The sequence below is a fragment of the Streptomyces sp. NPDC048254 genome (assembly GCF_043201895.1).
Lineage (GTDB): Bacteria > Actinomycetota > Actinomycetes > Streptomycetales > Streptomycetaceae > Streptomyces.
Genome location: NZ_JBICZJ010000005.1, coordinates 280,977 through 606,103 on the forward strand (window position 1 = coordinate 280,977; position 325,127 = coordinate 606,103).

Here is a 325,127-nt window from a genome sequence, read left to right on the forward strand (position 1 = left end):
GACGGCTATCTCGCCCGGCTGCACGAGGCGACCGGCGGGCGCTGGACGGTCGTGGAGAAGATCCTGGCCGACGGCGAGCGGCTGCCGGCCGGCTGGCCGGTCGCGGGGACCACCGGGTACGACGCGCTGCGGCAGGTGGACGGCCTGTTCACGGATCCAGTCGGCGCCGGTGAACTGCTGGACGGCTACCGGCGGTTCGCGGCCCCGCAGACGGACCGCGGCGGCGACTGGGCGGCGACCGTGCGGCGGGCGGCGTACAAGGTGCTCACGCACGAGCTGGCGACCGAGACGGACCGGCTGACCCGGGCGGCCACGCGCGCGTGCGCGACCTCGCCGGACCCCGCGCTGCGCGACCGGGCGCCCTGGGCGTTGCGCATCGCCCTGGAGGAGCTGCTGGTGCGGATGCGGGTGTACCGGCCCTACACCTCAGGTGACGCGGCCGCCGTGGTCACCGAGCGGGCGGCCGAGGAGGCGAGGTCGGCCTTCGTGGTGCCCGAGGAGGGCGGGGCGGTGGACGTGGTGCGCGGGCTGCTGCTGGCGGGTGGCGACGGTGCCGGGCCCGCGGAGTTCCGGACGCGGTTCGCGCAGACCTCCTCGGCGCTGCGGGCCAAGTCCGTGGAGGACACGGCGTTCTACCGCTATGTGCCGCTGCTGTCCGCGACCGAGGTGGGCGGTGCTCCGGGCAGCCCGGGCGTCTCCCCCGACGGTTTCCACGCGTACTGCGCGCGCGTGCAGCGCGACTGGCCGCTCACCGGGACGGTGGTGACGACGCACGACACCAAGCGCAGCGCCGACGTGCGGGCGGCGCTGGCCGTGCTGACGGAGTGCTCGGAGCGCTGGGCGGACGTGCTGACCGAGGTGACCCGGGACGGGGCGGGCGTACCGGACGCGCAGCTGGCGTGGGCGGCCTGGCAGACGGTGTTCGGGCTCGGCCCGGCGGCCCCGGAGCGGGTGCAGGGGGCGCTGCTGAAGCATGTGCGGGAGGCGGGCCTGTACACGAGCTGGACGGAGCAGGAGCCGCCGTACGAGGAGGCGGTGGCCTCGTTCGTCGCGGCGGGTCCGTGCGGGGCGCCAGGAGAGCGGGTGGCGGCCTTCCGGGCCTCGCTGGCGGCGCACGTCCGGGCGAACGTCCTCGGCACGGCTCTGGTCCATCTGACGATGCCGGGTGTGCCGGACGTCTACCAGGGCACGGAGGGGGAGTTCCGGGCGCTGGTGGACCCGGACAACCGGCGGCCGGTCTCCTTCCCGCCCGAGCACCCGGGCGAGAAGGACGCGGTGACGGCGGCGGCGCTGCGGCTGCGGGCGCGCCGCCCGGGCGTCTTCGGCGCTACGGCGACGTACGCGCCGCTGACGGCCGAGGGCCCGGCCGCGGCGCACTGCCTGGCGTTCGCGCGCTCCGGCGATGTGGTCACGGCGGTGACCCGGCTGTCGCTGCGGCTGGCCGCGGCGGGCGGCTGGCGGGACACGGTGCTGCCGCTGCCGCCGGGGCGGTGGGCGGACGTGCTGGCGCCGGAGCGCGAGTTCACGGGGCACGCGCGCGTGGCCGAGCTTTTCGAGGGGCTGCCGGTGGCGCTGCTGGAGCGCGTGGTCGGCGGGGGCGACGAAAACGACGGGCACTGAGGGCACTGAGGGCACTGAGGGCACTGAGGGTCATATTCACTCGTACGGGTGAAGATGGGGGCGGGTCGGGGGGTTGCCGAAACTCGCCGGGCGCCTGCCGCGTCCGTTAAAGGCGCGCGGAGCCGTTCCGCGCCCCGAAATGGCTTCGCACCCCCGTCGGCGTCAATCGCCTTGCCGGCCGACGACTCATGCACCTGGGCGCCCCCTGGAGCCTCCCCCGGGAGGTTCTTGACAGTTCACCTATGCCGTGCGGGACTGGGGAATGCGAAGCCGGGCGGACAAGTCGGGGGTGAGTCTCCTGCCGGAGCTGCGTTACCCCAGTGTTCCCGAACTGGTCGCGACCGCCCGGGCGTTGGCCGCTCACCGGCCCGGCCTGTGCACGTTGCGGCAGATCGGCGTCTCCCGCGCGGGCAGACCCCTGCACCTGCTGTCCGTCGGTCACGCCCGCCGGGCGGTGCTGGTGGTCGCGGGTGCCCACGCCAACGAGCCGACCGGGGGCGGCACCCTTCAGGTGCTCGCCGAACGGGTGCTGAAACAGCGGGACCTACGGGCGGAGACCTCCTGGCACTTCCTGCTGTGCGCGGACCCGGACGGGGCGAGCCTGCACGTCACCCCGGCACCGCGCAGCCTGCTCGACTACCACCACGGCTTCTACCGCCCGGCGGGCCCCGAGCAGCCGGAGTGGTCGCCGTCGGTGCTGCCCCCGGACCGGCTGCCGCCCGAGACCGTGGCCCTGCTCGGGGTGATCGACGAGCTGCGCCCCTACCTCCAGGTGACCCTGCACGGCACCGATCTGGGCGGCAGCTGGGTGCAGTTGACGAAGGACGTGCCCGGGCTCGCCGAACCGTTCGCCAAGTCGGCGGCGGAGCTGCACATCCCGGTGGAGACGGGTGCCTCGGACGCCGCGGGCTGGCCGGCGTCCGGTCCCGGGGTCCGGGTGATGCCGGGTCCGGGGTCGGGGGTGGCGTACCCGAGCATGCCGGACGACGCACGGCACAGCACCTGGTACCACGCGCACCGCTACGGCGGTCTGACGGCGGTGGTCGAGGTGCCGATGTGGGCGAGCGACCTGGTCGACGACCCGGCGCCGCATCCGGCGCCGGCCGCGGCTATGCGGCGGCTGGCGAGCCGGCTGCTGCGGGACTCGCGGGAGGTGGAGCGGGTGCTGACCGAGGCGCTGCCCCGGCTGGACGGCCTCCTGGACGGGCCGCTGCTGCGGGCGGCCCGCTGGGCGCTGGGGCTGATTCCCGGGCTGGCCGAGGACTGGATCCGACGGCCGCCGATCGACAGCACGATGGCGTACGTCGGCAGCGTGGACGCCTTCGGGCGGCGGCTGCCGTTGCGGGCGGCGTCGATGCTGCTGCGGGTGCTGCGGGAGGCGGACGACCGTGCGGTGCCGCGGCTGGAAGAGCTGGTGGCCTCCTGGTGCGACGCCTACGGGGAGCGCTTCCAAGCCCGCTGGGTGCCGTTGGAGCGCCAGGTGGAGCATCAGTCCCGGACGGTGCTGGCGGCCGCGCGGCACGCCCGTGAGCGGGCGGCGTGAGGAGCTGGGAGCGGTCCGGTGGGAGCACACCCCGGGGGCCGCACGCCGCCCTCGGGGTCAGCTGTCGAGGGCGAAGACCGGTCCGGTACGGGCCGCCATCTGGCAGGAGTTCGAGAAGGTCTCGTGGTACTCGATCGGCCGGCCGTTCCACTGCCCGTGGGCCTGCGCGGTCACGGGGGCGTAGACCATCGGGCACATGGCGTCCTTGATCGGGGCGATGCGCGCGATGTCACCGCCCACCGTGTCGAGTTCGGCGCAGGCCTCGGCCGCGCGGGAGTGCCCCTGGGGCGGGTCGCACAGCAGCAGCGTGCCGGGCGTGTCGCCGGACCGGCTGTCGCCCTTGGCGACGGTCAGGTACAGGTAGTCGCCACCGTCGGTGGTGCCGGGCGCGGCCTGGGCCGGGCCGGCGGCGAGGAGGACGGCGGCCGCCAGCAGGGCACCGCGGACCGCTGTCGCTCTGATCAGAGAGGTCATTCCCGGTGCATCGGCACGGCGGCCCCGGCACCCCAGTCCGACTCACCCGAACGAGCACGCACGCGCGCGTGGCGGAGTGCGAGTTCGAAAGCGCTCAGGACCACACGTGTCTGGTACTCGGCCTGGCGTGCGACCGGGATCCAGCGCGCGCCGAACGCCTCGTGGAAGTCCGCGCACCAGGTGTCGATCAGGCGGTCCAGGTCGGGCAGGGCCCCGGCCGGGTCGTGGCCGGTGCCCCGCAGCAGCCGGTGCAGCAGCCCGGCGGTGCGCAGGACCAGCCGGCGCCCGGCGATCCCCAGCGCGGCCAGATGGGCGGTGCTGAGCGGGGGCAACGGGCGGACGCTGCCGGCGTCGGTACCGGGGTCCCAGGCGTCGGCGAGGCCCGGGCAGACCAGCAGGTAGTCGTCGACCGGCGCGAGCAGCCGGGCCGCGTCCGGCGCGCCGGACAACTGGGGCCGGATCCGGGCCAGGACGCCCTCCAGGAGGCCGGTGTCGTGCCGCAGGGTGTGGCTGACGGCTCGCAGCGCGGCGTCCCGGTCGGCGGGCGGTGCGCTGTCCTGGACGGCGGCCACGCCCCACATGGGCGCCTCGACGATGGCGGTGACGGTGCCGTGCCGGTGCGGATGGAACCAGGTGGACTCGACGGCCGCCTCGGTGATGGCGGCGGCCAGGTCGCCCCGGCGGGGCGGCGGCACCCGGTAGACGGCCGGGCCCAGGGTGGGCCAGTACAGGGTGTCGTAGGCGCCGAGTTCGCGGGGGATGCCGAGCCGGTTCGCGGTGTGCGCGAGGCGTTGGGCGAGGCCCGGCAGGTCATCGGTGAGCTCGACGAAGCCGCCGCCGACGTCCACGCCGTGCAGCGAGCACTGGAGGAAGGGCCGCAGCTCGTCCTGGAGGTCCAGCAGTGCCCGGGTCTCGGGCAGCGCGGCGGCGTCGGCCCCGTCGGGCAGCCATTCGGGCTGCTCCAAAAAGCCGGGCCGGAAGAAGTTCCGGAAGTAGTGGCCCAGCGTGTACGGCCCGGCCAGCCAGCCCTCGTTGCGGCGCGAGCCGTCCGGGTCCAGGCACAGCAGCAGGTTCCAGGTGACGTCGGCGTCCTCGGTCAGCCGGGGGTCGGCCAGGACCCGTTCGGCGAGGCGGAGCACGGTGGCGCCGCCGACGGGTTCGTTGGCGTGCGGGCCGGCCACGACGAGGGCGTGCCGGCTGCCGTGACCGATCGAAAGCAGCCACAGCGGAGTGCCCGCGCGGGAGGTGCCGATCCGGTGCAGCCGGGCGTCCCGGGGGTGGTTGGCGACCAGTGCGGCCGCGCGCGAGGACAGCTCGTCCACGGACGGAAAGCGGTGGAGGGGCGGCAGGGCACACCTCCACGATGCTGTGCCGTCGGTTCACATGATGTGCATGGAGTACGCACAGTCAGTCACGACTTGGGGGGTACGTCAACACCGTGGTGGACAAACGTTTTTCAGCCACCTGGGAGAAGGTGCGAAGTCAGTGGGCCGAGAGCCGGAAGCACACCCGGCCGAAGCCGATCTGGTCGCCCTCACTGACGACGGCGGCGCCGATCACCCGGCGTCCGTTCACGGTCGTGCCGTTGGTGGAGCCGAGGTCCCTGAGCACCCACAGGCCGCCCTGCCGGCGGAGTTCGGCGTGCACCCGGGAGACCGTCTCGTGGTTGAGCCGCAGCCCGTTGGCGGGGTCGCGGCCGATGCGCAGCGGGTGACCGGTGCCGGGGTGCGGGAGCAGCAACTTGGGCAGCCGCTCGGCCTGCCAGGCCCGGCGCAGCCGCACCGTGAACCCGGAGACGGCCTCGACGGTGCCGAGGAGCACGCGCGCGAAACGGCTCTCCTGGGGCAGGTCGGCGGTGAGTACGGCGAGTTCGTCCATGCGGCGGGCGGCGAGCGCCAGCTCCATACGGCGCACGAACGTGTCGTGCGACAGCCGTCCCATGGCGACGCCGTCACGCAGCACACTCAGCGCCTTCTCGCGCTCCGCGTCGGACAGCCGCGCGGGATAGGTGTTGAACTCGAAGGACGACGTCACGCTGCCGATTCTGGGTCAGTGAACCCCGGGTGTCCAGAAAACGGGGAAACGGCCGTCACGCGCGCGTACGTACGGCGACACCCGTCGGCAAAGCCGGGATTCAAAGCGGATTGATCTCTTTTCACGGCACGATGGACGGACTACCTCACGATGAGCCAGACGAAGGGGAACCGTCCGTGCAGTTCGAGGTGTGGGCACCGCAGGCAGACCGTGTGACGCTTCATTGCGACGGCGCCGCACGCGCGTTGGAGCGTGATCCGCGGCGGCCGGGCTGGTGGGCCGGGGAGGCGGACGCCGAGGACGGCACGCGGTACGGGTTCGCGCTGGACGACGGCCCCGTGCTGCCCGACCCGCGCTCGCGCCGCCAGCCGGACGGACCGGACGGGCTCAGCGCGGTCGTCGACCACGGGCGGTACGAGTGGCAGGCCGCGTGGCAGGGACGCGCGCTGCCGGGCGCGGTGCTCTACGAGCTGCACGTGGGCACGTACACCCCCGAGGGCACCCTGGACGCCGCCGCCGGACGCCTGGACCATCTGAAGGAACTGGGCGTCACCCACGTGGAGTTGATGCCGCTCTGCCCGTTCCCGGGCCGGCACGGCTGGGGGTACGAGGGGGTCTCCCTGTGGGCGGTGCACGAGCCGTACGGCGGACCCGAGGCGCTGAAGCGCTTTGTCGACCGGGCGCACGGACTCGGGCTCGGTGTCGTCCTGGACGTCGTCCACAACCACCTCGGCCCGTCGGGCAATTACCTGCCCGCGTTCGGGCCGTACTTCACGGAGACGCACCACACGCCCTGGGGCGCGGCGGTCAACCTGGACGCGCCCGGTTCCGACGAGGTGCGCGCCTACCTGGTGGGCAGTGCGCTGGCCTGGCTGGGCGACTACCGGATCGACGGGCTGCGCCTGGACGCGGTGCACGCGCTGTGCGACACCCGCGCGTGCCACTTCCTGGAGGAGCTGTCGTCGGCCGTGGCCGGCCTGGCGGCCGAGTCGGCCCGGCCGCTGTTCCTCGTCGGCGAGTCCGACCTGAACGACCCACGGCTCATCACCGCACGCGCGGAGCACGGGCTCGGCCTGGACGCGCAGTGGAACGACGACTTCCACCACGCCCTGCACACCGCGCTGACCGGGGAGTCCCAGGGCTACTACGCCGACTTCGCGCGCGCCCCCCTCGCCGCCGTCGCCAGGACCCTCACCAACGGCTACTTCCACGACGGCACCTACTCCAGCTTCCGGGGCCGCCACCACGGCCGGCCGCTGGACCGCGCGCGGGTGGCCGGGCACCGGCTGCTCGGCTACGCCCAGACCCACGACCAGATCGGCAACCGCGCCCAGGGCGACCGGCTTTCGGCCACCCTCTCCCCCGGCCTGCTGGCCTGCGCGGCCGCACTGACGCTCACGGCGCCCTTCACGCCGATGCTGTTCATGGGCGAGGAGTGGGCGGCGGGCACCCCCTGGCAGTTCTTCACCGACCACACGGACCCGGATCTGGCGGAGGCCGTACGGCGCGGCAGGCGACGGGAGTTCGCGGCGCACGGATGGGCCGAGGAGGACGTACCCGATCCGCAGGACCCGGCGACCCGGGAGCGGTCCTGCCTGGACTGGTCGGAGCCGGAACGCGAGCCGCACGCGCGCGTGCTGGCCTGGTACCGCCGGCTGCTCGCCCTGCGCCGCGAGCAGCCGGACCTCACCGACCCCGACCTCGCCGACACCAAGGTGGCGTACGACGAGGAGGCCCGCTGGCTGGCGTTCCGGCGCGGTGACCTGCGGGTCGCCGTGAACCTGGGCAAGGAGCCGGCCGCGATCCCGCTGGGCACCGCCCGGGCGGAGGTCCTGGCCGCGTGGGACACCGTGACGGCACCGGACGCGAACGGGCTGCTGCGGGTGCCGGGCGAGTCCTGCGTGGTACTGACCCAGGCCTGAGCACGCGCGTATCGCCGTACGGGGTGCGCGCGCGTGGCTGGGACACGCCTACGGCCGCACGCGCGCGTGCCCTACGTCTCCTCGTCCGTGTCGTCCTCCCGGAGGTCCGACACGCGCTCCAGCAGGATCGCCTCCCAGGCGCGCCGGAGTTGGGTGCGCAGCAGGGGCAGCGGGCTGTCGTCGCGGCCTTCGAGGCGGTCGGTGAGGCGGATGACGGTGTCGCAGCGGGCGAGCCACAGGCCGCGCAGGCAGGGGCGGGCGCCGTAGCCGGCGAGGGTGGCCGCGCGGACGGCCGCGCCGGAGCCGACCGCGAGGGCGAGCCCGGCGATGTCCTCGGCGGGGTCGCCCACCGCCGCCTCGGTCCAGTCGAGGACCCCGCGCACCCTGCCGTCGGCGCTGACCACCAGGTGCTCGCCCTTGAGGTCGTGGTGGACCAGCACGGCCGTACCGGCCTGGGCGGCGAGCTGGGCGGCGCCCGGTGAGGTGAAGTGCAGCAGGGGTGCGGGGTCGAACTCGTCGGCGACTGCCAGGCGTTCGGCGGCGGGCACGGCCATCCGGCGCAGCGCCTCCAGGGAGCGCGGCGGGGTGCGCGGCACGCCGAGCGTCTCGGCCTGCCGTACCGGCACCTCGCGCAGCCCGGTGAGCAGCCCGGCCAGATCGGCCTCGCCGACCGCGGAGACGTCGTGCTCCTCGGCCGTACCCCCGGGAATCGCGGTGTCCAGCGTGTAGGTCAGTCCCGGCGCCCACTCCCCGTGCGTGACGCCGGCCGGGACGGCGACGGGCAGGTGCGGGCGCACCAGGTCGCGCAGGCGCAGTTCGCGGCGCTGGCGCGCGGCGGCCTCGCGGTCGGGAGCGAGGCGCAGCACATAACGCGTGCCGACCCACCAGGTGGAGTGCTCACCGCCCGCCGCGACGGGCCGGATGTCGGGGCCCGGGGTTCCGGTCGCGCTCTCTTTGAGCAGCGAACGGACCAGTCGGCGGACGGTGTCCGCGGTGGGTGTCGGTGCCTGGGTCATGGATCGCGCCGTCGCCGTTCGGGGTGGGGTAGGGCGAGAGGATACGCCCGGGGCCGGGTCGGTCAGCCCACTATGACCATCTCGCGGGTGGTGTTGTTGAAACGAAGCCCGCCCTCCTCGGTCACCGTGACGATGTCCTCGATCCGCACTCCGAAGCGGCCGGGCAGATAGATGCCGGGCTCCACGGAGAAGCACATCCCGGGCACCAGCGGCTGCTCCTCGCCCTCGATCATGTACGGCGGCTCGTGCGTGGTGACGCCGATGCCGTGGCCGGTGCGGTGGATGAAGTACTCGCCGTACCCGGCGTCGGTGATGACGGCGCGGGCGGCCCGGTCGACCTCCTGGCAGGCTGCACCGGGGCGTACGGCCCAAAAGCCGGCCTCCTGGGCGGCGCGCACGATGTCGTGCACCTCGCGTTCCTCGGCGGTCGGCGGGCCCACGTGCACCGTTCGGGTGGTGTCGGAGCCGTAGCCGTCCTTGAGGCCGCCGAAGTCGAGGACGACCATGTCGCCGTCCTGGATGACGCGGTCGCCGACCTCGTGGTGCGGGTTGGCGCCGTTGGGTCCTGAGCCGACGATGGTGAAGTCGACCTGGTCGTGGCCGAAGCGGCGCAGCAGGTCGGCGAGGTCGTGGCCGACGTCGGACTCGCGGCGGCCGGCGAAGGGAACCTTCCGGATCTCCTCGAACGTGGCGTCGGCAGCCGCCCCGGCGGCGGCGAGGAGTTCGAGCTCGGCCGCGTCCTTCACGGCGCGGAGCATGGGCAGCGCGTCGGTGAGGGAGGCGTAGGAGGTGTCGGGGAGGGTCTTCTGCAGGCCCAGCAGGTGCATGGCCCAGGCGTTGTCGCTGATCCCGAACCGGCCGTCCTTGGCGAGCAGGCCGGCGGTGACGGCGTAGGGGTCGATGCCGTCGGTCCAGTCCCGCAGGGTCAGGGCGGCCGAGCCGTCGGCCTTCTCGGCGTCTGGGGCCTCCAGGGTGGGGACGACCAGCACGGGGTCCTTGCCGGGGGTCAGGACGAGGAGGGTGAGCCGTTCGGTGACCGCGGTGGGGGTGTAGCCGGTGAGCCACACCATGTCGGGGCCCGGGGCGATCAGGAGGCCGGCGAGTCCGGCGTCGGCCGCGGTGTGCGCCGCGCGCGTCATGCGGAACCTGTAGTCGTCGGCGGTGAAGGGCGCGCCGGGTGCGGTGCCGGTCATCCAGGGCCTCCTTGCGCGGGTGAGGGGGCAGTAGTGGCCTCGGCATGCATCCTGCCGGGTGCGGCGTGGCCGCGCGAGCCGGTTTGGGCAGAGCCGCCGTCGTGGGTCGCGGTGGTGCCGCCGGTGCGGGTGTTCTCAGGTGACGACGCCCGGCACCACCGTCAGCTGCTGGTAGCCCCCGCTCTCGTGGCGCACCGTGAGCCTGGCCTCCTTGCCCGGGCTGGCCTCGGTCACCGCTCGGACCAGGTCGGCGGCGCTGTCGATGCGCCGGTCGCCGAGCTGGAGCAGTACGTCGCCCCGGACCAGCCCCGCGGTATAGCCCGGCCCCGGCACATGGACGCCCACCACCACCGCGCCCACCTTCTCGGCGTCCACGGCCTCCACACCCAGGGTCGCGACGGCCGTCCGCGAGGGGCCGGCGGTGGCGGACGGAGTGGGCCGGGTCGGCGTCGGTGGGGTGTGGCGCTGCAGTTCGGCCAGTCTGCTCATGCCGATCACCGTGGCGCCGACGGTGCCGATGCCGACCCCGCACAGCACCAGGACCGTGCCGACGATCAGGCCGAAGAGCAGGGACCTGATCCGCCGGCCGCGCCGGCGCGCGGCGTGCGGGTGCCGGGCCGGGCCGGGTTCGGGGTCGTCCCGGCGTTCCTGACCCGGGTTCGGCTTGGGACGCAAAGCGGTCTGTTCCATGGTTCGCCTCCAGCCGCAGCTCTACCCGGCGCACGCGGGCGCGACGAGACACGAACGAGTGAGACTGCTCCTGGGTCAGGGGCGGGAAGTCTCAGCTCCCACCTGCACCTTGGGCCGCGCCGGGAAGGCTTGCCGCCAGGTCCGCCGCCGCCCCTGCGGGTGTCCCGCCGTACACCAGTTCCACCCGGTGGACGAGCCGGAGCGCGGTGACCGGGATGTCGTCACGGGTACGGCCGGGCGCGCCGGGGTCCTGTTCGAGGGCGGCGATCTGCTGGGATACGTGGCGTCAGCCCACGGGGAGCGCCGGGGCGAACGGTGGGCGGTCCGGCAGGAAGCCGTGGGCCCGGCGGGCCAGGTGGTCCGCCTTGTAGCGGTCGACCCGTTGGTGCCAGTTCAGGATTCCGGCCATCCAGTTCTGCAGATCGCGGACATAGCCGTCCATGGCCGCACGGGCCTCGGCCGACAGCGCGAAGTCGTCGTACACGACCGGGAGTTCATTGCCGACGACATGCTCGAACTGCTGCATCCGCTGGGTCATCAGGTCGTGCACGACCCGGAGCGCGGTCGGGTAGTCGACGCCGAAGAAGTTCTGGACGACGAGGATCGCGTTGTGGAACTCGCCCTCGTACTGGATCTCCTTCTGGTAGGAGAAGACGTCGTTGACGAGCATGCCGTAGTCGATGGCGGCGTTCTCCAGGGAGCGGACCGGGCCGCTGCGGTAGACCTCCGCGGGGATCGCGGGGCCCTGGCCGCGGCGGGCCAGGCTCAGGGTGAGGTCGGAGCCGAAGGTGGCCCGGCGCATCTCCAGGAAGTCGACGGGGTCGGGGATGCGGTGCTGGAGCTGGTTGGACATCTCCCAGAGCCAGCTCTCGGTCATGCTGTCGACGGACTGCCGGAGAGCGAGCCGGTCTTCGGGGTTCATCCCGGCGGTCGTGCGGGCCCACAGGTCGATCAGGCCGCGCTCCATGCCGGTGGCCGGCACGGGGACGGGCTCGTCGGCGAGGGGCATGCAGGCGGAGAGCCGGGCCGTCGCGAGCCGGGCGCCGGCCAGGTCCCGCCGGGTGCCGAAGACCAGGGGGTAGTAGTCGTCCGCGTAGGTGCCCCAGGCCAGCCAGTGGGCGCTGAGGTCGAGTTCCTCGGGGGTGGCGTCCGGGTCGAGGCCGGCGGCGCAGAGCACCAGGTCGGAGGCGGCGAGTTTGTCCTCGTCCCAGACGCCCTCGGCGAGCATGCCGGTGCCGTGCATCCAGGCGGTCAGCCGGGGGCGGGCGGCGTCGAGGTGCGGGCAGAGCTCGACCTCGTAGGGCATGTGGAAGTCGGGCAGGAGGGAGGGCCCGACCTGCTGGAAGGGCACATGGGAGTAGGCCCGCAAGCGCTCCGCGGCGGCCGCGGCGAGCAGCGCCCCGACGTCGGCGGCGGAGGTGCCGGGCCCGGTGAGGTGCTGCCAGGGGGAGGACCGGGTGGTGCCCTGGTTCATGTAGCGGCTGGACCGCAGGTGCCATTCGTGGCCGCCGGACTGCCAGTCCTGCAGCCCCTTGGTGTAGGCGGCGATCGCGGCTCCCTGGTCGGGGGTGAGGCCCTTCTCGGCGGCCAGGGCGGGCACCTCGGTGAGGGCGGTGTGCTCGAACTGGTGCAGGCGGGAGGTGAGGATGTCGTTGACCGTGTCGGCGGCCTCCTGGGTGGTGCAGTCGAAGAAGGTCTCCAGGACCAGCACGCCGTTGCTGTTCTCGCCCTCGTCCTCCACCTCGCGCTGGTAGGAGAACAGGTCGTTGCGCAGGTGGACGGCGTCGGCGAAGGTCTCCATCAGCACCCGCAGCGGCCGCGTCCCGGCGGCGGCCGCGGGCACCTCGGCCGTCGCGTACTCGACGAGCCCGGCCGACCAGGGGGCGCCGCCGACCTTGCGGCGCATCTCGATGTACTCGACGGGGTTGGCGATCCGCCCCTCGTTGATGTTGGCCAGCTCCCACATCGACTCGTTCAGCAGATGCTCGGTGGCGACCGAGAAGCGGCGGCGCCAGTCGACCGACATCGACGGCACCGTGCGCGCCCACAGGTCGGCGAGGCCCGCCTCGACCGGGTTCTGCGGCTCCGGCACGGGCGTCGCGGGGTCGAGCGGCATGAACAGCGGGAGCCGGTCGAGATGGGCCTTGCCGGCGGCGCGGTCCTGGGTGCGCTTGTACATGTCGAGGAAGTGGTCGTCGAAGAAGAACACCCACACGTACCAGTCGGTGATCAGCGACAGGGCGGGGCCGTCACAGTCCGGGTGGGTGTAGCTGCACAGCAGGCCGTAGTCGTGCGCCTCCAGGTCGGCCTGCGTCCAGATCCCGGAACCCTCCAGCATGCCCATCCCACGGGCCCACTCGGTGGAATGGGCCCGGGCCTCCTCCAGGTGCGGGTTGAGCCGCGCGGGATACGGCATGTAGAAGTGCGGGAGTTCGAACGGCTGCGTCATGGCCGGGGCCCTACCCGTGGGCTCCAACGCCCATCCACCGCAGGGCACATGATCACACCATCGCGTGAACCGGTGCGGAATCCGGGAACTTCGACAGACCCGTGTGGCGTCCGCCGGTCACTCCTCGCGCCCCGGCCCGGCCGGCGGGCTCAACCGGCGGCCGCGCCGAACCACTTGGGCAGCACACCGGACAACTCCCGCTGGTCCTCGCCGGCCCACACCACATGGCCGTCCGGCCGCAGCAGCACGGCGGGCACGTCCAGTTCCTCGCCGACGTCGACGACGTGGTCGACCCGGTCGGCCCAGCCCACCGCCGAGAGCCGGCCGGTCTGGTCGAGCAGCAGTCCCCGGCCGCCGTGCATCAGCGAGTAGAGACGCCCCCGCTTCAGCTGGATGTCCCGGAGCCGCCGGCCGAGGAGCTCGTGCCCCTCGCCGAAGTCGTAGCGGACGGAGACCGCGGAGATCTTCTCGATGAGATACCGGTTCACCTCTTCGAAGCCCATCAGTTCCGTCACCAGCCGGCGCACCGCCCGCGCACCCGGTTCGGCGGACAGCAGTTCGGTCTGCGCACGGGTGTTGTCGAGCACGGCGGCGGCCACCGGGCGCCGTTCGCCGTGGTAGCTGTCCAGCAGCCCCTCCGGCGCCCAGCCACGCACCTCGGCGGCCAGTTTCCAGCCGAGGTTGAACGCGTCCTGGACACCGAGGTTGAGCCCCTGACCGCCGGTCGGCGGGTGGATGTGCGCCGCGTCACCGGCCAGCAGCACCCGGCCGTCCCGGTAGCGCTCGGCCAGCCGGGTGGCGTCGCCGAAGCGGGAGATCCAGCGCGGGGAGTGCACCCCGAGGTCGGTACCGGCGAACTCCCGCAGCCGCTGCCTGAACTCCTCAAGGGTCGGCGGGACCCTGCGCCGCTCGGACACCTCCGCCGCGGGCACGATGACGCGGTACACGCCGTTCTCGCGGGGCATGACACCGAACCGCACAGTGGTCCGGCGGACTTCGGCCACCACGGCGGCCAGTTCCGCCGGCGGCAGGCCCACCTCCAGCTCGGCCAGCCAGGTCTCGCTCCGGGCCGGTTCGCCGGGGAAGCCGACGCCGAGCAGCCCGCGCACCGTGCTGCGGCCGCCGTCGCAGCCGACGAGGTACCGCGCGCGCAGCCGCCCTCCCGCGTCTGTGGGGGTGCCCGCATCGGCGAGTTCGACGGTCACCCCGTCCTCGTCCTGGCTCAGTCCGGCCAGTTCACAGCCGCGCCGGATCTCGGCGCCGAGTTGCCCGGCGTGTTCGGCCAGCAGACGCTCGGTGGTGGTCTGCGGAATGCCGAGGACATAGGAGTGCGCGGTGTCCAGCCGGTCGGGCCACGGCGCGGGAATGCCGGCGAAGAAACCGGGGGCCGCGAACTTCTGGCCGAGCGCGAGAAAACGCTCCAGCAATCCGCGCTGGTCCAATACCTCGACGCTGCGCGCATGCAGGCCGAGCGCGCGGGACTGGCCGGTCGGCACCGCCTCCTTCTCCAGCACGAGCACCCGCACACCGTGCAGCCGCAGTTCGCTCGCCAGCATCAGTCCCGTGGGCCCGCCGCCGGCAATGATCACATCGAGCATCAAAATCCCCCATAGAAAAAGAAAGGCACGCACACGTCACGGATCACTGATTTCCGCAGGTACGGGCTTCGGCCCGAGATTCTGCAACACCGACCGGGCCTTGCCGCAAGGCCCCCCGTGCGCTATACGTTGAGAGTGGCAAGGAGCGGAAGAACTCCTTGTCTCTGCTTTTCTGCCGGTGCTTTCCGCCGGTCGCTTCCGCGGCCCGCTCCGGACGGGCGTCCTCCCCCGAAGGTTTCACAGGGCATCCTTTAGGCTGCCGCTGTTGGTCCATTCGCCGGATCAACGGATCAGGGGGCGGGGGCCGATGAACAACGCGACCGGGGTGTTCCAACCACTGCAGGCGGACGATCCGCCGATGGTGGCCGGTTACCGTCTCGCCGCGCGGCTCGGCGCGGGCGGCATGGGCCGGGTCTATCTGTCGCACACACGAGGCGGCCGGCCGGTGGCGATCAAGGTGGTGCGGCCGGAGCTGGCCGACGATCCGGACTTCCGGCGCCGGTTCCGCAGGGAGATCACCGCGGCCCGCCGGGTCCGGGGCGCGTACACCGCCGAACTCATCGACGCCGACGCGGACGGCGTACCGCCCTGGCTGGCCACGCTGTACGTGCCCGGGCCCGCCCTCTCCGACGTCGTCGCGCGGCGCGGACCGCTGCCGCAGCCGGCAGTGCTGTGGCTGATGGCGGGGGTGGCCGAGGCGCTCCAGGCCATCCATGGCGCGGGCATCGTGCACCGGGATCTGAAGCCGTCGAACGTGCTGCTGGCCTCGGACGGCCCGCGCGTGATCGACTTCGGTATCTCGCTGGCCGCCGACGCCACCTTCCACACCGCGACGGGCACCGCCATCGGCACGCCCTCGTTCATGGCACCCGAACAGGCGTCCGGGGGCGAGGTCACCCCGGCGACCGATGTCTTCGCACTCGGCCAGACGGCGGCGTTCGCAGCGCTCGGCGAGCCGCTGTACGGAGACGGCCCGGCGGTCAACGTGCTGTACCGGATCGTGCACGCGAAGCCCGATCTCAGCCTGCTGCCCGAGGAGCTGCGTCCGCTGATCGCCCGCTGTCTGGACGCCGATCCGGAGCGGCGGGCCACCCTGGCGGAGATCGTCGAGTGGTGCCGGGTGCGGCTGGGACCGGACGCCGACGCGGGCGCGGGGCCGGCCGTGTGGCAGGAGCTGACCGGCCCGGAGGTGACGGTTCCGGCGCCGGTCGCCGACCCCACCTGGGCCTACCCGGTCCCGCCGGGCACGAGGCCGCTGCCGACGCCGCCGGCGGGGCAGCCGATGAGCCGCCGCCGTAAGGCGCTGATAGCGGCCGCCGCCGTGACGTCGGTCGTGCTGATGATGACGGCCGTGGTGCTGATCGTCAGGGACACGGACAGGTGGGTCCGCCAGCGGGTCGAGGCGGAGTCCTCGTCCAGCACATCGGGTTCGACGGTGTCCGGCAAGGGCGGCGCCGTCTCCTCGGGCGGTACGGCCCGGGCGTCGTCGTCCCCGAGCGCGTCACCGTCGCCGCACACGGTGACCTACCCCTTCCCCGGCGAGTTTCTCGACGAGAAGAACTCCCTCGACATCGATGCGCAGGCCGAGCGCAAGGACCGCAAGGGCGACGTCCGCTTCGGGTGCGCCAAGGACGGCTGCTCGCTGGAGAGCCGGACCAGCGTGCTCGTCGACGTGCTGGGAGACCCGCGCGGCTCCCTGGAGGTGTGCCGTCAACTGCTCGGCGACGCCACCAGCCACAGCATCCCGCTGGCCGCGGTGGCGGCCGGAAGCGAGATCTGCGCCAAGGACCGCGACGGCGACATCGCCCTGTTCGTGGTCCAGGTGAAGTCGGACGCGCTGCCGGACAGCGGGGGCAGCTTCCTGATGGCGGACCTGACGGTCTGGCAGACGGGCTAGGCCCGGTCCCCCTGCCGGCTGGTCCCCCACTTCGTCAACGGCATCAAGTCGCCGCCGATGTCCCCGCGTTGACCTGGATCAGGGCGTGGGTGCCGGCCGTGCGCCAGCGCTGCCCCTCGGCCGCGTCCAGGGCCGCCTCGGTGTCCGCCGCCAGGCCGGTGATCACGTCGGACTTGAGGGTGCGCAACGCGGCCACCGGACCCGGGAACCAGGCGGTGACCTCGGCGAAGGGGGTGGTCGGCGGCCAGAGCCGATCGCCCACGAGGCGGCGGTAGTTGAGGTCGCCCTTGAAGATCGTGAGGGCGGCGGAGGCGAACTCGGCGCGCAGGTCCCCGGGCATCTCGGTGTACGGCAGCGGGGCGCAGGAGAAGGGGTGGGCGCGCACGGTGAGCCGGCCGTCCGACAGCGCCGACCAGAGGATGCGGCCGTACCCGGCGGCCGCACCGGGCGCGGCGGTGAGCCTGCGCAGGGCGTCGAGCACGTCGGCGGTCGTGGCGTCGGAGACGTAGTAGGGGTACGGCTTGATGTGCAGGACCGCGTCCGCGATGCGCCCGGTGTCCAGGAGGTGGGCGATCAGCAGCAGGTCGGGGACGAGTTCACGGCCCGCGTTGTCGGCGACGAGGCACAGGGTGCCGCCCCGGAGCAGCCGCCACAGGTCGGCGCTGTCGTCGGCGACCAGGGCGGAGACGGCCTCGCCGGACTCGGCGGAGAGGCGGAATCCCAGGTCGGCGCGGTTGCCCCAGAGGGAGCCGTGCAGCAGGGCCTGGTCCGGGTCGCCGCCGAGGTCGTCCAGCGCGGCCAGTTCCTCGTCGGTCTCCTTGGCGTCCAGCTCGGCGAGCTTGAACGGGCGGAACGGGTCGATGCCCTGCCAGGGGCCGGGGCCGAAGTAGCCGACGGCGTCCAGGAGCCGGCGGTAGAAGTAGCTCTCGGACCACAGCCACGGCACGTCGAACCAGGACCGGCCGGCGTAGGTGTCCAGGCCCCAGTCGCGCCAGCCGCTCGCGTCGCCGGGCAGGGGTTCGATGACGCCTTCGGTGCAGTTGTGCAGCAGCGCGTCGAGGGCACGGTGCTGTTCGGGGCCGTACGGGAAGGCGTCGCGCACCTGGCGGATGATCGCGGGGTGCCGTTCGGCCAGCACGCTGTGCGGGAACGGGCCGGTGGAGCCGAGGATCACGGGTGCGGCGGCGGAGTCGGGCATGGGCGTCACGCTATCGCGCGGGATGCCCGGCTCCGCCGAACCGGCGGTGCCGGTCACGCCGTTCTGATCTCGCGCTCCAGCTGGGTGGCGAGGGTCATGTAACGGGCGCGACGGTGCACCGGGACCAGGCCACGGATCATCAGGTACCACATCTCCGCGACCCTGCGCGGCAGTCGTCCCACCGGCTCCAGGTTGCGGCCGGCCACCCGGGTGCCGACGAAGAAGCAGACCAGTGAGTGGGCGACCGCGCCGATGTCGATGTCCGGGTGGACGTCGGACTCCTTGACCGCGCCCTGGAGTTTGCGCGTGGCGAACTCCAGGCCCTCCGTGAACGGATGCCGCAGCGGCGGCCGTACGGTGACGTCCGCGGTGGCGAGGCGCAGTCCGGCGCGCGGGATCGGGCCGTCGACGGAGAGCCGGGCGATCGCGAACGTGGTGCGCATCAGGGCCTCCAGCGAGGAGTACCCCCGGCTGTCCAACTCCTTCACCAACTGGCTGGAGGTGCGGGACTGGAGCTCCATGATGGCGTGCGCCAGGTCCTCCTTGGCGGCGAAGTGGAAGTAGAGCGCCCCCTTGGTGACCTTCGCGTGTTCGACGATCTCACTCAGACTGGTGGATTCATAGCCACGCCGGTCGAAGAGGTCGGCGGCGGCCGTGATGATCGTGGCACGGGTCTGCTCCGCGCGTAACTGCCTCGCCATCGACTCAACACTCCTCACGGCTCCAAACCGACGGGGCATGCGGTTTGTTTTTTACCCCGTGCACACGATAGCTCACCGTGCGGGAACAGGAGGCAACCTGTGCGGACCTGGTGACGGACACGTGCAAGTCGTGGGCGCGGCCTCGCGATCGGCGGCCACACTGCACAAACGCACGAGACCAGAACGCGCCACTCCCTCGTGTCGGTGCCGGTTTCCGAAGGCGATGCGGGCGGCCGGGCGCACATCGCGATCACCACGATACGAGCCGGACGGTTGGTTCTCAATGACGCCCGCGCAGTCCGCAAATGGGACGACCCGGTCGGCGCCCCACACACCGCCCTGCCCTGTGATCAACCGCAGTGAACAGTACGCGCCCGCATCCCGTACTCACCTCAGCAGACCCCGTACCCGCGCCTGCCTAGGAGACGTCCCGATGACCCGGACGACCGCCCGTCTGACGGGAGCCGCCGTCGCGGCTCCGCTGCTGCTCCTGTCGTGGGCGGCGGGCTCCGCCCAGGCGCACGGCGCACCCACCGACCCGGTCAGCCGGGTCTACGCCTGCTCCCCCAGCGGCGGCAGCGCGGCCACGGGGGCCTGCAAGGCGGCGATCGCGGCGAGCGGGCAGAACTTCGTGGCGTGGGACAACCTGCGGGTGGCGGGGGTCAACGGCCGTGACCGGCAGGTGATTCCGGACGGCAGGTTGTGCAGCGGCAACCTCCCGGCGTACAAGGGGCTCGACCTGGCGCGCGCGGACTGGCCCGCGACCCGGCTGACCCCGGGCGCCCGGATGACGATGACGTACGCCTCGACGATCGCGCACGCCGGCACGTTCAAGCTGTACCTGACGCGGCAGGGGTACGACCCGACGAAGCCGCTGACGTGGTCCGAGCTGCCCGCGCAGCCGTTCGCCGAGTTCAAGGACCCGGCGCTGACGAACGGGGCGTACCACTTCACAGCGAAGCTGCCGGCCGACCGGACGGGCCGTCAGATGCTGTACACGATCTGGCAGAACAGCAGCACGACGGACACCTACTACTCGTGTTCCGACGTGGTGTTCACGGCGAAGAAGGGCAGTGGGACGACGGCGAGCGCGCGGCCGCGGGCGAGTGCCACGCCGACTCCGAGCGCCTCCCAGAGCCCGACTCCCACCGCTTCGAAGAGTGTTGCCGTCCCGACTCGGCAGACGGCGGCGGCCCCGGTCTCCCCAAAGACCGGAACCACCGCCGCCGACAGCACTCCGGTGGCCTCCGACACGAGCTCGGGTTCGGGCCCGTCGGCGCCACTGCTGGCGGGCGGCGCCGCCGCGGTGCTGGTGCTCACCGGGGGCGCCGCCCTTGCGTTGCGTCTGCGTCGACGCTAACAGCCTGTGTAAAACGGTCAGTTGACGAAGACGGCGGCGCCGTTGTCGCTGACCGGGGCGTACTTGGCGGTGAAGTAGCCGGCGGAGGGGCAGAGGATGGAGCCGGAGGACTTCGTGAACGCCTGGCTGCTGAAGGCGAGGCTGTTGTCGCTGTTGGAGCTCGTACCGGACAGGCTCGGGGCCTGGTAGACGCAGGTGATGCTGCCCAGCAGGGTGGTCAGCTTCACCGTGGTCTGGATGGTCGAGCCGCTCGGCGGGGTGACCGCGACCGTGCCGTCCGAGGAGACCGCGGTGGTGTACGGCAGGTTGTCGACCGTGATGCTGGTGACGCCGGTCACGCCGGTCACGTTGCTGGTGCAGCTGCTGAAGGTCTGCGCCGTGGCCGACTCGGTGGCGGTGCCGGAGGCGGCCGGGTTGTCGGTGACCGTCGCGGTGAAGGTCGAGGCCGCACAGGTGATGCCGCTGGTGCTGGTGGCGCTGGAGTAGAGGGTGGCGGTGGTGCCGCTGGCCAGCGACGCGCTGAGGGTGTCGCCGACCGCGACGGCGGTGCCGCCGGCGCTGCCGGTGGTGAGCACGGCGCCGTCGGCGGAGGCGGGCACGGTGGCCGCGACCGAGAGGGCGACGACGGTACCGGCGAGGGCGAGGAGGGATCGCGTACGCATGCGGGTTGCCTCTTTCCTTGGGGGACTTGCGTGAGGTGGGGAGAGGTGGGGTTCAGGGCGGGCGCGTATGCGCCGCCAGCCGTTGCCGGCCCGTGACGCCTTCTCCGTACGTGACGGACCGACAACGGCAGCCGTGCCGGACACCGGCCGAAAGCCTGGGGGGGTTAGGCCTCCGGCCGGGCCGGTTGTGGGCGTTCGGGCACGGCCCCTGGGGGGAAGCGACCGTGCCGACGCCATGAGCGGAGCGGTGATCGAAGAGGCCGGGAAGCGGCCGATGCCGCTCGGCGGATCCGGCGCCACGGATCCGAAAGAGACCAGGGAGAGTTGTAGACCTGATCAACCGTCAACGTCAAGGCCGATCAAGGGAGTTGGCAAACCGATCAAGGGAATACGAGGTCGGAACACAATTGACGCATATTCAACACCCTTTTTTCACAACTGCCTTGACCCCTTAAAGTAACCGCCGGTAACTTGCGGCATGGCTACTGCTGCGTAACGAGAAAGCCCTTGCGTCCGCCGGGAGTTGTGAGGAGGCGTGCGCGGCAGCCGCTGTCCGCGCCAGGACAACGTGCCACTGAAGCCCAACCCGCGTGACTTGATGCATGGGAGCAGACATGGCCTCGTCCCCGGACGTTCCGTCCGCCGACAACACGCCTGAGAACCCGGGAAGCGGTTCTCTTTCCGACACACCAGACACCGCCGGGGACACCGGAGGGGGACAGAGACGGGGACGGGTCCGCGGGCGCCGTGCCGCCATGATGGCCATCCCGGCCACCCTGGCCGTCGCCGGCCTCGCGGTCCTGACCGCCCAGGGGGCGCTGGGGGTGACGCTCTACATCTCCGGCATGCCCTTCACGGTCACCGCCAAGTCGCTGGACGGTACCGGCTTCGAGCAGTTCGGCGGGCTCGACACCATGGCCGACGGCAGCCCGAACGCCGGTGACACCGGCGGCCAGGTACTGGTCGTCACCTCCGCGATCAAGAAGGCGACTCTGGACAGCCTGTGCCAGAGCGTCGACCTGGGCGGCACCAACCTGCTCATCAAGGCGGGCAGCGGCTCGTCGAAGGTGCAGGCGACCGATCTGACCACCGACTCGACCCTGCTGACGGGCGACGCGTCCTTCAACAACATCGAGATCGGCAACGACGCGAGCACCCTCACCAAGGCCGGAGTCAAGGGACCTCTGGGCGTCTTCAGCCAGCAGGCCGACACCGTGCACATCGACAACCTGCGGCAGACGAACTACAAGACCACCGCTGGGACGTTCACGCTTCCCGGCCTGAAGCTCAGCTTCAGCGACACGGGTTGCTGATGTCCGGCACAGACACTCCACATGAGGGGTGGCGGCCCGCCTTCCGCGGTTGGCGGGCCCGTCGGCCGTTCTGGGGCGCGCTGCTGCTGACCCTGGGGGGCGGGTGGATCCTGCTCACCGAGAAGGCCTCGCTGAAGGTCGTCATACATGTCGGCATGCAGGGCGTGGCGGGCTATCTGCTGCCGGTGGTGATGGTGGTGTGCGGCCTGCTGGCCCTCTTCAGCCCCTCGCAGCGACTCTTCTACTCCGTCGTCGGGATCCTGTGCTCCCTGGGCAGCTGGGTCACCTCCAACCTGGGCGGTTTCTTCGTCGGCCTCGCCCTCGGGGCCGTCGGCAGCTGCATGATCTTCGGCTGGCTGCCGGACCAGGAGCCGCGCGTGAGCCGACGGCAGCGGAAGAAAAAGGCGCGGGCGACGGACGCCGTGCAGGCGCAGTGAACGTGTGAAAGGCAGCCTCCGCACCCTCTCCGCCGACCGGCGGCGGGGGTACGGAGGCTGCCTTTTGTGCGCAGCGACCTACCTGGACTCGACACCGGTCGAGGATGGGATGGGCATCATCCAGCTGCACAGGTGATGCCCGAGCCCACTCGCCTCGATCACTGCTGTGCCGGCACGAGGGTGTGACGCTCCGGCCAGGCCGGCAGCCAGTCCACGGCAATCCGTCCGGTGAGTGCCTGGCGCAGCCATTCCAGCAGCGTCAGATCCGACTCGTACCAATCCGCCCAGTTGCGCCGGAAGGCCGCGACGGTCCACCGGCCGTCACCCCGGTCGACCAGGAACAGCTGGTCGCCCTCGACCGTGTTCCCCCACAGCAGCATGCCGCCTTTTGTGGGGAGCACCTCCCCCGGCACGAAGGGGCTGCGCTCCATTCTCGGCCCCATCCTCGCGGCGTACGACTGAAGCGTCCGTGGGCCGCAGACAAAGAGGAAGTCCGAGATCGTTGCGTCCCCGTAGGTACGACCGAAGTCCACGTACTCCTCGGGAAGCGCCACCCCCCATTCCCGCTGCAGGGCGTCGAAGGTACCGGCAGCCCGTTGCGGAGGCAGGCCGAGAACGGGGGTGAGGACATCTACGGCTGACACGGCAATGGCCTTTCTCTGTGCGTCTCTCTGTGCGTCTCTCTGTACATCTACGTGCAACGGGCACCGCCCGTGGGCGTGTTCTCGATGACACACTCCAGGTCGGTGGTGCCGAAGGCGACGAAGTGCACCTCGGTCGGAATCGGCGAGGACGGATTTCCGTACACCGGTGTCACTTCCACGAACTCGTGCCCGCCTCCCCGGATGGCTTTCAGCACAGGAGCCTCCGCATAGTCGAACATGTCCTGGTTGGCGGTCTGGTACATGGGGACGAAGTTCCGGGTGTCCTTGTTGGACCCGCCGAACGCGTACCCGATGAGATGTCCTCTGGCGCGGTTGTCGCTCGGCAGGGTCGTCAGTCCCGGCAGCCCGAACCTGAGGTTCGGTCTCGGTGGTGGTGTGTAGTCGGACTTGTCGAGGTTGGCGAACGCTCCGGTGGCCACGCACTCACCCGCCTGCAGATGGCGTGGCAGGTAGACGATGTTGCCCTTGCTGTTGAATCCCGCCCCTGTGTCACAGCGGTCGTCGCGCCTGGTGCCGGTGCCGTCGCCCAGTCCGCCGCTGTCGGCCGTGGCGGTGCCGGTGTCCTCCGCCGCGGACGAGCTGGTCGCGTCGTGCGCCGCCGCGGCGGCCGGGTCCTCGTCCGGGGTGGTGCCGATGACCGGGGTGGTGTTGATGCCGCCGAGGTTCTGGTTCTTGGGGCGGGTGGGGACGCCGTGGGCGCCGCAGTCGTCGGCCGCCGAGGCGGCCAGGACGAGACCGAAGAGGAGTTCCTCCGCACTGGCGGAAGCGAGTTCCTCCCAGATGACGTCGCCGACCGCTTCCAGTCCCCCGGCGGCGGCACCCCCGCTCGCGGAGCTCGCGGCGCCGTAGCCGTAGGACAGCGCCCCTCCGAGAGCGACTCCGTAGTACAGGGACGAGTTACCCCCGGACGAGCCGTGCGAGCCGTAGGAACCGGACGAGTTGCCGTACGAGACGTCGTACGAGTCCGAGCCCGAACCGTGGCCGCCCGAATGACCCGACGGCTCCCAGTTCATGGCGTCGTTGAACTCGTTCTCGAACTGCCGCTCCTGCTCGGCGATCTGCTGCTGAAGGGCCTGCGCGTCGGCCTTGTTGCGGGCCATCTCACGGGCGTTCTCGCGCTCCCAGGCCCTGTGCTGGTCCTGGGAGTACTTCTCCATCCGGTCCCAGGCGCCCGCCTGCCACTGCTTGAGCCAGGCCTGCTGCGCCTCGTAGGCCTCCTCCTGGGCCTTGATGTCGTCGCTGGTGCAGGCGTCGTGACCGGAGGTGTCGGTGGCGTCGAGCGGGTCGTCGTTGCCGTACGCGTACGGGTTGGCGTTGACGGCCGGGGTGGGCGGGTTGCTCACCGTGTCGGCGCTGGTGAAGTCGCCGTTGGCCGGGTTGTACCAGCGGGCGGCGGCGTTGACGTAGCCCGTCCCCGGGTCGGTCCAGCCGGACTGGAAGCCGAGGTCGGTCCCGCTGCCGCTGGTGGCGGTGGGCGTGCCGTAGGGGTCGTAGGCGGTGGAGCCGGTGAGCGCCGAGCCGGTGGCGGTGAAGGTGGCGGTCACGTCGTCATGCGCGTCGGTCAGGGCCAGCCGTGCGGAGGTGCCGTCCGCCGCGCTCACCGCCAGCAGGCCGTCGTCCGCGCCGCGGGCGAAGTCCTGGGTGCCGTCGGACACGGCGTTGTTCGTGCCGTCGGTGTAGCTGAAGGTGTGCGTGGAGCCGCCGGAGGTGGCTGTGGCCGGCCGGCCCAGGCCGTCGTAGGTGTAGCCGCCGCCCGCGCTGGTGGCGGTCAACTGGTCGAAGGCGTCGGAGGTGTACGTGGTGGTGGAGCCGCCCGAGGTGACGCTCGACGTCGTGCCCCGCGCGGTGTAGCCGTACGTCGTGGTGTTCGAGCCGGACGTGACGGACGTCAGTTCGTTGCGGGCGTTGTACATGGCCGTGCTCGAACCGGCGCTGGTGCGGTTGCCGTTGGCGTCGTAGCCGTAGGCGGTGGTCGAGGAGCCGGTGGTGGCGGACTTCAGGCGGCCCGCGTAGTCGTAGTCGTAGGTGCTGGTGCCGGAGCCCGCCGTGCCGGTGGTGGTCCGGGTGGCCATCTGGCCGTCGGGGTTGTACGTGTACGCCACCGACGCCTCCGTCGTCCCGGAGGGGGTCTTCAGGACGTCGGAGGTGAGCTGGTGCAGCGCGTTGTAGTCGTAGCCGCGGGTGGCGCCGTTCGTGCCGTAGGCGACGGTCTTGGGCTGCCCGAGCTTGGTGTAGGTCAGGGTCGCCGTGGTGCCGGTCAGCGAGTCGGTCTCGCTGTTGACCCGCTCGTCGGCGTCGTAGCCGAAGGCGGCGGTGCCGGTGGCGTCGGTGCGGCTGCTGATTCCGCCGTTGGCGTCGTAGGCGTAGTTCGCCGTGCCGCTGGGACCGCTCAGGGTGAGGACGAGTCCTCGGTCGTCGTAGGCGAACGTGTCCGTGCCGGTCGGTGCGGAGACGGAGGTGAGGCGGCCGTCGCCGTCATAGCCGAAGGCACGGCTCGCGGTGGTGCCTTCGGCGCCGCTGCCGGCCTCCGCCGTCAGCATGCCGTTGTCGTCGTAGGACTCGGTGAGCTTGACCCCGCCGGGGCGGGTGATGGTGTGCTCGTGGCCGTCGGCGTCGTAGGAGAACGTCGTGGTGCGGTCGGCGGCCGAGGTGAGACCGGTGACGCTGGGGGCGACGCTGGTCTCCTGCCCGCCCAGCGCGTTGTAGGTGTAGTAGGTCGCGTTCTTGTCGGCGTCGGTGTAACGGGTCTCGTTGCCCGCGGCGTCGTAACCGAAGGAGGTCGTGATCGAGGTGGTGGCGTCGACCGGCTGGGTCTGGCCGGAGATCCGGTTCAGGGCGTCGTAGGTGGTGGTGCTGGTGTGCTGCCGGGGGTCGGTGGCGGAGGTCTGGTTGCCCGCGGCGTCGTAGCCGTACGAGGTCGAGGCGAGGGTGACGCCGTTCGCGTCGAGCTGCACCATGGAGACCAGCCGCTCGGCCTGGTCGTAGCTCTCGGTGGCGGCCGTGGAGTCGGCTGCCGTGGTTCTGACGACCTGGCCGGCGACGTCATAGGTGTACGAGGTGGTGTTGCCCAGCGGGTCCGTGGCGGTGCTGATCTCGCCGAGGGCGTCGTAGCCCGCGGTCGCGGTGTTGTGGAGCGGGTCCTCGATCGAGGTGAGGTCGCCCAGGCCGTCGTAGCCGTACTTCGTGGTGTAGGCCGCCGGGGCGGGCCTGCGCTCCACCTGGGTGCTGGTGGCCTCGCGGCCGAGCGCGTCGTACGTCGCCTCGGTCCTGGCGCCGGTCGGGTCGGTGGTGTTGAGGACCTCGCCGTCGGTGTCGTAGCCGACGTGGGTGACCAGGCCGCCGGGCAGGGTCTGCTGGACGCGGTCGCCGAGCTGGTCGTAGACGTACGACGCCGTGTGGTTCAGCGGGTCGGTCTCGGTGTGTACCTGGCCGAGCGCGTCGTACGTGTACGAGGTGGTCGGGGTGACCGTGCCGGAGCCGTCCGGCGGGGTGTACGCCGGCTGGGAGACGGCCTGGACACGGCCGTCGAGGTCGTAGGTGGTGGTGACGATGTTCCCGTCGGCGTCGTCGGTCTCGACCGGTTCGCCGAAGGTGTCGTAGCCCGACGTCGCGACGGCCACGGTCTGCTGGGCCGCGCCCCCGCCGGTCTCGGTGCTGACGGGCGGCGAGGAGGTGGTGGTGAGCCGGCCGTCCTCGTCGTAGGCGTAGGTGGTGGTGTACGCGGACGCGGTGGCGCCGGAGGCGTTGCCGCGTGCGTCGGTCATCGTGACCGGCAGGCCCCGCTGGTCATAGGTCCAGGTGGTGGTCAGCGGCGCGGAGCCCGCGGTGCCGGCCGAGGTGTGCAGCGTGGCGACCTCGGCGGCGGACAGGACGCGGTTGTACGTCTGGACCTTGCTGACCGAGCCGTTGAAGTACTGGGCGGCGGCGCCTGCCGTGTATCCCCGGCCGATGACGAAGGGCCCGGAGCTCGCGATGGGCGTGGTGTCCGTCGCCGTGTTCTGGGCGGTGCCGTTGACGTAGAGCGTCATCTTGCCGCTGCTCGCGTCGTACGTGCCGACCAGGTGGGTCCAGGTGTTGAGGGTGGGGGCGGCGGTGGAGGTGGCGCCCGCGAGGGTCGGGGACGCGACGTCGGTGGTGGCCCGGTCGAACGCCCACCGGCCCGCGGTCGGGTTGTAGTCGAGCGAGAACCCGGCGGCCTGGGTGCCCTGCTGGGCCAGGACCGTCTGCCAGGTGCCGGTCGGGGTGGTGGTGATCTTCGCCCAGGCGGACACCGAGAAGCTCTTGGCGGTGTCGACCACCGGGCCGCCGGTGGCGATCTGCCCGGCGCCGGCGAAGACGGCGGAGCCGCTGTTCTCCGTCGACCAGCTCGTCGAGGCGTTCAGCGTGCCGGGGTTCCCGGCGCCGGAGTGGTCGCCGGCGGACGGGTTCTCACCGTCGTCCAGCTTCCACCAGCCCGCCGCGCCCACCGTGACCGGGGACTCGCCGGTGGTGGTGGACGAGGAGTAGAGCTGGCCGATCTCGACGGGCTTGAGTTCGCGCCCGTAGAGCTGGACGTCCCGGACCCGGCCCGCGAACCAGTTGACCGAGGCGCCGGCCGCCTTGCCCCGGCCGATCGCCACGCCCACCGTGCTGGCCATCGGCGTGGGGTCGGTCACCAGCGTGCAGTTGAGGCAGTTGCCGCTGACCTCGACGTCGTTGACGTACAGGCTCAGGTTCCCGAGCGCGTCCATGACGCCGACCAGGTGGGTCCAGGTGCCGGCGGTGGCGGGAGTGGGGTCGCTGGCCACGTAGTTGGTGGCCGTGGTGGTGTCGTTGCTCGCCCGGACGAAGGCCCAGGACTTCGTGGTGTGGTTGTACTCGAGCTGGAAGGCGCTGTTCTGGGCGCCCTGCTGGCTGACGACCGTGAAGTCCTTCGTGGTGCTGGTGGCGCTCAGGTAGGCCCACGCCGAGACGGAGAAGCCCTTGGTGGTGTCGACGACGGGTGTGCCGCTGGTGAGGACGGCGCCGGAAGTGCCGTTGAACGACGTGTAGTTGCTGCCGGGCGGCCCCCAGGAGGTACCGGTGGACGGCGTGCCGGTGAAGCCGTTGCCGGAGGAGTCGGCGGCGGTGACCGCGCCCTCGTCGAGCGGCCAGTAGCCGGTCGGTCCCGTGGTGTCGGTCCGTACGGACTGGGCGGTCCGGTTCCCGGCGGCGTCGTAGGAGTAGCCGATCTGCCGGGTCTGGCCGCCGCCGGTGAGGATGCGGGACAGGACGTTGTCGTCCGGGTCGAAGGTGTTGACGGTGATCCGGTTGACGCCGGACGGGTCGGCCACGGTCCTGGTGGTCCGGTCGGCGGCGTCCACGGTGTACTGGGTCTGTTTGAGGCAGGCGGTTCCGGACCAGACGTCGCACTCCCACGTCATGTTGCCGGCGGCGTCGTAGTCGTAGGCCTTGGTGGTGGTTGCGACGGCGGTGCCGGAGGCGTCGGTCTGGGACTGGAGCAGGTTGTCGTCGAAGTAGCTGTAGGCGGTGGTCCGGCCCATGGAGTCGGTGACGGACGCGAGCCGCCCCGCCGGGTCGTAGGCCCGGGACTCCACGACGAGGTCGGTCGGGTCGGAGGGGGCGGTCGGGTCGCCGGTCCAGCCGAGCAGGGTGGCGGTGAGCAGCTGACCGGTCGCCGAGTAGGCGTAGCGGTAGGCGGTGCCGGCCGGGTTCGTCTCGGTCGTCTTCCGGCCGAAGCTGTCGTACGTGTACCCGGTGACCTGGCCGGCCGGGTCGGTGACGGTCTTGACGCGGTCGTTGTCGTCGTACCCGTAGGCGGTGGCGCGGGTGGCGTCGTGGCCGGTGGTGTCGGCGGTCGACGTGCCGGTCAGGTCGCCGTCCGCGTCGTACGTGTAGGTCGTCTTCGGGGTGTGGGTGACGCCCCGGACCGCGTCGGTGGTCGCCGGACCGGTCTCGGTGAGGGTCCGGCCCAGCGGGTCGTAGGTGTACTTGGTCTGCACGCCACCGGTCGGCGGGCCGGCGGAAGGGAACGTCACCGGGTAGGTGTCGGAGCCGGCCACCTTGGTGGTGAGGTGGCCGAGGGCGTCGTGCAGGTAGTAGGTGATCCGGCCGGACGGGTCCGTCTCGCTGCAGACCTGTCCGAGGTCGTCGGTGCCGCAGTAGTGGTAGCGGGTGACCTTGCCGCTCGGGTCGGTGATCGTGGCGAGCATCCCGTACACCTCGGTGTACGGGACGCCGTAGCCGTCCGTGAAGGTCTCGTTGTCGTTGTAGTACGTGTACCTGGTCGTCCGGCCGCCCGGGTGGTCCGATGTCGGAGGCGTGGTGACGGTGGCCAGGGCGCCGAACGGGGTGTAGGTGTAGGCCGTCCGGTAGGCCGGGTTGGCGGTGCCGGTCGCGCCGGAGCGGGCGTCGGCCGCGTAGAGGACCTTGCCGTTCAGCGGGTCCATCGGGTCGGCGGCGTTGGTGTGGTAGCTGAAGTACGAGGTCTGGCAGGAGTTCGCCTGACGGCAGGTCGTCGTCGCCAGGACGTTGCCGTACGCGTCGTGCTGACGGCTGGTGGAGTGCCCGTCGGGGTCGGTGACGGCGTCCTGGAAGCCGAGGGAGTCGTAGGCGTACGTCGTCCGGCCGCCGCCCGCGTCGGTGATGGCGGTGGTGCGGTTTCCGTTCGACGGGTCGAAGGCGTACGTCTCGGTGTGCTGCGCGGGGTCGGTGACCGTCAGCGTGGTCGACGGCATGAGCAGGGTGGCCGAGCCCTTGGCCTTGTACAGCCCGAGCGCGGCTTCCACGCTGCTCTGGCCGAGGTCGGTCTGGTAGACGCCGACCTGGCCGATCTCGCCGTTGAAGTAGCCCTGCGCGTTGGCGGGCGGCTTCGGCCAGGAGCCGGCGACGTATCCGGCGCCGACGCTCACCGTGGTCTCGCCCCAGGTCTTCACCTGGCCCGCGATGGTCTTGCCGGTGCGCGTGGCCTGGCTCTGTCCGTCGAGCCACAGGGTCTGGCCGGTGCCGCTCGCGGTCATCACGACCATGTGCCAGTTGCCGTCGTTGACCGCCGCCTTGGAGGCCATCGGGGAGAGGCTGCCGTCCCAGAACTGGCCGTGCAGCAGGCCGTCCGTGCCGATGTAGAGGGCCGGGGTGTAGCTGGTGGGCACCGAGCCGATCGGGGCGTTCTGGTACGAGAGGAGGACGCCGCCCGCCTGCTTGGTGTTGAACCAGAGGGCGACGGAGGCGTTTCCGCTGCTGTCGTCGAGGGCTCCGGCGGGCAGGGACAGGGAGGAGTCGGTGCCGTTGAAGCCGGCCGCGGAGTCCCCGCCGGGGCCGAAGATACCGGGTTCGCCGAGCATGACGTCGTTGTAGATGCCGTCGGACGCGCCGCCGGCCGGGAGGTCGACGCCGTACTGGTCGGCGGCGGTGAGGCCGGCCGACTCGGTCATCGGGTAGTCGTGGGCGGGCCGCGTGCCGCGGACGGCGCCGTAGTAGTAGTCGTTGCTGCCGGTGGTGACCGGGGTGGCCAACTGGTAGGTGCCGCCGTCGGCGTCGGTGACCGTGGACGCGCGGTCGGTCAGCGCGTCGTAGCCGACGGCGAGCGCGGTCTTCCCGGAGGGCAGGGTGGTGCCGGTCAGTTCGCGGGCGGCGAGGGTGGCGGAGGCGTACTCCTGCTGCACGGCGGGCAGGCCGAGCGGGTGCTGGAGGAAGGAGACGTCCTCGATCTGGCCGTTGAACCAGCCCAGGGCGTTGGCCGAGGGGATCGACGGCCAGGAGCCAGCGAGTTCGCCCGCGCCGACGGTGGTGTAGGGCCAGGCTCCGAAGCTGATGGTGCTGCCGGTGAGGGTGGCGACCTTGGTGCCGTCCAGATACAGGGTCTGGTCGGTACGGGCGCCGGACAGCACCGCGTAGTGCCACTTGCCGTCGTTCACGGCGTTGGGCGAGGCCATCGGCGCCGCGTGCCCGTTCCAGAACTCGGCGTGGAGCTTGCCGTCGGTGCCGATGTACATCGAGGGGACGTAGCCGGAGGTGACGGAGGTACCAGGCTTTCCGCTCTGGTACGAGAAGAGTGTCCCGCCCGCCTGCGTGGTCTTGAACCACATGCCGACCGCGAGGTTGCTGCTGTTGGCCGGCAGGTTGTCGGGCAGTGCCAGGTATGAGCTGGTGCCGTTGAAGGAGGCCGCGGTGGCGGGGGTGCCGGCCAGCGGGCCCGCCTGGCCGAACGTGATGTTGGCTGCGGTGGCGTCGGTGGTGCCCTCGTTGGCGACGACGCCGTCCTTGGCGGTGGCCGAGCCGGCCGCGTCGCCGAGCCGCCAGTAGTCCGTGGGGTTGGAGTCCAGGACCATCGAGGCGAAGTGCGATCCGGAGCCTGCGCCCGAGGTGTAGCTGTAGTGGGTGCAGGCCGTCGCGGTGGTGCTGCTGGTGGCGGGCGGGCAGACCGAGGTGAGGTCGCCGGCGGAGTCGTAGCCGTACGTCCACGGGTTGAGGGTGGTCGCGAACAGGCCCGGCTTGGCGGTGACCTTGTCGACGTGCGGGACGTTCTTGACGGTGCCGTCCGAGGCGGTGACCTGCTGGACGCCCCAGGCGAGCTGGAGCGTGACGGGCATGTCCGCCGAGTTGTGGTCGCCGTCGTTGTATCCGTTGTCCTGGCTCAGGTTGTAGCCGACCCCCGTCGGCTCCTCGGGCTTGATGGTGCTGCCGTCCGGAAGGGTGAGGGTGACGGGCAGCCACTGGACGTCCAGGCCGTGACCATCGCGGTTGCCGTACTGGGTCAGGCCCCAGTAGGTCTGGCCGGTGACCGGATCGGTGTTCTGGTCCTGGAAGAAGTAACGCGTGCCCGACTTCTCCGTCAGCATGAAGCCGGAGGTGCCGTACCCGCCCGCCGGTGCGGACAGGACGGCGTAGTCGCCGGCCGGCGGGCTGTAGGTGCCGTCGCCGTTCGCTCCGAACCGTTCCTGCCGGCCGTCCGCCAGGGTGATCACGACGTTGCCCGAACCGTCCGCGTCCTCGGTGGCCCGCATGTCCAGGAGCGACGACCAGCCGGCGCCGAACGCCTTGAAGACACCGGGGTCGAGGCTGTTGTACGTCCGCTGGACGCTGAGCGTCGGGCTGTCGGACGGGCCCGGAACGGTCGCGTCGGTGGTCTGCGTCGAGTAGTCGCCCAGCTGCGGGTCGACGCCCTTGACGGTGGCGTCGTACGGGGCCGCGCCGAGATGCGCGGTGACCAGCGGCTGGGGCGCGGCCGGAATGGTGAAGTAGTCGGGCGCGGACCACAGCGAGGCGGCGTTGCCGTCGCTGACCTGTGCGGTCCAGTAGAACGTCTTGCCGTAGGCGAGCTTGCCCGACGGGACGGTCCACACCGGTGTGGTCAGCGAACCCGAGGAGGCCAGCGCGGTCGTCGAGCCGTTGGCGTAGACGTTGAACGAGTAACTGAGCGCGGTGCCCGGGTAGTTGTCCGGGTCGTGCGCGGTCACGGCCAGCGTCGGGGTGAGGCTGAACACCGAGCCGTTGTTGCCCGGGGTGAACGTGTCGACGATCGGCGGGTTGTTGACCACCGGCAGGGAGTAACAGGTCTGCGGGACCCCGTAGGTGGAGAAGAGCGTCCCGTTGTAGGACATGTCCCAGCAGATCAGGTAGGTCTGCCCGGCGGTGAGCGCGGGGATCGACGCGGTGACGGTGACCGGTTTGTTGGGTGCGACGGTGGACGGCATGACGGCCGGGGTCGCGGCGGGGCTGGTGAGCAGGGTGCGGGTGGTGCCGGAGACCGTGTAGAGCTGGTACGAGAGCTTGTAGCCGTTGGTCGGGGTCCAGGTGGCCGTACCGCGGTTCTGCACGGTGACCTTGCCCCAGCCGGGCTGGTTGTTCCACGGCGAGGCGTAGCTCACCTCGGAGTAGGAGGCTCCGGCGCCGTTGGGGGTGTACTCGATCGCCAGGTAGGGGTCGTCGGCGTAGAACTCCTTGGCCGCGGCGGCGGTACTGGCCGCGGTGAGCGCGAGCCCGTAGTTCGGCGCCCAGCCGTGGGCCCAGTTCATGACCGTCTTGGTGTCGAGGGAGATGCCCTCCCACTGGCGGCCGTTGGAGCAGTCGGTGCCGGCCGCGAAGGAGGCGCTGCCGGTCTGGGCCCCGTAGGCCGGGCCCGGGTAGGTGTTGATCTTCGCGGGGTCCCAGGAGGCGCTGACCGGGAAGACGTTCACCGCCTGGGCGGAGCACGTGCCGGAGGTGTCCAGGCCGGAGAACTCGGTGTCCAGCCAGAGCGTCGAGTTGACGATGTAGTCGTTGGCGAACTGGGTGCCGAAGCCGCTGAACTGGAGGAACGAGTTGTAGTCGTGGCTCTGGTACTTCCCGACGTACAGCTGCCCGTTGCCGTTGAAGTTCTGGGTGACGCCGGACTCGACGTAGGTCGAGGAGCTGGCGTTGCCCTGCCCGGTCGGGTTGCCCGCGGCGGCCGCCGTCCGGTAGGAGGCCGCGGAGGCCGCTTCCGGGGTGGCGGTGCGGGTGCCGGTGGTGGCGGTGATGCGCGCCCAGGTGCCGTCGGATTTACGGTAGTTGACCGGGTGGGTGTGGATCTGGGCGGTGTAGGTGCCGTCGGCGTTCTTGAAGACGGTCGTGGTGGCGGTGTCGAGCTTGGGCTGCTCCACGCTGGTGGACGCGACAAAGCCCCGAGGCTTCTTCGTCGCCGGTGCGGTGACGGGCTTCGGGGCTTTGCGGATCCGGCTGCCGGAGTTCACCGGGTCGCTCTCGGCGCCGTGGGCCTGGTACGCCCCCACCGCGCCCTTGGCCCGGCCGGGCTCGGAGCTGGGCAGCGCGGTCCCGGCTCTGCTCCTGGTCGCCGAGGCCGGGACCGCGTGCTTCTTGCCTGCCGCGGTGCCGGTCTGCTGTGCCGGGGTGGCGGGGCTGGCCGCCGCTCTCGGTAAGGCCTGGGCGGTCTGGCCGCCCTGTACGCCGATCAGCGCGGCGACCGCCACGAACGCCGTCGCTCTCAGTGCCACCGGCACATGCCGGACGGATCTCCACAAGCGGCCCACTGTTGTTGCCCCCCAGCGATGTACAACATCCAACTACAGACAGCCGGACCTTCTATCAGCGAGACGACGACCCGGGACAGCCCTACATCCCGGGCCATTGGCATCAAAGACCGGCATTGCGCACCAAGGTTGACCAGTACATTGCAAGCCCGTGTGGCTTTCCTGGCCAACTCCAGGGCCACACTTGCCAGTTGGAGAGGGAGGCTCCTCTCACGGGACGTCAGAGGGCTGCGGGGGCAGATGGGACTGGGACAGTCGGGCGCGCTACGAGCCTGCGCATACGCCGGCCTGCCACTGCTGCTCCTCCTGGCCGCCGCACCTCCGGCCACCGCGCGGCAGTCCGCCGCGCCCACTCCCCTCGGCTCCGAATGGCCGCTGGACGCCGAGCACTTCGACGCCTCCCGGATCTGGCGGCTCAGCCAGGGGGCCGGCGTCACGGTCGCGGTGGTCGACACCGGGGTGAACGCCCGTCACCCCGATCTGGCGGGCCGGGTCCTGCCCGGTACCGACGTCACCGGCCAGGCCGCCGACGGCCGGGTCGACGTCTCGTCGGAGTCCCACGGCACCTCGGTCGCCGGGGTCATCGTGGGCAGCGGAGGCTCCGGCCGGGGAATGGCCGGGCTGGCCCCCCGGGCGACCGTCCTGCCCGTCCGCGTCAGCGCCGAGGAGGCGGCGGATCCGCTCGCCCTGGCCAAGGGCATCGTGTACGCCGCCGACCACGGGGCCTCGGTCATCAACATCTCGATGGTGACCACCGCCGCCGACCCGCAGATCCGCGACGCCGTCGCCTATGCGCGCCGGCACGACATCGTCGTGGTCGCGGCGGCGGGCAACAGCGGCCGGACGGGAGACCCGGTGACCTATCCGGCCGCGTTCCCCGGCGTGGTCGCCGTCTCCGGCACCACCCGCGACGGCGGCTCCTGGGCCGCCGGCGAGTCCGGTTCCTACATCGCGCTGGCGGCTCCGGCGGTGGACATCTACTCGACGAGGAACAGCGGCGGCTATCTCACCAAGGACGGAACCAGCTATTCCGCTCCCTATGTCTCCGCGGCCGCCGCACTGCTGCGTGCCGCGCACCCGTCGGAGAGCGCCGGGCAGATCATCGCCCGGCTCATCGGCACCGCCGACCGCCCCGACGGGGGTTCCGGCCGTGACGACCGCTTCGGCTACGGCATCGTCGACCCACTGAAGGCCCTGAGCGCGCCGACCCCGGCAGCCGACGCCGATCCACTGCCCACCGCCACCGGGGACGGCGCCCCGAAAGCAGCCGACACGACGGGGGGCGTTCCCGGCGGAACCGTCGCGGTCATCGGCGCCACCGCGGGGGTGATCGCCGCCGGGGCGGGCGGCCTCCTCGTCCGCCGCCGCTCCCGTCGTCGCACGTGATCCACAGGAGGAACCCGATCAGCATGCGGCTCCCGGCTCTCACCGCGCGCCCCGTCCACCGCTTCGCCGGTCTCGTCCGCGGCCACCCGGTCGTCGCGGCGGCCACGGCCGTCGTCCTCCTGGCGGTCCTGTCGCTCACCGCGCTGCTCACCGGAGACCGGAGCGACCGGCCCCGGGCCGCCAACGTCTCCCGCAACTTCCGGGCCTGTCTGCTCGTCTCGCCCGCGGGCGCCACAGACGCCCGGCTCAGCCAGGTGTCCTGGCAGGGCATGCAGGACGCGGCGCGCTCCGGCGGGGTCAACGCCCAGCGTTTCCCGACCCCCACCATCGACGCCGAGGACGCGCTCCCGTACTTCAACGGCGCCGTGCAGCATCACTGCGAGCTGATCGTCACCGTCGGCACCGGCATGAAAGCCGCGACCGAGGCCGCGGCGCACGCCAACCCGCACCAGGAGTTCGTGATCATCGGCGCCACCTCGGCACGTCCGCACATCTCGGCCATCGCCGCGCCCGACGACCCCGGGAAGGAAGAAGCCGGGAAGGAACTGGCCGAGAAGGTCAGCGCCTTCATCGCCGACCGGCGCTGACCGTCCGGAGCCGGTCCCGCAGCGCCCTGGCGGCGGGTCCGACGTGGCCGTCCGCGCGCCGGACCAGGGCGATCCGGAGACTACCCGCGGAGGACGGGATCAGGAGGCGTCAGCTTGTCGTGACGGTCGGCTCGGTGGCCTTCCCGGGCTCCGGCTGCGCCGGCGCCGCGGGTGCCGCCGTGTCGTCCGTCTTCATCGCCTTCGCCTCGCTCTTGAGGATGCGCATCGACTTGCCCAGGGCCCGGGCGGTGTCGGGCAGCTTCCGGGAGCCGAAGAGCACGATGAAGACGATCGCGACGACCAGCAGATGCCAGGGTTCGAGTCCGTTGCGGAGCATGACCGCCCCCTCCCTTTCTCACGTTGTTCCGTGCCGACGGAGGGTGCTTCACGCGCCCGGCCGAGCAGCGACGATTGCCACATTGCGCAACTGTACAACCCGGGCTGGGAGGCGGTGTCCTGACACGGCCCCTGATCGCTACGGCCGGCGCCGGTCGTGGCGCGCCCGCACCGCCCTCAGGGCCAGGGCGTACAGCGCCAGGACGGCGGCGAGCAGCAGCGGGGAGGCGGGCGGCAGCCCGGTCATGCCGAGGGCCGCGCCCAGGGGGCTGGGCGGGAACAGCAGGCCGACGGCGGCGAGCGCGACGGCGGCCCGGCCGACGGGCCCGGGCCGGGTGCCGCCGCGCAGCAGGAACATCACCAGCGCCTGGGTGAGGAGGTTCTCGGTGAACCAGGCCGAGTGGAAGACGGCCTGGTCGTCGAGGGCGTCGGGGCCGCGCAGGGCGAGCGCGAGCACGCCGAAGGTGGCGAGGTCGGCGATCGCGTTGAGCACGCCGAAGCCGGTGATGAACCGCAGGAAGGCGCGCGGTCGCAGCACGGTCGGGCGGCGCAGTGCCGCCGGGCCGGGGCGGTCGTGGGCGAACGCGAGCTGGGCGGCGTCGAAGCAGAGGTTCTGGACGAGCACCTGGACCGGGAGCATCGGCAGGAAGGGGAGCAGCAGGCCGGCACAGAGCATCGCGATGACGTTGCCGAGGTTGGAGGAGAGGGTGACCCGCAGATAGGAGGCGATGTTGGCGCTGCTGTGCCGGCCGGCGGTGACGGCGTGCCCGATCGCGCCGAGGTCCTTCTCGGCGAGCACGACGTCGGCGGTCTCGCGGGCGAGGTCCACGGCCGTGCGGGGCGCGATCCCGACGTCGGCCGCGCGCAGGGCGGGGATGTCGTTGACGCCGTCGCCGAGGAAGCCGACGGTGTGCCCGGCGGCGCGCAGCCCGCTGACGATGCGGGCCTTGTCCTCGGGAGTGCAGCGGGCGACGACGCCGGCGCCCAGGTCGAGGGGATCACCGGCCACGGTCACCCGCGCCACGTCCAGGCCGAGGTCCCGGCAGGTGCGGGCGGCCGTGGCGGGGTGGTCGCCGGTGAGGACGCGGACGGTGATGCCGAGGCCGGTGAGGCCGCGCAGGGCCTCGGCGGCGCCGGGGGCGAGGGCGTCCCGGAAGGTGACCAGCCCCCGGAAGGTGAGGCCGTGTTCGTCGGCGGCCGTGTAGGGGCGGGTGCGGGCGGGCGCTTCGGCGGTGGCGACGGCGAGCACGCGTAGTCCGGCGCCGGCCTCGCGGGCGGCGAGGGCGAGGTGGCGCCGGCGTTCGGCGGGGTCGAGGTCGCAGCGGTCCAGTACGTCCTCGACGGCGCCCTTGGTGACGAGGACATGGGTGCCGAGGCGGCCGGCGACGACGGCGGTGGCGGTGCGCCGCCCGGGGTCGAAGGGGACCGCGCCGATGCCGTCGTGGTCCTCGCCCACCGGTCCGGCCACGGTGAGCAGGGCCTCGTCCAGGGCGTCGGCGGCGGGCAGTTCGGCGAGCTGGAGGGTCCACCAGGCGCCGACGGCCGCCCAGCGCAGCACCTCCGGGTCGTCCTGCCCGTCGGGCCCGAGGGCGCGTTCGACGACGGGGCGGTCCTGGGTGAGGGTGCCGGTCTTGTCGAGGCAGAGGACGTCGACCGCGCCGAGGTCGTGCAGCGCGGGCAGCCGTCGTACGACGACCCGGTGGGTGCGGGCAAGGAGGGCGGCGGCCCGGGCCAGGCAGGTGGTGACGATCACCGGGAGCATCTCGGGGGTGAGCCCGACGGCGACCGCGACCGCGAAGGGCAGCGTCTCCAGACCCCGGCCGCGCAGCGCGGCGTTGGCCATGAGGACCAGCGGCGGGGTGAGCAGCATGAACCGGATCAGCACCCAGGAGATGCCGTGCACGGACCGGTCGAAGGCGCTCGCCGCCCGCCGCCCGCCCGCCGCGTTCTGCGCGGCGGCGAACCGGGTCCGCTCTCCCGTCGCCACCACGACCGCCGTGGCACTGCCCGAGGCGACCCCGCTGCCCTGGAAACACAGGTACGGCTCCTGGAAGGGACCCGCGTCGGCCGGGCCGCCCGCGTCGGGGACCTCGGCGGCGGCCTTGGCGACGGGCGCCGACTCGCCGGTGAGCACGGCCTGGTGCACGGTCAGCCCACGGGCGCGCAGCAGTCGTACGTCGGCCGGGACCAGGTCGCCGGGGCCGAGCCGTACGACATCGCCCGGGACCAGCTCGGCGACCGGGACCTCCCGGGCCCGCGGTTCCGTCCCGGTCCCGGTGCGGCGGAGCACGGTGGCGGTGCCGGCGACGAGGTCGCGCAGGGCGGCCAGGGAGCGGTCGGCGCGGTGTTCGCCGGCGGCGCGCAGCCCGCAGCTGACCGCGACCAGGGCGAGGATCACGACGGCCGTGCCCCAGGAGGCGACGGCGGCGGAGACCAGGCCGAGGGTGAGCAGGACGGCGGTGAAGGGGTCGCGCAGGGCCAGGGCGCAGCGCAGCGGCCAGGAGGCGGTGTGCGGAAGGGGCGGGGTGTTCTCCCCGGCTTCGGCGAGCCGGGCCGCGGCCTCGGCCTCGGTCAGCCCGCGCGGTCCCGTGTCCAGCCGGCGCAGCACCTGCAGCGCGGTGGCGGCCTCGCCCTCAGAGACCACGGAGATGGCGAGGGGCCGGGAGTTCGGCGCCGGTGGTGCGGGCGGTGAGGCGGCCGACGAGGAGGCGTACGACGTCGACCACGTCCGGGTCGTCCACCAGGTACACCTGGCGGCGGCCCTCCCGGCGGGAGCGGACGAGGCCGGCCAGCTTCAGCTTGGTGAGGTGCTGGCTGACGGCGGGCAGCGCACCGCCGACCCGCTCGGCGAGGCCGGTGACATCGCTCTCGCCCTGCGCCAGCGCCCAGACGATGTGCAGCCGGGCGGGCGAGGCGAGCAGCCCGAAGGCCGCGGCCGCCTCCGTGAGCACGTCCGCGGAGGGGTCGTCGTAGCCGCTGCCGGGCGGTGTCGCCACTGTCGTACTCCTCCTGTCCACCGCGTCGAGGGGACCGTTCCGGATCGAAGGGACAGTCTAGGACGCGGGAACTTCTCGCCCGCCGCGTCAGTTTCTACGTTGTTGTAGAAGTAAATTCTTGGGCAAGCAGGACTCTTGGCAAGCACATACCGACCGAGGAGTGAGTGCGCATGGCTCTGTGGGACCGCATCAAGGACTCCGCGACGCAGATGCAGACCCAGCTCGTGGCGAAGAAGAACGACTTGAAGAGCGGTGCGTTCCGCGACGCGAGCATGGCGATGTGCGCGCTCGTGGCCGCTGCCGACGGCACCATCGATCCGGCGGAGCGGCAGCGGGTCGCCCAGCTCATCGCCACCAACGAGGTGCTGCAGAACTTCCCGGCGGACGATCTGCGCCGGCGTTTCGAGGAGAACCTGAACAAGCTGACCGCCGACTTCGCCTTCGGCAAGGTGAGCGTGCTCCAGGAGGTCGCCAAGGCGAAGAAGAAGCCGGCCGAGGCGCGTGCCGTCATCCAGATCGGCATCGTGATCGGCGGCGCGGACGGCGACTTCGACAAGACCGAGCAGGCCGTGGTCCGCGAGGCCTGCTTCACCCTCGACCTGCCGCCGCACGAGTTCGACCTCTGACCGTCCGCCAGGTGTGAGGGGTGGGGCGCGCCCGACGCCTCGGCCGCGCCCCCACCCCCGCCCGCACACTGTCGGACCTGCGGCTGTGTCCTTGCCACCGAGGCGTCGACCCTCGGGCAGGGAGACCCCCGCATCTCACAATTCGGCCAGCGCCGGGAGCAGTTCCGTCGCGATGGTCACGTCGCTCGTCAGCGCGCGGTCCTCCGTGTCCGCCGGCAACGCTGCCGCCGCCACCCTGAAAGCAGGCACCGCCGGCTCCACCGGCCCGAGCCGCAACGCCCGCACCGCCACCACCAGTTCGCAGGCCAGTACCACCTTGTAGGCCTCCGCGGCCCGTTCCGCCTGTTTCACCGCCTGGCCCGCGAAGGTCGCCGCCTCCTCCAGGCCGTGGGAGAGGACCGCGTGGCCGGCCGAGGCCGGGGTCGCGGACGAACGGACCTCCGCCAGGGCCGAGTTGGCCGTGTACTCCAGGATCATCGTGCCGGAGCTGCTCGCCGGGCCCGTGGCCAGGAACCCGGGAAGGCCGGTGAGGTCGGCGCGGCCCAGGGCCTGGAGGCGGGCCGCGGAGAGCTGGGCGGTCCCCAGGAGGGCGAGGTCGAGGCCGTCCAGGGCCAGGGCGAGCGGCGCCACGAAGAAGCCGCCGTGGTGGTAGACGCGGCCGTCGGGGGCCAGTACGGGGTTCTCCGTGGGGCAGTTGATCTCCGTCTCGATGATCCGGCGGAGGGTGTCGGCGGCCTCCAGGGCCGCGCCGTGGACCTGGGGGAAGGCGCGGAAGGCGTAGGGGTCCTGGACGCGCCGGCCGGTGGTGAGGGGGTGGTCGGGTATCGCGAGGAGGCGTCGTGTCTCGGCCGCCGCCCGGGCCGGGCCGGGGTAGGGGCGCAGGGCGTGCACCTGGGGCGCGTAGGCCTCCGGCGAGCCGGAGACGGCGGCCAGGGAGAGCGCGGCCACCGCGTGCGTGGCCCGCAGCAGCACGTCCAGGTCGTGGCAGGCCAGCGCGGCCCGGCCCAGTGCGAGGGCGTTGCTGCTCAGGAGGGCGAGCGAGTCGCCGGGGCGGAGGGTGACCGGCGTGGGCAGTTCGGCGTCGGGGGACGTGGTGAGCCAGGGGCGTTCGCCGATCAGGGTCAGGCCGGTCTGGGCGAGGGCGGTCAGGTCGCCGGTGCCCACACCGCCGTACTCGTTGATCGCGGGGTACACGCCGAGACGGAGCGCCTCGGTCAGGGCGGTGACGAACGAGGGGTGGATGCCGGAGCCGGCGGCCAGGAGCTGGTTCGCACGGACCGCCAGCAGGGCACGGGCCCGGCGCGGCGGGAGCAGGGGGCCGGCGCCGCCGGCGTGGCTGCGCAGCAGGCGCAGGGTGTGGCCGGCCGCGTCCGACGGGTCGACCGCGATCGAGCGCTGGGCGCCCACCCCGGTGCCACGGCCGTACCAAAGGCCCTGCCCGGCGAGGTCCTCGGCCGTCTCGTGGGCGCGGCCGACCCGGTCGAGCGCCTCGGGCGGTACGACCGGGTCGGCGACGGCGCCGGCCAGCCGGACGAGTCCGGGCAGGCCGAGGCCGTTGCCGTCGAGCACGACACAGGAGCGCGCGGGCACCTGTCTCGGTACGTCGCTGGTGCTGTCCAAGGGAGATCGGGCGCGGGTGCGGTCAGCTGCTGAGGCCGACCTTCTTCAGCCAGGCCTGGGCCACGTCCAGCGGGTCCTTGTTGTCCGACTGCACCTGCGTGTCCAGGTCCAGCAGGGCCGCCGTGTCGAGCTTGGCGGAGACCGCGTTGAGGGCGTCGGTGGCCGTCTGGTTCAGGGCGCTCTTGTAGACCAGGGGCTGGACGTTCTCGAAACCGAAGAGGTTCTCCGGGTCCTGGAGGACGACGAACTTCTCCTTGGAGATGGTCGGGTCCGTGCTGAAGATGTCGCCGGCCTGCACCGCGTTCTTCGTCAGGGCGGCCTCTGTGAGCGGGCCGCCCGCGTCCAGCGCCTTGAAGGACTTGAACTCCAGCCCGTACACGGACTTCAGGCCGACCAGGCCCTGCTGGCGGGTCTGGAACTCCGGCGAGGCGCCGATGACCAGGTCCTTGGCGATGCTCTTGAGGTCGGCTATGGAGGACTTCTCGGTGAGGTTGTACTTGGCGGCGGTCTCCGCGTTGACCGTCACCGTGTCCTTGTCCTGCGCCTCCGCCGGGTCCAGCAGCGTCAGCTTGGAGTCGAGCTTGGCCTCGACGGCCTTGGTGGTCTCCTCGACGGTCTTCGGGGTGGCCTTGGGGTCGAGGTAGGCGAGCAGGGCACCGTTGTACTCGGGCAGGACCGAGATGGAGCCGTTCTTGAGCAGACCATACGTCGTCTCACGACTGCCGATGTTCGGCTTGTAAGTGACCTTGATGCCCTTGGCCTTGAGTGCTTCGCCGTAGATGTCGGCGAGCAGGGTGCTCTCGGCGAAGTTGTTGGAGCCGACGACGACGGTGTCCCCGCTCGCCTTGCTGTCGGACAGCGGGTCGGACTTGCCGTCGTCGGAGGAGGAACAGCCCGCCAGCAGGGCCGTCGTCGCGGCGAGCGCGACCGCCGCCACGCCTCGGTATGTCCGGATTGACCTGCTGGGAAGGGTGTTGGAAGTCACGGTTGCCGTTCCGGGAGCTGTGGGCAGAAGGGTGGGGGTGTTGCGAACCGCATGGGGTTGTTGCGAACCACTCCGCACGATCCAATCCAGCCGGTTCTCGGTCAGTCAAGTATCTCCGGGTCACCGATTGGCTTCGATCCGTGGCCAGTTGTGGACGGAGAGCGGTCTCTTTGTAACGGATTCTTGATAAAGAGCAAGCGGAATCGCGCTTCAAGAACGCTGTAGTCTCACCGCAGTTGATATCGGTCACAGCGGTGCACGGGGCCCGCTACTCGGTGTCGTTCCGCAACAGCTCGGGGTGAAGACGCCCCCCACAGTCGAGACACCCTCATGAAGGAGGCCCGGTGTCCACGAACCAGGTGGACGCGCCCGTCCGGCCCGCCCAGGCGCGGGGTGGGATACGGGGTTTCGCCGACCGTTGGCCCTTCCGGCGCAAGCTGAACCTGCTGGTCGGTGTACCGCTCGCCGTCATCGCCGTGCTGCTCGCCTATGTCTTCACCGATCTGGTGCAGCAGTCCACCAGCGCGGAGGACGCGGCACAGATGGTCCGGGACAGCACCCAGGTGGCGCGGCTCGTGGACAAGGTCGAGGCGGAGCACCAGCAGGCGATCCTGCTCTCCGCGCGCTACGAGGCCGGGGACGACACCCCCTCGCGGGCCCCCTACCGCGCGGCCCAGAAAGCGGTGACCGACCAGCTCCGGACGGTCCGTGACGCCTTCGGCGACCGGCTGCCGGACACCGAGTCGGACGCCCTGCGGCAGGTCGAGGGCCTGTCCAGTCTGCGCGAGTCCGTCGAGCAGGCATACCTGCCGGCGGACAACATCGACCCGGCGTACAGCAACGCGTCCAACGACCTGATCGACGGCCTCGGTCTGGACCGCAACACCAACCTCGCCGCCACCTTCACCGGCAACCTGCTGGACTCGCTGCTGCGCGCCGACGCCGCCCACGGCGCCTTCGAGACCAACGTGCTCGCGGCCACCACCGGGGACACCAACGCGCTGATCGAGTTCACCAACGCGGTCGGCGCCTACGACCTGTACCAGCACCAGGCCCAGCGCTTCACCCGGTTCGCCACCGAGGGGCAGGCGGCCCAGCTGGCCTCCGTCGAGCACACCAAGGTCCAGGGCAGGATCGCCGAGTCCTACGCCGAGCTGCAGATCGACCCGAGCAGGCTGGAGGCGGGCAGCCAGGAGGACATCCGGCGGGCGGTCAAGGACGCGCTGACCGACTACCCGGACTATCTCAACCAGGCCACCGCCCGGCTGAACATCACCGCCTCGCTCATCGGCCAGATCGCCGACCGGGCCGACGCCAGCGCCGAATCGGCCAAGTGGCGCGCCATCTACCTGCTGAACGGCACCCTGCTCGGCTTCGTCCTGTGGATCACCCTCGCCGCGCTGGTGCGCCGCTCGGTGATCCGCCCGGTGCAGGCCCTGACCGGAGTCGCGCACGAGGTCGCCGAGGTGGCGGGCCGCGAACTCGCCCGGGTCGCCGACGACGACACCGAGGACGACAGCCCGCCCCGGCTGCGGGACATGCCGGTCACCGCCCGCGACGAGATCGGTGACCTGGCCGAGGCGTTCAACCAGGTGCAGACCACGGCCGCGGCCCTCCTCGAACGCCAGGTGCTCAGCCGCCGCAACACCGCCGAGATGTTCGGCAACGTCGGCCGCCGGGTCAGCAACCTGACCACCCGCCAGCTCGCCTTCATCGACGCGGTGGAGCGCGCGGAGACCGACCCGGCCCTCCTCGAACGCCTCTACTCCATCGACCACATCGCCGTCCGCCTGCGCCGCAACGCCGACAGCCTGATGCTGCTGGCCGGCATCCGCGAGACGGTGCTGTCCTCCGGGCCCACCCCGCTGTCCAACGTGGTCCGGGCCGCACTCGGCCAGATCGAGGGCTACCAGCGGGTACGGCTGTACGCCGGCACGGACGCCATGATCGAGCCGGACATCATCGGCGACCTCACGCTGATGGTGGCCGAACTCCTGGAGAACGCGGTGTCGTTCTCCCCGGAGGGCAGCCCGGTGGAGGTGACCGTGCGCACCGGCGACCACGGCGCGCACATCGTTGTCACCGACCACGGCCTGGGCATGAGCGCCGAGCGGCTGGCCGAGGAGAACGCCCGGCTGATCCGCCGTGAGCGCCTCGACCTGGTGCCGACCAAGGTGCTCGGCCTGTTCGTGGTGGGTGCGCTGGCCCGGCGCTGGGAGATCGGCGTCGAGCTGACCCGGACTCCGGGCGGCGGTGTCACCGCCGAGGTGACGCTGCCCTCCCGGCTGTTGCTGACGATGAGCGCGGTGGCCGACACCGCCGGCACCCCGCTCGCCGTGGAACCGACGGCGCCGGCCGAACCGACCGGGCCGACCGCCGCCGCCTCGGTCCCGGCCGCCGCCGAGCTTGAGGGCCCGCTCCCCCGCCGGGTACCGCGCCGCGAACCGGCCGCCGAGGCACCGGCCGCACCGGCCCCGCTGATCCCGGCCGCCCGCACCGGCGAACCCCCGGCGGACTCCGCCGACGGAGCGCGCCCGCTGCGCCGCCGGGTACGCGGCGCGACCCTCCGCACCACCGTCGGCGCCGCCCAGACCCTCGCCCAGCCAGCGCGCAACCGCGACGCCGAAGCCGAGCGGGACGCGCTGGAGGAGTTCGAGGCGGCGGTGGAGCGCGCCCGGCGCGAGAGCGACACCGGAAGCCACGAGCGGCCCGCGCCGCGCCCCGAGACCAACCCGCCGCACCACCAGATCCACCTTCCGGAAGGAGCCGAGCAGTGAGCACGTCGACAGGTGACACCCCGACGGGCGGCGCCGCCACGCCGACCGACCTGCAGGCGGCCGCAGCCGACTTCACCTGGCTGCTGAACCGCTTCGCGACCGAGACAGCCGGCGTGGTGGACGCGATCGCCGTGTCCTCCGACGGTCTGCTGATCGCCGTGTCGGAGCTGCGTGAACGCGCGCACTCCGAACGGCTGGCGGCGATCGTCTCCGGCATCACCAGCCTGGCCGCCGGCGCCTCCGGCAACTACGGCCTCGGCGGCCTCAACAAGGTCATCATCGATCTGGAGGGCGGCCATGTCATCGTCTCCGCGATCGGCAGCGGCGCCGTGCTCGGCGTGGTCGCGGACAACGAGGCCAAGCTCGGCAACATCGCCTACGAGATGACGCTGTTCGCCAACCGGGCCGGTTCCGCGCTCAGTCCGCAGCTGGTCCTGGAGCTGAAGAACAGCGTCGGCGTCCCACAGACGCGCTGACCGGCGGAGCCGGTCGAGAGAGGAAGACACAGCCATGGCGGACGGCTTCCCGCCCCCGGGCCTGGACCCGGTCGGTCCCGCCCCCGCCGTACGGCCGTTCCTGGTCACCGCCGGCCGGGTGGCGGACAGCGCCTCCGGACCGGCGATGCCCGTCGAGACCCAGGTGGTGGCGACCACCGCCGGACTCGACGCGCTCGCCCGGCTCTCCTTCGAGCAGCACGACATCGTCGCCGCGTGCCGGATTCCGCAGTCGCTCGCGGAACTGGCGGCCCGGCTGCGGCTGCACCTGAACGTGGTCCGGGTGCTCGCCGAAGACCTGCGCGAGGCGGGGCAGCTGACCGTGCATGTGCCCGACTTCGAAGCCACCCACGACTCGTCCGTCCTGCGCAGGGTTATCGACGGCCTGCGGGCCATCCCAGACTCCCGAGGGGTACTCCGTGACACCGACTGACTCGCTGACCCGGGGGACCGGGCGTACGGCCGTCCGGCCGCCGCTGCCGGTGAAGATGGTCATCGCGGGCGGTTTCGGCGTGGGCAAGACCACCGCCGTCGGCTCGATCTCGGAGATCGAGCCGCTGACCACCGAGGCGTCGATCACCGAGGTCGCGGCGGGCGTGGACGACCTGACGCTCACCCCGCGCAAGACGACCACGACCGTGGCGATGGACTTCGGCTGCATCACCATCGACCCGACGCTGAAGCTGTATCTGTTCGGCACGCCCGGGCAAGAACGGTTCGGCTTCATGTGGGACGACATCGTCGAGGGGGCGCTCGGCGGGCTCGTGATCGTGGACACGCGGCGGCTCGACGACTGCTATGCGGCGGTCGACTACTTCGAGCACCGCGGGATTCCGTTCGCCATCGCCATCAACGCGTTCGACGGGCATGTCGAGCACACGCTGGACGAGGTGCGGTGGGCGTTGGACGTCGCCGAGGGGACTCCGCTGGTCGTCTTCGACGCGCGGGAACGGGGTTCGGTGCGGGACGCGCTGCTTGTTGTGCTGGAGCTGGCGCTGGCTCGGCGTGAGGGGTAGTGCGGTGGGTGGGGAACTACGGGCCCGCCGCGTGGGGCTGGTCGCGCCCACGCGGCGGTAGCCGCACATTCAATACAGCCCCGCGCCCCTGACTTAGCCGCTCCGCCGTACGCCAGGAGACACCGTAAGTCTCTGTACCGCCCAGAAGATGCCCAACGTGGCCAAGGCCATCGCCGCCACCAGGGTGGCTCCGCCCACGACCTTCTCGTAGTTCTTCTGGTAGAGGCCGTCGATGATGTAGCGGCCCAGGCCGCCCAGGCTGACGTACGCCGCGATCGTCGCCGTCGAGACGATCTGGATGGCCGCCGAGCGCAGGCCGCTGAGGATCAGCGGGAGGGCGACCGGGAGTTCGACCTGGAAGAGGACGCGTGCCTCCGGCATGCCCATGCCGCGCGCCGCGTCCACCGGGGACGGATCGACCGAGCGCATCGCCTCGTAGGTCGTGACCAGGATCGGCGGTACGGCGAGGATCACCAGCGGGATCATCACCGGCAGCATGCCGAAGCCGAGCCAGATGAACATCAGGACCAGCAGGCCGAAGCTGGGCAGGGCCCGGCCGGCCGTGGCGATCAGCGCGAGGGTGTTGCCGCCACGCCCGTAGTGGCCGGTGATCAGGCCGATGGGCAGGCCGATGACGGCCGCGTAGGCGAGCGCCTTCAGCGAGTACTGGATGTGCTCCCACAGGCGGGTGGGGATGCCGTCGTAGCCGTGCCAGTGCGAACTGTCGCTGAAGAAGGCGTGGATGAAGTTGAGGACGTTCACCGGGTGCTCTCCTTCGGCATCCAGGGCGTCAGCACACGGCGCAGGAGGACGAGGAGGGCGTCCGCCAGGATCGCCAGCACGGCCGTCGTCACCACGGAGTTCACCGCCAGCTCGGGGCGGTGGTAGATGTTGGCGTCGTTGAGCAGGTTGCCGAGGGCGCCCTGGTTGCCGATCAGCATGCCGACGCTGACCAGGGAGATGCTGGAGACGGTGGCCACCCGCAGGCCCGCGATGATCGCGGGGACGGCGATCGGCAACTGCACCTGGAAGTAACGGCGTACGGGGCCGAGGCCCATGGCGGTGGCGGCGGCGAGGGTCTCGGCCGGGACCGAGCGGACGCCGTCCACGATCGCCGGGACCAGGACCACCAGGCTGTACACCGCGAGCGGGATCATCACCGTCGTCTCGGTCTGGCCGGTGTAGTCGATGAGGACGACGAAGAAGGCCAGGGAGGGGATCGCGTACAGGATCGTGGTCACGCCCAGGACCGGCGGGTACAGCCAGCGGAAGCGCACACAGAGCTGGGCGATCGGAAGGGACACCACCAGCCCGGCCAGCACCGGGATGAGGGCCTCGCGCAGATGGAGGCCGATCAGCCCGAAGTAGGTGCTCTGGAGGTCGCTCGGGATGTCGAAGAAGCCGCTCATCCCCCGACCTTCGTGTGGTCGCGGCCCTCGGCGTGGGCGGTGCGGATCGCGGCGCCGATGACCTGCTGGGAGACGACGCCGACCGCGCGTCCCTCGCCGTCCACGGCCACCGCCCAGCCGGTCGGCGAGAGCACCGAGCCGTCGAGGGCGGCGCGCAGCGAGTCCCTGCCGGGCACGAACGGCCGCCCGTACGGCAGCAGCCGCTCCGGGTCGATCGAGCCGGCGGTGAGGGCGCTCGGCTCGCCCCAGCCCAGCGGCCTGCCGTCCAGGTCCGTCACGAGGAGATAGGGGGCGTCCGTCGCGGTGCGGGCGCCGAGCTTGGTGGCGTCGGCGTCGACCGGGACGATCGGGGCGGTCTGCAGCGCGAGGTCAGCGGAGGGGAAGAAGGACAGCCGGCGGATGCCCCGGTCGGCGCCGAGGAAGTCCTCGACGAAGGCGTCGGCGGGGTCGGTGAGCAGTTCGGCGGGCGGGGCGAACTGGGCGAGGTGACCGCCGGTGCGCATCACGGCGACCATCGTGCCGATTTTGATCGCCTCGTCGATGTCATGGGTGACGAAGACGATGGTCTTGCCCAACTCGTCCTGGATGCGCAGGAGTTCGTCCTGGAGGCCCTTGCGGACCACCGGGTCCACGGCGGAGAACGGCTCGTCCATCAGCAGCACGGGCGGGTCGGCGGCGAGCGCCCGGGCCACGCCGACGCGCTGCTGCTGGCCGCCGGAGAGCTGGTACGGGTAGCGCTTGGCGAGGGCCGGGTCCAGACCCACCCGGTCCATCAGCTCGGCCGCGCGGGCACGCGCCTTCTGCTTGTTCCAGCCGAGCAGCCGGGGCACCGTGGCGATGTTGTCGATGATCGTGCGGTGCTGGAAGAGACCGGCGTTCTGGATGACGTAACCCATCGACCGGCGCAGGGTGTTGACCGGCTGCGCCTGGATGTCGGCGCCGTCGAGGAGGATACGGCCCTCGCTGGGCTCGACCATCCGGTTGATCATCCGCAGGGTCGTCGTCTTGCCGCAGCCCGAGGGGCCGACGAAGACGGTGATCGAGCGGTCCGGTATCTCCAGGGAGAGTCGGTCGACGGCGACCGTACCGTCCGGGTACCGCTTGGTGACTGAATCTATCCGTATCAAAACGCCGAATGCCCTTCGGGTTTGGCTGAGACTGCCCAGTTTTCGACCACGGTCGCCGTGGTGCAGGCCGTTGCGGGGAGAGTCTAGACCGCAAGTGTTTCAGTACTTTGGCGACTGATTGTTTGTCTTCACCGCGGACCGGCCGATCCTCTCACCGAGACCGCGGATCCGGGGACAAGAGGCGAAACGGTATGCCAGGTTGTGACCCATGACGAACCGGTTGCTGCCCGTACGGGTCGGTGAGGTGGAACTCCTGGTGGAAACGGTGCCGGTGGCCGGCTCCGAGCCCACCTCTCGGCTGGGGGACGCGGAACGCAGGGTGGTGGACTCGTTCGACCACGCGCGGGACGCGGTGGTGGAGATAGCGGCCTCCGCCGCCGAGGCGGTACGCCGGCTGCGCGAGCGGGCGGCGGCACCCGAGTCCGTCGAGATCGAATTCGGGCTGAAGTTCTCGGCCCAGGGCAGCATCATCGTGGCCGGCACCTCCGGCGAGGCCTCACTGGTGGTACGGATGAGCTACCGCGCCCCGGGCGAGCCGGAGGACGGGTGAGCGGCCCGGCGCATCGCCCCGGGGTGCCCGGCAGTCTGGGCCGCGTCCTGCTGCGCGACGGCCTCGCGGTCGGCACCTGCTTCCAGGTGGCGCCGTCCGTGCTCCTCACCGCCTGGCACGTGCTGGACGGGCTCGGCTGCGGGCTGGTGGGCCGCGAGGTGCTGACGGACGCGCTGGACGGCACGGGAGCCGAGGGTGCCACCACCGTGATCGCCGTGGACGCCGAGCGCGACCTGGCCGTGCTGCGCCGCACCGAACCCCTCGCCGACTCGGTCCCCGGCTGGGCCCCGACCGACGAGGTCCCGCTCCTCACCGACGTGGTCGTGCGCGGTGTCGCCGAGATCGACGACCACGGCAGGCGCTACGACTACGTGCACGCCACCGGCCTGTGGCAGGGCGGCACCGTCCGCGACGGGGTACGGATGGGCCGTCTGTCCTCCCCCGACGTGATGCGCGGCATGAGCGGCGCGCCGGTCGTCCGGCTCACCGACGGCACGGTGCTCGGCGTCGTGACGGCCCGCTACAACAGCGCCGACAACTGGCTGCGCGACTCGGTCTGGGTCGCCCGCACCGAGGACTTCACCCGCCTGCTGGAACAGACCGCGCACATCCCGGTACGGCGCCGGCTCGCGCTCGGCGACACGGTGGGCACCTTCCTGTCGGCGAACGGCGCTCGGCCGCTCGCGGTCGGCGGCGCGTCCGTGGACACCGTGGGTCCGGTGGAGGCGGCCCGCGAGGCCGCCCTCGCCCTCGTCGCGCTCGACGACGCCTGCCAGGGCCGGGGCGGCCTCGGGGAAGTGGCGGAGCTGCTCGTCTCCCGGGCGTGCGGGACCGGTTGGGACCCGGCCACCGTCACGGAACTGCGCAGGGTGCTGCGGTACCGCGGCCTGGACCCCCGGGTGCTGCTGCCCCGGCTGCCCGAGCACCCCGAGGCCGTGGAGCGCTGGACACGGGAACTGCCCGGCGCGCAACCGGGCGAGGATCAGCCCGTCCACGCCGCCCGGGCCTTCCTCGCGCGGCTGCGCCAGGTGCTCGCCGAGGAACTGGCGGCGGACGGGCTGCTCGCGGACCTGTCCACCGCGTGCCGCCGCTTCCTGCGCGAGGCCCTCACAGACGGTACCGCGATCCCGCTCTCGGCTTTCCTCGACGCCCTGGCCCGCCAACTGTCGCCGATGCGCTCGGCCTCGGTGGACGTGATGCTCCGCAGCTCCGTTGCCACCGCCGCCCCGGGCCCGCACACCGGTGGCGGGGAACTGCCCGGCTCCGCCGCCGGGCCCGCCCCGGGCCGGCCCGAACTCTCCGCCGTGGCCGCCCAGATGTGCCGTCTGCCCGACCAGGACCCGTGCGTCGCCGGACGCGAGGACCTGGTGGCCGGCGTGGTCACCGCCGTGGACCGGCGCATGACACGCCAGGGATCGGCGACCGCCTTCCTCTACGGCCAGCCGGGAGTCGGCACCTCGGTGGTGGCCGTGGAGGCGGCCCGCAGGCTCGCCCCCGCGTTTCCCGGCGGGGTCCTCCACATCGATCTGCACGGACTGGTGCCCGACGCCCGGCTCAACACCCGTACCGTGGTCCGTATCGTCGCCGAGGCGCTCGGCGTCGACGTCGGCGCGGAGGCGATGGACGACACCCGGCTGCTCGCCACCCTCGCCGCGGGGCTGCGCGACCGGCGGGTCCTGCTCGTCCTCGACAACGCCCTGGACGCCGCCCACGCGAGACCCTTCGTGACCGCACCGGCCGGTTGCGCGGTCCTGGTGACCTCCCGCGACCGGCAGCAGGACTACGCGAACCCGGGGCTCGTCTTCGAAATCGGACCGCTGGACCGCGAGGCGTCGGTGGCCGTCCTCACCCGGTGCGCGGAAGGCCGTCCGCCCGAGGTGACCGGCGCGACGGCGGCACTGCACCGGCTGGCCCACCTGTGCGCGGACGTCCCGCTCGCCCTGCGCATCGTCGGCGCCCGCCTCGCCGCCCCGTCCGGACCGCCGCCGGACTACCTCGTACAGCTCCTGGAGGAGGAGTCGGCCCGACTGGAGGGACTCAGCTACGGCGACCGGGCCGTACGGCTGGCGATCCGGCTCAGCCACGACGCGCTGGAGCCGCCGGCCCGCCGCGCGCTGCGCCTGATCACCGCCGTACCGGGCGCCGCCGTCACCGGGGCGGAACTCGGCCACTGTCTGCGGGCTCCCGCCGTACGGCAGGAACTCCTGCTCAACCGTCTGGTGGACCGCAGCCTCGCCCGCCAGGACGTGGTGCGCGTGCCCGCCGGAGCGCTGCTGGCCACCTTCCGGTTGTTCGACCTGGTCCGGCTGTTCGCCCGGGAACGTCTGGAGCAGGAGGAGACCCCCGAGGCGGTCCGCGCCTTCCAGCAGGCCTCCGTCTCCTATCTCAACGACCGGCTGAGAGAGATCACCGACCAGCAGCACGGGGCCCAGCTCTCGGGCGAACTGGACCCCACCCGCTTCCACGCGGCCCAGCGGCTGGCCCGGGACCACGACTGGCTGGACCTCGCCACGGACCTCACCATCGGCCTGCACGTCCTGTACACCGCGCGCCGGGAACTCGACGCCATCGTCGATGTCACCGACGACCGGGTCGCCCTCCATCTGCGCCGGAACCAGCCCGAAAGGGCAGTCGAGGCCTGTCTGTCGACCACCGCGACCCTGCGCAAGGCGGGCGCGCTCGTACTCGCCGCCGAGACCGCGCGCCGGGCCGCCGCCCTCGCGAGCGAGCACGGGCTGTCCGAGGAGATCGCCAAGGCCGAGTTCCAGCTCAGCCTGGTGCTGTGGGACCAGGAGAAGTGGCCGGAGGCGCTCGCCGCCGGGAAGACCGCGGTGACCACCCTCACCGCGGCGGGCCGGGAGGCGGGCGCGGTTCCGCTCGCGATCAACAACTACCGTATCGCCCGCCGCATGTCCGACACCAGGACGGCCGTACGCTGGGCCCGCCGGGCGGTGGAGCTGGCCGACCGGTGGGGAACGGCCGAACTGCGCGCCATGGCCAGGAACGCGAACGGCGTCGCCGAGGACGATGCGGGCCATCACGCGTCCGCCCTCGATCTGTACCGGCGCGCCGCCGAGTTGTGGAAGGACATCGGCCATCTCGGCAACGCGGCGAACGACTGCGACAACGCCTCCCGCATGGCCTTCTCCCTCGGCGACCGCACCACCGCGGTGCGGCTGCTGACGGAGGCCGTCGACCTGTGGAAGCAGGACGGCTCGCACGTCCGCGCTCTGGAGGGTCTCGTCGACCTGAGCTCCCTGTACGCCCGTCAGACCGATCACGCCAAGGCCGTCGACACCCTCGACCGCGCCCGGACCCTGATCACGAAGGAAGCCGCCACCGCGCCTGCCCCGCTGCGCGCCGAGGTGGCCGTACGCCTGTCGGCCGCCCGGCTGTTCGAGGGCGGGCCGTACGACGCCCCGCCGGCCCCGGAGGACGACGAGCCCGAGAAGGAGCAGATCCACGCGGCCCGGGACGCCGTCGCCCGCCATCGGGAGGGAACGCTCACACTGCGCAAGGCCCGTGAGAAGGCCGCCGCCCTGTTGACCGTCCGCGCCCTGAACCTGGCCCCCCGCAACGGCCCCTGGGTGTACCAGGAGTTGGGCGAGGAGTCGCCCGACCGCACCGCGCTGGAGGGCTGACGGAGCGAACCCTGGGCCTCCGCACGGTGCCCTCTGTGCGCGACCTGTGAGTTCCCTGATTCTCATTCCCCGCTCAGTGAAGCCTCACGACCGCCCCAGACAGCGCCCCGATCGTCATGGTCATGAACGAAACGAACGCGGGAGGCGTCCGGCGCCGGTCGGTCGAGATCGTGGTGCCGGTGTACAACGAGGCCCATGTCCTCGCCGACAGCATCGGCCGTCTCCACGCATACCTCGAGGACTCCTTCCCGTTCCCGTTCCGCATCACGATCGCGGACAACGCGAGCACGGACGCCACCTGGACGGTGGCGACCGACCTGACCCTGCACCTGCCGCACGTCCACGGACGGCGGCTGGAACTCAAGGGCCGGGGCCGTGCCCTGAAGCACGTGTGGAGCAGGTCCACCGCCGACGTCGTCGCCTACATGGACGTCGACCTCTCGACCGGGCTGGAAGGCTTCCTGCCCCTGGTCGCGCCCCTCCTCTCCGGGCACAGCGACCTCGCCATCGGCAGCCGGCTGCACCCGCAGTCGGCGGTGGTGCGCGGCCCGAAGCGGGAGTTCGTCTCGCGCTCCTACAACCTGCTGCTCAAAGCAGGCCTCGGCGCCCGCTTCTCGGACGCGCAGTGCGGCTTCAAGGCCGTGCGCACCGAGTTGTTCCGGGCGCTCGCCCCGCACATCGAGGACACCGCCTGGTTCTTCGACACCGAACTGCTGGTGCTCGCCCAGCGCAACGGGCTGCGCGTACACGAGGTCCCGGTCGACTGGGTCGACGACCCCGACAGCCGGGTCGACATCGTCCGCACCGCCGTCGACGACCTCAAGGGCATGGGCCGGATGTTCCGGGCCACCGTCACCGGCCGCACCCGCGTCCCCGCCGTACCCCGCCGTACCACTGTCCCGCAGAACGTCGCGGTCCTGCCCACCGGGGCGGCCACCGCCACCGACTCCCTGGAGTACGCGTCATGACGACCCTCGCCCCGCCGCCCGCCCCGGTCCAGGACGGCCGGCACCGGTCCGCCGCCCCACCGGTCTCCCGCGCCAGAAGGCTGTTCATGGGCGCCCCCGAGGACCCGCGCTGGGCCCGCCCCGCCCTGTGGGCGATCCTGCTGCTGGCCACCGCCCTGTACGCCTGGAACCTCTCCTCAGTCACCGGCAACACCTTCTACAACGCGGCCGTCTACTCCGGCACCAAGAGCTGGAAGGCGTTCTTCTTCGGCGCCCTGGACTCCGGCAGTTTCATCACCGTCGACAAACCCCCCTTCGCCCTCTGGGTGATGGGCCTGTCCGCCCGCGTCCTCGGCTACGGCACCTGGCAGTTGATGCTGCCGATGGTCGCCGTCGGCGTCGGCTCGGTGGCCCTGCTGTACCGGCTGGTGAAGCGGGACTTCGGGGTCGTGGCGGCCACCATCGCCGCGCTGGTGCTGACCCTGACGCCCATCACCGTCGCCATCAACCGCGACACCAACCCCGACCCGGTCCTGGTCTTCCTGATGCTGCTCGGCGCGGCCGCGCTGCTGAAGGCCGTACGCACCGGCAGGCTGCTGCCGCTGGTGTGGTCGGCGGTGGCGATCGGCTTCGCGTTCAACACCAAGATGATGCAGGCGTACGTCGTGCTGCCGGCGTTCTTCCTGGTCTACCTGTGGGCCACGAACGCGTCACTGGGCAGGCGCATCCGCAACCTCGCCGTCGCGACGGTCGCGCTGATCGTGAGCAGCGCCTGGTGGATGGTGGTCGTCGACCTGATCCCGGCCTCCGACCGGCCCTACATCGGCGGCTCCACCGACAACACGGTCTGGGACCTGGTCATCGGCTACAACGGCTTCGGCCGGATCTTCGGCGCGAGTTCTTCGGTGGGCTCGGCCGGCAACGGTGCCAGCTTCGGCGGCAGTTCGGGTCTGTACCGGATGTTCAACGACATCATGGGCGGCCAGATCTCCTGGCTGATCCCGTTCGCCGCGATCGCCCTCGTCGGCGGCCTGGTGCTGCGCGGCCGGGCGCCGCGCACCGACGCCCGGCGGGCCGCGCTGATGCTGTAGGGCGGCTGGTTCGTCCTGCACTTCCTGACCTTCTCCCTGGCCGAGGGCACCTTCCACCCGTACTACGTCACCGCGATGGCCCCCGGGATCGCAGCCGTGGCCGGCGCGGGCGGGGTCATGCTGTACGACGCCTTCCGCGACGGTTCGGCGGCGATGGGGGTCCCCCCGCGCGAGCGCATTCGAGCGTGGGGGAGGGGCTGGGTGCTCCCGGCGGCCGTCGGCCTCAGCACCGTCTGGGCGGTCGTCCTGCTCCAGCGGGTCTCCGGCTCCGGCACGGCGTACACGGTCGCCGAGGTGGTGGCCGCGCTGGGCGGTGCGCTGGCGGTGGCCGGGCTGCTGGTCGGGCGGTTCATGCGGCGGCAGAGGCTGATGGGCTTCGCGGCGCTCGCGGCGATCGTCGCCCTGCTCGCCGGGCCGGCCGCGTACTCCGTCTCGGCGGCCACGACCGCGAGCACCAACGGCACCAACCCGACGGCCGGCCCCAACACCGGTGGCGGCATGGGCGGCGGTGGCCAGCGGCCGAGCGGCAGCGCACCGAGCGGGACCAAGAGCGGCACCGCCCCGAGCGGCTCCGGCGGGCAGTCCATGGGGCAGCCGCCGACCGGGACGGGAAGCACCGGCACCAGCACCGACTCCAGCAGTCAGTCGCAGTCCGGCCGGACCGCCGGAGGCATGGGCGGCGGCACCCAGGTCAGCTCCGCGATGATCACGTACCTCAAGAAGCACCAGGACGGCGCCACCTGGCTGGTGGCCGTGGCCACCGACCAGACGGCCTCCTCGGTCATCCTGGAGTCCGGTCAGCCCGTCATCTCCATGGGCGGCTGGTCCGGCAGCGACGACGCGATGACCCTCGCCAAGCTCAAGAGCCTGGTGAAGGCGGGCAAGCTGCACTACATCGTGGTCAGCAGCGACGGCGGCCAGGGCACGAACTCGGAGATCGCGACCTGGGTGAAGAAGCACGGCAGCGCGGTGAGCGCGTACAGCGGCCTGTACCGCCTGGACACGTCCGACGTCAGCTGACCCCCTCCCCCGGAAGCGGGCGGGCCGCCGGTGTTCCCTGCCGGCGGCCCGCCCGTGTCGAGAAACCGTGTCACCCACGCACCGGCCCGCACGACCGACCAGGAGCGAACGGCGGCCCTGGACGCGGTCGGAGAGTCCGTCACGCGTATCGCGGCGGAGCTCCCCTCCCCCGTCCGCTGAACCGCCGGGGCGCGTCAGGCGGCCGCCGACGGCTCCCCCGCGACCGGGAAGCCCGCCGTCCGCAGTACCTGCCGGCCGGTGTCCACGGCGAACACCTCGCAGCCCGGGCGGGCAGCGGCCCACTCGACGCCCTCGGCGCCCATCGCGAACGCGGCCGTGGCCACGGAGTCCGCCTCGGTCAGCGAGGAGGCGACGACCGTCAGGCTGAGCAGCCCGGTCGCCGGACGCCCCGTGCGGCCGTCGATGATGTGGTCGCCGCGCTCGTAGCGGGCGGACGTGGCGACCGCCCCGTCGGTGAGTTCGAGGACCGTGCACACCTGGTCGGCGTGCTCGGGGTGCCGTACCCCCACCCGCCAGGGCCCGCCGGAGGCGACCACGTCACCACCGGCGTTCAGCACGAACCGCCGCGCCCCGGCGGCCGACAGCAGGTACGCCGCCCGCTGCACCGACCAGCCCTTGACCACCGCGCACGGGTCGAGGCCCCGCCCCGGCAGCCGTACGTCGAACGCGCCGCCGGTCGCCAGCCGGTACTCCTCGCACAGCGCGAGCACCTCGGCGAGGTCCGGGCTCACCTCGGTCCCGGAGAGTTCGCCCCGGTCGAGCCGGGAGACCTCGCTGTCCGGCCTGAACGGGCTGAACCGCTCGTCGACCTCGCGCAGCCAGGCGAAGACGACGTCCGCCGCGCTCTCCGGGACGTCCTGGTCGTCGATCCGCAGGGAGACCGGGAAGCCCATGACGTGTTCGACTCGGCGCACGGTCAGCCCTTCGCGTCGATCGCGGCCTGGAGGGACTCCCGGTAGCCGTCACTGGTGATCGTCGCGCCGGACACGGTGTCGATGTCCGCGCTCTGTGCCTTCAGCGTCTCCGAGATCAGCACCGGCACCGCGGCCGTCGTCTGCGGATGGTCGGGCTGCTGGAGCATCCGCACCGCGGTGATCTTGTCGCCGTCGAAGGTCACCTGCACCTGGACGGGACCCTTGTCGGTGTTGACGGTGCTGCCCTTGACGACCGTGCCCGAAGCGCCGGTCGCGGAGGTGGACGGGGTCGTGACGGGCTGCTCGGCGGTGGCGGTCGTCGTACCGCCGACGGACGGCTCGTAGCGCCAGACGGGGATCAGGCCCGCGATGCTCAGGGCGACGACAGGTATGGCTCGCTTCACGATGTCTCTCTCATCCCGCCAGGCTGAAACGCTCGAAGTGGATCTGCGGCTTGGGCACGCCCAGGTCTCCCAGGCTGCGCAGCACCGCGTTCATCATCGGCGGCGGGCCGCACAGGAAGACGTCCCGGTCGGCGATGTCCGGCACCAGCTGGATCAGCTCGCGCGCGGCCAGCTTGTCGGGGACCGGCGGGCCGGTGACCAGGTGCAGTTCGGCGCCCTTGGCGACGGCGAGGTCGCGCAGTTCGCCGTAGAGGACGGCGTCCCGGTCGGTGGCGACGCGGTAGAGGACGACCGCGTGGCCTTCGAGGTCCTCCAGGAGGGCGCGGATGGGGGTGACGCCGACGCCGCCCGCGATCAGCAGGGACTCGGTCTTCCGGCGGTGCAGGGTGGTGAAGGCGCCGTAGGGGCCCTCGGCGAAGACCCGGGTGCCGACCTTCAGGTGGCGCAGGGCGGCGCTGCCGTCGCCGGCGGCCTTGGCGGTCAGGCGCAGGGTGCGGCCGTCGGGGGCGGCGGAGAGGGAGAAGGGGTTCGCCTGCCACCAGCGGTCCTTCGTGAGGAACCGCCACAGGAAGAACTGGCCGGCCTGCGCGCCCAGTTTGTCGAGGTCACGGCCGGTGACATGGACCGAGACCACGTTGTCCGACTCGGGGACGACGGCGGAGACCCGGAACTGGTGGCGGTAGTTGCGCCACAGGGGCAGGACCAGCCGGCCCAGGGCCACCGAGCCGAGCGCGACGCCCCACACCGCGTACCAGTACGCCGTCGCGGCGGACGACGCCGTGAAGGTCGTACCGACCGCGACCTGGTGACTGAAGGCGAGCACCACGGCCACATACGTGTAAAGGTGGACGAAGTGCCAGGTCTCGTAGGCGAGCCGGCGGCGGGCGTAGCGGGCCGAGACGGCGCCGACCACGAGGATGATGCCGAAGGCGACGACGGCGCGGAGCACGCCCTCGGTCGTCTCGGCGAGGTCGACGATCTCGCCGATCGGGCCGACGCCGGCGCCGTCGGCGTAGCCGAAGCTGATGAAGACGGCGTGCCCGAGCAGCGTCCACAGCAGGGCGAAGCCGGTCCAGCGGTGCCAGGAGGTCAGCCGGTCCATGCCGATCCGGCGGTCCAGCCAGGGCAGCCGGGCGACCAGCACCAGCTGGAAGGCCATGACGAGGGCGCCGTACAGGCCGAGGAAGCGGCCGATGACGACCAGGGCGTTGGAGGCGAAGCCCGCCTGGGCGAAGAAGTAGGCGACCACGGCCGCGTTCACGGCGAGCACGGCGTACAGGCCCGTGCGGGCCACCACCCTGGGGCGTATCGCCGTGGGGGGCGCAGGGGGCGATTGGACGGTCGTCACGGGTCGGCAGCTCCTTGATCGGGTCCTGGGAGTCGAGCTTCACCCGTCCCTGCTGTCGTTTTCCTGTCTGGCTGCTTTCAACTGGTTATCGATGTGTTCTCTGTGTGGGCACGGGTCTGGCGCCCACCGCCCGGTGGCGCAGTATGAGCGGGTGGAAAAAGTACGACTCCTCGTCGTGGACGACGACCCGCCGATCGCCGACCTGGTCGCGACGGTCGCACGGTACGAGGGCTGGGAGGCGGTCACCGCGTACTCCGGTGAGGACGCGCTGGCCCGGGCCGCCGAGTTCCGGCCGGACATCGTCGTGCTCGATCTGATGCTGCCCGACCTCGACGGCTTCGGCGTCCTCGACCGGCTGCGGCGCTCCGGGACGATGGTGCCGGTGGTGTTCCTCACGGCCCGTGACGGGGTCGCCGACCGGGTCGCGGGGCTGACCCGGGGCGGGGACGACTACCTGGTCAAGCCGTTCGCGGTGGAGGAGCTGATGGCCCGGCTGCGCACGGTGCTGCGGCGCAGCGCGGGACCCGGCTTCCAGCGCTCGGTCCTCCAGGTCGCCGACCTGACGATGGACGAGGACACCCGTGAGGTCCGGCGCGGCGAGCGGCTGTTCTCGCTGACCCCGACCGAGTTCGAGGTGCTGCGCTATCTGATGCGCAAGTCGCCGACCGTCCTCACCAAGGCGCAGATCCTGGACCACGTGTGGGAGTATGGCTTCGGCGGCCGCTCGAACGTGGTGGAGCTGGTGGTCAGCCGGCTGCGCCGCAAGCTGGACGAGGCCGGCGGGGAACCGCTGATCCACACCGTGCGCGGTTTCGGGTACGTCGTCCGGCAGCAGGCGGCCGAATGATCCGGCGGCTGTGGCGCTCGTACCGGAACATGCGCCTGGGCACCCGGCTGGCGCTGGGGCTGGGGGCGCTGGCCCTGGTGGTGTTCGCGGTCGTCGGCTCGGCCCTGACCATGTACATGCGGGACTACCTGTCGGCCCAGCTGGACGACCAGCTGGGGCTGGCCCAGGTGGCCCAGTCCAAGAGCATCGCGCAGCACGGCACTCTCCAGGGCAAGAAGTACTACCACTGGTACTACGCCGTGTACGACGTCTCACACGGCACCCCGGTGCTGCGCAAGCCCGAGGAGACCAGTGACCTGCCCGCGGACATCGGCGACCTCACCTCGGTGGCGAAGGCGCAGATCGTCGCGGGCACGGAGGTGCTGCGGACCAAGGACCTGACCGGCGAGGGCGAGTACCGGCTGCGCGGCTGCGAGGTGGAGCCGGGGGTGGTGCTGGTCAGCGGCGCGCCGATGGACAGCATGGACGACACGGTCCGGCAGCTGGTCACGGTCCAGGTGGTGGCCTTCGGGCTGGCGCTGCTGGCCCTTGTGGTGTTCGGCCGCCGGCTGCTGCGGCACGGCCTGGAACCGCTGAACGACATGGCGCACACCGCCCATGGCATCGCCTCGCACAATCTGACGGAGTCGGCGGCCCGGCTGCCGCTGCGCGCGGCCAAACGGGGCGGCGGCCCCGAGGTCGAGGAGCTGCGCACCGCGTTCAACACGATGCTCGAACACATCGACCACTCCCTCGCCGTCCGCGCGGAGGCCGAGCAGCGGCTGCGCCGCTTCGTCGCGGACGCCTCGCACGAGCTGCGCACCCCGCTGATGTCGGTGCGCGGCTACGCCGACCTCTTCCAGTACGCGGCCGCCAACGCCCCCGCGGAACGCGACAAGCACCTGGCCCGGCTGCGCGCCGAGGCGGCCCGGATGGGCATCCTCCTCGACGACCTGCTGCTCCTGGCCCGTCTGGACGCGGCCGAGGTGGAGACACCGCTGCGGCTGGAGGACGCCGACCTGGCGGAGCTGGTGCGGGAGGCCGCGGACGCCTTCCGGGCGGCGCACTCCGACCATCCGCTGACGGTGACCGTCGGTCCCGACCCGGTCCCGCTCCGCCTGGACCCGGTCCGTATCCGCCAGGTGCTGGACAACCTCCTCACCAACGCCGCAGTCCACACGCCCACCGGCACCCCGGTGTCGGTGACGGTGACTACGGCCCCCGGCTCGGCGTCGGTGAGCGTCACCGACCGGGGTCCCGGCATTCCGTCCGCCGACCGGGCCCGGGTCTTCGACCGCTTCTACCGCGTCGACAAGGCCCGCAGCCGCGACCGCGGCGGCAGCGGCCTCGGCCTGTCGGTGGCCCGGGCCCTGGTGGAGGCACACGGCGGCACCATCGGGCTGGGCGACCGCCCGGACGGCACCACCGTGTTCACACTGACGTTGCCCAGGTAGCCCACGGCGGCCCGGAGCGGGGCAGCGGCGGCGCGGGCAGCCGGCGCCGAGGCCCCGTATCGGCTCGGCGTCACCGTCCGGCGCCAACAACCGGATCCCGGGCGGTACTTGCCGCGGCGCGTCCTTCAGGCCGGCGTCGTCCCCGGGCGCACCGTCACAGGCCCGGCGCCCTCTCCTCCTCCGGGACGTAGGTGAAGCCGCCCTGGCGGGGGTGCGAGCGGGCCGCCAGGACCGCTACGTCGTCCTCGGCGTTGCGGGCGTCGAGGCGGGTGAGGATGGACTCCAGCAGGCCGTCCACGCCGACGGCCGGGCTGAAGTGCAGGTCCGCGAGGCGGCTCAGGGAGCGGTCGATGTCCTCGCCGCGGTGTTCCACCAGTCCGTCCGTGAAGAGGACGAGAGCGTGGTCGGGGTCGAACTGGTGGGTGGCCGATTCGTAGCCCCCGAAGCCGGTGCCGAGCGGCGGGCCCACCGGGACCGGCAGGAGGGAGGTCCGGCCGTCCCCGGTGATCATGGCGGGCGGAAGGTGGCCGGCGCTGGAAAGGGTGACCTGACGGCGGCTCGGGTCGACGCGCACCAGCAGACAGGTGGCGGGTCTGCGGTCCGCCTCGTGGGCGGCGATGGCGTCCATCTGGCGCAGCACCCGGTGCGGGGGCAGCTCGGAGGAGGCGATGTACCGGAGCGAGGACCGGTAGGCGTTCATGTCGACGGCGGCCTCCAGGCCGTGGCCCATCACGTCGCCGACGACGAGCAGGGTGCGGCCGAAGTGCAGCCGTACCGTCTCGCACCAGTCGCCGCCGACCAGCACCCGGCCGCCGGCCGGGAGGTAGCGGATCGACACGTCCAGGTTGGGATGCGGCCGGCCTGGCTCGGACAGCAGGGCGCGTTGCAGGTCACCGGCGGTCCGGTTGACGTGCTCGTACTCGCGGGCGTGCCGGATGTGGGAGGCGGCGCGTTCGGCCAGGAGGGCGAGCAGCTCGGCCTCCGCACGGACGAAGGCCATCCCCTCGCGGGCGCAGACCAGTACGCCGTACTGGTCGGAGCCGCTGGTCAGGGGCACGCACACGGCCGGACGGGTGCGGCTGCCGGCCGGGCGGGACAACCAGGGGTCCGTCCAGTGGTCGGCCGCCGGGGAGCCCGCGTCCCGGGCCACCGCGGTGGCCCAGCGGGCGTCGGGCAGCATGTCGGCGTCGCCGGTGATCGCCTCGTAGCCGGAGACGGTCTCGCCCACCCGCCGCATCACGGCAGCCCCGCCGCCGGTCAGCCGGACCGCCGCCCGGCACAGTTCCGTGCAGGTCGTGGACTCGTCGAGGGTGGTGCCGATGCCGGCCGCGGCCGCCCGCAGCACCCTGAAGGGCGCGGAGGGGTCGGCGCCCGCGACGGGCCCGTTCACTGACCCCGGGCCGTCGGCGGACGCGGGTCCCCTGCGGGACTGGAACCATCGCGCGACACCCAACACCCTCACAGAATCTCAAACAGCGCCCCTGGGGGCACCAGCCATCGGCGCCGCACGGCCTGCGGAGGTGGTGCGGCCGGGCGGCGGGAGCTCCGGCCGCCGCGCCGTCGGCGGCGGGGCGCGCTCACACCCGGGGAGTTCGGATCCGGTGTGCGAGCGGGCCACGGACGGATCCGGCGCGCGGGCTCCCCGCGCCCTGGACGGATCCGGTGTGCGGGCCCGCCGGGCCTCGGACGGGCTCAGCGGCCCGGCACACCGGTTACGCCCGAACGGCGGGCCCGGGAGGGCGGGTCCCCCGCGGATCCGCCGGCGGCGCTCAGGCCGTAGCCGTTGCCGAGGGCCTTCGGGGTGAGATGGCCGGGCCGGAAGGGGTGTCAGGCCTCGCCGGGCGTCCAGGCCGCGACCAGGTCCAGCAGGCCGGGGAAGCGCGCGTTCAGGTCGTCGACGCGGACATGGCTGCGGCGCTCCAGGCCGTACTGGCGCTGCCGGGTGACACCGGCCTCGCGCAGGGCCTTGAAGTGGTGGGTCAGCGAGGACTTGGGGCGGTCGAACCCGAACCATCCGCAGGTGTGGTCGTACTGCTCCGAGTCCAGCAGCAGCTTCTGCACGATCCGCAGCCGCAGCGGGTCGCTCAGCGCCCCGAGCACCGTCTCCAGGCGCAGGTCCGCCACCGCCGGCTCGGGCAGCGGCTCGGGCAGGTCCGCGGGGAGCGGCAGCACCTTGAAGTCCGGCACCCGTACGGACGCCGGACGCGCCGTGGAAGGCATAGGCAACTCCTCATGACCCGAATCCTATGTACGACTCCAATCGTACTGCATGCTATGTTCGAGAAAACTCGTACTGCACCAGCAGGAGGTACCTGTCATGTCGGAGAGTCGAACCGCGCCCGTGCGGGGGGTGGGTGAGCGGGAGGCCGCGGCCGGCGAGCCTTCGGGACCGGCCGCCTCCCCCGCTCCCACCTGGTGGGTATGGCTGGCCGCCTGGCCGGTGACGGCGGTCTTCATCCTGTCCAACGCGGCGACGCCGCTGTACGTGATGTGGCAGCGTGAGATCGGGTTCTCCAAGGGGACCCTGACCGTGATCTTCGCCTTCTACATCGTCGGCCTGCTCGGGTCGCTGCTGGTCTCCGGCGTCGTCTCCGACCGGCTCGGCCGCAAGACGGTCCTGCTGCCCGCCCTGGGGCTGGCGCTGGCCGCCTGTGTCATCTTCGCGACCGCGTCCAGCGTGGCCGCGCTGATCGTGGCCAGGCTGTTCACCGGTATCGCCGTCGGCGCGGTGGTCTCCGCGGGCATGGCCGCCGTGACGGACGTGGCCGGCGGGCACCGCAAGCGGCTCGCGGCCCTGCTCGCCTCCTGCGCGATGGTCTTCGGGGCCGGCCTCGGGCCGCTCCTCGCTGGCGTCCTGTCCGAGACCGTGGCCGGTCCCACCGTCACCGTCTTCGTGGTGGAGATGGCGTTGCTCGCCACCGCGATCCTCGCCGTGCTGCGCATGCCGGTGCGCCGCCCCGCCGCACCCGCCAAGGGCGCGTGGATCCGGGTGCCCGGCGTCCCGCACGGCAACGGCCTGCAACTCACCCTCGGCATCGCGGTGTTCGCGCCCGGCATCACCGCGACGTCCTTCGTGCTCTCGCTCGGCCCTTCGCTGCTGTCCGGCCTGCTCGGCACCACCAGCCGGATCGTCGCCGGGGCCATGGCGTTCGCGATGTTCCTGGCCGCCACCGGGGTGCAGTTCGCCGTGCAGAAGCTGCCCCGGCGCACCATCCTGACCGCCGGCGCGGTCAGCACCACGCTCAGCATGGTCGCGCTCGCCACCGCCGTGCACACCTCGTCGGTCGCCGTGCTGATCGCCTCCGCGCTGCTGGCCGGTGCCGGCCAGGGCATGGGACAGCTCGGCGGTCTCTCGCTGCTCAACCACAGCGTCCCGGCGCAGCGGCTCGCCGAGGCCAACGCGGCGCTCAACGTGGGCGGTTACGTCCCGGCGGGCCTGCTGCCGGTCTCGGCCGGCTACCTCAGCGACGCGATCGGACTGACCAACGGCGCCACCGTGTTCGCCGTCGTCCTGATGGCCCTCGCCGTCATCGGCGGCCTGGTGGTCCTCGCCTCCCGGAACCGGGTCGCCGAGCCCGCGTGACCGGCCGACCCCCGCACACCCCCACCCCCGGGGGGGGGGGGGGCCGCCCCCCCCCCGGCCCCCCCCCCCCCCCCCCCCCCCCCCCCCCCCCCCCCCCCCCCCCCCCCCCCCCCCCCCCCCCCCCCCCCCCCCCCCCCCCCCCCGCCCCCCCCCCCCCCCCCCGCCCCCCCGGGGGGGGGGGGGGCGGCCCCCCCCCCCCCCCCGGGGGGGGCGCCCCCCCCCCCCCCCCCCCCCCCGCCGCCGTGTTCGGGCATCCCGGCTGCCCGCTCTCACCCCTCGCCCGGCAGCCGCGCAGGTCCGAGGCGGGCACCGCGACCGGCAAACGGGCACACCCGGGCAGTATCGGGCCCGCAACAGACCTGGTCAGCCTCGCACACCCGCTGTAGAACTTGCTGCATGGCCCGAACGGGCAGTTCCACAGGGAAGTGGGTGACGAGATGAGCACGTGGACGGCGGAAGAACGCCAGCGCGAGATCGTGCGGGCCGCGCGCGTCACCGGCTCGGTCGACGTCACCGCTCTCGCCGCCACCCTGGGCGTGGCCAAGGAAACCATCCGGCGGGACCTGCGCGCCCTGGAGGACCACGGCCTGGTCCGCCGTACCCACGGGGGCGCGTATCCCGTCGAGAGCGCCGGTTTCGAGACCACGCTCGCCTTCCGTTCGACCAGCCACGTCCCGGAGAAGCGGCGGATCGCGTCGGCCGCCGCCGAGCTGCTGGGCGACGCCGAGACCGTCTTCGTCGACGAGGGCTTCACCCCGCAGCTCATCGCCGAGGCACTGCCGACGGACCGGCCACTGACCGTGGTCACCGCGTCACTGCCGGTCGCGGGCGCGCTCGCCGAGACCGAGAACATGTCGGTGCTGCTGCTCGGCGGACGGGTGCGGGCCGGCACGCTGGCGACCGTCGACCACTGGACGACGAAGATGCTCGCCGGCTTCGTTCTCGATCTCGCCTACATTGGAGCCAACGGCATCTCGCGCGAGCACGGCCTGACCACCCCCGACCCCGCCGTCAGCGAGGTCAAGGCACAGGCCGTGCGCGCCGCCCGCCGGACGGTCTTCGCGGGCGTGCACACCAAGTTCGGAGCCGTCAGCTTCTGCCGCTTCACCGAGGTCGGCGCCCTGGAGGCGATCGTGACGAGCACCCTTCTTCCGGCCGCCGAGGCCCACCGCTACGCCCTGCTGGGCCCGCAGGTCATCAGGGTCTGACACACCGACGACACACCCACGCCCTTCCCGAAGGGCTCTTCCACACCCCGCAATGCCCCATATATCACGATTCCTCCAGGAGCGATCCATGCGAACCCCGAGCCGACGGAGGCCGCGAGTCACACTCGCCATGGCCGCCGCAGGGACGCTGCTCGCCCCGCTGCTCTCCGGCTGCTGGGTCGGTGCGGGCGGGTCCGGTTCCGGCGGCGATTCGATCAACGTGCTGATGGTCAACAACCCCCAGATGACGGAACTCCAGAAGCTCGCCCCGCGCTTCACCAAGGAGACCGGCATCAAGGTCAACTTCACCGTCCTGCCCGAGAACGACGTCCGCGACAAGATCAGCCAGGACTTCGCCAACCAGGCCGGCCAGTACGACGTGGCCACCCTGTCCAACTACGAGATACCGATCTACGCCCGCAACGGCTGGCTGCACGAGATGGACTCCTACGTCGCCAAGGACCCCGGCTTCGACGAGAAGGACATCCTCCAGCCGATGCGCGAGTCCCTGACCGCCGACGACGGCAAGCTCTACGGCCAGCCCTTCTACGGCGAGTCGTCGTTCCTGATGTACCGCAAGGACGTCTTCGCGGCGAAGGGCCTGACGATGCCCGCGCACCCCACCTGGCAGCAGGTCGCCGACCTCGCCGCCAAAGTGGACGGCGCCCAGTCCGGCATGCGCGGCATCTGTCTGCGCGGCCTGCCCGGCTGGGGCGAGCTGATGGCACCGCTGACCACGGTCGTGAACACCTACGGGGGCACCTGGTTCGACAAGGACTGGAAGGCCCAGCTGACCGGGTCCGGCTTCGAGAAGGCGACGAAGTTCTATGTCGATCTCGTCCGCAAGCACGGCGAGTCCGGCGCCCCCCAGTCCGGCTTCGCCGAGTGCCTCAACAACATGACCCAGGGCAAGGTCGCCATGTGGTACGACGCCACCTCCGCGGCCGGCCTCCTGGAAGCGAACGACTCCCCGGTCAAGGGCAAGCTCGGCTACGCCCCCGCGCCCGTCGAGCAGACCAAGTCCGCCGGCTGGCTCTACACCTGGGCCTGGGGCATCCAGAAGGCCTCCCGCAACCCGGACAAGGCCTGGAAGTTCGTGTCCTGGGCGTCCAGCAAGCAGTACGAGGAACTGGTCGGACAGACCAGCGGCTGGTCCAACGTCCCGGCGGGCAAGCGGGCGTCGACGTACACGAACCCGGACTACGTCAAGTCGGCCGCCGCGTTCCAGGAGATGACCAAGGAGGCCATCGAGAGCGCCCGCCCGAACGACCCCGGCGTCCAGCCCCGCCCCGCGCCCGGCATCCAGTTCGTCGACATCCCCGAGTTCACCGATCTCGGCACCAAGGTCTCCCAGGAGATCAGTTCGGCCATCGCCGGACGACAGTCCGTCGACTCGGCCCTGAAGAAGTCCCAGCAGCTCGCCGAGAAGATCTCCAAGGAGTACGAGGGACGATGACCGCGACGACAGCCCCCTACCCAGCGACACCCGTACGCGCCACGCGGCCGCCCTCCGCCCGCCTGCGCGCCTGGGCCACCCGGGCCCCCCTCCTGCCCGCCCTGGTCTTCATGATCGTCGTGACCCAGCTGCCGTTCGTGGCCACGGTGGTCATCTCCTTCTTCGACTGGAACGCCCTCTATCCGAAGGCCCGGCACTTCGCCGGCGTCGACAACTACCGCCAGGTCCTGACCGACGCCGACCTGCGCCACTCGGTGTGGACGACGGTGCTGCTCACCGTGACCGTGGTCCTGGTCAGCCTGGTCCTCGGCCTCGCCCTTGCGCTGCTCCTGAACAACAGGTTCCGCGGCCGGGGCGTCGTCCGCACCCTGCTGATCGCCCCCTTCCTGGTGGTCCCGGTGGCCGCCGCCCTGCTCTGGAAGCACGTCCTCTACAACCCCGAATACGGCCTGCTCAACGGCCTGTTGCACTACGTCGGCGGGCCGCAGCCCGACTGGATCTCCAGCACCCCGCTGCTGGCGGTCGAGGCCGCCCTGGTGTGGCAGTGGACGCCGTTCATGATGCTGATCCTGCTCGCCGGGCTGCAGAGCCGTGACCCCGAGCAGATCGAGGCCGCCCGGGTGGACGGCGCGAGCGACTGGCAGGTCTTCCGCTATCTCACGCTCCCGCACCTGCGCCGCTATCTCGAACTCGGCGCCCTGCTGGGCAGCATCTACATCGTCCAGAACTTCGACGCGGTCTTCACGATCACGTCCGGCGGCCTGGGCACCGCCAACCTCCCCTACACCGTGTACCAGAGCTTCTACCAGGCCCACGAGAACGGCCTCGCCTCGGCCGCCGGCGTCCTGGTCGTCATCGGCTCGATCATCATCGCGACCTTCGCCCTGCGCGTGGTGTCGTCCCTGTTCCGAGAGGAGGCGTCCCGCGCATGAGCAGCCTCGCCCTACACGTCAGGAAGCACCGGGGCCGCAGCGTCGGGCTGGTGGCCTGGCTGGTCGGCATCGTCTTCTTCTTCCCCATCGCCTGGATGGCGCTGACGTCCTTCCACTCCGAGGCGGACGCGGCGACCAACCCGCCCTCCTTCGGCGCCGCCCTCACCCTGGACGGCTACCGCGAGTTCTTCGGGGCGGGCGGCGGCGCGAGCCCCTGGCCTGCGCTGGTCAACTCGGCGGTCGCGTCGATCGTCTCGACCCTCCTCGTCCTCGTCCTGGCCTTCCCGGCGGCCTACGCGCTGTCGATCCGGCGGGTGAAGAAGTGGACGGACGTCCTGTTCTTCTTCCTCTCCACCAAGATGCTGCCGGTGGTGGCCGGTCTGCTGCCGATCTACCTGTTCGCGAAGAACACCGGGATGCTGGACAACATCTGGTTCCTGGTCATCCTCTACACCTCCATGAACCTGCCGATCGCGGTGTGGATGATGCAGTCCTTCCTCGCCGAGGTCCCGGTCGCCGTGATCGAGGCGGCCCAGATCGACGGCGCCCGCCTCCCGACGATCCTCGCGCGCGTGGTCGCCCCGATCGCGCTGCCCGGCATCGCCGCGACCTCGCTGATCTGCTTCATCTTCAGCTGGAACGAACTTCTCTTCGCCCGAGTCCTGACGGGCGTGGTCGCCGAGACCGCCCCCGTCTTCCTGACCGGCTTCATCACCAGCCAGGGCCTGTTCCTGGCCAAGGTGTGCGCCGCGTCGCTCGTCGTCTCCCTGCCGGTGCTCGCCGCGGGGTTCGCCGCCCAGGACAAGCTGGTCCAGGGCCTGTCGTTGGGAGCCGTGAAATGAAGGCCGCCGTCATCGAGTCCGTGGGCCGTGCCGTCGTCACCGAGGTCCCCGACCCGACACCGGGCCCCCGCGAGGTCGTGGTGGAAGTGGCCGCCTGCGGGCTGTGCGGAACCGATCTGCACATCCTCCAGGGCGAGTTCGCGCCCAAGCTGCCGATCGTGCCGGGCCACGAGTTCGCCGGCGAGGTGGTCGGCGTGGGCGCCCAGGTGACCGAGGTGGCGATCGGCGACCAGGTCGCGGTCGACCCGTCCCTGTACTGCCACGAGTGCCGCTACTGCCGGGACGGCCACAACAACCTCTGCGAACGCTGGGCCGCGATCGGCGTGACCGTGCCGGGCGGGGCCGCCCAGTACGCGGTGGCCCCGGTCGCCAACTGCGTGAAGCTCCCCGAGCACGTCCGCACCCAGGACGCGGCCCTGGTCGAGCCGCTGTCCTGCGCGGTACGCGGCTACGACGTCCTCAAGTCCCGGCTGGGCGCCCACGTCCTGATCTACGGCTCCGGGACCATGGGCCTGATGATGCTGGAACTCGCCAAGCGGACCGGCGCGGCGAGCGTCGACGTGGTCGACCTGAACCCGGCCCGGCTGGAGACGGCCCGCGCGCTCGGCGTCTCCGGGTCCGCCGCGAACGCCGACGAACTGGACCGGCCGCGGGGCTGGGACGTGGTGATCGACGCGACCGGCAACGCGGCGGCGATCCAGGACGGCCTGGAGCGGGTGTCGAAGGCCGGCACGTTCCTCCAGTTCGGCGTCGCCGACTACGCGACCCGGGTGACGATCGACCCGTACCGCATCTACAACCAGGAGATCACCATCACCGGCTCCATGGCCGTCCTGCACAGCTACGAACGCGCGGCGGAGCTGTTCGCGAACGGGGTCCTGGACCCGGAGGTCTTCATCAGCGACCGCCTCCCGCTCGACAGCTACCCGCAGGCGCTGGAGCAGTTCGCGGCGGGCGTGGGACGGAAGATCGTCGTCGTCCCCTGAGCCGGATCGCGGTGCCCCCTGAGCCGATCGGGGGGTTCCGGGGGTCCCGCTCTTCGGTAAGGGAACGGTAAAGCGGGGTCGTTCGTTCACGGGGCATGACAGCTATGACCCCTGGCTCGAACATCCCTCTCCCCGTCTCCCGGGTGGCGGTGGACGTCGCCGCCCCGGTGCGGCTCGACGTGTCGGGCCTGCTGCTCACCGGCGACGGCAAGGTGCGCTCCGACGACGACTTCATCTTCTACAACCAGCCCAGCGGCCCGGGTGTGACGTACCGCTCCGGCGGCGGTGCGTCCGCGGACGCCATCACCGTCGACACGGCCGCCGTGCCCCCGGGCATCGAGAAGATCGTCGTCACCGCGAGCCCCGACGCCGCAGGCCAGACCTTCCAGGGCATCGAGCCGACGGCGACGATCCGCAACGCGGACGACGGCTCGGTGCTGGGCACGTTCACGCCGCCGCAGCTGGGCACCGAGACGGCCCTGGTGGTCGTCGAGATCTACCTGCGCAACGGCGCGTGGAAGGCCCGCGCGGTCGGCCAGGGGTACGCGAACGGGCTGGCCGGCATCGCGACCGACTTCGGCGTCACCGTGGAGGAACCGGCGGCGGCCCCGGCCCCCCAGCCGGCCGCCGCCCAGCCGGCCGCCGCCCAGCCGGCCGCCGCCCAGCCGGCCGCCGCCCAGCCGGCCGCCGCCCAGCCGGCCGCCGCCCAGCCGGCGGCCCCGCAGCCGACGGCTCCCCCGGTCGTGGCCCCGCCCGTGCCTCCCGCGCCGCCCGCCGCACCCGCCCCGGGCGCCGGGAAGATCAACCTCGACAAGGGCAGGGTCAGCCTCCAGAAGAACCAGACCGTGTCCCTGGTCAAGGGCGGCAGCCCGCTGCTCTCCCAGGTCAAGATGGGCCTGGGCTGGGAGCCGGCGTTCCGCGGCAAGGACATCGACCTGGACGCCTCGGTCATCGCCTACGGCCCGCAGCGCGACCACGTCGACAGCTGCTACTTCGGCAAGCTGTCCATCCTCAACGGCGCGATCAAGCACTCCGGCGACAACCTCACCGGTGAGGGAGGCGGCGACGACGAGGTGATCGTGGTCGACCTCGGCCGGATCCCCCCGGAGGTCACCGGCCTGGTCTTCACCGTCAACTCCTTCTCCGGCCAGAAGTTCACGGAGGTCGCCAAGGCCTACTGCCGCCTCCTGGACGCGGCGACCGGCGAGGAACTGGTCCGCTTCGACCTCACCAGCGCCGAGGCGCAGACCGGCGTGATGATGGCCAAGCTGGTCCGCCAGTTCTCCGGCGAGTGGGACATGACGGCGCTGGGCGAGTTCGTGAAGGCCCGGACGGTACGGAACATGGTGAAGCCGGGGGCGCAGGCACTCTGACGAAGGCTCGCTCACGCGGATCCGGGGAGGAGCGCGCGGCCGTGGGCGCTACGGCCGCAGCCCCTCCGTGAGCAGCGACAGATACCGCCGGATCTCCTTGCCCTGCCCGTTGGCCAGTTCCGATGCCGTGGCCAGTCCGTGTGCCAGGCGCAGGAGTTCGATCGGCTCGATGTCCGGGCGCAGGGTGCCCTCCGCCTTCGCCGCCTCCACCAGCCGGGTCGCCGCGCCGCGGACCGTGGTGCCGCACGCCGTGACCGCGGCCGAGCTGCCGTCCGTGACCGCCGAGCCCAGCAGCGCCTTCAGGCCGCGTACCTGGATGGTGGCGACGCACAGTTCGTTCAGCCACTCCGTCAGCGCCGCGCTCGGCGGCAGTTCCGCGGCGAACTCGTCGGCCGTCGCCGCCAGCCCCTCCAGCCGCTCCACGAACGCGGCCTCCAGCAGCGCCTGCCGCGTCGGGAAGTGCCGGTAGAGCGTGCCGGAGCCGACGCCCGCCCGCTTGGCGATGTCGTCCAGCGACGCGTTCTCCCCGTGCTCGGCGAAGGCCTCGGCGGCCACCTTCAGCAGTCGCTCGTAGTTGCGGCGGGCATCCGCACGCATGGGTCTGACCTGCGTCATCCAGTTACTCCTTGCGAACCGGGGACTCTCTCCGTATCTTATCGAGCACTAAACGGAGACAGTCCCCGCTTATCGCCGTGTGCTCCACGGGCAGTCCGTCTGCCCGTACTTCACCATGCCCGCGCGGGGGACGCACAGACCGGGAGAACCTCATGTCCGCCCCGTCCAGCCCGTCCGCGCCATCCGCCGCCGACACCCCATCGGCCCCTCCGCACCCCGCCAGGCTCGGTTCCGCCCTTCTCGTCATCGTCACCGCCTACCTGATGGTCGGCGTCGACTCCACCGTCGTCAACGTCGCACTGCCCGACATCCAGCAGGACCTGGGGTTCAGCCGGACCGGCCTGTCCTGGGTGCTCAACGCCTACACCCTCGCCTTCGGCGGTCTGTTACTGCTCGGCGGGCGGGTCGGCGACATCCTCGGCCGCCGTCGCACGCTCGGCGCCGGAGCGCTGCTGTTCGCACTGACCTCGCTGCTCGGCGGGGTCGCCACGGAGGGCGGCTGGCTGCTCACGGCACGCGCGCTGCAGGGCGTCGGCGCGGCACTCATCGCCCCCAGCACCCTGGCCCTGATCACCACCAACTTCCCCCAGGGCCCACGCCGCAACCACGCCCTGAGCATCTACTCCGCCATGGCCGGCATCGGCGGCTCCGTCGGCCTGGTCCTGGGCGGCATGCTCACCTCGTGGGCGTCCTGGCGCTGGGCCCTGCTCATCAACGTGCCCATCGGCGTCGCCCTGTTCCTGGCCCTGCCCCGCTTCGTCGCCGAGACCCCGCGCCACGCGGGCCGCTTCGACCTGGCGGGTGCGCTGACCGGGACGGCCGGGATGACCTCCCTCGTCTACGCGTTCATCCGGGTCTCCGAGGCGGGCTGGTCCGACACCCAGGCCCTGTCCGGCTTCGGCTGCGCCCTCGCGCTGCTCCTCGGCTTCACCCTGGTCGAGTCCCGGGCCGGCCAGCCGATCATGCCGCTACGGCTGTTCGCCGACCGCGACCGGGCGGGCGGATATCTCACCATCATGCTGCTGCCCGCGGGCATGTTCGGCGCCTTCTACTTCCTCACCCTCGTCTGCCAGCAGGTCCTGGATTACAGCCCGTTGCGCGCCGGGTTCGCCTTCCTGCCGATGACCCTGGCGATGTTCACGACGGTGCGTCTGGTACCCCGGCTGCTGGCCCGCTCCGGGGCCAAGCCGGTGCTGCTCACCGGCATCTCCCTGCTGGTCGTCGCCGCCGGCTGGCTGTGGCGACTGCGGCCCGGCGACGGGTACGTCACCGGAGTGCTCGGCCCGCTGCTGTTGCTGGGCGCGGGCATCGGCCTGAGCTTCATGCCGCTCAACGCGACCATCCTGGCCCGTATCGAGCCCCGGGAGGCCGGCGCCGCCTCCGGCCTGCTACAGACGCTGCAGTGGCTGGGCGGCACCCTCGGACTCGCCGTCCTGGTCACCGTGTACGGCACGGTGACCAGGCACGCGACCGGCACGCCCGCCGAGATCCTCACCCACGGCGCGTCCCGTGCCTTCGGCATCGGGTCACTGGTCGCGGTGGCCGCGCTGCTGGTGGCGGGGTTGGTGATCACGAGTCCGCGGCGGCAGGGAGCCTGAGCGCTCCGCTGGGACTGCCGCGACATGCCAACTGTCGACTACGGCGCCGTCGTGACTGGTCGCGCCCACGCGGCGGAGCCGCATATCGATACAGCCCCGCGCCCCGTCAGGGGCGCGGGGAACTGCGCGACCAGCCACAACGCACCCGCAGTCGACAACCGGCGCGCACCGGCCGGACGATCGACAAACCGTCTAGAACAAAGCGCTGTACGCGTTCAGCGCCGGCTGGCCGCCGAGGTGGGCGTAGAGCACCGTGGAATCGGTCCCTATCTCGCCCCGCTCGACGAGGTCCACCATCCCCGCCATCGACTTCCCCTCGTACACCGGGTCGGTGACCATGCCCTCGGTGCGGGCGGCGAGGCGCATCGCCGCGAGGGTGGTGTCGTCCGGGATGCCGTAGATGCCGGCGTGGTAGCGGTCGTCCAGCTCCACGGTCAACTCACCCTTGACCCCGATGAGTTCGCCGGTGCGCCGGGCGATCCGGGCCACCTGCTCACGGGTCTCGGCCGGCTTGGCCGAGGCGTCGATGCCGATGACCCGGCGCTCGCGCGCCCACCCGCCTCTTCCAGCGCGGCGAACCCGGCGACCATGCCGGCCTGGGTCGACCCGGTCACCGAGCAGACGATCACCGTGTCGAAGAAGACGCCCAGTTGCTCCTCCTGCTCGGCGACCTCGTAAGCCCAGTTGGCGAAGCCGAGCCCGCCGAGCGGGTGGTCGGAGGCGCCGGCCGGGATGGCGTACGGCTTGCCGCCCGACTCCTCGACCTCGCGCAGCGCCCCTTCCCAGCTCTCCTTGAACCCGATCCCGAACCCGGCCTGGACGAGACGCACGTCGGCGCCCGCCAGCCTGCTGATCAGGATGTTGCCGACCTTGTCGTACACGGAGTCCGGCCACTCCACCCAGCTCTCCTGCACCAGGACGCACTTGAGCCCGGCGCGGGCGGCGACGGCGGCGACCTGGCGGGTGTGGTTGGACTGCACCCCGCCGATGGAGACGAGGGTGTCGCAGCCCTTGGCGAGCGCGTCCGCGACCAGGTACTCCAGCTTGCGCGTCTTGTTCCCGCCGTACGCGATCCCGGAGTTGCAGTCCTCCCGCTTGGCCCAACTGGAGTACGAGCGGGTTCCTGACGGCCCAGCAGTGGACTGTTCCTGCATGTTGGCAGGTCGGGGGAGCCCGGAAGAACCGTGACCTCTCGCCCTGAATTTCTCGTACTACTGGCAGATTTCGCGAGCGGTTCGTGTAATCTAACGGATCATGGTGGATTCTGGGACTCGCGTGCTGTCTCTGGTCCCCCCGCTCACCGACGAGGTGCTGGATGAGTCCTCGGATGCGCGGGGCGGGGATCAGGGTCTGGTTGACGTGCTCTCCTTGCAGCGCCGGTACGCCGGTGGTGCGTCGCTGGAGGACGAGCAGGCGTTCTTCATGGACACGCTCGTGGAGTACCAGTGGGCTCGTGATGTGGCGGGTCTGGCCTCCTCGACGCTGGATGCGCTGACGAAGCCGGTCATCGAGGTCTGCGATTACTACCAGCTGGTGCCGTGGCGGCTGACCCCGCGGCATGTGGACGCGTACTTCGCGGGGCCTGGTAAGCGGCAGGCGCCGACGGTCCGTTCCAAGCTCAACAAGATCGACCACTTCTTCGCGTTCCTGGAGCAGCGCTACTCCCACGAGATCTTCCGACAGTTCGGAGTGGCGGTCGAGTCTCCGATCGATCCGTTCAACCGGCAAGCGCATCGAGGGGATTTCGGGCTGCGGGTGCCGCCGTCGGCGCGCGCGACCGGGGAGTTCTTCGCCGCGTGGCGTTCGGACTTGCCGAATGCCCGCAAGGAGGCGGTGGCCTGCCGCGACTACGTGATGTCGAAGATGATCTACATCTCGGGAGTGCGGGCCGCCGAGCTGTGTGGGATGAAGATGTGTGATCTGCACTGGGAGTCAGGGGAGTTCGGACGGTTCCTGGTGCAGGGCAAGGGGGCTCGTGGGTCGGGCCCCGGCCGCGGGAGGCATTCATGTTCGCCGAGGGTCGGGCGCTGATGTGGTGGTACATCTCCGGCATCCGCGGCCTGTTCGCGGATGACCCCGAACATCCCGAGGCGCCGGTGTGGCCCTCCGAGCGCCTGCCCAAGAGCATCGAGGACCTGTGCATGCCGGTGGCGCCGGCGGTGACGCCCTCCACGTTGCGAAAGGCGCTGAAACGGGCCTCGGCCGCCTATCTGCAGGGCCCGGTCCGGCAGTTGTTCCCGCACCTGCTGCGGCACGCGTGCGCCACGCACCGCTACGAAGGAGGCATGAGTTTGTGGGAGGTGCAGAAATTGCTCGGACATGAGTGGACCACGACAACCGTTCGCTACATTTTGTCTGCCCAGGGCGACCCGGAGGTCGCCAGCCGGCAGTCGTCGGCGCGGGCCGCGCAACGCCTGAGGGTCGACGCTGGGAGTCTGTCGTGAAGTGGAATCTGCGCTGGGCTGCAGCCAAGCAGAACATCTGGCGGCCGAGCGAGTTGCTGCCGCGGTTCGCCGAGTTCGGGTTCACGCCGTCGCTGTCGAAGGTGTCGGCACTCTGGTCCGGTGTCCCGGTCACCGTTCGCCTCGACGACCTCGACAAGATGTGCGCCGCCCTCAATTGCACGGTCGGGGATCTACTTGAGGCTGACCCCGTCGAACGGATCGCGCCCAGTGGGGAAATGGGGCAGCCGCAGGAGCGTGCGGTCGGGGACAGCGGCCCTGGGCCCCGTCCGATGCCGCGCCGCGGTACGGGGCGGCCGCGATCGCTGCCGCCGAACTGAGCGGCCACGCGGATGGGCAAGCCGAAGCCACGGGCGGACGAGTGCGCGGGCTGCAACGGATGGGGCCGGCTGGCGCAGCCGCCGTATTGCTCCCCCTGCCACCAGTGGCGCTCGAAGCGGTACAACCCCGCGGCGGTCTGCCGCCGCTGCGGGCGCAACTGGCGCAACTGGCGCGTCAACGTCGACGGGTTCTGCCGCACGTGCGTCCTGGCCATCATCGACTACGACGCCACCTGGTACTACGACCCCGTGGTAGCCGCCAAGCGGCAGGTCGTCACGCAACTCGCCCTGATCGTGCCGGGGATCACGCCGACGGCCGCTCCGTTCGGCACCTACCGGCAGCGTAGCGACGGCCGGTACCACCCGCCTGCCTGGGCCCGTGCCCAGCGCCCTGCCCCGCTGCGCGACGATCCCCGGATCTGCCCGCCCACCGCACCGGGGCAGCTCGCCCTGTTCCCTCCGCCGTATCGGATGCGCCGTGAGCACGCCTCCGACATCCTCCATCGGCCACAGAGGGAACTCCCGGATCTCCGGCGGGTGTTGGAGATTCTGCGCTCCTATACGGATGGGCACGCCTACATAGTGGACTGGCGCAGCCAGGCGCAGCGGATGCTGCGTCTGGTCCTGGCAGCCCGACGCGCGGCTGGCGGCGGGCCGGTCGACGGCTGCCTGATCAAGGCTCTGCCCGGATGCCGTCCCATCGTGACCGCGGTCCTCGACCGGGCGGGGCTCCTGGCCGAGGGGACCGACACATACGCTCCGCCGCAGTCGGCCGCGCATCGCCGGGCCCGTACCCGCGCGCCGATCTCATGCACGCACTGCCAGGCATGGGGTATCGGACACGGCCAGCTGTGCCGGGGCTGCTACATCTGGTGCGCCCGCCCCCGCCCCGTCGGGGACTGCGTGCGCTGCGGCACGGGTCCGCTGCCACTGCGGGAGGGGTGGTGTCACGGCTGCCTGCGCCACCGCGCCCTCCTCGGCCCCGAGTACGACCACGTCTCGTGGCTGCAACTCCGCCTCACCGAGCGCGGGCTGGACCAGGCCGACGCGCGAGCCATCCTCCGCCCACCCGGACAGAACACCACCAAGACGGACGAGGAGACACACCCGCACCAGATCACCCCGCCCGCTTTCGTGCCGCACGGCCAGCAGGAACTCTTCCCTGCCGAACGCGACTGGAGCCCTCTGAACAGGGGCACCCTTCCCGATCCCACACCCGAGGCCGCCCGGCTGCTCGCTGCTTTCGACGCCCATGCCCGCGCCCACGCCCTGGACAGACGACTCACGCCACGCCGCCGCCCACGTCCTGCGCACCGCGGCTACTTGGCTGGGTGCGGATGCTCCCTTCGCGGAATCCGATCTCCGCGCGATCCGCGCCGCTACCGGCCGTGGCAGCCGGTGCCGTCCCCGCGCACTGAATGCCTTCCTTGCCGAACGCGGACTGCTGCTCCCCCAGCCCTGCCCCGCTCCGCGCGCCTCCGAAGCCTTCGTGGAACGGGCTATCGCCGGGTATCCGCCGCGTATCGCCGGTGAACTCGCCTCCTGGGCAGGACTGTTGCGCGGCCACCCCAACCGGCCGCCCACCGAATGGCGCACGCTGCGCAGATACCTCAACTACCTCAAAACACCGCTCGGCGACTGGGCCCGCAGCTACCAGACCCTGCGGCAGGTCACCACCGCCGACATTCACACCGCCGTCACCGCAGTCAAGGGCGCCCGCGCCCACGAACGCGCCGTAGCCCTGCGCTCGATCTTCCGCGCCCTGAAGCAGACCAAGCTCATCTTCACCGACCCCACCCGCGGCCTCAGCGTCACCCGCCACGAACCTCTCCCCGAAACTCTGCCCCCTGACCGCCTCGCCGGACTACTCGACATCACCGACCGGCCCGCGATCCGCCTCGCTCTCGCCCTGGTCACCCTCCACGCCCTCAACGGCACCGACCTCACCCGCGTCACCCTGGGCGACGTCATCTCCGCCCGCGCCCAACTCCTCGTCCGCCGCCCGCATGGCCGTCACACCGTCCACCTTGACGACCTCACCCTCCGCCTCCTGCACTCCTGGCTCCGCTACCGCCACCAGCGCTGGCCCCGTACCACCAACCCCCACCTCTTCGTCACCCGCCAAACCGTCATCCACACCGGGCCGACCAGCGCCGACTACTTCCCTGCGAGCTTCCAGCGACTCGGCCTCACCCTCAACGGCCTGCGCACGGACCGCATCCTTGACGAGGCCCGCCACACCGCAGACCCCGTCCATCTCGTCCGCGTACTCGGCATCTCCGTGTCCACCGCCATGAAGTACGTGCGCACTGCCCACCCTCACCGGGCAGGCATCATTCCCCGGTAAGCGCCTCGCTGAGCCTCGATCCACCGACCGATGGCTCAGGGTGGAGGCGCGGAGCGTGAACGAGCCTGATATTCATGGCCAGCTCCTCACGCCGCGTCGCCGCGAACCGACGAAATCAAGCCTTGACTCGATCTGCTCATTCGCCGGTTGATCCGTCGCGGCACGCTCCCGGGCCAGCATTCTGATCACCCAGATCTGTGGCTACCAGACCCACCGAATCCCCAGACCAAGTGGTTCATCCGGACGAGCGCCTTGATGAGATCTTCCCAAGAATCGCCTTGTAACCGGTCAGCGCCAAGAAACTGGTTGAAAACGACACGAAGCGACATGAGCTGTCCCTCTATGGCGCCGTGTTACGGTCCGCCCTTCCGTGACCAGCAGGAAAGTGACTGACCTGCGGATTCAAGATGGCGCAATCGCTGAGCGCTCCATCTTTACATGCTTGGCCATGCCACCTACGGTGCACAGACCCCTAGGAGAGGGAAGTCGGCAACGCCAGTCAGGTCCTTTGTCAACAGGACTGGAGCAGCATGAGCATCACTGACGGTACTCGCGGTCTGCAATTGGGATCCAAATTCCGATATCTTGAATCCAGCATTCAAGATTTTGATGTCGGCATTGTGCTCGGCCTCCTCCGGGACGGCCATTACGATGGCTCAGTTGCCTACGTCATCAGGGACGCCGTTCCCACCGACGACTGCCGGATCGTGTACTCAAATTTCAGGTCGATCATCGCGGAAAAAGGATCACAGCGAGAGCTCGACGACATCATCAAGGCGAACCAGATCGGCTCCACGCAGTTCCAGAAGTCCCGGCGAGTTCATCTTCAATGAGTTCAATGGCCGGGCGGGCGGAGCGACGCACATCGACGCACTCTGCCAACGGCTGCTGGGTCCCGACTATCTAGACAACACCGTCTTGCTCACCAGGAATTCTGTGCGATCGCCCGAGTTTCACAGGCTGCTGCTGCTCCTTGATGGTGAAGCGCTGCATTTTCGGCGTGAGCAGGGCGCCGGAATCATCATCACGCAGGACAATACCACGGAAACCGGAACGGTCGAATACATCGCCATAGGCCGTACCCGCGATGAGGCAGCAGCGTACGAACGGCGCCTGGAAGATATCCTGCAGATCTCCGTCTAATGTACCCGGTGCAAGATTGGACCTCAGGTGCACGTAGGAATTCTTGGCTATGAACTCGATGACTTCGAGTCGGTCGAACTAACCCAGGACGGACGGCATCTTGGCCACGAAACGTCCCTGTTCGTTCTTGACGATGTGAGCTGCAGATCCAGCGCGAGGACGGGTGTCGAACCGTTGATAGCCGGCGAGCCGGTTTCGAAGTTCGACATCATACTTTCGCGAGCTCAGATCCGCCCCGAGGCGACACAGCTCGACTACGACCGGTATGCGCTGCTCTGTCACGTCGAGGGAGTCACCGTTCTCGATCCGGCTGACACTTATCTCGAAGCAGAAAGCAAGTTCCTGGGCCTCCAGCGCCTGGCGGCCATCGGCCTGCCGATCGCGCCTACGCGATCTTGTTCCAGTCTCGCCGAGATCCAGGAGGCCATCGACGACTGGGAACACGTAGTTCTCAAACCCTCTTTCGGCCTGGGCGGCGTGGACGTCGAGCGTATCTTCAACCTGGCCGACGGCCGGGCCGCAGCCGAACGCCTGCTGCGGAAGTACCGGCTGCTTGTCTGCCAGCCGTATTTCCCGCATCCGCAGGGCGACGTAAGGGTCACCGTTGTCGGCGACCAGGCTCCCCTCATCGTCAACCGCGTTCCAGCCGCCTCGAACTGGAAGGCCAACGTCAACATGGGGGCGACTGCGACGGCCATCACAGCCGACCCAGAACTGGTTGGTATAAGCAAGCGTGCCGCCGCCGCCATGGGTGTCACCGTCGCCGGCCTCGATTTCCTACCGACAAAGGAGGGGTACAAAATAGTGGAGTTCAACAATACGCCATGCTGGTGTTTCGCCGACGAGGCCGAACGACGGCATCTCGTCGAGACTGTTTTCGAGGTCGCCGAGACGATCCACAGGTCAAGTTGCTGATGGAAAAGGCGGCTGACGTCGGGACTCGTGGACGGAGGCAGCAGTGGTTGCGTACCAGTCCCTGCTGACAAATAGCCGCGTATGGTGGTGGATGGCTGCAACAATTGGCACTCGGCTCGCGGTGTGCACGATTCCGCTCGGCGCCGTCTTCGCGGCCAAGTCGGACACCGGTTCCTACGCATGGGGTGCCGTCATCGCCGGCGCCTACGCCGGAGGCGAGGCCATCGGTGCTCCCAAAATGGGTGCGCGGTTCCAGCGTCGCCCATTGAGAAAGGAACTCGCCTTTGTCGCGCCGACCGAGGCTATCGCCCTGGTGGGGGTCGTCGTCACCCTCTCACTCGGAGCGCCACTCGCCGCCGCCGTACTCGCGGCACTGGCTGGTGGCGTTGCGAGTGGGACGTTTGGTGGGCTTCGCACGCTCGTGGTCGGTTTGGTTCCCGAGTCACGGGAGAACGCTCTGGCCCTCGATGTGATCATGAACCAACTGTGTCAGATCGCCGGCCCCGCGCTGGCGGCTTCCGCTGCGGTGGCGTGGAACCCGGATGCGCCACTGTTGATCGTCTGCGGTGGCCTGCTCGTCGCCGCGGCTGTCACGGTGAAGCTTCCGGAGTCCGTCACGGGCGTTGCAGACGGCAAGAGCACTGTGCGGCCGGATCCGCGACGGAACTCGACGCTGGCCGTCGTCCGGGCGATTTGGCCGTCTCTCGTCGTTTCCACGGTGGTGTTGATGCTCCAGGCCGTGCTGGAGGTAACGCTTCCGAGCATCCTGGGTCAACGTCACGGGCCGCCCGCGTGGGCTGGGATCGCGTTGTCGGGGTTGGCTGTCACCAGCATTGTCGGAAGTTTTTTGTACGGCCTTCGCCGTTGGTTCGGTCGCCCGCACACGCACACCCTGATCTTCGCGGGCGGGTTCTCGCTCATGGTCGCCGTAGTGGGCGTGGTGTGGTCCCCGGTCGTGACCGTGGTCTTGGTGGCTGCGTGCGGCTTGTTTCAGGCCGCAGCGAGCACGGCACGCAGTTTGACAGTCACCGACGTGCTCCCCGCCGATGACTGGTCTGTCGGGTTTTCGTTGCTCTACTCCTTTGGAGCGGTGGGCTTCACTGTGGCCAGCGCGGTGAGCGCCCTGTTCCTCGCAGCAGGTAGTGCAGAGGTATTGCTGATCGTTTTCGGTCTCGCCGGCATGTTGATCTTTACCCTGACCTGGTGGTGGGAATGGACCACGGTAGCGAGGGAGGCGAATCAGGCAAAAGTCTCATGATGTCGGGGATCCACGGGGCACCCTCCGTCCCTGGCGGACGCGGCAGCTACCGCCCCGACCCGGCATGGGACGCCGTCACGGGTCGCCCGTTCTGCCACACGGTACGAATCCGTCCTGGCAGGTCTTCGAGGCTGAGTCCTGATCCGTCGAGCAGGACCAGGTCCGCGCGCAGCCCCGGGGCGACGCATCCGCGGTCATGGTCGAGCCGGAGCAGTCGGGCGGCCTCACTGGTGGCCGCCCGTAGAGCTCCGGCGTCGCCGAGGCCGGCTTCGGACAGCAGCGGCAGTTCGTCCAGCACATCGACTTGCGGGCGCGTGGACATGTCCGAACCAGCCGCTATGGGCACGCCCGTGGCCAGCGCCAGCTGTACGGAGCGCCGGTGCGCCGCATCAGACGCCTCGTCACCCTCACTGCGTATCCCGGCGAGAGTGGGCACGTACCAGCATCGATGACGGTGCATTGCGGCTATGGCGTGTTCGTCCAGGAAGACACCATGCTCGATACTGCGGACGCCGGCCTGGGCGGCGGCCGTTGCGGAGTCAGGCGTGTGCGCGTGGGCAAACACGTCGCGACCGCACCGGCGTGCTTCATCGACCAGTGCGTGTATCTCGTCGTCAGTTGGTGTGATGTCGCGTCCCCTGCGTATCGACGACAGCGGGCTGTTGGCTCCCATCTTGATCCAGTCCGCTCCCGCGCGCACCATGCGGCGGACAGCAGCCCTGGCGCTGTCTGTGCCGTCGAACAGCGGGTCCGGTAAGGACGGATCGGCAAAGGCGTCGGCGTCGCCGTACTCGGGTGACCAGTCGTCGCCAAGACCTCCGGTCGGGGACAGTTGACCAACACTTATCAGGAGGTCAGGGCCCCTGATCCAGCCTGCACTCAGTGCGTGGGGAAACCCGGCGTCGGCGCCCCACGCGTCGCGTACGGTCGTCACACCGCGCGTGAGCAGGTCATACAGGACGGCCACCGCTTCCAAAATCCGGGCGCTGCGCGGTAGCGGTTCACCCGAGGGGAATGCGACATGCGCATGACAGTCGATAAGTCCCGGGATCAGCGTGCCGCCGCTACAGTCCACTTGCTCGTCGCCACTCAGACCAGGGCCCACTGCCGCGATCCGATCACCCTGCAGCAGAACGTCAGCGCGTTCCATCGAGCCGCTCTCCACATCGAGGATCTCCGCGCCCGCCAGTAGTACTGTCATCGCGGTCGGCCTCCACCCGGGTTGATCGGCACCAGTCACTGCACCAGTTTAGGGGCTGCAGATCATCAATGTGGTGTCTTGGTCTTACCGTTGCGAAACGTCACTTTGGGATGGGCCTTGACCACCGGGCCACGCGCTCGTCCATCAAACGCCAGCACTCGTACACACGCTCTGTCGGCTCGGAAAGAGTCACCGGGACGTGGCATTCGGAGGCTCATCTTCCGCCGACACGATCAACCCGCCACACTCTCCCTCAAGGCGCAGCCATTCACGCGCGGGTTCTCCGGATTCCAGCTCCAGTTCGCGACGAACCCGCTCGCTTCACAGCGCGGCACCGCCGAGGTGGGCGGTGAGCCGCTCCAGCGGATGCACGGGCGAGGGCCCGAAGAGGAGGGGGTAACGGTCGTAGGAGGAAAGGGACATGGGGTGCCTCCTGGCGGGGTGGTCAGTCGGTGGTGTCGTCGACCCGGTCTGCGAGGGTGTGCCAGATGTCGGCCGTGACCCGGAGCGCCGCCTCCGGGTCGCCGGCCGCGCAGGCCTCGATGAGCCGTTCGTGCAGGCCTGCCGAGCGGCAGGAGCCGCCCTCGCCGAAGCGGCGGCGTTCCAGGCGGCGGATGAGCGGGGTGTAGCGGGCGACGGTGGCCGCGGCCGCGCGGTTGCCGGCCACCCGGATCAGGACGTCGTGCAGTTCGTCGTCGGCGCGCAGGGCCTCGTCCACGTCACCGGCGCCCACCGCGGCGGCGAACCGGTCGTTGGCCGCGCGCATCACGTCGAGGTCGGTGTCCCGCAGCCGGGGTACGGCGGCCCGGGTGGCCAGTTCGTGCATGGCGCCGACCACGGCCGCCGCGTCCCGTACGTCGGCGGCCACGACCGGGGTGACCCGGGTATAGCTCTGCGGCTTGCTCTCCAGAAGCCCCTCGTCGACGAGCCGGGCGAACGCCTCCCGCACCGGCGCCCGGGACAGCCCGAGCCGCTCCGCGAACTCGGCGTCACGCACCACCGCGCCGGGTTCGATCTCCCCGGCGACGATGGCATCGCGGATGGCCGCGTAGGCGCGGTCGCGGAGCAGGGTGCGGGGCAGGGGGCGCAGGCTCTCCATGAACTGAAATGTTAGATGTCAATTCGCTGTCCGAACAGGGGTGCGCGCCTGTTTCAGCGTCGGCTCGCCTTTGAAGAGCTGTCGCGTGGTGCGAAAAGCGCCACTCCTCACCGGCTCAGCGATATCTGGCTGTACGCGTGTCGAGCCAAACCTCCTGATACCGGCGGGTCTTCTTCTGACGCACCGGTCGGGGGGTTGTTGAGGTGTTGGTAATTTGGCGTCAGCGCATGACAGTTCGGACACAGCAGACGCAGGTCCTCTGGACGGTTTTTCGTCCGATAGCCGTCAATGTGGTCGACATGCAGAGGAACACGCCCGGACACAGGGTTGACTTCAGCCCAACCGCATTTTTCGCAGCACTGCCCTCTGAGTAGGACCAGTCCCTGACGCACCCGCCAGTCCGGTCTGCCGTCGTCTCTCGTACCGCTGATCTCGCCCGCTTGCCACGCGGCGAACCACCGCGCGAAAGAGCCGGTGCGCTCGTAGCGGTCGTTGTTGAAGCACTCCCAGGAACAGTACGGGCCGGCAGAACGAGGGCGCCGCTCCGTCGATCCGCAACGGAGGCACGGCGTGGGTTTCCCACGCCGTGCCTCCGCCTCCTGTCTGCGTGTCACGTTCGCGCAGGTCCGACCGCAATGAACCGCACCGCGAGTCAGGATGGATTTGCCGCACTGAGGGCACGGCGGCTTGGGTTTCCGGTGTGACTCAGCGCGCTGTCGTGCTGTCCCCGGAGGCTGCAGCGATTGCTGCAATAGCGCCTGCGCTTTTCCTTTACCGGCATGCTGCACTGTTCACACAACTTGGCCATGCCCGAAAGGTATGTCCAGCCCCCTCAGCCGACAGCTGATTCGGACAGCATCACACGTTCGAGGGACCCTTTGATCTATCGCTTCTGCCGCTTCCAGGGCCCCGTGATGGCGAGCATGATGCCCGGGGTCTGGATGTTGGCGTACAGGGTCTTGCCGTCGGGCGAGAAGGTGACGCCGGTGAACTCGCTGTACTCCGGCTCTTCTTCGGTGCCGGCGTTCAGTTCGTTGCGGGCGATCGGGTAGGTGCGGCCGCTGTCGGTGGCGCCGAACAGGTGCTGGATGCCCTCGCCGTCCTCGGCGATGACCAGGCCGCCGTACGGGGAGACGGTGATGTTGTCCGGGCCGTCGAAGTCGCCGTCCACGGACGGGTCCGGGTTGACGCCGATGAGGACCTTCAGGGTGAGGGTGCGGCGCTTGGGGTCGTAGAACCAGACGGCGCCGTCGTGCTGGACGGGGCTCTCCGCACGGGCGTAGGAGGAGACGATGTACACGCCGCCGTCGCCCCACCACATGCCCTCGAGCTTGCGGGCGCGGGTGACCTGGCCGGTGGTGAACTGCTTGCGGACCGAGGTGGTCTTCGCGTCGCGGTCCGGGACGTCCACCCAGTCGACGCCGTACACGGTGCCGATCTTCGTGGCGCGGGAGAGGTCGTCGACGAAGACGCCGCCGGAGTCGAAGCACTTGAAGGCCTGGAGCGTGCCCGCGTCGTCGGCGAGGGTGCGCAGCCGGCCGCGGCCGTGGTGGAAGTGCTCGGGCGGGGTCCAGCGGTAGAGCAGGCCGTTCGGGTTGGACGCGTCCTCCGTCAGGTACAGGTGGCCGCGCTTGGGGTCGACGACGACGGCCTCGTGGGCGTACCGGCCCAGCGCCTTGATCGGCTTGGGGTCCCGGTTGGCCCGGCGGTCCTCGGGGTCGACCTCGAAGACATAGCCGTGGTCCTTGGTGAAGCCGTTGGTACCGGCCTTGTCCTCGGTCTCCTCGCAGGTGAGCCAGGTGCCCCAAGGGGTGTTGCCGCCCGCGCAGTTGGTGGCGGTGCCGGCGATGCCGACCCACTCGGCGACCTTGTCGTGGCGTACCTCGACGACCGTGCAGCCGCCGGCGGCCGCGGGGTCGTAGACGAGGCCCTCGGTGAGCGGCACCGGGTGGGTCCAGTTGGCGCGGGGGCCGGCCAGCTCGTGGTTGTTGACGAGGAGGGTGGCGCCGCGGGGGCCGCCGAAGGTGGCGGTGCCGTCGTGGTTGGAGGGGGTGAACTCGCCCGACTCCAGCCGGGTCTTGCCGCTGTAGGTGATGACGCGGTACTCGAAGCCGGCGGGCAGGGCGAGGATGCCGTCGGGGTCGGGGAGCAGCGGCCCGTAGCCGACGCCGCCGTGTCCGTGTCCGTGCCCCGACTCGGCCGCGTCGGACGCCTCGGTCTCGGTCTCGGTCTCGGTCTCGGTCTCGGTGGAGGCGAGGGCGTTCGGGGCGGTGGCGAGGGCGCCGACGCTGCCCGCCAGCGCGACACCGGCACCGGTGATCGCGGATTTCCTGGCGAAGTCCCTGCGGGTGAGCGACATGGTGTCTCCTGTGACGGTCGATGGGCCGTGGAGGGTGGCGGACCTCAAGTCGGCGCACACGCTCCCGGCCACATCTGAACTCCGCCTGAACTCAGGGCGACATCCGCTTCGTGTGTTCCATGAATCCGTATGTGCCGCCCCACGGCAGCCAAAAGCCACACCCAAGAACGGGCCGCCTGAAATCCTCTCTTCCGCCACGACGGCGCTCGGCCACACTCGACGCGTCCGGCGGTGCCGGGCGCCCGCGCGCCCCCGCGCACCCCCGGCCCTTCGGCCGCTACCCCCCGTGCTGCGACCGCGCCTTGAACGCCGCCTTCCGGGCCTCCTTCGCGACCTTCTTGTCCGGGTGCAGGCGTCCCATCGCCTCCAGGACGTCGGCCGTGTCCGGGTGGTCGACCCGCCAGGCCTCGGCGAAGAACCCGGCGTGCTGCTGGGCCAGCCCCTCGACCAGGGCCTGCAGCTCCTCGGAGTTCCCTTCGGCGGCCAGCTGGGCGGCGACCGTGTCGATGGTCAGCCAGAAGATCATGTCCGGCGAGGGCGCCGGCACGTCGGCGGCGCCGCGCTCGGTCAGCCAGACCCTGGCCAGCCCGCCCAGTTCGGGGTCGCCGAGGACCTCGCGGAGCGCCGGCTCGGCCTCGGTGCCGACCAGGGACAGCGCCTGCTGGCAGCGCAGCCGGCGCAGTGGCGCGCCCGCGTCCTCGCCACGCGCGGCGGCCAGCAACTCCTTTGCGGCGGCGAGGGATTCGCGGCGGGCCAGCCACCGCTCTGTCTCCGCCTGCGCGGCCCCCTGCGGAAACGCGGCCATACCGTCGAGCAGCGCGTCCGCGCCCTTGTCGGCGAGCTCCCCGACCGCCGGCGCCTCGAACCCGGCCTCCAGCAGCCGCGCCCGCAGCCCGTACGCGCCGAGCGGGGTGAGCCGCACCATGCCGTAGCGGGTGACGTCGCTCTCGTCGACCGGTCCCGCCGCCGGCTCCTCCTCGGCGTCGGCCATGAGCGCCTCGTCGACCGGCTGGTAGGCGACGAGTCCGACCGGCTCCAGCATCCGGAACTGGTCGTCGAGCCGCATCATCGCGTCGGAGACCTGTTCGAGAACGTCGTTGGTCGGCTCCCCCATGTCGCTGGGGACGATCATCGACGCGGCGAGCGCGGGCAGCGGCACCGGCGCCTCGCCGGGACCGCCTTCGCTCACCGTCAGCAGGTACAGGTTGCCGAGGACGCCGTCGAGGAATTCCCCCTCCGCCTCGGGGTCCCAGCCGAGTGACGAGAAATCGACCTCGCCGCCCTCGCCGAGCGCGTCGACAATTCCGTCCAGGTCGGGCACGCTCGCGTCGCCGATCACGGTCTCCAGCGCGGCCAGCCAGACCGCGAGGACGTCGTGCGGGGAGCCCCCGGTGAGCAGCGCCAGCTCCTCCCCCGCGGCCACGGTCCCGGCCTCCTCGTCGACGATCTCGACGAGCCCGGTGTCCAGGGCGACCCGCCAGGCCTCGGCGGCGTACGCGGCGGCGTCGTCCCCGGTGAGCCCGAGCAGCTCGGCGGCGGCCGGGAGCTCTTCCTCGACCAGTCCGCCACCTGCGTCGACGCGGGTGTCGGGCCCGGCCCAGCGGGCGAGGCGGGCGGCCCGGGAGAGCAGCGGCGTGGCCAGCGCGGCGCGTGCCAGCTCCGCTTCGGGGCGCAACCGCACCGGCGGCAGGGGGGAGCTGTCTGACATCGGGTGGTTCTCCTCGGACGCCTCTACGGTCGTACGACGACATGGACTCCGTACGACGGCCGTACGACCATCGGGACGCCGTACGCCTCAGCCGCTCAGCCTAGACGGATTTCGACCCATGCCACCCGGTTCATCTCCTCGCCGGGCTCCGTACATGGCTGAAACCTTGACAACTCCCCTATGCAAGGACGAGATTGACGCGCGTAGAAATCAGGGGGGACAAGTGTGCACTCCTTGTCTACGCGTGTCATGCCCACTCCATGACGCACCCTCGTCCCGGCACCGTTTATGTCCCCGGAGGGATTTCCTTGCCGAGCAGGTCTTCCGCGCGTCTCGCCGCGCTCACCGTCGCCGCCGTCTGCAGCGCGGCGTCCACCGTCGCCCTCACCTCGCCCGCCCAGGCCGACGGGCTGCGCATCCACGACGTCCAGGGCGCCACGCGCATATCGCCGTACGCCGGCCAGAAGGTGACGGACGTCCCCGGCGTCGTCACGGCCACGCGCACCTACGGCTCCTCGCGGGGTTTCTGGCTCCAGGATCCGACGCCGGACGCCGACCCGGCCACCAGTGAGGGCGTCTTCGTCTTCACCAGCTCCACCCCGAAGGTCGCGGTCGGCGACTCCGTCACGGTCACCGGCACGGTCTCCGAGTACGTCCCGGGCGGCGCCACCACCGGCAACCAGTCGCTGACCGAGATCACCAAGCCGACGGTCACCACGGTCTCCACCGGCAACGCGGTCCCGGCGCCGGTCGTGATCGACAAGAAGTCGGTGCCGGCCAAGTACACCCCGGCGGGTGACACCGCCGCGGCCGGTTCGATCAACGGCCTGACGCTCCAGCCGAAGAAGTACGCCCTGGACTACTACGAGTCCCTGGAGGGCATGAACGTCCGGGTCCGCGACACCCGCGTGGTCACCGCCACCGACCCGTACGCCGAGCTGTGGGTCACGGTGAAGCCGCACGAGAACCGCACCGTCCGCGGCGGCACGCTGTACCGCTCCTACGACGACCAGAACACCGGCCGCCTCCAGATCCAGTCCCTTGGTTCGACCGCCGACTTCCCGGAGGCGAACGTCGGCGACACGCTGGCCGGCGCCACGACCGGCCCGCTGGACTACAACCAGTTCGGCGGCTACACCCTCGTCGCGAGCGAGCTGGGCACCCTCAAGAGCGGCGGCCTGCAGCGCGAGACGACGAAGAAGCAGTCGAAGAGCGAGCTGGCCGTCGCCACCTACAACGTCGAGAACCTCGACCCCTCCGACGGCACCTTCGCCGCGCACGCCGCCGCGATCGTGAACAACCTCCAGTCGCCCGACATCGTGTCCCTGGAGGAGATCCAGGACGACAACGGAGCGACGGACGACGGCACGGTCGCCGCCGACGTGACGGTGAACAAGCTGATCGACGCGATCGTCGCGGCCGGTGGCCCGAAGTACGCCTGGCGTTCCATCAACCCGGTCAACGACAAGGACGGCGGCGAGCCCGGCGGCAACATCCGCCAGGTCTTCCTCTTCAACCCCGAGCGGGTGTCCTTCGTCGACCGCGCGGGCGGCGACTCCACCACCGCGGTGGGCGTCACCAAGGTGCACGGCGAGGCCCAGCTGACCGCCTCGCCCGGCCGGGTCGCCCCGGCGGACTCCGCCTGGACGGCCAGCCGCAAGCCGCTGGCCGGCGAGTTCGTCTTCCGCGGCAAGACGGTCTTCGTGATCGCCAACCACCTGAACTCCAAGGGCGGCGACCAGGGCCTGACCGCGCAGTACCAGCCGGTGGCGCGCAGCTCGGAGGTCCAGCGCCACGCGCAGGCGACGCTGGTCAACGCGTTCGTCAAGAGCATCCTCGACGTCCAGAAGGACGCGAACGTCATCGCGCTCGGCGACATGAACGACTTCGACTTCTCCGGCACCACCAAGATCCTGGAGAGCCACGGCGCGCTCTGGTCGGCGATCCGGTCGCTGCCGACCAAGGAGCGCTACACCTACGACTACCAGGGCAACGAGCAGGTCCTGGACCAGATCCTGATCAGCAAGGAGATCCGCCGGGGCGGCGACTTCGAGTACGACAGCGTGCACGTCAACTCGGAGTTCCACGACCAGATCAGCGACCACGACCCGCAGGTGCTGCGCTTCCGCCCGTGAGGCCCTCGTTTCAGGGCTGGCTGAACACCCCGTCCAGCCAGCCCTGCCAGGCGCGCTCGTTGGCCTCGGCGTCGGCGTCCGGTGCGAAGTCGTGGATGCTGATGCCGACCGGGGCGCCCCAGTGGTTGCGTCCGAAGAACCGGACGAGGGCGTCGTCGGTGCGCAGCCCGATGAAGTACGGGTTGCGGTAGTCGACCACCGCCTCCAGCGTCCGCCCGCCGGGCCCCCGGACACCCGCCTTCGCGCCCTCGGCCAGGTCGTCCGGCAGGCCCAGGGCGCGGCCCACGGCGTCGAAGGCGTCCGGCGCCTGGGCCGCCTCGGGGCCGTTGAGCTGCGCGAAGGTGACCGGACGGGGCGCGAAGTGGACCAGGTACTCGCGCAAAGTGTGCAGATAGAAGTCGGTGTGCCTGCTCGCGCCGTCGTACTGGTTGTCCCAGTCGTCGGTGAAGATCCCGCTGTGCACATAGCGCACCCAGGCACGGCGGCCGCCGTCCCGCGGCTCGATGACGTGCTCCAGCTGGTTGACGCTCTGGACCGGGAACCCGACGTCCTCGCTGCGGACGACCAGGTGGTGCGGGGGCTCGTAGGCGGTCACGGTCGACCCGAAGGCCGCCGCGCCGCCCACCCGGGGCTCGGGCGGGTCCATCGGCCACAGGTAGGCGCCGGAGCCGTTGGTGATCGCCTCCCACACCTCCTGGGGCGTGGCGTCGACCTCGAACTCGCGGGCGATCTCGAATTCCTTGGACATGTCGGGGCTCCTGCTGCCTACTGTTCCGATTCGGGGGTGATGGTCCGCTCCGAGACCCCGGGCCGGCCCTCGACCGGCGGGAGGATCTCGGCCGCGGGGTGGATCTCGGCCGCGGGGTGGATCTCGGCCGTCGGGCGGTTCTCAGCCGTCGGGCCGGTGTCCGCCGTCGGGCCGGGGTCGGCCTTGACCGTGGGGTGGAGGGCGACGACGATCCGGTGGTCCCGGCCGTCCTCCGTGTCGGGCGCGTCGTACTTGCGGATGAGCGCGCTCACGCCCGCCGTCAGCTCCTGCACGAACGCCGCGCGGTCGGCGGCGGAGGCGAAGCGCACCTCGCCGTCCAACGCGTAGGTCGCCAGCTGCCTGCGGGCCTTGGTGGCACCGCTGATCAGCGTGCCGACGTCGCGCACCAGGCGGGCGCCGAGCGCGAGCAGCCAGCGCGCGGAGAGCTGGTCGCGGAAGCGGTCCGGGTCCGGCTGTACGGCGGGCAGGGCGGCCGGCGAGATGACGTACGACGCGGCGGTCGCGCGCATCAGGCGTTCGTTGACATTGCCCTTGCGCCGCTCCCCGGCCAGCTCGACCAGGCCGTGCCGCTCCAGCGCCTTGAGGTGGTAGTTCACCTTCTGCCGGGGCAGCCCGACCTTGCCGGCCAGCATCGCGGCCGACGCGGGTGCGGCGGCCAGTTCGGCGAGCAGCCTGGCCCGTATGGGGTCCAGCGACACCGCCGCGGCCGCGGGGTCCTCGATCACGGTCACTTCCAGCATGACTCCACCGTCTCACCGAAAACTTTTTTTGTCCAGACGGATCAGGTTTTCGGTGGGACGGTGGAGAGGAAGCCCCCTTGGGCCGGCCTCAGTCGCGCCTGTCCCGGCGCCGGGCCCCTATGGCGACGGCACCGGCGACGGCGAGTGCGGCGCCCGCGACCAGCACCGGGCGGGCGTGCCGCAGGGCGCCCCGGACGGCCGTGCGCGCGGACTGCGGGACGCGCCCCTCTGCGGCGTGGCCCGCCTCGACGGCCTTTTCGGACGCCAGATGGCCCATCCGTCCCGCCCGCTCCTGGACGGCATGTCCGGTCCTGAGCGCCTGCTCCTGGACCGCGTGTCCGGTCCTGAACGCCCGCTCCTGCAGCGTGTGCCGCGCCTTCGCCATGTGCTCCTGGGTCGTGTGGCCGCCCTTCGCCGCCCGGCCCTGGGTCTGATGGCCGGCCCGGGTGGCGGTCTGGCGCAGCTGGACGGTCAGGGCGCCGGCCTTGTCCTTGAGATCGGCGGCACGGGCCTGGGTGCGCCCCTTGAGGTCTGCCTTCGCCGCCAAGGAGCCCGCGGTGTCGGCGATTCGGGCCCCCGTTCCGTGTGCGGTCCTCTTCGTCATCGGTACTGCCCCTCCGGGTCTCGTCGGCGTCCGCTTGTGCCTGCGGACCTTCCGAGTACCCAGGTCGCCGACGGTCAGGCGGGGCGCCCCGTCCGTCAGCCCCGTTCCCCCCGCTCGCCGAGCCGTGCGAGCTGACTCTGGAACCAGTCGAGGCGGGCCTGCAACAGGGCCGCCTCCGCGACCAGTTCGGGCACCCCGAAGCCCTCGCCGGGCACCGGCGCCGGCGCGGCGGCGACCGCCTCCGCAGCCCCGGCGGCCACCCGCAGCCCGGCTCCGGCCAGCCGGGCGAACCCGGCGAGCGAGACGGACGTACGGGCGCGTACACAGCCTCCGCAGGCGGCCGCCAGGGCCCGCCATCCGGGTCTGCCCCAGCCCGCGTCGGCGAGCGCCACGGCCGGTCCACCGCAGGCGCACGAGCCGACGGTGGCCGTGCGGACCCGCTGCCGGGCGTAGCGGAAGCCGCGTTCGAAGCGGATGTAGGCGCCGAGCACGGAGACCTCCAGCAGCACGGCCGCCCGGTGCTCGGCGGTGCACAGCAGGGCCTCGGCGGCCGCGCGTTCGTGCACGCAGTGGAAGCCGCAGTCGCACAGCCGCGCGGGCGGGCGGTGCCGTCGGCCGTAGACGCAGGACGCGTCGTCCAGCACTCCGTACGGCAGCGCGCCGCCCAGCGACACGCCGGTGAACCCGGCCCGGGCGCCGTCCTGGGACAGCACCGGGTGGGCGATCTTGTAGCCGGTCGGCGGCTCCGTCGGGCGTTCCGCCGGGAGCCGCAGCCTCATCGGGCGGCCGGGGCCTCTTCGGGCACCGACACGGTCTGGGGCTCGTGGCTCTCTTCGGGGATCTCGGGTTCTTCGACGTGGACGAGCGGCCGCTCCTGAGCGACCCCGGTGGCCAGTGCCCTGCCGAGCTTCATGACGCCTCCCATGACCTGCCGTCGGTGACCGTCCGGCCCATAGTGGCCCATGAGGGGCCGAGTTGGACATAGGGCCTCGGCGTGCCCGGGAGAGCGATGACCTGGCGATGACTTAGCATTTCTAAGACGTATCTCGTACAAAAATTAAGTGGAGCTAAGCTGTCGCGTTGCCGAGACTACCCCCATGACGAACCCACGCGACACCACCCGCTCGCCCCGATCGCCCCGCCCCTTCGGCCGCACCCTCTGCGCGATGGTCACGCCGTTCACCGGGGCGGGGACGCTCGACCTCGACGGCGCCCGGCGGCTGGCCGCGCAGCTGGTGGCGGAGGGCTGTGACGGTCTGGTGCTGAACGGCACCACGGGAGAGTCGCCGACCACCACGGACACGGAGAAGGCGGAGTTGATCAGGGCCGTCCGGGAGGCGGTGGGCGAGCGGGTGCCCCTCGTGGCGGGCGTGGGCACCGCGGACACCCTGCACACGGTCGAACTCACGCTCGCGGCCGAGAAGGCGGGCGCGGACGGCGTCCTGGTGGTGTCGCCGTACTACAGCAGGCCGCCGCAGGACGCGCTGGAGGCGCACTTCCTGGAAGTGGCGGAGGCGAGCGGGCTGCCGGTGATGCTGTACGACATCCCGGGCCGCACCGGCACCCGTATCGAGCCGGAGACACTGATCCGGCTCGCCGCGCACCCCCGGATCGTGGCGGTCAAGGACTGCTCGTACGACTTCCTCGGCGCCCAGAAGGTGCTGGCGCGCACGGGACTGGCCTACTACACGGGCTGCGACGAGCACATCCTCGCCCTGTACGCGGTGGGTGCGGCGGGCTGTGTGAGCACGGTGGCCAATGTCGTCCCGTCCCGCGTCGCGGCGATCCTGGACGCGTTCGACGCCGGGGACACCGCTCGCGCCGCCGAACTGCAACTGCGGACCACGCCGTTGATCGAGGCGATGACGGCCGCCGGGCTGCCGGGCACGGTCACGTCGAAGGCGCTGCTCACCGCGCTCGGCCGGCCGGCGGGACCGGTGCGGGCGCCGCTGCGGCCCGCCGGCCGGGAGGCGGCCGACGGGCTGCGGGCGGTGTACGAGGAGCTCGCGGCCGGCTGATCAGCGGCGGGCGAAGACGGGCTGCCACGCCTTGAGATAGTCGTACATCTGCTTCTGGACCCCGCTCAGCGGCACGATCTTGTCGCTGCCGATCGTCACCAGCACGAGCCGGGCCCGGTACGGCTCGTCCAGGCCGCTGGCCCGCTCCCAGGCGACGAGCCGCCGGTCGTCGGCCCAGGCCAGCAGGTCGCCGCCGCGGACCTTGGTGATCTCCTTGCCGGTGCGGGGATCACGGATCGAGGAGTACGACTTCCCGGGGGCGACCTCCTTGGTCAGACCGAGCGCGGCGAGCCGACCGTTCGGGGACAGCCGTGCGTCGACGTCCGTCCGCAGGTACCGCTCGTCGGCCGGGGCGGCGATCCTGCCGCCGTCGAGGTCGTAGAACTGCTGCATCCCGTCCCTGCTGCCGATGACCTGGGCGTACACCTGATCGCCGGTGCGGCTGTAGGAGAAGTCCCCGCGCGTGGGGGTGGCGCGGTCGGACGCGACCCCGGTCCAGGCGCCCTTGCCGGAGGTCACGTCGATGTCGTAGAAGCCGGTCCGGGTCGACGTGGCGAACGCGGGCCCCCACTCCAAGCCGCCCTTGAGGTTATCGACCTTGGCGCGCACATCGGGGTTGTCGCCGTACGTCGTCGCCAGGAGCCGGGTCCCGTCGTACGAGAAGGCGAGTCCGCCGACCCCGTGCTCGACCGGGATCCACCGCTCGACCTTCCTCGTCGCGAGGTCGAGCAGGCCGATCCGGCGGACGGGCAGGTTCTGCTCCAGCACGGCGGCCGTCCGCAGACCCGGCGCGACGGCGACGAAGGACCACCGGGAGTCCTTCACGTAGGTGCCGGTCCCCTGGTCGAGCAGCCGGTACGTGCGGACGCCGATGCCCTTGTCGTCCGTCTGCGGCACGGTCCGCCAGGTGTAGTACGCGGCGAGCGCCGTCCGGCCGGCCGCGATGAGCTCGCGCGGCGGCGACTGGTCCGGGTGGCCGGTGATCCCGTTCCGCTGCACGACCCCGGACGGACGCACATCGCTCTTCCCGGAGTCCAGCAGCGGCACCGCCACCGCGACGGCGACCACGGCGGTCGTCGCGGCGGCCACGGCGGCGAGCCGGCGGGTACGGCGGCGCCGGCGGACGGCCAGCACCCGGTCGGCGAAACCCGGTCCCGCCGACGGCTGTTCGGCGGCCTGTTCGCGCAGGGCGTCTCGGAGGAGTTCCTCGACGTTCACGGCCGCACCTCCACGGGCGAGTAGTCACGGGACGGCGGCTGTGCGCGGCCGGGATCCGGGTCGAGGGCGGCCAGTTCGGGTGCGAGGGTGCGCAACCGGGCCAGGGAGCGATGGGTGGTGGACCGTACGGTGCCGACGGAACAGCCGAGCAGCCGGGCCACGTCGGCCTCCGGCAGGTCCTCGAAGTAGCGCAGGACCAGCACCGTGCGCTGGCGGGCGGTGAGCCGGGACAGGGCCGTGCGCAGGACGAGGCGCAGTTCGGCGGCGGACGCGGTGTCGGGGGCCGGCGGGCTCTCCGGGAGTTCGGCGACGCTGAGTTCGCGCCGGCGCCACTTCAGGCGCCAGCGGCCGATCTGCTGCCGGTAGAGGACCTGCCGGACATAGGCCTCGGGCTCGTCGATGCGGTGCCAGCGGCCCGCCGCCTTGATCAGGGCGTTCTGCAGCAGGTCCTCGGCCGCGTGCCGGTCGCCGCCGGCGAGCAGCACGGCGGTCCTCAGCAGCGCCGAGGACCGGCCGTCCACGAACTCCCGGAAGCTCTCGTCCAGTTCCGCATCCATCGTCACCTTCTCTTCCCCCGGGCCCACCTGGTGTCCGGGCCCTGTACCCGTGGTGACGCGTGCGGAGCGGCGCGACTATGCCTGTCCGGCGCGAGAATATTCACCCGCGCTCCGCGCGCACGCTGCCGTACGTTGGCCCCGTGAGCCGCCCCCTGCTGTTCCTGGACGTCGACGGCCCCCTCAACCCGTACGCGGCGCAACCCGAGCGGCGCCCCGAGGGCTATACGACGATCCGGGCGACCGTCCGCCCCGGGCGCCCCCTGCGGGTGTGGCTGAACCCGTCCCACGGCCCCGCCCTGCTCGCCCTCGGCTACGAGCTGTGCTGGGCGACCACCTGGATGGCCGAGGCCAACCACTGGATCGCCCCGGTCGTCGGCCTGCCCGAGCTGCCGTACGTCGACTTCGGCCGGGGCCTGCTGGCGGAGCGGCCGGACGGGGTCCACTGGAAGACGGAGGCGATCGTGGCCTACGCCGAGGGGCGCCCGTTCGCCTGGGTGGACGACGAGCAGAGCCCGGCGGACACGCTGTACGTCCGCGCCCACCATCCCGGCCCGGCCCTGCTCCATCACGTCAGTCCCCGGGTCGGCCTGCGCGAGGCCGACTTCGCCGCGCTGGCGGAGTTCCGGGGATCCCTGCCACAGGACGGCTGAGCGCCCGCCCGAAGGCCGGAAGGGCGCTCTTCCTCGACGCTTCCCGGAAGCCGGGCGGGTCAGTTGTGGCTGTGCAGGATCTCGTTCAGGCCGCCCCAGACCGCGTTGTTCGGGCGGGCCTCGACGGCGCCGGTGACCGAGTTGCGGCGGAAGAGGATGTTGGAGGCGCCGCTCAGGTCGCGGGCCTTGACGATCTGGCCGTCGGGCATGGTGACCCGGGTGCCCGCGGTGACGTACAGGCCGGCCTCGACCACGCACTCGTCGCCGAGCGCGATGCCGACGCCCGCCTCGGCGCCGACCAGGCAGCGCTCGCCGATGGCGATGATCACGTTGCCGCCGCCGGAGAGGGTGCCCATGGTGGAGGCGCCGCCGCCGATGTCCGAGCCGTTGCCGACGACGACACCGGCCGAGATGCGGCCCTCGACCATCGAGGTGCCGAGCGTGCCGGCGTTGAAGTTGACGAAGCCCTCGTGCATGACGGTCGTGCCCTCGGAGAGGTGCGCGCCGAGGCGGACCCGGTCGGCGTCGGCGATGCGGACGCCCTTCGGGACGACGTAGTCGGTCATCCGCGGGAACTTGTCGATCGAGGTCACCTGGAGGTGCAGGCCCTCGGCGCGGGCGTTCAGCCGGACCGTCTCGATGTCGTCGACGGCGACCGGGCCGAGGGAGGTCCAGGCGACGTTGGCGAGGAAGCCGAACTGGCCCTCCAGGCTCAGGCCGTGCGGCTTGACCAGGCGGTGCGAGAGCAGGTGCAGACGCAGGTAGACGTCGTGTGCGTCGATCGGCTTCTCGTCGATCGAGGCGATGACCGTGCGGACCGCGACGACCTCGACGTTGCGGCGGGGGTCCGGGCCGATCGCCTTGGCCGCGCCCTCGCCGAGGAGTTCCACGGCCTGCTCGGCGGAGAGCGTCTCGGTGCCGGCCGGGCCGGGCTCGGCGACCAGCCGGGGGGCGGGGAACCAGGTGTCGAGAACGGTGCCGTCGGCGGCGATGGTGGCGAGCCCGGCGGCCACGGCGCCGGTGGGACGAAGAGCAGTCGTGTCGGTCATGAGGGCAACCTAACCGGCCGGGGGCCAGGGAGGCGAACCAGCGTGCGGGGCGTCTCGGAGGGCGGGCCGTGAAGACACGCCGGGCGGTCCGCACTCCCCCGTGGTGCGGGCCGCTCGGGATCGGGGGGTGGGGTCAGGGGCGCTCGCCGGCCTTGTCCACCACCGCCGTCGTGAGCCAGCCACCAGCGGTGACGACCTTGCCGTTCATGATCGCGCGCCTTCAGGGCGACGGCCTTGCGGCCGGTGGGCGTGTCGACCAGGTGGTCGGTGATCTTCACGCCGGGTAGCAGTTCACGGTGCCTCCGCCGGTCCGGAGGGAACGGGAAGGGGAGCGACACGTTCCGCTCAGGGAATCACGCGCCCCAGCGTCTCCCGCGCGTACCCCTCGTCGTACGGCGTCCCCGTCAGCAGCACCTGGAGGCAGATCCCGTCCATCAGCGCGACCAGGGCCCGCGCCGTGACCGGGTCGGTGCGCCGTGCCAGCCGTTCGGCGAGGTCGTCGGCCCACTCGGCGGCGACGGGGCGCAGGGCCGGGCGGCGCAGGGCGGCGAGGTAGAGCTCGTACTCCAGCTCCACGGCGGTACGGTCCCCGCTCAGCCAGTCGCCGAGAATCCGGGCGAGGGCGGTGGCGAGGTCCGCCGCGGAGTCGTCCAGTCCGCCGCGCGAGGCGATCGCCTTGGCGAAGCCCTCGTTGGCCTGCCGCAGCGCGGCGACCATCAGCTCGTCGAGGGTCTTGAAGTGGTACGTCGTCGAGCCGAGCGGTACGTCCGCCGCGGCGGCGACGGAGCGGTGGGAGAGTCCGGCGAGCCCCTTCTCCCCCACCACGCGGATCGCGGCCTCGATGATCCGCTGCCGGCGCTCGGGGTCGTAACGGCGTGGCATCAGTGCGCGCCTCCCAGGTTCAGGACCACCACTCCGCCGATGATGAGCACGATCCCGGCGACCTTGACCAGGCTCAGCCCCTCCCCGAACAGCAGCAGGCCGAGCACGGCGATGGCCGCGGTGCCGACTCCGGACCAGATCGCGTACGCCGTGCCGATCGACACGGTCTTCAGCGTCGCGGCCAGGAGCAGGAACGACACCACGTATCCCAGTGCCGTCACCAGCGAGGGCCAGAGCCTGCTGAAGCCCTCGCTGTACTTCATCGCCGTCGTCGCGGCGACCTCGGCGGCTATGGCGCCGGCGAGCGTCAGGTATCCCATGTGTACGAGTGTACGCAACGTTGTGTACGACCGTACACAACAGTCGTGGCACAGCGCATCCGCGGGAGGGCGCCGGGATCCGCGTCTGAACTCCCCTGCTCCCACACGAAGATGTTTAATTCTCATAGAAACCGCTAGCTGAAACGGCTCCCCGCGGCCACGCGACTCCACTAGTGTGTGCACCTCTGTGATCCATCACTGCTTCACACTTCACCCACCTCACCCTCACACCCCCGGCTGCCGCTGCCTTGGCGCCGCTGGAGGAAAAAGCGCATGCCAGAAACCACCCCCCAACCCCCGCCGCACCCCCCGTGGGAGAACGGCTGGGTCCCCGACACCTCACGGGCTCCCGGAACCCGAAGACTCTGGCTGGCCGGCACGCTGGCGATCGCCACGGTCGTCGCCTGCATCACCGCGATAGCCGTCAGCCGCACCACCCCTGACCAGGCGTCGGCGACGCCTCCCCCGCCGACCGACGCGGCCCTCGACCACGGCCCCGGCCTGCTCTCCTTCGCCTCACCGACGGCGACGGGACCGGCCACCCCCGCGAAGGACAAGTCAGGCATGCTGACGACTTCGCCCACCCCGTCCTCCTCCGCCACGGCGTCGGCCACGGCACCGGGCACCACCCCGAAGGCCTCGCCTTCCAACGCGAAGCCCTCCAAGTCCGCGCCGTCCAAGGGCAGTTCGGGCGGCTCGGGTGGTTCGGGCGGCTCCACACAGCAGTCCCCCACCCACAGGTCGGTCCGCTCGGTCAACTACCCGGACCGCTACTGGCACGTGAGCGACGGCTACGTGAAGCTCGACCCGGTACGTGGCTCGGAGTCCCGCGAGGACTCCACGTTCACCGTCGTCAAGGGCCTTGCGAACAGCTCCTGTTACTCGTTCAGGACGTCCGACGGGAAGTACCTGCGCCACCGGAACTTCGTGCTGCGCGCCGACCGCAGCGACGGCTCGTCCCTCTTCCACCAGGACGCCACCTTCTGCGCCCGGACCTCGGCCTACTCCGGCGCGGTCATGCTGGAGTCGGTGAACTACCCGGGCCGTTTCCTGCGTCACCAGAACTTCCAGCTGAAACTGGTCTCCTACCAGAACAGCGACCTCTACCGCGCGGACTCGGCGTTCCGCCTGGTGGATCCCCTGGCCTGAGCACGCGAAAAGCGGCGGCACCTGCCCGGTGCCGCCGCTTTTCGCTACGCGGGTGTCAGACGTTGAACCCGAGCGCCCGCAGCTGCTCGCGGCCGTCGTCGGTGATCTTGTCGGGGCCCCACGGGGGCATCCAGACCCAGTTGATGCGCAGTTCGTTGACGAGGCCGTCCGTGGCGGACTTGGCCTGGTCCTCGATGACGTCCGTCAGCGGGCAGGCCGCCGAGGTCAGCGTCATGTCGATCGTCGCGATGTTCGCGTCGTCGATGTGGATGCCGTAGATCAGGCCGAGGTTGACGACGTCGATGCCCAGCTCGGGGTCTACGACGTCGTACAGCGCCTCGCGGAGCTCTTCCTCCGAGGCCGGCTTCATCTCAACGGTGTCGGTCATGCCGTCTTCCTTTCGACGTCGGCCGCGCCACCCAGCGCCTGAGCCGTCGCGTCCTTCCATGCCATCCAGCTCAGGAGGGCGCACTTGACCCGGGCCGGGTACTTGGAGACACCGGCGAACGCGACCGCGTCCTCCAGCACCTCCTCCATCGCGTCGTCGGGTTCGAGCCTGCCCTTGGACTGCATCAGCTCCAGGAAGGTCTCCTGGATCTGCCGCGCGTCGGCCAGCTCCTTGCCGACCAGGAGGTCGTTCAGTACGGAGGCGCTCGCCTGGCTGATCGAGCAGCCCTGGCCCTCGTACGAGACGTCCTCGATCGTCGTGCCGTCGTACTTCACTCGGAGGGTGATCTCGTCGCCGCACGTCGGGTTCACATGGTGTACCTCGGCGTCGCCATCCCTGAGACCACGCCCGTGTGGGTGCTTGTAGTGGTCGAGGATGACTTCCTGGTACATCGAGTCCAGCTTCACGGTTTCAGCTCACGCCCTTCAGCCGAAGAAGTTCCGTACGTGCTCCAGGCCCTCGACCAGTGCGTCGATCTCGGCCGGCGTGGAGTACAGATAGAACGACGCTCGCGTGGTCGCAGGAATTCCGTACCGCAGGCAGACCGGACGGGCGCAGTGGTGGCCGACCCGGACCGCGATGCCCTGCTCGTCGAGGACCTGGCCCACGTCGTGCGGGTGGATGTCCCCGAGGGTGAAGGAGATCGCGGCGCCCCGGTCCTCGGCCGTGGTGGGGCCGATGATCTTCAGATCGGGGACCTCGGCGAGCCGCCGTACCGCGTACTCGGTCAGCGCGTGCTCATGGGCGAGGATCTTGTCCATGCCGATCGAGTTGAGGTAGTCGATCGCCGCGCCGAGACCGACCGCCTGGGCGATCGGGGGGGTGCCCGCCTCGAACTTGTGGGGCGCCGGGGCGTAGGTCGAGGAGTGCATCGACACGGTCTCGATCATCTCGCCGCCGCCCAGGAACGGGGGCAGGTCCTCCAGGAGCTCCTGGCGGCCCCAGAGGACGCCGATGCCCGTCGGGCCGCACATCTTGTGCCCGGTGAAGGCGACGAAGTCGGCCTGGAGGGCCTGGACGTCCAGCGGCATGTGGGGAGCCGCCTGGGAGGCGTCGATGCAGACCAGCGCGCCGACCTCCTGGGCGCGGCGGACTATCGCCTCGACCGGGTTGACCGTGCCCAGGATGTTCGACACCAGCACGAAGGAGACGATCTTCGTCTTCTCGGTGATGATCTCGTCGATGTTGGACAGGTCGAGGCGGCCGTCGTCGGTGAGGCCGAACCACTTCAGCTTCGCGCCCGTGCGCTGCGCCAGCAGCTGCCACGGCACGATGTTGGAGTGGTGCTCCATCTCCGTGATGACGATCTCGGTCTCGTGGTCCACCCGGTAGGGCTCGTCGGCCCAGCCGAGCATGTTGGCCACGAGGTTCAGCGACTCGGAGGCGTTCTTGGTGAAGATCACCTCGTCGCGGCTGGGCGCGTTGATGAACTCGGCGACCTTGTCGCGCGCACCCTCGTACAGCGCCGTGGCCTCCTCGGCGAGCACATGCACACCGCGGTGGACGTTGGCGTTGTAGCGCTCGTAGTACTCACTGAGTGCGTCCAGCACCTGGCGCGGCTTCTGCGAGGTCGCCGCGTTGTCCAGGTACACGAGCTTCCGGTCGTCGTGGACCAGCCGGTCCAGGATGGGGAAGTCCTTGCGGATCGCCTCGGTGTCGAGGAGGCCCGGCAGCTGTGTCACGCGACGGCCCCCCTTGAGTTCGCTCCGCTCACGGGGCCACCCTTCGTGTAAGCCTCGTAGCCCTCGTTCTCCAGCTTGTCGGCGAGCTCGGCACCGCCGGACTCGACGATGCGTCCGGCGGAGAAGACGTGGACGAAGTCGGGCTTGATGTAGCGCAGAATGCGCGTGTAGTGCGTGATGAGCAGGGTGCCCACCTCGCCGGTCTCGCGGACGCGGTTGACGCCCTCGGAGACGACGCGCAGGGCGTCGACGTCCAGCCCGGAGTCGGTCTCGTCGAGGATCGCGATCTTCGGCTTGAGCAGTTCCAGCTGGAGGATCTCGTGGCGCTTCTTCTCGCCGCCGGAGAAGCCCTCGTTGACGTTGCGCTCGGCGAAGGAGGGGTCCATGGCGAGGCGCTCCATGGTCTCCTTGACCTCCTTCACCCAGGTACGCAGCTTGGGGGCCTCGCCGCGGACGGCGGTGGCGGAGGTGCGCAGGAAGTTGGAGACGGAGACGCCGGGGACCTCGACCGGGTACTGCATCGCCAGGAACAGGCCCGCGCGGGCGCGCTCGTCGACGGACATCTCCAGGACGTCCTCGCCGTCGAGGGTGACGGTGCCGCCGGTGATCGTGTACTTGGGGTGACCCGCGAGCGAGTAGGCGAGGGTCGACTTGCCGGAGCCGTTGGGGCCCATGATGGCGTGCGTCTCGCCCTGCTTCACGGTGAGGTCGACGCCCTTGAGGATCTCCTTCGTGGCGTTGTCGGCCTCGACGGTGACGTGCAGGTCTCGGATTTCAAGCGTTGCCATGGGTGCCTCAGGACTCCTGGGTGAGGGAGACGAGCACGTCGTCCCCTTCGATCTTTACGGGGTATACGGGGACGGGGCGGGTGGCCGGGAGGCCGGACGGCTTGCCGGTGCGCAGGTCGAAGCTGGAGCCGTGCAGCCAGCACTCGATCTGACAGTCCTCCACCTCGCCCTCGGAGAGCGAGACGTTGGCGTGGGAGCAGATGTCGTAGATCGCGAACACCTCTCCCCCGGTGCGGACGACCGAGACCGGCGTGCCGTCGAGCTCCACCCGTTTCGGGGTGCCGTCCTCCAGCTCGCTCAGGCCGCAGGCGCGTACGAAAGTGGTCATGCGACCGCGGCCTCCAGCTCCTCCTCGATCTTGGCGAGCAGCCGCTCCTCGATGTCGGCGACGCCGATCTGCTGGACCAGCTCGGCGAAGAAGCCGCGGACCACCAGTCGGCGGGCCTCGTGCTGCGGGATGCCGCGGGCCATCAGGTAGAAGAGCTGCTCGTCGTCGAAGCGGCCGGTGGCGGAGGCGTGGCCGGCGCCGACGATCTCGCCGGTCTCGATCTCCAGGTTCGGCACCGAGTCGACCCGCGCTCCGTCCGTGAGGACCAGGTTGCGGTTCATCTCGTAGGTGTCGGTGCCCTCGGCCTTGGCCTCGATGAGGACGTCGCCGATCCAGACCGCGTGTGCCTGCTCGCCCTGGAGGGCGCCCTTGTAGGCCACGTTCGACTTGCAGTGCGGGGTGTTGTGGTCCACGAACAGACGGTGCTCCTGGTGCTGCCCGGCGTCCGTGAAGTACAGGCCGTACAGCTCGGCCTCACCGCCGGTGCCGGCGTAGGAGACCCGCGGGTGCAGTCGTACGACGTCGCCGCCGAAGGTGACGACGACCGACTTGAAGGAGGCGTCCCGGCCGATCAGGGCGTTGTGCTGGGCCACGTGCACGGCCTTGTCGTCCCAGTCCTGGACGGAGACGACGGTGAGCTTGGCGCCGTCGCCCAGGACGTACTCGACGTTGGCGGCGGTGACCACGTCGCCGGTGTGGTCGATGACGACGACGGCCTCGGCGAAGGCGCCCAGCTCGATGATCTGGTGGCCGTAGGAGACCCCGCCCTGGCCGTGCACGGCGATCCGGATCGGCTCGGTGAGCACCGTCTCCTTGGGGACGGTGACCACGCCGGCCTGCTCGAAGGCGGAGTACGCCTGGGCGGCGACCCGGTCCACCGGGGTGCCGGCCCGGCCGAGCCGGGGGTCGTCGCGGCCGACCAGCTCGACGGTGACGCCCTCGGGGGCCTCCACCGCGACCTTCAGGCCGTCGCCGGTGGCGACCGCCGTGCCGTCGTGCAGCCCGCGCAGGCGCTCCAGCGGGGTGAACCGCCACTCCTCCTCGCGGCCGTGCGGGACCGGGAAGTCCGCGACGTCGAAGGACGGGGGCGCGCTCATGCGCGTGGCGACGGTCGACTCGGCGGCCACCGCGATCTGGCCGGCGGTGGTGCTGCCCACCGGGATGTTCTGAGCCTCAGCCATGGCTGTCGGTCTGCTCGCTTTCTTACGTGAGTGGCTTGACGGTGACGGCGGTCGCTTAGCCGACCGCGCCTTCCATCTGGAGCTCGATCAGCCGGTTGAGCTCGAGGGCGTACTCCATCGGCAGTTCCTTGGCGATCGGCTCGACGAAGCCGCGCACGATCATCGCCATCGCCTCGAACTCGGTCAGACCGCGGCTCATCAGGTAGAAGAGCTGGTCCTCGGAGACCTTGGAGACGGTCGCCTCGTGGCCCATGGACACGTCGTCCTCGCGGACGTCGACGTACGGGTACGTGTCGGAACGGGAGATGGTGTCGACGAGCAGCGCGTCGCACAGCACGTTCGACTTGGAGCCGTGGGCGCCTTCGCCGATCTCGACCAGGCCGCGGTAGGAGGTACGGCCGCCGCCGCGCGCCACGGACTTGGAGACGATGTTGGACGACGTGTTCGGCGCCATGTGGACCATCTTGGAGCCGGCGTCCTGGTGCTGGCCCTCGCCCGCGAAGGCGATGGAGAGGGTCTCGCCCTTGGCGTGCTCGCCCATCAGGTAGACGGCCGGGTACTTCATCGTCACCTTGGAGCCGATGTTGCCGTCGATCCACTCCATGGTCGCGCCCTCGTAGGCGACGGCGCGCTTGGTGACCAGGTTGTAGACGTTGTTCGACCAGTTCTGGATGGTCGTGTAGCGGCAGCGGGCGTTCTTCTTGACGATGATCTCGACGACCGCGGAGTGCAGCGAGTCCGACTTGTAGATCGGGGCGGTGCAGCCCTCGACGTAGTGCACGTAGGCACCCTCGTCGACGATGATCAGGGTCCGCTCGAACTGGCCCATGTTCTCGGTGTTGATCCGGAAGTAGGCCTGGAGCGGGATCTCCACGTGGACGCCCGGCGGGACGTAGATGAAGGAGCCGCCCGACCAGACGGCGGTGTTCAGGGAGGCGAACTTGTTGTCACCGACCGGGATGACGGTTCCGAAGTACTCCTTGAAGAGCTCCGGGTGCTCCTTCAGCGCGGTGTCGGTGTCCAGGAAGATGACGCCCTGCTCCTCCAGGTCCTCGCGGATCTGGTGGTAGACGACCTCGGACTCGTACTGGGCGGCGACACCGGCGACCAGGCGCTGCTTCTCCGCCTCCGGGATGCCCAGCTTGTCGTAGGTGTTCTTGATGTCCTCGGGCAGGTCCTCCCAGGACTCCGCCTGCTTCTCCGTGGAGCGCACGAAGTACTTGATGTTGTCGAAGTCGATCCCCGACAGGTCGGAACCCCAGTTCGGCATCGGCTTCTTCTCGAAGAGGCGCAGGCCCTTGAGACGGAGCTTGGTCATCCACTCGGGCTCGGACTTCTTCTCGGAGATGTCCCGGACGACGTCCTCGTTGATGCCGCGCTTGGCGGAGGCGCCGGCCGTGTCGGAGTCGGCCCAGCCGTATTCGTACTTGCCCAGACCCTCGAGTTCGGGGTGGGCAGTCTCCGTGGGGAGAGTCATGCGGGGTTCCTCCCGGCCGTACTAGCAGATGCGTCAGTGGAAATCTTGGGGATGAACGTCGTGCAGACGCCGTCGCCGTGCGCGATGGTCGCCAGCCGCTGGACGTGCGTTCCGAGCAGTTCGGCGAAGATCTCCGTCTCCGCCTCGCACAGCTGCGGGAACTGCTCCGCGACATGGGCGACCGGGCAGTGGTGCTGGCACAGCTGTTCGCCGACCGGTGCGGTGCGCGCCGTTGCAGCGTACCCGTCCCTGCTCAGGGCCTTGGCCAGCGCTTCCGTGCGGTCGTCGGGGCTCACGGCCTCGATCGCCTTGCGGTAGGCGCCGGCCTGTGCGGCGATCCGGGCCCGCGCGAAGGCGGCGACCGCCTCCTGACCGCCTCCCTGCTCGGCGATCCAGCGCAGCGCGTCGGCGGCGAGGCTGTCGTACGACTGGTCGAAGGCGTCGCGGCCGCAGTCGGTGAGGGCGAAGACCTTGGCGGGCCGGCCGCGGGTCCGCGCGCCGTACACCCGCTGCTCGCGCGCCTCCGCGACGTCGTCGGCGACCAGGGCGTCCAGGTGCCGGCGTACGGCCGCCGGGGTCAGGCCCAGGCGTCCGGCCAGCTCGGTGACGGTCGACGGGCCGTGGTCCAGGATCGACCGCGCGACCCGGTTGCGCGTCGAACGCTCACCGGTCGCGAGTTCCTCCTGCGGGGTACCCGTGGGGGTCTCCCGAGCCTCGCCGACGTTTTTCACAACGCCATTGTTGCGTAATTCCTCAGAGCCAGGCAAGCGGCGTCCGGACCGACAGGCGGTGCCCTGCGTCACTTAGGTTTACCTAATCTGACCTGCGCAAACGATCTTTGATCGATCATCCCGCACGCAATCCGCTGGCGGTCGGCGGCCCCGTCCGGAACACTCCCCAACCATGCCCACACCCCCTCCGACCGGCCCTCTTGTCACCCGGGACACCCTCGCGAAGCAGCTCAGACTGCTCGGTGTCAAGACCGGCGAAACCCTCCTCGCGCACACCTCGCTCAGTTCCCTCGGCTGGGTCAACGGCGGAGCCGTCGCGGTCGTCGAAAGTCTTCTCGACGCGCTCGGCCAGGACGGCACCCTGGTGGTCCCCACCCAGACCGGCGACCTCTCGGACCCGTCGGTGTGGCGCGACCCGCCGGTACCGCAGGAGTGGTGGGCGGACATCCGGGCGACCATGCCGTCGTACGACCCCCGGATCACCCCCGCGCGCGGCGTCGGCGTGATCCCGGAGACCGTGCGGACCTGGCCGGGCGCGCGGCGCAGCGCGCACCCGCAGACCTCCTTCGCGGCCGTCGGTCCCCGCGCGGCCGAGATCGTCGACGGCCACGCCCCCGACTGCCGGCTCGGCGAGCGGAGCCCGCTGGCCCGCCTGGAGAAGCTGGACGCGCGCGTGCTCATGCTCGGCGCGGGCTACGCCACCTGCACCAGCTTCCACCTGGCCGAATACCGCATACCGTCGCCCCGGGTCCCGGTCGGCCGGCCCGCCCCGGGCGGCGGCTGGGAGGTGGTGACCGAGGTGTCGATCACCTCCGACCGCTTCGACGAACTGGGCTACGACTTCGAACGCGACCGGCCCGTCGTCGTCCGCGGGACGGTCGGCGCGGCCGAGGCGCGGCTCTTCCCCGTACGTGCGGCGGTGGCCTACGCCGAGCGATGGCTGGCCGTACATCGACCCCGTGAGGAGGAGATCTAGCACCCGGCCGTCCGGGTGACGGCAGCCGTACCTAGACTCTGTCACCATGCGAAGTGAGCCCGTGGTCCAGGTGCGGGACCTGGTGAAGCGGTACGGCACGAAATCCGCCGTGGACGGCCTCGACCTGGTGGCCCGGCCGGGTGTGACCGCCGTACTCGGACCCAACGGCGCGGGCAAGACGACGACGATCGAGACCTGCGAGGGATACCGCAGGCCGGACTCCGGCTCGGTGCGCGTCCTGGGCCTCGATCCCGTACGTCAGTCCGCCGAGCTGCGCCCCAGAGTGGGCGTGATGCTCCAGTCCGGCGGCGTCTACTCCGGCGCCCGCGCGGACGAGATGCTGCGGCACGTGGCGAAGCTGCACGCGGATCCGCTGGACGTGGACGCGCTGATCGAGCGGCTGGGCCTCGGCGGCTGCGGCCGTACCTCGTACCGCCGGCTCTCCGGCGGCCAGCAGCAGCGCCTGGCGCTCGCCATGGCCGTGGTCGGACGCCCGGAGCTGGTCTTCCTCGACGAGCCGACCGCCGGGCTCGACCCGCAGGCCCGCCGGGCCACCTGGGACCTGGTGCGGGACCTGCGCACCGACGGCGTTTCGGTCATTCTCACCACCCACTACATGGAAGAGGCCGAGCAGCTCGCCGACGACGTCGCCGTCATCGACGCCGGCCGGGTGATCGCCCAGGGCTCCCCCGAGGAGCTGTGCAAGGGCGGCGCCGAGAACACCCTGCGGTTCACCGGCCGTCCCGGCCTCGACGTCGGCTCGCTGCTCAAGGCGCTCCCGGCCGACTCCGCGGCCGCCGAGCTGACGCCGGGTTCCTACCGGGTCATGGGCAAGGTCAATCCCCAGCTGCTGGCGACGGTGACCTCGTGGTGCGCCCAGCACGGGGTGATGCCGGACCGCATCTCGGTCGAACGCCACACGCTGGAGGACGTCTTCCTGGAGCTGACCGGCAAGGAGCTGCGCTCATGACCACCGCGACGGGCACCTACACCCCGAAGCCGGGTGCCGCCCCGCTGCCCCGCATGATCGCGGCGCAGGCGGCCCTGGAGACGAGAATGCTGCTCCGCAACGGCGAGCAGCTCCTGCTGACGGTGGTGATCCCCACACTCCTCCTCGTGCTCTTCAGCTCGGTGGACATCGTCGACACGGGATCCGGCAAGGCGGTCGACTTCCTCGCCCCCGGCATCCTCGCCCTAGCCGTCATGTCCACAGCCTTCACCGGCCAGGCCATCGCGACCGGCTTCGAGCGCCGCTACGGCGTCCTGAAGCGCCTGGCCTCCTCCCCGCTGCCGCGCTGGGGCCTGATGGCCGCGAAGACCGCGTCGGTCCTGGTCACCGAGATCCTCCAGGTGATCCTCCTGACGGCGATCGCCTTCGCCCTCGGCTGGTCCCCGCACGGCAACCCCCTCGCCGTCCTGCTCCTGCTGGTCCTCGGCACGGCCGCGTTCTCCGGCCTCGGCCTGCTGATGGCGGGCACCCTCAAGGCGGAGGCGACACTGGCCGCCGCCAACCTGGTGTTCCTGCTGCTCCTCGTGGGCGGCGGGGTCATCGTCCCGCTGGACAGATTCGGCTCGACCGGACAGGAGATCCTGGGCCTGCTGCCCATCTCCGCCCTGTCGGACGGACTCCGCGACGTACTCCAGCACGGCGCCGGGACACCCTGGCGCGACCTGGGAATCCTCGCGGTGTGGGCGGTGGCGGGGCTGGGGGCGGCGGGGCGGTTCTTCCGCTGGGAGTAGGCCGGGAACTCACCCGCGAATCGAATTTCGTCTCCGAATCCCCCCGCGGCGGGCCCACTGGTGACACCCTTGGTGTCTCATTTCGGTAAGGGCTACAGAAGGGGAAGATCCCCCGTGCAAGAACCCCTGGACCCGTCCGCGAGGGAGCATCTGCAGCCGCTGCTGCACGACGTGATTCTCTGCGTGACCGCGCCGGCCTTCACCGCCTCGCCGCGAGACGGGCAGCTGACGGGCGCTCGTGTCGACGGCTTCTACGACCACGACCGGCGGTTGCTGCACACGCTGCGTCTCCTCGTCGACGGCCGCGAACCCGAGCCCATCGGTGTGCAGCCGCTGGGTCCGGACCGGGTGAAGTTCACCGCGGTCCACCGGTACACGCGGGACGGCACCGACGATCCCTCGGTGATCGTTGAACGGACCCGCACCGCCGGTGGGGAAGAACTCCTGACGGTGCGCAACACCGGGACGCAGACACGCCGGCTGGGCCTCTCGCTGACGGCCGCCACGGATCTGGTGGCCGTCGCCGACGTCAAGCGCGGGTACCGCGGCCCCGCGGTACCGTGCACGGCCGGCCCGCTGTCGCTGTCCTGGGTGTCCGGCGAGCAACACGCCCGGGTCGAGGTGGTGTCCGGGCCCGAGCCCGAGGTCTCCGCGGGCCGCGAGGAGGGCACCCTCGCCTGGCGCGCGGTGGTCCTCCCCGGGAACTCGGGCTGGGCGGTCCGGCTCACCGTGACCGGTGGCACGGACACCGCGCCGTTGGGCCATCCGGTGGCCCCGCGCACCCCCGCCCCCTGGGCCGAGCCGACCGTGCGCGGCGACGTCCGCCTGGTCGAACTCGTCCGCAGGGGGCTCCAGGATCTCGACGCCCTGCGGCTCGCCGACCCGCTGCGCGCCGACACCGGCGGTCCCGAGGACCAGTTCGTCGCCGCCGGTTGCCCCTGGTACCTCACGCTCTTCGGCCGCGACTCGATCTGGGCGGCCCGGATGATGCTGCCGCTGGGCACCGGTCTCGCCCGCGGCACCCTGTGGGCCCTCGCCCGCCGTCAGGGCACCGAGCACCATCTCTTCCGTGAGGAGGCGCCGGGCCGCATCCTGCACGAGTTGCGTCCCGCCGACGCCGAACACGGCCACGGACTGCGTCTGCCCTCCCGCTACTACGGCTCCGTCGACGCCACACCGCTGTTCGTCACCCTGCTCGTCGACGCCTGGAACTGGGGCATGCCCGATGCCGACGTCGACGCCCTGCTCCCCGCCGCGGAGCGCGCGATGGACTGGGTCAGGCAGAGCTGCCGCCGGGACGAGCACGGCCTGCTGCGCTATCACTCCCGGTCCGGAGGGCTGCGCCACCAGTCCTGGAAGGACAGCGCCGACGCGGTGCGCGACGCCGAAGGCCGGCACGTGAGCCCGCCCCTGGCCGTGTGCGAAGTCCAGGGGTACGCGTACGAGGCCGCGGTCGGTCTGGCCGGGCTGCTGGAGCACCGGGGCCGTCACGGCCAGGCCGCGGAGCTGCGGGACTGGGCCGGTTCCCTGCGCAAGCGCTTCGCCGAGTTGTTCTGGATCCAGGCCGCCTCGGGGCCGGCCTCCCGCTATCCGGCCGTGGCCGTGGGCGAGAAGGGGCAGCCCGTGACCGGCGCCGCCTCGAACATGGGGCACCTGCTGTCGACGGGCATCATCGACGCCGCCGGGAGCAAGGACGTCGCGGCCTGGCTGGCGGCGCCGGGGCTCAGTTCGGGCTGGGGGCTGCGCAGCCGCTCGGCGGAGGTGCCCGGCTTCAATCCCTTCAGCTATCACGGCGGCGCCGTGTGGACGCACGACACCGCCATCGCCGTGCACGGTCTGTGCTCCACCGGGCATCGCCGGGAGGCTCTGGTGCTGGCCGAGGGGCTGCTCGACGCGTCGATGCACTTCGACCACCGGATGCCCGAGCTCTACGGCGGGGAGACCCGGGAGCCGGCCTCCCCGCCGCCGCTGCCCTACCCAGCCACCTGCCGGCCGCAGGGCTGGTCGGCGGCGTCGGGAGTGGCGCTGCTGACGGCTCTGCTCGGGCTGCGGCCCGACGCCGCCCGACGCGTCCTCACCATCGACCCCGCCCATCCGGCGCCGCTCCTGGTGGAGGGGCTGGTGCTCGCCGGGCACACCCTGGACGTGGAGGTCACCGCGGCGGGCGAGGGCAAGTGCTCCGGGCTGCCCGCGGGATGGCGGGTGGAGAACGGCTGATTCCGGCCGGGGCAGTGCGCGAGGCGGACCCACGCACTGCCCCTCCCCGTCGGTGGCGAGGGGCTCGGCTACGCCCGCGTGGCCAGCAGGCGCTGGTACTCGTCGAGCATCGGGTCCACGTGGACGTGCCCCAGATCGAAGTGCGCACGCACGTGGGCGCGTCCCGCGGCCCCGATCCGCCGAGCCAGTGACGGCTCGCCGAGCAGCCGCCACACCTCGTCCGCGAACCTGGCGGCCAGCCTCTCCTCGCTCTCCCCCGCACCGGGTGCGACCAGAATGCCGCCGCTCTCGCCGAGGCCCCCCACACTCATGGCGACCACCGGACGAGCCGCGCACATGGCCTCCAGCGGGGCGAGCCCCATGGGCTCCGCGAACCGCGACGGGTACACCACGACCGCGGCCTCCTCGTACAGCTTGCGCATGTCGTCCACGCCGGCCTCCCTGAACTCCACGTCCTTGCCCGGCCCTTCCTCCAGACCGCATTCATGGATCAGCCGACGCAGACGTGCCCGGAAGCCCTCGGCTTCGTGACGGAAGTCCACCGTGGTGGAGGGATTGGTCAGCACCAGCCGGGGCCGCACCGCGGGACCCTGCGGCGAGAGGTTCCGGCCACGGGCGATGATGTCGCGCACCATGAGAATGGCAAGCTCGGCCCCTTTGTTGGGGACGAGACGGGCCGGCAGCAGCACGATGGGCCGTCCGCCGGTCTCGTCCAGTTCGGGAATGTCGAGGAAGGCGCTGGTGTCGACGCCCAGGTAGGTGCGGCTGACGGGCTGCGCGAGCACGTCGGCGCACTCCCCGGCCAGGAAGTCCGACACCGCGTGGTGGGTGTCCCACACGGCACACTCCCTGGCCATCCGTTCGTCCTCCGGGATCCTTCTGAGGTTGTGGTAGGTGTGCGGCAGCACCAGCCCCAGCTCGTCCTTGAGCAGCCGCAGCGCACGGGCCGGAACCGCGGAGAACTGGTGCAGGTTGTGGCCGTGCACGAGGCGGATCCCGTCATCCGGCCCGGTGAGTTCGGCGCGGAACCAGTCCCGCATCTCGTGGACGGCTCCGGCGCCCTGCCGGTGCGGCCGGGACAGATCCAGCAGCCGGTGCTGCCGGATACGGATCCCGTCGCCCGGTGACCGGGCCCCCGCGGTCCCGGTGAAGACGGTGACCCGGAGGCCTCTGCCCGTCAGAGCCCGTGCGTACGACCACAGATGTGTCTCCACTCCTCCCACGCAGGGCGGGAACGCCCAGTGCACGAGCCCGATGTGCAGACCCTCGCTCACTTCGCCGTCCTGACCTGGGGTTGTCTGCTGCCGAACCACCACACCTCCGGGTGTTGGGGCCACTGTGCGGAACTCGGCGGACACGGCCGCCGCGCAGTGGGTCGGGCGGTCTGCCGCCGGCCTCGTGCCACTCTCTGTTCGCGCAGACGGCCAACGGGGACAATGGACAGTACTGCGGGCGGTTTCGGGGGAGGCGCCATGGCACTCAGTTACAGCAGCCGGTCACTTGTCACGCGCCGGCGGATCAAGGTCGCCCTGAGCTATGTCACCGGTGCCGGGGCGGCCTTCCTGTCCGTGATCGCACAGGACACTCATGGCACGACCCTCCTGTCTCTCGCTACCTCCGCCGGTGTGCTGGGCGGGGTGTCCGCGCTGTCGGGCTACTACGGCGTCCATCGTCCCAGAACCGAGCGTCGTACATCCCACCTGAAAATCCCCAGCCGTTCAGAGCCGTTCGTCGGACGGGACGAGGAACTCCAAAGCGTCGCCGCCAAGTTGAGACTCCAGGAGGACAACCCCGGCGCGTTACGGGTCTGCGTGATCCACGGTATGGGCGGTGTCGGCAAGACCGAACTGGCGGCGCACTTCGCCAAGAAGCGGTGGGACGAGACCGGAGCCCTCGTCTGGTGGCTCAGGGCATCGACGTACGGACTCCTCACCAGCCAGCTCCTGGAACTGGCGGCCTTTCTGGACGTCCCCGGGCACGAGTCCAAGAGTGTGGTCCTCAACCGGCTGTGGAGCCGGCTCAGGGAGGAGCCGGACTGGCTACTGGTGTACGACGACGTCCAGGACCGAAGCCTGGGGCCGCTGCGCAGCGAGCGGGAGGACATGCGTCCCTTCCTCCTGCCCACGGATGTCTCGGGCGCGGTGGTCATCACGACGCAGGTGATCAACGTTCTGGAGAAGTACGACATCGCGGCGGAGCGGGTGGGACTGCGCCAGCTCGGCCCCGAAGACGGACTGGTCCTCCTGCAGGCGCGCATCAGCTCCCGGGACACCGGAACCGACGACGCCGATGCCACCCGGGTGCTGGACGAACTGGGCAGCGCCCTCGGCTGGCTGCCGCTGTCCCTCGTCCAGGCCGGCAGCTACATCAACGCGGAAGGCGTGCCGGCCAAGGACTATCTGCGCAAGCTGCGGGAGCGCCCGGGCATCGGAGCCGACGCGGACGCCACCATCGGGCTCGCCATCGCACGGGTCGTCGACGCGGAGCCCAGGGCCCAGGACCTGCTGCGCCTGTGCGCGTTCCTGGCCCCCGAGGGCATCCCGCGGCAGCTCCTGCGCGATCCGCAGTTCCGGCCACTGGTGCCGCCGTCGCTGCAGATGCTGCTCGCGGAGGAACACGGTTTCGCCAAGGTGACACGGCTGCTCAGCGATCGCTGGCTGCTCAGCGTCGGCAGGAGCGGCCAGGGCGACTCCGGCCACTACAGCATGCACCTGCAGATCCAGCGTTCCGTGAAGGAAGGCATGGACGCCGCGGCCCGTGCCATGTGGTCGCAGGCCATCGTCCGTGTCGTGGAGGCCGCCTTCGCGCAGGCGTCCGGCGCACCGTCGGGGCAGGACGACGGCGAGATAGGCAGGGAGCGCCTGATGCCGCATGTCCAGGCCATCCGAAGAGCCATCGAGGAAGACGGCGCGTGGGCCACCGACCCGCACGGTGATACGTCGGCCCGCGAAGCGCTGGCGCGCCTGATGCACCAGGCGGGGGACTACCAGGAGCACCGCGGCGTCTACCAGAGGGACGTCCTGTCCTACTACGCGCACGAAGCCGCGATACGGGCGAGCGGAATCGGCGGCGACCGGGAACGCATCGAGTCCCTGCTGGACGTGGCACGCCAGAAGTACCGGCTGGCCGATCTCGAGGCCGCCGAGAAGGAGTGCGGCTCGGTGCACGAGGACTGCGCGGGCACGCAGTCGCGCTGCGCGACCGACGAGGAGCGCTCGGGGTTGCTGCGGCTGCACGCGGAGTGCCTGCTACTGCGAGCGGACGTCCTGCGTGAGCGGGTCAAGTTCGCGGAGGCCGAGCGATCCGTCGCCCAGGCGATGGGACTGTTCCGGGAGGGGGGCCTGGAATGGCTGGGACTCGACCGGGCACGCACCGAGATGAAGCTGGGCCAGATCCAGCGCAACGCGGGGCACCTTTCCCAGGCGCTCGCACATTACGACACGGCCGAGACCCTGATCCCGGCCCAGGACGGCGAGGAGCCGTCCGAGCACACTCTCTTCCGCGCCGAGCTCGTCTTCTGCAAGGGAATCCTGGAGCAGGACCGGGGGAACCTGCAGGCCGCCGAGGAACACCTCCGGCTGGCCCTCTCACGTTTTCCGCCCAACCCGGAGAGTGACAACTTCGAGACGGCCCAGGTCGAGAAGTTCCTGGCCGACGTGGTGCGACGGCGCGGCGAGGCCACCCGTGCCCTCGCGAGGAAGACCCGGTCGCCCCTTCTGCGGCTGCGCCTGCGCCGCGGTGCCGCCCGGCAGCTGCGCGAGGCGGACCAGTTGTTGTCCCAGGCCGTGGACCAGCACCGGAAACGCCGGGAGGCGGAGAACCACAAGTACGCGGCCTGTCTCAACAAGCGCGGATCGCTCCGCCTGGCCCAGGGCCGGGCGAAGGAGGCGGAGCAGGACCTCCTCAAGGCGGAGGCCATCTATGTCAGCGCCTACAAGGAGGACCACCCGTACCGGGCCAAGTCTCTCTCGCGCCTGGGTGAGGTCCTGCTGGTCGCGGGCCCCCCGGGCCGGAAGGTCCAGCTGGCCACCGGCGACGCGTGCGACGCCGGGGAGGTCCTGGACAAGGCCAGGAGCATCTTCGAGCAGCGTCTGGGCCGCTGCCATCCCGTTCTCGTCGCGGTGTACGAACGGCTGGCCCGCTGTGCCCCCGGCGAGGAGACCGCCGCCGGGCTGCGCCGATACGCCGCCCACATCAGGGAGGTGACACGGAGCGCCGACGGGTGACCCGCGGGCCCAGACCCGCCCGGCCCGCCGCCGGGATCCGCGGCACGGGCGGCGGATCCCCGACCCAAGTGAATTCATGCACAAGCGGCGCCCTACGATGGTGCGCGTGCCAAAGCTGACCCCCGCCGATGCCGTAGCGGCCGTGCGCAATCCGCTCGCCTTCATCGCCGACCGCTGGACCCCGGATCCCCGGACCGTCCGGCGCGCGGCCCTCGCCGCCCTCGTGATGTCGGTGGTCATCGTGGTCACCGGCGGCGCGGTCCGGCTCACCGGCTCCGGCCTCGGCTGCCCGACCTGGCCCGAGTGCACCGACGGCTCGCTGACCCCGACGACCGCGCTGAGCTACCACAGCGCCATCGAGTTCACGAACCGCATGCTGACCTATGTGCTGTGCGCGGCGGTCGGGTGGGCGATCATCGCCGCCCGGTCCCAGAAGCCGTACCGGCGCAGCCTGACCCGGCTGGGCTGGGCGCAGTTCTGGATCGTGATGAGCAACGCGGTCCTCGGCGGTGTCGTGGTGCTGGTCGGCCTCAACCCGTACACCGTCGCCGCCCACTTCCTGCTGGCGACGGCCCTCATCACGGTCGCCGCCCTGATGTGGCAGCGCACCCGCGAGGGCGACGCCGAGCCGCGCCCGCTGGTCGGCAAGGCCGTGCAGCAGTTGGTGTGGGCCCTGGTGGTCGTGTCGCTGCTGCTCATCGCGGTGGGCACGGTGGTGACCGGCGCCGGACCGCACCCGGGCGACTCCGGCAAGGTGGAGCGCATCGACGTCAGCTGGGAGGGCGTCGCCGAGCTGCACGCGGTCCTGGCCTGGATCGTGGTCTCGCTGACCTTCGCGCTCTGGTTCTTCCTGCGGGGCGTCAACGCTCCGCAGGGGCCGCGCGACCGCACCCGTGACCTCTTCCTGATCCTGCTCGGCCAGGGCGTGATCGGTTACGTCCAGTACTTCACGCATCTGCCCACGGTCCTGGTGGGCCTCCACATGTTCGGCTCCTGCCTGGTGTGGATCGGCGTGTTGCGCGTCCTGCTCTCCCTGCGGGAACGCGCCGAAGTGACGGCCGAGGTGCCCGCTCAGTCGTACGACGCCGTGAGCGCGTCGCTGGCCGGCCCCCAGTAGTCCCGGGCCGGCCGGGCCCTGCGCGCGGTCCACTCCTCGGCCGGCGCCCTGAGCCCGGGTGGCCGGTCGAGCGGCTCCCGCTCGGGGATCAGCCGGCCCGCGCGCACGACGAAACCGCCGGGTTCCCGGTCCGGCAGCGGCGCCAGCGGCGGCGGTGTCCCGGTCGGCCTGCGCCCGGTCCCCGCGGCTCAGTCCAGGCCGTACACCCGCCTCGCGTTCCCCGCCGCGATCAGCTTGGCCACGCGCTGTGCGTCGCCGAGCGACCAGGCGCCCTCGGCGACCCAGGTGCCGAGGACCCGGGCGAGGGACTCGCGGAAGAGGCGGGCGCCGACGACGTGCAGTTCGGGCAGGCCGTGGGCGCCGCTGGAGAAGAGGATCTTGCCGAAGGGGGCCAGTTCCAGGATCTCGGCGAGGATCGTCGCGGCCCGGGCGCCGGTGCGGACCAGGGCCGCGCCCGAGTCGGCGTAGACGTGCGGGAAGACGCCGGCGAGGTGGGCGGCATGGCGGTGGTAGGGGTAGCCGTGCAGCAGGACCAGGTCGGTGCCGAGGCCCGCGGTGGCCCGGACGAAGTCGGTCAGCAGGACCGGGTCGGTACGGTCGATCCGGGCGCCGGGCTCGCCGAGGCCCGCGTGCAGCTGGAGCGGGAGACCGGAGGCCACGGCGATCCACAGCAGGTGCCGTAGGAGAACCGGGTCGGTCAGCTCGCCGCCGACCCGGCGGGCCGCCAGCCAGCGGCCGGCCGCGCCTCGCACCTCACCGGGTCCGGGCGGCTCGGGGGCCAGCGCGAGGCCGTGCCGCAGGCCGGCGACGGAGGTGAAGGCGACCGCGTTCGCCGCCGCGCCGTGCACCGACTCGGCGAGGTTGGCGAGGAAGGACTCGACGGTCCCGGAGGTGTCGGCGACCTGCTCGGCCAGCAACTCCAGCCGGACGATCTCCCTGGCCTGGGCGGCGCCGGTGGACGCCAGCTCCGCGGGGCCGGTGAGATCACCCGGGAGGCCGGTGTCGACGAGGTAGGTCGTGATGCCGCTGCCGCGCAGCAGGCGCCGGCCCGCCTCCAGGACGCCGAGTTCACGGCGCCGGGCGAGGTAGCGGGCGGGCGGGCAGTGGGGTTCCAGGCCGAGGAGCGGGGGACACCAGCGCCGTACCGCGAAACCGGTCTGGGTGTCGAAGAGGGTGGTGCCTGCGGCCGGGGGGCCTTCGGTCCGGGCGAGCTGGGTCTCGAAGGTCCCCAGGCCGAGCTCCGTACGCAGCACTCCGTGGCAGTACTGGTCCACCAGGGACGGCGTTTCGATCATCCGGGCTCCCCCGTGGACGGCTGCATACCGTCCTAACGGGTTAACCGGGATGGAGGTCGCGGCCGGGGCGGGTGGTACCGGTCGTACGGCGACTGCGGACCGTATGTGGCTGGTCGCGGCCACGCGGCGGAGCCGATGTCGGATACCGCCCCGCGCCCCTGAAAACAGCTGTTCAGCCGCCGATCTGAATGCCCGCCATCCGCTTCCACTCGTACGGGCCCGTCGTCACCTTCGCCGCGAACTCGCCGTCGAAGGACTCGTGGACGGTGATGCCCGCCTTCTCCACCGCCTGCCGGGCGATCTCGGTGCTCGGGGCCACCAGGTCGCCCCAGCCGCCGTCCTCGCCGACGAGGACGATGCGGGCGCCGCGTTCGCCGATGTGGGCCACCTGGCCCTCGGCGCCGCCGTGGGCCCTGGCGAAGGTGCTGATCTGCTTGGCGAGGCGCGCGACCTTGCGCTCGGCCTTCTGGTCAACCTGCTGCGTGTCTGCCATGAGCAGGATGCTACTCACGGGTAGATCGACTGGCGAGGGCAGGGCGGTGTGACGTGGGCCCGTAAGGACCGGTGCGGGTCAGCGCAGGAAGGGGTCCACGGCCACCGCCACGAACAGCAGCGACACATAGGTGATGGACCAGTGGAACAGGCGCATCTCCTTGAGCTTGCCGCCCGTCACCTCGGCCTTCGCGCGGTTCTGCAGCCCGTGCGCCTCCCACAGCCACCAGCCGCCCGCCACCAGGGCGACCAGCGTGTAGAACCAGCCGGTGTAGCCGAGGGGGGTGAGGAGCAGCGACACCGCGACCATCACCCAGCTGTAGATGACGATCTGCTTGGCGACCACCTTGTTGGAGGCGACGACCGGCAGCATCGGCACGCCCACGCGCGCGTAGTCGTCCTTCACCTTCATGGACAGCGGCCAGTAGTGCGGCGGTGTCCAGAAGAACATGACGAGGAAGAGGACGATCGGCGCCCACGACATGGAGTCCGTGACAGCCGACCAGCCGATCAGCACCGGCAGACAGCCGGCGATGCCGCCCCACACGATGTTCTGCGAGGTACGCCGCTTGAGGATCATCGTGTAGACGACGACGTAGAAGAGGAGCGCTCCGAGTGACAGCCAGGCGCTCAGCCAGTTGACGGTGAAGCCGAACAACAGGGTGGAGACGACCGCCAGGGTGATGCCGAAGGCGAGGCACTCGCGCGGACTGACCATGCCGGTCACCAGGGGCCGCTGCGAGGTGCGGTCCATCAGCGCGTCGATGTCCCGGTCGATGTACATGTTGAGCGCGTTGGCGCCGCCCGCGGAGAGGTACCCGCCGACGCAGGTGAGCAGGACCAGCGTCATATCGGGCACGCCCTGCTGCGCCAGGAACATCACCGGAACGGTGGTGATCAGCAGCAGTTCGATGATCCGCGGCTTGGTCAGCGCCACGAAAGCTTTGACACGGGCCCCGAACGGCCGGTGACTCGGGCTCTCGCTCGCACCGAGTACCCCCGCTGGACGGGATTCGACGGCCGTCACGCACACCCCTGACAGAGACATCCCAGCAAGCCTCCCCTGTGAAGTCCCGGTAAAGGCTCGCGCGTACCACGCCACTTTAGACGTTGCCCATACCCCGACCTTCGCGGGGGTGGGGTCGTGTTGGCAGGCGTCTCGGGAGAGCCGGGAGGAGGCTCGGTTGAGCAGTCAGATGAGCGGCTGCGTATTCATGTGCCGAACGCCTTCCCGGCCAGTCGGGAGGCGGATCCCCGCAAGGCCCGGCAGTCTGGAAACACTCGAAAAAACGCACGTCCTTACGGGGGTAGGCTCGACAGCGGCCGGTGGGCACCCAGTGCACCGGCAGCCGGTGTGGGCGTGTGCCCGTGGACCGGTAACCGAACATGTGGAGAGGAGCCCTGACCCAGGGTGAGCACCAAGCCGACCACCACAGACCTCGACTGGACCGAGTTGGACCAGCGGGCCGTCGACACCGCCCGCGTCCTGGCCGCCGACGCCGTACAGAAGGTCGGCAACGGCCATCCGGGTACGGCGATGAGCCTGGCGCCGGCCGCGTACACCCTCTTCCAGAAGGTGATGCGGCACGACCCGTCCGACCCCGACTGGGTGGGCCGCGACCGTTTCGTGCTGTCCGCCGGTCACTCGTCGCTGACCCTCTACACGCAGCTCTACCTGGCCGGCTTCGGCCTGGAGCTGGAAGACCTCGAAGCCTTCCGCACCTGGGGCTCGAAGACCCCGGGCCACCCGGAGTACGGCCACACCAGGGGCGTGGAGACCACCACCGGCCCGCTGGGCCAGGGTGTCGCCAACGCCGTCGGCATGGCCATGGCCGCCCGCTACGAGCGCGGTCTGTTCGACCCGGACGCGCCGCAGGGCGAGTCCCCCTTCGACCACTACATCTACTGCATCGCCGGTGACGGCTGCCTCCAGGAGGGCATCTCCGCCGAGGCGTCCTCGATGGCCGGGCACCAGAAGCTCGGCAACCTGGTCCTGCTGTGGGACGACAACCACATCTCGATCGAGGGCGACACCGAGACCGCCGTCTCCGAGGACACCGTCAAGCGGTTCGAGGCGTACGGCTGGCACGTCCAGCGCATCGCCCCGAAGCCGGACGGCGACCTGGACCCGCACGCCATCTACAACGCGATCGAGGCCGCGAAGAAGGTGACGGACAAGCCGTCCTTCATCGCGATGCGCTCGATCATCGCCTGGCCCGCCCCGAACGCGCAGAACACCGAGGCCGCCCACGGCTCGGCGCTCGGCGCGGACGAGGTCGCGGCCACCAAGCGCGTCCTCGGCTTCGACCCGGAGAAGAGCTTCGACGTCGCCGAGGAGGTCCTCGCCCACACCCGCGCGGCCGGTGAGCGCGGCGCGGCCGCGAAGGCCGAGTGGGAGAAGTCGTTCCAGCTGTGGCGTGACGGCAACGCCGAGCGGGCCGCCGAGTTCGACCGCATCGCCGCGGCCGAGCTGCCCAAGGGCTGGGAGGAGAAGATCCCGGTCTTCGAGCCCGGCAAGGGCGTCGCCACCCGCGCGGCCTCGGGCAAGGTGCTCCAGGCACTCGGCGCCGTGATCCCGGAGCTGTGGGGCGGTTCCGCCGACCTCGCCGGGTCGAACAACACGACCATCGACAAGGACAGCTCGTTCCTGCCGGCGGACAACCCGCTGCCGGGTGCGAACCCCTACGGCCGCACCATCCACTTCGGTATCCGCGAGCACTCCATGGCCGCGGAGATGAACGGCATCACCCTGCACGGCAACACCCGTGTCTACGGCGGTACGTTCCTCGTCTTCTCCGACTACATGCGCAACGCCGTGCGGCTGTCGGCGCTGATGCACCTGCCGGTGACGTACGTGTGGACGCACGATTCCATCGGTCTCGGCGAGGACGGCCCGACGCACCAGCCGGTCGAGCACCTCGCCTCGCTGCGCGCCATCCCCGGTCTGAACGTGGTCCGCCCGGCGGACGCCAACGAGACCGCGATCGCCTGGCGCGAGATCCTCAGGCGCTACACCAAGGTCTTCGGCAAGGGCGCCCCGCACGGCCTGGCGCTGACCCGCCAGGGCGTGCCGGTGTACGAGTCCAACGAGGACGCGGTCAAGGGCGGTTACGTCCTCTTCGAGGCGTCGAACGGCACCCCCGAGGTCATCCTCATCGCCACCGGTTCCGAGGTGCACGTCGCCGTCGAGGCGCGCGAGCAGCTGGAGGCCGACGGCGTGCCCACCCGGGTCGTCTCCATGCCGTGCGTGGAGTGGTTCGAGGAGCAGGACCAGGGGTACCGGGACAGCGTGCTGCCGCCGTCCGTCAGGGCGCGGGTGTCGGTCGAGGCGGGTATCGGCCTCACCTGGCACAAGTACGTGGGGGACGCCGGCCGCATCGTTTCCCTGGAGCACTTCGGTGCTTCCGCCGACGGCAAGGTGCTCTTCCGCGAGTTCGGCTTCACTGCCGAGAACGTGGCCGCCAAGGCCCGGGAATCCATCGCCGCCGCCCAGCGCTGACGCTCATATACGACACGTAGGAGATGTAATTCCATGACAGACGCACTCAAGCGCCTCTCCGAGGAGGGCGTCGCGATCTGGCTGGACGACCTGTCGCGCAAGCGGATCACGTCCGGCAACCTCGCCGAGCTGATCGACCAGCAGCACGTCGTGGGCGTCACCACCAACCCGACGATCTTCCAGAAGGCGATCTCGCAGGGCGACGGCTACGACCAGCAGCTGTCGGACCTCGCCGCCCGCAAGGTCACCGTCGAAGAGGCCGTCCGCATGATCACCACGGCGGACGTCCGCGACGCCGCCGACATCCTGCGCCCGGTGTACGACGCGACCGGCGGCCAGGACGGCCGGGTGTCGATCGAGGTCGACCCGCGCCTGGCGCACCACACCAAGGCGACCGTCGCCGAGGCCAAGCAGCTGGCCTGGCTGGTGGACCGCCCCAACACGCTCATCAAGATCCCGGCCACCAGGGCGGGTCTGCCGGCGATCACCGAGGTCATCGGCCTCGGTATCAGCGTCAACGTCACGCTGATCTTCTCGCTGGAGCGCTACCGCGAGGTCATGGACGCCTACCTCTCCGGCCTGGAGAAGGCCAAGGAGCGCGGCCTCGACCTCTCGCTCATCCGTTCGGTGGCGTCGTTCTTCGTGTCCCGTGTGGACACGGAGATCGACAAGCGCCTGAACGACCTGGGCACCGACGAGGCGAAGGCGCTGCGCGGCAAGTCCGCCGTCGCCAACGCCCGGCTCGCCTACCAGGCGTACGAGGAGGTCTTCTCGACCTCCCGCTGGAGCGCGCTGGAGAGCGCGGGCGCCAACAAGCAGCGTCCGCTGTGGGCGTCGACCGGTGTGAAGGACCCGGCGTACAAGGACACCCTGTACGTCGACGACCTGGTCGCGCCGAACACCGTGAACACCATGCCGGAGGCCACGCTCCTCGCGGTCGAGGACCACGGCGGCATCACCGGCGACACGATCACCGGCACCTACGAGCAGGCCCGCGCCGACCTCGACGCCGTCGAGCGGCTGGGCATCTCGTACGACGACGTGGTCCAGGTTCTGGAGGACGAGGGCGTCGAGAAGTTCGAGGCCTCCTGGAACGACCTGCTCAAGTCGACCCAGGCGGAGCTGGAGCGCCTGGCCCCCTCGGAGGGCTAAATTGTCGAGCAGCAACCCGCTGCGTGACCCCGCAGACCGACGGCTCCCGCGTATCGCGGGACCGTCGGGTCTGGTGATCTTCGGCGTCACGGGCGACCTCTCCCGCAAGAAGCTCATGCCCGCGGTCTACGACCTCGCCAACCGGGGTCTGCTGCCGCCGGGCTTCTCCCTGGTCGGCTTCGCCCGCCGCGAGTGGGCCAACGAGGACTTCGCCGCCGAGGTCCACGACGCCGTCAAGGAACACGCCCGCACCCCGTTCCGCGAAGAGGTCTGGCAGCAGCTCATCCAGGGGATGCGCTTCGTCCAGGGCACCTTCGACGACGACGACGCCTTCGAGCGGCTCCGCTCCACCATCGAGGAGCTGGACAAGGCGCAGGGCACCGGCGGCAACTTCGCCTTCTACCTGTCCGTCCCGCCGCGCTCCTTCCCTGTCGTCATCCAGCAGCTGAAGAAGCACGGCCTGGCGGACCAGAGCGGCGGCTCCTGGCGGCGCGCGGTCATCGAGAAGCCCTTCGGCCACGACCTGAAGTCGGCCGAGGCGCTCAACAAGGTCGTGCACGAGGTGTTCGAACCGGACCAGGTGTTCCGGATCGACCACTACCTCGGCAAGGAGACCGTCCAGAACATCCTGGCGCTGCGCTTCGCCAACACCATGTTCGAGCCGATCTGGAACCGGTCCTTCGTGGACCACGTCCAGATCACCATGGCCGAGGACATCGGCATCGGCGGCCGCGCCGGCTACTACGACGGCATCGGCGCCGCCCGTGACGTCATCCAGAACCACCTGCTCCAGCTGATGGCCCTGACCGCGATGGAGGAGCCCGCCTCCTTCGACGCGGACGCGCTGGCCGCCGAGAAGGAGAAGGTGCTCGGCGCGGTACGGCTGCCGGACGACCTGGGCAGGCACACCGTGCGCGGCCAGTACGCGGCCGGCTGGCAGGGTGGCGAGAAGGTCATCGGCTACCTCGAAGAGGACGGCATCGACGGCAAGTCGAAGACCGACACCTACGCGGCCGTGAAGCTGGAGATCGACAACCGCCGGTGGGCGGGAGTGCCGTTCTACCTGCGCACCGGCAAGCGGCTGGGCCGCCGGGTCACCGAGATCGCGGTGGTCTTCCAGCGGGCCCCGCACTCCCCCTTCGACCACACCGCCACCGAGGAACTCGGGCAGAACGCGGTCGTCATCCGCGTCCAGCCCGACGAGGGCATCACGGTCCGCTTCGGCTCCAAGGTGCCGGGCACCTCCATGGAGATCCGGGACGTCTCGATGGACTTCGCCTACGGCGAGTCCTTCACCGAGTCCTCGCCGGAGGCGTACGAGCGTCTGATCCTGGACGTGCTGCTGGGCGACGCCAACCTCTTCCCGCGCACGGAGGAGGTCGAGCTGTCCTGGAAGATCCTCGACCCGGTCGAGGACTACTGGGACCAGCACGGCAGGCCCGCCCAGTACCCGTCGGGCACCTGGGGTCCCGCCGAGGCCGACGAGATGCTCGCACGAGACGGACGGAGCTGGCGCCGGCCATGAAGATAGATCTCACGGACACCACGGCCGGCAAGGTCAACAAGGCGCTGGTACAGGGCCGCCGGGCCATCGGCACGCCCGCCGTGGGCATGGTGCTGACCCTCGTCATCGTCACCGACGAGGAGAACGCGTACGACGCCCTGAAGGCCGCCGGCGACGCCTCGCACGAGCACCCCTCGCGCACGCTGGTCGTCATCAAGCGCGTCTCCCGCTCCCCCCGCGACCGTACGGCGTCCCGCCTGGACGCCGAGGTCCGGGTGGGCGCGGACGCGGGCTCCGGCGAGACGGTGCTGCTGCGGCTGTACGGCGAGGTCGCCGACCACGCCGACTCGGTCGTCCTGCCGCTGCTGCTGCCGGACGCGCCGGTCGTCGCCTGGTGGCCGGTGAACGCCCCCGTCGACCCGGCGAAGGACCCGCTGGGCGCCCTCGCCCAGCGCCGGGTCACCGACACCTACTCCTCCGAACAGCCGGTACGGGAGCTGACCGCCCGCGCGGACGCCTACACCCCCGGCGACACGGACCTGTCCTGGACCCGGATCACGCCCTGGCGCTCGATGCTGGCGGCGGCCCTGGACCAGGTGGTCTGCGAGGTCAAGGCCGTCGAGGTGGAGGGCGAGGAGTTCAACCCGAGCTGCGAGCTGCTGGCGATGTGGCTCGCGGACCGGCTGGACGTCCCCGTCAAGCGCTCCCTCTCGTCCGGCCCGGGTCTGACGGCGGTCCGTCTCGATACCAGCGAGGGCGCGATCGCGCTCGACCGCGCGGACGGCGCCCTCGCCACCCTGTCCATCGACGGCCAGCCGGACCGGGCGGTGGCGCTGAAGCGGCGGGAGACGGCCGAGCTGATCGCGGAGGAACTGCGGCGGCTGGACCCGGACGACACCTACGCGTCGGCGCTGCGGTTCGGCGTGGAACGGCTGAACGCGTCGGCCTCGCCGGCCGCGGAACCGGTACCGGAGGCTCCGGCCGCCGGGGCCGTCCCGGCCGCCCAGGCCACCGAGCCGCCTGCCAAAGGAGAACCGGTCGTCGAAGCCGCTGCCGCGGAAGCTCCCGCACCCGAAGCGGCGGCGAAGGAACCGCTGAAGAAGAGGGTGAAGGCGCCATGAGCACCCCCCAGCTGGTCGTGCACCACGACAAGGAGCTGATGGCCCAGGCCGCCGCGGCCCGCCTGATCACGAAGATCGTGGACGCCCAGGCCTCCCGGGGCGAGGCGTCCGTGGTCCTCACGGGCGGCCGCAACGGCAACGGCCTGCTCGCGGCTCTCGCCGCGGCTCCGGCCCGGGACGCGATCGACTGGGGCCGGCTCGACCTGTGGTGGGGCGACGAACGCTTCCTCCCCGAGGGTGACCCGGAGCGCAATGTCACCCAGGCCCGGGAAGCCCTGCTCGACCAGGTCCCGGTGGACCCGAAGCGCGTGCACGCCATGCCCGCGTCGGACGGCCCCTGGGGCGCGGACGTGGAGGCGGCCGCCGAGTCCTACGCCGCGGAACTGGCCCGCGCGGCCGGCCCCGAGAACCACGGCTCGGTACCGACCTTCGACGTCCTGATGCTGGGCGTCGGCCCGGACACCCACGTGGCCTCGCTCTTCCCCGAGCTGCCCGCGGTCCGGGAGACGGAGCGCACGGTGGTGGGCGTCCACGGCGCACCCAAGCCGCCGCCGACCCGGGTCTCCCTCACCCTCCCCGCCATCCGCTCGGCCCGCGAGGTCTGGCTGCTGGCGGCGGGCGAGGACAAGGCCGAGGCCGTCGCCATCGCCCTCTCGGGCGCGGGCGAGATCCAGGCCCCGGCAGCGGGCGCCCAGGGCCGCCGGCGCACCCTGTGGCTCCTGGACGCGGCAGCGGCATCCCAACTGCCCCGGTCGCTGTACCCGCCTGCTTCACCCTGACGAAGCCCCGAAAAGGAACCCGTACGGCTCGCGGCCGTACGGGTTCTTTCATGACCGGGCCTAACGTCCGCGCAGCTCCCGGTACTTGGCCACCAGGGCCTTGGTCGACGCGTCCAGGCCGGGTACCTCCGCGCCCTCCGTCAGGGCCGGTTCCACGCGCTTGGCGAGGACCTTGCCGAGCTCCACGCCCCACTGGTCGAAGGAGTCGATGTTCCAGACGGCGCCCTGGGTGAACACCTTGTGCTCGTAGAGGGCGACGAGCTGGCCGAGGACCGACGGGGTCAGCGCGCGGGCGAGGATGGTGGTCGTCGGGCGGTTGCCCTTGAAGGTCTTGTGCGGGACCAGCTCTTCCGGCACGCCCTCCGCGCGGACCTCCTCCGCCGTCTTGCCGAAGGCCAGCGCCTGGGTCTGGGCGAAGAAGTTCGCCATCAACAGGTCGTGCTGCGCCTTGAGTTCACCGCTCAGCTCGGCCACCGGCTCGGCGAAGCCGATGAAGTCCGCCGGGATCAGCTTCGTACCCTGGTGGATCAACTGGTAGTACGCGTGCTGCCCGTTGGTGCCGGGCGTGCCCCAGACGACCGGGCCGGTGGTCCACTCGACCTCCTTGCCGTCCCGCGCCACGTGCTTGCCGTTGGACTCCATGTCCAGCTGCTGGAGGTACGCGGTGAACTTCGACAGGTAGTGGCTGTACGGCAGTACCGCGTGCGACTGGGCGTCGTGGAAGTTGCCGTACCAGATGCCGAGCAGGCCCAGCAGGAGCGGGACGTTGGACTCGGCGGGGGCGGTGCGGAAGTGTTCGTCGACCAGGTGGAAGCCGTCGAGCATCTCGCGGAAGCGGTCCGGGCCGATGGCGATCATCAGCGAGAGGCCGATCGCGGAGTCGTAGGAGTAGCGGCCGCCGACCCAGTCCCAGAACTCGAACATGTTCTCCGTGTCGATGCCGAAGTCGGCGACCTTCTCGGAGTTGGTCGACAGGGCCACGAAGTGCTTGGCGACGGCGTCCTGACCGGCCTTCAGCTCGCCGAGCAGCCAGTTGCGGGCCGAGGTGGCGTTGGTGATCGTCTCGATCGTGGTGAACGTCTTCGAGGCGATGATGAACAGCGTCTCGGCGGCGTCCAGGTCACGGGTGGACTCGTGCAGGTCGGCGCCGTCGACGTTGGACACGAAGCGGACCGTGAGGTCGCGGTCGGCGAAGCTGCGCAGCACCTCGTAGGCCATCGCGGGGCCGAGGTCGGAGCCGCCGATGCCGATGTTGACCACGTTCTTGATGCGCTTGCCTGTGTGGCCGGTCCAGGCGCCGGAGCGGACCCGGTCGGCGAAGCCGCTCATCTTGTCCAGGACCGCGTGCACCTGCGGTACGACGTTCTCGCCATCGACCTCGATCACCGCGTCACGCGGGGCGCGCAGCGCCGTGTGCAGCACGGCGCGGTTCTCGGTGACGTTGATCTTCTCGCCGCGGAACATGGCGTCCCGCAGGCCGAAGACGTCGGTGGCGGCGGCCAGCTCGCGCAGCAGCCGCAGCGTGTCGTCGTTGACCAGGTGCTTCGAGTAGTCGATGTGGAGGTCACCGACCTGGAGGGTGTAGCCCGTGCCGCGCGCCGGGTCGGCGGCGAACAGGTCCCGCAGATGGGTGTCGGCGAGCTCCTCCCGGTGCTTGGCGAGCGCGGTCCACTCGGGCGTCTGGTTGAGCCTGGTACGGCCGTCTGCGTTCATGTGCGACTTCAGCCTTCTTCCTTGCACCTGTCCTGTTGCGTGCCTGCCCCGCTGCCGTTCCAACCTAGTTGATCAGCGTGGGACGCGGCCTGCTGTCGCGCCGTCCCGCGGCGCAACAACAGGTACGTCCGGCTTGCGCACCGGTATCAACGAGGTGACGGCCAGACCGAACAGGACGGCGGCGAGCAGCGCGGGCCCGTTCAGGCCGTACGCCCCTGCGACGGCTCCGCCGAGGAGGGCGCCGAGCGGCGCGCCGGACGTCGAGGAGGTGCGGAAGGCGGCGGCGATCCGGCCGGTCATCGACTCGGGTGCGCGTTGCTGCATCAGCGTGACCTGGTTGACGTTCCACACCATGTTCATCGCGCCGAGCAGCAGCATGCCGGCGACGAGGGCTCCGAGGTGACCGACGGTGCCGATGAGGACCAGGGACGCCGTCTGGACGGTCCCGGCGACCAGCAGGGCGCGGACCCGCCCGGTGCGGCGGGCGACGCGCTGGGCGAGGAAGCCGCCGGTGATGCTGCCGGCCGAGTACGCGGTCATGGCCGCCGCGTATCCCGCGCTGCCCGCGTGCAGCCAGCGCGTCACATGCAGCACCAGGGTGGCGATCAGAGCACCCATGCCGATGTTGCAGAGCAGCGTGGCCACGCAGACCGCCCGCAGGGCGCGGTCCTGCCACAGCGCGCGCAGGCCCTCGCCGATCTCGGAGCGCAGGGTGCTGCCGGCCGGGCGTGGCGTCCGCTCCGGCGGCCGTGTCCGCAGGGAGGCGACCAGGGCGGCGGCCGCCAGGTAGGTGGTCGCGTCGGCGGCGAAGGGCATGAACGCGCCGGCGGCCAGCAGCAGCGGGACCAGCGGGGCGCCGAGCAGCCCGCCCGCGATCTGCTGTCCGGTCATCAGCCGGGCGTTGGCCCCGCCCAGTGTCTGCCGGTCGACCAGGGAGGGCAGCAGGGCCGTGGACGCGTTGTCGAAGAGCGTCTGGAGCGTGGTCAGCGCGAAGGTGAGCAGGAGCAGCAGCGGGATCGAGGCGTGGCCGAGCCCCACGGCGAGCGCGAAGGCGGCGACGAGCAGCCCTCGTACGGTGTCCGCGGCCCACATCGCACGCCGCTGGTCCACCCGGTCCGCGACGGCACCGCCGAGCAGCCCGAACAGCAGCCACGGCACATAGCCGCAGGCGGTCACCGAGGCGATGGCGAGGGGGTCGTCGGTCAGGCGCGCGGCCAGCAGGGGCAGCGCGGACGTCCGTAACGCGTCCCCGAACCGGGAGACCACCGCGGCCGTCCACAGCCGCCCGAATCCCCCGCGCCACGCGGGCGCCCGCTCCTCGACCGTCATCATCGCCCCCTCACGATTCGCTGATGCACAAACCGTAGAGGGCACCACTGACAACGGCCCGGGCCCGGCCGCGGAGACAGCTCCGGCCAGGCGCCCTCAGGCACCCGGCCGGTCCCGACTCCTAGATCTCGCCCCGCAGTTTGGCGAGCGCCTCGGCGAGGATCGCCTCGCCGTCCGCGTCGCTGCGCCGCTCCCGTACATACGCGAGGTGCGTCTTGTACGGCTCGGTGCGCGGCGGGTCCGGCGGGTTGTCCCGGTCCTGACCGGCCGGGAAGCCACAGCGCGGGCAGTCCCAGGTCTCGGGCACCTGCGCGTCGCTGGCGAAGCTCGGCTGCGTCTCGTGCCCGTTGGAGCACCAGAAGGAGATGCGCAGACGCGGCGCGGACTCGCCGCGCTCGGCCTCGCCCATCGGCCCCGCCCCGACCCGGCTACCTCGGATCGCGTTGCCACTTGCCACGGTCGTAACTCCCTGCGTGATGGTGCCGCGAAGCGAGTCGGCGTGTCGCTTCGTTGCGAGCGCCTCAGTCTACGTAAGGCCCAACGCGCGTCCAGTGTTGGGAGTTACCGCCCCCGCACCTAGACGCAAGCCCCATGATAGGCCGCGCTCAGGTGCGCGTACCGAACATGGGGCCTTACGTACGGATTGTGCGTGTGTGCGAGTCGCGGATCAGCTGTTCGTCTTCATCAGCATGCCGAGGACGATGATGCACGCGAACCACAGCAGACCGATCACCACGGTGATCCGGTCCAGGTTCCGCTCGGCGACCGAGGAGCCACCGACGGAGGACTGCATGCCGCCACCGAACATGTCGGAAAGACCGCCGCCCTTGCCCTTGTGCATCAGCACCAGCAGCATCATCAGCAGGCTGAAGACGATCAGGGCGATCGAGAACCCCAAAACCACGGCTGGACCAACTTCCTCGGATACGGATGGACTGCGGGGCCGCAACCGGCACCGGAGCTCGGAACATGCTCCTGATAACAGTTTCGGCCCCGCAAGGGTACGACGGATCGCCGCTACCGCCTACTGGCGGGTCCCCTCACTGGTCGCGGAAGCGCACGATCTTGACGAATTCGTCGGCGTCCAGCGAGGCGCCGCCGACCAGCGCGCCGTCGATGTCGGCCTGCGCCATGATCTCGGCCACGTTGCCGGCCTTCACGGAGCCGCCGTACTGGATGCGGACCTGGTCGGCCAGCTCCTGGCTGTACAGCTCGGCGACCTTGGCGCGGATCGCGGCGCAGACCTCCTGGGCGTCCCCGGAACCGCAGACCTTGCCGGTGCCGATGGCCCAGACGGGCTCGTAGGCGATCACGACGGTCTCGGCCTGCTCGGCCGGGACGTCCTTCAGACCGCCCTCGACCTGGGCGAGGGTGTGGGAGACGTGGTTGCCCGCCTCGCGGACCTCCAGCTCCTCGCCGACGCACAGGATCGGGGTCAGACCGTGCCTGTAGGCGGTCTTGACCTTGGCGTTCACGATCTCGTCGGTCTCGGCGTGGTACTGCCGGCGCTCGGAGTGGCCGATGACCACGTACGTGCACTTCAGCTTGGCCAGCATCGGACCGGAGATCTCACCGGTGTAGGCGCCGGAGTCGTGCGCCGAGAGGTCCTGGGCGCCGTACTTGATCTTGAGCTTGTCGCCGTCGACCAGGGTCTGCACGGAACGCAGGTCGGTGAAGGGCGGCAGGACGGCGACCTCGACGGCCTCGTAGTCCTTGTCGGCCAGGGCGAAGGCGAGCTTCTGGACGTGCGCGATGGCCTCGAGGTGGTTGAGGTTCATCTTCCAGTTGCCCGCCATGATCGGCGTGCGAGTGGTCATACGGGGTCAGTCCTCCAGTGCGGCGAGGCCGGGGAGCGTCTTGCCCTCGAGGTATTCGAGGGAGGCGCCGCCACCGGTCGAGATGTGTCCGAACGCGTTCTCGTCGAAGCCGAGGATGCGTACGGCGGCTGCGGAGTCCCCGCCGCCGACGACGGTGAAGCCCTTGGACTCGACGAGGGCCTGGGCGACCGCCCGGGTGCCCGCGGCGTAGTCGGGGTGCTCGAAGACGCCCATGGGGCCGTTCCAGAAGACGGTGGCGGCGTCTGCGAGCTTCGAGGCGTACAGCTTGCTGGTCTCCGGGCCGATGTCCAGGCCCATCTGGCCGGCCGGCATGGCGTCCGCGGCGACCGTGCTGGGGTGGGACGGGGCCTTGCCCGACAGGTCCGGGAACTCGGGGGCGACGAGGGTGTCGACGGGCAGGACGATCTCGACGCCGGTCTTCTCGGCGCGCTCCAGGTACTCGGTGACGGTGCCGAGCTGGTCCTCCTGGAGGAGGGAGCTGCCGACCTCGTAGCCCTTGGCCTTGAGGAAGGTGTACACCATGCCGCCGCCGACGAGGATGCGGTCGGCCTTGCCGAGCAGCTCGTCGATGACGGCGAGCTTGTCGGAGACCTTGGCGCCGCCGAGCACCACCACGTAGGGGCGCTTGACGTCCTCGGTGAGCTTCTTCAGGACGCCGACCTCGGTGGCGATCAGGTAGCCGGCGTAGTGTGGCAGCCGGGCCGGGAGGTCGTAGACGGAGGCGTGCTTGCGGTGCACGGCACCGAAGCCGTCGCCGACGTAGACGTCCGCGAGGGCGGCGAGCTGGTCGGCGAACTCGCCGCGCTCGGTGTCGTCCTTCGAGGTCTCGCCGGCGTTGAAACGCAGGTTCTCGATGACCGCGACCTGGCCGGGCTCAAGGCCCCGCACCGCGTCGTGGGCGGCGGGGCCGACGGTGTCCTGGGCGAACGCGACCGGGGCGGCGAGCAGTTCGGCGAGCCGCTCGGCGGCCTGGAGCAGCGAGAACTTCAGGTCCGGGGCGCCCTTGGGGCGGCCCAGGTGCGAGGCGACGACCACCTTGGCGCCCGCATCGGCGAGGGCCTTGACGGTGGGCAGGACGGCGCGGATGCGGCCGTCGTCGGTGATGAGGCCGTCGGACATCGGCACGTTGAGGTCGGCGCGGACGAAGACCCGCTTGCCGTCGACCCCTTCGGCGAGGAGTTCGTCGATCGTCTTCATGGGTGGGGACTCCTACAGGAGGGCTCTTGATCGTACGAGGGCTGATCGAACCGTAGACGCCGGGTCGATCCTTACGTGCGTCAGGGCTCGGGCGGCGCGACCGTGCGCTGCCCGAGCCCTGCTACCGCATCGAGGTGCCTGCTTGGCCGATCAGAGCTGGTTGCCGACGAAGACCGTGAGGTCGACGAGGCGGTTGGAGTAGCCCCACTCGTTGTCGTACCAGCCGAGGATCTTCACCGTGTTGCCCTCCTGGACCATGGTCAGGGAGGAGTCGAAGGTGCAGGAGGCCGGGTCGCCGACGATGTCCGAGGAGACGATCTCGTCCTCGGTGTACGCCAGGTAGCCGCTCAGGTCGCCGTCCTCGGAGGCCTTCTTGAACGCGGCGTTGACCTCGTCCTTGGTGACCTCGCGCTGCAGCGTCACGACCAGGTCGGTGGCGGAACCGGTCGGGACCGGCACGCGCATGGCGATGCCGTCCAGCTTGCCCTTGAGCTGCGGCAGGACCAGCGCGGTGGCCTTGGCGGCACCCGTGGTGGTCGGGATGATGTTCTCCGCGGCGGCGCGGGCGCGGCGCAGGTCCTTGTGCGGGAAGTCCAGGATCCGCTGGTCGTTCGTGTACGCGTGCACCGTCGTCATCAGGCCCTTGACGATGCCGAAGTTCTCGTCGAGGACCTTCGCCATCGGCGCCACACAGTTGGTGGTGCAGGAGGCGTTGGAGATGACGTGGTGGTTGGCCGCGTCGTACTTGTCCTGGTTGACGCCCATCACGATGGTGATGTCCTCGTCCTTGGCCGGAGCCGAGATGAGGACCTTCTTGGCGCCACCGGCGATGTGCTTGGCGGCGTCGTCCTTCTTGGTGAAGATGCCGGTCGACTCGATGACGATGTCGACGCCCAGCTCGCCCCACGGGATGTCGGAGGGGTTGCGCTCGGACAGGACCTTGATGGTGTGACCGTCGACCGTGATGGTGTCGGCGGTGTGCGACACCTCGGCCTTGAGGCGCCCAAGGATCGTGTCGTACTTGAGCAGGTGGGCGGTGGTCGCGGTGTCACCCAGGTCGTTGACAGCCACGATCTCGATGTCAGCACCCTGCTCCAGCAGCGCGCGGAAGTAGTTGCGACCAATGCGGCCGAAGCCGTTGATGCCTACGCGGATCGTCACGAACCGATCTCCTCGTTGGTACGCCGGCCATGCGGTGCCGGCGAGCTGTATTTGGGATGTCCCCGACCACCCACGACCCTACCTCCCTGAGACTCCCGAGGTGACATCCAGATGCCCCATACACGGCGAGGCGGTCCGTACCCGCCAGTAGGGGTACGGACCACCTCGGATCGTGGGTCGGATCACACCATTTTGTCACGGAATGCCGATCGGGTTTCAGCCCGTTGTCACTCGTTCGTGAGCGGGTCGGCTCACTTGTCGTGTGCCCTCGCCGTCAGTTGTCGAGTGCCGTCAACGCCTTCTTCACCAGAGCGGCACGCTCGGCGGCCGAGGTGACCTGTTCGAGGCCGAAGCCGAGCAGCACGGTGCGGCCGGTGGTGACGGCCCCGTACGTCTTGAACAGGGCTCCGGTGCGCTCCCAGTCCTTGAGGACGGCCGGGCTGCCCGCGGGCGGTCCGGTGACGCTCCAGGCGCCCAAGGAGGTTTCGAAGCCCTCGGTCTCGGTGGCCGTGCCGCCGGTCACGAGCGAGGCGTCGTCGACGAGGACGCCGTGTCCGCCGGTGCTCGGGTCGGTGATGTAGCCGATGGAGACCTCGACGGCCCTTCCGGCGTAGGCGCTCAGGTCGAACTTCACCGACTGCCAGCCCGCGGAGCTGCCGGTGAGGCTGTGCCAGGAGCCGGTGGTGCCGCTCGCGGTGCACTGGTTGGCCCCGATGGTCAGGTAGTGCTTGAGCCACGGGTGCTCGGCGATCAGGAACCCGGCCCCGCACTCGCTCGGCACGGCGTCACTGGTGGCGCCGCCCGCCTCGGGCAGGGTCGTCCAGTCGTCGGAGCCCACGACGTGCGCCTCGACCACCGCGTGGTCGTAGCCGGGCTCGGTGTCCCAGAGCAGCTTGGCACTCAGGGCCGGCTGGTCGGCCGCGGTGACGCCGGTGAGGTCGATGGTGCGGGTGAGGCGCTTGTAGGCGTCGTCGGTGTGGACGGCCGCCGCCATGTAGGACCCCGAGTACGGCCCGTACGGGTTGATGGTCCCGGCGAACTGGCCGGCGCCCGCGCTGGCGAACTGGGGGTAGCTGTCGGTGGAGAGCTCGTCGGAGGTGACGGCGTAGGTCCCGGCCTTGTCGAGCGGGTTGGCGGAGGTGCCGCTGAGGGCGCCGCCGAAGCCGTCCAGCGAACCGGAGCCGGTGAAGCCGGTGGCGCCCGGTGTCGACGTACGGGAGTAGGCACCCAGGTAGTACTGGCTGAAGTCGTTGGACGGGGTGCCGTCGCCGAGGTCGACGCTGCCGCCGGCCAGCTCGCCCGCCTCGACCAGCTTGCCGCCCTCGTTGAGATAGGCGCGCAGCTGCAGCTGGGTGTCGTTGCCGGGGCCCTTGGTGCCGGAGTAGTGGACGACCGTCCCGAAGTGCTTCAGCACGCCGAGCGCGTCGGGCGCGCCCTGGGTGGCGACGTCCCAGACGACCGCCTTGTGCCCGGCCGCCTTCAGCGCGTCGACATAGGTCTGGGCCTCGGTGGCCTTGGCGCCTTCCTCAGCGACCACCAGGGTGTCCGCCTTGGGGCGCTCGGCGACGGTGTACGTGAAGTGCGAGCTGGAGACCTTCTTGCCGCTCTTGGTCTCCCCGGTGAACCAGACCTCGACCTTGTCGCCCGGCACGCCGTCCTTCACCTTGGCCCGGTACTCGTCGAAGTAGAGGTTGTCCTCGCCGCCGTAGGTCTCGCCGCCCTTCCAGGGCTTGAGCGCCATGTCGAGCGTACGGCCGCCGTTGACGCGGTACTTCAGCTCCTTGTCGCGGATCGCCTTGCGGACGACGGCGGAGACCTCCTGGTCGGCGCCGCGCGAGTACGACGTGGAGAACGTGGCCGGGGTGAAGTCGGCGGCGCTCAGGCCGACCGAGGAGACCGGCTGGTCGGGGTGGGCGGCGGTCTCGGCGACCGAGAGCGCGAATGGGATGTTCTTCGCGAACTCGTCCTGGATCAGCGTCTCGTCGTCCGGGAAGTTGAAGACCGACTGGCAGTCGGCGGCGTTCCAGGCGTCGTTCGGGTCGATGTTCGAGGCCGTCTGGCAGGTCGACATCTCGGGGGTGAACATCGCCATGCCGTTGACGTTCGACGCGTGGCCGTCCGCCTCGCCGTTGGTGGTGTACAGCTCCGAGGAGACCTGCGGATGGTAGCCGGGGATCGCCGAGTTGTCCGGGGTGCCGGCCAGCGCCTTGTAGAGGACGTCGTCCGGGGTCGGGGTGGCCACCTGCCAGCCGACGCCGTAGAGGAGGAGCTCGGCGGCCGAGTGGTAGTTGATGCCGTACCTGAAGTCGACCCGCTTCTCGAAGTCGTCCAGCGCCTTGGTCTCGGGCTCGGACTCGGGGCTCGCGCCGCGGTAGGTCTCGCTGGTGGGGTTCGGGGACGAACCCTCGTCGTCGTAGCCCCACTTGTAGCCGAAGTTGCGGTTGAGGTCGACGCCGTCGCCCGTGCTGATGGCGCCGTCGCCGTTGACGTCCCGCAGGTTCTTGCGCCACAGGCGGGTGTCGGAGTTCTGGAAGGTGTAGTCGTAGCCATCGGGGTTGGCGGACAGCACGAACCACAGCTCGGTCGAGTCGACGATTTTCTTGACGCGCTTGTCGGTGCTGTAGTTGTCCAGGTAGTAGTGCATCAGTCGGCGGGTCATCTCCGGCGTGATCCACTCGCGCGCGTGCTGGTTGGACACGTACAGCACGGAGGGCTTCGAACCGTCCTTGGAGCTCTTCGCACCCTTGGTCAGTTTGAGCGCGAGGATGTCCTGGCCGCTGATCGTCCTGCCGATGGACTCGACCTTGGTGAGGCCGGGGTTGGCCTGCGCGGTCCGGAGGATCTCCTCCTTGAGCCCGCCGCTGCCGCTGTACGGGCGGAACACGCCCTGGGAGGCGTCCGCGACACGGTTCTCCGCCTTGGCCGACAGCGTGTGCTCGGTGAGGTCGACGCCCTGCTTCTCCAGGGTCCGGGCCTGCCCGCCGGTGAGATAGAGCTCGACTTCGGTCTTGCCGGATCCGGTGACCTGGTCGCCGAGCTCATGGCCGTCCTGGCCGGCCTTGAGCAGCAGGGGAATCTGCTTCTTGGTGACGTCGGCACGGTAGACCTTGACCTCGTCGGGGTCGGGCTTCGCCGAACCCCCGGTCTGCGCCTGGGCCATGGGTGCGAGTGCGGCTCCGCCGATCAGGAGCGCGCCGACAGCGAGGATCGATCTCGCTCTGTGTCTCATGAACCCCCCTAGCAGTGGTCCGCCACGGCGGCGAACCCCTGCCAGGCTCATGACACTTCATGATCCAGTCAAGGGCGCCTCACGGACAGCTCACGGTGGCTTAAAAGAGATGCAAAAGCCGGTGCCGACGACCGCTTGGCCGTCGGCACCGGTGCGCTGACGGTTCCTCAGCCTGCGAGGTTGTCGGCCAGTTCCTCGCTGAGGTTGGCCTCGGTGCCCGGAATGCCCAGGTCGGACGCGCGCTTGTCGGCCATCGCCAGCAGACGGCGGATCCGGCCCGCGACGGCGTCCTTGGTGAGCGGCGGGTCGGCGAGTGCGCCCAGCTCCTCCAGGGAGGCCTGCTTGTGCTCCATGCGCAGCCGCCCGGCCGCCGCGAGGTGCTCGGGCACCTCGTCGGCGAGGATCTCCAGGGCGCGCTGGACCCTCGCTCCGGCGGCGACCGCCGCGCGCGCGGAGCGGCGCAGATTGGCGTCGTCGAAGTTGGCGAGGCGGTTCGCGGTGGCCCGCACCTCGCGGCGCATCCGGCGCTCCTCCCAGGCCAGCACGGACTCGTGCGCGCCCAGGCGGGTCAGCAGGGCACCGATCGCGTCACCGTCCCGGACGACCACCCGGTCCACCCCGCGCACCTCACGGGCCTTCGCGGCGATGGACAGCCGTCGGGCCGCCCCGACCAGCGCGAGCGCGGCCTCCGGGCCGGGGCAGGTCACCTCCAGGGAGGACGAGCGGCCGGGCTCGGTCAGCGAGCCGTGCGCCAGGAAGGCGCCGCGCCAGGCCGCCTCCGCGTCACAGGTCGCCCCGGAGACGACCTGCGGGGGCAGGCCCCGGATCGGGCGGCCCCGGCCGTCCACCAGTCCGGTCTGGCGGGCCAGCTGGTCACCGCCCGCGACCACCCGCACCACGTACCGCGAGCCGCGGCGCAGCCCGCCGGGAGCCATCACGATCAGCTCGGAACTGTGGCCGAAGATCTCCAGGATGTCCCGCTTGAGACGCCTGGCCGCCATCGCGGTGTCCAGCTCCGCCTCGATCACGATGCGCCCGCTCACCAGGTGGAGGCCGCCCGCGAACCGCAGAATGGCGGAGACCTCCGCCTTCCGGCAGCAGGTCCGGGTGACGGGTAGCCGGGAGATCTCGTCCTTCACCGCTGCCGTCATCGCCATGGGCCGATCCTTCCATGCATCCGAAAAATACGGTCGTACGCGGCGGCCAACAGCTCCGGATCATGCCGGGGTGATCCGTCGGTCCGGGCCACGGGGCCCAGCTCGACCGCGGCTCCCAGCCGCTTGGCGGCTTCGGTGAGCGAGTCGCGGTCGGGCACAGCGGCCTCGTCGGCCAGCACCACGTCCAGGGCGAGTTTAGGGGCGTGTCGGCCCAAAACCTCCAAATGACGCTGCGGGGAGAAGCCTTCGGTTTCACCCGGCTGCGGTGCGAGGTTCAGCGACAGGACCTTACGGGCCTTGGTCTCGGTGAGCGCGTCGAGGAGATCGGGGACCAGCAGGTGCGGGATCACCGAGGAGAACCAGGACCCGGGGCCCAGCACCACCCAGTCCGCGTCCAGGACCGCAGCGACGGCCTCCGGCACGGCCGGCGGGTCGTGCGGGACCAGGTGCACGGACTGCACCTCGCCGGGTGTCAGCGCCACCGTGGCCTGCCCCCGGACGATGTCCACCTCCTCCGGCCGCACCGGGTCGTGCCCCTTGACCAGGGCCTGGAGCTCCAGCGGCACGGCGGACATGGGCAACACCCGGCCGTGCGCGCCGAGCAGCTTGCCGACCAGGTCCAGGGCCTGGACGTGGTCGCCGAGCTGTTCCCACAGGGCGACGATCAGCAGATTGCCGACCGCGTGCTCGTGCAGGTCGCCCTTGGACTGGAAGCGGTGCTGAATGACCCGGGCCCAGGTCTGGCCCCAGTCGTCGTCACCGCACAGCGCGGCGAGGGCCTTGCGCAGATCACCCGGAGGAAGCACGCCGAGTTCGTCGCGGAGGCGCCCGCTGGAGCCGCCGTCGTCGGCCACGGTGACGACGGCGGTGAGGTCGCCGGTGATCCGGCGCAGCGCGGCGAGCGAGGCGGACAGGCCCATACCGCCGCCCAGGGCGACCACCTTGGGCTGGGCACCGCGCCGGCGCGGCCGGGCGCCGCGGGCCTCGACGGGGCGGCCCGAGCGGGACTCGGGCACGACCCGGCGCAGCCTGCTCAGCCGGGGAGAACGTCCGGTCACTCGCGCCCCATGTCCCGGTGCACGACTACGGTTTCCACTCCCTCGGCGGCCAGACGGGCAGCGAGTTTCTCGGACACGGCGACCGAGCGGTGCTTACCACCCGTACAGCCGATGGCGATGGTCACGTAGCGCTTGCCCTCGCGCCGGTATCCGGTCGCGATCAGCCGCAGCAGCTCGGCGTACCGGTCGAGGAACTCCTTGGCGCCCGGCTGGTTGAAGACGTACGCCGACACCTCCTCGTTCAGGCCGGTGTACGGGCGCAGCTCCGGCACCCAGTGCGGGTTGGGCAGGAACCGCATGTCGGCGACCAGGTCGGCGTCGACCGGCAGGCCGTACTTGAAGCCGAACGACATCACGGTGGCCCGCAGCTCGGGCTCCTCCTCGCCGGCGAACTGGGCGTCCATCTTGGCGCGCAGCTCGTGCACGTTGAGGCTGGAGGTGTCGATCACCAGGTCGGCGTCGCCGCGCAGCTCGCGCAGCAGCTCGCGCTCGGCGGCGATGCCGTCCACGATCCGGCCGTCGCCCTGGAGGGGGTGCGGGCGGCGCACCGACTCGAAGCGGCGGACCAGCGCGTCGTCCGAGGACTCCAGGAAGACGATCCGGCGGGTGACGCCCCTGCTGTCGAGGTCGGCGAGGGACTCGCGCAGGTTGTCGAAGAAGCGCCGGCCGCGCACGTCGACGACGACCGCGATCCGGGCCACGTTGCCCTGGGAGCGGGCGCCCAGCTCGACCATGGTGGGGATGAGGGCCGGCGGAAGGTTGTCCACGACGAACCAGCCGAGGTCCTCCAGGCACTTCGCCGCCGTCGACCGGCCCGCTCCCGACATGCCGGAGATGATCACCAGCTCGGGGATGGCCGCCTCGGGCACCCCGGCCGGCGTGGCATCCGTACTCACTTCTGCTCCGTTTTCCTGGCCCGCTTCCGCTTCCTGCGGCTGATCCTGGCCCGCCTCGTCGTGCGTTTCCTCGGGCGCACCCTGCGTTTCGCTGAACGCCGGATCTCGCCGGGCTGTGTGCTGTGCGTCGCGCTCGGTCATCTCTCCTGCCCCCGATCGTCCGGGGCACCCGCGGATACGGGCTCCCCCGAGGCGTCCGCCGTCGTCTCGGGCACCTCGTCTTCCCTGTCATCCATGATCTCTCCGGTCGCCGTGTTCACGGCAGGCGCGGCCGGGGCCGCCTGGGCGAGGGCCGCGGCGATGGTCTCGGCCGTCTTGCGGCCTATCCCGGGCACCTCCTGGATCTGCTCGATTGTGGCGGACCGCAGCTTCTTCACCGAGCCGAAATGCTTGATCAACGCCTGTTTGCGGGTCTCACCGAGGCCCGGTACATCGTCCAGCGGTCCGGAACGGAACCGCTTGGCACGCTTGGTGCGCTGGTAGGTGATGGCGAAGCGGTGCGCCTCGTCACGGACGCGCTGGAGCAGGTAGAGGCCCTCGCTGGTACGGGGCAGCACCACGGGGTCGTCGTCCTCGGGCAGCCAGACCTCTTCGAGGCGCTTGGCGAGGCCGCAGACGGCGATGTCGTCGATACCCAGCTCGTCGAGCGCCCGCTTGGCCGCCGCGACCTGCGGCTGGCCGCCGTCGACGACCACGAGCTGGGGCGGGTAGGCGAACTTCCTGGGACGGCCGTCGTCGTCCTTGAAACCGTTGACCGGGCCGGCGTCGCTGTCGGTGCCGACGGCTGTGGGGGTGTCGGCGGTCGTGGGTGCGCCGGGGGCCGTGGCTGCGCCAGGGGCCCCCAGGGCGGCGCCGGAGGCCGTGGGTGCACTGGGGGCCGTGAGGGCGCCGGGGGCCGCGGGCGCATTGGCTTCCATGAGGGCGCTGGCGTCCGTGAAGGTCCCGACGGCCGTGGGCTCAGCGGCATCCGTGGATGCACCGGCGTCCGTGAGGGGGCTTTCCGTGCCGTCCTCCTCCGCCCACTCACCGGTCCTCTCCTTCTCGGCGAGGTAGCGGCGGAAGCGGCGGGTGATCACCTCGTGCATGGAGCGCACGTCGTCCTGGCCGGCGAAGCCCTTGATCTGAAAGCGGCGGTACTCGCTCTTGCGCTGCAGGCCGTCCTCGAAGACGACCATGGAGGCCACGACGTCGTCGCCCTGAAGGTGCGAGATGTCGTAGCACTCGATACGCAGGGGGGCGCTGTCCAGGTCCAGGGCGTCGGCGATCTCCTCCAGCGCCCGGGAGCGGGTGGTGAGGTCGGAGGCGCGCTTCGTCTTGTGCAGGCCGAGCGCCTGCAGGGCATTGCGCTGCACGGTCTCCATCAGCGCCTTCTTGTCACCGCGCTGCGGAATGCGCAGCGAGACGTTCGACCCGCGGCGGCCGGTGAGCCACTCCTGGACCGGCTCGACCGGCTCGGGCAGCGCCGGGACCAGCACCTCCTTGGGGACGGCGTCCCCGCTCTCCTCGCCGTAGAGCTGCTGGAGGGCGTGCTCGACGAGCGCTCCGGTGGTGACGTCCTCCACCTTGTCCGTCACCCAGCCGCGCTGACCGCGCACACGGCCCCCGCGCACATGGAAGATCTGGACGGCCGCCTCCAGCTCGTCCTCGGCGACGGCGATCAGGTCGGCGTCGGTCGCGTCGGCGAGCACGACCGCGTTCTTCTCCATGGCCTTCTTCAGCGCCTCGATGTCGTCGCGCAGGCGGGCGGCCCGCTCGTACTGCATCTCCTCGGCGGCCTCCATCATCTGCTTCTCCAGACGGCGGAGGTAGGTGCCGGTGCGGCCGGCCATGAAGTCGCAGAACTCCTCGGCCAGTTCCCGGTGGTCCTCCGGGGAGATCCGGTCGACGCAGGGGGCGGAGCACTTGCCGATGTAGCCGAGCAGACAGGGGCGGCCGGTGCGGGTGGCGTTCTTGAACACCCCGGCGGAGCAGGTGCGCACCGGGAACACGCGCAGCAACAGGTCGACGGTGTCCCGGATCGCCCACGCGTGGCCGTACGGCCCGAAGTAGCGAACGCCCTTCTTCTTGTGACCGCGCATCACCTGGACACGCGGGAACTCCTCGTTCATCGTCACCGCGAGGTACGGGTAGCTCTTGTCGTCGCGGTACTTGACGTTGAACCGGGGGTCGTACTCCTTGATCCAGGAGTACTCCAGCTGGAGCGCCTCGACCTCCGTGGACACCACGGTCCACTCCACGGACGCGGCGGTGGTGACCATCGTCCGGGTGCGGGGGTGCAGGCTCGTCAGGTCCTGGAAGTAGTTCGCCAGGCGCTGGCGCAGGCTCTTCGCCTTTCCGACGTAGATCACCCGGCGGTGCTCGTCGCGGAACCTGTACACCCCGGGAGTGTCCGGGATCTGTCCCGGCTTGGGGCGGTAGCTGGAGGGGTCGGCCATGTCTCACACCCTACTGGCGCACACCGACACCGCGACGAGCCTGTGGACAACCCCCGGGGGGCCGACGGGGGGGGGCGGGGGCGGCGGGGCCAGCGGGGCTACGGAAAGGAGAGGGCTCGCGAGGTGTCCCGGGACGCTGGGCGAAGAGGGTCCCGGGGTATGCGGGGGCCGCCGGACAGAGGGGCACCGGAGCATCTGGGGAAGTTTGCCGACAGGGAGGAGGCCATCGGTGCGTCCGGTGATGGCCCATCGCCGCCCCTCCCCGCACCGCCCCTCGCCCTGCCGCTCTCCGTCATCGGAGCGAGAACCTCGCGCTCCGGGCGCGGTCAGGACCCGCCCGCCCGCGCCGGGAGCGGATCTCGGAATCGGCCACCTCGGTGGCATCGTCAGCCGTCCCTGCACTCCGCCGACACCAGCCCGCCCCGTGACCGGCGCGGAACCACTGAGCCGATCGCAACGGACTATGCACGGATCTTGCGCGGCTTCCTCCCCAAATCGGCGCCCTGCGTGCGAACGGGCTTCGGTCTCCCGGACGGCCACGGCGCCTCTCCCCCCGCACGGTCCTTCCGCCGACGGGGTCACGCCTCGGCCAGGTGGGCGCCTTCGGCCGGCCGAAGGTGTTGTCGGGGATTGGTCAACACGCTTCAATGCGGGGGAACTCGGGGCCGTGAGCAGCGGCCTGCGGACGCGGCGTGCCCAGGTGCGGCCGCCCCGACGCCGACGGGGTGGCCCCGGACCCGCGCCAACGGCCTGACCAGCCGTTGTGAACCCCCCAAGAGAAAGGCCCCTCTGCATGCGGCACGGCACACAGCACGCGGACGTCGCCACCGCGGAACTGGACTCGGCCCTGCGCGGCGGCCCCTTCCATGTGGCCCTGCGCGCCGCGATCGCCGCCCGCGGGCTGCCGCTCCAGCGCGTGCAGCACCATCTGTCGCGCTACGGGGTCAAAGTGGGTGTCACCAGCCTGAGTTACTGGCAACAGGGGGCCCGCCGCCCGCAGCGCCCGGAGTCGCTGCGGGCCGTCCGCGCCCTGGAGGAGATACTTCAGCTCCCGGAGGAGTCCCTGATCCGGCTGCTCGCCGATACCGACCAGGGCCCTGCCGTACGCCGCCCCGCCGCCCGCTCCTACCGCTCCCTGATCGAGGCCTCCGACGTCCTGGACCGCCTGCAGGCCGAACTCGGCTGGTCCCTCGACGGCGGTCTGCACACCCTTGGACACCACGAGCGCGTGCGGATCGGCGCCCACCGCGAACTGGCCGCCCGTGAATCGCAGCACATCGTGCGCGCCCGCCGGGACGGCGTCGACCGTTTCGTGGCCGTCCACCACGGCGACCCCGGCTGTGCCCCGCAGCACATGACCGTGCGCGCCCTGGAGAACTGCCGCACCGGACGGATCCGTGCGGACCCGGAGACCGGCCTGCTCGTTGCCGAGCTCCTCTTCGGCACCCGCCTGCGCTCCGGCGACACCTTCCTCTTCCGCTACGCCGTGGAGGACGGCACGGCCGGTGTCTCCCGCGAGTACGTCCGTGACTTCGGCTTTCCCGGCGGCCAGTACACCCTCCAGGTGCGTTTCGCCGCCGACGCACTGCCGACGCGCTGCCACCGGTTCGCCCAGCACTCCGCGGCGGCCCCGCGCAGCGGTCGGCAGGCCCTCCCGCTGAGCGGGCTGCACCGCTCCGTCCACCTGGTCGAGCCCCGGGTACGGCCGGGCCTGCTCGGGATCGGCTGGGACTGGGAATGACCCGGCGCTGAACCGGTCCCCGGGGATCAGGCGCCCGGCCCCGCCACGATCCGCCCGTTCGCGGCCTTGACCGGCAGCTCGTTCAACGGCTCGGTGGCCGGTGACCGGACCACCTTTCCGGTGACCGCGTCGAACTCGCTGCCGTGGCAGGGACAGACCAGCGTCGTGCCCTGGAGTTTGTTGATCGGGCACCCCGCGTGCGTGCAGATCGTGCTGTACGCCTTCAGTGCGCCGTCGGCGGAGCGGCTGACGACGACGTTGTGCTCCCGGTAGAGCTTCGCGCCGCCCTTGGTGACCTCGCTCTCGGCCCCGAGGTCGACCGGTGCGGTCGGCGTCGCCTCCGCCGGGGCTCCGCCGCCCGGAGCCGAACAGGCGGCCAGCCCGAGCCCGGCGACCGGTGTGACCGCGGCCCCACGCAGGACGGTACGGCGGCGGGCGGAGGGGCGGGCGGAGGGCATGCGGGCTCCAGTCAGGGCAGGCAGGGACGGGTGGTGGTAAGGCAGAGCGACGATACCTGGGCAGATCGTCCCGCTTCGGGGTGGGTCGGGGGCGCGGACGGGGCGGTGGGGGCGACCGGGCCGGCGGTGGACGCGGGTAGACGTTGGTGGGGGCCGGTGGTGGGGCTGGGGGGTGGGTCGACCAGCGCGGCCGATGGGTCGGGCGGAGGAGGCGTGAATATGGCCGGGGAGAGTTCATCCGATCGGACGTAAACGTTTGCGTAAGCGTTTACGCAGCGGTTCCGAATGGGGTAGCTTCCCGGCCGAGGCCCAGGCCCGCGGCAACCCGCGAGGGAACGGAAGGGCCTTGCCCTAGGGCGGGACGCGAAGGAGGGGAGCCCTGTGCCCACGATGGCCGACGTCGCCCGAAGTGCCGGTGTCTCCGTGGCGACCGTCTCTCATGTGCTGAACGAGACGCGTCCGGTGCTGCCCCACACCCGTCAGGCGGTGCTCGACGCCATCGAGGAACTGGGCTACACACCCAACACCCTCGCCCGCTCTCTGGTGACCTCGCGCACCCGCTCCATCGGGCTCGCGGTGTCGGCGATCAGCAACCCCTACTTCACGGAGATCCTGCAGGGCGTCGAGGCCGCTGCCCTGGAACACGGCTACAGCCTGCTCATCGCCGATCCGCACGACGACCCCGAGCACGAACGCAAGGTCGTCCAGCTTCTGCACGAACGCCGTGTCGACGGCGTGATCGCCGCCCCCTCCGCCGACCCGCGCGCACTCCTCGCCTATCTGGACCGGCACGCCGTGCCGACCGTCCTTCTCGACCGGGTGATCGACGGCCGCGCGGACACCGCCCCGCGCTTCGACCAGGTCTGCGCCGAGAACACCGAGCCGACGGCCCGGCTCGTCACCCATCTCGCCGGTCTCGGTCATCGCCGGATCGGCCTGGTCGCGGGGCTGCCCGGGCTCAGCACCACCGGCGAACGGATCACCGGCTACCGGCAGGGGCTCGCCTCCGCCGGGCTGCCCCTCGACGAGGGTCTGGTCGTCCCCGGCCACTCCGAGTCCGCCGGAGCCGAGCGGGCCACCGCGGCCCTGATGTCGCTCACCGTGCCGCCCACGGCGCTCGTCACCGCCAACAACGCGATGACCATCGGCGCGCTGCGCGCCCTGCGCGCACACGGCCTCTCCGTGCCGGACGACATCGCCCTGTGCTGCTTCGACGACTTCGCCTGGGCCGATCTGTTCTCGCCTCGCCTCACCGCCGTCGCCCAGCCCAGCAGAGAGATCGGCGTCGAGGCGGTCCGGGTGCTCCTCGAACGGCTGGCCGCACCCAACCGGCCCGCCAGGACCGTACGGCTTCCGTGCACCTTCGTGCACCGGACGTCGTGCGGCTGCCAGGAGGAGGACAGCGGGGCGGCTTCGACCGCGCGGGGCCGGTCGCCCTGGCCGGCAGGGTCGCGGCCGCGGTCCGCACACTCCGAGCAGGTCCCGTCCGCACACTCCGAGCAGGTCCCGCAGTCCGGACGGTCCGGGCACCACCAGCATTCCGAGTACCCCGAGGAAGGAACCCTCTTGTGATCGTCGTCGCCGGTGAGGCACTGATCGACCTGGTACCGCAGGGCACGGGCGCCCTCGCGCCCCTGCAGCCGGCACTCGGCGGTGGCCCGTACAACACGGCGGTGGCCCTCGGCCGCCTCGGCTCCCCCACCGCGTTCTGTTCCCGCACCTCGTACGACGCCTTCGGCGAGGCCCTGCTGGACGGGCTGCGGCGCGCGGGTGTCGATGTCTCCCTCGTGGAGCGCGGCACGGAACCGACCACCCTCGCGGCCGCCACGATCGACGCGCAGGGCTCGGCCTCCTACTCCTTCTATGTCGACGGCACCGCCGACCGTCTGTTCACCGCCCCCGCCAGCCTTCCCGCCACGACCCGTGCCGTCTCCTTCGGGACGCTCTCGCTCGCCCTGGAACCGGGGGCGAGCGCCTACGAGGAGCTGATGCGCGGTGCGGCCGGGCAGGGTCTGTTCACCGCCCTCGACCCGAACATCCGGGCAGGTCTGATCACGGACCCGGACGCCTACCGGGCACGCTTCAAGAGCTGGCTGCCCTCGGTGACTCTCCTCAAGCTCTCGGAGGAGGACGCGCTGTGGCTGGGCGGTACCCCGCGCGAGTGGCTGGCGTCGGGCCCCTCCGCAGTGGTGATCACCCATGGCGGTGACGGTCTCAGCGCCTTCACCCCCGACGGCACCGTGTACGCCGCCCCCGGTGAGGAGGTCGACGTCGTGGACACGATCGGCGCCGGCGACACCGTGAACGCGGCTCTGCTGCATGGACTTGCCGCCCAGGACGCCCTGTCCGCCGAGGCGCTCGCGGGACTGGGCGCCGACGGCTGGACGAAGCTGCTGCGATTCGCGGCGCGGGCAGCCGCGATCACCTGCTCCCGGGCGGGTGCGGAGCCGCCGTACGCCTCCGAACTCGGCCAGCTGTAAGGGAGGTTCGGCTCTCCGTCGCCGAATTCGTCGCTACCGCTGATTCCGCTTTTGATGAGTCAAGGTTCGTCGTCGCCGCGGGGATCGGGCGGCTGATGATGGAACGAGCGGCGCCCCGCGGGAAGTTCCCACGGGCGCCGCACTTTTCTGGATTCGTCCGATCCGGTTGCCCGGGGGTCTCAGGCCTTGCCAACCCGCGTCGTCTTCTTCGCGGGCGTCGTCTTCCTCGTGACCCCGGCCGCCTTCTTCGCGGCCGTGTTGTTGGCGGTCGTGGCGGTCGCCGTCTTCTTCGCGGCCGACTTGGCCGCGACCGTCTTCTTCGCCGCCGTCTTGCGCGGGGCCTTCACCGAGCTGGCGTCGCTGATGCGGTCGGCGCCGAGGATCTCGCGCAGGAACTTGCCGGTGTGGCTGGCCGGGACGGCGGCGACCTCCTCGGGCGTGCCCTCCGCGACGACGAGTCCGCCACCGCCACCGCCTTCCGGACCCATGTCGACGACCCAGTCCGCGGTCTTGATCACATCGAGGTTGTGCTCGATGACGATGACCGTGTTGCCCTTGTCCACGAGGCCGGCGAGGACCTTCAGCAGCTTGCTGATGTCCTCGAAGTGCAGACCGGTGGTCGGCTCGTCCAGGACGTAGACCGTGCGCCCGGTGGAGCGCTTCTGCAGCTCGCTGGCGAGCTTCACGCGCTGCGCCTCACCGCCGGACAGGGTGGTCGCGGACTGGCCGAGGCGGACGTAGCCGAGACCGACGTCGTTCAGCGTCGTGAGGTGGCGGTTGATCGCCGGAACGGCCTCGAAGAAGTGCATGGCTTCTTCGATGGGCATGTTCAGGACCTCGGAGATGGACTTGCCCTTGTAGTGGACCTCCAGCGTCTCCCGGTTGTACCGGGCTCCGTGGCAGACCTCGCACGGGACGTAGACGTCCGGGAGGAAGTTCATCTCGATCTTGATGGTGCCGTCGCCCGCGCAGTTCTCGCAGCGGCCGCCCTTGACGTTGAAGGAGAAGCGGCCCGGCAGGTAGCCGCGGACCTTCGCCTCGGTGGTCTCGGCGAACAGCTTGCGGACGTGGTCGAAGACCCCGGTGTACGTCGCCGGGTTGGATCGCGGGGTGCGGCCGATGGGCGACTGGTCGACGTGCACGACCTTGTCGACGAGGTCGTCGCCGTCCACGCGCGTGTGCCTGCCGGGGACGTTCCGCGCACCGTTCAGCTCACGGGCCAGGTGCGTGTACAGGATGTCGTTGACCAGCGTCGACTTGCCGGAGCCGGACACGCCCGTGACGGCCGTGAACACGCCCAGCGGGAAGGACACGTCGATGTCCTGGAGGTTGTTCTCGCGGGCGCCGTGCACCGTGAGCCTGCGAGTGGGGTCCTGTGGGCGGCGGATGTCGGGCAGCGGGATCGCCTTCTTGCCGGACAGGTACTGACCGGTCTGCGACTCCTCGTTGGCGAGCAGTTCCTTGAGGGAGCCGCTGTGTACGACGTTGCCGCCGTGCTCGCCTGCGCCGGGGCCGATGTCGACGACCCAGTCGGCGACCTTGATGGTGTCCTCGTCGTGCTCGACGACGATGAGCGTGTTGCCCATGTCGCGGAGCCGGACCAGGGTCTCGATCAGCCGGTGGTTGTCACGCTGGTGCAGGCCGATCGACGGCTCGTCCAGGACGTACAGGACGCCGACGAGACCGGAGCCGATCTGGGTGGCCAGGCGGATGCGCTGGGCCTCGCCGCCCGAGAGGGTGCCGGCCGCGCGGTTCAGCGAGAGGTAGTCCAGGCCGACGTCGACCAGGAACCGCAGCCGCTCGTTGACCTCCTTCAGCACGCGCTCGGCGATCTTCTTGTCGCGGGCGTTGAGCTTGAGCTCGCCCAGGAACTCCGCGCAGTCGCTGATGGACATCGCCGAGACCTCGGCGATCGACTTGTCCATGATCGTGACCGCGAGGACGATCGGCTTCAGGCGCGTGCCCTGACAGGTCGGGCAGGGCACCTCGCGCATGTAGCCCTCGAAGCGCTCGCGGCTGGCGTCGCTCTCGGCCTCGCTGTGCCGGCGCTTGACGAAGGGCACCGCGCCCTCGAAGGGCGTGGTGTACACGCGCTCGCGGCCGTAGCGGTTGCGGTAGCGGACCTCGATCTGCGTCTTGTGGCCGTAGAGCAGGGCCTTCTTGGCGCGCTGCGGCAGCCCGGCGAAGGGGATGTCGGTGCGGAAGCCCAGCGCGTCGGCGAGGGCGCCGATCAGGCGGCCGAAGTAGTCCTTGGTGTGCCCGTGCGACCAGGGGTGGATGGCACCCTCGTCGAGCGACTTGTCCTCGTCCGGGACGATCAGCTCCGGGTCGACCTCCATGCGCGTGCCGATGCCCGTGCACTCGGGGCAGGCGCCGAAGGGCGAGTTGAAGGAGAAGGAACGGGGCTCCAGCTCCTCGAAGGACAGGTCGTCGTACGGGCAGTACAGGTGCTCCGAGTACATGCGCTCGCGCTCCGGATCGCCCTCGGGGAGGTCGACGAAGTCGAGCACGACCATGCCGCCGGACAGGCCGAGCGCGGTCTCGACGGAGTCGGTGAGGCGGCGCTTGGCGGTGTCCTTCACCGTGAGACGGTCGACGACCACCTCGATGGTGTGCTTCTCCTGCTTCTTCAGCGTCGGCGGCTCGGAGAGCTGGATGGTCTCGCCGTCCACGCGCGCGCGGGAGTAACCCTTGGTCTGGAGGTCGGCGAAGAGGTCGACGAACTCGCCCTTGCGCTCGCGCACCAGCGGCGAGAGCACCTGGAAGCGGCTCCCCTCCGGCAGCTCCAGGACCTTGTCCACGATGGCCTGCGGCGACTGGCGGGAGATCGGACGGCCGCACTCGGGGCAGTGCGGCTTGCCGATGCGCGCGAAGAGCAGACGCAGGTAGTCGTAGACCTCGGTGATGGTGCCGACCGTCGAGCGCGGGTTGCGCGAGGTCGACTTCTGGTCGATGGACACCGCCGGGGACAGACCCTCGATGAAGTCCACGTCCGGCTTGTCCATCTGCCCGAGGAACTGGCGGGCGTACGAGGAGAGTGACTCCACGTAGCGACGCTGGCCCTCGGCGAAGATCGTGTCGAAGGCCAGGGAGGACTTGCCCGACCCGGACAGCCCCGTGAAGACGATGAGCGAGTCACGAGGCAGGTCGAGCGAGACATTCTTCAGATTGTGCTCGCGCGCGCCACGGACGATGAGACGGTCGGCCACAGCCGGTCCGCACCTTTCTTGAGAGAAGTGACAGGGGCAGAGCCCCGTGCTTCTTCAGACTAGGGGGAGCCACTGACAACGCCGGTTCGGATTCCTGGATGCGTAAACAATCCCGGACCATCCAGCATGCCCGACGCCGCCACCGACGATATAGCACGCGCATTCGATTTACGGACCTCGCGCGAAACCTTCACCCGAAGGTGTGGCGGGACTACTGTCAGCTCCATGATTGATCACGCTCATGACCTGGCGTCTGTACAGGAAGCGACGTACCGGCTCCTCACCGCAGTCGCCAAACTGGACAACGCGTCCGTAGCGCGACCGTCACGGCTGCCCGACTGGACGGTCGGCCACGTCCTGGCCCACCTCGCCCGCAACGCGGACGCGCTCACGAACGTCCTCGACGGACATCCCATGTACGCCTCCGGCGAGGCCCGGGACGCCGACATCGCGCGTGACGCCCCGCGCCCGCTCGACGCCCAGCTCACCGACCTGCGCGAGAGCGACGCCCGCTTCCGGGCCAGAGGGGCCGAGCCCGCGGACTGGACGCGCACGGTGGAACTGCGCAACGGGGTCACCGACACGGCGGCCCGGGTGCCGTTCCGGCGCTGGGGCGAGGTCGAGCTGCACCATGTCGACCTCGGGATCGGGTACGAGCTGGAGGACCTCCCGGAGGAGTTCACGGAGCGGGAGATCGACTTCCTGGCGGCCCGCTTCCTCGCGCACCCCGACGTCCCGGCGACAAGGATCACGGACGGCACGCGCGCGTGGCATACAGGACGGCAGGCCTCCCGGCCGGAGGTCACCGTCACCGGCCGGCCGGCGGACCTGCTGGGCTGGCTCGCCGGACGCCGCGCTGAAGCCGTCCTGGACGTGTCCGGCGGGACACTGCCCGCGCTCCCTCCGCTGTAGCGCACGGCACCTCGCCGGCCACTCCCCGCTATAGGCTGACCGCCATGACGTACAGCGGAGAGGTGACGGTCGGCGGACCGGCGGACGTGCACGAGCTCAAGGACCTGATGATCACCAAGATCGCGGTCGGGCCCATGGACAACAACGCCTATCTGCTGCGCTGCCGCGCCACGGACGAGCAACTGCTGATCGACGCGGCCAACGACGCGGAGACACTCCTGGGCATGATCGGTGACGACGGCATCGCGTCCGTCGTCACCACGCACCAGCACGGCGACCACTGGCAGGCGCTGGCCGAGGTCGTCGCCACCACCGGCGCACGGACGTACGCGGGCCGCGAGGACACCTCCGGCATCCCGGTCACCACCGACGTCGCCGTCGACGACGGCGACGTCATCCGGGTCGGCCAGGTCGAACTGACCGCCCGGCACCTGGTCGGTCACACCCCCGGCTCCATCGCCCTGGTCTACGACGACCCGCACGGCCATCCGCACGTCTTCACCGGGGACTGCCTCTTCCCCGGCGGGGTCGGCAACACGCGCAAGAACGCGAAGGCCTTCGCCAGCCTGATCCACGACGTCGAGACCAAGATCTTCGACGTACTGCCGGACGAGACCTGGGTGTACCCGGGGCACGGCAACGACACCACGCTGGGCACCGAGCGCCCGCACCTGCCGGAGTGGCACGCGCGCGGGTGGTGAGCACGGGGTACGCACGCTGGGCGTGAGCCGAGTGCATGAGCGCGCGCCCGGCGCGCGGTTCTCAACTCGCGCCCGGCGCACACCCCTTCACTCGCGCCCCGCGTGCACGACGTCACACGCCCCGCGCGGACTCCTCGCGCGCCCCGTGTGAACAGTTCGCACGCGCCGGAGTCCAGCGCACGCTCCCCGCGCACGTCGTTGCGCGGTCAACTGGTGACAGCCCCGCACAGGATGACGGCTCCTGCGCGGTACGGGCCGCCGGTCACCATTCCCCGCCCTCGACCGGCGGCCCCGGCGTGACCACCTCGCAACCCGCAGCAGGCAACGTTCACAAGACCGCAACACCGGTTCCCAGTATGCGGACAAATACCGTCTTGACCTGGACAAACGCGGCCTTCGCTGTCACTCTCCCGCCATGCACCCTGCCCCGAGCGCACTGCGCCGCGCTGTCGCCGCCGCCACCATAGCCCTGCTCGCCACCGCTGTCGGCTGTGCTCCGCAGCCGGACGACAAGGCCTCCGGCGGTTCCTCCTCGTCGGCCGGAACCACCTGCGCCAAGGGCAAGTTGGCCACCCAGACGTCGGGCAAGCTGACGATCGCGACGGACGAACCGGCGTACGAGCCCTGGTTCAAGGACGACAAGCCGGCCAACGGCGAGGGCTTCGAGTCGGCGGTCGCGTACGCCGTGGCAAAGCAGCTGGGGTACGACAAGGGTTCAGTCGTCTGGCAGAGCGTGCCGTTCAACAAGGCGTTCGCGCCCGGTGTGAAGACCTTCGACTTCGACATCAACCAGGTGTCCATCAGCGCCGAGCGCAAGAAGGCCGTGGACTTCTCGTCGGGTTACTACGACGTGCGCCAGGCGGTCATCGCGCTGAAGGGCAGCAAGGCCGCGAAGGCGACCACCATCGCGGATCTGAAGGGGCTGAAGCTGGGCGCCCAGGTCGGCACCACCAGCCTCGACTACATCACCGACGTGGTGAAGCCGTCGCAGCAGCCCGCCGTGTACGCCAAGAACGACCAGGCCAAGTCGGCGCTGAAGAACGGCCAGGTGGACGCGATCGTGGTCGACCTGCCGACCGCGTTCTACATCACCTCGGCCGAGGTGACCGACGCGAAGATCGTGGGCCAGTTCGAGAACCAGGGCGGCACACCCGAGCAGTTCGGCCTGGTCCTCGACAAGGGCAGCGCGCTCACCTCGTGCGTCACGAACGCCGTCGACGCGCTGCGCAAGGACGGCACCCTGGCGAAGATCGAGCAGCAGTGGCTCTCCGACGCCGTCGACGCCCCGGTGCTCAAGTGACCGTCACGAAGGACGGGACAGGGCAGGAGGGCGCGAAAGACGCGAGTGGCATGTCCGAGCGCGGGGACGACGGCTACACCCCGTCCGGACGGCGGCTGGAGCGGGAGCGCTACCGGCGTGCCCGGGCCCGCCGTGCCACCGCGATCGCCGCGCTCTCGACGCTGGTCACGGCGGCCGTGCTCTATCTGGTCGTCGTGAGCGCGCCCGGCTGGCCGCGTACCAAGGAGACGTTCTTCAACGGGCAGTACGCGCGCGAGGCGTTTCCGAAGGTCCTCGAAGGGCTGTGGCTGAACGTCCGGCTGCTGGTCGTCTGCGGGGCCGCCGTACTGGCCCTCGGCATGCTGATCGCCATCGCGCGCACGCTGCGCGGGCCGGTGTTCTTCCCGCTGCGGGCGCTCGCGGCGGCGTACACCGACTTCTTCCGCGGGCTGCCGCTGATCATCAACCTGATGATCGTGGTCCTGGGTGTCCCGGCGCTGCGGCTCCAGGGGGTGACGGTCGATCCGGTGCTGCTGGGCGGTACGGCGCTGACGCTGACGTACTCCGCGTATGTCGCCGAGGTGTTCCGCGCCGGCATCGAGTCGGTCCATCCCTCGCAGCGCGCGGCGGCCCGCTCGCTCGGCCTGACCAACCGGCAGGCCCTGCGCCATGTCGTGCTTCCGCAGGCGGTACGGCGTCAGGTGCCGCCGCTGCTGAACGACCTGGTGTCGCTCCAGAAGGACACCGGTCTGGTGTCGATCGGCGGTGCGATCGACGCCGTACGCGCGGCGGACATCATCGTGGGCCGCAGCCTCAACTACACGCCGTACATCGTCGCCGGGCTGGTCTTCGTGGCGCTGACCATCCCGATGACCCGTTTCACGGACTGGGTGACGGCCAGGATGGACCGGCAGCGGGCCCAGGGAGGATCCATATGAGCAACGCACCTGTCCTGCGCATGGAGTCCGTCCGCAAGACCTTCGGCGGCTCGGTGGTCCTGCGGGACGTGGACCTGGCGGTCGCCCCGCACACGGTGACCGCGCTGATCGGCGCGTCCGGATCCGGCAAGTCGACGCTGCTGCGCTGCGCCAACCTCCTCGAGGAGATCGACGACGGCGCGATCTGGCTGGACGGCGAGGAGATCACCGACCCGCGTGCGGACCAGGACGCGGTGCGCCGCCGTATCGGCGTGGTCTTCCAGGCGTACAACCTCTTCCCGCACATGACCGTGCTGGAGAACATCACCCTGGCGCCGCGCCGGGTGCACGGCGTCTCCCGCGCGGAAGCCGAGGAGCGGGCCAGGGAGCTGCTCGAGCGCCTCGGCCTGGGTGACAAGGCGGGCGCCTACCCCGACCGGCTGAGCGGCGGTCAGCAGCAGCGGGTGGCGATCGTGCGCGCCCTTGCGGTACGGCCCCGGCTGCTGCTGCTCGACGAGATCACCGCCGCCCTCGACCCGGAGCTGGTCGGCGAGGTGCTCACCGTGGTCCGTGGTCTGAAGGACGAGGGCATGACCATGGTGCTGGCGACGCACGAGATGGGCTTCGCCCGGGACGTCGCCGACCAGATCTGCTTCCTCGACGGCGGCGTCGTACTCGAACACGGCACTGCCGATCAGGTGTTCGGCGCCCCGCAACAGGAACGCACCCGGCGCTTCCTGCGGCGGATCGTGGAGGCCGGACGGCTCTGAGGGGTCACGCCTCGGCGGTGGCGGCGCCGACCAGCGCCGCCACCCGCTCCACGCCGAACACATAGCCCTGCACACCGCATCCGGCGATCACGCCGTCGGCACGCAGGGAGACATAGGAGTGGTGCCGGAACGCCTCGCGCTGGTGGATGTTGGAGATGTGGACCTCCAGCACAGGCATCCCGTCACAGGCGTTGAGGGCGTCCAGGATGGCGACCGAGGTGTGCGAGTAGGCACCCGGGTTGATGACGATCCCGCAGTGGCCAAGGCGCGCCTCGTGGATCCAGTCGACCAGTTCGCCCTCGTGGTTGGACTGGCGGAAGTCCACGGTGCCGCCGTGCGCGGCCGCCGCCTTGACGCAGAGGGCCTCGACGTCGGCGAGCGTGTCGGAGCCGTAGATCTCGGGCTGACGCTGGCCGAGCAGGTTCAGGTTGGGCCCGTTGAGGATCATGATCGGGGCGTTGGCCAGGGTGCGGGGCACGCTTCCTCCGGTCCGTTCGGACGATGAGCGGCCCTGGGCGGACCGCGGCTCAGACCGGTTTATCACGGTGCGCCGAGGCGCCCGCGAAGGGCGCCGTGCGCCCCCGTAACTGACGGTCACCGTGGGTAGTTGACGCGACATGCACGATGTACGCACCGTAAGGGTTCCCTCGATGCTGCGGCTGGCGGCCGCCTCGCTCGCCGGGACCGCCATCGAGTTCTACGACTTCTTCGTCTACGGCACGGCCGCGGCGCTCGTCCTGGGGCCGCTGTTCTTCCCGACGTTCTCGCCGCTCGCGGGGACGCTGGCGGCGTTCGGGACGTTCGGCGTGGGGTTCGTGGCCCGGCCGCTGGGCTCGGTGCTGTTCGGGCACATCGGGGACCGGCGTGGCCGGCGTCCGGTCCTGGTCGCGTCCCTGCTGCTGACCGGCGCCTCGACCGTCGCGGTCGGGTTCGTGCCGTCGTACGACAGGATCGGCGTTGCCGCTCCTCTGCTGCTTCTCCTGCTGCGCTTTCTGCAGGGGCTGGGGCTCGGCGGGGAGTGGGGCGGGGCAGTACTGCTGACCGCTGAGCACGCGCCACCCGGGCGGCGCGCCCTGTGGTCGAGCTTTCCGCAGATCGGCCCGGCCATCGGCTTTCTGCTCGCCAACGGCGTGATGCTGGCCCTGTCCGCGTCGCTTTCCGAAGCGGAGTTCGCGCAGTGGGGCTGGCGGGTGCCGTTCTGGGCGGCCGGAGCGTTGGCGCTGAGCGGGTTGTGGCTGCGTTCGTCGCTCGCCGAGAGCCCCCGGTTCCTGGAGCTCGACGACCACGCGCGCGTGCCGATCGCGGAGGTCGTACGGCATCACTGGCGGCTGGTGCTGCTGACGGCGGGGGCGCTCGCGGTCGGGTACGCGGTGTTCTACGCGGTGACCACCTGGTCGCTGGCGTACGGGACGGACCGGCTCGGAGTGAGCCGTACCGTCATGCTCGTCTGCATCATGGCCGCCGTGGTGGTGAAGGGCTCGCTCACGCCGGTCATGGCCCTGCTCGGCGACCGCTACGGGCGGCGGCCGCTGTGCCTGGTGGGGTGCACGGCCTCGGCGCTGTGGATGTTCCCGATGGTCGCGCTGCTGGCGACCGGTGAGCCCCTGCTGATGTTCCTCGGGTTCACGGGCGCGCTGATCTCCTTCATCACCATGTTCTCGGTCATCGCCGCCTATCTGCCGGAGCTGTACGAGCCTCGGGTGCGCTGCACCGGCGCCGCCGTCGGCTACAACCTCGGCGGGGTCCTCGGGGGCGCGCTCACGCCGATCGTGGCGACGGCACTGGCGGAGCACAGTGGGCGCGTGCCGTGGGCCGTGGGGGCGTACCTGACGGCGATCGCGCTGCTGAGCCTGGGCTGCTTCGCGCTGCTGCCGGAGACGCGCCCGGTGCCGGTGGCGGCGGCCGAGCCGGTCACCGGGTGACCGCGATCTAGGGGTTGATCGCCAGCTCCAGATAGGCGGCGAACAGCACCAGGTGGACGCCGCCCTGGAGCGGTGTGGCCCGGCCCGGCACCACCGTGAGGGAGCTGACCACCACGGTGAGCGCGAGCAGCAGCATGTGGGTGGCGCCGAGGCCGAGGACCAGAGGGCCGGAGAGCCAGATGGAGGCGAGGGCGACAGCGGGGATGGTCAGGCCGATGCTGGCCATCGCCGAGCCCAGCGCCAGGTTGAGGCTGGTCTGCACACGGTCGCGGCGGGCGGAGCGCAGGGCTGCGATGGTCTCGGGGAGCAGCACCAGCAGGGCGATGATCACACCGACGACGGCTTGGTGCAGTCCGGCGGCCTGCACGCCGGACTCGATCGTCGGCGACACGCCCTTGGCCAGTCCGACGACGCCGACGAGGGCGAGGCCCAGCAGGCCGAGGCTGATCCAGGCGGTGCGCTGGGAGGGGGCCTCGGCGTGGTCGTCGCCGTCGATCACCTCGCCCTGCCGGGTGATCGGCAGGAAGTAGTCGCGGTGCCGCACGGTCTGGGTGGCGACGAACAGGCCGTACAGGATCAGTGAGGACAGGGCCGCGAAGGTCAGCTGGACGCCGGAGAACTCCGGGCCCGGTCTGCTGGTGGTGAAGGTCGGCAGGACCAGGCTGAGCGTGGCCAGCGTGGCCACGGTCGCGAGGGCGGCGCCGGTGCCCTCGGGGTTGAAGACCGCGGTGCCGTGGCGCAGGGAGGCGACGAGGAGACAGATGCCGACGATGCCGTTGCAGGTGATCATCACGGCGGCGAAGACGGTGTCCCGGGCCAGGGTGGAACTCTTGTCGCCCCCGTCGACCATGAGGGTGACGATCAGGGCCACCTCGATGATCGTGACGGCGATGGCGAGGACCAGGGAGCCGAAGGGTTCACCGACCCGGTGGGCGACGACCTCGGCGTGGTGAACGGCGGCGAGGACGGATCCGGCGAGGACCACGGTCACCAGTGCGACGACCGCACCGGGCAGATCGCGGCCCCAGGTGAACAGGAGCAGGACGACCGCGAACACCGGCACGAGGAACGTCCACTGAGTGGTGAGCGACCTGAGCCGAGTGATCATGCAGCGATGGTGGCAGAGGCGTCCGGGGTTCGCATTCCAGTCCTTTCGGGTGCCGGGGGCCTGCCCGCCGGCGCGGTTGGCCCCCGGGTCGTACGGGCGCGGTCGGTCGAACGGTTACGTGAAGTCGGTCATGTCCACGACGTCGCAGTCGGTGAAGGACGGCGGGCGGGTGCACAGGGCGGCCATCTGCTCGGCGAACTTGCTCGTCTCGGGGTCGTCACTGTTGCGCATGGCCTCCTCGTAGGAGTTGAACTCGATCACGCCCAGGTAGTGGCCTGGCCGGCTCCGGTCCCTGAGGATCAGTCGACGCGTCGGGCTGTTCTCACCGCCGGCGAGCTGGTTGCCCATCTCGTCCGCGAGGGCCCTCATCTCGTCGATGCGGTCGGTCTCGAAGTCGATGATCTGGACGAATGTCACGGTTGCCTCCACCGGGTGGCGGAGCACCCCCGACCGGGGACGCTCCGCCACCCACCGAAGCACCGGGAGCGGTGGGTCGGCAATGCGCTTCGCACCGCTCCACGGGGTGGTTGTTCCTACGTCCGACGTGGTCAGACGTCGATGCTGTCCTTCGGAGCGCCTTCGCTCCGGGTCTGCGCCGCCTCGGCCGCCGCCTGCTTCCTGGAGGCCCGCAGGCTGGTGATCGTGGTGACGATCAGGACCGCGCAGATGACGCCGAGCGAGACCGGGATGCTGATCTCCGGGACGTGGACGCCGGACTCGTGCAGGGCGTGCAGCACGAGCTTGACGCCGATGAAGCCGAGGATGATCGACAGGCCGTAGGAGAGGTGGACCAGCTTCTTCAGCAGTCCGCCGATGAGGAAGTACAGCTGCCGCAGGCCCATCAGCGCGAAGGCGTTGGCCGTGAAGACGATGTACGGGTCCTGCGTCAGGCCGAAGATCGCGGGGATGGAGTCCAGCGCGAACAGGACATCGGTCGTACCGATCGCAAGCATCACGACCAGCATCGGGGTCATGACCCGCTTGCCGTTCTGCTGGATCCACAGCTTGGTGCCGTGGTAGCGGTCGGCCACGCCGAACCTGCGCTCCGCGGCCTTGAGCAGCTTGTTCTCCTCGAACTCCTCTTCCTCGTCGTCGGCCCGGGCCTCCTGGATCAGCTTCCAGGCGGTCCAGATCAGGAAGGCGCCGAAGAGGAAGAACACCCACGAGAAGCTGGCGAGGATCGCGGCGCCCGCGGCGATGAAGATGGCCCGCAGGACCAGGGCTATGAGGACTCCGACGAGCAGCACCCGCTGCTGGTACTGCGAGGGCACTGCGAACTTCGCCATGATCAGGACGAAGACGAAGAGGTTGTCGACGCTCAGCGACTTCTCGGTGATGAAGCCCGCGAAGAACTCGCCGCCGGCCTGGCCGCCGCCGAAGACGAGCAGGCCGAGGCCGAAGAGTCCGGCCAGGGCGATCCAGACGACGGTCCAGATTCCTGCTTCCTTGACGGATACGTCATGCGGCTTGCGGCCGATGAAGAAGTCGACCGCGATCAGGGCGGCCAGACCCAAGATGGTGAGGACCCAAAGGGTCACGGATACATCCACTGTGCCTCCGGTTCGTGAATGGCAAAGATCAGCGTCTTCGCTGCCGGAGGTCTCTTCCACCCGAGACGGGCCGACGCCCCGGGATCCGGTCGGATCCGTATTGACGGGTACGCCGCAGCAGACAGGGAGTACTCCCCTCCGTGAGGAAAACAGTACCCCAATCACCAAGGAAAGGTAAAGCAATTGGCAAAAGAAAGACCAAATTACCTGGTCAGGGGACTTTACATACGCTTGGTATAAGCGATCGCGACCAGGTTGAGCACCTGCTGGAGCACCTGGCTGCCGGCCGGCACCAGGCAGGGCTCGTACGTCCAGGCATGCCCCACCCACGGGTCGGCCAGGTGATCGTCCGGTACCGGTGTGAGTCGCATCAGTGAACGCCACAGCGGATCGAGCAACGGTCCGTAGGCGGCGGCGTCCTCCCGGTCGGCGACCAGCAGGAGATGGACACCGACGTCCGGGCCCTCGTCCGCGAGATAGCGCAGCTGGGTGACGGCCCGGTCGTCAAAACCGTGCGGGAACTCGTTGACGACGAGCAGCTGCCGCGAGGTGTCCAGACCGGGCGGCAGGGCGTCGGCCGCGCCGCCGCGCACGGCCATCTGTACCAGGTCGACACGCTCGGTCAGCCGCCCCAGCACCTCCGCCACACCGGCCGCACCTGTCGCGGGCGGCCGGGCCAGCACGCCGGCTCCCGTCAGCGGGGCGAGTGCGGAGGCACCGGAACCGGCCGGATCGATGACCTGTACGCCGAACTCCCCGGCCGGATGCACGGCGAGCAGCCGGGCCGCGAGCGTCACCGCCGTCCGCAGAGCGAGGTGCCGGAGTTCACCGGCGTCGGGAAAGGCGTCGTCAGGAGTCACGGTGGGGCCGCTGTCGATCCACAGGCCCCGCTCCAGCGGCAGCCGGACCAGCATCGGGATGCGCAGCGGGTCGCTCTCCACAAGGTGCAGGTCGCCCAGTCGCACGGCCATCGGCGGCTCGGTCGGTACCCGGTAGGCGTGCCAGACGGGGTTGTCCCAGCGCGCGTACGCCGGTGGCAGGGCGGGCTCGACGACCTCGGACTCGGCGGTGAGCTGGGCGAGGTCGCGGTCGAGGGCCGCCTGGGCCTGGTCGACCAGCTGGGCCTGCCGGGCGCGGGCCGTCTCGCGTGCGGCGTCTCCCGTCGAGCCCAGGCGGCTGCGTGGGTCGGCGAGGACCTGGTCGAGCTCCTTCTCCATGCGTGACTCGGCGAAGTCGACGGCACTGCGGTATGCGGCGGTGGAGCGGGCCAGGTCCTCGAACATGCCCCAGACCTGGTTGTACAGCCGCTCGTCCATGGACCAGCCGACCGCATCGCCCGCGACGGGCGGCACGGGCCCGTCGACCGGGGCGGGTGCCGCCGGGGCCCTGGACGGGGAGACCTGGCGGCGCTTCGGATGCGTGTAGTCGATGGGACCACCGACGGACGTGGCCGCGTCGGCGGCAGCAGCGGCAGCGGCAGCGGCAGCGGCAGCGGCAGCGGCAGCGGGTCCATCAGAGACCGGAGAGCGGCCGTCACCAGGCACGGGCACCGGCTCCGGTCCGCCGGGTCGGCCGGAGGGAATCGGCTGATCGCTGCCGTCACCGGGCGTCTGAACGTCGTACGGGGACCCGGTGGCTGTGCCGGACGGATCGGGGCCGGCGACGGAGCCTGCTGTACGGCGGGAGCGGCCGGTGTCCGTGCGCACCGGGACGGCCCGGGCCACACCGCGCGCCACCGCCTCCTCGATCCCGCAGGCGAGTTCGGCGGCCTGGGGCAGGCCCTGGTCGGCGAGGAGCGCGGTGAGGCCGTCCGCGTAGCCCTGGCCCACCGCACGGATCTTCCAGGCGCCTTGGCGGCGGTAGAGCTCCAGGGCCACGACGGCCGACTCGGCGTCCAGACCGGCGAGGGTGTAGCCGGCGACCTCGGTGCCGTCGAGACCGGTGACCGCGGCGCGCGGCGGGGCGACCGCGCCGAAGCGGACCGGGCCGCCGGGGGCTGCGGGCAGGGCGATCAGGACGCTGACCCGGTGCACGGCCTCGGGCAGGGCGTCGAGGTCGACGGCGAGCCGGTGTTCGGCGGCCGCCTGCCGGGAGACTTCGATCCCGGGCAGGGTGGGTGCGCCCGGATGGGCCACCCGGTCGGCGTCTCGCACCCGGCCGCCGTCGTCGGCGAGGGTGGCCCCGGCCACGACCGGCACATCGGCCGAGATCCGGATCTCGATCCGGTTCCGCGAGAGTGGGTGGTTCTGCCCGCGCGCCAGCTCGGCCGCCATCGCCCATGTCCCCCTGTGTGTGGTGTCGTCGTGCGCCGCGGAGCTTCTCCTAGAGGACCGGCAGGATCGTGGGCACCAGGTCCTGGAAGGTGCGGCCCTTGGCCGGCACGCCCAGGGCCGTCAGCGTCCAGCCCGAGCCGGTCCGGTGCACCTTCGCCATGATCTGGGCGGTGTACTCGCCGCCGCCGTCGAGCGTGTAGCGGGCGAGTTCCTGGCCGTTGGTCTCGTCGACCAGCCGGCAGAAGGCGTTCTGGACTTCCTGGAAGGTCTGGCCGGTGAAGGAGTTGACGGTGAAGACGATCTGGTCGATGTGGACGGGGACGCGTGCGAGGTCGACGAGGATGGCCTCGTCGTCGCCGCCCTGACCCGCGCCGCCGACGACGTTGTCGCCCGTGTGCCGGACGGAGCCGTCGTCGCTCACCAGGTGGCGGAAGAACACGACGTCGACGGGCTGCTTGTCGGCGAACAGCACCGCCGAGGCGTCCAGGTCGATCTCACGGGTGCGCGAGCCGAACAGCCCGCGCCGGGGTGCCGCCTTCCAACCAAGACCCATGCGGACCGCGCTCAGGGAGCCGCCGTCCTTCTTCTCCAGGCTGATGGCCTGACCCTTGGTCATGTTGACGGTCACGGCTGCTGTCCCCTCGTCGGATGTCCCCGGTTGCCGCGAAGTTCGCGGTTGTCCAAAACCCTATGCAGCGCCACTGACAGTGCCGAACCCCGGCCCGCGGTTTGTGTCGGTGTTGCAACACTTCGCGCCCTTGCCGGAGTCCGGCGGCGGCTCGGGGTTCAGGCCAGGCCTGCCTCCCTCATTTGGCGCAGTTCCTTCTTCATCTCGGAGACCTCGTCACGCAGCCGGGCCGCGATCTCGAACTGCAGATCCGCGGCGGCGGCACGCATCCGCTCGGTCATCTCCTCGATCTGCTCGGCGAGTTCGGCCGCGGGACGGTCGGTCGGCACCGTTTCCTTCGCCTTGCCCTTGGCCGCCTTGCCGGCCTTCGCACCCTTGGCCGCCTTGTCGCCCAGGGCCGGAACGGGGGCCTTGGCCGCCTTGCCGTCCTTCTGCTTGCGGTAGCCCGAGCCGAGCAGCTGTTCGGTGTCCACCTCTTCGCGGGCGATCTGCGCGACGATGTCGTTGATCTTCTTGCGCAGCGGCTGCGGGTCGATGCCGTTGGCCGAGTTGTAGGCGACCTGCTTCTCCCGGCGGCGGTTGGTCTCGTCGATGGCCCGCTCCATCGCCGGGGTGATCTTGTCGGCGTACATGTGGACCTGGCCCGAGACATTGCGCGCCGCGCGGCCGATGGTCTGGATCAGCGAGGTGCCGGAGCGCAGGAAGCCCTCCTTGTCGGCGTCGAGGATCGCCACCAGGGACACCTCGGGCAGGTCGAGGCCCTCACGCAGCAGGTTGATGCCGACCAGGACGTCGTACTCGCCGGAGCGCAGCTCGCGCAGCAGCTCGACGCGGCGCAGGGTGTCGACGTCGCTGTGCAGATAGCGCACCTGGATGCCGAGTTCCAGGAAGTAGTCGGTGAGGTCCTCGGCCATCTTCTTGGTGAGCGTGGTGACCAGGACGCGTTCGTCCTTCTCGGTGCGCTTGCGGATCTCGTGCACCAGGTCGTCGATCTGGCCCTCGGTGGGCTTGACGACGACCTCCGGGTCGATGAGGCCGGTGGGGCGGATGATCTGCTCGACGACGCCGTCCCCGCGAGACAGTTCGTAGGTGCCGGGGGTCGCCGACAGATACACGGCCTGCCCGATCCGTTCCTGGAACTCCTCCCACTTCAGGGGGCGGTTGTCCAGGGCGGAGGGCAGCCGGAAGCCGTGGTCCACGAGGGTGCGCTTGCGGGAGGCGTCGCCCTCGTACATGGCGCCGATCTGCGGCACGGTGACATGCGACTCGTCGATGACGAGCAGGAAGTCGTCCGGGAAGTAGTCGAGCAGGGTGTTCGGCGGCGAGCCGGGCAGGCGGCCGTCGAAGTGCATCGAGTAGTTCTCCACGCCGGAGCAGCTGCCGATCTGGCGGAGCATCTCGATGTCGTACGTGGTGCGCATGCGCAGCCGCTGGGCCTCCAGAAGCTTGCCCTGCTTCTCCAGCTCGGCCAGGCGCTCCCCCAGCTCCTTCTCGATGTCGTTGACGGCCCGCTCCAGGCGCTCGGGGCCCGCGACGTAGTGGGAGGCCGGGAAGACGTACAGCTGCTGGTCGTCGCTGATGATCTCGCCGGTGAGCGGGTGCAGCGTGGACAGCGCCTCGATCTCGTCGCCGAACATCTCGATGCGGACGGCGAGCTCCTCGTAGACCGGGAAGATCTCGATGGTGTCGCCGCGGACGCGGAAGGTGCCGCGTGCGAACGCCACGTCGTTGCGCGTGTACTGGATGTCGACGAAACGGCGCAGCAGGAGGTCACGGTCGATCTCGTCGCCCACCCGCAGCGGGACCATCCGGTCGACGTACTCCTGCGGTGTTCCGAGGCCGTAGATGCAGGACACGGAGGCGACCACGATGACGTCGCGGCGGGTGAGGAGCGAGTTGGTGGCGGAGTGGCGCAGTCGCTCGACCTCCTCGTTGATCGAGGAGTCCTTCTCGATGTAGGTGTCCGACTGCGGGACGTACGCCTCGGGCTGGTAGTAGTCGTAGTACGAGACGAAGTACTCGACCGCGTTGTTCGGGAGGAGCTCGCGGAACTCGTTGGCCAGCTGGGCGGCCAGCGTCTTGTTCGGCGCCATCACCAGGGTGGGGCGCTGGAGCTTCTCGATCATCCACGCGGTGGTGGCGGACTTGCCGGTGCCGGTCGCGCCGAGGAGGACGACGTCCTTCTCACCGGCCTCGACGCGCTTGGCCAGCTCGGCGATGGCCGCCGGCTGGTCGCCGCTGGGCTGGTACGGGCTGACGACCTCGAAGGGCGCCACCGTGCGTTCGATGTGGGAAACGGGCCGCATGGGTTCCACCGTACGACCCCGCACTGACAACTGGCTCTGATCAGCGATTCTGCGGAGTGCGCGAGCTGTGGTGGCTCTGCTGGCGGCCGATGCGCAGTTGTGGGCGGCGGCTCGGGTGGTGGGTGACCTCGTCGGCCGGGACACCCGGCTTGTGCTCCACGCGCAGCCGGTCGGGCCTGCCGATGATCATCATGGGGTCGAACACCACGACGGCGGCAGCGAGGCAGAGGAAGGCCAGCGGGCCGATCAGCATGGGAGCGAGCAGGGAGGCGGGCGAGTCGCCGGGGGGCGTGCCACCGGTGTCGTGGAGGTGGACGCTCATGGCGGCCATGCCGGTGTAATGCATGCCGCTGACGGCGAGTCCCATGACGAGGCTCGCACCGACGCTCCACAGGAAGCCGCGGATCTGTCCGGCGGCCCACAGGGACGAGGTGGCGGCCACGACCCCTATCACGACGGACGCGCCCACGGTGAGCGTGTTGTACTCCAGGGTCCCGTTGAGGCGCAGGCCGGCCATGCCGAGGTAGTGCATCGAGGCGATGCCCAGGCCGGTGATCGTGCCGCCTGTGAAGAGCGCGGTTCCGGTGGCGCCCCGGTAGCCGACTATGAAGATCCCGACACCCACCATGACGATGGCGAGGCCGAGGCTCGCAAAGGTGAGCGTCTTGTCGTAATGGACCGGCGTCTCCTTGACGCTGAACCCCATCATGGCGATGAAGTGCATGGTCCATATGCCGGAGCCGATCGCGGCCGCCCCCAGGGCAAGCCAGGCGGGCCGCCAGGACTGGGACACCAGCATCGCCCGGGTCGTGCAGCGCAGCCCCAGGGCACCGCCGAGGCAGGCCATCACATAGGCCACCAGCGGGGTGACGACCCCGTAGCTGAATCCGTCGACCGTGCCCTGCATACGTGGCTGCCCTTCACCCTTTGCGTCCCGGAATATTTGATATGCGCCCCCGTCCCAGGACCGCCCGAGCGGTCAGGGTTGACGCAGAGAGTATGACCCGCACCGGAATGGTCGAACGATTTTCCGGCAAAGAAACACGGCCTTCCCGCAGTTGTGCGGCACCAGTGAGCGGACTTGGGTAACTCCATTCAATCTGTGGCCATCCGGTACCCGGCCGCCATTGACTCTCTGCTGTCACTCTTGTGCTGTCCGTATTCGCCGACGTGAGGAGTACACATGCACGCGCGTGCCGTCGCCGCCACGACCACCGCGCTGCTGGGCACGGCCGCCCTGCTCAGCCCCGTGCCCGCCGCCCGGGCCGGCGGCGCGCGCGAGCCCACGGTCCTCGCCCACCGGGGCGCCTCCGTCTACGCGCCCGAGAACACGCTGGCCGCCGTCGACAAGGCGGCCGAGCTGGGCTTCACCTGGGTCGAGAACGACGTCCAGCGCACCAAGGACGGCCGGCTGGTCGTCCTCCACGACGACAGCCTCGCGCGCACCACGAACGCCGAACAGGTCTTCCCCGGCCGGGCGCCATGGAAGGTGAAGGACTTCACCGCCATGGAGATCGCCCGGCTGGACGCGGGCAGCTGGTTCTCACCCTCGTACACAGGCACGCGCGTGCCCACGCTGGCGCAGTACATGCGCAGGATCGAGCACAACCACGAGAAACTGCTCCTGGAGATCAAGAACCCGGAGCTGTACCCGGGCATCGAGCAGCAGATCGTCAAGCTGCTGGGGAACGAGGGCTGGCTCGACGGCCCGCATCTCGGCCGGATCGTCGTGCAGAGCTTCAGCGCGGACAGCCTGCGCATCGTGCACGCTCTCAGGCCCGCCGTGACGACCGGCTACCTCGGCACACCGCCCGTGACGTCCCTGGACGGGTACGCGCGCTTCACGGACCTGATCAACCCGACGGTGGGGTCGATCTCCGCCGGTTATGTGACCTCCGTGCACTCGATCGACGGCCCGCACGGCAGGCCGCTGCGTGTCTTCACCTGGACGGTGGACGACGCGGCCACCACCTGGAAGGCCGTCGGCTACGGCGTCGACGGGATCATCACCAACAAGCCGGACGTGGTGCGGGCCGCGCTGCGCGCGAGCTGAGCGGGGCCGGGCGGCACGGCGTTGTCAGTGGCGGGTCGTACGGTGGGTCGCATGGACAGCGAAGGGCAGTACGAGCAGCGGGTGGTGTGGGCCGTCGTGAGCACCGACATCGGTCCGCTGCTGCTGGCGGCGACCCGCGAGGGCCTGGTCACCGTGGTCTTCCACGCCACGGACGCGGTGCGGGAGCGGAGTCTGGAGCGGCTGGCGGCCCGGCTGGGCGCCGAGCCCGTCGAGGATGCCGCCGCGCCGGTGCTGGCCGAGGCGATACGCCAGCTGCGGGCGTACTTCGCGGGCGAGCGGCAGGACTTCGACCTGCCGTTGGACTGGTCGCTGATCTCCGGCTTCAACCGGCAGGTGCTGCGCGAGCTGGCCGCCGGCGTCCCTTACGGCAGCGTGGTCGGATACGGCGATCTGGCCGGGCGGGTCGGGCAGCCCGGCGGGGCGCAGGCGGTGGGCGCGGCGATGGGGGCCAATCCGCTGCCGGTCGTCGTGCCGTGTCACCGGGTGGTGGAGAGCGACGGCGGCATCGGCGGGTTCGGCGGCGGTCTGGAGACCAAGCGGAAGCTGCTCGCCCTGGAGGGCGTCCTGCCCGAGCCGCTCTTCTGAGGCGCCCCGGCGGGAGCGGCGGTCCGTCTGCGGTCAGTCGTAGTGCCGGGCCTCGACGACATTGCCGTCCGGGTCGCGGAAGTAGAAGTTGCGCGGGGCCTTCCCGCGGGCGCCGAAGGAGTCGTGGCCGATGTCGGTCATGGGGACGGCATGCTCGGCGAGGCGGGCGCGCAGGGCGTCGAACGCGTCGGACGGCAGGCACAGACAGATGTGGTTCACCGGGTGGCCCGCGCTGTCGGCGGTGCCGGGAAGCACCGGCATGTGTTCGGCGAAGGTGTGCGGCGCGAGGTCGAGGATCGTCTCCTCGTTGACGCGTACGGAGGGGAAGGACACCTCTCCCGCGGTGAACTCGACAACCCGCAGCGGCTCCAGGCCGAGCATCCGCTCGTAGAAGCCGGCCGCGGCGACCGGATCCGCGACCCAGAGGACGACATGGTCCAGACGTGCCATGTGATGCGTCATGCGGCCCAGGCTGGTGGCGTCCGGCACAGGCCGCAAGCGTTTAGCCGGGTGTGCCGCCCGCCAGAGATGAGGGAAGACCGACGGACAGGAGGCAGGCGCGTGGTGCTGGTGATGTCGGAAGAGGTCCGTGAGGCGCTCGGCGCGGGCCGGGCAGTGGTGGCCCTGGAGTCCACGATCATCGCGCACGGGCTGCCGCGCCCGCGCAACCTCCAGGTGGCACTGGAGCTGGAAGAGGCGGTACGGCACGAGGGTGCCGTGCCCGCGACCATCGCCGTGCTGGACGGGCAGCCCCATGTCGGCCTGGCCAAAGACCAGTTGGAGCGGGTCGCCAACGAGGACGGGATCCGCAAGCTGGGCCAGCGCGACCTCCCGCTCGCCGTGGCGGCGGGGGCCAGCGGGGCGACCACCGTGTCGGCGACGGCACAGCTGGCGGCGCTGGCCGGCATCCGGGTGTTCGCGACGGGCGGTCTCGGCGGGGTGCACCGGGAGTGGACGGTGACCCAGGACGAGTCCGCCGATCTGGGTCTGCTGGCGCGCACCCGGATCACGGTGGTGTGTGCGGGCGTGAAGTCGATCCTGGACGTGCCGGCGACCCTGCAGCGTCTGGAGACCCTGGGCGTGGCGGTGGCCGGTTACGGCACGGACCGCTTCCCCGGCTTCTATCTGTCCGACTCCGGGTATCCGGTCGACTGGACGCTGGAGACCCCGGCGCAGGTCGCGGAGGTCATGCGGGCGCAGGACGCGCTCGACGCGGCGGACACGTCGCTGATCGTCGCGAATCCGGTCCCGGAGGCGGAGCAGCTCGATCCCGTGCTGCACGCGCGTGTGCTCGCCGACGCGCTGCGCGCGTGCGACGCGGAGGGGATCACCGGTCAGGCGGTCACGCCGTTCCTGCTCGGCTATCTGGTCCGGCACACGGACGGCGCCTCGCTGGAGGCCAACCTGGCGGCCGTGCGCGGCAACGTACGGCTGGCGGCGCGGATCGCGTCGGCGTGGGCCAGGGGGTGACGGCAGCCGGACAGGGCGCGCTGCTGGTCGTCGGGGACGTCGTCACCGATGTCGTCGCGCGCCACCGGGGTCCGCTCGCGACCGGCACGGACACGGCCGCCGTGATCCGGACCGTGCCTGGCGGGGCGGGCGCGAACGTGGCCTGCTGGGCCGCCCGTACGGGCTGTGCGGACGTCCGGCTGCTGGGCCGGGTCGGTGCGGACGCGGCCGAGTGGCACGAGCGGGAGCTGCTCGCTGCCGGGGTCCGGCCACGGCTCGTGGTGGACCCCGAGGCCGCGACGGGGACGGTCATCTGCCTGGTCGACAACGGCGACTCGGCCGAGCGCACCTTTCTCACGGACAGCGGGGCGTCGCTGCGGCTGGAGCCCGCCGACTGGTCGGACGCGCTGCTCGACGGGGTCGCCAGGCTGCATCTGTCGGGTTATCTGCTGTTCTCCGAGCCGAGCCGGGCGCTGGTGGCGGTGGCCCTGGCGTCGGCACGCGCGCGTGGCGTGCCGGTGAGCCTGGATCCGGCGTCGGCCGGGTTCCTCGTGACGCTGGGCGTGGACCGCTTCCTGGCGCTCGTCGAGGGCGTGGACGTGCTGCTGCCGAGCCGGGACGAGGCCTGTCTGCTGACGGGGCGGCCCGATCCGGCGGACGCGGCGGCCGAGTTGAGCAGCCGTGTGCCGATGGTGGTGGCCAAGGCGGGGGCGGACGGTGCGCTGGTCGCCGAGGCGGGCGGCGTCCTCGCGCGGGTTCCGGCCGAACCGGCGACGCCCCGGGACACCACGGGCGCCGGTGACGCCTTCACCGGGGCGTTCCTCGCCGCGCTGGTCGCCGGCGCGGATCCCACGGAGGCGGCGGCGCGGGGCTGCCGGGCGGGCGCGAGGGCGGTGGAACGTGTGGGCGCCAGACCGCCCGTCCACGGCTGACGCGGCACCGCGACCGGAGACGGCGGGCCGGCGCCGTTGCCTGGCGGGTCTACTCCTTGCGGCCCCATGCGGAGATCATCGGGGCCGTGGCGAGGTCCATGGTGCCTGCCGCCACGTTGGCGAGGTGCTGGTCGATCTCCTCGTCGGTGGCCAGCCCCGCGGTGACGAGCCGGCCGCGGATCTGCCGGACCGTGGCGGACTCCAGGGCGGTGCAGGCGGGCGAGGCGACGGGGAAGTAGGCGTCGGCCTCCACGTCGTGCAGCCCGGCCTCGCGCAGCAGCCGCGGGAGTTTGCGGCCGTAGGACAGATCGGCGCCGCGTTCGGCGAGGAGCTTGCGGAAACCCTGGCGCAGGCGGTTGGCGAGCCGCTGTTCGGGGCCGTACTCGTAGGGGCAGGTCAGGGGCTGGAGGGCGGGGTCGGCGTCCTCGATCAGCAGCCGTCCGCCGGGGCGCAGGGCCTTGATCATGGAGCGCAACGCCCTTTCCCGGTCCGGGACATGGACCAGGACGAGCCGGGCGTGCACCAGGTCGAAGCCCTCCCCCGGCGGCTCCTCGGCGCCGACGTCGTGGGTGCGGACCTCGACCGGTGCGTGGGCGGCCGTGGCGAGCAGCGAGGTGTTGATGTCGGTGGCGACGACCTGGCCGGCCGGTCCGACCTTCTCGGCCAGCCAGGACACCACCGAGGTGCCGCCGGCCCCGACCTCCCAGCAGCGCCAGCCCGGTCCGAGACCGAACGCCTCAAAGTGCCGGAAGGTGGTGGGGTCGAAGAGGGCGGCGAAGGCGTCGAAGCGCTGTCCGGCCTCGCTCTGGCGGTTGTCGAGGAGATATCCGTCGGCTTGCGTCATAAAGCGATCATCCCAGTTGCCCGGGTTGTCCGGAACGGTCAGCCATCCGGTCCGGTCGAGGCTCCGGGACGGCGGGAGTGTGGCCACCGGACGCGGGGAACTCGTGGCCGGCCGGTGCGCGGACGGGAACAGGCCGCGCGAGGCCTGGTTGTCCACAAGCGGGAACCAACCGGAACCTGCTGCTCCCACAGGCTTACCCGTGTCTCACGCCGGGCTGGCAGACTTGCCCGGCAGGGCGCGAAAGCGTTGTGCGAAGGGGTCCATGCAAGGAGATCCGGATGACGATGGCAGGGAATCTGCGGAAGGTCACAGAGCTGGGCAGGGCCGGCGGCCTGCGCAAGGTGGCGCGGCTGGCCCGGCGGCGGCCCCGCGTCGATCTGAACCATCACGCGCGGTCGCCGCTGGGCTCCTCGGTGGTCAACTGCGTGACGTACGAGGAGGGTGTCCGGGTCCCGGAGTGCGGCGATCTGTACTCCGCCGTGGAGCGGGTGCGCAAGAAGGGCCAGGGGTTCGTCTGGCTGGGGCTGCACGAGCCGACGGACAGCGAGTTCGCGGGCATCGCCGACCTGTTCGACCTGCACCCGCTGGCCGTGGAGGACGCGGTCGAGGCCCATCAGCGCCCCAAGGTGGAGCGGTACGGCGAGACGCTGTTCGCGGTGTTCAAGACCGTGTGCTACGTCGAGCACGAGAAGCTGACGGCGACCAGCGAGGTGGTGAACACCGGTGAGATCATGGTGTTCGTCGGCGAGGAGTTCGTGATCACGGTACGGCACGGCCGGCACGGCTCGCTGGGGCCGCTGCGCGAGGAGCTGGAGGCGACGCCGAGCCAGCTCGCCAAGGGGCCGGCGGCGGTGCTGCACGCGATCGCGGACCATGTGGTCGACGACTTTCTGAACGTCACGGACGCGGTGCAGGCCGACATCGACCAGGTCGAGGCGGACGTGTTCGCGGAGAACGGGGCGCGGGCCGACCCGGGGCGGATCTACCAGATGAAGCGTGAACTCCTGGAACTGAAGCGGGCGGTGGTGCCGCTGGGCCGGCCCATGGAGGAACTGACCACCCGGCCGATACGGGTGATCGCCCCGGAGATACAGGCCTACTTCCGGGACGTGCTCGACCATCTGATGCGGGCCAAGGAGCAGATCGCGTCCTTCGACGAACTGCTCAACTCCATTCTCCAGGCGCATCTTGCGCAGGTGACGGTCGCTCAGAACGAGGACATGCGGAAGATCACTGCCTGGGCCGCGGTGATCGCCGTGCCGACGATGGTGTGCGGGGTGTACGGCATGAACTTCGATCACATGCCGGAGCTGCACTGGAGGTTCGGCTACCCGCTTGTCATCGGCGTCATATCCCTGGCCTGTCTGGTGCTGTACCGGGGCTTCCGGCGCAACGGCTGGCTCTGAGCCCCACCACCGGCAGCACCGAGGACCACGACCCCACAGCCCCCAAGAAGGCGGTTCGCCGGATCAGCCGCCGCGGGCGGACGCCGGGCCTGTCGCGGGCGGCTCAGCCGCTCCATGCCGGATGCCGCGGGTCGTCGGCGCGGACCAGGACATCGGCCGTGCCGGCGGGGTCGCTCTCGGCTTCGTAGCGCTCGAAGGCGGGGAGGGTCCAGTGCTCGGACTCGGGGGTACGGCGGCGCAGGGCGCCTTGGGACAGCAGGAGGTGGACGGTCAGGTCGAACGGGAACCAGTGCCGCAGCAGTAGCGGTCCGTGCAACAACAGGAAGCCACCGGGAGGGAGTTGGACGTAGGGGCTGCGGGTGGCTCGGTCGGTGGCCGGGTCCCACAGGTCGGGCAGGACACGTCCGGTCCCGCCGGGGTCGAGGGGGCCGAAGACCTCCCGCCACAGGGCGTTGGTGTCGAACCAGCCGCCGTAGTACGACTCCGCGTCGCGGCGACCGTGCTCCAGACGCAGCGAGGCGGGGCGCAGAAAGCCCTCGGCGCCCACGACGAGCGAAGGCCGGCCCCGCAGGCGCAACGCCTCCGCGACGCGTTCCGCGAGGTCCCCGGGCCGGGCGGCCGGGGCACCGTCGAGGGCGACACGCGGCCAGGCGCCCCCGTCGGCGGGCTTCAGCTCGGCCAGCCGCTCGGCAAGGCGCTCGGCGAGCCGGTCCCAGGTGATCGCTTCGAGTCGCACGGGGCCATGATGCCGCGTGGGCAGGTCTGCGGACGTGCCGGGGCCGCGGCACCCTGGCGAGGTGCGTCGGCACCCCGGCGAGGTGCGTCAACATGCCCGGTGCCCTGAGTCGCGGGTATGGCCGGCGGCGACCGGGTCGTGCTCCTGTTCCCGGCCGAACCGCCGGTCGTGCGGCCGTCGCCGTGCGCACGTGGGATACCTCGTCCGAAAGGGGAAAGAACCGCATATGACGCGCCTCGCAACTCCGCCTCACCACGGTGGACTTCTGGTGGTGCAGCCCCTTCGGCACAAGCGGTGTGCGGCTTGCCGGCGGGGGCCGTTGTCGTTGCTGGTGCTGGAGGACGGGGCGCCGCGGTGTCTGGAGTGTGCCGATCTCGGGCATCTGGTGTTCCTGCCGCGCGGGGACACCGCGCTGACACGGCGGTCGCGGGAGGAGAGCACGCTGTCGGCGGTGGTGGTGCGGTTCAACCGGCGCAGGAGCCGGTACGAGCGGCAGGGCGTCCTCGTCGAGGAGGCCGCGCTGGCCCGGGCCGAGGCGCGGTGTCTGGCCGATGCCGAGGCGCGGCGGCGGCGCCGGGCGCGGGACGCGAAGCGGCGGGCGGTGGAGGATGTGCGGTTCACGGAGGCCTTCGCGGCGGAGATCCTGCGCCTGTTCCCGGGCTGTCCGGTGGGGCGGGCCCGGGCGATCGCGACGCACGCCTCGCTGCGGGGCAGCGGGCGGGTGGGGCGGACCGCGGCCGGGCGGGCGCTGACGGAGGGGGCGGTGATCTCGGCGGTGGTGGCGGGGGTACGGCATGTGGACACGCCGTACGACCAGCTGCTGATGAGCGGAGTGCCACGGTACGAGGCGCGGCGGCGGATCGCGAGGACGGTGGAGGCGGTGCTGCGGGAGTGGGAGGCCGGGGTGGAGATCCGCCTGACCGGCTGACGCCGGGCAGGGCGGCTGACCGGTGGAATCCGGCAGGGCAGCTGACCTACGGAGGCCGGGCGGGGCAGGTAGGAGGCAGGGCGGACGTGGGCATTGACCTGAGTGGCGGAGGTGTCCGGGGCGAGGGGCGAGAGTGAGTGTGGTGATCGTGATCGACGGGCCGAATTACGTACTGGTCCTGCTGGGGGTACTGGGGACCGGGCTGGTGGCGGGGGTGTTCTGCGGATTCTCGACGTTTGTGATGCGCGGGCTGGCCGCGCTGCCGCCGGCGCAGGGGGTCGCCGCGATGAACGCGATCAACCGGGCCGCGGTGACCACCGCGTTCATGCTGGTGTTCGCCGGGTCGGCGGTGCTGTGCGCGATGATCGCGGTGGTGACGTTCGTGGTGTGGCCGGACGAGGGGAAGACGGAGCTGCTGCTGGGCAGCGCGCTGTATCTGTTCGGTTCGTTCGGGCTGACCCTGGTGGCGAACGTGCCCCGGAACGAGGCGCTGGCCGGTCTGGAGCCGGGCACCCCGGAGGCCGCCTCCTACTGGCCGGCGTATGTGCGTGAGTGGACGCGGTGGAACCATGTGCGCACCCTCGCGTCGGCCGCGGCGGCGGTCGTCTATGTACTGGCCCTGTCCTGAGGGAGGCATGGGAGAAAACTGACGCCCGGCTGACCCCCGGCTGACCTCGGCCTGGCTCCTGGCTGGACCCTGGCTGGCTCCCGGCTGGCGATCGCCTGAGGAAGCCCCGGCAGAAGGTGCTGCCGGCCACTCTGCGGGCGCATCCGAGCGGACGTATCGTGGCCGAAAGAGCACCGCCCGATGACGCACGGCCTGGGGCAAACGCACACGAGGAAGTCGACCATGGCCGATCCCAAGGGTTTCATGACCACGCCGCGGGAGGAGTGGCCGCGGCGGCCGGTCGAGGAGCGGGTCCGGGACTGGGACGAGGTGTACGTCCCCGGAGCGCTGCTGCCCATCATCAGCAAGCAGGCGGACCGCTGCATGGACTGCGGGGTGCCGTTCTGCCACGACGCGTGTCCGCTGGGCAACCTGATCCCCGAATGGAACGACCTGGTGTCGCGGGAGGACTGGCGGGCGGCGGGCGACCGGCTGCACGCGACGAACAACTTCCCCGAGTTCACGGGGAGGTTGTGTCCGGCGCCGTGCGAGGCGGGGTGTGTGCTCGCGATCAACCAGCCGGCCGTCACGATCAAGAACGTCGAGTGCGCCATCGCCGACCGGGCCTGGGCGGAGGGGTTCGCCTCGCCGCGGCCCCCGGAACGGCTGTCCGGGCGGACCGTGGCGGTGATCGGGTCCGGTCCGACCGGGCTCGCGGCGGCGCAGCAGCTGACCCGGGCCGGTCACACCGTCGCCGTGTACGAGAAGGACGACCGGCTGGGCGGGCTGATGCGCTACGGCATCCCCAGTTTCAAGATGGAGAAGCACCATCTGGAGCGGCGGCTGGGGCAGATGCGGGCCGAGGGGACGAAGTTCCGTACGTCGGTGGCGGTGGGGCGGGACATCGAGGCGGCGGAGCTGCGGGCGCGGTACGACGCGGTGGTGATCGCGACCGGGGCGACGGCGTGGCGGGAACTTCCGGTGCCGGGCCGGGAGTTGGACGGAATACACCAGGCGATGGAGTATCTGCCGCTGTCCAACCGGGTGGGCGAGGGGGATCTGGCCCGGTCGCCGATGTCCGCGGCCGGCAGGCATGTGGTGATCGTGGGCGGGGGTGACACGGGGGCGGACTGTCTGGGGACGGCGGTGCGGGAGCGGGCCGCGTCGGTGACCCAGCTGGACATCTACGCGCAGCCGGGGACGGAGCGGGACGAGGACGTCGAGCCGTGGCCGACGTACCCGAAGATCTACCGGCTGTCGGCTGCGCACGAGGAGGCGCGGGACCTGGAGACGGCGCCCGCGGCGCACGCGGACGCGCGGTTGTTCGCGGCGTCGACGCTCCGCTTCACCGGCGACGCGAGCGGGCATGTGCGGTCGCTGCACCTGACGGAGGTGGACGCGGCGCGGCAGCCGGTGCACGGGACCGGGCGCACGCTGCCCGCCGACATGGTGCTGCTCGCGCTCGGTTTCTCGGGACCCGACCGGGAGGACGGGCTCATCGACCAGCTGGGGGTGGTGATGGAGCCGCGCGGGACGATCGCCCGGGACGCGGAGTTCACCACGAACGTAACCGGTGTGTTCGCCGCCGGGGACGCGGCGCGCGGGCAGTCGCTGATCGTCTGGGCGATCGCGGAGGGGCGGGCGGTGGCGGCGGCCGTCGACCGCTACCTGACGGGGAGTTCGCAGCTGCCGACGCCGATATCGCCGTACGACCGGCCGATGTCCGTGTAGGTGAGAGCGGGGTGCGCGGGCGGGTTCTCGGTCCTGTGGAGGAGGCGGGAGTACTGCCGGAGGAGGAGCGCAGGGGCATGCTCTCCGCCCGGCTCACGAAATCCCCTTCCGGTGGGCCGGAAAGTGGACTGCGAGCGGCTTGGAGTTCAACGCCGGTGGGATGATGGCCGTAGGAGGCGTGTCGCGGCCGGCCGGGAGTGGGCCGTCGTGGGGCGCCCCCATCCTTCGTTCCGCCGTCAGGCGCAGGGCCACCCCCGCGCGTCCCCCTGTAGGCGGTCGGTCCTGGAGGGTGTTGATGACGACGCTCGACGAACGTCATGGGCTGGCCGAGGCGCAGGAGCCCGTCGCCGTACCGCTGGACCGGCCACTCGCCGCGCTTCCCCTGCGTGCCGATTCCAAGGCCGCCAACCTCGCCCGGGCCGCCGGTGCCGGGCTCCCGGTGCTTCCCGGGTTCGTGATCCCCGACGGCGCGTTCGGCGACACGGCCGCGCTGCGGCGGGCCTGGCTGGAACTCTCCGGCGGGGGCGGCCGGCCGCTGGTCGTACGGTCCTCCTCACCTCAGGAGGACACCCGATCGCCGTCGCTGGCGGGGCAGTTCGCGTCCGTGCTGGGGGTGCGCGGCTGGGCGGACTTCGGTACGGCGGTACGGACGGTGCTCGACTCGGCGCGCAGGCCCGACGGAACCGTCGCGCCCATGGCGGTACTGGTGCAGCCGATGCTGACCGCCCGGGTCGGCGGGGTGATGTTCGGGGCGGATCCCGTGGCGGGTCGCGCCGACCGTCTGCTGGTGAGCGCGGTGCGAGGCGGGCCGGACAGGCTGGTCGGTGGTGAACTGGCGGGAACCAGCTACTGGTTGAGCAGGTGGGGGCGGCTGCTGCGCACCGAAACGTCGGACACCGGCGCGGTCCTCACCCGCGGCGAGCTGGCGCGGCTGGCGCGCCTCGCGCGGCGGGCCCGGCGGGTGTTCGGGGGGGCCGCAGGACATCGAGTTCGGGTTCGACTGGGACGGGCGGCTGTGGCTGTTCCAGAGCCGCCCGATCACGGCGATGGCGAAACGACCGTCGCGCGGGGCGCGGTTGCTCGGTCCCGGACCGGTCGCGGAGACGTTGCCCGGGCAACTCCTGCCGTTGGAGGCGGACTTGTGGGTGACGCCGATGGCCCGGGGGCTCGCCGCCGCGCTGGACATCGGGGGCAGCGCACCGCGCCGGCTGCTGCGGACGGTGCCGGTGGTGACAAGCGTCGGCGGACGGGCCGCCGCCGACCTGCGTCTGCTGGGGGCGGCGCCGCCCGCGCACCGGTGGCTCGCCCTGCTCAACCCGGCGCCGGGAGCGCGCCGGCTCGCTGCCGCCTGGCGGCTGGGCCGGCTGTCCGTGGCGCTGCCCGGCCTGGCCACGGATCTCGTGGCCGACGTGGACCGGCACCTGGCCGAGATCCCGGCGCCGGCGCGGCTGCCCGCCTCCGGCCTCGTCGCCGAGCTGCGCTGGACGCGCGCGGCCCTGGTCTCGCTGCACGCGCAGGAGGCCCTCGCGGGTGCCCTGCTGCCCGAGCCTGCGCAGAGCCGCACGGCGGCGGGCGCGGCCCTCGCGGCCCTGGCGGAGACCCGGGCCCGGGGCGTACCCGACGTCCGGGCGGCCACCGTGGCTCCGGTGATCCTGACCCTCACCGCGCCGGGCCTACGGGGGCCGGGGCGGCTGCCGGGCGGCACGGCGGAGACGGCGGAGACGGAGGAGACGGCGGAGAGGGCGGAGACGGCGGAGCCAGCACGGCTCCGGCCGGTGGGCGGGGCCGGGGCGGTGGCCGAGGGGGCGCGATCCGGGTTGCCCGACCGGCAGGAGCGGCCGCTCGGAGGTGCCGGGAAGGTGCCGTCGGGAGGGAGCCGTCGCGGGTCTCTCGCCGGCGAGCCCGAGTGCTGTCATGCCCCTGGCCCCCGTCCTCCCGCCGCGTGAAGCCCTGCGGCTGCGGGCTCGGCGGGTTCAGGAGCTTCAGGTGCGGCTCGTCCGGGAGGCGGCGCGGCGGCTCGGGGTGGCCGTGGAGCGGGTCGGGATGCTGCGGTGGCCGGAGCTGATCGCCGTACTCGAAGGTGCCGCGTTTCCCGCCGATGCGCACGCGCGCGTGCCGGAGCCCGAGTCGCCGCCCCTCCCGGACGCCTTCCGGCTGGCGGACGGCGAGGTCGTCGCCGAGCGCACCTGGGGCGGCGCGGGGCGGGGGGTGTCCGGCGGGCGTGCGGTCGGGACGGTGTGGGACGGGTCCGGGCCCCGGCCGGCGGACGCCGTGCTCGTCGTACGGACCCTCGATCCCGCGCTCGCCCCGCTGCTGCCCGGGCTCACCGGACTGGTCGCGCAGACCGGCAGTCCGCTGTCCCATCTCGCCGTGCTGGCACGGGAGTTCGGGGTGCCGGCCGTGGTCGGGGCGGCGGACGCGGTGGGGCGGTTCCCGGCGGGCTCGCGGATCGCCGTCGACGGGACCGGTGGTGACGTACGGCGGGGAGGTGAGTGATGCGGCGGATCGCCTATGCGTTCGGCGGACTGGCCGCCGCGGGAGCGGGGACGTACACGGTCGTCTATCTGTACCGGTGGCAGTGGCAGCGGGCCATCCTGTGCGGCGTGCTGCTGCTCGTCGTCGTCGTCGAGGTGATGCTGCTCGGCATCGTGCTGCTGGGGCGGCTGACCCGGATCGAGGAGCGGCTGCGGGACGGCGAGCTGCGGCAACGGGAGGCGACGGGACGGCAGGAGGAGGTGCTGTCGCGGTTGCGGCAGACCGTGCCCCACCAGGAGGCCACCGCCCGCTTCCGCTGGCTGGAGGACACCGCCGACCGGATCTACGTCTTCGTCCCCGTCCTCATGGTCACCGGCGTGCTGCTGTCCGGGCTCGCCTGGCTGGTGCAGCGGATCGCGTCCGCGACGGCCCGGCCCGCCGAACGGCGGCTGGCGGGGCGGCTGGCCGTCCTCGTCGCACCCGCGCCCGGCCCGGACCGTCGTCCAGAGGACCCGAAGGGGCCGGCGGGCTCCGGGCACCTGGACGGCCCGCGGGACTTGGAGGACCTTCCCGCACTCCCCCGTCCCGCCCGGGGCCGTGTCGCCCGCCTGGCCGCCGTCGCCGTCGCCGGAGCCGTCCTGCTCGGCGCGCTCGTCGTCGGGCTCGCCGACCTCACCCAAACCCGCGAGCAGCAGGCGAACGGCAACGAGGCGACCTCCGTGCTCGTCCAGGTCGACACCCGCGGCGCCGGGATGACCGGTGAGCGCCGTGCCCTGGCCGCCGAGCAGGTGTGGGAGCGGTGCCGGGACTCGACGTCCGTGCCGTTGCGCCACGCGACGCTCGGGGATCTGGGCAACGGCATGTTCGCCGGGGTCGTACGGCCCGCGCTCACCGAGCACGACCGTATGCGACTGCGTGGCTGCCTGGAGGACACCACCCTCGACCGCGCGCACCTCACGGTCGTCGGCATCGGGGACGCGGACGCCGACGACGACTGAGCCGAACGCCGGAACACGCCAGCACGCCAAGTCACCACATCGCCAAATCACCCGGACACCGGAACGCCGGAACGCCGGAACGCCCTGGGATGAACAACTCACCCGTCCCCGCCCCGGGGTTACGATGCGGAAGCGCCCCCATCCCCGATTCCCCCGGGTCGCCCTTGGCTGCCGTTCGCCCCTTCCGTCCCCGCCGTGCGCTGCCCCGGCGCGTGCTGATGACGGTGCTCGCCGTCGTCCTCGGCTATGTCGCCCTATGGGGCACCGGCGCACTGGGGGGTCCTCGGTCTCTCGTACTGGGCGCGGCAGGAGACGCCGCCGCCCGCGGGGACCAGGACCGTGCAGGGCATCCGGCACTTCCAGCCCGTCGACGCGCAGGGGCTGTTGTGGCGCGGCTCGGCGCCCTAGACGGCCGACTACCGGGCGCTGGCGGGCCTGGGGTTCACGACGGTCGTGGACCTGCGCGCGGAGGATCTGACCGCCGCCCAGCTCGCCGGGCCCGGCGAGGCCGGTCTGGACGTCGTGCGTCTGCCCGTCCGCGACGGGCAGACGCCGAGGCCCGGGCAGGTCCAGCGGCTCGCTCCTGGGCGTCGTCGCGGACGCGCCGGGGCGGGTGTTCGTGCACTGCGGTGCCGGGGTCGGGCGGACCGGGACGATGGCGGCCGCGTATCTCGTGGAAACCGGGCAGCAGTCGCCCGGGGCGGCGGTCCGGCGCAATCTCGCGGTCGGACCGCCGTCGATCGAGCAGATCTACTACGGGCTGAGCCTCGGCCCCGGCCGGATGCGGCAGCCGCCGTTCCCGGTGGTGACCGTCAGCCGGCTGGTGGACGCACCCAGGCGCCTGTGGTCGCGGCTCTGACCTGTGCCGATGGAGCCGTTACGGCTTCCGCCCCACCGCCCCGTAGCCCGGAATCACCCCGTCGTCCTGCCCCGGCACCGGCTCACCCAGCTCCGGATGCCAGTGGTGGACCACCGAGACGCCGGGGTCGACCAGGTCCAGTCCGTCGAAGAAGCGGCCGAACTCCTCCTGGGAGCGCAGCGCCAGGGTGACTCCGGCGGCTTTGAGTTTCGCGGTGGCCGCCGCCGACTCCTCCGGGGTGAAGTCGGCGGTGGCGTGGGTCATCGTCAGGTAGCTGCCGGACGGCAGTTCGGCGAGCAGCCGGCCGACCAGCTCGTGCGCCCCGTCCTCGTCGGGGACGAAGTGGAGCAGGGCGACGAGCGACAGCGCGACCGGGCGGTCGAGGTCCAGGATCTGGCGTGCGCCGGCGACGATCGCCGCCGGGTCGCGCACATCGGCCTGGAGGTACTCCGTCGCGCCCTCGGGCGTGCCGCGCAGCAGGGCAGCCGCGTGGGCCAGCACGATCGGGTCGTTGTCGCAGTAGACGACCCGGGTCTCGGGCGCGACGCCCTGGGCGATCTGGTGCAGGTTGGGCTCGGTCGGGATGCCCGTGCCGATGTCCAGGAACTGCCGTACGCCCTGCTCGGCCAGCCACCGGGTGGAGCGGTGCATGAAGGCGCGGTTGACCCTGGCCATCACCGGCACCCGGGGGTCGAGGGCCAGCATCTGCCGGCCCATCTCCTCGTCGACCGGGTAGTTGTCCTTCCCGCCGAGGTACCAGTCGTACATCCGCGCGGGATGCGGCTTGCTGGTGTCGATCACGAGGCACTCCGTAAGCGTCTGACGCGGTCGATGATCAATTCAGCACCATTACAAAGAAGTTGAACAAGAAAAAGAAGCAGCTTCAGGAGAGCAGGAAGTCGGCCTCCCCCGCTTTGGCGCCCTCGATGAAGGCCGTCATCTCGTCCGTGGTGTAGATCAGCGCCGGTCCGTCGGGGTCGGTCGACTGACGGACGGCTATCCGGCCGTCGGCCAGCTTCATCGCCTCCAGGCAGTTGCCGCCGTTGCCGCCGCTCCACGGCTTGTGCCAGCCCTCGCTGCCCAGTTCCCGGGCGGGCATGCCGTTGTAGATCCGTTCGGTGCGGTTCCGTGGCCCGGACTGGGGTTTGATGCGATCCATTCACAGCTCCTTGCGGAGATCCCGGAGGATCTCCTTCGTGCGTTGTGCCGTAGCGGCCTGCGCCGCCATGCGGTCCATGACCTCGAGGTGGGTCGCCACCTCGGCGCGCGCGTCCAGGTAGACGGCGCCGGTCAGGTACTCGCTGTAGACCATGTCCGGCAGTTCGGGCATGGCGAATCGGAACAGCACGAAGGGCCCGTACGTCCCCGGGTGCGGCCCGTTCTCGAACGGGGCGACCTGGAGAGTCACATTGGGCAGCTTCGTGACCTCTAGCAGCCGGTCGATCTGCGCGCGCATCACCTCCGGGCCCCCGACCGGGCGGCGCAGGGCGGTCTCGTCCATCACGGCCCAGAAGCGGGGGGCGTCAGCACGGGTGAGCAGATCCTGGCGTTGCCTGCGCAGGGCGACATGGCGCTCGATCTCCTCCGGCTGGGTCTGGCCGACGGCCCCCGACTTCAGCACCCCGCGCGCGTAGTCCTCGGTCTGCAGCAGCCCGGGCACGAAGTGCGGCTCGTAGGAGCGGATCAGGCTCGCCGCACCCTCCAGGCTGACGTACATGGAGAACCAGCCAGGCAGGATGTCGTGGAACCGCTGCCACCAGCCGGGCTGGTTGGCCTCCTCGGCGAGCCGGACGAAGACGTCGGCCTCGTCGTCGGTCACCCCGTAGGCCTTCAGGAGCAGTTGGAGGTACGGGATCTTGAGGGCGACCTCGGCCATCTCCATACGGCGGACGGTGGCGGGCGCCACCCGGAGCACACGGGCGGCCTCCTCGCGCTTGAGCCCGGCACGTTCACGCAGGTCAAGGAGGCGCCTACCGAGGACCACCTGGCCCACGGTCGGCGCGGACCGCGGCTCGCTCACGCTCCACCTCCACGAAGTTCCCTGACCGGACCGCCACTTGCGCTCGTCGGCGGCACAACCGCCGCCACATACAGGTGTCACCCGGCTTCAGGTGTCAGCGGCATGCTGACAGCCCAGCGGCGCCATTCGAAGACTCATTCGAAGATCCGACGGGACGACCAGGCCGACAGGGTGACCGAATTGACCAGAAAAACCGGAAACTCCCGGTTAGGTCGCATCAATCGCATTGGCCGGATCGGTCCGCCGGATCCTCACTGATCCCAACTGGCGCCGCTCGACATGCTGTTGCGAGCAGTGTGCCACGGCCCCTCACCGCGTCACACAGCACTCTGCATTTTTCAGAGTGACTCTTGCCAAGTGTTCACGGCGGGGCGATAGTGGCAAGCGTGATTCCGTCCGCGCCCTTAGGAACAGACGCCGCCGAGGACCGTCTCGGCCTCGGCGCTGCCGCGGTTGTCGCCCCTGGTAGGGGCGCTGCCGAGCGCCGGTTCCGGTTCGAGCTGGCCGCTCATCCGGGTTCCCCCGCCCAGGCGAGACGCCTGGTGCGTGCCCGGCTGACCGGCTGGTCGGTCTGCGCGGACACCTGTGACACCGCCGTACTCGTCATCTCCGAGCTGGTCACCAACGCGATCGTGCACACCGCGAGCAGTCGCGTGGTGTGCGAGTTGCACGACCACGACGACACGGTGCGGATTGCCGTGCACGACGAGGGCTGTGCACCCGACGAGCCCCACCCGTCCCCGCAGCGTCCGGACGAGGAGCACGGGAGGGGGTTGCTCCTCGTCGAGGCGCTGTGCCGGGCGTGGGGGGCTCAGGAGCACGGTCCCGGGCTGCTGGTCTGGGCGGAGCTGCCGCGCCAGACCGATGCCGCCCAGGACACCGCCGAACCCCGCAACGACCTGGGGTGGGGCGCCCGCCCCGACCCGGGCCCGTCGCGTGGCTCGTCCCGCGGGCCCTCGCGCGACCCGTCGCACGGGCCCGCGCACAGCCCGGTCCACCGTCCCTCGCCCGGTTCCGGGGAAGAGGGGCAGTCGGAGGCGGCGCTGCGCCCGGTGCCCGGGCGGAGGCAGGCGTGAACGGCATCCCCGGTTCCGGCCGGTCACTGGGCCTCGACACCCTGGTCCGGCTGCGACGCGGCCGGCGGCCGGCGGCCGAGAGCGACGCCCGCCGGCTCCCGGTGCCCGAGGGCATGACGACGCCGCTGGGCTGCGACGCCGTGGCCGTACCGGCGCGTCTCGGGCCGCTGGTGACACCCCGACTGCCCCGGGTGGGCTGCGTGTACGCCGACGGCACGCACTGGTGGTGGATCGTCCCGTCGGACTCCGACTACGCCCTCAGCTGGCCCGCCCCGGTCCACTACAGCCCGGGTGCCCCGCTGCCCGGCGGCGCCCGGCTGATCCACCGCCCCGAGGGCACGGTGCCGTACACCCCGCCGATTCCGCTCTACCTCGCCCTGTGCCGGGTGACGGGGACGACACCGGAGTGGTCCCGCCCACTCAGCGCGTGACCGCTGCGCGGCTTCGGCCGACAGGGGCGCGAAACCGACCGCCGGAAGACCGGCTCGGCCGTCCGACACGCGGACCGACCCAGCCCTCCGGAGCAAGGACCCGCTCAGCCCCTCGGCCCGAGGACCAGCTCAGCCATACGGAGCAAAGACCCGCTCGGCCGACCGGAGCAAGGAACCACTCGACCGCTCGAACCGAGGACCAGCTCAGCTGCTCGGCACGCGGACCCACTCAGCCCTCCGGAACAAAGACCCGCTCAGCCGCTCGGCCCGAGGACCAGCTCAGCCATACGGAGCAAAGACCCGCTCGGCCGTCCGGAGCAGGGAACCACTCGACCGCTCGAACCGAGGACCAGCTCAGCTGCTCGGCACGCGGACCGACCCAGCCCTCCGGAACAAAGACCCGCTCAGCCCCTCGGCCCGAGGACCAGCTCAGCCATACGGAGCAAAGACCCGCTCGGCCGACCGGAGCAAGGAACCACTCGGCCGTTCGGGGCAAAGGCCGGCTCGGCCGTTCGGCACATTCCCGGTCCGCCGCGTCCTCGCCCGCACCCCCGGCGCACTCCCCCGCGCCCCGCGAGCCCTGTCGCACGCCCTGCCCGGCGGGCTCCGTGGCCGCGATAGTGGCCGTTCGTCGACGGCCCTGGGGAGGAACTCGGTGACGAAGAGGCGGGACACGGCGGCGTCCGAGGTGTCGGAGTCGGAGCGGCTGCTGTTCGGGGGGCCGCTCCGCTACGACATGGGATGGAACCAGCACCGGGACGCCTTCCTGGAGCTGGACCTCCGCGCGATGCTGACCCGACTGCCCGGCATGCTCATGTCCAGCCTGCGGCTGGCCCGCCAGGCGGACGCCGGCGCCGCGCGTGTGGTGCTGGCCGCACAGGTGACCATCGGCGTGACCCAGGCCGTGAGCCTGCTGGCCGTGAACAGCGTGCTGGGCCGGCTGATCGGCACCGGCACCATCGAGGAACGGCTGCGCGGCGCCGCCCCCGCCCTGGTGGTCATGGCCGCCGTGCTGTTCCTGGCGGCCTTGCTGCGCGCCGCGTCCACCTACGCGACCGGCCGCCTGGAACCCAAGGTCGAGCGGGTGGCGACCGAGATGTACCTGGAGCGCGCGGCGGCCGTCGAGCTCGCCGCGATCGAGGACCACGCCTTCCACAAGCTGCTGGACACCGCGCAGTACGGCGCCTCCTCCGCCCGCCGCATGATCATGTACGGCACGCGTGTGGTGAACGCGATGATCTCGCTGATCGCGGCGGCCGGCGTACTGACCGTGCTGCACCCGGCCCTGCTGCCGCTGCTGATCACCATGACGATCCCGAGCGCCTGGGGCGCCCTGACCAACGCCCGGCGCCGCTACGAGTCGTTCCACACCTGGGTGCAGCACGCCCGCGCCGGCCATCTGATCAGCGCCCTGCTCACCGAGCCGGAGGCGGCGCCCGAGATCCGGGTGCACGGGGTCGGCCCGTTCCTGCTGCGGCACTTCCGGGCGATGTCGGAGACGGCGGAGGCGGAGCAGGCCCGGCTGGCCCGGCTCGCCGCCCGTACCGGCCTGATCGCGGCGGCCTGGACCGGCCTCGCGACCGCCGCCACGTACGCGACGCTGGGCGCGCTGCTGCTGAGCGGGGCGATGGCCCTGTCGGTGGCCGGTACGGCGGTGATCGCGATCCGCACCGGCTCGGCGAGCCTCAACACGCTGGTGCTGGAGATCAACACGCTGCACGAGGAGGCGCTGTTCGTGGGCGACCTGGAGCGGCTGTACGTCGAGGCGGCCGAGCGGGCGATCCCGACCGGCGGCGACCCGCTCCCGGAGGATCCGCGGGAGATCCGCTTCGAGAACGTCACGTTCACCTATCCGGGTGATGCCACCCGCCCCGCCCTGGACGACGTCACCCTCGCCCTCCCGCTCGGCCGGATCGTCGCCCTGGTCGGCGAGAACGGCTCCGGCAAGACCACCCTGGTCAAGCTGCTGGCCGGGCTGTACCAGCCGGACCGGGGCCGCATCCTGTGGGACGGAGTCGACGCGGCGCGCGCCGACCGGCACCGGCTCGCCGAGCGCATCGCGATGGTGGCCCAGGACTTCAAGCGCTGGCCCTTCACCGCCAAGGTCAACGTGGCCGTCGGCCGTTCGTCGGCGCCGCTCACCGAGGAGCGGCTGGCCAGGTCGGTCTCGGAGGCGGGCGCGGAGGAGGTGGTCGAGGATCTGCCGCGCGGTCTGGACACCCTGCTGGCCCGCAACTTCAGCGGCGGGCACGAGCTGTCCGGCGGTCAGTGGCAGCGCCTCGGCATCGCGCGGGCCGCCTACCGGCGCGGGCGCATCCTCATCGTGGACGAGCCGACGGCCGCCCTGGACGCCCGGGCCGAGCTGGAGGTCTTCGAGAAGATCCGCGCGCTGGCGGGCAGCGGGCAGACCGTCGTACTGATCACGCACCGGCTGGCGTCGGTCCGGCACGCCGATCTGGTGCACGTCCTCGACCAGGGCCGGGTCGTGGAGTCCGGGACCCCCGACGAACTCCTGGCGAGCGGCGGTGTCTACGCGGAGCTGTACGCGCTCCAGGCGGATCAGTTCACGGCCAAGGTTCCCGCCCGGAAGGTGGGTTAGCCGAGGGCTAGCCGAGGGCTAGCCCAGGGCTCCGTCGCCGCCGCGCACGATGACCAGGAACGTGTCCGTCGCCAGGTCCATCACGACCTCCGCGGGCATGCCTTCGAGTCGCCGCGCGTGCGCGAACTCCTCCGCCGGCCATGATCCTCGCGGTCCGCCTGCGGGAAAGCGTTCGAGCACCGTTCGCCCGTTCACCATCCTGCACCTCCAGAAGTGCGTCGTACTTGTAGGAGTTAACGCTCTGGAGAACACGAATGGCTCGCCCGGTGACGGTACTGAGACATAGCCGACACGCCACCGGCGCGGAGGGTGAGAGTCCGTTGACTTTCGGCCACTTTCGTGACCGCTTGTGTCAGTCCTCGTACTCGTCGTGATAGCGCACCCGGTCGCTGCCCGCGGGCACCCGGCCGAGCGCCGTCAGGTCGAGCAGGGAACTGGTCGAGCCGAGTCCGTCGAGGCCGCGGTCGTGGGCGGAGTAGGTGTGGAAGACCCGGTCGTGTTCCCGCAGGAAGCAGCTGATCCCGGGCCGCTCGACCGCTTCGTCGTCGACCACGAGGGTCGCCCCGAAGTCGCGGTTGAAGTCGCTGTGGTGGGAGGAGTACCAGGGCAGGGTCCAGCCCATCCGCGCCTTGAAGGGCAGGATCCTGGTGAACGGCGCCCGGGACACCACCGCGAACGAGGTGCCGCGCGCCCGCAGATGGGCGAGGTGGCCGATCTGGTCCAGGAACGCGGAGCAGTTGGGACAGCCGGCCTCCCACTCCGGGGCGAACATGAAGTGGTAGACGATCAGCTGGGCCCGCCCCTCGAAGAGGTCGAGCAGCGTGACCTTGCCGTCACCGCCCTCGAACACGTACTCGGGGTCCACCTCGACCATCGGGAGCCGGCGCCGCTCGGCGTTCAGCACGTCCCGCGCGCGCGTGAGCGCCTCTTCCTTCAGCAGTAACTCCTCACGCGCGGCACGCCACCGCTCACGCGAGACGATCTCCGGAAGCGACATGGGCCCTCCTGTACGACGGTCGGTTCCGGGTGGTGACCGCCTGCGGGAGGAGAACTCATCGGCGCGGCCGAAGTTTTTTTCCGGCGTCACCGTCAGGTGTCGTACTCCTGGATGCGCCGGCCCTGACGGCGGTCGACGAGGGCGGGGAGCCGCTCCTCCAACTCCCGTACGATCGCCGGCACATCGAGGGTGAGCAGCTCGCGGTCGCGCATCAGGACACGGCCGTCGACGATCGTCGTGCGGACGTCGGCCGCGCGGGCGCTGTGCACGAGCGTGGCGGCGAGGTCGTGGACGGGCTGGGTGTGCGGCCCGGTGAGGTCGACGAGGACGATGTCGGCGCGGTGGCCGGGGGCGAGACGGCCGATGCGGGTGCCGAGACCGACGGCCCGCGCGCTCTGCAGCGTGGCGTGGTGCAGCGCCTGCCGGGAGGTCAGCCAGCGCGGATCGCCCTCGCTGGACTTCTGGATCAGTGAGGTGAGCGCCATCGACTCCCATACGTCGAGGGAGTTGTTGGAGGCGGCGCCGTCGGTGGCGAGGCCGACCGGGACGCCGGCGGCACGCAGGGCCCGAACCGGGGTGGTGGTGGGCCAGCCGAACTTGAGGTAGCCGCGGGGCGCGGTCGCCACCGCGGTGCGGCCGCCGGTGCGTTCCAGCAGGGGCAGGTCGCGGTCGAGGATGCCGGTGCCGTGGGCGATGAGCAGCTCGGTGTCGAGGAGCCCGGCGCGGTCCAGGATCTCGATGGGGGTGGCGCCGTGCCGGGCGAGGCTGGTGTCGGTCTGGTCGCGGTTCTCGGCGGCGTGCAGGTGCACGGGCAGGCCGTGGGCGCGGGCGAGTTCGGCGGTGGCGGCGAGGTCCGCGTCGGTGACGGTGTAGGGGGCGTGCGGGGCGAGGGCGGTGGTGATACGGCCGTCCGCGCCGCCCCGTTGCCGTAGCGCGAACTCCGCCGACCGCTCCCGCCCTTCGGGCCCTTGCGAGGAGAAGTACGCCTCTCCCAGGTGGGCCCGCAGCCCGCACTCGGCGACGACCGCGGCGACCACGTCCATGTGGAAGTAGTGGTCGGCGAAGCAGGTGACCCCGCCCCGGATCATCTCGGCGCAGGCGAGCCGCGCCCCCAACTCCACGTCCCGCCCGGTGAGGTTGGACTCGACGGGCCAGACGACGTCGTTGAACCACGCCTCGGTGGGCAGGTCCTCGGCGAGCCCGCGCAGCGCGACCATCGGGGCGTGGGTGTGGCAGTTGACGAGGCCCGGCATGGCGACCTGCCCGCGTGCGTCGATCCGCTCCACGGCGCCCGTGTCGGCGCCCGCTCCCACGGATTCGACGACTCCGTCCCGTACGACGATCGAGGCGTCCTCCAGGAAGACGATCCGTTCCTGCTCGTCGTGGGTGAGCGCGGTACAGCCGGTGATGACGAGGTCGGCGGGAGCGGAAGCACGATCGGCGGGGCTGGAGCCACGGTCGGCGGGGGTGAAGCCTCGATCGGCGGGAGCGGAGCTCATCGCCCCAACGTAGGGCAGGGTCGTCGGCCCGCGTGAGCCGAACCGCGCATCCTGTCCTGCCTCTGTCCCGTACCGGCCCGGACGAGCACGCTGGCCGCACCACCTCCTGGAAGGAGCCGGGCATGCTCCTCGGCACCTGGAACCTCGAGAACCTCTACCGACCCGGCAGCCCCTACGGCCCCAAGGACAAGTCCGCGTACGAGGCGAAGCTCGCCGCCCTCGCCTCCGTGATCGGCGCACTCGACCCGACCCTGCTCGGCGTCCAGGAGGCCGGAGACCCCGGCGCCCTGGAGGATCTGGCCGGACTGCTGGGCGTGAACTGGCGCGTCGTCCTCTCCGCGCACCCCGACGGCCGGGGTATCCGGGTCGGCTTCATGGCCCGCACCGAGCTGGCGGTGGTCTCCGACACGGCGGCCCTCCCGGCCCGGCTGGCCCCGGTGCAGACCGACGACTCGGGCGGAACCGCCACCGGGGCCGGGCGCGGCTTCCTGGCCGTGACGGTCCAGACCCCGGCCGGCCCGCTGACGGCGGCGGTGGCCCACCTCAAGTCCAAGCTGCTCACCTACCCCGGCGACCGCTTCTACCCGCACGACGAGGGCGAACGGGCGCGCTACGGGGCGTACGCCCTCTTCCGGCGCGCCGCCGAGGCGACGGCCCTGCGGGCGCTGGCGGACGAACTCCTGGCCGGGCAGGGCAAGTCCAGGGACGTGGCAGTGCTCGGCGACCTCAACGACGAGGTACAGGCGGCCACCACCCAGATCCTCCTCGGCCCGCCCGGCTCCGAGATCGGCACCACCGGCTACGACCACGCCGACAAGGGCGACGCCGTACGGCTGTGGGACACAGCCCCGCGGATCCCGGCCGAGCAACGCTACTCCCGCGTCGACTCCGGCCGCCGCGAGCTCATCGACCACATCCTTCTCAGTCACCACCTGGTCCACCGCCTGGCGGAGGCCGGCACGGGCCTCCCGGGCACCACCGCACCACCGTCCCTCCCGTCGGTGGGCGAGGACCCGGCGGAGCGCCGCGGGGCACCGGGGTCGGACCACGCACCGGTGTGGGCGCGGTTCGAGGACTGAGGCCCCGGCAGGTGAGAGACGGGAGCGTCCGGGACGGCGGTGGCCTCCGCGGCAATCGCATCGCCGCCTTCCCGAAACGACTGGAGTCTTCCCGTGCCCGCACTGCACGACTTCGCCGTCTGGGCACCGGTGCTGCGGCTGCTGCGGACCGCCCACGCGGAGCGGCTCGCCGCGCCGGGCGGCCAGGTGGCCGGACGCATCGGCCTGTCCGGCTGGAGTCTTCCGCTGGACCGTCCCGCTCCGCCGCCCGGCCGGGCGGCTCAGGTTGAGGACGTACAGGAGGAGTTCGACGCGGTGCGACGGGTGCAGGAGGCGCTGACCGCGGCCGGTACCGACGACATGGCCTTCGTCACGGAGACCGGGCCGGACGAGCGGACCGTGCTGCATCCCATCGGCCGCAGCCCCGCGGTGACACCGAGAATCGGAGGTCCGCACCCGGGCGCGCTCCCTGACGTGTCCTGCTGGACGCCTCGGCGGTGCCGCGTGGCCTCTCGGCCGCTGCCGTCGAGGTGCACGGCGAACGGCGGCCGCTGCCGGTCGTGGCCCTGGCCAACGAGATCCTCGCGCTCTGGGACCGCCCACTCATCCCTGTCACGGTGCTGGAGGGCGACCTGGGCACCTGACCTGGGCGGCTTCGTCGGGACAACGGACAGCGCAGGCACCCTTCGGTTCTCCGGGCGGCCGCGCTGTCAGTCCCCCCGTCTACGGTGCCACCATGCCATTTGCCCTGCCCGACGGTCTGCCTCCCGGCCGGTTCCTGCCCTGCGGTCCCGCACACGTGTGGATCTCCGACGAGTTCCCTGACGACGTCGAACGGCTGTGGCCTCGTCTGCTGAGCGAGCATGGAGCACACGGCCTGATTCCGTTCCTGTGCTGGCCCAGCGGCCTGGGCAGTCCGCTCAGCCTGAGTCATGTCGACGCCGTCCGCCTGGAGGATGCGCTGGCGGCGGACTTCGCCGAGTACCGCCGCAGGAGGCTGCCCTTCTGGACGGACCCGACGCCGGTCCCGGCACCCGAAGGAATCGAGCCGTGGCCGCACGACCCCGGACCGCCCTTCGAGCAGTGGCCGGGCCTGGCACCGGAGATGCCGGTCACGTCCGCGGCCCCGACGCCCGAGGAGGCCGCGTCCGGTCTGCTGGCGCAGCTGATCAAGAGGGGCGATTTCGGGCTGGCAGATTGCCGCCTCGTTCTCGTCCCGGCCCGTCGCGGCAGTGATGCTCTGGCGTTGACCGGCTGGTCCTCGGAGGCACCGCTGCCTCTGCTGTGCGCACTCCTGCGGAGCTGGGAGGACCGCTTCGGTGCCCGGGTGGTGGCGGTGTTCGGCAGCGAGCTGTACGTATCGGTCGCGAGACCTCCCGTTGAAGCGGGCCACGCGAACCTGCTCGCTCTGGAGCACGTGCTGTCGACCGCCGACAACATCGTCGATGACCCGCCCACACCGTTCCCCGAGTACGCGACGGACCTCGTGGGACGAACGTCCTGGTCGTTCTGGTGGGACTAGGCAGGACGGGGGCCGTCTCGGTGGACTCCACGACGGCGGCTACGGCGGCGCACACGCGCGCATCGCGAGCACCCGCGCAGGCGCGGGATCCGCGCGGTGATCCCGTTCCGGCCGAGCGACGCGGCCACGGGCTTCGTCGCGGCGGCCGCCCGGGGTGATCCGAACGGAACGCCCTACGCGGAGACCGGCATCCGGGGCACCGTGAGTCCGAGTCGCTGCCCGCCGTGCTCCAGCTCGGCTGCCAGGTCCTGGAGTTGACGGGTGTGCCGGGCGGTGAGCCGGCCTGTCTCGTCGAGGTGCACGGCACACGCGGTGGTCGTGTCCACGAGCCGTTCGAGTACGGCGGCCACCGCGTCCGTGCCCTCGGTGTGCCGGGCGAGGGCGGGGAGTTCGGCGGCGGCGAGGGCGATCGTGGTGCGGGCCTCGGCGAGAGTGCGGTAGGCCTCCCGGCGCAGGGCCCAGCGTTCGCCGCGGTCGTCGGACTCGCTCAGTACGTGGTCGAGGTAGGCGTGCGCGGCCCGCCCGGCCGCCGCGAGCCGGGCCCGTACCCCGCCGCCCCGCTTCCCCGCCATCGGCAGATGCCCGACGATCAGCACGATCGCGCACGCCAGCAGGGTCTCGCCGATGCGGCCGGCGGAGGCCTGCGGTTCGCCGCCGACCATGACCAGGGCGAGCACGAGGACGGTGACGGCGGCGGTCTGGGCGGCGAAGTGCCGGGTGGACACCGGGATGACGGCTCCGCAGACGGCGACCAGCGCGATGAGCCCCTCGGGCCGGGGCAGTACCGCGGCGAAGCCCGCGAAGAGCAGGGCGCCGAGCACGGTCCCGGCGGCCCGGCACAGCACCCGGGAGGCGAGCGGTCCGAGGTCGGGCTTGACGAGGAAGACGGCGGTGGCGGGCAGCCAGTACCAGTGCTGGTGCTCGCCGTACCAGCGGGCCTGGTGCAGGGCCTGGGCGATGGCGGCGCTGGCCCCGAAGCTGAGGGCGACCCGCAGCCCGTACTCCCGGCCGCCGCTGCCGAGCGCGGCCCGCAGCACCTCCTTCGGGCTGCGGCGCCGGGCGGGCGGCCGGTGCTGCGCGCCCTCGGCCCGGTCGAAGGCCTCGGCGGCGCGCAGCAGGGCGTCGTCCAGGGCGCGCAGGGCGGGCGCCGACCGGGACGGCGCGGGCAGCGGCCCGGTGCCGTCGTTCTCCCGGACCGCGACGGCGAGCCGCCGGGGCCCTTCGGCCGCCCGCGCGGATATCGGCTCCTCCGCCCAGGCGAGGGCGGTGGCGGCCTCGGCGAGGGGCAGCGCGGCGGCGTACTGCGCGTGCAGCCGGCGTTCGGCGGCGGAACTGGCGTGCCGCCGCAACCGGGGCCCGGTGAGCGCGTCCTGGGCATGGTCGAGGGCGGCGCTGAGCGCCTTGCGCCGGCCGAGGGCGGCCTCGCCGCCGACGGCGTCGAGCAGGTCGGCGACGGCGTCGTACACGGCGGCGACGGCGTCCCGTTCCCCGTCGAAGCGGTAGTCGCCGGCGAGGGCGCCGGGAGTGGGCAGGGCGAGCCGCAGCACCAGCAGCCAGCCGGCCCCGGCGAGGTAGGCGAGGGCCCGCTGCCAGCCCTCCTCGGCGACCGGCATCCCGGCGCCGATGGCGGCGGCGACCAGTAACTGCGTCCCGGCCCCGGAGGCGACGGGCCCGACGGCACTGATGCCGCCGGCGACCAGCCCGAGCCCGGTGAGCAGCAGGGTCAGGGGTACGGCGGTGAGGTGCTCGGCGCCGTAGGTCCCGATGAGCAGCCCCACGGCCCCGGCCGCCGCGGGCACCCCGAGTCGCCGTACGGCGGCCCGTCGGCTGCCTGGCCGGTCGTTGATCCCGGCGAGCATCGCGGCGATGGCGGCGACGACACCCAGAGAGGTGTGGTGGAGCAGGACCGCGGTGAGCAGCAGCGGCCCGGCGGCCAGCGCCCCTCTCGTCACGGCGCTCCAGGGCACGGGCCCGCGCTGGGCGCGCAGGGCGTGGGCGAGCCAGGGCGGCAGGGCGACACGACGGGACACGGGGCTCCTGTACGGCGGACGAGGGCGGGGGTATGCCTTCGGGCGACGGCGGCCGTGGCTTCCGGTCTGGGTCTGTCCACCGTAGATCGTGTTCCCGTACGGAACGGTGCGTTTGCATTTCCGAGGTGTGACAAGTGGGGCGAAGGGCCGTGTTCTTTATGAACGCAATTTCACGGCGAACGTGCACGGGCCCGAGGGCGTAGCCTGCCCCCGGGCCCTGGAGTGCCGCCCATCATCACACGCCGGCACACTTGAGAACCCGGGTCAGTCGTGAGGTCGCCGCGTCCTTCCTTTGGACCACCACGCATCGAGCTGCGCGGGCAGGACTTGAACCTGCATTTCGACGTACTGGGGCCCGGGCCCGTTCGATCCGGCGATCGGCGGCGAATGCTGAGTCTGGAGCGAGAGTCTGAGATTCAACGCGGCCCGCCCCGTGTTCTGTGGGGTACGACCGCTCGTCACGACAAGGCTCAGCTTCAGCTTTGCGCTCCTCGCGCACCCCGGCCGCGAAGGACCGGGGAGTCTTCTGTGTCAGTCGTCTTCGATCACCCGAAGAGGTATCCGAACACGGCGTCCCCGACCCGCTGGTCGACGACGTCGGCGCCGTTCGCCTCCTCGCGGGCGAATTTGACGGCCTGCTGCAACTTCTCGACCCGGTCGAGGAGTTCGTTGATACGCCGGGCGGGCAGGGCGCCCGAGAACTTCACGGTGGTCCAGTACCCCACCGGAATGTCCTCGTAGTACACCTCGACCTGCGCCGGATGCTTCTCGGTCGCCTCGGCCTTCACGTGGTTGCGAGGCACCTTCTTGGTCCGCAGGGTCCGCACCGGCTCGGTCTTCCAGGCATCGGTGGACGGATCCTGCACCCATGACTCGGAGGCGTCGAGCACGGGCAGCTTCCGCACGAACGTGTTGAGATCGACGAGCTGCTTCTCCAGGAACAGCAGATAGGCCACGGGCACGGCGGCGACGAGCACCCGCCCGTCCACCACCACATCGGCCCTGGCCTCGCAGTTGGCCCAGTCCTTGGTGGCGGTCACGTCGAAGAGCCGCGTCAGCGTGGCCGAGGTCTCCCGCAACACGTCCTCGGCCTGCACCTGAACCCGCGTGGATTCGGGCGGCAGTTGCTCGCCCTCCTCGTCCTTCGGCTGATACGTCCGCGAGATTCCGGCAAGCAACGCGGGTTTCTGCAAACCGTGATGAGCTGCCGTCAGGTCCTGATGAGCCTTGGACTTGATGCCCTTCTCGACCGCGATGATCTGATTGAGTCTCGCCACGTGAAGGACGGTAGCAGCGGCAACTCGGCCATTTCCAACGAATTTTCGAGCGGAGAAAGGCGGCGGGAATGGCGGTTGGATTCCGGCCGCAATCCCGCGAGGAGGTCATCGACAGAGCGTGGTGGGTCTTTGTGTGCGGGCGGACGGGAACGTCATGGGAGAAGCAGGGCCATCAACGCCGCGTACGCCTCCGCAGGCGTGGATCCGCCGCCCGCCGCGTCTGGGTTCGCCTCCCAGAACCGCATGCAGGGGACATCCTCGTCATCCCACCCGTCCGGCAGTTCGTCCGGCGGGCACGGGAAGGCCAGCCAGTCACCGGGCTCGTAGGCTCCGCCGTAACGGGATTCGACGACGGTCACGGGGTGCAGCGGCGCAACGGGGGTAGGGCCGGGGCACACCGCCGCGACCAGGATTTCGTCGACCGGTATGTACGACTCGGGCCAGTCGGCGCCTGTGTACCGGAGAAGATCCTCCGTGGGCACGGCACCGAGGTGCTCCACCACCCGGCGTGCGGTCTGCTCCACCTCGGCCGCGTCGGACATCGTTCAGAACTCCCAGAGGTCCCGGTGCCGGTGCCGGGTCGGCGGATGGTCCAGCTCTTCGGCCACGCGGAGCAGGACATCGGGCGAGGCCGCGCGCAGACGCTTGCGGGCCACGGTGCGAAAGGTCCGCAGTGCGGCCCTGGCCGTCGACTCGTACGGCCCCACGGGCCGGGCGTTCAAGGCGCGCGGGTAGGTGTACGCGGCAAAGGACCGGACGACGAGGGTCGGCACGGGACGGCGGCCGGCACCGCGTCGGCGGGACACTTTCCCGCCCTGGTACCGGAGTTCGGCGAGGACATGGGAGGTACAAGGACCCGGCAGACCCCGCGACCAGTAGGCCGGGCCGGTGCGGTGCCGGCTCGGGACGTGGTGGACGGTGCGTGACATGGCAGCCTCCGAGGGATCGCCGACGATTCCGGTGCGGCCCGCCGGCTGTCCGCCGCCTCGCGGTGTCCCCGGCATGTCGTGTACACGGACCCAAGACTGGCGGCCGGGGACTGCCCTGGTCGAACGGATATCGACGGACGCTGACGCCATGACCGATATTGGGGTGCGGTCACGACCCTGGGTCCGGATGATCGGGACGCTGTCCGTCGCCTGCCCGAGGAGCCGCCGTGATCCGCCGTGTCACCACCCCCGCACTCTTCCCGCCGCCCGGCTACTCGCACGTCTCCGTCGTCGAGGCCGGTACGAGACTGGCGTTCCTCGCCGGGTCCGTGCCGCTCGACGGCGACGGAAAACTGGCCGGTCCGGGCGACCCCGTGCGGCAGGCCGAGCAGGTCGTCGCGAATCTCGACGAGCAACTGCGCTCCGTGGGCAGCGACCTGTCGCAGGTCCTGGCCACCGACGTGTACGTCGTGAGCAGCGACCCGGCCGTGCTGTCCGCCGTCTGGGAGGTCGTCGAGGCGTCCGGGCTCAGCGCCGGGCCGCATTCGTCGACGCTGATCGGCGTGGCCTGCCTCGGGTACACCGGGCAGCTGGTGGAGATCACGGCCACCGCCGTCGTGCCCGAGGGGGCTCAGGGATGAACGCCGGGGCCGTGCTGCGCCGGGCGGTCGGCCCGGACGCCGGCGCCGTCGCCGACGTCTGGCTGCGGTCGTACTCCGCCGCCCTGCCCACCGTCGTCCGGGCGCACTCCGACGACGAGGTGCGCGCGTACTTCCGGGATGTCGTGGTGCCCGAGCGGGAGACCTGGCTCGCGGAGGTGGGCGGTCGCGTCGTGGGCGTGATGGTGCTCGCGGGGGATCTGCTCTCCCAGTTGTATCTGGCCCCCGAGTGGCGGGGGCGGGGCCTCGGTGACCGGTTCGTCTCGCTGGCCAAGGAGCGTTCCCCGCAGGGGCTCACGCTCTGGACGTTCCAGGTCAACGGGCCCGCCCATCGCTTCTACGAGCGGCACGGATTCCTCGCCGTCGAGCGCACTAACGGCAGCGGGAACGAGGAGCGGGAGCCGGACGTGCGGTACGTCTGGCGGCCCTGAAGCCACGTGCCGGACCCGCCGCGAGCGTCGCTAGGCGGACCCGGCCCCCCACACCCGCCTCTTCGGCAACGGCTTCGCATAGCTCCCCGCCCGGCTGGTCGTGAGCCCCAGCGCCACCAGTGACTCCGCCAGCTTCACCGCCGCGCCGACCCCGTCGACCACCGGAAGCCCGAGCTTCTCCCCCACCGCGCGCTGCAGTCCCGTCATCCCGGCGCAGCCGAGGACCAGGACCTCCGCACCGGCGTCCCGGACCCGTTCGGCCGCCGCGAGGAACGCGGCCTCCGTGCGCCCGGGGTCGTCGGCGAGGTCGAGGACGCCGAGTCCGGTGCCCGTCACGGCCGCGCAGTTGCGGGCCACCCCGGCCGTCTCCAGGCTGTCCTCGATCTGCCCGCGCGACCGGTCCAGGGTGGTGACGACGCCGTACCGGCGGCCCAGCAGACAGGCCAGATGGGCGGCCGCCTCGGTGATGTCCACGACCGGTACGTCCACCAACTCCCGTACGCCCTCCCGCCCGTGCTCGCCGAAACCGGCCATGACCACCGCGTCGTACGGCGGACCGTGGTACGTCCGCAGTGCGTCGATCACGGCCGCGGCCGAGAGGTGACTGTCGAGCCAGCCCTCCGCCGACTCGGGGCCCCAGCCCGGGGTCAGGCCGGTCACGGTGGTGCCCGGGCCTGCGGCGGCCCGGGCACCTCGTACGATCTCCTCGGTCATCTCCTGCGTGGTGTTGCAGTTGGTGACGACGATCCGCACGGCCGTCAGACCTCCCGGGGTGCGACGGCTCGGTCGGTGCGGCAGAGCGCCGCGTACAGCCCGGCGGCCAGCGCCGTGCCGATGAACCAGGAGTACGGCGCCACATCGCTGAACGTCTTCACGAGCGCGAGCACCGCCGCGACCGCCGCCGACGGCAGGAACGCCCACAGGGCCTTGGGGTTGACGCCCTTGCGGTAGTGGTACGGCGTTCCCGGTGTCGCGTCGAACAGCTTCTGGACGTCCACCCTGCCGCGCTTGACCCAGTAGTAGTCGACCATGATCACGCCGAACAGCGGGCCCAGGAACGCGCCGAGGCCGCCGAGGAAGTAGTTGACGACGGTGGGGTTGGAGAAGAGGTTCCAGGGGGTGACGACCAGCGCGGCGACCGTGCTGATCATGCCGCCGACCCGGAAGCTGATCTTCTGTGGCCAGACGTTGGCCAGGTCGTACGCCGGTGAGACGAAGTTGGCGACGATGTTGACGCCCATGGTGGCGACCGCGAAGGTCAGGGCCGCCACGACCAGGACCCAGGTGTTGCCGACCTTGGCGACCAGTTCGGCCGGGTCGGTGATGGCCTCGCCGAAGACCTCCAGCGAGCCGGCCGTGACGATCACCGAGACGACCACGAAAGCCGTGGAGTTGACGGGCAGGCCCCAGAAGTTGCCCCGGCGGACGGTCCGGTAGTCCGGCGCGAAGCGCGAGAAGTCGCAGAAGTTGAGCATCAGCGTGCCGTAGGTCGCCAGGATCAGGCCGATCGCGCCGAACCACTGCCGCCACTGCTCGCCGATGGACACCGGGTGCGGGGTGGAGGTGAGCGAGATCGTCCAGTGGGCCTTGGCCAGGATCCAGACCGCGAGCGCGATCATGACCAGCCAGATCGCGGGTCCGCAGAAGTCCTGGAACTTGCGGATCGTCTCCATGCCCCGGCTGATGATCGCCGCCTGGATCAGCCAGAGGCTGACGAAGGAGATCCAGCCGAGGGCGTCCAGGCCCAGGAAGGAGTGGTGCGTCCAGGACTCCAGGCCCGGCCAGGCCGCCAGCAGCATCACGTTGACGGCGACGGACGCCAGATAGGTCTGGATGCCGTACCACATGATGGCGATCACGGCCCGGATGAGCGCCGGGATGTTGGCGCCCCAGACGCCGAAGCTGATCCGGCTGACCACCGGGAACGGCACGCCGTGGCGCTGGCCGATCCGCCCCATCCAGTTCATGCCGATGTAGATGAGCACGAAGCCGACGAGGAGGGAGGTGAAGACCTGCCAGACGTTCATGCCGAGGACCAGCAGTCCGGCGGCGAAGGTGTAGTTGCCGAGGTTGTGGACGTCGGACATCCACATGGCGAAGAGGTCGAAGACCTTCCAGTTCCGCTGCTCGGCGGGGGCGAGGTCTTCGTTGGTGAGCCGGGGGTCGGGGACGAACGCGGGTGCGCCGGTGGCTTCGGCGCGGTCGGCCAGGGACACGGGGCCTCCAGGGACTCCAGGGACTGCGGGGACGGGGAGGACGGAGGGCGAATGCCGAATACTGCGCGCGTTTGGTATACCAAACTGCCGTCATGGTCCTCCCGTCAAGCGTTCCGACCGATGTCCGTCCCGTTACGGCTCCGTAAAAGCCCCCTCAGGTCGGCGAAGATGGCCCCATGGGATCCCCCACGACGAAGATCGAACCCCTGGGCGCGGTGCGCGAGCGCGTCCTCGCCACCCTGCGGCAGGACATCATCGCGGGACGCCTGGGCCCGGGCGACCGGCTGGTCGAACGGGAGCTGGCCGAGCGGTTCGGGGTGTCCCGGGTACCGGTCCGGGAGGCGATCCGGGCCCTGGTCACCGAGGGCTTCGTCCACTTCGAGTCGGCCCGCCGGACCGTCGTACGCCGGCTGACCCCGACCGACGTCAAGGAACTCTTCGAGCTGCGCGAGGCGCTGGAGGTGTACGCGGCCGGGCTGGCGGCGGCACGGGCGACCCCGCAGGCGCTGGCCGAGCTGCGGGACCTGCTCGACCGGGCCGCCGCGGCGACGCGGGCCGGGGACGCCGAGACGATCACCGACATCAACACCCGCTTCCACGACCGGATCCTGGCCCTGGCCGGCAACAGCCTGCTCATCTCGGTGATGGAACCGGTCGACGGCCGGCTGCGCTGGCTCACCCGGCGGAACGAGGAGTGGCCACAGCTGCTCACCGAACACCGGGAGCTCTACGACGCGATCGCCTCCGGCGACCCGGACCGCGCCCGCGCCCGCGCCCTCGGCCACGTCCAGGCCAACTACCGGTCGACGGTACGGCACCTCTTCGGCGAGGGGACCGAGCAGCGGCTCTGACCTCGCACCGGCTTGTCCACAGGAACACCAGTTCGCACAGGGATCTCCTAGAGTTCTCCTCATCAGTGAAGATCGGAACGGATCCGATCGGACCACACGGGGAGGGCATGACCATGGTGAGCAGACGGGGGCTGCTGAGCGGAGCCGCACTCTTGGGGATGGGCGCGGCGGCAGGCATGGCGGCGGGCACGGGGACCGCCGCGGCCGACACGCCGCTGGACACACCGTTCACCCCGGTCGCCGCACCACATCTGGCCGAGGCCGAACAGCTGGTGCAGTACCAGCGCATGCTGGCGGCCGGATACCTGCCGACGGGACTGGCCGGGCACTGGCCGCTGGACGGCTCCGGCACCGACCACTCGGGCCTGGAGCATCCCGTCACGCTGGGCTCCGGGGCGAGCTGGACCAGCCTGCGGGCGGGCGGTGAGCTGAGCTTCGACGGCACCTCCGGTGCCTACGCGGCCACCGGCTCCGTCCTGGACACCACGGGCCCGTTCACGGTCGCGGCCTGGGTCCGGCTGGCCGACGACGCCGTACTGACGAACATGTACACGGCCGTGAGCCAGGACGGCGGCAGCGCCAGCCGCTTCCTGCTCCAGTACGACGACACCGCCGGAACCTGGGCCTTCAAGGTGCGCAGCGAGGACCAGAGCGCCAAGGTCTCCGCGTTCGGCTCCACGCCCGTCACCAGAACCGGCGTCTGGACCCATCTCACGGGTGTCTGGGACGGCACACGCGTCCAGCTGTACGTGAACGGCGTGCTGGAAGGCAGCGCCGACACGACCCTGTCCTGGGCCGCGACCCAGGGCTTCGGCATCGGCCGGGCCCGTTGGGACGGCGGCTACGTCAACCGTTTCAAGGGCGCGGTCGACGACGTCCGCGCCTACGGCCGCGCCCTGAGCGCCGCCGAGATCGCCCTGATCAGCGGCGCTACGGCACGCGCCAACAACGTCTATCTGATGAACTCGACGGCGACCGTCACCTGGGGCCGCCCCGACGACCTCGCGAGCTGGGTGGCCCGGGCCCGCTGCGCGTCCTTCGTCACGGCACTCCTCAGACACACCTACGGCTGGGCGACCGACGCCTACTTCCTCCAGTACTTCCAGGAGAAGGGCCCGGAGGCCGCCGACTACTGCTCGGCCTTCCTGAAGAACACCGGCGGCCCGCGCTTCCGTCCCGTCCGCAAGGTCGCCGACCTACGGCCGGGCGACCTGATCGCGGTCGACTACAACGGGCAGGACGCCGAGAACACCGGGCACATCGTGCTGGTCCGCGAGGTCAAGGGGGTCTTCAGCGGGGTCGCCGACTTCCCGAACGAGACCCAGTACGCCGTGGAGATCATCGACTGCACCTCCGACCCGCACGGGGTGTACGGCCTGAGCAACTACCCGCAGTACCCCGACACCCGCATGGTCGGCACCGTGGACGGCGAGAACTTCCAGGGCGTCGGCATCGGCCACATGATGTTCTACGCCTCCAACGCCACCGGCGCGTTCTCCCGCTACCGCTGGAGCGTCAACTCCTCCGCGTCCACCGGCACCCACCCGGTCACCGACCGCCCGGTGGCGGCGGCCCGCATCGTCTGAGCCCACTGCCGTCACCGCAGCCCGGCCGCCTCGGCCGCCGTCCGCAGCACGTCGCGGAGCATCTCGGGGGTGAGGCGGCCGGTGAAGGTGTTGCGCTGGCTGACGTGGAAGCAGCCGAAGAGGTCCAGGCCGTCGAGGTCGACGCGGGTGCCGTGGGCGAAGGCCGGACGGGGCCGGGGCACGCTCCAGCCCGCCTCGGCCAGCGCGGGGAGCGCGGCCTGCCAGCCGAAGGCACCGAGCACCACGGCGGCGCGCGCCGTCGGCCGCAGCAGTGTCAGCTCCTCGACCAGCCAGGATCGGCAGGTGTCGCGTTCCCCGGGGGTCGGCTTGTTGTCGGGCGGGGCGCAGTGCACAGGCGCGGTGATGCGCACGCCGTACAGTTCCAGGCCGTCGTCGATGCGCTCGGATGTCGGCTGCGAGGCGAGCCCGACGTCGTACAGCGCCTGGTACAGCACATCGCCGGAGCGGTCGCCGGTGAACATCCGGCCGGTGCGGTTGCCACCGTGCGCGGCCGGGGCGAGGCCGATGATCAGCAGCGGGGCGTCGGGCGGCCCGAAGCCGGGGACGGGCCTGCCCCAGTACGTCCAGTCGGCGAACGCGGCGCGCTTGGTACGTGCCACCTCCTCCCGCCAGGCGACCAGGCGAGGACAGGCCCGGCATGCGCTGACGCGCTGGTCGAGACGGGCGAGGGGGTCGAGGGGGGCGGGAGGGGAGGGAGGGGAGGGAGGGGAGGGAGGGGGGTGGGGCACAAGGTCCACGGTAAAGCCGGGCGGACCTGGCCGTGCGAGATCGTTGCGGTCAGTGGGCGTGGGGCGCGCGGGCGTGGGGTGCATGGGCGTGGGGTGCGTGGGCGTCCGGGAAATCGGCTCCGTTTCTCCCGGCTCGGGGGGCTAGGGTCGGGGCATGGCTTCTGAGGACGCGGGCGAGGGCAGGGAGCGGGAGAGCAGTGGGACGGGAACCCCCGCCCCGGCCCCCGCCTCCCCCGAGCCTGCCGAAGGCACCGCGGCGCCTGCCGGCCAGGCCCCCGACTCCGACCCCGCTGCCGTCGCCGCGGCCATTGCCGCCGCCGAGGCCGCGGCGCCCGCTCCCGGCGAGAACGTGCGGATCGACAGCTGGATCTGGGCCGTGCGCCTGATCAAGACCCGCTCGATGGGCGCCACCGCCTGCCGGGGCGGGCACGTCCAGGTGAACGGCGAGCGGGTCAAGCCCGCCCACTCCGTGCGCGTCGGTGACGAGGTACGGCTGCGCCACGAGGGGCGGGAGCGGGTCGTCATCGTGAAGCGTCTGATCCACAAGCGGGTCGGCGCCCCGGTGGCCGCCCAGTGCTACGTCGACAACTCGCCCCCGCCCCCGCCCCGCGAGGCCTTCGTCCCCATCGGCCTGCGCGACCGCGGCACCGGCCGCCCCACCAAGCGCGACCGCCGCGAGCTGGAGCGGCTGCGCGGCCTCGGCGGAATGGGGGGAACGGGCGGGACCGGCGGCATGGGCGGAACCGGTGGCATGGGTCGGCCGAGCGGTGGGCGCCCCGGCGGACGGTGATCCACCGGGGCCGGCTCCACGGAGCTCGGCCGGGCCGGGCTGGACGATAGGGCTCGGGGCGGCCGGGACCGGACGACGGGGCTCCGCCGGGCTGGGGCCGGCTGGCGGGGCTCAGCTGAGCCGGCTGGCAGGGCGCACACCGCCGGAGCGGGGCCGGCTTCCCTCGCTCGGCGGGCGCGGTGCGTCACGTCGCTCGGCAAGCACGGCGGGACACGTCGCTCGGCGGGTGCGGCGCGTCACGCACGTGGCCGCATCAGTCCCCACAGCCGCGCGTTCTGTCCGCGCCGGGCCCAGGCGATCAGGGCCAGCGGCAGGATCAGAATCAGCGGGGTCGCAACGTACTGGCCGTCGAAGACGGTGAGCTGGACGATGAACGCGCCCACCATGAGCGCGCTGAGCGCCATCGCCGCCACCGACTGCAGTACCGGTATCAACAGGGCGACGGCACCGGCCAGTTCGAGCGCGCCGATGGTGTACATGCCCGCACTGCCCCACCCGATGCTGTCGAAGGACTCGACGGCCGACGGATGCGCGGTCAGCTTGGGCAGCGCGCTCGCGATGGCGTAGAAGAGGGCGAGCAGCACCTGCACCATGCGCAGGGCCAGGCGGGCACGGCGGCCGCGGGCCGTCGCCGACTCGGCGACCACGGGGGCGGCGGAAGCAGTGGTAACGGTGGTAGCGGCGAGGGCGACGGAAACGGTCGGCTTGGGCATGGGGTTCTCCCGGGGGAAGCGGTCCCTGTTGCTGTCACCGAGGTAGACCCGCCGCCGGCGGGGAACTCATCGACTGCCGCCGGGGTTTCCGGGCTGGCCGCCGCTTCTCGCTGTGCCGCCGGTACCGCCCTCGCCCACACCCCGTCCTCGGTCAGATTCTCGGTCGCCTCCAGTCCCGCCTCCGCGCAGGCCGCCTCGAACTGTTCCTCGGGGAGCGGCCGGGCACGACCGTTTCCGCGGTGACGTCACCCTCCCCACGGGAACCACCCGTGTCCGAGATACCAGTGGCCGCCCGCCCGCAGATGGTCGCCGACCGCCCGCTCCACCGACGTACGCCGGGGCAGGTCCTGTACCGGCAGGTCCGGGGCGCCGAAGACGAACTGGACCGCGGTCGTGTCGGCGGGTTCCGTGTCCTGGTGCCCGGGCCGGAACCGGTCCTGGAAGCGGACGATGTTCGAGTCCGCCCGCAGGTACCGCCTCAGCTGCGGGTCGAGCAGCCAGGAGTGGCAGGTCGCGACCGCGTGGTCCTCCTCGGGAAAGTGCCGGGGGAAGAACTCTCGTGCCAGGGCCAGCGAGCGGTCGCAGGCGGCGGGGGTCAGCGGCCCGCGGTAGTCGGGTATGTGCAGGTTCAGGCAGGGCTGCCCGGGAGCCACGGCCCCGGCCTGGCCCGTTCCCGTCGCCATGCCCGTCGCTGTGGCCGCGCTCGCCGTGGCCGCCCGCGCCGTCCGCTCGCCGAGCCGGGCCCGCTCGAACTGCAGCCGGCCCAGCTGGTACAGCTCGCCGCGGAAATGGTGGACGAGCCAGGACGCCTGGAAGGCCGACAGTCCTCCGCTGCCGTAGCGCCTGCGGTGCAGCGTCATGCCGCGTCCCAGGTCGGCGAGCGTGCGCCGGGACACGTCCGCGGGGACGCCCCGCGCATGGTGGTACGCGCGGGCGTGGGGCAGCGCGGCGAGGAAGACGTAGACCAGGAAGTAGCCGTCCAGCGCGGCCGGAGCGGCGGCGGCCCGCTCACCCAGCCCGGAGGGGTCGTGGGCCTCCGTCCCGGCGGCCGTGGCGCCGGTGACCTCGTCGGCGCATTCCGCGAGCAGCCGCTGGATACCGGGATCGGCGGTCACCTTCCGGTGCAGGGCCACCACCTCGTTGATGTCCTCGTGCGGCACAGCGAGGTCGAGGAGCAGGTCGGGCAGGTCATCGGCGTCAGGCAGCACGGCGGGGTCCCCCTTGGTGAACGTCCTGGTCGAAGAGTACGTTTCAAGTAGGAGTGGTGAGCCGTGATGCGTACGGGCAGTGAACCGGCGACCGCGCGCAGTGCGCTGCGGGCGCGGCTGTGGCTGAGTGTGTGGGGCGTGGCTTGGGCGATCTTCGGCACGGCGGTGTTCGTGCTCGTCGGCCGTCCCGGCTGGGCGGCCGCCTGCGGGGTGCTGTGGCTGGTGGCCACCGCCGACATGACCATGGTCCTCAGGCACATCAGGCAGGGCCCGCACTATCAGCCGGGCCGCGATGTGCCACCGTACCGGCCGGCGGACGGCGACCCACGGCGGCTGCGGCGCCCGCCGCAGCACCGGCACCCGTGAGCAGGCCTCCACTCACGCGCCGGCGAACCGAGCGGCCCTGCCGAACTTCCGCTCACGCGCCGACGAACCGAGCAGCCCTGCCGAACGCACCGAGCGGCCCTGCCGAACGTCCGCTCACGCCCCGTTCTCGAAGCGGGCCGCCTTCAGGTACTCCGGGTTCGGGTCCAGGGCGGCCGCCAGCCGGAAGTGGCGTATCGCGAGGTCGGCGCGGCCCTGGCGTTGGTAGGTGCGGGCGAGCGCGAAGTGCGCGAACGCGTTGTCCGGCTCGCGCTCCAGCACGATGGTGAACTCCAGCTCGGCGGGGCGCAGTTGCGCGGCGGCGAAGAAGGCACGGGCGCGCAGCAGCCGGGCGGCGGTGTTCTCGGGGTGCGCGGCGATCACTCCGTCGAGCAGTTTCACCGCGCCCCGCGGGTCCCGTGCGTTGAGCAGTTGCTCGGCGGCACGGAAGTCGATGACATGCGTCTCCGGAGTACGTCCGGTCGAACCGCTGGTCTCGGGCACGGCACAGTCCTTCCCTCGCTGAAGCGGTTCAACGCCCGGACGGGTGCCCGCTATTTCGAAGACGCACGACCGTTAACTCGAACCGGACACCCGCGCCCGGCGTACGAGGTCGGCCCACACCTGCGCGACCCGTTGTTCGAGCGCGTCCAGGGGCACATCGTTGTCGATCACGATGTCGGCGATCGCCAGGCGTTTCTCGCGGGTCGCCTGCGCTGCCATGCGCGCGCGTGCGTCCTCCTCGGCCATCCCCCGCAGCCGTGTCAGCCGGTCGACCTGGGTCTCGGGGGCGACGTCCACGACGACCACGACGTCGTAGAACGGTCCGAGGCCGTTCTCCGCGAGCAGCGGTACGTCGTTGATCACCACCGCGTCGGCGGCGGCCGCGTTCTCCAGCTGGCGGGAGCGGGCCCCGACCAGGGGGTGCACGATCGAGTTCAGTACGGCGAGCTTCTCGGGGTCGGCGAAGACGATCGAGCCGAGCTTCGGCCGGTCCAGGGTGCCGTCGGCGGCGAGCACGTCCGGCCCGAAGGCCTCGACCACGGCCGCCAGGCCAGGGGTTCCCGGCTCGACGACCTCACGCGCGATACGGTCCGCGTCGACCAGCACGGCGCCGTGCCCGACGAGCAGCCGCGACACCTCGCTCTTGCCGGCGCCGATCCCGCCGGTGAGGCCAACTTTCAGCATGCCCCGAAGCTTAGGCCCTGTCACCGACAGCGGTCCGGACAGGCTCTGGTTCCGGCCGGACCCGACCGGACAGCCCCTGTTTCGAGGCCCGGACCGGCCTGGTTCCGGGCCTCGGAGGGGGACTTAGCCTTCGCCCTCTCGCTCCGCGAGGAAACGCTCGAACTCCAGGCCGATCTCGTCCGCCGAGGGGATCTCCACCGGTTCGGCGAGCATGTTGCCCCGGGTCTCGGCGCCGGCGGCGGCGTCGTACTGGTGCTCAAGGCCCTGGACCAGGGCGGTGAGTTCCTCGTCGCCCTCCTGGATCTGGCGGTCGATCTCCGTCTGCGTACGGTGGGCGTCCGTGCGCAGGGCGTGGGCGATGCCCGGGAGCACCAGACCGGTGGCGCCCGTGATGGCCTCCAGGACGGTCAGGGCGGCGTCGGGGTAGGCGGAGCGCGCGATGTAGTGCGGGACGTGCGCGGCGACGCCCAGGACGTCGTGGCCGGACTCCATGAGGCGGTATTCGAGCAGCGACGCGGCGCTGCCGGGCACCTGGGCCTCGTCGAAGGGGCTGCTGTGGCCCGGGACGAGGTCGGTGCGGTTGCCGTGCGGCGTGAGGCCGACGGGACGGGTGTGCGGAACGCCCATGGGAATGCCGTGGAAGTCCACGGACAGCCGGACACCGAGCCGCTCCACGATCTGCCGTACGGCCGCGGCGAAGCGTTCCCACTCGACGTCCGGCTCGGGGCCGGACAGCAGCAGGAACGGCGCGCCCGTGGCGTCCTGGACCAGCCGGACCTCGATGGTCGGCTCCTCGTACTCGGTCCAGCGGTCCCGCTTGAAGGTCAGCAGCGGGCGGCGGGCCCGGTAGTCCACGAGCCGGTCGTGGTCGAAGCGGGCGACGACCTGGTGGGGCAGCGAGTCGAGCAGCCGGTCGACGATCTGGTCGCCGGTCTCGCCCGCGTCGATGTATCCGTCGAAGTGGTAGAGCATGACAAGACCGGCCGACTCCTGGGCCAGCGCCATGTCCACCACGGCGAGGCCCTTCGGCTCCCATGCGTACAAACCCTGCGGATCAAGCACTGTGACCGCTCCTCCTCGTGTTCGTACGGGACAACATGGCTGGGGCGGCGAGCATTCCCGCCACCGCTCCCGTCAACCGGCCACTCACCGACTTCTCATGCCGCAGGTGCGGGCACACGCGCGTGCCCGCACCCCGCCTGCCGTGCCCGCGCCCCGCCCTGCCGGCCCTGTCCGGCCCTGTCGCGCTCTGCCGGGCGCTACGCGGACAGCACGCGCGCGTGCAGTGCGGTGACCGCCTTCCGCGCAGAGCTGAACGCCCCGTGCTGCCAGGCGTCCGTGTAGCTGAGCCAGTCGCCGGCGAAGTAGACGCGGCCGGTGGGCTCGTTGAGCGGCTTGTAGCGCACGTCGTCGGGGCCGCCGGGGGTGTCGTGCCAGGCGGCCTCCAGATGGGGGGTCTGGCGCCAGTGGTGGGAGAAGGAGGAGACCAGCTCGGTGCGGTACTTGTCGCCGTAGATCTTCACGCCGGCGGCCACCGCGCGCTTCTCGCGCTGGGCCGGGGTGAGCGCGGCGTAGGAGTCGGCGTCGGTGTCGTAGTTGTAGTAGCCGATGAGGACGCCCCGTTCGCCGTGGAAGCCGTACGAGGGGTGCCAGATGTGGGTGACGTCCTGGTCGGTCTCGGTGATGCCGCCGTAGATGCGGTGGTCCAGTTCCCACCAGCGGGAGCGGTATTCGAGGCCGATCTTGGCCGCGGACGACGGGGTGACGGCCGCCAGGGCGCTCTGCACGCCGGAGCCCAGGTTGTGCGGCACCTTGGCGAGGATGTTGGGCGGCATGGCGGCCACGCAGTAGTCGGCGTCGACGGCCTTGGTACGGCCGCCCTGGGTGTAGGTCACGGTGACGCCGTCGCCCTTGTCGGTGATCCTGGAGACGACGGCTCCGGTGCGGATGCGGTGGGCGCCGATCGCCCGGGTGAGTGCCGCCGGTATCCGGTCCATGCCGCCGACCGGCTGGAACATCAGCATCGCCTGGTCGAAGCCGAACTCGAAGGAGAAGTAGCGCCCGACGCCGCTCGCGAACACCTCGGAGGCGGCCGGGACATCGCCGAGAAGCACCCCGGGGGTGCCGGCGGCGGCCGGTACGGTCGTGTATCCGCGCCGCTCACCGCCCTCGTACGTCAGCTTGTCACCGAGTGCGCCCCAGTCCTTGAGGAACTCGACGAGCCGCTCCTGGTCGGTGGCCGTCAACTCCTTGTCCAGGGCGCCCTTGTCGGTGGCCTTGGCGAGCAACTCCGAGACGTAGCCGTATACATCGGCCTTGGCGGTGCGGTAGCGCTCGGGTTTCGTCATGCCGGCGGACTCGTTGTAGAGGTACGCGTCGGCGTTGACGTTGGTGAACACCTCGATGGGGACGCCGAGTTCACGGCAGTAGTCGAGGGTGATCATCCACTGGGGTATGCGGGCCGGTCCGGCGTTCATGTAGTGGCCGTCGGCGAAGCGCGCGGTCTGCCGGTTGCCGTAGAGGTCGGTGGTGGAGTCCCCGCCGCGCACAGTGAAGTTGCGTCCGCCGGTTCGGTCCCTGGCCTCCAGGATCGTACAGTCGTAGCCGGCCTTGCCCAGTTCGTACGCGGTCGCGAGGCCGGCGATGCCGCCGCCGAGGACGACGACCCTGGCCGCGGCGCGCCCGGTGAGGGTGAAGTCGCTTGCGCCCGGCGCCCGGAAGGGCTGTTCACGCTGGGCGGCCTGGGCGGTGGGAGCGAGGCCGAGGGCTCCCATGGTGGCGAGCATGGTGCCGGCGCCTCCGGTGAGACCGACGTTCCGCAGGAACGTCCGCCGGCTCGTCCCTGACCTGTACTGAGGCTGTGTCATGCCTGGGCTCCTCTCCCGATCTTGAACGAAGACCGGGGAAGCGTCCCAGCACCGCGTTACGGCCCAGCGGTTACTCGTGTATCCCACACGTTTCGACCGGCGTCCACGTCAACTCCCTTCAGGGGCGCGGGGAACTGCGCGACCAGCCCCCACCGGGGCCGTCGGCCGAAGAACAACGGACAACACCAAGGGGCCGCACCTCGAAAGGTGCGGCCCCTCAGTTACCGGCTAAGCCCAGTGGCTGGCGTTCAGCTCTGGCCACCCGCGAGCTTCTCGCGAAGCGCGGCCAGCGCCTCGTCCGAGGCCAGCGCACCGGAGGTGTCCGCACCCTCGGAGGAGTACGAACCGCCACCCGAAGCGGCCGGAGCGGCAGCCTCGCCACCCTCGGCGGCAGCGGCAGCGTCGGCCTCGCGGCTCTTGATGACCTGCTGCTGGTGCTGCTCGAAGCGCTGCTGCGCCTCGGCGTACTGGTGCTCCCACGCCTCGCGCTGGGTCTCGTAGCCCTCGAGCCAGTCGTTGGTCTCGGGGTCGAAGCCCTCGGGGTAGATGTAGTTGCCCTGGTCGTCGTACGAGGCGGCCATGCCGTACAGCGTCGGGTCGAACTCGACCGAGGCCGGGTCAGCGCCGAAGGACTCGTTGGCCTGCTTGAGGGACAGCGAGATCCGGCGACGCTCCAGGTCGATGTCGATGACCTTGACGAAGATCTCGTCGTTGACCTGGACGACCTGCTCCGGGATCTCCACGTGGCGCTCGGCCAGCTCGGAGATGTGGACCAGACCCTCGATGCCCTCGTCCACGCGGACGAACGCACCGAACGGAACCAGCTTCGTGACCTTACCCGGGACGACCTGGCCGATCTGGTGGGTCCGGGCGAACTGCTGCCACGGGTCTTCCTGGGTCGCCTTCAGCGACAGGGAGACACGCTCGCGGTCCATGTCGACGTCGAGGACCTCGACGGTGACTTCCTGGCCGACCTCGACAACCTCGGACGGGTGGTCGATGTGCTTCCAGGACAGCTCGGAGACGTGGACCAGACCGTCGACGCCACCCAGGTCCACGAAGGCACCGAAGTTGACGATCGAGGAGACCACACCGGAGCGGACCTGACCCTTCTGGAGGGTCGTGAGGAACGTCTGGCGGACCTCGGACTGGGTCTGCTCCAGCCAGGCACGGCGGGACAGGACCACGTTGTTGCGGTTCTTGTCCAGCTCGATGATCTTGGCCTCGAGCTCCTTGCCCACGTAGGGCTGGAGGTCGCGGACGCGGCGCATCTCGACCAGGGAGGCCGGGAGGAAGCCGCGGAGGCCGATGTCGAGGATGAGACCACCCTTGACGACCTCGATGACGGTACCGGTGACGATCCCGTCCTCTTCCTTGATCTTCTCGATGGTGCCCCAGGCACGCTCGTACTGGGCGCGCTTCTTCGAGAGGATCAGGCGGCCTTCCTTGTCCTCCTTCTGGAGAACAAGGGCCTCGATCTCGTCACCGACGGCGACGACCTCGTTGGGGTCGACGTCGTGCTTGATCGAGAGCTCGCGGCTCGGGATTACACCTTCGGTCTTGTAACCGATGTCGAGCAGGACCTCGTCCCGGTCGACCTTCACGATGACGCCGTCGACGATGTCGCCGTCGTTGAAGTACTTGATCGTCTCGTCGATCGCGGCGAGGAAGGCTTCCTCGTTACCGATGTCGTTGACCGCTACCTGCGGGGTGGTGGCGGTGGTCTCGGTGCTGCTCGTCATGTGAGAAAGGGCTCCGGTACGGACATTGAAGTCGTAGGTACTGCTTACGCCGGGAGCCTGTTTCGCTCTGTAGAAGCCGGACAGCCTAGGAAGCGCCACCTGAACCACTGGTGACGCCTCGACAACCGAGGGGACATACAACAGATGCGAGCGCAGCCTGCTACGTCTGAGGAGCGCAGGCCCGCAGCGCAACTTGTAGCATACGGGGGCAGCCGGACAGGGTCAATGCGCGAAGGCGCACACCCGGGGCGGATCGCCGCATACCCGGCACAAAAGCCGTCCCGTGAGGCCACGCAGGCCTGACAGACCTCCTCCGTGACACCCCCCTGAACGGGTTGCACGGAAGAGTACGACGAGGGAGCCGATCATCCAAGAGCCCGATTCGTTCGACCTCGAAGAGGCCGGTTCACAGACCGGAACCGAGGCAGAACCCGAAGCCACCCGGCGTGCCGCCGGTATCACGGAGAGCAGCCGGGCCAACCGGGGCTGGTGGGACCGCAACGCCGACGAGTACCAGGTGGAGCACGGCACGTTCCTGGGCGACGACCGTTTCGTGTGGGGTCCGGAGGGCCTCGACGAGGTGGAGGCGGAGCTGCTCGGCCCGCCGGAGGACCTCAAGGGCAAGGACGTCCTGGAGATCGGCGCCGGCGCGGCCCAGTGCTCGCGCTGGCTGGCCGCCCAGGGCGCCCGTCCGGTCGCCCTGGATCTCTCGCACCGCCAGCTCCAGCACGCGCTGCGCATCGGCGGATCGTTTCCCCTCGTCTGCGCCGACGCCGGCGCGCTGCCCTTCGCCGACGGCTCCTTCGACCTGGCGTGCTCGGCGTACGGCGCGCTCCCCTTCGTCGCCGACCCGCGCCTGGTGCTGCGCGAGGTGCGGCGGGTACTGCGCCCGGGAGGCCGTTTCGTCTTCTCCGTGACGCACCCGATCCGCTGGGCGTTCCCGGACGAGCCGGGTCCCGAGGGCCTCTCGGTCTCCGCCTCCTACTTCGACCGCACGCCGTACGTGGAGCAGGACGAGGACGGCCACGCGGTGTACGTCGAGCACCACCGCACGCTCGGCGACCGGGTCCGGGACATCGTCGCCGCGGACCTGCGGCTGGTCGACCTGGTGGAGCCGGAGTGGCCGGCCTGGAACACCGCCGAATGGGGCGGCTGGTCGCCGCTGCGGGGCGGTCTCGTCCCGGGGACCGCGATCTTCGTGTGCGAGCGGACCTGAGCTGCCGACGCCCCGGACAAAGGCACGCGCGCAAGGGCACGCGCGTAGGGGCACGCTCGCGTGGGGACGTTTCGGCGGCCGTAAGACACTAGGGCCGTGATCCGTTACGACGCCCTGGACGCGCTGCCCGTACGGCAGGCCCTGCCCGGTCTGGACGACGCCCTGGAAGGACACGGCACCGCCGTCCTCGTGGCACCGCCCGGCACCGGCAAGACGACGCTGGTGCCACTGGCGCTGGCCGGGCTGCTGGACGAGGGACGGCCCGCGCGGCGGGTGGTCGTGGCCGAGCCGCGCCGGATCGCGGCGCGCGCGGCGGCCCGCCGGATGGCCTGGCTGCTCGGTGAGCAAGTGGGGCAGAGCGTCGGGTACACCGTGCGCGGCGAACGGGTCGTGGGCCGGCACGCGCGCGTGGAGGTCGTCACGACCGGTGTGCTGTTGCAGCGGCTGCAACGCGACCAGGAGCTGTCGGGCGTGGACGTCGTCATCCTCGACGAGTGCCACGAGCGGCATCTGGACGCCGACACGGTGGCGGCCTTCCTCTGGGACGTACGGGAGACGCTCCGCCCGGAGCTGCGTCTGGTGGCCGCCTCGGCGACCACGGACGCGCAGGGGTGGGCGCGGCTGCTGGGCGGTGCGCCGGTGGTCGAGGCCGACGGCGTGTCGTACCCCGTGGAGGTGGTGTGGGCACCGCCGGTGCGTCCGGTGCGGCCGCCGCACGGGATGCGCGTGGATCCGGCGCTGCTGGCTCAGGTGGCGTCGGTGGTGCGGCGGGCCCTGGCCGAGCGGCCGGGGGACGTGCTGTGTTTCCTGCCGGGCGTGGGCGAGATCGCGCGGGTGGCGGGCCAGCTGGGTGACCTGGGGGACGTGGAGGTGCTCCAGGTCCATGGCCGGGCACCGGCGTCCGTCCAGGACGCGGTGCTGGCGCCCGGGGAGCGGCGCCGGGTGGTCCTGGCCACGGCGGTGGCCGAGTCGTCGCTCACCGTCCCCGGGGTCCGGGTGGTCGTCGACTCCGGGCTGGCGCGGGAACCTCGGGTCGACCACGCGCGCGGGCTGAGCGCGCTGGCGACGGTACGGGCGTCACGGGCGGCCGGGCGGCAGCGGGCGGGCCGCGCCGGGCGGGAGGCTCCGGGGGCGGTGTACCGATGCTGGTCCGAGGCCGAGGACGCCCGCCTGACGCCCTTTCCGGCACCGGAGATCAAAGTGGCCGACCTGACGGCCTTCGCCCTCCAGACGGCCTGCTGGGGCGATCCCGGGGCGGCCGGGCTGGCGCTGCTGGATCCGCCGCCGGGCGGGGCGATGGCGGCGGCGCGGGAGGTGCTGACCGCGATCGGGGCGGTCGGCTCCGCCGGACGGGCCACGGAACGGGGGCTGCGGCTGGCCCGGCTGGGGGTGCATCCGCGGCTGGGGCGGGCGTTGCTGGACGGCCCCGGCGGGAGCGCCGAGGTGGTCGCGCTGCTGAGCGAGGAACCGCCGCGGGAGTACGGGGACGACCTGGCGGGCGCGCTGCGGGCCGCCCGGCGTGGCGGCGACGCCTACGCCGGCCGGTGGCGCGCGGAGGTACGCCGGCTCCGGGCGGGCGGCCAGGGCACGCCGGTCGGCTCGGTGGAGGACCGGCGCACCTCGGCCGGCGCGGCGGACGATCGCTCGGTGGACGACCGCGCGGTGGGACTCGTCGCCGCTCTCGCCTTCCCCGAGCGCGTCGCCAAGGCCGACGGCGGGTCGTATCTCATGGCCTCCGGCACCCGGGCCGAGCTCGCCGATGGCAGCCCGCTGCGCGGTGCCCCGTGGCTCGCCGTGGCCGTCGCGGACCGTCCGGTGGGCAGAGGGCACGCGCGCGTGCGGCTCGCCGCGGTGGTGGACGAGGGCACGGCCAGGTCGGCGGCGGCGTCGCTGTACTCGGAGGACCAGGAGGTCCGCTGGGCCGACGGGGACGTCGTCGCACGGCGTGTGGAGCGGCTCGGCGCGATCGAGCTCGTGGTGCGGCCGCTGCGGGACGCCGATCCCGCGCTCGTCCGCGGCGCGCTCCTGGACGGGCTGCGGCAGGAGGGGCTCAGCCTGTTGCGGTGGACGCCCGACGCGGCCGTGCTGCGGCAGCGGCTCGCGTTCCTGCGTCTGCGCCTCGGGGAGCCGTGGCCCGACGTCTCCGAGGACGCGCTCCACGCGCGCGTGGACGAGTGGCTGGAACCGGAGCTCGGGCGGGCCCGGCGCCGGGCCGATCTCGGGCGGATCGACGCCGGGGAGGCGCTGCGGCGGCTGCTGCCGTGGGCGAGCGGGGAGGCGGGACGGCTCGACGAGCTGGCGCCGGAGCGGATCGTCGTACCCAGCGGGTCGCGGATCCGGGTCGACTACGGGAACCCCGAGCAGCCCGTGCTCGCCGTGAAGTTGCAGGAGATGTTCGGGGCGCGGCAGTCGCCGGCCGTGGCCGGGATGCCGGTGCTCGTGCATCTGCTGTCGCCCGCCGGGCGCCCCGCCGCCGTCACCGCCGACCTCGCCTCCTTCTGGAGGGACGGGTACAAGGGCGTACGGGCGGAACTGCGCGGTCGCTATCCGAAGCATCCCTGGCCCGAGGATCCCGCCGCCGCCGAGCCCACCCGGCACACCAACGCGCGGCTCAGGCGCTGACCGGTTCCGGGACCGCGGGCTCGGCCGGTCGCGGGTCGGCCGGGCGGCGGCCGAGCGCTTCCAGGCAGAGGGAGAGGGCGAGCAGCGCGATACCGAGGGACAGGAAGCCCCACGGGAGGTAGGAGGTCAGCATCAGGACGAGCGTGCGGTTCTGCTTGACCAGGGCGACCGTGTGCTCGATGTAGTCCTCGCGCATCTTCACGTCGCCGGCGAAGGCCGTCACCTTGGCGCGGCCGCCCAGCAGGGTGCCGCCGCGCAGCTCCTCCTTGTGGATCTCCTCGCCGTAGACGGGCGCCCCGGTGACGGGTTCCACCCAGAACTTGCGGACTGTCGTGTACCAGCGGGTGGTGCCGGTCTTGGCGACCGTCTCGGGGGTGATGCCCTGCACCGGCATCTTCTTGGGCATGGGGACCTTGGTCCAGGGGATGGTCTGCTCGAAGTAGTAGACCTTCACGCCCCGGAAGGTCTGCGTCCCCTTGTAGTGGATGGGGTTGGTGGTGCGGGTCTGCGCGTCGAAGTACTCGTAGTCCCGTTTCTCGGTGAGGAACGGCCACTTGAACTCGATGCCGTCCCGTTTCACCGGGTCCCCGTCGACCATCTCGCCGGTGGCGTGGACGGGTTCCTGGCTGTGGGCGTCGAAGATGTAGCGCTCAGGGATCTCGGAGACCATCTTGCCGTCGGGGCCCTGGACGTAGGACAGGCCGTCCCAGACGACGACGTCCCGTCCCGCCGTCTTCTCGATCCTCTTCGCGGCCGCCACATCGCCCTTGAGGGTCTGCACGATGGTGACCCGGGGGACCTTCTTCGCCTTCATGGTGCCGTAGTCGAGGAGCGTGGCGTCCTTCGCCTCCAGGACCATGTCCTGGTACTGGTTCGCGGGGATCTTGGCCAGGCGCGGGAAGGCGTACCAGCGCAGCAGCGGGGACAGCGCCGCGAAGAACACGGCGCAGGCGAGCAGGACCAGACTGGCCTTGCGGCGCATCTCGGCCTCCCGGGGCGGCGGTTACGGATGTGAAGGCACCGTCGTGAGCAGCGGCTTGGGGGACGTCTTTCCGGCCGGCGACCCCAGGGCGCTGATCGTGACGACCAGGACCAGTGCGAGGGCGAGACCGGTCGCGGCGGCGATCAGGGCACGCATGCGGGGCCTCCCGAGGGCCGACTGCTTCCCGGCGGTCTTCCTGATGGATCGTCAGGTCCGGGCACCGTAGCAACGGCAGGGTGAGATGAGAACAGTTCGTACGACGGCGAAGGGCGCCGTCCCGCGTCGGCGGGAGGGCGCCCTCGGTGTCGTACGACCGCGGATCAGGAGGTGGCGGAGGCGCTCGGGGAGGCGGACGCCGACGCGGACTCGGAGGCGGACGGGCTCGGCGACGGGCTCGCCGAGGTGTCGGCCGCGGCGACCGTCAGCTCCACGGTGAGGGTCGCGCCGCCGGTGGTGGTGATGCGGAGCAGGAACGTGCCGGTGGTGTCGTCCGCGTACAGCTTGGGCAGCGTGAGCAGGCCGTTGGCGTCCGTCTTGAGGTCCGTGAGGGTCCGGACGGGGTTGCCGTTCGCGTCCTTGAAGTACGGGCCCTTGTCGTTCTCGCCGGTGTCGTCCGCCGACTTGACGAGCGTGGCGGTGGCGGCGACCTGGTCGGCGACGGCGCCCTGGTAGGTGGCCTTCGCCTGCACCTGGTCGGCGAACTCGGCGCCCGGGGTGCAGGTCAGCGCGGTGGTGTTGACGAGGGCGAGGGTGTCGGCGGCACGCGCGGTGACCGTCGCGTCGTACTCGACCGGGGTGATCGTACGGCCGACGACGGTGGCGCGGACCGTGAAGTCCCCGGTCTTCTCGCCCGCCTGGAGCGCCGGTGCGACCGCGACGCCCTTGCTGTCGGTGGTGACCGTGGCGACGCTCTCGCCACCGGTGAACGTGGTGTCCGTGTCCCCGACGATCGTGAAACGGACGCGGACCTTGGCGACGATACGGCCCGCCTTCGTCTCCGCGCGGGTGCTGATCCTCTTGGCGAACGCGTCGCCGGCCGTCGCCGTGAGCTTGGCGGTGCCCGCGTCCTCCAGGTGGTCCACGGTGTCGGTGGCCGTGGGCGGCAGGGTCGGGGTCGTGCTCGGCGTGCCCGGCTTCGGCTCGTCGGGCTTGGGCGTGCCCGGCGTGCCCGGCGTGCTCGTGCCCGGCGTGCTGGGCGTCGGGGAGCCGCTGGAACCCGAACCGCTGCCGGACCCGCCGTCGCTGCGGTGGCTGGGCACGGTGCCGGTGCCGTTCGGGATCGAGTGGGTGCCCTTGCGGTAGAACTCGTACCAGGACAGCACCAGGTTGAGGTAGTCCTGCGAGTTGTTGTAGCTGAGGATCGCGCTGTTCACGTCGGCCTGGACGGACAGGTCCCAGCCGTTGCGGCACAGGTAGTGGCCGGCGGCAAGCGCCGCGTCGTAGACGTTGTTGGGGTCCTTGACGCCGTCGCCGTTGCCGTCGCGGCCCGCCCACGCCCAGGTCGAGGGGATGAACTGCATGGGGCCGACGGCCTGGTCGTACTGGCTGTTGCCGTCGTACTGGCCGCCGTCGGTGTCCTGGATGAGCGCGAAGCCGTTGCCGTCGAGCTGCGGGCCCAGGATCCGGTGCAGGGTGTTGCCCTCGGCGTCGACGTCGCCGCCGCGGGCCTGCCCGGACTCCACCTTGCCGATGGCGGCGAGCAGTTGCCAGGGCAGGTTGCAGCCCGGCTTGGAGCCGCGCAGCTCCGCCTCGGCCTTCTTGTAGGCGTCCAGGACGGTGGCCGGTATGCCGGCCTCGGCCGCGCCCCGGGAGACGGCGGTGCCGATGCTCGGCGAGGAGGCGGTGGGACTGGCGCTGGGGTTCGGGCTGTTGAGCGGCGGCAGGTCCGTGTAGTACGGCGAGTTGCCGGTGGCGCCGTCTCCGTCGGGTGCGGAGGTGCTGGCGCCGGCGTTCGCCTGCCGGCCCGTGTCGCCGCCCGTCGCACCGGGTGCCTGGGACGCGGACAGAGCCGCTACCGCCAACGCGGCCGCGGCGGTCGTCGCCGCTCCCTTGCGCAGCCGCCTGCCGAATTGCGCCGCCATAAGGTGAACCCCTCCCATGGGCGCCTTCTGAGCGCCCGTCTCCGTCTGTCTGCTCGCCCCTGGTGTGACGGTTGACCTGGTGCTGTGGTTGCCCCCTGTTACCTCTTTCGAGTAGTGAGGTAGCGCATCTGTGGTGCACGCCGGGACGGCGACCCAGGCGACACTACGACAACTTCCATTCCGCGGACACCCGGCGGTGCCCGATTTTCACCAGTTGGCCATTCCCCGTTGAACGATGGTGGTGTCGCGGATACTTGTCGTACGCGATCACTTGTTCGGCGCTCGGGCCGACGACTGTTCCAGGGAGACCGGGTGCCGTTCACTCTCAGCCACGCCGCCGCCGTACTGCCCGCCGTGCGCGGTGACGGGACCGGGCGGGGGCGGCTGGTGCCGGCGGTGCTCGTCGCGGGGTCCTTCTCCCCCGACCTCACCTACTACGCGGCGAGCGCGGTGCCGGACGCGATGGAGTTCGGCGCGTTCACGCACTCCTTCACCGGCGTCTTCACCGTGGACGTGCTCTTCTCCTGGGCGCTGGTGGCGCTGTGGGTGCTGGTACGGGAGCCGCTCGTGGCCCTGCTGCCCCGGACCCGGCAGGGGCGCCTGGCGGCCCTGCTGCGCTGCGGGGCGCCACGCGCGCGTGCCGGCCTTTCCGTCACGGCCCGGTGGTACGTCTCCGCCGTGCTCGGCGCGCTCACGCATGTCGTGTGGGACGCGTTCACGCACCACGACCGCTGGGGGACCCGGCTGATCCCCGCGATCGGCCGGCACGTCGCGGGCGTGCCGCTCTACACCCTGCTCCAGTACGGCACTTCGGCGGTGGCCGCGGCCGTGCTCGGCGTGTTCGTGCTCCGTGCGCTACGGCGGGCGCCGGCTGGGGAGCCGGTGGGGGCGCCGCTGCTGTCCGCGGGGGACCGGTGGTGGGCCGGGGCCGGGATCGCCGGCTGCGCGCTGTTGGCCGCGGTGCAGCAGGCGACGCGGTTTACGGAACTGCGCCGCGTAGCGGCTCCTGCAAGGGTGGTGGCGGGCGACGGGCGGGCCTACTGGGGTTCGACGGCGAAGCCCTGGGAGCTGCTGCCCACGGTGCTCTTCGGGGCGGGCGCGGGGCTGCTGCTCGGGGTGCTCGGGTACGCCGTGGCGGTCAGGGTGTGGCGTCCGGCTCCGGTGGCCGACGGCGTGCGCCGGAGCCCTTCGGCCGTTCGGTGAGGGTCGCCACGAAGACGGTCATGGTGCGGGGGCGGCGAGGGCCGCGGAGTGCGCCGATGACCAGCGCGAGACAGCTGCGGGCGAGATCGAGCCACTGCCGCGGTTCGGGGCGGGTGCGGAGTCTGCGCCGGAGGCGGGCGACCGCCTTGCCCGCGGTGACGGCCAGGTCGGTGGGGATGCGGGCGGAGCTGGCGCCGGGTGCCATGGCCGGGGCCGACGAAGCCGCCGTGACCTGCACCGCGGCGGAGCGGGCCTTGGCCGGGGGCCTGGTCTGGGGCGTGCGGCCGTGAAGCATGCGTATACCCATGCCCGCATCCTTGCCGCTGCCGGGGGCGGGGGCGTTCTGACGGGGTCCAGCTGAGTGATGACGGCGCCCCGGCGACCGGCGGCGGGCGCCGCTCCACCGGTGTCGTGGATCGGCGCCCTCCGCCGGCTCTGGCCAAAGGCCAAGCGGGTCGGGTGAAGTCGGCTACGGCTCGGCAACGCCCTGAAGGCGCGCTGGGGGTACCCCCAGCCGTCGGCTGGGGGTAGGACCTGCGCGACCGACCACGACGGCACCGCAGTCGGCCGACAGCACCTCGCGGCACACCCAGCGGAGCGCTCAGTGGGCCGCTGATTCCCAGTCCGGGCCGACGCCGACCGAGACGTCCAGGGGCGCCCTGAGGTGGACCGCGTCGGCCATCTCGCGGCGGAGGATCGCCTCGACCTCGGCGCGCTCGCCGGGTGCGATCTCCAGGACGATTTCGTCGTGCACCTGGAGGAGCATCCGGGACTTCAGGTCCGCCTCGCGCAGCGCCCCGTCCACCTTCAGCATGGCCATCTTGACGATGTCCGCCGCGGTGCCCTGGATGGGCGCGTTGAGCGCCATCCGCTCGGCCGCCTCACGGCGCTGGCGATTGTCGCTGTTGAGGTCGGGGAGGTAGCGGCGGCGGCCGAAGAGGGTCGCGGTGTACCCCGTGGCGCGTGCCTCGTCGACCACCCGGCGCAGATAGTCACGGACCCCGCCGAACCGCTCGAAGTACGTGTCCATCAGGGCCCGGGCCTCGCCCGCGTCGATGTTCAGCTGCTGGGAGAGGCCGAACGCCGACAGCCCGTACGCGAGGCCGTACGCCATCGCCTTGATCTTGCGGCGCATCTCCGCGTCGACGGCCGTGCGGTCGACGGAGAACACCTGCGAGGCGACCGTGGTGTGCAGGTCCTCGCCGGAGGTGAACGCCTCGATCAGGCCCTCGTCCTCGGAGAGATGGGCCATCACCCGCAGTTCGATCTGGCTGTAGTCGGCCGTCATCAGCGACTCGAAGCCCTCGCCCACCACGAAGCCCCGGCGGATCGCCCGGCCCTCGTCGGTGCGGACCGGGATGTTCTGGAGGTTCGGGTCGGTGGAGGAGAGCCGGCCGGTCGCGGCGACCGTCTGGTTGAACGTGGTGTGGATACGGCCGTCCGCGGCGACCGTCTTGATCAGGCCCTCGACCGTCACCCGCAGCTTGGCCTGCTCACGGTGCCGGAGCATGATCACCGGCAGTTCGTTCTCGGTCTGGCCGGCCAGCCAGGCCAGTGCGTCGGCGTCGGTGGTGTAGCCGGTCTTGGTCTTCTTGGTCTTGGGCAGCGCCAGCTCGCCGAAGAGGACCTCCTGGAGCTGCTTGGGCGAGCCCAGGTTGAACTCGTGGCCGGCCGCCGCGTGCGCCTCCTTCACGGCCTGCTGGACGGCGCCCGCGAACATCTGCTCCATCGCTTCGAGATGCGCGCGGTCGGCCGCGATGCCGTGCCGCTCCATGCGGGCGAGGAGGATGGAGGTCGGCAGCTCCATGTCACGGAGCAGGTCCGCCGCGCCGACCTCCTGGAGCCGCTCCCCGAAGGCCTCGCCCAGGTCGAGGATCGCGCGGGCCTGGATCATCAGGGCCTCGGCCTCGGCACCGTCGTCCGCGCCGAAGGCCAGCTGACCGTCGGCCGCGGCGGCGGGGGCCAGCTCACGGTGCAGGTACTCCAGGGACAGCGCGTCCAGGTCGAAGGAGCGCCGGCCCGGCTTGACGAGATAGGCGGCGAGCGCGGTGTCCATGGTGACGCCGTCGATGCTCCAGCCGTGCTCGGCGAAGACCCGCATGGCGCCCTTGGCGTTGTGGAAGACCTTGGGCCGCTCGGCGTCGGCCAGCCAGGCAGTCCACACGTTCTCGTCGGCCTCGTCGAGCTCCGCCGGGTCGAACCAGGCCGCCGCTCCCGCGGCCGCGGCCAGCGCGACCTCGGCGACCGAGCCGGTGCCGAGCGCCCAGGTGCCGACGGTGGCGATGCCCAGCGCCTGCGTGCCGTGCTCGGCGAGCCAGCCGGCCAGTTCGCCGGTGCCGAGGACGGTGCCGTCCACCGCCACGCCCGCCTCGGCGACCGGCGCGGCCTCGGCCTCCTCCGCGCCGGGGTCGACGGCGTAGAGCCGCTCGCGCAGCGACGGGTTGCGGATCTCCAGGGTGTCCAGGATCATCGCGACGCTCTTGCGGTCGTACGGCGCGCGCTCCAGGTCGGTGACCGTCTTCGGCAGCTCGACCTGGCGCTCCAGTTCGGTGAGCCGGCGGTTGAGCTTCACCGAGTCCAGGTGGTCGCGGAGGTTCTGGCCGGCCTTGCCCTTCACCTCGTCGACGCGCTCCACCAGCTCGGCGAAGGAACCGAACTGGTTGATCCACTTCGCGGCGGTCTTCTCGCCGACACCGGGAATGCCGGGGAGGTTGTCGGACGGGTCGCCGCGCAGGGCCGCGAAGTCGGGGTACTGGGCGGGCGTCAAGCCGTACTTCTCGAAAACCTTCTCCGGGGTGAACCGGGTCAGTTCGGAGACGCCCTTCGTCGGATAGAGGACCGTGGTGTGCTCGGTGACCAGCTGGAAGGAGTCGCGGTCGCCGGTGACGATCAGGACGTCGAAGCCCTCGGCCTCGGCCTGGGTGGCGAGGGTGGCGATGACGTCGTCGGCCTCGAAGCCCTCGACGGCGAAGCGCTGCGCGTGCATCGCGTCGAGCAGCTCGCCGATCAGCTCCACCTGGCCCTTGAACTCGTCCGGGGTCTTGGAGCGGTTCGCCTTGTACTCGGTGAACTCCTCGGAGCGCCAGGTCTTGCGGGAGACGTCGAAGGCCACCGCGAAGTGCGTGGGCGCCTCGTCACGCAGGGTGTTGGCCAGCATCGACGCGAAACCGTAGATCGCGTTCGTCGGCTGGCCCGTCGCGGTGGTGAAGTTCTCCGCGGGCAGCGCGAAGAACGCGCGGTAGGCCAGCGAGTGCCCGTCCATGAGCATCAGCCGGGGACGGGTCCCACTGGGGGTCTGGTCGGTCTTCTTCGATGCTGTTTCTGCCACGCCCCCGATCCTGCCACGCCCCACTGACAGCGAGGACCGACGGTTCGGGTCGCGATGAGCCCGGCACCGCCGCACAGCGCCCGTCGTGGCCGTCCGCCGATGCGGCGGAAGAAACTCAAGAGCGGGGGCGGGCTGGGAGGCGCAGCTCTGTCAAGCATTGGTTCCGTCGCGCTCGCCGACCGCCCTCGATCGTTGTCGGCGGCGCGTGCGAGTATCGGGTGCACAGTGCACTGGTGCCGGCGTAGAGGGAGATCGTGCGATGGCGACGAAGCCGCCCAAGGGTGATCCGGTCCAGGACGCACCGCAGGTCGTGGAGCCGAAGCACGCGGCCGCGGGGCTGCCGGCCATCGGGCACACCCTGCGCATCGCCCAGCAGCAGATGGGCGTGAAGCGCACCGCGCTGACGCTGCTCCGGGTCAATCAGAAGGACGGCTTCGACTGCCCCGGCTGCGCCTGGCCGGAACCCGATCACCGGCACACCGCCGAATTCTGCGAGAACGGCGCCAAGGCCGTGGCCGAGGAGGCCACCCTGCGCCGGGTGACGCCCGAGTTCTTCGCCGAGCACTCCGTCGCCGATCTGCACCACCGCAGCGGCTACTGGCTCGGCCAGCAGGGCCGGCTCACCCACCCCATGTATCTCGCCGAGGGTGCCGAGCACTACGAGCCGGTCGGCTGGGAGCGTGCCTTCGACATCATCGGTGAGGAGATCGCCGGTCTCGGCTCCCCCGACGAGGCCGTCTTCTACACCTCGGGCCGGACCAGCAACGAGGCCGCGTTCCTGTACCAGCTGTTCGCGCGCGAGCTGGGCACCAACAACCTGCCGGACTGCTCCAACATGTGCCACGAGTCCTCGGGCTCGGCGCTCAGCGAGACGATCGGCATCGGCAAGGGCAGCGTCCTGCTCGAGGATCTGTACAAGGCGGATCTGATCATCGTCGCCGGGCAGAACCCGGGCACCAACCACCCCCGGATGCTCTCCGCGCTGGAGAAGGCCAAGGCCAACGGCGCGAAGATCATCAGCGTCAATCCGCTCCCGGAGGCCGGCCTGGAGCGGTTCAAGAACCCGCAGACCCCCCAGGGCATGCTCAAGGGCGCCGCGCTCACCGACCTCTTCCTGCAGATCCGCATCGGCGGCGACCAAGCCCTGTTCCGGCTCCTCAACAAGCTGATCCTGGCCGAGCACGACAGCGCCTCCGGCGCGGGCGGGGGCGCGGTCGACGAGGAGTTCGTACGCGAGCACACGCACGGCTACGAGGAGTTCGCCGAGGCCGCCCGCGCCGCCGACTGGGAGGAGACGCTCGCCGCCACCGGCCTCACCCGCGCGGAGATCGAGAAGGCCCTCGGCATGGTGCTCGCCTCGGAGCGCACGATCGTCTGCTGGGCCATGGGGCTGACCCAGCACAAGCACTCGGTCCCGACGATCCGCGAGGTCGTCAACTTCCTTCTGCTGCGCGGCAACATCGGCCGCACCGGCGCGGGCGTGTGCCCGGTCCGCGGCCACTCGAACGTGCAGGGCGACCGCACGATGGGCATCTTCGAGCGCCCGGCCCCGGCCTTCCTGGACGCCCTGGAGAAGGAGTTCGGCTTCGCGCCCCCGCGCGAGCACGGCTTCGACGTCGTCCGGGCCATCCGCGCGCTGCGCGACGGCGAGGCGAAGGTCTTCTTCGCGATGGGCGGCAACTTCGTCTCCGCGACCCCCGACACGGAGGTCACCGAGGCGGCGATGCGGCGGGCGCGGCTGACCGTGCACGTGTCGACGAAGCTCAACCGCTCGCACGTCGTGACGGGCGCGCGGGCGCTGATCCTGCCGACGCTCGGCCGCACCGAGCGCGATCTCCAGGGCAGCGGGGAGCAGTTCGTCACCGTGGAGGACTCGATGGGCATGGTGCACGCCTCGCACGGCCGCCTGGAGCCCGCGAGCCCGCACCTGCTGTCGGAGCCGGCGATCGTGTGCCGGCTCGCCCGCCGGGTGCTCGGTGAGGACAGCGCCACCCCCTGGGAGGAGTTCGAGAAGGACTACGCGACCGTCCGCGACCGCATCGCGCGCGTGATCCCCGGTTTCCAGGACTTCAACGCGCGCGTGGCGCACCCGGGGGGCTTCGCGCTGCCGCACGGCCCGCGCGACGAGCGCCGCTTCCCGACCGCCACCGGCAAGGCGAACTTCACGGCGGCGGGCGTCGAGTACCCCGAACTGCCCGAGGGCCGGCTGCTGTTGCAGACGCTGCGCTCGCACGACCAGTACAACACCACGATCTACGGACTGGACGACCGCTACCGGGGCATCAGGAACGGCCGCCGGGTGGTGCTGGTGAACCCGGAGGACGCGCGGGCGCTGGGCGTCGCCGACGGGGCGTACATCGACCTGGTGAGCGAGTGGAAGGACGGCGTGGAGCGCCGGGCGCCGGGCTTCCGGGTGGTGCACTATCCGACGGCCCGTGGCTGCGCGGCCGCGTACTACCCGGAGACCAATGTGCTGGTGCCGCTCGACGCGACCGCCGACACCAGCAACACCCCGGCCAGCAAGTCCGTCGTGGTCCGTCTGGAGAGCGGCGTGCCGCAGCCGGCACCCGCCGTCTGAGCAGACGCTCAGTCCGTCTGGAAGAATCGGCGGCCTACTGAGCGTTTGCTCAGTGGAGAGAGACAGCCGTACGACGATCGGAGCCGGACCATGGGCGAGCAGCAGCACGTGAAGTTCCCGCAGGAGGTCATCGACGAGTACGCCGCCCTCGGCGTCGACCTGCCGGCCCTGTTCTCCGCGGGCCACCTCGGCACCCGGATGGGCGTGCAGATCGTCGAGGCCTCGGCGGACCGGGTCGTCGGCACCATGCCGGTGGAGGGCAACACCCAGCCGTACGGGCTGCTGCACGGCGGCGCCAGCGCGGTGCTGGCGGAGACCCTGGGGTCGGTCGGGTCGATGCTGCACGGCGGCAGCTCCAAGATCGCGGTCGGCGTCGACCTGAACTGCACGCATCACCGCGGGGCCCGTTCCGGCCTGGTCACCGGCGTGGCCACGCCCGTCCACCGGGGGCGGTCCACCGCGACGTACGAGATCGTCATCAGCGACGAGGAGGGCCGCCGGGTGTGCACGGCCCGGCTCACCTGCCTGCTGCGGGACGTGCGCCAGGGCGACGAGGTCCACGTCCGGGGCACCGGCGCCTGACGGCGGCCCCTGACGGGACGAAGAGACCTCGGCGCCGGGAGCCGAGGTCGCACCCGGTAAGAGAACAGCGCACAGCGCCCCTGACGCTCCGCGAGGAAATGCCGAGAAGTTCCGAAGGCTTGACTTTCTTTCCTCGACGTAACTCTGCGTAATACGCGTGTAATCCGCATTCGCTGTTTCACCCCAGCTCCCAGGCCACACCGCACCTCCCATCCCTCTCGAAAGTCGCCCACAGCAACAGCTTCACGTCAGGTCCAAAACCATCGAGACACCTGAACCGATCATGGCGAGTCCTGCAGGTTCTCAGAATGCGGACGGGGCGAATCGGGCTCAATTCCTGCTTTCCACCCACCCTGTACCGCTCTGCATTACCTCGTGTCATAACAAGAGCGTCACAGCCTTGGACAAGACCTCCTCCACGTTCCTCACCCGCGCTTAGAGTCACGGCCAGTCACCGCTCCAACAGGAGACCGGTACCGGCGCGGCACCCGTCGTTCCCCAGGGGGGCGGAACTGCCTGCGGAAAGGATCGATTGTGCGACAGCGTTCTCTGGTGATTCTTACCTCCGTGCTGACCACCGGAGCTCTGACCCTCACGGCTTGCGGCTCCCGCGACGACAGCGACAAGGGCAGCGACAGCGGCAACGTGACGGTCACGATCGGCGTCGACGCCCCGCTCACCGGCGCGAACTCCGCGACGGGCCTCGGCATCCAGTACGGCGCCCAGATCGCCGTCGACGACGCCAACAAGAACAAGACCGTCCCGGGCGTCACCTTCAAGATCAAGGCGCTGGACGACAAGGCAACTCCCCCCATCGGCCAGCAGAACGCCACCCAGTTCGTCTCCGACAAGTCCGTGCTCGGCGTCGTCGGCCCGCTCAACTCCGGCGTGGCAGCCCAGATGCAGCAGGTCTTCGCCACCGCCAACCTGGTGGAGATCTCCCCGTCCAACACCGGCGTCGACCTGACCCAGGGCAAGGACTGGCAGACCAAGAAGGTCCGCCCGTTCAAGACGTACTTCCGCACCGCGACCACCGATGCTCTGCAAGGTGCCTACGCGGCGGACTACGCCTACAACGGCATCCACAAGAAGAAGGCGTTCGTCGTCGACGACAAGCAGGCCTACGGCGCGGGCCTTTCCAAAATCTTCAGGGAGCAGTTCACCAAGCAGGGCGGCCAGGTCATCGGCACGGACCACGTCAACACCGGCGACCGCGACTTCTCCACCCTGGTCACCAAGATCAAGAACTCTGGCGCCGACCTGCTCTACTACGGCGGCCAGTACGACGAGTCCCAGGTACTCACCAAGCAGCTCAAGGCTGCGGGCGCCAACATCCCGCTGTTCGGCGGCGACGGCATGTTCACCCCGACCTACATCAAGACCGCCGGCAAGGCCGCCGAGGGCGACCTGGTGACCTCGATCGGTGTCCCGGTCGACACCCTGCCCGCCGCCAAGGACTTCGTGGCCACCTACAAGGCCAAGAAGTACCCCGGTGACTACGGCACCTACGGCTCGTACTCCTACGACGCCACCACCGCGATCATCAAGGCCGTCGGGACCGTCGTGAAGGACGGCAAGATCCCCACCGACGCCCGCTCGCAGATCGTCAGCGCCGTCCAGAACACCTCGTTCGATGGCATCTCCGGCAAGATCTCGTTCGACCAGTACGGCGACACCACGAACAAGCAGCTGACCGTCTACCAGGTCAAGAACGGTGAGTGGAAGTCCGTCAAGAGCGGCGTGGCCACCCCGAAGTAACCCGCCACGACACACGCGTTACCAGGGCCGCGCGGCACAGACCAACCGTCACCGCGCGGCCCGCCCTCTACCGCCCCCCTGACTCTCCCCACCATATGGAGGCCATGCGGTGAACACCCTGCCGCAGCAGCTGGCCAACGGGCTGTTCCTCGGCTCGATGTACGGTCTGATCGCCATCGGCTACACGATGGTGTACGGCATCGTCCAGCTCATCAACTTCGCCCATGGCGAGATCTTCATGACCGGAGGCTTCGGCGCCCTCACGGTCTACCTTCTGCTGCCGGACGGCATATCCATGTGGGTAGCCCTGCCGGCGATGCTCATCGGCGGTGCTGTGGTCTCCGTGCTCATCGCCGTCGGTGCCGAACGCTTCGCCTACCGGCCGCTGCGCGGCGCGCCACGCCTCGCGCCGCTCATCACCGCGATCGGCCTCTCCCTCGCGCTGCAGCAGGCGGTCTTCAACTGGTACCACGTCGACGGCGATGCCAAGTCCGCCCGGGTCTTCCCGCAGTTGCCGTTCGGCCCGCTGCACATCGGCTCCGTGACCGTGCAGAGCGGTGACATCTTCCTGATCATCGCCGCCCCGCTGTGCATGGCGGTGCTCGCCCTGTTCGTCCGGCTCTCCCGCACCGGCCGCGCCATGCAGGCCACTGCCCAGGACCCGGACACCGCGCAGCTGATGGGCATCGACACCAACCGCATCATCGTCGTCGCGTTCGCCATCGGCGGCTTCTTCGCGGCCGTGGCCGGTCTCTCGTACGGCCTCAAGTACGGCTCCGTCTCCTACGACATGGGCTTCATCGCCGGTCTCAAGGCGTTCACCGCGGCCGTCCTCGGCGGCATCGGCAACATCTACGGCGCCATGCTCGGCGGTCTCGTCCTCGGCATCGCCGAAGCCATGGCCACCGCGTACATCGCCAACATCCCCGGCATGCAGCAGCTCGGCGGTGGCGGCTGGGCATCCGTCTGGGCCTTCGTCCTGCTGATCCTCGTCCTCCTGTTCAGACCACAAGGTCTGCTCGGCGAACGCGTCGCGGACAGGGCGTGAGCAGCATGACCGACACCACCGCCAACTCCCCGGCCGCGGCAGGGCACAGGCCGGTTCCGCTGCCGCTGCCCGTCGCCCGGCTGCTCATCGTCGTCGGCGCCGTCGGCACCATCGCCAGCACCTTCCTCAGCTGGACCTGGACGTCCGAGTTCCCCGGCGACCTGACCGTCTACGGCTACCCGGCCGGCCTGCAGATCCTCGCCCTCGTGGGCGGCGCCCTCACCCTGCTGTTCGGGCTCACCCTCTGGGACATGAAGGGGCTGCGCTGGCTGAACCCGGCGACCGCCACCTCCCCAGTCGTGCTGGCGGCCCTGTCGGCGTTCACCGTCTGCTGGTTCACCGGCATCGCCATCACCGTCGACCTCGGCGGCCTGGTCAACCTCGACCCCGGCGCCTACGTGGCGATGGCGGCCTCCGCGCTGCCCGTCATCGGCGCCCTCGCGCTGCCCAACCCGGCCCCGGGCAACGGCATCCGCGGCTACCTCACCAAGCCCCAGCTGCCCGCTCCCCGCAAGGCATCACCGCTCACCGAGCGCATCGTCATCACGGTCGGCGTCGCGCTCGCCCTGGTGGCCTTCACCTACGGCATCGGCATCGACAACGACGCGAGCGAAACCTTCATCGGCTACCTGCTGCTGCTCGTCTTCGCCGCCTGGGGCCTCATGAACACCGGCCTCGTCGACCGCTTCGCGACCACCGCGGCCCACCACAAGGGGTTCGCCTCGACGCTCGCCTTCGTCGCCGCCGTGATCTTCCCCTTCACCCAGAACGACGACCACAACGCCAACGTCGGCGTGAACATCCTGATCTTCGCCACCGTCGCCCTCGGTCTGAACATCGTGGTCGGCCTCACCGGCCTCCTCGACCTCGGTTACGTCGCGTTCCTCGGCGTCGGCGCCTACGCGGCCGCCCTGGTGTCCGGCTCGGAGTACTCCCGGTTCTCCGGTGTGCACTTCCCGTTCTGGGCCGCCGCGCTCACCGGCATGGCCGCCTCGTTGATCTTCGGTGTGCTGATCGGTGCGCCCACCCTGCGACTGCGCGGCGACTACCTGGCCATCGTCACGCTCGGCTTCGGTGAGATCTTTCGTATCACCGTCAACAACCTCGACGGCGACTCCGGACCGAACATCACCCGGGGCCCCAACGGCATCACCCAGATCCCGGACCTCAACATCTTCGGGTTCAACCTGGGCGAAGCACACGACATCGGCGGGTTCACCCTGGGCCGGTTCGCCAACTACCTGTTCCTGATGCTCATCGTCACGGCGATCGTCGTGCTCGTCTTCACCCGTGCCGCCGACTCCCGTATCGGCCGCTCCTGGATCGCCATCCGCGAGGACGAGACCGCCGCCACCGCCATGGGCATCAACGGCTTCCGCGTCAAACTGATCGCCTTCGCCCTCGGCGCGTCCCTCGCGGGCCTCGCCGGCACCGTGATGGCACACGTCAACTACAGCGTGAACCCGCAGCCCTACCAGTTCGCCGGCGCCGCCCCGCCCAACTCGGCCTTCCTGCTGGCCGCCGTCGTCCTCGGCGGCATGGGCACCGTCAGCGGCCCGCTGCTCGGCGCGAGCGTGCTCTACCTGGTCCCGGAGAAGCTCCAGTTCCTGCAGAACTACGAGCTGTTCGCCTTCGGCATCGCGCTGATCCTGCTGATGCGGTTCCGGCCGGAAGGCATCATCGCCAACCGCCGCCGCCAGCTGGAGTTCCACGAGACCGGCCAGCTCGACGTACCGGCGCAAGAGACGCTGACCGACGATCCGGCCGTCACCAAGGCAGGGGCGTAAGAACCATGACGACACCTGTACTCGAAGCCCGTGACGTCACGATGCGGTTCGGCGGCCTCACCGCCGTCCGGTCGGTGGACTTCACGGTCAACAGTGGCGAGATCGTCGGCCTGATCGGCCCGAACGGCGCCGGCAAGACCACCTTCTTCAACTGCCTCACCGGTCTGTACGTCCCCACCGAGGGCACGGTCTCCTACCAGGGCAAGGTGCTGCCGCCCAAGCCGCACCTGGTGACGCAGGCAGGCATCGCCCGTACCTTCCAGAACATCCGGCTCTTCGCCAACATGACCGTCCTGGAGAACGTCCTCGTGGGCCGCCACACGCGGACCAAGGAGGGCCTGTGGTCCGCGCTGCTGCGCGGCCCCGGCTTCCGCAAGGCCGAGAAAGAGTCCGAGGCCAAGGCCATGGAACTCCTGGAGTTCATCGGCCTCGCCGCCAAACGCGACCACCTCGCGCGCAACCTGCCCTACGGCGAACAGCGCAAGCTGGAGATCGCCCGCGCGCTGGCGAGCGAGCCGGGCCTGCTGCTGCTCGACGAGCCGACGGCCGGCATGAACCCGCAGGAGACCCGGGCCACCGAAGAACTGGTCTTCGCCATCCGGGACAAGGGCATCGCCGTCCTCGTCATCGAGCACGACATGCGTTTCATCTTCAACCTGTGCGACCGCGTCGCCGTACTCGTCCAGGGCGAGAAGCTCGTCGAGGGCACGTCCGACGTCGTCCAGGCCGACGAGCGCGTCGTCGCCGCCTATCTGGGTGAGCCCTTCGAGGGAGACCCCGGGGAGGCGGAGGCCGCCGAGGTAGAGGCCGCCGCGGCATCCACCGACGCGCCGGCCGACGCCGAACCGTCCGACGCGGAGAACCCCCAGGTGGACAGCACCACCGACACCACCAAGGGAGAGGCCCGGTGACCGCACTACTGGAGGTCGAGGACCTCAGAGTCGCCTACGGCAAGATCGAGGCCGTCAAGGGCATCTCGTTCAGCGTGGAAGCCGGCGAGGTCGTCACTCTCATCGGCACCAACGGCGCCGGCAAGACGACGACCCTGCGCACCTTGTCCGGTCTGCTCAAGCCCGCTTCCGGCAGGATCGTCTTCGACGGCAAGCCGCTGAGCGGTGTCCCGGCACACAAGATCGTCGCACTCGGGCTGGCCCACTCCCCCGAAGGCCGGCACATCTTCCCGCGCCTGACCATCAGCGAGAACCTCCAGCTCGGTGCCTTCCTCCGCAAGGACAAGGCAGGCATCGAGAAGGACATCCAGCGCGCCTACGACCTCTTCCCGATCCTCGGCGAACGACGCAAGCAGGCCGCCGGCACCCTCTCCGGCGGCGAACAGCAGATGCTCGCGATGGGGCGGGCACTGATGTCCCAGCCAAAGCTGCTGATGCTGGACGAGCCGTCCATGGGCCTGTCGCCGATCATGATGCAGAAGATCATGGCGACGATCGCCGAGCTGAAGTCCGAGGGCACGACGATTCTGCTCGTCGAGCAGAACGCCCAGGCCGCGCTCTCCCTGGCCGACCAGGGGCACGTGATGGAGGTCGGCAACATCGTGCTGTCGGGCAGCGGCCAGGACCTGCTGCACGACGAGTCGGTCCGCAAGGCCTACCTGGGCGAGGACTGACACCCCGGTTCGATACGACGAGGCCCGCGCTCCCTCTTCTCCGGAGCGCGGGCCTCGTCGTATGTACGGCGGTCGGTCAGCCCTTGCTGGACTTCTTCTCGTCACTGTCCGCGATGACCGCCTCCGCGACCTGCTGCATCGACATGCGGCGGTCCATCGACGTCTTCTGGATCCAGCGGAACGCGGCCGGCTCGGTCAGGCCGTACTCGGTCTGCAGGATGGACTTCGCACGGTCGACCAGCTTGCGGGTCTCCAGGCGCAGGGAGAGGTCGGCGACCTCCTTCTCCAGCTGCTTCAGCTCGGCGAAGCGGGAGACGGCCATCTCGATCGCCGGGACCACGTCGCTCTTGCTGAACGGCTTGACGAGGTACGCCATCGCACCGGCGTCCCGCGCCCGCTCCACCAGGTCGCGCTGCGAGAACGCGGTGAGCATCAGGACCGGGGCGATGGACTCCGCGGCGATCTTCTCGGCCGCCGAGATGCCGTCCAGCTTGGGCATCTTGACGTCCAGGATGACCAGGTCGGGGCGGTGCTCGCGGGCGAGTTCGACCGCCTGCTCACCGTCGCCGGCCTCGCCGACGACGGTGTACCCCTCCTCCTCCAGCATCTCTTTCAGGTCCAGCCGGATCAGGGCCTCGTCCTCGGCGATGACGACACGGGTCGTCAGCGGAGGCACGTGCGACTTGTCGTCGTCGGGTACGTCGACTGGCTTGGGCGACTCGGCGGCGGTCACGGGGGCTCCTCGTTCAGGGCAGGGGTACTGCTGACAAGAGCCTACCTAGCTGCGGTAAGGTAGGGCACGGCGGGTGACCGTCGGCCTTTGATTTACAGGAAGCCCCGGTAGTCCAGCGGAAGAGACACGGTGCTCAAACCACCGACAGCGTGGGTTCGAATCCCACCCGGGGCACTTTCCCTTCAGTTCCAAGGTCGCGAATCATAAGCGGATGCACACATTCTCGTGGATATCCGCTTTTTGCGGCGTGTCGCCGTAAGTCATTTCGCACATTGTTCACATGTACGACGTAAGCACACGCAAGCGAGCCCTCGCACTGGTAGCTCAGGGCCGAAGCCTGAACTCCGTCAGCAAGGAGACGGGCGTATCCCGGGCTGCGATTCGATCCTGGCAGCACCGCCTGGAGCCGCTCCCTCGCATGGCAGCTCCAGACCCCGGACCGCCCACTGACGAACGCGCGTACGCCTACCTCCTGGGTCTCTATCTCGGCGACGGCTGCATCAGCCCCCATGTGCGCGGCACCGGGTACTACCTCAGGATCGCGTGTGCCGACGCGTGGCCCGGTCTGATGCAGCAGTGCAGCGAAGCCATCACGAAGGTGCGTCCCGGCATCGGTGTCTACCTCCTTCAGAAGCAGGGCTACTCAATGGTGACCAGCTACTCCCGACACTGGCCACGGCTGTTTCCACAACACGGACCCGGTAAGAAGCACGAGCGCCCCATCGTCCTCCACCCTTGGCAACAAGCAATCGTCGACGCCCACCTCTGGGAATTTGTCCGGGGCCTCATCCACTCCGACGGCTGCCGTATCACCAACTGGACGACCCGCGTGGTCGCCGGTGAGCGCAAGCGCTACGAATACCCGCGCTACTTCTTCACCAACAAGTCCGACGACATCCGGACCCTCTACACCGACGCCCTCGACAAGCTCGGCGTCGAGTGGACGCACTGCCGTCGCGACGGCATCCCGTACAACACCTCCGTCGCCAAGAAGGCCTCCGTAGCCCTCATGGACACCCACGTAGGCCCCAAACACTGAACGCGAAGGGCCCCTCCGCCGGCCAGAGGGGCCCGCGCCCGTCACTTCGGGCTGTCGTCCTCGCCGATGTGGTGTACGCGCACCATGTTCGTCGAGCCGGACACCCCCGGAGGCGACCCCGCCGTGATCACCACGACGTCGCCCTTCTCGCAGCGGCCGTACTTCAGCAGCAGTTCGTCCACCTGGTCGACCATCTTGTCCGTGGAGTCGACGTGCGGGCCGAGGAAGGTCTCGACGCCCCAGGTCAGGTTGAGCTGGGAGCGGGTGGCCGGTTCCGGGGTGAAGGCGAGCAGCGGGATCGGCGAGCGGTAGCGGGAGAGCCGGCGGACGGTGTCTCCCGACTCGGTGAAGGCGACCAGGAACTTCGCGTTCAGGAAGTCGCCCATTTCGGCGGCGGCCCGGGCGACCGCGCCGCCCTGGGTGCGGGGCTTGTTGCTCTCGGTCAGCGGTGGCAGCCCCTTGGCGAGGATGTCCTCCTCGGCCGCCTCGACGATCTTCGCCATGGTGCGGACGGTCTCGATGGGGTATTTGCCGACGCTGGTCTCGCCGGAGAGCATCACCGCGTCCGTGCCGTCGATCACCGCGTTGGCGACGTCGGAGGCCTCGGCGCGGGTGGGCCGGGAGTTGTCGATCATGGAGTCGAGCATCTGGGTGGCGACGATGACCGGCTTGGCGTTGCGCTTGGCGAGCTTGACGGCGCGTTTCTGGACGATCGGTACCTGTTCCAGCGGCATCTCGACGCCGAGGTCGCCGCGGGCGACCATGATGCCGTCGAAGGCGGCCACGATGGAGTCGATGTTCTCGACGGCCTGGGGCTTCTCGACCTTGGCGATCACGGGGAGGCGGCGGCCTTCCTCGGCCATGATGCGGTGGACGTCCTCGACGTCGCTGCCGCTGCGTACGAAGGAGAGGGCGATGATGTCGAAGCCGGTGCGCAGTGCCCATCGCAGGTCGGCCTCGTCCTTGTCGGAGAGGGCTGGGACGGAGACGGCGACGCCGGGGAGGTTGAGGCCCTTGTGGTCGGAGATCATGCCGCCCTCGACGACCGTGGTGTGCACCCGGGGGCCGTCGACGTGGGTGACCTCCAGGCAGACCTTGCCGTCGTCGACGAGGACGCGCTCACCGGGGGTGACATCGTCGGCGAGGCCGGCGTATGTCGTCCCGCACTGCCGGCGGTCGCCCTCGGCGCCCTCTTCCACCGTGATGACGAAGGTGTCGCCGCGTTCGAGGAGTACCGGGCCCTCGGTGAAGCTGCCGAGGCGAATCTTCGGGCCTTGAAGGTCGGCGAGCATCCCGACGCTGCGACCGGTCTCGTCGGAGGCCTTGCGGACACGCTGGTAGCGCTCCTCGTGCTCGGCGTAGCTGCCGTGGCTGAGGTTGAATCGGGCGACGTCCATTCCGGCTTCGACCAGGGCCTTGATCTGGTCGTACGAGTCGGTGGCGGGCCCCAGAGTACAAACGATCTTTGCTCGGCGCATGCTTCGAGCCTAGGCCTTACCGGCGGGTAGAGAATTGGCCGTACATGACGACCCAACAACCTTTGCGTGAAGGCCTATTGACAAGTGTTGAATTGTGCGGTGGCCCGCTCCGATGAGCATCTCGCATATGTTGAATGCGGGGAGCCCGGCGCTCGTCCATTCGAAATAGCGAACATTCGCTTCGGAGTCACAGCTCCGGCGGCGCCATCGTGAATCGCGCGCTGACCTGAGCGGTGACGCGCAGTTGCGGAGGTTCGAGATCGAGGGGTTCGGCGGGCGCGGCGATTTCGGCGGCGGCCGCCATCCGGCGGACCGCGCCGCCGAAGGCCGGCCGGCGCGGCTGAGGGCCGTCGATGCCCGTGTCGGCAAGCTCGACCAGGGCGGCCAGGGAGGTGCCGAGGGCGCTCGCGTACTCCCGGGCGCGCTGCACCGCCTCGGCGACCGCCTGCCGCCGGGCCTCGCCGTGCACGGGTGAGTCGGGGCGCAGCGACCACCAGGGGCCGTCGACCTGGGTCAGCTCCAAGTCGGCGAGGCGGGTGGCGAGTTCGCCGAGGGCGGTGAAGTCGGCGAGCTCGGCGGTGAGCTGGACCCGGCCCTGGTAGTTGCGGACCCGTTCGCCGCGGCCGCGCTCGGTGAATTCGGGGGCGATGGAGAAGGCGCCGGTCGACAGGCGGGCCACCGCCTCGCCGTAGGACTTGATCAGGTCGAGGGCGGCGGTGTTGCGGCGGGTGAGGTCGTCGAGGGTGGAGCGGCGGTCGCGGCCGCGGGCGCTCACGGTGACGGCGATCCGGGCCAGCTCGGGTTCGACCTCCAGCTCGGCCTCGCCGCGCACGACGAGAAGGGGGGCGTCGGGCGTGCCGGCCGGCCGGTGTTCCTCGGGTGAGGTCATACGCCCCACTCTGTCATGTCATCCCCGCTTGTGTGTCGCGCAGTTCACCGTTCAGGTCACCGGATCGAAACCTCCGGGACCTGTTGCCGTGGGCCATGCCCAGGACAGAATCTACGCGCGTCGTTGACCATTTCCCGAGGAGATCGAGACATGCCCTTGAATCGCCGGAAGTTCCTGAAGAAGTCCGCCGCCACCGGGGCGGGGGTGGCGATCGCCGGAGCGGCGGCGGCTCCGGCGCAGGCCGCCCCGGCCGCCCAGGCATCCCCGAAGCCGGCCAAGCACCCCAAGCGGTACTCCCTGACCGTCATGGGCACCACCGACCTGCACGGAAACGTCTTCAACTGGGACTACTTCAAGGACGCGGAGTACACGGACGCCAAGGGCAACGCGCTGGGCCTGGCGCGCATCTCGACCCTGGTGAACCAGGTGCGCGAGGAGAAGGGCCGTCGCAACACCCTGCTGCTGGACGCCGGTGACACCATTCAGGGCACGCCGCTGACGTACTACTACGCCAAGGTCGACCCGATCACCGCCAAGGGCGGCCCGGTGCACCCGATGGCGCAGGCCATGAACGCGATCGGGTACGACGCGGCGGCGCTCGGCAACCACGAGTTCAACTACGGCATCGAGACCCTGCGCAGGTTCGAGGACCAGCTGCGCTTCCCGCTGCTCGGCGCGAACGCGGTCGACGCGAAGACCCTCAGGCCCGCCTTCCCGGCGTACTTCATGAAGAAGTTCCATGTCCCGGGCGCCCCGCCGGTCAAGGTCGCCGTGCTCGGTCTGACCAACCCGGGCATCGCGATCTGGGACAAGGCCTACGTCCAGGGCAAGCTGGCGTTCCCGGGTCTTGAGGAGCAGGCCGCCAAGTGGGTGCCCAAGCTGAAGGCGATGGGCGCGGACGTGGTCGTGGTCTCGGCCCACTCCGGTACCTCGGGCACCTCGTCGTACGGCGACCAGGTGCCGTACGTCGAGAACGCCGCCGCGAACGTGGCCAGGCAGGTGCCGGGCATCGACGCCATCCTGGTCGGCCACGCGCATGTGGAGATCCCGGAGCTGAAGGTCACCAACGAGGCCACCGGGAAGACCGTCGTGCTCTCCGAGCCGCTGTGCTACGCCGAGCGCCTCACCCTCTTCGACATCGAGCTGGTGTTCGCCAAGGGCGGGTGGGAGGTGGAGTCGGTCGCCGCCTCGCTGCGCAACTCCAACACCGTCGCCGACGACCCGAAGATCACCCGGCTGCTGAAGGACGAGCACGCGAAGGTCGTCGAGTACGTCAACCAGGTCGTCGGCACCGCGACCGCGACCCTCACCACGGTCGAGGCGCGCTACAAGGACGCCCCGATCATCGACCTGATCACCAAGGTCCAGGAGGACGTGGTCAAGGCGGCCCTGGCGAGCACCGAGTACGCCGCGCTCCCGGTGCTCGCGCAGGCCTCGCCGTTCTCCCGGACCTCCCAGATCCCGGCCGGCGAGGTCACCATCCGGGACCTGTCGAGCCTGTACGTGTACGACAACACGCTGGTCGCCAAGTTGATGACGGGTGCTCAGGTCCGCGCGTACCTGGAGTATTCCGCGCAGTACTTCGTGCAGACGGCCGCCGGCGATGTCGTCGACGTGGACAAGCTGACCAACGCGAACAACCGGCCGGACTACAACTACGACTATGTCTCGGGCCTCGGGTACGAGATCGACATCGCCCAGGCGGCCGGGTCCCGGATCAGGAACCTGACCTACAACGGTGCCGCCCTGGACGACGCCCAGCAGTTCGTGCTGGCGGTGAACAACTACCGCGCCAACGGCGGTGGCGCGTTCCCGTACGTGGCGTCGGCGAAGGAGCTGTGGTCGGAGTCGACGGAGATCCGCACCCGGATCGCGGAGTGGGTGACCGCCAAGGGCGTCCTGGACCCGAAGGACTTCGCGTCGGCGGACTGGAAGCTGACCCGCGACGGCACGCCGGTGTTCTGACCGGAATCGACGGGCGCCGGCGGACCGGCGCCCGTCACTCACTCGGCCAGGGGGGTGAGCTGCCTCGGCCCGTTCTGCGTGGGAACCCTCTCTTCCGACCGCTCCAGGCCGAAGCTGGTGAAGGCCGTGCGGGCGGGCAGCGGGTAAGGCTCCTTGCCGGTCAGGGAGTTGAGGATGGTGGCGCTGCGCCAGGCGGCGAGGCCCAGGTCGGGCGCGCCGACGCCGTGGGTGTGGAGCTCGGCGTTCTGCACATACGCCGATCCCGTCACCGACGAGTCGAGGACGAGCCGGAACCGCTCGTCCACGCGCGGGCGTTCGCTGTTGTCCCGGCGCAGGTAGGGGTCGAGTCCGGCGAGCAGCCGGCCCAGGGGGCGCTCGCGGTAGCCGGTGGCCAGCACCACGGCGTCGGTGGCGAGCCGGGAGCGGCTGCCCTGCTGGATGTGTTCCAGGTGGAGTTCGACCTTGGTGGTGGCGATGCGTCCGGCCGTACGGACCTGGACCCCGGGCGTGAGGACGGCGTCCGGCCAGCCGCCGTGCAGGGTGCGGCGGTAGAGCTCCTCGTGGATGGCGGCGATGGTGGCGGCGTCGATGCCGCGGTGCAGCCGCCACTGGGAGGCGACCAGCCGGTCCCGGACGGGCTCGGCGAGAGCGTGGAAGTAGCGGGTGTGGTCGGGTGTGAAGTGCTCCAGGCCGAGCTTGGAGTACTCCATGGGCGTGAAGGCCTCGCTGCGGCCGATCCAGTGCAGCTTCTCGCGGCCCGCCGGGCGGTGCCGCAGCAGGTCGAGGAAGACCTCGGCTCCGGACTGTCCGGAGCCGACGACGGTGACGTGCTCGGCGGCGAGGAAGGTCTCGCGGTGCTCGAGGTAGTCGGCCGCGTGCACGACGGGCACGCCCGGTGCCTCCACCAGGGGCTTGAGCGGGTCGGGTACATGAGGGACCGTGCCGACCCCGAGCACGACGTTCTTCGTGTACGTACGGCCCAGGGACTCGGCCTCTCCCTCGGCGTCGAGCTGGGTGAAGTCGACCTCGAACAGGTCCCGTTCGGAGTTCCAGCGGACGGCGTCCACCTGATGCGAGAAACGCAGGCCCGGCAGGCTCTCGGCGACCCAGCGGCAGTACGCGTCGTACTCGGCGCGCCGGATGTGGAAGCGCTCGGCGAAGTAGAACGGGAAGAGCCGGTCGCGGGACTTGAGGTAGTTGAGGAACGACCAGGGGCTGGCGGGGTCGGCGAGGGTGACCAGGTCGGCGAGGAACGGGACCTGGATGGTGGCGCCGTCGATCAGCAGCCCGGGGTGCCAGTCGAAGCCGGGGCGCTGCTCGTAGAAGACGGCGTCCAGTTCGGCGAGCGGGTGGGCGAGGGCGGCCAGGGAGAGGTTGAACGGTCCGACGCCGATGCCGACCAGGTCGCGGGGTGCTTCCGGCTCCTGGTGTGGGGGGTTGGGCAGCGAGCTCATTGGGGCGTCGTTCCTTCCACGAGTTTGAGGAGGACGGCCAGTTCGTCCGGCCGGGTGTGGGGGTTGAGGAGGGTGGCCTTGAGCCAGAGCCGGCCGTCGAGCCGGGCCCGGCCGAGGACGGCCCGGCCGTCGTGCAGCAGCCTGCGCCGTATGCCGGCGATGTCGTCGTCGGTGGCTCCGGCGGGGCGGAACAGCACCGTGCTGATGTTCGGCCGGTCGTAGAGTTCGAAACCGGGGTGCTCCCGGACCAGGGCCGCGAACTCCCGGGCCCGTGCGCACACCTGGTCGATCAGCGCGCCGAGTCCGGAGCGGCCCAGGGTCCTGAGGGTGACCGCGATCTTGAGGATGTCGGGGCGCCGGGTGGTGCGCAGGGAGCGGCCGAGCAGGTCGGGGTAGCCGGCCTCGGTGTCGTCGTCGGCGTTGAGGTAGTCGGCGCGGTGGTGGAGTACGCCGAGCTCGGCCGGGCGGGCGATGGCGAGGAGGCCGGCGGCGACCGGCTGCCAGCCGAGTTTGTGCAGGTCGAGGGTGACGGTGTGGGCGCGCTCCAGGCCGGCGAGTTTGTCCCGGTGCCGGTCGCTGAAGGCGAGCGCGCCTCCGTAGGCGGCGTCGATGTGCAGCCGGGCGCCGTGGGCCGCGCACAGGCCCGCGATCTCGGGGAGCGGGTCGATGAGGCCGGCGTCGGTGGTACCGGCGGTCGCGGCCACGACGAACGGTTTCGGCAGGTGGGTGAGGGCGGCGTGCAGGGCGGCCGGGTCGAGGGTGCCGTTCGGCGCCGGGACCACGACCGGGTCGGGCAGGCCCAGCAGCCAGGCGGCCCGGGGCAGCGAGTGGTGGGCGTTGGCGCCGCAGACCAGCCGGACACCGCCGCCGAGGGCCTCGCGGGCGAGGAGCAGGGCGAGCTGGTTGGACTCGGTGCCGCCGCTGGTGACCACGGCGTCGGAGAGGCCGATGGCATGGGCGAGGGCGCGGGTGACCATGGCTTCCAGGGCGGAGGCCGCCGGGGCCTGGTCCCAGGAGTCCAGCGAGGGGTTGAGGACGCTCGCGGCGAGGTCGGCGGCGGTGGCGACGGCGAGCGGCGGGCCGTGCAGATGGCCCGCGCACAGCGGGTCGGCGGGGTCGGCCGCGCCCGCCGCGAGGGCGGTCACCAAGGTGCGCAGGGCGTCGGGGTCGCCGTCGTCCGGGAGTACGTCCCCGACGGCGTCCGCGACCCGCTCGGCCACCGCCTCCGGGCCGCCTGCCGGCAGCGGTCCGCCGCGGGCCCGGCCGCCGTCGCGCAGCGCGTCGAGCACGGTGTCGAGCAGGGGCCGCAGGGTGTCGGGGCCCTGGGGTCCGGATGCGAGAGGCGGCGTACTCATGGGTCTCCTCGGGGCGCCGGCCGAAAGGGGTTGTCCGCGGGGGGAGTTCCAGCTTGTACGGGATGGGGTCTGCGCGCCCCCAAAGCTCAACGATCGGAACCCGAAAGTGGGTACTGCCGTGCGGGGAAAACGTGTCGGGGGTGGTGTGCCCGGAGTGCGTCGGAGCAGGCGGTGACAGGGCGTTGAGGCCGGGGTTGACCGGGGTTAACGTCGGTCGGGTGGTTGACGCGTGGATGATCGACGTGCCCGGTGAGCGGGTGCTGGTGCGGGAGCCGCTGCCCTCGGACGAGGTGCCGCTGCTCGATCTGTTCGAGGCGTGCGAGGACTGGTTCGTGGCGGCGACGGGACTGCCGTCCGGGCCGGGCGACGTGCAGAGCCTGTTCTACGGGCTGCCCGAGGGCGCCGACCCGGACGACAAGGTGCTGCTCGTGCTGGAGCGGGACGGGGTCGTCTCGGGCCTGGTGGACGCGGTACGGAACCATCCGGTGCCCGGCGCGGTCGCGGTGGGCCTGTTCCTGCTGGCGCCCTGGGTGCGGGGCCGGGGCCTCGGGCGGGCGCTGGCCGAGTCGCTGCTCGCGCATGCCGAGGGGGTCTCCCTGGTGACGGCGAGCGTGCCGCCGGGCTGGCGGTCCGGGGAGTGCTTCCTGGAGCGCCTGGGCTTCACGCTGGGCACGGAGGCGCCCAGGGCGGCCGAGGTGGGCAACCGGCGCGCGGGACCCCGGGAAGGAGGCGTGCGCCGGGCGGAGCTACGTCTGGCGGCGGGCTGAGGGCCCGGGGCAGGCCTTCAGAGCTGGAAGTCGGTCGTGTGGTCCTCGGCCCACTGCTCGAAGGTGCGGGCCGGGCTGCCGGTGATCTCCTCGACCGCGGTGGTGATCTCGGGGGCGACGCCGACGGTGTCCGCGAAGGTCTTCAGGAGGCCCCTGACCAGCTCCGGCGGTGTCTGCGGGAAGAGCAGCGGGCCCGCCTCCTCCGGCCCCACCTCGACGAAGGCCAGGTCCCGGCCGACGGCCCGCCCGATCGCGGCGATCTGGTCGGTGTTGGTGGTGGCGGCGGGGCCGGTGAGGCGGTGGACGGCGCCCTCGTGGCCGTCGTCGAGGAGAGCGCGTTCCGCGACGGCGGCGATGTCGTCCTCGTGGATGGGTGCCGTGAGCATGTCGGCGAAGACACCGCGGACGGTGTGGCCGGCCCGGATCTGGGGCGCCCACTGGAGGGCGTTGGTGGCGAACGCGTTGGGGCGCAGGAACGTCCAGGCGAGGCCGCTGTCGCGGATCTGCCGCTCGGCGGTGGCGTGCATGGCGTGGATCGGGTGGGTCTCGTCGGCGCCCTCCCGGATGATCCCGGAGGAGAGCAGGACGACCTGCCGCACCCCGGCCGTACGGGCCGCGTCCAGCAGCTCGGGCATCCGGCCGCCGGCGCCCTGGACGTACAGGAAGACCTTGTCCGCGCCCTCGAACAGGGCGGCCTGGTCGTCCGGCCGGAACTTCACCACCTCGGCCTTCTCGGGCAGGTCGGCCGTCTCCGGGGCGCGGGTGAGCGCCCGCACGGCCTGTCCGTCGGCGACGAGGCGTGCGACGAGGGCACGGCCGACGTTGCCGGTGGCGCCGGTGACTACGATCACGGGTTTCTCCCTGGGTCTGTGGTGCTTCTTCGGCACCGAGCCTAGGAGCGGCGGCGGGCCCCCGCATCGTCATCGGGGACCAGCCGCACTCGTGTCGCCCTACGTCGGCGGCCCTACGCCTCGCGGACCCGCAACGCCCTTTCCAGGTCGTCGAGTTCGTCGGTCAGGCGGCGGCGCAGGGCCGTGACCGGGTCGGCGTCGCGCAGACAGGCCCGGCCCAGGGCGAGGTTCTCGGCGTCGACGGCGTGCGCGGGGAAGGCCTCGCGGCCGGCGACGGCGGCGATGGCGGGGCCGCGCCGGGCGGCGACGGCGGCCGCGTCCTGGTAGTAGCGCGGCACGTACTCCCGGACCAGGTCGGCCTGTTCGGGGTGCCAGAAGCCCTGGGCGGTGGCGGTGAACAGGTAGTTGGACAGGTCGTCGCCCGTGAACATCGCCTCCCAGGCCCTGCGCTTGGCCTCGGGGTCGGGCAGCGCGGCCCGGCAGCGGGCGGCGCCCTCCTGGCCGCTGGCGCTGGGGTCGCGGGCCAGCTCGGCGGCGATCTGCGCCTCGTCGGTGGCGCCGAGGACGGCGAGCCGGCTCAGGATGCGCCAGCGCAGCTCGGGGTCGAGTTCGGGCCCGCCCGGCACGGTGCCCTCGGCGAGCCAGGCGGCGATGGCGTCGGGGTGGGCGGCCGCGCGGATGAAGTGCCGTACGGCGATCAGGCGCAGGCCGGGGTTGTCGCCGTCCTCGGTGCGCCGGATGAAGTCGCGGCACAGGGCGGAGACGGTGGCGAGGGCGGCCGGGCGGTCCTCCGGCCTGAGGTACCGGTCGACGACGTGGACCGAGGTGAAGGCCAGCACGCCCTGGACGAGGGCGAGGTCGGTCTCGCGCGGGAGGTGGGCCCGGGCGGTCTCCAGGTAGTCGGCGGGCGGGAGCTCGCCGTCGCGGACCGCGTCCCGCAGGGCGTTCCACACCACCGCGCGGGTGAGCGGGTCGGGCAGGCCGGACAGGCCGGCGCGGACGGTCCTGGCGGACTCGGTGTCGAAGCGGACTTTGGCGTAGGTCAGGTCGCCGTCGTTGAGCAGGAGCAGCGCGGGGCGTTTGCCGAGCTCCTGTGGGGCGCTCTGCGGGATGTCGAGGTCGATGCGCTCGCGCAGGGTGAGCCGGCCCTCGTCGGCGAGGTCCCGGTCGTAGACGCCGGCGCAGACGCGGTGCGGGCGGCTGCCGGTGCGCTCGACGGTGAGGGTGCGGGTGCCGTCGGGGGTGGTGGCGAGGACCGGGGCGAGGGTGTCGACGCCGGTGGTGCGCAGCCAGGCGTCGGCCCAGGCGTGCACGTCGCGTTCGGTGGCGGCGGCGAGGGAGTCGATGAAGTCGGCGAGGGTGGCGTTGCCGAACCGGTGCCGCCGGAAGTGGATGTTGATGCCGGCGAGGAAGTCCTTCTCGCCCATCCAGGCGACCAGTTGACGCAGCGCGGAGGCGCCCTTGGCGTAGGAGATGCCGTCGAAGTTGAGCAGGGCGGCGGCGGTGTCGTCGACGGCCTCGGGGGCGACCGGGTGGGTGGAGGGGCGCTGGTCGGCGTCGTATCCCCAGGCTTTGCGGGACACCCCGAAGTCGACCCAGGTGTCCGTGAAGCGGGTGGCCTCGGTGAGGGTCTGGTAGCCCATGTACTCGGCGAACGACTCGTTCAGCCAGATGTCGTCCCACCACCTGAGGGTGACGAGGTCGCCGAACCACATGTGGGCCATCTCGTGGGCGATGACCATCGCGCGGGTCTGCCGCTCGGTGTCGGTGACGGCGGAGCGGTAGACGAACTCGTCGCGGAAGGTGACCAGGCCCGGGTTCTCCATGGCGCCGGCGTTGAACTCGGGGACGAACGCCTGGTCGTAGGAGTCGAAGGGGTAGGGCTCCTCGAACTTCTCGTGGTAGCGGTCGTAGCACGCGCGCGTGATGTCGAGGATCTCCTCGGCGTCGGCGTCGAGGTGCGGTGCGAGGGAGCGGCGGCAGTGGATGCCGAAGGGCAGGCCGCGGTGCTCGGTGCGCACCGAGTGCCAGGGGCCGGCGGCGACGGCGACCAGGTAGGTGGCGATCAGCGGGGTGGCGGCGGCCCGCCAGCGGCCCTCGCCGAGGTGCTCGGTGACCCCGTTGGCGAGCACGGTCCAGTCCTCGGGGACCTTGACGGACAGCTCGAAGACGGCCTTCAGGTCGGGCTGGTCGAAGGCGGCGAAGACGCGCTGTACGTCGTCCAGGAAGAGCTGCGTGTAGACGTACGTCTCGTCGTCGCTGGGGTCGGTGAAGCGGTGCATGCCCTCGCCGGTGCGGGAGTAGCGCATCGTGGCGTCGACGCGCAGCTCGTGCTCTCCGGCGGTGAGGTTCTTCAGGGGCAGCCGGTCCTGGTCCAGCGCCCCGGGGTCGAGGGGCTGTCCGTCGAGGCTGACGGCGCGCAGTTCGACGGGCTTCATCTCGACGAAGGTGTCGCCGTCGGACCGGGCCGTGAACCTGATCACTGTTCGGGAGTCGAAGGTCTCGTCCCCGGTGGTCAGGTCGAGGTCGATCGTGTAGCGGTGGACGTCGAGGAGCTCGGCGCGGCTCTGCGCTTCGTCGCGAGTCAGTACGGACATGCGGGCCATGCTGCCCGATGACACCGACAACGCACAGGGGCGGGGGCGGTACGCGGCTTATGTCCGCTCCCTGGCCGTGCGGCGGGACGGGACGGCGCTGGTGGGCGCGGTGCGGCCGGCGGCCGGCCCGGCCGCCGGACACCTGTTCGAGCGCCTCGTCACGGCCGGTGGCCCGGCGGGGCCGGGCGCTCTTCGGGGCGTACGGCCGGGTCAGTGCGCGTCCGCCGGCCGGCCGCCGACGGTGTCCTCGGCGATGGACTCGTGGTGTCTGATCACCTCGGCGATGATGAAGGTCAGGAACTTCTCGGCGAAGGCCGGGTCGAGCTTGGCGTTCTCGGCGAGGGCGCGCAGCCGGGCGATCTGGCGGGCCTCGCGGGCCGGGTCGGCCGGGGGCAGCCGGTGGACCGCCTTGAGGCGGCCGACCTGCTGGGTGGCCTTGAAGCGTTCGGCGAGCATGTGGACGACGGCCGCGTCGATGTTGTCGATGCTGTCGCGCAGCCGGCCGAGCTCGGCGCGGACGGCGGGGTCGACGTCACCGGTACCGGTGTTGCTGGTGGTCATGGGCGTCAACCCTAAGGGGACGACCGCGTGATCACTAAGGGCCCTCGTCGAGGCCGTCCTCGTCGAGGGCGTCGTTCCAGTCGTCGGGGACGGCTCGGCTCTGCTGGGCGCGGAAGCGTACGGGGGCCATGCCGACGCGGCGGGTGAACAGGCGGGAGAAGTAGGCCGGGTCGTCGTAGCCGACGCGGCGGGCGACGGCGGCGACGGAGAGTTCGGTGGCGGCGAGGAGTTCCTGGGCGCGGCCGAGCCGGATGCCGATCAGATAGTCCTTGGGGCTGCACCCGGCGATCCGGCGGACGGCGGTACGCAGTTCGGCCGGGGTCATGCCGTGCCGGGCCGCGTGGTCGGCGACGGTCATGCCCGTGCAGGCGTCCCGGGCGAGCGCCGGCAGCACCGGGTCCCCGTCGGGGGCGAGGTCGGCACGCGCGCGACGCAGGGCGACCAGCAGTTCGTGCACGGCGGCACCGGTCTCGACCTCCAGGAGGGGGTTGCCGCGGCGGGCGGCTCTGGCGATACGGGCGATGACGTCCCGGGGTCCGGCGGCGTCCGCCAGGGGCACCACGGGCCGCTCGGGCTCGATGTAGCCGAGCTCCGTGTAGGTCGCGGTGTCGGGCCCGGTGAAGGTCACGAAGCCCTCGTCCCAGCCGCTGTCCGGGTCCGGCCCGTAGTGGTGCGGGACGCCCGGCGTCAGCCACACCAGGGCGGGCGCGGTGACCGGCGTACGGCGCCCGTCGGGTGTGCGGTACCAGCCCCGGCCGGAGCTGATCACCACGGCGACGTGCCCGTCGAGCACGCGCGGGCCGACGGCGGGCACCGCGCCGTACTGGAGGCCGACGCCCTGGCAGACCAGGCCGAGGCGGTGCTGGACGGGGCCGGGTGTGAAGAACCGCATCCAGGTGCGGAAGATCGGCGCCCCTCCCGGCACTGCGTGCTCCTTCTTCTCGGCTCTTCAGTCCAACTGCTGCCGATCTTTGTCCATGGTCTCGGCGCCCGCCAGGGGGCCAAGGTGAGCCTATGAGCGACTTCACGGTGGGCGAAACGGATTTCCTGCTCGACGGCCGCCCGGTACGGCTGCTGTCCGGCGCGCTGCACTACTTCCGGGTGCACGAGGAGCAGTGGGACCACAGGCTGGCGCTGCTGCGGGCCATGGGGCTGAACTGCGTGGAGACGTACGTCCCGTGGAACCTGCACGAGCCGCGCCCGGGCTCCTTCCAGGACGTCGGGGCCCTCGGCCGCTTCCTGGACGCGGCGCGGGAGGCGGGCCTGTGGGCGATCGTGCGCCCGGGGCCGTACATCTGCGCGGAGTGGGAGAACGGCGGTCTGCCGCACTGGGTGACGGGCGAGCTCGGCGCCCGGGCACGCACGCGTGACGAGCGTTTCCTCCAGTACGTGGACCGCTGGTTCCACCGGCTGCTGTCCGAGGTCGTGCCCCGGCAGCTGGACCGGGGCGGCCCGGTGATCATGGTCCAGGTCGAGAACGAGTACGGCAGCTACGGCTCCGACGCCGACTACCTGGCCCGTCTCACCGAGCTGCTGCGCGCGCAGGGCGTCACCGTGCCGCTGTTCACCTCGGACGGCCCCGAGGACCACATGCTCACCGGCGGCTCGGTCCCGGGGCTGCTCGCGACGGTGAACTTCGGCTCCCACGCGCGCGTGGCCTTCGAGACCCTGCGCCGGCACCAGCCGCGGGGCCCGCTGATGTGCATGGAGTTCTGGTGCGGCTGGTTCGACCACTGGGGCGGCGAGCACGTCGTACGGGACGCCGGGGACGCGACGGCGGCACTGCGGGAGATCCTCGACTGCGGGGCCTCCGTGAACGTCTACATGGCACACGGCGGCACCAACTTCGCCGGCTGGGCGGGCGCCAACCGGCCCGGCGGCGACCTGCACGAGGGCCCGCTGGAGGCGGACGTGACGTCGTACGACTACGACGCGCCGATCGACGAGTACGGCCGCCCCACGGAGAAGTTCTGGCGCTTCCGCGAGGTGCTGGCCGGGTACCACGCCGAGCCCCTGCCCGAACCGCCGCCCGCGCCCGCCGGGTTGGTCTCGGCGGCCGACGTGGCGGTCACCGGCTGGGCGTCCCTGGCCGGCGTCCTGGAAGCGCTCGGCGGCCCGGAACGCGTCCACGCCGTACCGCCCACCTTCGAGGAGCTGGGCATCGGCCGGGGCCTGGTCCGCTACGCGGCGGACGTGCCGGGACCCCGTCAGCCGTATCCGCTCACCGCGCGGGGGCTGCGCGACCTGGCCGTCGTGTACGTCGACGGGGAGCGGGCCGGCGTGCTCACCGAGGAGGAGCCCCAGCTCAAGGAGCCGATCGCCGGCCCCGCGCGTGTGGAGCTCTGGGTGGAGTCCCTGGGCCGCGTCAACTACGGCCCCCGCTCGGGCGAGACGAAGGGCATCACCGGCGGCCTCCTGCACGAACGCCAGTTCCTGCACGGGGTACGCGCGCGGGGGCTGGATCTGGACGCGTTCGAGGGGGGCGTGGGTGAGGTGTCCTTCGGTCCGCTTCCGGCGAACGGCGCGCCGGGCTTGTACCGCGGGACGGTCACGGTTCACGGTGCGGGAGACGCGCGCGTGGAACTCCCCGGCTGGACCCGCGGCTTCGTCTGGATCAACGGCTTCAACCTGGGGCGGTACTGGTCGGCGGGCCCGCAGGAGTCGCTGTACGTGCCGGGTCCGGTCCTGAGGGAGGGCGAGAACGAGGTGTGGATCCTGGAACTCCAGGGGACCGACCGGGGAACGGCGCGCATGGCGCCCCTTTAGGGACGCCCCTCAGGGGCGCGGGGAACTGCGCGACCAGCCCCCACCGCCCCGCAGCCGACGGACAACCTCCTGTCCCGGAAATCCCGCATACAGTGGAAGAAATCTCCGGCGGCGTCTGTGGGGGTAAGGGACGTGGCGAACGGCGGCCCGGTAGAACACGGCTACCCGCACCTGGACACCGTGCGGGCCGCCATCACGGCGTTGTACCGGCGCCTGTCGTACGACACCGTCCAGACCTTCGCCACCAGCGTGCTCCCCGCCGACGTCGCGTTCTGCGACACCGACGACCTCCACCTCGGCGCCCAGCGGGTCGCCCACGAGATGGTCCGGCACTTCCGGCTGCCGGACGCCCGGATGATCGTCGGCTTCCGGGAGATGACGCACGCGGCGAACGTCGAACTCACCGCGGGCCCCGAGTACTTCGTCGAACTGAACGACCGTTTCCGCACCCACCGCGAGGACATCGGCGCGGCCCTCGCCCACGAGGTGATGCACGTCTATCTGCACCGGCTGGACCTGTCCTTCCCGAGCACCCGGGACAACGAGATCCTCACGGACACCGCGACCACCTACCTGGGCGCGGGCTGGCTGCTGCTCGACGCCTACCGGGAGCACGGGGAGGCGTCCCAGAAGCTCGGCTACCTCACCCCGGAGGAGTTCGGCTACGTCCTGGCCAAGCGCTCCCTCGTCTTCCACGAGGACCCGTCCGTGTGGTTCACCAGCCCGCAGGCCTACACGGCGTACGAGAAGGGCATGGCCCGGGCCCGCCAGGACGAGGAGCAGCCGCCGCTGACCGCGGCGGGCTGGGCCGGCCGCCGCCGCTACGCCCGGGACCGCCGGCACGCCCCCGCGGCCCCGGCCGCGCACTCCGGTACTCCCTACGCCTTCACGCCGGACGGCGGCGGTCAGTTGCGGGTCTCGTTCCCGTGCCCGACCTGCCACCAGCGGATCAGGGTGCCGGTCCGGGGCCGGGTCCGGGCCCGGTGCTCGCTGTGCCGGACGGTGCTGGAGTGCGACACGTGACCCGGCCCGCCGGTCAGGCTCCGTACACCGCCCCCGGCGCCGCCGCCTCGGCCAGCAGTTTCAGTGCCGCCTCCCCCGCCTCGGCCGGGGTCCGGCGGGCGCCCTTGTCGGCGGTCGGCCCCGCCCGCCAGCCCTCCATGACGGTGATCCGGCCGCCCTCGGTCTCAAACACTCGCCCGGTGACTCCGGCGCTCGCGGCGGAGCCCAGCCAGACCACGAGCGGGGAGACGTTCTCCGGGGCCATGGCGTCGAAGCCGGAGTCGGGGGCGGCCATGGTCGCGGCGAACGTGCGCTCGGTCATCCGGGTGCGGGCGGCCGGGGCGACGGCGTTGACCTGGACGCCGTAGCGGGCCAGTTCGGCGGCCGCGACCAGGGTGAGGCCGACGATGCCGGCCTTGGCGGCGCTGTAGTTGCCCTGCCCGACCGAGCCCAGCAGGCCGGCTCCGCTGCTGGTGTTGACGATGCGGGCGACCGGGGTGTGGCCCGCCTTGGCCTCGGCCCGCCAGTGCGCGGCCGCGTGCCGCAGCGGCAGGAAGTGGCCCTTGAGGTGCACCCGCATGACCGCGTCCCAGTCGTCCTCGCCGAGGTTGACGAGCATCCGGTCGCGCAGGAAGCCGGCGTTGTTCACGAGGGTGTCGAGCCGGCCGTAGGTCTCGACGGCCGTTCCGATCAGCGAGGCGGCCCCGGCGGTGGTCGCGATGTCACCGCCATGCGCGACCGCCTCGCCGCCGGCCGCGCGGATCTCGTCCACGACGGCCCCGGCGGGATGATCCGGCCCCGGCACGCCGTCGAGGCCGACACCGAGGTCGTTGACGACGACCCGGGCGCCCTCGGCGGCGAAGGCCAGCGCGTGGGCCCGGCCGAGCCCGCGCCCGGCCCCGGTGACGGCCACGACCCGGCCCGTGCAGATTCCGCTCATCTCAGTCCTCCCTGTCGGACGGCTTGTTGGCAGTTGCGGCATCGAGGAAGGGGGGCCGTTCCCCGCCGCCGTGCACGAGCAGGCTCGCCCCGCTGATGTAGGCGGCCGCGTCGGAGGCGAGGAAGACGGCGGCGGCGCCGATGTCGGACGGGGCGGCGAGGCGGCCGAGCGGGACGGTGCGGGAGACGGCGTCGACGCCGTCCTGGCCGCCGTAGTGGAGGTGGGCCAGCTCGGTGCGGACCATACCGACGACCAGCGTGTTGACCCGGACCTCCGGTGCCCACTCCACCGCCATGGACCGGGCGAGGTTCTCCAGTCCCGCCTTGGCCGCGCCGTAGGCGGCGGAGCCCGGCGAGGGGCGGCCGCCGCTGACACTGCCGATCATCACCACCGCTCCCCGGGCCCGCCGCAGGTGCTCGTAGGCGGCGAGGGAGGCGGTCAGCGGGGTGAGGAGGTTCAGCTCGATCACCCGGGCGTGCCGCTCGGCGTCCGCTTCGTCGAGCCGCCGGTAGGGGGTGCCGCCCGCGTTGTTGACGAGCACGTCGACCCGGGGCAGGGCGTCGAAGAAGGCGCGCACGGCGGGCGGGTCGCGCAGGTCGAGGGGGGTGAACTCGACGCCGTCGAGGAGTTGTCCGGGCGGTCGGCGGGCACAGGCCAGAACGTGTGCGCCGGCCTCGGCGAAGGCCCGGGCGATTCCGGCGCCCACGCCCCGCGTACCGCCGGTGACCACGACGGTCCGGCCGCGCAGCGAGTCGTCCACAGGGCCTCGTTCCGGGTTTTCCACAGGGCCTCCCGCTTGCTCGCAGCGGCTGCTAGCTTCGAAGCCTCACACCTAACAAATGTTTGGTGGAAAGGTAGCTGAGTGCGAAGGTAGCTGATGCGTCGATGAGTGTCTCCACCTCGTTTCCGGAAAAGGGCGTCGCGCTCGTCACCGTCGATCACCCGCCGGTGAACGCGCTGCCGGTGCGCGGCTGGTGGGCGCTGGCGGACGCGGTGCGCGCCGTGGGCCGCGACCCCGGAACCCGGTGCGTGGTGCTGGCCGCGCAGGGCCGCGGTTTCAACGCGGGCGTGGACATCAAGGAGATACAGGCGGACGGGAACGAGGCGCTGCTCGGCGCCAACCGGGGCTGCGCGGAGGCCTTCGCGGCGGTGTACGAGTGCGAGACCCCGGTGGTGGCGGCCGTGCACGGCTTCTGTCTGGGCGGCGGGATAGGCCTGGTGGGCAACGCGGACGCGATCGTGGCGAGCGAGGACGCCGTCTTCGGGCTGCCCGAGCTGGACCGGGGAGCGCTGGGCGCGGCCACGCATCTGGCCCGGCTGGTCCCGCCGCATCTGATGCGGACGCTGTACTACACCTCGCGCACGGCGACGGCGGCCCAGCTGCACGCGCATGGCTCGGTGTGGCGGGTGGTACCGCGCGGGGAGCTGTTCTCGGCGGCACTGGAGCTGGCCCGGGAGATAGCCGCGAAGGACGGCCGGCTGCTGCGCCTGGCCAAGGCCGCCATCAACGGCATCGACCCCGTCGACGTGCGACGCAGCTATCGATGGGAGCAGGGCTTCACCTTCGAGGCCGCCCTCAGCGGGGTGGCCGACCGGGTCCGTGACACCTTCGGGAAGGAGGGTGCGGGGAGTGACTGACAAGACGATGACCGCCGACGAGGCCGTCGCCCGGCTGACCAGCGGCATGACCCTCGGCATCGGCGGCTGGGGTTCCCGGCGCAAGCCGATGTCCCTGGTCAGAGCCGTGCTCCGGAGCGGCATCGACGACCTCACCGTGGTCTCCTACGGCGGCCCGGACGTCGGGATGCTGGTCGCGGCCGGCCGGGTGCGCAGGCTGGTGACGGCCTTCGTCACCCTCGACTCCATCCCGCTGGAACCGCACTACCGGGCGGCGCGCGAGCGCGGGGCGTTCGAGCTGACGGAGGTCGACGAGGGCATGTTCATGTGGGGCCTGCGCGCGGCCGCGAACCGGCTGCCGTTCCTGCCGGTGCGCGCGGGGCTCGGCTCGGACGTCATGCGGGTCAACCCCGGCCTGCGGACGGTGACGTCGCCGTACGACGACGGGGAGACGTTCGTGGCGATGCCCGCCCTGCGCCTGGACGCGGCCCTGGTCCACGTCAACCGCGCCGACCGGCTGGGCAACGGGCAGTATCTCGGCCCGGACCCGTACTTCGACGACCTGTTCTGCGAGGCGGCGGACACCGCCTACGTCTCCTGCGAACAGATCGTGGACACGGCCGAGTTGACGAAGTCGGCGGCAGCGCAGTCGCTGCTGGTCAAGCGGCTGCACGTGACGGGGGTCGTGGAGGCCCCGGGCGGTGCGCACTTCACCTCCTGCGCCCCCGACTACGGGCGGGACGAGGACTTCCAGCGGCTGTACGCGAGGACCCCGTGGGCGGAGTTCTCCGGGCGGTTCCTGGCCGGGGACGAGCGGGCCTACCGCTCGGCGGTGCGGAACTGGCAGGAGGAGCAGGGCTGATGGACGTACTGCGCGCCGACTACTGTGTCATCGCCTGCGCCGAGGCCTGGCGCGGCTCCGGTGAGATCCTGGCGAGCCCGATGGGCCTGATCCCCTCCCTGGGCGCCCGGCTGGCCCGGCTCACCTTCGCCCCCGATCTGCTGCTGACCGACGGCGAGGCCGTGCTGGTCCGCCCGGACGGCACCGCCGAGGGCTGGCTGCCCTACCGGCAGCACCTCACCCTGGTGGCCGGTGGCCGCCGGCACGTGATGATGGGCGCGAGCCAGCTCGACCGGTACGGCAACCAGAACATCTCGGCCATCGGCGACTGGTCCCGGCCCCGCCGCCAGCTGCTCGGCGTGCGCGGCGCGCCCCTCAACACACTGAACAACCCGACGAGTTACTGGGTCCCGAAGCACTCCCGGCGGGTGTTCGTGGCGAAGGTCGACATGGTGTGCGGGGTGGGGTACGACCGGGTGGCCGAGCACCCGGGCACGGAACGCTTCCACCGTATCCCGAGGGTCGTCACCGACCTCGGCGTCTTCGACTTCGAGACCCCGGACCGCTCGATGCGGCTGGCCGCGCTGCATCCGGGGGTGAGCGTCGGTCAGGTGCGGGAGGCCACGGACTTCGAGCTCGTCGTCCCGGACGAGGTGCCCTACACCCGCGAACCGGGCCCGGAGGAGCTGCGGCTGATCCGTGAGGTGCTGGATCCCGGCGGCGCACGGACGAAGGAGGTCGCGGGCTGATGGAGACCGCGCTCACCCGGCTGGTCGGGGTCCGGTATCCGATCGTGCAGACGGGGATGGGCTGGGTGGCGGGCCCCCGTCTGGTCTCGGCGACGGCCAATGCCGGGGCTCTCGGCATCCTGGCCTCCGCGACGATGACCCTCGACCAGCTGCGTGCCGCGATAGCCGAGGTGCGGTGCCGTACGGACGCCCCGTTCGGGGTGAATCTGCGGGCGGACGCGGCCGACGCCGGGGACCGGGTGCGGCTGATCGTCGACGGGGGTGTGCGGGTGGCGTCGTTCGCGCTCGCCCCGTCCGCCGAGCTGATCGCCGAGCTGAAGGGGGCGGGTGTGGTGGTGATCCCGTCCGTCGGGGCGCGGCGGCATGCCGAGAAGGTCGCGGCGTGGGGCGCGGACGCGGTGATCGTGCAGGGCGGTGAGGGCGGCGGGCATACCGGGGAGGTGGCGACGAGCGTGCTGCTGCCGCAGGTGGTGGACGCGGTGCGGATACCGGTGGTGGCCGCCGGGGGTTTCTTCGACGGGCGTGGACTGGTGGCGGCGCTGGCGTACGGGGCGGCGGGGGTCGCGATGGGGACCCGTTTCCTGCTCACCTCGGACTCGACGGTGCCGGACGCGGTGAAGGGGAGATATCTGGGGGCGACGGCCAGGGACGTCACGGTGACCAGGGCGGTGGACGGGCTGCCGCACCGGATGCTGCGGACCCCGCTCGTGGACTCCCTGGAGAACACCGGCCGGACGCGACGGCTGCTGCGGGCCGTGCGCCATGCGGCCGCCTTCCGGAGACTCTCCGGGCTGACCTGGCGGCAGATGGTCCGGGACGGGCTGGCCCTGCGGCACGGCAAGGACCTGTCCTTGAGTCAGGTGCTGCTCGCCGCCAACACCCCGATGCTGCTCAGGTCGGCGATGGTGGACGGCCGCACGGATCTCGGGGTGATGGCCTCCGGGCAGGTCGCCGGGGTGATCGACGACCTGCCGTCGTGCGCGGAGCTGGTGGCACGCGTCATGAAGGAGGCGGACGAGGTGGTACGGGGACTGGAGGGGCTCAGAGCCGCTCGATGATCGTCACGTTGGCCTGGCCGCCGCCCTCGCACATGGTTTGGAGGCCGAAGCGGCCGCCGGTGCGTTCCAGTTCGTGCAGGAGGGTGGTCATCAGCTTGACGCCGGTGGCGCCGAGCGGGTGGCCGAGGGCGATCGCGCCGCCGTTGACGTTGACCTTGGCGGGGTCGGCGCCGGTCTCCTTGAGCCAGGCCAGGACGACCGGGGCGAAGGCCTCGTTGATCTCGACGAGGTCGATGGCGTCGATGGTCAGGCCGGTCTTCTTCAGGGCGTGCGCGGTGGCGGGGATGGGGGCGGAGAGCATCCGGATGGGGTCCTCGCCGCGGACGGAGAGGTGGTGGACGCGGGCGCGGGGGCGTAACCCGTGTTCACGGACCGCCCGTTCGGAGGCGAGCAGCATCGCGGCGGCGCCGTCGGAGACCTGCGAGGAACAGGCGGCGGTGATGGTGCCGCCGTCGACGACCGGCTTGAGGGCGGCCATCTTCTCCAGAGAGGTGTCCCGGCGCGGGCCCTCGTCCACGGCGACCGGGCCGTAGGGCACGGTCTCGCGCTCGAAGCGGCCCTCGTCGATGGCGCGCAGCGCCCTGCGGTGGGAGTTCAGGGCGAACTCCTCCTGGTCCCGGCGGCTGATACCCCACTTGGCGGCGATCATCTCGGCGCCGGCGAACTGGTTGACGGGCTGCCGGCCGTACCGGGCCCGCCAGCCCTCGCTGCCCAGGAAGGGGCCCTCGGTCAGCCCCAGCGGCTCGGCGGCCTGCCGGGAGGCGAAGGCGATCGGGATCTGGGACATGTTCTGGACGCCGCCGGCGACCACCAGGTCCTGGGTGCCGGAGAGCACGGCCTGCGCGGCGAAGTGCACGGCCTGCTGGGAGGAGCCGCACTGCCGGTCGACGGTCACGCCCGGCACCTCCTCGGGCAGCCCGGCCGCCAGCCAGCAGGTGCGGGCGATGTCACCGGCCTGCGGTCCGACCGCGTCGAGGCAGCCGAAGACGACGTCCTCGACGGCCGCCGGGTCCACGCCCGACCGCTGGACCAGGGCGGTCAGCACATGGGCGCCCAGATCGGCCGGGTGGACCCCGCTCAGTCCGCCCTTGCGCCGCCCGACGGGCGTACGCACCGCTTCGACTATGTAGGCCTCGGCCATGTCAGCGACTCCCTCACGAGAAAGAGGTTTTCAGCGAATGGGTGAGCTATTCACGGACGGCGATCCCGTCCAGCACCATCGACAGGTACTGCCGGGCGATCTCCTCCGGGCTGTGCTGTCCGCCGGGCCGGTACCAGGAGGCGGCGACCCACACGGTGTCGCGCACGAACCGGTAGGTGAGGCGGACGTCGAGGTCGGCGCGGAAGACGCGCGCGGCGACCCCGTGCTCCAGCGTGGACAGCCATGCCTTCTCGAACTTGCGCTGCGACTCGGCGAGAAAGGTGAATCTCTCCTGTGCGACCAGTTGCTTGCTCTCCTTCTGGTAGATCGCGACGGCGGCGCGGTGCCGGTCGATCTCCCGGAAGGACTCGGTGACCAGGGCTTCGAGGGTCTCGCGGGGACCGAGTCCGGCGTCCAGGACGGTGTCGTAGCCGCCCCAGAGCTCGTCGAGGAAGGTCCGCAGGATCTCCTCCAGCATCGATTCCTTGGAGTCGAAGTGGTAGTAGAGGCTGCCCGCGAGCATGCCCGCGTGGTCCGCGATCTTGCGTACGGTGGTGGCGTTGTAGCCCTGCTCGGCGAAGACCTCGGCGGCGGTTTCGAGGAGTTCGCGACGCCTTGCGGGGGCGGCGGTCACCTGGGGCTTCTTCTTGGTCGGCACGGGTCCATTGTCGGCGCTCCGGTGGTCAGGGATGCTGACTGCTGACGGAGACGACCTCTCCGGTGAGGTAGGAGGAGTAGCCGGACGCCAGGAAGACGATCGCGTTGGCCACTTCCCAGGGCTCGGCGTACCGCCCGAAGGCCTCGCGTGCGGTCAGTTCCTCCAGCAGTTCGGCGGAGGTCACCTTCACCAGGTGCGGATGCATGGCGAGGCTGGGCGCCACGGCGTTGACCCGCACCCCGTACTCGGCCGCTTCGACGGCCGCGCACCGGGTCAGCGCCATCACGCCGGCCTTGGCGGCGGCGTAGTGCGCCTGTCCGGCCTGGGCACGCCAGCCGACGACGGAGGAGTTGTTGACGACGACGCCGCCCCGTCCGCTCTCGCGGAAGAGCCGCAGGGCGGCGCGCAGGCACCGGAAGGTGCCGTTGAGAGTGACGTCCAGGACCCGCGCCCACTGCTCGTCGTCCATGTCGACCAGGGCCGAAGTCCCGCCCAGGCCCGCGTTGTTGACGACGATGTCCAGCCGCCCGTGGTCCCGTACGGCGGTCTCGAACAGGGTCCGCACCTGCGCCTCGTCGGTCACGTCACAGGGCACCGCGGTCACGGCGCCCGGATGCGCACCCGCCAGCTCGGCCTCGTACTCCTTCAGCCGTCGCGTGTGCGCGTCGCTGATCAGTACGCGCGCGCCCTCCTCCAGGAAGCGGCGTGCGGTGGCACCGCCGATCCCCGCCCCGGCCGCGGCGGTGACGACGGCCGTGCGCCCTGCCAGCAGCCCGTGCCCGGGTACGTACTCCGGACTCTCGACGCCTGTCATAGGGCCACGCTAACCTACCAAACACTTGTTAGGGAAGGATGGTGACGGCGACCGTGGACCTCACTCACAGCCCGGCCGACGAGGAGTTCCGCGCCGAGGCCCGCGCCTGGCTCACGGAGCACGTACCCGGCACACCGCTCCCCTCCCTGGAGACCGCGGAGGGCTTCGCGGCGCACCGCGCGTGGGAGGCCGAACTGGCCGCGGACCGGTGGTCGGTGGTGTCGTGGCCGGAGCGGTACGGCGGCCGGGACGCGGGGCTGATCCGCTGGCTGGTCTTCGAGGAGGAGTACCACGCGGCGGGCGCGCCGGGCCGGGTCGGCCAGAACGGCATCAGCCTGCTCGCGCCGACCCTCTTCGACCACGGCACGGAGGGGCAGCGCGCGCGGGTGCTGCCGCCGATGGCCACCGGCGAGGTGGTCTGGGCGCAGGCGTGGTCCGAGCCCGGGGCCGGTTCCGATCTGGCCGCCCTCACCGCCAAGGCGGTGCGGACGGACGGCGGCTGGCTGCTCGGCGGCCAGAAGACCTGGTCGTCACGGGCCGCGTTCGCCGACCGCGCGTTCGGCCTGTTCCGCAGCGATCCGGCCGCCGCCAAGCCGCATCAGGGGCTCACCTATCTGATGTTCGACCTGCGTGCCCCGGGGGTCACGGTCCGCCCGATCGGCCGCCTCGACGGCAAGCCGGCATTCGCGGAGCTCTTCCTGGACGAGGTGTTCGTCCCCGACGAGGACGTGATCGGCGAGCCGGGCGAGGGCTGGCGGATAGCGATGTCGGCGGCGGGCAACGAGCGGGGGCTGACGCTGCGGTCACCGGGCCGGTTCCTGGCCGCCGCCGACCGGTTGCTGCACCTGTGGCGGGAGCGGGGCGCCCCCGAGTCCGCCGCGGGCCGGGTGGCCGACGCCGTCCTGGGCGCCCGCGCCTACCAGCTCTTCACCTACGCGGCCGCCTCCCGCTTCCTGGACGGCGAGTCGCTCGGCCCCGAGTCCAGCCTGAACAAGGTGTTCTGGTCCGAACTGGACCTGGCGCTGCACGAGACGGCACTCGACCTGCTGGGCACGGACGGCGAGTTGGCGGACACCTCGTGGTCCGAGGGATACGTCTTCTCGCTCGCCGGGCCCATCTACGCGGGCACCAACGAGATCCAGCGCGACATCATCGCCGAGCGCCTGCTCGGCCTGCCGAAGGGACGCCGCTGACATGCGTTTCCTCCTCGACACCGAGCAGCGTGACTTCGCCGGCTCCCTGCGGGCGCTGCTGACGGCGGCGGACACCCCGGCGGTGATACGGGAGTGGAGCCGCGGGGAGCATTTGAGCGGGCGGGCGCTGTGGGGGCGTATCGGCGCGGCGGGGGTGTTCGGCCTCGCGGTGCCCGAGGAGTACGGCGGGGCAGGGCGCCGGGCTGTGGAACTCGCGCTAGCGTTCGTGGAGTTGGGACGGTACGCGGTTCCCGGGCCGCTGGTGGAGACGGTGGCCGCGGCGGTGCTGCTCGGTGAGCGCACCGACCTCGCGAAGCGGTTTCTGCCGGGGATCGCCTCGGGAGAGACCCTGGCGACGGTGACGGTCGCCGAGCACGGGTACGGGTACGCGCTGGACGGGGACGCGGCGGATCTGCGGCTCGCCGCGACGCCGGAGGGCTTGCGGCTCTCCCCCGGCGCCGGTGCGGAACGCCGGTCCCTGGACCCCGCGCGCCGGCTCACACCGCTCGCCCCGGTCGGTGAGCTGATCAGCGCGGAGCCGGCGTGGGCGGATGCGCTGACCTGGGCACGGTTGGCGGTGGCCGCGCAGGCACTGGGGGTCGGGCTGGCGCTGCTCGACAGCACGGTGGCGTATGTGAAGCAGCGGAGTCAGTTCGGGGTGCCCGTCGGCTCGTTCCAGGCGGTGAAGCACCAGCTGGCCGATGTGAAGATCGCGCTGGAGTTCGCCCGGCCGGTGCTCTTCGGGGCGGCGGTGACGATGACTCCGTCGGATGTGGCCGCGGCGAAGCTCGGCGCGTGCGAGGCGGCGTACCTCAGCTCCAGGGCCGCGCTGCAGCTGCATGGGGCGATCGGCTACACGGCGGAGAACGACCTGTCGTTGTGGCTGACCAAGGCGCGGGCGTTGCGGGGGGCTTGGGGGACGCCGGAGGAATGTCGCAGAGAGGTGCTCAAGGTCGTACCTGAACCGCAGGCCCGTGGGGGCTGGTCGCGCAGTTCCCCGCGCCCCTGACGGGGCGCCTAGTGGTGATCGCCGCTCGTGAGCTCCTTGTACTCCTCCCGCGTCGGCTTCGCGATGTGGGTGTCCGGGCCGAACATGCCCTTCGCCAGGCTCGCGCGTATCCGCCGGACGACCGTGACCTTCCGGCGTACGCCGTTCGCGTCCTCCAGCGGGCCGATCTCGTACGGCGGGTTCTGTTCGTGCTGGGTGAGGACGAACAGGCTGTCCTGGCCGAGGGGTTCGTGGACCTCGATGTACTCGCCGTGCGGAAGCATCTTGATGAGGCCGGTCTCCCGGCCGTGCAGCACCTTGTCGCGGTCCCGGCGTTGCAGGCCGAGGCAGATCCGCTTGGTGGTGATGAAGGCGAGGACGGGGACGACGAAGACGGAGATCCGCACGAACCAGGTGATCGAGTTGATGGAGAGGTGGAGATGGGTGGCGACGATGTCGTTGCCGCCGCCGATCAACAGGACGAAGTAGATGCTGAGCCAGGCCACGCCGAGAGCGGTGCGGACGGGGACGTTGCGCGGGCGGTCGAGGATGTGGTGCTCGCGCTTGTCGCCGGTGATCCACGCCTCGATGAACGGGTAGACGCCGATGGCCAGGAGGAAGAGCGGGAAGAGCGAGAAGGGGATGAAGACACCCAGCTCCAGGGTGTGACCCCAGCCGTTGATCTCCCAGCCGGGCATCACCCGGATCAGCCCCTCGGAGAAGCCGAGGTACCAGTCGGGTTGCGCGCCGGTGGTCACCAGGTCCGGGCGGTAGGGGCCGAAGGCCCACACCGGGTTGATGGTGGCGATGGCGCCGATGATCGCGAGGATGCCGAAGGTGAGGAAGAAGAAGCCGCCGGCCTTGGCCATGTAGACCGGCAGGAAGGGCATGCCGACGACGCTCTTCTGGTCGCGTCCGGGCCCGGGGTACTGGGTGTGCTTGTGGTAGAAGACCAGGATCAGGTGAGCCACCACCAGCCCCAGCATGATCCCGGGAAGCAGCAGGACGTGGATCGGGAAGAACCGGGAGATGATGTCGTGGCCCGGGAACTCCCCGCCGAACAGGAACATCGAGAGGTACGAGCCGACGATCGGGATCGACAGGATCGCGCCGTCGGCGAACCGGACGCCGGTGCCGGAGAGCAGGTCGTCGGGGAGCGAGTAGCCGGTCAGGCCGGTGAGGATGGCGAGGAACAGCAGAGTCCAGCCGAACAGCCAGTTGACCTCGCGCGGCTTGCGGAAGGCGCCGGTGAAGAACACCCGCATCATGTGGACGAACATCCCGGCGACGAAGACCAGCGCCGCCCAGTGGTGGATCTGCCGGATCAGCAGTCCGCCGCGTACGTCGAAGCTGATGTGCAGCGTCGACTCGTACGCCTTGGTCATGATGATGCCGTTCATCGGCTCGTAGGAGCCGTGGTAGACGACCTCGGCGCCGCTGGGCTCGAAGAAGAGGGTGAGGTAGATGCCCGTGAGAATCAGGATGAGGAAGCTGTAGAGGCAGACCTCGCCCAGCATGAAGGACCAGTGGTCCGGGAACACCTTGCGCATGTTGGCCTTGGCCAGGCCGTAAATCCCCAGCCGCCCGTCGGCCCAGTCCGCGAGCTTCTCACCCTTGCCCGGCGGGTTCTCCCTGGTCGCCGAACTCCCCACCCGTACCGAGCCGTTCACCGTTCGTGCCGCGTCGTCCATACGTCGCGTCGCCTCCCCGCCGGATCACCCCTCAGGGTGGCATGACAGGACCCCGACAGCCAACGGTGCGACGTAAAGTCGGTCGGCTCAGTCGGCTCGTACGATGCCCGCCGATCGGGCCGCCGCCAGCCACTGCGGGAACTCGCCGACGAGACGGTCGTACAGCTGACCGTCCGGCACCTTCAGCGGGTCCGAACCGGCGTGGAAGAAGCCCGCGTTGTCCACCGCCCGCTTGCCCGGCACCGCCAGCTCGTCGAGCTTGCGCAGGAAGTCGAACTGTTTGCTGTGCGGGTCTCCGAAGCCGACGAACTGCCAGAACAGCGGCAGCTTGGCCGCCTTGCACAGGTAGCGTTCGGCGGCGAGCTTGTTGATCGGGCCGCCGTCGGTCTGGAAGACGACCAGGGCGGGCGCGGTGGCGCCGCTGTCGAGGTAGTGGTCGATGACGGCGTCCATGGCCAGGTGGTAGCTGGTCTTGCCCATGTGCCCGAGCCCGGCCGCGATCTTCTCGATACGGCCCTCGTGCTCGGCGAGGCTGATGTCGGTGACCGCGTCGATGTCGGTGGAGAAGAAGACGACGGGGACCCGGCCGTCGTCGTCCAGGTGTGCGGAGAGGCCCAGCACCCGGTCGGCGAGGGCCTGCACACTGCCGTCGGCGTAGTACGGCTTCATGGAACCGGAGTAGTCGACGACCAGGTAGACGGCGGCCCGGAGCCCGTCGAGTCCGTGCTTGGTGAGGGAGATCCCGGCGGAGCGGTAGGAGCCGACGAGCCTTGGCGCGGCCTGCTCCACCTTGCTGAGACTGATCGCGGCCATCCCTGTTCCCCCTCATCTCACCGTCAGGAGGCCGAGGTTACTTGATCAGCGCACATGCGGCGGCGCCTGCCCAGTCGTCCGGTCGGGGACTGGCGGGCAGGCGCCACACGGTGTTCCGTACGCCTTTGTACGGGACGTTCTTCGGGGTGGGTCAGACCATCAGCGAGCGGTCCGTCGGGCGGATCGGGGCCGGGAGTTCGCTCGCTCCGGTCAGGAAGCGGTCGACGCCCTTGGCGGCCGAGCGGCCCTCCGCGATCGCCCAGACGATCAGGGACTGGCCGCGGCCGGCGTCACCGGCGACGAAGACGCCGGGCACATTGGTCTGGAAGTCGGCGTCGCGGGCGACGTTGCCGCGCTCGTCGAGGTCGAGACCGAACTGCTCGACCAGGCCGTTGTCCCGGTCGGTGCCGGTGAAGCCCATGGCCAGCGTCACCAGCTGAGCCGGGATCTTGCGCTCGGTGCCCGGCTTCGGGGTCAGCTTGCCGTCGATGAACTCCACCTCGGTGAGGTGCAGCCACTGGACGTTGCCGTCCTCGTCGCCCTCGAAGTGGGTGGTGGAGACGGAGTAGACCCGCTCACCGCCCTCCTCGTGTGCCGAGGTGACCTTGTAGAGCATCGGGAAGGTCGGCCACGGCTGGTGCGGCGCCCGGTCCTCGCCCGGCCGGGGCATGATCTCCAGCTGGGTGACCGAGGCCGCGCCCTGCCGGTGGGCGGTGCCCACGCAGTCGGCGCCGGTGTCGCCGCCGCCGATGACGACGACGTGCTTGCCCTCGGCCGAGATCGGGGAGGTGACGTAGTCGCCCTCCTGGACCTTGTTCGACAGCGGCAGGTACTCCATCGCCTGGTGGACACCCTTGAGCTCGCGGCCGGGAACCGGGAGGTCACGGGCGGTGGTGGCACCGGCGGCGATGACGACCGCGTCGTACCGCTTCTTCAGGTCGGTCGCCTTGAGGTCGCGGCCGATCTCGATGCCGGTACGGAAGCGGGTGCCCTCCGCGCGCATCTGCTCGATACGGCGGTTGATGTGCCGCTTCTCCATCTTGAACTCGGGGATGCCGTAGCGGAGCAGGCCGCCGACGCGGTCGGCGCGCTCGTAGACGGCGACCGTGTGGCCGGCCCGGGTGAGCTGCTGGGCGGCGGCCAGGCCGGCCGGGCCCGAGCCGATCACGGCGACGGTCTTGCCGGACAGGCGCTCCGGGGCCTGCGGGGCGACGGTGCCCGCGTCCCACGCCTTGTCGATGATCGAGACCTCGACGTTCTTGATGGTGACGGCCGGCTGGTTGATGCCGAGCACGCACGCCGACTCGCACGGGGCCGGGCAGAGGCGACCGGTGAACTCCGGGAAGTTGTTGGTCGCGTGCAGGCGCTCCGAGGCGGCCGTCCAGTCCTCGCGGTAGGCGAAGTCGTTCCACTCGGGGATCAGGTTGCCGAGCGGACAGCCGTTGTGACAGAACGGGATGCCGCAGTCCATGCACCGGCCGGCCTGCTTGCTGATGATCGGCAGCAGCGAGCCGGGGACGTAGACCTCGTTCCAGTCCCGGACGCGCTCGGTGACGGGACGGGTCCGGGCGACCTCACGGCCGTGGGTCAGGAAGCCCTTCGGGTCAGCCATTGATCGCCGCCTCCATCATCTTCTCGGTGATCTCGGTCTCGGAGAGACCCGCTCGCTCGGCGGCGTCCTTGGCGGCGAGCACTGCCTTGTACGTGCTGGGGATGATCTTGCTGAACCGCTGGACGGCCGTGTCCCAGTCGGCGAGCAGCTTCTCGGCGACCGTGGAGCCGGTGTCCTCGGCGTGGCGGCGCACCACGTCGTGCAGCCACTGCTTGTCGCTGTCGTCGAGGGCCTCGACGGCGCTGACATTGCCGGCGTTGACGTTGTCGACGTTCAGGTCGATCACGTACGCGATGCCACCGGACATGCCGGCCGCGAAGTTGCGGCCCGTCTCGCCCAGGACCACCGCGTGACCGCCGGTCATGTACTCGCAGCCGTGGTCGCCCACGCCCTCCGAGACCACCAGCGCACCGGAGTTGCGGACACAGAACCGCTCGCCGCTGCGACCGCGCAGGAACAGCTCGCCGCCGGTCGCGCCGTAGGCGATGGTGTTGCCCGCGATGGTGGAGAACTCGGCGAGGTGGTCGGCGTTCCGGTCGGGGCGCACGATGACCCGGCCGCCGGAGAGGCCCTTGCCGACGTAGTCGTTGGCGTCGCCCTCCAGGCGGAGCGTGACACCGCGCGGCAGGAAGGCGCCGAAGGACTGGCCGGCCGAGCCGGTGAAGGTGATGTCGATGGTGTCGTCGGGCAGGCCCGCGCCGCCGAACTTCTTCGTCACCTCGTGGCCGAGCATGGTGCCGACCGTCCGGTTGATGTTGCGCACCTTGATCTGGGCGCGCACCGGCTGGGCGTCGGTGGCGCTGGAGGCGGCCAGGGCGTCCGAGGCGAGCTTGATCAGCTCGTTGTCCAGGGCCTTCTCCAGGCCGTGGTCCTGCGCGACCGTCTGGTGCAGGGCCGCGCCCTCGGGCAGCTCGGGCACGTAGAACAGCGGGGCCAGGTCCAGGCCCTGCGCCTTCCAGTGGTTCACGGCGCGGGTGACGTCGAGCGCCTCCGCGTGGCCGACGGCCTCCTCGATGGTGCGGAAGCCCAGCTCGGCGAGGATCTCGCGGACCTCCTCGGCGATGAACCGGAAGAAGTTGACGATGTACTCGGCCTTGCCGGAGAAGCGGTCGCGCAGCACCGGGTTCTGGGTGGCGACGCCCACCGGGCAGGTGTCCAGGTGGCAGACGCGCATCATGATGCAGCCGGAGACGACGAGCGGCGCGGTCGCGAAACCGAACTCCTCGGCGCCGAGCAGCGCGGCGATGACCACGTCCCGGCCGGTCTTCAGCTGACCGTCGGTCTGGACGACGATCCGGTCCCGCAGGCCGTTGAGCAGCAGGGTCTGCTGGGTCTCGGCGAGGCCCAGCTCCCAGGGGCCGCCCGCGTGCTTCAGCGAGGTCAGCGGGGAGGCACCCGTACCGCCGTCGTGGCCGGAGATGAGCACGACGTCCGCGTGCGCCTTGGACACACCGGCCGCGACCGTGCCGACGCCGACCTCCGAGACCAGCTTGACGTGAATCCGCGCCTGCGGGTTCGCGTTCTTGAGGTCGTGGATCAGCTGGGCCAGGTCCTCGATGGAGTAGATGTCGTGGTGCGGCGGCGGGGAGATCAGGCCGACGCCCGGGGTGGAGTGCCGGGTCTTGGCGACCCACGGGTAGACCTTGTGGCCGGGCAGCTGGCCGCCCTCGCCGGGCTTGGCGCCCTGGGCCATCTTGATCTGGATGTCGTCCGCGTTGACCAGGTACTCGGAGGTCACGCCGAAGCGGCCGGACGCCACCTGCTTGATGGCGCTGCGCCGCGCCGGGTCGTACAGACGGTCCGGGTCCTCGCCGCCCTCACCGGTGTTGGACTTGCCGCCCAGCTGGTTCATGGCGATGGCGAGGGTCTCGTGGGCCTCGCGCGAGATGGAGCCGTACGACATGGCGCCGGTGGAGAAGCGCTTGACGATGTCGGAGACCGGCTCGACCTCGTCGATGGAAATCGACGGACGGTCGCTCTTGAAGCCGAAGAGCCCACGGAGCGTCATGAGCCGCTCGGACTGCTCGTTCACCCGGTCCGTGTACTTCTTGAAGATGTCGTAGCGGTTGGCGCGCGTCGAGTGCTGGAGGCGGAAGACCGTCTCCGGGTCGAACAGGTGCGGCTCGCCCTCGCGGCGCCACTGGTACTCGCCCCCTATGTCCAGGGCGCGGTGGGCCGGCGCGATGCCGGAGGCCGGGTACGCCTTGGCGTGGCGGGCGGCGACCTCCTTGGCGATGACGTCGATGCCGACGCCGCCGATCTTGGTGGCGGTGCCGTTGAAGTACTTCTCGACGAACGCGGTGTCGAGACCGACGGCCTCGAAGACCTGGGCACCGCGGTAGGAGGCGACCGTGGAGATGCCCATCTTGGACATGACCTTCAGGACGCCCTTGCCGAGGGCGTAGATCAGGTTGCGGATGGCCTGCTCGGACTCCATGCCCGGCAGGAAGGTGCCCGCGCGGGTCAGGTCCTCGACGGACTCCATCGCCAGGTACGGGTTGACGGCGGCGGCGCCGAAGCCGATCAGCAGGGCGACATGGTGGACCTCGCGGACGTCACCGGCCTCGACGAGCAGGCCCACCTGGGTGCGCTGCTTGGTGCGGATGAGGTGATGGTGGACGGCCGCGGTGAGCAGCAGCGAGGGGATCGGCGCGTGCTCGGCGTCCGAGTGCCGGTCCGACAGGACGATGAGCCGGGCGCCGTTCTCGATGGCCGCGTCGGCCTCGGCGCAGATCTCCTCGATCCGCGCGGCGAGGGTGTCGCCGCCGCCGGAGACCCGGTACAGACCGGACAGGGTCGCGGCCTTGAAGCCGGGCATGTCGCCGTCGGCGTTGATGTGGATGAGCTTGGCCAGCTCGTCGTTGTCGATCACCGGGAAGGGCAGCACGACGGAGCGACAGGAGGCGGCGTTCGGGTCGAGCAGGTTGCCCGCGGGACCGAGGGAGGAGCGCAGGCTCGTCACGAGCTCTTCGCGGATCGCGTCCAGCGGCGGGTTGGTGACCTGCGCGAACAGCTGGGTGAAGTAGTCGAAGAGCAGCCGCGGGCGCTCGCTCAGCGCCGCGATCGGCGAGTCGGTGCCCATGGAGCCGATCGGCTCGGCACCGGCCTTGGCCATCGGCGCGATGATGACGCGCAGCTCTTCCTCGGTGTAGCCGAAGGTCTGCTGGCGGCGGGTGACCGAGGCGTGGGTGTGCACGATGTGCTCACGCTCGGGCAGGTCGCTCAGCTCGATCTCGCCGGCCTCCAGCCACTCGGCGTAGGGCTGTGCGGCGGCGAGGCCGGCCTTGATCTCGTCGTCCTCGATGATGCGGTGCTCGACGGTGTCGACGAGGAACATCCTGCCGGGCTGCAGGCGGCCCTTGCGGACGACCTTGGCGGGGTCGATGTCGAGGACGCCGACCTCGGAGCCGAGGACGACCAGGCCCTCGTCGGTGACCCAGTAGCGGCCCGGGCGCAGACCGTTGCGGTCGAGAACGGCGCCGACCTGGGAGCCGTCGGTGAAGGTGACACAGGCGGGACCGTCCCAGGGCTCCATCATCGTGGCGTGGAAGCCGTAGAAGGCGCGCCGGGCCGGGTCCATGGAGTCGTGGTTCTCCCACGCCTCCGGGATCATCATCAGCACGGAGTGCGGCAGCGAGCGCCCGCCCAGGTGCAGGAGCTCCAGCACCTCGTCGAAGGACGCCGAGTCGGAGGCGTCGGGCGTGCAGATCGGGAAGACGCGGTCCAGCTTGTCCTGCGGGCCGAACAGGTCGGAGACCAGCTGGGACTCGCGGGCCACCATCCAGTTGCGGTTGCCCTTGACCGTGTTGATCTCACCGTTGTGCGCGACGAACCGGTAGGGGTGCGCGAGCGGCCACGACGGGAAGGTGTTGGTGGAGAACCGGGAGTGCACGAGCGCGATCGCGGATGCGAAGCGGCGGTCGGACAGGTCCGGGAAGAAGGGCTCCAGCTGGCCGGTGGTCAGCATGCCCTTGTAGACGATCGTCCGGGCGGACAGCGAGGGGAAGTAGACGCCCGCCTCGCGCTCGGCGCGCTTGCGCAGCACGAACGCCCGGCGGTCCAGCGCGATGCCCTCGCTGGCTCCGTCGGTGACGAAGATCTGCCGGAAGACCGGCATGGTGGAGCGGGCGGTGGCGCCGAGCAGTTCCGGGGCGACCGGGACCTCGCGCCAGCCGAGGACGGTGAGGCCCTCCTCGCCGGCGATCGTCTCGATCCGCGAGACGGCGTCCTGGATGCCGTCCTCCGGAAGGAAGGCGATACCGACGGCGTACGAACCGGCCGCCGGCAGTTCGAATCCGGCCACCTCGCGGAAGAAGGCGTCGGGCACCTGGGAGAGCAGGCCGGCGCCGTCGCCGGAGTCGGGCTCGGAGCCGGTCGCGCCGCGGTGCTCCAGGTTGCGCAGAACCGTGAGCGCCTGCTCGACCAGCGCATGGCTCGCCTCGCCGGTGAGGGTGGCCACAAAGCCGACGCCACAGGCGTCGCGCTCGTTGCGGGGGTCGTACATACCCTGCGCAGCAGGGCGAGCATCCATGAAAGACCAGTTCAGGCCATTCGTGGAGTGCTGGGACGGCTGGCGCGGCGTACGCATCGGCTCTCCCGTCGTCGTCAGTGGCATATAGCAGGTGCCGAGGGACGACGCTGGCCCTCTGCGTTTTTGTTGCGAAATTTCACGCAGGTTACATGATGGAGCGGTTCTCGGGAACTGGATACACCGTTCCAACATGCGGACGCCGCAGGGGTTTACGGCGCGGTGCCGCTCAGGCGGCGAAGGTGGTGGGGGACCGATCCGGACAGATCCGTGTCCATCGGTCCGCGGGGGCGAGGGTGAGCGTCGTCGTCACCCCACAGGTGCACGTCAGGCGTCCTTGCCTGCGGTGCTTACGGCTCATGCCCAGTGGTTAAGCAATCGAAACCAGTGAGTAACGGCTACTTATGCGGCCCAACGCATAAGTAGCGGTCGAGCTATCCTACGGCGGTTCCGAACAGACTGCCCAGGGCGTACGTCACACCGGCCGCGGCGCCACCCAGCGCGAGCTGCCGCAGGCCGCTGAACCACCAGGTCCGCGCGGTCACCTTGGCCACCACGGCACCACAGCCGAACAGCCCGACGAGCGCGAGCAGCAGGGCGGGCCAGAGCACGGTGGCGCCGAGCAGAAACGGCAGTACGGGCAGCAGTGCGCCCAGCGCGAACGAGCCGAAGGACGACACGGCAGCGACCAGCGGCGAGGGCAGGTCACCGGGGTCGATGCCCAGCTCCTCGCGGGCGTGTATCTCCAGCGCCTGCTCCGGATCGGCGGACAGCTGCCGGGCGACCTCCCGCGCGAGCGGCGCCTCGACCCCTCTCGCCACGTACAGCGCGGCCAGCTCGGCCTCCTCGTCCTGCGGATGCCTGCGCAGTTCCCCGCGCTCCACGTCCAGCTCGGCCTCGACGAGCTCGCGCTGCGAGGCGACGGAGGTGTACTCGCCGGCGGCCATGGAGAAGGCACCGGCGGCGAGTCCCGCGAGCCCGGTGATGACGATGGTCTGGTGACTGACGGCCCCGCCGGCGACACCGGTGATCAGGGCGAGGTTGGAGACGAGCCCGTCCATGGCACCGAAGACCGCGGGCCGCAGCCACCCTCCGTTGACATCCCGGTGGGTGTGGTTGTCACGGTGCGCCACGTGCAGTGTCGCCTGGGTCTCGATGACGGCCATGCGGGTCCCCCAAGAGGTCTCGAACATGCCCCAAGTAAGCTGAGGCAAAGCTAAATCTGGACTGATTCCATCTTTCGACAACATCGACACTACGCCCCGGCATTCCCCTCCGCCAGCAAGGAAAGGCTCGGCTAACCTGCGGCTTTACCCTTCTACGCTCACTTGTGCCATGCACTGCACAAATGTCGACCGGGTGATGTGGGGGCCTGGCAGGCTGCGGTCAACCGCCGTTGGTGGGACACATCCGCAAACGGCTCCGCGCCCCGGCGCGCGACCCCTCCCGGAGAGGCCCGCCCATGACATCGATCGTCTGCACCCCGTCGGTCCCCGCCCCCGACGAGCGCGCCTTCCCCCTGCTCGACCGGGCGCGGGGCGCGCTGCTGGGCCTGGCCGTGGGCGACGCGCTGGGGGCGCCGGCCGAGAACATGAAGCCCTCCGAGATCCGCGCCCGCTGGGGCCGCATCACGGGGTACGTCGCCGACACCCCGGCCGGCACGGACGACACCGAGTACGCGATTTTCTCCGGCCTCCTGCTCGCCCGCCACGGCTCGGCCCTCACCCCGGCCCATGTCGAGGCGGCCTGGCACGAGTGGATCGCCGACCGCGCCGAGGGTCCCTTCAAGGGCGCCGGGTTCAGCGAACGCGGCACCCTGGAGAACCTCCGCCGGGGCCTCGCCGCCCCCATCTCCGCCCAGCACCGGCACGCCTGGAGCGACGGCCTGGCCATGCGGGCGGCACCCTTCGGCGTCTTCGCGGCGGGCCGGCCGGCCGAGGCGGCCCGGCTGGTCGCGATCGACGGTTCGGTGAGCCACGAGGGCGAGGGCATCTACGGCGGCCAGGCGGTGGCGGCGGGCGTGGCGGCGGCGATGGCGGGCGCCCCGCCGACGGCGGTGGTGGCGGCCGCGCTGGCGGTGGTACCGGACGACTCGTGGACGGCACGCTCCCTGCGCCGGGCGGTCGCGGTGGCCCACCGGGGCGAACGGGCGGTCCGCTCGGCGGTCGTCATCGGCGGCTACCCGTGGACCGACCTGGCCCCGGAGGCGGTGGCCCTGGCCTTCGGCGCGTACGCGGCGGCGGACGGCGACTTCCGGGATGCGGTGCTGACGGCCGTCAACATGGGCCGCGACGCGGACACGACAGCAGCGGTGGCCGGCGCGCTGGCGGGAGCGACGCGGGGGGAAGGCGCGATCCCGGCGGAGTGGGGGGCGGCGATCGGACCGGCGCGGGGGAGCTGTCTGCCGTCGATGGCCGGGCAGCATGTGCTGGAAGTGGCGGAACTGCTGCGCACCCCTCTGGGCGCGGGCCACAGCGAGGAGCTGCGGTGAACCGGCGTCGTATCGAGGGCCTCCTGCTGGGCCTCGCCGCAGGTGACGCGGCCGGCTGGCCTTCCGCGCGGCACCGCGCCGCCCGCATGCCGGAGTGGACCCGCCGCCTCACCCGGGAACTCGACACCTTCGCCGAACAGAACGCGACCACCACCCTCCCCGTCCCCATCGCCCTCAACCAGCCCCCCGAGCCCCTCCGCCTCGGCCCCTCCGACGACGCCGAGTGGGCCGCCTTCGCCGCGGAAGCCGTCCTGCGCGCCGGCGACGACACCGCCCTCGCCGACCTCAGCCGTGAGCTCCGTACCCGCGCCGCCATCGACCTCACCTGGACCGCCGTCGCCTCCGAGGTCGCCGCCGCCGCGGAACGCGCCCCCGAGATCGAGTCGGCCGTCCTCCCCCTGCGCGCCCGTATCTCCGTCCGCGCCGGCCTCGGCAACCTCGCCACCGGCCTGCGCCCGCCCGCCACCGGCCACGACAACCCGCACTACTTCGACGACGCCGCCTGCGTCCGCGCCTGCGCGCTCGCCGTCGCCCACCCCGGCGACCCCCAACGCGCCGCCGACCTCGCCGAGTTCGACGCCCGCTACACCCAGGACGGCGACGGAGTGCACGGCGCCCGTGCCATGGCGGCCGCTCTCGCGCTCGCCCTCGTCGGCGCCGAGGCGGAGACCTGCGTGGCTGCCGCGCTCGCCGAACTCCCCGAGGCCACCGAGATCGGCCGCAACGCCCGCCACGCCCTGACCCTCACCGCCACGGCCGACACCGCGTTCGCCCTCGTCCCCCTCCTGGAACACCAAATCGTCGACCACGTCTACAGCTACGGCATCGCCGCCGCCGAAACCGTCCCGGTCGCCCTCGCCCTCACCACCGCCGCGCGCGGCCGGATCGCCGAGGCCGTCCCCGCCGCCGCCTGTCTCTCCCGGGTCGCCGACTCGGCCCCCGCCCTGGCCGGCGCCCTCACCGGCGCCCTCGGCGGCGGCGACTCGATCCCGGCGCCCTGGCGGGACGCCTGCCGCACCCTCTCCGGCTGCGCCCTCCCCCGCCTCACCGGCACCGACCTCGTGGAACTCGCCGAACTCCTGGAAGCCACACAACCGGTCCACCCAGGAGGATGATTCAGGGCATGACGCCCAAAGGAGAAGAAAGCGCCGGAGCTTCGCTCGACGAACGGATCACCGGAGCGCTCGTCGGAGCCGCCGTGGGTGACGCCCTCGGCGGTCCCGTCGAGGGCTACTCCCCCGACCAGATCCTCGAACGCCACGGCGGCCGCGTGCACGGCATCGTCGGCCCCTGGAACGGCGACGCCTGGCGCACCGCCCGCCCCATCGCCCCGTACCACAAGGGCGACGGGCACGTCACCGACGACACCTTGATGACCCATGCGCTGGTACGGGTGTACGACCGCGTCCGCGACCATCTCGACGCGTACGCGATCGCCGACCACCTGGTCCCCGACCTGATGACCAACCCCCGCTGGATCCCGGAGCTGGAGACCGAGACCATCCCCCTCCAGCGGGTCTTCCTCGCCGAGAAGTGGCTGGCGGCCCGCCTCCACTACGGCCATGTCGACCCCCGCGAGGCCGGCACCGGCAACATCGTCAACTGCGGTGCGGCGATGTACATGGCCCCGGTCGGCCTGGTCAACGCGGCGAACCCGCGGGCCGCGTACGCCGAGGCCCTGGACGTCGCCGGCGCCCACCAGTCGTCGTACGGCAGGGAGGCGGCGGGTGTCCTCGCGGCGGCGGTGGCCGCGGCGGCCACGCCGGGCGCCACGGCGGACTCGGTCGTCACGGCGTGCCTGTCCCTGGCGAAGGACGGCACGCGCACGGCGATCGAAGCGGTCTGTGAAGTGGCCGCGCACCACACCGACTTCGAGTCGGCTCTCACCCCCCTCCGGGAGGCGGTCACCCCCTACGACACGGTCGGCCCCGACTACCGCGCTCCCTCGCTCGGCGCCCGCCGCCCCTCCCGCCTGCACGCGATCGAGGAACTCCCCGTCGCGCTCGGCATGTTGGTGGTGGCAGGCGGCGACTACCGGCACGCCGTCCTCGGTTCCGTCAACTACGGCCGGGACTGCGACTCGATCGCGACGATGGCGGGTGCGATCGCCGGGGCGCTGGGCTCCGCCGTGCCGGAGGAGTGGTCGAAGCGGGTCGCCGAGGCGAGCCGCCTGGACCTCTGGGAGCCGCCGCGCACGCTGGCCGCCGTGACCAGGGAGATCTTCACCCGCGACACGGGCCTCCGGCGGGCCCACGAGGAATCCTTCGCTCGCCTCGGGGGCGCGGGATGCTCCGCCTGACCTGGGTCCAGCCGGAGGATCTGCTGGGCCATGAGATCCGCCAGGCCCGCCAGGACGGGCGGGAGCCCGGCGCGGTCGCGGCGCGCTGGAAGGCGGCGGGGGGCGCGGACGCGCCGGACCGGGCGGGGGCGTCGCCGGACCGGGTGTCCCGCTACCTCCGCCAGCTGGCGGAGGACCTCCTCGACGAACTCGCGGACCTGCCGAGCCGGTTGAACGAGCCGACGGATCTGGCCGAGATCAAGGCGCTGTGTCCGGAGTGGCCGAACGCCCACCGGGGAGGGCGGTGCAGGCCGTCGTGCGACTGCGGGTGCGATGTGGCTGATCGCGCGGTTCCCCGCGCCCCTTACGGGGCGCTGCCCGCCCCCCGCGCCTACCACGCCGCCTGGCTCGGCAGAGCTGTTGGCTGTCTGCTCGGCAAACCCGTCGAGAAGCTCCCCCTCCATGCCATCCGCGAACTCGCCCAGGCCACCGGCAACTGGCCCCTGAACCACTACTTCACCGCCCGCGGCGTCCCCGCCGACCTCCTCGCCGCCCACCCCTGGAACCGCCGCTCCGCGGGCACCTCCCTCGTCGAGAACATCGACGGCATGCCCGAGGACGACGACCTCAACTACCCCCTCCTCAACCTCCTCCTGCTCCAGCGCCACACCAGAGGCTTCACCACCGCCGACGTAGCCGCCCTCTGGCTCGACGAACTCCCCGCCGGCCGTACCTTCACCGCCGAGCGCATCGCCTACCGCAACCTCCTCACCGGCGTCGAACCGCCGGGCACCGCCCGCCACCGCAACCCCTTCCGCGAGTGGATCGGCGCCCTGATCCGCGCCGACGTGCACGGCTGGACCAACCCCGGCGACCCGGCCGCCGCGGCCGAGCAGGCCCACCGCGACGCCGCCCTCACCCACACGGCCAACGGCGTCTACGCGGCGATGTTCACGGCGGCCACCATCGCCACCGCCGCCGGCGGAACCCACGACGTCCACGCCTGCCTGCGCTCCGGCCGCACGGTGATCCCGCCCCGGTCCCGGCTGGCCCAGGCGATCGACCAGGCGATCCGGCTGGCCGAGACCCACGAGGACTTCGAGACGGTCGTGGCGGAACTCCACCGCACCCACTCCCCCACCCACCACTGGGTGCACGCCATCCCCAACACCGCCCTGATCGCCGCCGCCCTCACCCACGCGGACGGCGACTTCACCGGCTCCGTCTGCCGTGCGGTGAGCGGCGGCTGGGACACCGATTCGAACGGCGCGACGGCCGGCTCCGTCGCCGGACTGCTCGCCGGCGACCCCGACGCCCTCCCCGACCGCTGGACGACCTCGCTCAAGAACCGACTCGCCACCTCCGTCGCCGGTTTCGACGGCACCGGCTTCGACACCCTCGCCCACCTCACCCGACTGGAGGCGACCCGCCCATGACCCATATCGCCGTACTCGGCAGCACCAACATGGACCTCGTCGCGTACGTCGAGAAGGCCCCGCAGCTCGGCGAGACCGTGACGGGACGGGAGTTCCGTACGATCCCCGGCGGCAAGGGCGCCAACCAGGCGATCGCCGCCGCCCGCGCCGGCGCCACCGTCTCGATGATCGGCGCGGTCGGCCATGACGCCTACGGCACCCGGATGCGGGAGACCCTCGAACACTCCGGCGTGGACACCGACTCACTGCGCACGATCGAGGGCCCCTCCGGCACCGCGCACATCGTCGTGGACGACGAGGGCGGCAACGCGATCGTCGTGATCCCCGGCGCGAACGGCACCGTCGACCATCTCGCCCCCGGCGACGAGGGCGTCATCGCCTCCGCCGACACCCTCCTCCTCCAGCTGGAGATCCCGCTGCCCGCGGTCGTCGCCGGTGCGCAGGCCGCCCGTCGGCACGGCGTCCGGACCATCCTCACCCCGTCCCCCACCCGCCCCCTGCCCTCCGAACTCCTCGACAACATCGACCTGTTGGTGCCCAACGAGCGCGAGGCCGCCGTCCTCACCGACCGCGCCGACCCGCGCGACGCGGCCGCCGCCCTGCTCGGTCTGGTGCCGCAGGTCGTCGTCACCCTGGGTGCGGCCGGCTGCCTCTACCTCACCCGTGACGCCGTGCCCCTCGTCCTCCCGGCGCCCCGGGTCGCCGCCGTCGACTCGACGGGCGCGGGCGACACCTTCGTCGGCGCCCTCGCGGTCGCCCTGGCCGAGGAGAAGCCGATCCGGGAGGCCCTGTCCTGGGCGGCGGCCGCGGCCGCGCTCGCCGTGCAGCGGGAGGGGGCGTCGACGTCCATGCCGTACCGTCCGGAGATCGAGGCCCAGTACACCGCATGAGTACGACAACACAGCCCCAGCCCCTCGCCGGTCTGCGCGTCCTCGACCTCGCCACCCTCTTCGCCGGCCCCCTCGCCGCCACCCTGCTCGGTGACTTCGGCGCCGAGGTCGTCAAGGTCGAGCACCCCGCCAAACCCGACCCCTCCCGGGGGCACGGCCCGGCCAAGCAGGGCATCGGCCTGTGGTGGAAGCTGCTCGGCCGCAACAAGCGCACCATCACCCTCGACCTGTCCAAGCCAGGCGGCCGCGCCACACTGCTCCGGCTCGCCGCCACCGCCGACGTGATCGTGGAGAACTTCCGGCCCGGCACCCTGGAGAAGTGGGACCTCGGCTGGGAGGAACTCTCCGCCGCCAACCCCCGGCTGATCCTGACCCGGGTCACCGCCTTCGGCCAGTTCGGCCCCTACGCCCACCGGCCCGGCTTCGGCACCCTCGCCGAGGCGATGAGCGGCTTCGCGGCGATCACCGGCGAACCGGAGGCGCCACCCACGCTGCCGCCGTTCGGGCTCGCCGACTCCATCGCGGCGCTGGCGACCGCGTACGCCGTGATGACCGCGCTCGCCGCCCGGGACCGCACCGGCGAGGGCCAGGTCGTCGACATGGCGATCATCGAACCGATCCTCACCGTCCTCGGCCCCCAGCCCACCTGGTACGACCAGCTCGGCTACGTCCAGGCGCGCACCGGCAACCGCTCCGCCAACAACGCCCCGCGCAACACCTACCGCACGGCTGACGGGACCTGGGTCGCCGTCTCCACCTCGGCCCAGTCGATCGCGGAACGCGTACTGCGGCTGGTCGGACGCCCGGAGCTGATCGACGAGCCGTGGTTCGCGACCGGCGCCGACCGGGCCGCGCACTCCGACGTCCTCGACACGGCCGTCGGCGACTGGATCGCCACCCGCTCCCGCGCCGAGGTGCTGGCCGAGTTCGAGAAGGCGGAGGCGGCGGTGGCTCCCATCCAGGACGTACAGGACGTGATGGACGACCCCCAGTACCTGGCACTGGACACGATCACCACCGTCCCCGACCCCGAACTGGGCCCGCTGCGCATGCAGAACGTCCTCTTCCGGCTCTCCGCCACCCCCGGCGCGATCCGCTGGACCGGCCGTCCGCACGGCGCCGACACGGACGAGGTCCTCACCGAACTGGGCCTGACCCCGGCCCAGCTGCTGGCCCTGCGCGAGGAGGGCGCCGTATGACCACCGCGCCCTTCCCGCTGACCTGGCTTTACGTCCCCGGTGACCGGCCGCATGTCGTCGCCAAGGCGCTGGTCTCCGGCGCGGACGTGGTGGTGATCGACCTGGAGGACGCCGTCGCCCCCGACCGCAAGGACTGCGCCCGCGCCGCCACCGCCGACCTCCTGGCCCACCCGCAGCCGGTGCCGGTGCACGTCCGGATCAACAGCCTGGACACCCCCTGGGCCGCGGCCGACCTCCAGGCCCTGCTCGGCCTCCCCGGCCTCGCCGGCCTGCGCCTCCCCAAGGTGACCGCCCCCGACGACATCCACCACATCGCCACCCGGACCACCACCCTCCCCCTCTACGCCCTCCTGGAGTCGGCCCTCGGCATCGAACACGCCTACGCCATCGCCACCGCCCACCCCGCCCTGCGGGGCATCTCGCTCGGAGAGGCGGACCTACAGGCCGACCTGGGCGTATGCGACGACATCGGCCTCGACTGGTCCCGTTCCCGGATCGTGGTCGCCGCCCGCGCCGCGGGCCTCGCCCCACCACCCCAGTCGGTCCACCCCGACACCCGCGACCTCAAGGGCCTCGCCACCTCCTGCGCCCACGGCCGCGCCCTGGGCTTCCTGGGCCGCGCCGCCATCCACCCCCGCCAGCTCCCGATCATCGAACGGGCCTACCTGCCCACCCAGGCCGAACTGGAACAGGCCGAGAAGATCCTCAAGGCCGCCACCACAGAACAGGGCGCCCAGGCCCTCCCGGACGGCAGCTTCATCGACGCGGCGGTAGTGGCAACAGCCCGCAGAACCCTCTCCCTGCTGAACCGCCGCTGACACCGACAGCCCAATCCGTTCTTCTCCGCCGGTGAGTTTCTTCCGCCGCAACGGCGGGCACCCCCGCGGCGGTGCCGGGCTCGCCGCGACCCGTCGGCCCGTACGCGAAGAGGGCGACCGGTTCCGTCCCGGGCGCCCTCTTCGTCGTATCGCGGCAGGTCAGCTCTTCTTGGTCGCCGACCCGGCCTCGTCCTTGGCTTTGGCCTCGACCTCGACTTCGACTCCGTCCTTGGCTTCGCCCTCGTGCTCGGCTTCGTCTTCGGAAGCCTCCGCCTCGGAAACCTCCGACCCGGAAGCCTCCTCTGCTTCAGCAGCCTCGGCGGCGTCACCCGTGCCGTCGGCCTCCCCGTCGGGGACGCCCGGCTCGACCACCGCCTCCCGGCCCGGCCGCTTCTTCGCGGACAGCACGATGTACAGCACCGCGAGCAGGAACACGATCATCGCGGTCCAGTCGTTGAGCCGCAGACCGAGAATGTGGTGGGCGTCGTCGACGCGCATGTACTCGATCCAGCCGCGGCCCACGCAGTACGCGGCGACGTACAGCGCGAACGCCCGCCCGTGTCCCAGCTTGAAGCGGCGGTCGGCCCAGATGACGAGGAAACCGACGCCGATGCACCACAGCGACTCGTAGAGGAAGGTCGGGTGGTAGTAGCCGGGGACCCGGCCGCCCTCGGAGGAGGTGATGTGCAGAGCCCACGGCAGATGCGTCTCGCGGCCGTACAGCTCCTGGTTGAACCAGTTGCCCCAGCGGCCGATCGCCTGGGCGAAGGCGATGCCGGGGGCGATGGCGTCGGCGTAGGCCGGCAGCGGGATGCCCCGGCGCCGGCAGCCGATCCACGCGCCCAGCGCGCCGACCGCGATCGCACCCCAGATGCCGAGGCCGCCCTGCCACACCTTGAACGCGTCGACCCAGTCACGACCCTCGCTGAAGTACAGCTCGTAGTCCGTGATCACGTGGTACAGACGCCCGCCGACCAGGCCGAACGGCACGGCCCAGACGGCGATGTCGGCCACTGTGCCGGCCCGCCCGCCCCGGGCGATCCAGCGCCTGTTTCCGAGCCATACGGCTACGAAGACACCGATGATGATGCAGAAGGCGTAGCCGCGCAGCGGAATGGGACCGAGGTGGATCACTCCGCGCGAAGGGCTGGGAATGTAGGCAAGATATTCCATGGCAGGGTCGACGCTACCGTGCCGGACCGGGCCGACGGCAACCAGCCCGGCTACGGCTCCATAACAGGGGTGTGAGAAACGCTTACCCCGCTCACCCCTTGTTGGCGTCCTCCACGAGCTGCTTCAGCTTGGCCGGGGTCATGGTCTGGTCCTGGTAGATGTTCTTGCCGTCGAGCAGAACGGTCGGGGTGCCGCCGAACTTGGCCGCCTGGAAGGCTTCGTTGGACTTCACGACCCAGGCGTTGTGCTTGCCGTCCTTGACGCATTTCTGGAACGTCGGCGTATTCAGGCCCTGGACCTTGCCGGCCAGCTCGATCAGCTTGTCGTTGTTCGAGAAGGCGTCGTCGGTTTCCTTCGGCTGGTTCTCGTACAGCACGTCGTGGTAGTCGCGGAACTTGCCCGCGTCCTGGGCGCAGGCCGCCGCGTTGGCCGCGTTCCGGGAGCCGCTGCCGCCGAGGTTGCCGTCGATCAGCGTGACCAGGTGGTACTCGATTCTGAGCTTGCCGGAGTCGGCCAGCTCGTGGAGCGTCGGGCGGTACGCCGTCTCGAAGGCCTGGCAGGCCGGGCAGCGGAAGTCCTCCCAGATGGTGAGCGTCGCCTTGGCGTCGTCCTTGCCGACCGGGATCGCGAGGCTGTCCTTGCCCTGCGCGCCCGAGGGCGCCACGACCGGGCCCGAGCTCTTGCTGGTCTTGTCCTTGCCCGCGTTCGCGGCGACGACGCCGATCACCGCCGCCAGGCCGAGGACACAGACGACGCTCGCGCCCACGATCAGCGCGCGCCGTCGCTTCTCCGCGGACTGCTGCTTCTCGCGGTCGGCTGCGATCCGCTCGCGGGCCGTCCGCTTTCCGTCACGATTCTTCTCGCTCACACCACCAGAACGAACCGGGGAGGCGCACCGCGCCTCCCCGGTCCCAGGTCCACCCGTTCGAGTGACCGGATGTTGCGTGGTGTTCCGTTACGCCTGTCCGCGCACGCCCTTCGCCAGGTCACCGGCGAGTTCCCGGACGGCCGCCACGCCGGCCGCGTCGTCCGGCGCGTCCAGCATCCGCTTCACGAAGGCCGAGCCGACGATCACCCCGTCGGCGAAGCCGGCGACCTCGGCTGCCTGGGCCGCGTTGGAGACGCCGAGGCCGACGCAGACGGGCAGCCCGGATCCGGTGGCCCGGGTGCGTTCCACCAGGTCCTGGGCCTGCGCGCCGACCGATTCACGGGTACCGGTGACACCCATCAGGGAGGCCGCGTAGACGAAGCCGCTGCCGGCCGCCGTGATCTGCGCGAGCCGCTCGTCCTTGCTGCTCGGCGCCACGACGAAGACGGTCGCGAGGCCGTGCTTCTCGGCGTGCTCCCTCCACAGGGCCGACTCCTGGACGGGCAGGTCGGGCAGGATGCAGCCCGCGCCGCCCGCCTCGGCCAGCTCGGCGGTGAAGCGCTCGACGCCGTAGCGGTCGATGGGGTTCCAGTACGTCATGACGAGGATCGGCTTGCCGGTGGCCGCGTAGGCCTCCTTGACCGTGCGCATGACGTCCGCGATCTTGACGCCGCCGCGCAGGGCGATGTCGTCGGCGGTCTGGATGACCGGGCCGTCGAGGACCGGGTCGCTGTGCGGCAGGCCGACCTCGACGACGTCCGCGCCGCCGTCCAGGACGGCCTTGATCGCCTCGATGCCGCCGGCCACGGTCGGGAACCCGGCCGGGAGGTAGGCGATGAGCGCGGACCGGCCCTCGGCCTTGGCACCCGCGAGGGTGTCGGACAGTTGCTGAATGTTCCCGCTCACTTGGCGTCCCCCTCGATCTCGGCGGTGGCGGTGGCGTCGGCGGCGACCTCGGCGTCGGTGTCGTACAGCCCGAAGTAGCGCGCGGCGGTGTCCATGTCCTTGTCGCCGCGGCCGGACAGGTTGACGACGATCAGCCCGTCCTTGCCGAGTTCCCTGCCGACCTCCAGGGCGCCGGCGAGGGCGTGGGCGCTCTCGATGGCCGGGATGATGCCCTCGGTGCGGGAGAGCAGGCGCAGGGCCTGCATGGCCGCGTCGTCGGTGACCGCGCGGTACTCGCCGCGGCCGGAGTCCTTGAGGTAGGAGTGCTCCGGGCCGATGCCGGGGTAGTCCAGACCGGCCGAGATCGAGTACGGCTCGGTGATCTGGCCCTCCTCGTCCTGGAGGACGTAGGACCGGGAGCCGTGCAGGATGCCGGGCTCGCCTGCGGTGAGGGTGGCCGCGTGCTCGCCGGTCTCGATGCCGTGCCCCGCGGGCTCGCAGCCGATGAGGCGGACGCCCGCGTCGGGGATGAAGGCGTGGAAGAGGCCGATGGCGTTGGAGCCGCCGCCGACGCAGGCGATCGCCGCGTCGGGGAGCCGGCCGGCCCGCTCCAGGAGCTGGCGGCGGGCCTCGACGCCGATGACCCGGTGGAAGTCGCGGACCATGGCCGGGAAGGGGTGCGGTCCTGCGACCGTACCGAAGAGGTAGTGGGTGTGGTCGACGTTCGCCACCCAGTCGCGGAACGCCTCGTTGATGGCGTCCTTCAGGGTGCGGCTGCCGGACTTCACGGAGATGACCTCGGCGCCGAGCATGCGCATCCGGGCCACGTTCAGGGCCTGGCGCTGGGTGTCGATCTCGCCCATGTAGATGGTGCAGTCGAGGCCGAACAGCGCGCAGGCGGTGGCCGTCGCCACGCCGTGCTGGCCGGCGCCGGTCTCCGCGATCACCCGGGTCTTGCCCATGCGCCTGGTGAGCAGGGCCTGGCCGAGCACGTTGTTGATCTTGTGGGAGCCGGTGTGGTTGAGGTCCTCGCGCTTGAGGAAGATCCGGGCGCCACCTGCTTCCGCGGCGAACCGGGGGACCTCGGTGAGGGAGCTGGGGCGGCCGGTGTAGTTGACGAGCAGGTCGTCGAGCTCGCGGGCGAACTCGGGGTCGTGCTTGGCCTTGTCGTACTCGACGGCGACCTCGTCCACGGCGGCGACGAGGGCCTCCGGGATGAACTTGCCGCCGAAGGCGCCGAAGTAGCCCTCGGGGGAGGGCACCTGACCTTCTGGGTCAGGGAAGAAGTAGTCGCTGGGCATGCGGAAACCTCACGGTGAGTGCGTGTGAAAAGACACTGTTCGCCGTGGGGGCGGGGATATGTCCGATGGCTGCGAGCCGTCAGTGGTTGCTCGCGCCCGCGCGGCGGTAGCCGCACATCAAGTTCAGCCCCGCGCCCCTGACGGGGCGCTGCCATCGACGTCCGTTCACCTGTCCCGGTTCGTCACCGATGACGTACCGCACCCTGCGGCCGTGGACTCGCCTCGCCGGGGCTCGGCAGCCCCGGGGGCGGCAGCCGCGCGCCAGGCGGGCGTACCGGTCCACGGTCGTCACGGTGAGAGTCATCGGCGTCAGCCTACCGGGTGATCAGGGACGGCCGTGCCGGAGTGCCGGATGTTCGCCCGCCGCCACCAGGTCGGCCACCGCCGACTTGGGGTCGCGGCCGGTCACCAGGGACTCGCCGACCAGGACCGCGTCGGCGCCCGCGTTGGCGTAGGCGATCAGGTCGTGCGGGCCGCGGACCCCGGACTCGGCGATCTTGACGACGGTGTCGGGGATCTCCGGGGCGACCCGCTCGAAGGTGGAGCGGTCGACCTCCAGGGTCTTCAGGTTGCGCGCGTTGACACCGATCACCTTGGCGCCCGCGTCCACCGCGCGCTCGACCTCGTCCTCGTCGTGCACCTCGACGAGCGGGGTGAGGCCGATGGAGACGGCACGCTCGATCAGCGATTCCAGGGCCGGCTGGTCGAGAGCGGCGACGATCAGCAGCGCGAGGTCGGCGCCGTACGCCCGGGCCTCCCACAGCTGGTACGACGTGACGATGAAGTCCTTGCGCAGGACCGGGATGTCCACGCGGGCCCGGACCGCCTCCAGGTCGGCCAGCGAGCCGCCGAAGCGGCGCTGCTCGGTCAGGACCGAGATGACGGCCGCGCCGCCTGCCTCGTAGTCCGCGGCGAGCCCGGCCGGGTCGGCGATCGCGGCCAGCGCGCCCTTGGACGGGCTGGAGCGCTTCACCTCGCAGATGACCTTGACGCCGTCGCCGCGCAGTGCGGCCACGCCGTCCTTGGCCGCGGGCGCCTTCGCCGCGCGCTCCTTGAGCTCGTCGAGGCTGACGCGCGCCTGCCGCTCCGCGAGGTCGGCACGGACTCCGTCGATGATCTCGTCGAGCACACTCACGCGAGCGGTCCCCTTCCGGTTCCGGACGATTCTTCCGAGCGAGTCAAAACCCACGCGGGTCAAAACCCGTGGTCACATCGATGGTATCCGCAGGAGGGCGTCGACCTCGCATCCGGCCGACGGCCGCCCCCTCTACCTGGACGTTCGCCAGTTGATCAAGGATGCAACCAGCCGACGAAGGGCAGGTTCCGGACAACGGTGAAAACCAGCAGCACCGCACCCAGGGTCCACATGGGCACCGGCCTGAGCTCGATCCGGGCGGGCCGGCCGCGTACCGCGCGCGCGACCCAGACGGTCCACACCACGGCGAAGGCCAGATAGGCGGCCACGCCCGCAGCGTTGTCCCGCAGCGCGGCCAGGAAGTCGCCGTGCACGAAGGCGTGCGCGCTGCGCAGGCCGCCGCAGCCGGGGCAGTACAGGCCGGTGAGCCGGTAGAGGGGGCAGACCGGGTAGTGGCCGGGCTGGTTGGGGTCGACCGTGCCGACGTAGGCGAAGGCCCCGACGACGGCGGCCAGCACCCCCGCGGGCACGGCCAGCCGTCCTCGCAGGGAGGGCGGCGCCTGGGCCGCTGCGCGGGAAGTGTCGGCGTTCACGCCTCGCATTGTGCCCCGTACGGTCGGCACACGCGCGCGAGGGGCGGCCCGATGTCTCGGGCCGCCCCTCGGGAAGCGCTGTCGATCAGCTCTCGGCGGTGACCGGCTCGCGGGTGGCGGCAGCCGGGGCGGTGCGCGTCACCAGGGCGGTCTGCTTCGGCATGCCGAGGCCCATGGCCCGCATGATCATGCCGACGACGCCACCGAGGACCACGATCACCATGCCGGCCCAGAAGCCCACCGGCTGGGCCATGACCATGAAGGCGCCCGCGACGCAGAAACCGATGAAGGCGATGGTGACGCCGGTCCAGGCGGCCGGGGTGTGACCGTGGCTGCTGCCCGCCATGACTTGCTCCTCGTAGCTGGTGCGTGTCGTACGTGGCGTCCGTGGCCGCGCTCGTACGGGTCCGTTCCGGACGCTCTTGCTCCATTGTCCCGTACGCCCGGGCGTGCCGGGAGCAGGGGTGGCGTCTGATGCGCCACATCGATTTTCGGCGCCCCGCAGTGAAGCGCCCGTAGGGGCGCGGGGCCGTCTTCGATGTGCGGCTGCCGCCGCGTGGGCGCGACCAGCCACAACGGACGCCGCAGACGACCGACGGCCGATCGACTCATCGCGGCGCCCCGGCGAAGCGCTCACGCTCCCGTAGGGTCCTCGCCCCGGTCCAGGGCCTTCCAGATGTCCTCGGGCCGGTCCGGGTCGACCGGCTTGGGTGCGCGGCGCGGCCGCTCCGCCCCCGTGCCGCGCTCGTAGCGGCCGGACATGGCGGGCCAGAGGCGGCCGTAGCGCAGCGCGAGCAGCCCGGCGACCAGGATGAGCGTGCCGCCGGCCACGGCGACGTACGGCCAGCCGGTGTGGCTGAGCGCGGCGACCGTGGCGGAGGTGTCGCCGCTGGCCTCGGCGGCCTTCTCGTCCAGCGCGGAGCCGTCGGAGACGCCCGCCAGGGCGGCGGCGACGATGCCGGCGCCGGAGAGCGCGAGGAGCCCGGAGACCAGGAAGCGGCCGGCCCGGCGGACGGCGAAGACGGCGACGAGCGCGGCGAGGCCCACTATGGCGAGGGCCGCGGGAACGCCCGTGACGTCGCTGCCCTTGGCGGTCAGCGGGAAGGAGCCGCCGGCCACCGTCGCGGTGCCCTCCGCCCAGCGCTGCCGGCTGGACAGCAGGGCCACGGCCGCGCCGAGCGCACCGAACAACAGCGCGATGGCAAGGCTGCGGCGGCCGGACCCGGCGGGTGCGGCTTCGGAACGGGGGTGAGGAACAGCAGTCACGTACTCCACTATGGCTTGAACCCCGGGCGAACGGTCACCCGGGGTTGGGTGAGAAGCGCCCTACTTGCCCAGTCTGTTGGCCGTGTGCACCGCGCGCAGCACCGCGGCCGCCTTGTTGCGGCACTCCTGGTCCTCCGCGACCGGGTTCGAGTCGGCGACGATGCCCGCGCCCGCCTGGACGTACGCCGTGCCGTCCCGCAGGAGGGCGGTACGGATCGCGATGGCGGTGTCGGAGTCGCCGGCGAAGTCGAGGTAGCCGACGCAGCCGCCGTACAACCCCCTTCTGGACGGCTCCAGTTCGTCGATGATCTGCATCGCCCGGGGCTTGGGGGCGCCGGAGAGGGTGCCGGCCGGGAAGCAGGCGGTGAGCACGTCGAAGGCGGTGCGGCCCTCGGACACCTTTCCGGTGACCGTCGAGACGATGTGCATGACGTGCGAGTACCGCTCGACCGACATGAAGTCGACGACCTCGACGGAGCCCGGTTCGCAGACCCGGCCCAGGTCGTTGCGTCCGAGGTCGACGAGCATCAGGTGCTCGGCGCGCTCCTTGGGGTCGGCCATCAGCTCGTCGGCGAGGTCCTGGTCCTCCCGCGGGGTGGCCCCGCGCGGCCGGGTGCCGGCGATGGGGTGGACCATGGCCCGGCCGTCCTCGACCTTGACCAGGGCCTCCGGGGAGGAGCCGACGACGTCGAAGCCCTCGAAGCGGAGGAGGTACATGTACGGGGACGGGTTGGTGGCCCGCAGGACCCGGTAGACGTCCAGGGCGCTCGCCGTGCACGGGGTCTCGAAGCGCTGCGAGGGGACGACCTGGAAGGCCTCGCCCGCGCGGATGCGCTCCTTGATGTCCTCGACCGCGACCTGGAAGTCGGGACCGCCCCACAGGGCCGTGTACTCGGGGAGTTCGGAGGGGGGCAGGGCGGCCGGGGGCTGGGCGACCGGGCGGGAGAGGTCGGCCTCCATGGCGTCGAGCCGGGCGATCGCGTCGGCGTAGGCCTCGTCGACACCGGTGTCGAGGTCGTTGTGGTTGATCGCGTTGGCGATCAACAGGACCGAGCCCTCCCAGTGGTCCATCACCGCGAGGTCGCTGGTGAGGAGCATGGTCAGCTCGGGCAGCCCCAGGTCGTCCCGCTCCCCCGGGCCGATCTTCTCCAGGCGGCGCACGATGTCGTAGCCCAGATAGCCGACCATGCCGCCGGTGAACGGGGGCAGATCCTCCGCGCGCGGGGTGTGCAGGGCCTCGATGGTGGCGCGCAGGGCGGCCAGCGGGTCGCCTTCGACGGGCACGCCGACCGGCGGGGTGCCGAGCCAGTGGGCCTGGCCGTCCCGGGTGGTGAGAGTGGCCGAGGAGCGGACGCCCACGAAGGAGTAGCGGGACCATTGGTATGCCGTGCGGCCGTTCTCGGCGGACTCCAGCAGGAAGGTGCCGGGGCGCTCGGCGGCGAGCTTGCGGTAGAGCGCGACCGGGGTGTCGCCGTCGGCGAGGAGCTTGCGGGTGACCGGGATGACGCGCCGGTCGGTCGCCAGCTTGCGGAAGGTCTCCAGTTCCATGGCGGCAGACCTTACTGATCGGAGGCCGGGACGCCGGAACCGGCGCCGTCCTTCAGGAGCACGTCGGCGTCGAAGCAGGTGCGGTCGCCGGTGTGGCAGGCGGCGCCCACCTGGTCGACCTTGACCAGCAGGGTGTCGGCGTCGCAGTCGAGGGCGACGGACCTGACCCACTGGAAGTGGCCGGAGGTGTCGCCCTTGACCCAGTACTCCTGGCGGCTGCGCGACCAGTAGGTGCAGCGGCCGGTGGTGAGGGTGCGGTGCAGCGCCTCGTCGTCCATCCAGCCGAGCATCAGTACCTCGCCCGTGTCGTACTGCTGGGCGATGGCGGGGAGGAGACCGTCGGCGCTGCGCTTGAGGCGGACGGCGATCTCCGGGGCGAGGCCGCTGGGCGGGGGCGTACCCGTCGTACTGGTCATGGGTGCCATTGTGCCGCGCGGCACCGACAGTCACGGACCGTGTCCACTGTCCGGACCGTGCGTGGGGCCGTAGGCTGGCCCTATGTCGACCTTCGCCAAGCGTGAACGGCTTCTGCTCGCCGACCTCTTGGAGACCGCCGGTCCCGAGGCGCCGACCCTCTGCGAGGGCTGGGTGACCCGGGATCTGGCCGCGCACGTGGTGGTGCGCGAGCGCCGGCCGGACGCGGCCGGGGGCTCGCTGATCAAGCAGCTCGCGCCACGCCTGGAGAAGGTGACGGCCGAGTTCGCCGCGAAGCCGTACGAGGAGCTGATCCAGCTGATCCGTACCGGCCCGCCGCGGTTCTCGCCGTTCCAGCTGAAGCAGATCGACGAGGCGGCCAACACGGTGGAGTTCTACGTCCACACGGAGGACGTCCGCCGCGCCCAGCCGGACTGGGCGTCGCGCGAGCTGGACCCCGTCTTCCAGGACGCCCTGTGGTCCCGTCTGGAGCGCACCGCCCGGCTGCTGGGCAGGGGGGTGCCGACGGGCCTGGTGCTGCGCCGTCCGGACGGCCAGACGGCCGTCGCGCATCGCGGCGCCCCGGTGGTGACGGTGACCGGCGAACCCTCCGAGCTGCTGATGTTCGCCTTCGGCCGGCAGAACGCGGCGAAGGTCGAGGTGGACGGCGACGAGAACGCGATCGCCAAGCTGCACGAGTCCAAGCAGCTGGGCATCTAGGAGCCACCCATGATCAAGGTCGCGATGACCAGTGTGTACGTCGACGACGTCACGAAGGCCCACGCCTTCTACACGGACATCCTCGGCTTCGAGACCCGCGCCCGTCTCGACCTGGGCGGCGGCACCCTGTTCGTCACGGTCGGCGCGCCCGAGGGCGCCCAGCAGGATCTCCAGCTGCTGCTGGAGCCCGGCCAGGGCCCCATCGCCGAGCCGTACCGCAAGGCGGTGTACGACGCGGGGCTCCCGGCGATCGTCTTCTCGGTGGACGACATCGACGCGGAGTACGAGCGGCTCCGGCTGCTCGGTGTCCGGTTCACGCACGAGCCGCAGGAACAGGGCCCGGTGATCGCGGCCGTCCTCGACGACACGGTCGGCAACCTGATCCAGCTGACCCAGCCGAAGGGCTGAGGCCCCGCTGAGGCACCTCAGCCGGGCAGCTCGGCCCGCCGCAGCCCCGGCACGGCCAGCGCGACGACCCCGCCGAGCCCGCACACGGCTGCGCTGACGACGTACACCGGGCCGGTCCCGAAGGCGCCGATGGCGGCAGCCGCGAAGGGCATGCTCAGCGGGGTCAGCCCCAGGCTGATCAGGCTGGAGACGGCGGTGACCCGGCCGAGGCAGGCGGGGTCGGCCTGGGTCTGCAGCAGCGCGGAGCACATCGCGCCGCTGAGACCGGCGAGCAGACCGACCAGCAAGGCCACACCGACGGCACCGGCGAGGCTCGGCACGAAGGCGAGGGCGCCGATCGCGACCGATCCGGCGAGGATGGTGTACCCGGCGACCAGCCCGGCGCGCGGCAGCCGGCCCCGGACGGTCAGCAGGAGTGAGGCGGCCCCGGCGCCGGCCCCGAACCCGGCGACCACCCAGCCGACCCCGGCGGCACCCCAGCCGCGCCGATCGGCGAGCAGGGTGAGCCCGACGTTGAAGGGGCTGACGAAACCCAGGTCGCCGAGGGCGATGGCCAGCATCAGCGGGGCCAGGACGCGATGGCGGCGGACGTGGGCGAGGCCGGCCCGCAGGTCCTGCCAGGGGGTGGCGGCCGTGCGGTCACCGACCGGGAGTTTCCCGACCCGCAGGGACATCAGCAGGGGCACCGACACGGCGATGAGCAGGCCTGCGAGGCCGAAGGCGGCCGCGGCGCCGCCGAGCGCCACACCGAGGCCGCCGAGCGGGGCGCCGAGGATGTAGGCGACGCGTAGGGCGAGGCCGCGCATCCCCTGGACGCGGGCGAGCTGGTCGCGGGTCGTCACGCGGGCCGGGAGGGCGCCCACGGCGGGCATGAACACGGCGTCGACGGTGCCGAAGACCAGGGCGAGCGCCGTGAGCGGCCACAGGCCGGGGCTGGTCAGGAAGAGCAGCGCGGCCACGGCGACGACTGCCGCGCAGCGCACCGCGTCGCTGGCGATGACGACCCGGCGCGGTCCGAGCCGGTCGGCGATCACCCCGCCGAACAGCATCAGCACGGCCCTGGGCAGGGCGCTGACGGACATCACGATCCCGGCCTGCGCGGGTGAGCCGCCCTGGACGGCGGCCCAGGACAGGGCGATGTAGTAGACGCTGTCGCCGACCATGGAGGAGGTGTAGGCGCCGAGCCAGCGCAGCACGTTGGGGTCGCGGTGGGCGGGCCGGCCGGTGGGGGTGGGGGTGGCCGTCGAGGAGATGACGGTGGCGGTCACGGGGCGGTCCTCTCAGACGCGGAAGGGGAAGCCGTACGTGTGCACCGCGACGTTCTCGCGGCCCGCGGTGTCACCCGCGGCATCGGCGGCCCGGCCCTGCTCCTCGTACTTGCGCAGGACGGCGAGCACCTCCTTGTTGAGTGCGGTGAGTTCCTCCGCCGTCAGGCGCATGCTCGACTCGGAGGACTGGGCCGCGTCGTTCCAGGTCTCGCCCCAGTGGGCACGCTCGTCGAGGAAGCGCCGGTACATGTCGGCACGCTGTTCGAAGAAGAGCCTGCTGGCGGCGGTGAGGGCGCCCGCCTTCTCCGGGGCGTCGCGGAAGTCCTCGTCGCGGATGCTCACGCCGTCGGAGGCGGGCTGCCACCACCGCTCCCTGCCGTCCGCGCTCTGCGGCTCCGCCTCCTCGATGAGACCGTGCTCGGCCAGCTTGCGCAGGTGATAGCTGACCAGCGAGACAGCCTCGTCGACCTGCTCGGCGAGCTGCGACGCGGTGGCGACCCGCGCGAGGTTCAGGGCACGCGCCAGCCTCATCCGCAGCGGATGCGCGAGCGCCTTGAGGGTGCCCAGGTCCGTGATCCTGCGATCCCTCTCCTTGTCTGTCATGTCCACCGACCCTAGATACGAAGGAGAAGTTGCGCAATATATATTGCGCAACTTATCTTTCGTATCTGCGGACGCGTCAAGGCGGCAAAAGGCCCCGGCGCCCATCGAGGGCACCGGGGCCAAGGCTTCAGCGCAGCGTCACCGCACGGGATGTCCCGCCTCGCGCAGCGCCTGCTTCACCTCGCCGATCCGCAGATCGCCGAAGTGGAAGACGGAGGCCGCGAGGACCGCGTCCGCGCCCGCGCCGATCGCCGGGGCGAAGTCGCCCAGCCGGCCCGCGCCGCCGGAGGCGATCACCGGGATGGTGACGTGCTTGCGGACGGCCGCGATCATCTCCAGGTCGTAGCCGTCCTTGGTGCCGTCCGCGTCCATCGAGTTGAGCAGGATCTCCCCCGCGCCCAGCTCGGCGGCCCGGTGCGCCCACTCGACCGCGTCGATGCCGGTGCCGCGGCGGCCGCCGTGGGTGGTGACCTCGAAGGTGCCTTCGGGGGTGCGGCGGGCGTCCACCGACAGGACCAGGACCTGGCGGCCGAAGCGTTCCGCGATCTCCCGGATCAGGTCCGGGCGGGCGATCGCGGCCGTGTTGACGCCCACCTTGTCGGCGCCCGCCCGCAGCAGCTTGTCGACGTCCTCGGCCGTGCGCACCCCGCCGCCGACGGTCAGCGGGATGAAGACCTGCTCGGCGGTGCGGCGCACCACGTCGTAGGTGGTCTCGCGGTCGCCGGAGGACGCGGTGATGTCCAGGAAGGTCAGCTCGTCGGCGCCCTCCGTGTCGTACACCTTGGCCATCTCGACCGGGTCGCCCGCGTCCCGCAGGTTCTGGAAGTTGACGCCCTTGACGACCCGGCCGTTGTCCACGTCCAGGCAGGGGATGACTCGGACCGCCAGGGTCATGCCGTGGCCTCCCCTCGGTACGCCTCCACCTCGACCTCGACGACCAGGCTGGGGTCCACGAAGCCGGAGACGATGATCATGGACGCGGCCGGCCGGACGGAGTCGAACAGCTCCTTGTGGGCGCGTCCGACATCGTCCACGTCCCGGGCGTGGGTGACGTACATACGTGTCCGCACCACATCGTCACGGCCGAGGCCCAGCCGCCCCAGCGCCGCGAACGCGACGTTGAAGGAGTTGACCGTCTGCTCGTAGGGGCCGCCCCCGGCGATCTCGCCGTCCACTATGGAGGTGCAGCCGGAGACCAGCACCAGGCCGTTGGGCAGTTCCACCGCGCGGGAGTACCCGAAGGCGTCCTCCCAGGGCGCGCCCGTCGTGACACGTCGCAGCTCGCTCACGGGGACACTGCCTCCAGTGCTTCTTCCAAGGTGAACGCCTTGGCGTAGAGGGCCTTTCCGACGATGGCGCCCTCGACACCGAGGGGTACCAGCTCGGCCAGCGCACGGAGGTCGTCCAGCGACGACACGCCGCCGGAGGCCACGACCGGCCGGTCCGTCGCCGCGCAGACGTTCTTCAGGAGCTCCAGGTTCGGGCCCTGGAGGGTGCCGTCCTTGGCGATGTCGGTGACGACGTAGCGTGCGCAGCCCTCCTGGTCGAGGCGGGCCAGCGTCTCGTAGAGGTCGCCGCCGTCACGGGTCCAGCCGCGGCCGCGCAGGGTCGTGCCCTTGACGTCCAGGCCCACCGCGATCTGGTCGCCGTGCTCGGCGATGACCTTGGCGACCCACTCCGGGCTCTCCAGGGCGGCCGTGCCGAGGTTCACCCGGCGGCAGCCGGTGGCCAGGGCGGCCGCCAGCGAGGCGTCGTCCCGGATCCCGCCGGACAGCTCCACCTTGATGTCCATCGCGCCGGCGACCTCGGCGATCAGCTCGCGGTTGTCGCCGGTGCCGAACGCGGCGTCCAGGTCGACCAGGTGCAGCCACTCGGCGCCCGACCGCTGCCAGGCGAGGGCGGCCTCCAGGGGGGAGCCGTAGGAGGTCTCGGTTCCCGACTCGCCGTGCACGAGGCGGACGGCCTGGCCGTCGCGGACGTCGACGGCGGGGAGGAGTTCGAGCTTGCTCACAGTGTTCCGATCCAGTTGGTGAGGAGCTGGGCGCCGGCGTCGCCGGACTTCTCGGGGTGGAACTGGGTGGCCCACAGGGCGCCGTTCTCCACGGCGGCCACGAACGGCTTGCCGTGCGTCGACCAGGTCACGAGCGGGGCCCGCAGCGCGGCGTTGTGCGTCTCCAGCGACCAGTCCTGGACGGCGTAGGAGTGCACGAAGTAGAAGCGGGCGTCGGCGTCCAGACCCGAGAACAGCTCGGAGCCGGCCGGTACGTCCACGGTGTTCCAGCCCATGTGGGGCACGATCTCGGCCCGCAGCGGCTCGACCGAGCCGGGCCACTCGTCGAGACCCTCGGTCTCCACGCCGTGCTCGATGCCGCGCGCGAACAGGATCTGCATGCCGACGCAGATGCCCATCACCGGCCGTCCGCCGGACAGCCGCCGGTCGATGATCCAGTCCCCGCGGGCCCCGCGCAGGCCCTCCATGCAGGCGGCGAAGGCGCCGACACCCGGCACCAGCAGGCCGTCCGCGTTCATCGCCCTGTCGAAGTCACGGGTTATCTCGACGTCGGCCCCGGCACGGGCCAGCGCCCGCTCGGCGGAGCGGACGTTCCCGAAGCCGTAGTCGAAGACGACGACCTTTTTGGCGGATCCGCTCAATTCCACACCTCCAGCCTCACGACGCCCGCCACCAGGCACATCGCGGCGCCGATCGAGAGCAGCACGATCAGGCTGGTGGGCATCTTCTGCTTGACGAAGGAGATGATTCCGCCGACCAGGAAGAGGCCGACAACGATCAGTATGGTGGACAGCCCGGTCATGGCTTTACAGCGCGCCCTTCGTCGACGGGAGGATGCCGGCCGCACGCGGGTCGCGCTCGGAGGCATAGCGCAGCGCCCTGGCGAGCGCCTTGAACTGGCATTCCACGATGTGGTGTGCGTTGCGCCCATAGGGCACGTGCACATGCAGGGCGACCTGGGCCTGTGCCACGAAGGACTCCAGGATGTGCCGGGTCATGGTGGTGTCGTACTCGCCGATCATCGGGGCCATCTGCTCCGGCTCCGTGTGCACGAGGTACGGGCGGCCGGACAGGTCCACCGTGACCTGGGCGAGGGACTCATCCAGCGGGACCGTGCAGTTGCCGAAGCGGTAGATGCCGACCTTGTCGCCGAGCGCCTGCTTGAAGGCGGCGCCGAGGGCGAGGGCGGTGTCCTCGATGGTGTGGTGCGAGTCGATGTGCAGGTCGCCGTCGGTCTTCACGGTGAGGTCGAACAGGCCGTGCCGGCCGAGCTGGTCGAGCATGTGGTCGTAGAAGCCGACGCCGGTGGCGATGTCCGTCTTCCCGGTGCCGTCGAGGTCGATCTCGACCAGGACCGAGGTCTCCTTGGTGGTGCGCTCCACGCGCCCTACGCGGGTCATGCGTCCAGCTCCTTCTTGACTTCACGTACCGCGTCGAGGAACGCGTCGTTCTCTTCGGGGGTTCCGGCGGACACCCGCAGGAAGCCGGGCACGCCGTTGTCGCGGACCAGGACCCCGCGGTCGAGGATCCCCTGCCAGGCCCGGTGGGGGTCCTCGAACCGTCCGAACTGCACGAAGTTGGCGTCGGACTCGGTGACTTCCAGGCCGAGCGCCCGCATCTCGGCGACCAGCCGGTCCCGCTCGGTCTTCAGCTGCTCGACGTACTTCAGCAGGGTGTCGGTGTGCTCCAGGGCGGCCAGCGCGGTCGCCTGGGTGATCGCCGACAGGTGGTACGGCAGCCGGACGAGCTGCACGGCGTCCACCACCGCGGGGTGCGCGGCGAGGTAGCCGAGGCGCAGGCCGGCCGCACCGAAGGCCTTCGACATGGTCCGGGAGACGACGAGATTCGGCCGACCTTCGAGCAGCGGCAGCAGCGAGGCGCCGTGGCTGAACTCGACGTACGCCTCGTCGACGATCACCATGGACGGCCGGGCCGCCTGGGCCGCGTCGTACAGCGCGAGGACCGTCTCGGCCGGCACCGCGTTGCCCGTGGGGTTGTTGGGGGTGGTGACGAACACGACGTGGGGCCGGTGCTCGGCGATCGCGCGGGTGGCGGCCTCGACGTCGATGGTGAAGTCGTCCTCGCGGGGACCGGGGATCCAGCCCGTGCCGGTGCCGCGCGCGATCAGCGAGTGCATCGAGTACGAGGGCTCGAAGCCGATCGCGGTCCGGCCCGGTCCGCCGAAGGTCTGCAGCAGCTGCTGGATGACCTCGTTGGAGCCGTTGGCCGCCCACACGTTCTCCACGGCGAGCGGGTGGCCCCCGGTCCTGGTCAGGTACCTGGCCAGCTCGGTGCGGAGCTGGACCGCGTCCCGGTCGGGGTAGCGGTTCAGGTCCCGGGCGGCCTCGCGCACCCGCTCGGCGATCCGCTCGACCAGCGGCTCGGGCAGCTGGTAGGGGTTCTCGTTGGTGTTCAGCCGTACGGCGACGTCCAACTGGGGCGCGCCATAGGGGGACTTGCCGCGCAGCTCGTCCCGTACGGGGAGATCGTCGATTCCGAAGTTCACTTGCTCGCCGGTACCTTCCACCCGAACCTCGCCTTGATCGCAGCGCCGTGTGCCGGCAGGTCCTCCGCGTCCGCCAGCGTGACCACGTGGTGCGCGACCTCGGCCAGCGCGTCCTCGGTGTAGTCGACGATGTGGATGCCGCGCAGGAAGGACTGCACGGACAGCCCGGAGGAGTGGCAGGCGCAGCCGCCGGTGGGCAGCACGTGGTTGGACCCGGCCGCGTAGTCGCCGAGGGAGACCGGCGCCCAGGGGCCGACGAAGATCGCGCCCGCGTTGCGGACCCGGTCGGCCACCGCCGCGGCGTCGGCGGTCTGGATCTCCAGGTGTTCGGCGCCGTACGCGTCGACGACCCGCAGGCCCTCCTCGACGCCGTCGACCAGGACGATCGCGGACTGCCTGCCCTTGAGCGCCGGGACGATCCGGTCGTCGACGTGCTTGGTGGCCGCGACCTGCGGTTCCAGCTCCTTCGCCACCGCGTCCGCGAGTTCCACGGAGTCGGTGACCAGGACGGCGGCGGCCAGCGGGTCGTGCTCGGCCTGGCTGATCAGGTCCGCGGCGACGTGCACCGGGTCGGCGGTGGCGTCCGCGAGCACCGCGATCTCGGTGGGGCCGGCCTCGGCGTCGATGCCGATCCGGCCGGTGAAGTAGCGCTTGGCGGCGGCGACCCAGATGTTGCCGGGGCCGGTGACCATGGTGACGGGCGGGCAGGACTCGGTGCCGTACGCGAACATCGCGACCGCGGAGGCACCGCCGGCCGCGTACACCTCGTCGACGCCGAGCAGGGCGCAGGCGGCGAGGATCGTCGGGTGCGGCAGGCCTCCGAAGTCTGCCTGCGGCGGCGAGGCGAGCGCGATGGACTCGACGCCGGCCTCCTGCGCGGGCACCACGTTCATGACCACGGAGGACGGGTAGACCGACCGTCCGCCGGGCGCGTACAGCCCGACGCGCTCCACGGGCACCCACTTCTCGGTCACGGACCCGCCCGGCACGACCTGGGTGGTGTGGCTCGACCGGCGCTGCTCTCGGTGGACGAGACGGGCGCGCCGGATGGACTCCTCCAGGGCCGCGCGCACGGCCGGGTCCAGCTCCTCCAGCGCCTTGGCCAGGGCCTCGGCGGGGACCCGCACCTGCTTCAGGGTGACCCCGTCGAACTTCTCGGCGAAGTCGATCAGCGCCGCGTCGCCCCGATGATGCACGGCCTCGCAGATCGGACGCACCTTCTCCAGGGCGGCCGAGACGTCGAAGTCGGCTCGGGGCAGCAGGTCGCGCAGGGCGAGTCCCTCGGGGAGGGCGTCGCCGCGCAGATCGATACGAGAGATCACAGGCTCAATTCTCTCAGACGGCACTCCGGGCCCGTTCGCGCGTATCAATGGCTGATACAGAACGTGAGCCAACGGCCGGTACATAGCCTGGCCGGAACCCGGAAGATCACCTTCACTTCTTGTGTTCGAGGGGTGACGGAGCGGGCATCACCGCTGCACGAACACCTGACTGGCGAGTAGCTGAGGAAGAAGGAAGAGCCGTGACCGAGGGGGTCCGGGACGGGGAACTGCCGGACGATCTGACCGCGGCCGAGGCCGGGATGTGGCAGGCCTTCCGCAACGGCAGTGTGTACGACCTGAGCAGCGGCGACGTGCAGGTGGACGATCCGCACGGCGGCCATCCCTGGGGCCCCGAGCGGACCGTGCGGGCACGGATCGTCTGCTGGCTGCTGCTCGACGGGCCGCCGGCGCTCGCGGGCCGGGTGCCCGCGCTGAAGCTGGCCGGCCTGCGGATCACCGGCGCGCTGGACCTGGCGGGCGGCACGGTCACCCCGTACGTGGAGCTGCGCGGCTGCCGGTTCGACGACGAGGTCCTGCTGCCGGAGGCGCACTTCACCACCGTGCGACTGGTGGACTGTGCGGTGCCGCGCCTCGAGGCGGCCCGGGTGCGCACGGAGGGTGACCTGCATCTGCCGCGCTGCCGTTTCCTCGCCGGGGTCCGGCTGACCGACGCGCACATCGGCACCGATCTGCTGCTGAACCAGGCGGTGGTCTACCGGGACCGCAGCGGGCGGTCGATCGCGGCGGACGGCATGACCGTCGGGCAGGATCTGCAGGCGGAGCTCCTGGAGTCGTACGGGGAGCTGAGCCTGCGCAGCGCCAAGGTGGGCGTCTCACTGAGCCTGCGCGGGGCCCGGCTGCGCAATCCGCACGGGCGGTTCGCGCTGAACGCGCCCCAGCTGACCGTCGGCCGCACCCTGTACCTGACCCCGGCCGGGGTGGGCGGCCCCTGGCAGAGCGGCACGACCCCGGCACGCGGGACCCGGATCCAGCGGTTCGAGTGCCAGGGCGGGATCCGGCTGGACGACGGGCGGTTCGGGGACGCCGTCGACCTGGAGCGGGCGCGGTTCACCTTCACGGACGACCAGGAGCTGTCGCTGCGCCGGGTGCAGGCGCCGGAGCTGCGGTTCCTCGGGGAGGAGCCGCAGCGCGGCCGGGTGGTGCTGTCGGGCGCCCGGACCGTGAACCTGGTGGACGGGGCGGCCAGCTGGCCGGGCCCCGGGCGGCTGCACATGGGCGGCTTCGTGTACGAGAACCTGGTCCCGCAGGGCCGGTTCCCGCTGACCCGGCGCCTGGACTGGGTGGCGGCGGCGACCGCCGAGTACAACCCGGAGCCGTACGAGCGGCTGGCGACCGTGCTGCGGGCCGCCGGCGAGGACGAGGACGCGCGCGAGGTGCAGCTCGCCAAGCAGCGCCGACGGCGCGAGACGCTGCCGGTGGCCGCCAAGTTCTGGGGGTACGCGCAGGACCTGACGGTGGCCTACGGCTACCGGCCGGGCCGGGCGGCGGTGTGGATGGCGGTGCTCTGGGCGGCGGGCACGCTCGCCTTCGCACACGCCCCGCATCCGCCGATGGGCTCCGGCGGCCATCCGGTCTGGGATCCGGCGCTGTTCGTCCTCGATCTGCTGCTGCCGGTGATCGACCTGGGCCAGGCCGGCCAGTGGCGCCTCAGCGGCGGCTGGCAGTGGGCGGCCGCCGCGATGATCCTGCTGGGCTGGATCCTGGCGACGACGGTGGCGGCGGGGGCCACGCGGCTGCTGAGGCGCGGGTAGCCGCGGCCGGCCGCGGCTGACAGGTGCTCAACAGGTGAGCACCCCTCACCTTTTACCTTCCCTTGACCTGGAACCGTACAACTTTCGCGGAGTTGGCCTGGTGGTCTGGCGCGCGCTCGATCCCCGGACTTTCAATGGCGACACCATGGCTTCGCTGCGTGCGCTGTTCCGTTCCGCACGGACCGCAAGGACCGCCCCGCGCCCCGCCCTCGGCCCGCTCCCGGCCGACGACGAGGTCTTCCTCGACGCGCCCGACGAGCGGCTCGCCCCCGTGCTGGTCGCGGCCGGCCGGGGCGAGTACCAGCCCGCCGCGAGGCTGCTGGCCGGCACCAGGGCCGAGGCCGAGTGGGAGGCACGGGACCGGTACGTGCACCGGCTCGCCCTCTTCGCCCGTTCCCGGGCCGAGTGGCTGGACGACTGGTCCACGGCCGCCCCCCACGACCCGGACCTGCTCCTGCTGCGGGCCCAGTTGGCGGTGGACCAGGCCTGGCCCTCCCCGGCCCGGACCGAGTTGCTACGCGCGGTGAGTCCGCTGATCACGGCCGCCGCACGCGGCGACGACCGCGACCCGGTGCCGTGGCGGGTGGCGCTGGACCACGCACGCGGCTCCAACGCCGGTCACAAGTACTTCGAGGAGCTGTGGGAGGCGGCGGTCCGCCGCGCCCCGCACCACCACGGCTGCCATGTGGCGGCCGTGCGCTATCTGGGCACGTACTGGCACGGCTCGCACAGCGAGTGCTTCGACTTCGCCGACCTGGCCGCCCAGGACGCCCCGGCCGACTCCCTCGTACAGGCCCTCCCGGCCCGGGCGGCCTTCGCCTATCTCACCGACGGCTGCGGGCCGGTGGTGCCGCGCGCCCGCCTGGACGCGGCGGCCGACCGGGCGATCGCGCTCTCCGCCCGGCTCCCGTCGGCCGACCCCTGGCCGGCCGAGGTCCGCAACAAGCTGATGTACCTCCTGGTCCGGCTGGAACGCTGGGAGGCCGCCCGCACCCAGCTGCACCTGATCGGCCCGTACGTCACGTCGTTCCCCTGGGACCGCCTGTCCGACGACCCGCTGGGCCATTTCGTACGGCTGCGCGCGCACCTGCTGGCCGGTACGGAACCCCTCCCCGAGACCGGTCCGGTCCCCTCGCAGCGGAGCGCGGGGCGCCCACGGGCCGAGCACGGCGGACATGTTCCCGCCGATGACCACTAGGCTGGGGCGCCGTGACCACCGTCCGTCTTCCCCTCTTCCCGCTGAACTCGGTGCTGTTCCCGGGGCTCGTGCTGCCGCTGAACATCTTCGAGGAGCGCTATCGCGCCATGATGCGCGATCTGCTGAAGACCCCCGAGGAGGAACCGCGCCGATTCGCCGTCGTGGCGATCCGCGACGGCCACGAGGTGGCACCGAGCGCGCCGGGCATGCCGGATCCGACGGCCCAACCCGACCGGGGTCCGGCGGCCGGCTTCGGGCCCGACCCCCTCAAGTCCTTCCACCGGGTGGGCTGTGTGGCGGACGCGGCGACGATCCGGGAGCGGGCGAACGGCACGTTCGAGGTGCTGGCGACCGGGACCAGCCGGGTGCGGCTGGTCTCCGTCGACGCGTCGGGGCCGTTCCTGACGGCCGAGCTGGAGGAGCTGCCGGAGGAACCGGGCGACGAGGCGGGCGCGCTGGCGGAGGGGGTGCTGCGGGCCTTCCGTCAGTACCAGAAGCGGCTGGCGGGGGCGCGGGAGCGCTCACTGTCGACGGGCGTCGAGCTTCCCGACGAACCGTCCGTGGTCTCCTACCTGGTCGCGGCGGCGATGATGCACGACATCCCCACCAAGCAGCGGCTGCTCCAGGCTCCCGACACCGCCTCCCGGCTCCGCGACGAGCTGAAACTGCTTCGCTCCGAGACGGCGATCATCCGTAACCTGCCGTCACTGCCCGCGGCGGAGCTGACGCGGGCGCCGACGAGTCTGAACTGAGCCGGGGTCCTGCCATGCCGAAGAAGCCGAACAAGAAGCAGCAGTCCGGAGGCACGCCGGCGACGGTGGCCCTGACCGCGGCGGGCGTGGACTTCACCGTCCACTCCTACGACCACGACCCCTCCCACCCGTCCTACGGCGAGGAGGCGGCGGAGGCGATGGGTGTGTCCCCCGACCGGGTCTTCAAGACCCTGGTCGCGGACGTGGACGGCGCGCTCACGGTCGCGGTGGTGCCGGTGGCGGGCAGCCTGGACCTGAAGGCCCTGGCGACGGCGGTCGGCGGCAAACGCGCGGCGATGGCGGACCCGGCCCTGGCCGAGCGCACCACGGGCTACGTCCGCGGCGGCATCTCCCCGCTGGGCCAGCGCAAGAAGCTCCCCACGGTCCTGGACGCGTCGGCGTCGTCGCACCCCACGATCTGCGTCTCGGCGGGCCGCCGGGGCCTGGAGGTCGAACTGTCCCCGACGTCCCTGGCCGACCTGACGAACGCGACCCTGGCGCCCATCGGGCGTGCGTGACCTCTCGACGAAGCTCCCGTTCTCGGTTAATTACGGGAGACATGTCGAAGAAGACACGGAAACGGAAGTGGCGCTCGAAGAAGGGCCACGCGAACCACGGTCGCCGTCCGGCATAGCGGGTCCCCGCGCCCCCAGATTGCTCACCCCGCCTCGCTCTTCAGCCCGTCCGGCGTTTGAGGACAAGGCCGTTCGGGCCGGGCGGGGGTTGAAGGGGGCGCAGCCCCCTGGGATGGGACGGGTAGGGGCGGCGGGGGGCGAAAAACCTAGGCCGGCGGAGCCGCGTACGGTCCGTCCCCGTACGGCGGCTCCGGATCCCGTGGGCCGAACAGCGCCGTCAGCCCCAGATGCACCAGCAACGCCGACAGCGACCACGCCAGCAGCGCCCCCTTCGCCCCCAGCTTCAGCGGCGCCGAGAACGTCACCCCCTTGCCGACGGCCTTCGCATGCGCGATCACGTCCTGCTCCGGCCCCAGCCACACCCCCAGCCGCCATGCCAGCAGCGACCCGAGCACTCCCCCGATCCCCAGCGCCACCACCAGCGGCACGCCCGCGGCCCGCCGCCACAGGAACACCACGACCGCGCTCACCGCGCCGAAGGCCAGCGCCAGCAGCGTGAACGTGCCGTCCACCCCCACCGCCTGCTCTCCCTCGGTGTCCTTGAGGTAGACCACCCAGCCCTTGCTGGACTCGTCCCCCACCAGCGGCACATGCGGCGCCAGCCACCACCACAGCAGCCCGAGCAGCGCCCCGCTCACCGCCACCGCGAGAACGATCACCGCGGCCTGACGCAGTTCGGTCTTCATCCCGGGACCGTCCTGTCCGTACTGTCCGTACTGTGCTTCGACCGTCCCGGCAGGCGGCGGCGCCTGCCAGGCCTGGTGCGAGGACTGGTCGTGCGGCGGCGGAGGCGGCGTCAACGGTGCGGTCACCCTGACATCGTGCCAGGCCGCTCTGTGCGGCGCGTCACCGGACGGCGGCCCGGCGGTACGCCCAGGTGGCGACGGCCAGCGAGACGACCCCCACGCCGGCACAGACGCCCAGGTCAGCGAGGACGACGGCCCAGTCCGGCTGCGCCCCGAAGGTCCGGGCGTAGGCCTCCACGCCGTACGTCGAAGGCAGCAGGTCGCGCGCGAGCTGAATGATCCCCGGCATCCGGTCCGGTGGCAGCACCCCGAGCAGCAGCGCCGCCGACATGCCCAACTGCCCCAGCAGTGTGGCGAGTTCGGGCCGTGACGCGAGCAGCCCGCAGGCCGCGCCGAGCCCGGACAGGGCCGCACCCGCCAGCGGGATCACGGCGAGGAGAATCCACAGGTTGCTCAGCGGCAGCCCGAACAGCACACACCCGAAGACGGCCGTCACCAGCGTCCCCGGCACGGTGAAGGAGGCGTATGCCGCGGCCGCCCCGAGCACCACGGAGGCCGGCGGCACCGGCAGCGTGGCGTAGTGGTCGAGGCCGCCGCTCGCCCGCAGCTGCCCGAAGTACTGCGCCAGCAGGTTCAGGGCCACATAGGCGACGACCACCACCGACGACCCCGCCACCACGGACTGGGCCTCACCGCGGCTGTCCACCACCCCCCGCATCATGATCATGATGCCGACGGACTGGAAGGTCGCGACGAACAGCAGCGGGATCCGCGCCACCCGGGCGCGGGACAGCTGCGCCCGGTAGACGGCCACCAGCGACGGCCACAGACGCGCACGCGGGCCCAGCTCGACCGCCGGGCGCGGCGCCGTCTCGTCCAGGGCCAGGGCACCGCCCGGCAGAACCTCCGCGGGTACGACACTCACGTCGCGCAGCTCCTCTTCCCAACGGCATCCACGGCACGTACGGCCGCCGCGCCTTCCCGTACGGGCCCGGTCGCCCCGGCGTTCACGCTCATGCCTTCACCAGCCCCTGCCGTGCGGCGCCGCCCAGCACCAGATAGACGTCCTCCAGGCTGGGCGTGGCGAGGGTGAAGTCGTCCAGGGCGGCGAAGGCGGCCCCGCCGGTCACCGTGGCGACGACGGCGCGCGCCTCCTCGGGCGCGAGCCGCAGCGTCCAGCGCCGGCCGGACTCGACGGCACGCTCCCGCAGGACGGCCACCTCGGGCACGTCCAGCGGGGCCCGCTCCCGCCACACCAGCTCGACCCGGACCTCGCCGGCGACCCGTTCCTTGAGCCCGGCCGGGGTGTCACAGGCGATGACCCGACCCTGGTCGAGCACCGCGACCCGGTCGAGGACCGTCTCGGCCTCGATCACGTTGTGGGTGACCAGGACGACGGTCGCGCCGTGCTCGGCCCGCCGCCGGTCGACGGCGGCCCACACGGCCCGCCGGGCCACCGGATCCATCCCGGTCGTCGGCTCGTCGAGCACCAGCAACGGCCGCTCCCCGACCAGGGCCGCGGCGAAACAGGCCAGCCGCCGCTGCCCTCCGGAGAGCTTCTTGATCGCCCGCCCGGCGAGAGGACCGAGCCCCAGCTCCTCGAGCACGGCGTCCCGCTCGGCGCGGGCCCGCCGTACGTCCAGGCCGCGCAGCCGCCCGGTGGTCTCGGCGGCGAGGGACACGGTCAGCTCGTCCAGGGCGCTGGACTCCTGCCCGAGATAGGCGAGGATCCGCGCGGCCCGTTCCGGATGCCGCACGATGTCGTGCCCGAGGATCTCGACGGTGCCGGTGTCGGGCCGCAGCAGCCCGGTGAGCTGTCGTACGAGGGTCGACTTGCCGGCGCCGTTCGGCCCGAGCAGCCCGAAGATCTCGCCGCACCGGACATCGAGGTCCACCTGGTCGGTGGCCCGGACCTCCGGCACCGCGGGGGTCCCACGCCGCCCTTTGACCGCGGCGTAGGTCTTGGTCAGCCCACGCACGGCACACACCACGTCACTCTGCTGCCGAAGTGCCCGACCCACGCCCGTACTCACAAGGGACGAGACTACGGGGTCGCCCCCGTTTACTCGTCTTTGGGGCCGTCGGCCTCGCGCCCCGGGGCTCACTCATTCGGCCGGTGCATGCTCGGCCGCCCCCGCCGGCACATCGATCTCCCGCCAGAACCCCGCCCGAATGGCGTACCGGTCGTGCTCGTCGATCTGGTCGTCCTTGTGGGCCAGCAACCCGAACCGGGCCGCGTACCGCAGCAGCTCCCCGTCGATCCGATGCGGAATCCGCGGATACATCCCGGACAGCTTCTGCACGTGGTTCTGGTCGCCCAGCCGCGAGATCCACCGCCGTGCGAACACCTGTCCGACCTCGAAGGGATCCCCGCCGACGGTCGTGATGTCCTCCTCCCGGTCGGCCCACCGCTGCTCCGCGGTCGTCAGCTGCGCCAGGGTCGGCATGGAGGCGGCCTCCGCGGGCTCCGCGACGGCCCCCGGCCGGTCCACCCACCCCTTGTCGGAGGACCATCGCAGGGTCGCGGTGGTCGCCGGATTCTGGACCGGCTGCCCGCCCGGCGCCCGCAGCGCGGCGAGGTCCTTCGGCGTGGGCACCCCCTTGGGCGCGGGCACCCGCTCGACCGCCCCGTTCTCCGCCGCGCTCGCCACCGGCGCCCGGTCGGCCTCCTCGGCCCCCGGGTCGGCCGCGGCCGCCAGCCCCGAGTCGGGCAGCGGCGCGGAGAGGATCGCGGCGATCTCCGGCCGCGGCGCCGGCGGCGGCGCACAGACCCCGGTCAGCTCCTTCGCCCGTACCGCCTGGGTGATCCACGCGCGGTCCAGGACCCGCCGCTCGTCGGCCTCGGCGACCAGGTCCTCTGACTGGTTGTAGTCCCCGTCGGCGGCCTGCACGGCCCACAGGTGCACGGCGACCCCGTGCTCCTTCGCGGCCATCATGCCCGGCAGCAGATCGCCGTCTCCGGTCACCAGCACCACATCGGAGCAGGCGCGGTTGCGGGCCAGCTCGGTCAGCTCGGCGTGCATGGCCGCGTCCACGCCCTTCTGCGCCCAGCGGCCGTCGCTTCGGGTCAGCGCGCCGAGCCGGACGGTCACCCGGGGCATCACGCGCAGCCGGCGGTGCTCCGGCTGCGGGACGCGGTCGGGGGCGCCGTCGAACCAGTAGATGCGCAGCAGTGGACGCTCGGTGTCGGATTCCGCGCGGTCGCGCAGCGCCTGGATGAGCGCGGCGTGGTCGACGGTGATCCGGGATCGGGAGGGCTCACCGGCGAGGAGACTGGCGGCGGCACCCAGCAGATACCCGGCGTCCACCAGGACGATGCAGCGGTCCACGCGACTCACCCTCTTTCCGGGAGGTTTGCTTTCGGGGCTTCCTTCGAGTCTGCCCGACGGCGCGGGGGTTAACGGCCCGAACTCGATCTTCGGCGTGGCGTTTCGGCACCTTGCTCTCCGACAAACCCTGTCACAGACGGTAATTATCCGAAATGCGTCCGTTGTCAGCCTATGTGAATCTGAATTCGGCCCCTAGATCCCCCACAGGAGGCAGATCACCATGGCCAAGAACAAGAACCGCAAGGGTGGCTCCCAGAACCGCACCCCGCAGTCCGAGCAGACCCACGAGCACCCGCAGCGTACGTCGACGGAGTCCCACGACTCGCCGGTGTCGCACATCCAGGGCAGCCCGGCGGATGTTGCTCGCAAGAAGCAGAAGAGCTTCGGCCACAACTGAGCGGACTGACCAGGTCCCACCGGGCTGTTGAAGCCCAGGCACACAGAAGGGGCGCACCCGTTCGCGGGTGCGCCCCTTCCACGCGCGCAGGACCGTCAGCGCGGGTACGACCGACGCCTAGCCGGCCAGGCAGGACGGGCCGAGCAGCACCTTCAGGTCGCCGAACAGGGCCGGGTCCGGCTTGACCCGGTGCCGGTCGAGGCGCAGCACGGTCGTCTTGGTCGGGCCCTGGAGCTTGATCCGGACCTCGCTGTCGCCCTTGTGGTGGCTGAGGATCTCGCCGAGGCGGCTGACCATGGGCGGGGTGATCCGGGTGGCGGGGATGGTGAGGATCACCGGTGCGTTGGCGCCCGCGGCGGACAGGTCGGGAATCGCCAGCTCCATCGCCACCAGGCGGGGCACGTCCTCGCGCTTGTCGAGGCGGCCCTTGACGAACACGACGGCGTCCTCGACGAGTTGGGTCGAGATCAGCTGGTAGGTCGCCGGGAAGAACATGCACTCGATGGAGCCCGCCAGGTCCTCGACGGTGGCGATCGCCCAGGCGTTGCCCTGCTTGGTCATCTTGCGCTGGAGGCCGGAGATGATCCCGCCGATGGTGACGACCGCGCCGTCGGCGTGCTCGCCGCCGGTCAGCTGCGCGATACCCGCGTCGGCCTTGTCGGAGAGCACGTGCTCCAGACCGAAGAGCGGGTGGTCGGAGACGTACAGTCCGAGCATCTCCCGCTCCTGGGCGAGCAGATAGGTCTTGTCCCACTCCTCGGTGGTGAACTCCACGTCGAGGCCGAACCCGGGCTCGTTGCTCTCCTCGTCGCCCATCCCGCCGAAGAGGTCGAACTGGCCCTCGGCCTCCTTGCGCTTGACCTGCACCACGTTGTCGATCATCGGCTCGTACTGGGCGGTGAGGCCCTTGCGGGTGTGCCCGAGCGCGTCGAAGGCGCCCGCCTTGATGAGGGATTCCGTGGTCCGCTTGTTGCAGGCGGTGGCGTCGACCTTGTCCAGGTAGTCGGGGAAGGAGGCGAACTTCCCCTTCGCCTTGCGGGCCTTGATGATCGACTCGACGACGCCCGTCCCGACGTTGCGCACGGCCTCCAGGCCGAAGAGGATCACGTCGTCGCCCTGGGCGGCGAAGTTGTGCACCGACTCGTTGACGTTCGGCGGGAGCACCTTGATGCCCATGCGGCGGCACTCGTTGAGGTAGACGGCCGACTTGTCCTTGTCGTCCTTGACCGAGGTGAGCAGCCCGGCCATGTACTCGGCGGGATGGTTCGCCTTCAGGTAGGCCGTCCAGTACGAGACCAGGCCGTACGCGGCGGAGTGCGCCTTGTTGAACGCGTAGCCGGCGAAGGGGACCAGCACGTCCCACAGGGCCTGGATGGCCTCGTCGCTGAAACCCTTGTCCCGGGCGCCCTTCTGGAAGAGAACGAAGTTCTTCGCCAGCTCGTCGGGCTTCTTCTTGCCCATCACGCGGCGCAGGATGTCGGCCTCGCCGAGCGAGTAGCCCGCGATGATCTGGGCGGCCTTCTGCACCTGCTCCTGGTAGACGATCAGGCCGTAGGTGACCGCGAGCACCTCTTCGAGGGGCTCCTCCAACTCCTTGTGGATCGGGGTGATCTCCTGGAGCTTGTTCTTGCGCAGCGCGTAGTTGGTGTGCGAGTCCATGCCCATCGGGCCGGGACGGTAGAGCGCGGAGACGGCGGAGATGTCTTCGAAGTTGTCGGGCTTCATCAGGCGCAGCAGCGAACGCATGGGGCCGCCGTCGAACTGGAAGACTCCGAGGGTGTCGCCGCGCTGGAGGAGTTCGAAGGTCTTCGGATCGTCGAGCGGCAGGGCCAACAGGTCGAGGTCGATGCCCTTGTTGGACTTCACCATCTTGACGGCGTCGTCCATGATCGTCAGGTTGCGCAGGCCGAGGAAGTCCATCTTCAGCAGGCCGAGCGACTCGCACTGCGGGTAGTCCCACTGCGTGATGGTGACGCCGTCGGTGTGCCGCACCCAGATCGGGGCGTGGTCGACGATGGGCTCGCTGGACATGATCACGCCGGCCGCGTGCACACCCATCTGCCGGACCAGGCCCTCGACGCCCTTGGCGGTGTCGATGACCTTCTTGACGTCCGGCTCGTTCTCGTACATCCCGCGGATCTCGCCCGCCTCGTTGTACCGCGGGTGCGAGGGGTTGGTGATGCCGTCCAGGTCGATGCCCTTGCCGAGGACGTCGGCGGGCATCGCCTTGGTGAGGCGGTCGCCCATCGCGTACGGGTAGCCCAGCACGCGCGCGGAGTCCTTGATGGCGTTCTTGGCCTTGATCTTGCCGTAGGTGCCGATCATGGCGACCTTGTCGGCGCCGTACTTCTCCGTCACGTACCTGATCACCTCGACGCGCCGGCGCTCGTCGAAGTCGATGTCGACGTCGGGCATGGAGACGCGCTCGGGGTTGAGGAACCGCTCGAAGATCAGGCCGTGCGGGATCGGGTCGAGGTCGGTGATGCCCAGGGCGTAGGCGACGATCGAGCCGGCCGCGGAGCCTCGGCCGGGGCCGACCGCGATGCCGTTGTTCTTGGCCCACATGATGAAGTCGGCGACCACGAGGAAGTAGCCCGGGAACCCCATCTGGATGATGACGTCCAGTTCGTACTCGACCTGCTTCTGGCGGTCGTCCGGGACGCCGCCGGGGAAGCGACGCTCCATACCCCGGCGGACCTCCTCCTTGAACCAGGTGACCTCGGTGTAGCCGTCGGGGATGTCGAACTTCGGCATGAGGTTCTTCGCCTCGAACATGCCGGTGGTGTCGACCATCTCGGCGACCAGGAGCGTGTTGGCGCAGCCCTGCTGCCAGGCCTCCGAGGAGTCGACGGCGTACATCTCGTCCGTGGACTTCAGGTAGTAGCCGGTGCCGTCGAACTTGAAGCGGTCCGGGTCGGAGAGGTTCTTGCCGGTCTGGATGCAGAGCAGGGCGTCGTGGGCGGTCGCCTCGTGCGCGTACGTGTAGTGCGAGTCGTTCGTCACCAGCGGCGGGATGCCGAGCTTCTTGCCGATCTCCAGGAGGCCGTCGCGGACCCGGTGCTCGATCTCGATGCCGTGGTCCATCAGCTCCAGGAAGTAGCGGTCCTTGCCGAAGATGTCCTGGTAGTCGGCGGCCGCCTTCAGGGCCTCGTCGTACTGGCCGAGACGGAGTCGGGTCTGGAGCTCGCCGGAGGGGCAGCCGGTGGAGGCGACGATCCCCTCGGACCACTGGGAGATCGTCTCCTTGTCCATCCGGGGCCACTTCTGCAGCCAGCCCTCGGCGTAGGCGTCGGAGGAGAGCCGGAAGAGGTTGTGCAGGCCGGTACTGTTCACCGCCCACATCGTCTTGTGGGTGTAACCACCGGAACCGGACACGTCGTCCCGCTTCTGGTGCGGCTGGCCCCACTGGATCTTGCGCTTGTTGCGCCGCGACTCGGGCGCGACATACGCCTCGATCCCGATGATCGGGGTGACCCCGGCCTTCTGCGCGGTGTGGAAGAAGTCGTACGCCCCGTGCAGGTTGCCGTGGTCGGACATGGCGATGTGCGTCATGCCCATCTCGTTGCAGGCGTTGAACATGTCCTTCAGCCGCGCGGCACCGTCCAGCAGCGAGTACTGGGTGTGGACGTGCAGGTGCGTGAAAGGCGGCTTTGACACGGTTTCGGCCTCCAGAGGAAACAGGCGTCGACGATCTTCCGACCGACTGCGGACCGACTGCGGACAGTCTGGTGGGACGGCGAAATCCTATGCCTCGGCACTGACAATCCGCCCGCCACCCCGCGTACCTTCAGGCGAAGAAAGCGGGCACTCCCCCGGACCGTCGCACGTTGGTCCGAAGGAGAGATCCGCACCACATGTCACGTACCACCCGTACCAGGAGGCACCCAGCGATGTCGGTCCCCCAGCTCAACGGCGAGCAGCGCGGCGAGGAGATCCTCGCCGTCTTCGACACCGCCTTCGGCGAGCTCCTGGCCGCCGACCCGGCCGCGTTCCGCGTGAAGTTCCGGAAGATGGCGGCCTCGGCCTTCGCCTTCTACCGGGGCACGGCGGGCCTCTTCTACCACGATCTCGATGCCGAGAACGCCGGGCGGGGCGGTGGGAGGCCGTACAGCGGCCCGTTCCTGGACGAGCGCACCTCGCGCGTGTGGATCCACGGCGACCTGCACGCGGAGAACTTCGGCACGTACATGGACTCCAACGGCCGCCTGGTCTTCAACGTCAACGACTTCGACGAGGCCTACGTCGGCCCCTTCACCTGGGACCTGAAGCGCTTCTCCGCCTCCATCGCGCTGATCGGGTACGCGAAGGCGCTCAGCGACGAGCAGATCACCGAGCTGGTCCAGGTGTACGCGGGCGCCTACCGGGAGCGGATCCACGCGCTGGCGACCGGCGCCAAGAGCGACGAGGTGCCGCCGTTCACCCTGGACAGCGCCGAGGGCCCGCTCCTCGGCGCGCTGCGCGCGGCCCGCTCGCTGACCCGCTTCGAGCTGCTGGACTCCATGACGGAGATCCGTGACTGGGAGCGCCGCTTCGCCTCCGGCGGCGGCTCCATCGAACTGGACGCCGCCACCCGCTACAAGGTCCTGGCCGCCTTCGACGGCTATCTGGAGACGCTTCCGGAGTCGTCCCTGTCCCGCCCGGACTCCTACCGCGTGAAGGACGTCGTCGGCCGGCGCGGCATCGGCATCGGCTCGGCCGGTCTGCCGTCGTACAACATCCTCCTGGAGGGCTCCACGGACGCCCTGGAGAACGACGTCGTGATCTACATCAAGCAGGCCCAGACCCCGGCCGTATCCCGGCACATCACGGACCCGGCGATCCGCGACTACTTCCTTCACGAGGGCCACCGCACGGTGATCTCCCAACGCGCCCTGCAGGCGCACGCCGACCCGTGGCTGGGCTGGACCGAGCTGGACGGCTCCGGGCAGCTGGTCGCCGAGGTGTCGCCGTACGCGGTGGACCTGGACTGGAGCGACATCGACGACCCGGAGGAGATCGCGGCGGTCGTCGCGGACCTCGGCCGGGCCACGGCCTCGATGCACTCGGCGGCCGACGACCAGTCCGGCGAGTCCCTGGTGCCGTTCTCCACCGAGCGGGCCATCGACGCGGCGATCGCGGCGGACCCCGACGACGGCGCGGGCTTCGATCAGCTCCTTGTGGACTTCGCGCACAGCTACGGCGCACGCGCGCGTGCCGACCACCAGATCTTCGTCGACCTGTTCCGCAACGGCCGCATTCCAGGCCTGTAACCTTCGCGGATTCACAGGGCTCTTTTAGGGGTCCCCTACATGAGTACGTGACAGACTCTCCACCGCTATGGACATATCCGGGACCCAGCTCAGAGCCGTGCGCGCGGCGCTGTTCACGGCCTTCGTCGTGACGCTCAGCACCGCGTCGCACGTGCTGCTGTCCCGGGCCCCGCTGCCGTTCACCACGGTGGCCGCGGTCGCCGCCGGGGTGTTCGTCACGGCGTACGCGCTGGCGGGCCGCGAGCGTGGCTTCGGCCGGATCGCGGCCCTGCTGGTCCCGCTGGAACTGGCCGCCGACACGGTCTTCACCACCGGCCAGCACGCCTGCTACGGCCGGGCGGGCGGCCCCATCGCCGGCCCGCTGCGCGCGGTCGGCTTCGACGTGCTGTGCCACGGCGGCGCCGTCGGCACCCCGCTGGCCCAGATGACCGGCGGCTCCCGGGCCGCCGCGGCGCTCTCCCACGCCGACCCGACCGCGGCCTGGCTGCTGCTCACCGCGCACGTCGGCGTCGGCCTGCTGGCCGCCGCCTGGCTGCGCCGCGGCGAGCGCGCCCTGACCCAGCTGCTGCGCGCCGTCGCCGCCACCACCTTCCGCCCGCTGCTCCTCGCGGTCGCCGCGGGCACGGTCCGGCTGGCTCCGGTACGACGGCTGCCGCGTCCGGTGCCGCGTACGGCCGCTGCCCGCGACCTGGTGCTCGTGCACTCCCTGGGACGGCGTGGACCGCCGTGCTCCCGAGCGCTCGCTCTGCCCTGCGCCTGAGCGCCCCTGCCTCACGAGCACGCCCCTCGTCCGAGCACGACGAGTCCCCCACACGTATCCCGCGTACGACATGTGCGCGTCCCATATGGAGATCACCAACATGAGCAAGCGGAACAGCCAGTCCGCCAAGAACGCGGCCCGAGAGCGACTGCGCGTCGAGCGCGAGAAGCAGGCCAGGCGGGCCAAGGTCAAGCGCCAGGTCATCGTGGCCTGCTCGGTCGTGGCCGTGCTGGCCGCGGCGGGCGGCATAGGTTACGCCGTCGTCCAGGCCAACAAGCCGGGCTACTGGGAGGACGAGAAGTCCGCCAAGGTGGTCGCCCCGGCCAACACCACGGGCACGGACGGCACCACGGTCGTCATCGGCAAGTCCACCGCCAAGAAGACCCTCAAGGTCTACGAGGACCCGCGCTGCCCGATCTGCGCCCAGTTCGAGCAGACCGTCGGCTCGACGGTGAAGAAGGACATCGACGACGGCAAGTTCAAGATCCAGTACATCGGTGGCACGTTCATCGACGGCGACTCGCTGGGCAAGGGCAAGATCGGCACCAACGGCGAGGGCTCCAAGAACACGATGAGCGCCATGGGCGCCGCGCTGAACGTCAGCTCCGAGGCGTTCCTGGAGTACAAGACCGCGCTGTACTCCACGAAGTGGCACCCCGAGGAGACGGACGACAAGTTCAAGAACGACAGCTACCTCATCGAGGTCGCCAACACCGTCCCGGCGCTGAAGAACAACAAGACCTTCGAGGACGCCGTGAAGTCCGGCAAGTACGACGCCTGGGCGCTGGCCATGTCGAAGACCTTCGACACCAACAAGGACGGCGTGACGGGCACCCCGAGCTTCGTCATGAACGGCAAGATGCTCACGGCCGACTCCAACGGCAACCCGCCGATGACGGTCGAGGCCTTCAACTCCGTGGTGGACGCGGCCCTCAAGGCGTAGCCCGCCGCTGTGCACAGGCACAGCACCAGCTCCGGGTGAAGAGCAGGCGAACTTTTTCTGGTTCGCCTGCTCTTGTTCATACTGGTCAGTAACCTGATCGGACGTGACCAGTCGATACAGATCAACTCAGGCTTCCGAGGGTGCCAACTCCCTCTCCCCGCGCCGCCGTACGGTCGTCAAGGCCGCGGCGGCGACGGCAGTTCTGGCCGCCCCGCTCGCCGCCGCGTTGCCGGCCCGGGCCGCTTCGGACGCTCCCGCCTTCCTGCACGGCATCGCCTCCGGCGACCCGCTGCCCGACGGCGTCCTGCTGTGGACCCGGGTGACGCCGAGCACCGACGCGACCCCGGGCTCCGGTGTCGGCGCCGACACCGAGGTCAGCTGGATCGTCGCCACCGACAAGGCGTTGACCAACGTCGTCTCCCGCGGCTCCGTCACCGCGACCGCCGCCTCCGACCACACCGTCAAGGCCGACATCCGCGGTCTGGCCCCGGCCACCGACTACTGGTTCCGCTTCTCGGCCGGCGGCACGGACTCCGCGGTGGCACGCACCCGCACCGCCCCGGCGGCCGACGCCGCCGTCTCCGGCCTGCGCTTCGGCGTGGTCTCCTGCGCCAACTGGGAGGCCGGCTACTTCGCCCCATACCGCCACCTCGCCGCCCGGGGCGACCTCGACGCCTGGCTGCACCTCGGCGACTACATCTACGAGTACGGCACCGGTGAGTACGGCACCCGGGACACCGTGGTCCGCCAGCACGCGCCGACCCACGAGATCATCGCCCTCGCCGACTACCGCACCCGGCACGGCAAGTACAAGACCGACAGCGACCTTCAGGCCCTGCACGCCAAGGCGCCGGTCATCGCGATCTGGGACGACCACGAGTTCGCCAACGACTCCTGGTCCGGCGGTGCCGAGAACCACACCGAGGGCACCGAAGGCACCTGGACGGCCCGTCAGGCCGCGGCCAAGCAGGCCTACTTCGAGTGGATGCCGGTCCGCCCGGCCGTCGCCGGCACCACCTACCGCCGGCTGCGCTTCGGCAAGCTCGCCGACCTCTCCCTCCTCGACCTGCGCTCCTTCCGCTCGCAGCAGGTCGCCACGGGCAGCGGCTCGGTCGACGACCCGGACCGCACCATCACCGGCCGCGCCCAGCTCGACTGGCTGAAGGCCGGGCTGAAGGCCTCCGACACCACCTGGCGGCTGGTCGGCAACTCCGTGATGATCTCGCCGTTCGCCATCGGCTCGCTCTCCGCCGACCTGCTCAAGCCGCTCGCCAAGCTGCTCGGCCTGCCGCAGGACGGCCTCGCCCTCAACACCGACCAGTGGGACGGCTACACCGACGACCGCCGCGAGCTGCTGGCCCACCTGCGCTCCAACGCGATCGGCAACACGGTGTTCCTGACCGGCGACATCCACATGGCCTGGGCCAACGACGTGCCGGTGGACGCCGGGACCTACCCGCTCTCCGCCTCCGCGGCCACGGAGTTCGTGGTCACCTCGGTGACCTCCGACAACCTGGACGACCTCCTCAAGGTCTCCCCCGGCGTCGTCTCCACCGTCGCCGCGCCGATCATCCAGCTGGCCAACCGCCATGTGCACTGGGTCGACACCGACCGGCACGGCTACGGCATCCTGGACATCACCGCCGCCCGGGCGCAGATGGACTACTACGTCCTCTCCGACAAGACGAAGGCCGACGCGACCTCGTCCTGGGAGCGTTCGTACCGCACCCGGAGCGGCACCCAGAAGGTCGAGCGCACCTACGACCCGGTGTAGCCGTCACCTACAGCGTGTCGAGGAAGCCGAGCGCCACCCGCCAGGTGGCCTCGGCGGCCTCCTCGTCGTAGTCGGGCAGCCCGGGGTCGGTGTAGAGGTGCCCGGCGCCCGCGTACCGGTAGATCTCCACATCGGCACCGGCCCGGCCCATCTGCAGATACCAGGCGCTCAGCCAGTCGTCCGTCTCGAAGGCGTCCGGCTCGGCCACGTGCAGTTGCACCGGCAGCTCGTCCACCGCGGCGTTCGGCGCGATGTCCGAGGTGCCGTGCAGGAGCAGCAGCCCGCGTGCCCGCTCGTCACCCAGCGCCAGCGTCTGCGCGATCGAGGCGCCCAGCGAGAACCCCGCGTACACCAGCCCGCGCTCCGAGTACGGCGCCGCCGCCAGCACGGCCCGCTTCAGCAGCTCGTCCTTGCCGATCGACTCGTTGAACTCCATGCCCTCCTCGACCGTGTCGAACGTGCGCCCCTCGAAGAGGTCCGGCGTCCATACCTCGTGCCCCGCGGCACGCAGCCGGTCCGCGGCCTCGCGCACCGCGGGCCTGAGGCCATAGGTCGAGTGAAAGAGCATGATGTTCATGCGCCCATGGTGCCAGCCTGCACCGACAGCACTTGTGACGCCCTCGACACCGGTCGGCATGTTCAGGACCCCGCCGATCTGGTTACGTTCCGACCCATGGACATGGAGAACGTACTCCGCCCGCTGATCGTGGTCGGCGGCGCCGTCGTCCTCACCTTGCTGATCGGCTGGGCGACCGACCTGCTGCTGCGCAAGGCCGACGCGCGGCACAGCGAGACACCCCTGTGGGGCCTGCTGCGCCGGGCCCGCATCCCCTACCAGCTGGTGCTGTGCGCGGCCCTGCTCAGAGGCTCCTACGACCAGGCCGAGCTGATCCTGAAACACCGGGTCGCCGTCGGCCAGCTCCTCACCCTGGTGCTGATCGGGTCGGCCGCCTGGCTGGTGGTGCGGATCGCGGCGGCCGTCGTCGACACCTCGTACACCCGCTACGCCCGCGGCCACACTGACGCGGCCCGGGTCCGCCGGGTGCGCACCCAGGTGTCGCTGATCATGCGCGTGGTGACGGCGATCGTCGGCGTGGTGGCCGTGGCGGCGATGCTGCTGACCTTCCCGGCGATGCGCGCGGCCGGCGCCTCACTGCTGGCCTCCGCCGGAATCCTCGGCATCGTCGCCGGTGTGGCCGCCCAGTCCACGCTGGCGAACATGTTCGCGGGTCTGCAGATCGCCTTCGGCGACATGGTGCGCCTCGGCGACACGGTCGTGGTCGACGGCGAGTGGGGCACGGTCGAGGAGATCACCCTGACCTTTCTGACGGTACGGACCTGGGACGAGCGCCGGATCACCATGCCGGTGTCGTACTTCACCTCCAAACCCTTCGAGAACTGGTCCCGGGGCACCCCGCAGATGACCGGGGTCGTCTACTGGCATCTCGACCACTCGGCGCCGATCGAGCCGATGCGCGAGAGGCTCCGGGACATCCTGCGCGACTGCCCCGCCTGGGACGGGCGGGACTACAGCCTGGTCGTCACCGACGTCACGCCGACCACCATCCAGGTGCGGGCGCTGGTGACCGCCAAGGACTCGGACGACGTCTGGACGGCCCGGGTGACCGTCCGCGAGCAGATGATCACCTGGCTGACCGCCGAGCATCCCTACGCCCTGCCCCGGGTCAACACGGCCGACGCGGTCCCGCCGCCGGGCGGGATCGTCCCCTCCCAGGACGGGGCGGCGACGGCCCGGCGTCTGCACGAGCCGCCCCGCACCGGCCGCGGCGGCTGACCGCTCCCCCTCCCGTCAGTGGCCGCGCTCGGCGCCGCCGTTGACCTGGACGATCTGCGAGGTCACGTGCCCGGCGGCCGGGGACGCCAGCCAGTGCAGGGTGGCGGCGACGTCACCCGGTATGCCGGCCCGCCCGGTCGACGTCTCGGCGACGAGCCGCTCCCGCCGCGCCTCCTCGACCGGGCCGCCGAAGAACTCGGTGTCCTCGACGTACCCGGGCGCGACCACGTTCACGGTGACCCCGCGCGGCCCCAACTGCCGGGCCAGATCGTGGGCGTACGGATGCAGGGCCGCCTTGGCGGCGGCGTAGGAACCGGTCCCCGAGCCCCGGTACGCGGCGATGGAGCTGACGAACAGCACCCGCCCGCCGGGGTCGGCGAGCCGGTCCTTCAGCGCCTCCGTGAGCAGGACGGCGGTCAGCGTGTTCTGCGCGAAGTTGCCCGTCCAGGTGCGGGCGACGGCGTCGAGCGGATCGCCGGCCTCCGCGTCGGGCGCGAACGCCGCGTTCCCTCCGGCGCTGTGGACGAGCACGTCCACGGTGCCGATCTCGTCGGCGACGTACCGCGCCACGCCCCGTACGTCGGCCGGCTCGGTCAGATCGGCGGCGTACCAGACCGCCCCCGGCACCCCGGCCTTCTCCAGCACCTCTCTGCGCCGCCCGAGCAGCAGCACCCGATCCCCGTCGGAGGCGAACACCCGCGCCGCGGCGAGCCCGATCCCTGTTCCTCCACCACTGATCACAATGTTCCGAGCCATGATCCGAGACTACGAGCGCACCGCCGACGCCGCCTTCGGATATCCACAGCCGCCATACGTTTGTATGACTGCTGTTGCGTCAACTGCTGATGAGACGGGAGACGGAGACTAGCGAAGACTCCGGACGTCCAGATGCCGCAGCACCCGGTCCACGATCTCGGGATCCGCCCCCGGCTCGCTCCGCGCCGCCAGCACCTCGTGCCGTGCCGCGCTCAGCATCTCCTGCTGGATTCGCCGCAGCCGCTTCAACCGCTTCGCCCGCTTGTCGTGCCCCTCCCGCCGCTCGTCCTCCACCACCTCGGGGCTGATCCGGAACCCGATCTCGAAGGCCCGCCGCAGCATCTGCTCCGTCACCTCCTCCGGCAGGTCCTCGACCTGCTCGATCTCCTTCAGCCGCCGACGTGCCGCCTTCGCCGCCCGCACCGCCAGTTCCTTCTCGAACTCCTTCTCCTGATCGGTGTCCGCCCGCACCCCCAGCCGCTTCACCAGCCACGGCAGGGTCAGTCCCTGGAGCACCAGCGTCGCCATGATCACGCCGAACGCGATGAAGACGATCTCGTCCCGGTCCGGGAAGGCGGATCCGTCGTCGGTCTTCAGCGGAATGGCCAGGGCCAGCGCCACCGACGCCACCCCGCGCATTCCGGACCACCACATCACGACGGTCTCCCGCCAGCTGGTCGGGATCTCCTCGTCGTAGTCCCGCCGGGCGTGCAGCCGCTTGGTCAGCCAGGTCGCCGGCAGCAGCCACATCAGCCGGACCACGACGACCACACCCACGATCGCGGCCGCCCAGCCGAGCAGTTCGCCCCAGCGGCCGGACGCCGTACGGATCGCGTTGTGCAGCTCCAGGCCGATCAGGCCGAACGCGACTCCGGTGACCAGCGTGTCGACGATGTCCCAGAAGGTGTATCCGGCGAGCCGGGTCATCACGTCGTCGGCGTCGGTGGCGTACTCGGCGATGAACAGCGCGGTGGTGAGCACGGCGAGCACCCCGGAGCCGTGCAGTTCCTCGGCGAGGACGTAGGAGACGTACGGGACGAGCAGGGTCAGGCCGATCTGGAGGGTCGCGTCGCCGAGCACGTCCATCAGCTTGTTCGCGCCCCAGCCGAGCACCAGCCCCACCGCGACCGCGACCACGGCGGAGAGCAGGAAGTCCAGCCCCGCCCGCCAGGGCGAGAACGTGCCGCTGACCACGGCGGCGATCGCCACGTGGTACAGGACGATGGCCGTGACGTCGTTGAAGAGGCCCTCGCCCTCCAGGATCGACACCAGCCGGCGCGGCAGCCCGAGCTGCCCGGCTACGGCGGTCGCGGCGACCGGGTCGGGCGGGGCGACCAGCGCGCCCAGGGCGACGGCGGCGGCGATCGGCAGCCCGGGCACGATCGCGCCGGCGACGACGGCCACGCACACCGTGGTGACGAACACCAGGGCCACCGCGAGCAGGAAGATCGGCCGCTTGTTGGCCGTGAACTGGCGCCAGGAGGTCCGCCGTACGGCGGCGTAGAGCAGCGGTGGCAGCAGGCCGGGCAGGATCAGCTCGGGCGGGATGTTCACGTTCGGCACGAAGTCGGCCACCGCGAGGACGATCCCGAACAGGGTCATCAGCACGGGCGCCGGCAGCCCCAGCCGGTCCCCCACCGGGACGCTCACCAGTGCCCCGAGCAGCAGCACGAACAACAGGGCCAACTGATCCACGGCCAGCGCTCCGGGAGTCGACGATCACACAGCGGGCCTCAAGCCTGCCATGCGGTCTTCCGGCACGGGCCGCGCTACAGGGCGCGCCGCATCCCCTGGTGCGGGATGCCCGCCTCCTCGTACTCCGGGCCGTAGGGCTCGTAGCCCAGCCGCTCGTAGAAGCCCAGCGCGTGCGTCTGCGCGTGCAGGTCCACCGCCCTGAGGCCACGCGCGCGTGCGGCGCCCTCGATGGCCCGCACCAGGGCCACGCCTATGCCGAGTCCGCGGGCCTCCTGGGAGACCGCGAGCCGGCCCAGGGAGCCGAGGGACAGGTCGCCGTCGGTCTTCTCGGCGGCCGTCTCGCCGTACAGCAGCCGGCCGGTGCCCAGCGGTACGCCGTCCTCGCGGATCGCGAGCACATGCAGCGCCGTGGTGTCGTACTCGTCGTACTCCAGGTCCTCGGGGACGCCCTGTTCGGCGACGAAGACCTGCTTGCGTACGGCGAAGCACGCCTCCAGGTCGGCGGGGTCCCCGGCGACCCGCACCTCGTACGCGCGCGTGCTCATCCGTATGTCTCCTCGCGGACCTGGTCCAGCGCCGTGCTCAGGTCGGCCGGGTAGTCGCTCTCGAACTCGACCCAGTCACCGCTGCCGGGGTGCTCGAAGCCGAGCCGGACCGCGTGCAGCCACTGCCGGGTCAGGTGCAGCCGCTTGGCGAGCGTCGGGTCGGCGCCGTAGGTGAGGTCGCCGACGCAGGGGTGGCGGTGGGCGGCCATGTGGACGCGGATCTGGTGGGTGCGGCCGGTCTCCAGCTTCACGTCCAGCAGGGAGGCCGCGCGGAAGGCCTCGACGAGGTCGTAGTGGGTCACGGAGGGCTTGCCGTCGGCCGTGACCGCCCACTTGTAATCGTGCTGGGGGTGGCGGCCGATGGGGGCGTCGATGGTGCCGCTGGTCGGGTCCGGGTGGCCCTGCACGAGCGTGTGGTAGCGCTTGTCGACCGTGCGCTCCTTGAACTGGCGCTTGAGCGACGTGTACGCGCGCTCCGACTTGGCCACCACCATCAGGCCGGAGGTGCCGACGTCGAGGCGGTGCACGATGCCCTGGCGCTCGGCGGCGCCTGAGGTGGAGATGCGGTAGCCGGCGGCCGCGAGGCCGCCGATGACGGTCGTGCCGGTCCAGCCGGGGCTGGGGTGCGCGGCCACGCCGACCGGCTTGACGATCACGACCACGTCATCGTCGTCGTACACGATCTCCATGCCCTCGACGGGCTCCGCGACGATCTGCACGGGCGCGGGCGCGCCCGGCATCTCGACCTCCAGCCAGGACCCGCCGCTCACCCGCTCTGACTTGCCGACCACCGCGCCGTCGACCTGGACCTTGCCCGCCGCCGCCAGCTCGGCCGCCTTGGTACGGGAGAAGCCGAACATGCGGGAGATGGCGGCGTCGACGCGCTCGCCCTCCAGGCCGTCGGGCACGGGCAGGGTTCGGATCTCGGGAACGGTGCTCACCCGTCGAGTATGCCGGACCGTACCGACAGCGCCGTACGCGAGCCTGTCCGGCCGGCGCACAGGTCGCGGTCAGTCCTTGTGGACGGTGCCGTCCGGGTCCAGGCCGCGGAAGGAGAGCAGGACGATCAGGATGCCGCCGCAGACGATCGCCGAGTCGGCCAGGTTGAACACCGCGAAGCCCTTGGGCGCGATGAAGTCGACGACCTGGCCCTCGAAGATCCCCGGCGAGCGGAAGATCCGGTCCGTGAGGTTGCCGAGCGCGCCGCCCAGCAGCAGGCCGAGCGCGACCGCCCAGGGGAAGCTGTAGAGCTTGCGGGCCAGGCGGAAGATCACGACGATCACGGCCGCCGCGATCACCGTGAAGATGATCGTGAAGGCGCCGCCGAACCCGAAGGCCGCGCCCGGGTTGCGGATCGCGTGGAACTCCAGCCAGTCGCCGATGACCTCGATCGGCGCGTGGTGCTCCAGCTTCGCGACCACGATCGTCTTGCTGACCAGGTCGAGGGCGTACGCGAAGGCCGCCACGGCGAACAGCACGGCGATCCGGCGTCCGCGCCCGGGCCGCCGTTCGTCCCCGGTCCGCTGCTGCTCCGCGCCGGATACGCCGGGCGCCGCCGTCTCCTCACCACCGTCGTCCGGAGTGTCCGGCGTACCGATGATGCGCTCCGCCTCTGCCACGTGAGTCCCTCAACCTAGGTGCCTGCCTCGGGACGAGACTACGGCACGCCCCATGCGACCCCGATGCTCAGTAGCGGCGTTCCTGCTTCTGCTTGCACTCGACACACAGGGTCGCCCTCGGGAAGGCCTGCATCCGGGCCTTGCCGATGGGGTTCCCGCAGTTCTCGCAGAGCCCGTAGGTGCCCGCGTCGAGCTTCTCCAGGGCCCGCTCGGTCTGTTCCAGCATCTCGCGCGCGTTGGCGGCCAGCGCCAGCTCGTGCTCTCGCGTGATGTTCTTGGTGCCGGTGTCGGCCTGGTCGTCACCCGCGCCGTCCCCGGAGTCCCGCATCAGGCCGGCCAGGGCGCTTCCGGAGGCGTCGAGCTCGGTGCGCAGCCGCAGCGCCTCGGTCATCAGCTCGGTGCGCGCCTCCTCGACCTCCTCGGGCGTCCACGGGTCCTCGCCGGGGCGCACCGCGAGTTCACCCGGAGCCGCCGCGGCGACCCGCGCCTTGGGGACGGCGGTGTCCGCCGCCGCAGTGGCCGTGCCAGGAGTCTTCTTCGCAACCACCGTCGTGGCTCCCGTCTGCTTCGCGGCCCGCGCCGCGCCCGCTTTCTTGGCCGTGCTCTTCTTGGCCGTGCTCTTCGCCGCCGTGCTCTTTGCCGCTGCGGTCTTCGTCGCCGCGGCCTTGGACGCGCTCTTCTCCGACTTCCCCGCGACGCCCTTGGCAGCCGAGGTCGCCTTCTTCTCCACCGCCTTCGTCCCGGCGGCTCTCTTCCCGTCCGCTCTCTTGCCGTCCGCCTTCTTCACCGGCGTCTTCTGTCCAACCGTTTCCCCGGCAGAACCCTTCCCACCAGCCGTTTTATCCGCCACGGCCGTCTCCCCCGCGCGCGTGCCCCGCTTTCCGCCGCCCCCCTTGGTCTCACCGCCGGAGGCAGCCGCGCCCTTGGATCGGCCGGACGCCGACTGCTGTACGGCGGTCTTCTTCGCCACCATGGCCGCGGCCCCTTCACATATTGTGATCTTGCACGCGAATCGTGCTGGGACGATAAATCGACTTGAGTCCCGCGGCAACGGGGCACGCCGCCCGATCCGCCTGCCCCGCACCCCCCACCCAGCAGGTATGCATCCGTTGTGCCCAGCTCCCCGCGCGGTAATCCGCCGAGCCGGACATCCCAGGATGCGAACACGCGTACCGCGCCATTCGGGTCATCTCGGCAGGTGGACGGCCCGACGCCGCCCGCGCCCGGAAATCCGGTCGGCCGCTGTCCGTGCGGCGCCGTACACTGGGCGGAGCGAGAAGCGTGGATGGGGACGAGTAGCGACGTACGCAGCCCAGAGCGACCCGGGGACGGTGGGAGCCCGGGGGCCGGCGCGACGTGAAGATCACCCCGGAGCCGCCGGAAGAAAGCCGCAGCTGAGAAGCGGGGGCGAGTAGAACCGGTTTCGCGACCCCAATGAGGGGGCTCACCGGCGCGTACGGCGCCCGGGGAGCCAAGGAGGGTGGTACCGCGGGAGCGCGCCGCACACGGCGTAGGCAGGACAAGGCTCTCGTCCCTCCGACGGAAGGCAGCAAGTCCGTTGGAGGAAGCTCGCAGATGACAGCGCCGACGTACCGCCAGGTGCCCGCACAGGTCGACCTGCCCGCCCTCGAGCACGCCGTGCTCGACTTCTGGCGCGAGCAGAAGATCTTCGCCAAGACCCTGGAGCAGTCCGAGGGCCGCCCCGAGTGGGTGTTCTACGAGGGCCCGCCCACCGCCAACGGCATGCCCGGCGCCCACCACATCGAGGCGCGCGTCTTCAAGGACGTCTTCCCCCGCTTCCGCACCATGCGCGGCTACCACGTGGCCCGCAAGGCCGGCTGGGACTGCCACGGCCTCCCCGTGGAGCTGGCGGTCGAGAAGGAGCTGGGCTTCAGCGGCAAGCCCGACATCGAGGCGTACGGCGTCGCCGAGTTCAACGCCCGGTGCCGAGAGTCCGTGCTCCGCCACACCGACGCCTTCACCGAGCTGACGACCCGCATGGGGTACTGGGTCGACCTCGACGACGCGTACGTGACCATGGACCCCGAGTACATCGAGTCGGTCTGGTGGTCGCTCAAGGAGATCTTCAACAAGGGCCTGCTGGTCCAGGACCACCGCGTCGCCCCCTGGTGCCCGCGCTGCGGCACCGGCCTGTCCGACCACGAGCTGGCGCAGGGCTACGAGACCGTCGTCGACCCCTCCGTGTACGTCCGTTTCCCGCTCACCTCCGGTCCGCTCGCCGGCCAGGCCGCGCTCCTGGTGTGGACGACCACCCCGTGGACCCTGGTGTCCAACACGGCGGTCGCCGCGCACCCCGACGTCACCTACGTCGTCGCCACCAACGGCGAGGAGCAGCTGGTCGTCGCCGAGCAGCTGGTCGCCAAGGCCCTCGGCGAGGGCTGGGAGACCACGGGCCAGACCTTCACCGGCGCCGAGATGGAGCGCTGGACCTATCAACGTCCGTTCGAGCTCGTGGAGTTCCCGGAACCGGCGCATTACGTCGTGAACGCGGAGTACGTCACGACCGAGGACGGTACGGGTCTGGTCCACCAGTCCCCCGCCTTCGGTGAGGAGGACCTCAAGGTCTGCCGCGCCTACGGCCTGCCGGTGGTGAACCCGGTCCGCCCGGACGGCACCTTCGAGGAGGACGTCCCGCTGGTCGGCGGCGTCTTCTTCAAGAAGGCCGACGAACGCCTCACCGAGGACCTGTCGCAGCGCGGCCTCCTCTTCAAGCACCTGCCGTACGAGCACACCTACCCGCACTGCTGGCGCTGCCACACCGCGCTGCTCTACTACGCGCAGCCGTCCTGGTACATCCGCACCACGGAGATCAAGGACCGGCTCCTCGAGGAGAACGAGAAGACGAACTGGTTCCCGGACACCGTCAAGCACGGCCGCTACGGGGACTGGCTGAACAACAACATCGACTGGGCGCTGTCCCGCAACCGCTACTGGGGCACCCCGCTGCCGATCTGGCGCTGCGAGGACGACCACCTCACCGTCGTCGGCTCCCGCGCGGAGCTGACCGGGCTGACCGGCACCGACCAGTCGGCCCTGGACCCGCACCGCCCGTTCATCGACGAGGTCACCTTCGCCTGCCCGCAGTGCCAGAAGACGGCCACGCGCGTGCCGGAGGTCATCGACGCCTGGTACGACTCGGGTTCGATGCCGTTCGCACAGTGGGGCTACCCGTACAAGAACAAGGAGCTGTTCGAGAGCCGCTACCCGGCCCAGTTCATCTCCGAGGCCATCGACCAGACGCGAGGGTGGTTCTACACCCTCATGGCGGTCGGCACGCTGGTCTTCGACAAGTCGTCGTACGAGAACGTGGTGTGCCTCGGCCACATCCTCGCCGAGGACGGCCGCAAGATGTCCAAGCACCTGGGCAACATCCTGCAGCCGATCCCGTTGATGGACCAGCACGGCGCGGACGCGGTGCGCTGGTTCATGGCGGCCGGCGGCTCCCCGTGGGCGGCCCGCCGGGTCGGCCACGGCACCATCCAGGAGGTCGTGCGGAAGACCCTCCTCACCTACTGGAACACGGTCGCCTTCCAGGCGCTGTACGCCCGTACGTCGAACTGGGCGCCGAGCGCGGCGGACCCGGCCCCGGCCGACCGCCCGCTGCTCGACCGGTGGCTGCTCTCCGAACTGCACGCGCTCACCGACCAGGTGACCCAGGCGCTGGAGGCGTACGACACCCAGCGCGCCGGCAAGCTGCTGTCCGCGTTCGTCGACGACCTGTCCAACTGGTACGTCCGCCGCTCGCGCCGCCGCTTCTGGCAGGGCGACAAGGCCGCGCTGCGCACCCTGCACGAGGTGGTGGAGACCGTCACCAAGCTGATGGCCCCGCTGACCCCGTTCATCACCGAGCGGGTCTGGCAGGACCTCGTCGTGCCGGTCGCCCCGGGCGCCCCGGAGTCGGTGCACCTGGCGGCCTGGCCGGAGGCGGACCTCTCCGCGATCGACCCGGAGCTGTCCCGTCAGATGGTTCTGGTACGACGGCTCGTGGAGCTCGGCCGGGCCACGCGCGCGGAGTCGGGGGTCAAGACGCGGCAGCCGCTGTCCCGGGCGCTGGTCGCGGCCGTGGGCTTCGACGCGCTCGACCCGGAGCTGCACACGCAGATCACCGACGAGCTGAACGTCTCGTCGCTGGCGTCGCTGTCCGAGGTGGGCGGCTCGCTGGTGGACACCACGGCCAAGGCCAACTTCCGGGCGCTGGGCAAGCGGTTCGGCAAGCGGGTGCAGGACGTGGCGAAGGCGGTCGCCGCGGCGGACGCGGCCGCGCTGTCGCTGGCGCTGCGCGAGGGCACGGCGTCGGTGGAGGTCGACGGCGAGACCGTGACGCTGGCACCGGACGAGGTGATCATCACGGAGACGCCGCGTGAGGGCTGGTCGGTGGCGTCGGACGCCGGTGCGACCGTCGCGCTCGACCTGGAGATCACCGAGGAGCTGCGCCAGGCGGGGCTCGCCCGGGACGCGATCCGGCTGATCCAGGAGGCGCGCAAGAACAGCGGGCTGGACGTGGCCGACCGGATCGCGCTGCGGTGGGTGTCGACCGACCCGGCGGTGATCGCAGCGCTCGCGGAGCACGCGTCGCTGATCGCCGACGAGGTGCTGGCGACGGACTTCGCGCAGGGCGAGGGGGGCGACGGTTACGGCGATCCCTTCACCGACGAAGGGTTGTCGCTGACGTTCCGTCTGCGTAAGGCGTAAGCGCCGGCCTGTCCGAGAAGGGCCCGGTCTCCACAGGGCGGTTTCTAGGGGTGGTCGCAACACGTGGTCGTGTTGATCAGGCCGCGAGCAGTTTATGCAGGCGCTCGGCTGGGGTTTCCCAGCCGAGCGTT

At 71.2% G+C, this 325,127-nt stretch carries 282 protein-coding genes, 1 tRNA gene and 4 pseudogenes (1 of these 287 only partly in view); 130 read left to right on the forward strand and 157 right to left on the reverse strand.

Annotated features, from left to right (window positions below):
* A protein-coding gene (gene treY / locus ACGFZQ_RS16665) for a malto-oligosyltrehalose synthase (RefSeq protein ID WP_393840994.1) crosses the window boundary here: on the forward strand, window positions 1-1,620 show its 3' portion. Its footprint begins 753 nt before the window's first position; only the last 1,620 of its 2,373 coding nucleotides appear in the window; the start codon falls outside the window, past its left edge; its stop codon occupies window positions 1,618-1,620.
* A 289-nt stretch (window positions 1,621-1,909) separates the two neighbouring features.
* Window positions 1,910-3,163: a M14 family zinc carboxypeptidase gene (locus ACGFZQ_RS16670; protein WP_393841197.1), complete on the forward strand. Its 1,254-nt coding sequence runs from the start codon at window positions 1,910-1,912 to the stop codon at window positions 3,161-3,163.
* A 57-nt stretch (window positions 3,164-3,220) separates the two neighbouring features.
* Here the strand turns inward: ACGFZQ_RS16670 and ACGFZQ_RS16675 are convergent, their stop codons facing one another.
* From ACGFZQ_RS16675 to ACGFZQ_RS16685, 3 genes are all read right to left on the reverse strand, one after another.
* Window positions 3,221-3,637 (reverse strand): SSI family serine proteinase inhibitor, encoded by a 417-nt coding sequence (locus ACGFZQ_RS16675; RefSeq protein WP_393840995.1) that lies wholly within the window; start codon window positions 3,635-3,637, stop codon window positions 3,221-3,223.
* Window positions 3,634-4,959 (reverse strand): M14 family zinc carboxypeptidase, encoded by a 1,326-nt coding sequence (locus tag ACGFZQ_RS16680; RefSeq protein WP_393840996.1) that lies wholly within the window; start codon window positions 4,957-4,959, stop codon window positions 3,634-3,636. Before ACGFZQ_RS16680 ends, ACGFZQ_RS16675 begins: the two co-directional genes overlap by 4 nt.
* Window positions 4,960-5,119: 160 nt before the next feature.
* The gene (locus tag ACGFZQ_RS16685) at window positions 5,120-5,671 is read right to left on the reverse strand and encodes a DUF1707 and FHA domain-containing protein (protein WP_351729191.1); all 552 of its coding nucleotides are present in this window, start codon (window positions 5,669-5,671) and stop codon (window positions 5,120-5,122) included.
* Between the two features lie 176 nt (window positions 5,672-5,847).
* On the opposite strand from ACGFZQ_RS16685, the gene treZ reads away from it, so the two are divergent.
* On the forward strand, window positions 5,848-7,593 hold the full coding sequence (gene treZ / locus ACGFZQ_RS16690) for a malto-oligosyltrehalose trehalohydrolase (protein WP_393840997.1): 1,746 nt from the start codon (window positions 5,848-5,850) through the stop codon (window positions 7,591-7,593).
* A 71-nt stretch (window positions 7,594-7,664) separates the two neighbouring features.
* Here treZ and ACGFZQ_RS16695 read toward each other — a convergent pair whose 3' ends face one another.
* From ACGFZQ_RS16695 to rox, 5 genes are all read right to left on the reverse strand, one after another.
* The gene (locus tag ACGFZQ_RS16695) at window positions 7,665-8,609 is read right to left on the reverse strand and encodes an aminoglycoside phosphotransferase family protein (protein ID WP_351729186.1); all 945 of its coding nucleotides are present in this window, start codon (window positions 8,607-8,609) and stop codon (window positions 7,665-7,667) included.
* Window positions 8,610-8,671: 62 nt separating this feature from the next.
* On the reverse strand, window positions 8,672-9,802 hold the full coding sequence (locus tag ACGFZQ_RS16700; protein WP_393840998.1) for an aminopeptidase P family protein: 1,131 nt from the start codon (window positions 9,800-9,802) through the stop codon (window positions 8,672-8,674).
* 135 nt (window positions 9,803-9,937) lie between these two features.
* Entirely contained in the window at window positions 9,938-10,492 is a 555-nt protein-coding gene (locus ACGFZQ_RS16705; protein ID WP_393840999.1) for a PDZ domain-containing protein, read from the reverse strand.
* Between the two features lie 286 nt (window positions 10,493-10,778).
* The gene (gene cyc2 / locus ACGFZQ_RS16710) at window positions 10,779-12,941 is read right to left on the reverse strand and encodes a germacradienol/geosmin synthase Cyc2 (protein ID WP_393841000.1); all 2,163 of its coding nucleotides are present in this window, start codon (window positions 12,939-12,941) and stop codon (window positions 10,779-10,781) included.
* 149 nt (window positions 12,942-13,090) lie between these two features.
* Entirely contained in the window at window positions 13,091-14,539 is a 1,449-nt protein-coding gene (gene rox / locus ACGFZQ_RS16715; protein ID WP_393841001.1) for a rifampin monooxygenase, read from the reverse strand.
* A gap of 307 nt (window positions 14,540-14,846) precedes the next feature.
* Here rox and ACGFZQ_RS16720 point away from each other — a divergent pair, with 307 nt between their 5' ends.
* Window positions 14,847-16,436, forward strand: coding sequence for a serine/threonine-protein kinase (locus ACGFZQ_RS16720; protein ID WP_393841002.1), 1,590 nt, complete (start codon window positions 14,847-14,849; stop codon window positions 16,434-16,436).
* Between the two features lie 43 nt (window positions 16,437-16,479).
* Here ACGFZQ_RS16720 and ACGFZQ_RS16725 read toward each other — a convergent pair whose 3' ends face one another.
* Entirely contained in the window at window positions 16,480-17,634 is a 1,155-nt protein-coding gene (locus ACGFZQ_RS16725) for a damage-control phosphatase ARMT1 family protein (protein ID WP_393841003.1), read from the reverse strand.
* Window positions 17,635-17,687: 53 nt separating this feature from the next.
* The gene (locus ACGFZQ_RS16730; RefSeq protein WP_351710244.1) at window positions 17,688-18,335 is read right to left on the reverse strand and encodes a ScbR family autoregulator-binding transcription factor; all 648 of its coding nucleotides are present in this window, start codon (window positions 18,333-18,335) and stop codon (window positions 17,688-17,690) included.
* Window positions 18,336-18,768: 433 nt separating this feature from the next.
* On the opposite strand from ACGFZQ_RS16730, the gene ACGFZQ_RS16735 reads away from it, so the two are divergent.
* Window positions 18,769-19,695: a lytic polysaccharide monooxygenase gene (locus ACGFZQ_RS16735; RefSeq protein WP_393841004.1), complete on the forward strand. Its 927-nt coding sequence runs from the start codon at window positions 18,769-18,771 to the stop codon at window positions 19,693-19,695.
* A gap of 17 nt (window positions 19,696-19,712) precedes the next feature.
* Here the strand turns inward: ACGFZQ_RS16735 and ACGFZQ_RS16740 are convergent, their stop codons facing one another.
* On the reverse strand, window positions 19,713-20,357 hold the full coding sequence (locus ACGFZQ_RS16740) for a Tat pathway signal sequence domain protein (protein WP_382531186.1): 645 nt from the start codon (window positions 20,355-20,357) through the stop codon (window positions 19,713-19,715).
* A 614-nt stretch (window positions 20,358-20,971) separates the two neighbouring features.
* Here ACGFZQ_RS16740 and ACGFZQ_RS16745 point away from each other — a divergent pair.
* Together ACGFZQ_RS16745 and ACGFZQ_RS16750 are read left to right on the forward strand one after the other, a co-directional pair.
* Window positions 20,972-21,670: a DUF6230 family protein gene (locus tag ACGFZQ_RS16745; RefSeq protein WP_393841005.1), complete on the forward strand. Its 699-nt coding sequence runs from the start codon at window positions 20,972-20,974 to the stop codon at window positions 21,668-21,670.
* The gene (locus tag ACGFZQ_RS16750) at window positions 21,670-22,107 is read left to right on the forward strand and encodes a DUF6114 domain-containing protein (protein ID WP_393841006.1); all 438 of its coding nucleotides are present in this window, start codon (window positions 21,670-21,672) and stop codon (window positions 22,105-22,107) included. The genes ACGFZQ_RS16745 and ACGFZQ_RS16750 overlap by 1 nt, the downstream gene beginning before the upstream one ends.
* Before the next feature lie 158 nt (window positions 22,108-22,265).
* Here the strand turns inward: ACGFZQ_RS16750 and ACGFZQ_RS16755 are convergent, their stop codons facing one another.
* Window positions 22,266-22,751, reverse strand: a complete 486-nt coding sequence (locus ACGFZQ_RS16755; RefSeq protein WP_393841007.1) for a hypothetical protein — start codon at window positions 22,749-22,751, stop codon at window positions 22,266-22,268.
* A gap of 47 nt (window positions 22,752-22,798) precedes the next feature.
* Window positions 22,799-33,724: a LamG-like jellyroll fold domain-containing protein gene (locus tag ACGFZQ_RS16760; RefSeq protein WP_393841008.1), complete on the reverse strand. Its 10,926-nt coding sequence runs from the start codon at window positions 33,722-33,724 to the stop codon at window positions 22,799-22,801.
* A 276-nt stretch (window positions 33,725-34,000) separates the two neighbouring features.
* Between ACGFZQ_RS16760 and mycP the strand changes: the two genes are divergently transcribed.
* Window positions 34,001-35,146, forward strand: a complete 1,146-nt coding sequence (gene mycP / locus ACGFZQ_RS16765) for a type VII secretion-associated serine protease mycosin (RefSeq protein WP_393841009.1) — start codon at window positions 34,001-34,003, stop codon at window positions 35,144-35,146.
* A gap of 23 nt (window positions 35,147-35,169) precedes the next feature.
* A complete protein-coding gene (locus tag ACGFZQ_RS16770; RefSeq protein ID WP_393841010.1) occupies window positions 35,170-35,733 on the forward strand; it encodes a hypothetical protein in 564 nt (187 codons plus the stop codon).
* 109 nt (window positions 35,734-35,842) lie between these two features.
* Here the strand turns inward: ACGFZQ_RS16770 and tatA are convergent, their stop codons facing one another.
* The 3 genes from tatA to ACGFZQ_RS16785 form a co-directional block, all read right to left on the reverse strand.
* Entirely contained in the window at window positions 35,843-36,070 is a 228-nt protein-coding gene (gene tatA / locus ACGFZQ_RS16775; RefSeq protein WP_393841011.1) for a Sec-independent protein translocase subunit TatA, read from the reverse strand.
* A 138-nt stretch (window positions 36,071-36,208) separates the two neighbouring features.
* Window positions 36,209-38,719 (reverse strand): magnesium-translocating P-type ATPase, encoded by a 2,511-nt coding sequence (gene mgtA / locus ACGFZQ_RS16780; protein ID WP_393841198.1) that lies wholly within the window; start codon window positions 38,717-38,719, stop codon window positions 36,209-36,211.
* Entirely contained in the window at window positions 38,703-39,065 is a 363-nt protein-coding gene (locus ACGFZQ_RS16785) for a metalloregulator ArsR/SmtB family transcription factor (protein ID WP_351729146.1), read from the reverse strand. Before ACGFZQ_RS16785 ends, mgtA begins: the two co-directional genes overlap by 17 nt.
* A gap of 170 nt (window positions 39,066-39,235) precedes the next feature.
* Here ACGFZQ_RS16785 and ACGFZQ_RS16790 point away from each other — a divergent pair, with 170 nt between their 5' ends.
* Window positions 39,236-39,691 (forward strand): TerB family tellurite resistance protein, encoded by a 456-nt coding sequence (locus ACGFZQ_RS16790; protein WP_351729144.1) that lies wholly within the window; start codon window positions 39,236-39,238, stop codon window positions 39,689-39,691.
* Between the two features lie 135 nt (window positions 39,692-39,826).
* Here ACGFZQ_RS16790 and ACGFZQ_RS16795 read toward each other — a convergent pair whose 3' ends face one another.
* Window positions 39,827-41,311 carry an aromatic amino acid lyase gene (locus ACGFZQ_RS16795; RefSeq protein ID WP_393841012.1) on the reverse strand — a complete coding sequence of 495 codons (1,485 nt, stop codon included), beginning with the start codon at window positions 41,309-41,311 and terminating at the stop codon, window positions 39,827-39,829.
* Window positions 41,312-41,333: 22 nt separating this feature from the next.
* Window positions 41,334-42,296, reverse strand: a complete 963-nt coding sequence (locus ACGFZQ_RS16800) for an ABC transporter substrate-binding protein (RefSeq protein WP_393841013.1) — start codon at window positions 42,294-42,296, stop codon at window positions 41,334-41,336.
* 344 nt (window positions 42,297-42,640) lie between these two features.
* Here ACGFZQ_RS16800 and ACGFZQ_RS16805 point away from each other — a divergent pair, with 344 nt between their 5' ends.
* Genes ACGFZQ_RS16805 through ACGFZQ_RS16820 form a run of 4 tightly spaced genes read left to right on the forward strand, consistent with a single transcriptional unit; the run spans window position 42,641 to window position 46,583 of the window.
* Complete coding sequence (locus tag ACGFZQ_RS16805) at window positions 42,641-45,073, forward strand: ATP-binding protein (RefSeq protein WP_393841014.1); 2,433 nt, start codon at window positions 42,641-42,643, stop codon at window positions 45,071-45,073.
* Complete coding sequence (locus ACGFZQ_RS16810) at window positions 45,070-45,549, forward strand: roadblock/LC7 domain-containing protein (RefSeq protein WP_351710289.1); 480 nt, start codon at window positions 45,070-45,072, stop codon at window positions 45,547-45,549. The genes ACGFZQ_RS16805 and ACGFZQ_RS16810 overlap by 4 nt, the downstream gene beginning before the upstream one ends.
* Before the next feature lie 34 nt (window positions 45,550-45,583).
* The gene (locus tag ACGFZQ_RS16815) at window positions 45,584-46,000 is read left to right on the forward strand and encodes a DUF742 domain-containing protein (RefSeq protein ID WP_351729133.1); all 417 of its coding nucleotides are present in this window, start codon (window positions 45,584-45,586) and stop codon (window positions 45,998-46,000) included.
* Window positions 45,987-46,583, forward strand: coding sequence for an ATP/GTP-binding protein (locus ACGFZQ_RS16820; protein ID WP_351729130.1), 597 nt, complete (start codon window positions 45,987-45,989; stop codon window positions 46,581-46,583). Before ACGFZQ_RS16815 ends, ACGFZQ_RS16820 begins: the two co-directional genes overlap by 14 nt.
* 93 nt (window positions 46,584-46,676) lie before the next feature.
* On the opposite strand, the gene ACGFZQ_RS16825 is transcribed toward ACGFZQ_RS16820, so the two are convergent.
* The 3 genes from ACGFZQ_RS16825 to ACGFZQ_RS16835 are packed head-to-tail and all read right to left on the reverse strand — an operon-like array spanning window position 46,677 to window position 49,119.
* Window positions 46,677-47,345: an ABC transporter permease gene (locus tag ACGFZQ_RS16825; protein WP_393841015.1), complete on the reverse strand. Its 669-nt coding sequence runs from the start codon at window positions 47,343-47,345 to the stop codon at window positions 46,677-46,679.
* Window positions 47,342-47,992 (reverse strand): ABC transporter permease subunit, encoded by a 651-nt coding sequence (locus ACGFZQ_RS16830; RefSeq protein ID WP_351729124.1) that lies wholly within the window; start codon window positions 47,990-47,992, stop codon window positions 47,342-47,344. The genes ACGFZQ_RS16825 and ACGFZQ_RS16830 overlap by 4 nt, the downstream gene beginning before the upstream one ends.
* The gene (locus ACGFZQ_RS16835) at window positions 47,989-49,119 is read right to left on the reverse strand and encodes an ABC transporter ATP-binding protein (RefSeq protein ID WP_393841016.1); all 1,131 of its coding nucleotides are present in this window, start codon (window positions 49,117-49,119) and stop codon (window positions 47,989-47,991) included. Before ACGFZQ_RS16835 ends, ACGFZQ_RS16830 begins: the two co-directional genes overlap by 4 nt.
* 208 nt (window positions 49,120-49,327) lie before the next feature.
* Here ACGFZQ_RS16835 and ACGFZQ_RS16840 point away from each other — a divergent pair, with 208 nt between their 5' ends.
* The 4 genes and pseudogenes from ACGFZQ_RS16840 (at window position 49,328) to ACGFZQ_RS16855 (ending at window position 56,368) form a co-directional block, all read left to right on the forward strand.
* Window positions 49,328-49,669 carry a CU044_2847 family protein gene (locus ACGFZQ_RS16840; RefSeq protein WP_393841017.1) on the forward strand — a complete coding sequence of 114 codons (342 nt, stop codon included), beginning with the start codon at window positions 49,328-49,330 and terminating at the stop codon, window positions 49,667-49,669.
* A 23-nt stretch (window positions 49,670-49,692) separates the two neighbouring features.
* On the forward strand, window positions 49,693-53,310 hold the full coding sequence (locus ACGFZQ_RS16845; protein ID WP_393841018.1) for a trypsin-like peptidase domain-containing protein: 3,618 nt from the start codon (window positions 49,693-49,695) through the stop codon (window positions 53,308-53,310).
* A 122-nt stretch (window positions 53,311-53,432) separates the two neighbouring features.
* Window positions 53,433-54,278, forward strand: coding sequence for a dolichyl-phosphate beta-glucosyltransferase (locus ACGFZQ_RS16850; RefSeq protein WP_393841019.1), 846 nt, complete (start codon window positions 53,433-53,435; stop codon window positions 54,276-54,278).
* A pseudogene (locus tag ACGFZQ_RS16855) lies at window positions 54,275-56,368 on the forward strand (ArnT family glycosyltransferase). The gene ACGFZQ_RS16850 and the pseudogene ACGFZQ_RS16855 overlap by 4 nt, the downstream one beginning before the upstream one ends.
* Window positions 56,369-56,562: 194 nt before the next feature.
* Here the strand turns inward: ACGFZQ_RS16855 and ACGFZQ_RS16860 are convergent.
* Genes ACGFZQ_RS16860 through ACGFZQ_RS16870 form a run of 3 tightly spaced genes read right to left on the reverse strand, consistent with a single transcriptional unit; the run spans window position 56,563 to window position 59,055 of the window.
* Window positions 56,563-57,303, reverse strand: a complete 741-nt coding sequence (locus ACGFZQ_RS16860) for an FAD:protein FMN transferase (RefSeq protein ID WP_393841020.1) — start codon at window positions 57,301-57,303, stop codon at window positions 56,563-56,565.
* Between the two features lie 2 nt (window positions 57,304-57,305).
* Window positions 57,306-57,707, reverse strand: a complete 402-nt coding sequence (locus ACGFZQ_RS16865; RefSeq protein ID WP_393841021.1) for an FMN-binding protein — start codon at window positions 57,705-57,707, stop codon at window positions 57,306-57,308.
* 10 nt (window positions 57,708-57,717) lie between these two features.
* Window positions 57,718-59,055 (reverse strand): ferric reductase-like transmembrane domain-containing protein, encoded by a 1,338-nt coding sequence (locus tag ACGFZQ_RS16870; RefSeq protein ID WP_393841022.1) that lies wholly within the window; start codon window positions 59,053-59,055, stop codon window positions 57,718-57,720.
* 91 nt (window positions 59,056-59,146) lie between these two features.
* Here ACGFZQ_RS16870 and ACGFZQ_RS16875 point away from each other — a divergent pair, with 91 nt between their 5' ends.
* Window positions 59,147-59,902, forward strand: coding sequence for a response regulator transcription factor (locus tag ACGFZQ_RS16875; RefSeq protein WP_393841023.1), 756 nt, complete (start codon window positions 59,147-59,149; stop codon window positions 59,900-59,902).
* Window positions 59,899-61,335, forward strand: a complete 1,437-nt coding sequence (locus ACGFZQ_RS16880; protein WP_393841024.1) for a sensor histidine kinase — start codon at window positions 59,899-59,901, stop codon at window positions 61,333-61,335. The genes ACGFZQ_RS16875 and ACGFZQ_RS16880 overlap by 4 nt, the downstream gene beginning before the upstream one ends.
* Before the next feature lie 154 nt (window positions 61,336-61,489).
* On the opposite strand, the gene ACGFZQ_RS16885 is transcribed toward ACGFZQ_RS16880, so the two are convergent.
* Together ACGFZQ_RS16885 and ACGFZQ_RS16890 are read right to left on the reverse strand one after the other, a co-directional pair.
* Complete coding sequence (locus ACGFZQ_RS16885; protein ID WP_393841025.1) at window positions 61,490-62,725, reverse strand: PP2C family protein-serine/threonine phosphatase; 1,236 nt, start codon at window positions 62,723-62,725, stop codon at window positions 61,490-61,492.
* 437 nt (window positions 62,726-63,162) lie between these two features.
* Window positions 63,163-63,555: a helix-turn-helix domain-containing protein gene (locus ACGFZQ_RS16890; RefSeq protein WP_351729100.1), complete on the reverse strand. Its 393-nt coding sequence runs from the start codon at window positions 63,553-63,555 to the stop codon at window positions 63,163-63,165.
* 97 nt (window positions 63,556-63,652) lie between these two features.
* Here ACGFZQ_RS16890 and ACGFZQ_RS16895 point away from each other — a divergent pair, with 97 nt between their 5' ends.
* The 7 genes from ACGFZQ_RS16895 (at window position 63,653) to ACGFZQ_RS16925 (ending at window position 71,715) form a co-directional block, all read left to right on the forward strand.
* Complete coding sequence (locus tag ACGFZQ_RS16895; protein WP_393841026.1) at window positions 63,653-64,918, forward strand: MFS transporter; 1,266 nt, start codon at window positions 63,653-63,655, stop codon at window positions 64,916-64,918.
* 437 nt (window positions 64,919-65,355) lie between these two features.
* Window positions 65,356-66,126, forward strand: coding sequence for a DeoR/GlpR family DNA-binding transcription regulator (locus ACGFZQ_RS16900; RefSeq protein ID WP_393841027.1), 771 nt, complete (start codon window positions 65,356-65,358; stop codon window positions 66,124-66,126).
* A gap of 88 nt (window positions 66,127-66,214) precedes the next feature.
* A complete protein-coding gene (locus ACGFZQ_RS16905; protein WP_393841028.1) occupies window positions 66,215-67,582 on the forward strand; it encodes an ABC transporter substrate-binding protein in 1,368 nt (455 codons plus the stop codon).
* Window positions 67,579-68,514 (forward strand): carbohydrate ABC transporter permease, encoded by a 936-nt coding sequence (locus tag ACGFZQ_RS16910; RefSeq protein ID WP_393841029.1) that lies wholly within the window; start codon window positions 67,579-67,581, stop codon window positions 68,512-68,514. Before ACGFZQ_RS16905 ends, ACGFZQ_RS16910 begins: the two co-directional genes overlap by 4 nt.
* Window positions 68,511-69,356 carry a carbohydrate ABC transporter permease gene (locus ACGFZQ_RS16915; RefSeq protein WP_382547232.1) on the forward strand — a complete coding sequence of 282 codons (846 nt, stop codon included), beginning with the start codon at window positions 68,511-68,513 and terminating at the stop codon, window positions 69,354-69,356. The genes ACGFZQ_RS16910 and ACGFZQ_RS16915 overlap by 4 nt, the downstream gene beginning before the upstream one ends.
* Window positions 69,353-70,342 carry a zinc-dependent alcohol dehydrogenase family protein gene (locus ACGFZQ_RS16920; protein WP_382547229.1) on the forward strand — a complete coding sequence of 330 codons (990 nt, stop codon included), beginning with the start codon at window positions 69,353-69,355 and terminating at the stop codon, window positions 70,340-70,342. Before ACGFZQ_RS16915 ends, ACGFZQ_RS16920 begins: the two co-directional genes overlap by 4 nt.
* Window positions 70,343-70,446: 104 nt before the next feature.
* The gene (locus tag ACGFZQ_RS16925; protein WP_393841030.1) at window positions 70,447-71,715 is read left to right on the forward strand and encodes a TerD family protein; all 1,269 of its coding nucleotides are present in this window, start codon (window positions 70,447-70,449) and stop codon (window positions 71,713-71,715) included.
* Window positions 71,716-71,763: 48 nt separating this feature from the next.
* On the opposite strand, the gene ACGFZQ_RS16930 is transcribed toward ACGFZQ_RS16925, so the two are convergent.
* Window positions 71,764-72,330, reverse strand: coding sequence for a helix-turn-helix domain-containing protein (locus tag ACGFZQ_RS16930; protein WP_351733007.1), 567 nt, complete (start codon window positions 72,328-72,330; stop codon window positions 71,764-71,766).
* A 152-nt stretch (window positions 72,331-72,482) separates the two neighbouring features.
* Here ACGFZQ_RS16930 and ACGFZQ_RS16935 point away from each other — a divergent pair, with 152 nt between their 5' ends.
* Complete coding sequence (locus tag ACGFZQ_RS16935) at window positions 72,483-73,928, forward strand: MFS transporter (RefSeq protein WP_393841031.1); 1,446 nt, start codon at window positions 72,483-72,485, stop codon at window positions 73,926-73,928.
* Between the two features lie 192 nt (window positions 73,929-74,120).
* On the opposite strand, the pseudogene ACGFZQ_RS16940 reads toward ACGFZQ_RS16935, so the two are convergent.
* Window positions 74,121-75,082, reverse strand: a pseudogene (locus ACGFZQ_RS16940) (1-aminocyclopropane-1-carboxylate deaminase).
* Between the two features lie 121 nt (window positions 75,083-75,203).
* Between ACGFZQ_RS16940 and ACGFZQ_RS16945 the strand changes: the two are divergent.
* The 9 genes from ACGFZQ_RS16945 (at window position 75,204) to ACGFZQ_RS16985 (ending at window position 82,373) form a co-directional block, all read left to right on the forward strand.
* Window positions 75,204-75,959 (forward strand): hypothetical protein, encoded by a 756-nt coding sequence (locus ACGFZQ_RS16945; RefSeq protein ID WP_393841032.1) that lies wholly within the window; start codon window positions 75,204-75,206, stop codon window positions 75,957-75,959.
* Complete coding sequence (locus tag ACGFZQ_RS16950) at window positions 75,935-76,372, forward strand: tyrosine-type recombinase/integrase (RefSeq protein ID WP_393841033.1); 438 nt, start codon at window positions 75,935-75,937, stop codon at window positions 76,370-76,372. The genes ACGFZQ_RS16945 and ACGFZQ_RS16950 overlap by 25 nt, the downstream gene beginning before the upstream one ends.
* Window positions 76,369-76,710 (forward strand): helix-turn-helix domain-containing protein, encoded by a 342-nt coding sequence (locus tag ACGFZQ_RS16955; RefSeq protein WP_393841034.1) that lies wholly within the window; start codon window positions 76,369-76,371, stop codon window positions 76,708-76,710. The genes ACGFZQ_RS16950 and ACGFZQ_RS16955 overlap by 4 nt, the downstream gene beginning before the upstream one ends.
* A gap of 12 nt (window positions 76,711-76,722) precedes the next feature.
* Window positions 76,723-78,243 (forward strand): hypothetical protein, encoded by a 1,521-nt coding sequence (locus tag ACGFZQ_RS16960; RefSeq protein ID WP_393841035.1) that lies wholly within the window; start codon window positions 76,723-76,725, stop codon window positions 78,241-78,243.
* Window positions 78,200-79,057: a hypothetical protein gene (locus tag ACGFZQ_RS16965; RefSeq protein WP_393841036.1), complete on the forward strand. Its 858-nt coding sequence runs from the start codon at window positions 78,200-78,202 to the stop codon at window positions 79,055-79,057. The genes ACGFZQ_RS16960 and ACGFZQ_RS16965 overlap by 44 nt, the downstream gene beginning before the upstream one ends.
* A 530-nt stretch (window positions 79,058-79,587) precedes the next feature.
* Window positions 79,588-79,890: a hypothetical protein gene (locus ACGFZQ_RS16970; protein ID WP_393841037.1), complete on the forward strand. Its 303-nt coding sequence runs from the start codon at window positions 79,588-79,590 to the stop codon at window positions 79,888-79,890.
* A 103-nt stretch (window positions 79,891-79,993) separates the two neighbouring features.
* The gene (locus ACGFZQ_RS16975) at window positions 79,994-80,200 is read left to right on the forward strand and encodes a peptide ligase PGM1-related protein (RefSeq protein WP_393841038.1); all 207 of its coding nucleotides are present in this window, start codon (window positions 79,994-79,996) and stop codon (window positions 80,198-80,200) included.
* Window positions 80,201-80,227: 27 nt separating this feature from the next.
* Window positions 80,228-81,115, forward strand: a complete 888-nt coding sequence (locus ACGFZQ_RS16980) for a RimK family alpha-L-glutamate ligase (RefSeq protein ID WP_393841039.1) — start codon at window positions 80,228-80,230, stop codon at window positions 81,113-81,115.
* A gap of 91 nt (window positions 81,116-81,206) precedes the next feature.
* The gene (locus ACGFZQ_RS16985) at window positions 81,207-82,373 is read left to right on the forward strand and encodes an MFS transporter (RefSeq protein ID WP_393841040.1); all 1,167 of its coding nucleotides are present in this window, start codon (window positions 81,207-81,209) and stop codon (window positions 82,371-82,373) included.
* A 46-nt stretch (window positions 82,374-82,419) separates the two neighbouring features.
* On the opposite strand, the gene ACGFZQ_RS16990 is transcribed toward ACGFZQ_RS16985, so the two are convergent.
* The 5 genes from ACGFZQ_RS16990 to ACGFZQ_RS17010 all read right to left on the reverse strand — a co-directional run bounded on the left by ACGFZQ_RS16990 (window position 82,420) and on the right by ACGFZQ_RS17010 (window position 88,740).
* Window positions 82,420-83,574: an amidohydrolase family protein gene (locus tag ACGFZQ_RS16990; RefSeq protein WP_393841041.1), complete on the reverse strand. Its 1,155-nt coding sequence runs from the start codon at window positions 83,572-83,574 to the stop codon at window positions 82,420-82,422.
* 445 nt (window positions 83,575-84,019) lie between these two features.
* Window positions 84,020-84,673 (reverse strand): GntR family transcriptional regulator, encoded by a 654-nt coding sequence (locus ACGFZQ_RS16995; protein ID WP_393841042.1) that lies wholly within the window; start codon window positions 84,671-84,673, stop codon window positions 84,020-84,022.
* A gap of 107 nt (window positions 84,674-84,780) precedes the next feature.
* On the reverse strand, window positions 84,781-85,461 hold the full coding sequence (locus ACGFZQ_RS17000) for an HNH endonuclease signature motif containing protein (RefSeq protein WP_393841043.1): 681 nt from the start codon (window positions 85,459-85,461) through the stop codon (window positions 84,781-84,783).
* A gap of 95 nt (window positions 85,462-85,556) precedes the next feature.
* The gene (locus ACGFZQ_RS17005) at window positions 85,557-87,032 is read right to left on the reverse strand and encodes an alkaline phosphatase PhoX (RefSeq protein WP_393841044.1); all 1,476 of its coding nucleotides are present in this window, start codon (window positions 87,030-87,032) and stop codon (window positions 85,557-85,559) included.
* Window positions 87,033-87,309: 277 nt separating this feature from the next.
* Window positions 87,310-88,740 (reverse strand): hypothetical protein, encoded by a 1,431-nt coding sequence (locus ACGFZQ_RS17010; protein WP_393841045.1) that lies wholly within the window; start codon window positions 88,738-88,740, stop codon window positions 87,310-87,312.
* Window positions 88,741-89,048: 308 nt separating this feature from the next.
* Between ACGFZQ_RS17010 and ACGFZQ_RS17015 the strand changes: the two genes are divergently transcribed.
* The gene (locus ACGFZQ_RS17015; protein ID WP_393841046.1) at window positions 89,049-90,875 is read left to right on the forward strand and encodes an endonuclease/exonuclease/phosphatase family protein; all 1,827 of its coding nucleotides are present in this window, start codon (window positions 89,049-89,051) and stop codon (window positions 90,873-90,875) included.
* 10 nt (window positions 90,876-90,885) lie between these two features.
* Here the strand turns inward: ACGFZQ_RS17015 and ACGFZQ_RS17020 are convergent, their stop codons facing one another.
* The 5 genes from ACGFZQ_RS17020 to ACGFZQ_RS17040 form a co-directional block, all read right to left on the reverse strand.
* Window positions 90,886-91,623, reverse strand: a complete 738-nt coding sequence (locus ACGFZQ_RS17020; protein ID WP_393841047.1) for an SRPBCC domain-containing protein — start codon at window positions 91,621-91,623, stop codon at window positions 90,886-90,888.
* Between the two features lie 17 nt (window positions 91,624-91,640).
* Window positions 91,641-92,384 carry a helix-turn-helix domain-containing protein gene (locus ACGFZQ_RS17025; RefSeq protein ID WP_393841048.1) on the reverse strand — a complete coding sequence of 248 codons (744 nt, stop codon included), beginning with the start codon at window positions 92,382-92,384 and terminating at the stop codon, window positions 91,641-91,643.
* Window positions 92,385-92,472: 88 nt separating this feature from the next.
* Window positions 92,473-92,988, reverse strand: coding sequence for a circumsporozoite protein (locus tag ACGFZQ_RS17030; protein ID WP_393841049.1), 516 nt, complete (start codon window positions 92,986-92,988; stop codon window positions 92,473-92,475).
* A gap of 95 nt (window positions 92,989-93,083) precedes the next feature.
* The gene (locus ACGFZQ_RS17035; protein ID WP_393841050.1) at window positions 93,084-93,767 is read right to left on the reverse strand and encodes a hypothetical protein; all 684 of its coding nucleotides are present in this window, start codon (window positions 93,765-93,767) and stop codon (window positions 93,084-93,086) included.
* Window positions 93,764-93,901 carry a hypothetical protein gene (locus ACGFZQ_RS17040; protein WP_393841051.1) on the reverse strand — a complete coding sequence of 46 codons (138 nt, stop codon included), beginning with the start codon at window positions 93,899-93,901 and terminating at the stop codon, window positions 93,764-93,766. Before ACGFZQ_RS17040 ends, ACGFZQ_RS17035 begins: the two co-directional genes overlap by 4 nt.
* 184 nt (window positions 93,902-94,085) lie before the next feature.
* Between ACGFZQ_RS17040 and dapA the strand changes: the two genes are divergently transcribed.
* Window positions 94,086-95,006, forward strand: a complete 921-nt coding sequence (gene dapA, locus ACGFZQ_RS17045) for a 4-hydroxy-tetrahydrodipicolinate synthase (protein ID WP_393841052.1) — start codon at window positions 94,086-94,088, stop codon at window positions 95,004-95,006.
* Here dapA and ACGFZQ_RS17050 read toward each other — a convergent pair whose 3' ends face one another.
* Together ACGFZQ_RS17050 and ACGFZQ_RS17055 are read right to left on the reverse strand one after the other, a co-directional pair.
* Window positions 95,007-96,224, reverse strand: coding sequence for a WD40 repeat domain-containing protein (locus tag ACGFZQ_RS17050; RefSeq protein ID WP_393841053.1), 1,218 nt, complete (start codon window positions 96,222-96,224; stop codon window positions 95,007-95,009). It abuts the gene before it with no gap.
* Entirely contained in the window at window positions 96,221-96,781 is a 561-nt protein-coding gene (locus tag ACGFZQ_RS17055) for a SigE family RNA polymerase sigma factor (protein WP_351695438.1), read from the reverse strand. Before ACGFZQ_RS17055 ends, ACGFZQ_RS17050 begins: the two co-directional genes overlap by 4 nt.
* A 140-nt stretch (window positions 96,782-96,921) precedes the next feature.
* Between ACGFZQ_RS17055 and ACGFZQ_RS17060 the strand changes: the two genes are divergently transcribed.
* Complete coding sequence (locus ACGFZQ_RS17060) at window positions 96,922-97,431, forward strand: hypothetical protein (protein ID WP_393841054.1); 510 nt, start codon at window positions 96,922-96,924, stop codon at window positions 97,429-97,431.
* A gap of 59 nt (window positions 97,432-97,490) precedes the next feature.
* Here the strand turns inward: ACGFZQ_RS17060 and dapD are convergent, their stop codons facing one another.
* The 3 genes from dapD to ACGFZQ_RS17075 all read right to left on the reverse strand — a co-directional run bounded on the left by dapD (window position 97,491) and on the right by ACGFZQ_RS17075 (window position 99,682).
* A complete protein-coding gene (gene dapD, locus ACGFZQ_RS17065) occupies window positions 97,491-98,480 on the reverse strand; it encodes a 2,3,4,5-tetrahydropyridine-2,6-dicarboxylate N-succinyltransferase (RefSeq protein WP_393841055.1) in 990 nt (329 codons plus the stop codon).
* Between the two features lie 345 nt (window positions 98,481-98,825).
* Window positions 98,826-99,362, reverse strand: a complete 537-nt coding sequence (locus ACGFZQ_RS17070) for a TetR/AcrR family transcriptional regulator (RefSeq protein ID WP_382531776.1) — start codon at window positions 99,360-99,362, stop codon at window positions 98,826-98,828.
* The gene (locus ACGFZQ_RS17075) at window positions 99,362-99,682 is read right to left on the reverse strand and encodes a multidrug efflux SMR transporter (protein WP_351694858.1); all 321 of its coding nucleotides are present in this window, start codon (window positions 99,680-99,682) and stop codon (window positions 99,362-99,364) included. The genes ACGFZQ_RS17070 and ACGFZQ_RS17075 overlap by 1 nt, the downstream gene beginning before the upstream one ends.
* Window positions 99,683-99,955: 273 nt before the next feature.
* Between ACGFZQ_RS17075 and ACGFZQ_RS17080 the strand changes: the two genes are divergently transcribed.
* On the forward strand, window positions 99,956-100,831 hold the full coding sequence (locus tag ACGFZQ_RS17080) for an AbfB domain-containing protein (protein WP_393841056.1): 876 nt from the start codon (window positions 99,956-99,958) through the stop codon (window positions 100,829-100,831).
* A gap of 55 nt (window positions 100,832-100,886) precedes the next feature.
* Here the strand turns inward: ACGFZQ_RS17080 and ACGFZQ_RS17085 are convergent, their stop codons facing one another.
* From ACGFZQ_RS17085 to ACGFZQ_RS17120, 8 genes are read right to left on the reverse strand one after another with little or no spacing between them, the layout of a single operon-like run.
* Window positions 100,887-101,219 (reverse strand): metal-sulfur cluster assembly factor, encoded by a 333-nt coding sequence (locus ACGFZQ_RS17085; protein ID WP_351732949.1) that lies wholly within the window; start codon window positions 101,217-101,219, stop codon window positions 100,887-100,889.
* Window positions 101,216-101,686, reverse strand: a complete 471-nt coding sequence (gene sufU, locus ACGFZQ_RS17090; protein WP_351732947.1) for a Fe-S cluster assembly sulfur transfer protein SufU — start codon at window positions 101,684-101,686, stop codon at window positions 101,216-101,218. Before sufU ends, ACGFZQ_RS17085 begins: the two co-directional genes overlap by 4 nt.
* Window positions 101,687-101,704: 18 nt before the next feature.
* Window positions 101,705-102,961: a cysteine desulfurase gene (locus tag ACGFZQ_RS17095; protein ID WP_393841057.1), complete on the reverse strand. Its 1,257-nt coding sequence runs from the start codon at window positions 102,959-102,961 to the stop codon at window positions 101,705-101,707.
* A complete protein-coding gene (gene sufC / locus ACGFZQ_RS17100) occupies window positions 102,958-103,749 on the reverse strand; it encodes a Fe-S cluster assembly ATPase SufC (RefSeq protein WP_382531772.1) in 792 nt (263 codons plus the stop codon). Before sufC ends, ACGFZQ_RS17095 begins: the two co-directional genes overlap by 4 nt.
* Window positions 103,750-103,756: 7 nt before the next feature.
* On the reverse strand, window positions 103,757-104,077 hold the full coding sequence (locus tag ACGFZQ_RS17105; RefSeq protein ID WP_393841058.1) for a non-heme iron oxygenase ferredoxin subunit: 321 nt from the start codon (window positions 104,075-104,077) through the stop codon (window positions 103,757-103,759).
* Window positions 104,074-105,258 carry a Fe-S cluster assembly protein SufD gene (sufD, locus tag ACGFZQ_RS17110; RefSeq protein WP_351732935.1) on the reverse strand — a complete coding sequence of 395 codons (1,185 nt, stop codon included), beginning with the start codon at window positions 105,256-105,258 and terminating at the stop codon, window positions 104,074-104,076. Before sufD ends, ACGFZQ_RS17105 begins: the two co-directional genes overlap by 4 nt.
* A gap of 55 nt (window positions 105,259-105,313) precedes the next feature.
* Complete coding sequence (gene sufB / locus ACGFZQ_RS17115; RefSeq protein WP_351732932.1) at window positions 105,314-106,735, reverse strand: Fe-S cluster assembly protein SufB; 1,422 nt, start codon at window positions 106,733-106,735, stop codon at window positions 105,314-105,316.
* Entirely contained in the window at window positions 106,732-107,466 is a 735-nt protein-coding gene (locus ACGFZQ_RS17120; protein WP_393841059.1) for a helix-turn-helix transcriptional regulator, read from the reverse strand. The genes sufB and ACGFZQ_RS17120 overlap by 4 nt, the downstream gene beginning before the upstream one ends.
* Before the next feature lie 172 nt (window positions 107,467-107,638).
* On the opposite strand from ACGFZQ_RS17120, the gene ACGFZQ_RS17125 reads away from it, so the two are divergent.
* The 4 genes from ACGFZQ_RS17125 (at window position 107,639) to ACGFZQ_RS17140 (ending at window position 112,399) form a co-directional block, all read left to right on the forward strand.
* The gene (locus ACGFZQ_RS17125; RefSeq protein ID WP_351732926.1) at window positions 107,639-108,442 is read left to right on the forward strand and encodes an AAC(3) family N-acetyltransferase; all 804 of its coding nucleotides are present in this window, start codon (window positions 107,639-107,641) and stop codon (window positions 108,440-108,442) included.
* A gap of 46 nt (window positions 108,443-108,488) precedes the next feature.
* Entirely contained in the window at window positions 108,489-109,412 is a 924-nt protein-coding gene (locus ACGFZQ_RS17130) for an ABC transporter ATP-binding protein (RefSeq protein WP_351732923.1), read from the forward strand.
* Complete coding sequence (locus ACGFZQ_RS17135) at window positions 109,409-110,182, forward strand: ABC transporter permease (protein ID WP_393841060.1); 774 nt, start codon at window positions 109,409-109,411, stop codon at window positions 110,180-110,182. Before ACGFZQ_RS17130 ends, ACGFZQ_RS17135 begins: the two co-directional genes overlap by 4 nt.
* A 114-nt stretch (window positions 110,183-110,296) precedes the next feature.
* The gene (locus ACGFZQ_RS17140; RefSeq protein WP_393841061.1) at window positions 110,297-112,399 is read left to right on the forward strand and encodes a glycogen debranching N-terminal domain-containing protein; all 2,103 of its coding nucleotides are present in this window, start codon (window positions 110,297-110,299) and stop codon (window positions 112,397-112,399) included.
* A gap of 68 nt (window positions 112,400-112,467) precedes the next feature.
* Here ACGFZQ_RS17140 and ACGFZQ_RS17145 read toward each other — a convergent pair whose 3' ends face one another.
* Window positions 112,468-113,673, reverse strand: coding sequence for a glycosyltransferase family 4 protein (locus tag ACGFZQ_RS17145; protein ID WP_393841062.1), 1,206 nt, complete (start codon window positions 113,671-113,673; stop codon window positions 112,468-112,470).
* 198 nt (window positions 113,674-113,871) lie between these two features.
* On the opposite strand from ACGFZQ_RS17145, the gene ACGFZQ_RS17150 reads away from it, so the two are divergent.
* Both ACGFZQ_RS17150 and ACGFZQ_RS17155 read left to right on the forward strand, forming a co-directional pair.
* Complete coding sequence (locus tag ACGFZQ_RS17150; protein WP_393841063.1) at window positions 113,872-116,625, forward strand: NB-ARC domain-containing protein; 2,754 nt, start codon at window positions 113,872-113,874, stop codon at window positions 116,623-116,625.
* Between the two features lie 97 nt (window positions 116,626-116,722).
* On the forward strand, window positions 116,723-117,742 hold the full coding sequence (locus ACGFZQ_RS17155; protein WP_393841064.1) for a heme A synthase: 1,020 nt from the start codon (window positions 116,723-116,725) through the stop codon (window positions 117,740-117,742).
* A 188-nt stretch (window positions 117,743-117,930) separates the two neighbouring features.
* On the opposite strand, the gene ACGFZQ_RS17160 is transcribed toward ACGFZQ_RS17155, so the two are convergent.
* The 3 genes from ACGFZQ_RS17160 to ACGFZQ_RS17170 form a co-directional block, all read right to left on the reverse strand.
* Window positions 117,931-119,037, reverse strand: a complete 1,107-nt coding sequence (locus ACGFZQ_RS17160; protein WP_351732909.1) for an amidohydrolase family protein — start codon at window positions 119,035-119,037, stop codon at window positions 117,931-117,933.
* Between the two features lie 172 nt (window positions 119,038-119,209).
* On the reverse strand, window positions 119,210-119,530 hold the full coding sequence (locus ACGFZQ_RS17165) for a hypothetical protein (protein ID WP_351732907.1): 321 nt from the start codon (window positions 119,528-119,530) through the stop codon (window positions 119,210-119,212).
* Between the two features lie 78 nt (window positions 119,531-119,608).
* A complete protein-coding gene (locus ACGFZQ_RS17170) occupies window positions 119,609-120,562 on the reverse strand; it encodes a heme o synthase (protein ID WP_393841199.1) in 954 nt (317 codons plus the stop codon).
* 378 nt (window positions 120,563-120,940) lie between these two features.
* On the opposite strand from ACGFZQ_RS17170, the gene tkt reads away from it, so the two are divergent.
* The 5 genes from tkt to pgl are packed head-to-tail and all read left to right on the forward strand — an operon-like array spanning window position 120,941 to window position 127,584.
* The gene (gene tkt, locus ACGFZQ_RS17175) at window positions 120,941-123,028 is read left to right on the forward strand and encodes a transketolase (protein ID WP_393841065.1); all 2,088 of its coding nucleotides are present in this window, start codon (window positions 120,941-120,943) and stop codon (window positions 123,026-123,028) included.
* A gap of 33 nt (window positions 123,029-123,061) precedes the next feature.
* Window positions 123,062-124,180, forward strand: a complete 1,119-nt coding sequence (gene tal, locus ACGFZQ_RS17180) for a transaldolase (protein WP_393841066.1) — start codon at window positions 123,062-123,064, stop codon at window positions 124,178-124,180.
* 1 nt (window position 124,181) lies between these two features.
* Complete coding sequence (zwf, locus tag ACGFZQ_RS17185) at window positions 124,182-125,705, forward strand: glucose-6-phosphate dehydrogenase (protein WP_351732900.1); 1,524 nt, start codon at window positions 124,182-124,184, stop codon at window positions 125,703-125,705.
* Window positions 125,702-126,805 (forward strand): glucose-6-phosphate dehydrogenase assembly protein OpcA, encoded by a 1,104-nt coding sequence (opcA, locus tag ACGFZQ_RS17190; RefSeq protein WP_393841067.1) that lies wholly within the window; start codon window positions 125,702-125,704, stop codon window positions 126,803-126,805. Before zwf ends, opcA begins: the two co-directional genes overlap by 4 nt.
* Window positions 126,802-127,584, forward strand: a complete 783-nt coding sequence (gene pgl, locus ACGFZQ_RS17195) for a 6-phosphogluconolactonase (protein WP_351732895.1) — start codon at window positions 126,802-126,804, stop codon at window positions 127,582-127,584. Before opcA ends, pgl begins: the two co-directional genes overlap by 4 nt.
* A 60-nt stretch (window positions 127,585-127,644) precedes the next feature.
* On the opposite strand, the gene pgi is transcribed toward pgl, so the two are convergent.
* The 12 genes from pgi to uvrC all read right to left on the reverse strand — a co-directional run bounded on the left by pgi (window position 127,645) and on the right by uvrC (window position 143,597).
* A complete protein-coding gene (pgi, locus tag ACGFZQ_RS17200) occupies window positions 127,645-129,297 on the reverse strand; it encodes a glucose-6-phosphate isomerase (protein ID WP_393841068.1) in 1,653 nt (550 codons plus the stop codon).
* Window positions 129,298-129,369: 72 nt separating this feature from the next.
* Window positions 129,370-130,629, reverse strand: a complete 1,260-nt coding sequence (locus tag ACGFZQ_RS17205) for an MFS transporter (RefSeq protein ID WP_393841069.1) — start codon at window positions 130,627-130,629, stop codon at window positions 129,370-129,372.
* A 118-nt stretch (window positions 130,630-130,747) separates the two neighbouring features.
* Window positions 130,748-131,083 (reverse strand): RNA polymerase-binding protein RbpA, encoded by a 336-nt coding sequence (locus tag ACGFZQ_RS17210; RefSeq protein ID WP_003976875.1) that lies wholly within the window; start codon window positions 131,081-131,083, stop codon window positions 130,748-130,750.
* Between the two features lie 210 nt (window positions 131,084-131,293).
* Window positions 131,294-131,524, reverse strand: coding sequence for a preprotein translocase subunit SecG (gene secG / locus ACGFZQ_RS17215; RefSeq protein ID WP_351733361.1), 231 nt, complete (start codon window positions 131,522-131,524; stop codon window positions 131,294-131,296).
* Window positions 131,525-131,666: 142 nt separating this feature from the next.
* The gene (gene tpiA / locus ACGFZQ_RS17220) at window positions 131,667-132,443 is read right to left on the reverse strand and encodes a triose-phosphate isomerase (RefSeq protein WP_393841070.1); all 777 of its coding nucleotides are present in this window, start codon (window positions 132,441-132,443) and stop codon (window positions 131,667-131,669) included.
* A 6-nt stretch (window positions 132,444-132,449) separates the two neighbouring features.
* Window positions 132,450-133,661: a phosphoglycerate kinase gene (locus tag ACGFZQ_RS17225; RefSeq protein WP_351732886.1), complete on the reverse strand. Its 1,212-nt coding sequence runs from the start codon at window positions 133,659-133,661 to the stop codon at window positions 132,450-132,452.
* 150 nt (window positions 133,662-133,811) lie between these two features.
* Window positions 133,812-134,822 carry a type I glyceraldehyde-3-phosphate dehydrogenase gene (gap, locus tag ACGFZQ_RS17230; RefSeq protein ID WP_351732883.1) on the reverse strand — a complete coding sequence of 337 codons (1,011 nt, stop codon included), beginning with the start codon at window positions 134,820-134,822 and terminating at the stop codon, window positions 133,812-133,814.
* Between the two features lie 274 nt (window positions 134,823-135,096).
* The gene (locus ACGFZQ_RS17235) at window positions 135,097-138,051 is read right to left on the reverse strand and encodes a M14 family zinc carboxypeptidase (protein WP_393841071.1); all 2,955 of its coding nucleotides are present in this window, start codon (window positions 138,049-138,051) and stop codon (window positions 135,097-135,099) included.
* A 167-nt stretch (window positions 138,052-138,218) separates the two neighbouring features.
* Window positions 138,219-139,208 (reverse strand): DNA-binding protein WhiA, encoded by a 990-nt coding sequence (gene whiA / locus ACGFZQ_RS17240; RefSeq protein WP_089100932.1) that lies wholly within the window; start codon window positions 139,206-139,208, stop codon window positions 138,219-138,221.
* A complete protein-coding gene (yvcK, locus tag ACGFZQ_RS17245; RefSeq protein WP_393841072.1) occupies window positions 139,199-140,266 on the reverse strand; it encodes a uridine diphosphate-N-acetylglucosamine-binding protein YvcK in 1,068 nt (355 codons plus the stop codon). The genes whiA and yvcK overlap by 10 nt, the downstream gene beginning before the upstream one ends.
* On the reverse strand, window positions 140,263-141,303 hold the full coding sequence (gene rapZ / locus ACGFZQ_RS17250) for an RNase adapter RapZ (RefSeq protein WP_393841073.1): 1,041 nt from the start codon (window positions 141,301-141,303) through the stop codon (window positions 140,263-140,265). Before rapZ ends, yvcK begins: the two co-directional genes overlap by 4 nt.
* Window positions 141,300-143,597 (reverse strand): excinuclease ABC subunit UvrC, encoded by a 2,298-nt coding sequence (uvrC, locus tag ACGFZQ_RS17255; protein WP_393841074.1) that lies wholly within the window; start codon window positions 143,595-143,597, stop codon window positions 141,300-141,302. Before uvrC ends, rapZ begins: the two co-directional genes overlap by 4 nt.
* A 793-nt stretch (window positions 143,598-144,390) precedes the next feature.
* Here uvrC and ACGFZQ_RS17260 point away from each other — a divergent pair.
* Window positions 144,391-145,338 (forward strand): hypothetical protein, encoded by a 948-nt coding sequence (locus tag ACGFZQ_RS17260; protein WP_393841075.1) that lies wholly within the window; start codon window positions 144,391-144,393, stop codon window positions 145,336-145,338.
* A gap of 26 nt (window positions 145,339-145,364) precedes the next feature.
* Here the strand turns inward: ACGFZQ_RS17260 and ACGFZQ_RS17265 are convergent, their stop codons facing one another.
* Window positions 145,365-145,796 carry a Rieske (2Fe-2S) protein gene (locus tag ACGFZQ_RS17265; protein ID WP_393841076.1) on the reverse strand — a complete coding sequence of 144 codons (432 nt, stop codon included), beginning with the start codon at window positions 145,794-145,796 and terminating at the stop codon, window positions 145,365-145,367.
* A 381-nt stretch (window positions 145,797-146,177) separates the two neighbouring features.
* Here ACGFZQ_RS17265 and ACGFZQ_RS17270 point away from each other — a divergent pair, with 381 nt between their 5' ends.
* Together ACGFZQ_RS17270 and ACGFZQ_RS17275 are read left to right on the forward strand one after the other, a co-directional pair.
* A complete protein-coding gene (locus ACGFZQ_RS17270; protein WP_393841077.1) occupies window positions 146,178-147,368 on the forward strand; it encodes a LacI family DNA-binding transcriptional regulator in 1,191 nt (396 codons plus the stop codon).
* Entirely contained in the window at window positions 147,365-148,276 is a 912-nt protein-coding gene (locus tag ACGFZQ_RS17275) for a carbohydrate kinase (protein ID WP_393841078.1), read from the forward strand. The genes ACGFZQ_RS17270 and ACGFZQ_RS17275 overlap by 4 nt, the downstream gene beginning before the upstream one ends.
* A gap of 179 nt (window positions 148,277-148,455) precedes the next feature.
* On the opposite strand, the gene uvrA is transcribed toward ACGFZQ_RS17275, so the two are convergent.
* Window positions 148,456-151,485: an excinuclease ABC subunit UvrA gene (uvrA, locus tag ACGFZQ_RS17280; protein ID WP_393841079.1), complete on the reverse strand. Its 3,030-nt coding sequence runs from the start codon at window positions 151,483-151,485 to the stop codon at window positions 148,456-148,458.
* A gap of 225 nt (window positions 151,486-151,710) precedes the next feature.
* On the opposite strand from uvrA, the gene ACGFZQ_RS17285 reads away from it, so the two are divergent.
* The 5 genes from ACGFZQ_RS17285 (at window position 151,711) to ACGFZQ_RS17305 (ending at window position 156,064) form a co-directional block, all read left to right on the forward strand.
* Window positions 151,711-152,397, forward strand: a complete 687-nt coding sequence (locus ACGFZQ_RS17285) for a maleylpyruvate isomerase family mycothiol-dependent enzyme (RefSeq protein ID WP_393841080.1) — start codon at window positions 151,711-151,713, stop codon at window positions 152,395-152,397.
* A 44-nt stretch (window positions 152,398-152,441) separates the two neighbouring features.
* Window positions 152,442-153,098 (forward strand): MBL fold metallo-hydrolase, encoded by a 657-nt coding sequence (locus tag ACGFZQ_RS17290; RefSeq protein ID WP_393841081.1) that lies wholly within the window; start codon window positions 152,442-152,444, stop codon window positions 153,096-153,098.
* 415 nt (window positions 153,099-153,513) lie between these two features.
* Entirely contained in the window at window positions 153,514-154,398 is an 885-nt protein-coding gene (locus tag ACGFZQ_RS17295) for an ABC transporter substrate-binding protein (RefSeq protein WP_393841082.1), read from the forward strand.
* Window positions 154,395-155,315: an amino acid ABC transporter permease gene (locus tag ACGFZQ_RS17300; RefSeq protein WP_393841083.1), complete on the forward strand. Its 921-nt coding sequence runs from the start codon at window positions 154,395-154,397 to the stop codon at window positions 155,313-155,315. Before ACGFZQ_RS17295 ends, ACGFZQ_RS17300 begins: the two co-directional genes overlap by 4 nt.
* Entirely contained in the window at window positions 155,312-156,064 is a 753-nt protein-coding gene (locus ACGFZQ_RS17305) for an amino acid ABC transporter ATP-binding protein (RefSeq protein ID WP_393841084.1), read from the forward strand. Before ACGFZQ_RS17300 ends, ACGFZQ_RS17305 begins: the two co-directional genes overlap by 4 nt.
* Before the next feature lie 4 nt (window positions 156,065-156,068).
* On the opposite strand, the gene aroQ is transcribed toward ACGFZQ_RS17305, so the two are convergent.
* Window positions 156,069-156,542, reverse strand: coding sequence for a type II 3-dehydroquinate dehydratase (gene aroQ / locus ACGFZQ_RS17310; RefSeq protein ID WP_393841085.1), 474 nt, complete (start codon window positions 156,540-156,542; stop codon window positions 156,069-156,071).
* Window positions 156,543-156,681: 139 nt separating this feature from the next.
* On the opposite strand from aroQ, the gene ACGFZQ_RS17315 reads away from it, so the two are divergent.
* Complete coding sequence (locus ACGFZQ_RS17315; protein ID WP_351732838.1) at window positions 156,682-157,986, forward strand: MFS transporter; 1,305 nt, start codon at window positions 156,682-156,684, stop codon at window positions 157,984-157,986.
* Between the two features lie 7 nt (window positions 157,987-157,993).
* On the opposite strand, the gene ACGFZQ_RS17320 is transcribed toward ACGFZQ_RS17315, so the two are convergent.
* The 7 genes from ACGFZQ_RS17320 to ACGFZQ_RS17350 form a co-directional block, all read right to left on the reverse strand.
* Window positions 157,994-159,094: a calcium:proton antiporter gene (locus tag ACGFZQ_RS17320; RefSeq protein WP_393841086.1), complete on the reverse strand. Its 1,101-nt coding sequence runs from the start codon at window positions 159,092-159,094 to the stop codon at window positions 157,994-157,996.
* Between the two features lie 114 nt (window positions 159,095-159,208).
* Window positions 159,209-159,511, reverse strand: a complete 303-nt coding sequence (locus ACGFZQ_RS17325) for a hypothetical protein (protein WP_382531741.1) — start codon at window positions 159,509-159,511, stop codon at window positions 159,209-159,211.
* Window positions 159,512-159,642: 131 nt separating this feature from the next.
* Entirely contained in the window at window positions 159,643-160,644 is a 1,002-nt protein-coding gene (locus ACGFZQ_RS17330) for a TerC/Alx family metal homeostasis membrane protein (protein WP_351732831.1), read from the reverse strand.
* A 221-nt stretch (window positions 160,645-160,865) separates the two neighbouring features.
* Window positions 160,866-162,917: a TerD family protein gene (locus ACGFZQ_RS17335; RefSeq protein WP_393841087.1), complete on the reverse strand. Its 2,052-nt coding sequence runs from the start codon at window positions 162,915-162,917 to the stop codon at window positions 160,866-160,868.
* Between the two features lie 49 nt (window positions 162,918-162,966).
* Window positions 162,967-163,545, reverse strand: a complete 579-nt coding sequence (locus ACGFZQ_RS17340; RefSeq protein WP_351732827.1) for a TerD family protein — start codon at window positions 163,543-163,545, stop codon at window positions 162,967-162,969.
* Window positions 163,546-163,703: 158 nt separating this feature from the next.
* Window positions 163,704-165,851, reverse strand: a complete 2,148-nt coding sequence (gene uvrB / locus ACGFZQ_RS17345; protein ID WP_393841088.1) for an excinuclease ABC subunit UvrB — start codon at window positions 165,849-165,851, stop codon at window positions 163,704-163,706.
* 40 nt (window positions 165,852-165,891) lie between these two features.
* Complete coding sequence (locus tag ACGFZQ_RS17350; protein WP_393841089.1) at window positions 165,892-166,758, reverse strand: MHYT domain-containing protein; 867 nt, start codon at window positions 166,756-166,758, stop codon at window positions 165,892-165,894.
* A gap of 276 nt (window positions 166,759-167,034) precedes the next feature.
* Here ACGFZQ_RS17350 and ACGFZQ_RS17355 point away from each other — a divergent pair, with 276 nt between their 5' ends.
* Complete coding sequence (locus ACGFZQ_RS17355; protein WP_393841090.1) at window positions 167,035-167,904, forward strand: glycerophosphodiester phosphodiesterase; 870 nt, start codon at window positions 167,035-167,037, stop codon at window positions 167,902-167,904.
* A gap of 51 nt (window positions 167,905-167,955) precedes the next feature.
* Complete coding sequence (locus ACGFZQ_RS17360; protein ID WP_351694967.1) at window positions 167,956-168,510, forward strand: methylated-DNA--[protein]-cysteine S-methyltransferase; 555 nt, start codon at window positions 167,956-167,958, stop codon at window positions 168,508-168,510.
* Between the two features lie 33 nt (window positions 168,511-168,543).
* Here the strand turns inward: ACGFZQ_RS17360 and ACGFZQ_RS17365 are convergent, their stop codons facing one another.
* The gene (locus tag ACGFZQ_RS17365) at window positions 168,544-168,972 is read right to left on the reverse strand and encodes a VOC family protein (RefSeq protein ID WP_393841091.1); all 429 of its coding nucleotides are present in this window, start codon (window positions 168,970-168,972) and stop codon (window positions 168,544-168,546) included.
* A gap of 102 nt (window positions 168,973-169,074) precedes the next feature.
* On the opposite strand from ACGFZQ_RS17365, the gene ACGFZQ_RS17370 reads away from it, so the two are divergent.
* Window positions 169,075-169,980, forward strand: a complete 906-nt coding sequence (locus ACGFZQ_RS17370; RefSeq protein ID WP_393841200.1) for a pseudouridine-5'-phosphate glycosidase — start codon at window positions 169,075-169,077, stop codon at window positions 169,978-169,980.
* Window positions 169,977-170,891 carry a carbohydrate kinase family protein gene (locus ACGFZQ_RS17375; protein ID WP_393841092.1) on the forward strand — a complete coding sequence of 305 codons (915 nt, stop codon included), beginning with the start codon at window positions 169,977-169,979 and terminating at the stop codon, window positions 170,889-170,891. The genes ACGFZQ_RS17370 and ACGFZQ_RS17375 overlap by 4 nt, the downstream gene beginning before the upstream one ends.
* A gap of 49 nt (window positions 170,892-170,940) precedes the next feature.
* Here ACGFZQ_RS17375 and ACGFZQ_RS17380 read toward each other — a convergent pair whose 3' ends face one another.
* Window positions 170,941-171,735, reverse strand: coding sequence for a methyltransferase domain-containing protein (locus ACGFZQ_RS17380; protein ID WP_393841093.1), 795 nt, complete (start codon window positions 171,733-171,735; stop codon window positions 170,941-170,943).
* 278 nt (window positions 171,736-172,013) lie between these two features.
* Here ACGFZQ_RS17380 and ACGFZQ_RS17385 point away from each other — a divergent pair, with 278 nt between their 5' ends.
* Window positions 172,014-173,141 (forward strand): magnesium and cobalt transport protein CorA, encoded by a 1,128-nt coding sequence (locus ACGFZQ_RS17385; RefSeq protein ID WP_393841094.1) that lies wholly within the window; start codon window positions 172,014-172,016, stop codon window positions 173,139-173,141.
* A 103-nt stretch (window positions 173,142-173,244) separates the two neighbouring features.
* Here ACGFZQ_RS17385 and ACGFZQ_RS17390 read toward each other — a convergent pair whose 3' ends face one another.
* Entirely contained in the window at window positions 173,245-173,877 is a 633-nt protein-coding gene (locus ACGFZQ_RS17390; protein ID WP_393841095.1) for a uridine kinase, read from the reverse strand.
* Between the two features lie 226 nt (window positions 173,878-174,103).
* Between ACGFZQ_RS17390 and ACGFZQ_RS17395 the strand changes: the two genes are divergently transcribed.
* From ACGFZQ_RS17395 to ACGFZQ_RS17440, 10 genes and pseudogenes are all read left to right on the forward strand, one after another.
* Window positions 174,104-174,805, forward strand: a complete 702-nt coding sequence (locus tag ACGFZQ_RS17395; RefSeq protein WP_393841096.1) for a DUF2293 domain-containing protein — start codon at window positions 174,104-174,106, stop codon at window positions 174,803-174,805.
* Window positions 174,806-174,953: 148 nt separating this feature from the next.
* On the forward strand, window positions 174,954-175,433 hold the full coding sequence (locus ACGFZQ_RS17400) for a DUF1772 domain-containing protein (RefSeq protein WP_393841201.1): 480 nt from the start codon (window positions 174,954-174,956) through the stop codon (window positions 175,431-175,433).
* A 222-nt stretch (window positions 175,434-175,655) separates the two neighbouring features.
* Window positions 175,656-177,143: a glutamate synthase subunit beta gene (locus ACGFZQ_RS17405; protein ID WP_393841097.1), complete on the forward strand. Its 1,488-nt coding sequence runs from the start codon at window positions 175,656-175,658 to the stop codon at window positions 177,141-177,143.
* A 295-nt stretch (window positions 177,144-177,438) separates the two neighbouring features.
* Window positions 177,439-177,942: pseudogene (locus tag ACGFZQ_RS17410) on the forward strand (PEP/pyruvate-binding domain-containing protein); the annotation flags it as partial.
* Between the two features lie 247 nt (window positions 177,943-178,189).
* Window positions 178,190-179,089 (forward strand): hypothetical protein, encoded by a 900-nt coding sequence (locus ACGFZQ_RS17415; protein ID WP_393841098.1) that lies wholly within the window; start codon window positions 178,190-178,192, stop codon window positions 179,087-179,089.
* A gap of 40 nt (window positions 179,090-179,129) precedes the next feature.
* Window positions 179,130-179,639, forward strand: coding sequence for a PEP-utilizing enzyme (locus ACGFZQ_RS17420; RefSeq protein WP_393841099.1), 510 nt, complete (start codon window positions 179,130-179,132; stop codon window positions 179,637-179,639).
* On the forward strand, window positions 179,639-180,616 hold the full coding sequence (locus tag ACGFZQ_RS17425; RefSeq protein WP_393841100.1) for a hypothetical protein: 978 nt from the start codon (window positions 179,639-179,641) through the stop codon (window positions 180,614-180,616). The genes ACGFZQ_RS17420 and ACGFZQ_RS17425 overlap by 1 nt, the downstream gene beginning before the upstream one ends.
* 246 nt (window positions 180,617-180,862) lie before the next feature.
* Window positions 180,863-181,024 carry a hypothetical protein gene (locus ACGFZQ_RS17430; protein WP_393841101.1) on the forward strand — a complete coding sequence of 54 codons (162 nt, stop codon included), beginning with the start codon at window positions 180,863-180,865 and terminating at the stop codon, window positions 181,022-181,024.
* 45 nt (window positions 181,025-181,069) lie between these two features.
* Window positions 181,070-181,138 (forward strand): annotated as a pseudogene (locus ACGFZQ_RS17435) (hypothetical protein); the annotation flags it as partial.
* 97 nt (window positions 181,139-181,235) lie between these two features.
* Window positions 181,236-181,475, forward strand: coding sequence for a hypothetical protein (locus tag ACGFZQ_RS17440; RefSeq protein WP_393841202.1), 240 nt, complete (start codon window positions 181,236-181,238; stop codon window positions 181,473-181,475).
* 18 nt (window positions 181,476-181,493) lie between these two features.
* On the opposite strand, the gene ACGFZQ_RS17445 is transcribed toward ACGFZQ_RS17440, so the two are convergent.
* From ACGFZQ_RS17445 to ACGFZQ_RS17455, 3 genes are all read right to left on the reverse strand, one after another.
* Window positions 181,494-182,276, reverse strand: a complete 783-nt coding sequence (locus tag ACGFZQ_RS17445; RefSeq protein ID WP_393841102.1) for an SAM-dependent methyltransferase — start codon at window positions 182,274-182,276, stop codon at window positions 181,494-181,496.
* A gap of 82 nt (window positions 182,277-182,358) precedes the next feature.
* A complete protein-coding gene (locus ACGFZQ_RS17450) occupies window positions 182,359-182,634 on the reverse strand; it encodes a DUF397 domain-containing protein (RefSeq protein WP_089100964.1) in 276 nt (91 codons plus the stop codon).
* Entirely contained in the window at window positions 182,635-183,495 is an 861-nt protein-coding gene (locus ACGFZQ_RS17455; RefSeq protein ID WP_393841103.1) for a helix-turn-helix transcriptional regulator, read from the reverse strand. It lies immediately after the preceding gene.
* Between the two features lie 500 nt (window positions 183,496-183,995).
* Here ACGFZQ_RS17455 and ACGFZQ_RS17460 point away from each other — a divergent pair, with 500 nt between their 5' ends.
* The 3 genes from ACGFZQ_RS17460 to ACGFZQ_RS17470 all read left to right on the forward strand — a co-directional run bounded on the left by ACGFZQ_RS17460 (window position 183,996) and on the right by ACGFZQ_RS17470 (window position 187,601).
* Window positions 183,996-184,571: an ATP-binding protein gene (locus ACGFZQ_RS17460; protein WP_393841203.1), complete on the forward strand. Its 576-nt coding sequence runs from the start codon at window positions 183,996-183,998 to the stop codon at window positions 184,569-184,571.
* A complete protein-coding gene (locus ACGFZQ_RS17465) occupies window positions 184,568-185,002 on the forward strand; it encodes a hypothetical protein (RefSeq protein ID WP_393841104.1) in 435 nt (144 codons plus the stop codon). The genes ACGFZQ_RS17460 and ACGFZQ_RS17465 overlap by 4 nt, the downstream gene beginning before the upstream one ends.
* A 736-nt stretch (window positions 185,003-185,738) precedes the next feature.
* On the forward strand, window positions 185,739-187,601 hold the full coding sequence (locus tag ACGFZQ_RS17470; RefSeq protein ID WP_393841204.1) for an ABC transporter ATP-binding protein: 1,863 nt from the start codon (window positions 185,739-185,741) through the stop codon (window positions 187,599-187,601).
* Window positions 187,602-187,619: 18 nt separating this feature from the next.
* Here ACGFZQ_RS17470 and ACGFZQ_RS17475 read toward each other — a convergent pair whose 3' ends face one another.
* The 3 genes from ACGFZQ_RS17475 to ACGFZQ_RS17485 form a co-directional block, all read right to left on the reverse strand.
* Window positions 187,620-187,799, reverse strand: coding sequence for a hypothetical protein (locus ACGFZQ_RS17475; protein ID WP_351732789.1), 180 nt, complete (start codon window positions 187,797-187,799; stop codon window positions 187,620-187,622).
* 154 nt (window positions 187,800-187,953) lie between these two features.
* Window positions 187,954-188,598, reverse strand: a complete 645-nt coding sequence (locus tag ACGFZQ_RS17480) for a DUF899 domain-containing protein (RefSeq protein ID WP_393841105.1) — start codon at window positions 188,596-188,598, stop codon at window positions 187,954-187,956.
* A gap of 92 nt (window positions 188,599-188,690) precedes the next feature.
* The gene (locus ACGFZQ_RS17485; RefSeq protein WP_393841106.1) at window positions 188,691-190,097 is read right to left on the reverse strand and encodes an amidohydrolase; all 1,407 of its coding nucleotides are present in this window, start codon (window positions 190,095-190,097) and stop codon (window positions 188,691-188,693) included.
* A gap of 122 nt (window positions 190,098-190,219) precedes the next feature.
* On the opposite strand from ACGFZQ_RS17485, the gene ACGFZQ_RS17490 reads away from it, so the two are divergent.
* The 3 genes from ACGFZQ_RS17490 to ACGFZQ_RS17500 all read left to right on the forward strand — a co-directional run bounded on the left by ACGFZQ_RS17490 (window position 190,220) and on the right by ACGFZQ_RS17500 (window position 192,677).
* On the forward strand, window positions 190,220-191,176 hold the full coding sequence (locus ACGFZQ_RS17490; RefSeq protein ID WP_393841107.1) for an endonuclease/exonuclease/phosphatase family protein: 957 nt from the start codon (window positions 190,220-190,222) through the stop codon (window positions 191,174-191,176).
* Window positions 191,177-191,652: 476 nt separating this feature from the next.
* A complete protein-coding gene (locus tag ACGFZQ_RS17495) occupies window positions 191,653-191,799 on the forward strand; it encodes a hypothetical protein (protein ID WP_393841108.1) in 147 nt (48 codons plus the stop codon).
* 92 nt (window positions 191,800-191,891) lie between these two features.
* Window positions 191,892-192,677 (forward strand): DUF4253 domain-containing protein, encoded by a 786-nt coding sequence (locus ACGFZQ_RS17500; protein WP_393841109.1) that lies wholly within the window; start codon window positions 191,892-191,894, stop codon window positions 192,675-192,677.
* 173 nt (window positions 192,678-192,850) lie between these two features.
* Here ACGFZQ_RS17500 and ACGFZQ_RS17505 read toward each other — a convergent pair whose 3' ends face one another.
* The 4 genes from ACGFZQ_RS17505 to ACGFZQ_RS17520 all read right to left on the reverse strand — a co-directional run bounded on the left by ACGFZQ_RS17505 (window position 192,851) and on the right by ACGFZQ_RS17520 (window position 196,913).
* Entirely contained in the window at window positions 192,851-194,707 is a 1,857-nt protein-coding gene (locus ACGFZQ_RS17505) for an FUSC family protein (RefSeq protein ID WP_393841110.1), read from the reverse strand.
* A gap of 545 nt (window positions 194,708-195,252) precedes the next feature.
* Window positions 195,253-195,984: a hypothetical protein gene (locus tag ACGFZQ_RS17510; RefSeq protein WP_393841111.1), complete on the reverse strand. Its 732-nt coding sequence runs from the start codon at window positions 195,982-195,984 to the stop codon at window positions 195,253-195,255.
* Between the two features lie 152 nt (window positions 195,985-196,136).
* Window positions 196,137-196,526 (reverse strand): hypothetical protein, encoded by a 390-nt coding sequence (locus tag ACGFZQ_RS17515; protein WP_351732771.1) that lies wholly within the window; start codon window positions 196,524-196,526, stop codon window positions 196,137-196,139.
* Window positions 196,527-196,529: 3 nt separating this feature from the next.
* Window positions 196,530-196,913, reverse strand: coding sequence for a hypothetical protein (locus tag ACGFZQ_RS17520; RefSeq protein WP_393841112.1), 384 nt, complete (start codon window positions 196,911-196,913; stop codon window positions 196,530-196,532).
* Window positions 196,914-197,140: 227 nt separating this feature from the next.
* Between ACGFZQ_RS17520 and ACGFZQ_RS17525 the strand changes: the two genes are divergently transcribed.
* Complete coding sequence (locus ACGFZQ_RS17525; protein ID WP_393841113.1) at window positions 197,141-197,554, forward strand: RidA family protein; 414 nt, start codon at window positions 197,141-197,143, stop codon at window positions 197,552-197,554.
* Complete coding sequence (locus tag ACGFZQ_RS17530; RefSeq protein ID WP_393841114.1) at window positions 197,551-198,003, forward strand: GNAT family N-acetyltransferase; 453 nt, start codon at window positions 197,551-197,553, stop codon at window positions 198,001-198,003. Before ACGFZQ_RS17525 ends, ACGFZQ_RS17530 begins: the two co-directional genes overlap by 4 nt.
* Before the next feature lie 30 nt (window positions 198,004-198,033).
* Here ACGFZQ_RS17530 and ACGFZQ_RS17535 read toward each other — a convergent pair whose 3' ends face one another.
* Window positions 198,034-198,756: an aspartate/glutamate racemase family protein gene (locus ACGFZQ_RS17535; RefSeq protein ID WP_393841115.1), complete on the reverse strand. Its 723-nt coding sequence runs from the start codon at window positions 198,754-198,756 to the stop codon at window positions 198,034-198,036.
* Window positions 198,757-198,761: 5 nt separating this feature from the next.
* On the reverse strand, window positions 198,762-200,219 hold the full coding sequence (locus ACGFZQ_RS17540) for an NCS1 family nucleobase:cation symporter-1 (protein ID WP_382531714.1): 1,458 nt from the start codon (window positions 200,217-200,219) through the stop codon (window positions 198,762-198,764).
* 176 nt (window positions 200,220-200,395) lie between these two features.
* Between ACGFZQ_RS17540 and ACGFZQ_RS17545 the strand changes: the two genes are divergently transcribed.
* Both ACGFZQ_RS17545 and ACGFZQ_RS17550 read left to right on the forward strand, forming a co-directional pair.
* A complete protein-coding gene (locus tag ACGFZQ_RS17545; protein WP_393841116.1) occupies window positions 200,396-201,070 on the forward strand; it encodes a GntR family transcriptional regulator in 675 nt (224 codons plus the stop codon).
* A gap of 113 nt (window positions 201,071-201,183) precedes the next feature.
* On the forward strand, window positions 201,184-202,656 hold the full coding sequence (locus tag ACGFZQ_RS17550) for a LamG domain-containing protein (RefSeq protein WP_393841117.1): 1,473 nt from the start codon (window positions 201,184-201,186) through the stop codon (window positions 202,654-202,656).
* Between the two features lie 11 nt (window positions 202,657-202,667).
* Here the strand turns inward: ACGFZQ_RS17550 and ACGFZQ_RS17555 are convergent, their stop codons facing one another.
* Window positions 202,668-203,405 carry a uracil-DNA glycosylase gene (locus ACGFZQ_RS17555; protein WP_393841118.1) on the reverse strand — a complete coding sequence of 246 codons (738 nt, stop codon included), beginning with the start codon at window positions 203,403-203,405 and terminating at the stop codon, window positions 202,668-202,670.
* A gap of 154 nt (window positions 203,406-203,559) precedes the next feature.
* On the opposite strand from ACGFZQ_RS17555, the gene ACGFZQ_RS17560 reads away from it, so the two are divergent.
* Window positions 203,560-204,195: an RNA-binding S4 domain-containing protein gene (locus tag ACGFZQ_RS17560; protein ID WP_393841119.1), complete on the forward strand. Its 636-nt coding sequence runs from the start codon at window positions 203,560-203,562 to the stop codon at window positions 204,193-204,195.
* A 236-nt stretch (window positions 204,196-204,431) separates the two neighbouring features.
* On the opposite strand, the gene ACGFZQ_RS17565 is transcribed toward ACGFZQ_RS17560, so the two are convergent.
* Entirely contained in the window at window positions 204,432-204,908 is a 477-nt protein-coding gene (locus tag ACGFZQ_RS17565) for a DoxX family protein (protein ID WP_393841120.1), read from the reverse strand.
* 245 nt (window positions 204,909-205,153) lie between these two features.
* Window positions 205,154-206,116, reverse strand: a complete 963-nt coding sequence (locus tag ACGFZQ_RS17570; RefSeq protein WP_393841121.1) for an acyltransferase domain-containing protein — start codon at window positions 206,114-206,116, stop codon at window positions 205,154-205,156.
* A gap of 66 nt (window positions 206,117-206,182) precedes the next feature.
* Here ACGFZQ_RS17570 and ACGFZQ_RS17575 point away from each other — a divergent pair, with 66 nt between their 5' ends.
* Window positions 206,183-206,482 (forward strand): DUF6343 family protein, encoded by a 300-nt coding sequence (locus tag ACGFZQ_RS17575; RefSeq protein ID WP_351732745.1) that lies wholly within the window; start codon window positions 206,183-206,185, stop codon window positions 206,480-206,482.
* A 114-nt stretch (window positions 206,483-206,596) separates the two neighbouring features.
* Here ACGFZQ_RS17575 and ACGFZQ_RS17580 read toward each other — a convergent pair whose 3' ends face one another.
* From ACGFZQ_RS17580 to rpsA, 5 genes are all read right to left on the reverse strand, one after another.
* On the reverse strand, window positions 206,597-206,983 hold the full coding sequence (locus ACGFZQ_RS17580; protein WP_351732743.1) for a tetratricopeptide repeat protein: 387 nt from the start codon (window positions 206,981-206,983) through the stop codon (window positions 206,597-206,599).
* A gap of 72 nt (window positions 206,984-207,055) precedes the next feature.
* Window positions 207,056-207,667, reverse strand: a complete 612-nt coding sequence (gene coaE / locus ACGFZQ_RS17585; protein ID WP_393841122.1) for a dephospho-CoA kinase — start codon at window positions 207,665-207,667, stop codon at window positions 207,056-207,058.
* Window positions 207,668-207,790: 123 nt separating this feature from the next.
* Window positions 207,791-208,729 carry a PAC2 family protein gene (locus tag ACGFZQ_RS17590; RefSeq protein WP_351732738.1) on the reverse strand — a complete coding sequence of 313 codons (939 nt, stop codon included), beginning with the start codon at window positions 208,727-208,729 and terminating at the stop codon, window positions 207,791-207,793.
* A 197-nt stretch (window positions 208,730-208,926) separates the two neighbouring features.
* Entirely contained in the window at window positions 208,927-210,453 is a 1,527-nt protein-coding gene (locus tag ACGFZQ_RS17595) for a flavin monoamine oxidase family protein (protein WP_393841205.1), read from the reverse strand.
* A gap of 329 nt (window positions 210,454-210,782) precedes the next feature.
* Window positions 210,783-212,276 carry a 30S ribosomal protein S1 gene (gene rpsA / locus ACGFZQ_RS17600; RefSeq protein WP_189947373.1) on the reverse strand — a complete coding sequence of 498 codons (1,494 nt, stop codon included), beginning with the start codon at window positions 212,274-212,276 and terminating at the stop codon, window positions 210,783-210,785.
* Between the two features lie 367 nt (window positions 212,277-212,643).
* Here rpsA and ACGFZQ_RS17605 point away from each other — a divergent pair, with 367 nt between their 5' ends.
* The gene (locus tag ACGFZQ_RS17605) at window positions 212,644-213,492 is read left to right on the forward strand and encodes a class I SAM-dependent methyltransferase (RefSeq protein ID WP_393841206.1); all 849 of its coding nucleotides are present in this window, start codon (window positions 212,644-212,646) and stop codon (window positions 213,490-213,492) included.
* Window positions 213,493-213,588: 96 nt separating this feature from the next.
* Window positions 213,589-216,114: an ATP-dependent helicase HrpB gene (hrpB, locus tag ACGFZQ_RS17610; protein ID WP_393841123.1), complete on the forward strand. Its 2,526-nt coding sequence runs from the start codon at window positions 213,589-213,591 to the stop codon at window positions 216,112-216,114.
* Here the strand turns inward: hrpB and ACGFZQ_RS17615 are convergent.
* The 3 genes from ACGFZQ_RS17615 to ACGFZQ_RS17625 form a co-directional block, all read right to left on the reverse strand.
* On the reverse strand, window positions 216,104-217,096 hold the full coding sequence (locus ACGFZQ_RS17615) for a DUF3068 domain-containing protein (RefSeq protein ID WP_393841124.1): 993 nt from the start codon (window positions 217,094-217,096) through the stop codon (window positions 216,104-216,106). The genes hrpB and ACGFZQ_RS17615 overlap by 11 nt on opposite strands.
* A 21-nt stretch (window positions 217,097-217,117) precedes the next feature.
* Complete coding sequence (locus ACGFZQ_RS17620) at window positions 217,118-217,252, reverse strand: SPW_0924 family protein (protein ID WP_351732728.1); 135 nt, start codon at window positions 217,250-217,252, stop codon at window positions 217,118-217,120.
* Window positions 217,253-217,416: 164 nt separating this feature from the next.
* Window positions 217,417-219,177: a lytic transglycosylase domain-containing protein gene (locus ACGFZQ_RS17625; protein ID WP_393841125.1), complete on the reverse strand. Its 1,761-nt coding sequence runs from the start codon at window positions 219,175-219,177 to the stop codon at window positions 217,417-217,419.
* Window positions 219,178-219,489: 312 nt separating this feature from the next.
* Here ACGFZQ_RS17625 and ACGFZQ_RS17630 point away from each other — a divergent pair, with 312 nt between their 5' ends.
* The gene (locus ACGFZQ_RS17630; RefSeq protein ID WP_393841126.1) at window positions 219,490-220,380 is read left to right on the forward strand and encodes a DUF4184 family protein; all 891 of its coding nucleotides are present in this window, start codon (window positions 219,490-219,492) and stop codon (window positions 220,378-220,380) included.
* On the opposite strand, the gene ACGFZQ_RS17635 is transcribed toward ACGFZQ_RS17630, so the two are convergent.
* Together ACGFZQ_RS17635 and polA are read right to left on the reverse strand one after the other, a co-directional pair.
* Window positions 220,316-220,687, reverse strand: coding sequence for a hypothetical protein (locus ACGFZQ_RS17635; protein ID WP_393841127.1), 372 nt, complete (start codon window positions 220,685-220,687; stop codon window positions 220,316-220,318). The genes ACGFZQ_RS17630 and ACGFZQ_RS17635 overlap by 65 nt on opposite strands.
* A gap of 294 nt (window positions 220,688-220,981) precedes the next feature.
* A complete protein-coding gene (gene polA / locus ACGFZQ_RS17640; protein ID WP_393841128.1) occupies window positions 220,982-223,708 on the reverse strand; it encodes a DNA polymerase I in 2,727 nt (908 codons plus the stop codon).
* A gap of 259 nt (window positions 223,709-223,967) precedes the next feature.
* Here polA and ACGFZQ_RS17645 point away from each other — a divergent pair, with 259 nt between their 5' ends.
* From ACGFZQ_RS17645 to ACGFZQ_RS17675, 7 genes are all read left to right on the forward strand, one after another.
* On the forward strand, window positions 223,968-226,286 hold the full coding sequence (locus ACGFZQ_RS17645; protein ID WP_393841129.1) for an FdhF/YdeP family oxidoreductase: 2,319 nt from the start codon (window positions 223,968-223,970) through the stop codon (window positions 226,284-226,286).
* A gap of 90 nt (window positions 226,287-226,376) precedes the next feature.
* Window positions 226,377-226,868, forward strand: coding sequence for a PaaI family thioesterase (locus tag ACGFZQ_RS17650; protein ID WP_393841130.1), 492 nt, complete (start codon window positions 226,377-226,379; stop codon window positions 226,866-226,868).
* 549 nt (window positions 226,869-227,417) lie between these two features.
* On the forward strand, window positions 227,418-228,626 hold the full coding sequence (locus tag ACGFZQ_RS17655) for a branched-chain amino acid ABC transporter substrate-binding protein (RefSeq protein WP_393841207.1): 1,209 nt from the start codon (window positions 227,418-227,420) through the stop codon (window positions 228,624-228,626).
* Window positions 228,627-228,735: 109 nt separating this feature from the next.
* Window positions 228,736-229,674 (forward strand): branched-chain amino acid ABC transporter permease, encoded by a 939-nt coding sequence (locus ACGFZQ_RS17660; RefSeq protein WP_393841131.1) that lies wholly within the window; start codon window positions 228,736-228,738, stop codon window positions 229,672-229,674.
* 5 nt (window positions 229,675-229,679) lie between these two features.
* Window positions 229,680-231,461: a branched-chain amino acid ABC transporter permease gene (locus ACGFZQ_RS17665; protein WP_393841132.1), complete on the forward strand. Its 1,782-nt coding sequence runs from the start codon at window positions 229,680-229,682 to the stop codon at window positions 231,459-231,461.
* Between the two features lie 5 nt (window positions 231,462-231,466).
* Window positions 231,467-232,372 (forward strand): ABC transporter ATP-binding protein, encoded by a 906-nt coding sequence (locus tag ACGFZQ_RS17670; RefSeq protein WP_393841133.1) that lies wholly within the window; start codon window positions 231,467-231,469, stop codon window positions 232,370-232,372.
* Window positions 232,369-233,085, forward strand: coding sequence for an ABC transporter ATP-binding protein (locus tag ACGFZQ_RS17675; protein ID WP_365798835.1), 717 nt, complete (start codon window positions 232,369-232,371; stop codon window positions 233,083-233,085). The genes ACGFZQ_RS17670 and ACGFZQ_RS17675 overlap by 4 nt, the downstream gene beginning before the upstream one ends.
* A gap of 76 nt (window positions 233,086-233,161) precedes the next feature.
* Here the strand turns inward: ACGFZQ_RS17675 and ACGFZQ_RS17680 are convergent, their stop codons facing one another.
* Window positions 233,162-233,818, reverse strand: a complete 657-nt coding sequence (locus tag ACGFZQ_RS17680) for an ANTAR domain-containing response regulator (protein ID WP_393841134.1) — start codon at window positions 233,816-233,818, stop codon at window positions 233,162-233,164.
* 101 nt (window positions 233,819-233,919) lie between these two features.
* On the opposite strand from ACGFZQ_RS17680, the gene ACGFZQ_RS17685 reads away from it, so the two are divergent.
* A tRNA-Leu gene (locus ACGFZQ_RS17685) sits at window positions 233,920-233,992 on the forward strand.
* Window positions 233,993-234,098: 106 nt separating this feature from the next.
* Window positions 234,099-234,857 (forward strand): helix-turn-helix domain-containing protein, encoded by a 759-nt coding sequence (locus ACGFZQ_RS17690; RefSeq protein WP_393841135.1) that lies wholly within the window; start codon window positions 234,099-234,101, stop codon window positions 234,855-234,857.
* Between the two features lie 41 nt (window positions 234,858-234,898).
* On the opposite strand, the gene pyk is transcribed toward ACGFZQ_RS17690, so the two are convergent.
* Both pyk and ACGFZQ_RS17700 read right to left on the reverse strand, forming a co-directional pair.
* A complete protein-coding gene (pyk, locus tag ACGFZQ_RS17695; protein WP_393841136.1) occupies window positions 234,899-236,335 on the reverse strand; it encodes a pyruvate kinase in 1,437 nt (478 codons plus the stop codon).
* Window positions 236,336-236,522: 187 nt separating this feature from the next.
* On the reverse strand, window positions 236,523-237,224 hold the full coding sequence (locus ACGFZQ_RS17700; protein ID WP_393841137.1) for an SIMPL domain-containing protein: 702 nt from the start codon (window positions 237,222-237,224) through the stop codon (window positions 236,523-236,525).
* 150 nt (window positions 237,225-237,374) lie between these two features.
* Between ACGFZQ_RS17700 and ACGFZQ_RS17705 the strand changes: the two genes are divergently transcribed.
* On the forward strand, window positions 237,375-239,189 hold the full coding sequence (locus ACGFZQ_RS17705) for a bifunctional metallophosphatase/5'-nucleotidase (protein WP_393841138.1): 1,815 nt from the start codon (window positions 237,375-237,377) through the stop codon (window positions 239,187-239,189).
* 38 nt (window positions 239,190-239,227) lie between these two features.
* Here the strand turns inward: ACGFZQ_RS17705 and ACGFZQ_RS17710 are convergent, their stop codons facing one another.
* Entirely contained in the window at window positions 239,228-240,643 is a 1,416-nt protein-coding gene (locus tag ACGFZQ_RS17710; protein WP_393841139.1) for a lysine N(6)-hydroxylase/L-ornithine N(5)-oxygenase family protein, read from the reverse strand.
* Window positions 240,640-241,998 carry a pyridoxal phosphate-dependent decarboxylase family protein gene (locus ACGFZQ_RS17715; RefSeq protein WP_393841140.1) on the reverse strand — a complete coding sequence of 453 codons (1,359 nt, stop codon included), beginning with the start codon at window positions 241,996-241,998 and terminating at the stop codon, window positions 240,640-240,642. The genes ACGFZQ_RS17710 and ACGFZQ_RS17715 overlap by 4 nt, the downstream gene beginning before the upstream one ends.
* Before the next feature lie 218 nt (window positions 241,999-242,216).
* On the opposite strand from ACGFZQ_RS17715, the gene ACGFZQ_RS17720 reads away from it, so the two are divergent.
* Window positions 242,217-242,765, forward strand: a complete 549-nt coding sequence (locus tag ACGFZQ_RS17720; protein WP_393841141.1) for a GNAT family N-acetyltransferase — start codon at window positions 242,217-242,219, stop codon at window positions 242,763-242,765.
* Window positions 242,766-242,782: 17 nt separating this feature from the next.
* Here ACGFZQ_RS17720 and ACGFZQ_RS17725 read toward each other — a convergent pair whose 3' ends face one another.
* The 4 genes from ACGFZQ_RS17725 to ACGFZQ_RS17740 form a co-directional block, all read right to left on the reverse strand.
* Window positions 242,783-243,616 (reverse strand): NAD(P)H-binding protein, encoded by an 834-nt coding sequence (locus ACGFZQ_RS17725; RefSeq protein WP_393841142.1) that lies wholly within the window; start codon window positions 243,614-243,616, stop codon window positions 242,783-242,785.
* A 113-nt stretch (window positions 243,617-243,729) separates the two neighbouring features.
* Window positions 243,730-246,213 carry an aminopeptidase N gene (gene pepN / locus ACGFZQ_RS17730; RefSeq protein WP_393841143.1) on the reverse strand — a complete coding sequence of 828 codons (2,484 nt, stop codon included), beginning with the start codon at window positions 246,211-246,213 and terminating at the stop codon, window positions 243,730-243,732.
* A 210-nt stretch (window positions 246,214-246,423) separates the two neighbouring features.
* Window positions 246,424-246,774 carry a chorismate mutase gene (locus tag ACGFZQ_RS17735; protein WP_351732669.1) on the reverse strand — a complete coding sequence of 117 codons (351 nt, stop codon included), beginning with the start codon at window positions 246,772-246,774 and terminating at the stop codon, window positions 246,424-246,426.
* 34 nt (window positions 246,775-246,808) lie between these two features.
* Window positions 246,809-247,681 (reverse strand): helix-turn-helix domain-containing protein, encoded by an 873-nt coding sequence (locus ACGFZQ_RS17740; RefSeq protein WP_393841208.1) that lies wholly within the window; start codon window positions 247,679-247,681, stop codon window positions 246,809-246,811.
* 107 nt (window positions 247,682-247,788) lie between these two features.
* Between ACGFZQ_RS17740 and ACGFZQ_RS17745 the strand changes: the two genes are divergently transcribed.
* Complete coding sequence (locus tag ACGFZQ_RS17745; RefSeq protein ID WP_393841144.1) at window positions 247,789-249,540, forward strand: beta-galactosidase family protein; 1,752 nt, start codon at window positions 247,789-247,791, stop codon at window positions 249,538-249,540.
* A 132-nt stretch (window positions 249,541-249,672) separates the two neighbouring features.
* Window positions 249,673-250,563 (forward strand): hypothetical protein, encoded by an 891-nt coding sequence (locus ACGFZQ_RS17750; protein WP_393841145.1) that lies wholly within the window; start codon window positions 249,673-249,675, stop codon window positions 250,561-250,563.
* A gap of 13 nt (window positions 250,564-250,576) precedes the next feature.
* Here the strand turns inward: ACGFZQ_RS17750 and ACGFZQ_RS17755 are convergent, their stop codons facing one another.
* Window positions 250,577-251,482 (reverse strand): SDR family oxidoreductase, encoded by a 906-nt coding sequence (locus ACGFZQ_RS17755; protein ID WP_393841146.1) that lies wholly within the window; start codon window positions 251,480-251,482, stop codon window positions 250,577-250,579.
* A gap of 1 nt (window position 251,483) precedes the next feature.
* Window positions 251,484-252,242, reverse strand: coding sequence for an SDR family oxidoreductase (locus ACGFZQ_RS17760; RefSeq protein ID WP_393841147.1), 759 nt, complete (start codon window positions 252,240-252,242; stop codon window positions 251,484-251,486).
* A 125-nt stretch (window positions 252,243-252,367) separates the two neighbouring features.
* Here ACGFZQ_RS17760 and ACGFZQ_RS17765 point away from each other — a divergent pair, with 125 nt between their 5' ends.
* Genes ACGFZQ_RS17765 through ACGFZQ_RS17780 form a run of 4 tightly spaced genes read left to right on the forward strand, consistent with a single transcriptional unit; the run spans window position 252,368 to window position 255,747 of the window.
* Entirely contained in the window at window positions 252,368-253,120 is a 753-nt protein-coding gene (locus ACGFZQ_RS17765; RefSeq protein WP_393841148.1) for an enoyl-CoA hydratase family protein, read from the forward strand.
* Window positions 253,113-253,961 carry a CoA transferase subunit A gene (locus ACGFZQ_RS17770; RefSeq protein ID WP_393841149.1) on the forward strand — a complete coding sequence of 283 codons (849 nt, stop codon included), beginning with the start codon at window positions 253,113-253,115 and terminating at the stop codon, window positions 253,959-253,961. The genes ACGFZQ_RS17765 and ACGFZQ_RS17770 overlap by 8 nt, the downstream gene beginning before the upstream one ends.
* Window positions 253,961-254,689, forward strand: a complete 729-nt coding sequence (locus ACGFZQ_RS17775; protein WP_393841150.1) for a CoA-transferase subunit beta — start codon at window positions 253,961-253,963, stop codon at window positions 254,687-254,689. Before ACGFZQ_RS17770 ends, ACGFZQ_RS17775 begins: the two co-directional genes overlap by 1 nt.
* Window positions 254,689-255,747, forward strand: coding sequence for an NAD(P)H-dependent flavin oxidoreductase (locus ACGFZQ_RS17780; protein WP_393841151.1), 1,059 nt, complete (start codon window positions 254,689-254,691; stop codon window positions 255,745-255,747). Before ACGFZQ_RS17775 ends, ACGFZQ_RS17780 begins: the two co-directional genes overlap by 1 nt.
* Here the strand turns inward: ACGFZQ_RS17780 and ACGFZQ_RS17785 are convergent.
* From ACGFZQ_RS17785 to ACGFZQ_RS17795, 3 genes are read right to left on the reverse strand one after another with little or no spacing between them, the layout of a single operon-like run.
* Window positions 255,731-256,888 (reverse strand): acetyl-CoA C-acetyltransferase, encoded by a 1,158-nt coding sequence (locus ACGFZQ_RS17785; protein WP_393841152.1) that lies wholly within the window; start codon window positions 256,886-256,888, stop codon window positions 255,731-255,733. The two genes, ACGFZQ_RS17780 and ACGFZQ_RS17785, sit on opposite strands and share 17 nt — an antisense overlap.
* Window positions 256,889-256,934: 46 nt before the next feature.
* Window positions 256,935-257,546, reverse strand: coding sequence for a TetR/AcrR family transcriptional regulator (locus tag ACGFZQ_RS17790; RefSeq protein ID WP_351732643.1), 612 nt, complete (start codon window positions 257,544-257,546; stop codon window positions 256,935-256,937).
* Between the two features lie 25 nt (window positions 257,547-257,571).
* Window positions 257,572-258,360: an SDR family oxidoreductase gene (locus tag ACGFZQ_RS17795; RefSeq protein WP_393841153.1), complete on the reverse strand. Its 789-nt coding sequence runs from the start codon at window positions 258,358-258,360 to the stop codon at window positions 257,572-257,574.
* Between the two features lie 53 nt (window positions 258,361-258,413).
* On the opposite strand from ACGFZQ_RS17795, the gene ACGFZQ_RS17800 reads away from it, so the two are divergent.
* Window positions 258,414-259,553, forward strand: a complete 1,140-nt coding sequence (locus ACGFZQ_RS17800) for an acyl-CoA dehydrogenase family protein (protein ID WP_393841154.1) — start codon at window positions 258,414-258,416, stop codon at window positions 259,551-259,553.
* A 1-nt stretch (window position 259,554) separates the two neighbouring features.
* Window positions 259,555-260,562, forward strand: a complete 1,008-nt coding sequence (locus tag ACGFZQ_RS17805; RefSeq protein ID WP_393841155.1) for an acyl-CoA dehydrogenase family protein — start codon at window positions 259,555-259,557, stop codon at window positions 260,560-260,562.
* 8 nt (window positions 260,563-260,570) lie between these two features.
* Here ACGFZQ_RS17805 and ACGFZQ_RS17810 read toward each other — a convergent pair whose 3' ends face one another.
* The 5 genes from ACGFZQ_RS17810 to ACGFZQ_RS17830 form a co-directional block, all read right to left on the reverse strand.
* Window positions 260,571-262,232 carry a cytochrome bc complex cytochrome b subunit gene (locus ACGFZQ_RS17810; RefSeq protein ID WP_393841156.1) on the reverse strand — a complete coding sequence of 554 codons (1,662 nt, stop codon included), beginning with the start codon at window positions 262,230-262,232 and terminating at the stop codon, window positions 260,571-260,573.
* 87 nt (window positions 262,233-262,319) lie between these two features.
* A complete protein-coding gene (locus ACGFZQ_RS17815) occupies window positions 262,320-263,045 on the reverse strand; it encodes a vWA domain-containing protein (protein ID WP_393841157.1) in 726 nt (241 codons plus the stop codon).
* Between the two features lie 151 nt (window positions 263,046-263,196).
* On the reverse strand, window positions 263,197-264,657 hold the full coding sequence (locus tag ACGFZQ_RS17820) for a glutamate synthase subunit beta (protein ID WP_351732630.1): 1,461 nt from the start codon (window positions 264,655-264,657) through the stop codon (window positions 263,197-263,199).
* Window positions 264,650-269,245: a glutamate synthase large subunit gene (gltB, locus tag ACGFZQ_RS17825; protein WP_393841158.1), complete on the reverse strand. Its 4,596-nt coding sequence runs from the start codon at window positions 269,243-269,245 to the stop codon at window positions 264,650-264,652. Before gltB ends, ACGFZQ_RS17820 begins: the two co-directional genes overlap by 8 nt.
* A gap of 374 nt (window positions 269,246-269,619) precedes the next feature.
* Window positions 269,620-270,351: a VIT1/CCC1 transporter family protein gene (locus ACGFZQ_RS17830; protein ID WP_393841209.1), complete on the reverse strand. Its 732-nt coding sequence runs from the start codon at window positions 270,349-270,351 to the stop codon at window positions 269,620-269,622.
* Between the two features lie 296 nt (window positions 270,352-270,647).
* On the opposite strand from ACGFZQ_RS17830, the gene ACGFZQ_RS17835 reads away from it, so the two are divergent.
* The 7 genes from ACGFZQ_RS17835 to ACGFZQ_RS17865 are packed head-to-tail and all read left to right on the forward strand — an operon-like array spanning window position 270,648 to window position 278,297.
* Window positions 270,648-271,676, forward strand: a complete 1,029-nt coding sequence (locus tag ACGFZQ_RS17835) for an ADP-ribosylglycohydrolase family protein (protein WP_393841159.1) — start codon at window positions 270,648-270,650, stop codon at window positions 271,674-271,676.
* A complete protein-coding gene (locus tag ACGFZQ_RS17840; RefSeq protein ID WP_393841210.1) occupies window positions 271,583-272,791 on the forward strand; it encodes an ADP-ribosylglycohydrolase family protein in 1,209 nt (402 codons plus the stop codon). The genes ACGFZQ_RS17835 and ACGFZQ_RS17840 overlap by 94 nt, the downstream gene beginning before the upstream one ends.
* Before the next feature lie 8 nt (window positions 272,792-272,799).
* Window positions 272,800-273,975, forward strand: coding sequence for an ADP-ribosylglycohydrolase family protein (locus tag ACGFZQ_RS17845; RefSeq protein ID WP_393841160.1), 1,176 nt, complete (start codon window positions 272,800-272,802; stop codon window positions 273,973-273,975).
* A complete protein-coding gene (locus tag ACGFZQ_RS17850; RefSeq protein ID WP_393841161.1) occupies window positions 273,963-275,390 on the forward strand; it encodes an ADP-ribosylglycohydrolase family protein in 1,428 nt (475 codons plus the stop codon). The genes ACGFZQ_RS17845 and ACGFZQ_RS17850 overlap by 13 nt, the downstream gene beginning before the upstream one ends.
* Window positions 275,387-276,280: a ribokinase gene (gene rbsK / locus ACGFZQ_RS17855; protein WP_393841162.1), complete on the forward strand. Its 894-nt coding sequence runs from the start codon at window positions 275,387-275,389 to the stop codon at window positions 276,278-276,280. The genes ACGFZQ_RS17850 and rbsK overlap by 4 nt, the downstream gene beginning before the upstream one ends.
* Window positions 276,277-277,479, forward strand: a complete 1,203-nt coding sequence (locus tag ACGFZQ_RS17860; protein ID WP_393841163.1) for a CaiB/BaiF CoA transferase family protein — start codon at window positions 276,277-276,279, stop codon at window positions 277,477-277,479. The genes rbsK and ACGFZQ_RS17860 overlap by 4 nt, the downstream gene beginning before the upstream one ends.
* Entirely contained in the window at window positions 277,476-278,297 is an 822-nt protein-coding gene (locus ACGFZQ_RS17865) for an HpcH/HpaI aldolase/citrate lyase family protein (protein WP_393841164.1), read from the forward strand. Before ACGFZQ_RS17860 ends, ACGFZQ_RS17865 begins: the two co-directional genes overlap by 4 nt.
* Window positions 278,298-278,456: 159 nt before the next feature.
* Here ACGFZQ_RS17865 and lgt read toward each other — a convergent pair whose 3' ends face one another.
* The 11 genes from lgt to hisI form a co-directional block, all read right to left on the reverse strand.
* A complete protein-coding gene (gene lgt, locus ACGFZQ_RS17870; protein WP_393841165.1) occupies window positions 278,457-279,470 on the reverse strand; it encodes a prolipoprotein diacylglyceryl transferase in 1,014 nt (337 codons plus the stop codon).
* A 91-nt stretch (window positions 279,471-279,561) separates the two neighbouring features.
* Window positions 279,562-280,338, reverse strand: coding sequence for a DsbA family protein (locus ACGFZQ_RS17875; RefSeq protein ID WP_382531660.1), 777 nt, complete (start codon window positions 280,336-280,338; stop codon window positions 279,562-279,564).
* An 87-nt stretch (window positions 280,339-280,425) separates the two neighbouring features.
* Complete coding sequence (trpA, locus tag ACGFZQ_RS17880; protein ID WP_393841166.1) at window positions 280,426-281,244, reverse strand: tryptophan synthase subunit alpha; 819 nt, start codon at window positions 281,242-281,244, stop codon at window positions 280,426-280,428.
* Window positions 281,241-282,524, reverse strand: coding sequence for a tryptophan synthase subunit beta (trpB, locus tag ACGFZQ_RS17885; protein WP_382531658.1), 1,284 nt, complete (start codon window positions 282,522-282,524; stop codon window positions 281,241-281,243). The genes trpA and trpB overlap by 4 nt, the downstream gene beginning before the upstream one ends.
* 79 nt (window positions 282,525-282,603) lie before the next feature.
* A complete protein-coding gene (gene trpM, locus ACGFZQ_RS17890; RefSeq protein WP_393841167.1) occupies window positions 282,604-282,828 on the reverse strand; it encodes a tryptophan biosynthesis modulator TrpM in 225 nt (74 codons plus the stop codon).
* Between the two features lie 21 nt (window positions 282,829-282,849).
* Window positions 282,850-283,659, reverse strand: a complete 810-nt coding sequence (gene trpC / locus ACGFZQ_RS17895; RefSeq protein ID WP_393841168.1) for an indole-3-glycerol phosphate synthase TrpC — start codon at window positions 283,657-283,659, stop codon at window positions 282,850-282,852.
* Window positions 283,660-283,814: 155 nt separating this feature from the next.
* Window positions 283,815-284,261: a DUF2752 domain-containing protein gene (locus tag ACGFZQ_RS17900; protein ID WP_393841169.1), complete on the reverse strand. Its 447-nt coding sequence runs from the start codon at window positions 284,259-284,261 to the stop codon at window positions 283,815-283,817.
* 76 nt (window positions 284,262-284,337) lie between these two features.
* Window positions 284,338-284,598, reverse strand: a complete 261-nt coding sequence (locus ACGFZQ_RS17905) for an HGxxPAAW family protein (RefSeq protein ID WP_351695179.1) — start codon at window positions 284,596-284,598, stop codon at window positions 284,338-284,340.
* Window positions 284,599-284,885: 287 nt separating this feature from the next.
* Window positions 284,886-285,527 carry a TIGR02234 family membrane protein gene (locus tag ACGFZQ_RS17910; protein ID WP_393841170.1) on the reverse strand — a complete coding sequence of 214 codons (642 nt, stop codon included), beginning with the start codon at window positions 285,525-285,527 and terminating at the stop codon, window positions 284,886-284,888.
* A 51-nt stretch (window positions 285,528-285,578) separates the two neighbouring features.
* On the reverse strand, window positions 285,579-287,066 hold the full coding sequence (locus ACGFZQ_RS17915) for an anthranilate synthase component I (RefSeq protein WP_393841171.1): 1,488 nt from the start codon (window positions 287,064-287,066) through the stop codon (window positions 285,579-285,581).
* A gap of 11 nt (window positions 287,067-287,077) precedes the next feature.
* Window positions 287,078-287,482 carry a phosphoribosyl-AMP cyclohydrolase gene (hisI, locus tag ACGFZQ_RS17920; RefSeq protein ID WP_351732587.1) on the reverse strand — a complete coding sequence of 135 codons (405 nt, stop codon included), beginning with the start codon at window positions 287,480-287,482 and terminating at the stop codon, window positions 287,078-287,080.
* An 82-nt stretch (window positions 287,483-287,564) separates the two neighbouring features.
* Between hisI and ACGFZQ_RS17925 the strand changes: the two genes are divergently transcribed.
* Window positions 287,565-288,200, forward strand: a complete 636-nt coding sequence (locus ACGFZQ_RS17925; RefSeq protein WP_351732585.1) for a TIGR03085 family metal-binding protein — start codon at window positions 287,565-287,567, stop codon at window positions 288,198-288,200.
* 9 nt (window positions 288,201-288,209) lie between these two features.
* Window positions 288,210-288,608, forward strand: a complete 399-nt coding sequence (locus ACGFZQ_RS17930; protein WP_393841172.1) for a VOC family protein — start codon at window positions 288,210-288,212, stop codon at window positions 288,606-288,608.
* Window positions 288,609-288,625: 17 nt separating this feature from the next.
* On the opposite strand, the gene ACGFZQ_RS17935 is transcribed toward ACGFZQ_RS17930, so the two are convergent.
* The 10 genes from ACGFZQ_RS17935 to hisD form a co-directional block, all read right to left on the reverse strand.
* Complete coding sequence (locus tag ACGFZQ_RS17935; protein ID WP_393841173.1) at window positions 288,626-289,876, reverse strand: MFS transporter; 1,251 nt, start codon at window positions 289,874-289,876, stop codon at window positions 288,626-288,628.
* Between the two features lie 12 nt (window positions 289,877-289,888).
* The gene (locus tag ACGFZQ_RS17940) at window positions 289,889-290,479 is read right to left on the reverse strand and encodes an ArsR/SmtB family transcription factor (RefSeq protein ID WP_393841174.1); all 591 of its coding nucleotides are present in this window, start codon (window positions 290,477-290,479) and stop codon (window positions 289,889-289,891) included.
* Between the two features lie 138 nt (window positions 290,480-290,617).
* A complete protein-coding gene (gene hisF, locus ACGFZQ_RS17945; protein ID WP_351732574.1) occupies window positions 290,618-291,373 on the reverse strand; it encodes an imidazole glycerol phosphate synthase subunit HisF in 756 nt (251 codons plus the stop codon).
* Window positions 291,370-291,768 carry a RidA family protein gene (locus ACGFZQ_RS17950; protein WP_382545735.1) on the reverse strand — a complete coding sequence of 133 codons (399 nt, stop codon included), beginning with the start codon at window positions 291,766-291,768 and terminating at the stop codon, window positions 291,370-291,372. Before ACGFZQ_RS17950 ends, hisF begins: the two co-directional genes overlap by 4 nt.
* Complete coding sequence (gene priA, locus ACGFZQ_RS17955; protein WP_351732568.1) at window positions 291,765-292,490, reverse strand: bifunctional 1-(5-phosphoribosyl)-5-((5-phosphoribosylamino)methylideneamino)imidazole-4-carboxamide isomerase/phosphoribosylanthranilate isomerase PriA; 726 nt, start codon at window positions 292,488-292,490, stop codon at window positions 291,765-291,767. Before priA ends, ACGFZQ_RS17950 begins: the two co-directional genes overlap by 4 nt.
* On the reverse strand, window positions 292,487-293,137 hold the full coding sequence (gene hisH / locus ACGFZQ_RS17960) for an imidazole glycerol phosphate synthase subunit HisH (RefSeq protein WP_393841175.1): 651 nt from the start codon (window positions 293,135-293,137) through the stop codon (window positions 292,487-292,489). The genes priA and hisH overlap by 4 nt, the downstream gene beginning before the upstream one ends.
* A complete protein-coding gene (locus tag ACGFZQ_RS17965; RefSeq protein ID WP_351732562.1) occupies window positions 293,128-293,292 on the reverse strand; it encodes a hypothetical protein in 165 nt (54 codons plus the stop codon). The genes hisH and ACGFZQ_RS17965 overlap by 10 nt, the downstream gene beginning before the upstream one ends.
* A gap of 4 nt (window positions 293,293-293,296) precedes the next feature.
* On the reverse strand, window positions 293,297-293,890 hold the full coding sequence (gene hisB / locus ACGFZQ_RS17970; RefSeq protein WP_351732559.1) for an imidazoleglycerol-phosphate dehydratase HisB: 594 nt from the start codon (window positions 293,888-293,890) through the stop codon (window positions 293,297-293,299).
* Window positions 293,887-294,996 carry a histidinol-phosphate transaminase gene (locus tag ACGFZQ_RS17975; protein WP_351732556.1) on the reverse strand — a complete coding sequence of 370 codons (1,110 nt, stop codon included), beginning with the start codon at window positions 294,994-294,996 and terminating at the stop codon, window positions 293,887-293,889. The genes hisB and ACGFZQ_RS17975 overlap by 4 nt, the downstream gene beginning before the upstream one ends.
* Window positions 294,993-296,318 carry a histidinol dehydrogenase gene (gene hisD, locus ACGFZQ_RS17980; RefSeq protein ID WP_393841176.1) on the reverse strand — a complete coding sequence of 442 codons (1,326 nt, stop codon included), beginning with the start codon at window positions 296,316-296,318 and terminating at the stop codon, window positions 294,993-294,995. Before hisD ends, ACGFZQ_RS17975 begins: the two co-directional genes overlap by 4 nt.
* 200 nt (window positions 296,319-296,518) lie before the next feature.
* Here hisD and ACGFZQ_RS17985 point away from each other — a divergent pair, with 200 nt between their 5' ends.
* The 4 genes from ACGFZQ_RS17985 (at window position 296,519) to ybaK (ending at window position 300,558) form a co-directional block, all read left to right on the forward strand.
* Window positions 296,519-298,090 (forward strand): oxidoreductase, encoded by a 1,572-nt coding sequence (locus ACGFZQ_RS17985; RefSeq protein ID WP_393841177.1) that lies wholly within the window; start codon window positions 296,519-296,521, stop codon window positions 298,088-298,090.
* A gap of 145 nt (window positions 298,091-298,235) precedes the next feature.
* Complete coding sequence (locus ACGFZQ_RS17990) at window positions 298,236-299,288, forward strand: hypothetical protein (protein WP_393841178.1); 1,053 nt, start codon at window positions 298,236-298,238, stop codon at window positions 299,286-299,288.
* A gap of 11 nt (window positions 299,289-299,299) precedes the next feature.
* Window positions 299,300-300,040, forward strand: a complete 741-nt coding sequence (locus ACGFZQ_RS17995) for an LON peptidase substrate-binding domain-containing protein (protein WP_351732544.1) — start codon at window positions 299,300-299,302, stop codon at window positions 300,038-300,040.
* A 14-nt stretch (window positions 300,041-300,054) separates the two neighbouring features.
* The gene (gene ybaK / locus ACGFZQ_RS18000) at window positions 300,055-300,558 is read left to right on the forward strand and encodes a Cys-tRNA(Pro) deacylase (protein WP_365798715.1); all 504 of its coding nucleotides are present in this window, start codon (window positions 300,055-300,057) and stop codon (window positions 300,556-300,558) included.
* Window positions 300,559-300,821: 263 nt separating this feature from the next.
* On the opposite strand, the gene ACGFZQ_RS18005 is transcribed toward ybaK, so the two are convergent.
* From ACGFZQ_RS18005 to ACGFZQ_RS18020, 4 genes are all read right to left on the reverse strand, one after another.
* Window positions 300,822-301,487, reverse strand: coding sequence for an AAA family ATPase (locus ACGFZQ_RS18005; protein ID WP_393841179.1), 666 nt, complete (start codon window positions 301,485-301,487; stop codon window positions 300,822-300,824).
* A gap of 34 nt (window positions 301,488-301,521) precedes the next feature.
* The gene (locus ACGFZQ_RS18010) at window positions 301,522-302,346 is read right to left on the reverse strand and encodes an ABC transporter permease (RefSeq protein WP_382545707.1); all 825 of its coding nucleotides are present in this window, start codon (window positions 302,344-302,346) and stop codon (window positions 301,522-301,524) included.
* An 88-nt stretch (window positions 302,347-302,434) separates the two neighbouring features.
* Entirely contained in the window at window positions 302,435-303,409 is a 975-nt protein-coding gene (locus ACGFZQ_RS18015; RefSeq protein WP_393841180.1) for an ABC transporter ATP-binding protein, read from the reverse strand.
* A 117-nt stretch (window positions 303,410-303,526) separates the two neighbouring features.
* Entirely contained in the window at window positions 303,527-304,750 is a 1,224-nt protein-coding gene (locus tag ACGFZQ_RS18020; protein WP_382545702.1) for an NYN domain-containing protein, read from the reverse strand.
* 220 nt (window positions 304,751-304,970) lie between these two features.
* Here ACGFZQ_RS18020 and ACGFZQ_RS18025 point away from each other — a divergent pair, with 220 nt between their 5' ends.
* Window positions 304,971-305,147, forward strand: coding sequence for a hypothetical protein (locus ACGFZQ_RS18025; RefSeq protein WP_382545699.1), 177 nt, complete (start codon window positions 304,971-304,973; stop codon window positions 305,145-305,147).
* 117 nt (window positions 305,148-305,264) lie between these two features.
* Here ACGFZQ_RS18025 and dnaE read toward each other — a convergent pair whose 3' ends face one another.
* Window positions 305,265-308,804, reverse strand: a complete 3,540-nt coding sequence (gene dnaE, locus ACGFZQ_RS18030; RefSeq protein ID WP_393841181.1) for a DNA polymerase III subunit alpha — start codon at window positions 308,802-308,804, stop codon at window positions 305,265-305,267.
* Window positions 308,805-309,037: 233 nt separating this feature from the next.
* Between dnaE and ACGFZQ_RS18035 the strand changes: the two genes are divergently transcribed.
* The 4 genes from ACGFZQ_RS18035 to ACGFZQ_RS18050 all read left to right on the forward strand — a co-directional run bounded on the left by ACGFZQ_RS18035 (window position 309,038) and on the right by ACGFZQ_RS18050 (window position 313,873).
* Entirely contained in the window at window positions 309,038-310,396 is a 1,359-nt protein-coding gene (locus tag ACGFZQ_RS18035) for a DUF2252 domain-containing protein (protein ID WP_393841182.1), read from the forward strand.
* Window positions 310,397-310,463: 67 nt separating this feature from the next.
* A complete protein-coding gene (locus tag ACGFZQ_RS18040) occupies window positions 310,464-311,156 on the forward strand; it encodes a hypothetical protein (RefSeq protein ID WP_393841183.1) in 693 nt (230 codons plus the stop codon).
* A gap of 100 nt (window positions 311,157-311,256) precedes the next feature.
* Window positions 311,257-312,099 carry a thioredoxin domain-containing protein gene (locus ACGFZQ_RS18045; protein ID WP_393841184.1) on the forward strand — a complete coding sequence of 281 codons (843 nt, stop codon included), beginning with the start codon at window positions 311,257-311,259 and terminating at the stop codon, window positions 312,097-312,099.
* 103 nt (window positions 312,100-312,202) lie between these two features.
* Entirely contained in the window at window positions 312,203-313,873 is a 1,671-nt protein-coding gene (locus ACGFZQ_RS18050; RefSeq protein ID WP_393841185.1) for an alkaline phosphatase D family protein, read from the forward strand.
* Between the two features lie 7 nt (window positions 313,874-313,880).
* On the opposite strand, the gene ACGFZQ_RS18055 is transcribed toward ACGFZQ_RS18050, so the two are convergent.
* Complete coding sequence (locus tag ACGFZQ_RS18055) at window positions 313,881-314,450, reverse strand: dienelactone hydrolase family protein (RefSeq protein WP_351732517.1); 570 nt, start codon at window positions 314,448-314,450, stop codon at window positions 313,881-313,883.
* 102 nt (window positions 314,451-314,552) lie between these two features.
* Between ACGFZQ_RS18055 and ACGFZQ_RS18060 the strand changes: the two genes are divergently transcribed.
* Window positions 314,553-315,668, forward strand: coding sequence for a mechanosensitive ion channel family protein (locus tag ACGFZQ_RS18060; protein ID WP_393841211.1), 1,116 nt, complete (start codon window positions 314,553-314,555; stop codon window positions 315,666-315,668).
* Window positions 315,669-315,683: 15 nt separating this feature from the next.
* Here ACGFZQ_RS18060 and ACGFZQ_RS18065 read toward each other — a convergent pair whose 3' ends face one another.
* The 6 genes from ACGFZQ_RS18065 to ACGFZQ_RS18090 form a co-directional block, all read right to left on the reverse strand.
* The gene (locus tag ACGFZQ_RS18065; protein WP_351732514.1) at window positions 315,684-316,424 is read right to left on the reverse strand and encodes an SDR family oxidoreductase; all 741 of its coding nucleotides are present in this window, start codon (window positions 316,422-316,424) and stop codon (window positions 315,684-315,686) included.
* Between the two features lie 108 nt (window positions 316,425-316,532).
* Window positions 316,533-318,119 carry a Na+/H+ antiporter gene (locus ACGFZQ_RS18070; protein ID WP_351732512.1) on the reverse strand — a complete coding sequence of 529 codons (1,587 nt, stop codon included), beginning with the start codon at window positions 318,117-318,119 and terminating at the stop codon, window positions 316,533-316,535.
* A gap of 74 nt (window positions 318,120-318,193) precedes the next feature.
* Entirely contained in the window at window positions 318,194-318,664 is a 471-nt protein-coding gene (locus ACGFZQ_RS18075; RefSeq protein WP_393841186.1) for a GNAT family N-acetyltransferase, read from the reverse strand.
* Window positions 318,661-319,605, reverse strand: coding sequence for an RluA family pseudouridine synthase (locus ACGFZQ_RS18080; protein ID WP_351695250.1), 945 nt, complete (start codon window positions 319,603-319,605; stop codon window positions 318,661-318,663). The genes ACGFZQ_RS18075 and ACGFZQ_RS18080 overlap by 4 nt, the downstream gene beginning before the upstream one ends.
* Before the next feature lie 69 nt (window positions 319,606-319,674).
* Window positions 319,675-320,283 carry a signal peptidase II gene (gene lspA / locus ACGFZQ_RS18085; RefSeq protein ID WP_351695252.1) on the reverse strand — a complete coding sequence of 203 codons (609 nt, stop codon included), beginning with the start codon at window positions 320,281-320,283 and terminating at the stop codon, window positions 319,675-319,677.
* A 67-nt stretch (window positions 320,284-320,350) separates the two neighbouring features.
* Entirely contained in the window at window positions 320,351-321,070 is a 720-nt protein-coding gene (locus tag ACGFZQ_RS18090; protein WP_393841187.1) for a TraR/DksA family transcriptional regulator, read from the reverse strand.
* Window positions 321,071-321,858: 788 nt separating this feature from the next.
* Here ACGFZQ_RS18090 and ileS point away from each other — a divergent pair.
* Window positions 321,859-324,996 carry an isoleucine--tRNA ligase gene (gene ileS, locus ACGFZQ_RS18095; RefSeq protein WP_393841188.1) on the forward strand — a complete coding sequence of 1,046 codons (3,138 nt, stop codon included), beginning with the start codon at window positions 321,859-321,861 and terminating at the stop codon, window positions 324,994-324,996.
* Window positions 324,997-325,127 lie beyond the last annotated feature (131 nt).

Bases quoted from the DNA above. Each gene is read 5' to 3' on its own strand.
- ACGFZQ_RS17705 (WP_393841138.1), top strand. From the start codon at position 237,375: ATGCCCTTGAATCGCCGGAAGTTCCTGAAGAAGTCCGCCGCCACCGGG.
- ACGFZQ_RS16895 (WP_393841026.1), top strand. From the start codon at position 63,653: ATGTCGGAGAGTCGAACCGCGCCCGTGCGGGGGGTGGGTGAGCGGGAG.
- ACGFZQ_RS16790 (WP_351729144.1), top strand. From the start codon at position 39,236: ATGGCTCTGTGGGACCGCATCAAGGACTCCGCGACGCAGATGCAGACC.
- mycP (WP_393841009.1), top strand. From the start codon at position 34,001: ATGGGACTGGGACAGTCGGGCGCGCTACGAGCCTGCGCATACGCCGGC.
- ACGFZQ_RS17070 (WP_382531776.1), bottom strand. From the start codon at position 99,362: ATGCCACGCCGTTACGACCCCGAGCGCCGGCAGCGGATCATCGAGGCC.
- ACGFZQ_RS16900 (WP_393841027.1), top strand. From the start codon at position 65,356: ATGAGCACGTGGACGGCGGAAGAACGCCAGCGCGAGATCGTGCGGGCC.
- ACGFZQ_RS17150 (WP_393841063.1), top strand. From the start codon at position 113,872: ATGGCACTCAGTTACAGCAGCCGGTCACTTGTCACGCGCCGGCGGATC.
- ACGFZQ_RS16970 (WP_393841037.1), top strand. From the start codon at position 79,588: ATGAGCATCACTGACGGTACTCGCGGTCTGCAATTGGGATCCAAATTC.
- ACGFZQ_RS16740 (WP_382531186.1), bottom strand. From the start codon at position 20,357: ATGCGTACGCGATCCCTCCTCGCCCTCGCCGGTACCGTCGTCGCCCTC.
- ACGFZQ_RS17905 (WP_351695179.1), bottom strand. From the start codon at position 284,598: ATGGCGGGCAGCAGCCACGGTCACACCCCGGCCGCCTGGACCGGCGTC.
- dapD (WP_393841055.1), bottom strand. From the start codon at position 98,480: ATGACCGACACGACTGCTCTTCGTCCCACCGGCGCCGTGGCCGCCGGG.
- ACGFZQ_RS17930 (WP_393841172.1), top strand. From the start codon at position 288,210: ATGATCAAGGTCGCGATGACCAGTGTGTACGTCGACGACGTCACGAAG.
- ACGFZQ_RS17365 (WP_393841091.1), bottom strand. From the start codon at position 168,972: ATGACGCATCACATGGCACGTCTGGACCATGTCGTCCTCTGGGTCGCG.
- ACGFZQ_RS17020 (WP_393841047.1), bottom strand. From the start codon at position 91,623: ATGTCCAAGGAATTCGAGATCGCCCGCGAGTTCGAGGTCGACGCCACG.
- ACGFZQ_RS17500 (WP_393841109.1), top strand. From the start codon at position 191,892: ATGCCATTTGCCCTGCCCGACGGTCTGCCTCCCGGCCGGTTCCTGCCC.
- ACGFZQ_RS17830 (WP_393841209.1), bottom strand. From the start codon at position 270,351: ATGGCCGTCATCGAGACCCAGGCGACACTGCACGTGGCGCACCGTGAC.
- ACGFZQ_RS18045 (WP_393841184.1), top strand. From the start codon at position 311,257: ATGAGCAAGCGGAACAGCCAGTCCGCCAAGAACGCGGCCCGAGAGCGA.
- ACGFZQ_RS17595 (WP_393841205.1), bottom strand. From the start codon at position 210,453: ATGCTCGCCACCATGGGAGCCCTCGGCCTCGCTCCCACCGCCCAGGCC.
- ACGFZQ_RS16910 (WP_393841029.1), top strand. From the start codon at position 67,579: ATGACCGCGACGACAGCCCCCTACCCAGCGACACCCGTACGCGCCACG.
- hisI (WP_351732587.1), bottom strand. From the start codon at position 287,482: ATGACCAGTACGACGGGTACGCCCCCGCCCAGCGGCCTCGCCCCGGAG.
- ACGFZQ_RS17235 (WP_393841071.1), bottom strand. From the start codon at position 138,051: ATGAGACACAGAGCGAGATCGATCCTCGCTGTCGGCGCGCTCCTGATC.
- ACGFZQ_RS17205 (WP_393841069.1), bottom strand. From the start codon at position 130,629: ATGATGACGGTCGAGGAGCGGGCGCCCGCGTGGCGCGGGGGATTCGGG.
- ACGFZQ_RS17735 (WP_351732669.1), bottom strand. From the start codon at position 246,774: ATGACCACCAGCAACACCGGTACCGGTGACGTCGACCCCGCCGTCCGC.
- ACGFZQ_RS17405 (WP_393841097.1), top strand. From the start codon at position 175,656: ATGGCCGATCCCAAGGGTTTCATGACCACGCCGCGGGAGGAGTGGCCG.
- ACGFZQ_RS17835 (WP_393841159.1), top strand. From the start codon at position 270,648: ATGACATCGATCGTCTGCACCCCGTCGGTCCCCGCCCCCGACGAGCGC.
- rpsA (WP_189947373.1), bottom strand. From the start codon at position 212,276: ATGACGAGCAGCACCGAGACCACCGCCACCACCCCGCAGGTAGCGGTC.
- ACGFZQ_RS17805 (WP_393841155.1), top strand. From the start codon at position 259,555: ATGCGTTTCCTCCTCGACACCGAGCAGCGTGACTTCGCCGGCTCCCTG.
- ACGFZQ_RS17625 (WP_393841125.1), bottom strand. From the start codon at position 219,177: ATGGCGGCGCAATTCGGCAGGCGGCTGCGCAAGGGAGCGGCGACGACC.
- ACGFZQ_RS17780 (WP_393841151.1), top strand. From the start codon at position 254,689: ATGGAGACCGCGCTCACCCGGCTGGTCGGGGTCCGGTATCCGATCGTG.
- ACGFZQ_RS17515 (WP_351732771.1), bottom strand. From the start codon at position 196,526: ATGTCCGACGCGGCCGAGGTGGAGCAGACCGCACGCCGGGTGGTGGAG.
- ACGFZQ_RS17385 (WP_393841094.1), top strand. From the start codon at position 172,014: ATGACGATGGCAGGGAATCTGCGGAAGGTCACAGAGCTGGGCAGGGCC.
- coaE (WP_393841122.1), bottom strand. From the start codon at position 207,667: ATGCTGAAAGTTGGCCTCACCGGCGGGATCGGCGCCGGCAAGAGCGAG.
- ACGFZQ_RS17105 (WP_393841058.1), bottom strand. From the start codon at position 104,077: ATGACCACTTTCGTACGCGCCTGCGGCCTGAGCGAGCTGGAGGACGGC.
- hisF (WP_351732574.1), bottom strand. From the start codon at position 291,373: ATGACCCTGGCGGTCCGAGTCATCCCCTGCCTGGACGTGGACAACGGC.
- ACGFZQ_RS17560 (WP_393841119.1), top strand. From the start codon at position 203,560: ATGGCTTCTGAGGACGCGGGCGAGGGCAGGGAGCGGGAGAGCAGTGGG.
- ACGFZQ_RS17125 (WP_351732926.1), top strand. From the start codon at position 107,639: ATGCCCACACCCCCTCCGACCGGCCCTCTTGTCACCCGGGACACCCTC.
- uvrB (WP_393841088.1), bottom strand. From the start codon at position 165,851: ATGCGGCCCGTTTCCCACATCGAACGCACGGTGGCGCCCTTCGAGGTC.
- ACGFZQ_RS17450 (WP_089100964.1), bottom strand. From the start codon at position 182,634: ATGGATCGCATCAAACCCCAGTCCGGGCCACGGAACCGCACCGAACGG.
- ACGFZQ_RS18060 (WP_393841211.1), top strand. From the start codon at position 314,553: ATGGAGAACGTACTCCGCCCGCTGATCGTGGTCGGCGGCGCCGTCGTC.
- ACGFZQ_RS18040 (WP_393841183.1), top strand. From the start codon at position 310,464: ATGGACATATCCGGGACCCAGCTCAGAGCCGTGCGCGCGGCGCTGTTC.
- ACGFZQ_RS17865 (WP_393841164.1), top strand. From the start codon at position 277,476: ATGACCACCGCGCCCTTCCCGCTGACCTGGCTTTACGTCCCCGGTGAC.
- ACGFZQ_RS17055 (WP_351695438.1), bottom strand. From the start codon at position 96,781: ATGGATGCGGAACTGGACGAGAGCTTCCGGGAGTTCGTGGACGGCCGG.
- ACGFZQ_RS17135 (WP_393841060.1), top strand. From the start codon at position 109,409: ATGACCACCGCGACGGGCACCTACACCCCGAAGCCGGGTGCCGCCCCG.
- ACGFZQ_RS17815 (WP_393841157.1), bottom strand. From the start codon at position 263,045: ATGGCCGCGATCAGTCTCAGCAAGGTGGAGCAGGCCGCGCCAAGGCTC.
- dapA (WP_393841052.1), top strand. From the start codon at position 94,086: ATGACGAACCCACGCGACACCACCCGCTCGCCCCGATCGCCCCGCCCC.
- ACGFZQ_RS17160 (WP_351732909.1), bottom strand. From the start codon at position 119,037: ATGATCGAAACGCCGTCCCTGGTGGACCAGTACTGCCACGGAGTGCTG.
- ACGFZQ_RS17040 (WP_393841051.1), bottom strand. From the start codon at position 93,901: ATGAAGCTCGGCAGGGCACTGGCCACCGGGGTCGCTCAGGAGCGGCCG.
- ACGFZQ_RS18075 (WP_393841186.1), bottom strand. From the start codon at position 318,664: ATGAGCACGCGCGCGTACGAGGTGCGGGTCGCCGGGGACCCCGCCGAC.
- pgl (WP_351732895.1), top strand. From the start codon at position 126,802: ATGAGCACCCCCCAGCTGGTCGTGCACCACGACAAGGAGCTGATGGCC.
- ACGFZQ_RS17900 (WP_393841169.1), bottom strand. From the start codon at position 284,261: ATGCGAGGCGTGAACGCCGACACTTCCCGCGCAGCGGCCCAGGCGCCG.
- ACGFZQ_RS17155 (WP_393841064.1), top strand. From the start codon at position 116,723: ATGGTGCGCGTGCCAAAGCTGACCCCCGCCGATGCCGTAGCGGCCGTG.
- ACGFZQ_RS16880 (WP_393841024.1), top strand. From the start codon at position 59,899: ATGATCCGGCGGCTGTGGCGCTCGTACCGGAACATGCGCCTGGGCACC.
- ACGFZQ_RS16875 (WP_393841023.1), top strand. From the start codon at position 59,147: ATGTGTTCTCTGTGTGGGCACGGGTCTGGCGCCCACCGCCCGGTGGCG.
- trpB (WP_382531658.1), bottom strand. From the start codon at position 282,524: ATGCCCAGCGACTACTTCTTCCCTGACCCAGAAGGTCAGGTGCCCTCC.
- ACGFZQ_RS17260 (WP_393841075.1), top strand. From the start codon at position 144,391: ATGCGGCACGGCACACAGCACGCGGACGTCGCCACCGCGGAACTGGAC.
- ACGFZQ_RS16815 (WP_351729133.1), top strand. From the start codon at position 45,584: ATGGCGGACGGCTTCCCGCCCCCGGGCCTGGACCCGGTCGGTCCCGCC.
- ACGFZQ_RS16745 (WP_393841005.1), top strand. From the start codon at position 20,972: ATGGCCTCGTCCCCGGACGTTCCGTCCGCCGACAACACGCCTGAGAAC.
- ACGFZQ_RS17315 (WP_351732838.1), top strand. From the start codon at position 156,682: ATGCACGATGTACGCACCGTAAGGGTTCCCTCGATGCTGCGGCTGGCG.
- sufD (WP_351732935.1), bottom strand. From the start codon at position 105,258: ATGGCTGAGGCTCAGAACATCCCGGTGGGCAGCACCACCGCCGGCCAG.
- ACGFZQ_RS16850 (WP_393841019.1), top strand. From the start codon at position 53,433: ATGAACGAAACGAACGCGGGAGGCGTCCGGCGCCGGTCGGTCGAGATC.
- ACGFZQ_RS17010 (WP_393841045.1), bottom strand. From the start codon at position 88,740: ATGTCAGACAGCTCCCCCCTGCCGCCGGTGCGGTTGCGCCCCGAAGCG.
- ACGFZQ_RS17265 (WP_393841076.1), bottom strand. From the start codon at position 145,796: ATGCCCTCCGCCCGCCCCTCCGCCCGCCGCCGTACCGTCCTGCGTGGG.
- ACGFZQ_RS17360 (WP_351694967.1), top strand. From the start codon at position 167,956: ATGGACAGCGAAGGGCAGTACGAGCAGCGGGTGGTGTGGGCCGTCGTG.
- ACGFZQ_RS16705 (WP_393840999.1), bottom strand. From the start codon at position 10,492: ATGGAACAGACCGCTTTGCGTCCCAAGCCGAACCCGGGTCAGGAACGC.
- trpM (WP_393841167.1), bottom strand. From the start codon at position 282,828: ATGACTCTCACCGTGACGACCGTGGACCGGTACGCCCGCCTGGCGCGC.
- ACGFZQ_RS17755 (WP_393841146.1), bottom strand. From the start codon at position 251,482: ATGAGCGGAATCTGCACGGGCCGGGTCGTGGCCGTCACCGGGGCCGGG.
- ACGFZQ_RS17430 (WP_393841101.1), top strand. From the start codon at position 180,863: ATGTCGCCCTATGGGGCACCGGCGCACTGGGGGGTCCTCGGTCTCTCG.
- ACGFZQ_RS17470 (WP_393841204.1), top strand. From the start codon at position 185,739: ATGGGATGGAACCAGCACCGGGACGCCTTCCTGGAGCTGGACCTCCGC.
- rbsK (WP_393841162.1), top strand. From the start codon at position 275,387: ATGACCCATATCGCCGTACTCGGCAGCACCAACATGGACCTCGTCGCG.
- ACGFZQ_RS17645 (WP_393841129.1), top strand. From the start codon at position 223,968: ATGGCGACGAAGCCGCCCAAGGGTGATCCGGTCCAGGACGCACCGCAG.
- ACGFZQ_RS17785 (WP_393841152.1), bottom strand. From the start codon at position 256,888: ATGGCCGAGGCCTACATAGTCGAAGCGGTGCGTACGCCCGTCGGGCGG.
- ACGFZQ_RS17810 (WP_393841156.1), bottom strand. From the start codon at position 262,232: ATGGACGACGCGGCACGAACGGTGAACGGCTCGGTACGGGTGGGGAGT.
- ACGFZQ_RS16950 (WP_393841033.1), top strand. From the start codon at position 75,935: ATGTTCGCCGAGGGTCGGGCGCTGATGTGGTGGTACATCTCCGGCATC.
- ACGFZQ_RS17490 (WP_393841107.1), top strand. From the start codon at position 190,220: ATGCTCCTCGGCACCTGGAACCTCGAGAACCTCTACCGACCCGGCAGC.
- ACGFZQ_RS17520 (WP_393841112.1), bottom strand. From the start codon at position 196,913: ATGTCACGCACCGTCCACCACGTCCCGAGCCGGCACCGCACCGGCCCG.
- ACGFZQ_RS17225 (WP_351732886.1), bottom strand. From the start codon at position 133,661: ATGAAGACGATCGACGAACTCCTCGCCGAAGGGGTCGACGGCAAGCGG.
- ACGFZQ_RS16750 (WP_393841006.1), top strand. From the start codon at position 21,670: ATGTCCGGCACAGACACTCCACATGAGGGGTGGCGGCCCGCCTTCCGC.
- whiA (WP_089100932.1), bottom strand. From the start codon at position 139,208: ATGGCGATGACGGCAGCGGTGAAGGACGAGATCTCCCGGCTACCCGTC.
- tal (WP_393841066.1), top strand. From the start codon at position 123,062: ATGACAGACGCACTCAAGCGCCTCTCCGAGGAGGGCGTCGCGATCTGG.
- ACGFZQ_RS18025 (WP_382545699.1), top strand. From the start codon at position 304,971: ATGGCCAAGAACAAGAACCGCAAGGGTGGCTCCCAGAACCGCACCCCG.
- ACGFZQ_RS17355 (WP_393841090.1), top strand. From the start codon at position 167,035: ATGCACGCGCGTGCCGTCGCCGCCACGACCACCGCGCTGCTGGGCACG.
- ACGFZQ_RS16890 (WP_351729100.1), bottom strand. From the start codon at position 63,555: ATGCCTTCCACGGCGCGTCCGGCGTCCGTACGGGTGCCGGACTTCAAG.
- ACGFZQ_RS17925 (WP_351732585.1), top strand. From the start codon at position 287,565: ATGTCGACCTTCGCCAAGCGTGAACGGCTTCTGCTCGCCGACCTCTTG.
- ACGFZQ_RS17005 (WP_393841044.1), bottom strand. From the start codon at position 87,032: ATGTCGCTCACCCGCAGGGACTTCGCCAGGAAATCCGCGATCACCGGT.
- ACGFZQ_RS17650 (WP_393841130.1), top strand. From the start codon at position 226,377: ATGGGCGAGCAGCAGCACGTGAAGTTCCCGCAGGAGGTCATCGACGAG.
- ACGFZQ_RS17845 (WP_393841160.1), top strand. From the start codon at position 272,800: ATGACGCCCAAAGGAGAAGAAAGCGCCGGAGCTTCGCTCGACGAACGG.
- ACGFZQ_RS17395 (WP_393841096.1), top strand. From the start codon at position 174,104: ATGACGCGCCTCGCAACTCCGCCTCACCACGGTGGACTTCTGGTGGTG.
- pgi (WP_393841068.1), bottom strand. From the start codon at position 129,297: ATGAACGCAGACGGCCGTACCAGGCTCAACCAGACGCCCGAGTGGACC.
- ACGFZQ_RS18055 (WP_351732517.1), bottom strand. From the start codon at position 314,450: ATGAACATCATGCTCTTTCACTCGACCTATGGCCTCAGGCCCGCGGTG.
- ACGFZQ_RS17665 (WP_393841132.1), top strand. From the start codon at position 229,680: ATGACCGACACCACCGCCAACTCCCCGGCCGCGGCAGGGCACAGGCCG.
- ACGFZQ_RS17350 (WP_393841089.1), bottom strand. From the start codon at position 166,758: ATGCAGGGCACGGTCGACGGATTCAGCTACGGGGTCGTCACCCCGCTG.
- ACGFZQ_RS16925 (WP_393841030.1), top strand. From the start codon at position 70,447: ATGACCCCTGGCTCGAACATCCCTCTCCCCGTCTCCCGGGTGGCGGTG.
- lgt (WP_393841165.1), bottom strand. From the start codon at position 279,470: ATGGAATATCTTGCCTACATTCCCAGCCCTTCGCGCGGAGTGATCCAC.
- ACGFZQ_RS17635 (WP_393841127.1), bottom strand. From the start codon at position 220,687: ATGGGTATACGCATGCTTCACGGCCGCACGCCCCAGACCAGGCCCCCG.
- ACGFZQ_RS16725 (WP_393841003.1), bottom strand. From the start codon at position 17,634: ATGCCCGACTCCGCCGCCGCACCCGTGATCCTCGGCTCCACCGGCCCG.
- ACGFZQ_RS17795 (WP_393841153.1), bottom strand. From the start codon at position 258,360: ATGACAGGCGTCGAGAGTCCGGAGTACGTACCCGGGCACGGGCTGCTG.
- ACGFZQ_RS17085 (WP_351732949.1), bottom strand. From the start codon at position 101,219: ATGACCGACACCGTTGAGATGAAGCCGGCCTCGGAGGAAGAGCTCCGC.
- ACGFZQ_RS17850 (WP_393841161.1), top strand. From the start codon at position 273,963: ATGCTCCGCCTGACCTGGGTCCAGCCGGAGGATCTGCTGGGCCATGAG.
- ACGFZQ_RS17550 (WP_393841117.1), top strand. From the start codon at position 201,184: ATGGTGAGCAGACGGGGGCTGCTGAGCGGAGCCGCACTCTTGGGGATG.
- rox (WP_393841001.1), bottom strand. From the start codon at position 14,539: ATGCTCGATGTGATCATTGCCGGCGGCGGGCCCACGGGACTGATGCTG.
- ACGFZQ_RS16930 (WP_351733007.1), bottom strand. From the start codon at position 72,330: ATGACGCAGGTCAGACCCATGCGTGCGGATGCCCGCCGCAACTACGAG.
- ACGFZQ_RS17860 (WP_393841163.1), top strand. From the start codon at position 276,277: ATGAGTACGACAACACAGCCCCAGCCCCTCGCCGGTCTGCGCGTCCTC.
- ACGFZQ_RS16695 (WP_351729186.1), bottom strand. From the start codon at position 8,609: ATGACCCAGGCACCGACACCCACCGCGGACACCGTCCGCCGACTGGTC.
- ACGFZQ_RS17075 (WP_351694858.1), bottom strand. From the start codon at position 99,682: ATGGGATACCTGACGCTCGCCGGCGCCATAGCCGCCGAGGTCGCCGCG.
- ACGFZQ_RS16960 (WP_393841035.1), top strand. From the start codon at position 76,723: ATGGGCAAGCCGAAGCCACGGGCGGACGAGTGCGCGGGCTGCAACGGA.
- ACGFZQ_RS17425 (WP_393841100.1), top strand. From the start codon at position 179,639: ATGCGGCGGATCGCCTATGCGTTCGGCGGACTGGCCGCCGCGGGAGCG.
- ACGFZQ_RS17380 (WP_393841093.1), bottom strand. From the start codon at position 171,735: ATGACGCAAGCCGACGGATATCTCCTCGACAACCGCCAGAGCGAGGCC.
- uvrC (WP_393841074.1), bottom strand. From the start codon at position 143,597: ATGGCCGACCCCTCCAGCTACCGCCCCAAGCCGGGACAGATCCCGGAC.
- ACGFZQ_RS17130 (WP_351732923.1), top strand. From the start codon at position 108,489: ATGCGAAGTGAGCCCGTGGTCCAGGTGCGGGACCTGGTGAAGCGGTAC.
- ACGFZQ_RS16920 (WP_382547229.1), top strand. From the start codon at position 69,353: ATGAAGGCCGCCGTCATCGAGTCCGTGGGCCGTGCCGTCGTCACCGAG.
- ACGFZQ_RS17710 (WP_393841139.1), bottom strand. From the start codon at position 240,643: ATGAGCTCGCTGCCCAACCCCCCACACCAGGAGCCGGAAGCACCCCGC.
- sufC (WP_382531772.1), bottom strand. From the start codon at position 103,749: ATGGCAACGCTTGAAATCCGAGACCTGCACGTCACCGTCGAGGCCGAC.
- ACGFZQ_RS16720 (WP_393841002.1), top strand. From the start codon at position 14,847: ATGAACAACGCGACCGGGGTGTTCCAACCACTGCAGGCGGACGATCCG.
- ACGFZQ_RS17320 (WP_393841086.1), bottom strand. From the start codon at position 159,094: ATGATCACTCGGCTCAGGTCGCTCACCACTCAGTGGACGTTCCTCGTG.
- ACGFZQ_RS17670 (WP_393841133.1), top strand. From the start codon at position 231,467: ATGACGACACCTGTACTCGAAGCCCGTGACGTCACGATGCGGTTCGGC.
- opcA (WP_393841067.1), top strand. From the start codon at position 125,702: ATGAAGATAGATCTCACGGACACCACGGCCGGCAAGGTCAACAAGGCG.
- tpiA (WP_393841070.1), bottom strand. From the start codon at position 132,443: ATGACCACTCGCACGCCGATCATGGCGGGCAACTGGAAGATGAACCTC.
- ACGFZQ_RS17965 (WP_351732562.1), bottom strand. From the start codon at position 293,292: ATGACCGGGCTGTCCACCATACTGATCGTTGTCGGCCTCTTCCTGGTC.
- ACGFZQ_RS17475 (WP_351732789.1), bottom strand. From the start codon at position 187,799: ATGGTGAACGGGCGAACGGTGCTCGAACGCTTTCCCGCAGGCGGACCG.
- ACGFZQ_RS17915 (WP_393841171.1), bottom strand. From the start codon at position 287,066: ATGGAACTGGAGACCTTCCGCAAGCTGGCGACCGACCGGCGCGTCATC.
- ACGFZQ_RS16995 (WP_393841042.1), bottom strand. From the start codon at position 84,673: ATGGAGAGCCTGCGCCCCCTGCCCCGCACCCTGCTCCGCGACCGCGCC.
- ACGFZQ_RS16990 (WP_393841041.1), bottom strand. From the start codon at position 83,574: ATGACAGTACTACTGGCGGGCGCGGAGATCCTCGATGTGGAGAGCGGC.
- ACGFZQ_RS17745 (WP_393841144.1), top strand. From the start codon at position 247,789: ATGAGCGACTTCACGGTGGGCGAAACGGATTTCCTGCTCGACGGCCGC.
- ACGFZQ_RS17485 (WP_393841106.1), bottom strand. From the start codon at position 190,097: ATGAGCTCCGCTCCCGCCGATCGAGGCTTCACCCCCGCCGACCGTGGC.
- ACGFZQ_RS17305 (WP_393841084.1), top strand. From the start codon at position 155,312: ATGAGCAACGCACCTGTCCTGCGCATGGAGTCCGTCCGCAAGACCTTC.
- ACGFZQ_RS17620 (WP_351732728.1), bottom strand. From the start codon at position 217,252: ATGCGTGCCCTGATCGCCGCCGCGACCGGTCTCGCCCTCGCACTGGTC.
- ACGFZQ_RS16935 (WP_393841031.1), top strand. From the start codon at position 72,483: ATGTCCGCCCCGTCCAGCCCGTCCGCGCCATCCGCCGCCGACACCCCA.
- hisB (WP_351732559.1), bottom strand. From the start codon at position 293,890: ATGACCCGCGTAGGGCGCGTGGAGCGCACCACCAAGGAGACCTCGGTC.
- ACGFZQ_RS17295 (WP_393841082.1), top strand. From the start codon at position 153,514: ATGCACCCTGCCCCGAGCGCACTGCGCCGCGCTGTCGCCGCCGCCACC.
- ACGFZQ_RS17615 (WP_393841124.1), bottom strand. From the start codon at position 217,096: ATGCGCCGCAAGGCCAGTCTGGTCCTGCTCGCCTGCGCCGTGTTCTTC.
- rapZ (WP_393841073.1), bottom strand. From the start codon at position 141,303: ATGACCGAGCGCGACGCACAGCACACAGCCCGGCGAGATCCGGCGTTC.
- ACGFZQ_RS16905 (WP_393841028.1), top strand. From the start codon at position 66,215: ATGCGAACCCCGAGCCGACGGAGGCCGCGAGTCACACTCGCCATGGCC.
- gltB (WP_393841158.1), bottom strand. From the start codon at position 269,245: ATGCGTACGCCGCGCCAGCCGTCCCAGCACTCCACGAATGGCCTGAAC.
- ACGFZQ_RS17690 (WP_393841135.1), top strand. From the start codon at position 234,099: ATGTACGACGTAAGCACACGCAAGCGAGCCCTCGCACTGGTAGCTCAG.
- ACGFZQ_RS16730 (WP_351710244.1), bottom strand. From the start codon at position 18,335: ATGGCGAGGCAGTTACGCGCGGAGCAGACCCGTGCCACGATCATCACG.
- ACGFZQ_RS17035 (WP_393841050.1), bottom strand. From the start codon at position 93,767: ATGAGGCTGCGGCTCCCGGCGGAACGCCCGACGGAGCCGCCGACCGGC.
- ACGFZQ_RS16830 (WP_351729124.1), bottom strand. From the start codon at position 47,992: ATGAGCGGCTTCTTCGACATCCCGAGCGACCTCCAGAGCACCTACTTC.
- ACGFZQ_RS16985 (WP_393841040.1), top strand. From the start codon at position 81,207: ATGGCTGCAACAATTGGCACTCGGCTCGCGGTGTGCACGATTCCGCTC.
- ACGFZQ_RS18065 (WP_351732514.1), bottom strand. From the start codon at position 316,424: ATGGCTCGGAACATTGTGATCAGTGGTGGAGGAACAGGGATCGGGCTC.
- ACGFZQ_RS17940 (WP_393841174.1), bottom strand. From the start codon at position 290,479: ATGACAGACAAGGAGAGGGATCGCAGGATCACGGACCTGGGCACCCTC.
- ACGFZQ_RS16700 (WP_393840998.1), bottom strand. From the start codon at position 9,802: ATGACCGGCACCGCACCCGGCGCGCCCTTCACCGCCGACGACTACAGG.
- ACGFZQ_RS17775 (WP_393841150.1), top strand. From the start codon at position 253,961: ATGGACGTACTGCGCGCCGACTACTGTGTCATCGCCTGCGCCGAGGCC.
- ACGFZQ_RS17765 (WP_393841148.1), top strand. From the start codon at position 252,368: ATGAGTGTCTCCACCTCGTTTCCGGAAAAGGGCGTCGCGCTCGTCACC.
- ACGFZQ_RS17165 (WP_351732907.1), bottom strand. From the start codon at position 119,530: ATGGCAGACACGCAGCAGGTTGACCAGAAGGCCGAGCGCAAGGTCGCG.
- ACGFZQ_RS17025 (WP_393841048.1), bottom strand. From the start codon at position 92,384: ATGCTGGAAGTGACCGTGATCGAGGACCCCGCGGCCGCGGCGGTGTCG.
- ACGFZQ_RS17415 (WP_393841098.1), top strand. From the start codon at position 178,190: ATGGCGAAACGACCGTCGCGCGGGGCGCGGTTGCTCGGTCCCGGACCG.
- ACGFZQ_RS17575 (WP_351732745.1), top strand. From the start codon at position 206,183: ATGCGTACGGGCAGTGAACCGGCGACCGCGCGCAGTGCGCTGCGGGCG.
- tatA (WP_393841011.1), bottom strand. From the start codon at position 36,070: ATGCTCCGCAACGGACTCGAACCCTGGCATCTGCTGGTCGTCGCGATC.
- ACGFZQ_RS16675 (WP_393840995.1), bottom strand. From the start codon at position 3,637: ATGACCTCTCTGATCAGAGCGACAGCGGTCCGCGGTGCCCTGCTGGCG.
- ACGFZQ_RS17990 (WP_393841178.1), top strand. From the start codon at position 298,236: ATGGCTTCGCTGCGTGCGCTGTTCCGTTCCGCACGGACCGCAAGGACC.
- ACGFZQ_RS17530 (WP_393841114.1), top strand. From the start codon at position 197,551: ATGAACGCCGGGGCCGTGCTGCGCCGGGCGGTCGGCCCGGACGCCGGC.
- ACGFZQ_RS16770 (WP_393841010.1), top strand. From the start codon at position 35,170: ATGCGGCTCCCGGCTCTCACCGCGCGCCCCGTCCACCGCTTCGCCGGT.
- ACGFZQ_RS17080 (WP_393841056.1), top strand. From the start codon at position 99,956: ATGCCAGAAACCACCCCCCAACCCCCGCCGCACCCCCCGTGGGAGAAC.
- ACGFZQ_RS17715 (WP_393841140.1), bottom strand. From the start codon at position 241,998: ATGAGTACGCCGCCTCTCGCATCCGGACCCCAGGGCCCCGACACCCTG.
- ACGFZQ_RS16840 (WP_393841017.1), top strand. From the start codon at position 49,328: ATGACGAACCGGTTGCTGCCCGTACGGGTCGGTGAGGTGGAACTCCTG.
- ACGFZQ_RS16915 (WP_382547232.1), top strand. From the start codon at position 68,511: ATGAGCAGCCTCGCCCTACACGTCAGGAAGCACCGGGGCCGCAGCGTC.
- ACGFZQ_RS17030 (WP_393841049.1), bottom strand. From the start codon at position 92,988: ATGACGAAGAGGACCGCACACGGAACGGGGGCCCGAATCGCCGACACC.
- ileS (WP_393841188.1), top strand. From the start codon at position 321,859: ATGACAGCGCCGACGTACCGCCAGGTGCCCGCACAGGTCGACCTGCCC.
- ACGFZQ_RS17820 (WP_351732630.1), bottom strand. From the start codon at position 264,657: ATGGCTGACCCGAAGGGCTTCCTGACCCACGGCCGTGAGGTCGCCCGG.
- ACGFZQ_RS16735 (WP_393841004.1), top strand. From the start codon at position 18,769: ATGACCCGGACGACCGCCCGTCTGACGGGAGCCGCCGTCGCGGCTCCG.
- ACGFZQ_RS17290 (WP_393841081.1), top strand. From the start codon at position 152,442: ATGACGTACAGCGGAGAGGTGACGGTCGGCGGACCGGCGGACGTGCAC.
- cyc2 (WP_393841000.1), bottom strand. From the start codon at position 12,941: ATGACGCAGCCGTTCGAACTCCCGCACTTCTACATGCCGTATCCCGCG.
- ACGFZQ_RS17700 (WP_393841137.1), bottom strand. From the start codon at position 237,224: ATGACCTCACCCGAGGAACACCGGCCGGCCGGCACGCCCGACGCCCCC.
- ACGFZQ_RS17480 (WP_393841105.1), bottom strand. From the start codon at position 188,598: ATGTCGCTTCCGGAGATCGTCTCGCGTGAGCGGTGGCGTGCCGCGCGT.
- ybaK (WP_365798715.1), top strand. From the start codon at position 300,055: ATGCCGAAGAAGCCGAACAAGAAGCAGCAGTCCGGAGGCACGCCGGCG.
- ACGFZQ_RS18035 (WP_393841182.1), top strand. From the start codon at position 309,038: ATGTCGGTCCCCCAGCTCAACGGCGAGCAGCGCGGCGAGGAGATCCTC.
- ACGFZQ_RS17565 (WP_393841120.1), bottom strand. From the start codon at position 204,908: ATGCCCAAGCCGACCGTTTCCGTCGCCCTCGCCGCTACCACCGTTACC.
- sufB (WP_351732932.1), bottom strand. From the start codon at position 106,735: ATGACTCTCCCCACGGAGACTGCCCACCCCGAACTCGAGGGTCTGGGC.
- ACGFZQ_RS17335 (WP_393841087.1), bottom strand. From the start codon at position 162,917: ATGGCGGCCGAGCTGGCGCGCGGGCAGAACCACCCACTCTCGCGGAAC.
- pepN (WP_393841143.1), bottom strand. From the start codon at position 246,213: ATGTCCGTACTGACTCGCGACGAAGCGCAGAGCCGCGCCGAGCTCCTC.
- ACGFZQ_RS17545 (WP_393841116.1), top strand. From the start codon at position 200,396: ATGGGATCCCCCACGACGAAGATCGAACCCCTGGGCGCGGTGCGCGAG.
- pyk (WP_393841136.1), bottom strand. From the start codon at position 236,335: ATGCGCCGAGCAAAGATCGTTTGTACTCTGGGGCCCGCCACCGACTCG.
- ACGFZQ_RS17285 (WP_393841080.1), top strand. From the start codon at position 151,711: ATGATTGATCACGCTCATGACCTGGCGTCTGTACAGGAAGCGACGTAC.